At 57.1% G+C, this 438979-nt stretch carries 408 protein-coding genes, 4 tRNA genes, 1 other RNA gene, 6 pseudogenes and 1 riboswitch; of the genes and pseudogenes, 170 read left to right on the forward strand and 249 right to left on the reverse strand.

Going from position 1 to position 438979, the window contains the following annotated elements:
- Window positions 1-112: 112 nt before the first annotated feature.
- The 3 genes and pseudogenes from ABJM03_RS04625 to ABJM03_RS04635 form a co-directional block, all read right to left on the reverse strand.
- Window positions 113-517, reverse strand: a complete 405-nt coding sequence (locus ABJM03_RS04625) for a hypothetical protein (RefSeq protein ID WP_348336889.1) — start codon at window positions 515-517, stop codon at window positions 113-115.
- Window positions 517-1368, reverse strand: a complete 852-nt coding sequence (locus ABJM03_RS04630) for an HAD-IA family hydrolase (RefSeq protein WP_348415989.1) — start codon at window positions 1366-1368, stop codon at window positions 517-519. Before ABJM03_RS04630 ends, ABJM03_RS04625 begins: the two co-directional genes overlap by 1 nt.
- A gap of 402 nt (window positions 1369-1770) precedes the next feature.
- A pseudogene (locus ABJM03_RS04635) lies at window positions 1771-3156 on the reverse strand (IS1182 family transposase).
- Window positions 3157-3587: 431 nt separating this feature from the next.
- On the opposite strand from ABJM03_RS04635, the pseudogene ABJM03_RS04640 reads away from it, so the two are divergent.
- A pseudogene (locus ABJM03_RS04640) lies at window positions 3588-3912 on the forward strand (transposase); the annotation flags it as partial.
- Window positions 3913-3920: 8 nt separating this feature from the next.
- Here ABJM03_RS04640 and ABJM03_RS04645 read toward each other — a convergent pair.
- Window positions 3921-4088: pseudogene (locus ABJM03_RS04645) on the reverse strand (transposase); the annotation flags it as partial.
- A 56-nt stretch (window positions 4089-4144) separates the two neighbouring features.
- Here ABJM03_RS04645 and ABJM03_RS04650 point away from each other — a divergent pair.
- Window positions 4145-4506: pseudogene (locus ABJM03_RS04650) on the forward strand (hypothetical protein); the annotation flags it as partial.
- 128 nt (window positions 4507-4634) lie between these two features.
- On the opposite strand, the gene ABJM03_RS04655 reads toward ABJM03_RS04650, so the two are convergent.
- From ABJM03_RS04655 to ABJM03_RS04675, 5 genes are all read right to left on the reverse strand, one after another.
- Window positions 4635-6251 carry an ABC transporter ATP-binding protein gene (locus ABJM03_RS04655; RefSeq protein ID WP_348336891.1) on the reverse strand — a complete coding sequence of 539 codons (1617 nt, stop codon included), beginning with the start codon at window positions 6249-6251 and terminating at the stop codon, window positions 4635-4637.
- A gap of 21 nt (window positions 6252-6272) precedes the next feature.
- Window positions 6273-7133, reverse strand: a complete 861-nt coding sequence (locus ABJM03_RS04660) for an ABC transporter permease (RefSeq protein ID WP_348336892.1) — start codon at window positions 7131-7133, stop codon at window positions 6273-6275.
- A gap of 10 nt (window positions 7134-7143) precedes the next feature.
- Window positions 7144-8100: an ABC transporter permease gene (locus ABJM03_RS04665; protein ID WP_348336893.1), complete on the reverse strand. Its 957-nt coding sequence runs from the start codon at window positions 8098-8100 to the stop codon at window positions 7144-7146.
- 16 nt (window positions 8101-8116) lie between these two features.
- Window positions 8117-9553 (reverse strand): amidase, encoded by a 1437-nt coding sequence (locus tag ABJM03_RS04670; protein WP_348336894.1) that lies wholly within the window; start codon window positions 9551-9553, stop codon window positions 8117-8119.
- Between the two features lie 304 nt (window positions 9554-9857).
- On the reverse strand, window positions 9858-10415 hold the full coding sequence (locus ABJM03_RS04675; RefSeq protein ID WP_348415992.1) for an IclR family transcriptional regulator: 558 nt from the start codon (window positions 10413-10415) through the stop codon (window positions 9858-9860).
- 669 nt (window positions 10416-11084) lie between these two features.
- Here ABJM03_RS04675 and ABJM03_RS04680 point away from each other — a divergent pair.
- The 3 genes and pseudogenes from ABJM03_RS04680 (at window position 11085) to ABJM03_RS04690 (ending at window position 15181) form a co-directional block, all read left to right on the forward strand.
- A complete protein-coding gene (locus ABJM03_RS04680; RefSeq protein WP_348336896.1) occupies window positions 11085-12674 on the forward strand; it encodes an ABC transporter substrate-binding protein in 1590 nt (529 codons plus the stop codon).
- The gene (locus ABJM03_RS04685; protein ID WP_348415994.1) at window positions 12652-13896 is read left to right on the forward strand and encodes a Xaa-Pro peptidase family protein; all 1245 of its coding nucleotides are present in this window, start codon (window positions 12652-12654) and stop codon (window positions 13894-13896) included. The genes ABJM03_RS04680 and ABJM03_RS04685 overlap by 23 nt, the downstream gene beginning before the upstream one ends.
- 117 nt (window positions 13897-14013) lie before the next feature.
- Window positions 14014-15181, forward strand: a pseudogene (locus ABJM03_RS04690) (IS3 family transposase).
- A 1667-nt stretch (window positions 15182-16848) separates the two neighbouring features.
- Here the strand turns inward: ABJM03_RS04690 and ABJM03_RS04695 are convergent.
- From ABJM03_RS04695 to ABJM03_RS04745, 11 genes are all read right to left on the reverse strand, one after another.
- Window positions 16849-17805, reverse strand: a complete 957-nt coding sequence (locus ABJM03_RS04695) for an Abi-alpha family protein (RefSeq protein ID WP_348336898.1) — start codon at window positions 17803-17805, stop codon at window positions 16849-16851.
- 427 nt (window positions 17806-18232) lie between these two features.
- Window positions 18233-18970, reverse strand: a complete 738-nt coding sequence (locus tag ABJM03_RS04700) for a hypothetical protein (protein WP_348415996.1) — start codon at window positions 18968-18970, stop codon at window positions 18233-18235.
- Between the two features lie 60 nt (window positions 18971-19030).
- Window positions 19031-19489, reverse strand: a complete 459-nt coding sequence (locus ABJM03_RS04705; RefSeq protein ID WP_348336900.1) for a hypothetical protein — start codon at window positions 19487-19489, stop codon at window positions 19031-19033.
- 501 nt (window positions 19490-19990) lie between these two features.
- Window positions 19991-20341, reverse strand: coding sequence for a phage tail protein (locus tag ABJM03_RS04710; RefSeq protein ID WP_348336901.1), 351 nt, complete (start codon window positions 20339-20341; stop codon window positions 19991-19993).
- 1 nt (window position 20342) lies between these two features.
- Complete coding sequence (locus tag ABJM03_RS04715; protein WP_348415998.1) at window positions 20343-22724, reverse strand: phage tail tape measure protein; 2382 nt, start codon at window positions 22722-22724, stop codon at window positions 20343-20345.
- 11 nt (window positions 22725-22735) lie between these two features.
- Window positions 22736-24346 carry a terminase TerL endonuclease subunit gene (locus tag ABJM03_RS04720; RefSeq protein ID WP_348415999.1) on the reverse strand — a complete coding sequence of 537 codons (1611 nt, stop codon included), beginning with the start codon at window positions 24344-24346 and terminating at the stop codon, window positions 22736-22738.
- Window positions 24346-24735 carry a P27 family phage terminase small subunit gene (locus ABJM03_RS04725; RefSeq protein ID WP_348416001.1) on the reverse strand — a complete coding sequence of 130 codons (390 nt, stop codon included), beginning with the start codon at window positions 24733-24735 and terminating at the stop codon, window positions 24346-24348. Before ABJM03_RS04725 ends, ABJM03_RS04720 begins: the two co-directional genes overlap by 1 nt.
- The gene (locus ABJM03_RS04730; protein WP_348416003.1) at window positions 24732-25052 is read right to left on the reverse strand and encodes a phage head closure protein; all 321 of its coding nucleotides are present in this window, start codon (window positions 25050-25052) and stop codon (window positions 24732-24734) included. Before ABJM03_RS04730 ends, ABJM03_RS04725 begins: the two co-directional genes overlap by 4 nt.
- On the reverse strand, window positions 25049-25462 hold the full coding sequence (locus ABJM03_RS04735; protein ID WP_348416005.1) for a DUF3168 domain-containing protein: 414 nt from the start codon (window positions 25460-25462) through the stop codon (window positions 25049-25051). Before ABJM03_RS04735 ends, ABJM03_RS04730 begins: the two co-directional genes overlap by 4 nt.
- Window positions 25462-25896 (reverse strand): HK97-gp10 family putative phage morphogenesis protein, encoded by a 435-nt coding sequence (locus ABJM03_RS04740; protein WP_348416007.1) that lies wholly within the window; start codon window positions 25894-25896, stop codon window positions 25462-25464. Before ABJM03_RS04740 ends, ABJM03_RS04735 begins: the two co-directional genes overlap by 1 nt.
- Complete coding sequence (locus tag ABJM03_RS04745; protein WP_335751317.1) at window positions 25889-26191, reverse strand: head-tail connector protein; 303 nt, start codon at window positions 26189-26191, stop codon at window positions 25889-25891. Before ABJM03_RS04745 ends, ABJM03_RS04740 begins: the two co-directional genes overlap by 8 nt.
- A gap of 173 nt (window positions 26192-26364) precedes the next feature.
- Here ABJM03_RS04745 and ABJM03_RS04750 point away from each other — a divergent pair, with 173 nt between their 5' ends.
- On the forward strand, window positions 26365-26823 hold the full coding sequence (locus ABJM03_RS04750) for a hypothetical protein (protein ID WP_348416009.1): 459 nt from the start codon (window positions 26365-26367) through the stop codon (window positions 26821-26823).
- A 26-nt stretch (window positions 26824-26849) separates the two neighbouring features.
- Here the strand turns inward: ABJM03_RS04750 and ABJM03_RS04755 are convergent, their stop codons facing one another.
- Genes ABJM03_RS04755 through ABJM03_RS04775 form a run of 5 tightly spaced genes read right to left on the reverse strand, consistent with a single transcriptional unit; the run spans window position 26850 to window position 31002 of the window.
- Window positions 26850-27197 carry an HNH endonuclease gene (locus ABJM03_RS04755; protein ID WP_348416011.1) on the reverse strand — a complete coding sequence of 116 codons (348 nt, stop codon included), beginning with the start codon at window positions 27195-27197 and terminating at the stop codon, window positions 26850-26852.
- Window positions 27197-27847, reverse strand: coding sequence for a hypothetical protein (locus ABJM03_RS04760; RefSeq protein WP_348416013.1), 651 nt, complete (start codon window positions 27845-27847; stop codon window positions 27197-27199). The genes ABJM03_RS04755 and ABJM03_RS04760 overlap by 1 nt, the downstream gene beginning before the upstream one ends.
- Window position 27848: 1 nt before the next feature.
- Window positions 27849-29432, reverse strand: coding sequence for a phage major capsid protein (locus tag ABJM03_RS04765; RefSeq protein ID WP_348416015.1), 1584 nt, complete (start codon window positions 29430-29432; stop codon window positions 27849-27851).
- The gene (locus tag ABJM03_RS04770; RefSeq protein WP_348416017.1) at window positions 29432-29761 is read right to left on the reverse strand and encodes a gene transfer agent family protein; all 330 of its coding nucleotides are present in this window, start codon (window positions 29759-29761) and stop codon (window positions 29432-29434) included. The genes ABJM03_RS04765 and ABJM03_RS04770 overlap by 1 nt, the downstream gene beginning before the upstream one ends.
- Window positions 29761-31002: a phage portal protein gene (locus tag ABJM03_RS04775; protein ID WP_348416018.1), complete on the reverse strand. Its 1242-nt coding sequence runs from the start codon at window positions 31000-31002 to the stop codon at window positions 29761-29763. Before ABJM03_RS04775 ends, ABJM03_RS04770 begins: the two co-directional genes overlap by 1 nt.
- Window positions 31003-31151: 149 nt before the next feature.
- Between ABJM03_RS04775 and ABJM03_RS04780 the strand changes: the two genes are divergently transcribed.
- Window positions 31152-31856, forward strand: a complete 705-nt coding sequence (locus ABJM03_RS04780; protein ID WP_348416020.1) for a hypothetical protein — start codon at window positions 31152-31154, stop codon at window positions 31854-31856.
- Window positions 31857-31904: 48 nt separating this feature from the next.
- Here the strand turns inward: ABJM03_RS04780 and ABJM03_RS04785 are convergent, their stop codons facing one another.
- On the reverse strand, window positions 31905-33461 hold the full coding sequence (locus ABJM03_RS04785) for a DUF6538 domain-containing protein (protein WP_348416022.1): 1557 nt from the start codon (window positions 33459-33461) through the stop codon (window positions 31905-31907).
- Window positions 33462-33551: 90 nt separating this feature from the next.
- A tRNA-Leu gene (locus ABJM03_RS04790) sits at window positions 33552-33637 on the reverse strand.
- A 199-nt stretch (window positions 33638-33836) separates the two neighbouring features.
- Here ABJM03_RS04790 and ABJM03_RS04795 point away from each other — a divergent pair.
- Window positions 33837-34517 (forward strand): DsbA family oxidoreductase, encoded by a 681-nt coding sequence (locus ABJM03_RS04795; RefSeq protein WP_348416023.1) that lies wholly within the window; start codon window positions 33837-33839, stop codon window positions 34515-34517.
- A gap of 41 nt (window positions 34518-34558) precedes the next feature.
- Window positions 34559-35224, forward strand: coding sequence for a lipoyl(octanoyl) transferase LipB (lipB, locus tag ABJM03_RS04800; protein ID WP_348416025.1), 666 nt, complete (start codon window positions 34559-34561; stop codon window positions 35222-35224).
- Here the strand turns inward: lipB and ABJM03_RS04805 are convergent.
- Window positions 35221-35652, reverse strand: coding sequence for a response regulator (locus ABJM03_RS04805; RefSeq protein WP_348416026.1), 432 nt, complete (start codon window positions 35650-35652; stop codon window positions 35221-35223). The two genes, lipB and ABJM03_RS04805, sit on opposite strands and share 4 nt — an antisense overlap.
- On the reverse strand, window positions 35639-36913 hold the full coding sequence (locus ABJM03_RS04810) for a PAS domain-containing sensor histidine kinase (protein ID WP_348416028.1): 1275 nt from the start codon (window positions 36911-36913) through the stop codon (window positions 35639-35641). Before ABJM03_RS04810 ends, ABJM03_RS04805 begins: the two co-directional genes overlap by 14 nt.
- Before the next feature lie 298 nt (window positions 36914-37211).
- Here ABJM03_RS04810 and ctaD point away from each other — a divergent pair, with 298 nt between their 5' ends.
- From ctaD to ABJM03_RS04825, 3 genes are all read left to right on the forward strand, one after another.
- Window positions 37212-38885, forward strand: a complete 1674-nt coding sequence (gene ctaD, locus ABJM03_RS04815) for a cytochrome c oxidase subunit I (RefSeq protein ID WP_348416030.1) — start codon at window positions 37212-37214, stop codon at window positions 38883-38885.
- 120 nt (window positions 38886-39005) lie between these two features.
- Window positions 39006-39464 carry a hypothetical protein gene (locus ABJM03_RS04820; protein ID WP_348416032.1) on the forward strand — a complete coding sequence of 153 codons (459 nt, stop codon included), beginning with the start codon at window positions 39006-39008 and terminating at the stop codon, window positions 39462-39464.
- A 56-nt stretch (window positions 39465-39520) separates the two neighbouring features.
- A complete protein-coding gene (locus tag ABJM03_RS04825; protein WP_348416034.1) occupies window positions 39521-40006 on the forward strand; it encodes a DUF2244 domain-containing protein in 486 nt (161 codons plus the stop codon).
- On the opposite strand, the gene ABJM03_RS04830 is transcribed toward ABJM03_RS04825, so the two are convergent.
- On the reverse strand, window positions 40003-40464 hold the full coding sequence (locus tag ABJM03_RS04830) for a GatB/YqeY domain-containing protein (protein ID WP_348416035.1): 462 nt from the start codon (window positions 40462-40464) through the stop codon (window positions 40003-40005). The genes ABJM03_RS04825 and ABJM03_RS04830 overlap by 4 nt on opposite strands.
- 237 nt (window positions 40465-40701) lie before the next feature.
- On the opposite strand from ABJM03_RS04830, the gene carA reads away from it, so the two are divergent.
- Both carA and ABJM03_RS04840 read left to right on the forward strand, forming a co-directional pair.
- Window positions 40702-41859, forward strand: a complete 1158-nt coding sequence (gene carA / locus ABJM03_RS04835) for a glutamine-hydrolyzing carbamoyl-phosphate synthase small subunit (RefSeq protein WP_348416037.1) — start codon at window positions 40702-40704, stop codon at window positions 41857-41859.
- A gap of 112 nt (window positions 41860-41971) precedes the next feature.
- Window positions 41972-43849, forward strand: coding sequence for a glycosyltransferase family 2 protein (locus ABJM03_RS04840; protein ID WP_348416039.1), 1878 nt, complete (start codon window positions 41972-41974; stop codon window positions 43847-43849).
- Here ABJM03_RS04840 and ABJM03_RS04845 read toward each other — a convergent pair.
- Window positions 43846-44511, reverse strand: a complete 666-nt coding sequence (locus tag ABJM03_RS04845) for a GntR family transcriptional regulator (RefSeq protein WP_348416041.1) — start codon at window positions 44509-44511, stop codon at window positions 43846-43848. The genes ABJM03_RS04840 and ABJM03_RS04845 overlap by 4 nt on opposite strands.
- Before the next feature lie 102 nt (window positions 44512-44613).
- On the opposite strand from ABJM03_RS04845, the gene ABJM03_RS04850 reads away from it, so the two are divergent.
- Both ABJM03_RS04850 and ABJM03_RS04855 read left to right on the forward strand, forming a co-directional pair.
- Window positions 44614-45261 carry a pyrimidine 5'-nucleotidase gene (locus tag ABJM03_RS04850; RefSeq protein ID WP_348416043.1) on the forward strand — a complete coding sequence of 216 codons (648 nt, stop codon included), beginning with the start codon at window positions 44614-44616 and terminating at the stop codon, window positions 45259-45261.
- Window positions 45262-45270: 9 nt separating this feature from the next.
- Window positions 45271-46467 carry a UbiH/UbiF family hydroxylase gene (locus ABJM03_RS04855; RefSeq protein ID WP_348416045.1) on the forward strand — a complete coding sequence of 399 codons (1197 nt, stop codon included), beginning with the start codon at window positions 45271-45273 and terminating at the stop codon, window positions 46465-46467.
- On the opposite strand, the gene ispG is transcribed toward ABJM03_RS04855, so the two are convergent.
- The 3 genes from ispG to hemA all read right to left on the reverse strand — a co-directional run bounded on the left by ispG (window position 46464) and on the right by hemA (window position 50283).
- Window positions 46464-47585 (reverse strand): flavodoxin-dependent (E)-4-hydroxy-3-methylbut-2-enyl-diphosphate synthase, encoded by a 1122-nt coding sequence (gene ispG, locus ABJM03_RS04860; RefSeq protein ID WP_348416604.1) that lies wholly within the window; start codon window positions 47583-47585, stop codon window positions 46464-46466. The two genes, ABJM03_RS04855 and ispG, sit on opposite strands and share 4 nt — an antisense overlap.
- Window positions 47586-47681: 96 nt before the next feature.
- Window positions 47682-48935: a RodZ domain-containing protein gene (locus tag ABJM03_RS04865; RefSeq protein WP_348416047.1), complete on the reverse strand. Its 1254-nt coding sequence runs from the start codon at window positions 48933-48935 to the stop codon at window positions 47682-47684.
- A gap of 124 nt (window positions 48936-49059) precedes the next feature.
- Window positions 49060-50283, reverse strand: a complete 1224-nt coding sequence (hemA, locus tag ABJM03_RS04870) for a 5-aminolevulinate synthase (protein ID WP_348416049.1) — start codon at window positions 50281-50283, stop codon at window positions 49060-49062.
- A 338-nt stretch (window positions 50284-50621) separates the two neighbouring features.
- On the opposite strand from hemA, the gene ABJM03_RS04875 reads away from it, so the two are divergent.
- Both ABJM03_RS04875 and ABJM03_RS04880 read left to right on the forward strand, forming a co-directional pair.
- Window positions 50622-51998 (forward strand): M20/M25/M40 family metallo-hydrolase, encoded by a 1377-nt coding sequence (locus ABJM03_RS04875; RefSeq protein WP_348416051.1) that lies wholly within the window; start codon window positions 50622-50624, stop codon window positions 51996-51998.
- 227 nt (window positions 51999-52225) lie between these two features.
- Entirely contained in the window at window positions 52226-53395 is a 1170-nt protein-coding gene (locus tag ABJM03_RS04880; protein WP_348416053.1) for an aminotransferase class I/II-fold pyridoxal phosphate-dependent enzyme, read from the forward strand.
- 60 nt (window positions 53396-53455) lie between these two features.
- Here ABJM03_RS04880 and ABJM03_RS04885 read toward each other — a convergent pair whose 3' ends face one another.
- The 3 genes from ABJM03_RS04885 to ABJM03_RS04895 all read right to left on the reverse strand — a co-directional run bounded on the left by ABJM03_RS04885 (window position 53456) and on the right by ABJM03_RS04895 (window position 55568).
- Window positions 53456-54580: an aminotransferase class V-fold PLP-dependent enzyme gene (locus ABJM03_RS04885; protein WP_348416054.1), complete on the reverse strand. Its 1125-nt coding sequence runs from the start codon at window positions 54578-54580 to the stop codon at window positions 53456-53458.
- A gap of 80 nt (window positions 54581-54660) precedes the next feature.
- On the reverse strand, window positions 54661-55116 hold the full coding sequence (locus ABJM03_RS04890) for an Lrp/AsnC family transcriptional regulator (RefSeq protein ID WP_348416056.1): 456 nt from the start codon (window positions 55114-55116) through the stop codon (window positions 54661-54663).
- Window positions 55113-55568, reverse strand: coding sequence for an Lrp/AsnC family transcriptional regulator (locus ABJM03_RS04895; protein WP_348416058.1), 456 nt, complete (start codon window positions 55566-55568; stop codon window positions 55113-55115). Before ABJM03_RS04895 ends, ABJM03_RS04890 begins: the two co-directional genes overlap by 4 nt.
- A gap of 130 nt (window positions 55569-55698) precedes the next feature.
- Between ABJM03_RS04895 and ilvC the strand changes: the two genes are divergently transcribed.
- Both ilvC and ABJM03_RS04905 read left to right on the forward strand, forming a co-directional pair.
- Complete coding sequence (gene ilvC, locus ABJM03_RS04900) at window positions 55699-56721, forward strand: ketol-acid reductoisomerase (RefSeq protein WP_348416060.1); 1023 nt, start codon at window positions 55699-55701, stop codon at window positions 56719-56721.
- Between the two features lie 320 nt (window positions 56722-57041).
- Window positions 57042-57962 carry a DMT family transporter gene (locus tag ABJM03_RS04905; protein ID WP_348416606.1) on the forward strand — a complete coding sequence of 307 codons (921 nt, stop codon included), beginning with the start codon at window positions 57042-57044 and terminating at the stop codon, window positions 57960-57962.
- Here ABJM03_RS04905 and glmM read toward each other — a convergent pair.
- The 8 genes from glmM to ABJM03_RS04945 all read right to left on the reverse strand — a co-directional run bounded on the left by glmM (window position 57952) and on the right by ABJM03_RS04945 (window position 68336).
- On the reverse strand, window positions 57952-59301 hold the full coding sequence (gene glmM / locus ABJM03_RS04910) for a phosphoglucosamine mutase (RefSeq protein WP_348297481.1): 1350 nt from the start codon (window positions 59299-59301) through the stop codon (window positions 57952-57954). The genes ABJM03_RS04905 and glmM overlap by 11 nt on opposite strands.
- Before the next feature lie 4 nt (window positions 59302-59305).
- Window positions 59306-60298: a dihydropteroate synthase gene (gene folP, locus ABJM03_RS04915; protein WP_348297482.1), complete on the reverse strand. Its 993-nt coding sequence runs from the start codon at window positions 60296-60298 to the stop codon at window positions 59306-59308.
- A complete protein-coding gene (locus ABJM03_RS04920; RefSeq protein ID WP_348297483.1) occupies window positions 60291-61226 on the reverse strand; it encodes a dihydroneopterin aldolase in 936 nt (311 codons plus the stop codon). The genes folP and ABJM03_RS04920 overlap by 8 nt, the downstream gene beginning before the upstream one ends.
- Before the next feature lie 92 nt (window positions 61227-61318).
- Window positions 61319-61996 carry a cell wall hydrolase gene (locus ABJM03_RS04925; RefSeq protein ID WP_348297484.1) on the reverse strand — a complete coding sequence of 226 codons (678 nt, stop codon included), beginning with the start codon at window positions 61994-61996 and terminating at the stop codon, window positions 61319-61321.
- A 129-nt stretch (window positions 61997-62125) separates the two neighbouring features.
- Window positions 62126-64684 (reverse strand): putative PEP-binding protein, encoded by a 2559-nt coding sequence (locus ABJM03_RS04930; protein ID WP_348416608.1) that lies wholly within the window; start codon window positions 64682-64684, stop codon window positions 62126-62128.
- Window positions 64685-64748: 64 nt separating this feature from the next.
- Window positions 64749-66812 (reverse strand): glycine--tRNA ligase subunit beta, encoded by a 2064-nt coding sequence (gene glyS / locus ABJM03_RS04935; protein WP_348297486.1) that lies wholly within the window; start codon window positions 66810-66812, stop codon window positions 64749-64751.
- 30 nt (window positions 66813-66842) lie between these two features.
- Window positions 66843-67379, reverse strand: a complete 537-nt coding sequence (locus ABJM03_RS04940; protein ID WP_348297487.1) for a DUF6446 family protein — start codon at window positions 67377-67379, stop codon at window positions 66843-66845.
- A gap of 27 nt (window positions 67380-67406) precedes the next feature.
- Window positions 67407-68336, reverse strand: a complete 930-nt coding sequence (locus ABJM03_RS04945) for a glycine--tRNA ligase subunit alpha (RefSeq protein ID WP_348297549.1) — start codon at window positions 68334-68336, stop codon at window positions 67407-67409.
- A gap of 190 nt (window positions 68337-68526) precedes the next feature.
- Between ABJM03_RS04945 and ABJM03_RS04950 the strand changes: the two genes are divergently transcribed.
- Window positions 68527-70323, forward strand: a complete 1797-nt coding sequence (locus ABJM03_RS04950; protein ID WP_348297488.1) for a trypsin-like peptidase domain-containing protein — start codon at window positions 68527-68529, stop codon at window positions 70321-70323.
- A 73-nt stretch (window positions 70324-70396) separates the two neighbouring features.
- Here ABJM03_RS04950 and ABJM03_RS04955 read toward each other — a convergent pair whose 3' ends face one another.
- The 5 genes from ABJM03_RS04955 to metZ all read right to left on the reverse strand — a co-directional run bounded on the left by ABJM03_RS04955 (window position 70397) and on the right by metZ (window position 76396).
- Window positions 70397-71992, reverse strand: a complete 1596-nt coding sequence (locus ABJM03_RS04955) for a 5-guanidino-2-oxopentanoate decarboxylase (protein ID WP_348297489.1) — start codon at window positions 71990-71992, stop codon at window positions 70397-70399.
- Window positions 71992-73437 (reverse strand): TrkH family potassium uptake protein, encoded by a 1446-nt coding sequence (locus tag ABJM03_RS04960; RefSeq protein WP_348416610.1) that lies wholly within the window; start codon window positions 73435-73437, stop codon window positions 71992-71994. Before ABJM03_RS04960 ends, ABJM03_RS04955 begins: the two co-directional genes overlap by 1 nt.
- A 93-nt stretch (window positions 73438-73530) precedes the next feature.
- Window positions 73531-73800, reverse strand: coding sequence for a hypothetical protein (locus ABJM03_RS04965; protein WP_348297490.1), 270 nt, complete (start codon window positions 73798-73800; stop codon window positions 73531-73533).
- 206 nt (window positions 73801-74006) lie between these two features.
- Window positions 74007-75101 carry a GTP cyclohydrolase FolE2 gene (folE2, locus tag ABJM03_RS04970; protein ID WP_348297491.1) on the reverse strand — a complete coding sequence of 365 codons (1095 nt, stop codon included), beginning with the start codon at window positions 75099-75101 and terminating at the stop codon, window positions 74007-74009.
- A gap of 110 nt (window positions 75102-75211) precedes the next feature.
- Window positions 75212-76396 carry an O-succinylhomoserine sulfhydrylase gene (metZ, locus tag ABJM03_RS04975; RefSeq protein WP_348297492.1) on the reverse strand — a complete coding sequence of 395 codons (1185 nt, stop codon included), beginning with the start codon at window positions 76394-76396 and terminating at the stop codon, window positions 75212-75214.
- 102 nt (window positions 76397-76498) lie between these two features.
- A riboswitch (SAM riboswitch) is annotated at window positions 76499-76575 on the reverse strand.
- 137 nt (window positions 76576-76712) lie between these two features.
- On the opposite strand from metZ, the gene ABJM03_RS04980 reads away from it, so the two are divergent.
- Complete coding sequence (locus ABJM03_RS04980) at window positions 76713-77603, forward strand: hypothetical protein (RefSeq protein WP_348297493.1); 891 nt, start codon at window positions 76713-76715, stop codon at window positions 77601-77603.
- 39 nt (window positions 77604-77642) lie between these two features.
- On the opposite strand, the gene ABJM03_RS04985 is transcribed toward ABJM03_RS04980, so the two are convergent.
- The 3 genes from ABJM03_RS04985 to ftsY are packed head-to-tail and all read right to left on the reverse strand — an operon-like array spanning window position 77643 to window position 80652.
- The gene (locus ABJM03_RS04985; RefSeq protein WP_348297551.1) at window positions 77643-78254 is read right to left on the reverse strand and encodes an inner membrane-spanning protein YciB; all 612 of its coding nucleotides are present in this window, start codon (window positions 78252-78254) and stop codon (window positions 77643-77645) included.
- Window positions 78255-78256: 2 nt separating this feature from the next.
- Window positions 78257-79159, reverse strand: a complete 903-nt coding sequence (locus ABJM03_RS04990) for a DMT family transporter (protein ID WP_348297494.1) — start codon at window positions 79157-79159, stop codon at window positions 78257-78259.
- An 11-nt stretch (window positions 79160-79170) separates the two neighbouring features.
- On the reverse strand, window positions 79171-80652 hold the full coding sequence (ftsY, locus tag ABJM03_RS04995; RefSeq protein ID WP_348297495.1) for a signal recognition particle-docking protein FtsY: 1482 nt from the start codon (window positions 80650-80652) through the stop codon (window positions 79171-79173).
- A 105-nt stretch (window positions 80653-80757) separates the two neighbouring features.
- Here ftsY and ABJM03_RS05000 point away from each other — a divergent pair, with 105 nt between their 5' ends.
- Window positions 80758-81639 carry a lytic transglycosylase domain-containing protein gene (locus ABJM03_RS05000; RefSeq protein ID WP_348416066.1) on the forward strand — a complete coding sequence of 294 codons (882 nt, stop codon included), beginning with the start codon at window positions 80758-80760 and terminating at the stop codon, window positions 81637-81639.
- A 56-nt stretch (window positions 81640-81695) separates the two neighbouring features.
- Here the strand turns inward: ABJM03_RS05000 and ABJM03_RS05005 are convergent, their stop codons facing one another.
- Window positions 81696-83396: an NAD(P)H-dependent oxidoreductase subunit E gene (locus tag ABJM03_RS05005; RefSeq protein ID WP_348297497.1), complete on the reverse strand. Its 1701-nt coding sequence runs from the start codon at window positions 83394-83396 to the stop codon at window positions 81696-81698.
- A 169-nt stretch (window positions 83397-83565) separates the two neighbouring features.
- On the opposite strand from ABJM03_RS05005, the gene ABJM03_RS05010 reads away from it, so the two are divergent.
- The gene (locus ABJM03_RS05010; protein WP_348297498.1) at window positions 83566-83961 is read left to right on the forward strand and encodes a hypothetical protein; all 396 of its coding nucleotides are present in this window, start codon (window positions 83566-83568) and stop codon (window positions 83959-83961) included.
- Window positions 83962-84047: 86 nt separating this feature from the next.
- Here the strand turns inward: ABJM03_RS05010 and xseA are convergent, their stop codons facing one another.
- Window positions 84048-85541: an exodeoxyribonuclease VII large subunit gene (gene xseA / locus ABJM03_RS05015; RefSeq protein ID WP_348416067.1), complete on the reverse strand. Its 1494-nt coding sequence runs from the start codon at window positions 85539-85541 to the stop codon at window positions 84048-84050.
- A gap of 71 nt (window positions 85542-85612) precedes the next feature.
- Here xseA and purD point away from each other — a divergent pair, with 71 nt between their 5' ends.
- Complete coding sequence (purD, locus tag ABJM03_RS05020; RefSeq protein WP_348297500.1) at window positions 85613-86875, forward strand: phosphoribosylamine--glycine ligase; 1263 nt, start codon at window positions 85613-85615, stop codon at window positions 86873-86875.
- Window positions 86876-86917: 42 nt separating this feature from the next.
- On the opposite strand, the gene ABJM03_RS05025 is transcribed toward purD, so the two are convergent.
- The 3 genes from ABJM03_RS05025 to ABJM03_RS05035 form a co-directional block, all read right to left on the reverse strand.
- Window positions 86918-87316, reverse strand: a complete 399-nt coding sequence (locus ABJM03_RS05025; RefSeq protein WP_348297501.1) for a hypothetical protein — start codon at window positions 87314-87316, stop codon at window positions 86918-86920.
- Window positions 87313-87969 (reverse strand): VCBS repeat-containing protein, encoded by a 657-nt coding sequence (locus ABJM03_RS05030; protein WP_348416612.1) that lies wholly within the window; start codon window positions 87967-87969, stop codon window positions 87313-87315. Before ABJM03_RS05030 ends, ABJM03_RS05025 begins: the two co-directional genes overlap by 4 nt.
- A gap of 110 nt (window positions 87970-88079) precedes the next feature.
- The gene (locus ABJM03_RS05035; RefSeq protein WP_348297503.1) at window positions 88080-88403 is read right to left on the reverse strand and encodes a 2Fe-2S iron-sulfur cluster-binding protein; all 324 of its coding nucleotides are present in this window, start codon (window positions 88401-88403) and stop codon (window positions 88080-88082) included.
- A 165-nt stretch (window positions 88404-88568) separates the two neighbouring features.
- Between ABJM03_RS05035 and ABJM03_RS05040 the strand changes: the two genes are divergently transcribed.
- Window positions 88569-89108 (forward strand): peptidoglycan-binding domain-containing protein, encoded by a 540-nt coding sequence (locus ABJM03_RS05040; RefSeq protein WP_348297504.1) that lies wholly within the window; start codon window positions 88569-88571, stop codon window positions 89106-89108.
- Window positions 89109-89183: 75 nt separating this feature from the next.
- Here the strand turns inward: ABJM03_RS05040 and ABJM03_RS05045 are convergent, their stop codons facing one another.
- From ABJM03_RS05045 to rpiA, 5 genes are all read right to left on the reverse strand, one after another.
- Window positions 89184-90674, reverse strand: coding sequence for a DegQ family serine endoprotease (locus tag ABJM03_RS05045; protein ID WP_348297505.1), 1491 nt, complete (start codon window positions 90672-90674; stop codon window positions 89184-89186).
- Window positions 90675-90938: 264 nt separating this feature from the next.
- A complete protein-coding gene (hflC, locus tag ABJM03_RS05050) occupies window positions 90939-91838 on the reverse strand; it encodes a protease modulator HflC (RefSeq protein ID WP_348297506.1) in 900 nt (299 codons plus the stop codon).
- Window positions 91838-93058 (reverse strand): FtsH protease activity modulator HflK, encoded by a 1221-nt coding sequence (gene hflK / locus ABJM03_RS05055; protein ID WP_348297507.1) that lies wholly within the window; start codon window positions 93056-93058, stop codon window positions 91838-91840. Before hflK ends, hflC begins: the two co-directional genes overlap by 1 nt.
- 162 nt (window positions 93059-93220) lie before the next feature.
- Window positions 93221-94588 carry a glutathione-disulfide reductase gene (gene gor, locus ABJM03_RS05060; RefSeq protein ID WP_348297508.1) on the reverse strand — a complete coding sequence of 456 codons (1368 nt, stop codon included), beginning with the start codon at window positions 94586-94588 and terminating at the stop codon, window positions 93221-93223.
- 128 nt (window positions 94589-94716) lie between these two features.
- On the reverse strand, window positions 94717-95505 hold the full coding sequence (rpiA, locus tag ABJM03_RS05065) for a ribose-5-phosphate isomerase RpiA (RefSeq protein WP_348297509.1): 789 nt from the start codon (window positions 95503-95505) through the stop codon (window positions 94717-94719).
- Between the two features lie 154 nt (window positions 95506-95659).
- Here rpiA and ABJM03_RS05070 point away from each other — a divergent pair, with 154 nt between their 5' ends.
- The 5 genes from ABJM03_RS05070 to ABJM03_RS05090 all read left to right on the forward strand — a co-directional run bounded on the left by ABJM03_RS05070 (window position 95660) and on the right by ABJM03_RS05090 (window position 100966).
- Entirely contained in the window at window positions 95660-96361 is a 702-nt protein-coding gene (locus ABJM03_RS05070; RefSeq protein ID WP_348297510.1) for a glutathione S-transferase family protein, read from the forward strand.
- Window positions 96361-97734 (forward strand): L-serine ammonia-lyase, encoded by a 1374-nt coding sequence (locus ABJM03_RS05075; protein WP_348297511.1) that lies wholly within the window; start codon window positions 96361-96363, stop codon window positions 97732-97734. The genes ABJM03_RS05070 and ABJM03_RS05075 overlap by 1 nt, the downstream gene beginning before the upstream one ends.
- 101 nt (window positions 97735-97835) lie before the next feature.
- A complete protein-coding gene (locus tag ABJM03_RS05080) occupies window positions 97836-98864 on the forward strand; it encodes a hypothetical protein (RefSeq protein ID WP_348416072.1) in 1029 nt (342 codons plus the stop codon).
- Between the two features lie 206 nt (window positions 98865-99070).
- Window positions 99071-100003, forward strand: coding sequence for a hypothetical protein (locus tag ABJM03_RS05085; RefSeq protein WP_348416074.1), 933 nt, complete (start codon window positions 99071-99073; stop codon window positions 100001-100003).
- 42 nt (window positions 100004-100045) lie between these two features.
- Entirely contained in the window at window positions 100046-100966 is a 921-nt protein-coding gene (locus ABJM03_RS05090; RefSeq protein WP_348297514.1) for a DMT family transporter, read from the forward strand.
- On the opposite strand, the gene ABJM03_RS05095 is transcribed toward ABJM03_RS05090, so the two are convergent.
- The gene (locus ABJM03_RS05095) at window positions 100875-101594 is read right to left on the reverse strand and encodes a thiamine diphosphokinase (RefSeq protein WP_348297515.1); all 720 of its coding nucleotides are present in this window, start codon (window positions 101592-101594) and stop codon (window positions 100875-100877) included. The two genes, ABJM03_RS05090 and ABJM03_RS05095, sit on opposite strands and share 92 nt — an antisense overlap.
- A 138-nt stretch (window positions 101595-101732) precedes the next feature.
- Between ABJM03_RS05095 and ABJM03_RS05100 the strand changes: the two genes are divergently transcribed.
- Complete coding sequence (locus tag ABJM03_RS05100; protein WP_348297516.1) at window positions 101733-103901, forward strand: hypothetical protein; 2169 nt, start codon at window positions 101733-101735, stop codon at window positions 103899-103901.
- A gap of 508 nt (window positions 103902-104409) precedes the next feature.
- On the opposite strand, the gene ABJM03_RS05105 is transcribed toward ABJM03_RS05100, so the two are convergent.
- The 6 genes from ABJM03_RS05105 to ABJM03_RS05130 form a co-directional block, all read right to left on the reverse strand.
- A complete protein-coding gene (locus ABJM03_RS05105; RefSeq protein ID WP_348297518.1) occupies window positions 104410-105162 on the reverse strand; it encodes a hypothetical protein in 753 nt (250 codons plus the stop codon).
- Between the two features lie 419 nt (window positions 105163-105581).
- The gene (locus ABJM03_RS05110; RefSeq protein ID WP_348297519.1) at window positions 105582-106001 is read right to left on the reverse strand and encodes a class I SAM-dependent methyltransferase; all 420 of its coding nucleotides are present in this window, start codon (window positions 105999-106001) and stop codon (window positions 105582-105584) included.
- Between the two features lie 138 nt (window positions 106002-106139).
- Complete coding sequence (locus ABJM03_RS05115; RefSeq protein ID WP_348297520.1) at window positions 106140-106307, reverse strand: hypothetical protein; 168 nt, start codon at window positions 106305-106307, stop codon at window positions 106140-106142.
- A 182-nt stretch (window positions 106308-106489) separates the two neighbouring features.
- On the reverse strand, window positions 106490-106849 hold the full coding sequence (locus tag ABJM03_RS05120; protein WP_348297521.1) for a glyoxalase superfamily protein: 360 nt from the start codon (window positions 106847-106849) through the stop codon (window positions 106490-106492).
- Window positions 106846-107079: a DUF2842 domain-containing protein gene (locus tag ABJM03_RS05125; RefSeq protein WP_348297522.1), complete on the reverse strand. Its 234-nt coding sequence runs from the start codon at window positions 107077-107079 to the stop codon at window positions 106846-106848. Before ABJM03_RS05125 ends, ABJM03_RS05120 begins: the two co-directional genes overlap by 4 nt.
- 70 nt (window positions 107080-107149) lie before the next feature.
- Window positions 107150-108442: an adenylosuccinate synthase gene (locus ABJM03_RS05130; protein ID WP_348297523.1), complete on the reverse strand. Its 1293-nt coding sequence runs from the start codon at window positions 108440-108442 to the stop codon at window positions 107150-107152.
- Between the two features lie 167 nt (window positions 108443-108609).
- On the opposite strand from ABJM03_RS05130, the gene ABJM03_RS05135 reads away from it, so the two are divergent.
- Window positions 108610-109005, forward strand: coding sequence for a DUF6524 family protein (locus ABJM03_RS05135; protein ID WP_348297524.1), 396 nt, complete (start codon window positions 108610-108612; stop codon window positions 109003-109005).
- Between the two features lie 33 nt (window positions 109006-109038).
- On the opposite strand, the gene ABJM03_RS05140 is transcribed toward ABJM03_RS05135, so the two are convergent.
- Genes ABJM03_RS05140 through nthA form a run of 3 tightly spaced genes read right to left on the reverse strand, consistent with a single transcriptional unit; the run spans window position 109039 to window position 110653 of the window.
- Window positions 109039-109365, reverse strand: coding sequence for a nitrile hydratase accessory protein (locus ABJM03_RS05140; protein ID WP_348297525.1), 327 nt, complete (start codon window positions 109363-109365; stop codon window positions 109039-109041).
- On the reverse strand, window positions 109362-110036 hold the full coding sequence (nthB, locus tag ABJM03_RS05145) for a nitrile hydratase subunit beta (protein ID WP_348297526.1): 675 nt from the start codon (window positions 110034-110036) through the stop codon (window positions 109362-109364). The genes ABJM03_RS05140 and nthB overlap by 4 nt, the downstream gene beginning before the upstream one ends.
- Window positions 110033-110653 carry a nitrile hydratase subunit alpha gene (gene nthA, locus ABJM03_RS05150; RefSeq protein ID WP_348297527.1) on the reverse strand — a complete coding sequence of 207 codons (621 nt, stop codon included), beginning with the start codon at window positions 110651-110653 and terminating at the stop codon, window positions 110033-110035. The genes nthB and nthA overlap by 4 nt, the downstream gene beginning before the upstream one ends.
- Window positions 110654-110787: 134 nt before the next feature.
- On the opposite strand from nthA, the gene secG reads away from it, so the two are divergent.
- The 17 genes from secG (at window position 110788) to ABJM03_RS05235 (ending at window position 125917) form a co-directional block, all read left to right on the forward strand.
- Complete coding sequence (secG, locus tag ABJM03_RS05155) at window positions 110788-111153, forward strand: preprotein translocase subunit SecG (protein WP_348297528.1); 366 nt, start codon at window positions 110788-110790, stop codon at window positions 111151-111153.
- Window positions 111154-111348: 195 nt separating this feature from the next.
- Window positions 111349-112998 carry a CTP synthase gene (locus ABJM03_RS05160; protein WP_348297529.1) on the forward strand — a complete coding sequence of 550 codons (1650 nt, stop codon included), beginning with the start codon at window positions 111349-111351 and terminating at the stop codon, window positions 112996-112998.
- 161 nt (window positions 112999-113159) lie between these two features.
- Complete coding sequence (locus ABJM03_RS05165) at window positions 113160-114386, forward strand: cyclopropane-fatty-acyl-phospholipid synthase family protein (RefSeq protein WP_348297530.1); 1227 nt, start codon at window positions 113160-113162, stop codon at window positions 114384-114386.
- Window positions 114387-114511: 125 nt separating this feature from the next.
- Window positions 114512-114925 (forward strand): DM13 domain-containing protein, encoded by a 414-nt coding sequence (locus ABJM03_RS05170; protein WP_348297531.1) that lies wholly within the window; start codon window positions 114512-114514, stop codon window positions 114923-114925.
- Between the two features lie 85 nt (window positions 114926-115010).
- Window positions 115011-115400: a hypothetical protein gene (locus ABJM03_RS05175; RefSeq protein WP_348297532.1), complete on the forward strand. Its 390-nt coding sequence runs from the start codon at window positions 115011-115013 to the stop codon at window positions 115398-115400.
- 156 nt (window positions 115401-115556) lie between these two features.
- Entirely contained in the window at window positions 115557-116336 is a 780-nt protein-coding gene (gene rlmJ, locus ABJM03_RS05180) for a 23S rRNA (adenine(2030)-N(6))-methyltransferase RlmJ (protein WP_348297533.1), read from the forward strand.
- A 32-nt stretch (window positions 116337-116368) separates the two neighbouring features.
- Complete coding sequence (locus ABJM03_RS05185) at window positions 116369-116665, forward strand: DUF1330 domain-containing protein (protein ID WP_348297534.1); 297 nt, start codon at window positions 116369-116371, stop codon at window positions 116663-116665.
- Window positions 116666-116806: 141 nt separating this feature from the next.
- Entirely contained in the window at window positions 116807-117244 is a 438-nt protein-coding gene (locus tag ABJM03_RS05190) for a TerB family tellurite resistance protein (protein ID WP_348297536.1), read from the forward strand.
- Between the two features lie 28 nt (window positions 117245-117272).
- Window positions 117273-117707: a TerB family tellurite resistance protein gene (locus tag ABJM03_RS05195; protein WP_348297537.1), complete on the forward strand. Its 435-nt coding sequence runs from the start codon at window positions 117273-117275 to the stop codon at window positions 117705-117707.
- 114 nt (window positions 117708-117821) lie between these two features.
- Window positions 117822-118595: an amino acid ABC transporter ATP-binding protein gene (locus ABJM03_RS05200; RefSeq protein WP_348297538.1), complete on the forward strand. Its 774-nt coding sequence runs from the start codon at window positions 117822-117824 to the stop codon at window positions 118593-118595.
- Between the two features lie 33 nt (window positions 118596-118628).
- The gene (locus ABJM03_RS05205; protein WP_348297539.1) at window positions 118629-119357 is read left to right on the forward strand and encodes a transporter substrate-binding domain-containing protein; all 729 of its coding nucleotides are present in this window, start codon (window positions 118629-118631) and stop codon (window positions 119355-119357) included.
- An 80-nt stretch (window positions 119358-119437) separates the two neighbouring features.
- Window positions 119438-120319 (forward strand): ABC transporter permease subunit, encoded by an 882-nt coding sequence (locus ABJM03_RS05210; RefSeq protein WP_348416613.1) that lies wholly within the window; start codon window positions 119438-119440, stop codon window positions 120317-120319.
- Entirely contained in the window at window positions 120319-121125 is an 807-nt protein-coding gene (locus tag ABJM03_RS05215; protein ID WP_348297541.1) for an amino acid ABC transporter permease, read from the forward strand. Before ABJM03_RS05210 ends, ABJM03_RS05215 begins: the two co-directional genes overlap by 1 nt.
- 98 nt (window positions 121126-121223) lie before the next feature.
- Entirely contained in the window at window positions 121224-122558 is a 1335-nt protein-coding gene (locus ABJM03_RS05220) for a glutamine synthetase family protein (RefSeq protein WP_348297542.1), read from the forward strand.
- A gap of 3 nt (window positions 122559-122561) precedes the next feature.
- Window positions 122562-123245 (forward strand): type 1 glutamine amidotransferase, encoded by a 684-nt coding sequence (locus ABJM03_RS05225; protein ID WP_348297543.1) that lies wholly within the window; start codon window positions 122562-122564, stop codon window positions 123243-123245.
- The gene (locus ABJM03_RS05230) at window positions 123245-124603 is read left to right on the forward strand and encodes a glutamine synthetase family protein (RefSeq protein WP_348297544.1); all 1359 of its coding nucleotides are present in this window, start codon (window positions 123245-123247) and stop codon (window positions 124601-124603) included. The genes ABJM03_RS05225 and ABJM03_RS05230 overlap by 1 nt, the downstream gene beginning before the upstream one ends.
- 9 nt (window positions 124604-124612) lie before the next feature.
- Window positions 124613-125917, forward strand: coding sequence for an FAD-binding oxidoreductase (locus ABJM03_RS05235; RefSeq protein WP_348297545.1), 1305 nt, complete (start codon window positions 124613-124615; stop codon window positions 125915-125917).
- Window positions 125918-126064: 147 nt separating this feature from the next.
- Here ABJM03_RS05235 and phaR read toward each other — a convergent pair whose 3' ends face one another.
- The 3 genes from phaR to phaC all read right to left on the reverse strand — a co-directional run bounded on the left by phaR (window position 126065) and on the right by phaC (window position 129193).
- Window positions 126065-126628: a polyhydroxyalkanoate synthesis repressor PhaR gene (gene phaR / locus ABJM03_RS05240; RefSeq protein ID WP_348297546.1), complete on the reverse strand. Its 564-nt coding sequence runs from the start codon at window positions 126626-126628 to the stop codon at window positions 126065-126067.
- Between the two features lie 133 nt (window positions 126629-126761).
- Complete coding sequence (locus ABJM03_RS05245; protein ID WP_348297547.1) at window positions 126762-127211, reverse strand: phasin family protein; 450 nt, start codon at window positions 127209-127211, stop codon at window positions 126762-126764.
- Window positions 127212-127387: 176 nt separating this feature from the next.
- Window positions 127388-129193, reverse strand: a complete 1806-nt coding sequence (phaC, locus tag ABJM03_RS05250; RefSeq protein WP_348416085.1) for a class I poly(R)-hydroxyalkanoic acid synthase — start codon at window positions 129191-129193, stop codon at window positions 127388-127390.
- Between the two features lie 115 nt (window positions 129194-129308).
- On the opposite strand from phaC, the gene phaZ reads away from it, so the two are divergent.
- Both phaZ and ABJM03_RS05260 read left to right on the forward strand, forming a co-directional pair.
- Window positions 129309-130607, forward strand: a complete 1299-nt coding sequence (phaZ, locus tag ABJM03_RS05255; RefSeq protein ID WP_348416087.1) for a polyhydroxyalkanoate depolymerase — start codon at window positions 129309-129311, stop codon at window positions 130605-130607.
- 6 nt (window positions 130608-130613) lie between these two features.
- Entirely contained in the window at window positions 130614-131183 is a 570-nt protein-coding gene (locus ABJM03_RS05260) for a DUF6151 family protein (RefSeq protein ID WP_348416089.1), read from the forward strand.
- A gap of 1 nt (window position 131184) precedes the next feature.
- Here ABJM03_RS05260 and ABJM03_RS05265 read toward each other — a convergent pair whose 3' ends face one another.
- The 4 genes from ABJM03_RS05265 to ABJM03_RS05280 all read right to left on the reverse strand — a co-directional run bounded on the left by ABJM03_RS05265 (window position 131185) and on the right by ABJM03_RS05280 (window position 133782).
- On the reverse strand, window positions 131185-131895 hold the full coding sequence (locus ABJM03_RS05265; protein ID WP_348416091.1) for an alpha/beta fold hydrolase: 711 nt from the start codon (window positions 131893-131895) through the stop codon (window positions 131185-131187).
- Between the two features lie 65 nt (window positions 131896-131960).
- A complete protein-coding gene (locus ABJM03_RS05270; RefSeq protein ID WP_348416615.1) occupies window positions 131961-132569 on the reverse strand; it encodes a hypothetical protein in 609 nt (202 codons plus the stop codon).
- A gap of 17 nt (window positions 132570-132586) precedes the next feature.
- Window positions 132587-133012, reverse strand: a complete 426-nt coding sequence (locus ABJM03_RS05275; RefSeq protein ID WP_348416093.1) for a VOC family protein — start codon at window positions 133010-133012, stop codon at window positions 132587-132589.
- Window positions 133013-133023: 11 nt separating this feature from the next.
- A complete protein-coding gene (locus ABJM03_RS05280) occupies window positions 133024-133782 on the reverse strand; it encodes an alpha/beta hydrolase (protein WP_348416094.1) in 759 nt (252 codons plus the stop codon).
- Between the two features lie 224 nt (window positions 133783-134006).
- Here ABJM03_RS05280 and ABJM03_RS05285 point away from each other — a divergent pair, with 224 nt between their 5' ends.
- The 6 genes from ABJM03_RS05285 to ABJM03_RS05310 all read left to right on the forward strand — a co-directional run bounded on the left by ABJM03_RS05285 (window position 134007) and on the right by ABJM03_RS05310 (window position 139320).
- Complete coding sequence (locus ABJM03_RS05285; RefSeq protein ID WP_348416096.1) at window positions 134007-134465, forward strand: SRPBCC domain-containing protein; 459 nt, start codon at window positions 134007-134009, stop codon at window positions 134463-134465.
- A 155-nt stretch (window positions 134466-134620) separates the two neighbouring features.
- Window positions 134621-136567, forward strand: a complete 1947-nt coding sequence (gene thrS / locus ABJM03_RS05290) for a threonine--tRNA ligase (RefSeq protein WP_348416098.1) — start codon at window positions 134621-134623, stop codon at window positions 136565-136567.
- Between the two features lie 206 nt (window positions 136568-136773).
- Window positions 136774-137079 carry a DUF2282 domain-containing protein gene (locus ABJM03_RS05295; protein WP_348416100.1) on the forward strand — a complete coding sequence of 102 codons (306 nt, stop codon included), beginning with the start codon at window positions 136774-136776 and terminating at the stop codon, window positions 137077-137079.
- Window positions 137080-137152: 73 nt separating this feature from the next.
- Window positions 137153-138013 carry a DUF692 domain-containing protein gene (locus tag ABJM03_RS05300; RefSeq protein ID WP_348416102.1) on the forward strand — a complete coding sequence of 287 codons (861 nt, stop codon included), beginning with the start codon at window positions 137153-137155 and terminating at the stop codon, window positions 138011-138013.
- Window positions 138013-138762 (forward strand): DNA-binding domain-containing protein, encoded by a 750-nt coding sequence (locus ABJM03_RS05305; RefSeq protein WP_348416104.1) that lies wholly within the window; start codon window positions 138013-138015, stop codon window positions 138760-138762. The genes ABJM03_RS05300 and ABJM03_RS05305 overlap by 1 nt, the downstream gene beginning before the upstream one ends.
- A complete protein-coding gene (locus tag ABJM03_RS05310; protein WP_348416106.1) occupies window positions 138763-139320 on the forward strand; it encodes a DoxX family protein in 558 nt (185 codons plus the stop codon).
- Here the strand turns inward: ABJM03_RS05310 and ABJM03_RS05315 are convergent.
- The gene (locus tag ABJM03_RS05315; protein WP_348416617.1) at window positions 139307-139624 is read right to left on the reverse strand and encodes an ArsC/Spx/MgsR family protein; all 318 of its coding nucleotides are present in this window, start codon (window positions 139622-139624) and stop codon (window positions 139307-139309) included. The two genes, ABJM03_RS05310 and ABJM03_RS05315, sit on opposite strands and share 14 nt — an antisense overlap.
- Window positions 139625-139800: 176 nt before the next feature.
- Here ABJM03_RS05315 and ABJM03_RS05320 point away from each other — a divergent pair, with 176 nt between their 5' ends.
- The gene (locus ABJM03_RS05320; RefSeq protein ID WP_348416108.1) at window positions 139801-140007 is read left to right on the forward strand and encodes a cold-shock protein; all 207 of its coding nucleotides are present in this window, start codon (window positions 139801-139803) and stop codon (window positions 140005-140007) included.
- 21 nt (window positions 140008-140028) lie between these two features.
- Here the strand turns inward: ABJM03_RS05320 and ABJM03_RS05325 are convergent, their stop codons facing one another.
- On the reverse strand, window positions 140029-140334 hold the full coding sequence (locus ABJM03_RS05325; protein WP_348416110.1) for a hypothetical protein: 306 nt from the start codon (window positions 140332-140334) through the stop codon (window positions 140029-140031).
- Between the two features lie 228 nt (window positions 140335-140562).
- Window positions 140563-141483, reverse strand: coding sequence for an FAD-dependent thymidylate synthase (thyX, locus tag ABJM03_RS05330; protein ID WP_348416112.1), 921 nt, complete (start codon window positions 141481-141483; stop codon window positions 140563-140565).
- A 201-nt stretch (window positions 141484-141684) separates the two neighbouring features.
- On the opposite strand from thyX, the gene ABJM03_RS05335 reads away from it, so the two are divergent.
- The 6 genes from ABJM03_RS05335 (at window position 141685) to ABJM03_RS05360 (ending at window position 146763) form a co-directional block, all read left to right on the forward strand.
- Window positions 141685-142797 carry a hypothetical protein gene (locus ABJM03_RS05335; protein WP_348416113.1) on the forward strand — a complete coding sequence of 371 codons (1113 nt, stop codon included), beginning with the start codon at window positions 141685-141687 and terminating at the stop codon, window positions 142795-142797.
- A 53-nt stretch (window positions 142798-142850) separates the two neighbouring features.
- Complete coding sequence (locus tag ABJM03_RS05340) at window positions 142851-144254, forward strand: surface lipoprotein assembly modifier (RefSeq protein ID WP_348416115.1); 1404 nt, start codon at window positions 142851-142853, stop codon at window positions 144252-144254.
- A 73-nt stretch (window positions 144255-144327) separates the two neighbouring features.
- On the forward strand, window positions 144328-144762 hold the full coding sequence (locus ABJM03_RS05345) for a VOC family protein (RefSeq protein ID WP_348416117.1): 435 nt from the start codon (window positions 144328-144330) through the stop codon (window positions 144760-144762).
- On the forward strand, window positions 144759-145469 hold the full coding sequence (locus ABJM03_RS05350) for a DUF1194 domain-containing protein (protein ID WP_348416119.1): 711 nt from the start codon (window positions 144759-144761) through the stop codon (window positions 145467-145469). The genes ABJM03_RS05345 and ABJM03_RS05350 overlap by 4 nt, the downstream gene beginning before the upstream one ends.
- Window positions 145466-146173 carry a DUF1194 domain-containing protein gene (locus tag ABJM03_RS05355; RefSeq protein WP_348416121.1) on the forward strand — a complete coding sequence of 236 codons (708 nt, stop codon included), beginning with the start codon at window positions 145466-145468 and terminating at the stop codon, window positions 146171-146173. Before ABJM03_RS05350 ends, ABJM03_RS05355 begins: the two co-directional genes overlap by 4 nt.
- Before the next feature lie 131 nt (window positions 146174-146304).
- Entirely contained in the window at window positions 146305-146763 is a 459-nt protein-coding gene (locus tag ABJM03_RS05360) for a YHS domain-containing (seleno)protein (RefSeq protein ID WP_348416123.1), read from the forward strand.
- Between the two features lie 9 nt (window positions 146764-146772).
- Here ABJM03_RS05360 and ABJM03_RS05365 read toward each other — a convergent pair whose 3' ends face one another.
- The 4 genes from ABJM03_RS05365 to ABJM03_RS05380 form a co-directional block, all read right to left on the reverse strand.
- Window positions 146773-147744: an ABC transporter ATP-binding protein gene (locus ABJM03_RS05365; protein ID WP_348416125.1), complete on the reverse strand. Its 972-nt coding sequence runs from the start codon at window positions 147742-147744 to the stop codon at window positions 146773-146775.
- A 146-nt stretch (window positions 147745-147890) separates the two neighbouring features.
- Window positions 147891-148409: a winged helix DNA-binding protein gene (locus tag ABJM03_RS05370; protein WP_348416127.1), complete on the reverse strand. Its 519-nt coding sequence runs from the start codon at window positions 148407-148409 to the stop codon at window positions 147891-147893.
- A gap of 80 nt (window positions 148410-148489) precedes the next feature.
- A complete protein-coding gene (locus ABJM03_RS05375) occupies window positions 148490-148780 on the reverse strand; it encodes a succinate dehydrogenase assembly factor 2 (protein WP_348416129.1) in 291 nt (96 codons plus the stop codon).
- On the reverse strand, window positions 148773-149171 hold the full coding sequence (locus ABJM03_RS05380; RefSeq protein ID WP_348416619.1) for a helix-turn-helix transcriptional regulator: 399 nt from the start codon (window positions 149169-149171) through the stop codon (window positions 148773-148775). The genes ABJM03_RS05375 and ABJM03_RS05380 overlap by 8 nt, the downstream gene beginning before the upstream one ends.
- Before the next feature lie 147 nt (window positions 149172-149318).
- Between ABJM03_RS05380 and ABJM03_RS05385 the strand changes: the two genes are divergently transcribed.
- Window positions 149319-150521, forward strand: a complete 1203-nt coding sequence (locus ABJM03_RS05385; RefSeq protein ID WP_348416130.1) for a pyridoxal phosphate-dependent aminotransferase — start codon at window positions 149319-149321, stop codon at window positions 150519-150521.
- Window positions 150522-150726: 205 nt separating this feature from the next.
- A complete protein-coding gene (locus tag ABJM03_RS05390; RefSeq protein WP_348416131.1) occupies window positions 150727-151128 on the forward strand; it encodes a hypothetical protein in 402 nt (133 codons plus the stop codon).
- A gap of 7 nt (window positions 151129-151135) precedes the next feature.
- On the opposite strand, the gene ABJM03_RS05395 is transcribed toward ABJM03_RS05390, so the two are convergent.
- Window positions 151136-152503 (reverse strand): MATE family efflux transporter, encoded by a 1368-nt coding sequence (locus ABJM03_RS05395; protein ID WP_348416133.1) that lies wholly within the window; start codon window positions 152501-152503, stop codon window positions 151136-151138.
- A 236-nt stretch (window positions 152504-152739) separates the two neighbouring features.
- Between ABJM03_RS05395 and ABJM03_RS05400 the strand changes: the two genes are divergently transcribed.
- From ABJM03_RS05400 to ABJM03_RS05410, 3 genes are all read left to right on the forward strand, one after another.
- On the forward strand, window positions 152740-154701 hold the full coding sequence (locus ABJM03_RS05400; protein WP_348416134.1) for a DNA topoisomerase IV subunit B: 1962 nt from the start codon (window positions 152740-152742) through the stop codon (window positions 154699-154701).
- 101 nt (window positions 154702-154802) lie between these two features.
- Window positions 154803-155141, forward strand: coding sequence for a DUF6693 family protein (locus ABJM03_RS05405; protein ID WP_348416136.1), 339 nt, complete (start codon window positions 154803-154805; stop codon window positions 155139-155141).
- Window positions 155142-155520: 379 nt separating this feature from the next.
- On the forward strand, window positions 155521-156201 hold the full coding sequence (locus tag ABJM03_RS05410; protein ID WP_348416620.1) for a hypothetical protein: 681 nt from the start codon (window positions 155521-155523) through the stop codon (window positions 156199-156201).
- 54 nt (window positions 156202-156255) lie between these two features.
- Here ABJM03_RS05410 and ABJM03_RS05415 read toward each other — a convergent pair whose 3' ends face one another.
- The 8 genes from ABJM03_RS05415 to ABJM03_RS05450 all read right to left on the reverse strand — a co-directional run bounded on the left by ABJM03_RS05415 (window position 156256) and on the right by ABJM03_RS05450 (window position 165340).
- On the reverse strand, window positions 156256-156939 hold the full coding sequence (locus ABJM03_RS05415) for an ABC transporter ATP-binding protein (protein WP_348416138.1): 684 nt from the start codon (window positions 156937-156939) through the stop codon (window positions 156256-156258).
- Entirely contained in the window at window positions 156932-158218 is a 1287-nt protein-coding gene (locus tag ABJM03_RS05420) for a lipoprotein-releasing ABC transporter permease subunit (protein WP_348416140.1), read from the reverse strand. The genes ABJM03_RS05415 and ABJM03_RS05420 overlap by 8 nt, the downstream gene beginning before the upstream one ends.
- Before the next feature lie 114 nt (window positions 158219-158332).
- Entirely contained in the window at window positions 158333-158827 is a 495-nt protein-coding gene (locus tag ABJM03_RS05425) for a DUF2937 family protein (RefSeq protein WP_348416142.1), read from the reverse strand.
- A gap of 120 nt (window positions 158828-158947) precedes the next feature.
- Complete coding sequence (locus ABJM03_RS05430) at window positions 158948-160111, reverse strand: PQQ-dependent sugar dehydrogenase (RefSeq protein WP_348416144.1); 1164 nt, start codon at window positions 160109-160111, stop codon at window positions 158948-158950.
- 69 nt (window positions 160112-160180) lie between these two features.
- Window positions 160181-161533 (reverse strand): proline--tRNA ligase, encoded by a 1353-nt coding sequence (proS, locus tag ABJM03_RS05435; RefSeq protein WP_348416146.1) that lies wholly within the window; start codon window positions 161531-161533, stop codon window positions 160181-160183.
- A gap of 117 nt (window positions 161534-161650) precedes the next feature.
- Entirely contained in the window at window positions 161651-162892 is a 1242-nt protein-coding gene (gene pepT, locus ABJM03_RS05440) for a peptidase T (RefSeq protein ID WP_348416148.1), read from the reverse strand.
- A gap of 75 nt (window positions 162893-162967) precedes the next feature.
- Window positions 162968-164215 (reverse strand): saccharopine dehydrogenase family protein, encoded by a 1248-nt coding sequence (locus ABJM03_RS05445; RefSeq protein WP_348416150.1) that lies wholly within the window; start codon window positions 164213-164215, stop codon window positions 162968-162970.
- A 30-nt stretch (window positions 164216-164245) separates the two neighbouring features.
- Complete coding sequence (locus ABJM03_RS05450) at window positions 164246-165340, reverse strand: carboxynorspermidine decarboxylase (RefSeq protein ID WP_348416152.1); 1095 nt, start codon at window positions 165338-165340, stop codon at window positions 164246-164248.
- 451 nt (window positions 165341-165791) lie between these two features.
- Here ABJM03_RS05450 and ABJM03_RS05455 point away from each other — a divergent pair, with 451 nt between their 5' ends.
- From ABJM03_RS05455 to ABJM03_RS05480, 6 genes are all read left to right on the forward strand, one after another.
- Window positions 165792-166271 (forward strand): twin-arginine translocation pathway signal, encoded by a 480-nt coding sequence (locus ABJM03_RS05455; RefSeq protein ID WP_348416621.1) that lies wholly within the window; start codon window positions 165792-165794, stop codon window positions 166269-166271.
- A complete protein-coding gene (locus ABJM03_RS05460) occupies window positions 166258-166878 on the forward strand; it encodes a ferric reductase-like transmembrane domain-containing protein (RefSeq protein WP_348416154.1) in 621 nt (206 codons plus the stop codon). Before ABJM03_RS05455 ends, ABJM03_RS05460 begins: the two co-directional genes overlap by 14 nt.
- Window positions 166879-166946: 68 nt before the next feature.
- Window positions 166947-168029 carry an AI-2E family transporter gene (locus tag ABJM03_RS05465; protein ID WP_348416156.1) on the forward strand — a complete coding sequence of 361 codons (1083 nt, stop codon included), beginning with the start codon at window positions 166947-166949 and terminating at the stop codon, window positions 168027-168029.
- A 1-nt stretch (window position 168030) separates the two neighbouring features.
- The gene (locus ABJM03_RS05470) at window positions 168031-168696 is read left to right on the forward strand and encodes a chromosomal replication initiator DnaA (RefSeq protein WP_348416622.1); all 666 of its coding nucleotides are present in this window, start codon (window positions 168031-168033) and stop codon (window positions 168694-168696) included.
- Between the two features lie 75 nt (window positions 168697-168771).
- The gene (locus tag ABJM03_RS05475; protein ID WP_348416158.1) at window positions 168772-170946 is read left to right on the forward strand and encodes an RNA degradosome polyphosphate kinase; all 2175 of its coding nucleotides are present in this window, start codon (window positions 168772-168774) and stop codon (window positions 170944-170946) included.
- Window positions 170947-171061: 115 nt separating this feature from the next.
- A complete protein-coding gene (locus ABJM03_RS05480; RefSeq protein ID WP_348416160.1) occupies window positions 171062-172627 on the forward strand; it encodes a Ppx/GppA family phosphatase in 1566 nt (521 codons plus the stop codon).
- Here the strand turns inward: ABJM03_RS05480 and ABJM03_RS05485 are convergent.
- The 7 genes from ABJM03_RS05485 to ABJM03_RS05515 are packed head-to-tail and all read right to left on the reverse strand — an operon-like array spanning window position 172624 to window position 178972.
- Entirely contained in the window at window positions 172624-172980 is a 357-nt protein-coding gene (locus tag ABJM03_RS05485; RefSeq protein ID WP_348416162.1) for a hypothetical protein, read from the reverse strand. The two genes, ABJM03_RS05480 and ABJM03_RS05485, sit on opposite strands and share 4 nt — an antisense overlap.
- A gap of 38 nt (window positions 172981-173018) precedes the next feature.
- The gene (locus ABJM03_RS05490; protein ID WP_348416163.1) at window positions 173019-174044 is read right to left on the reverse strand and encodes an endonuclease/exonuclease/phosphatase family protein; all 1026 of its coding nucleotides are present in this window, start codon (window positions 174042-174044) and stop codon (window positions 173019-173021) included.
- Window positions 174044-174724, reverse strand: a complete 681-nt coding sequence (locus tag ABJM03_RS05495; protein ID WP_348416165.1) for a molecular chaperone DjiA — start codon at window positions 174722-174724, stop codon at window positions 174044-174046. Before ABJM03_RS05495 ends, ABJM03_RS05490 begins: the two co-directional genes overlap by 1 nt.
- A gap of 31 nt (window positions 174725-174755) precedes the next feature.
- Window positions 174756-175238 (reverse strand): N-acetyltransferase family protein, encoded by a 483-nt coding sequence (locus ABJM03_RS05500; protein ID WP_348416166.1) that lies wholly within the window; start codon window positions 175236-175238, stop codon window positions 174756-174758.
- On the reverse strand, window positions 175232-175846 hold the full coding sequence (locus ABJM03_RS05505) for a VOC family protein (protein WP_348416168.1): 615 nt from the start codon (window positions 175844-175846) through the stop codon (window positions 175232-175234). Before ABJM03_RS05505 ends, ABJM03_RS05500 begins: the two co-directional genes overlap by 7 nt.
- Window positions 175843-177987: a methylmalonyl-CoA mutase gene (gene scpA / locus ABJM03_RS05510; RefSeq protein ID WP_348416170.1), complete on the reverse strand. Its 2145-nt coding sequence runs from the start codon at window positions 177985-177987 to the stop codon at window positions 175843-175845. The genes ABJM03_RS05505 and scpA overlap by 4 nt, the downstream gene beginning before the upstream one ends.
- Entirely contained in the window at window positions 177935-178972 is a 1038-nt protein-coding gene (locus ABJM03_RS05515; protein WP_348416172.1) for a hypothetical protein, read from the reverse strand. Before ABJM03_RS05515 ends, scpA begins: the two co-directional genes overlap by 53 nt.
- 99 nt (window positions 178973-179071) lie before the next feature.
- Here ABJM03_RS05515 and ABJM03_RS05520 point away from each other — a divergent pair, with 99 nt between their 5' ends.
- Complete coding sequence (locus ABJM03_RS05520) at window positions 179072-179509, forward strand: DUF4174 domain-containing protein (RefSeq protein WP_348416174.1); 438 nt, start codon at window positions 179072-179074, stop codon at window positions 179507-179509.
- 37 nt (window positions 179510-179546) lie between these two features.
- Here ABJM03_RS05520 and ABJM03_RS05525 read toward each other — a convergent pair whose 3' ends face one another.
- The 8 genes from ABJM03_RS05525 to ABJM03_RS05560 all read right to left on the reverse strand — a co-directional run bounded on the left by ABJM03_RS05525 (window position 179547) and on the right by ABJM03_RS05560 (window position 186252).
- Window positions 179547-180446, reverse strand: coding sequence for a restriction endonuclease (locus tag ABJM03_RS05525; RefSeq protein ID WP_348416176.1), 900 nt, complete (start codon window positions 180444-180446; stop codon window positions 179547-179549).
- 3 nt (window positions 180447-180449) lie between these two features.
- Window positions 180450-182495 carry an acetyl/propionyl/methylcrotonyl-CoA carboxylase subunit alpha gene (locus ABJM03_RS05530; RefSeq protein ID WP_348416178.1) on the reverse strand — a complete coding sequence of 682 codons (2046 nt, stop codon included), beginning with the start codon at window positions 182493-182495 and terminating at the stop codon, window positions 180450-180452.
- 104 nt (window positions 182496-182599) lie between these two features.
- Window positions 182600-182806, reverse strand: coding sequence for a hypothetical protein (locus tag ABJM03_RS05535; protein WP_348416180.1), 207 nt, complete (start codon window positions 182804-182806; stop codon window positions 182600-182602).
- Window positions 182807-183098: 292 nt separating this feature from the next.
- Window positions 183099-183449 (reverse strand): hypothetical protein, encoded by a 351-nt coding sequence (locus ABJM03_RS05540; protein ID WP_348416623.1) that lies wholly within the window; start codon window positions 183447-183449, stop codon window positions 183099-183101.
- A gap of 90 nt (window positions 183450-183539) precedes the next feature.
- Window positions 183540-183686 (reverse strand): hypothetical protein, encoded by a 147-nt coding sequence (locus tag ABJM03_RS05545; protein WP_348416182.1) that lies wholly within the window; start codon window positions 183684-183686, stop codon window positions 183540-183542.
- Window positions 183687-183900: 214 nt separating this feature from the next.
- On the reverse strand, window positions 183901-184293 hold the full coding sequence (locus tag ABJM03_RS05550; RefSeq protein WP_348416184.1) for a DUF6497 family protein: 393 nt from the start codon (window positions 184291-184293) through the stop codon (window positions 183901-183903).
- Window positions 184290-184718: a RidA family protein gene (locus tag ABJM03_RS05555; protein WP_348416186.1), complete on the reverse strand. Its 429-nt coding sequence runs from the start codon at window positions 184716-184718 to the stop codon at window positions 184290-184292. The genes ABJM03_RS05550 and ABJM03_RS05555 overlap by 4 nt, the downstream gene beginning before the upstream one ends.
- A 1-nt stretch (window position 184719) precedes the next feature.
- Window positions 184720-186252, reverse strand: a complete 1533-nt coding sequence (locus ABJM03_RS05560; protein ID WP_348416188.1) for an acyl-CoA carboxylase subunit beta — start codon at window positions 186250-186252, stop codon at window positions 184720-184722.
- A 323-nt stretch (window positions 186253-186575) separates the two neighbouring features.
- Here ABJM03_RS05560 and ABJM03_RS05565 point away from each other — a divergent pair, with 323 nt between their 5' ends.
- The 3 genes from ABJM03_RS05565 to ABJM03_RS05575 all read left to right on the forward strand — a co-directional run bounded on the left by ABJM03_RS05565 (window position 186576) and on the right by ABJM03_RS05575 (window position 189684).
- On the forward strand, window positions 186576-186863 hold the full coding sequence (locus ABJM03_RS05565) for an SH3 domain-containing protein (protein WP_348416190.1): 288 nt from the start codon (window positions 186576-186578) through the stop codon (window positions 186861-186863).
- Window positions 186864-186983: 120 nt separating this feature from the next.
- Window positions 186984-188213, forward strand: a complete 1230-nt coding sequence (locus ABJM03_RS05570) for a multidrug effflux MFS transporter (RefSeq protein ID WP_348416192.1) — start codon at window positions 186984-186986, stop codon at window positions 188211-188213.
- A gap of 70 nt (window positions 188214-188283) precedes the next feature.
- Complete coding sequence (locus tag ABJM03_RS05575; RefSeq protein ID WP_348416194.1) at window positions 188284-189684, forward strand: short-chain fatty acyl-CoA regulator family protein; 1401 nt, start codon at window positions 188284-188286, stop codon at window positions 189682-189684.
- Here ABJM03_RS05575 and ABJM03_RS05580 read toward each other — a convergent pair.
- From ABJM03_RS05580 to ABJM03_RS05620, 9 genes are all read right to left on the reverse strand, one after another.
- Window positions 189681-190391 (reverse strand): thermonuclease family protein, encoded by a 711-nt coding sequence (locus ABJM03_RS05580; RefSeq protein ID WP_348416196.1) that lies wholly within the window; start codon window positions 190389-190391, stop codon window positions 189681-189683. The genes ABJM03_RS05575 and ABJM03_RS05580 overlap by 4 nt on opposite strands.
- Window positions 190392-190495: 104 nt before the next feature.
- Window positions 190496-192154, reverse strand: a complete 1659-nt coding sequence (betA, locus tag ABJM03_RS05585) for a choline dehydrogenase (RefSeq protein ID WP_348416198.1) — start codon at window positions 192152-192154, stop codon at window positions 190496-190498.
- Window positions 192154-192405 (reverse strand): DUF6552 family protein, encoded by a 252-nt coding sequence (locus tag ABJM03_RS05590; RefSeq protein WP_348416200.1) that lies wholly within the window; start codon window positions 192403-192405, stop codon window positions 192154-192156. The genes betA and ABJM03_RS05590 overlap by 1 nt, the downstream gene beginning before the upstream one ends.
- A complete protein-coding gene (gene betB, locus ABJM03_RS05595) occupies window positions 192405-193856 on the reverse strand; it encodes a betaine-aldehyde dehydrogenase (protein ID WP_348416202.1) in 1452 nt (483 codons plus the stop codon). Before betB ends, ABJM03_RS05590 begins: the two co-directional genes overlap by 1 nt.
- 65 nt (window positions 193857-193921) lie before the next feature.
- Complete coding sequence (locus tag ABJM03_RS05600) at window positions 193922-195103, reverse strand: BCCT family transporter (RefSeq protein ID WP_348416205.1); 1182 nt, start codon at window positions 195101-195103, stop codon at window positions 193922-193924.
- A gap of 77 nt (window positions 195104-195180) precedes the next feature.
- On the reverse strand, window positions 195181-196689 hold the full coding sequence (gene betC / locus ABJM03_RS05605; RefSeq protein ID WP_348416207.1) for a choline-sulfatase: 1509 nt from the start codon (window positions 196687-196689) through the stop codon (window positions 195181-195183).
- On the reverse strand, window positions 196686-197270 hold the full coding sequence (betI, locus tag ABJM03_RS05610; protein ID WP_348416208.1) for a transcriptional regulator BetI: 585 nt from the start codon (window positions 197268-197270) through the stop codon (window positions 196686-196688). The genes betC and betI overlap by 4 nt, the downstream gene beginning before the upstream one ends.
- 91 nt (window positions 197271-197361) lie before the next feature.
- A complete protein-coding gene (locus ABJM03_RS05615) occupies window positions 197362-198264 on the reverse strand; it encodes a DMT family transporter (protein ID WP_348416210.1) in 903 nt (300 codons plus the stop codon).
- A 38-nt stretch (window positions 198265-198302) separates the two neighbouring features.
- Window positions 198303-198902 (reverse strand): LysE/ArgO family amino acid transporter, encoded by a 600-nt coding sequence (locus ABJM03_RS05620; protein ID WP_348416212.1) that lies wholly within the window; start codon window positions 198900-198902, stop codon window positions 198303-198305.
- Between the two features lie 311 nt (window positions 198903-199213).
- On the opposite strand from ABJM03_RS05620, the gene ABJM03_RS05625 reads away from it, so the two are divergent.
- Complete coding sequence (locus tag ABJM03_RS05625; protein WP_348416214.1) at window positions 199214-199462, forward strand: hypothetical protein; 249 nt, start codon at window positions 199214-199216, stop codon at window positions 199460-199462.
- 111 nt (window positions 199463-199573) lie between these two features.
- Here ABJM03_RS05625 and ABJM03_RS05630 read toward each other — a convergent pair whose 3' ends face one another.
- Entirely contained in the window at window positions 199574-200317 is a 744-nt protein-coding gene (locus tag ABJM03_RS05630) for a YebC/PmpR family DNA-binding transcriptional regulator (RefSeq protein WP_348416216.1), read from the reverse strand.
- Window positions 200318-200461: 144 nt separating this feature from the next.
- On the opposite strand from ABJM03_RS05630, the gene ABJM03_RS05635 reads away from it, so the two are divergent.
- A complete protein-coding gene (locus ABJM03_RS05635; RefSeq protein WP_348416218.1) occupies window positions 200462-202234 on the forward strand; it encodes an SLC13 family permease in 1773 nt (590 codons plus the stop codon).
- 75 nt (window positions 202235-202309) lie between these two features.
- On the opposite strand, the gene ABJM03_RS05640 is transcribed toward ABJM03_RS05635, so the two are convergent.
- The 4 genes from ABJM03_RS05640 to mgtE form a co-directional block, all read right to left on the reverse strand.
- Window positions 202310-204082, reverse strand: a complete 1773-nt coding sequence (locus ABJM03_RS05640) for an SLC13 family permease (protein WP_348416220.1) — start codon at window positions 204080-204082, stop codon at window positions 202310-202312.
- Between the two features lie 147 nt (window positions 204083-204229).
- On the reverse strand, window positions 204230-205042 hold the full coding sequence (locus ABJM03_RS05645) for a TIGR00282 family metallophosphoesterase (RefSeq protein WP_348416222.1): 813 nt from the start codon (window positions 205040-205042) through the stop codon (window positions 204230-204232).
- A 77-nt stretch (window positions 205043-205119) separates the two neighbouring features.
- Window positions 205120-205695 carry a 5-formyltetrahydrofolate cyclo-ligase gene (locus ABJM03_RS05650; RefSeq protein WP_348416624.1) on the reverse strand — a complete coding sequence of 192 codons (576 nt, stop codon included), beginning with the start codon at window positions 205693-205695 and terminating at the stop codon, window positions 205120-205122.
- Between the two features lie 2 nt (window positions 205696-205697).
- On the reverse strand, window positions 205698-207098 hold the full coding sequence (gene mgtE / locus ABJM03_RS05655) for a magnesium transporter (RefSeq protein WP_348416224.1): 1401 nt from the start codon (window positions 207096-207098) through the stop codon (window positions 205698-205700).
- A gap of 134 nt (window positions 207099-207232) precedes the next feature.
- Between mgtE and guaD the strand changes: the two genes are divergently transcribed.
- On the forward strand, window positions 207233-208522 hold the full coding sequence (guaD, locus tag ABJM03_RS05660; RefSeq protein ID WP_348416226.1) for a guanine deaminase: 1290 nt from the start codon (window positions 207233-207235) through the stop codon (window positions 208520-208522).
- Between the two features lie 24 nt (window positions 208523-208546).
- On the opposite strand, the gene ABJM03_RS05665 is transcribed toward guaD, so the two are convergent.
- The 5 genes from ABJM03_RS05665 to ABJM03_RS05685 all read right to left on the reverse strand — a co-directional run bounded on the left by ABJM03_RS05665 (window position 208547) and on the right by ABJM03_RS05685 (window position 212691).
- Entirely contained in the window at window positions 208547-209017 is a 471-nt protein-coding gene (locus tag ABJM03_RS05665) for a CAP domain-containing protein (protein WP_348416228.1), read from the reverse strand.
- Between the two features lie 31 nt (window positions 209018-209048).
- Window positions 209049-210395 carry an 8-oxoguanine deaminase gene (locus ABJM03_RS05670; RefSeq protein WP_348416230.1) on the reverse strand — a complete coding sequence of 449 codons (1347 nt, stop codon included), beginning with the start codon at window positions 210393-210395 and terminating at the stop codon, window positions 209049-209051.
- The gene (gene hisN, locus ABJM03_RS05675; RefSeq protein ID WP_348416232.1) at window positions 210392-211198 is read right to left on the reverse strand and encodes a histidinol-phosphatase; all 807 of its coding nucleotides are present in this window, start codon (window positions 211196-211198) and stop codon (window positions 210392-210394) included. The genes ABJM03_RS05670 and hisN overlap by 4 nt, the downstream gene beginning before the upstream one ends.
- Window positions 211199-211274: 76 nt before the next feature.
- Window positions 211275-211661 carry a helix-turn-helix transcriptional regulator gene (locus tag ABJM03_RS05680; RefSeq protein ID WP_348416234.1) on the reverse strand — a complete coding sequence of 129 codons (387 nt, stop codon included), beginning with the start codon at window positions 211659-211661 and terminating at the stop codon, window positions 211275-211277.
- 178 nt (window positions 211662-211839) lie between these two features.
- Window positions 211840-212691: a LysR family transcriptional regulator gene (locus ABJM03_RS05685; RefSeq protein WP_348416236.1), complete on the reverse strand. Its 852-nt coding sequence runs from the start codon at window positions 212689-212691 to the stop codon at window positions 211840-211842.
- Between the two features lie 433 nt (window positions 212692-213124).
- Between ABJM03_RS05685 and ABJM03_RS05690 the strand changes: the two genes are divergently transcribed.
- Together ABJM03_RS05690 and ABJM03_RS05695 are read left to right on the forward strand one after the other, a co-directional pair.
- Window positions 213125-213901, forward strand: a complete 777-nt coding sequence (locus tag ABJM03_RS05690; protein WP_348416238.1) for a Bax inhibitor-1/YccA family protein — start codon at window positions 213125-213127, stop codon at window positions 213899-213901.
- 188 nt (window positions 213902-214089) lie between these two features.
- Window positions 214090-214398 (forward strand): DUF1272 domain-containing protein, encoded by a 309-nt coding sequence (locus tag ABJM03_RS05695; protein ID WP_348416240.1) that lies wholly within the window; start codon window positions 214090-214092, stop codon window positions 214396-214398.
- A 104-nt stretch (window positions 214399-214502) separates the two neighbouring features.
- Here ABJM03_RS05695 and rpmG read toward each other — a convergent pair whose 3' ends face one another.
- The 7 genes from rpmG to ABJM03_RS05730 form a co-directional block, all read right to left on the reverse strand.
- Window positions 214503-214670, reverse strand: coding sequence for a 50S ribosomal protein L33 (rpmG, locus tag ABJM03_RS05700; protein WP_007119221.1), 168 nt, complete (start codon window positions 214668-214670; stop codon window positions 214503-214505).
- Window positions 214671-214829: 159 nt separating this feature from the next.
- Window positions 214830-215240, reverse strand: an RNA gene (rnpB, locus tag ABJM03_RS05705) — RNase P RNA component class A.
- Between the two features lie 61 nt (window positions 215241-215301).
- Window positions 215302-215937 carry an N-acetylmuramoyl-L-alanine amidase gene (locus tag ABJM03_RS05710; protein ID WP_348416242.1) on the reverse strand — a complete coding sequence of 212 codons (636 nt, stop codon included), beginning with the start codon at window positions 215935-215937 and terminating at the stop codon, window positions 215302-215304.
- An 8-nt stretch (window positions 215938-215945) separates the two neighbouring features.
- Complete coding sequence (locus ABJM03_RS05715) at window positions 215946-216689, reverse strand: hypothetical protein (RefSeq protein WP_348416244.1); 744 nt, start codon at window positions 216687-216689, stop codon at window positions 215946-215948.
- Window positions 216690-216727: 38 nt separating this feature from the next.
- The gene (gatA, locus tag ABJM03_RS05720) at window positions 216728-218218 is read right to left on the reverse strand and encodes an Asp-tRNA(Asn)/Glu-tRNA(Gln) amidotransferase subunit GatA (protein ID WP_348416245.1); all 1491 of its coding nucleotides are present in this window, start codon (window positions 218216-218218) and stop codon (window positions 216728-216730) included.
- The gene (gene gatC, locus ABJM03_RS05725; protein ID WP_348416247.1) at window positions 218218-218505 is read right to left on the reverse strand and encodes an Asp-tRNA(Asn)/Glu-tRNA(Gln) amidotransferase subunit GatC; all 288 of its coding nucleotides are present in this window, start codon (window positions 218503-218505) and stop codon (window positions 218218-218220) included. Before gatC ends, gatA begins: the two co-directional genes overlap by 1 nt.
- Before the next feature lie 169 nt (window positions 218506-218674).
- The gene (locus tag ABJM03_RS05730; protein ID WP_348416249.1) at window positions 218675-219124 is read right to left on the reverse strand and encodes a nucleoside deaminase; all 450 of its coding nucleotides are present in this window, start codon (window positions 219122-219124) and stop codon (window positions 218675-218677) included.
- A 63-nt stretch (window positions 219125-219187) separates the two neighbouring features.
- Here ABJM03_RS05730 and ABJM03_RS05735 point away from each other — a divergent pair, with 63 nt between their 5' ends.
- Window positions 219188-220252: a pseudouridine synthase gene (locus ABJM03_RS05735; protein WP_348416251.1), complete on the forward strand. Its 1065-nt coding sequence runs from the start codon at window positions 219188-219190 to the stop codon at window positions 220250-220252.
- Between the two features lie 7 nt (window positions 220253-220259).
- Here the strand turns inward: ABJM03_RS05735 and ABJM03_RS05740 are convergent, their stop codons facing one another.
- A complete protein-coding gene (locus ABJM03_RS05740; RefSeq protein WP_348416253.1) occupies window positions 220260-220397 on the reverse strand; it encodes a hypothetical protein in 138 nt (45 codons plus the stop codon).
- A 482-nt stretch (window positions 220398-220879) separates the two neighbouring features.
- On the opposite strand from ABJM03_RS05740, the gene ABJM03_RS05745 reads away from it, so the two are divergent.
- From ABJM03_RS05745 to dtd, 7 genes are all read left to right on the forward strand, one after another.
- Complete coding sequence (locus ABJM03_RS05745) at window positions 220880-221761, forward strand: 5-bromo-4-chloroindolyl phosphate hydrolysis family protein (protein ID WP_348416255.1); 882 nt, start codon at window positions 220880-220882, stop codon at window positions 221759-221761.
- A gap of 31 nt (window positions 221762-221792) precedes the next feature.
- Complete coding sequence (locus ABJM03_RS05750; protein ID WP_348416257.1) at window positions 221793-222977, forward strand: toxic anion resistance protein; 1185 nt, start codon at window positions 221793-221795, stop codon at window positions 222975-222977.
- Window positions 222978-223021: 44 nt separating this feature from the next.
- On the forward strand, window positions 223022-223951 hold the full coding sequence (locus ABJM03_RS05755) for a DUF2927 domain-containing protein (protein ID WP_348416258.1): 930 nt from the start codon (window positions 223022-223024) through the stop codon (window positions 223949-223951).
- 77 nt (window positions 223952-224028) lie between these two features.
- Entirely contained in the window at window positions 224029-225138 is a 1110-nt protein-coding gene (locus ABJM03_RS05760; protein ID WP_348416260.1) for an SPFH domain-containing protein, read from the forward strand.
- 155 nt (window positions 225139-225293) lie between these two features.
- Window positions 225294-226409: a TFIIB-type zinc finger domain-containing protein gene (locus ABJM03_RS05765; RefSeq protein WP_348416262.1), complete on the forward strand. Its 1116-nt coding sequence runs from the start codon at window positions 225294-225296 to the stop codon at window positions 226407-226409.
- Window positions 226406-227083, forward strand: a complete 678-nt coding sequence (locus tag ABJM03_RS05770) for a nitroreductase (RefSeq protein ID WP_348416264.1) — start codon at window positions 226406-226408, stop codon at window positions 227081-227083. The genes ABJM03_RS05765 and ABJM03_RS05770 overlap by 4 nt, the downstream gene beginning before the upstream one ends.
- Complete coding sequence (gene dtd, locus ABJM03_RS05775; protein ID WP_348416266.1) at window positions 227080-227523, forward strand: D-aminoacyl-tRNA deacylase; 444 nt, start codon at window positions 227080-227082, stop codon at window positions 227521-227523. The genes ABJM03_RS05770 and dtd overlap by 4 nt, the downstream gene beginning before the upstream one ends.
- 96 nt (window positions 227524-227619) lie before the next feature.
- On the opposite strand, the gene ABJM03_RS05780 is transcribed toward dtd, so the two are convergent.
- From ABJM03_RS05780 to ABJM03_RS05795, 4 genes are all read right to left on the reverse strand, one after another.
- A complete protein-coding gene (locus ABJM03_RS05780) occupies window positions 227620-228798 on the reverse strand; it encodes an HlyD family efflux transporter periplasmic adaptor subunit (protein WP_348416268.1) in 1179 nt (392 codons plus the stop codon).
- A complete protein-coding gene (locus ABJM03_RS05785) occupies window positions 228795-231014 on the reverse strand; it encodes an ATP-binding cassette domain-containing protein (RefSeq protein ID WP_348416270.1) in 2220 nt (739 codons plus the stop codon). The genes ABJM03_RS05780 and ABJM03_RS05785 overlap by 4 nt, the downstream gene beginning before the upstream one ends.
- The gene (locus tag ABJM03_RS05790) at window positions 231011-232285 is read right to left on the reverse strand and encodes a TolC family protein (RefSeq protein WP_348416272.1); all 1275 of its coding nucleotides are present in this window, start codon (window positions 232283-232285) and stop codon (window positions 231011-231013) included. The genes ABJM03_RS05785 and ABJM03_RS05790 overlap by 4 nt, the downstream gene beginning before the upstream one ends.
- A 160-nt stretch (window positions 232286-232445) precedes the next feature.
- Window positions 232446-235631, reverse strand: coding sequence for an Ig-like domain-containing protein (locus tag ABJM03_RS05795; protein ID WP_348416274.1), 3186 nt, complete (start codon window positions 235629-235631; stop codon window positions 232446-232448).
- Between the two features lie 339 nt (window positions 235632-235970).
- Here ABJM03_RS05795 and ABJM03_RS05800 point away from each other — a divergent pair, with 339 nt between their 5' ends.
- The 5 genes from ABJM03_RS05800 (at window position 235971) to ABJM03_RS05820 (ending at window position 243104) form a co-directional block, all read left to right on the forward strand.
- Window positions 235971-237968 carry a CocE/NonD family hydrolase gene (locus ABJM03_RS05800; RefSeq protein ID WP_348416276.1) on the forward strand — a complete coding sequence of 666 codons (1998 nt, stop codon included), beginning with the start codon at window positions 235971-235973 and terminating at the stop codon, window positions 237966-237968.
- Window positions 237969-238089: 121 nt separating this feature from the next.
- Window positions 238090-239694 (forward strand): ABC transporter substrate-binding protein, encoded by a 1605-nt coding sequence (locus ABJM03_RS05805; protein ID WP_348416278.1) that lies wholly within the window; start codon window positions 238090-238092, stop codon window positions 239692-239694.
- 7 nt (window positions 239695-239701) lie between these two features.
- Complete coding sequence (locus ABJM03_RS05810; protein WP_348416280.1) at window positions 239702-240658, forward strand: ABC transporter permease; 957 nt, start codon at window positions 239702-239704, stop codon at window positions 240656-240658.
- The gene (locus ABJM03_RS05815; protein WP_348416281.1) at window positions 240655-241470 is read left to right on the forward strand and encodes an ABC transporter permease; all 816 of its coding nucleotides are present in this window, start codon (window positions 240655-240657) and stop codon (window positions 241468-241470) included. The genes ABJM03_RS05810 and ABJM03_RS05815 overlap by 4 nt, the downstream gene beginning before the upstream one ends.
- The gene (locus ABJM03_RS05820; protein ID WP_348416283.1) at window positions 241467-243104 is read left to right on the forward strand and encodes an ABC transporter ATP-binding protein; all 1638 of its coding nucleotides are present in this window, start codon (window positions 241467-241469) and stop codon (window positions 243102-243104) included. Before ABJM03_RS05815 ends, ABJM03_RS05820 begins: the two co-directional genes overlap by 4 nt.
- Before the next feature lie 71 nt (window positions 243105-243175).
- Here the strand turns inward: ABJM03_RS05820 and ABJM03_RS05825 are convergent, their stop codons facing one another.
- The gene (locus tag ABJM03_RS05825) at window positions 243176-243664 is read right to left on the reverse strand and encodes a hypothetical protein (RefSeq protein ID WP_348416285.1); all 489 of its coding nucleotides are present in this window, start codon (window positions 243662-243664) and stop codon (window positions 243176-243178) included.
- Window positions 243665-243804: 140 nt separating this feature from the next.
- Here ABJM03_RS05825 and ABJM03_RS05830 point away from each other — a divergent pair, with 140 nt between their 5' ends.
- On the forward strand, window positions 243805-244641 hold the full coding sequence (locus tag ABJM03_RS05830) for an alkaline phosphatase family protein (protein ID WP_348416287.1): 837 nt from the start codon (window positions 243805-243807) through the stop codon (window positions 244639-244641).
- On the opposite strand, the gene ABJM03_RS05835 is transcribed toward ABJM03_RS05830, so the two are convergent.
- From ABJM03_RS05835 to hemN, 27 genes are all read right to left on the reverse strand, one after another.
- Window positions 244638-245570, reverse strand: coding sequence for an alpha/beta hydrolase (locus tag ABJM03_RS05835; protein WP_348416289.1), 933 nt, complete (start codon window positions 245568-245570; stop codon window positions 244638-244640). The two genes, ABJM03_RS05830 and ABJM03_RS05835, sit on opposite strands and share 4 nt — an antisense overlap.
- The gene (locus ABJM03_RS05840; RefSeq protein ID WP_348416291.1) at window positions 245567-247447 is read right to left on the reverse strand and encodes an acyl-CoA synthetase; all 1881 of its coding nucleotides are present in this window, start codon (window positions 247445-247447) and stop codon (window positions 245567-245569) included. The genes ABJM03_RS05835 and ABJM03_RS05840 overlap by 4 nt, the downstream gene beginning before the upstream one ends.
- A gap of 218 nt (window positions 247448-247665) precedes the next feature.
- Window positions 247666-248097, reverse strand: coding sequence for a peptidoglycan-binding protein LysM (lysM, locus tag ABJM03_RS05845; RefSeq protein ID WP_348416293.1), 432 nt, complete (start codon window positions 248095-248097; stop codon window positions 247666-247668).
- Window positions 248098-248160: 63 nt separating this feature from the next.
- Entirely contained in the window at window positions 248161-249963 is a 1803-nt protein-coding gene (locus ABJM03_RS05850; RefSeq protein WP_348416294.1) for an ABC transporter transmembrane domain-containing protein, read from the reverse strand.
- A 96-nt stretch (window positions 249964-250059) separates the two neighbouring features.
- Window positions 250060-250133: transfer RNA gene (locus ABJM03_RS05855), tRNA-Gly, on the reverse strand.
- 162 nt (window positions 250134-250295) lie between these two features.
- On the reverse strand, window positions 250296-250862 hold the full coding sequence (locus ABJM03_RS05860) for a hypothetical protein (protein WP_348416296.1): 567 nt from the start codon (window positions 250860-250862) through the stop codon (window positions 250296-250298).
- Complete coding sequence (locus ABJM03_RS05865; protein ID WP_348416298.1) at window positions 250859-253099, reverse strand: molybdopterin cofactor-binding domain-containing protein; 2241 nt, start codon at window positions 253097-253099, stop codon at window positions 250859-250861. The genes ABJM03_RS05860 and ABJM03_RS05865 overlap by 4 nt, the downstream gene beginning before the upstream one ends.
- A gap of 3 nt (window positions 253100-253102) precedes the next feature.
- On the reverse strand, window positions 253103-253561 hold the full coding sequence (locus tag ABJM03_RS05870; protein WP_348416300.1) for a (2Fe-2S)-binding protein: 459 nt from the start codon (window positions 253559-253561) through the stop codon (window positions 253103-253105).
- A gap of 18 nt (window positions 253562-253579) precedes the next feature.
- The gene (locus ABJM03_RS05875) at window positions 253580-254359 is read right to left on the reverse strand and encodes an SDR family oxidoreductase (RefSeq protein ID WP_348416302.1); all 780 of its coding nucleotides are present in this window, start codon (window positions 254357-254359) and stop codon (window positions 253580-253582) included.
- A 198-nt stretch (window positions 254360-254557) separates the two neighbouring features.
- A complete protein-coding gene (locus tag ABJM03_RS05880) occupies window positions 254558-255670 on the reverse strand; it encodes an S-(hydroxymethyl)glutathione dehydrogenase/class III alcohol dehydrogenase (RefSeq protein WP_348416625.1) in 1113 nt (370 codons plus the stop codon).
- Between the two features lie 114 nt (window positions 255671-255784).
- Window positions 255785-256180, reverse strand: coding sequence for a monovalent cation/H(+) antiporter subunit G (locus ABJM03_RS05885; RefSeq protein ID WP_348416304.1), 396 nt, complete (start codon window positions 256178-256180; stop codon window positions 255785-255787).
- Window positions 256177-256464, reverse strand: coding sequence for a K+/H+ antiporter subunit F (locus tag ABJM03_RS05890; RefSeq protein ID WP_348416306.1), 288 nt, complete (start codon window positions 256462-256464; stop codon window positions 256177-256179). The genes ABJM03_RS05885 and ABJM03_RS05890 overlap by 4 nt, the downstream gene beginning before the upstream one ends.
- Window positions 256461-256961, reverse strand: a complete 501-nt coding sequence (locus tag ABJM03_RS05895) for a Na+/H+ antiporter subunit E (RefSeq protein WP_348416308.1) — start codon at window positions 256959-256961, stop codon at window positions 256461-256463. Before ABJM03_RS05895 ends, ABJM03_RS05890 begins: the two co-directional genes overlap by 4 nt.
- Before the next feature lies 1 nt (window position 256962).
- Entirely contained in the window at window positions 256963-258519 is a 1557-nt protein-coding gene (locus ABJM03_RS05900) for a monovalent cation/H+ antiporter subunit D (protein ID WP_348416310.1), read from the reverse strand.
- Complete coding sequence (locus ABJM03_RS05905; RefSeq protein ID WP_348416312.1) at window positions 258516-258857, reverse strand: Na+/H+ antiporter subunit C; 342 nt, start codon at window positions 258855-258857, stop codon at window positions 258516-258518. The genes ABJM03_RS05900 and ABJM03_RS05905 overlap by 4 nt, the downstream gene beginning before the upstream one ends.
- Before the next feature lies 1 nt (window position 258858).
- Window positions 258859-261726: a monovalent cation/H+ antiporter subunit A gene (locus ABJM03_RS05910; RefSeq protein WP_348416314.1), complete on the reverse strand. Its 2868-nt coding sequence runs from the start codon at window positions 261724-261726 to the stop codon at window positions 258859-258861.
- A 205-nt stretch (window positions 261727-261931) separates the two neighbouring features.
- Window positions 261932-262621, reverse strand: coding sequence for an ABC transporter ATP-binding protein (locus ABJM03_RS05915; RefSeq protein ID WP_348416316.1), 690 nt, complete (start codon window positions 262619-262621; stop codon window positions 261932-261934).
- Complete coding sequence (locus tag ABJM03_RS05920; protein WP_348416318.1) at window positions 262618-263367, reverse strand: ATP-binding cassette domain-containing protein; 750 nt, start codon at window positions 263365-263367, stop codon at window positions 262618-262620. The genes ABJM03_RS05915 and ABJM03_RS05920 overlap by 4 nt, the downstream gene beginning before the upstream one ends.
- Window positions 263360-264343 (reverse strand): branched-chain amino acid ABC transporter permease, encoded by a 984-nt coding sequence (locus ABJM03_RS05925; protein WP_348416320.1) that lies wholly within the window; start codon window positions 264341-264343, stop codon window positions 263360-263362. The genes ABJM03_RS05920 and ABJM03_RS05925 overlap by 8 nt, the downstream gene beginning before the upstream one ends.
- Entirely contained in the window at window positions 264340-265260 is a 921-nt protein-coding gene (locus ABJM03_RS05930) for a branched-chain amino acid ABC transporter permease (RefSeq protein WP_348416322.1), read from the reverse strand. The genes ABJM03_RS05925 and ABJM03_RS05930 overlap by 4 nt, the downstream gene beginning before the upstream one ends.
- Window positions 265261-265316: 56 nt before the next feature.
- A complete protein-coding gene (locus ABJM03_RS05935) occupies window positions 265317-266465 on the reverse strand; it encodes an ABC transporter substrate-binding protein (RefSeq protein ID WP_348416324.1) in 1149 nt (382 codons plus the stop codon).
- Window positions 266466-266587: 122 nt separating this feature from the next.
- Complete coding sequence (gene urtE, locus ABJM03_RS05940) at window positions 266588-267283, reverse strand: urea ABC transporter ATP-binding subunit UrtE (RefSeq protein ID WP_348416326.1); 696 nt, start codon at window positions 267281-267283, stop codon at window positions 266588-266590.
- A complete protein-coding gene (gene urtD, locus ABJM03_RS05945; protein ID WP_348416327.1) occupies window positions 267276-268025 on the reverse strand; it encodes an urea ABC transporter ATP-binding protein UrtD in 750 nt (249 codons plus the stop codon). Before urtD ends, urtE begins: the two co-directional genes overlap by 8 nt.
- Window positions 268022-269188 (reverse strand): urea ABC transporter permease subunit UrtC, encoded by a 1167-nt coding sequence (urtC, locus tag ABJM03_RS05950; RefSeq protein WP_348416329.1) that lies wholly within the window; start codon window positions 269186-269188, stop codon window positions 268022-268024. The genes urtD and urtC overlap by 4 nt, the downstream gene beginning before the upstream one ends.
- Window positions 269189-269192: 4 nt before the next feature.
- Window positions 269193-271142 (reverse strand): urea ABC transporter permease subunit UrtB, encoded by a 1950-nt coding sequence (urtB, locus tag ABJM03_RS05955; protein WP_348416331.1) that lies wholly within the window; start codon window positions 271140-271142, stop codon window positions 269193-269195.
- 80 nt (window positions 271143-271222) lie between these two features.
- A complete protein-coding gene (gene urtA / locus ABJM03_RS05960; protein ID WP_348416332.1) occupies window positions 271223-272512 on the reverse strand; it encodes an urea ABC transporter substrate-binding protein in 1290 nt (429 codons plus the stop codon).
- A 294-nt stretch (window positions 272513-272806) separates the two neighbouring features.
- Complete coding sequence (gene hemN / locus ABJM03_RS05965; RefSeq protein WP_348416334.1) at window positions 272807-274162, reverse strand: oxygen-independent coproporphyrinogen III oxidase; 1356 nt, start codon at window positions 274160-274162, stop codon at window positions 272807-272809.
- A gap of 52 nt (window positions 274163-274214) precedes the next feature.
- On the opposite strand from hemN, the gene ABJM03_RS05970 reads away from it, so the two are divergent.
- The 9 genes from ABJM03_RS05970 (at window position 274215) to ccoS (ending at window position 282793) form a co-directional block, all read left to right on the forward strand.
- Window positions 274215-274946 carry a Crp/Fnr family transcriptional regulator gene (locus ABJM03_RS05970; RefSeq protein WP_348416335.1) on the forward strand — a complete coding sequence of 244 codons (732 nt, stop codon included), beginning with the start codon at window positions 274215-274217 and terminating at the stop codon, window positions 274944-274946.
- A gap of 122 nt (window positions 274947-275068) precedes the next feature.
- Window positions 275069-276685 carry a cytochrome-c oxidase, cbb3-type subunit I gene (ccoN, locus tag ABJM03_RS05975; protein ID WP_348416337.1) on the forward strand — a complete coding sequence of 539 codons (1617 nt, stop codon included), beginning with the start codon at window positions 275069-275071 and terminating at the stop codon, window positions 276683-276685.
- A 10-nt stretch (window positions 276686-276695) separates the two neighbouring features.
- A complete protein-coding gene (gene ccoO / locus ABJM03_RS05980; RefSeq protein ID WP_348416339.1) occupies window positions 276696-277421 on the forward strand; it encodes a cytochrome-c oxidase, cbb3-type subunit II in 726 nt (241 codons plus the stop codon).
- Between the two features lie 11 nt (window positions 277422-277432).
- Window positions 277433-277681: a cbb3-type cytochrome c oxidase subunit 3 gene (locus ABJM03_RS05985; protein ID WP_348416341.1), complete on the forward strand. Its 249-nt coding sequence runs from the start codon at window positions 277433-277435 to the stop codon at window positions 277679-277681.
- Window positions 277674-278537: a cytochrome-c oxidase, cbb3-type subunit III gene (ccoP, locus tag ABJM03_RS05990; RefSeq protein ID WP_348416343.1), complete on the forward strand. Its 864-nt coding sequence runs from the start codon at window positions 277674-277676 to the stop codon at window positions 278535-278537. The genes ABJM03_RS05985 and ccoP overlap by 8 nt, the downstream gene beginning before the upstream one ends.
- Before the next feature lie 146 nt (window positions 278538-278683).
- Window positions 278684-280096 (forward strand): cytochrome c oxidase accessory protein CcoG, encoded by a 1413-nt coding sequence (gene ccoG, locus ABJM03_RS05995; protein WP_348416345.1) that lies wholly within the window; start codon window positions 278684-278686, stop codon window positions 280094-280096.
- Entirely contained in the window at window positions 280093-280542 is a 450-nt protein-coding gene (locus tag ABJM03_RS06000) for a FixH family protein (RefSeq protein WP_348416347.1), read from the forward strand. The genes ccoG and ABJM03_RS06000 overlap by 4 nt, the downstream gene beginning before the upstream one ends.
- The gene (locus ABJM03_RS06005) at window positions 280539-282656 is read left to right on the forward strand and encodes a heavy metal translocating P-type ATPase (protein WP_348416349.1); all 2118 of its coding nucleotides are present in this window, start codon (window positions 280539-280541) and stop codon (window positions 282654-282656) included. Before ABJM03_RS06000 ends, ABJM03_RS06005 begins: the two co-directional genes overlap by 4 nt.
- On the forward strand, window positions 282653-282793 hold the full coding sequence (gene ccoS, locus ABJM03_RS06010; RefSeq protein WP_348416351.1) for a cbb3-type cytochrome oxidase assembly protein CcoS: 141 nt from the start codon (window positions 282653-282655) through the stop codon (window positions 282791-282793). The genes ABJM03_RS06005 and ccoS overlap by 4 nt, the downstream gene beginning before the upstream one ends.
- A gap of 70 nt (window positions 282794-282863) precedes the next feature.
- Here ccoS and ugpC read toward each other — a convergent pair whose 3' ends face one another.
- The 7 genes from ugpC to ABJM03_RS06045 all read right to left on the reverse strand — a co-directional run bounded on the left by ugpC (window position 282864) and on the right by ABJM03_RS06045 (window position 290473).
- Window positions 282864-283898 carry a sn-glycerol-3-phosphate ABC transporter ATP-binding protein UgpC gene (gene ugpC, locus ABJM03_RS06015; protein WP_348416352.1) on the reverse strand — a complete coding sequence of 345 codons (1035 nt, stop codon included), beginning with the start codon at window positions 283896-283898 and terminating at the stop codon, window positions 282864-282866.
- Window positions 283886-285307: a mannitol dehydrogenase family protein gene (locus tag ABJM03_RS06020; protein WP_348416354.1), complete on the reverse strand. Its 1422-nt coding sequence runs from the start codon at window positions 285305-285307 to the stop codon at window positions 283886-283888. Before ABJM03_RS06020 ends, ugpC begins: the two co-directional genes overlap by 13 nt.
- The gene (locus tag ABJM03_RS06025) at window positions 285304-286200 is read right to left on the reverse strand and encodes an AraC family transcriptional regulator (RefSeq protein WP_348416356.1); all 897 of its coding nucleotides are present in this window, start codon (window positions 286198-286200) and stop codon (window positions 285304-285306) included. The genes ABJM03_RS06020 and ABJM03_RS06025 overlap by 4 nt, the downstream gene beginning before the upstream one ends.
- 118 nt (window positions 286201-286318) lie before the next feature.
- Window positions 286319-287155 (reverse strand): carbohydrate ABC transporter permease, encoded by an 837-nt coding sequence (locus tag ABJM03_RS06030; RefSeq protein ID WP_348416358.1) that lies wholly within the window; start codon window positions 287153-287155, stop codon window positions 286319-286321.
- An 11-nt stretch (window positions 287156-287166) separates the two neighbouring features.
- Entirely contained in the window at window positions 287167-288105 is a 939-nt protein-coding gene (locus ABJM03_RS06035) for a sugar ABC transporter permease (RefSeq protein WP_348416360.1), read from the reverse strand.
- Window positions 288106-288271: 166 nt separating this feature from the next.
- Window positions 288272-289564, reverse strand: coding sequence for a sugar ABC transporter substrate-binding protein (locus ABJM03_RS06040; RefSeq protein WP_348416362.1), 1293 nt, complete (start codon window positions 289562-289564; stop codon window positions 288272-288274).
- 267 nt (window positions 289565-289831) lie between these two features.
- Complete coding sequence (locus tag ABJM03_RS06045; protein ID WP_348416363.1) at window positions 289832-290473, reverse strand: DUF3047 domain-containing protein; 642 nt, start codon at window positions 290471-290473, stop codon at window positions 289832-289834.
- Window positions 290474-290825: 352 nt separating this feature from the next.
- Here ABJM03_RS06045 and ABJM03_RS06050 point away from each other — a divergent pair.
- The 3 genes from ABJM03_RS06050 (at window position 290826) to ABJM03_RS06060 (ending at window position 292263) form a co-directional block, all read left to right on the forward strand.
- Window positions 290826-290900, forward strand: a tRNA-Phe gene (locus ABJM03_RS06050).
- 266 nt (window positions 290901-291166) lie between these two features.
- Entirely contained in the window at window positions 291167-291631 is a 465-nt protein-coding gene (locus tag ABJM03_RS06055) for a restriction endonuclease (RefSeq protein ID WP_348416365.1), read from the forward strand.
- Window positions 291632-291834: 203 nt separating this feature from the next.
- Window positions 291835-292263, forward strand: coding sequence for an ATP-binding protein (locus ABJM03_RS06060; protein WP_348416367.1), 429 nt, complete (start codon window positions 291835-291837; stop codon window positions 292261-292263).
- 199 nt (window positions 292264-292462) lie between these two features.
- On the opposite strand, the gene ABJM03_RS06065 is transcribed toward ABJM03_RS06060, so the two are convergent.
- The 11 genes from ABJM03_RS06065 to ABJM03_RS06115 all read right to left on the reverse strand — a co-directional run bounded on the left by ABJM03_RS06065 (window position 292463) and on the right by ABJM03_RS06115 (window position 305475).
- Entirely contained in the window at window positions 292463-294010 is a 1548-nt protein-coding gene (locus tag ABJM03_RS06065; protein WP_348416369.1) for a malonyl-CoA synthase, read from the reverse strand.
- An 11-nt stretch (window positions 294011-294021) separates the two neighbouring features.
- Window positions 294022-295338: a malonyl-CoA decarboxylase gene (locus tag ABJM03_RS06070; RefSeq protein ID WP_348416371.1), complete on the reverse strand. Its 1317-nt coding sequence runs from the start codon at window positions 295336-295338 to the stop codon at window positions 294022-294024.
- A gap of 81 nt (window positions 295339-295419) precedes the next feature.
- Window positions 295420-296451: a carbon-nitrogen hydrolase family protein gene (locus ABJM03_RS06075; protein WP_348416373.1), complete on the reverse strand. Its 1032-nt coding sequence runs from the start codon at window positions 296449-296451 to the stop codon at window positions 295420-295422.
- 97 nt (window positions 296452-296548) lie between these two features.
- A complete protein-coding gene (locus ABJM03_RS06080; RefSeq protein WP_348416375.1) occupies window positions 296549-297472 on the reverse strand; it encodes a LysR family transcriptional regulator in 924 nt (307 codons plus the stop codon).
- A 184-nt stretch (window positions 297473-297656) separates the two neighbouring features.
- Window positions 297657-299162, reverse strand: a complete 1506-nt coding sequence (locus ABJM03_RS06085; RefSeq protein WP_348416376.1) for an amidase — start codon at window positions 299160-299162, stop codon at window positions 297657-297659.
- Between the two features lie 153 nt (window positions 299163-299315).
- Window positions 299316-300839, reverse strand: a complete 1524-nt coding sequence (locus ABJM03_RS06090) for an amidase (protein ID WP_348416378.1) — start codon at window positions 300837-300839, stop codon at window positions 299316-299318.
- A gap of 69 nt (window positions 300840-300908) precedes the next feature.
- Window positions 300909-301616 carry an ABC transporter ATP-binding protein gene (locus ABJM03_RS06095; RefSeq protein WP_348416380.1) on the reverse strand — a complete coding sequence of 236 codons (708 nt, stop codon included), beginning with the start codon at window positions 301614-301616 and terminating at the stop codon, window positions 300909-300911.
- Window positions 301613-302338: an ATP-binding cassette domain-containing protein gene (locus ABJM03_RS06100; protein ID WP_348416382.1), complete on the reverse strand. Its 726-nt coding sequence runs from the start codon at window positions 302336-302338 to the stop codon at window positions 301613-301615. The genes ABJM03_RS06095 and ABJM03_RS06100 overlap by 4 nt, the downstream gene beginning before the upstream one ends.
- Window positions 302335-303360, reverse strand: coding sequence for a branched-chain amino acid ABC transporter permease (locus tag ABJM03_RS06105; RefSeq protein ID WP_348416384.1), 1026 nt, complete (start codon window positions 303358-303360; stop codon window positions 302335-302337). The genes ABJM03_RS06100 and ABJM03_RS06105 overlap by 4 nt, the downstream gene beginning before the upstream one ends.
- The gene (locus tag ABJM03_RS06110; RefSeq protein WP_348416386.1) at window positions 303360-304226 is read right to left on the reverse strand and encodes a branched-chain amino acid ABC transporter permease; all 867 of its coding nucleotides are present in this window, start codon (window positions 304224-304226) and stop codon (window positions 303360-303362) included. Before ABJM03_RS06110 ends, ABJM03_RS06105 begins: the two co-directional genes overlap by 1 nt.
- Before the next feature lie 10 nt (window positions 304227-304236).
- A complete protein-coding gene (locus ABJM03_RS06115) occupies window positions 304237-305475 on the reverse strand; it encodes an ABC transporter substrate-binding protein (RefSeq protein WP_348416388.1) in 1239 nt (412 codons plus the stop codon).
- 518 nt (window positions 305476-305993) lie between these two features.
- Between ABJM03_RS06115 and ABJM03_RS06120 the strand changes: the two genes are divergently transcribed.
- Window positions 305994-306935, forward strand: a complete 942-nt coding sequence (locus ABJM03_RS06120) for a helix-turn-helix domain-containing protein (RefSeq protein WP_348416390.1) — start codon at window positions 305994-305996, stop codon at window positions 306933-306935.
- Between the two features lie 142 nt (window positions 306936-307077).
- Here the strand turns inward: ABJM03_RS06120 and ABJM03_RS06125 are convergent, their stop codons facing one another.
- Window positions 307078-308577 (reverse strand): sodium:solute symporter family protein, encoded by a 1500-nt coding sequence (locus tag ABJM03_RS06125; RefSeq protein WP_348416392.1) that lies wholly within the window; start codon window positions 308575-308577, stop codon window positions 307078-307080.
- Window positions 308574-308894, reverse strand: a complete 321-nt coding sequence (locus ABJM03_RS06130) for a hypothetical protein (RefSeq protein ID WP_348416394.1) — start codon at window positions 308892-308894, stop codon at window positions 308574-308576. The genes ABJM03_RS06125 and ABJM03_RS06130 overlap by 4 nt, the downstream gene beginning before the upstream one ends.
- A gap of 679 nt (window positions 308895-309573) precedes the next feature.
- Between ABJM03_RS06130 and ABJM03_RS06135 the strand changes: the two are divergent.
- Window positions 309574-310021, forward strand: a pseudogene (locus ABJM03_RS06135) (integrase core domain-containing protein); the annotation flags it as partial.
- 613 nt (window positions 310022-310634) lie between these two features.
- Here ABJM03_RS06135 and ABJM03_RS06140 read toward each other — a convergent pair.
- From ABJM03_RS06140 to ABJM03_RS06150, 3 genes are all read right to left on the reverse strand, one after another.
- A complete protein-coding gene (locus tag ABJM03_RS06140; RefSeq protein WP_348416396.1) occupies window positions 310635-312122 on the reverse strand; it encodes a tripartite tricarboxylate transporter permease in 1488 nt (495 codons plus the stop codon).
- A 3-nt stretch (window positions 312123-312125) separates the two neighbouring features.
- Window positions 312126-312611, reverse strand: a complete 486-nt coding sequence (locus tag ABJM03_RS06145) for a tripartite tricarboxylate transporter TctB family protein (protein ID WP_348416398.1) — start codon at window positions 312609-312611, stop codon at window positions 312126-312128.
- 74 nt (window positions 312612-312685) lie between these two features.
- Window positions 312686-313672 carry a tripartite tricarboxylate transporter substrate-binding protein gene (locus ABJM03_RS06150; RefSeq protein ID WP_348416400.1) on the reverse strand — a complete coding sequence of 329 codons (987 nt, stop codon included), beginning with the start codon at window positions 313670-313672 and terminating at the stop codon, window positions 312686-312688.
- A gap of 105 nt (window positions 313673-313777) precedes the next feature.
- Here ABJM03_RS06150 and ABJM03_RS06155 point away from each other — a divergent pair, with 105 nt between their 5' ends.
- The 3 genes from ABJM03_RS06155 to ABJM03_RS06165 are packed head-to-tail and all read left to right on the forward strand — an operon-like array spanning window position 313778 to window position 316792.
- On the forward strand, window positions 313778-314446 hold the full coding sequence (locus ABJM03_RS06155; protein ID WP_348416402.1) for a response regulator transcription factor: 669 nt from the start codon (window positions 313778-313780) through the stop codon (window positions 314444-314446).
- Window positions 314391-315803, forward strand: a complete 1413-nt coding sequence (locus ABJM03_RS06160; RefSeq protein WP_348416404.1) for a sensor histidine kinase — start codon at window positions 314391-314393, stop codon at window positions 315801-315803. Before ABJM03_RS06155 ends, ABJM03_RS06160 begins: the two co-directional genes overlap by 56 nt.
- On the forward strand, window positions 315782-316792 hold the full coding sequence (locus ABJM03_RS06165) for an ABC transporter substrate-binding protein (protein ID WP_348416406.1): 1011 nt from the start codon (window positions 315782-315784) through the stop codon (window positions 316790-316792). The genes ABJM03_RS06160 and ABJM03_RS06165 overlap by 22 nt, the downstream gene beginning before the upstream one ends.
- A 96-nt stretch (window positions 316793-316888) precedes the next feature.
- Here the strand turns inward: ABJM03_RS06165 and ABJM03_RS06170 are convergent, their stop codons facing one another.
- From ABJM03_RS06170 to ABJM03_RS06215, 10 genes are all read right to left on the reverse strand, one after another.
- Entirely contained in the window at window positions 316889-320350 is a 3462-nt protein-coding gene (locus ABJM03_RS06170; protein ID WP_348416408.1) for a hypothetical protein, read from the reverse strand.
- 23 nt (window positions 320351-320373) lie between these two features.
- On the reverse strand, window positions 320374-331881 hold the full coding sequence (locus ABJM03_RS06175; protein WP_348416410.1) for an SdrD B-like domain-containing protein: 11508 nt from the start codon (window positions 331879-331881) through the stop codon (window positions 320374-320376).
- 522 nt (window positions 331882-332403) lie between these two features.
- Window positions 332404-334119 carry a phosphate ABC transporter substrate-binding/OmpA family protein gene (locus ABJM03_RS06180; RefSeq protein WP_348416412.1) on the reverse strand — a complete coding sequence of 572 codons (1716 nt, stop codon included), beginning with the start codon at window positions 334117-334119 and terminating at the stop codon, window positions 332404-332406.
- A gap of 87 nt (window positions 334120-334206) precedes the next feature.
- Window positions 334207-335118 carry a type IV pili methyl-accepting chemotaxis transducer N-terminal domain-containing protein gene (locus tag ABJM03_RS06185; protein ID WP_348416414.1) on the reverse strand — a complete coding sequence of 304 codons (912 nt, stop codon included), beginning with the start codon at window positions 335116-335118 and terminating at the stop codon, window positions 334207-334209.
- Between the two features lie 55 nt (window positions 335119-335173).
- Window positions 335174-336082: a type IV pili methyl-accepting chemotaxis transducer N-terminal domain-containing protein gene (locus ABJM03_RS06190; RefSeq protein WP_348416415.1), complete on the reverse strand. Its 909-nt coding sequence runs from the start codon at window positions 336080-336082 to the stop codon at window positions 335174-335176.
- Between the two features lie 452 nt (window positions 336083-336534).
- Complete coding sequence (yacG, locus tag ABJM03_RS06195; protein WP_348416417.1) at window positions 336535-336720, reverse strand: DNA gyrase inhibitor YacG; 186 nt, start codon at window positions 336718-336720, stop codon at window positions 336535-336537.
- On the reverse strand, window positions 336717-337742 hold the full coding sequence (locus tag ABJM03_RS06200) for a ribonuclease E/G (protein ID WP_348416419.1): 1026 nt from the start codon (window positions 337740-337742) through the stop codon (window positions 336717-336719). The genes yacG and ABJM03_RS06200 overlap by 4 nt, the downstream gene beginning before the upstream one ends.
- Window positions 337739-338317, reverse strand: coding sequence for a Maf family protein (locus tag ABJM03_RS06205; RefSeq protein WP_348416421.1), 579 nt, complete (start codon window positions 338315-338317; stop codon window positions 337739-337741). The genes ABJM03_RS06200 and ABJM03_RS06205 overlap by 4 nt, the downstream gene beginning before the upstream one ends.
- Window positions 338318-338359: 42 nt before the next feature.
- Window positions 338360-338578: a translation initiation factor IF-1 gene (infA, locus tag ABJM03_RS06210; protein WP_005978431.1), complete on the reverse strand. Its 219-nt coding sequence runs from the start codon at window positions 338576-338578 to the stop codon at window positions 338360-338362.
- Window positions 338579-338645: 67 nt separating this feature from the next.
- Window positions 338646-339533 carry a carbon-nitrogen hydrolase family protein gene (locus ABJM03_RS06215; protein ID WP_348416423.1) on the reverse strand — a complete coding sequence of 296 codons (888 nt, stop codon included), beginning with the start codon at window positions 339531-339533 and terminating at the stop codon, window positions 338646-338648.
- 145 nt (window positions 339534-339678) lie between these two features.
- Between ABJM03_RS06215 and ABJM03_RS06220 the strand changes: the two genes are divergently transcribed.
- On the forward strand, window positions 339679-340374 hold the full coding sequence (locus tag ABJM03_RS06220) for an NAD-dependent deacylase (RefSeq protein ID WP_348416425.1): 696 nt from the start codon (window positions 339679-339681) through the stop codon (window positions 340372-340374).
- Here the strand turns inward: ABJM03_RS06220 and ABJM03_RS06225 are convergent.
- The 3 genes from ABJM03_RS06225 to meaB form a co-directional block, all read right to left on the reverse strand.
- Complete coding sequence (locus tag ABJM03_RS06225; RefSeq protein ID WP_348416427.1) at window positions 340371-340847, reverse strand: copper chaperone PCu(A)C; 477 nt, start codon at window positions 340845-340847, stop codon at window positions 340371-340373. The two genes, ABJM03_RS06220 and ABJM03_RS06225, sit on opposite strands and share 4 nt — an antisense overlap.
- A 99-nt stretch (window positions 340848-340946) precedes the next feature.
- Entirely contained in the window at window positions 340947-341246 is a 300-nt protein-coding gene (gene rpmB, locus ABJM03_RS06230) for a 50S ribosomal protein L28 (RefSeq protein ID WP_348416429.1), read from the reverse strand.
- 135 nt (window positions 341247-341381) lie between these two features.
- On the reverse strand, window positions 341382-342365 hold the full coding sequence (gene meaB, locus ABJM03_RS06235) for a methylmalonyl Co-A mutase-associated GTPase MeaB (RefSeq protein WP_348416626.1): 984 nt from the start codon (window positions 342363-342365) through the stop codon (window positions 341382-341384).
- A 94-nt stretch (window positions 342366-342459) separates the two neighbouring features.
- On the opposite strand from meaB, the gene hrpB reads away from it, so the two are divergent.
- Window positions 342460-344883, forward strand: a complete 2424-nt coding sequence (hrpB, locus tag ABJM03_RS06240; protein ID WP_348416431.1) for an ATP-dependent helicase HrpB — start codon at window positions 342460-342462, stop codon at window positions 344881-344883.
- On the opposite strand, the gene gndA is transcribed toward hrpB, so the two are convergent.
- The 4 genes from gndA to ABJM03_RS06260 all read right to left on the reverse strand — a co-directional run bounded on the left by gndA (window position 344880) and on the right by ABJM03_RS06260 (window position 349536).
- Complete coding sequence (gndA, locus tag ABJM03_RS06245; RefSeq protein ID WP_348416433.1) at window positions 344880-346298, reverse strand: NADP-dependent phosphogluconate dehydrogenase; 1419 nt, start codon at window positions 346296-346298, stop codon at window positions 344880-344882. The two genes, hrpB and gndA, sit on opposite strands and share 4 nt — an antisense overlap.
- Before the next feature lie 93 nt (window positions 346299-346391).
- On the reverse strand, window positions 346392-347420 hold the full coding sequence (locus ABJM03_RS06250; RefSeq protein ID WP_348416435.1) for a 2-dehydropantoate 2-reductase: 1029 nt from the start codon (window positions 347418-347420) through the stop codon (window positions 346392-346394).
- Window positions 347380-348285: an ornithine carbamoyltransferase gene (gene argF / locus ABJM03_RS06255; RefSeq protein WP_348416437.1), complete on the reverse strand. Its 906-nt coding sequence runs from the start codon at window positions 348283-348285 to the stop codon at window positions 347380-347382. Before argF ends, ABJM03_RS06250 begins: the two co-directional genes overlap by 41 nt.
- A gap of 75 nt (window positions 348286-348360) precedes the next feature.
- Entirely contained in the window at window positions 348361-349536 is a 1176-nt protein-coding gene (locus ABJM03_RS06260; RefSeq protein WP_348416439.1) for an aspartate aminotransferase family protein, read from the reverse strand.
- A gap of 285 nt (window positions 349537-349821) precedes the next feature.
- Here ABJM03_RS06260 and ABJM03_RS06265 point away from each other — a divergent pair, with 285 nt between their 5' ends.
- The 7 genes from ABJM03_RS06265 (at window position 349822) to ABJM03_RS06295 (ending at window position 358721) form a co-directional block, all read left to right on the forward strand.
- Window positions 349822-350730: a DMT family transporter gene (locus tag ABJM03_RS06265; protein ID WP_348416441.1), complete on the forward strand. Its 909-nt coding sequence runs from the start codon at window positions 349822-349824 to the stop codon at window positions 350728-350730.
- A 94-nt stretch (window positions 350731-350824) separates the two neighbouring features.
- Entirely contained in the window at window positions 350825-351415 is a 591-nt protein-coding gene (locus tag ABJM03_RS06270; protein ID WP_348416443.1) for a GcrA family cell cycle regulator, read from the forward strand.
- A 149-nt stretch (window positions 351416-351564) separates the two neighbouring features.
- The gene (locus ABJM03_RS06275; RefSeq protein ID WP_348416445.1) at window positions 351565-353187 is read left to right on the forward strand and encodes a thiamine pyrophosphate-binding protein; all 1623 of its coding nucleotides are present in this window, start codon (window positions 351565-351567) and stop codon (window positions 353185-353187) included.
- Window positions 353171-354379: a CoA transferase gene (locus tag ABJM03_RS06280; RefSeq protein WP_348416446.1), complete on the forward strand. Its 1209-nt coding sequence runs from the start codon at window positions 353171-353173 to the stop codon at window positions 354377-354379. Before ABJM03_RS06275 ends, ABJM03_RS06280 begins: the two co-directional genes overlap by 17 nt.
- A 212-nt stretch (window positions 354380-354591) precedes the next feature.
- Window positions 354592-355944, forward strand: a complete 1353-nt coding sequence (locus ABJM03_RS06285; protein ID WP_348416448.1) for a tetratricopeptide repeat protein — start codon at window positions 354592-354594, stop codon at window positions 355942-355944.
- 15 nt (window positions 355945-355959) lie between these two features.
- Window positions 355960-357201 carry an OpgC domain-containing protein gene (locus ABJM03_RS06290; RefSeq protein WP_348416450.1) on the forward strand — a complete coding sequence of 414 codons (1242 nt, stop codon included), beginning with the start codon at window positions 355960-355962 and terminating at the stop codon, window positions 357199-357201.
- A complete protein-coding gene (locus ABJM03_RS06295) occupies window positions 357201-358721 on the forward strand; it encodes a glucan biosynthesis protein G (protein WP_348416452.1) in 1521 nt (506 codons plus the stop codon). The genes ABJM03_RS06290 and ABJM03_RS06295 overlap by 1 nt, the downstream gene beginning before the upstream one ends.
- 115 nt (window positions 358722-358836) lie before the next feature.
- Here ABJM03_RS06295 and ABJM03_RS06300 read toward each other — a convergent pair whose 3' ends face one another.
- Window positions 358837-360510, reverse strand: a complete 1674-nt coding sequence (locus tag ABJM03_RS06300; protein WP_348416454.1) for a capsule biosynthesis protein — start codon at window positions 360508-360510, stop codon at window positions 358837-358839.
- Entirely contained in the window at window positions 360488-361147 is a 660-nt protein-coding gene (locus ABJM03_RS06305; RefSeq protein ID WP_348416456.1) for an ATP-binding cassette domain-containing protein, read from the reverse strand. The genes ABJM03_RS06300 and ABJM03_RS06305 overlap by 23 nt, the downstream gene beginning before the upstream one ends.
- A gap of 254 nt (window positions 361148-361401) precedes the next feature.
- Between ABJM03_RS06305 and ABJM03_RS06310 the strand changes: the two genes are divergently transcribed.
- The 6 genes from ABJM03_RS06310 (at window position 361402) to ABJM03_RS06335 (ending at window position 365845) form a co-directional block, all read left to right on the forward strand.
- Entirely contained in the window at window positions 361402-361983 is a 582-nt protein-coding gene (locus tag ABJM03_RS06310; RefSeq protein ID WP_348416627.1) for a uracil-DNA glycosylase family protein, read from the forward strand.
- Complete coding sequence (locus tag ABJM03_RS06315; RefSeq protein WP_348416458.1) at window positions 361980-362771, forward strand: SseB family protein; 792 nt, start codon at window positions 361980-361982, stop codon at window positions 362769-362771. Before ABJM03_RS06310 ends, ABJM03_RS06315 begins: the two co-directional genes overlap by 4 nt.
- A 136-nt stretch (window positions 362772-362907) precedes the next feature.
- Entirely contained in the window at window positions 362908-363432 is a 525-nt protein-coding gene (locus ABJM03_RS06320) for a YHS domain-containing (seleno)protein (RefSeq protein ID WP_348416460.1), read from the forward strand.
- Window positions 363433-363495: 63 nt separating this feature from the next.
- On the forward strand, window positions 363496-363909 hold the full coding sequence (locus tag ABJM03_RS06325; protein WP_348416462.1) for a rhodanese-like domain-containing protein: 414 nt from the start codon (window positions 363496-363498) through the stop codon (window positions 363907-363909).
- Between the two features lie 40 nt (window positions 363910-363949).
- Window positions 363950-365320, forward strand: a complete 1371-nt coding sequence (rimO, locus tag ABJM03_RS06330; RefSeq protein ID WP_348416464.1) for a 30S ribosomal protein S12 methylthiotransferase RimO — start codon at window positions 363950-363952, stop codon at window positions 365318-365320.
- 168 nt (window positions 365321-365488) lie between these two features.
- A complete protein-coding gene (locus ABJM03_RS06335; RefSeq protein ID WP_348416466.1) occupies window positions 365489-365845 on the forward strand; it encodes a hypothetical protein in 357 nt (118 codons plus the stop codon).
- A gap of 30 nt (window positions 365846-365875) precedes the next feature.
- Here the strand turns inward: ABJM03_RS06335 and ABJM03_RS06340 are convergent, their stop codons facing one another.
- Window positions 365876-366235, reverse strand: a complete 360-nt coding sequence (locus ABJM03_RS06340) for a YigZ family protein (RefSeq protein WP_348416468.1) — start codon at window positions 366233-366235, stop codon at window positions 365876-365878.
- 56 nt (window positions 366236-366291) lie between these two features.
- Entirely contained in the window at window positions 366292-366999 is a 708-nt protein-coding gene (locus ABJM03_RS06345) for a M48 family metallopeptidase (RefSeq protein ID WP_348416469.1), read from the reverse strand.
- Between the two features lie 190 nt (window positions 367000-367189).
- On the opposite strand from ABJM03_RS06345, the gene ABJM03_RS06350 reads away from it, so the two are divergent.
- From ABJM03_RS06350 to ABJM03_RS06400, 11 genes are all read left to right on the forward strand, one after another.
- Complete coding sequence (locus ABJM03_RS06350) at window positions 367190-367420, forward strand: hypothetical protein (protein ID WP_348416471.1); 231 nt, start codon at window positions 367190-367192, stop codon at window positions 367418-367420.
- A gap of 87 nt (window positions 367421-367507) precedes the next feature.
- A complete protein-coding gene (locus ABJM03_RS06355; protein WP_348416473.1) occupies window positions 367508-367963 on the forward strand; it encodes a universal stress protein in 456 nt (151 codons plus the stop codon).
- Between the two features lie 89 nt (window positions 367964-368052).
- The gene (locus ABJM03_RS06360; RefSeq protein ID WP_348416474.1) at window positions 368053-368613 is read left to right on the forward strand and encodes a NifU family protein; all 561 of its coding nucleotides are present in this window, start codon (window positions 368053-368055) and stop codon (window positions 368611-368613) included.
- A gap of 1 nt (window position 368614) precedes the next feature.
- Window positions 368615-369301 carry a tRNA (adenosine(37)-N6)-threonylcarbamoyltransferase complex dimerization subunit type 1 TsaB gene (gene tsaB / locus ABJM03_RS06365; protein ID WP_348416476.1) on the forward strand — a complete coding sequence of 229 codons (687 nt, stop codon included), beginning with the start codon at window positions 368615-368617 and terminating at the stop codon, window positions 369299-369301.
- Complete coding sequence (locus ABJM03_RS06370) at window positions 369298-369714, forward strand: GNAT family N-acetyltransferase (RefSeq protein WP_348416478.1); 417 nt, start codon at window positions 369298-369300, stop codon at window positions 369712-369714. Before tsaB ends, ABJM03_RS06370 begins: the two co-directional genes overlap by 4 nt.
- 145 nt (window positions 369715-369859) lie before the next feature.
- Complete coding sequence (locus ABJM03_RS06375) at window positions 369860-370855, forward strand: BMP family ABC transporter substrate-binding protein (protein ID WP_348416480.1); 996 nt, start codon at window positions 369860-369862, stop codon at window positions 370853-370855.
- A gap of 92 nt (window positions 370856-370947) precedes the next feature.
- The gene (locus tag ABJM03_RS06380; protein ID WP_348416482.1) at window positions 370948-372540 is read left to right on the forward strand and encodes an ABC transporter ATP-binding protein; all 1593 of its coding nucleotides are present in this window, start codon (window positions 370948-370950) and stop codon (window positions 372538-372540) included.
- Window positions 372541-373635 (forward strand): ABC transporter permease, encoded by a 1095-nt coding sequence (locus ABJM03_RS06385; protein ID WP_348416483.1) that lies wholly within the window; start codon window positions 372541-372543, stop codon window positions 373633-373635.
- 3 nt (window positions 373636-373638) lie between these two features.
- Window positions 373639-374610, forward strand: coding sequence for an ABC transporter permease (locus ABJM03_RS06390; protein WP_348416485.1), 972 nt, complete (start codon window positions 373639-373641; stop codon window positions 374608-374610).
- A 75-nt stretch (window positions 374611-374685) separates the two neighbouring features.
- Window positions 374686-375600 carry a sulfite exporter TauE/SafE family protein gene (locus tag ABJM03_RS06395; RefSeq protein WP_348416487.1) on the forward strand — a complete coding sequence of 305 codons (915 nt, stop codon included), beginning with the start codon at window positions 374686-374688 and terminating at the stop codon, window positions 375598-375600.
- Window positions 375597-376358 (forward strand): TIGR02186 family protein, encoded by a 762-nt coding sequence (locus tag ABJM03_RS06400; RefSeq protein ID WP_348416489.1) that lies wholly within the window; start codon window positions 375597-375599, stop codon window positions 376356-376358. The genes ABJM03_RS06395 and ABJM03_RS06400 overlap by 4 nt, the downstream gene beginning before the upstream one ends.
- On the opposite strand, the gene ABJM03_RS06405 is transcribed toward ABJM03_RS06400, so the two are convergent.
- The 5 genes from ABJM03_RS06405 to ABJM03_RS06425 all read right to left on the reverse strand — a co-directional run bounded on the left by ABJM03_RS06405 (window position 376359) and on the right by ABJM03_RS06425 (window position 382553).
- On the reverse strand, window positions 376359-377897 hold the full coding sequence (locus tag ABJM03_RS06405) for an AAA family ATPase (protein ID WP_348416490.1): 1539 nt from the start codon (window positions 377895-377897) through the stop codon (window positions 376359-376361).
- A 42-nt stretch (window positions 377898-377939) separates the two neighbouring features.
- Entirely contained in the window at window positions 377940-378575 is a 636-nt protein-coding gene (locus ABJM03_RS06410) for an acyl-homoserine-lactone synthase (RefSeq protein WP_348416492.1), read from the reverse strand.
- A 93-nt stretch (window positions 378576-378668) separates the two neighbouring features.
- Complete coding sequence (locus ABJM03_RS06415) at window positions 378669-379391, reverse strand: autoinducer binding domain-containing protein (protein ID WP_348416494.1); 723 nt, start codon at window positions 379389-379391, stop codon at window positions 378669-378671.
- 370 nt (window positions 379392-379761) lie between these two features.
- A complete protein-coding gene (gene ccrA / locus ABJM03_RS06420; RefSeq protein WP_348416496.1) occupies window positions 379762-381042 on the reverse strand; it encodes a crotonyl-CoA carboxylase/reductase in 1281 nt (426 codons plus the stop codon).
- 110 nt (window positions 381043-381152) lie between these two features.
- Window positions 381153-382553 carry a 1-acyl-sn-glycerol-3-phosphate acyltransferase gene (locus tag ABJM03_RS06425; protein ID WP_348416498.1) on the reverse strand — a complete coding sequence of 467 codons (1401 nt, stop codon included), beginning with the start codon at window positions 382551-382553 and terminating at the stop codon, window positions 381153-381155.
- 199 nt (window positions 382554-382752) lie between these two features.
- On the opposite strand from ABJM03_RS06425, the gene ABJM03_RS06430 reads away from it, so the two are divergent.
- From ABJM03_RS06430 to deoD, 3 genes are all read left to right on the forward strand, one after another.
- Entirely contained in the window at window positions 382753-384723 is a 1971-nt protein-coding gene (locus tag ABJM03_RS06430) for a protein meaA (RefSeq protein WP_348416500.1), read from the forward strand.
- Between the two features lie 102 nt (window positions 384724-384825).
- On the forward strand, window positions 384826-385146 hold the full coding sequence (locus tag ABJM03_RS06435; protein WP_348416502.1) for an H-NS histone family protein: 321 nt from the start codon (window positions 384826-384828) through the stop codon (window positions 385144-385146).
- A gap of 258 nt (window positions 385147-385404) precedes the next feature.
- Window positions 385405-386109, forward strand: coding sequence for a purine-nucleoside phosphorylase (gene deoD, locus ABJM03_RS06440; RefSeq protein ID WP_348416504.1), 705 nt, complete (start codon window positions 385405-385407; stop codon window positions 386107-386109).
- Between the two features lie 2 nt (window positions 386110-386111).
- Here deoD and ABJM03_RS06445 read toward each other — a convergent pair whose 3' ends face one another.
- The 11 genes from ABJM03_RS06445 to mdh form a co-directional block, all read right to left on the reverse strand.
- Window positions 386112-386954, reverse strand: coding sequence for a DUF1989 domain-containing protein (locus ABJM03_RS06445; RefSeq protein WP_348416506.1), 843 nt, complete (start codon window positions 386952-386954; stop codon window positions 386112-386114).
- A complete protein-coding gene (locus ABJM03_RS06450; protein ID WP_348416508.1) occupies window positions 386951-388594 on the reverse strand; it encodes an FAD-binding dehydrogenase in 1644 nt (547 codons plus the stop codon). The genes ABJM03_RS06445 and ABJM03_RS06450 overlap by 4 nt, the downstream gene beginning before the upstream one ends.
- 65 nt (window positions 388595-388659) lie before the next feature.
- Entirely contained in the window at window positions 388660-388875 is a 216-nt protein-coding gene (locus tag ABJM03_RS06455) for a hypothetical protein (RefSeq protein WP_348416510.1), read from the reverse strand.
- Window positions 388875-389651: a hypothetical protein gene (locus ABJM03_RS06460; RefSeq protein ID WP_348416512.1), complete on the reverse strand. Its 777-nt coding sequence runs from the start codon at window positions 389649-389651 to the stop codon at window positions 388875-388877. Before ABJM03_RS06460 ends, ABJM03_RS06455 begins: the two co-directional genes overlap by 1 nt.
- A gap of 6 nt (window positions 389652-389657) precedes the next feature.
- Window positions 389658-390437 (reverse strand): succinate dehydrogenase iron-sulfur subunit, encoded by a 780-nt coding sequence (locus tag ABJM03_RS06465; protein ID WP_348416514.1) that lies wholly within the window; start codon window positions 390435-390437, stop codon window positions 389658-389660.
- Between the two features lie 46 nt (window positions 390438-390483).
- Entirely contained in the window at window positions 390484-390813 is a 330-nt protein-coding gene (locus tag ABJM03_RS06470) for a hypothetical protein (protein WP_348416516.1), read from the reverse strand.
- Complete coding sequence (locus ABJM03_RS06475) at window positions 390813-391688, reverse strand: hypothetical protein (RefSeq protein ID WP_348416518.1); 876 nt, start codon at window positions 391686-391688, stop codon at window positions 390813-390815. The genes ABJM03_RS06470 and ABJM03_RS06475 overlap by 1 nt, the downstream gene beginning before the upstream one ends.
- A gap of 20 nt (window positions 391689-391708) precedes the next feature.
- A complete protein-coding gene (gene sdhA / locus ABJM03_RS06480; protein ID WP_348416520.1) occupies window positions 391709-393514 on the reverse strand; it encodes a succinate dehydrogenase flavoprotein subunit in 1806 nt (601 codons plus the stop codon).
- Window positions 393515-393716: 202 nt separating this feature from the next.
- On the reverse strand, window positions 393717-394088 hold the full coding sequence (gene sdhD, locus ABJM03_RS06485; RefSeq protein WP_348416522.1) for a succinate dehydrogenase, hydrophobic membrane anchor protein: 372 nt from the start codon (window positions 394086-394088) through the stop codon (window positions 393717-393719).
- Window positions 394089-394098: 10 nt separating this feature from the next.
- Window positions 394099-394482 (reverse strand): succinate dehydrogenase, cytochrome b556 subunit, encoded by a 384-nt coding sequence (gene sdhC, locus ABJM03_RS06490; RefSeq protein WP_348416524.1) that lies wholly within the window; start codon window positions 394480-394482, stop codon window positions 394099-394101.
- Window positions 394483-394820: 338 nt separating this feature from the next.
- A complete protein-coding gene (mdh, locus tag ABJM03_RS06495; protein ID WP_348416526.1) occupies window positions 394821-395783 on the reverse strand; it encodes a malate dehydrogenase in 963 nt (320 codons plus the stop codon).
- A gap of 490 nt (window positions 395784-396273) precedes the next feature.
- On the opposite strand from mdh, the gene ABJM03_RS06500 reads away from it, so the two are divergent.
- Window positions 396274-397029, forward strand: a complete 756-nt coding sequence (locus ABJM03_RS06500; RefSeq protein ID WP_348416527.1) for a sulfite exporter TauE/SafE family protein — start codon at window positions 396274-396276, stop codon at window positions 397027-397029.
- Here the strand turns inward: ABJM03_RS06500 and ABJM03_RS06505 are convergent.
- On the reverse strand, window positions 397026-397355 hold the full coding sequence (locus ABJM03_RS06505) for a hypothetical protein (protein WP_348416529.1): 330 nt from the start codon (window positions 397353-397355) through the stop codon (window positions 397026-397028). The two genes, ABJM03_RS06500 and ABJM03_RS06505, sit on opposite strands and share 4 nt — an antisense overlap.
- A 295-nt stretch (window positions 397356-397650) precedes the next feature.
- Between ABJM03_RS06505 and ABJM03_RS06510 the strand changes: the two genes are divergently transcribed.
- The 13 genes from ABJM03_RS06510 (at window position 397651) to lpdA (ending at window position 410681) form a co-directional block, all read left to right on the forward strand.
- The gene (locus ABJM03_RS06510; protein ID WP_348416531.1) at window positions 397651-398508 is read left to right on the forward strand and encodes a CoA ester lyase; all 858 of its coding nucleotides are present in this window, start codon (window positions 397651-397653) and stop codon (window positions 398506-398508) included.
- Between the two features lie 3 nt (window positions 398509-398511).
- Complete coding sequence (locus ABJM03_RS06515) at window positions 398512-399066, forward strand: NnrU family protein (protein WP_348416532.1); 555 nt, start codon at window positions 398512-398514, stop codon at window positions 399064-399066.
- A gap of 13 nt (window positions 399067-399079) precedes the next feature.
- Window positions 399080-399283, forward strand: a complete 204-nt coding sequence (locus ABJM03_RS06520) for a DUF1737 domain-containing protein (protein ID WP_348416534.1) — start codon at window positions 399080-399082, stop codon at window positions 399281-399283.
- A gap of 1 nt (window position 399284) precedes the next feature.
- Complete coding sequence (locus tag ABJM03_RS06525) at window positions 399285-400319, forward strand: MaoC family dehydratase (RefSeq protein ID WP_348416536.1); 1035 nt, start codon at window positions 399285-399287, stop codon at window positions 400317-400319.
- A gap of 256 nt (window positions 400320-400575) precedes the next feature.
- The gene (sucC, locus tag ABJM03_RS06530; RefSeq protein WP_348416538.1) at window positions 400576-401769 is read left to right on the forward strand and encodes an ADP-forming succinate--CoA ligase subunit beta; all 1194 of its coding nucleotides are present in this window, start codon (window positions 400576-400578) and stop codon (window positions 401767-401769) included.
- 5 nt (window positions 401770-401774) lie between these two features.
- Complete coding sequence (locus ABJM03_RS06535) at window positions 401775-402299, forward strand: succinyl-CoA synthetase subunit beta (protein WP_348416539.1); 525 nt, start codon at window positions 401775-401777, stop codon at window positions 402297-402299.
- Window positions 402296-402976 (forward strand): hypothetical protein, encoded by a 681-nt coding sequence (locus tag ABJM03_RS06540; protein WP_348416541.1) that lies wholly within the window; start codon window positions 402296-402298, stop codon window positions 402974-402976. Before ABJM03_RS06535 ends, ABJM03_RS06540 begins: the two co-directional genes overlap by 4 nt.
- Window positions 402977-403046: 70 nt before the next feature.
- Window positions 403047-403934: a succinate--CoA ligase subunit alpha gene (sucD, locus tag ABJM03_RS06545; protein WP_348416543.1), complete on the forward strand. Its 888-nt coding sequence runs from the start codon at window positions 403047-403049 to the stop codon at window positions 403932-403934.
- Window positions 403935-404024: 90 nt separating this feature from the next.
- Entirely contained in the window at window positions 404025-406982 is a 2958-nt protein-coding gene (locus ABJM03_RS06550) for a 2-oxoglutarate dehydrogenase E1 component (protein WP_348416545.1), read from the forward strand.
- A gap of 3 nt (window positions 406983-406985) precedes the next feature.
- Window positions 406986-408491 carry a 2-oxoglutarate dehydrogenase complex dihydrolipoyllysine-residue succinyltransferase gene (odhB, locus tag ABJM03_RS06555; protein WP_348416547.1) on the forward strand — a complete coding sequence of 502 codons (1506 nt, stop codon included), beginning with the start codon at window positions 406986-406988 and terminating at the stop codon, window positions 408489-408491.
- A 66-nt stretch (window positions 408492-408557) separates the two neighbouring features.
- The gene (locus tag ABJM03_RS06560) at window positions 408558-408821 is read left to right on the forward strand and encodes a hypothetical protein (protein WP_348416549.1); all 264 of its coding nucleotides are present in this window, start codon (window positions 408558-408560) and stop codon (window positions 408819-408821) included.
- Window positions 408822-409217, forward strand: a complete 396-nt coding sequence (locus ABJM03_RS06565) for an MAPEG family protein (protein ID WP_348416551.1) — start codon at window positions 408822-408824, stop codon at window positions 409215-409217.
- Window positions 409218-409292: 75 nt separating this feature from the next.
- Window positions 409293-410681 (forward strand): dihydrolipoyl dehydrogenase, encoded by a 1389-nt coding sequence (lpdA, locus tag ABJM03_RS06570; RefSeq protein WP_348416553.1) that lies wholly within the window; start codon window positions 409293-409295, stop codon window positions 410679-410681.
- A gap of 62 nt (window positions 410682-410743) precedes the next feature.
- Here lpdA and ABJM03_RS06575 read toward each other — a convergent pair whose 3' ends face one another.
- The 4 genes from ABJM03_RS06575 to ABJM03_RS06590 are packed head-to-tail and all read right to left on the reverse strand — an operon-like array spanning window position 410744 to window position 413655.
- Window positions 410744-411349: a pyridoxamine 5'-phosphate oxidase family protein gene (locus ABJM03_RS06575; protein WP_348416555.1), complete on the reverse strand. Its 606-nt coding sequence runs from the start codon at window positions 411347-411349 to the stop codon at window positions 410744-410746.
- The gene (locus tag ABJM03_RS06580; protein WP_348416557.1) at window positions 411336-412076 is read right to left on the reverse strand and encodes a lysophospholipid acyltransferase family protein; all 741 of its coding nucleotides are present in this window, start codon (window positions 412074-412076) and stop codon (window positions 411336-411338) included. The genes ABJM03_RS06575 and ABJM03_RS06580 overlap by 14 nt, the downstream gene beginning before the upstream one ends.
- Window positions 412073-412978, reverse strand: a complete 906-nt coding sequence (locus ABJM03_RS06585; protein ID WP_348416559.1) for a cell division protein FtsX — start codon at window positions 412976-412978, stop codon at window positions 412073-412075. Before ABJM03_RS06585 ends, ABJM03_RS06580 begins: the two co-directional genes overlap by 4 nt.
- Window positions 412978-413655 (reverse strand): ATP-binding cassette domain-containing protein, encoded by a 678-nt coding sequence (locus tag ABJM03_RS06590; RefSeq protein WP_348416560.1) that lies wholly within the window; start codon window positions 413653-413655, stop codon window positions 412978-412980. Before ABJM03_RS06590 ends, ABJM03_RS06585 begins: the two co-directional genes overlap by 1 nt.
- Before the next feature lie 166 nt (window positions 413656-413821).
- On the opposite strand from ABJM03_RS06590, the gene ABJM03_RS06595 reads away from it, so the two are divergent.
- Window positions 413822-414661, forward strand: coding sequence for a zinc-ribbon domain-containing protein (locus ABJM03_RS06595; RefSeq protein WP_348416562.1), 840 nt, complete (start codon window positions 413822-413824; stop codon window positions 414659-414661).
- A gap of 40 nt (window positions 414662-414701) precedes the next feature.
- Here the strand turns inward: ABJM03_RS06595 and ABJM03_RS06600 are convergent, their stop codons facing one another.
- Genes ABJM03_RS06600 through argH form a run of 6 tightly spaced genes read right to left on the reverse strand, consistent with a single transcriptional unit; the run spans window position 414702 to window position 420675 of the window.
- Window positions 414702-417308, reverse strand: coding sequence for a TIGR02302 family protein (locus tag ABJM03_RS06600; RefSeq protein ID WP_348416563.1), 2607 nt, complete (start codon window positions 417306-417308; stop codon window positions 414702-414704).
- Window positions 417309-417330: 22 nt separating this feature from the next.
- Window positions 417331-418614: a diaminopimelate decarboxylase gene (lysA, locus tag ABJM03_RS06605; RefSeq protein WP_348416565.1), complete on the reverse strand. Its 1284-nt coding sequence runs from the start codon at window positions 418612-418614 to the stop codon at window positions 417331-417333.
- A gap of 33 nt (window positions 418615-418647) precedes the next feature.
- Window positions 418648-418965 (reverse strand): DUF2834 domain-containing protein, encoded by a 318-nt coding sequence (locus ABJM03_RS06610; RefSeq protein ID WP_348416566.1) that lies wholly within the window; start codon window positions 418963-418965, stop codon window positions 418648-418650.
- Window positions 418965-419117 carry a hypothetical protein gene (locus ABJM03_RS06615; protein WP_348416567.1) on the reverse strand — a complete coding sequence of 51 codons (153 nt, stop codon included), beginning with the start codon at window positions 419115-419117 and terminating at the stop codon, window positions 418965-418967. The genes ABJM03_RS06610 and ABJM03_RS06615 overlap by 1 nt, the downstream gene beginning before the upstream one ends.
- Window positions 419114-419287, reverse strand: coding sequence for a hypothetical protein (locus tag ABJM03_RS06620; protein WP_348416568.1), 174 nt, complete (start codon window positions 419285-419287; stop codon window positions 419114-419116). The genes ABJM03_RS06615 and ABJM03_RS06620 overlap by 4 nt, the downstream gene beginning before the upstream one ends.
- Complete coding sequence (gene argH, locus ABJM03_RS06625) at window positions 419284-420675, reverse strand: argininosuccinate lyase (RefSeq protein ID WP_348416570.1); 1392 nt, start codon at window positions 420673-420675, stop codon at window positions 419284-419286. Before argH ends, ABJM03_RS06620 begins: the two co-directional genes overlap by 4 nt.
- A 23-nt stretch (window positions 420676-420698) precedes the next feature.
- Here argH and ABJM03_RS06630 point away from each other — a divergent pair, with 23 nt between their 5' ends.
- Complete coding sequence (locus tag ABJM03_RS06630) at window positions 420699-421271, forward strand: TlpA disulfide reductase family protein (protein WP_348416572.1); 573 nt, start codon at window positions 420699-420701, stop codon at window positions 421269-421271.
- A 7-nt stretch (window positions 421272-421278) separates the two neighbouring features.
- Here ABJM03_RS06630 and ABJM03_RS06635 read toward each other — a convergent pair whose 3' ends face one another.
- The 5 genes from ABJM03_RS06635 to edd all read right to left on the reverse strand — a co-directional run bounded on the left by ABJM03_RS06635 (window position 421279) and on the right by edd (window position 426819).
- Window positions 421279-422349: a Hint domain-containing protein gene (locus ABJM03_RS06635; protein WP_348416574.1), complete on the reverse strand. Its 1071-nt coding sequence runs from the start codon at window positions 422347-422349 to the stop codon at window positions 421279-421281.
- 179 nt (window positions 422350-422528) lie between these two features.
- Window positions 422529-423458: a lipid A-modifier LpxR family protein gene (locus tag ABJM03_RS06640; protein ID WP_348416576.1), complete on the reverse strand. Its 930-nt coding sequence runs from the start codon at window positions 423456-423458 to the stop codon at window positions 422529-422531.
- A gap of 236 nt (window positions 423459-423694) precedes the next feature.
- A complete protein-coding gene (gene hpaR / locus ABJM03_RS06645) occupies window positions 423695-424153 on the reverse strand; it encodes a homoprotocatechuate degradation operon regulator HpaR (RefSeq protein ID WP_348416578.1) in 459 nt (152 codons plus the stop codon).
- 218 nt (window positions 424154-424371) lie between these two features.
- A complete protein-coding gene (gene eda, locus ABJM03_RS06650) occupies window positions 424372-425007 on the reverse strand; it encodes a bifunctional 4-hydroxy-2-oxoglutarate aldolase/2-dehydro-3-deoxy-phosphogluconate aldolase (RefSeq protein ID WP_348416580.1) in 636 nt (211 codons plus the stop codon).
- 3 nt (window positions 425008-425010) lie between these two features.
- Window positions 425011-426819, reverse strand: coding sequence for a phosphogluconate dehydratase (gene edd / locus ABJM03_RS06655; RefSeq protein ID WP_348416582.1), 1809 nt, complete (start codon window positions 426817-426819; stop codon window positions 425011-425013).
- Between the two features lie 220 nt (window positions 426820-427039).
- Between edd and ABJM03_RS06660 the strand changes: the two genes are divergently transcribed.
- Both ABJM03_RS06660 and ABJM03_RS06665 read left to right on the forward strand, forming a co-directional pair.
- Window positions 427040-428413 (forward strand): HAMP domain-containing sensor histidine kinase, encoded by a 1374-nt coding sequence (locus ABJM03_RS06660; protein ID WP_348416583.1) that lies wholly within the window; start codon window positions 427040-427042, stop codon window positions 428411-428413.
- A 289-nt stretch (window positions 428414-428702) separates the two neighbouring features.
- A complete protein-coding gene (locus tag ABJM03_RS06665; protein WP_348416585.1) occupies window positions 428703-429569 on the forward strand; it encodes a glycosyltransferase family 2 protein in 867 nt (288 codons plus the stop codon).
- A 4-nt stretch (window positions 429570-429573) separates the two neighbouring features.
- Here the strand turns inward: ABJM03_RS06665 and ABJM03_RS06670 are convergent, their stop codons facing one another.
- A complete protein-coding gene (locus ABJM03_RS06670; RefSeq protein ID WP_348416587.1) occupies window positions 429574-430284 on the reverse strand; it encodes a GIY-YIG nuclease family protein in 711 nt (236 codons plus the stop codon).
- 9 nt (window positions 430285-430293) lie between these two features.
- Window positions 430294-431439: a DNA cytosine methyltransferase gene (locus ABJM03_RS06675; RefSeq protein ID WP_348416589.1), complete on the reverse strand. Its 1146-nt coding sequence runs from the start codon at window positions 431437-431439 to the stop codon at window positions 430294-430296.
- A gap of 350 nt (window positions 431440-431789) precedes the next feature.
- Between ABJM03_RS06675 and ABJM03_RS06680 the strand changes: the two genes are divergently transcribed.
- A tRNA-Arg gene (locus ABJM03_RS06680) sits at window positions 431790-431866 on the forward strand.
- 51 nt (window positions 431867-431917) lie between these two features.
- Here ABJM03_RS06680 and ABJM03_RS06685 read toward each other — a convergent pair.
- Window positions 431918-432682: a DeoR/GlpR family DNA-binding transcription regulator gene (locus ABJM03_RS06685; RefSeq protein WP_348416591.1), complete on the reverse strand. Its 765-nt coding sequence runs from the start codon at window positions 432680-432682 to the stop codon at window positions 431918-431920.
- 169 nt (window positions 432683-432851) lie between these two features.
- Between ABJM03_RS06685 and ABJM03_RS06690 the strand changes: the two genes are divergently transcribed.
- From ABJM03_RS06690 to ABJM03_RS06715, 6 genes are read left to right on the forward strand one after another with little or no spacing between them, the layout of a single operon-like run.
- Window positions 432852-433820, forward strand: a complete 969-nt coding sequence (locus ABJM03_RS06690; protein ID WP_348416593.1) for an ABC transporter substrate-binding protein — start codon at window positions 432852-432854, stop codon at window positions 433818-433820.
- Entirely contained in the window at window positions 433820-435523 is a 1704-nt protein-coding gene (locus tag ABJM03_RS06695) for an iron ABC transporter permease (protein WP_348416595.1), read from the forward strand. Before ABJM03_RS06690 ends, ABJM03_RS06695 begins: the two co-directional genes overlap by 1 nt.
- On the forward strand, window positions 435511-436560 hold the full coding sequence (locus tag ABJM03_RS06700; protein ID WP_348416597.1) for an ABC transporter ATP-binding protein: 1050 nt from the start codon (window positions 435511-435513) through the stop codon (window positions 436558-436560). Before ABJM03_RS06695 ends, ABJM03_RS06700 begins: the two co-directional genes overlap by 13 nt.
- Complete coding sequence (locus tag ABJM03_RS06705; RefSeq protein WP_348416599.1) at window positions 436561-437628, forward strand: MBL fold metallo-hydrolase; 1068 nt, start codon at window positions 436561-436563, stop codon at window positions 437626-437628.
- Window positions 437625-438170, forward strand: a complete 546-nt coding sequence (locus tag ABJM03_RS06710) for a histidine phosphatase family protein (protein ID WP_348416601.1) — start codon at window positions 437625-437627, stop codon at window positions 438168-438170. The genes ABJM03_RS06705 and ABJM03_RS06710 overlap by 4 nt, the downstream gene beginning before the upstream one ends.
- Window positions 438167-438631, forward strand: a complete 465-nt coding sequence (locus ABJM03_RS06715; RefSeq protein WP_348416602.1) for an HAD family acid phosphatase — start codon at window positions 438167-438169, stop codon at window positions 438629-438631. The genes ABJM03_RS06710 and ABJM03_RS06715 overlap by 4 nt, the downstream gene beginning before the upstream one ends.
- The last annotated feature ends 348 nt before the right edge of the window (window positions 438632-438979 follow it).

The following is a 438979-nucleotide window of genomic DNA, read 5'->3' on the forward strand; positions in this document are numbered from 1 at the left end:
TCAGCGCTTCCAACGCCACCTTGGCCTTGAATTCTGGATGATGTTGCTTCCGTTTCGACATTCCTGATCTCCTTCGTGTTGAAGATCAGCAGACTACAAATCGCAGCTTACGTCAGTGTCCGAATTTCGGGGGGTAGCTCATTTCAGATATCTTGGTTCCTAAATCCACCTTGTATCCGAGGTCTTTCAACGCTTGTTCGGCCTCAATACCTGCCAGCACCGAACCCTCAAGCAATCGGTGATACCAGAGCCTGTCCATGAGGTAGAAAGCGATTAAGGGGATGACTGCGGATACAATAACCAATCCGGCAACGGCAATCTCCATGCCAAGGACTTCAATCGCACTACCTTCTCTAACGGCATAGCCGCCTAGGCCTAGAAATGCGCCAGCAACTACCAGCGCAAAGTTACGTATCCGGAGCTCCAAATCGTTAAAGTGCTGCTGAACATCTACGATTTTCTTCCAGATTTCGATCTGGCCATTATCAAGTGGTGCCGGTGTCACGGGCTTAGTCATCAATCTACTCCAAATAGCGGCAATACTTCAGAGAAACTGTCTTTAAGGATGTGTGTTGGCTTTAACCCATCTGGCTTGAGAGCAGAACGTTCGCGCTCCACCATTTCGGGTGTCCAGTGGGTTACCTTCCTTAGCAGCTCATACTCGGGCTTGTGCTGACTAACGCCGTAGAGAGCTTGTGCATCAGTGACGCCTGCTTGTTGGGCCATATAGACATCCTTTAGGATGTTGTCGCCAACGTATACAACCTCATCCTTAGATGCACCCAAATCATTAATAATATCTATCAACAGATCCGGATTGGGTTTCAGTTCGCCTTCAGGTGTAAACTGGTGAACAGTATGCTGAAACTTGTAAGTTTCAGGGGCGTAAAATCGAGCACTTTCAATGCCATCTGGCATCGCATGATCTGGAGGTGAGTAAAGGTAGTCAACTAGACCGTCGAGACCAAGTTTGCGGAAACGGTAGTTTGTATAAAATGCTTGAGACTCCGTGTAAGCGGCAATGAGTATCCCAGCGGCCCTAAGTCTTTTCAGGGTATTTTCTACAGTCGGATATAGGCATAACACTTGGCGGCGAACCTTACGAAATTCGTCGATTGCTGGTTGCATAACCGTGACGGCATCATCGCCGTAGAGATGGTTAAGGCAAGGTAACTCCGCAAGCAGTCGCGAGCATTCACTTGTGCCATACTTTTGATGAATTTGACTGCATTCAGCGTAGAGCACTTCGGAATCTACACCGGAGATTTCAATAACTTTGTCTGTCATGGCTGAGAAAGTTTGATACCAGAGTTCCTGCCAATCGAGTAAGGTATTGTCGACGTCTGTAATCAACACTCGTTTCTTCACAATTTCTCCAGTGCCCTAAGTATTACGCGCGAATTTCTGTCTCTGCTCAATTGCTTACAAGTTATACAAGCTTAGGTGAATCAAAAAAACAGGCAAGTCACATGCCATTTCGTCTAAGACTTCCTTGTGCCGTACCTTAACATGGGATCGGCTGAGACCTAACTGCCATCTTACGAACAGCAACAAGCACTGTTTCGTCTGACCTCTTGCTCGAGCCGCGTCTCGACGATGTGTTAAAGCGCAGCGCGAATTTAGGCATAGCCTTGAATGTCTGCTTTAGGTCTTCATGTTCAGATGTTCCGCACTGGCAGCGAACGACTGCTACCCGCCGATTCCGTGGAAAAACACCCGTTCGCGGGCGCAGAATTTCGTTGCTTGAGTTGGGCGCGAGCGCCTTTCCTATCAGGCTGTGCGCGTCTGCTGCGGTGCAGGAAAGATCTTGGCCAATTTGCGGATGTTTTGGGCGGTTGCGGCGAGGAGGAATTCGTCATTTGCACCGCATGGGCCACGTAATCGGAGCCTTCCGAGGCCGAGGATGCGCTTGAGGTGCGCGAAGAGCATCTCGACCTTCTTCCGGAGCTTCATGGAGATATCGTATTGCTTGGTCTTAGCGATGTCTCAGGCTATTTGGCGGGCGTCTTCGTGTTCTTCGCGGGTGATCGATCTGGCGGCTGCATTCGGGCAGCATTTCGCCTTGGACGGGCAAGTCTGGCAGGTCAGTTTTAGGGCACGGTATTTGGTTCTGCCCTGTCCGGTCGGCCCTCGGTTCGGATCGGAATAGTTTCGCCGGAACTGCTTCAGCTCTTGGCCCTCGGGGCAGATGTATTGGTCGTTCTCTGCGTCCCACGCGAAGTCAGCCCGGCTCCAGGTGCCGTCGCTGCGGCCAGATTTGTCGAAGACGGGGATGTGCGGGTTAATCTTGCGTTCAACCAGCCAACCCAGCATCGGTCCGGTGCCATAGGCCGTGTCAGCGATCAGGCGTTCGGGATGCAGGTCGAACTTCTCCTTGACCCGCTTCAGCATGGTCTTTGTCGACCCGACCTCGGCTTGCCGGATGGAGCGGGTGGGTTCCACATCCAAGATGACACCATGATCCGTGTCGATGAGATAATTGTCGGAATAGCTGAAGAATGCAGGGCCTTTACGGGCCGCTGTCCATTGGCTTGCGGGATCAGAACGCGAGGTGAACTTGGGTTGCACCTCGCTGGCGGCGCCAAAAGCGGCCTCGTCCAGGGTGTCGAGATACTCGCGCACGGCGCGGGGCGCATCGGCGGGATCGATTTGTCCCGCGTCCCAGTTCTCCTTCGGCGTGGAGTTCTGCTTGTTCGCATCGGCTTCGATCAGGCTGGCATCAATCGCCATGCGCTGGCCGCTGACCAGACCTTCTTGGATACACCGGGCGACAGTCGTCTCGAACAGGTGCCGCAGCAGTTCGCTTTCTCGAAACCGACCGTGGCGGTTCTTGGAAAAGGTTGAGTGATCCGGAACCCGGTCGCTTAGATCAAGCCGACAAAACCACCGATAGGCGAGGTTCAGATGCACCTCTTCGCAAAGCCGCCGTTCCGACCGGATGCCGAAGCAATAGCCGACCAGGAGCATGCGGATCAGCAACTCGGGATCGACGGATGGACGGCCCGTGTGGCTGTAGAAATCCGCCAGATAGGCGCGGACGTCAGTCAAATCGACGAAGCGGTCGATGGACCGAAGAAGGTGATCCTGAGGGACATGATCTTCCAGCGAGAACTCGTAGAACAGCGACGGCTGCGCTGCCTGCCTTGGTCCCATCATCACAAATCCTCCCGCCCAATGCGGAAATTGAAGCAGTAGTTCAGGCCGCAATCAAGGAGGAGTTTTTCAACAAAATACGCCCAGAGTGACCGGATCAAATCTCGGCCCCTTCCGGACTTTGACCGGCCATCGCATGCCGCGCTGCAGCTTCTTGGCAGTAGACATTAACTGGTCTTCTATTTTCTACATCTACAAGCAGCTCTCTATGTGCAGTTGCACGACCCGCACACTGCATGTTAGCCGGGCCATAGCCATTCCTGGGTATGCTGCTCAGGTGTCGGTTAGGGTTGGCTCGGTGATTGCACACCTTGCCAGCCTGAACATGGACGGCCCAAAGCTTACGATCCATCGGTCCTTATCGACCGGACTGGACCTGTCACGGTTTGATGCCGCTCCTTTGATAGCATTTACTGCAACAAAGGAGATTGACTATGGGACTGAAACGAACGGGCGAATTCCGACAAGATGCGGTGCGGATTGCGTTAACCAGCAGGCTAACGCGTAAGCAGGTGGCGGATGATCTTGGCGTCGGTATGTCGACGCTGAACAAATGGATCACCGCGCACAGAGGCACAGACGTGGTGTCGAAAGAAGATTTGAGCCTTGCTCAGAAGAATGACCGGCTTCGGCGTGGGAACCGCATTCTCAAGGAGGAGCGGGACATCCTAAAAAAGCAACGCAGTTCTTCGCGAGCCAAAAGCCGTGAGGTTTAGGTTCGTGGAAGAACACCGGGATGCGTTTCCGGCAGCGCGCCTAGCCCGACGTGTAAAGGCTGTCGCCATGTTTTCTATCGCTGCCCGCTTCCATGTTCCGATCTGTGTCGGATGGACGCCGTACTTCTTGGAAAGCTCCGCCAGCGTCATATCCTCGCGGATCGCTTCAAGCGCAACCTTGGCCTTAAACTCTGGCGAATGGCTCTTGCGTTTCTTCATTTCGGATCAACACTTTCGTCATGCGATCCACCTTAACGACTGGTCTGAATTTCCGCGACCACCTCTCTGCCCGAGAAGCCCATGCCGTCATACCACCGCACAAGAATGCCAAATTATGGAAGCCCGACACCCCCGGGGCCAGAGCGCGCAACGAAGCGGTGAGAGCCTCAAAGTATCTAGGCCGCGCATTGTGACGACAGGTGACCGGATACCACCGCAGAAGCCGCGTCGAAACGAAAACTCTCGGGATCATGCTGCGCATCACCCTGTCGGCCAAGGGATGCATTGTGTGAAATTACTCGGTCAGCGCCTCTCAGCGCGCGACTTTGATCGCCAGATTGCGGAGATCCAAATCCGCGCCGCGATCCTAAACGGATTCACAGCGCTTGGCATACCAAGTACCGTGGCTGTAGGATAACCCTTCTGGGGTAAGGGGGAGATCGGCCTCAGACCGATTTGTGCAACAAAGCCGAACCACCCCATCAAACGGCATCAAACTGTGGTAGGTCTACACTGGCGAACTAACTAAGAAAGAGCCCCCTTTATCTAGCCGCCCACCTTCCTCTCCCGCAATACATTCGTTAACCAATCGGGATCCATTTCAGGGGCCGAAGAAAGCAGCCTTTCCGTGTACTCATGGTACGGAGGGCTGAGAACCTCTGAGCGCGGTCCTTGTTCCACGACCCTCCCCTTAAGCATGACAACAATGTCATCTGCTATCGCTTTGACGGTGGCCAAATCATGGGTGATGAAAAGATACGATACGTTTAGGTTATCTTGCAGCTCTTGCAACAACCTCAGGATGCCCTCGGCGACAAGCGGGTCGAGGGCTGATGTGATTTCATCACAAACGATAATATCAGGTTCTGCCGCCAAGGCGCGTGCAATACAAATCCGCTGTTTTTCCCCTCCGGACAACTCCGATGGGTAACGGTCGAGATAGCTGTCATTCAATCCTATTCTCGATAAAAGCTCGGACACGCGCTGATCTCTCTGATGATGGCGCAAGCCAAAATAGAACTCTAGCGGTCGTCCGACAACTTCGCGGATTTTCATGCGTGGATTCAATGCGACATCCGGCATTTGGTAGATGAGCTGAATTCGGCGAAGGGAATCCTCTTGACGGTCCTTATACGATGGAAGCAGAGGTTGCCCGTCAAATAGAACCTCGCCATCGCTTGGCACCAGCAACCCTGCGATTACCCGCGCGACTGTCGACTTACCCGATCCAGACTCACCAACCAAAGCAACAGTTTCACCTCGCCGGATCGTAATGCTGATACCGTCCAGCACCTTCATCCCTGCCCCGTAGCTAGCCGTTAGATTCCGCAAGTCCAGAATAGGCGTCTTCGATGTTGCCGCTTCGAGTTTCGCCTGATCTGCGTGATGCACCGATACCAACGCCCGCGTATAGTCTTCTTTGGGGTCTTGAATAATCTGTCGGGTATCACCCGTTTCAACTTCGCAACCATGGCGCAGCACCATGATGCGATCGGCAATCTGGGACACAACAGCAAGGTCATGCGTGATGTATAGCGCTGCGGAATTGTAAGTCTCAATAGCAGCGCGGATCGCCACAAGCACTTCAATCTGTGTCGTTACATCCAATGCAGTCGTGGGTTCGTCAAAAATAATCAGGTCGGGTCCACAGACCATTGCCATGGCCACCATCGCGCGCTGTAATTGGCCGCCAGACACTTGATGAGGGTAGCTGTCGCCAAATATTTCAGGCTTGGGCAGTTGCAAGACGTCGAAGAGGGCTCGGGCCTTAGCCTCGGCGCTCTTGAGGTCCATCACGCCTTGTACGATAGCGGTTTCCACAACTTGCTGCATTATGGTGAGCGCGGGATTGAATGAAGCTGCCGCGCTTTGAGCCACATAGGCAATGCGTACGCCTCTCAATTCGCGCAGTTGCTTTTCCGATGCCTTAGTCAGGTCAATGCCGTCAAAGAGGATCGAGCCTCCCGCCATTCGGCACCCCGAACGCATATGGCCCATCGACGCGATGCCCAATGTGGATTTCCCAGCACCGGATTCACCGATCAGCCCCAAGACTTCACCTTTGTGCAGGGTCAGCGATACCCCATTAACGATCCGCTTCCATTGGCCGTCTTGGTAGCCATCAGCGTTGAAACTTTTCATGCAAAGCAATGGGTCAGACATAAATTTTCCTTTGCACAAAGATCATCTGCTGGACCGGATGCTGGAAGTCATTTTCAAAAACCAGTCTACCACCAAATTCACGCCGACCGTCAGAATAGCGATAGCCGCTGCGGGTATGAGCGGGATCACGATCCCCCACGATATACCTTGTGCGTTCTCGCGCACCATACTGCCCCAATCTGCTGAAGGCGGTTGGATGCCTAATCCCAAAAAGCTCAGCGCTGCGATAAACAGAAAAACAAAGCAAAACCGCAACCCGAACTCGGCAATCAGGGGCGGTAACGTATTCGGCAGAATTTCATTGCGGATAATCCACCACAGTCGTTCGCCCCGTAGCTTCGAGACTTCGACGTACTCCATAATCTCCACGTCTATCGCGACAGCACGAGAGATGCGGAACACCCGTGTAGAATCTAGCAAGGCTATCACGATGATTAGGATATGTATCTCGGTTCCCAAAATAGACAGAACCATCAGCGCAAAGATAAGCGTAGGTATCGCCATCACCACGTCGAAGGTTCGGCTCAAAGCTTGATCAACCCATCCGCGCATTGTTGCAGCGAGAAATCCCAGCGACATCCCTAACGCAAACGCCAGCACTGTCGTCAGTAGCGCAATCCCAATGGTGTTGCGCGCGCCATAAAGCAGCCGTGTGAACAGATCGCGGCCAATGTGATCGGTCCCCAAAAGGGTCGCAGGACTATGATGCGGTGCCAATGCATCCCAAAAACCGTTTTCCCACGGCGCCCCGACAACCTGTGTTTCACCATATGGCGCGATGAGCGGCGCGAACAAAGCCGCGATGCAATTGATGACAATGATCGCAATGCCGACTTTGGCCGACACTGGTGCTTTTTTTAATGCGGTCCAGAAAGTGTTCATTTCGCCGCCCTCATTTCGCATGTCTAAGTTTGGGATTGGTTATAATCGACAGAACGTCAGCCAGCAGATTGAGTAGCACATACACAGAGGCAAAAATCAGGACACTTGCCTGTACCAAGGGGACATCGCGGTTTGATACCGCATCCACAAGCAGCTGTCCCAACCCAGGATAAACAAAGACAACTTCGATCACCACCGAGCCTACGATCATGAAAGCGAGGTTCATGACCACAACATTGATCACGGGCGAGAGCGCGTTTGGCAATGCATGTCGCACGACAATGCGCCACGGAGAAAGCCCTTTTAAAAGTGCCATCTCGATGTAGGGAGCAGAAATTACATTCAAAAGAGCCGCGCGGGTCAGGCGCATCATATGTGCGACTGAAATCATCGTAAGGGTAAGTGCGGGAAGCGCTACGGCATTCAGCTTGCTCCATAGCGTCATATCCGTTGTGATCCGCGAGAAGCTCGGGAAGATTTGATGCTCAACCGAAAACCACAGGATCAAGATATAGGCGATAAAGAACTCGGGGAGTGAAATTGCCGAAAGCGTCGTTATGGAGATGAACTTATCCACCCATCGGTCGCGGTACAGCACCGACACGACGCCTAGAAACAGCGCCAAAGGGACCGCCAATACCGCCGAGGCTCCTGCCAGAAAAAAGGTATTGCCCAAACGCGCGCTCAGTAGATCTGAAATGGCGCGACCGCTGGCAAGGGACTCTCCTAAATTTCCTGACAGTACATTCCCCAACCAGTCCAGATAGCGCAGATAAGCAGGTTGATCCAATCCAAGCTTTACCCGCAGAGCGGCCGTGTTCTCCTCTGTCGCCGCCTGACCAAGAATGGTTTGAGCCAAGTCTCCCGGCAAGGCCTCTACCCCCCAAAAGACAATCAACGAAATGATGATCAACGTAGCAACGCCAAACGCCAGTCGTTTGATAATCATTTTGGGTAAACGGTCCATTATGCTTCCTTTATGGTTACGGCGCAGTCGAGACATGTACCGGCGGGATACGATTTGCCCAAGGCAATGCTTGCTCAAGCACCCCGCCCACTGAAAACAACCGCGCCTCATCCCCGAACCGCGCCGCGAGCTGCACACCTATCGGCAATCCACCGGCACTTTGATGAAGTGGCAGTGAAATCGCCGGTTGGCCTGTCACGTTGAAAAGTGGCATGAACACGCCCAATTTTGAGACCTGCTCGTTCCAAGTATAGGGATCGACGAGCCCAGCGGGATCACACTCAAGCGCTCCAATCTTTGGCGCTGGTCCAAGGCATGAGGGCACGACCAAAAGATCATACTGCTCAAAGAACGCACCGGCCTGACGGCTCACGGTGTTGAATACATCAAATGCATCCAGCAAGTCTGCCGCGGAGAGCTGTTTGCCTGCCTCATAGAAAGCCCATGTCGCCGATTGCAGGTTGTCTGGCGATGGGCGGCGCTCCAAACTGCGACCCAGCGCATCGCAACCTTGAGCAACAGTCGCACATGACACGGTCAGCGCGGCACGGATCAGCGCGTCGTAGTCAATATTCGGGCGGGCCTCTTGTATAGAATGGCCGCAGTCTTCCAAAACGCTTAGCGTTTTTTGGACACCTGCTTCGACCTCGGGATCACAGGCCCGCACCCAAGGGGTTGTCGAATAAGCGATCCGCATGGGCCGTGGTGTCTGATCCAGCGCGGCACTGTGGCGGGTTTGTGGCGGCGCGATAGCATAGGGGTCACCTATCCCTGGCCCCTGCACCGCGTCCAAAACAGCCGCACAATCGCGCAGGGTGCGTGTCACTGCAAAAGTCGTAGCGAGCCCACAAAGGCTTTCGCCCTGCCCTGGCCCTGCAGGAAGCCGCCCCCGCGTGGGCTTCAATCCGACCAAACCACTGTGGGAGGCGGGACTTCGGATAGATCCTCCTCCATCGCCAGCGGTCGCAATTGGCACTACGCCCGCCGCCACCATTGCGCAAGATCCACCACTGGACCCGCCAGGGGTATGATCCAAATTCCACGGGTTCCGTGAAATGCCTGTGATTCCGTTTTCCGTCACCCCCGCCAGCCCGAACTCGGGCGTCGTCGTCCGGCCGAGGTTATTAAACCCTGCCACTCGAAATCGAGAGAAAGCGAGACTGTCCTCGGCACTTATATTCCCCAGCGCCAGCTTGCTGCCCATCTCGCACAAAACACCGCGCTCTTCACAACCCAGATCTTTGTTCAGGATCGGTACCCCAGAAAAAGCCCCCCCCTCTACACGCGCCTCTGCGCGTTCGGGAAAGACTTGGGCCATTGCATTGAGTTTGCCGTTCACACGTTCAATTGCATCCAGCGCCAGAACCGCCAGTTCTTTGGCAGATACATCTTTGTTCGCCACAAGTTGCGCCAAACCAACTGCATCAAAACGCGCATATTCACTCAAACGCATGCGAAAGTACCTTCCGTACCTAATCTTTTCCCGAAAGGCCTAATCTGCCTGTTGGCAATTTGAGCACCTATCAAATGGCGGCGTTATACCCAGAACAGAAAGAATTAATGTTCCTTTAAGTGGAACTCTAATTCCGTATAACGGACTATTCCCATTTGTGTAAGATGCTCACACACGCGCTGTCAATCGTGAAAATGCTCAAGCTGCAAAGGCTTTGCAGTCTGCCCGTATCTAATCGGCAGCACAAATCAAGCGTCTCGCGCTCTCCGCCCATCGGGCAAATCTAAACTTTTAGGATCTGAAATTAAGCGCTATGGCCCATCTTTTGAGAGATACGCGCTGCGGCATGCATCAAAGGATCGGCCCAGCCCAGCAAGGTGTCAGCCTCTACGCGAAACACAGGTGCCCAAACATTCAGCGCCGCAATGACACGCCCTTCAAAATCGTAGATCGGCGCAGCAATCCCACGTATCAGATCGTGCTGCTCGCGGTCACTATAGGCAAAACCTGTTTGTTTGATCTTCGAAAGCTGTGCAGAGAACAATTCAGGGGCCGTGATGGTGTGCTCTGTAAATCGGTGCAGCTCGATCGTGCCTAGAAACTCTTGAAGGACCGCGTCCGGCAAGAACGCCAGCATGACCTTGCCAACAGCTGTGCAATGGGCAGCTTCTCGGTCGCCAATCTGGCTGGCGGTAATATTCAGTTTCTGATTGCTGTCCGTTGCGCGCACATAGACCACATTCATACCGTCGCGCACAGCAAGCGAGACCTGCTCGCCCACTTGCGCATGCAGCAACTCCATTTCCTCAACAGCGACATTCGCCACGTCGATGTTGTTCCAAGTGCGTGATGCCCAGGTCATCAGCTTCAAACCCAGACTGTATTTCTGAGTTCGCTCGTCAAACGAGACAAGCCCCTCGCGGACAAGGGAAGCCAACAGTCTGTGACTGGTGCTTTTAGGAAGTCCCGCAGACTTTACGAGATCTACGAAACGCACGGCTCCCTCGGCCCTGCTCAGCGCATCCATTAAGGCCACCGACTTGTTGAGGACATCTCTTTGCGGGGTATCAGTCATGGTAATTCATAGCCTTCGTTCATTTCAACAGTCGATGCCTGCGCCATTCGTAGCGGCGCTTACACCTTCGATTCAATAGGTCTCCACAACAAAGCCATATCGCGGTAGCGCCTCAGACAGGTTATTGGCCCACGGATGTGCACAATTTACAGGCACATATTCGTACGACACACGGCAAGCATCATCGAATTAGAAATTCGTTGACACAAAACAGCCACCTTCGTATGTTTTTTAAATTCCACTAAGCGGGATATATGTTCCGCTTAGTGGAATTTCAAGAGTCAGTGTTCCTGCTTTGGGACACATGATGAAATACTTGCACTGTGCTGCTGATATGTACTGACGCCTACCTCCCCTGTGTGAACACGCGCAGAGCCCAAACCCACCCTCGTGTCCGCAAGGCATGGCCAATACCATCTACTTCGATGGCTGCAACGTTACCCAAGGAGAATGTGAATGATTGACCTCAAGAAACGAACAGAGCCTAGCAATGCGGCCCAACCGACGCGGCGCGAATTTATATCCAAGGCGCTTGCAATGGGCATCACCCTACCTGCAGCCATCTCGCTAGCGGATAAATCAGCCTTTGCCGCGACGCCTAAAACAGGCGGCCGCATGCGTCTTGGGCTTGGGCTCGGATCAACCACAAATACCTTGGACCCCGCCACATTCGAAGACACTTATATGCAAGTCGTGGGATTTGGTCTGCGCAATTGTCTGACTGAAATCAGCAACGAAGACGAACTCATTCCGGAACTTGCCGAAAGCTGGGAAGGCTCGGATGATGCCACAGAATGGACATTCAAACTGAGAAAAGGCGTCACGTTCCACAGCGGCAAAACAATGGACGCGCAGGATGTGATAGCCTCCCTACGACACCATTTGGGCGAAGGATCCACATCACTGGTGTTCAGTATTCTGGAACCAATTACCGAAATCACCGCAGAAGACAATCACACTGTCACCATCAAACTGTCCAGTGGCAACGCCGACTTCCCCTATCTTCTAAGCGACTATCACATCGCTATCCTGCCTGTGCGGGATGGCGTTGTGGATTGGAAATCAGGCGATGGCACCGGGGCGTATAAACTTACAAGTTTTGAGCCGGGCATCAGCACGACGATGGTCCGCAATGAAAACTACTGGAAAGAAGGTCACGGCCATTTCGACGAAGTCGAAGTGCTGTCGATCATTGACACAAACGCCCGCACCAGCGCGCTCATTTCAGGTGAAATCGACGCAATGGACCGTGTTGATCTGAAGACCGCTCACCTTATGGATCGCCGCCCGGGCATTAGCCTCAAAGAGACCCAAGGCACGTTGCACTACGTTTATTCCATGTTCGCAGACAACGCTCCGTTCAACGATCCCAACGTGCGTCTCGCGCTGAAATACGGTATTGATCGCGAGGAACTTCTCGACAAACTTCTGTTCGGCCATGGCTATGTCGGAAATGACCACCCAATCGGGAAGTCGAACAAATATTACGCCGCTGATCTTCCCCAACGGGCCTATGACCCCGACAAAGCGATGTTCCACCTTAAAAAGGCCGGCCTCACTGAGCTAACTGTCCCGCTGAGTGCGGCTGATGCGGCATTTTCGGGCGCTGTAGATGGCGCACTCCTGTATAAGGAAAAAGCCGCTAAGGCGGGAATAAACATCGACGTCACTCGTGAGCCCAATGATGGTTACTGGGCGAATGTGTGGGGCAAGAAACCTTTTGTCGCCTCCTACTGGAGCGGTCGCGTTACGGAAGATTGGGTATTCTCGTCCATCTATGCCAAAGGCGTCTCGTTGAATGAGACACATTGGGCGAATGCGCGCTTTAACACTTTGCTCACACAGGCGCGCTCCGAGCAGGATACCACCAAACGCCGCGAGATGTATTACGAGATGCAGCAGCTGTGCAGCGATGATGGTGGCGTTATTGCCCCCGTCTTCTCCAACTACGTCTTTGCCACCAGTGACAAAGTTGCCCACAACCGCATGTCAGCCGCATGGGACATGGATGGGATTAAATGTCTTGAGCGCTGGTGGTTCAACTAAGATATCCCCTCTTCGGGCGCAGGAGTTTTGCGCCCGAAGACCTGCGCCCCAAAAAGGAAAATACCCAATGCCCATGCACTTCACGCAAGAGGAGTTCGCCGCCCGTCAAGATAAAGTTAAAGCCGCCCTTGCAGATCGCGGGCTGGACGGCCTGCTTATCTTCAAGCAAGAAACAATGTATTACCTGACGGGATATGACACGACAGGGTATTCCCAGTTTCAGGCGTTATATTTTGGCGTTGATGGCAGTTTGGCCCTACTGACACGATCTGCCGATCAACGGCAAGCCATGCACACATCCCTTATAGAAGACATCCGCATTTGGGTTGATCGCGACGGGGCCACCCCCGCAGAGGACCTCAAGGACCTACTTCAATCTTACAATTGCTCGGGCAAACAATTGGGTATTGAGTTGGACGCGCCCTGCCTCACCGGAGCACGATGGGATATGGTTCGATGCGCGTTGGATGGGTTCTGCATCCTGCATGATGCATCCGGCCTCGTCCAAGCCTTCCGTATCGTCAAAAGCGCCGCAGAACTCGCATATGTCACCAAGGCGGCAGAGCTTGCTGACAAGGCCATGACCGACGTACATGCACAGCTGCGTGCCGGTGTCGATGAGGGCCATCTTTTTGCCACAGCACACAACGCTATTTTTGAAGGCGGTGGCGATTATCCCGCAGGCCGGTTCATCATCGGATCCGGAAAAGGGGCGTTGTTGGTACGTAATTTTACGGGACGCGAAACCGTCGGTACTCAAGATCAGGTTCAACTGGAATTTGGTGCCTCTTACCGACACTATCATGCCTGCATCATGCGGACCGCATTGATTGGAACCGTCTCACCCGAACACCAAAGAATGCAAGATGCGGCCTTAGAAGCTCTGATAGCCTGTCAGGAAATCTGCAAACCGGGGAATTTGGTGGGCGATGTATTCGACATGCACGCTAAAATTTTGGATAGTGCCGGTTACCGCTCTCATAGGCTCAATGCCTGCGGATATTCCCTAAGCGCAAATTACCCACCGTCGTGGATGGAACAGCCCATGATTTGCACAGGCGAACCCACGACAATCCAACCAAACATGGTGTTTTTCATGCATATGATCCTCACCGACACGGAGCGCGGCCTTGCCTTGTCTCTAGGCGAAACGGGACGGGTCATGCCAGACGGCTTTAGACGCTTGTCACGCCTAAATTGCGCTGAATTACTTACGGCCTAACGAGCTCTGCACGACATTAGTAGGTCAGCTCTCGAGTGACGTGGTCCGGCAAAATGGACCTGTCGCGGTTTGATGCCGCTCCTTTGATAGCATTTACTGCAACAAAGGAGATTGACTATGGGACTGAAACGGACGGACGAATTCCGCCAAAATGCGGTACGTATCGCGCTGACCAGCGGGCTTACACGCAAACAAGTGGCTGATGATCTTGGCGTTGGCATGTCGACACTGAACAAATGGATCACAACGCATGGAGACACCGATGTGATGTCAAAAGAGGATATGAGCCTCGTTCAAGAGAATGACCGGCTTCGACGTGAGAACCGCATTCTGAAGGAGGAAAGGGAAATCTTAAAAAAGGCCACGGTGTTCTTTGCGAGCCAAAAGCCGAGAGGTTTAAGTTCATTGAAGAACACCGAAATCAATTTCCAACAGAACGCCTGTGTAAGGTTATGGACGTGAGTGCGCGTGGCTTACGTGCATTCCGCAGCAGCCCTGCCAGTCGCAGACAGCGATCTGATCTGGTGACATTGGCCCACATCAAGGAACAGTCGCGTCTCAGTTTGGGGAGCTATGGCAGACCAAGAATGACCGAAGAGTTGAAGGAGATTGGTCTAAATGTCGGGCACCGGCGTGTGGGAAGATTGATGCGGCAGAACGGTATATCCGTTGTCAGGACCAGCAAACACAAGGCCACGACCATTGCCCGGCAGGCGATTGCAAAGCAATCTGCCGAGAGGGGGACAGTAATCACAAATTCAACATCTCCCCGAACCTACTGGATCGTAACTTCTCAGCAGATCAGCTAAACTAGAAATGGGCTGGCGATATCACGTATATCTGGACGCGTGAGGGTTGGCTTTATCTGGCCGTGATCTTGGATTTACATTCTCGGCGAGTGATCGGCTGGGCAGTCAGTCATCGGATGAAGCGTGATCTTGCGATCCGGGCGCTAACGATGGCCATAGCCTTCAGGACACCACCCAAGGGCTGCATCCATCATACTGATCGTGGCAGCCAGTATTGTTCACACGATTATCAGAAGATCCTGCGACAGCACGGCTTCAAGGTATCGATGAGCGGCAAAGGCAACTGCTACAACGCCGCCGTTGAAACGTTCTTCAAAACCATCAAGGCAGAGCTGATCTGGCGAGACAACTGGAACACCCGCAGACAGGCTGAGATGGCGGTCTTTGAATATATCAACGGGTTCTATAATCCCCGTCGACGCCACTCAGCATTGAGCTGGAAAAGCCCTGTCGCCTTCGAACGCAAGGTGGCCTAAACGAGCACTTGGGGCGGCACTAAAACGCGACAGGTCCAAAGCGCAATGCAAAGATACAGGGATTGGTGCGTAGTTTGAATGAGCGGTGGACCCTCGAAAAACGTGACCGTCAACCCACTGATCCAAGATGAAGCTCCGCGCGGTGCTCAACCACCGCATTCCGCGCTGGCCAGCATCGCTCCAACATTTGAGGTCTACGCGGTCCTGGCCAACGCTATGTTGCACGAGAGGCTCTAACAACTGATGCCGAGCGCAATTTGAAATAAGTGCTGAACGTTTTTGCAATAAGCAGGCCGCGATCTTAACGCGGCTTGTGGCAAAGATTGCCCTACAAACTGTACATTTTTTCGCGCTTAGTATGGTTTACCTTTGCGCGAATTCCTTTGACCTTCAACTCAGAAAAACATCCAAAATGTCAAGTTTTTTTGCAGTAATGGATACACTTGACACCGTAATCCCCTTTCTGAATATTCATTCAATTCACTATAAGCTATTGTTAAATAAGAATAAAAATTGAAAATCCTATTTTAAGAGACCGCGAGATGTCGAAATGGCCTATAATCTCGGGAATTAGCGGGGTCTCCGCATTAAAATGTACGCTTAACCGAGCACCATCTGGAACTCATTTTGGCTTGGTTGAGCCTAATTCGAGACAGATTGCATGGCAATCGCCCAGCGCAATCAAATCACCAAAGGAACGTGCTAAGATGTATCCAACCTTGAAGACAGGATACAGAAATGACTGAGAGAAGAGGTTTTACAGATAAGTTTAAGGCCACGGTAGCGCTTAAGGCGCTTCGTGGAGGCAAGACGGCGCAAGAGGTTGCAGCCAAGCACAAGATCCACCCATCGCAAGTGACCACACGACACAGTAGGCAATTGATCACTGCCCGACAGGGTTATACGCAGCATGATCCCGAGAGGGGCCTGATCTCTGGTGCAATGCCTGTTCGTCAAGCTGTTGAGCGATTTGGAACGCCGCATAACTTGGCTGGTAGCCATGCTAGAGCGCAAAAGCACGTATGCTTGTTGCTGCAGCGCTGGCGAATAAGAGGGCCCGTGGTCTGTAGGCCATGGTGACGAAACAAGTGGGCTACCGAACCCCGACAACGATGGCATGAGCGTAATGCGACAGAAATCAAAAACCGGGACTTGAGCGTGTGAGGAAATCGATAAAAAATGAGGGAAATGCTCGGAAAGATCCGGACCAAGCAAAGCATTCTTTGTGCAGGAGCCTATAAGCTCGATTTGTTGATCTGCCTTCGGTTCGCGCATCGCCATACCGGCTCGCGGCTGTATAATGCGCCGCAACAAAAGACCTAAGACATGACCGCATCCGATCACAGACAAAAGAAAATAGAGAAGATACCTGTTTCCTTCAAGATCCACCTATTAGCACCATCAATGTCTTCTTTGGATATCAACTCCAAAGCTATCAGGTTTTACATACAAGAGGTGGCCCTACGGGTGGACCGAAATCAATGCCACCGCGCACTCTATTGTTTTGATTGCAATTTCTTGAAATATTGGTGCGGTCGTAGAGACTCGAACCCTAGCCAACCCCTTATAAATCAATGACTTACGCGGCGAATTGTAACCATGTAACCGCCCCTAAAGTGGGCCAAGTGACGTTGGGTCAAATATGCATCCCTATCTGCAAATTCACTTTAAACCTGACGGTCGAGCAGATCGCATTTGGCAACAAAATTACGTCCAAATTCACTCAATTCGACAGTGAAATGTAATTGGCTATTATACTCCCTACAGATTATTTTATCTGAAATGTTAGTTGCCTCAATCCAGTGACCTATCCCTTTTAATCGATCATCTATCTGAGCCATCGCTACAGAGAGCATATCTGTGCGCTCCAAGCCATGTGCTAATTCAACATTTGCATAGTCTCTGACATCTGGCGCTGCGACTAACCCAAGACGTGCAATATTTTCCAACGCATGAGGGCGCGCTTGAATCGTATCAATTCCAAGCGCCCCAAAAAGCTTAATTAATTCAGCCTCAGAACCAGCAATCAAAGCTCTGACGTTAGCCCACTCTTCTTCATAAGCCGCCTCGCTTACGTCACTATTCTTTTTGTTGCGGATGCCCCAACTATGATCACGCCGCAGTTTGTCAGCCCGTTGACGGTGCGTTTCGTTGGCGGCAAGGAAATTCAATATTATTGCATCATCAGGGCTTAATGCTTGTAGAACAGAAACTAGCCCCCTGTCAGCCTCTGTATCTCGGTTCGGGTCCATAGCGTTTGCCATCAATCCTGCCCACATATCTGCAAGCTCCGAAGTATGGGCGCTGCCCATCCCTTCGATCATGTCATAGACTTGGCCTTCTAGCATTGGCTTAGACTGACCCAGCGAAACGCCCCTTGCAGCAAGTCTTTCCCTAGCATCACTCAAGATCGCCACACGGCGTTCGGCCCGATAAACCTTAACTCTGTCACCAACGACGCCAATAATGTCAGCTAGCAAACCAGATGTTTCCGTAGCTGGCATTTGTAGCGTAGCCTTCAATATATCAGCCGCAGCTTTATCAAAGTTCTCTCCCATTACGTTGACGCTATTTTTAACCTCAACAATCGGATTGTTACCAGATTTGTTTTCTTCATCAGTCAAAGATAATACCTCAGAACACTAAGCAGATGCGCTTTCTCTCTGATTATCATCATGGCTGTTTCTATGAAAGCGCACATACACCGGAAACCGCTCGCAACGGTGCCGATGTGACCCGAATACGTAATAGGCTTAACTGTCAGGCTTAGAGATTTGGATAATCGCGGCGAGCATTTAAACAACTACCTTCGCATGCTCGCCGCGCTTTGGTGGACATGGGCGAGAAAGAACCCATGCCTACCGAATGATCCTAGAAGTGGAGAACGAACTTGGATCAAGTTTGGGAAATGATAACCCATAAAGCAAAATATAGGGCATCTATTATCTACTTATTGTTATGATATAACACTTATTCAATTTGAAATTCAAGGACTATTTGAGGTTGTAGGTTTGGCAGGCGGTAATTGCTGCGAGCATCAACAAGATTAGCTCAGCCATTGGTTTTCTCCTTTTGCTGGCGCTTTTCTACGCGCTTATTCATACCTTCTTCGATCTGTTCCGGCGTCCAGCCTTGTTGGGCTTTACGCAGCTTCCAGCGTTGATCAGCACCCACCGTCTTTTTGTGCGCGGCTTGCTGTTCCGGCGTCATATCTGAGAGGTTTGCGTTTGCTACCGTGCGGACCTTGCGGCGTGTTGCATTGTAGCTGTCGGGGTTTTCAGCGCGCCAGCGGCTGATCAATTGGATTTTGCGTTGCCGATCATCAAGGGCGCGCTCTTTTTCGATATCCCACTTTGCATTGGCATCCCGCAAAGCGACCTTGATCCCGTGAACCTGATTTGGGTCAGCGCTTTCAAGCTGTGCCTCAAGTGAGCGAACAAGAGTGAATGCCTTGTCGTATGGGCTGACATAGGCGGGTTCGTCGTATGTCAGCTCAAACTGTTCTGCATGGTTGATATCGTCGCTATGATGATAGTAGCCCGTATACAGCGCAGCTGTAATAGGTTCCGGCGGTGTGGCACTTATCACTTCGGCCATTGCTACGTCAAATTCATGGATAAGGCTGTCCTCAGTAGCTTTGTGCCTATTGCCAGTGCCGCCAGCATCATAATCGACGGGCGCTTTCTCCGGCATAGGTGCGCCACTGAAAAAGCTTTCAAGGCGACTGCTAAAATTTGCTTCGTCTACTGGCATCCCAGTGTGAAATTCGCTATACATAGTCATGTTCAAAATGACCTCCTTAATTGGTTGTCCGAGGGGCCAGCGTTCGCAGCGCTGGTCCCTTTTCTATTAGTGCTGTGCTTTTTTCACCGCGTGGTCGAGCAGGTCTGCAAAGTCTTCGAGCAGGTCCGGTGTGAAATTCTTTTCAGGTGCGGCGGCTGGAATTGCCATCTTGAAGCCATTGCCAGCGCGCCAAATTGTAAGTGTCCCGCCTTCTTCGCCGCACATTGCAACATTCTTTTTGCCAGCGTGTTCGCCAGCCAAATATTCGCGGATCATTTTTGTGATCTTGGCGACCGCCACGAAATTGAAGCCCGTGACTGAATTCCGCTCGAAACGGATTGCCAGTCCATCTGAAAGCGCATTGATTTCTACGCTCGGAATATCGCAGGGAACATCCGTATCTTGATTGAGCGCACGAAAGAGTTTTCCGATTGCTGTGCTATTTGAAATTCCATGCTGCTCCGCCATGTCCTTGATTTGGGCTGCGCGATCTGCTGGAAGTTTAATCCGTTGGTGCTGGGTCATTGTCTTATCCTTTTTCTTACTGTTGCATAAATACAACAGTGGGACCATTAAGGCAAGGGCTAAACGGGGAAATATTCAAATTAGCTCCGGCTGAGCCTCTATGTAGCGCTTTCCTTGTCTGGGGTGCTGAATAACTTCCCACCGCACCACACGGTGCTAAAAAGCAGGTATACGTCGAAATGAAGGTTCGCTCCGAGGTGTGGGAAACTCCCTGCGCATTCCGGAGCGTATTTGGTATCTGCAAGCATTTATGTCAGCATTGCTGCTATAAATGTCTGGCTTTTGCACGTCTTATAAACTTTCTTAAGAGTTTGGTTATTTCTTTAAGAATTATAGTAAGACGTGCAAAAACCAGACATTTTAAATACCCTCCGGAGTGGGTTTTCAGGCTAGTTTTATAAATAGAATACTACTCCGGAGAGGCACATTCTAAATCTGCTACTCTTCGGCTGCACATTTCTGCATTATTCCACCTTTCGGAATAGGCGTTTTCTAAATCTGCTACTCTTCCGTGGTGAAGCTCTGTTCAAATTTAGCATCAAAAGTCCAAGGTGTTCCGTCTGATCCACTCCATTCTTTGCAAACAAACTTCAACGGCGCATCTTTCCCACGCGGCAAATAGTAAAATGGGCGAAAGCCACCCTTACTTTCGAAGAATTCTGCAAGCTCTGTATACTGTTCTTGCGTCAAACCATCCCATCTGAGCGAGATATTCTGATTAATATGGTTCAAACCACGCGGCGATCTCTGGGAATATCCATCCCCAAAATCAGCCTCATTGAGACTGACCTTGGGCTGAAATTTCGTTCCCTGCGATGGCCGGATAGACGGATCAAAGGTTTCGAGCGGCATCTTATTTCCTCCGGTTGAGCATGTTACCCACGCGCTGTTGGTTCTGAATTTCCTTCACGATCACGCCACGCATCTGGCTTTCCATCGTCTTGGCAAGCTTTCCAGCAAGGTCGTCGTTCTGCTCTGGCGTTCCGGCTGATCCATTGACCGTGACAGGTGCGTTGATATTGACCGCCCCGTTAGCGGCTGGTGAAGCGCTGTTAGGTGCTGCGATTGCCCCGCCGCTGGCCTTCACACCAGACACAAGGCCACCCTCTGCATAGCCCCGTTTAGCGGCCTTGTGCAGCGCTTCGAGATTGCCCACGCCGATAGCAGACGTTGCCGCTTTGGACATGACGTATTCACCCTTGTGGACCACGCCAGCGGGTTCGTGTTTGCCACCTTGGCCCGTAAATCCACCCTCTGCAAAACCACCGCCCAGCAATTTCAGAAAGCCACCAAACACCGATCCACCAGCACCTTCGGCCATTTCCAACATACGTTTTTGCAATGACATTTTGATCATTTCGATGATCAGTTGCCCCATTGCTTCCTTGGCTGTTAGCGCTCCGGTTGCCATGCCTGTGAAAACATCTGTGATGGATTGCGCACCCGCTTTGCTGGCGTCTTGCACCTCTTGGATTTTATCAGCCGCCAATTCAGCCGCCGTGCCAGCTTTGGTGTATTCGTCTGCCAGTGTATCGATCTGCGCTTTGAGTTCCGGCGTTATCGCCACGCCTGAGCGCTGCGCCGCTGCCAAAAGTTCGGCCTTTGTGCGCGCCAATTCGATAGCATCTGCGTTTTGCAGTTGCGCGCCTGTCACCTTCGCCAATGCAGCGGCTTCCAATTTGAGGGCGGCTGTTTCCCCTGCGATGCTTTCGATTTCGCGCTCAAGGTCACTCTGTCGGCGTGATCCACCGCCACCACCAGCAGAACCACCACCACCGCCGGATACAGGCGCAGGGGAACCAAAGTTCGCATCTACACTCGGCAGGTTTGGCCGTGTGGTTCCACTTGGCGCAAGTTTAGATTGCGGAATAAAGCTGCGAGGATCACCACGCGCGCCAACTTCCCCATAAACAAGCTGAGTTGTAGTGCCATCTGGATTTGCACTTGGCAGTGCAGCGCGCAATTCACGCGCCCTTGCAATCGCAGCGCCCATCAAATTTATGAAGCCTGCCAAGGCAGATGATACGCCAGTGAATTGAACGCCATCGATTGCAGCGACCTCTGCAAGTGCAGTCTGTGCCGCCCCTGTCAGGTCTTGAACACGGCTTTCGAATTCTTCTGCGCTGATAGAGCCATCGTTTAGATCACCAACAAGAGCCACCATCTCAGTAGCCACGCGGTTCAATTCAATGGATGCATCGGCTTCGCCCAACATCGCCAAATTAGAAGCAGCTTGAAACAGCGGCCCCGTCAATTGGTCTGCACTTTCGCCAAGGCGGTGATATTCTGCGATGATCTGCCCAACGGCCTGTTTATGCTGATCTAGCGCGCCTTGATCTGTGGAAAGTTCGACGGATACGCCATCGCCAAGCAAGCTTTCTGCGCGTTGCATTGTGTCTGTCAGGTCTGTGAGGTCTGTGCGCAGGGTTGCAAGTTTTACACTGGCATCTGCCAGCCCTACCGCGAATGCCTTACCAAAATTGGATACGCGGCTTGTGAGGGCTTGGAAACGGCGGTCCAGCTCTTCGGCTTTCCGGATCACATCTGCGTCGAGAACAGCGCCAGCGTCACGCGCTTCTTGTCTCAGGTTCCGGAGTGCATCACCGCCACCAGACAAAAGGCGCGTGAGCTTTTCTGCACCCGTGCCGCCCAGCAGTTCGTCAAAAATGCGAATACGGCTGGCGCTATCGAGGTCTTTTGCGCGGTCTGCGATCTCTTCCAGCAGCTTTGGCGGGTCTTTGAGTTTGTCCTTCAGTTCGTTCGCTTTGAAGCCAAGGCGATTAAACGCCTCTGCGGCTGGTCCCTTTCCGGTGATGATGAATTCATCAGCGCGCAGGCTCAATTCTTTGAGGCTGTCTGTCATGGCATCAACATCGATCCGCGATTGCTCGGAAACGTATTTCAGTTCTTGAAACTGCTCTATATTCACGCCAGCCGTTGCAGCGACGTCACCGATACGGGCCACTTCACCAACGACTTGCCGAATGCGACTTGTAGCAGTGCCAATGGCTGCAACAGACACACCAGCAAGCAAAGCTGGTCCCAACTTTTTGAAGCTGGCTGAAATACCAGCGGTTGATTTCGCATAACTAGCGTTAATCCGGTTCGCAGATTGCGCGGCCCTACGTTCCATTTGTGTAGCGCTGCGATTTTGAACAGTGTTTGCTTTCTTCAAACCCTTTTCGAGTTTGTCGATACGCGCTTCAACGTCTACTATCAGTCCTTCGAGTGCCATTATTTCATTCCTTAAAACATGAAGATTTCGGCATTTTCGCCGGAGTATTTGGATTTCGCTGTCTCACCAGCGCTTGCGCGTGACACGGCCATTGCAGCGGCAATTGCGCCATCTATGCGATCTGTCTTTTTGCCTTTGTGCATCCGGATCAGACCGGACGTGTCATTGCGGCTGGCAACCACACTGTCGAAGTGCTGGCGCAATGCTGCGTGGCCGCTGTGCCGGATCAATTCACCATTCACAGTGCGTTCCAAGTCGCCAGCGGCAACGCCCATATTCAGCGGTGTTTGGCGCAGTTCTACTGTGGGCAGTCCATCGTCATAGAGCCTCTGCATGGTGGCACGGGCCAGATGTGGGTCGAATGCGATTTCTTCCACATCAAAGGTGGCGCAAAGTTCTCTGATTTGATCCTCAATAACCGCCGGATCGATAATCGGCCCATCAATCACATGGATCAGGCCATCATCGCGCCATGCCTCATAGGGCAGTGCGTCACGTTCCGAGCGGCCTTGGATATCGTCTGCGGGGATATACAGCCACGGGTGGATTGTGATCTGTCCATCATCGTGCCGCCATGCCGCAACAATGGCCGTAAGGTCGCCACTGATAGACATATCCACGCCCAGATAGCACGGCACGCCCTCAAGTTCGCTCAGATCAAAGTCAAGGGCGCGGCTATCATAAGTGTCCATATCAAAAAGCGGGTCGCGGCTGTTGGCTTGCCAAAGATTGAGGTTAAACTGTTTGAATGCTGCCCTGTCGGATGGTCTGTGTTCGGCCTCTTTTGCCAGTGCGCGCAATCCTTCCAACGATGGAAAGCCATGCGAAAGGCCAGGGTTCGCTTTATGCCAGGTGTTTTCATCAAGCCAATCATCATCCGGATCAGCTTGGAACAGAATTGGCAGGTATGCAGGGTTCGTGATCTCGCCTTTTGCAACCGCTGTGGCATATGCGAATTGCTCAGCGGCCAATGTTTCTGCACCGCGCCCCGCTGTGGTGGCGATCACTGTCAGGCTGTCGTCAACTTTAGCTGCACCACTGCGCAGTGCTTCCCAAAGGTCGCGGCCCTTCCAAATGTGAACTTCATCGATCAAGGTGAATGTAGGTGTCAGGCCATGCGCAGCACCGCCGTCACTACTAATGGCGCGCAGGGATACATTATCCGCCTTGAATACGATCTTTTTGGCACTGTTGAAGGCGTCATAGATTTTAGTGGCCGCGATCAGGCGGCCATCCTCGCGGATCATATTTACAGCTTCGGTGAAGCCGATCCCTGCTTGTTCTCGATCAGCAGCGGCAAAGATAACCTGCCCAGCCGGAACACGCTCTGGCCCGATAGTGTGCAGCAATGCCAATGCAGCGGCCAAGCTGGTCTTGCGGTTGCCACGCGGCACAAGAAAAAAGACGTTCTGCACAATGCGGCGCCCGTCCGGATGGCGCGGCCCATAGATACGGCGCACGATACGTTCTTGCCACGGCGCAAGCTGCAAGCCACGTTTCGCTTCAAGGCTGTTTGGATGGCGCAAACGGCGCAGGAATTGCACAGCGCGCTCCCCATATCCCAACGGATCAGGGATATTCGAGCCGTCATAAATCCATTCTGGGAACGCACCGGAAGTCATTACGTCACCGCCAACGGGTTGTCGCTGTCGTCGTCTTCTTTTGCGCCGCCAATGCGAGCCCGTGACGTAGGTGTCAGACCGTATTCAGCGGCAAGTTGGCGCGCTGTCTGCATGTAGCGGATTTGCAAACCGCCCAACTTAAGGTCCGGCAATTCGCCTGTGGTCATGGTGTCTGCGATCTGGCGCGCTGCACCTACGGCAACACAGTAGCTTTCCACGCCAGCAAGGTCTGCACGGGTGATGATCCGGCGCGTGATCAGTTGTGGCATAATGCGCCGCCACTCAGCTTGCGCCAACTTGCTAAGATACTTTGGCACGGCTGGCGCTTTTGTCAGGGCTTCGCTGTCTGCTTTGGCTGGTGGCTTTACGCCGCGACTATGCACGCTCATTTCGCACCACCTTTCAAACGCAATTCAAGGCCACGCTTGCGGCCCAGTTCTGCGATCTGATCGATATCGTATGCGGTGCCATCATAGGTCACGCGATCAGCCGTTGTGAGGTCTGGCAGATAGCGAATGCGGAACAGCAGATTGCCTTCCTGTGCCTCGCCATATCCAGCCAGATATTCATCTGCACTTTGCTGCACCAGCTCAGCACGCACCGTTGCGATAACGGCCCATGCTTTCGAAACTGCACCGGACGCACTAACCGTCTCAGTCATGCGCTCAATAGCGATCGATTGATCAAGTTTGCCGGAACGTATCATGGCAACCACCGAACAACTGCTTCAACCGTTCCAACGCCGTGCGCGTATGCTTTCTCCGGATCAGGGTCGCGGATGTATTTGAAGCTAGGGCGCTCGTATTCATTGATATCTTGCACTGGCAATGGGCTGTCCCAAAGCGCACCAGTTACCGCCCCGCCGATCTGGCGCGCCATGTCTGCACCGTCTTCCAATGCCCAGATATGCACGTCGATATAAACACGGGTCAGATATGCGCCGCCTGAGCTACGGCCCAGATTGATTGTCTGCGGATCTGCAAGGATGATGCAGGGCATCTTGTCCGGTCTGGTGCTACCTGCTCGGATGCTATCTGCACCAACAAGCGCGATCACCGCCGGATCGTCCAGCAGTGCAGCACGAATTGCCGTTTGAAGTTGAAGCGATGGTTCCATTAGGTTGCTCCCTGCTTGATAGATTTGATTGCCTTGTTCACCGCGGCTGTAATCCGGCGCTGCACCTTGGCTTTTTTCAAACGGAATGCAGGGCGCATGAACGGTTGCGCTTCATGGTTCACAGTGCCGAATTCCTGCAAATGGCCGTGGCGCACGTCTGTATTGCCTACCGTGACCGCCGCTTGGGTCGCGGCAAGGGTCACGGAACCACCACCAGCGGCATAGGGTGGCGTGGTTTCATTTGGTCCTGTGACCGCAATACTGCCCAGCAAGTCGCCATCGTCTTCCGGAACAAGCGCTTCCATTGTGTCCGCAATATCCTGCGCGCCTTTGACCAACGCAGGGCGCAACATCGCCAGCACTTCGTTGGGAATGCTCTCCAACTGTTTGCCCAGTTTCTTCGACTGCGCTGTGAGGCTTAGGCGTTTAGTCATTGCCTTGATCCTTTGCCGTGATGCTCAACCGGATAGATGCCAGCAAGTCGCGCACCCCAAACGGGATTGCCTTCACAGATACATCGGAACCACCTTCGCGGAATTCATACCAATAGGCCGCAAGCTGCAAAGCGGCTTCGGTTGCAGCTGCGTTGTCTGCGTCAAAGGCTACTCCGGTGTGTGCAGCAATCCACGTTTCAGCAGCGGCCAGCTTGTGCGCCAGCAGTGCATCGTCAAAGCTATGATCGAGATTGAGTTGTGCCTTTAGCAATGCGGTTGGCGTTTGGGCTGGCATGGTCTGTCTTCTTTCTATTTCAAAACTTTAAATTCGTTATCTCTTGTTGGCTTGACCCCCCGCCGGTCCCCAAAACTGGCTAAAAGTTCCAGACTACCCCCGCCTGTTGTTCGATTGCATTCGGACAAGTTTCAAATAGTGTGAAACTCAAATTTGGATTGAACGGAATGACTATGGATATTGCAGCGATCACTCAGGCTATTGGCCTTGCGACTACAGCTGTCGGAGCAACAGGTAAGGCAGCGGACACAATCAACTCGATTAAGGGTCTTTTTGATGGTGACAAAGAGCCGGACACGGGCGAAGCAACACGATTGCTCAACACTCTGGCCGTTGAGCTCACAACCGCCAATATGCTGAATGTTCAAATTAGCGCCGCACTCAAAACACTTAGCCAAGAAATGATACAACAAGATCAATTTGAGACTGAGAAGGCACGGTATGAAATGTTTGAAACAAGAGGTGGCGCTCTCGTCTTTCGCATTCGTGAAGAAATGAGAAATGGCCAACCTTCTCATTACGTATGCCCAGTATGTCTGAATCGAGACAAGCTGTTTAGCTATGTAACGCGCGGCTATTCTAGCTACGTGTGTCAGACGAACCGTGATCATTTCTTCGATTTTGAAGAGTAGCCAAAAGTCATTGGTTGTCGGGTATGTCATCTTACCCTCTCAACACGTTGCTTCTTGGAGTTGTGGCATCGGGTGCAGAGCGGTTGCCAATTGGACTTGTCCCAGAACAACTTGTCGTTGCCTCTGTGTGGAATGACGTGATCGACAACGGTTGAGGGCTTGCTACATCCGGACCATGCACAGCGATCATTGATCTTTAGGAACGCTTTGGACGCTGTGCGCCAAGCGCTGTTATAGCCACGCTGTGCGGCTGTTGGGCGTTTCCGGTCATGGCGTCTGTTGCGCTCACGCTTTGCTGCCTGTTGGCAAGCACAGAGCGCACCATGCGGCACGGTTGCATTGCATCGGGTGCAGATATGGGGTGGCCGTGGCATTAGGCTGTTTCCCCTGTCTTTTGCTTGGACATTTCTTTGAGTGCGCGCAGACCTTCCCTGTCGAATTCCGGATCGAAACCAGCTTCTACAATCGCTTTGTGTTGTTCTGCTGTTTGCGTGTTGGATTGTTCGGCATCGTCGCCGCCACCGTGAATTGCTTTCAGCATGTCCACATGGCCTTGGAAGGCGTTGGTGATCTCAGGGATGGTGGCGTTCCATGCTGCGTCCGGTGTCCATCCAAGCCACCCTGTCGCAATCTGGTAAAGCTCTGAATAGAAGTCTGCCCATGCAACGGGTTTCGCTTTCGCAGTTGTCGTTGCTGTGGGTGTTGGTTTCTCTGTCGAGAGGTCCGGCGTCATTAGCGCGGTGAGAATTGCGAACGCAGGGGCAATCAAGGTTTGCTGAATAACACTCAGATTTTCGTCTTGCATGGTATCTAGCAAGGCCAGCGCTGTTGTGCGATCCGTAGCAGAATTAAGGACTATATCGCGTAGCGTTCTGGTGTGGCCTTGTTGAAGCTTTTGAAGGACGCCAGCAAAACCGCCGTCCATCTTTTCGATAAGGGTAGCCGCACGCAATGAGGCGCGCAGGAATACGATGTTGCCACCGTATTCCATTGCGATCTCGTCATATGCGTGCGGCTGTGCCATCTTACGCGGCAACCTTGAGCTTAATGAAGCGATCAGGGTGCGTAACATCTACACCAACACGCTTGCGCGCATGGAAACGCACCTGACCATTTGTTGCCAAGCTGTAAGGGTCGCGCAGTGTAGTCAGGCCAACCCGATCAATGATCCGGAAACCTTGCATGTCACCAAACACGATAGGCGTGGCACCCGCTGCGATATCCGGCATGTCGAACATTTCAACAATGGGACGGCCCAGCAGTGTTGTAGGTGCGCCTTCGGAAATTGGATCAAGCACAAGGTAGCGACCGTTTCCATCTTTCCATGTCCGGACAGTTGCTAGTGTGTTGCGGTTCATCATCCAAACACCAGCCTGTGCGAAGACAGACGGGATTTTGTGGAACATGGCGATCAGAACATCAGCAGGGTTTGACGCGGGGAAGTTTGCGGCAACGCCTGTCTTCATTTCTGCGATACCGTTACCAGCGGCAAGAATGCCTTTGGGCTTGCCAACACCGTCACCAGACACAAATGCTTGGCCCTCGGTTTTGGCAAAACTTTCTGCGAAGTCAGAAAGCAGCTCGCCTTCCAAACCGTAGGCGTTATCCTCAAGCAAGGCGTTGGAAACGTCTGTGAATGTCGCCAGTTCGTGCGGCGTCATTGTCACTTGCTCAAACGTCATGCCGGACGCGGTGCGGTTGGCGATCTCTGTTACCCATGACGCCTGTGTGCCAGTGACACGGCGCGGATATACAATCGACTGACCGGAGATATTGATCACTTTTGCATATTGGCGCAGCGGCGAAAATTCATTCAGCAGCTTGATCAGCTCGTTGCCTGTTTCTTCGGGGGCCAAATAGCCGCCGTTGGCGTCTGTCGAGACTGTCAGGGCTTTGATATCGTCAGCGTCCAACCGTTCAACGCCACGGCGCAGAAAGTTGCCGAATGCTTTTTGATCAGCGTTGGTTTCTGTGTCAGCACCCGCGATATGAACACCTTGGGGGCGCTGTGCTTTCGCTTCGAGCGTGTCCAAGCGTTTCTGCACTGCGTCAAACGCTTTTGTGTCTGCCTCTGGTGCATCATTGGCAGGTGCAGCAGCGGCGATTGAAGCATCAATCATCTTTTGAATTTCTTCGTTTTCCATATCGGAATTTTCCTTTTGTGATTTGTTTGATTTGAGAGAGGTAATCTGCGCATCCGGATGGCATGGGACGGCAACGATTGAGATTTCGAGCAAATTGGCCGCTGTGATCGTGCGGCCTTTGGTGTTGTTTCGCTTGCTGTCTTTGGTTTCAAAACCGATAGACAGACCGTTCACAGCCTTGGACTTGATCAGGGCGTGAACCTCTTTGGCTTTCGGGATATCGTCGATCAGCAAGCGGCCTTTGACCTCTACGCCTTGCGGTGTGTTTTTGATTTCAGACCAAACGCCAATGACCGTGGATTGATCATGGCTCCAAAGCATTGGCAGTTGTTGCGGGGTGCTAAGTGCGCCTTTGGTCATTACATCGCCAACGCGATCTGGAATGCCCCACGGCCACGCCATTCCTGAAATTTCGCCTGTGTCTGTGACCTGCAAGTCAGCTTTGATTTCTACAAATTGAGCCATTACGCGGCCTCACTTTCTTCTGTGTTTCCGTTCCAGCGCGCATCAAGAATGTCCAAAACCAGCGGGTAAGTTTCAGCCATCGGGCGGTTGGTGGCGTATGTGTCTGTAAGCTGCATGGCGGCTTGTGGGTTCGTGCCGCCACCGATCAGGCCAAGCCGGATGATCTCTGTCAGGTCAGCGGCTCTGAATTGCATGGCGATGGCGCGTTGATAGAGCGCGCCAATGCCTACATCTGCTGTGCGCTCAAGCTCTGCAATCATCGGGTCAGTGAGCGTGAAAATCTGCTCTGCTATTCCGAAAAATGCGGTGTGGGTGATGCTGTCGGTCATTATGCAGCGTCCTCTTGTTCAGGGGCGCTTGGCGCGTCTGTGTTATCCGGCGTTGGCGTTTTGTCCGATGTGGTGAACGGGTTTTGCAGCACATCGCCGCCCTCAATACGTGGCAAATTGAGTTCCTTGCGGACCTCGTTTGCCGTTACAGCCCCCATGCTTCGGTATTGACTGAATGACGTGGCTTTGACCGCGTGGTCAGCGCTGAGCAGACTTTCAACATCAAAGGCGATATCGAGTTCGTCGCGCTCTACGTCTGTGAGCAAGCACCGCGCATAGCCCCACTGCCAAGTTTCGATCCAAGGCCGCAAGGTGAGCGTCAAAAACTGGCGCATCATCTGTTCTGTGTTGGACCAAGTGCCGCGTGAAAGCTCAAAGAGCATTGTAGGTGGAACGCGGAATGCACGTGCGATCTCGCGGATTTGCTCAAGACGGTTTTCTGCGAATTGAGCGTCTACAAGGGTCATAGCGATCTGGTGATAGGCCATGCCTTCGTCGAGCAAAGCCGTAGAGCCTGCATTGCTACCGCCTGTGCCTTTGAAGAATGAAGCAGCCAGCTTTTTCTTGGCTTCTACATCAAGGCTCTTTTCAGCAGTAATAACGCCGGATGGTCTGCCGCCGTTGTTAAAGATACCTGAAATGTGGCCTTCGAATTGCAGGGCCAGCCCGATAGCTTCACGCGCCAAGCTGATAGGGGAAACCGCACCAAACGCTTCAACGCGCAGCACATCGGAGTAAGAGCGGCGCACCTGTCCGGCCCCTTCTGGCGTCACAAGGAAGTAGGGTTCGCCATCGGGTTCAAGCACCATCTGGCAACGGCCATGCTCAAGGCGGTGCAGTTCAATGGGTGATCCTGTGGCGTTGCGGATCACAAGTGCATGTCCAGCACCGTGCATCAAAGCATCAAGTGTAAGCTGTTCACGTAGCTGTGCTGCGCTTGTCCAAGGGTTCGCCTCACGATGGATAAGCTTAAACGCCGGATGATCCTTTTCGATATCCTTGCTTTCGCTGTCGTGCAGCTTTGCTGGAAGGGAACCCATCGTTTCGCTGATCAGCCCAACGGCACAAGCAACAGCAGGGACGCGCAGGGCAGATGTAGGGGAAACAGAAACGCCGGATGATGTGGGGATAGCACCAAAAAGGGTAAGCGCTTCGCTGTCTGTGAGCGAAACAGATTTGGTGTCGAGCGGTGCAGCCTTCGGGGTAATTCCTAAGGAGCGTCTGAGATTTTCAAAAGTCATAGCAACAGTAGATTAGGTCATAATTGCTGACATAATACCACACACCAGCACCACTGTCGATACAAATGTTATACTATAACACCAAGCAATTCTTAGTTGTTTTCCAAACCGAATGCACTGTTAATGTCCCATAAGGGAGAAAGCCGCCGATGCAACCATTAGTAATTACAGTGATATTATTAGCCGTAGCCGTTCTCCTGTTCAAAAGAGGCGCTCCTAGCCGTGCTTTTGCTAGAGAGCATATTGAGCCGCTAGAAGCAAAGATACCGCCTATCAAACGGGAGTTAACAAGGCTCAGAAACAAGAAAAGCGCTTTGGATTTTGAGCTAAGTTTATTTGACCGTGATTTTAGAGCTGAGACCGCAGCGCAACATGAGCGCAAACGTCTAGGACATCTTAAGATCAAAGCCCTCCAAGCGAAAATTAACAGCGCTTACGCTGATCTGAATACAGCGAAAACTGAATTAGATAATTGGTATAGTTGGGCGAACGGTTCAATAATTGGCAATGGTGGAAAAAAGCTGAAAAAGTCAGCTTTTTTCAGTCAGTCAACTGACGAGCGCGATTCCCTAAAATCTGAACGTGATAATGCAAGTGCAAGAATCGACACCCTGAAGGCCGAAAAAAACGATGTATACAAAATCGAGATTGAAGGCTCGAAACAGCGGTTGAAGACCATCGCTGCTAACCGATCCAAACTCAAATCGTTTAGATCATCCGGTCGAACAGTAAGCATGATTCAGAACGAAATTCTTTTAATTCAGGAAAGTATCGATAGTGCTCAGAATGACTTAGAAAAGCTAGAAATGAGTATTAGGCGTAAGTGGAGAGATTTTAAGACCACTAGCGACTAAAATGATCCTGAGGCTTTACAAATCATATTCACTTCTATGCATTCCACTTCAAGACAATAAGTAGGCTGGCAACTTATAAATCGCATTCTGCTTTGTTTTGAGCGTCACATCGCCGTAGTTCGCGCTCGCAGTCTTTCCTGAGTGCCCCTGTATCGCGTCATAGGTTCCATCTGGTATGCCCTGCTCGCGACACAGCGTCTTGAACCTGTGCCGCCATCCGTGGCTAGGTTGAACGTCCTCCGGCACGAGATTTGCGGTGCGCAGCCATTTCGATAATTTCTCCGCTGTCGTTCTGGCGAACTGCTCATATTTCGCAGGATCAGTTGCCGTATGAAACAACGGGCCAGCTTTTGAACTTTCGAGGAATGTCACGAACCCCTCTTCGATCACTTGCGGATGCAAAGGCACATCACGATAGCCACCCGACTTTACTGTGCCAGCGTCCGGCGTGATCCTTGCAATCCACTGCCCGTCTTCTTTTCGAATGTCCTCTTTGCGTAGCTGCGTAATTTCAGCGACACGCGCACCAGTGAAAGCGCACAGCAACGGCACCCAACGCTTCGTCTGCACCATGCGGTCTGACTCGCGAATGTTGCCAAATTCGTCCGGCTTCGGCTTGTAGGCACGACAGGCGCTCAACAGCTTCGTTGCCTCTGCATCTGTGTAGCCACGTTCACGCCCATAGACCTTGCGGGGTTTTGGTTGCCTTACATTGGTTGCAGGATTTTCCGGCAATCGATCATTCTCAACCGCCCAACTAAACAAGCTACGGACCGTCGATAGATAGACGTCACTGACTGTTTTTGCCGCAAGCGTCTTGATCAGATTATCACGCCACGCCAACAAGTCTTTCTTTGTGACCTTTCTTGCATCGTCATGCTTTAAGAATTTGCGCAAGCTATCAATCGCAACTGATTGACGTTTGCCACCATCGCGCATGAAACCAGCTTGCTTTCGGATCAAAACGTAGTCTTTCCAAAGCCCGTTCAAGCTGACTCGCTCTTGAGGCTTTTCCGGCGGTTGTGCGTTTACGATTATAGGCGCGGTAGGTGTGCCGGAGAAGTCGCCTTCGTCACGCTCATAGACCCGCTCTAGCGCTTCATACTCAGCACTACACAAAGCTCTGGCAATTGCACGCCATTCATCACTGCCCTGTTTGGCGTCAAGATTGCCAACCTTGCGGAAACGCTCAATCTGAGAACCTACAAGTTCTTCTAATTCCTTATCATCAGCGCGTCCTGCAATCGCATATCGCAACTGTTCTACGTAGCCATCATCAATGCCAACGGAGGGCCAGCGGCGATCATTCCGGAGCTCATCGTCAAACGCTAGGCGCTGCATGTAGTGCGCGTGTGCAATCTGATCAGGGGCCAGCGGGTAGCGCGCTGGCTTCGCCCCCTGCCCTGATTTTCGCTCTGCCTCTGCTATCTGATTTTGAAGCTGAGCGACTGCGTTTGGCAACATTTTGAGCGCTTGGCGATAATCAGCGCCTAGAGGCGTCCTCAACTCAGTCTTGCCGATTACGTGCCGCAAGTCTTTCGGCACGACCAAACGTGCGTGATAGCGCCCTGAGCGATTGACCAAATGTCTGATTTTTCCGGCCATATCAAAACCCGTTTGTAACCAAAGTTGTAACCTTGAAACGGACTTAGGCCCATGTTTGCAAGGGTTTTCTTTGATATCAAAGGGATAGATTGGTGCGGTCGGAGAGACTCGAACTCTCACGGGTGTTACCCCACAGCGACCTCAACGCTGCGCGTCTACCATTCCGCCACGACCGCACGCCATGGATGGTGCGCCCTAGTAGCGCGGGCAGACAGATAGCTCAAGAGGCAAATTGCAGCATTCTCAAAACACTTTTAAATCCCTCGCCAAAGGCTGCCGGCTTGGCGTCCTATCCCCATATAAACGACCGCCCCCCTTGCATCACGGGCCTATCGCGCCAACCTTTAAGCCCTGTCCGTTTTAAAAGGAAATCCAGTGCCCCAAGATTCCAAAGCCCCCACCCCTATTCAGATCGACATTGTGTCTGACGTCATGTGCCCTTGGTGCATCATCGGTTTTCGCCAACTTGAACAAGCCCTTGGCGCAAGCGGTACAGGCGCATTCATTCGCTGGCATCCTTTCGAGCTTAACCCAGCAATGCCGCCCGAAGGACAAAATCTGGCCGAGCATGTGGCAGAAAAATATGGTGCCACCCCAGAGCAATCCGCACAGAATCGTGCGCAGATGAAAAAGCTGGGTGAAGATTTGGGGATCGATTTCCAATTCGATGAGGACAGCCGCATCCTTAACACCTTTGCGGCCCATCAATTGCTGGGCTGGGCGCAGGAACAAGGGCAACAACACCCCCTAAAACTGGCCCTGTTCCAGGCCCATTTCACCCAAAGGCGCGATGTATCGGATATTGACGTGCTGGTTGATATCGCAGGAGAGGTCGGGCTGGATGTGGTGCAAGCCCGCGAGGTTCTTGTCACACAAAGCCGCGCCGAGCAAACCCGCGAACATCAGAAATTCTGGACCGACCGCGGGATCAGTGGCGTGCCTTCTATGGTGTTCGAGGGGAAATACCTGCTGACCGGTGCGCAGGGCGCGCAAAACTATGCGCAGATGTTACAAAAGGTTCTGGCGGAATGCGACGACGCCGCGGCAGAGGGCTGAGCCCTCTTCCCCCTCCGGCCTGTGGCGCGTAAAGGTGGGTCATGGTGGAATGGATCATATCGCCCGGCCTGACCGGATTTCGCGCAGCAGAACAATGGATGGAAGCCCGCGTGGCCGATATTATTGCGGGCAAGGCGTCCGAATGTATCTGGCTGGTCGAGCATCCACCGCTTTATACGGCCGGCACCTCGGCAAAGCCCGAAGATCTGCGAGAGCCCGACCGCTTTGACGTCTTCACCACCAAACGGGGCGGGCAGTACACCTATCACGGCCCGGGCCAGCGGGTGGCTTATGTCCTGCTGGATGTTGCTGCGCGCGGGCGCGATATCCGCCTGTTTGTTCAACAGTTGGAAGCATGGGTAATTGCCACGCTGGACCAGTTCAACGTCACCGGCGAAATCCGTGAGGGCCGCGTGGGCGTATGGGTCGCGCGCCCCGACAAACCCACAACCCAATCAGGCGAAATGCCGGAGGACAAGATCGCTGCAATCGGTATCCGGTTGCGCAAATGGATCAGCTTCCACGGCATATCCATCAACGTGGAACCCGAGCTCACGCATTTCGATGGCATCGTGCCTTGCGGCATTTCGGATCATGGTGTCACAAGCCTTGTCGATCTTGGCCTGCCCGTCACAATCGAAGATGTCGACATCGCGCTACTGCAGAGTTTTGCAAAGGTCTTTGGCGATATTCCCACCCCGCGTTAAGCCGCCGGTTTGTCCGCCTCAACTTTTTGATAATATGCCTCGATCGTCTCGATCAGGTTTTCAAGCCGCAAAGGTTTATCGCAAAAGCTGTGCACATTCGGATCTGCCTCTGCCCGCCGGTGATCCGCAGGTAGCAAGGTCGTGGATAGCATCACAATAACCAGCTGCTCTTCTGCGCTGATATCCAGCTTGGCATATTCCTCTAGAAACTCGAACCCGCTCATGACAGGCATATTGATGTCCAGAAAAATGAGTTCAGGCAGCGGACCGCCCGCGGCGATATCCCTATTCAGGATATCCAGCGCCTCCTGCCCGTCCGTTGCGACTTCGATCCGGTCAACCAGACCGGATCTCTCGATGACCCGAGAATGTAGCATGTTGGTCACCGTGTCGTCATCGATCAGTAGCACCCGTTCAATCCGCGTCATTATTTTCTCCCACCACTGGAAATACGATTTTAAATTCGGCCCCTGCTCCCCGTGCGCCGCTGACCGAAAGATCACCACCCCGACGCTGCAGCATGCGCTGATCACAGTACAAAGAAATGCCGCTACCGGCGGGCGTCTTATGCGCGCGCTGGAATAGCCCGAAAACCTTTGCGCTTTCGCGCTCCCCATCAACGCCGACACCGTTATCTGCAACCGTGAGCACCACACGCCCCTCTTCAACCCGCCCGCGAATGGTGATCCGCAGCGGGCGCAAGGCGGCATATTTAACGGCATTGTCGAGCAATGACGTCAGAATACATCCCAGCTCGAATTTGGAGAATTCAACCTCCAGATGATCCGGAATGTCACAGACCACAGGCAACCGCTTTCCCGGCATCGCCTTTTCCAGATCTTCAATTGCGACCTGTACTTGCCTGGCCAGATTAAGCCGCAGGCAAGGTAACTCATTGCTCAGCCGAAGCTGGGCGACCAGAACAAGCCCCTGTATTTTTTGCTGTAGCTGCTCGGCCGAGGTGTTGATCCAGCTCACAAGCTCGGCCTGTTGATCGGGCAACACCCCAATTTTCTCGCCCAGCATCCGCGACAAGCGGCTCAGGTTATTTGCAGGTACCTTCAGATCATGCGTCGCAACGAATGTCAGCTGCTCCAACTCGTCAACCGTGTCTTCAAGCTCCCGCGTGCGCAGGTTGATCCGCTGTTCCAACCCCTCGTTCAACTCCGCCAGATCACGGGTACGCATCGCCACCTTGTCCTCAAGCCCAGCATTCAGCTTCGAAAGGGCAATTTCGGCCTCTTTTTCTGCGGTGAAATCACTCGCACAGCCAATATGACGTAGTACCTTGCCGTCAGGAGCCCGATCAAAAACACGGTCAACAGAGCGCAACCAGCGCACGGCCCCCCATTTTGTCTTGACGCGGTATTCCAGCACCGCAGTCTGATTGTCCTCAAGCCCCGCTATTTTCTGCATATGAGCACCCAACAGCGGCTGATCATCCTCATGAACCAGATGTGCCAACATCGCATCGCCGAAATGTTTGATTTCCGCGCTTGAATACCCGAGGTGCTGGGCCACCGACCGGTTGGTATAATCGTTCGAGAAGGTCAGATGGTTAAAAACATAAACAAATCCGGGCATCAGGCTGACCACGCGATCAATACTCGGGACGGTCGTTGCCGATGTCGGGACCAGAGGCGCGGTATCGCTTTCGAAAATTATTTGTTGGGATTCGCTTTGGCTCACGCTCGGCTTCCGGTGCTGGCTTGTACAACCTTCACCATTGCTCGTGACTGATTACACATCGGTTAACCCGACGGGGTTTTCCCCAACTGAATGCCTCCAATCTTTCGCAGTTTCCGGAATCCGGCAAAAATTGGCTGTTATTGAGGAAAAATCCGCCACGTCTCTTGAAAATACTTTCATCTGCGACCAACGCGCCCATTGCTCTGATCGGCACATATACTTACAACCGTTCCAAGATTGAGATGCGCCCGTCCAACAGGCGTGTCCATAAAATAGTTCCAAGCCAAGGAGGCACCGCATGGCCGACGCAGCCATTAACGGGCATGATCATGAAGACGAGCGTGGTTTTTTCACACGCTGGTTTATGTCCACGAACCACAAAGACATCGGTATTCTTTACCTGATCGTCTCCGCTCTTGTCGGGTTTATCTCTGTCGCATTCACGATCTACATGCGTCTCGAGCTAATGAACCCCGGTGTCCAGTACATGTGTATGGAAGGCGCGCGCTTCATCGCTGATTCCGCCGAAGTATGTACGCCTAACGGCCACCTTTGGAACGTCCTGATCACCGGCCACGGTATCTTGATGATGTTCTTTGTTGTTATTCCGGCCCTGTTCGGCGGTTTCGGCAACTACCTTATGCCCCTGCAAATCGGCGCGCCCGATATGGCGTTCCCGCGGATGAACAACCTGTCTTTCTGGCTTTATGTTGCAGGTACATCGCTGGCGGTATGTTCGGTTCTGTTGCCGGGCGGTAACGGTCAGGCCGGCTCCGGTGTGGGTTGGGTGCTTTATCCGCCGCTGTCGGTAAAAGAAGGCGGCATGTCGATGGACTTCGCGATTTTCGCGGTTCACGTCTCCGGTGCGTCTTCGATCCTTGGCGCGATCAACATGATCACTACTTTCCTGAACATGCGTGCCCCCGGCATGACATTGTTCAAAGTGCCGCTGTTTTCATGGGCGATCTTTGTAACGTCATGGTTGATCCTGTTGTCCCTGCCCGTTCTGGCCGGTGCGATCACCATGCTGCTGATGGACCGCAACTTTGGCTTTGCCTTCTTTGACCCTGCTGGCGGTGGTGATCCGGTTCTGTATCAACACATCCTGTGGTTCTTTGGTCACCCCGAAGTGTACATCATCATTCTGCCGGGCTTTGGCATCATCTCCCACGTGATTGCGACCTTCGCGCGCAAGCCGATCTTTGGCTATCTGCCAATGGTCTGGGCGATCATCGCCATTGGCGCGCTGGGTTTTGTTGTCTGGGCACACCACATGTACACCGTGGGCATGACCCTGAACCAGCAGGCCTACTTTATGTTGGCCACGATGGTCATCGCGGTACCCACAGGTGTGAAAGTATTTAGCTGGATCGCAACAATGTGGGGCGGCTCGGTTGAGTTCAAAACACCAATGCTCTGGGCCTTTGGTTTCTTGTTCCTCTTCACCGTTGGTGGTGTGACCGGCGTTGTTCTGTCGCAGGCCGCCGTGGACCGTTACTATCACGACACCTACTATGTGGTTGCACACTTCCACTACGTGATGAGCCTTGGTGCCGTGTTCACGATCTTTGCGGGTATCTACTTCTACCTGCCAAAGTTCACTGGTCGCATGTACCCTGAATGGGCAGGCAAGCTGCACTTCTGGGCGATGTTCATCGGCGCGAACCTGACGTTCTTCCCGCAACACTTCCTTGGCCGTCAGGGTATGCCACGTCGTTACATCGACTACCCTGATGCATTCGCCTATTGGAACTGGTGGTCAAGCATGGGCGCGTTCCTGTCCTTTGCCTCGTTCATCTTCTTCTTCGGGGTGATCGCATGGACATTGACACGCGGCGCACGCGTCACGGCCAACAACCCGTGGAACGAATTTGCCGACACGCTGGAATGGACCCTGCCCTCCCCGCCGCCCGAGCACACGTTCGAGCAGCTGCCGGTGCAGTCCGACTGGGATAAATCCCACAGCCACTAAGCAGTTTGCTTAAACAGAAACCAAAAAGGGCTCCAACGGCGGTTGGAGCCCTTTTTATGTGGCGCATGGGTAAGGAACGATGATGCAGCTTTCCAAAACAACACAGACTGGTCACCTACAATGATCGAAGCGATAACCCTATGTGCGCTGATCCTCGCCCCTCAAGCCATCGCGGGCTGGCGGGGCTTTGATCCTGCGGCGCATCTGACCTTACTCCTGCTCAGCTTGACCCTTGTATCAAGCGTGCTGGTTTCGCTGGCTGGTCAAGCAGTACCGCCCGCAGCCACAGATAGCGCCACCTCGATCCACCCTGTTGAGTTTACCGGGATCAGCTATGCAGCCGTCGGTCTGGCCATCCTTGCACCCTTGTTCTGGGCAATAGAGCCGCGCTGCACGACGCGTGACAAGGCAATCGCAAATGTGTTGATCCAGACACTCGCGCTGTGCTTTGCCTGTGCCACAACAATCATCAGCCTTCCGATCGCGCAACGTTTGATCGAATGGATCAGCTTTGGCGTGGTGGCCGCGCTATTCGGGCTGGTCTTACACAGCCTGCGCTGCCCCCCTATGCGCAAATAATCAAGGCTTCCCTTTTGTCGCATTGATCCGCGCGCAGGGTACAGTACAATAATTCCATGCCTTATGAATGGACCTCGCCTCCCCATAGCACGCCGCAAACCATGCGGCTTTGGCCACATAACTCCCTGCCCGCTCGGGGCATGGCGATATTTGTGCTGTCTACATTTATCCTGATTTCAATTCCCGCACTGCCCTTGCTCGGCTCTCCGATCCTATGGGGTATGCTGCCCTTCACGCTCGCCGCGGTTTGGGGGATATTCTGGGCATTGCAACGCAATCACAAGGTTCGCCAAATTCATGAGGACCTTGTGCTAGACGACACCATGGCGCGGCTGACACGGACCAATCTCAAAGGAGATGTACAGCTGTGGGATTGCGACCGCTATTGGACCAAAGTCACGAAATACGAAACCGAAGGCCCCGTCCCCCATTACGTCACCCTGCGCGGCAAGGGGCGCGAGGTGGAAATCGGGGCATTCTTAAGCGAGGAAGAGCGGATCGCCCTTTACGACGATCTGCTCAGAGCGCTCAAACGCGCCTAGTTGGAAAGCAGGTCCTTGAGCATCGGCCCCACGGTGCCGAAATCCATCTGACCGGTATATTTGCCTTTAAGCACGCCCATGACCTTGCCCATATCACGGATCGACGAGGCCGCAGTTTCGGCCACAGCCGCATCAACGGCCGCTTTGGTCTCGTCTTTGCTGAGTTGGCGAGGCAGGAATTCTTCGATCACCGCGATCTCTGACCGCTCCCGCTCGGCCAGATCAAGGCGACCGCCTTCTTCATATGCGCGCGCAGATTCGAGCCGCTGCTTTGCCATCTTGCCCAAAATGGCCAGTACTTCCTCTCCCGGCACGCCTTCCTCATTACCGGTCGCGCGTGCGGCGATGTCCTTATCCTTGATCGCAGCATTCACCAGCCGCAGGGTCGACAGGCGCTCTGCATCCTTGTCTTTCATCGCTTGCTTCAGCTCGGTAGAGATACGGGTACGAAGGTCCATGGGTAGCCTTTACAGAAATCAAATTCACGAGCGGCGACACTACCTAATCCCACCAATACATGCAATGGGATTGAAATTACGCCAAACCACTGATTTCAAACGGTTAATCATTTAAATCCGAATCTTGACCCTCTAGGGCACCCGCTATAGGTTGCAGGCGTTTGTTCACGAGGCGCTGCTGCCTCTTTCCCGATTGGGGCCACCCGTTGTGCCCCGTCCCCGCACAAGGATTAAACCATGGCCATCGCTGCTCCCGCACATCCTACAGCCTGCCTCGCCCTCGCCGATGGATCGGTGTTTTATGGTATGGGTTTCGGAGCCACGGGCCAGACCGTGGCCGAGATGTGCTTTAACACCGCCATGACCGGTTATCAGGAGATCATGACCGATCCGTCCTACGCGGGCCAGATCGTGACATTTACCTTCCCCCATGTCGGCAACACTGGCACCAACTCCGAAGATGACGAAACCGGCGATCCGGTCGCTGCGGGGATGGTTGTCAAATGGATGCCCACCGATCCCAGCAGCTGGCGCGCCACACAACACCTGTCTGAATGGCTGGCCGCGCGCGGGCGTATCGCCATCGGCGGGATCGACACCCGCCGCCTGACCCGTGCCATCCGGCAACAGGGCGCGCCCCACGCAGCACTTGCCCACAACCCTGATGGGGAGTTCGACATTGCAGCCCTTGTTGCTGCTGCGCGCGAATTTGCAGGGCTTGAAGGCATGGATCTGGCCAAAGACGTGACCTGTGCGCAATCTTACCGCTGGAACGAGATGCGATGGGCGTGGCCGCAAGGCTATGCACCACAGACAGAGGCCAAGCACAAGGTTGTCGCCATTGATTACGGTGCCAAGCGTAACATCCTGCGCTGCCTTGCCTCGGCCGGATGCGAAGTTACTGTTCTGCCCGCCAGCGCAACCTTCGAAGATGTCATGGCCTTTGAACCCGATGGCGTGTTTCTGTCGAACGGCCCCGGCGATCCGGCCGCGACAGGCAGCTATGCTGTCCCCATGATCCGCGACGTGCTGGAAAAGACAGAACTGCCCATGTTCGGCATCTGCCTTGGTCACCAAATGCTGGCCCTTGCCCTTGGCGGTAAGACGGTCAAAATGAGCCACGGCCACCACGGTGCCAACCACCCCGTAAAAGACATTGAAACCGGCAAGGTTGAAATCACCTCGATGAACCACGGCTTTGCAGTAGATGCGCAAACCCTGCCTGACGGGGTGATCGAAACACACCGCTCGCTGTTTGACGGTTCCAACTGTGGTATCCGCATGGAAGGGCGTCCGGTCTATTCTGTCCAACACCACCCAGAAGCCTCTCCGGGTCCGCAAGATAGCTATTACCTGTTTGAACGGTTCGCACAGGCAATGGCTGACCGGATCTGATCACATCTGTAAATGATCCGGGCACCGGTTAGGACCAGTGCCCGATTAACAGATTTTTAAGACCTACCTGAGACAGTTTAGTCCTTGATAAACGAACTCAGGTAGGGCCGGGATGAGCGATCTTTACCTGCGCTTGCCTGATCCGCAGGCTGCCACCCCTCCAAAGGAATGGCTTCCTTTAGGGCGGGTCATGGTGAATGCGGGCATCATTTCACAGCCGGATTTGGTGCACGCCATTAATCTGCAACGACATATCGACGCCCCTTTGGGCGAGATACTGGTTGCGGAAGGATTGGCACACCCCGACGAGGTGTTGCAGATGCTGTCACGGCAACACAATGTACCCGTTGCCGATCTGCGCTTCAACACGCCTGATCATGCGCTTGCCCCTTCCCTTCCCTCCCAACTGTGCCTTGAACATCGCTGTGTGCCATGGATGAAGATGGGGAACGCGTTACTGGTCGCCACGTCCCATCCTGAAAACTTCAACCATCTGAAAACCTCACTGGGTGATCGCGGCCTCCACCTGTTACCTGTCTTGATCCACGACCGATATGTGCGCCAACACATCTGTGCACTTTACGGGGCCGAGCTGGTTACACGCGCAGCCAACCGTGTCCCGATCTCGGAAAGTTGCCGCACCTACGCGCTTAGCGGGACCCTTGGCAAAATCTTCGGCCTCAGCTTTCTCGCGCTTGTGTTCATGTCCCTTGTTATCGTGCCGATGTGGGCGCTTACAACGGGCATGGTTATCGCCTTTGTCACACTTATGATGACGACCACCCTCAAAGTGTCGGCCTGCATTGCCCAACTCAAGGCGCATTTCCGCAAACAACCCATCGAAGAAACCGCGGGCCGCAGCCCGTTCCCCTTGCCAAAGGTTTGCATCATGGTCCCTTTGTTGCAAGAAAACGAAATCGCGGGAAAGTTGATCCAAAGACTGACCAAACTGACCTACCCGAAATCTTTGCTTGAGGTCGTGCTGGTACTAGAGGCCGACGATACAATCACCCGTGAAACGATCGCGCGGACAGATATGCCCAGCTGGATGTCCGTTATCGAAGTGCCCAGCGGTGATGACCTGAAAACCAAACCCCGCGCATTGAACTATGCACTGGATTTTTGCCGCGGTTCGATCATCGGCGTTTGGGATGCCGAAGACGCGCCAGAGCCCGAACAAATCGAAAAAATTGTCACCCGTTTTCAGGATGCCCCGCCGAACGTTGCTTGCCTGCAAGGGATACTGGACTTTTACAATACGCGAACAAACTGGATATCCCGTTGTTTTACGATAGAATATGCTACGTGGTGGCGGGTTGTTCTACCTGGCGTGGCCAAGCTGGGTCTGGTGGTCCCTTTGGGCGGGACCACTTTATTTTTCCGCCGGAATATCCTTGAAAAGCTATGCGGCTGGGATGCGTATAATGTGACCGAAGATGCCGATCTGGGCATTCGCCTTGCCCGCCACGGTTATGTCACCGAACTTATTCCCACCGTCACCTTTGAAGAAGCAAACTGCCGCGTTTGGCCATGGATCAAGCAACGCTCGCGGTGGCTCAAAGGATATCTGATCACATGGATGGTCCATATGCGCGCCCCCCGTGCTTTGTTGCGTGATCTGGGGCTGATGCGCTTTTTGGGGGTGCAAACACTGTTGCTGGCGACATTTGCGCAATTTGCCATGGTTCCGTTTATGTGGTCATTCTGGATCATGCTCGCAGGGTTTGATCATGCGACCGCACAGACCCTTGGACCCACTGTCACCAAAACGATGGCTTGGATGTGCCTTGGCGCGTTCATCATTGACCTGGGCATCTCCATGGTCGCTGTATCACGGCCGCAACACAGGCATCTGATGAAATACGTGCTCACCCTTCCGTTCTATTTTCCGATGGCCGCCATATCGGCCTATAAGGCGCTCAGGGAAATGGTGTTTGCCCCGTTTTATTGGGACAAGACCGAGCATGGCGTGGTTAAGGAGCTTGATTAGCTTTCAGCTTCGCGCGCGGCTGCTTCCTGTTTGAGGCGCGTGGTGAAAGCGACCGAGATATGCGCCCGTAACGCCGCATCGGCCGCATCCCCGTCGCGGGCCTCGATGGCGGCGACGATCCTGTCATGCTCGGCCTGCGCAATCTCGCCGCGCCCGACCACCGCGAGTGACGTTGTCGCCATCAGCGCCATAGAACGATGCACCAGATCAAGCTGTTGCACCAGAAACCGGTTATGCGATGCCAGATGGATCTGTTTATGGAACCGCCGGTTCGCACGGGCCAGCGCTGCAGGGTGGGCAACCAGCGCATCATCATCACGCACCATTTCGCGTAGCAGGCGCACTTCCTCTTCGGTGGCATTGCGTGCAGCAAGCCGTGCGGCCAATCCCTCTAGCTCACCGCGCACCACGTATAGCTCTGCCATCTGGTTGTGGTCCAATGACGCAACGATCAAACTACGCCCGTCGCGCGCCAGCAGTGATTGGGTCTCGAGCCGTTGAAGCGCTTCGCGGATCGGTGTCCGTGATACGCCAAACCGTTCAGCCAGCTCGCTTTCGACCAGACGGTCACCCGGGCGGTAGCTGCCCGTGTCGATCGCATCAAGGATCATCGAATAGGCATCCGTGTTGCCAGAACGACCAGCGGAGGTGGCAGAGAGCATGTGTTCGGCCCTTTCTGTAAGGTTCACCGCACCTTACCCAATGATGCCCTAAAGGCCTAGCCCCCCTTGCACCCCCGCGCGCACGGCCCTACCACTCACTTTATGCCTCAAGATGCTTTTTCCAACGTCACCCATTGGGTGTTTGACCTTGACCATACGCTCTACCCGCCACAAGCGCGGCTGTTTGATCTGATCGAGGTCCGCATGACTGCATGGGTGATGCAAGCCATCGGCGTTGACCGCGCCGAAGCCGACTATTTGCGCCAACACTACTGGGAAACCTATGGCACCACCCTTGCCGGCCTGATGCGTGAACATGACGTAGACCCTGCGCCTTATCTGGCCGACGTTCATGATATCTCGATGGACAGTCTCGCGCCCGATCCATTGCTTGCCGCCCGTATCAAAGCCCTTCCGGGGCGGCGCATCGTCTACACCAACGGCTCTGCCCCCTATGCAGAAAGAGTATTGGAGGCGCGCGGCCTGACGGGCCTGTTTGACGCCATCTATGGGATCGAGCACGCAGGCTTTCTGCCCAAACCCGAACGCGCGGCCTTTGACACCATCTTTGCCCAGGACAAGGTGAACCCGCTTCAGGCGGCCATGTTCGAGGATGATCCGCGCAATCTGGCCGTACCGCATGATTTGGGAATGCGAACCGTGCATGTAGCCCCGCAGCGTGCGCAGGGGTCGCATGTGCAATTCCATACAGATGACCTATCTTTATTCCTGAGCAAGCTGACCGCCTAGGAGGCCCTTATGCAGCTGACATGTGACATTGTGATTTCAGGTGGCGGCATCGCGGGTCTGACCGCCGCTGCTGCCTTTGGCAGCGCGGGCTTTCACGTGATTTGCGTAGACCCGACGCCTCCTGTGACAGATGGAACAGCACAGGGGGCTGATTTGCGGTCGACTGCAATGTTGCAACCGGCCCGCACCGTACTTGAACACGCAGGCCTTTGGGACACGCTTGCCCCCCATGCCGCTGCCTTGCAGGTGATGCGGATCATTGACGCGGGCGGCGAGATGCCCGAACCCCGCGTCACCCGCGAATTCAACGCCGGCGAGATTTCCGATCTGCCTTTTGGCTGGAACTTTCCCAATTGGCTTTTGCGTCGCGAAATGGTGGCACGATTGGAAGCCTTGGAAAACGTCGATTTTCGCGCTGGTGTCGGCACAAAAAGCCTGTTCACCCGCGAAGGCAGTGCCAAAGTCACGCTAAGCGACGGGACGCGCGTCATCGCCAAACTGGTGATTGCGGCTGATGGTCGTTCCTCCCCCATGCGCGACGCCGCGGGCATTGGCGTGAAAACGCGACGCTACGGGCAAAAGGCGATCGTCTTTGCCGTTACCCATCCCGTCCCACATGAAAATGTCTCGACCGAGGTGCACCGCACCGGTGGGCCCTTCACACTGGTCCCCCTGCCCGACCGCGACGGGCAGCCCTGTTCGGCGGTGGTCTGGATGGATGACGGCCCCGCCGCCACAGCGCGGATGCAAATGGACGTGGATAGTTTCGAGGCCGCAGCATCGGAACGATCTGCCGAGCATTTCGGTCCCCTGACATTAGTTACCAAGCGACAGATCTGGCCCATCATCACACAACATGCCGAACGTCTGAACGCTGAACGGGTCGCATTAATCGCCGAAGCCGCCCATGTCATGCCGCCCATCGGCGCGCAGGGGTTGAACATGTCCCTCAATGACATCGCCACCCTGCTGGATCTGGCGCAGGCAAGGCCCGAAGACCTTGGCGATGCGCAGATGTTAGAGGCCTATCACAAGGCCCGATACAAGGATATCTTGATGCGGGTGCGCGGGATTGACTTACTGAACCGCGCCAGTCAGGCAAGCGCCCCTCTGGCCCGCGATGCGCGCGCCGCAGGGCTGAATGCGCTATATGGTGCCGCCCCTGTTCGCAAAATGCTCATGCAGATGGGGCTTGGCGTCCGCTAAGCCTCTGCTGCTTTTTCGGCTTCGATCATGGCCGCGCGTTCCTCGACCTGCTCGACGATATGCTCGACCATCTCGTCGTTATTGAGCTTATGGCTTTGCTTGCCTGCAAGATAGACCATACCAGAGCCGGCCCCACCACCGGTAAAGCCGACGTCCGTCATCAGCGCCTCACCCGGGCCATTCACCACACAGCCGATAATGCTCAGGCTCATAGGGGTTTTGATGTGCTCGAGCCGCTTTTCCAGCTTTTCAACGGTTTTGATGACGTCAAACCCCTGCCGCGCACAAGACGGGCAGGAAATGATATTCACCCCGCGGTGGCGCAGGCCAAGGGATTTAAGGATCTCGAAGCCCATCTTGACCTCTTCCACAGGATCAGCAGAAAGCGAGACGCGGATTGTGTCACCAATGCCCATCCACAACAGGTTACCCATGCCGATCGCAGACTTTACCGTGCCTGAAATTAGCCCCCCTGCCTCAGTAATCCCAAGGTGGATCGGCGCGTCTGTGGCTTCGGAGAGCTGTTGGTAAGCCGCAGCTGCCATAAAGACATCCGAGGCTTTGCAGCTGATCTTGAATTCATGGAAATCATTGTCTTGCAGGATCTTGATATGATCCATCCCGCTTTCGACCATCGCGTCGGGGCATGGCTCCCCGTATTTATCAAGCAAATGCCGCTCTAGCGAACCGGCGTTCACCCCGATACGGATCGAACAATTGTTGTCGCGCGCAGCCTTGATAACCTCTTTGACCCGCTTCTCGTCCCCGATGTTACCGGGATTGATACGCAGGCAGGCCGCACCAGCCTCGGCGGCTTCGATACCGCGTTTATAGTGGAAATGGATATCCGCTACGATCGGAACCGGGCTTTTGCGCACAATCTGTTTCAGTGCGGCCGAACTTTCCACATCGGGCACGGACACACGCACAATGTCAGCGCCCGCATCAGCTGCGGCCTGAATCTGTACGATAGTCGCTTTTGCGTCTGTTGTCAGTGTGTTGGTCATGGTCTGCACCGCAATCGGTGCATCGCCGCCCACAGGCACATTACCCACCATGATCTGACGGGATTTACGGCGATAGATGTTGCGCCACGGACGGATGTGATTGATGGACATGTCACCCTCGCTGGACAATTCAGACCCCCCTTACGTAGCTACGCACAGGCGTGTCTGCAATCGAAAGCTCGGAGAATACGCGGGTTTCCCTGCGGCTTATTGGTCTGTGGCGGGTGCCTGCGATACGGCGCGCATTTCTGCGACCAGAACTTCAAGCGCGCTATCATCGCCAAGCTGCGCCGGCTCATAAAGTTCGGCAAGGGCTTGCTGCTGAAGCGGCACATTGGAGGTCACGCTGCCGCGACGACCTGCAGGGCCAAAGAACTCGCCGTTCATGACAAAATACACTGCGCCGCTTTGACCGGTGCGCAGCACAGGTGCTTCTTCAAGGGCAGGCACGTCAAACGTATCGCCCTTTTGCATAATTTTCTCGAAAATATTCGTGCCATCGGCAGCTGTGACGCGCACCCATGTTTCAGCGGTTGCGATCACCTGCACAGCAGGCGCAGGCCCCTCAACAACCTGTGGCACGCTAAGCCCTGCAGTCGCGGTTTGCGGGCCAAAGGTATCGCCCAGAGGCTGTTCAACGGCTTCGGCGATCTTCCGCGATGGTGTTTCGAACAAACCACCTGCATGGGGATCAAGTGTCGCGATGGGGGCATCACGCGCAACCAGCACAGGCACTTCGAGCGGCGCAGGACGGTAAAGACGGTCCAGCGCTTCGACACGTGGCGCATCGGCAAGTACCGCAGGTGGGGTCACACCATCCACGCTATCGGTCTGCGGCGCAGTTGTTTCGGCGGCTTGCAACGGATCAAGGTCAGACAGCACCACAGGCGTTTGATCCACAGGGGCAACCTGTACGCGCTGCACTTCCTTCATTACGGTCCAGCCGCCAAATCCGATCGCACCAATCAACGCGATCAACACCAGCGATGAACCAATCGCCGCCGGTTCGATCCGCGACAGGAACCCATCACCGCCCGGAGCAAATGGCATCACAGGGCGGGCAAAAATATCATGGTCGTTTTTGGTACGGCTCAGGCGGTCTTCGCGGGTGGATTTATTCACCACCGACGCCTCGGCCGACATGCCGTGCGCAACGCTAAATCCGCTTTCGGTACAGAAGGCCGCGAATGCCTTATCAGGGTCCATACCCAGATAGCGCGCATAAGAGCGCACATAACCCGCGATAAAGCCCGGCGTATCAAAGGCATCGGGATCGGCATTTTCGATTGCGGCAATATAAGAGGCTTTGATCCGCAGCTCACGCTGCACATCCAGAAGCGATTTTCCGAGCGTCGCACGCTCGCCACGCATCAGATCACCAAGACGCAATTCGAATGCATCAAAGCCGGTTGGCTCTGACATATCTTCCTTATCATCTCTGGAGGCCCAACGCCCTATCATACTTCTGCCCTAGTCTTGCCTGCTGCCCGTTTGCCCCAAAGGGCCAGAATCTATTCGATTCGCCTTAGTTCTTTGTTGAACTAAACGTAACACACTGCAATCTCATTGGCGAGAATTTGAGCGATTATCCAGCCATTTCGGCGCGATTCAGCGCACAATGTGACCAAAGACCGTCCATCGCCCCCACCAACGCGTCCATTTCCCGCGGACCGTGTACTGGCGACGGGGTAAAACGCAACCGCTCGGTGCCGCGCGGGACGGTCGGGAAGTTGATGGGCTGAACATAGATGCCATGGTCTTCCAACAACATGTCTGACAACATCTTTGTGTGAACCGGATTGCCGACCATAACAGGCACGATATGGCTGCCGTGGTCGATGATGGGCATGCCCAACCCTTTCAAGCGGAGCTTTAGAATCTTTGCCTGCTGTTGGTGCTGTTCGCGCAGCTCTGGTGCGGCTTTAAGATAGGCGACCGATGCTGCGGCACCGGCGGCAACCGCAGGCGGCAGCGAGGTGGTAAAGATAAACCCGGGTGCATAAGAGCGGATCGCATCGCACATCTTGTCCGAAGCCGCGATATAGCCCCCCATGACGCCATAGGCCTTTGCCAATGTGCCATTGATGATATCAAGACGGTGCATCAGACGGTCCCGCTCGGCGACACCTCCGCCGCGCGGACCATACATGCCTACGGCGTGGACTTCGTCGATATAGGTCAACGCGCCGAATTCGTCGGCCAGATCACAAATCGCTTCGATCGGGGCGAAATCACCATCCATGGAATAGATCGATTCGAATGCAATCAGCTTGGGCGCGTCGCTGTCATCGGCCTCAAGCAGTTCGCGCAAATGCGCAAGATCGTTGTGCCGGAAGATACGTTTGGCCCCACCATTACGGCGCACACCTTCGATCATGCTCGCGTGGTTGAGCGCGTCGGAATAGATGATCAGACCCGGGAACAGCTTGGGCAGTGTACTAAGCGTGGCATCATTGGCAATATAGGCCGAGGTAAACAGCAATGCTGACTCTTTGCCGTGCAAATCGGCCAGTTCGGCTTCGAGCCGCTTGTGATAAACTGTAGTGCCAGAGATGTTGCGCGTGCCACCGGAACCGGCACCCGTTGCCTCGATTGCCTCATGCATTGCTTCGCGCACCACAGGGTTTTGCCCCATGCCGAGGTAATCATTGCCGCACCATACGGTGATGTCTTGCTTGGTTCCGTCAGGCTTGGTCCACACAGCGTGAGGGAAATTGCCATTCTCGCGCTCGATGTCGATAAATGTGCGGTAACGACCCTCATCGTGCAGGCGCTCTAACGCACGGTCGAGCTGTTCTGAATAGGTCATGCGCATCTCCGTAATTCTTGCTGCATCGTGCGCGTGCGCCCGTGTTGCTGTCCGCAGAGATATAGAACGATTCCAAATCGTTCAATACGCAATGCCGTACACAGTGTCGCACTCTACCGCCTCGACACGCGCATAGAGGCAATTCAGTTTCCCATAATGGACTTAACCGCCCCCTGTTCTACGGCCGCCACAACAAGCCATGCGACCAAATACCATGCCCGAACCGGCAAACGCCGGCGGAAGATAGCGGGCGATCCTTCCCCTGCCAGGAACCGCTCTGGACATCGGCTTGGCCGCTGATAGGGTCGCGACAAATCCACAATCCCCGGAGCCCTCCCATGTCCCTTGATGCCGTCCTATCCCAGATCGACGAAGACCTGCCCGCCGCGACCGAGCGGTTGCTGGACTTGCTGCGCATTCAGTCGATCTCGACCGACCCTGCCTATAAAGAGGCCTGCGATACCGCGGCCGACTGGTTGGTGGCAGATCTGCAAAGCCTTGGTGTAGATGCAAAAAAACGCCCCACCCCCGGTCACCCAATGGTAGTAGGACATGCCGGACCCGAGAATGGCAAACCCCATTTGCTGTTCTACGGCCACTATGATGTGCAGCCTGTTGATCCGCTCAACCTGTGGGACCGCGACCCGTTTGACCCCGCCATTGAAGAGACCGACGCAGGCACAGTGATCCGCGGCCGCGGCGCTGCTGATGACAAAGGGCAGCTCATGACCTTTATGGAGGCACTGCGCGCATGGAAGACCGTCGAGGGAGATTGGCCCTGCCGCATCACCTTTTTCTTTGAGGGTGAAGAAGAATCCGGCTCGCCTTCGCTGGTGCCTTTTATGAAGGAAAATGCCGAAGAATTGCGTGCAGATTTCGCGATGATCTGTGACACCGGCATGTTCCAAAGCCGGACCCCCGCGATCACAACTATGTTACGCGGCCTGCTGGGCGAAGAATTAACCATCACCGCCCCCAGCAAAGACCTGCATTCCGGCATGTTCGGGGGAATCGCCATGAACCCCATCCGCGTGCTGTCCCGCATCATCGCATCACTGCATGATGATCAGGGGCGCATCACCATTCCGGGCTTTTATGACGGCGTGCCCGAACTCTCGGACGAGCTCGAGGCGCAGTGGCAGGGCCTTGCCTTTGACCACGCCGGTTTTCTAGGTGACGTGGGCCTGAGCCATCCCGCAGGCGAGCAAGACCGCACCCCGCTCGAAATGATCTGGGCGCGCCCCACCTGCGAGGTCAACGGCATCGGCGGTGGTTATCAGGGCGACGGGTTCAAAACCGTGCTGCCCTCACAGGCCAGTGCAAAAATCTCATTCCGGCTTGTGGGCGATCAGGACCCGCTCGCCATCCGTAAAAGCTTTCGCGCCATGGTCGAGGGGATGCTACCGCCCGATTGCACCATCGAATGGACAGACCACGGCGCAGGCTCGGCGTCGGGCACTGCTACCGATGATCCGGTGTTCGGACAGGCGCTCAAGGCACTTAGCGACGAATGGCAGGTCCCGGCCGCCTATATCGGCTGCGGCGGCTCGATCCCGATTGCGGGGCATTTCCAACGGATTCTGGGCACGCCACCCGTCTTGATCGGCTTCGGAAAAGACGACGACCAGATACACTCCCCCAACGAAAAATACGACATGGAAAGCTTTCACAAAGGCATCCGTTCTTGGGCGCGGATATTGGATGCGATCACCTAGGGTGACCACCGCAAAACGGGATGGGCGGTGCCGCAAACGCCCATCCCGCATTGACGGGGCATAGCGAGCCTCATCGCGCCTGTTGCAACTGCAAAACGAACGCCGGATTTGGCCGAATTGCGGTTTTCCTCGGGCTCCCTTGCCTGTACCAGTTCCCTGTCGAGTACCAACCGGGCCTACTGTTGATCGTCTTCGACCTTGCGGCCCATTTTTGAGGAAATGGCGATATGCCTAATCTACCAAATTTGACTGCTGCAGAGGCCATTCCGGACGCCGCCATGGGCGAGGTCGAGCGGATTCTCAAAACAGGCGATCTGTTTCGCTACGGCTCGGATCAATCGCCCGTTGCCTTGCTAGAGGCCGAGTTCGCCAAGGCATTGGGCAGCAAATACGCGCTGGCGGTTTCATCCTGTTCGGCCGCGTTGTTTTTGTCGCTCAAAGCATTGGGCCTACCCCGCGATGCCAAAGTCCTGATACCCGCCTTCACCTTCGCCGCGGTTCCCTCATCGGTCATACATGCCGAATGTGTCCCCGTGCTGTGCGAGTGTAATGAAAACTACCGGATCGACCTTGAAGACTTTGCCCACAAGCTGCCAGAGGTGAGCGCGGTCATTGTCAGCCATATGCGCGGCCATACCTCGGACATGGATGCCATCATGGCGTTGTGCGATGCGGCAGCTGTTCCCGTGATCGAGGATGCAGCACATAGCCTTGGCACGGCGTGGGACGGGAAAAACATCGGAACAATCGGCAAAGTCGGCTGCTTCAGTTTCCAGTCGTATAAATTGCTCAATGCCGGTGAAGGCGGCATCATGATCACCGATGATGAAAACCTCATTGCGCAGGCCGTCATCATGTCAGGCGCTTACGAGCACAACTGGAAAAAACACCCCGTCCTTCATGACGCTTTTGCTCAATGGCAAAACAGGCTGCCACTCTACAATCTACGCCTGAACACGCTTTCTGCGGCGTTGATCCGGCCGCAGCTGGATGCATTACCTAACCGGGTGGCAAAAGGACGGCGCAACCATGATCACGTCGCCGCGCATCTTGATAGCTGTAGCTGGATATCGGTCCCCGCCGCTCTCCCGCCTGAACAGCGCGCTCCGGATTCAATTCAATTCAATCTGGTAGGGATGACCGACTCACAAGTTGACGCCTTCACGGCGCAGGCTGCCGCCTCGGGGCTGAAGGCCGAGGTCTTTGGCCGCTCTCAAGACAATGCGCGCGCGTTCTGGAACTGGGATTTTATCGAACATAACCCCGACCAACCCAAGACCCGCAAAATGCTATCGCGGGCATGTGACGTGCGCCTCCCCGCGCGTCTGAGCCTTGAGGAATGTGACGCGGTGGCACAGACAATTCTGACCGCGATCGACGCGACAATGGCCGCGTAATCGCAAGTAAAGCTGCGGATGCGCCAAAGACATGGCGCATCCGAATGGCCCACGCTGTACTTACAGCACTTTATCAACCACGGCGCGCAAACGACCCAATGTACCGTCGACATCGTAAAGCTTGTCCAGACCGAACAGCCCCAGACGGAAAGTGCTAAAGCTCTCCGGCTCTCCGACTTGCAGCGGCACACCGGCGGCGATTTGCATACCGTGGGCGGCAAACGCCTTGCCGGATTTCACATCGGGATCATCGGTATAGCAAACCACCACACCGGGTGCGCCATAACCGTCGGCGGCGACAGAGATCACGCCTTTCGCGGCCATCATGGCGCGCACGCCGTCGCCCAGCTTCCACTGCGCTTCCTTGAGACGCTCAAACCCGTATTCCTTGGTCTCGATCATGGTATCACGAAACACGCGCAGCGCATCTGTGGGCATGGTTGCGTGATAGGCGTGACCGCCGCCCAGATAGGCCTGCATGATCGCGTGCCATATGCCCAGATCAAGCGCGAAACTGTCTGATTGCGTTTCCGCCAGACGGGCAAGCCCGCGTTTTGACAGCATGACAAGGCCCGCACAGGGTTGCGCGCTCCACCCTTTTTGCGGGGCCGAGATCAACACATCAACGCCCAGCGCCTCCATATCCACCCACGCACAGCCCGAGGCGATGCAATCCAGCACCATCAACGCGCCGGCGTCATGCGCCGCAGCGGCCATTGCCTTGATATAGTCATCCGGCAGGATCACCCCTGCCGAGGTTTCCACATGCGGGGCAAAGACGACCTGCCGCTTTTGGGTTTTGATCGCCTCCACCACATCCTCGATCGGTGCAGGGGCATAAGGTGCTGGCGTCCCATTGCCCTGCGCACGCGCTTTCATCACCGTGGTATTTGCCGTCAAACCGCCTGTCTCGATGATCTGGCTCCAGCGGTAGGAAAACCAGCCATTGCGAACGACCAACACCTCGTTTCCGCGCGCAAATTGACGGGCCACGGCCTCCATCCCGTAAGAACCACCGCCAGGGATCACCACCGCAGACTCGGCACCGTAGACCTCGCAGAGCATCGCGTGAATATCACGCATCACCGTTTGGAACGCCTCACTCATCGAATTGAGCGAGCGATCCGTAAAGACGACCGAAAATTCGTCAAACCCTTGCGGGTCTACTGTATCAAGCAATGCCATGGTCCGCTCCTTTGTAAATCAACTGCTTCCGTGATAGGAATTTTCAGACCGCTTGGCAAAATCTATATGCCCTTTGCGCCCTATAGCGGGCCCGCCAACCGTTCCTCGCTCAATAGGACGTTGGCCTCCACATCCCCTGCCCCGGGTAATGTCATGATACGGCGCCGTAAAACCCGTTCGAAATCGGACAGATCACGCGCAACCACACGCAGGCGGTAATCATACAGGCCCAGAACATGCTCTACTGTTTGCACCTCGGGGATGGCGCTGACGGCGCGCTCGAAATCCTCAAGACTCACGCGGCCCCGCAAAGCGAGCTTGACCCCCAGAAACACCGTCACACCAAAACCCAGCTTTTCCGCATCCAGCCGCAACATGCGGTCGTGAATAATGCCCGCCTCCTCCAAGCGCCGGATGCGCCGCCATGTGGCAGGCTGGCTCAGCCCCAGAATCCTCCCCAGCGCACCCGCGCTTTGCCCCGCATCCATCGACAACGCCCGCAACAGGCGGGTGTCTATGTCATCCAGCGGGGTCATAATGGCAGGCCTTCGCTGGTTTTGATCCGCGCCACATGCATCAGTGCTTCAATCTCGGAGATATGCGGCAAAATCAGAATGCGGCTGCGATAGATCTGTTGATAATGCGCCATGTCGCGGGCGATGATCGACAGGCGCACGTCCACACGGCCCAGAAATGTCTGGATTTCGATTACCTCGGGCACCTTGCGGGCCTGCGCCATGAAGCTGTCAAAGGCATTGCCTTGGGTTTTATCAAGTGTAATGCGCAGCGACACCTCAACCGCATAGCCCAGCGCAGCCCAGTCGATGACCACGCCCACCCCTTGCACCACGCCCAAATCCTGCATCCGCGCAATGCGCCGCGTGGTGCGCCCCGTGGTCAGTCCTGCGCGCTGCGCCAGTTCGGCATGGGTCAATGTTGGTTCTTCCTGCCAATAGCGCAGAATGCGCCGATCTTCATCATCAAGCATGATATTTCCAAAACGGTAAAGTTCGGCGAATAGTTTTGGCAGAGATTAGTGCATTTTACGCTATCGCGCAATGGCGTCTGCCCCTGACCCGCGATAGAAGCTACCCAAACCAACCCGAAAGGACTTAGACATGCGCGTTTATTATGACCGTGACTGCGACGTTAACCTGATCAAGGACGCCAAAGTGGCGATCCTCGGCTATGGCTCGCAAGGCCACGCCCACGCCCTCAACCTGCGCGACTCCGGCGCGAAGAACCTCGTTGTGGCTCTGCGTGAGGGTTCCCCCTCCATCGCGAAAGCCGAAGGCGAAGGCCTGAAAGTTATGGGCATTGCAGAAGCGGCAGCGTGGGCTGACGTAATCATGTTCACAATGCCCGACGAACTGCAGGCAGAGACATACAAGAAATACGTCCACGACAACATCCGTGAAGGCGCAGCCATCGCATTCGCCCACGGCCTGAACGTACACTTTGGCCTGATCGAGCCTAAGCCCGGCGTTGACGTGATCATGATGGCGCCAAAAGGCCCAGGTCACACCGTGCGCGGCGAATACACCAAAGGCGGCGGCGTGCCTTGCCTTGTTGCCGTTGACCAGAACGCCTCCGGCAAAGCGCTGGAAATCGGCCTGTCCTATTGCTCCGCCATCGGTGGCGGCCGCTCGGGCATCATTGAAACCAACTTCCGCGAAGAATGTGAAACCGACCTGTTCGGCGAGCAGGCTGTTCTGTGTGGTGGCTTGGTTGAGCTGATCCGCTGTGGCTTTGAAACACTGGTCGAAGCCGGCTACGCACCAGAAATGGCCTATTTCGAGTGCTTGCACGAAGTGAAGCTGATCGTTGACCTGATCTATGAAGGTGGTATCGCCAACATGGATTACTCGATCTCCAACACAGCTGAATACGGCCAGTATGTCACCGGCCCACGCATCCTGAACTACGACGAAACAAAAGCCCGCATGAAAGACGTTCTGTCCGACATCCAGCAGGGTAAATTCGTGCGTGACTTCATGCTTGAAAACGCCGTTGGCCAGCCAACAATTAAAGCGGCACGTCGTGCAAACGACGAGCACATGATCGAAGAAACAGGCGCAAAACTGCGCGGCATGATGCCTTGGATTTCTGCCGGCAAGATGGTCGACAAATCCAAAAACTAAGCTGTTTCACCAGTAATCAGAAAGGCCCGCAGCACAGCGCTGCGGGCCTTTTTTTTATTTTCGCCGTATCATCCGGCATGTTTTAATCCGCCTGTCGCTTGGACCGATTGCAGGCCATAGCGGTGCGGGCGTTGGGGCGGCCCCGTAAAGCGCAGCCAGCCAAGGCGGCACATGCCAGCGCGGATGTCACGAAAATCCAGTTCATCGTCAGCTTCCTTTCGGGCAAATTATATCTCCCTGTCTACACAACGCGCACGGCCTGCTTCGGGTTCCTGCGCGCAGCCCTTGTGTTACCCCCCGTTTTGCCCCAATCAGGCGCAATGGACAGCACACCGAAAATCACCCCTTGGAGCTGGCTTATGATCGCCATGCTCGGCCTCACTTGGGGCGGTACATTCCTGGTGATCGAGCTGGCCCTGTCAGGCGGCATGCCCCCTTTCTGGCTGGCCGCATCGCGGATCACATTTGCAGCGCTGTTGATGTGCATCGTCTGGGGCGTGCTGGGATTTCCGCTATTTGCCGAACCCGTTTCAGGTAAAAACTGGTGCAACCTTCTGATCATCAGCGCCCTCAGCTCGGCCGTGCCTTTCACCTTGCTTGCATGGGGGCAGCAATATGTCTCATCGGGCTTTGCCGGAGTGTCGATGGCTGCTGTGGCGTTGATTGTGTTGCCTTTGGCCCATTTTGCCCTGCCAGGTGAGCGGATGACGCCGCGCAAGGTAGCAGGTTTTCTTGTCGGCTTTGTCGGTGTGGTGATCCTGATCGGCGCACAGGCCTTCCAAAGCAGCGGTGCCGCGCTCGAGACACCGGGCCGTCTGGCCTGTGTGGGGGCGGCGGCCTGCTATGCAGTTGGCTCGATCATGTTGCGGCGGTTGCCAAAAGCCCACCCTATCGGATTAACCACCCTGCCCCTATTGATAGGTGCGGGCATCATTCTGCCCACCGCATGGCTGGTCGAAGGGCCACCCACCCTGCCAAGCAGTCAGACACTTGCGGTCGTTGCCTTTCTGGGCCTTGTACCCACAGCAGCCGCGAATTGTTTGCGTGTGGTGGTCGTGCGCAGCGCGGGGCCGGTGTTCATGACATTGGTCAATTATCAGGTTCCGGTTTGGTCCGTCCTGCTTGGCAGCCTGTTTCTCGGCGAAGCGCTGCCAAGCGCCCTTTTATTGGCCATGTCGTTGATCCTGAGCGGTGTCGCGCTGAGCCAATATGGCGCGCTAAAACGGCTGTTCAGTCGCTGACTGCCGCCTCCACCGCTGCCACAACCGAGTTTACCGCGCGGTCCATCAACCCTGCATCTTCATGCTCGGCCATCACACGCACCAAAGGTTCGGTTCCCGACTTGCGGATCAGCAACCTGCCCCCTTGGGCCAAATCGCTTTGCGCTTGGGAAATGGCCGCTTTTACATGGCTGTCTTCGAGTGGCAGCTGCCCTGCGGCGAAACGCACATTCTTCAATACCTGCGGCACCGGTTCGAACTGATGCATTAATTCGGACGCGGGGCGGTCAGCGCTGATCATTTCCGCCAGAAACTGCATCCCCGCCATTAACCCGTCACCTGTTGTGGCATAGTCGGTCATAACGATGTGACCTGATTGCTCACCACCGAGGTTGAAACCACCTTCACGCATCCGTTCGACCACATAGCGGTCTCCAACGCCCGTACGCTCAAGCCGGACGCCGCGATCTTCTAGAAAATGCTCCAACCCGAGGTTGCTCATCACGGTCGCGACCAAAGCATCGCCCTTCAGACGGTTTTCGGCCTTCCAGCGCGCGGCCATCAGCGCCATGAATTGGTCGCCATCCCCCACACGCCCCTGTTCATCCAGCAAAATCACGCGGTCGGCATCACCGTCCAGACAGATACCCACATCCGCCCCATGCGCCACCACGGTTTCAGCCGCTGTCGCGGGATGGGTCGAGCCGCAATTGTCGTTAATGTTATGGCCATTGGGCGAAACGCCCACGGGAATAACCGTGGCACCCAGCTCCCACAGGGCCATAGGGGCCACATGGTGAGCCGCGCCATTGGCGCAGTCGATCACGACCTTCAAACCATCAAGCCGCATCCGCCGCGGAAAGCTCGATTTGACCCGCTCGATATACCGGAAACGGCTGTCATCAATCCGTTTGGCACGGCCGATCTCTGGCGCGGTGGCCGGCTCGACGCCCGCCGCCACCAAGGCCTCGATCTCGGCTTCGACGGCATCGGATAATTTGAACCCGTCAGGGCCGAAAAACTTGATGCCGTTGTCTTGCGCAGGATTGTGGCTGGCTGAAATCATCACGCCCAGATCAGCGCGCATAGACCGCGTCAACAGCCCGACCGCAGGTGTCGGCACCGGTCCCAACAACAGCACATTCATGCCGGTCGACGTCAGCCCCGCCGTGAGCGCGTTCTCGAACATATAGCCCGACAGGCGGGTGTCCTTGCCGATGACCACGCGGTGCGCTGCAGAGGGGTCATCACGGCGGAAATACTGGCCGACTGCCGCGCCGATGCGCAGCGCCATTTCTGCTGTCATGGGGTGAATATTGGCTGTGCCGCGCACGCCATCTGTACCGAATAGTTTTGTCATTCCATTATCCTGTCATACCCGCGCGCCAAAGTGCAATGGCCTGTGCGGTTTGTGCAACATCATGTACGCGCACAATCTGTATTCCCTGCCCCAACGCCCCCAGCGCCACAGCAATAGAGCCCGGCGCGCGGTCGCGGGCATCGGGCGCATTGCCGATGGTGCCGATAAAGCGTTTGCGCGACGCACCCAGAAGCACCGGCACACCGAGGCTGTGAAACAGACTTAACCGGGCCAGCAAGGCAAGGTTATGGGCCTGCGTTTTTCCAAACCCGATACCGGGGTCTGCAATGATGCGGTCACGAAGGATGCCCCGCGCCTCCAATGATAGGATTTGCCGCTCGAGAAAGTCATACACATCCAGCAATACATCATCATAGGCCGGATTGTCCTGCATGGTTGCGGGGTCCATTGGCCCGTGCATAACGCACACAGGCAATCCCGCCGCCACTGCCACACCCGCAAGCGCGGGATCATAGGTAAAGCCTGATACGTCATTGATCAGGCTCGCCCCCGCCCCAAGCGCGGCCTGCGCAACAGACGCTTTACGGGTGTCGACCGAAATAACACCGGAAAACCCCTGTGCGCGCAGCCCTTCGATAACCGGCTTCACGCGGCCAATCTCATCTTCGGGGGCGACGGTCTGTGCGCCCGGGCGGGTAGATTCTCCGCCAATATCAAGGATGTCGGCACCGGCACGGGCCATGGCCAGCCCCCCGGCGATGGCATCATCTGCCGCCGCATGTAGCCCACCGTCAGAAAAACTGTCGGGTGTGGTGTTCACGATGCCCATGATCTGCGGTGTCACAATCGGGCGGGGACTCGCCAGCGTCGCCAGAACCTTCTGTGGCACGGCGTCCAGCCCAACCACCCGCGCCGCCTGACCACGCTGCAAAACCTCGACCTGAGTGAACCAGCACCAGCCGCCTGCAAGGCGCAGCGCCCCATCAGGGCGGGCAGCATCCACGCTTGGGATTGCGCGATAATAGATCTTAGCCATCGGGCAAAATCTCGGTATCTAATGGGATCACACGCAGCGGGACCGGAGCGCCCTCGGGTTGATCCGCCCCGATGACAAGCATCTCATGCGCCTCAAAGGTTGCGGCAAACCATGCGGCCAACGCCACCGCATCGCGGGGCTGTGCAGAGGGCGTATCAACACTATCGAGTGTGATCTTGGACGGAGCCCAGACGCAAGTTTGACCATTTTTCATCGCCCAATCCAGTTCGGTCCGTGTCTCTACCACGACACAGCGCGGATCACGGGCGGCCAGCACCCATGCGTTCTGCTCGATGGCCAGTAGATCAATACGCCGCTGCGCCATCTTATCCGGCACCTGCGGTGCGGCCACATCAGACGCGCCGACGCAGATGACCAACGGACGCCCACGCGCGACCAATTGATCCAGCCAGCCCTCCAAATACGGCGAGGCGATTGCCTCATTACCCAGAAACACCAATTCGGGCTGCAACGCGGCATCTGCCACAACTTCGACCACAGGGACCGTCACATCACGTGCGCGCACGATCTCAACCCCCAATGCGCCAGGGCCACGATCGAGCTTTTCTATGCGGACAAATACCCGCATCGCCTGCGGCTCAAGGAGAATAAGTTCGGCGACCCGCTCGGCCAATGTTTCAAGAAGAGCCAGACGTTCGACCGCCAGTGCGGCGGTTATCGCTTCGGTGACGCGATCATAAGACAGGATGCGGTCCACATCATCATCAATCGGCCCGCTGAGCGGTTGGACCTCGACGACGATGTTAAAACAAATACGCTGGGTGACGCCCCGTTCGGCCTGAAAGGCACCGATTTCAACCTCGACCGTGTGATCGCGCACCGAAATCCGGTCCAATACATCGCTGGTGGCCGTTGCGGCGGCGCGCTCGGACGGATGTGCGAAGGCTAGGCGCGTTTCAGTGGTCATAGGTGCTCCGGGGCAAGCTGGTATAGGCCGCGTTTATACCGCCCTGCTCTGCCCGTCGAGGGCCACCAGCGCCGCCATGGTGCCTGTTTGCGTCAGTAGCTGGCCGTACGCACGCCGCGCCGGTAAAATACATGCACACCAAAACGCGCGGTATTGGTGAACTTACGCGCCCAGCTGGGGCGTACTGCCGTGGTGTGATAGAAGGTCGCCCCATGGGTCACGTCCGGCGATTTGCCGTCAATCGTGGCCCGCGCAACCTTTGCCACCCGTTCATAGGCGGCTTTTTCGTTGATAACCTCGGGATTACCGTCGCAGGTATAGGTAAACTGGCACTGGTATTTCTTGCCGGTACCCTGATGGATCACACCGCAATATGTATTCGGGAAGCGCGAAGATTTCACGCGGTTCCGGATCACTTCGGCAACGGCAAACTGGCCTTTGACCGTTTCACCGCGCGCCTCAAAGTAAAGCGCTTCGGCCAGGCAGCTGAACTCGGCAGAGCCGCTCGCCTTTGGCTGGCTCGCAATCCATGACGCGGTAAAAATTTCATTGCCCAATTGGGCCCCGCCCGCGCTCGCCTTGTATAGGGCTGGCGGAGATGCGAGTTCTTTGATCCGGTCAGCTGAAGCGGAGGCAAGGCCGCGTGTCTCGATTTTGGCAAGTGCTTTTGCAGCAGGATTAGCAAAAGCGCCCAGTGGCAATGCGGCAACCAGCGCTGCTGCCAGCCCCAGTTTTGCCGCCTTTGCGGTGTTGTCCAAAATCATCTGCATTCCCGTCTCCGGCGTCGTTTCAATGCAGAAGCGCCTAGACTGCTGGTCAAAAGCCAACAACCCTTACAGGGATTTTTGGGCAGGCTACCGCCTAAACCGACGCGATTCTCGTTATAGCCTTATGAAATATCAAGATATTTTATCTGCAATCGCAAGTTGAGCAGATGCCAATATTGCAACCGGAACACGAAATGGAGAGCAGGAAACATAGTCAAAACCCGCCGCACGGCAGAATCCAATCGATTCGGGGTTGCCGCCATGCTCGCCGCAAACCGACAAAGTGATGCCCGGTTGGCTCAGGCGTCCGCGCTCGGCACCCAGCTTCAACAGCTCGCCCACCCCATCGTGATCAAGGGTATGAAACGGGTCTTCGTCAAAGACGCCTTGGCGCACATAGTCAGACATAAACCGGCCCGCGTCATCGCGCGACAAGCCGTATGCCATCTGCGTCAGGTCGTTTGTACCAAAGCTCAAGAAAGAGCAATAGGGTGCGATTTCACCTGCGCGCAAGGCTGCGCGCGGAGTTTCGACCATGACGCCAAGCCGGTATTCAACCGGCGCACCACGCTCAAGCCTGACCGCAGCGGCCACGGCTTCAATCGCGGCTTGAACCAGCTCAACCTCGCGGCGCGCAGACACCAGCGGGATCATGATTTCGGGCACAACGGTGATGCCTTCCGCCGCCGCATCCACGGTTGCTTCGAAAATTGCACGGGCCTGCATTTCGTAAATTTCAGGGACCGTGATGCCAAGGCGCACACCGCGCAGGCCCAGCATCGGGTTATATTCGCGCATCGCTTCAATCCGCCGTGTCACATCAGAGCGCGGCAGGTCCAGCGCCTCTGCTAATTCCCGCTGGCCGCTGGCGTCCATGGGCAGAAATTCGTGCAAGGGCGGATCAAACAGGCGGATACAGACCGGTTGATCCTTCATAATGCGGAAAAGCTGTGTGAAATCCTCGCGCTGCATGGGCAGCAACCGCTCCAGCACCGCGCGCCGGCCGTCCGATGTGTCGGCAAAGATCATTTCGCGCATGACCGTCAGGCGGCCCTGATCAAAGAACATATGTTCCGTTCGGCACAAGCCGATGCCTTCGGCGTTAAAATTGCGCGCGGTCCGTGCATCGGCGGGCGTATCCGCATTGGCGCGCACTTTGATATCGGCGCAATCAGTCGCCCATTGCATCAATGTGCGGAAATAATCATCCAGCGCGGCCTCTTGCATCTTGGCCGCCCCCGCAAGGATCTGCCCCGTTGAGCCATCCACCGTCAGCTCGTCCCCCTCACGGAACACGCGGCCATCCGCAGCGGTGATCGTTTTGTCCCGCTGACTAAAGATAATGTTCGAGGCCCCCACAACACAAGGCAGGCCGATCCCGCGGCCGATCACCGCCGCATGGCTGGTGATACCGCCGCGCTCGGTCAGCACAGCATTAGCGGCATGCATGCCGCGCACGTCTTCCGAAGATGTTTCACGGCGCACCAGAATACAGGCTTCGCCACGCGCGGCACTTGCCTGGGCTTCGGCGGAATCGAATACCAGGCGCCCCGTGGCAGCCCCCGGACTGGCGGCAATGCCGAACCCGATCACATCCCGCCGCGCCGTCGCATCAATTTGGCGGTGCAGCAACTCGGTCAGCAGACCGGGCTGCACCCGCATCAGCGCCTCCTCGCGGCTGATCACCCCGTCTTGGGCCAACGTCACCGCAATACGCACCGCCGCCCGAGAGGACCGCGACACACGCATCCCGTCGAGGATATGCACCGCACCATCCTCAATCGCGAATTCCATCACCATCTCGGCCCGCAGCCGCCTGCGCATCAGGGTCGCATGGTCCTTTAACGTCTCAAACGCCTCTGGCAGCACATCCTCGAGCGCGGGTCCGCGCGGGTCGGATGTAAGGAACATCGACCCCGAACCGCCTTCGAGCGCATCGCGCCCCTGACTTTGGCTTAGGTAGCGGCCCGTGACCTGCGGCGCGCCAGTGTCGCTGTTGACCAGCTGCAACACACCTGATCCGCAGTGACCGGCCCCAAGGCCGAACACCATCTGCTGCACCACAAGGCCCAGGCCCGCATCCGCTGGCGCGCCTTTGGCCTGCCGCAACAACCGCGCCGAGGTGCCGTTCCACGCCCGCGCCATGGACAGCAAAACCGCGCGCAGCTGGGTGCGGCGCGATTGCGGGAATTTCTCTTCGGTCTCTTGTTCATAGGCGGCGATTGTTTCGTCCAGCGCGACCTTTCCTTCACCCTCAACCTCGTCGAACATATCGGGGTCCAACCGGACCACGTTGATCGCATAGGATTGGATAAAGCGGGTGTAGATCGCCGCGGCGGCCTCTTCACCCATGGTATTGCTGAACATCTCGAACCGTGCGTCATTCATCCCGATGTTCAGGACGGCCCCCGGCCCGCCCCAATCGGGGTCCTGGCTGGACGGGCGCACACACAGCAGCGCATCGGTCGGGAATTGATCAACAATATGATCCACGTCGGGCAGATCGCCGCTGGCGATGGCCTCAACCGTCGAGAAAGACAGCGCCACAGTGCGCGGCACGGGCAGCTCAAGCCGGACCAGGCGCTGCAAACATTTCGCCCGCCCGCCATGTGTCGCCGTGGCGATGGGGGCGGTTTGCGTGACAAGCGTGGTATCGGGATTGTTCTGCACTGCGGCGTCCTTTGGGTTCATCCGCAGCATAAAGTTAACGCCGCCCAGAGCAAGCCAAAGCTTACACTGAGCAGCGTTACGTCAATTAGCCGTCGATGCGGGTCAAATCCGCCACCGAAGCGCATAGGCTGCGGATACGGCTGAGAAGGTTCAGGCGGTTGCGGCGCACGGTCGCATTTTCGGTGTTGATCTGCACGGCCTCGAAAAAGGCATCAAGCGCGGGGCGCAGGCCAGCCATTGCCGACATAGCGGTGGTGAAATCCTGCGTTTCCATGGCGGGCGTGATTGTGGCTTCGGCGGCATCCAAAGCAGCAAACAGCGCTTTTTCCTCTTCCGTCTCGGCGTATTTCACATCCGCACCGTAGGAGTATTCCACCCCGTCCGCTTCCTCAGCTTGGCTGAGAATGTTGTTGGCGCGTTTGAAGGCTTGAAGAAGGTTTTCGCCATCGTCGGTCTTCAGCGTATCGCTAAGCGCGCGGGCGCGCTTGACGAGTAACGTGAGATCGTCATTGCCCTCCATGGCGATGCAGGCGTCGATGATGTCATGGCGGATGCCTTGATCCTTGAGATAGACTTTGAGGCGGTCGTGGAGGAAGGAGAGGAGGTTCTCTGCTTCAGCCGAATGTGGCGATGCGGCAATCGTCGCGTTCAACGGTATCGTCAAACCGTTATCGAGAACTGTCCGAATAACACCCAACGCAGCCCTGCGCAGCGCGAACGGGTCTTTGCTGCCGGTAGGCTTTTCATCAATCGCCCAGAAGCCTGTGAGTTTGTCGATCTTTTCTGCCAGTGCCACGGCGATGGACACCGGCGCGGTTGGCACGTCGTCGGAGGGGCCGAGCGGCGCGTAATGCTCCTCGGAGGCTGCCGCGACCTCCTCGCTCATGCCAGCAGCGGCGGCATAGTAGCGGCCCATCAGGCCTTGCAATTCGGGGAATTCATAGACCATTTCAGAGCTGAGATCGGCCTTGGCGATTTTAGCTGCAGCTTCGGCAGCGTCTGCATCGGCACCAACCATCGGGGCCAGTTCACGGGCCAACACGGCCATACGCTCGATCAGCTCGGCCTGTGTGCCCAGCTTGTTGTGGAAGGTCACGTTCTTGAGGTTCTCGACCCAAGTGGCCATGCCTGCGTCAGACTTCGCCACGCGCAGATCATTGTCCCAGAAGAATTTCGCATCCGCCAGCCGCGCGCTGAGCACTTTTTCATTGCCGGCCAAAATCGTAGCGCCATTATCGGCAGTGGTGCGGTTGGCAACGGTGACAAAGCGCTCGATCCGCCCTGTCTTGGGGTTGCGCACGGAAAAGAACTTTTGGTGTTCTTTCATCGAGGTTTGCAGCACCTCTGGGGGCAGATCGAGGAAGTCATCGCCGATGCGGCCCATCAGAACCACGGGCCATTCAACAAGGCCTGCAACCTCGGCCAACAGGCCCGCGTCCTCAACCACTTCCAACCCATTGGCAAAGGCCATGTTGGTCGCATCATTCCAGATCGTATCCTGCCGCTCGGCCGCGTCTAGCACGACGAAGGCGCGTTTCAGCTTGGAGGTGTAATCGTCAAATCCGGTGACGGTGAAAGCATCTGGCGCAAGGAAGCGGTGACCGCGCGTGCTGTTGCCAGAGACAATCCCGTCCACTTCAAAGGGCACTACTTCAGCGCCGTCTTCACGGCTAAGGATGCACAGGATCGAATGCAACGGGCGCACCCATTTCAACGTGCCGCTGCCCCAGCGCATGGATTTGGGCCATGGGAAGGTGCGGATCGTCTGCTCAAGCACTTCGGCGATGATGTCGGCGGCGGGACGACCTTCTTTGGTGATCTTGGCAAACAGGATTTTGCCCTTGGGCGTGTCGCGCTCTTCCAGATCATCGCGGGTCAGACCGGCACCACGCAAGAAACCCTCAATGGCTTTTTCGGGCGCGTCCGCTTTGGGGCCTTTGCGCTCTTCCACTGTACGGGGGCTGGCGTCCAGCACCCCCTCAACCGTCAGACACAAGCGGCGCGGCGTCGCAAAAGCCGCGGCAGAAGCATAGGTCAGCCCCGCCTCAACCATGCCATTGGTCACAAGTTTCTTGAGGTCTTCGCCTGCGCGCTTTTGCATACGGGCGGGGATTTCTTCGGAGAACAGTTCAATCAGCAGATCAGCCACTGGGATACCTCGTCTTTGCCGCTTGCGGCGTTATTCTGTTGGTGCTTGCGCGGTTGGTACAGGGGGGCATTCCTCACCGACAACCGTACCGTCATATGCTTTCTCGCCACAATCGTTCAGCTCGTGCCAGACATAGCCGTGCCCGTCATTGGTGATGGCCACAATCCGGTCCACGCCGTAGTGCACGTTTTTCTCGCTCAGAAAGGTCAGCGCCGTGCCGGCCTCAAGCTCGCCTGCGATTGCTTCGGCGTCAAAACAATCGAACCAGCCCGGCGCATTGCGCGGGGTCATGTTTTCGACCATCTCGAAAGTCTCGGTCAACAACCCCAGACTATAGGGCGTAGTGAAACACGCCCGGTAGCGGATGGGCGAGCTGTCGGCGTCGATCGCTTTGAAGTTCTCGATCGGGATCATTTCGCGCTGCGCATCGCCCAGTTTCACCAGCTCGACACCGCCCGCAGGTGCATCGACCTCTTGATAGAAGCCATAGATTTGCAGGTAATAGAGTGCGGCACCCGCCACCAATGCTGAGATCACGATGAATCCCCCTAAAATTTTACCGGTCATCTACTGCTCTTTCCACAAAGCGCGCGTTCACACGGCATCATCACGCCAGCCACCCGCGCGCGTCTGCACAAAAGCGTCCGCGCACATTTTGGTCAGCGCCCGCACGCGACCGATATAGGCCTGACGTTCGGTCACGGAAATCACGCCACGCGCATCCAGCAAGTTGAACATGTGGCTGGCTTTGATCGCCTGATCATAAGCGGGATGGGCCATCACAATGCGTTTGCCGGTTTTCGGGTCCACGTGCTCTTGTTCGATAATGGCTTTGCACTCGGCCTCGGCCTCTTCAAAGTGACGCAGCAACACCTCGGTGTTGGCCACGTCAAAGTTCCAGCGCGCGTATTCTTCTTCCGTCTGTTTGAAAACATCACCGTAGGTCAGCGGGATCGGCGCGTCAGGGTCGTTGAACGGCATGTCCATCACATGATCCGCCCCAAGGATATACATCGCCAGACGCTCAAGCCCGTAGGTCAGCTCCCCCGAGACAGGGTGGCAGTCATGGCCGCCCACCTGTTGGAAATAGGTGAACTGGCTGACTTCCATGCCGTCGCACCAGACTTCCCAGCCAAGGCCCCATGCGCCCAATGTCGGGCTTTCCCAGTCATCCTCGACAAAGCGGATGTCATGCAGCGCCATATCCACGCCAATCGCCTCGAGCGAGCCGAGATACAGCTCTTGCAGGTTGGGCGGGCTGGGTTTGATCAGGGTCTGGTATTGGTAATAGTGCTGCAACCGGTTGGGGTTCTCGCCGTAGCGCCCGTCGGTCGGGCGGCGCGAGGGTTGCACATAGGCAGCCGCCCAAGGCTGATCGCCAAGGCTGCGCAGGGTGGTTGCGGGGTGGAATGTACCTGCGCCAACCTCCATATCGTAGGGCTGTAGAATTGCGCAGCCCTGCCGTGCCCAATAGGCCTGCAGGCGCAGTATGATTTCCTGAAACGAGCGGGGTGTACCGGCCATGATCGCGTCCTTTGCCATTTGACGCTCTTACTAGGGTGCGGCGCGGCTCGGGTCAATCACAGGGCAGCGGTGCTACAACTTGGCCGCCCCCGTCGTAAATTCTATGTCAGCCAATGGAATGCGATATGGAAATCACCCTCAAATACTGTTTATGTGCGGCAAATTAATCATTTTGAAAGCCATTCCGATAATGTTGCGATTTATCCTGATCTGCCTGAGCGTCCTGAGCTTTAGCTTCACGGGTCCCGTTCATGCCCAGTCGAATAACGATGACGATGTGGTTTGGGTGCAGGTGCAGGCCGTGCAATCCCTGTCGCAGGCCACCGACCGTGCGCGGGCCTATACAACGTTACTTCAGGATGTGAACGGATTCGCTGTGGGTGGCGGCTGGTATGCGATTGTCGTCGGCCCCTACCGCCGCGCCGATGCAGAGCTGGTGCTGCGTCAGTACCGCCGCGACGGGCTGATTCCCAGCGACAGCTTTATCCAGCTTTCCAGCCGCCTGCGTCAGCAATTCTGGCCTGTGGGCGCGAATGTGCTGGGCACGGGTGCCCTAGATGCCCCTACGGGCAGCCAGCCAGAACAACCCGCCCCTACCCCGCAGGCGGAGACCGAACCACAAATCACCGAGATCACCCCTGCCCCTCAGGTCGAACCGGAACCTGCAGATGAAACACCCGCACAGGCACAACGCACCGAACGCGCCCTGAGCCGTGACGAGAAAAAGCAGCTTCAGGTTATGCTGCAATGGGCTGGCTTTTATAACGCAGCCATCGACGGCTCATTCGGGCGTGGCACACGCAACTCTATGGCCGCATGGCAAGAAGCCAATAATTTTGAGAAAACCGGCATCCTGACCACCTTGCAACGCGCCGCGCTGAAACGCCAGTATAACGCCGTGCTCGAAGATCTGGGCTTGCAAACGGTCCGCGATGCACAAGCAGGGATCGAAGTCACGATGCCCACAGCTGTTGTTGCCTTTGACCGCTACGAGCCACCCTTTGCGCAATACTCTCCCACGGGAGACGTCGACGCACGCGTGCTTTTGATCAGCCAAGCCGGCGATCAGGACACTTTGTTTGGTCTCTACGAGATCATGCAAACGCTCGAAATTGTCCCAACGGACGGCCCGCGTGAACGTGGCGACTCAAGCTTTACCCTCGTCGGCGAAGATGGCCGGATGATCAGCCATACCGAAGTCGCATTGGAAAATGGCGAAATCAAAGGTTTCACCCTGATCTGGCCCGCCGGCGACGAAGAACGCCGCCGTCGGTTGCTGGCCGAGATGCGCAGCAGCTTTACCCGCACACCTGGTGTTCTCAGCGCCTCGGCAGGGGCGGCATCGCAGCAATCCATCGACATGATCTCGGGGTTGCAGATCCGTAAACCCAAGGTTACCGCATCGGGCTTTTTCGTAGACAGCAATGGCACAGTCGCGACAACCTCTGCTGCCTTGCAAAGCTGTTCACGGATCACATTGGACGGAGACACCGACGCGCAGATCATAGCTGACGACAGCACCCGCGGCGTTGCGTTCCTCAAACCGGATGCCGCGCTTGCCCCCTTGGCCGTAGCAGGATTTGCCAGCGCCCCCACCCGTTTGCAAAGCGAGGTCGCCTTGGCAGGCTATTCTTTTGGCGGTGTCTTGAACGCCCCTTCCATGAGCTTCGGCACGCTGGCCGATGTTCAAGGGCTTCAGGGCGAGGAAAACATCAGCCGCCTTGCACTGCGCGCCCGCCCCGGTGATGCGGGTGGTCCCGTACTTGACCGGACCGGAGCAGTCATCGGGATGCTAACCGGCGCACCAGAAGGCGGACCTGTGCTGCCTGATGACGTCAGCTTTGCTGTGGATGCGGCCACGGTGGTATCTGCGGCGCAGGACGCAGGGCTCACCGTGCCGAGCGCCAGCGCGACCTCTGGCCTGACGCCCTATCAATTGTCGGAAAAAGCCAGCGGCATGACCGTGCTGGTCAGCTGCTGGGAATAACGCCAGATTATTCGGAACACTCAAAGAGCGCAGCCTTGAACGGCTGCGCTCTTTTCTTTGTCAGGACAAAGGTTCAGGCCGTAAGGGCCGGTGTCGCGTAGACTAGCGTCGGACCATCCGCTTCAAACGCCGCGCGCAGGGCGTCTTGCAGGGCTTCAAGGCTTTGAGGCGCTACAGCCCGCGCGCCAAAGGCCTCGGCCAGTCTGCAAAAATCGGGATTATGAGCGACCACCGCATTGGGCGCAATCTGGGCGCGTACCATGCTATCCTCAATCTCGCCTAGTTTGCCATTGTCCCACAGAATGATCGGCAGACTGAGCCCCAACTCAACAGCGACGCCCAATTCCTGCATGGTATAGTGAAAGCCGTAGTCACCGATAATCGCCATCGTCGGCGCGCCTTTGCGGGCAATCGCACCGCCGATCGCGGCGGGCGTCGCATACCCCAGCGTGCCAAATCCCGACGGGTGGTGCCATTGCGCAGGCCCATCCATGTCCCAGACCTCATTTGCGACATAGGCGAATTGGGTCATATCCGAGTAAATCATCGTACCCTCGGGCAGTGCGTCGCGCAGGGCATCGCAGATGGGCACGATACCGGGGCGTTCGGCATCCACTTCGGCACGCCAGCGCGCGCGGGTGCGGGCCACCTCTGCGGGCTCCCATTTGGTCGTGCGCCCCTGCTCTGCCACGTCTTGTGCCAAAGTCTCAAGGAACAGTGTTGCATCCATCTGCACCCGTATTTCCGCCGCATGATGATCACTGAGCACTTCGGCGTCGATATCCACACGGATGACCGGAGCCTTGGCACCAAGGTCCATCCGCCAGATGTCGACCTCTGCCAGCTCCGAGCCGACAACAATGACCAGATCGGCAGCAGCAATCACATCCGCACTGTCAGGGCGCGCCAATGCAGCGCCATAAAACAACGGATCATCCGCAGCGATCACGCCGCGCCCCGCACAGGTGACCATGCTGGCCGCCTTGAGCCCAGCCACCACAGCACGCGCCTGCGTTGCTGCACCCGTCGCCCCGCCGCCAAAAATGAACAACGGTTTTTCCGCTGCTTTGATACGGGCACCAATCGCCTCGAGATCGGCGTACAGATGCGCAGATGGTTCTGCCACAGGCACAGGTGCCGCTGCCGGCTTGGCGTCAGCCTCCAGCTGCGCGATGGGCACCTGAATATATTTCGACCGCGCCCGCGATGTGGCGAACTCCTGAAAGGCACGGTCGACCAATCCGTAAGCCGCCTGCGCACTATGCGCCGTATGAGACCAGTCGCAGACCGTTGCCGCCGCCGCTTGCTGGTCTTTCATCTGGTGAAGCTGCCCGCGCCGCGCGGCTGTTTCGTCCAGACAGCTGGCGATCACCAGAACCGGCACAGAATCGCTATAGGCTTGGCCCATCGGCGTCATGATATTGCACATACCGGGGCCGGTGATCACATAAGCCACCCCCGGTTTGCCGCTTGCCCGTGCATAGCCGTCAGCCATGAAACCCGCGCCCTGCTCGTGACGCGCCAGCACATGGGTGATGCCGGCCTCTTCAATCCCGCGGTACATTTCCTGATTATGCACCCCCGGAATGCCGAAAATCACATCTACCCCGCGCGCCTTCAACATATGGGATATCTGAGCGCCCAAAGGGCGGGTCGGCATTTGGGACATCAAGCTCTCCAAAATTTAAGGGTAAATATGACGTAGACCACCATCAGCTCTAACCGCCCTACGAGCATGGCAAGCGTCAGGATCCATTTTGCCGTGTCGTTCAACGACGCGAAGTTGCCGGAGGGACCGATGATATCCCCCAATCCCGGTCCGATGTTCCCCAGCGCAGTCGCCGCACCAGACACCGCTGTCACAAAATCCAGCCCCGTCATCGACAAGGCGACCGCGACAACCCCCAGCGTGAGCACAAAGAACATGAAAAAGGTCATCACGGAGGCAAGCACTTCTTCGGTAACCGGCTTGCCTGCATAGCGCGGAGTAAAGATGCCATGCGGCGACCGGATGCGCCGCAACTGCGCTCGGATCGACGCGAACAGAAGCTGGTAGCGGAAGACCTTGACCGAACAAGCCGTCGACCCCGCGCAGCCGCCAATCAGACCGATGAAAAAGAACAACGCCACAGCGAAGCTGCCCCATTTCATATAATCGACCGAGGCATAGCCAGTGCCAGAGATGATCGACGTGACGTTGAATAACGCCTCGCGCACGGCCTGTTCATAGCCCAGGTGCACCCCTTCTTCGAGCATGATAATCAGCACGATCACCAATACGGCAATGGTTTTCACAAAGCCCCGAACTTGCGGATCGCGCCACAGGGCGACTGGGTTGCCATTGATCAGCTGCACATAGCGCACAAACGGCAATGCCGCGAGAATCATAAACAACGCGGCAATATACTCCAACGGACCAGCAAAGACCCCGAAAGATGCATCATAATTGGCAAAACCGCCTGTCGAAATTGTGGTCATGGCATGGGCAGAGGCATCAAATGCATTCATGCCAAAGCCCAGATAGGTCATCGCGCAAATCAGTGTAAAGGCCACATAAAGACCGGAAATTTGGGTTGCGATCTGGCCCGCACGGGGCAAAATTTTTCCCAATGTATCAAAGCTTTCAGATTTGAAAATCTGCATACCGCCCACGCGCAGCTCGGGCAGGAACACCATCGCGACAACAATGATACCGATGCCACCCAGCCATTGCAGAATAGCCCGCCAGATCAGCAGTCCCTTGGGCAGGTCATCAAGCCCTTCAAAAACTGTGGCTCCTGTGGTGGTCAGGCCCGACATTGCCTCGAATACCGCGTCAACCGTGCGTGCATCCGTCTCACCCAGCACGAACGGCAGCGCACCGAACAACGGAAGCGCCACCCAGACAGAGGTGGTCAAAAGGAATGTTTGCTGAATAGTCAGCCCTTCACGCACGCCACTTTGGCAAGAAAGCGCAATAGCGCCACCTGCCAGAACCGTGATAAAACAGCTTTGAAGAAAAACAGGCCAGTGGCCGCGCCCCTCGGCCAGATCGACCATGAGGGGCACTAGCATCGCCGCGCCAAGCACGGCTACCAAAAGGCCAATTACATATCCAACAGGGCGCAGATCCATCTGGGCAGGGTTGGCGTGGGCGGGCACCAGTGTCAAGCGAGGCTGCTCGACTCCCCCCGAATACGCCACAAAAAATGCGGCGTATGTGTCGTTTTAGATGTGGCGCATATCGCGAAAGGCGTATTGCACGATTTCGTCGCGTTTGATGTCCAGCTGCGCAAGCTCTGCGTCGGATTTTTCGTTCAGCTTCTGAACCATTTGCATGCGCGAGGACGCGATCGCCGCTTTGCAATATGCCGAACCGATGCGTTTGAAGACACCGCCGACAGCGCGCAATGTGCGGGCCAGGATTGCAACAGGTGCAGAGGCCGCGTTTTCGCCACGGGCGGCGTCAAATTCATGTGCGGGTGCTTGATAGGTCATTTCGGATACCTTCGGTTTTTTTTCAGCGCGGGAGTATTCCCGTGCCTCATAACTAGGCCTTGCTGCACCGCAGCACCACCGTCAAATCTGCATAGCCGACACCCGCTGGCTGCAAGCGAGACAGCCCAAATTTTAGGCAAAAATGAAAATAGCCGCCCCATAAAGGAGCGGCTATGTTTGCGGTCACATTGCTTTTCAGGGGCGATTTAGCCCACGTGAAACAGCGTATTGAACAGTTTCGGATCGAAACTGGCCTGCGCAAATGTCGGACCTTCGGTCAGCACACTTACGGCATCATGGCTATGCAAACTCTCTTGATGGCTGGCCACAATCCGGAAATCCGACACCCTTTGGTCAGCCAGCAACTGCTCACAAAATAGGCGTGCAGCATCTTCGACAAAGATCGGATTGGCGGCATTCAGCTCTGCAAAGGCCTGCTCATCCTCACGCTTGACCATGACCTGCGTCTCGGTTGGCACGGCACGGCGACAGGCCTCGACCAGATCCTCGAACCACAGACACTCGCCCGCATCCTCCAGCAACACAGAAACCCGCGCGACCGAGCGTTGCGAATGCGGCGTTGCCAATTGGTTGCGCGTGGCACGGGCATGTTCGCTCAGCTCAAGCGAACAGGGGCAGGTGCTGGAGTAGACATAGTCCAGATGGATAATCCGCTGACGCACGCCCGCCTGTTCGACCAACTCAAGCGCAACATCGTAATATTGATAGCCCTCCAGCCCCGAGCGCAGGCTGCCGATCTTCATCGGGAAAGAAAAACGCATCTGGATACGGGCATCAAAGCTCTCGAGGTCGGTGATATAGTCATCCAGCGCCGCTTCGATCACATCAAAGCTAAAAGTGCTTTCGGCATGTTTGTAAAAACTGCGCATGATGCGCGACATGTTGATACCTTTTTTATCGGCATCAAGGCTAACCGTACCCGTCACAGAGGTCTCGAGCGTCAAGGGTTGGCCGTCGCGGGTGGCGAACTGCACAGGCAGCCGGAAGTTCGAAATGCCTACGTGCTGAATTTGCTGATTGGCCCCTTTAATCAGGCTCGATGGTCCGTTTTGCAGATCGGGCAGGCTGTCCTTGTAATCGGGCTCGATCTCGAAATCGGCCGGATATTCACGCTTGAACAGCGGATAGGCTTCGCCCCCGCTCAGCAGATTCGCAACCGCAGGATCCAGCGTGGCCAGCTCTGCCTCATCGGCAGTCGCAGCCCATGCGCGCAAAGTCTCGAGCGCAGCTTGCGCAGCGGTCCGGTCCGGTGTCGGTGCAATTGGTGTCGCAATATTCATGGGAGAGCCCCCTTGTCTGTCAGGAGCCATATGTAGGCGTCCCGCGCCATATTGCCAAAACATTATCACAGATAACGGGGAAATATTGCGCGGGCCCTTTTGGTTCAGGCTTATTTTGCGGCTGCAAGCGCTTGAAGAAAGTCTTGAACCAGATCGTCGGAGTCTTCCAGACCGATGCTCATCCGCACCAAACCAGGGGTAATGCCAAGGCTCGCCCGCTGCTCTTCGGGCAGGCGTTGGTGCGTTGTGGTGGCCGGATGGGTCAGGATTGTTTTGGCATCGCCAAGGTTGTTCGAGATCACCCCGATTTGCAGCGCGTTCATAAAGGCAAATGCCGCGTCCTTGCCGCCTTTGAGATCAACCGCAAGAACAGTGCCGCCCGCGCCCATCTGCTTTTGCACCAATGCATTCTGGCTGTGACTGGCCAGACCCGGATAGATCACACGCGCCAATGCGTCATGACCTTCCAGCGCCTCTGCCACAGCTTGCGCACTTGCCGCTTGCGCACGGACCCGCAGGCCCATGGTTTCAAGACCTTTGAGCATGACCCAAGCGGTAAATGGCGACATCGAACCGCCGGTGTGCTTCATGTAGGGTTCAACCGTGCCACGGATGATGTCGCGCGACCCAAGGATCACACCGCCAAGCGTGCGACCTTGGCCGTCGATATGTTTGGTCGCCGAATAGATCACCACATCGGCCCCCTGTTCGAAGGCGCGTGAATAGACCGGCGTGGCAAAGACGTTGTCGATGACTACCAACGCCCCTTGGGCATGGGCCAACTTTGCCACAGCTTCGATATCAATGACTTCCAATGTAGGGTTCGAGATCGACTCAAAGAATACTGCCTTGGTGTCGGGACGGATCGCCGCCTCCCATTGCGCCAGATCGGTTCCGTCTACAAAGCTGACCTCGACGCCGTAGCGGGTCAGGATTTCTTCCAATACATAAAGGCACGAACCGAACAGCGCACGCGAAGACACGACATGATCCCCTGCCTTCAGCATGGAAGTCAGCGCACCAGAAACCGCAGCCATACCAGACGCGGTGGCAAATGCATCCTCGGCACCCTCCAGCGCGGCAATCCGTTCTTCGAACATGGCCACAGTCGGGTTGCCGTAGCGCGCATAGATGAATTCATCCTCGCCGCTGGAGATAAACCGCTGTTCGGCGTGTTCGGCACTGTCATAGACAAAGCCCTGCGTCAGGAAAATCGCTTCGGAGACTTCGCCATACTGGCTGCGTCGCGTTCCTGCATGCACCGCTTTGGTGCCCGGTTTCCAGTCATTGCTCATATATTCGTCCTCTGTATCTCCGCACGGCGGCGGCGGCAAAACCACTTGTCTTTCCGCATATGCGGCGGGCACAAAAAAACCCTTACGCGGCCAAGCGAAAGGGGGGCTTTCATCCTGACCTTTTAGCAGAATATTTAACGTGGCCCGCAATCCGGTAACAAATCGCCACCCTTGCGTGTTATGTGATCCGCCTCTTTTGGTCAAGCCGGACGAACGCCCCTGTAACGCGATATTCATCTGGCCGTTACATGCTGAAACTATACCTCAAATTGTCATCATCCCGCCATGCGTGCGGCATCCAGTACAAGGACCGGCGATGTCGTTGCTCCGGATCAACAGCTCTGAACACGGCCTCACATTGCATGGATCGGCCCAGCCTGTGAAGCCAATCCTGACCAACAGTTGTACAGCCACACGGGGCACAGTGATCATGGTGCACGGGTACAAATATGCACCCTACATGGGGACCCATTGCCCACACACCAGCCTGTTCGGCCCCGCAGGCTGGCCGCAAACACTGGCCACGCGATCCGACACCCTGTGCGTTGCCTTCGGCTGGCACGCCCGCACAGGGTTGGCGCGGGCCTACGGGCGGGCGTTCGAACACGCTCGGGAGCTGGCAGGGCTGATCCGCGCGCTGCGCCCCCACGGTCCTGTGCATGTGATTGCCCATTCGCTGGGAGCAACATTGGCGCTGGCCGCCCTTCCTTATCTGCGGCGCGGCGATGTCGGGCGGATCGTGCTTTTGAACGGAGCCGCGCATCAAGGGCTGGCCTATCATGCACTGAAATCTCCTGCCGGTCACGATTGCACCCTGTTTCACGTCACCAGCCGAGAAAACTACCTGTTTGATCTGGCCTTTGAACGCCTTATCGGCGGCACAGGTGCCATCGCCCGTGGGCTTGGAGCACCGCAGGCCCATCAGATACAGATCAGCTGCCCTGCCACACTCGAAACACTCGCCCGCTTGGGTTATCCTTTGGCACAGCCTGCGCGGCGGGTTTGCCATTGGTCCAGCTACACGCGCCCCGGCGTGATGGCCCTGAACGCGGCGCTGCTGGAGGGGAGGCTCACGGCTGAGCAGTTGGCTTGCGCCCTGCCCCACGCGCCTGATACCGGCACCTCATGGTCCCTTGCCCTGCGCCGCAAAGCTGCGGCCATCACAGCCCGCTATGACCGCAAGAACGCATCCGATCAACACGCCTAGTGGACGGGGGGATTGCCCCTCACTTGGCGCAAATCCCGCTCACTTGGCGTCGGCCTCGTCTTCGATCACATAGGGTTGCAGCTGTGCGAACTGCCAGAACAAGAACACCATCAAAATCACCGGAAATCCGAATGTCTCGATCTTGACCCACGCATCCGTGGACATGGTCCGCCAGATAATCTCGTTCCCCACGGCGAGCGCGGCAAAAACCATGACCAACCGCTTTGTCAGGATCATCCAGCCTTCATGGCGCATGGGCATCATTTCAGCCATCACATACTCAAGCCACGACCGCCCCCGCGCCAGACCGATCCCGAGGATGATGGCCAGAAAACCATAAACGATCGAAGTCTTCATCTTGAAGAACCGCTCGTCGTTGAACCATGCCGTCAACCCGCCGAAAAAGATCACCATAAAGGCCGTGAAAACCTGCATGCGGCTCAACTTGCCGGTGAGCAGCCAAAGCGCGCCAATCGCGGCCAGCAAGATCGGTATGAACACCACAGCAGATACAATAAAGCCGCTGTATTCCGTGCCCCCGAAGGTAAACACATCATCCTTGATGCGAACATAAAGAACAAAGAACGCCAGCGTAGGCCCCAGTTCCAGCACTTGTTTCAGGATCGGGTTAATCTCACGTGCTTGCGTCATCACTAGCCTCCAAATTCAACAATTACCGCCCCAAGTGCGATCAACACCATCAACGCCACCCGCCGCGGTCCGACGGTCTCTTTGAGCACCAACCAGCCGATTACGGCGGCAAAAACGGTTGAAGTCTCTCTCAATATTGCGGCCTCGCCCACCTTATCAAGACGCGTGGCCATCATGATCGAACCAAAGCTGAGAAAAGCAACCAACCCGCCAAAGACCCCGCGCTGCATCAGGGGCCCGACGGCCGGCGCATCCGGCATGGCCCGCCAACGGCGATAGGCAATAATCGGGAACAAGAAACCGTCGATCATGAAAAACCACGCCAGAAACGTGAACGGATTACCGGTTGCACGGATGCCGTAAGCGTCAAAGGTGGTATATAGCGCCACAAACAACCCTGTCACAAAGGCCAAGCCCAAGGCCACATGCAATGTCTCCCGCTCGGCCACGAGATAGAGCATATTATAGATCGCCAGCCCAAAAATCCCCGACATCAGAACCGCAACGCCGAACCACTGCAAACCGCTAAAGACTTCGCCGAAAATAAGGTAAGCGCCGATTACCGTGAACAAAGGCCCCGTTCCGCGCACCACCGGATAGACAACCGTATAGGCACCTTTGGTATACGCGGCTGCTTGCAACAGCTTGTACAGGCAGTGGATCACCCAAGCGCCCGCAAAAATGACCCACATATGCGGCTCGGGCCAAGGCACCACAAATAGTGCAAAAGGTGCCGCCATCAGACAATAGGAGCCGTCAATCGCACCGCGCGTCAGCCATGGATCATGCCGCCCTTTTTGCAAAGCGCCAAACACCGCATGTAGAATCGCCGCCAGCAAGGCAAGGAAAAGCGCAAGGTTATGCCCTGTCGCTGTCCCTTCGATCGAAATGAGCCAATCGGTCATACGGCCCGCACCTAGCGGTCCAGCCCGGTAAGCGCATCTGCAAACTCTTGCGGATCAAATGCCTGCAGATCATCAATCTGCTCGCCCACGCCGATCGCATGGATGGGCAGGCCGAATTTATCCGCCAGCGCCACCAGCACACCGCCCTTGGCAGTGCCATCCAGCTTGGTCATCACCAAGCCGGACACATCCGAGATTTCCTGAAAAACCTTCACCTGATTGAGCGCGTTCTGCCCCGTGGTGGCATCCAGCACCAATAGCGTATTATGCGGCGCGTCGGGGTCTTTCTTGCGAATGACCCGCACGATCTTGGCCAATTCCTCCATCAGGTCGCCCCGGTTTTGCAAACGCCCTGCCGTGTCGATCAACAGCAAATCCGCACCGTCTTCTTGCGCCTTGCCCATCGCGTCAAAGGCAAGGCTGGCAGGGTCCGATCCCTGCGGCGCAGTCAGTACCGGTACGCCTGCACGCTCTCCCCAGACCTGCAACTGTTCCACCGCAGCGGCGCGGAACGTGTCGCCCGCCGCAATCACAACCTTCTTACCCGCCGCGCGGAACTGGCTGGCCAGCTTGCCGATTGTCGTCGTCTTGCCCGAGCCGTTGACCCCGACAACAAGCACAACCTGAGGCGTCTTCGCATACAGCGGCAAAGGCCGTGCCACCGGTTCCATGATGCGGGCAACCTCATCACTCATCAGGGTTTTGATCTCTTCGACCGACAGCTTACGCCCCAATCGCCCTTCAGCCATATTGGCCGTAACACGCAGAGCTGTATCCACCCCCATATCCGAGCTGATCAACAGCTCCTCGAGCTGCTCCAGCATGGCATCATCCAGAACACGGCGCACCACAGGCCCTGCAGATTTGCGGCCCATAAGACGCCCCAGCAACCCCGGCTTGGCGGCAGGTTCCGACGTTTGCGGCGCATCCAGATCCCCCACCGGCGTCAAGGTGGTGCGAAGCGGCGCGGCCGGAGCCTGCTCTTCCTCTTGCGCGGCTTTGGCGGCTTCCTGCTCTGCCTTGGCTTCAGCTTCAGCTTGCTTTTGCAGGCGTTCCGCCTCGGCCTCAGCTTCAGCTTGTTTTTGCAGGCGCGCCGCCTCGGCCTCAGCCTGCGCTGCGGCTTGGGCCTGTGCCTCGGCTGCGGCGCGGGCCGCTTCGGTCTGGGCTTGGGCCTGTGCGGCCTCGGCTTCAACACGCTGGCGCTCAGCCTCGGCCTGTGCACGCTCACGGGCGGCTTGGGCTTCAGCGGCTTGGCGCGCTTCCTCTTCGGCCTTTGCATGCGCCTCGGCCTGTGCTGCCGCCTCCGCGCGCTGCGCGGCTTCCGCTTCGGCTTGCGCCTCGGCCTGCTGACGCTCAGCTTCTAGCGCCTGATCCTGTGTGTTACCGGCTGCTGGTTCTGCCTGCCCGCCATCACTGACAATCGCCTCCAACCCCTCGTCGATCTTGGACGAGGATTTGAACATGCGGTCTTTGAGCTTTTTGAAAAACGCCACGGGTGCAGTCTCCGGCTTGAATTGCCTAACCGATCTAACCCCTTGCGCCTTCAGATGGAAGGGCATCCGATTGACAAGGACGCGCACAGCGGCCACCAACAGGCTATGCGGCTGTTTTTTGTCTTTTTATCTGTACTTTGGGCAGGTGCCTTACGGGCCGATCCAACGGAACCTTATTGCAGCACCGCCAAATGGGGCCATGTGCAATGCATCCGACCGGCGCATTTTGTCTATGACACCTGCAACGCGATCGAAGTTTTCTCGGCGCGACACGGGCTCGATAGCGGGTTCTTTGCGCGGCTGATCTGGCAGGAAAGCCGCTTTGACCCGAACGCGCTTAGCCACGCCAATGCGCGCGGGATCGCACAATTCATACCCTCCACCGCAAAGCTGCGGGGCCTCAAAGACCCGTACAATCCCGCCGACGCGTTAGATCATTCGGCGCAATACCTCGCGGAAATGATACGCCGCTTTGGCAACGAAGGGCTGGCCGCAATCGGGTATAACGGAGGAGAGCGGCGCGCGGCGGGATTTCTGGAAGGCAAAGGCCTAGCCCGCGAGACAGTCAATTACGTCCCCATTATTACCGGCCTCACCGCCGAGCAATGGCGCGACGCCCCGCCCCAGAACCATGACTTTCGCCTCGATAAGACAAAGACCTTTCACCAAGCCTGCAGCGACATGGCGCGCAACCGCAAGCTGACGCCGTTAAAACGGGTGGCACCACCACTCAAACCCTGGGGCGTACAGCTGGGCTTTGGCACCTCAAAGCAAGCCGCACAGGCCAAGATCGACCGCCAAACCGCCAGCTGTCGCGCCCAATTGCGCAACGAAAAGCTGGACCTTGTTTTTGTGAAGAACCGCGTATCAGGCAAACGCGGCTTTTACTTTGGCCGCATCGGGCGCAATTCTCTGCAAGGGGCTCAGACCCTTTGCAACAGTATCAAATCCCGCGGATGCGGCTGCCTTGTTGTTCAGAATAAGTAATCAAATCAACAGGAAGAAAGTCAAACCTTATGCTATACCTGAGGTTTAACCTTTCATTAAATCTCACCTGCGAAATGCTTGATCGTGAGGCGGATTGGATTAGGTGCCGCCTGACCCAGCCCACAGATGGACGCATCGACCATTGTCTGGGACAGCTCTTCGAGCAGCTGTTGATCCCAATGCTCGGCCTGCATCAGCTTGACCGCTTTTTCACAGCCAACACGGCAGGGCGTACACTGGCCACAGCTTTCATCTTCAAAGAACCGCAGCATGTTGAGCGCCGCGTCGCGGGCGCGATCAGCCTCTGACAAAATCACAACCGCCGCCGAACCGATAAAGGTGCCATGCGGTTGCAATGTGTCGAAATCAAGCGGAACGTCATGCATGCTGGCCGGTAGCAACCCCGAAGACGGGCCGCCAGGCTGATAGGCCTTAAAGACATGGCCCGGGGCCATTCCCCCGGCAGCCTCAATAAGATCTGTGATGGTTGAACCTGCAGGCAGCAGGAAGACACCCGGCTTTGCCACACGTCCCGAAACAGAATAACTGCGCAGACCGGTGCGCCCGTTCTTTTCAACGCTCGAGATAACCTGCGGCCCCTCGCGGCATATCCGTGCAATCCAATGCAGTGTTTCAATGTTATGCACCAATGTCGGGCGGCCAAACAGGCCTACTTGCGCCACATAGGGCGGGCGGTGGCGCGGTATGCCGCGCTTGCCCTCGATGCTTTCGATCATCGCGGATTCTTCGCCACAGATATAGGCTCCGGCCCCGCGCCGCAGCTCGATATAACCCGGAGCCACGACGCCGGCATCTTCAAGCTCTGCAATCTCGCGGGCGAGAATTTCCAGCACGGCAGGATATTCGTCGCGCATGTAGATATAGGCACGCTGCGCTTCGACCGCCCATGCGGCGATGAGCATCCCTTCTAGGAAAAGATGCGGTGTGCGCTCGAGGTAATAGCGGTCTTTGAACGTCCCCGGCTCCCCTTCGTCGCCATTCACAGCCAGATAGCGCGGCCCGGCATTGGCCCGCACAAACCCCCATTTCTTACCGGACGGAAAGCCCGCCCCACCCAAACCACGCAGGCCAGAGGACGCGATAGTGTCCTGAACAGCCTCCCAATCGCCATTTTCGCGCAAATCCTTGAGCGTAGCATACCCGCCCGCCGCCGCGTAGCTGGCATAGGTTTCATAATCGGGGATATGCGCATGTGTATTGCCCGCAGCAATCGCCGCCTGCACTTTTTCAACCGTCGCGTTATCAATATGCGCATGGTCCAGCTCCAGCACAGGGCTGGTATCGCAACGCCCCATACATGGCGCGCGCAGCACGCGGACCTCGGCAGAGTCAAGCCCGTCCTCCAAGGCCGATTTCAGCGCCTGCGCACCTGCGAGCTCGCAACTGAGCGAATCGCACACGCGGATGGTCAGCGCAGGCGGAGGAGTCTCCCCCTCCTTGACCACGTCGAAATGCGCATAGAAGGTCGCAACCTCATACACTTCCGCCATGCTGATACGCATTTCCTCGGCCAAAGCCCGAAGGTGGGCCGCGGACAGATGGCCGTATTTATCCTGTATCAGGTGCAAGTGTTCGATCAGCAAATCACGGTCACGCGGCTCGGCTCCTAATAGATCGCGAACCTCGCTCCAAGCGGTATCCTCCAGCTGGCGTCCTTTGGTGTGGCGCCTGCCCTTACCCTTGCCGGATTTCCAAACGCCCTTATCCGACCCGGTCTTTTTGTCATCGAGCGCCATGCCATTGTCCCCTTGTGCTTTTGGTCTGTGTAGCAAATACCGGTTGCTCCGGTGAGCTAAAAAACGACAATTCACCCGCGCTTTACGCGCAAGCGGAGCTGCGCTTATAGCACATCGGAAACCTTTGGGCACGCTGGTCCTAAAGTCCAAGTTCTGGCATAACAGCGTTATGAGAACCCTGAGCCTGATCCTTTGGGGCCTTTGCGCCCTGCCCGCCGCTGCACAATCCCTGATGACAGCAGAGGAATTTGACAGCTACACGCGCGGCAAAACGCTTTATTATGGCAATGGGGGCACGCCCTATGGTGCCGAGATCTATCTGCCCAACCGCCGCGTCCGCTGGTCATTTCTGGATGGCGAATGCCGTGATGGCGAGTGGTATGAGGACGATGGCCTGATCTGTTTCGTTTATGAGGATCGCACCGATCCCCAATGTTGGAGTTTCGAACAGGGGACAGGCGGATTAATTGCGCGGTTCGAAAACGATCCTGCCGTCACGCCGCTTTATGAGGCGAACGAAAGCACCGAGGAAATGCTGTGCCTTGGACCCAAAATCGGCGTTTGAACCGGCCTTTCCTGCGGGAGGGGCGCTGCCCCACCTTTGCCAAAGGCAAAGGCCCCCGGAGTATTTTCAGCTAGAGAAAATAGGGCTTAGCGGCGCATTCTGACTTTGCCGTCGGCGAATTGGATATCATATTCGGTGTGATTGTCTGCTTGGGCTGCAGTGGTAATCAGGACCTCGCCGCTGCGGACCACGGCAAAGCCGCGTTCCAGTGTTGCCTCATAGCCGAGCGTGCGCCGCAAGCGTTCGGCGCTGTCGATCTGGGCACGCCATTGTGCCAGCTGGCGTTGAGCCGTATCCGAGAGCTGGCGCGTGGTGCGCTCGAGGCGGGCACCCTGCAGCTGGCATTCTCGGGTTACGGCCGGGGTCAATCGGGTGGAAAGCGCCGTGATACGACGTTGGTTTTCGGCCAGACGGGCGCGTAATGCGGCAGGGCGCAGGCCTCCGCCCAGCTCGGTGAGGTGCATTCTGCGCCTTTGCACACCCGTCATAAGTGCCGGATCAAGCCGTGCGGCGGCACGTTCCAACCGCAGACGCGGCGCTTCGGTGAGGGAGCGGGCACGGGCCAGCCGGTCGCTAGCACGGTCGAGGCGCTGGCGCGGGCCGTCCAGCAGGCTATCGGCACGGGGCAATGCACGGGCCATATCGCGCAGACGTTGGCCGCGCAGGGTGATGCCTTGGGTAAGTGCACGGGACAGGCGCGCGTGTTGTTGGTCAAGCCATGCCATCAGCTCAATGCGCACCGGCACGGCAAGCTCGGCAGCGGCTGTCGGTGTTGGCGCGCGTTTGTCCGACACATAATCAATGAGCGTCGTATCCGTTTCATGCCCCACGGCGGAAATCAACGGGATATCCGAGGCAGCTGCGGCCCGCACGACCGCCTCTTCGTTGAACCCCCACAGATCCTCGACCGAGCCGCCACCGCGGGCGACGATGATCAGATCGGGGCGCGGCAGGGCCCCACCTGGTGTCAGCTTATTGAAACCCTTGATGGCATGAGCGACTTCGGGTGCGCATCTGGCACCTTGCACGGCAACAGGCCAGACCAACACTTTGCGCGGGAAGCGGTCACGCAACCGGTGCAGGATATCGCGAATAACAGCGCCCGAGGGCGAAGTTACAACACCAATGATTTCGGGCAGGTACGGCAAGGGTTGTTTGCGCGCAGGATCAAACAGCCCTTCGGCGGACAGCGCTGCCTTGCGTTTTTCCAGCACCGCCATCAGAGCGCCCATGCCGGCAGGCTGAATATCTTCGATAATGATCTGGTATTTCGACTGGCCGGGGAAGGTCGTGATACGGCCTGTGGCAATGACCTCCATCCCCTCTTCGGGTTGCGTAGCCAGCTTGGAGGCAACCCCTTTCCAGATGATCCCCGCCATCACTGCCTTGTCATCCTTGAGGTCGAGGTAGACATGGCCCGAGCGTGGCAAGCTTACGCGCCCCACTTCGGCACGCAGCCGCACGTGGCCGAATTCGTTCTCGATGACGCGTTTGATCGCGCCGGACAGCTCACCCACAGTATATTCGGGGGTATTGCCCTGCGTTGGGGCATCATTAGGGCCATCGTCGAACAGATCCATCGCTGCGTCCTTGTGCATGAGCTGCGGCCAGCATAAAACGCAGGCAACCAAAGGCCAAGGGAGTGCGAGCCATGAATATTATGATCCTCGGTGGTGGCGGGCGCGAGCATGCATTGGCATGGGCCGTGTTGCAGAACCCCAAATGCGACAAGCTGATTGTAGCCCCCGGCAATGCGGGCATTTCGCAGATTGCCGATTGCGCCAGCATTGACGTTAACGATGGTGCAACAGTTGTGGAATTTGCCACGCGCAATAACATCGATTTCGTCATTGTCGGCCCCGAGGCCCCTTTGGCAGCGGGTGTTGCCGACCGTCTGCGCGAGGCAGGCGTGTTGGTGTTTGGCCCCTCCAGGGCTGCCGCAGCGCTTGAGGCGTCCAAGGCCTTCACCAAAGAGATTTGCGACGCCTGCAACGCGCCCACCGCCGCCTACGGGCATTTCACCGATGCCGCCGCGGCCAAAGCCTATGTTGAGGCGCAAGGCGCGCCAATTGTGGTCAAGGCCGATGGATTGGCCGCGGGCAAAGGCGTCATCATCGCCGAGACGGTGGACCAGGCCATAGCCGCGATTGACGATATGTTTGGCGGTGAATTCGGCGAAGCCGGCGCTGAGGTCGTCATCGAGGAATTTATGGAGGGCGAAGAAGCCTCCTATTTCATTCTATGCGACGGTGAGACCGTACTGCCCATTGGCACGGCGCAGGATCACAAACGTGTAGGCGACGGCGATACCGGCCCCAATACTGGCGGTATGGGTGCCTATTCCCCCGCGCCGGTGCTGAGCGATGCAATTGCCACGCGGGCGTTGGACGAGATTATCAAACCTTGCATGGCCGAGATGGCAAAACGCGGGATGCCCTATCAAGGCGTGCTATATGCCGGCCTGATGATCAAAGACGGGGCACCACGGCTGGTTGAATATAACGTACGCTTTGGCGATCCCGAGTGTCAGGTGCTGATGATGCGCCTTGGCGCGCAGGTGCTGGACCTGTTGCACGCCGCCGCCGAGGCGCGGTTGGACGAGATGCGTGTGAACTGGGCCGATGATCACGCGCTGACCGTTGTACTGGCCGCCGCGGGCTATCCGGGCAGCTATGACAAAGGAAGCGTGATTGCAGGGTTGGACACCCTGCCCTCTGATAGCAGCAACATGGTGTTTCACGCAGGTACCGCCGAACGGGAGGGCAAAATCGTTGCCTCCGGTGGTCGCGTTCTGAACGTCACAGCCCGTGGTGATAGCCTCAAGCAGGCGCAGGAACGTGCCTATGCGATGGTTGATGCAGTTGATTGGCCCGAAGGGTTCTGCCGCCGTGATATCGGCTGGCGCGCCCTTTAATCCCGAAGACAAAGAATAGAAGCAGGGCGTAACGCGCCCGCTTCAGGACAATGGTGCCCCTTCGCAGATCACCGGTTCCTCGCTGATATCGCTGATGCGCTGCACCTCGCCGCTGCGTGTCGCCATGACCAGCAGCGTGCCGCCATCGTTAAAAGGTAGCCAGCAGTTCTCAGGGTCCGGCGCATCCTCATAGATAAAGCATAAATATGGGCCGCGCACTTCGATCCGGCCATAGGTACAGCGGCCCGTCTCATCCGCCCAGACCGACAGATCGCGACGCAGGAATTCCTCAACCCCGACCAATCCACCGTCACGAATTCTTGAAAAACTCAGCGTGCGGCCCTGTGCAAGGTCCAGAAAACCATCTGGTGTGATTTGCTCTTGCGCTGCCACAGGGTTGGCCGCGATCACGGTGGCAAGAAGTGCTGCGTATAATTTCATCTGCAGGCCAATGCGCGGGCAAAGCTGCCGCGCCCCTCATGTGATCCGATATCGCGGGCGCCTAACTGGCCCCCGTCAAACCGCACTGCCATCAGGCGCTGCCAATCTGCACGGGCCACGACCATTTCGGGCCCTTGCCCGCAATTACGCAAGCCGCCTGCAATATCCCGTTCGCCGATCCGGTGGTTGGTCAGCCCGGCAAGCTCTCCCACAGGCCGCAGATCGCCGCCCTTGAAGCGCCAGACGCGCAGTGTTTTGGCCAAATGCGGCCGGTCGATATAGGCAAGCTCGATCATCCCGTCACCGTCCAGATCCGCAACAGCAACCGGAGCAAGCCAGCGGTTACGCCGCCCGATATAGGGCGTGGCCGCGACCAGTCCGCCAGCGTTATAGATAGCGAGCCGCGCACCGCGATCGCGGTGGCTTTCGACCACAACAGCCTCAGGAAGCCCGTCTGCATCCACATCAACAATGCGCGGACGGGTGTCTTCAAACACCCGCTCTTCAGGCAGACGGATTAGATAGGCCTGCCCCGCGCCATCATAGCGTAGCTCTAGCGTGCCATGCTCAATTGTGTCCCCCAGCACGCCATGGGGGTAGCGCGTTGTAGGTTCGGTATAGCGGGCCGACGTCATCGCCTTTGTGCGCCACATCTGCGCCGGTTGGGCAGAGGCCGCAACCGGCACCAGTAGCGCCGCGCACAATAGCTGGGTTGCGCGGTGCATAAGCCGCCCCAACAACGCAGGTCGCGGCCCCGCCATGCTTAGATTTGCTTTTCAGGCATTTTCACGCGCAAACCGTCCAGATCATCAGTGACCTTGATCTGGCAGGTCAGACGGGATGTTGCAGGATCAGGCGCACAGGCAAAATCCAGCATGTCTTCTTCCATCTCGTCCTTTGCAGGGACCTTTTCGACCCAAGCAGGATCCACATAAACGTGACAGGTCGAACAGGCGCAGGCCCCGCCACAATCCGCCTCAATGCCCGGGATATTGTTGTCGCGTGCGCCTTCCATCACGGTGAGCCCGCTGGCCACTTCGACCACATGCTCAGTTCCGTTATGTTCAACGTAGGTAATCTTGGCCATGAAAGCTGCCCTTTTCCAAAAAATTCACCCTTTTCTACGCAAGCCCTGTACGGCATACCAGCCCCTTTTACGCGGCATCGCGTCACTGTGTATGGCGGTTCTAGTCAAGGTGATGCAAACAGGTTAAGCAATAGGCACACAGCATAGACCCAAAGGTATCGGGCCATGATACACCCCCCCGCTTCCCCCAAGGCACCGCGCCTTTTTGTAGCTCTTTTAGGCGCTGCTTTGTTGGGCGCTTGCAGCCAGGGGCAAACCGTCACCGAAAGCGGCGTGATTGTCGGCAACGGGCTGGCCCCTCCGGGCGCACCAGCGGGCACCTGCTGGGGGAAAATTCCAACGCCTGCCGTGATCGAGACAATCACCGAACAAATCCTTGTCACCCCGGCCGAGACCAACCCTGACGGCTCGATTGCGACGCTGCCTGAATACCGCTCTGAAACACGGCAAGAGATCGTAACACCGCGGACCGACCGCTGGTTCGAGATCCCCTGCCCGCCTGCCTTTACCGTCGAATTCGTCTCGACCCTGCAGCGGGCGTTACAGGTGCGCGGCCTTTATGACGGCCCGATCACCGGAAATCTGGATAGGGACACCCGCGCGGCAGTGCTGGCTGTGCAATCGGCAGAAGGGCTGCACAGTGATGTACTGTCCATCGACACAGCACGCGCGCTGGGGATCGTAGCCATTCCGCGCACGCCATAACCGACCGGTTCGGTCCGGCATAAAAAAAGGGCGCCCCGTCTGGAGCGCCCTTTTTATTGGAACATTGGTCCCGCGTTACTCTTCGTCGAGCGTCAGCGCCACAAATCGTGGATCACCTGCACGGCGCACCAGCAGCAAAAGCGACTTGCGACCAGCGTCACGGGCGGCTTCCACACGCTCGTTCAGCTCGGCAATCGTCGAAATCTTCTGCTGGCCCGCTTCGGTCAGGATATCGCCGGTGCGCAAACCCTTCTCGAAGGCTTCCGAGCCGTCCTCGACGTTAGTCACAGCCAGGCCCTGCATGGATGCATCCGCGCCAAGTTCCTGGCGGATATCATCGGTCAGTGGCGTCACGGTCAGACCCAACAACGAAGACACTTCTGCTTCGGGCTGCTCTTCCGGCTCTTCCTCGGCGGCGGGTGCATCGGCGTTTGATGCGTCTTCGCGGCGACCCAATACCACCGGAATGGTCTGGCTTTTGCCTTCACGCAGCACGGTCACGCGCACAGTCGCCCCGACAGGACTGTTGCCGACTTGCCGCACAAGGCCGCGTGTATCCGAGACATCCACACCGTCAAAGGACAGGATCACATCGCCCGTTTCCAGACCTGCTTCGGCGGCCGGACCTTCCGGCACATCGGTGATCAGCGCGCCCGATGCACTTGCGAGGCCCATGGCATCAGCCACATCCTGCGTCACATCCTGAATGCGCACACCAAGCCATCCGCGGCGTGTTTCGCCAAATTCCTTGAGCTGGTCCACAACGCGGTTCACAACATTGGAGGCCATGGAAAAACCGATCCCGATCGAGCCACCATTGGGCGACAGGATGGCCGTGTTCACACCGATCACCTGACCGTCCATGTTGAATAGCGGCCCCCCCGAGTTGCCGCGGTTGATCGCTGCATCTGTCTGGATGTAGTCATCATAGGTCCCCGACAGCGCACGGTTGCGCGCGCTCACGATACCGGCTGAGACAGAAAACCCCTGACCAAGCGGGTTGCCCATGGCAATCACCCAATCGCCCACACGCGCTGCGTCACTATCGCCAAAGCTGACAAAGGGCAGCGGGCTGTCGGCTTCGACTTTGAGCAGCGCAATATCTGTGTTGGGGTCTGTGCCGATCACCTCGGCGATCAGCTCCTCACCCGAGAAGAATTCAATTGTGATCTCATCGGCACCTTCAATGACGTGGTTGTTCGTCACGACATAGCCATCTTCGGAAATCACAAACCCCGACCCAAGCGCAGAAGAACGACGCGGTGCGGGCGTATCGCCCTCGTCGTCCTGATTACGGTCCTGAAACTCACGGAAGAAATCCTCAAAGGGCGATCCTTCGGGTACAATGCCGCGTGGGCCTGTCCGGTTTTCCACCAATGTGGAGGTGGTGATGTTCACCACAGACGGGCTGATATTCTCGGCCAGCGGTGCAAGGCTTTCGGGTTTGGCCAGCGCCATAACCGTTTGGGCAACAATCATGGTCAATGCCATAAGCCCGATCAGGGCCGCGCGCATCTGGGTTGAAAGAGTTCGGGACTGTGTCCGGGCGACCGCCTTGGGCTGCATATAGTGTCTCCTGATCGACATCATGCCCCAAAGGGGCGGATTTGACGTTACTCACACAGCAGCTTTGCGGCACGTGGCCCCCGCTGTGAAGGCTTATGGGCTCTCAGAGTGCATCCTGCACGCACCCTTCGCAACATGAAAGATGTACCTTGTCACAGCGAATTCAACACTTGATGACGGGCCCGTTACTGGCAAATGCATTTAAATATAAAAAAAGGGCCGACACATATCGTGCGGCCCTCTTTGAAATCACTGCTTTCGCGCCTAGCGCTGTTCGCCCTCTTCCGAGCGACGCCCCTGGTCAGAGCGCAAGTAGTTGAAGAACTCACTGTCAGGCGACAAAACCATGGTTGAGTTATCCCCTTTCAGCGACTCTTCATAGGCGGCCAATGAGCGGTAAAACTCAAAGAATTCAGGGTCTTTGGAGTATGCTTCGGCAAAGACGCGGTTGCGCTCGGCGTCGGCTTCACCCTCGATAATCCGTGCATCGCGGCGCGCTTCCGAGATGATCTCTTCGAACGTCCGGTCAGCAAGGGCAGTCACACGTTGCGCCGCTTCACGGCCACGCGCACGCTCGTCCGTGGCTTCACGGTCGCGCTCGGCGATCATCCGCTGCAAGGTCGCGTCAAAGTTCTGCTCTGGCAGGTTGGTCTGGCGCAGGCGCACATCCACAACCGCAAGGCCCAAGGCATTTGCACGCGCATCCGACTGGGTGCGGATCTGGTCCATCAGCGCGGAACGCTCTGGCGACAGGATCGTGTTCGAGGTCACACCCTGACTACCCAGCACAGCGCGGATTTGCGATTCGAGAATACCGCTAAGGTCGCTGGCTGCGCGGGTTTCACCGCCCGAGCCGACAGCGCGGCGGTATTGTTCAACATCGTCGATGCGGTACAGCACAAAGGCGTCGATCTCGAGACGGCGATCATCGGCCGGCGTGACTTCGATCACAGGTGTCTCAAGCGACATGATCCGGTCCTCGAACCGCACAACTTCGTCGATCATCGGCACTTTGAACCCGATACCGGGATCGGTCACGACCTGTTTGATCTGGCCAAACCGCAGGACCAGCGCCTTTTCGCGCTCATCCACAACAAAGATCGAAGACAACACGCCCGCAGCAACAATGACCGCGATCGGGATCAGGAAATTACCCTTGTTCATCAGTTATCTCCTCCGCTGCGGCGCAATTCGTTCAGCGGCAGATAAGGGACCACGCCCTGCCCGCCGTCCCCGCCGGTGTTATTTTCCAGAATGATCTTGTCCACGTCACCGAATACTTTTTCCATCGTCTCCAGATACAGACGCTTGCGCGTCACATCAGGGGCATTGCGGTATTCGTTCAGCACCGCCTCAAAGCGGCTGGCTTCACCGATGGCACCGTTGACTTCGCGTGCGCGGTAGCCCTCGGCAGCTTCAAGCAGCTTGGCGCTTTCACCGCGCGCTTCGGCTGTTTTCTGGTTCGCATAGGCATCCGCCTGACGCTCCAGACGGTCACGCTCCTGCTCGGCGGCCTGAACGTCGCGGAAGGCATCCACAACCGACACCTGACTGCTGGTGCCATTTGCGTCCGTCACGACAACCGTGCGGCTGGGTGGATCGACCTTGTTCACGTTTACGCGCAGAATGTTGATGCCCGTCTCGCGGTTATCCAATGTTGTCTGGATCAACGTCTTTACCTGCTCTTCCACCAGACCACGGTCGCGGTTGAGGATGGGCGCAAGTTCGGATTGAGCAATCACTTCGCGCATCGCAGATTCGGAAATCGCACGCACAGAAGCATCAGGATCGCGCAGCGAGAATTTGAAATCTTCGGCGTCCTTGATGTTCCAGACCACCTGGAAATCAATATCAACGATGTTTTCATCGGTGGTCAGCATCAAACCATCATTGCCGCTACCGCCACGGGTCACACCCAGGGTTTCGGTGCGGTTGGTGGTGACGTCAAAAACTTCGGCGGTCACAAACGGCCATGGCGCAAAGTTCAGACCCTGCGTGCCGATGCCCGAAAACTTGCCCAAAAACAGCTCAATGGATTGTTGCTCGGGCCGTACCGTGTAGGTCGAGGCAAACAACCACGCGGCCGCCGCAACCAACACACCGACACCAACAGTGCCACGGGTCAGCATCGGACCATTGGCCCCGCCGCCACCCGAACCTCCACCGGTAGGCTTGCGGCCACCGCCACCCATCAGAACGCGCAGCTGTTCTTGACCTTTTTTGACCAGCTCGTCGATCTCGGGGATAGGAGGCTTTTCTCCGCCGCCGCCATTATTGCCGCCGCCGTTGTTGCCACGGTTGTCACCGCCTTTGTTGCCGCCGCCCTGATTGCCGCCGCCTGAATTGCCACCGCCGCCCCAAGGACCGCCTGTGTTGCCAGCCATATATATTTCCCTCTGTAAGTCGCCCCGCATGGGGGCAGGCTTGTCGTATGTCACCCCGACGGGGTGCGAATTTTCGTATACTGTCTAATTTGTACGTTCACACGTTTATTTCAAGGTATGTCGCCCGCTGTTACGAACGACCCTATCGCCTTTTGCCGCCCCTTACGAGGTCCGCGTTGGCGTGCGCATCGTAACCAATTCCTCCGACATCGTGGGATGCACTGCGCAGGTCTGGTCAAACTGCTCTTTTGTGGCCCCCATTTTAATCGCGATGCCCGCCATCTGGATCATCTCGCCCGATTGTGGTGCGACGATGTGACAGCCCAGAACCACGCGGGTTTTCTGGCTCACGACGAGCTTCATCATCACGCGGTCATCGCGCCCCGCAAAAGATGTCTGCATCGGTTTGAAGGTGGTCGCATAAACCTCGATCGGCTCTTGCGCGCGCGCCTCTTCCTCGGACAGGCCCACGGTGCCCATTTCAGGCTGGGTGAACACGGCAGAAGCGATCAGTTCATGATCCACCGGCGTAGGCTCACCACCAAAGACAGTTTTGACAAAGGCCATGCCCTCGCGGATCGCAACCGGCGTGAGATTCACGCGGTCCGTCACATCGCCAATTGCATAGACCGATGGCACAGAGGTCTGGCTGTATTCATCCACCTCGATGGCACCGCCCTTGCCCATACCAATGCCCAGCGCTTCCAGCCCCATATCAGCCGAATTCGGCTTGCGACCGGTGGCAAAGAATACTTTTTCATAAACTTTTTCGAGGCCGGTATCGGTCTTGACCCATGTGCCGCCATCGCGGTCTTCCATATGGGCGATATTGGTGCCGTCCTGCATGATGATGCCGCGCGCGCCCATCTGTTCGGCCACCAATGTGCGTGCCTCGTTGTCAAAACCGTTGAGGATCTGCTCACCGCGGTACATCAGCGTCACTTCAACGCCCAGACCGTGCAAAATACAGGCAAATTCACAAGCGATATAGCCGCCGCCCACGATCAGCATGGATTTAGGCAGCGTATCAAGATGGAAAATATCGTCTGAAATAATACCCAACTCCGCATTCTCGACCGGCAGGCGCACAGGGCGGCCGCCCGTGGCGATCAGGATATGTTTCGCGGTCTTTTCCTCACCGGTAGACAATTTTACCGTATGCGCATCCTCGAGCGTGGCGCGCGCGTCGAACTTGTCCACGCCAGAGTTATCCAACAGCTTGCGGTAAATACCTTCAAGGCGGTCCAGCTCACCGCGCATTTTGCCTGCAAAATTATCCCAGTTGAAATCGCCGTCTTTGACATCCCAACCATAGTCGCGGGCATCCTGAAACATGTCACGGTAGGTCGATGCGAACACCATCAGCTTTTTCGGCACACAGCCCCGGATGACGCAGGTCCCGCCATAGCGGTCTTCTTCGGCCAGTCCTACGCGGGCGCCATATTCACCTGCCGCAACCCGCGCCGCGCGCACGCCGCCCGAACCGCCACCGATAACAAACAGGTCATAGTCAAACTGGTCTTCGGACATCTAAAGCTCTCCGCTGTGCGATTGATTTTTGCATGTCTAGCGCGGCACAGTGCCAATGACCATATCGGCCCCGATCAAATACCTGTGCCGCAAAGCCGCAGCAAGCTAATGGCCCGCCGCGCCAGAGCCTATTCGCTCAGGTCTGAAAACAGATTGTCACTCTCGACGAAATCCAGACGTTCGGTATCGACGGTGCCTTCGTTGATGTCCCGCACCTCTACACGACCATCGCCATAGCCGATCACAACCGTGTCGCAGATATCAATGAACAGACCGTTTTCCACCACACCGGGCATCTGGTTGACCACCAGCGCCAATTGGCGCGGGTTGCCGATGCGGCCCAGATGCAGGTCAAGGATATGGTTGCCCTCATCCGTGACAAAAGGACGGTCGCCATTCATGCGCAGCGTGCTTTTACGGCCCAGCACATCCATAGAGATCAGCGTCTCTTCGACCAACGCCTGCGTGGTCTGCCAGCCAAAAGGGATTACTTCGATGGGCAACGGGAAGGCGCCCAGATGCTCGACCTCTTTGCCGATGTCGGCAATCACAACCATCTGGTCGCTGGCTGTGGCCACGATCTTTTCTTGCAGCAATGCGCCGCCGCCGCCTTTGATCAGGTTCTGGTCACCGTCAAATTCATCCGCGCCGTCAATCGTCAGATCCAGCCACTTTGCCTCATCCAGCGAGATAACCTCGATCCCGACTTCGCGCGCCAGTTGCGCCGTGCGCGTGGATGTCGGCACACCGCGGATTTTCAACCCGTCATCGCGCACCATCTCACCCAGACAACGCACCAGCCATGCGGCGGTCGATCCGGTGCCAAGGCCGACACGCATGCCGTCCTCTACAAATTGCGCCGCACGTTTGGCGGCTACGAATTTCGCTTTATCGATGGGCGACAGTTCCGAGGACATAGGGCAGCTCCGATTGGGGACTCGCCCTGCTTATAGGAAAGATGCGCGCGCGGTGCGAGAGGCAATTGCCCCCACGCTCCCCCACGCCCGAAACATGCGCCGTTCCGTCGCATTCAGACAGGCGGCAGGCCCGGCTTTGCCGCACAAAAAGGGAATGAGCTATACCCTGCACTTTGCCCCTGACAATGCCTCCCTGATCATTCGCCTCGCGCTTGAACAGCTGGGCCAGCCCTATCACACGACCTTGGTCGACCGCGCAATCAATGCCCAGCGCAAGCCTGCCTATCTGGCGCTTAACCCCAACGGGTTGATCCCCGTGCTGGAAACCCCGCAAGGTCCCATTTTCGAAACAGGTGCAATCCTGCTTTGGCTGGGCGACCGCCACGGCGAGATTGGCGTGGCCCCCGACCATCCTGCGCGCGCCGACTACCTCAAATGGCTGTTCTATATCGCCAACACCCTGCACCCTGCCCTGCGCATGATGTTCTATCCCGATAAATACATCCCCGATGATACAGCTGCCCAAACGGCTCTGCGGCAGGGGCTGCACGGCACAATCAAATCCGCCCTGCACCAGCTTGACGCATTGGCAGCAAACCCGCCAGGCGGTTTCAACGGCACCCTGCCCGATGCCCTGCAATTCTATCTCGCCGGGTGCCTGCGCTGGTGCGCGCTTTATCCCACCGACACCGACCGCCGCTGGTTCGATCTCAATGCCACCCCCGCCTTGGCGCAGATATGTACCGCATTAGAGGCGCGCCCCTGTACCCACGCCCTGCAAACCGCCGAAGGATTGGGAGCCAACCCTTTCACTGCGCCGAACTATGCCAACCCGCCCCAAGGGAGTGCGACCTGATGTTTCTATCTGTCTTCGATATGTTCAAAGTGGGCATTGGCCCCTCTTCTTCGCACACCATGGGGCCGATGGTCGCCGCCGCGCGTTTTCTTGACCTGATGCGGGCATCGCCCTTCCATTTTGCAGGCGTGCGCGCCTCCCTACACGGCAGCCTTGCCTTTACCGGCGTCGGCCATGCCACCGACCGCGCCACCATCCTTGGCCTCGCGGGCTTTACCCCTGAAACCTATGAGGCCGAACAGGCCGAAGCTGTCCTGAGCGCCATCACGCGCACCCACACCATCGAGGTAGACGGGCTGCCGCCCCTGCGCTTTGCCCCGAAAAAGGATATTATCTTTGACTATGAAACCCCTCTGACCGGCCACGCCAACGGCATGACCCTGATGGCCACAGACGCCCAAGGTGACGTAACACTGCGGCAGGTCTATTACTCTATCGGCGGCGGTTTTGTCATGACCGAAGAGGAACTGGCCGCAGGCAAAGACACCGACGAGGGCGCGCCGGTGCCCTACCCGTTCAAATCAGCAGCCGAGATGCTCAAGATGGCCCATGCCTCGGGCAAATCCATCGCCGCGATGAAACGCGCCAATGAGGAATCGCGCGGAGGTGCGGATAATTTGCGCAGCGGCACCAAACGCTTGTGGCAGGTGATGAACGACTGCATCAATCGCGGGCTAGAGACCGACGGCACCCTACCCGGCGGCCTTAACGTCAAACGTCGCGCCAAAGGCATCCATGAGGCCCTGCTGGCCGAACGCGGCCTGAACCAGCCCGCGCCGCATACCATCAACGACTGGATGAGCACCTATGCCATGGCCGTGAATGAGGAAAACGCCGCAGGCGGCCAAGTCGTCACCGCGCCCACCAATGGTGCAGCAGGTGTGCTACCCGCCACGCTGCGCTACTACCTCGATCATGTCCCCGGTGCCTCAGAGAGCCACATCGAAGATTTCCTTCTCACCGCCGCCGCCATCGGCGGGTTGGTCAAATTCAACGCCTCCATCTCGGGCGCCGAAGCGGGCTGTCAGGCAGAGGTCGGCTCTGCGGCAGCCATGTCCGCCGCTGGGCTTTGCGCGGTGATGGGTGGCACGCCCGAACAGGTCGAAAACGCCGCCGAAATCGCGCTCGAGCACCATCTCGGCATGACCTGCGACCCCGTGCGTGGTTTGGTTCAGGTGCCTTGTATCGAACGCAACGGCCTTGGCGCGATCAAAGCGGTATCCGCTGCAAGCCTCGCCCTGCGCGGTGACGGCACCCATCTGGTGCCATTGGACGCCTGCATTGAGACCATGCGCCAGACCGGTGCCGACATGAGTGAGAAATACAAAGAAACGTCACTGGGCGGCTTGGCGGTCAACATACCGAACTGTTGATAGCAGCAGCAATCCGGCGCCCTTACGCTTTGCAAAATTCGTGCTACCGTGTAGTAAGTCGAGGCTACCGGCCTTCTTTGCTGCCTTTCATGGCTGTCGATATGGACAAGATGATCATGAAGACAACCAAAGTTTCCCAGCCTCTCGATACAACATCAAACAACGCTGAGTTACCGGCGTGGTTAAGCAAGGCAATCGCGCAAGAACAAGCCACGCAAGATATCGAAGCCTTTTTACGCGCCCAGCCCGAGATCCACGACCTAAGCGATCTCACGCCGCTTAAAGTCTCCCGATTTGCTTGTGTATTTTCTGTTCGGGTGAACGGCGAAAATGTCGTCGTAAAGCAGTTTTTCAAAGCCACAGCAGACCAGACTGTGCGTAAGTTGAAAAGCGAGCTCGATTATATCGAAGCCCTGTTCGGTGACGGCGATTGTCAGGCCAACACATGCCGGATGGCCTGGCCGAGCGAGGGAATTGTCATGCTCAGCTTTGCCCCCGGTCCGCGCCTTGGCGACGTCCTATCGGGGCTGGAAGGCAATGAACGGCGCGACCTGCTCAATCACAGCGGTAGATGGCTTGCCCGTTATACAGCACCACGCCGTCATGAGGGCAGCTTCAGCCCAAACTTCTGGATCAAAAGGCTCCGGAAGAAAAACTTGGACGCTATCACTGATCCTGCTGATCTGACGCTCCTGAAACAGCTTATCCATGCAATGGAGGCTCAAGCACAGACGATAAAGGGATGTCCCATCCTCCATGCAGCAACGCACAATGATTTTGTCGGGATCAACGCGCATTATAAGGACGGCATTATTTATGGTGTGGATATACAGGGTGAAACATGGCACCCAACGGCCAAAGACGCTGCGCGTTTTCTGGTTTGGCTACAAATCCACAACCGCACCCAACCGCAAAACCGCCGTTCGGGCATTTGCCAGAATGATTGGGACGCCTTCCTGAGCAGCAACGTCATCTCGGCAAGCGAACAAGAAACAACCATGCCCTTTCTGATCGGCGATCAATTATATCGCAGATACATTTCGGAATACGCCCGCCCGCGCAAAAGAAAGAACACAACAGCAGCGATTACGGCCTACCTAGATGAACGTCTGCCCCAACGGTCCTCATAATTCGACAGACCGCTAGCAGCTCGGCCATCCCTTTAATTTTTCTTATAAAAATCTAAAATCTGTCACTTTTCGATGTGACTAGCGTCAATTAGCGCAGTGCGCATTCATCCACAGCCAAAGCACACTGCGTTTTGAAGGCCTATTTCGACCTTCGATGTTCTTTGGCTCCTAGCTAGATACAACCTATAATAGAGGTCGCCATTTAGATGAAAGATATTATGCCGCGTCACCGCGAGCCGGCCCGGGTTGCGATGGAATCTGGATTTGCACATAGCATGAGCCGCCACACCGCCCTCTTTTACCGGCGCTCGCGCAAAACCCTCGTTGTGACATTCGACAATATGAAATGCCGTGATCGACCCGGCCCTGCTTTTCCTTGGGGCTATGGTTTTCTGGCGAAACAAAATCACTCCCACCTGGGAATTGTCATGCGCCGCCGTAATGATTGGTTCCGGCACGGCGACCTGACCCGTTTCTTTGACAAGCTAAAGGCAGATGGTTTCTTTGATGGCTTTGAAAATGTCGTCTTTTACGGAAGCTCTATGGGAGGCTATGGCGCGCTCGCCTATGTCTCCGCAGCACCCAATGCGCGGGTCGTGGTGTTTTCACCTCAAACCAGTCTGGATCCGGAGCAGGCTCCATTTGAAACCCGCTACCGTACCAGCTTTGCGCGGGGTGATTGGTCTGGTTCTTACGTCGATGGTGCGCATGAGGCCCGAACAGCGCGGGAAGTTACCCTATTTTATGATCCTTATGAACCCGCCGACCGTGAGCACGTTGCGAGATTACAAAATGCGGGTGTTAACCTGAACCTGATGAAAATCCCCTTCGGAGGGCATGACACCATGCGCAGGCTGATCATTCGGGGCCTTCAATCCGACATTTGCGGTGCAGCCCTGGAGGGGCGCCTAAGCCCGGATGACTTTGCCCTCCGGCTTCGAAGAGCCCGTGGTGTTCAAGCCGTCTCACGCACAACACTGACCCGCGCCATTGAAAAGGGACACCCCCAATTGGTTTTAGCAACGTTGCTTAAGCTGGAAAAAAGCAGACCCGGCTGGAAATTCCCGAAAATCAAACGGGATGCACAAGATGCAATTAATCGGACCAACCCATCGCAGTTTCTCCAGGGAGCCCCCTAACTCTCCTTGCAAGCAACCGCGGCTAAGCCTACCCCTTCGGCTATGAATACTGACCGCCCCCTTCTCGGCATCTTGCTGATGCTAGGCTTTTGCATCCTCGCACCATTGGGCGATGCGATTGCCAAAATTCTCGGCCCCTCCATCCCGCTGGGACAACTTGTACTGACCCGCTTTACGGTGCAGGCGGTGGTCCTGATCCCGCTGGTGATGCTGAGCCGGATGAACTGGCGGCTGTCTGCGCGGGCATGGCGGCTGACGTTGATCCGCACCATGCTGCATATTCTTGGCATTGGCTTTATGTTCGTCTCCCTGCGCTATCTGCCGCTGGCCGATGCAATTGCTATTGTCTTTGTGATGCCCTTTATCATGCTGTTGCTGGGCCACTTTATACTGGGCGAAGAAGTCGGCCTGCACCGCATGGCGGCCTGTGCGGTGGGCTTTATCGGTACATTGCTGGTGATCCAGCCAAATTTCCTTGCCGTTGGTTGGGTCGCACTTTTGCCGCTCGCTGTTGCTGTCCTTTTTGCGCTTTTCATGCTCACCACCCGCCAGATCGCCAAAGAGGCCGACCCCGTCGCCCTGCAAGCAATCAGCGGCGTGATAGCAATCGCTTTGCTGCTGCCCCTGACCCTATGGGGCACACTCGCAGGGTTCGCCCCTGCCAGCCTTGTGATCCCCGCCGCAATGGATTGGGCTTTGCTCGTCGCGATCGGGCTGTTGGGCACATTTGCACATCTGCTGATGACATGGTCGTTGCGTTTTGCCCCCAGTGCCACATTGGCACCGATGCAATATCTCGAAATCCCCGTGGCCACGATTGTCGGGTTCTGGCTGTTCCGCGAACTGCCTGATACTGTGGCAGCCCTCGGGATTATGCTGACGGTGGCGTCGGGGATATATGTGATCCTGCGTGAACAGGCCACCGCGCGCCGCCTTGCAAAAACTGCGCCACCAGCGGCCTAAGATAGCGGCGCGGCGCAATCAGCAGCATCCCCGGCCCCTCCATCTCCAGGCGCATCGGCCCCATCGCACGGTTTGACGTGCCCACAAAGCGCGCCGGATCAAAGGCCAGCCCGTCAATCGGCCACTCCAACCCCGTGCTGCACCCTGCGACCGGCACCAAAGGAAAGAGCGACACAACATCCCCCGCCTGCGTATCCAGCGCCAGAACAGGCGGCGCGATCAAGACGACCTCCTCTTCGGCCAGCAGGATGCAGGGCCGGTCTGCGCGCACCAACAGCGTGTGAAAGGCCGCCAGCTGGTGATCAATACGCCCGCCGCAAAACCCCGCGCCAATCACCACAGGCGCCTGCACATGACGAAGAGCCTTGTCGAAATCGGTAGATTGTTGTTCACTTATCCGGTGCTGGCGCGCCTTCGGGATATGTTGCAGCGCGTCTGGGGGCGCACTGTCCATGTCACCGATCACCGCCCATGGGGTCACCCCTGCGGACAAAGCCGTGACCAGCCCGCCATCCACCGCCACCAGTTTGGGGGCGATACTTAAGACCTCCGCAATATCTGATGCGGTAGCCTGCCCCCCACCAAGAAGCGCAACCGGATCGGGACTTTGACAAATGGCTTCAGACATATGCAATTCATTTCAAAATGACTGTATGGCCACAATTAGGTCACACAATGATACCGACCCCGGCACAGTTTCGGGCCGCTTTTGTCTTGGATATCATGGTAATCCTGTCGCAACAAACGCGCAGAGGACGAGCATCCGATGATTAACAGCAACAAGATTCTTACAGTATCCTATGGTACTTTTTCATGCACCCTTGAAGGATTCGATGATTCCTTCGGGACGATGAAGGCCATTGCCGAGTATTTCCGCGATCTGTCCGCCGATGACCGCTACTTTGGGGCAGAACCCGTACAGCCGGACGCACAAATGCTGGCACGTATCGCCCAACGGGAAATTTCGCGGCAGGTGGACGCCCGCGAAGATGAGGGCCGCATCGTCCTCTCCGCACGCGAACTTTCGCAACAATCCCCTCCCGCAGTGGACACCACCGCGCCCGAGGCCCCTGTTGCCCCCGAGGCCTCCGTTGAACAGGCCGCAGCGCCGGTTCAGGATATCCCCGACACCGCCGCTCAGGATGACACTCCGTCCGCAAAAACGGCTCCCGAAGGCGAATCTATCGCCGATGCCGCCCCTACCGAAGCCGCGGACGAGATCGTAGAAGATATGACCGGGCAAACCGCAGCAGAGGCCGAAGCCCCCGCCGCAGCCCTGTCTGATGATCCCGAACATGACATCGTGCCCAGCCTTCCTGACGCAGAGGTCGAAGCCTTCTTTGCGGACAGTTCAGCCTCCGATGCACCCGAAGAAGACATCGTCGAGGAGATCGAGACAGACCAGGAGCCTGCGCAAACCCGCGCCAAAGCCGATAGCATTGCCGAAAAGCTCAAGCGCATCCGCGCCGTGGTCTCCCACCAACCCGAGGCCGTAGCCACACTCGACTATTCCGAAGACCAACATGCCGATGCCGACAACACCGATACCATGGCAGACATCGCTGATGTGCAGTCCGAGGATAACTCGGACATGTTGTCCACCACTCTTCGCGACATCGAGGATGCGCTGGAGGAAGATGACGCTTTTGAACCAGTGACAGCCGAGGATGCCCCGGACGCTGCGGAAGAAGAAGAAGACGACGACATCGCTGCCATTTTGAGCCGCCTCGAAGATGAAGCCGATGATGAGGTCGATGCCAATCTCGACAACCTCATGGTTGATGAAGACGACGCGCCCGAGGCCGACGATGATCTCTCTGGCAACATCCTGTCGGCAATGGATGAAGACGGCGACCGGGAGGATGACGACAATATGTTCGACGCCGCCCCCGAAACGCCCGCTCAGGCCGAGACCGAGGCAGAAGCCCCCGCGCCTGCCAAACCCGCAGCCCCCCGCGCCCGCGTGCTCAAGGTAAAGCGCGCCACCCTCGAGGCGGCGATCAAATCCGGTCAGCTGGAAGAATACGACGACGAGGACGAAGCCGAGGCCGCTGCACCGGCAGACGCCCCGAAATCCAGCCTCAGCGATGAAGCAGAGGCCGAATTGGCCCGCGAGCTGGCCGAACTCGAAGCGGATATGGCCGCCTCCAAAGCCGCTGCCGCCGAAGAAGCCGCAGAGCTCGAAATCGCGGAGACAGCCGACGCCGACCTGCCCGACGAGCAGGACACCCCGGCCGAGCCTTCCCGCGCCAAACTTGACGCCGGTGCCGATGAAAGCTTCTCCCGCTTGATGGAAGAAACCGAAAACCAGATGGTCGAGCCCGAAGGCAGCACACGCCGCGATGCATTCGCCCACCTGCGCGCAGCGGTTGCCGCGAAAAAAGCTGACGAAGCCGTTGGCGGAACGCTGGACGAACGGGACAACGACGAAGCCTACCGTGAAGATCTGGCCAGCGTTGTGCGCCCGCGCCGTCCCACCGGCAGCGACCGCCCCCGCACCGAGCGTCCAAGCGAGCCGCGTCCTGCGCCGCTCAAGCTGGTGGCCGAGCAACGCATCGACACAGCCGAGCCGCGCCACGTGACCCCGGTGCGCCCGCGCCGCGTTGTCGCCGCCGTGCCAACCGCTGCCGAGCAGGATTCGCCCGACGCCTCCAGCTTTGCCGATTTTGCCGCTGAAATGGGCGCGCTGCAATTGCCAGACCTGCTCGAAGCTGCTGCGGCCTACCTGTCCTTTGTCGAGGGTCACGAGGAATTCTCGCGCCCGCAGCTGATGACCAAAGTGCGTCAGGTAGAAAAAGAGAACTTTACCCGCGAAGACGGCCTGCGCTGCTTTGGCAAATTGCTGCGCGAAGGCAAAATCGAAAAACTGGCAGGGGGCCGTTTTCAGGCTTCCGACCAGATCAGCTTCAAGCCGGACGCCCGCGCGGCAGGCTGATTTTGAAGACCGTAGAATGACAAAAGGCGGGCCTCAGGGTCCGCCTTTTTGCATTGGCTGAATAGGCTGCGCAGAAAACTGCACAGCGAGCCGAAATTGCTGACCACCAAGCATCGAAAACCTGCAAGGTTTGGCAGCCACAACCGACATCGTTTTATCACCCAGTCGACAAAACTAGCGTTCGCACAAGGCGCAGCAAATTGCAGATCCGAGGCCAGATTACCGATATTCTGCAACGTCACGCATGTTTGCTATCGTCACACAGCCAAAACCGGTCAGGTTTTGAATGGTTTTTAGCGGCGTAAATTCGGGCGGTTTTAGACTATGCCAAAAGGAACGGCTTTTGGGAGAGATGTCGAGGTCCGCTATGCGGGACTTTTCAGACCTTCGCTTCACACGCACCAGTGTCCGCTTCAGCGGACCGTTCAACAAACGGTCGTTTTAGGGAGACGGTATGTCGGGAGTTGGGAATAGTTCAGGTTTCGCAAATTACGCCTGTCAAATTGCTCTAAAGACGTCCCCCGATCCAGTTGGTGAACCGTTGCCACATACCGCCAAACTCAGGCGTTTCCATCGTTCGTACACTGTCAGTTACGCTATCAAGCGTTGCTATACTCGTGTCCCAAGCAGTTTGAGGAGATTGCTTTATACTGGTCCATACTTCTTGTTTTGTCGGAATCTGTATGGCGCAAACCGCATTTCTGTCATCCGAGCGAGCAGTTTTAGGATCAAGAGCGACTTGAAGATCGTAAAGATCAGTCATGTTATCACAAGCTGTCTTGAGCTCGTATGCTGTTGCTGCAAGGACAATCGCAACCCCGTAGACTGGAATGCTTTCACCCGGGATACTGGACACGTTTGCGAGGGTTGATCGCGCTGTCCGATTCATGGTGCGATCAAGAACTTCTTGTGTGGCTTGCTTAACCGTAGTCGACCGCCCTCTGAATGTAACAGCATCAGCTTGTCGAATGCGCGCATTCTCTGCAATAAGGCTGGAAGCACGGCGTTTCTCAATATCGAGATCTGCCCTTAGCCGCGTATTTTGTGTGGTCAGGTCAAAAGTTTTGGCTTTTGATCGCCCGACAACGGTGGACGTTGTTCCCGCCACAGCTGAAATTGCAGTGCTTGTGATGGCAGCCAGCGCAGTGATTGTATGGCTGGCTACGAAAAAGCTAAGAAAAAGCAAAAAAGCCAATATGCGGCCGGTTGTGAAGATAATTCGGATTGACCCGATTGTAAGCGCTAGAGTTTTCTTAACCATTTTTACCAATCAGATCCTGTATGTCTCAATTCTTAATTTGAAGCCAAAGTGCAGAATTAGAGAAGACTTATCAATGCGAGAAAACAGAAGGCTTGTTTCTGATTGTCCGTTACGTCGAATTATACAGCTCGGGATCGACCAGCTTCGTGTTGGAAACGCCAGCACTATCGCCGTGCAAGACCCTTCCACAACCCCTCCTTTTTGGCACACGCCCAAACTACCATAATTTATGCAGCCACAAACCCCGTTCAAAACCCAAGCGGTTGTTGAAGGTTTGTGGCTCTCTCGTGATAGCGGATATCCGTGAACCGCACAGCATCGGTCAAATTGGGCTCGAACCGCACCTCCTCTGCATCCGCACACCTGTCCCAGAACCATGGTTGTGGGACGCGTCAATTACAGATCATGTGTTCATACCGCTATAACAGCTCGACAATGCCTACACGGTTTCCAATATGCCATGCCGATGAAATGTCCGGTGAATCGCAGACTTCTTGCCAACACTCCCACATGTCATCCGAGAATCCTAAATCGTCAAAAATAACCAATGCACCTGATTGGCTTACCTGTTTCACAAGCTCAAACTGCGCCAGCACGACAGATTTCGTATGGATAGCATCAATTAGAGTGATCGTTGCTTTGGGGGTCACCAACGACAAATTGTCTTCGAATGTCCCTGCTGTCAGTATGAACTGATCGCTGATTGCTTCAAAGTTTGCGCGCGCGATAGAGCACCATAGTTCATTCGGCTCGAAGCTGACCAAATGACCTTTACCAACAATGTCGAGACCTGCCAGCCAATACATCCCACTCGCGCCGAAAGCTGCACCAAATTCCAATATGGTTTCCGGTCTTTTCTGCGCTGCCAGCAAAGCGTAAAACTGGCAGATGCCGCGCCCTGTTCTGACTTGGGATATATTACGCTTTGCCGCCGGGCCAGTGCTGTGGACGTAATCCGGTATCTGATCGTAGCCATGTCAGAGAGGCATCTTGCCTTTCTCACCCGTTTTTGAAATCGCATCTTCTATCTTTAGAAACGTGGCTTGTGCGCTCTCTGCAAATGCCGCCTGATGCTTATTGTAGCTCAACATCAGGTCATTATTGGCACCATAATCACCGCGCACATTCTTTAATTTCAATCTCAAAATATCACTCCATCTAGCGACCGGCATATTAATTGAACCATTAGAGCGACGCCTTTTCCAAATAACAACCGTATGTTGAACGGCTCGTGGAAAGTCGACATTGACCTATATTGTCCAAAACATCCCCCTTGGGGGCCGTTCGCGTGCAACCCATGACAAAAATCAGGGAAAACGGGTAATGATTAGGTAGATTTCGCGCAGAAAATCAGCCGATTGCCGCTAGGATCTTTGATCGACATCTCATCCCAGCCCCATTCCTGCCGCTGCCATTCGGGTTTTGCGTATTTATATGATTTCGCCTTCAGCGCCACCGACATTGCCGCAGCATCCGCCACTTCGATCCGCACCGCCCCGCCAGGTGAGGCATCGCCGAAATGCTCTGACAGATGAATTTCGCAATCGCCCGATTTCACCGCCATATAAAGCGGCGCATCCGGATCAAAGCGATGTTCAAACACCAGCTCAAAGCCCAGAAAGTCGAGATAGAACTCTTTCGACAGCTCGGCGTTGAAACTACGCAGGATGGGAACGGGCGCTTTCATTGCAGTGGATCGGCAGGCCCGTCGGGATCCGCCTGTCCCACGCCCTTGAACACGGCTTTCATCGGAAAGGCCCAGAGCACACCCGAACCGATATAGATCAGCAGTTCCAGCCAGAAAGGCGGGCGGTCAAATTGCGCAATGATCCAGATCATCGCCACGATATACACCGGAAGCCCGATCAGCAGCACAAACAGCGACCAGCGGCGGCGGGCTTTGTAACTTAGGGCCATGGCGATCATCCTTTGTCTACGGGGCTGCATTCAACATGACGCAGCCCGCGTAGGTTTCAATTGCGGCAGATCAGTCCTCGAACGGGTCCGTGACCAGAATCGTATCTTCCCGCTCGGGCGATGTCGACAACAGCGCCACAGGGCACTCGATCAGCTCTTCGACACGGCGCACATATTTGATGGCTTCCGCAGGCAGATCCGCCCACGACCGCGCCCCCTCGGTGGATTGTGACCAGCCGGGCATTTCCTCATAGATCGGCGTGCAGCGCGCCTGTTGGTCGGCGGCGGTGGGAAGGTAATCCAACCGTTTGCCGTCCAGCTCATAAGCCACACAAATCTTGAGCGTCTCGAACCCGTCCAGCACGTCGAGTTTGGTAAACGAGATGCCGTTGACGCCCGAAGTCGCACAGGTCTGGCGCACCAGAACCGCATCGAACCAACCACAGCGGCGTTTGCGCCCTGTCACAGTGCCAAACTCATGGCCCCGCTCACCCAGACGCTGACCATCCGCATCATCCAGCTCGGCCGGGAACGGGCCTTCGCCCACGCGGGTGGTATAGGCCTTCACGATGCCCAGAACAAAATCGATCGAGCCAGGGCCAATGCCCGTGCCCGTTGCCGCCTGCCCTGCAATCACGTTGGAGGAAGTCACAAACGGGTATGTGCCAAAGTCGATATCCAGCAACGCGCCCTGCGCGCCTTCAAACAGGATTCGCTTGCCCGCTTTGCGCTTCTCGTTGAGAATCTTCCAAACCGGTGCGGCGTATTCCAGAACGGTCGGCGCAATGGCGCGCAGATCGGCCAACAGGCGCGCGCGGTCCACAGGCTCAAGCCCCAAACCACGGCGCAGCGCATCATGGTGAACCAACGCACGGTCCACACGCAGCTCAAGCGTGGCGTCATCGGCCAAATCGGCCACACGGACCGAACGGCGGCCCACTTTGTCTTCATAGGCGGGGCCAATGCCGCGCCCTGTTGTGCCGATCTTGGCAACTGATGTTTGCGCCTCACGGGCGCGGTCCAGCTCACCGTGGATCGGCAGGATCAGCGGCGTGTTTTCCGCGATCATCAGCGACTCGGGCGTGATCGACACACCCTGACTGCGCAGACCCTCGATTTCGTTTTTCAGATGCCAAGGGTCCAGCACCACACCATTGCCGATCACCGACAATTTGCCACCGCGCACAATGCCCGACGGCAGCAAGCTCAGTTTGAACACTTCGCCGTCAATAACCAGCGTGTGACCGGCGTTATGCCCGCCCTGAAAACGTGCGATCACATCGGCACGCTCGGACAGCCAGTCGACGATCTTGCCTTTACCTTCGTCGCCCCATTGGGCGCCTACGACAACAACATTGGCCATGATATTCCTCTCAAAGCTGCGGGGAGCACGTGCGGCATGCATGGTGCAAACCCGCGCCCGTATAGCGCCCTGTGCGGCGGCATGGAACCGCAAACTGCCCGCCGAGCATAGACTTTTGCCCCACTTGACCGGATAAAGCGCGCAAACAGGACCAAGGACGACTGAAAATGGGCTTTTTCATACGCTGGATCTGCGCCTTTGCGCTGCTTGCCGCGACCTTTAACCCCACCGAATATAACTATGTGCAATGGGTGCGCAGCTATGGCGGGATGAATGTCTCGATCGCCGTGCTGGCCGGACTGGTGCTGCTGATCGGCTATATCATTTATCTACGTGCCACCCTGCGCAGCATCGGCGCATTTGGCATGATCCTTGTATTGGCCGTGGTCGGGGCCGGCATCTGGGTGCTTTATGATCTGGGCGTGCTACGCCTTCAGGACCCCAGCCTCAATGTCTGGCTTGGCCTCGGCGCGCTCAGCTTTGTGCTTGCCATTGGTCTGAGCTGGAGCATCGTGCGCCGCGCGCTATCAGGTCAGGCCGATGTGGATGACGTTGATGCCTGATCACAGGACATTGGGCGGCGCGGGTTGAGGCATTCAGACCTCGACAGCGCCGTCTAGCGTCACAGGCTGACCGTGGGCCGTGCTCAAATAGGCGCGTTCCCATGCTGCACGCGTCTGCTCGACGACGGCAGGATCGGCCAGATCAATTTCTGCCAAAAACCCTTCCAGCGTCTCCAGCCAAGCCGCGAAATAATCATCGCCGCCGTTCAACTCTTTGGACAGCCCGTGCTGCTTGAGCATCGCGCCAAAGCGTTCCGCCCAATCCGACCAGACAAAATGCCCCGCTTCATTTAAATGCACGGTCAGCGCAAAAAGCTGCGCATGCCACGGCGCGTCAAATACAGGTTCAGGCGCGTTCATGCCGGCGCCAGATAGCTTTGCCACAGGTCCAGAACCACCTCGTCACGCGAGTGCTCGGGATGGGCCCAAAGCTCGGAGGCAGGAAAAGCCACCGCATAAAGCGGCTCTGGCGCTTCGCCTAATCCATGCGCATTGCTGTCAGGAAAAACATGCGTCCCGTGATACCGCACAATCCGCCCCCGCGCGCCCGCCGCATAGGTGGGCAGCCGTGTATGGCCGCCGTCCACCAACAGGTTCTCGGCAATCTTGCGGGTCACCACCGCATCACCCACGGCAAAAATAGCCGCTACATTACTGTCACGATCCACAGGGCCGCCACGCGCGAGCACCCCCGCCACCTGATCAGCCGTCAATTTCTTTGCCGCCAATGCGCTGATTTCATCCGCGCCCTTGCCCGCCAGATCATCACGGCTCAGCACACCTGTCTGCACCAAAAGCGCGGCCAACCCGCCCATCCATAGCTCGTAATAGCTGAAAGCAGTGTAATCCTGAGGCGAAAGACATTCACGCGCATGGCGCGACACATCAATGTTCCACTTGCCCAACATCCCCGCAGCAAGAGTGAGCGCCAATGCACGCGCGTGCCAATCCTCGTGAAACACCTCATCTTCGGATGAAGGCACCACCGGCCCGTCACCAAAGCGCCCGCCCATGTCATGAACGCGGCTCACGCAGGCACCCGGGCAAGCGCTGTGCCAATCATACTGTCGCGTGACACTAATTCCATAAGCGCCTCTTCGGACCAGCCCGCGGTGCCGTCAGGCCGCATCGGCAACACCAGATACCGCACCTCAGCCGTCGAATCCCACACCCGAACGGCGGTTCCCTCTGGCAATGTCACGCCGAATTCCGCCAACACCTTGCGTGGCTCACGGACCGACCGCGCGCGGTAGGCGTCAGATTTGTACCAGCCCGGCGGAATACCCAACAACGGCCAAGGATAGCAGCTGCACAGCGTGCACACGACCATATTATGCGTCTCGGGCGTGTTCTCGACCACGACCATATGTTCGCCCTGCCGCCCGTAATACCCCAACGCACTTAATGTGGCCGTCGCATCATCGCGCAACGCCTGCAAAAACTCGGGATCGCTCCAAGCTTTGGCAACCACGCGCGCGCCATTGCGTGGCCCGATCTTGTTTTCATATGTATCTATGATCTCATCCAGCGCGGCGGCATCCACCAGCCCCTTGTTTGTGAGAATGGTTTCAAGGGCTTTCACGCGCAGGGCGGGCGCAGGCGGAAGTAAACTATGCGGGTGATCGTGGTCATGGCTATCATGGGGCATAGGCCGCAGACTGCCTTGCAAAAAGCACCTTGTCCATGCCTCACAGTGCAAACAAGCGCATCCTCCCTTGCCCATAGCCGCAAATGTGCCTAGATACCCCCAAACCGGTCCAGTTAAAGAGCAGCCAGCACCCTATGGAAAACGTCGTCCTGATCATCCACCTTATCCTTGCCCTCGGTCTGATCGGCGTTGTGTTGTTGCAGCGCTCCGAAGGGGGCGGTTTGGGAATTGGCGGTGGCGGCGGTGGAAACTCCGGCCGTCCGGCAGCCTCCCCCATGAGCAAGGTAACATGGATTCTGGGCGCGGCCTTTGTTGTGACCTCGATCACACTGACCATTGTTTCTGCCCAGAAATCCGCTGGCGTCTCGGTCCTCGACAGGCTCACCGCTTCGCCGCCCGCATTGAACCAGAATGACGACAGCCCCGCCTCACCGGGTCTGGGCAGTCTGCTGCCCCCGGCGCAAGGCGACAACGCCCCGCTGGTTCCGACAGTCGACTAAAAACCACGAACTCAACAAGTTGAGGCAATAGCGGCAATCGCAACATGATGTTGCGACCACTGCCTTGCCTTGCTGTTCCGAATCCTGTTAGACTGAGGTCCCGTGGTGGTGCGATATTTGCACCCGCTTGGACCTCATTTATTCAGGCCCAAAAGACGTAGAGCAGACGCAAAAACGCGCACGGGAGAACGATCCATGGCACGCTATATTTTCATCACCGGCGGTGTTGTATCCTCACTTGGCAAGGGTCTCGCCTCTGCCGCATTGGGCGCCTTGCTTCAGGCACGCGGCTTTTCGGTCCGCCTGCGCAAGCTTGATCCCTATCTCAACGTCGATCCCGGCACGATGAGCCCGTTCGAGCATGGCGAAGTTTTTGTCACCGATGATGGTGCCGAAACCGACCTTGATCTGGGCCACTATGAACGCTTCACCGGCGTTGCAGCGCGCAAGACTGATTCCGTCTCATCCGGCCGCGTCTATTCCACCGTGCTGGAAAAAGAACGCCGCGGCGATTATCTGGGCAAAACCATTCAGGTCATCCCCCATGTCACAAACGAGATCAAAGATTTCCTCGCTGTGGGCGAAGACGAAGTCGATTTTATGCTCTGCGAAATCGGCGGCACCGTGGGCGACATCGAAGGCCTGCCGTTTTTCGAGGCCATCCGCCAGTTCAGCCATGATAAACCGCGCGGCCAATGTATCTTTATGCACCTCACGCTGCTGCCCTACCTTGCGGCCAGCGGTGAGCTAAAAACAAAACCCACACAACACTCGGTCAAGGAACTGCAAAGCATCGGCATCGCCCCCGACATCCTTGTCTGCCGCTCCGAACAGCCGATCCCCGAGAAAGAGCGCGAGAAAATCGCCCTCTTCTGCAACGTGCGCAAAGAAGCCGTTGTCGCCGCCTATGACCTCAAATCCATCTATGAGGCCCCGCTGGCCTATCACGCCCAAGGGCTTGATCAGGCCGTGCTGGACGCCTTCGACATCTCCCCCGCCCCCAAGCCCGATCTGGCCGTGTGGCACGATGTCTATGACCGCATCAACAACCCCGAAGGCGAAGTAAAAGTCGCGATTGTGGGCAAATACACCCAGCTTGAAGATGCCTATAAATCGATCAAAGAGGCGCTGACCCACGGCGGCATGGCCAACCGTGTGCGCGTAAATGTCGAATGGGTCGATTCGGAAGTCTTTGACAAAGCCGATGATGTCGCCCCCTACCTTGAGGGCTATCACGCCATTCTGGTGCCCGGCGGCTTTGGCGAACGTGGCACCGAAGGTAAAATCAAAGCCGCGCAATACGCACGTGAACACAAGGTCCCCTATCTGGGCATCTGCCTTGGCATGCAAATGGCCGTGATCGAGGCCGCGCGCAATGTGGCCGGCCTCTCGGCGGCGGGCTCGGAAGAGTTCGACCACGAATCGGCGGGCAAGAAGCGGTTTGAACCAGTCGTCTATCACCTCAAGGAATGGGTACAGGGCAACCACAAGGTCGAGCGTAAAGTCGGCGATGACAAAGGTGGCACCATGCGCTTGGGTGCTTATGACGCGACCCTGACCGAGGGATCGAAAGTCGCCGAAGTCTATGGCACCACCGCCATCGACGAACGCCACCGCCACCGCTATGAGGTCGACATCGCCTACCGCGAACAGCTCGAGGCGGCCGGGCTGACCTTTTCCGGCATGTCACCGGACGGCAAACTGCCCGAGATTGTGGAATGGTCCGATCACCCGTGGTTCATCGGCGTACAATTCCACCCTGAACTGAAATCAAAACCCTTCAAGCCGCATCCGCTGTTTGAAGGATTTGTGAGCGCAGCCAAGAAAAACTCGCGGCTCGTCTAGAAAAAATGCGCCACCTCTCGCAGGTGGCGCGGCCTACGTTTTCGTGAGCTAAACTGACTTGATCATGGCAAAAGACGCTGTCACGCTGCGTTAACTGCACACTTCCCAAGATGTCCCAGTCGACGGAATGTTGCACGGTCCAAGATTGAGGAAGCCCAAACATGCTGCAGCAAAAACTCTCGAACCGGTTCGAAAAAAGCATCAAAACCGGCTCGCTTCAGGTCACCTATCCCTCCGGCACGACCGAAACATACGGCGATGGCACCCTCAATCCGCTGCACCTGCGCTTTGCCGATGAAGAGACCATGAAAATGGTCTACTCCGATCCCGAGCTGCAATTCCTTGAACGGTATATGCACGGCAAACTGCTGATCGAGGAAGGAAACATCCACGATCTGATCCTGCTCGCCCGTTTCAACAAGATGAAGAAAACCTTCATCACACCGCCTGCCGCCGCACGCACGGCCATGCGCATTCTTGAACGCAAGATGCAGCGCTCGATCCTGCCAGATGCCGCACAGCGCAACGTGGCCCATCACTATGATGTGGATGCCGAGCTGTTTAAGCTCTTTCTTGATGATAACATGCAGTATTCCTGCGGTTATTTCGAAAACGGCGACGAGACCCTTGAGCAAGCGCAGGTCAAGAAAATGCGCCACATCGCCGCCAAAATGCGCCTCACCGAGGGCCAGCGCATCCTTGATATCGGCTGTGGCTGGGGCGGCATGTCGCTGTATCTGGCGCGCACCACCGGCGCCCATGTCACCGGCGTCAGCCTGTCCGAGGAACAAGTCCGCGTGGCCAACGCACGTGCCGCCGCCGAAGGGCTGTCGGACCGCGCCCAGTTCAAACTGCTCGACTACCGCAAAGTCACCGGCCAATTTGACCGGATCGTATCCGTGGGCATGTTCGAACATGTCGGCCTGCGCCACTACAAGGAATACTTCAGCACCGTGAAAAAGCTGCTGGCCCCTGACGGCGTGTTCCTGCTGCATTCCATCGTGCGCCCCAAGCCGAACCGCTATAGCGCGCCCTTTGTGGAAAAATACATCTTCCCGCAGGGGCAAATCCCCTCTCTGGCCGAGGCAATCGCCCCTGCCGAGCAGACCCAGCTTCAGGTCAAGGATGTGGAAATCCTGACCTACCACTATGCTGATACCATCCTTGAATGGCGCGAACGCTTCCGCGCGAATAAGGACAAGGTGATCGAGATGTACGACGAAACCTTCTTTCGGATGTGGGACACCTACCTCACCGGCTCCGAAGTACAGTTCCGCCATGGCCGCCTGTGCAATTTCCAAATCCAGTTCGTCAAACGTAATTCCGAGGGCCCGCGCAACCGCAATTATATCGCCGAAAACGAGGCCGCACTCGCGCAGAAAGAGTGATGCCCGCGCAAGTTGTTTAATGTTTCAAGGACCTACAATCACTTGATCTACCGTGATGGCCGCAGGTCTAGCTTAATTTCGCAACCTGCTCATACTCTGGATCACGTTATTCAAAGGAGTAGACCATGACACTGACACGCCGCCAATTTACAGGGCTCTCGATTGCCGCCACTGCCGCTGCCACCTTGGGCGCAACCCCGTCATTCGCCGCCGCTGCAAAGCGCACAGGCCAATTGTCAGGTCGCCAAGGCTACAAAGTCAAAGGCACCGTTGCCGTTGAGAAAAAAGGCGGCCAGACCACCGTCATCCTCGAAAGCGATTACCTGTTCGACCCGAACAAAAACCCGCCAGACATCAAAATCGGTTTTGGTAACAACGGCAAATACGCCAAAGGTTCGAAAATCCACAACAAACTGACCGTGAAAAAAGGTGCCGCGTCTTTCAAAGTGCCAAAAGGCATCGACACAGACAAATACAGCGAACTCTACATCTATTGTGAGCAGTTCACCGTCATTCTGGCTGTTGCAAAACTCGCCTGATCCATACTCAGAGCCCCACAAACGAAAGCCGCCGGAAACGGCGGCTTTCTTTCGTTATCGCAACCCGGTCAGGGGGGGAAGACACGTGTACCAGCAGGATTCCTTTTTTGATCTCAGCGCATGGGGCCAATTCGGCCTTGTCGTGATTAGCACCATACTATTTGCCATCACGCTTGCGGTTGCATGGCACGGTCTGCATCGCCTCGGGCCAATAATGCGCATCGCGGGGGCGTTTGCCCTGCTGTGGCTGTTTGTCTGGCTCTCGCCGCAGGTCTATTACATGTATTACTACATGATCTTTCCCGATCTGCCGCTGCAATGGGTGATCTGGCCGCCATCCGGCCCCGCGAAACCAATGCAATTGCTGTTCTTCCAATATCGTGCGAATCTATCAGCCCATAGTCAGGGCCTTCTGGGTTGGTGCCTGATCGCCGCCCCCTTTATCAGATCGAGGTGCCACCGCGCGCGCGGTTAATCTCCCCCATTCCCTGCGATTGTCTGCACGGGCGGTGTACACATGGTGCACATTGTGTGACATCGGCAAATCCCTTTGCCCTATGGCCTTAACCCCTGCATCGGGCCAAACGCGGAATACCGTTGCGCCCAGCCCCCTATTCGCTACACCCGTTGCATGCTTAGTTACCAACATATCTATCACGCCGGAAATCTGGCTGACGTTCACAAACACGCGCTGCTGTCGTGGATGCTGTCCTATCTCACCCGCAAAGATAAGCCTCTGAGCTATATCGAAACCCACGCAGGCCGCGCGCTTTATGATCTCGAGGCCGAAGAGGCGCTCAAGACAGGCGAAGCCGCCGCTGGCATCCGTTCGGTGCGGGACTGGTTTCCGGACACCCAACCATACGGTGACGTATTGAACAAGGTAGCAGCAGAGGATGGCCCAAACGCCTACCCCGGCTCCCCCATGATCGCCGCGCATCTGCTGCGTCCCGCCGATCAAATCCATCTGGCCGAGCTGCACCCTCAAGAGAACGCCGCACTTGCACTGGCCATGTCCCCGACATCCGCCAAAATCCACCTGCGCGACGGGTTTGAAACCGCCTTTGCGTTATGTCCGCCAACCCCGCGCCGCGGTTTGTTGCTTATTGATCCCAGCTATGAAATCAAAAGCGATTACAACGATATATCTCGCCATATCCCCAAACTAAACCGTGCGTGGAACGTAGGCGTTATTGCGCTTTGGTATCCGATTTTGACCAACCGCGCCCATGAACCGATGCTGGATGCTCTCATGTCGCAGCACCCGCAAGCCCTGCGCCACGAGGTCCGCTTTGCCCCTGCCCGTCCGGGTCACGGGATGGTCGGCTCCGGCATGTTTGTCCTGAACCCACCCTACGGGCTGGAGGATGAGGCAAAGCGCCTGACTGCTCAATACGCAAAGCTGCGCTAGGGTGCCGCAGCATACAGAAGGGAAACGATCGCATGGCGAAAAAGGGATATTGGATCGGCAACATAGATGTGCGCGACGCTGCCGTTTATGAAAAATACCGCGCTGCAAATGCCAAACCCTTTGCCGATTTCGGCGCAAGGTTTCTGGTGCGCGGCGGCACGCAACAGGTCCGCGAAGGCAACGCATTTGCCCGAACGGTCGTGATCGAATTTCCCAGCTATGCCGAGGCAGTCGCCTGCTATCAAAGCGCCGGTTACCAAAACGCCAAAGACATCCGCATGTCAGTGGCCGATGGGAACCTGATCATCGTCGAAGGCTATGACGGATAACCCCGATCATCCCCACCCGCGCCCCCATTTGCCGCCACCCATACAAGATATAGCAGCCTTGTCATCAATCGTGACAAATACGCCGCCATTTTGCACCCGATAGGGTTTGGCAAACACCACGATCTGGGGTAACAATTTTCTATGTTAGAACGCCTTTTCCCGCGCCGTGCGCCCACGCCTAAACCGCTTCCGCAACCCAACGCCCAGCTTGCGCTTGGCGCGCTTTTGGTGCGCGTGGCCTTGGCCAACCGCCAGTATGTTGCGACCGAAGTCGCCCAGATTGACAAAATTCTGGCCGCCACTTTCACCCTTGGCCCGATCGACGCGGCCAAACTGCGCGCCGAATGCGAAGCACTTGAACGGCATGCCCCCGGCACCCCCGAATTCGCCAAAATCCTGCATCAGGAGGTCGGTTATGCCGATCGCAAGGCGCTCGCCGATGCCATGTGGGCCGTGGCCATCGCAGACGGCCGGCGCGACGATGATGAAGAGCTGCAATTGCTGGCAATTGAAACCGCCCTCGGGCTCAGCGATGCCGATATTGCCGCCGCGCGTGAAAATGCGCTTGGCCAATTGTAAATACGCGCCCCCTAGCTAGGTTATATACATGTTTGCAGATTTCCTCAAAAGGCTGACTGATCCAGCCCCCGCCCCATTGGCGCGCACCGATGCGCGTCTGGCGCTGACCGCTCTTCTGGTCCGCGTTGCCCGTTCGGATAATGATTACTCTGCTGCTGAACGCCGCAATATCCAAAGCATCATCACCAACCGTTACGGGCTGGACGATGAAGGCCGTGATGCCCTGCTCGGCGATGCCGAAACCCTCGAGGCCGAGGCCCCGGACACAGTCCGCTTTACCCGCGCCATCAAAGACGCCGTGCCCTACGAAGACCGCCTTGAGGTCATCGAGGCGCTTTGGCAGGTTGTCTTGGCCGACGGTGCCCGCGCCAAGGAAGAGGACGCATTGCTGCGGCTGGTTGCCAACCTTCTGGGCATCTCTGACATGGACAGCGCCCAAGCCCGCAAGCGCGTAGAAGGCTAAATACTAAGCGATCGCAAAAAAATCAGGAAAAACGCCTCTGCTTCTGCGTTGCATAAGTTCAGATTCTCGCGTCATATCTTCTCCACCATTACACAAACAGGGCCGCACATAGCGATGTCAAACACACCCGTTATCGAAATTCGCAACCTCCACAAAGCCTATGGCGCATTGGAAGTTATCAAAGGTGTGAGCATCGAAGCGCCCCGAGGGCATGTAATCTCGCTGATCGGGTCGTCCGGCTCGGGCAAGTCGACGTTGCTGCGCTGCTGTAACCTGCTTGAGGATTGCCAACAGGGCGATGTCCTTTTCAAGGGTGAACCGGTAAAATGGCGCGGCAATGTCCATGCCCGCCGCCCCTCGGATGCCGCCCAAGTGCTCCGCATCCGCACGAACCTCAGCATGGTGTTTCAGCAGTTCAACCTGTGGTCCCATATGACAATCCTGGAGAATGTGATGGAGGCTCCGGTGACCGTTCTGGGCCGCCCCCACGCAGAGGTCGAAGCGGCCGCGCGCAAATATCTCGACAAGGTGGGGATCGGCAACAAATGCGATGTCTATCCCGCACAGCTGTCTGGCGGCCAACAACAACGCGCCGCCATTGCCCGCGCGCTGTGCATGGAGCCCGAGGCCCTTTTGTTTGACGAACCGACCAGCGCGCTTGACCCCGAGCTGGAGCAGGAAGTGGTGCGCGTGATCAAGGATCTTGCCGCCGAAGGGCGCACGATGATTATCGTCACCCACGATATGAAACTGGCCGCAGATGTATCGGACACGGTCGTGTTCCTGCATCAGGGGCTGATCGAAGAACAAGGGCCACCCGAGACATTATTTGGCGCGCCCAAATCAGAGCGACTGCGCGGGTTCCTTTCTGCCACCCACGCCGCATAAAAAGTAAAATTGTTCACCAACAGGAGACATAAAATGAAAAACTTGATCCTTGCGTCGACGGCGCTGGCTCTTACTGCAGGCATGGCATTTGCCGAAGGCCAGACTGTCCGCATGGGCACCGAAGGTGCCTACCCTCCCTATAACTTCATCAATGACGCCGGCGAAGTAGACGGCTATGAGCGCGAAATCGGCGACGAAATGTGCAAGCGCGCAGAAGTGACATGCGAGTGGGTTACAAACGAATGGGATAGCATCATCCCCAACCTCACATCCGGCAACTATGACACCATCATGGCCGGCATGAGCATCACCGAAGAGCGCAAGGAAGTTATCTCCTTCACGCAAAACTACATCCCACCGGCCTATTCAGCCTATATGGCGCTTTCCGCGGATGCGGATCTGACAGGCGGTGTGATTGCCGCACAGGCCAGCACCATTCAAGCAGGTTATGTCGCTGAAACCGGCGCGACACTGCTGGAATTTGCAACCTACGACGAAACGGTTGCTGCTGTGCGCAACGGTGAGGCAGATGCCGTGTTCGCCGACAAAGACGCATTGGTTCCTGCCGTTGAAGAATCCGGCGGCGAGCTTTTGTTCGCAGGTGCGGACGTCCAGCTTGGCGAAGGTGTAGGTCTGGGTCTGCGCCAGTCCGATACCGAACTGAAAGACAAGTTCGATGCAGCCATCACGTCCATGAAAGAAGACGGCACCATCAACGCCGCGATCAAAAAATGGTTCGGCGAAGAAGCCGCAGCTTACTAATAAGCAACTACACAAAAAGGGGCGCGTCTGTCGCGCCCCTTTCCTATTGAATATATCCCGATCTCCGAAAGACTTGCGCCATCTTTAGTTTTTGCTCAGACCCTTCACAGCTCGACGGCCTTAAATGGCTCGGTTGCTACCTGACAACGGGCAAGCACATGAACCTCTATTGGTCCGTGCTAACCGTGTTGTTGCTGTTGGCTATTACCGCCCCTGTCGCACTTGCATTCGGCTTTGCCGGTGCCTCTGCTGCGCGCTCTGCGTTCGCGCCGCTGCGCTGGCTCGGCAAACTTTATATGGCTGTAGTGCGCGGTATTCCGGACATCGCATTTTTCCTGTTCTTCGTGATCGCGCTGGATCAGGGTATCGAATATCTGCGCCAAAAGGCATTATGCCCCGATTGGGATGAACCACTTCGACAGGGCAGCGATTTCATCGTATGTCCGGCAGCCAAGATGCCCCTCAACACCGCGTCGCAATGGGTCCATGAGGCTTACGGCTTCACCTTGGCTGTTGTGACCTTTGCGATCGTTTTTGGCGCCTTTGCGGCCAATGTCCTTTACGGTGCCATGCGCGCTGTGCCCAAGGCACAGCTTGAGACAGCCGCCGCTTACGGCCTGTCGCCCCGACAGACATTCCGCCGCATCCTTATTCCGCAAATGTGGGTCTATGCCCTGCCCGGTTTGGGCAACCTGTGGATGGTTCTGATCAAGGCGACACCGCTGCTGTTTTTGTTGGGGGTCGAGGATATCGTCTATTGGGCACGCGAGCTTGGTGGCTCGAAAACAGCGCGGTTTTCTGACTATCCGCACCCCGACTGGCGGATGTGGTACTTTTTAGCGCTGCTCGTATTCTATCTATTCGTCACCCATCTTTCCGAAAAACTGCTCGCGCGGGTAATGGCCCGCCTCACACTCGGGCAAGCCACGACAGGTGGCGAAGCACAAAGGAAAGCCGCGTAATGAGCTGTATCCAAACGATTCAGGACTACGGTCTACGCTCCATCGGTTTTGGTGAGCGGTTGCTTCCACGCGAAGACTTTACCCTGTGCGAACAATTTACACTGATCGGCTCCGGCATGATCTGGAACGTGTATTTCGGGCTGATTGCGCTGGTGTGCGGCTTTTTCTTTGCCACAGCTTTGGCACTTGGCAAGGCAAGCCCGCGCGCTGCACTGCGCAAACCGGCGGAATGGTTTATCTTTATCTTTCGCGGCTCGCCCCTGTTTATCCAGTTCTTCTTTGCCTATTTTCTGTTCCTCAGCCTCAAATCCGTCTCGCCGGTGTTTGACGCCTTCACCTCAGCATGGCTGGGCGCGTTGATTGTATTGTTCCTCAATACTTCGGCCTATTCCGCCGAAATTTTCTATGGCGCACTGCAATCCATCCCCAAAGGCGATGTAGAGGCCGCAGACGCATACGGGCTTACGGGATGGCCGCGGTTCAAGCGGATCGTCTGGCCCACCATGCTGCGCCTTGCATGGCCTGCCTATACGAATGAAGCGATCTTTTTGTTTCATGCGACGACATTGGTCTATATCTCGGGGTTTCCTGCATGGCAGCAACGCGGCGACGCGCTGTATTACGCCAGCTATTTTGCGGATAAGACCTTTAACCCCTTTATCCCTTACCCGATCCTTGCCGGATATTTCATTTTGCTAACCTTGGCGATAATCGCGGCGTACGGGCTGATGAACCGCAGGCTCAACCGACATCTGCCAAGCGAACAGAAACAAAAAATTCGCTTGCGCCCCAATCTGGTCCGGTAGTATCAATAATTTGATCAAATCTAGTGGCGCTGGCCACAGGCTGTTGATGAGCCATACCTCCGGCCCCAACATGTGCCAGCCCACCTTAAGGGTGACCTATGCACAATTGGCTTCGAAAAAACCCCACCGTACGCACCATCCGCGTGGCTGCTGCCGACCTTAACGGGGTGCCTCGCGGCAAACGCATCCCCACGCGCTTTGCTGATAAGGTCACACAGGAAGGCACACGTTTTCCTTTCTCGGTTCTCAACCTCGATATCTGGGGCGAAGATATCGAAGACAGCCCTCTGGTGTTTGAAAGCGGCGACCGGGACGGTTTGCTGATGCCTACCGAACGGGGCTTTTTGCCGATGCCGTGGCTCGATGCGCCCTCGGCGTTGCTGCCGATCTGGATGTTCCACGAAGACGGCCGCCCCTATGCCGGCGACCCACGCCATGCCTTGCGCGCGGTACTTGACCGTTTCAAGGCCCGTGGCCTGACCCCTGTCTGCGCTGTCGAGCTTGAGTTCTTCTTGATCGACGACAGTGGCCGCAAGCTCCAGATTCCTGAATCGCCACGATCCGGCAAACGCCGCAAAGGCGCAGATACATTAAGTATTCGCGCGCTGGACCAGTTTGACCAGTTCTTTACCGATCTCTATGACGCCTGCGAAGAAATGGACATTCCCGCCGATACCGCCATTTCCGAGGCCGGTCTGGGCCAGTTTGAAATCAACATGATGCATTGCGATGACGCCCTGCGCGCCGCAGATGACGCATGGCTGTTCAAGATGCTGGTACGCGGATTGGCCCGCCGTCACGGCTTTGCCGCGAGTTTTATGGCCAAACCCTATAAGGATTACCCGGGCTCAGGTCTGCATACGCATTTCTCGGTGCTCGACAGCGAAGGCAACAACGTCTTTGACAATGGCGGACCCGAGGGCACAGCCCTGATGCGCCATGCCGTGGCCGGCTGTCTGGAGGCCATGGCCGGATCTGCGTTGATCTTTGCGCCCCATGCCAACAGCTTTGACAGGATGGTACCGGGCAATCACGCCCCAACCGGTGTCAGCTGGGCCTATGAAAACCGGACATCATCAATTCGTATCCCCTCGGGCAGCCACAAGGCGCGCCGGATCGAGCATCGCGTGTCGGGCGGTGATGTGAACCCCTATCTGATGCTGGCCGCCGTGTTGGGTGCCGCGATCAACGGGATTGAGGACGGCAAGGAACCGGTCGCCCCGATCACCGGCAATGCCTATGCTGCTGACTTGCCGCAAATCCCGCACACATGGACCACAGCAATCGACGCCTTCGAAAGTGACCCTGCAATGGCCCGTATCTTTGCCCCTGAATTGGTAAGCAACCTGATACTGACAAAACGCCAGGAGCTGCATTATATGGCAGAGCTTAGCCCTGCCGAGCAGGTCGAAATCTATTTGGATACGGTATAAAAGATGAAAATAGGCATCCTTCGCACGGGTCACTCTCCGGACGGGCTGAAAGAAAGCCTCGGCAATTACGACCAAATGTTCGAGAAACTTCTGGCCGGACATGATTTCACCTATCAGACATTTTCAGTGGTGGACGGGGATTTCCCTGCTGGCCCGCAAGATGCTGACGGCTGGTTGATCACCGGATCCAAACACGGGGCCTATGAAGATCACGACTGGATTGAGCCACTTGAGGTGTTGATCCGCGACATTCAAACCAGCGGCAAGCCCATGGTCGGCGTCTGCTTTGGCCATCAGATCATCGCGCAGGCGCTTGGCGGTACGGTTGAAAAATTCGACGGCGGTTGGTCCGTGGGACGCACGGAATATACCATGGACGGTCGTATTGTAGCGCTAAACGCATGGCATCAGGATCAGGTGACCACCCTCCCCGAGCGCGCGCGTGTCGTCGGGTCTTCGGATTTCTGCGCCAATGCGATGTTGGCCTATGGCGATACGATCTGGACGCTACAACCCCACCCCGAATTCGGAGCCGATTTTATCGACGGGCTGATCAAAACGCGCGGCAAGGGGGTTGTCCCTGACGCCCAGCTCGAAGCCGCATCAGCCACCCTGACAACCCCGACCGACAACGCCACAATCGCCGATCAGATGGCGCAATTTTTCAAGAGGAAAGCGAGGGCCTGATGGCCGACTGGAAAGACACCCTGCCCGAGGCCGCAACGGCCTATCTCCATAACCGCAGACTGGATGAGGTGGAATGCATCATTCCGGACTTGCCCGGCATTGCGCGCGGCAAGGCGGTGCCAGCCTCCAAATTTTCGCGGCAAGACAGCTTTCATTTGCCTGACAGCATCTTTTACCAAACCATCACCGGTGAATGGGGCGAAGCTGCTGGCGCCGAAGGATTTATTGAACGCGACATGATCTTGCGCCCTGACATGTCCACCGCCACGGCCGCCCCCTGGACCGCTGACTGGACGTTGCAGGTAATCCATGACGCCTATGACCGCGACGGGAAAGTGGTCGAATTCAGCCCCCGCAATGTGCTCAAAAGGGTGGTCGCACTGTATCATGCGGAAGGCTGGGAACCCGTCGTCGCCCCCGAAATGGAATTCTACCTGACAGCGCGCAATCTGGACCCCGCCCAGGCGATCAAACCGATGATGGGGCGCTCGGGCCGACCGGCAGCCGCCCGACAAGCCTACTCAATGACGGCTGTGGATGAATTCGGCCCCGTAATCGACGACATCTATGATTTCGCCGAAGCGCAGGGGTTCGAGATCGACGGCATCACTCAGGAAGGCGGCGCAGGCCAGCTTGAGATCAACCTGCTGCATGGCGATCCGGTAAAACTCGCCGATGAGGTGTTCTATTTCAAACGGCTGATCCGCGAGGCCGCCATGCGCCACGACTGCTACGCCACTTTCATGGCCAAACCGATCGAGGACGAACCGGGATCGGCCATGCATATCCACCACTCGGTGCTGGATATGAAGACAGGCAAAAACATCTTCTCGAATGCAGAAGGCAAAGAGACCGCGGCGTTTATGAATTTCATCGCAGGGCTGCAAAACCACATGCCCAGCGCGCTGGCAGTAATCGCGCCTTATGTGAACAGCTACCGCCGCTACGTCAAAGATCACGCAGCACCGATCAACCTCGAATGGGGTCGTGACAACCGGACAACCGGCATCCGCGTTCCCCTCTCCAGCCCCTCTGCGCGGCGGGTCGAAAACCGTCTGGCCGGCATGGATTGCAACCCCTATCTTGGCATTGCCGCCTCTCTGGCCTGTGGCTATCTGGGCCTCAAAAACGCCGAAACTCCCCTGCCCGAATTTACCGGCGACGCCTATGAAGGCGAAGGCGATATCCCCCGCACAATGGGCGAGGCCCTGCGCGTGTTTGACGAAGCCCCGGAACTGCACGACATTCTCGGCCCTGAATTTGCGCGGGTCTACCGGATTGTGAAAGAGGCCGAATACGAGGAATTCCTACAGGTCATCTCGCCGTGGGAACGCGAGCATTTGCTGCTGAATGTCTGAGTGCGCCCCATGAATCTGCTTTATGCCAATGACCGCCGCGCTCAATACCCTGACAGCTATTATGCTGCCACCGCTACGCCGCTGCGTGGCTTTGAACCGCTCAAAGGGGCGCAAAAGGCAGATGTCTGCATTATCGGCGCGGGATACACGGGCCTAAGTGCAGCCCTGCATCTGGCGCAGGCTGGTCGTGATGTTGTGCTGCTGGACGCTCAGCGCGTGGGCTTTGGTGCCTCGGGGCGCAATGGCGGGCAGCTCGGCTCGGGTCAGCGAATGGAGCAGGACGCGCTTGAGGCGCTCGTAGGCGACCCCGAAGCGGCCAAGCTCTGGGCAATGGCCGAAGATGCCAAGGCTTTGGTCAAATCTCTCATCGCCAAACACGGGATCGACTGCCAGATCAAACCCGGCGTGGCATGGACCGCCTCTAATGCCGGTGACACAAAGCACCTGCACGTCTACGCCGATCATCTGGCCCGGAAATACGGCTACGACCAGATAGAAACTCTCGATAAGGCTGCACTGCAATCCGTCTGCCCCTCCCCCGACTATTCCGGCGGCATTCTGGACATGGGGGCGGCCCACCTGCATCCATTGCGCTTCGCCCTTGGTCTGGGACAGGCTTGCCTAGAGGCGGGGGTTCGCATTCACGAACGCAGTGCCGTGCACCACGTCGAGCAAGCAACACCGGCCCGCGTGCATACCGATGCCGGCCATGTGACCGCCGACCATGTGATTTTTGCCTGCAATGGCTATCTGGGCGGCCTCAGCCGTCCTGTGGCGGCCCGCGTCATGCCCATCAACAACTTTATCATCGCCACCGAACCTTTGGGCGCACGCATTGCTGATGTCCTGCCACGTGATGTTGCTGTGGCCGACAGCCGCTTTGTGGTGAACTACTTCCGTCTCAGTGCGGAAGGCCGCCTGCTGTTTGGCGGTGGCGAAAGCTACGGCTACCGCTTCCCTCGCGACATCGCCGCAAAAGTGCGCAAACCGATGTCGGTCATCTTCCCGTCCCTCAAGGATATCCGCATCGACTACGCTTGGGGCGGCACCCTCGGGATCACGATGAAACGCCTGCCCTATCTCGCCCGTCTTGCACCCAATATCCTCTCCGCCTCCGGTTACTCCGGCCATGGCGTCGGAACAGCAACCCATGCAGGACAATTGATGGCCCAAGCAGTCAAAGGCGACGGTGACGGCTTTGACACATTAGCCGCGCTGCCCAGCACACCATTCCCCGGCGGCTCCGCCCTGCGCAACCCCCTTCTGGCCCTTGCCATGAGCTGGTATGCTCTACGAGACCGCCTCGGCGTCTAGCGAACCAGCCCCCTATTTCTTCTAGCCAGAAATACTCCGGGGGAGCCGGCCTTGGCCGGCGGGGGCTGGCCCCTACTCTACATCACCATAGCACGGCGCATAAAAAAGGCGGGCAAACACCCGCCTCGTACTTTTATAAATGCCGCTTCATTTTAGTTTGGACAGTTTGTCCTGCAGTTCCGCCAATTGACGCTTGATTGCATCAAGGTCCTCGCTGCTCTGGCTGGGTGAGGACTCTGTCTGCTCCTTGTTTGCACCCATTGGCCAGCCCGCTCCGGCACCGCCTGTCATGGCCTTCATAAAGGCTTCCTGCTGGGCTTGCATGGCCTCAAAGCCAGGCATTTTTGACAGCGGGTTCATAGTGGTCATGTTTTCCATCACCTTTGCCTGCCCGTCGCGCAGCATGGTGAAAGACTGCGAAAGAAACTCTGGCACTACGCTGACCTTGCCGGTCATATAGCTGCGCACCAGATCGTTCAGCACATCCACAGGAAGCACCGCTTCCCCCCGGCTTTCATGCTCGGCGATGATCTGGAGCAGATATTGCCGCGTGAGGTCGTCACCCGATTTCAGATCTACAATCTGCACTTCCCGCCCGTCGCGGATAAAGCCCGCGATATCATCCAAAGTGACATAATCACTGGTCTCGGTGTTATAGAGCCGCCGGCTGGCGTATCGTTTGATCAGAAGCGGTTTAGCCGTATCGCTCACGTCGGTTCCTCCATGAAACTGTGCTGCACTGCAGCCTAGCCCCCACATTCGCAAAAAGAAAGGGCGAGCTGTATACAGCCCACCCTTCCCACGGTGTCATCTGTGAAGATAACCGGTCAGACCAAAGTCCTACTTATTTTGCAGTAGCTTTTTTCGCCGCTGCTTTAACTTCTTCGCCGGCTTTGGACATCACGGCTGTGGCTTCGTCAGAGATGTCTTTGCCCGCGGCCATCATCAGCTCGACTGTTTCCATTTGCACTTTTTTCGCAACTTCCGCGAAAGATGCCATATGCTCGGCTGCTGCTTCGGAATAAGCAGAGGCGAAATCGGTCATCGCTTTGGAGTAGTCGGCAGGCTCGGATTTTGCTTTTGCCATCTCGGAGAGCTTTGCAACGGTGTCTTTTGTCCATGCCGAAGAAATCTCGGTGGATTTTTCAACAGCGGAGAGAGCCACACCAGAAAGCTTTTCGCTCAACGCGGCAGATGTCTTGAAAGAGGCTTCCATGGAGGTTGTATCCACAGGGAAGGCACCCATCATGTCTTTGAGCATTGCCGTCATGTCGGGTGTTTTTGCAGTTGCCATCTTAGTCGTTCCTTACATTGGGTGGCGCAGCACCATGCCCCGCCTGACTGTCGCATCTGCCTTGAGATCCCCCAAGCGTCTGCGGCTGACTACCATATACATGCTGCAGCGCGGCATTTCAAGCCTTATTCTGCATTGCAGCATTTCTGTGGCAGCGGAGCAAACTGTCAATGACTTCAGCTTCTTGACTTAACGGCAACATAGGTGCCCGGCGCATCGCATAAAATTTCTTTTCCTTGCGCACCCGGAATCCGCGCCTCGATCATCTCGCCCGACCGCTTATCCAGCCACGCCTCCCAACGCGGCCACCATGATCCGGCTGTGAATTCCGCCCCCTCCTGCCATGCAGCATGATCAAGGCCCAGATCCTCATTGGTGTAGTGACCGTATTTGCCCTTGCTTGGGGGGTTCACAATACCCGCGATATGGCCGGATTGCGTCATAATGAACGTCTTGTCATTGCTGCCCATCTTTTGCACACCGCGATAGCTGTCCTTCCACGGCGCGATATGATCGGTCTCACAGGCAATCGCGCACAGCGGGATGTCCACATCCTCCAGCACCAGATGCCGACCACACAGATCAAACCCGCCCTCGGCCAGCTCGTTGCGCTGGCACAGGCCACGCAGATATTGCATCGCCATCCTGGCCGGCAAATTGGCACCATCGCCATTCCAATACAGCAGATCAAACGCCGGCGGGGTCTCTCCCATCATATAGCTTTTGACTGCGGGGCCGTAGACCAGATCATTGGACCGGAGAAAGGAAAAGGTTCGCGCCATAACGATAGAGGGCAAGATGCCCTTGTCTTCGGTTTCCGCCTCGATCCCGTCGATAAAATCATCCGTCAGGAAGGGCTGGAACTCTCCCTGATCGGAAAAGTCGGTCAGGGCAGTAAAAAAGGTCGCCGATTTGACCGATGTATCGCCACGCTGTTTGAGCAGGCTCAAGGTCAGGCTGAGCGTGGTGCCCGCAATGCAGTACCCTACCGCGTTGACCTGTTTTTGCTCTGTGATCGCTTTGACCTGTTCAATCGCGGCAATATAGCCGTCCTCGACATAATCCTCCATGCCAACGTCGCTATAAGCGCTGTCGGGATTGACCCAAGACACCATAAACAGCGTATACCCCTGATCGACCACCCACTTCACAAACGAGTTCTTGGCCTTGAGATCCAGAATATAATATTTGTTTATCCACGGCGGAAACACGACCAGTGGCGTGCTGTGCACCTGTTCGGTGCTGGGAGTGTACTGGATCAACTCGAACATCCGGTTGCGAAACAAGACCTTCCCTGCTGTGGTCGCGATATTTCCACCCAGCTCAAAGGCGTTTTCATCAGCCAAACGCACGACCATCTCGCCGTTGTTGGCCTCAAGATCACCAATAAGGTTCTCAAGCCCTTTCAGCAGGCTCTCTCCGTCGGTATCCACCGCACGTTGTAGCGCATCGGGATTTGTAGCCAGAAAATTTGTGGGGCTCATCATGTCGATGATCTGCCGCGAGAAGTAGCGCAGGCGCTGCTTTTCGCGCGGTTCCATGTCCTCGACACCCTCGACCGCTTGGCTGATGGCCTCTGCGTTCATCACATACTGCTGTTTGACGAAGTTGAAATAGGGATGTTGCTGCCACATCGGGTTGGCAAAACGCCGGTCACTGCCGGTGCGGTCGTCGGGGGCGGATAAAGTGCCCTTGGCCAGCGCCTGTTGCGCCTCCATGAAATGGATGACTGATTTTGACCAGAAGGCCAGCTGGTGCTCCATCAGTTTCGCCGGATTGGTCATCGCCTCTTGCATGTAGGCTTTTGCCGCTTTCGCAAACAGCTCCTGATTGGGGCCATCCAGCGCCGGTTGATGGGTTGATCGGGTGGCAAGGACATGTGTCAGCCGCTCCCGCAACCCGTCAACTTTTTTCAAATTCTCTTTCAATCGAGCCAAAGAAGCGTCCGTCGGCCCGGTGTCATCTGTAGATTTTGTTGTCATCGTAACCAATCCCCCCTATGTTGCACCTGCAGCATTTTGTGCAAACCGCCCCAATTGTGAGGCGGGCGGCGCAAAATCAACCCGGTTTTCCGGGCCTTGGTACAGGAGTTCCGCAATGCGATTTATGGCATCCTACGACATGATGGAGTCAATCCGAAACACAAATCAGTGGCTCGGTGCTTCTACTCTTGCGATGGCGTCTTATCCCGCCTTTGCCATGTTCCCCAACCCAGCCCTGCAATGGTTGGGCGCATGGGGCGAAGTGACTGAACGGACGTTCAGCCGCATGGTGGTCAAACCCGATTGGAACCTCCCCTCGTTCCTTGGCGAAAACGGCACCGACTGTACCGTCGTCGAAGAAATCGAAATCAAAGGCGCATTCGGCGACCTGCTGCATTTCCGCGTGCAGGGCCGCACAGAACCCAAGCGCAAGGTTTTACTGGTTGCTCCGATGTCGGGCCATTATGCCACTTTGCTACGCTCGACTGTGATCAGCCTGCTGCCCGATTGTGACCTCTATATCACAGACTGGCACAATGCCCGCGACATTCCGGTAAGCGCCGGTAAGTTCGACGTGGAAGATTACACCATGCATCTGGTGGACTACATGCGCCATCTGGGTCCCGATACCCATGTGATCGCGGTGTGCCAACCCGCACCTCTTGCGCTGGTGGCTACGGCCTATCTGGCCGAAGAAGATCCCGCTGCCCAGCCAAGCACGCTCACCCTGATCGGCGGCCCCATCGACCCCAGCGCGGCACCCACCGAGGTCACCGATTTTGGTCACTCGGTCACCATGGGCCAGCTTGAGCAATCCATGATCCAACAAGTCGGCTTCAAACATGCCGGCGTCGGTCGCAAGGTCTACCCTGGCCTGTTGCAGCTCAGCTCCTTTATTTCGATGAACATCGAAGCACATAAAACCGCCTTTACCAACCAGATCCAGCGCGTCGCCAAAGGCGAAGCCCATGATCACGACAAGCACAACAAATTCTACGACGAATACCTGGCGGTCATGGACATGCCGGCAGAATTCTATCTGTCCACTGTGGACCGCATTTTTAAGAACGGTGAAGTCGCCAACAACAGCTTTACGATCAAGGGCAAGAAAGTCGACATCGGCAAGATCACAACCGTGGCCGTAAAAACAGTCGAAGGCACCAAAGACGATATCTCTGCCCCCGGGCAATGTATCGCCGCCCTTGACCTATGCACCGGCCTGCCCGACAGCAAAAAGGCAAGCCACCTTGAAAAAGGTGCAGGCCACTACGGTATTTTCGCAGGCAACAGCTGGCGCACGAACATCCGGCCGCTGGTCCTCGACTTTATTGACGACAACGAAAAACAGACCCCTCCGGGCTACCGTACGAAAAAGCCTGCGGCGAAACCTGCAAATAAAAATACCGCAGCGTAGATCACTATGGCGGATATTCCTTTCTCATGCAGCTGTGGTGATATCCGCGGGACATTACACAGTGCGACACCACAGGGCGGCAACCATGTGCGATGCTATTGCTCCGCATGCCGCGCGGCCGCGCTTTATACAACGGGGATTGATCCCGAAAACCGTGGCGTGGAGTTATTCCAGACCACGCCAGACAAGATCAGTTTCCAACAAGGCCACAGCAAGCTGTCTGTGTTCTCGTTCACACCGCGCAAATTGCTACGCTTTCGCGCCTCTTGTTGTGGCGTACAGATGTTTACGATGCTGCCCACGCCAAAATTCGCGCTTGCGGGTATCATGACCGATTGTCTGGAGGATTGCTCTGCGATCGGACCCGTCGCGTCAGAGGCGTTTATCCCCCAAGACGATGGCAGCACCAAACACAGCTCGGCCCTTAAAATTTATGGTGGGACAATCTGGCGCGCGTTGGTTGCGCGCGTGACAGGGCGTTGGAAACAGACCCCTTTCTTTGACATCGCGACCGGTAAACCTATTGCACCGGTCTATGTCCCCTCTGCCGAAGAGCGCGCAACGCTCCCCTTTTGAGTTACTGCAAAACGTAGGGCTGCTTTAGCCACCTGCGCAGGGCAGCCGTCGCCTCATCTGGCTGTTCCAGCGTGGGCAAGTGGCCGGAATGCTCTAACACGCACAACTGGGCATAGGGGATCAGCTCGGCCATGAATTCATGTCGCTTGACCGGATTGACCGTATCATATGCACCGCACATCACCAGCGTGGGCACACGGCAGCGGCGCAGGGTCGCCTGCTGATCCTTCCGGCGCTGCATCGCGCGGGCCTGACGGATAAAGACATCCGGCCCCAATGTTTGGGCCATCTCCTCGACCAGCGCCAAAACCTCGTTGCGGTACGGTCCGGGGGCCAAAGCCGTTGCAGGGATTTCAGTGCGCATAATCTCCGCCAGCCGACCTGAACGCACTTTGACGATCTGCGGTTCGCGGTTGGCCGCTTCCACAGGGGTCCCGGCCAGCGGATGCGTATCCATCAGCGCAATCCGGCCAACCCTGTCAGGGGCGCGGCGCAAAATCTCCATCGCGACAACACCGCCCATTGCCGCCCCTGCCAGCGCAAAACGTTTGGGCAGAATATCCAAAAGGCCCGAAGCGATCTCCTCGATCCGTTCGCCCATGGTAATGGGGGCGACGGTCACAGCGGTGTCGCAAGACAGCTCTGCGATCTGGGGGCCGAACAGGCGGGCATCACACATCATGCCAGGTAACAGAACCAGCGGCTCGTTCATCGGGTACTCTCACTAGGGTTGCCTTAACCTAGTGCATGACGCGCACAGCGGACAGGTGCAAGCCCTCAGGGGTACACAATCCCGCGCAACGGGGGGAAATCCGCGTATCGGGCCGCGCGGGTAGCACCGTCTTCGGCCGGTTCTTGTCCTGCGCGCAGCAACATGCCACGCGGCGCGATATAGCTGCTGATGGTGCGCAACGGCTCGGGTCGCCAGACCAGATTGAAGGCGGCGAGTTTGGGGAAAAACCACATTTCCGAATAGGGCAGATGATCATGCACCCACCACGCCAGATCGCGCCAATCGCGCCCCTGATCGTATTGGTCGGCAAACCACGGGATCACCAGAGATGTACCAGCCACAGGCGCGCCACTCCAATCCCAGATGTGACACTCGATCAGGTTATCGCTGCGCGCGCAGTTAAGCCGGTTGTCGTTCCCGTAGGTATTGAGCGCATCCGAGCGGTAACCGGAGCGGATGGCGATACGGCCAAAGGTTTCCTCCAACGGGTCGAGCAATTGCGTACACAGCGCCCGCCCCCGCTCAATCGCCAGCTCAGGATTGTCAGGAATGTTGGGGATGCCGTGAAAGGCGCTGATCTCGCTCATCAGGAAATCGCGCATGTAGAAATATTTTGACAGGCGCACGCGGCCAAATGTCTCAAGGCTCCACATGCTGGCAGGTCTGCGCATCAGTAGCCGTTCCAGCGAAAACTGCCATCTGCGGCCAATGGCGCATGAGGGTTATGCGAAACCTCCCAGATATTGCCCTCGGGGTCGGCAAAATAGCCGATATGCCCGCCCCAGAACACATCAGAGGCAGCGCGCAATATCCGCCCACCCGCAGTTTGCGCACGCGCCAGCACGGCGCCAACCTCCTCTTTGTCGCGCACATTATACGAGAACGTCACGCCGCCCCGCCCCATTTCCTCAACAGGGATACCAATATCCTCGGCCAGCTTTTCAAGCGGGTACAGGCCCAGCGTTTGCCCCATCAGATCAAAGGCAATCACCCCGTCTTGCGCCTGCACGCGGGTCCAGCCAAGCGCCTCATAAAACGCCGCTGTGCCTGCCATGTCGCGTGTGCCGAGCGTGATGAGGCTAATCCGCTGCTCCATCCCGCCGCTCGTCATTCTATAAACGCAGCGGCAGAGACCTCGTTCACCGCATGCTCAATCAGATCCAGGCACGGCCCGTCGGAAAACCGGTGATCGGCATCTTTGACCAGCAGCAGTTGCGCGTCAGGGCAGCTGAGGTGGTCCAGCAGGCGTGTGGCGGTTGCCGTACTCACAGCGGTATCAGCTGTGCCTTGCAGCAAGCGCACGCTAAAGGGCAGCTCGAGCGGATCACGCAAGACGAGATGCATCCGCCCATCCTCGACCATACGTTTGGTGACGATATATGGCTCCATGTAATCAGAGGGCAGCGCCACTTTGCCTATCTGCTCAAGCTGGGCCTTTTGCGCCGCATCAAAATTCGCCCACCAGCCGTCTTCGGTGAAATCGGGGGCAGCCGCGATAGCGACCAACCCCGCCAAACGCTCGGGCCGTGCACGGGCCAGCAACAGCGATTGCCAGCCGCCCATTGATGACCCTACCGGCACAATCGGCCCTTCGGTGAGCGTATCAATCACCGCCAACGTGTCTTCATGCCAATCACCGATACAGCCTTCCTCGAACGTGCCTGAGGATTGGCCATGACCGGAATAGTCGAAACGCACAAAAGCGCGGCCTGTGGCACGGGCCCAATCCTCTAGATGGATCGCTTTGGTGCCTTCCATGTCGGATTTCAGCCCCCCGAGGAACACAACACATGGCCCCTCGCCTGCGGTGCGATGATAAGCAATGCGCCGTCCCTGTGCAGTCTCGAGATATGATGGCTGTGTCATGGCGCGTCCTTTCGTGATATTTTCGCGCGATCATGCACGCTGCGCACCAGCAGGTGCAACGGCGCGGCGGCAAAATGTTTCATTGCGCCCCCTCCTGAGGCGCAAAAACGGCCAGTTACCCCACCCAATATCAAGAAGCTGTCATCTCGGACCTAAATCCTTGAATAACCCGTCATGCGTGTTCAGTATTACGGTCTGAAGCGGAAACTTTTAAGGAACAGACCATGTCAGACAGGGCCGAAAAAGCCGGTTTCACCACCCACACCTTCATCCGCTGCACGCAGGATTCGCTATGGGCTGCGATGACCGACCCGACGCATATGGCAGCGTCGCATTTCGTCGCCGAACGTGTGACATCTGCCGAGGGCGATAGCGGCGCGATGACCTTTCTGCTGCCCGGTGGCACCCCACGGTTCACATTGCGCCCCATCACCGTCACTCCCAAGACTGAATTCGAAGCAGGTTTCGAGCCGCATTTCTTTGGCCCCGATGCGCCTTCATCGCGTGTGGTCTATGAGATCGAGCAAATGGAAAAAGTGTGCCGGCTGACCGTTGAGCATTACGAAATCCCCGAAGGACAGGAAGGCGTCGCCGCCGGCTGGATGCGTCTGGTCAGCTCGGTAAAATCCTACCTTGAGACAGGCACACCGATCCGGATGCCTGTGGAGTGCCTCCCTGTCTAGGCCAGCGTCACAGCACGTAAGATTACGCAAGCCCCTCCTCAAGGCGCGCATCGCCGATACAGCCTCTTGACGGCTGCCGCGCAGCGCGCCACATACGGCGATACATAAACCCGCAACCGGGCGTCTCGTAGGCGCCAAACCGACGAGGAGGCCCCATGGCCCAGATCGCACTCACCCTTCCCGATGGCAATTCACGACACTACGACGCAGGTATCACTGCGGGCGAGGTCGCAGCCGATATTTCCAAATCCCTTGGCAAGAAAGCCATCAGCGCCACCGTAAACGGCGCGCATTTCGATCTGGCATGGCCGATTGATGCAGATGCAAACATCGCCATCCACACCATGGCCGACGAAGAGCAGGCCAATGAGCTAGTGCGCCACGATCTGGCGCATATCATGGCCCGCGCTGTCCAAGACCTGTGGCCCGATACAAAAGTCACCATCGGTCCTGTCATCAAAGACGGCTGGTATTACGATTTCGACCGCAAGGAATCTTTCACCCCCGAAGACCTTGGCCTGATCGAAAAGAAGATGCGTGAGATCATCAACAAACGTGATCCCGTCCGCACCGAAGTGTGGGACCGCGCGCGCGCCATCAAGCACTACGAAGATCTGGGTGAGCCCTATAAGGTCGAGCTGATCGAGGCGATCCCCGGTGATGAGCCGTTGCGCATGTATTGGCATGGGGATTGGCAGGACCTGTGCCGCGGTCCCCACCTGCAACACACCGGCCAAGTGCCCGGTGACAGCTTCAAACTGATGTCCATCGCGGGCGCATACTGGCGCGGCGACAGCGACCGCGCGATGTTGCAACGCATTTACGGCGTGGCCTTTACCGGCAAGGAAAAGCTGCGCGCGCATCTGAATATGCTGGAAGAAGCCGCCAAGCGCGACCACCGCAAGCTGGGCCGCGAGATGGACCTGTTCCACATGCAAGAAGAGGCCCCCGGCCAGATTTTCTGGCACCCCAATGGCTGGACCATCTACACCCAGCTACAAGATTACATGCGCCGCAAACAACACGCCGACGGCTATGTCGAGGTGAACACGCCGCAAGTTGTGAACCGCAAATTGTGGGAAGATTCCGGACACTGGCAGAACTATCAAGATCACATGTTCATCGTTGAGGTCGACGAAGACCATGCGCGAGAGAAAACAGTCAACGCGCTTAAACCGATGAACTGCCCCTGCCACGTGCAGATTTTTAACACCGGCATGAAATCCTACCGCGACCTGCCCCTGCGCATGGCGGAATTCGGATCATGTAACCGCTATGAGCCGTCAGGTGCGCTGCACGGGATCATGCGGGTACGCGGATTTACCCAAGATGACGGGCATATTTTCTGTACCGAAGACCAGATTGTCGATGAAACGGCCAAATTCATCAACTTCCTTGCCTCCGTTTATGCCGATCTTGGGTTCAACGACTGGACAATCAAACTATCGACACGGCCCGAAAAACGGATCGGTTCCGAGGAAAGCTGGGACCGCGTTGAAAAAGCTTTGGGGGATGCGTGTAATGCTGCGGGCTATGAGTATGAGCTTCTGCCCGGCGAAGGAGCGTTTTACGGCCCTAAACTCGAGTTCACGCTGACAGACGCGATTGGCCGTGAATGGCAGTGCGGCACCTTGCAGGTGGACCCCAACCTGCCCGACCGTCTGGATGCAAGCTATGTCGGGGCAGACGGCGGCAAACACCGCCCTTATATGCTGCACCGTGCCACATTGGGCAGTTTCGAGCGGTTTATCGGTATTCTGATCGAAGAACACGCAGGCAAGCTGCCATTCTGGCTTGCGCCGCGTCAGGTTGTTGTCGCCTCGATTACGTCCGAAGCCGATGATTACGTCCTCGAAGTCGTCGAACAGCTGCGCGCCGTGGGCGTGCGTGCGGAAGCGGACCTGCGCAACGAAAAGATCAACTATAAGGTGCGCGAGCACTCAGTTGGCAAGGTGCCGGTGATCCTGGCCGTCGGCCACCGCGAAGTCGAAGAGCGCACCGTTTCTGTCCGCCGCTTGGGGGAAAAGCAAACATCCGTGCAGGCGCTGGACGATGTGACAGCGGCCCTTAAAATCGAAGCAACAGCACCAGATTTGCTGTAACATTTTCAACAATCGGGGGGCGAACCCTCCCCCCGATTGTTACAAATCAAGCGAAAACCCCTTATAAAGGGTGTTTCCCCACACATTTTCCCATACTTTTCTTAACGCTGTCGTGACACACTGTCTCGTGAGTAGATTTACGGCTGGCAAGCTGTTTAACTGCCATCACCACCATTCAATGCGACTTCAATCTAGGGAGAGACCCGATGTCCACAACCATGAAAACACTCGCCATTGCAGGCCTTGTTGCCGCCTCCGTTACAGGCACAACAGCCACCACAGCTGAAGCAGCGGCCAAAGAAAAATGCTATGGCGTTTCTCTGGCGGGCGCAAATGACTGCGCCGCGGGCCCTGGCACAACATGCGCCGGTACTTCTGTAACAGATTACCAAGGCAACGCATGGACACTGGTCGACTCCGGCACATGCGCCAGCATCGAGCTGCCAGCCCAAGCAGACGGCTCACCACGCACAGGCTCGCTCGAAGCACTTGATCGCGACCTGCCAGCATAATCCCCCTTACAGAGCCCTGTGAACAACAGGGCTCTGTACCCTCGACCTACACTACCCATTGGAGGGCTCTGTAATGTTTGACCAATCCTTCCCGGTCTCCCACCTGCCAAATGGCGTCGGTGTCGGCTACAAACCCCAACATTTCACTGATCTTCTCCAAGCGCCCGGTCCTGTAAACTGGATCGAGGTACACGCCGAGAACTACATGGGTGACGGCGGCCGCCCCCACGCGCAACTTAGCGCACTTTCCGAAAAATTTGCGCTCTCCGTGCATGGTGTCGGACTGTCTATTGGCGGCGAAGGTCCATTGGACCCTGACCATCTGAAACGCTTGCGCCAACTGGTCGATCGCAGCAATCCGGCCAGCTTCTCCGAACATCTGGCCTGGTCTACCCATGGGGCAGAATTTTTGAATGATCTGCTCCCCCTGCCTTACACTGCGGCAACGCTTGACCGCGTGGGCGACCACATCGCCCAAGTGCAGAACACGCTGGGCCGTCAAATGCTGTTGGAAAACCCTTCCAGCTATCTCGCCTTTGCCGAAAGCACGTATTCCGAGACCGATTTTCTGGCCGAACTGGTGCATAGAACCGGTTGCGGCCTGCTACTGGATGTTAACAACGTCTTTATCTCTGCCACGAACCTTGGGCTAAGCCCGCAGGATTATATTGACGCCTACCCATTGGATGCGGTGGGTGAAATCCATGTGGGTGGCCATGACGAGGACGAAGATGACAATGGCGCGCCCCTGCTGATCGACAGCCATGGCGCACCGGTCGTTGATCCGGTCTGGGCTTTGCTGGATTATACGCTTGCACAAAGCGGCCCCAAACCCGTGCTGGTTGAATGGGACACCGATGTGCCCGATTGGCCAATCTTGCGCGCCGAAGCAGAACGCGCAGCTGCGGCATTGGCCCCAGTGCTGACGGCCTGATGAAAGTCACCCAGGAAGAATTTCGCGCCGCCCTGCTGGACGCATCCACACCTGCGCCAGCGGGGTTGCTGGACGGTGCAGGTGGCCCTGCGGGACGGCGTTATGACGTTTACCGCAACAATGTCACTGTCTCGCTGGTTGAAGCGATGAAAGTTGCCTTTCCCAACGTGCGCGGCCTGTTGGGAGAACAGAACTTCGATACATTGGTCCCGCTATTTGTACGGGCCCATCCTCCCAAATCTCCGCTAATGATGCACTACGGGGCTGACTTCCCGGAGTTTCTTGAAGGTTTCGCGCCGTTGTCGCATCTGGGCTATCTGGCTGATGTGGCCCGTCTTGATCTGGCTTTGCGCGCCTCGTACCACGCGGCGGACGCAGTGCCATTCGACCCGACAGTTTTGCAACAATCCCCCGAGGAGGTCGCAGAACTGCGGCTTACACTTGCCCCGGCCACACGATTGTTGCGATCGCGATGGCCCCTGTATGACCTGTGGTGCCGTGCCAAAGATCCTGCCGCCCCCGCGCCTCGCGCCATAGGACAGGCCGTACTCATTACCCGACCCGAGTTTGATTCAACCGTGAATTTGTTGCCCACAGGGGCTGCCACATGGTTAATGTCCCTGTCAGATCACCCGCTGGGTGCAGCCGTAGAGGCCGCAACCGCCGCGGCACCAGATTTCAATTTTGCCGCCAGCCTCACACTGGTCTTGGAATCCCAAGCCCTGTGTACCACTAAAAAGGAAATATAAATGACTGCCCTGCTCAACCTCTACACCGCGATCACCGGCCGACTTGAACGCGCCGATTGGCTATTGCCCACTCTTTCGCGGTTCCTGTTTGCGGCGATCATGTTGATGTATTTCTGGGTGTCCGGCCTGACCAAATTGGGCGAGGGTTTTCTTGGCCTGTTTAGCCCGTCAACCGGTGCTTACGTCCAGATCTTCCCCCGCGTGATGGAGGCAGCTGGCTATGACACCGACCAGTTCGCGCTTTGGCAAAAGCTGATGGTGCTGTTTGGCACATGGGCCGAATTCATCCTGCCGGCGCTTATCATTCTGGGCCTGTTCACCCGCCTCGCCGCCCTTGGCATGATCGGGTTCATCATCCTGCAATCGCTGACCGATCTCTACGGCCACGGCGGCTGGGAAGATACAAAAGTTCTGGGTGCCTGGTTTGACCGTTTTTCAGACGCTATCATCATGGACCAACGCGCACTCTGGGTCTTTTTGCTGCTGGTATTGGTGGTCAAAGGCGCAGGGCCACTGTCCTTCGACCGTGCCCTGCGCGGACGTGCTACGCAGATGTAAGCTGCGCTTGCGTCTCGGGCGACCAACCCAAAAACAATTTATCGCCCGCTGTAATCAGCGGGCGTTTCATTAGGGCAGGATGCGCAGCCAACAGCGCCAGCGGCTCCCCTGCCCGCTCTGCCTCATCCAAACCGCGCCATGTGGTCGAGCGGGTATTGAGCAAGGCCTGACCGAACTGCGCATAGGCCTGCCCCATCACATCCGCTGGCACACCTTCCGCACGCACATCTATCAATGTGGCCGCGGGTAAGGCCTTGATTGCCTTGCGGCAAGTGTCACAGTTCTTGAGACCATAAATCTTGATCACTGCCTAAATCCTCCTCAGATCGGGTGTCTATTTCTCACATTAACGAGAAACTGCATCTACAACCTTGAAATTTTCCGAGATCGCGCAAATTCTTACAATGTAAGTCCCGAATAACGGGCCATCGGCGTGACCGCTACACTCGGGTGCGCCTGAAATAGCAAGGAGTTAAGACGATGCCAACGGGTACCGTAAAGTGGTTTAATACAACAAAAGGTTACGGGTTTATCGCGCCGGACAGCGGCGGGTCGGATGTGTTTGTACACATCTCGGCGGTAGAGCGTTCGGGGCTGACCGGTCTGGCCGACGATCAAAAGGTCAGCTTTGAGATGTCCGAGGGTCGCGATGGCCGCCAGATGGCGGCAGACATCACTCTTTTATAATCGCTCAAGCATGGGCTGCGCCTAGTCGAAGGTGCAGCCTTTGGTGCCGATAGGGCAATGGCTTTGCTTGGCAAGGTAGGTTTTACGCACAACCTTGTGGTGCTTTTTCTGCGCCACAGGATGCGCTTTTACGGACTGATACGTGTGACCCGTGTTGGGCGTCCCACAACAGATCACGCCGCTGATGGTCACCGGCTGCAGCCCTGCAGGGCAGTAATTTTCGCTCGACGCGTAGGGGTAGATTTTCACATCAGCCAGCGCAGTCGTCGGCAAAGCGGCCATCAGGCCCAATGCGGCAGCAGCCGCCAATCCATAAAATTTTTGCATTTGTCACCTATGTTCTTGTTTTATGGGGGCCAGTTTTGCGGAGCCGGGGAATCAAGTCCAGCATTTTTGCGCATTAAGGCACGGAGCTGGCTCAGGTGACGCGATGCGGCCACATGAAAATGCTGTAAGGTGGGTGCAACCCATCCCATACGCGTGGGTTGCACCCACCCTACGGTCATTACCTGATTGGCTTTCCACACGAAGCCGCCTGAGCGGCCCCGAAGGTGCCTACTTAAGCGCCCCCTCGAACTCCCGCCATTCGCCTTTGCTCATCCCGCTGTTCTCTTGCGTGACCTCTTCGCCTTTCAGCATCCGGCGGACACAATCCAGCGCTTTGGCAGAAAGCGTTGCCCCGCCCAGACGGTAGTCTTCGAATGCGCTATAGGCGGCAGGGACCCAGTCGGCGACGACTTTGCAGATGGCATCAGCGTAGACGCGGATTTCGTATTGGGCGTGGCTGTCGGCGCGCAGGCGCAGGAAATGGAACAGGTTGTGCAGGTCCACTTTCCAATACCACTGCGTATAGATGTTGGCGGGCAGATTCATGCGGGCGAGTTCGCGGGCAAGGCCGTCCTGCGGCTCTCCGTCGGGGCCGGTCTCAGAGATCATCGCCTCATAATTGTCATAAGCGCGGTTGGAATCAGATTTCAGGATTTCCAGCACACGCGCCGCCTCGGCCCCTTCCAGAACGCCACCGCGGCCCTGGTTGTTCACCACGGACTGCGCGTTGATATGGGAGGCTTCGGGGATATAAAACTCACGGTCTAGGATCGAATAGCGGGCGGAATATTCGTTCACATTGGCGGTCCGGTGTCTGATCCACTGACGCGCGACAAACACAGGTAGTTTCACGTGAAGCTTGATCTCGCACATCTCAAAAGGGGTCGAGTGCCAGTGGCGCATCAGGTAGCGAATCAACCCTTCATCGTTCTGAACGGACTTTGTGCCCTTGCCATAGCTCACGCGCGCGGCCTGACAGATGGCAGCATCGTCACCCATATAGTCGATCACGCGGATGAAACCGTGGTCCAGCACCTCATGCGCGGTGTATAGATGCGCTTCCATGCCTTCGGAAACCGCACGCAGGGTGGGTTTGCTCAGTGCGCGCTGCGCGTCGATTTCGGCTTGTTGCTCGGGGCTGATCGGCATGGGGCGGTCCTTGTAACGGAAACAGTGGATTCGGCGCTGACTATATCTGGCGGATGACGCTACAGGAACCGCCATATCGGGTATTGTATTTTCGTCATGGTAGCGTGGTTTATGTGCCAGATGTCGACCGCAACGTTGACAAAAGGCCGTGCACGCAGCGATTGTTTTGAAAAACTGACAATTGATTTTAGGGCAGATCGAATGAAAACGCATCTATTCACGCTCGCTATGATTGCGAGCCTCACAGCCTGCGGAAGCAGTGGCGGCAGCGGCGACAATCCATTTGTTGTCGACGATGAGGACACAACAACAGACACCGGTGATGATGTCACTGATGACGACACCGATGGCGAAGGCACCGGCATTACCCGCGATGGCATCCCCCCCGGGACCGACTCCCCCTCGCCTAACGCCTCCCTGTTCCGTTCCGAGCCCACAGTTGAAGGCGACGGAGTAGATGCAGGTAACGGTTTTGCCAACGGGATCTCCTATACGGAAGAGGGTGATTTGTTCACCGTCGACAACCTCGCGTTTGACGGGGACCGCCCCTATTCGCGCGTTGATGATGAAGGCAATCCCAACGTCGTCACCAGCCTGAACAACGGGCTGTTCAACGTTTATGAAGGCCCGACAACCGCAGTTGACCCCGTCAGCGGCGATGTGATCAACCAATTCACGTACCGCGCTATCTATGGCGTGAGCCAGAATCGGGTCGATGGAACAGATACCCCAACCACGCAATTCGCGATTGTGCGCACCGGCAGCTACATTGACTACGGCTTTGGCGGTTTTATTTACCAGCGCGACGATAGTGTTACCCTACCCAGCTCGCTTCAGGCGACCTTTTCAGGGCAATCGGCAGGCTTGCGCGATTTCGGCACACAAAGCGGCCTGCAATACACCACGGCCGACGTTAATCTGTCGATTGACTTCAATGACTTCAACGACGGCGATACCTTCCGTGGGGATGGTGTAGTTGGCCGCATCTTTAACCGCCGCGTGTTTGATCTGGACGGTAATGATATCACCAATGACGTTGTGGCAACGCTTGGAGATGCAGACAATCCCGAAACATCCATTCCAGATGTAAACTTTGAAGTTGGCCCTGACGTTCTGGATGACAACGGCGACCTGATCGCCAACATCCAGAGCACTCTGTCAAATGGTGAAGAATATGAGTCGGGCACTTTCTACGCCATTGTCTCGGGTGATAACACCGACGAAGTAGTGGGTGTATTTGTGCTGGAAGCCAATGACGAAGCACAAAGCCGCGATACAGGTGGCTTTATCGTATACCGTGGTGATCCGGAGTAATCATGCGATCCCAGCGCCAGCAGTTTTTTGCACTGCTGATAGGGGCGGCAACAATGTTTGCGGCCCCTATCAGCCATGCACAGGACACATCACATCAGACGGTCACGCTTTCTCCCGATCAACTGCGGCTCGCGGCCGAACTGAATTTGCGGAATGGACAACCCGAGCGTGCGCTGGCCTTTGCCGACGCGCTGCTTTTACGTGACCCGAATGATGTGACCGCACTGCTGGTGCGCGCAGGGGCCCTGCGCGCGACGCAGGACTACAAGGGCGCGCAAACTGCTGCTCGTGCAGGTTGGAAACTGGCTGATAATGACGGGCAGAAATACACTGCTGCCGTTTTGATGGCACAGGCGTTGTCGTCTGATGAAAAACGCACGCGCGCGCAATTCTGGCTGCGCCGTGCCGCACATGTTGCCCCGACCCCCGCACATGAAGCCCGCGCCAAACGGGATTTCAGATATGTCCGCCAGCGCAATCCATGGCAAACGCATCTCTCTTTCACGCTGGCCCCTAATTCCAATATCAACAACGGCTCGTCGCGCGACACTTCGGCACTGTTGTATCAGATTCTTGACCCCTTTACCGGCGGCGAGGCGAACGAGGTCGAGCTTGGTGCGGCAAGCAAGGCGATATCGGGTTTGGAAGCAGGATTTGACTTACAGACCCGCTACCGCTTCAAACAGACCGAGCGTAGCGCCCATGATTTGCGGCTGCGCCTGTCTTACCGGACGTATGAGCTGTCGAATTCGTCCAAGGATGATCTGGCCGCCGAAGATGCCCTGCGCGAGGCGCAGGGACAAGATCCGCTAGACATCACCGGATCTGATTTTGAATACGGCATTGTGCAGCTGGGCTATGGCTACAGAAGGCTGCGCGCCGACCGGCGTGGAGAGTTCAGCCTGACCGCAGATATCGGCCAAAGCTTTTACGGACGTGAGCGTCTGAACAGCTATCTGCGCACCAGCCTCGGTCAAAGCTACTTTTTGAGCAAAACAACCAAGCTCAACTTTGGTATCAGTAGTGATCTGCGCCAAGCCCAGCGCGGTTCAGACCAACATCTGATGAGCCTGTCGGCGGGTATCAGTCGCCAACTGTCCGGTGGAAACGGTATTTATTTCGGCGCAAGCGTCAGCACCGTAAATTCAGAAAGCGAAACACTCGAATACGATGAAATCCGCCTGCGCTCGGGTTATGTGCTGGGTCGCAGGATCATGGGCACCGCATTGCAATTCGGCGTGAGCACCAGCTACCGTGATTATGACGTATCCCTGCATGATCCATCGGGGCGGCGCGATTTTGAAATCGGTGGTGAAATCACAGCAACTTTTGAGCAGATCGACTATCTGGGCTTCAACCCCACGGTGAGCTTTACTGCCGAGACCACCGATAGCAACATTGGCCTGAATGATGTGAACCGCTTTGGGCTTAGCATCGGGATTGCCTCTTCCTTTTAAGCGGCTCAAGGCTCGACAGTGCGGTATCCTGCGCTAGTATCGGGCTGGCAATTGCCCGAAAGGAACCCCTCCCATGCCCATTAAATTTCTGCACACTATGGTCCGCGTCAAAGACCTTGATGCCTCTATCGCGTTTTACAAACTCCTCGGGCTGGTTGAACGCCGCCGCATGGAAAACGAAGCCGGGCGTTTCACGCTGGTGTTCTTGTGCCCCCCCGGCATGGATGATGGCCACGCCGATGTTGAGCTGACCTATAACTGGGATGGCGACGACGCCCTACCCAGCGACAGCCGCCACTTTGGCCACCTCGCCTATTCCGTCGAAAACATCTATGAGACCTGCCAGTATTTGCAGGACAACGGCGTTACGATCAATCGCCCCCCACGTGATGGCTATATGGCGTTTGTACGCTCGCCCGACAACATTTCCGTTGAACTGCTACAGGAAGGTGAACCGCTCGCCCCTGCCGAACCTTGGAAATCAGCCGAAAACATCGGCAGCTGGTGATCCGTACGGCCATATTGTCGGCAGGGCTGCTGTTTGCTGCCCTGCCTGCAGTGGCCATTGAGTGCCGCCTTGCGCTGGCCTTGGCAATTGATGTGTCCAGCTCGGTAGATGCCGCTGAGGACAGTTTGCAACGCAATGGCACAGCGGCGGCCCTCCTTTCCCCCGAAGTGGAGGCTGCATTTTTTGCGGCTGACCTGCCTGTGGCACTGGTTATTTACGAATGGTCGGGGCGCTATAATCAAAGGCTGATCCTTGATTGGGTCATGATTGACAACCGCGCCGCCCTGCTGCGCGCCGCCGAAACCCTAAGAACATCCAGGCGTAGCCACAATGATTTCCCGACGGCGATGGGCTATGCGCTGGGGTTCGGGGCGAAACTGTTCGAACGCGCCCCTCCCTGCCTGCGCAAAACCCTTGATATGGCCGGGGACGGACAAAACAATGAAGGGTTCTCGCCCACAACGGCCTACGGTGCCTTCGCGTTTCAGGATGTGACGGTAAACGGCCTTGTTGTGAATGCAGCAGATTTCGAGGGCGAAGTCGGGCTGGTTGCCTATTACCAAGGCGAGGTGCTGCATGGGCCCGGTGCCTTTTTGGTGATTGCCAACGGGTTTGAGGACTATGGGCGCGCCATGCGCCGCAAGCTTGAGCGCGAATTGGCCCCGCCCGCCATCGGTGCCCTGCCAAAGGAGGAAGATGCGGGATGAAGCGCGCCGCCCTCGCCCTATTGCTGGCCTGCACTGCGTCTTCGGCCATAGCGCAGGAAACCTGTCGGCAAGCGCTGGCTTTGGGGCTGGATGTATCGGGCTCTGTGGATGCCCGCGAATACCGCCAACAATTGGAAGGGCTGGCAACGGCGCTAGGCAGTCCTGCAGTACGCGCAGCCCTGTTTGAAAGCCCCGAGGCCCCCGTAGAGTTTTTGGTTTATGAGTGGAGCGGGCCACGCGATCAGCTTACGCTTGTGCCATGGACCCGCATCGCAAAACCCACTGATCTTGACCGTGTGATCGAGCAGCTCACGACAACCGAGCGGCGCACAGAGGCCACTCCCGGTACTGCCCTTGGTGTGGCCGTGCTGCATGGGGCCAGTCTTTTGGCCCAGCGCGCTCATTGCTGGAAGGCTACTTTGGACATTTCGGGCGATGGCAAAAGCAACCTTGGCCCGCGCCCGCGCACGCTCAAACCCAGGCTTTCCGCACAGGGTGTGACCGTCAATGCCCTTGTCATCGCCCCCGCGGATCAGGGCAACCCCAAGGAAAGCACAGTGGATTTAAGCAGCTATTTCAGCGCCGAGGTGATTGTCGGACCTGACGCCTTTGTCGAAGTCTCGGCCGGTTTTGCCGATTACGCTGCAACGATGGAACGTAAATTGCTGCGCGAACTCGAGGGGCTTGTCTTGTCCTCGCGCTGATCCCGCCTTTTCCGGTGGTGCGCCTGCCTGCACACAGCCATCACAGCGCCGTAGAGATCACGCATATGTTAAACCGTGATCCTAAATTTAATGTAAAATACTCGTGAACCGAAGCTTTAGAAAGGCCTGTCATGCACGTATTCAACCGCCGTACAGCATTGCTTTTGGGCACTGCCGCCCTTGCGCATAGCGCCTTTCCAGCTTTTGCTGCCGCTGCCAAAATCGCCACAGACAAATCCGGCATCGCTATTGATGGCTATGATACCACGGCCTATTGGCACGTGGGGGCCGCAAACAGCGGCTCTTCGGCCCATACTGTCCAATGGCTTGGCACCCCGTGGCATTTTGCCGACGCTGAGACCGCAGCGGAATTCGAGGCCGCGCCGGAGAAATACGCGCCGCAATTTGGCGGCTTTTGCACACGCGCCATGTCGTTCGGCAAAGTCGTGAATGGCGATCCTGAAGTCTGGCGGATTTACCAAGGCAAGCTTTACCTGTTTGCCCAGCCCGTAGGCGGCAAAAAATTCGACGAAGGCCAAGACCCGATGATCGAAAAAGCGCAGGCAAACTGGGACAAGCTGCACGCCTGATTGATCCCCCTAGCGGCTACGCATCCATTTCAACACAAGCCGGTGCTGCACATTGGCTTGGGCTGCGACACGGTAAAATCCGATCAGTTCGCGCACCGGAGAGGATAGACGGTCAAAGCCTGACAGGAATGCGACGATCACGCCTACCTGCGTTTCGCCTGTCATCACCAGATATCCGCCAAACAGCAAAACACAGATCGGGCCAAGCGCGTTCAACAGGTTAAGCAGCGATTTCATCGCATGTTTCAAAATAATGAACTTCATCCGGTTTATGTAAATCTCGGTCACAACCGACAGCTGCTTTTCATGCGCCTCATTGTCCATTTCGGATATCTCGTCGCCCATATCCCGCAGCAAGCCAATCCGTTTCTCCACCAGATCGTTCAATCGCCGCTGCACCACCGGTGTCAGGATGACCTGCGGTAATAGAACTGCCAGCGCGAAAACCGCGATCTCCGGCTGGATAACGAACATATAGATCGCAACACCAAGTAGCATCGCCACATTGGCAAACGCTTGCGACAAAGCCTCGCCAACAAACCCGCCCAGCTTTTCAACCTCGGCCCCGACGATCGAAACCGCACGCCCGCTATCGCTTTCGCCGTCCGCCTCATCAAGGCTTTTGTCATAGACCTTTAACAGGTGGCTGCGCGTTCTGAATGTGGTGCTTTCGGTCAACCACCCCTGATAAAGCCGGAAAATAAATTTGGAAATCTGGTGCAGCAGGATGACAACCACATACATCGTCCCGAACTTTATCAGCAGGGACACATCCTGCCGCTCAACCACTTCGTTCACGATCCTGCGTTGTAGCTCAAGCGGGATCAGGTTTAGCAACGTCACGAAAACCGCACCGCAGCAGGCAAACACCTGATGCCAGCCGCTCATGCGCCAAACATACTTCAGTAGGGAGGTGGCCCGCCTTTTGTCGTCGGTTTTACCAACGCCCAGCGGCCCTTTAACAAAGGATGCAAGCTTCATTCAGAGGGGCCGTCAGTTTTCCACATCACCTACAATACCATGCAGGTCACATGGTTACAAACCATACCGCGATAACGCCCCTCAAACATCTTTTATGCGGGAGGGCAGGCAGTAACAAACCCACCTGCCCCGCCTGCTCGCACGTCTTAATAGATATAGCGGATCTGATCAGTCCAATACCGCTCAACCCGTTTGAGCGATGCAGTGATGTCCACGATCCCCTCAGGCCCCAAAACACCGCGATCTTCCAATCCGCCGGCATGCCGCGAGAACAGCTCAGCCACGACATCGCGGATGTAACGCCCCTGCTCTGTCAGGCGTACCCGAACCGAACGGCGATCTACCTCACAGCGCTGATGGTGCATATATCCCATCTCGACCAGTTTCTTGAGGTTGTAGCTGACGTTGCTGCCCTGATAATATCCACGGCTTTTCAACTCACCGGCGGTGACCTCGTTATCCCCGATATTAAAAAGAAGCAGCGCCTGCACGGCGTTGATCTCCAACACGCCCACACGCTCGAATTCATCCTTGATCACATCCAGTAGCAAACGATGCAATCGCTCCACCAGAGAGAGCGCCTCCAGATATCCGCTCATAAAGCCCTGTTCTGGTAGGGGCATTTTCTCATTGGCTGGCAGACCAATGGGGTCCTGAATACTCATACGTCTCTCCGACTCTTGTGGCTCTGATAGGCAGATTGCCCAATAAGTCAGAAGATTTCGTTAAAAGATATCAGACTATATTATTGTTGCGCTACATGAGTTTGGATATCTTTGATCAAATCACTATAGGCCGGATCGGGCTGCTTTTGCTCTGTCACCCACTGGTAAAGATCATGATCGTTCTCATCGAGCAGATCATCATAAAGCGTCAGACCGGCATCGCTCATCTTATCAAGATGCTTTGTGGCATAGGCCGACAGGATCAGATCCATCTCTTTGATCCCCCGCCGCATTGATCGCATAGCAAGCCGTTTGATGCGCACCTCGCGGGGCTCATCTACGGGGCGGTCGGGTTTTGGCATCTCAAACATCGGTAGGCTCCGTCAAAATAGCGCGCAGGCGTTTTTCCAATGCGGCCACCTGCTTGGCCCGTTGGCCCAGCTCTACCCGAAGCGCGCGCATTTCACCCAACAGATCCGCCGCATTTCCCGAAAGCGGGACCGCCTCATCAGGACCATCCAGCCCTTCGCCCTCGCCGTTGATCAGCCACATCATGGACACGTTAAGCAACCCTGCCAGCATCGACAAACGGTTCGCACGCGGCTCGGCTGCGTCGTTCTCCCATGCGCGCAACGTGGCAACACGCACGCCCAGCCGCCGCGCCAGCACCGCCTGTGTCATGCCAGCCGCGTCACGGGCTGACGCGACGCGATCGCCAAAGGTGGCCACATCGGGCGCGTACCAATCGGTTGTGTCGGCGATATCATCAAGTTCGGGCATATTGATCTCCTTTTACACAGGTGCGCCTGCCTGCACGCCTTGCGGGTACTGCACGCGCCAAAGCGCTTGCAACTGCGGGGCACGACCCCCTATGAGTGCTGAGACCATATATAGCGTAAAGAGGCCGAAATGGAACTGCTCTCCCGTACACTTGCCCGCGTCAAACCATCACCCACCATCGCGGTGACGACAAAGGCGCAGGAACTCAAGGCCGCAGGCCGTGACGTGATCGGCCTTGGTGCCGGTGAGCCCGATTTTGACACGCCGCAGAACATTAAAGATGCCGCTGTCGCCGCTATCGCTGCGGGCAAGACCAAATACACGGCTCCGGACGGCATCATCGAACTCAAGCAGGCAATCTGTGCCAAGTTCAAGCGGGACAATGCGCTTGACTATGCCCCGTCCCAGGTGAGCGTTTCATCCGGCGGCAAGCAGGTGCTGTATAATGCGCTGATGGCGACCATGAACCCCGGCGAAGAGGTCATCATCCCTGCCCCCTATTGGGTAAGCTATCCTGACATGGTCCTGCTGGCCGGCGGCACACCGGTCGTTGTGGAATGCCAGCTCGAGCAAAACTTCAAGATGACCCCAGAGCAGTTGGAGGCCGCAATCACCCCCAACACCAAATGGCTGATCTTTAACTCGCCCTCCAACCCGACAGGTGCCGGTTACACCTGGGACGAGCTCAAGGCGCTCACGGATGTGTTGCTGCGCCATCCCCATGTCTGGGTCATGTCGGATGATATGTATGAACATCTGGCTTATGATGATTTCAAATTCTGCACCCCTGCACAGGTAGAGCCCGCCTTGTATGACCGCACGCTTACCGTGAACGGCGTGTCCAAAGCATACGCCATGACCGGCTGGCGCATCGGTTATGCCGCAGGGCCCGAAAAGCTGATCGGTGCGATGCGCAAGATCCAGTCACAATCCACCTCCAACCCCTGCTCGGTCAGCCAATGGGCCGCGGTCGAGGCGTTGAACGGGACCCAGGATTACATCGCCCCCAACAACGAGATATTCGTACGCAGGCGCAATCTGGTGGTGGATGCGCTCAACGCCATTGACGGCATCACCTGCCCCGTGCCCGAAGGCGCTTTCTACGTCTATCCCTCGATTTCGGGTCTGATCGGCAAAACCAGCGCCGCGGGGACTTTGATCGAGAACGACGAGATCTTTGCCACTGCCTTGCTTGAGGAAACAGGCGTTGCTGTTGTTTTTGGTGCGGCCTTCGGACTGAGCCCGAACTTCCGCGTCAGCTATGCCACCTCGGATGAAAACCTCACGGAAGCATGCAAGCGGATTACTGATTTCTGTGCAAAATTAAGCTGATATCCCGCGCAGGCCCCCGGTGCCCTGGTACAGTGGGGCCTGCACGACACATTTATTGACCGACCAGTACATAACACCAGCAAATACTTGATTTCCCCACACTTCCGGATAGGAAAGGGGGCGGTATAGCAGACAGGTCGTGCCTGACACTGTAAGCTGTGCCATTTTACACAGGAACGACCAGATCAATCCGGGGGGACACGTGATGGCTGATACGCTGCCAGAATATTACTTTCGCGTCCGTGAAAACGGCGCATTTGTCTTCCGGCTGGATACCGAAAACCGCCAGCGGCGGATCGAAATGGACCAGATCGCAGTCATCAACATGCGCAACGGCGAGATCAAGTCACAGGGCGACCGCAAGTTATCACAGGCCGACATCGACGCGATCAAGGACTGGATGGAAGACCGTGCAAAGACGTTGGCACACCGCGAAATCGACGACATATTCCGGGCCATCGACTATCTGAACACAACCGCCCATTGGGTGCAGTCGCGCGCCACCGACGACCAGCTCGAAGCGGTTACCGATCAGCTATTGCTCGCGATGCATGATTTGCGCAGCACATTGGTGCGCAAAAAAGCAGACCGGCTGTCACGATCCTGATACGGCCTTAGCTGGCTTGCGCCCTAACGATGCGCGGCAGCACATTGCACCAAAAGCGGCCATTGAGCAGGATTGCCGCCACGCCCAGCCCGATCCCCAGACCGGCCCAAACGCCAACCCCTTCAAAGCCGAATACAAACCCCAACAGATATGAACAGGGCACGCCAATGCCCCAATAGCTGATGGCAGCACAGATCATCGGCACCCGTGTATCTTGGACTCCGCGCAGCACACCCAACCCGACCGCTTGCATACCGTCCACCAATTGGAACAACCCTGCCATAAACAAAATGCCGGTGCCGATTTGCAGAATCTCGGCGCGGACCGGATTATCGTTCAGAATAAAGATCCCGATCAGGAATTCGGGGAATAGAAAGAAAACCAGCACTGTCGCGGCTGCAAAAGAAAATGAAACCGCCGTGACCACCAAAGCGCCCCGTGCCAGATGGGCCGCATCCGCGCGCCCCAATGCATTGCCTGCGCGCACCGTGGCCGCATTGCTCAGCCCCAGATGCACCATGAATGTCAAAGCCGAAAGCTGTAACGCCACACCATGCGCGGCCAAGGGCACCGTCCCTAACCACCCCATCATAACGGCCGAGGCCGCGAACAGGCCAACCTCGCTGAGCAAGGTGATTGATATAGGCCAGCCCAATTGGAACACCCGCTTTAGCATATCCCAATCTGCCCCCCAAAGACGGCGAAACAGATCATGCTCAGGCAACGCCAGACGCGCGTAAATCACGATACCAACAAGCGACACCAACTGTGTGGCGACCGACGCTATCGCGGCACCTGTGACCCCAAGCTCTGGTGCGCCCCAATTACCGAAAATCAACGCGTAATTCACCAACGCATTGGTTATTGCCGCAAGGACCGTAATCCACAGCACGACTTTTGTTCGCTCCAGCGCCGCCAAGTAGGATTTGAGAACCATCACAAAAAGTGCAGGTATGATGCCCCATCCAGCCACCGAGAGGTATCGTGCTCCCAACACCACCACCGGCTCTTGTTGTCCCATCAGCCGCAGGATCGGCGCGGAATAGATAAGCACTGGCAACGTCAGCAGGCTAAACCCGAAACTCAGCCATAGCCCCATGCGTGCCGTGCGCCGGATCGAGGTCTCGTCCCCTTCGGCGTGAAAAGTCGCCACCATAGGCATCACAGCCGCAGCATAGCCTGATCCGAAAATGAACAGCACAAAGAAGTAGGTCGACGCCAGCGTCACCGCTGCCAAAGGTTCGACCCCGTACCACCCCATCATGACAGTGTCAGTCACGCCAATTGCCATCTGCGCCAGATGCCCCCCCACCAGAGGCAGGCCAAGAACGACAAGGGCGCGGACGTGGCCGCGGTGGGTCATGGTGTTTTGCATAACCCTCTCCTAGACCTTCTGTGCCCCTGCGAACAGAGAAGAATTGTAACCACTATATTGCGCCACCCACATCCGCAGCCGCCCCCCTTTTTCGGTCCCCCAAAGGAGAAATTTCGCCCAAATCCGCCCTCACGGCCTAATTTGCCTGTGGATTATCTCATCACGGCGATTGCCCCGACCCGCACAGCCTGTCAAAATGACCCTCAATCAAAAGCAACAGCAGCAGGCGAAATCCTATGTCCGATCTCCTCTCCGGCAACGGTTCTGAACCAAAAGCCTATGACGCCTCCTCGATCCAGGTGCTCGAGGATATGGAACACGTCCGCCTGCGCCCCGGCATGTATATCGGCGGTAAGGACGACCGCGCCCTGCACCACATGGTGGCCGAGATCATCGACAACTCGATGGATGAAGCCGTCGCCGGTCACGCCACATGGATCGAGCTGGAGCTGCATGAAAACGGCCATGTCACCGTGCGCGACAACGGGCGCGGCATCCCGATTGACCCGCACCCCAAAGACCCCAGCAAATCCGCGCTTGAGATCATCTTTTGTACGTTGAACGCAGGTGGCAAATTCTCGGGCGACAACTATGAAACCTCCGGCGGTCTGAACGGTGTTGGCTCTTCGGTTGTGAACGCGCTGAGCGATCATTTGCGGGTTGAGGTGGCCAAGAATCGTGAACTCTTTGCGATGGAATTCTCCCGCGGTGTGCCTCAGGGCAGCCTAGAGAAAATCGGCGCTGCCCCGAACCGTCGCGGCACCTCGGTCACCTTCCACCCTGATCCTGAAATTTTCGGCAACCAACAACTGCGCCCCTCGCGCCTGTTCTCCATGGCGCGCTCCAAGGCGTTCCTGTTCTCGGGCGTCGAGATTCGCTGGAAATCCGCACAGCCCGATGGCGACATGCCCCAAGAGGCAACATTCCACTTTCCCAATGGTCTGTCCGATTACCTCAATGAGGTGCTGACCAGCTCCTCCACCTATGCCGAAGCGCCCTTTGGCGGCACTGTGGATTTCAAAGAGAAATTCGGCCAGCCCGGCAAGGTAAACTGGGCCATTAACTGGACCCCTTCGCGCGACGGGTTCATTCAGTCGTTTTGTAACACCGTCCCCACGCCCGAAGGCGGCACCCATGAGGCCGGTTTCTGGGCCGCGATCCTCAAGGGGATCAAAGCCTACGGTGAATTGGTCGGCAACAAAAAGGCCGCGACAATCGTGCGCGAAGATCTGGTCACCGGCGGCTGTGCACTGGTATCAATCTTTATCCGCGAGCCCGAATTTGTGGGCCAGACCAAAGACCGGCTTGCCACGGTTGACGCACAGCGCATGGTGGAAAACGCCGTGCGCGACCACTTTGACAACTGGCTGGCGGCCGACACAAAATCCGCGGGCGCGATCCTTGATTTCCTGGTGCTGCGCGCCGAAGAACGCCTGCGCCGCCGTCAGGAAAAAGAAACCGCGCGCAAATCTGCCACTAAAAAGCTGCGCCTGCCCGGCAAGCTCACGGATTGCACCTCGAAGAACCGCGAAGGCACGGAGCTGTTTATCGTGGAGGGCGACTCGGCTGGTGGGTCCGGCAAAGGCGCGCGCAACCGCGTGAACCAGGCCTTGCTGCCGCTTAAGGGTAAAATCCTCAACGTGCTGGGTGCGGCCTCGGGCAAGCTCAACACCAACGCCGAAATCAACGACCTGTGCGAAGCTTTGGGTGTGGGCATGGGCACGAAATTCAAGCTCGAAGACCTGCGGTACGACAAGATCATCATCATGACTGATGCGGATGTCGACGGCGCGCATATCGCGGCGCTGTTGATGACGTTCTTTTACACCCAAATGCGCCCGATGATCGACAACGGCCATCTCTATCTGGCCTGCCCGCCGCTCTACCGTCTGACCCAAGGGGCCAAACGCGTCTATGTGGCCGATGACGCGGAAAAAGACGCGCTATTGGAGACAGGCCTTGGCGGGAAGGGCAAAATTGATTTGCAACGGTTTAAGGGTCTGGGCGAGATGGACGCGAAGGACCTGAAAGAAACCACTATGGACCCGGCCACACGCAAACTGATCAAAGTCTCGGTGCAAGAAGACGTGCCCGGCCAGACCTCCGATCTGGTGGAGCGTTTGATGGGGAAAAAGCCCGAGCTGCGGTTCCAGTACATTCAGGAAAACGCGCGTTTTGTTGAAGAGTTGGATGTTTGACGGGCGATCTGTCTCAAATAGGTTCGATACGAGCACTATCTTTACAAATCGCCTAAGCCCCCTCATAGGTTGAATTTATTTTCAAATGCGGGGGGATATACATGCAACTCAACGGCTATAAACTTAAATGCGACTTTTCCGTCACTGAAGCGATTATCCAGCTCATTCTCTGGATATTGCTGTCGGTAATGACTTTTGGATTAGCGCTTTTTATTCTGCCCTACTACTTTGTGAAGGCACCCCTTAACAGTTGTACTCTCGTTGATCCGGCAGGAAATGCCGTCGGAAAAGTAAATGTCGAGGTGACTTTTGATGCCATTCTTGGACATGCGCTTATTTGGCTTCTCCTGACCATCGTGACTTTCGGCCTTGCTTATCTAATCTATTGGCCTGCTGTTATTAAGCGACTGCTGAATGCGGCAACTATCCGGGAACTCTAATTCCCAAATCGCTTATTGAATAACCGTAGAACAAAAGTTAGGCGCCCCTGGGACGCCTAACTACATACTTCGGGGGAGGTAAGGCAAAGCCTCTAAACAACCCCGCTGTAGGTCAGGGCAGTGATCCCCCAGACGCCCATCAAAGCGACAAATCCGACAACGGTTGGTGCAAGTACTCTCAACATATCAATTTCCTTTCCAAGCAGCCTTGGGCTGCGGTGCGTGCCGCGGGACCTGTATGGCCCTGCGATCTGATAATGAGATGGGGACAGATATCTGAAACAAACAGGGGGGCATCCATCACCGTTGCACACCCTTGTGAGAGGAATTGGAAACAATTGCGCTTGCGCTCAACCGCCTTGCCCCTTCAGATACGGGTATGCGTATTCTCCTGATCTCTTTGTTATTCCTCGCCTCTTGTGGTCGCCCGCTCACCGAGGCCGAGCGTGCCTTTGCCGCCGACATCCACGGTCCCACGCTTAACTATGACCGCGTGCGCCTGCATGACGGCGCGCCGACGCGGGCGGTGACGTTTCGGCGCAAACCGCGCCCGCGCACGACCTGTCGGGAGCTGATTTTTCCACCTAATCCGCCAGAGGAGCAGATCGTCACCACCAAACCCGCAGCAGTCGCGATCTATAACACTGTTCTGTTCGACAAGGACTGGTTTCTGGACGACTACTTGCCCGACTACCCTGACCGCGTCGGGCTGGTCGCGGCGATGTTGCTGAGCCATGAATTGACCCATGTATGGCAATGGCAAAACCGTAAAACCACCGGCTACACCCCGCTCAAAGCCGCGTTTGAGCATTCCCCCGGCGGCGACCCCTATCTGTTTGAGCTGACGGATCAAAAATTCCTCGACTTCGGATATGAGCAGCAAGGATCAATTGTGGAGGAGATGGTTTGCTGTCGTGCGCTCAACCCTGCGGGCGCGCGGACCCAGCGGCTGCACGCGCTGGTGAGCCAAGTCATGCCTGTCGCCCCGCTGCCGCAGAGCCCTGCCTATGATGTGGGCCTGCCGTGGGACGGCATTGATCTCGAAAATATCTGCACCTGAATGCAGACGGGCAAACGAGCCTATTGCCCCTCCCCCTTGGCAATCACACGACGCCTATTTGCTGCTAAGCGCGCCCTGATCCAGACGAATTTGTCGATCCATACGGCCGGCAAGCTCAAGATTGTGGGTGGCAATCAGAGCCGACAGCCCCGTGCTGCGCACAAGCGCCATCAGCGCCGCGAACACGGTCTCGGAGGTGTCGGGGTCAAGGTTACCCGTCGGCTCATCCGCCAACAGGAGTTTTGGCGCATTGGCAAGCGCACGGCAAAAGGCGACGCGCTGTTGTTCGCCACCTGACAGCGCTGCGGGGCGGTGAGCCGCACGCGAAGCCACCCCCACCTGCTCCAACAACTCCATCGCGCGGGTCTGCGCTGAACTGCGCGAAACCCCGTTGGCAAGTTGCGGCAGCACGATATTCTCCAGCGCCGAAAACTCGGGCAGCAGGTGGTGGAACTGGTAGATAAAGCCCACATCGCTGCGGCGCACCGCTGTGCGCGCACCGTCTCGTTTGCCTGTCATATCCGTGCCCGCGATCTCGACCTGCCCCGCATCCGGTGTATCGAGCAGACCGGCGATGTGCAGCAGGGTGGATTTACCCGCTCCAGAGGGGGCCACAAGCGCCACAACCTCACCGCGCGCGACCTCAAGGTCGATACCGCGCAGCACCGTGACCTCATTGGGCTTACCGTGGTTATAAGCTTTGGTAATGCCGGACAGACGTAGGGTGGGATCACTCATAACGCAGCGCCTCTACAGGGTTCATGCGGGCCGCACGGCGCGCGGGAAAAATGGTCACGATAAACGACAGCCCCAGTGAAAGGCAGACCGCGCTCATCACATCGCCGAACTCCAGCTTAGCGGGCAGGAAATAGATACCGCGGATGGAGGGGTCCCACGCATTGCCGCCTGCCAGCCAATTCACCACGCCAAATATCTGATCCACATAAAGCGCAAAAAGGCAGCCGAAAATCACCCCCATCACCGTGCCGATGATCCCCGTAAACGCACCGCAAATGAAAAACACCCGCAGGACAGACCCCTCGGACAGGCCCATCGTGCGCAAAATGCCAATATCGCGCCCCTTGTTTTTCACAAGCATGATTAGCCCCGACACAATGTTCATCGCGGCAATCAGCACTAGGATCGACAGGATCACGAACATCACATTGTCTTCGATATCCAGCGCATTCAAAAAGCCGGATGACGCTTCGCGCCACGTCCAGATCAGTGCCGTATCCCCCGCTGCTGCCAAAATCTGAGGGCTTAGATCATCCACCCTATCAGGATCGGCAACCATGACTTCGATCTCGTTCACCGCGCCTTCAGAGTTAAAATAGCTTTGCGCCTCCTCCAGCGGAAGATAGGCACGGGTTCGGTCGATGTCATAGCGCCCTGCCGTGAAGATATACGTCACCTCATAGCCGTTCACACGAGGCGATGTGCCAAATGCCGTCTTGACCCCATCAGGTGAAATCAGACGGATAATATCCCCCACCTGCACACCCAATGTACGCGCTATGCCCGACCCAATGGCGATGCCTTCGCCAAACCGTGCAATATCGCCCTGTGCGGTTTGCGGATTGGCAATGCGCGGAATCGTGGCAAGGTCATCCGCGCTGATGCCGAATACCTCCATGCCCGCATTGTTGCCCTGAAAGGTCGACATTACCTGCCCGCGCACGATAGGGGCCGCGCGGGTCACCCCATCCACAGCCGCGATATTAGCAGCGAGCGTTTCATAATCGGGGATCGTCCGGTCGATCGTGCCGCCCGGTTGCATCCTGCCCATCTCGTAGACCGTAACATGGGCATTTGCGCCCAGAATAGTATCGACAAATTCTGCCCGAAAACCCGACCGCACGGCCAATGTGGCAATCAGCGCAAATACCGCCAAGGTAATGCCAATCAGACTGATCCACGTCATCACACTGACGCCACCTTCAGCGCGGCGCGCACGCAAATAGCGCCATGCGATCATCCATTCAAACGGGGCGAAGGGGGGGGTGCTACTGGCCATTTTGGTCCTTGCTCGGGCAGTTTGCGGCAAACTGCGGGTTTGCACCTCTAGGGTCAAGGCTTAGGCGATGGGAAACACGCGGGTTTGTGCCCTCGATTGCCCGATAGGTAGGGTTCAGGCCAGTCGCTTGCGCCGAAATGGCCAGCACAGCAGCCCGCCCAGCAAAGAAAACGCCATCAACCCCAAAAAGAACCCAACGCCGGCAAAACTAAGGCCTGCGAAATTCACAGGGATCGCCGGTTGAAAAGCCTGCCACGCGGCCTTTGCAATCTCGGGATCTGTAAAGCGGCTGGCGTTGTAGGCGCGGGTAAAAGGCCCCTGCCCCTTGAGCACCTCCAGGTCACGGTTCAGCTGTGTATGGCGGGTCACGGTGCGCGTCATATCCGCGCGTCGCCGCTCCAGAAAATCCGTACCTTGAAGCTGTGCCAAAGCCTCTTCGCGCGACAGACCCGACGCCGTGGCCGAGGCATCAAAATCGGCCACAACTTTACCCAATGCATCAACCGCACCGCCAAGGCGCTGGATATATTGTTGGGAGTATTCGGGAAATTGGGCGGTCGTGGCCGCGCCAGCAAGCCCGCCGGCCAATGTCAGTGCGCGCAAGATCATAGGCTATACATCACTCTCACCAAGGCGGCCTTTAATACTTATCAGATGCCAATCATCCAACAGGTCTTTGGGGTAATCCCGCCCGCAGCCCAGATCAAGCCCGCGCCATATCATGAGCCGCTATTTGGGGCTCAACCGCAACAGCCGGCCATCGGTGTTATCAAGGATCAAAATCGCACCATCGCGGTCGATCTCGACATCGCGCACGCGGATTTCACCGTTCAGGAACCGTTCTTCGCCAACAACGCGGTCCCCCTCAAGTTGTAGACGCACTAAACTACCAGGATTCAAAGAAGCCGCCAGAAGATCCCCCTGCCAGCCATCAAACATCGCCCCCTCATAAAAGGCAAATCCTCCCGGCGCGATCACCGGATCCCAGAAATACTGCGGTTCGACAAACCCCTGTGCACGCGCCTCGCCACTGCCCACGGCGGATCCGTTATAATTGACCCCATAGCTCACCACCGGCCAGCCGTAATTGGCACCGGCGGCGATTTTATTCAGCTCGTCGCCGCCCGCAGGCCCATGCTCCAGCGTCCACAGCGTGCCGTCCGAAGGGCGAATATCAGCGCCCTGCACATTGCGGTGGCCCAGTGTCCAGACTTCGTTATCGAAGGGATTGCCTGCGGCTGCGCCCCCATTCGGACGCACCCGCACCACCTTGCCGTAGGTCTTGTTTCGGTCCTGCGCAAATTGACGCTCGCGGTTTGAGAAATGCTCCCCCGTGGTGATGTAGACAACACCGCCATGCGGCACCACACGGGAACCAAAGTGAATCACGTTAGATGACGGCGGGTCCTGCACAAAAATATCCCGTACGTCGCTCAAGGTCCGACCATCCGAACTCAGCACCCCGCGCGCGGCCGCCGTGGCAGACTGCCCCTCGGCCATGGGCTTGGCATAGCTTAGATAGATAACGCGGCTCGTCTCGAAATCCTCGGCCAGTGCAACATCAAGCAACCCGCCCTGCCGCTGCGCAAGCACCTCTGGCACCCCGCTGACAGGCGCGCCTGCCACACCGTCCCGCACCAGTCGCAGCGCGCCTGAGCGTTCGGTCACCAGATATCCGCCCTCGGGCAACACTTCGATCCCCCAAGGGGTGTCCAGCCCTTCAGCTAAAATATCGATTTGCAACTGGACGCCACTTTGAACCGCAGGCGCACGCGTTTGGGTTGGCCATGCAGGGGTGAAATGCGGGGCGTTTCTGTCGCTTTGCACCACGCCTTGCGCGCTGGCTCCGTTGGCCAAAGCCAATGCCGCCAACAAACCAAACAGCTGTTTCATGTGCCACCCTCCGCTTTATTTGAAGGATGGCACAATTACCGCACAGGTCCAGCCCGCGCGTCGTTTTTCTTAGATGCCGTGCACCTGAAGGCCGGTGTAGATTTCGGCAATCCGCGCGATGGCCTGCTCGGGCGGCATCTCTTCGCTCTCTCCTGTACGGCGCGAAGTCAGCTCAACCACACCGTTTTTCAGGCCCCTAGGGCCAACAGTAATACGCCATGGCAACCCGATAAGGTCCATCGTGGCGAACTTCCCGCCTGCCCGCTCATTACGGTCGTCATACAAAGGCTCAAGCCCCAGCGCCGTGATGCTGTCATAAAGCGCCTGACAAGCGGTATCAGCTTCTTCATCACCCTGCTTGAGGTTCACAATCCCGCAATGGAATGGCGTGACCCCTTCAGGCCAGATGATCCCTTTATCATCATGGCTGGCCTCGATGATCGCGCCCAAAAGACGGCTCACGCCGATACCGTGACTGCCCATATGCACAGGCACGACCTTACCGTCAGGCCCCTGCACAGTAGCACCCATCGATTCCGAATATTTAGTACCGAAATAGAAAATCTGACCCACTTCGATGCCCCGCGCCACGCGGCGGCGCTCCTCGGGCACTTCATTGAACAACGCCTCGTCATGCGTTTCGTCCGTGCGGGCGTATTTGGTGGTGAATTCCTCCATCACCGCCGCACATTGCCCGTGATCATCATAATCGATCTCACGGTCACCGAACTTCAGATCAGTTACGGCACTGTCGTAGAAAACCTCTGACTCGCCCGTTTCGGCAAGCACCAGAAACTCATGCGTATCATCACCACCAATAGGCCCGCTATCCGCGCGCATCGGGATCGCTTGCAAACCCATCCGCTCATAAGTCCGAAGGTAGCTCACCAGATGGCGGTTATACGCATGCAAAGCATCCTCTTTGGTCAGGTCAAAGTTGTACCCGTCCTTCATAAAGAACTCGCGCCCCCGCATCACGCCAAAACGCGGACGCATCTCGTCGCGGAACTTCCACTGAATGTGATAAAGCGTCATCGGCAGATCTTTATAGCTGCCAACATGACTGCGGAAAATATCCGTGATCATTTCTTCATTGGTTGGGCCATAAAGCATATCACGATCCTGACGATCCTTGATGCGCAGCATCTCGGGACCGTAGGCATCATAGCGCCCGGATTCTTTCCAAAGGTCCGCAGACTGCAAGGTTGGCATCAACATCGGAATGTGCCCCGCCCGCATCTGCTCTTCATGCACAATGTTCTCCAACTTGCGCAAAACCTTGAAACCCAGTGGCAACCACGAATAAATACCCGCTGCATTCTGCTTAATCATGCCCGCCCGCAGCATGTAACGGTGGCTAACGATCTGTGCCTCGGAAGGGGTTTCTTTCAACACAGGCAGGAAATAACGGCTCAAACGCATGGCTCACGCTCCTTGGAAAACTTCCACAGTTGCCTAAGCCAAACCCCAGCCAGACACAATCTCCCTATTTCTTCTAGCTCCAAGTACTCTGGGGAGTTTGAGGGGCTAGCCCCTCAATTACACCGATGCCACCGCGCGCTGAACCAGATGTAGCGCCACCAGCGTTGCCTTGCCCATGTCCTGCACCGATATCCACTCAAGCGGGCCATGGATTTCCTGCATACCGGTAAAGATATTCGGGCATGGCACCCCCATTTCTGTCAACCGAGAGCCATCTGTACCACCGCGGATGGCCACGGCATCCGGCTCCAATCCGGCATCGCGGATCGCCGCATGCGCCAGATGTACCGGCGTCATATTTTTCTCCAGCCAATAGCGCATATTGCGGTATTGCGGCGTGATCTCACAGGTGATCGTGGCGCGTGGCTCTGACAATCCCACCAGCTCACAAACCGCTCTCAAGATTTCACGCTTCTTGACCAATCCCTCTTTTTCGAAATCGCGCAGAATAAATCCCAAACGGACCTCATCCGCACCGCCGGAAATGTCGGTGGCGTGAATGAACCCTTCCAACCCCTCCGTCGTCTCTGGCGTCATGTTCTTTTGTGGCAAAGTCTCGATGATGCGCGCGGCCAAATGCATGGCATTGACCATTTTATCCTTGGCCCAGCCCGGGTGAACGGACACCCCTTTAACGGTGACTATGCCGCGATCCGCGCTAAAGGTTTCATGTTGCACCTCACCTGGTAACGCACCGTCAAATGTATAGGCAAAATTACAGGCCAGATCGGCAGGCAGGCGCGCGTCCACACCACGGCCGATCTCTTCGTCGGGGGTGAAGGCAAGGCGCAGCTTACCATGCGGGATTTGCGGGTTCTTCAACAAATGACGCGCCGCTGTCATGATGATCGCGACCCCCGCCTTGTCATCCCCACCCAACAAAGTTGTGCCTGACGCTGTGATCAGATCATGCCCTATACATGCAGCCAGATGCGGTGAGATATCCGGCGCCAGCCGCCGCTCTGGCGCATCGGGAAAAGTGATTTCGCCGCCGTTATAGCCTGCAATCACACGTGGCTTCACGCCGGTGGCGTTGAATTGCGGCGTGGTATCTACATGCGCGCACAAACCAATCACGGGCCCGTTTACTGTGGCAGGGATCGTGGCCAAGACCACGCCGTAGTCAGTCAGTTCCACATCGCTCGCGCCCATCTCCTCCAGCTCGGCCACCAAAAGGCGGCTCATATCAAGCTGACAAGGGGTCGAGGGCTGGGTTGCGCTGCTCTCATCGGATTGGCTGTCGATGGCGGCATAGCGCACCAACCGCTCTTGAAGTTCGCTGTCGAATTCTGTGCGCATGGGCTCGCTCCGTGGCTGACAATCAGGCAGGCAGGGCCCAACGCGGCCCCACCCAATAGGTCAAATGCTCATCCCCTAGGACAAGGGCGCATTCCAGGCCCGATCACCATCCGCGTCTTTCACCCGCGTCGGCAGGCCAATGGTATCAAGCAACGTGAACAGCGGCTTCGGATCAAGCTCTTCGACATTCAACATCGTACCTTGATCATATGTGCCATCTGCAATCAACATGGCCACAGCCACCGGAGGCACACCTGCGGTATATGAAATCCCCTGACTGCCTACCTCGTTATACGCATCCTTGTGATCCGCTACGTTATAGACAAACACTTCGACCTCTTCGCCGTCCTTGGTACCTTTTACCAGATCACCAATACAGGTCTTTCCGGTGTAATTCGGCGCAAGGCTGGAAGGATCAGGCAGCACGGCCTTGACCACCTTCAGCGGCACAACCTCTAGGCCTTCGGCCGTAGTCACAGGTTGCTCTGACAACAAACCAAGGCTTTGCAGGACGGTGAACACATTGATGTAGTGATCCCCAAATCCCATCCAGAAGCGAATGTCGGCCTCGGGGTAGTTGGCGGCAAGCGAATGCACCTCATCGTGGCCAGACATATAGGCCTTTTGTTTACCAACTACCGGCAGGTCCCATTCGCGGCCCACCTCGAACATCTTGTTTTCCTGCCACGCGCCCTGCTGCCAGCTATAGACTGTGCCGGTGAACTCGCGGAAGTTGATCTCCGGGTCAAAATTCGTCGAGAAATATTTGCCGTGGTCGCCTGCGTTGATGTCGACGATGTCAATCGAGGTGACAGTATCCATGAATTCATCCACCGCAAAGCGGGCGAAGGCGTTGACCATGCCGGGATCAAAACCCGCGCCCAAAATCGCCGTCACGCCTGCGGCAGCGCAATCCTCGCGGCGCTTCCATTCGTAATTCCCGTACCATGGCGGTGTTTCGCAAATCTTCGTCGGGTCCTCATGGATCGCCGTATCGATATAAGCGGCCCCCGTCTGTATACAGGCCTCAAGCACAGTCATATTCACAAAGGGCGAACCGACATTGATCACGATCTGCACGCCGGTTGATTTGATCAACGCCGCCACAGCTGCAGTGTCCATACCGTCAACGGCATGGGATTTAAAAACACCTGCCTGTTTCATCGCGCTTTTGTCATGCACGCTGGCAATAATCGCATCGCATTTTGCGATGGTCCGGCTCGCAATATGAAGATCACCCAGAACATCGTTATTTTGCGCGCATTTATGCGCGACGACTTGTGCGACACCACCGGCGCCAATGATCAGAACATTGCGTTTCATAGTTCCAAAAGACCTCTTTTGAGTGTGAGTTTAAGACAGCGCTGCAGAAAAGTCGCTGTAGTCGAAATCACGCACCATGCGTGTGGTGCCATCGAGTTCACGGATCGCGATGCTTGGCATCTTCACCCCGTTAAACCAATTCTTCTTGACCATTGTGTATCCCGCCGCGTCCTGAAACGAAAGCCGGTCACCCGCTTTCAGGGGCACATCAAAACGGAATTCGCCGAAAATATCGCCGGCCAGACAGGATTTGCCGCAAATCATCCACGCCTGATCCCCTGTATCCGGCGCGATCTTGGCCGGCTCACGGTAGATTAACAGATCCAGCATATGCGCCTCGATCGAGCTATCGACAATAGCGAGGTTCTTGCCGTTATGCATCGTATCCAGCACCGTCACCTCAAGCGTCGCAGCCCCCGTAATCGCGGCCTCGCCGGGTTCCAGATAGACCTGAACACCAAATTTCTGCGCAAACTCTTTCAGGCGCGCCGCAAGACGGTCCAGCGGATAATCCGCACCCGTAAAATGGATACCACCGCCCAGGCTCACCCATTCCATCTTGTGCAGCACCGCTCCAAAACGATCCTCGATCAGCGTTAGCATCTCGTCGAACCGCGCAAAGCTGTCGTTTTCGCAGTTGTTATGGAACATCAGCCCGCTGATTTGCTCGGCCACAGCCTCAATCGCTGCGGGATCATGCTCACCCAAGCGGCTGAAAGGCCGCGCCGGATCGGCCAGATCGAACTCGGATGTAGACACCCCCGGATTAACCCGCAGCCCGCGAATATGACCCTCGGATTCATCCGAAAACTTGCTCAGTTGACCGATGGAATTAAAGATAATCTTGTCTGAACACGCCAGCACCTGATCTATCTCATGGTCTGCATAGGCCACGGAATATGCGTGGGTTTCGCCGAGAAATTTCTCATGTCCCAAGCGGACCTCATACAGGGAGGAAGAGGTCGATCCGTCCATATATTCCGACATGAAGTCAAAGACAGACCACGTGGCAAAACATTTAAGCGCCAGCAAGCATTTAGCGCCGGATGCCTCGCGCAGCCAAGCGATCTTTTCCAAATTGGGCAGAAGGCGAGATTTGTCGATCAGGTAATAAGGTGTTTGCATGCCGTGGGCTTTCTTCAAAGCAGGATTTTCAACAGTAACCACAAGCCCCCAAAGAGATCGGGCCAACATTCCGCCTAGCAGATAAGGCGTGCGCAGGCAAAGACCAGCGGACTGCGCCATTGCAGGGGCTTCTACAGCGGGCACAATAATGAATTCAAGCCCACGGCGACCACGGCACGCTGGATCACTACTGCGCCATGGGCAGGCCCGAAATGGAAATGCGAAAGCCGGCCAGCCCTGCCGCTGCGGCACCGCTAAATCCGGTCTGCCCCCTGCTCACAAAAAATTGCAGAGGCTTCAACCGCCCTGTGAGCAAGGCAAAAAGAGATTGATCCGCGTGCCGCACCGCAACACCGCCTTCGGAATGCTTGAATGCTGGCCCGTGCTTGCTATCTTAGCGGGTAACAGCCGCACCACCCCTTTGAGCCAAATTGGAGTGAACGACATGCCGATGACCCCTTACTACAACCGCCGCAAATTTTTGATCAGTACCGGTTTGATAACCGCAGCTGCAGGGGCCGGCCTGCCCGCCTTTGCAGCGACCGATTTACGCCCTACGCAAACCATGCGCGGCGGGTCGAACAACTACAGCCCCAAGGCGCCATTGGTTGAAAAGCTGGGCGAGGGTTTCGAGATGTCCGGCCTTGTGCGCCGCGCCGGTGACGGGGTCCCGCTGGAAGGGGTCCGCATCCAGATTTGGGCCGCAACGACGTTGGGCGGGGAGCGCGAACCGCGCAACCACGGTTCTGTTCTCACGCAAGCGGACGGCACATACCGTCTGGAAATGCCGCAGATCGTGCCGAACTTTGGCCAGCCCCACGCGCATCTCGCCTATGATGATTCACAGTTCAAAACGGTCTTCCTGCGCCCTGTTATGTCCAGCCCGAAAGACACATCCTTGCAGGCCGACTTCGTTCTTGCCCCTGCCTAGACCCGTCATCAAGGTAATCGCAATCTGGGTCACGGTCGCAGTCTTTGTCACCGTGCCCTTTGTCTTTGCAGTATTCAGCCCGCTACTGGCCTACCGTGACGGACCTTATATCGCAGCAGGCCTGGCGGGGGCTGCGATCCTTGGTGCGCTGTTGCTTCAGCCATTGCTGGGCTTAGGACTGCTCCCACGGCTCAGCACCAGCCGCGCGCGCCACTGCCACCGCATCATCGGCCCCCTGATCGCGGTCGCGGTGCTGGTGCATGTGGGCGGGCTCTACCTCACGAGCCCGCCTGATACGATCGACGCATTGTTGCTGGTTTCACCAACACCTTTTTCGGTTTGGGGAGTATTGGCGATGGTCGGCGTATTTTTAGCGGTTGTATTTACGAGCCTGCGCAAACGGATGGGCCTGCGGCGTTGGCGAATGGTCCATTTCGCCATCACCACACTGATTGTTCTGGGCAGCGTAATCCACGCCCTGTTGATCAGCGGGACCATGGAATACTGGAGCAAGCTTGCCCTTTGCATCGCCCTGCTGACAACGACCGTCATCGGCATGATCTATGGCCGCGTGATACGGCCCGCAAGGCGGCGCAATAAAGGGTGACCCACCCCTTCCCCCTTGAAACAGCGCCCCGCATCGGCGATGAGATTGCAAACACTCAGGAGAAAGCCATGGCGCTGCCGATCAGAGAACAAATGAAATACTGGGGCGTTGTCGCGCTGGTATTTGCCGTTTTGCTGCTGTTTCTTGGCGATGTGCTTTTGCCTTTCGTTCTGGGCAGTGCGATTGCATATTTTCTGGATCCGGTCGCGGACAAGCTCGAAACAATGGGGCTAAGCCGCGTGATGGCGACAATGCTGATCACCGTGGTTGCTCTGCTGACTTTTGTGATTATGGCACTTCTGGTTGTGCCAACGCTGGTTGCACAGGCCATCAACCTGTTTGAAATCGCCCCCGATCTGACCCGTCGAATGGGCACATTCTTTACTGAACGGTTCCCCTCTTTGCTGGAACCTGACTCAACCTTGCAAAACTCGATCAATTCGCTCGGAACGGTGATCAAGGAACGTGGCGGGGAGCTGCTCAATACCGCGCTCAGCTCGGCTGCTGGGATCATCAATGTGCTGATGCTATTTGTGATCGTGCCTGTGGTGGCCGTTTATATGCTGCTCGATTGGGACCGGATGGTGAGCAAGGTAGACAGCCTGCTGCCGCGCGACCATGCGCCGGTAATCCGCCGTCTGGCAGGCGACATCGACCGCACGCTGGCCTCGTTCATTCGCGGCATGGGAACGGTCTGTCTGGTGCTCGGGACCTATTACGCGATTGCGCTGATGCTGGTGGGGCTGCAATTCGGCCTTGTTGTCGGGTTCATCGCGGGATTGGTCACCTTTATCCCTTATCTGGGTGCGCTGATTGGCGGCACATTGGCCATGGGGCTGGCTTTGTTCCAGTTCTGGGGCGATTGGCTGTCTGTGGGCATTGTGGCCGGCATTTTTGTGCTGGGCCAGATGATCGAAGGGAATTTCCTAACGCCCAAGCTGGTCGGCAACTCGGTCGGGCTTCACCCTGTCTGGCTGATCCTTGCGCTGTCCGTGTTCGGGACTGCGTTTGGTTTTGTGGGAATGTTGGTCGCGGTGCCCGTGGCTGCGGCGCTGGGAGTGATCGCGCGGTTCGCTGTTGAGCAATACCAACACAGCATGCTCTACCGTGGCACCGAAGACGGTGCCACCCTTGATAAAGACATTCTCTGATATGCCGACACAGCTTGGACTTGACCTGCCCGTGCGCACCGCACATGGGCGTGACGACTTTCTCGTCGCGCCTTCCAATGCCATGGCCGTGGCTATGATCGAAAACTGGCGGAATTGGTCAGGTGCCAAGATGGTGCTCACCGGACCGCCCGGAGCCGGTAAAACCCACCTCACCCATGTCTGGGCCGATGCAGCGACCGCGCGGATTATCTCGGCGCGCGAGCTGCGCAGCGATGACGTACCCGCACTGGCCGCGCAAAGCATCGCAGTCGAGGACGTGCCCCTGATCGCCCAGGACCCCGCCGCACAGACCGCCCTTTTTCACCTGCACAATATGGTCTTGGCCGAAGGTCATTCGCTGTTGTTGACGGGCACCGGTGCCGTCCCGTATTGGGGGCTTACCCTTCCTGATCTGGTCAGCCGCCTGCGCGGCGCACTGGAGGCCTCGATTGATGCGCCCGATGACGCGTTGTTATCGGCGGTACTGGTAAAATTGCTGGCTGATCGCCAATTGATGCCTCCAGCCGATGTAATCCCCTACCTGCTCAAACGGATGGACCGTTCGTTTGCTGCTGCGCGCGATGTGGTCGAAGCGCTGGACCGCGAAAGCCTTGCCGCAAAGCGCCCCATTACCCGGGCCCTCGCCGCGGTCGTGCTGGACAAATAGGCTGCTCCTGCGCGATAGTGTAACCTACCGCTTCCCTTCGCAATTTTGTTACACTTATGCAGGATAAGCACGCCTATGTCTGATGCTGATTTTCTCACCGCGCCTTATGACCCTCCTGTTGATCTGGCCGATCTGGACCTGTCCGGCCCCGGCCGTTTCCAGAACCGTGAACTAAGCTGGCTTGGCTTCAACTGGCGTGTGGTCGAAGAATCCCAGAACCCCCGCGTGCCGCTGCTTGAGCGGCTGAGGTTCCTGTCGATTTCCGCCGACAACCTTGATGAATTCTACTCCGTCCGCGTCGCCGGCCTGCGCGAGCTGGCTCAGGTGGGCAACACAACCCCCGCCGCCGATGGGCTGACCCCTGCCGAACAATTGGTTCTGATCAATCGCGATGCGCGCGAACTGATGCTCCACCAGCAATCGGTTCTGGTGGATCTGCTTGCCGAGATGGACGAGGCCAACATCATGCTTGAACGGCTTGATGACCTAAGCGAAGCCGATATTGCCGCCCTTGACGAGATATTTCTCAATCAGGTCTTCGCCGTCCTGTCGCCCCTGGCCATTGATCCTGCGCATCCCTTCCCCTTCCTGCCCAACAACGGCTTTGCACTGGCGCTCCAGCTTGAGCGGACCCGTGATAAAAAGGCGCTTCAGGCACTGCTACCGATCCCCGCCCAGATTGACCGATTTGTCTCCCTGCCGGCACCTGAAGGTTCGCACCGTTTCTTGCCGCTTGAAGAGCTGTTGGTCCTGAAAATTCCTGATCTGTTTCCGGGTTACAAGCTCAAGGCCCATTTTGAATTCCGCGTCCTGCGCGACAGCGATCTCGAGGTCGAGGACGAAGCCGAAGATCTAGTGCGCGAGTTTGAGGTGGCACTCAAGCGGCGCAAGCGTGGCGAAGTGGTCCGTATGACCCATTCAGCAGGGGCGCCTGCCGAATTGCTCGACACCATCATGGCCGAACTGGGGGCCAAGTTGCAGGACGTAATTGAAATTGACGGGTTGATCGGGGTTGATGACCTGTCCCAACTGGTGGTGGATGACCGGCCTGACCTGCTGTGGCCACAGTTCACACCGCGCATTCCCGAACGGGTCACCGACCATGATGGCGACATGTTCAAGGCGATCCGGTCCAAGGACATGCTGTTGCACCATCCTTACGAGACGTTCGATATGGTCGTGCGTTTCCTGCAGCAAGCTGCCCATGACCCGCAAGTCGTGGCAATCAAACAGACACTCTACCGCACATCGCGCGACAGCCCGATCGTCGAAGCCCTGTGCGAGGCCGCCGAGGAAGGCAAATCCGTCACCGCACTGGTCGAGCTGAAAGCCCGTTTTGATGAAGCTGCGAACATCCGTCAAAGCCGCCGGCTTGAGCGTGCAGGCGCGCATGTGGTTTACGGCTTTATTGATTTAAAAACTCACGCAAAAATCTCGACCGTGGTGCGCCGCGAAGGCGACCAACTGGTGACCTATACCCACTATGGCACGGGCAATTATCACCCCATTACGGCGCGGGTTTACACCGATTTATCCCTGTTCACCTGTGACCAGAAACTGGGGCGCGATGCCACCAAGGTGTTCAATTTCCTATCGGGCTATGCCCAGCCTGCGCATCTGGACAATCTGGCAATCTCTCCAATCACGCTCAAACCGAGCCTTCTGAAAATGATTGCCGCCGAGGCCAGCCATGCAAAGGCGGGCAAGCCTGCAGAAATCTGGGCCAAGATGAACAGCCTTGTGGACGCCGAAGTCATCGACGCGCTTTATGCCGCCTCGAACGCGGGTGTGAAAATCAGCCTTGTGATCCGCGGCATCTGTGGTCTACGGCCCGGGATCAAAGGTCTGTCCGAAAATATCCGCGTTAAATCCATTGTTGGCCGCTTCCTTGAGCACAGCCGCATCGTATGCTTCGGCAACGGACACGGCCTGCCCCACAAGAAAGCGCGTGTGTTTATCTCATCTGCGGATTGGATGGGGCGTAATCTAAACCGGCGTGTCGAAACATTGGTCGAGATCGAAAACCCCACCGTAAAAGCCCAGATCACCAGTCAGATCATGGCAGCGAACCTTGCGGATATCGCGCAAAGTTGGGTCATGGCCCCTGACGGTAAATTCACACGCCCGCCCCTGCCCGAAGGGCAATTTGCCTTCAGTTGCCATCGCTTCTTTATGGAGAACCCATCGCTGTCTGGCCGCGGCTCGGCCGGTGCCTCGGATGTGCCCAAGCTGACCCACACCGAAGACTGACCCAAGCCACCTGCCCTTACGACAAGCAGCCCCGCCCCGCTTGCGATATCAATTGACGCGGGCGGTGGGATGGGCCAATTTACCGGCACTTCCCGCTGACACCACTGGAGCGCGCATGGCTGATCCCATCACGACCCCTCCCGTTCCAGAGACCGGCGTTGCCGATCTGGGTCTGTTCGGAAAACCGCTATTTCAGGACCCCGGTGCACGTGCCTTGCGCCGTGTGGGCGTGGTGGACGTCGGGTCCAACTCGGTCCGTATGGTGGTTTTTGACGGTGCTGCGCGCAGCCCTGCCTATTTCTACAACGAAAAAATCATGTGTGCGCTGGGGGCTGGCATGGCCGATACCGGCCATCTGTCCCCCGAAGGACGCCTGCGCGCCCTTTCCGCCATGCGCCGCTTCGCCAAACTTGCCGAAGGCATGGGCCTGTCGGAATTGACTGCGGTTGCAACCGCCGCTGTGCGGGACGCCACGGACGGGCGCGATTTTTGCACCGAGGTCGAAGCCGAAACAGGTATCAAGATCTGGGTAATCGACGGCGAAGAAGAGGCGCGGCTTTCTGCCCAAGGTGTGCTGCTTGGCTGGCCGGGTGCATTTGGTCTGGTCTGTGACATTGGTGGCTCCTCGATGGAGCTGGCCGAGATTTCCGGCGGGCGGGTTGGCAATCGCGTTACCTCCAATCTCGGGCCCTTGAAGCTGCGCGATATCAAAGGCGGTGCAAAGGCCCGTAATGCCCATATCAAAGAGATCATCGCCGCGCTTGCCGAAAAAATGGGAAGCCAACGTGACCGGATGTTTCTGGTCGGCGGCTCATGGCGGGCTATCGCGCGCATTGATATGATCCGTCGCGGATACCCGCTGCATGTGCTGCATGAATACCGCATGACCCGCGCCTCGGTGCGTGACACAATCAAATTTATTTCAAATTCGGATATGGAGGAATTGCGCGTACGTGCGGGTGTATCCTCGACCCGCGCTGCCCTTGTTCCGTTCGCCTGTGAAGTCCTGAGCCGCCTGATCAAAACCTTCCGGCCCAAAGACATTGCCATCTCGTCTTATGGCATCCGCGAAGGCATGCTGTATGAACAAATGCCCCAGCGCCTGCGCGACCGTGATCCGCTGATCGAAGCCTGCCGCTTTGCCGAAGCAAAAGATGCCCGCAGCCCCGGTTTTGGCAAGATGTTGTATAACTTCATCCTGCCCCTCTATAAATCCGCCCCTGCTCCACGCCTACGCCTGATCAAGGCGGCGTGCCTGCTGCATGACGTCAGCTGGCGTGCCCACCCCGACTACCGTGCCGAAGTCTGTTTTGACAACGCAACCCGCGCCAATCTGGGCGGTCTAAAACACGCGGAACGGATATTCGTGGGGCTTGCCTTGATGAACCGTTATTCCAGCAAGGGTGAAAATGCGCGTTTTGACGACCTGATCAATATGGTCGATGCCAAAACCCGCAGCGAGGCCGAAATTCTGGGTAAGGCGATGCGGTTCGGTGCAATGCTATGGATGGATAAAGTGTCCGAATTGGGCGAGCTTCGGTGGTTCCCCAAGAAGAAAGAGCTTCATCTGCATCTGGGTCGCGAAATGATACCGCTGTTTGGCGAGGTCGCCGAGGCGCGGTTCAATTCCTTGGCCAAGGCGCTGGACGCGCAAGCAAACGTAAAAATCGCAAAACGCTAAAGCTCGATCTGCGGCGCAGGTTCAAACGGCGGCAGCTCTGGTGCGTCCGGTTTGCGCCGGATGATGATATCGCCGTTTTCCATTACTTCTGGTGCCTCATAAACGCTCCAGTCTTCAACGCGGTCGAATACATCGCGCAGCTTTGGTCCCATCTCGGTCATAAAACTTTGCAAGGCGGGGCCCGCATCCTCAAGAAGCTCGGCCAGATCATCCAGCGCGGGGGCCATTTGTTCCATCAACCCCTCAAGAAACATCTGCGCCCCCTGCTCCATCAGCGTGGGCGGCTCTTCCTCTGCAAGGGCAGGCGCGCCAAGCAGGGCAATAATCAGCGGGGCAATAAAACGTTTCCTCATGCCCTCAACATAAGGGCAAAGCGCCGGCTTTCCAAATCCTATAGGTCAATATCCACCGAAACAGGAAAATGGTCTGATGCGGTGACCAGCGCATCGCGCAGCTTGTGATCGCTCCAGCAAGCCGGATCATCCAGCGGATGCCAGATACGCCACCGCGGGTTGCGGCTACGTAATGCGGGACACACCATGATGTAATCCAGCAAGGCCTGCAAAAAGCGCTGTTCGTCCCTGATCCAGAACCGCGATGTCGTCGGCATCGCCCCCAGTCGCTGGGACAGTGCCCGTGCGGCATGGGGATCATATAGCGGATGCGGCCCCTGCGCCCCCAACACGACCTCGACCGACGAGCGTCCAAAGAGGTCTTCGAAAACATCAAGGCCCGGACCATCATTGAGATCGCCCATCACCATGACTGGCGTGCCGGCCTCAAGATGCGCGTCCACCCGGGCCCGTAGCCAGATCGCCTGCGCAAGTTGTTTGCGGCGGTTCGCAATCGAAATTTGCATGGCATGGGCATCGTCACGGGCACCATGCGGGGCTTTGGATTTCAGATGCGCGCCGATCATGCGGAATTCAAAGCCGGATGCCGCGCGTACCGCCAATTCGAGTGGCGGTTTGGAAAACACGACCTTGTCGCGTGTTGCATCGACATCCAGATCAATCTGCAACACCCCATCAAAACGCGGCGCGCCGGTGGCTCCGTCTGGACCTGTCGCCGCTCCTTGCGGGTCATGCGCAGCACTCAGCACATCCGGATCATACAAAAGCGCGATTTCCTGCTGCGTATTATTAGCAAACCCCGTAACGGCGCGCCTTGCACGCAGATCAAACCGCGCGGCAAAATGCTCCAATGCCTTGACCGTATCGTGTTTCGCGCCGGTATCAGGTGCCTCAATCACCATGATCGCATCCGCATCAAGAGCCTGAAACACAGCGCCTAAAGCTGCCGTTTGCTGGGCGCGGGTCACATCGCGGCGCCCCGACCACCCATCATCATCATGCAGCCGGTCATCGCGATCAAACAGGTTTGCAAACCATTCGACGTTATAGGTGACAATACGCATCAGGCGGTCTTGCCCGATATCGTCTCCCACGCGCGGTTAATGTCGATCATGCGTTTTTCAGCCATCTTGACTGCCTCTATCGGCAGACCACGCGCCATGAGCGCATCAGGGTGGTTGGCCCGCACCAGCTTGCGCCACGCGGCGCGCGCCTGCTCTTGGGTGGCATTGGCCGGTATCCCCAGCACAGTATGCGGCAAGGGCGAGGTATTGGGCACGAACCGCGCACGCAGAGCTTCGAATTCACCTTCATGAAGAGCGAAAATACCCGCCACTTCCTCAAGAAAGGCGTTTTCATTGGGGTGATAGACACCATCCGCCATGGCAATGTGAAACAACCCCTCCATCAGATCAAGCAGGATCGGATCGCCTTCGCCAAACATGCCTCTGATCCGGCGCGCGTAATCATCAAATCCGGCGACATCCGTACGCGCCAGGTTGAACACTCTGGCCGCTCCCTTGGCTTCATCATCTCCTATGCGGAACACCTGGCGGAAGGCCATGACCTCATCCCGGGTCACCTGCCCGTCCGCCTTGGCCATCTTGGCCCCCAATGCAATCACCGCAATGGTAAACGCAACCGAGCTTTCGGGTGCGCTGCGCAGGCGGTCAAAAACCGCAGTGAGCCCCTCACCCGCCCTAAGAGCGGAAAGCGCCTCGGAAATTCGTGTCCAGATTGACATGGAGGTATCCTAACGCGCCTTGCCTGCCTTGTCAGGGTCTGCCGATAATCTTGCTCATCAAGATTAGGTCATGCCATCGCCCTGCTTTGTATCCTACCTGTGGCAACTGGCCTGATTTTGCAAACCCCAAACGGGTGTGAAACGCGACAGCAGATGCATTTTCGCTGCCGATGCCCGCGACCATCACATGGATGCCCTGCGCGCGTGCGCGGTCCAACGCCGCCTGTAGCAATGCACGCCCGATGCCGCGCCCCTGCTGTGCGGTGATGATGCTATGCTCGGCCGTATGGGCATAGCCCGGCCCGCTGCGAAAAGCGCCCCAAGTGATGAAACCCGCGCAGGTGCCTTCGATTTCTGCCACCAGAAACGCCTCCGGACGCCCTTCCAACAAGGCCACCATCTCGGGCGGGGTCTTGAGCAAGGTTGTGAAGGTCGCGGTGGTGTCGCGGATCATCGCATTCCACATATCCTGCACAGCAGGCAGATCACTGGATCGCGCAGGCCGGATCAGCATAGGGTTTTGGGCCCAGCAGCTGTGGCAAATTTTGCCTGTAGCCGCTTAGGGCCGGTGGAAAAGGTGATGCGCGCATCGAGCAACACAGCTGCCAGCATCGCCCCTAATGCAGGACCCTGAGGATGGCGCACATCCAGCGATGTCAGCTTGCATCCTTGCTGTGCCAACCTCGGAGCGGGATGCGCATCTCCGACCCATTGGATCAATGCAGGTGCGCAATTATCGTAGGGCAATAAGCCGCTGTCCGGCACCGCCATCCGCCAACGCAGATCACCGCGTTGAATGTCAAACGGCGTGCCAAACCCTGTCGGCAACTTGGCCAGCGTGGCATCCAGATCATCACAACGACACACCCAATTCGTCAGCCGCGGCGCCCCCGTAAAGTTGTCCAAATCAAACCAGCGCGGGCGCGTAGGTATTGGCGCGGCGGGGTTAATCGCAATCGCCTCAAGATACAGGCCATCCTCCAGCCCCAGCAGCGTATTGTGGGTGTGGAAGATATCATGTTCCCCACCCTGTTGCAGCGGCACGCCAAGCGCGCCCTCAACATGCGCGGTAGCATCCGCCAATGTCTCCCCCGCGACCGCGATGTGATCAAAGGTAATCATGCGCGGGCAGCCCGGATCAGTTTAAGGATATCCTGCGCCGCCTCGGGGATGTTTGTACCCGGGCCAAAGATCGCCTTGACGCCGGCATCATAGAGGAACTCGTAATCCTGCTGTGGGATCACCCCGCCACAGATGACCAGAATATCCTCGGCCCCTGCCTCTTTGAGCGCCTGAACCAATTGCGGGGCCAGCGTTTTATGACCCGCCGCCTGAGAGCTGATGCCGATGACATGCACATCATTGTCTACCGCATCTTGTGCCGCCTCTGCAGGGGTCTGGAACAGGGGGCCGACATCCACATCAAAGCCGATATCGGCAAATGCCGTGGCGATCACCTTGGCACCGCGATCATGGCCGTCTTGCCCCATCTTGACCACCAACATGCGCGGGCGGCGGCCTTCGACCTCGGCAAAATCCTCTACCGATTTCTGGATTTCGGCAAAGCCCTCATCGCCCTCATAGGCCGCACCATACACCCCTGCCAACGTCTTCACTTCGGCGCGATGGCGGCCGAATTTCTCTTCCATGGCCATGCTTATTTCTCCCACAGTAGCACGTGCGCGGGCCGCCTCGACAGCAGCCTCCAGCAGGTTGCCGCCCTCCTCTGCACGGCGCGACAGCTCGTCAAGTGCGGCCTTGCAAGCAGCCTCGTCGCGGCTGCTGCGGATGGCTTGCAAACGCTTGATCTGACTGTCGCGCACAGCCAGATTGTCTACATCCAAGATGTCGATGGCGTCCTCTGTCTCGCGGCGATATTTGTTCACGCCGACAATCACATCAGTGCCACGATCCTGCCCCGCCTGCCGCTGAGCCGCAGCTTCCTCGATCCGCAGTTTCGGCATGCCAGAGGCCACAGCCTTGGTCATACCGCCCATTTCTTCGACTTCCTCGATCAACTTCCACGCCGCTTCGGCCATATCATGGGTCAGTTTCTCGACGTAGTAAGAGCCCGCCAGCGGATCGACCACATTGGTCACGCCGGTCTCTTCTTGGAGGATCAACTGTGTATTACGCGCGATCCGGCTGGAGTTCTCGGTCGGCAAGGCAATCGCTTCATCCAGCGCGTTGGTGTGCAAGCTTTGCGTCCCGCCCAAAACCGCCGACATCGCCTCATAGGCCGTGCGGATGACGTTATTGTACGGGTCTTGCTCTTGCAGGCTCACACCAGAGGTCTGGCAATGGGTGCGCAGCATGCTTGATTTGGGATTCTTGGGCTCGAACTCGGCCATGATGCGCGACCACAGCAGCCGCGCGGCGCGCAATTTGGCCGCTTCCATGAAAAAATTCATGCCGATGCAAAAGAAGAAAGACAGGCGCGGCGCAAATTTATCCACATCCATACCCGCAGCAATCGCCGTGCGCACATATTCGCGCCCATCCGCAAGCGTGAAGGCCAGCTCCTGCACAAGGTTCGCACCCGCTTCTTGCATGTGGTAGCCCGAGATCGAGATCGAGTTGAATTTCGGCATCTCATTGGCTGTGTATTCAATGATATCCGCAATGATCCGCATCGAGGGCTCAGGCGGATAGATATAGGTGTTGCGCACCATAAATTCTTTGAGAATATCGTTCTGGATCGTCCCCGAGAGCACCGCGCGGCTGTGCCCTTGCTCTTCGCCGGCGACGATGAAACTGGCAAGGATCGGGATCACCGCGCCATTCATGGTCATTGAGACAGAAACTTTATCTAAAGGGATACCGTCAAAGAGGATTTTCATATCCTCCACGCTATCAATCGCCACGCCGGCCTTGCCAACGTCGCCCTCTACACGAGGGTGGTCACTGTCATAGCCCCGGTGCGTGGCCAGATCAAAGGCGACCGAGACACCCTGCTGACCCGCGGCCAAGGCCCGACGGTAGAAGGCATTTGATTCCTCGGCTGTAGAGAAACCCGCATATTGTCGGATGGTCCAAGGACGGCCTGCATACATGGTGGCCTTCACGCCACGGGTATAGGGGGCTTGGCCCGGGATGCCCCCCAGATGATCAACATCTGCCAGATCTTCGGCAGTATAAAGCGGGGCAACATCCAGCCCCTCAAGTGTCTTCCATGTCAGATCGTCAAGCGGACGACCGCGCAGCTCTGCTTCAGCCAGTTTGCGCCAATCGTCCTTGGATGCGGGGGTTGAGTTTTTGGTCATCGGGCTGTCCTTGTATCAGTGATCCCGCCGGCAAGCTTGTGCCTGCTCTTGTGCGGGAAGGGTCCTGTGTCAGTGTCGCAAGGCCATCCGCGCCAGCGGTCAGCCACATCAAGTCATCGGCGTAAGCCTCGCGCAGACGGGCCGCCTGCTCTGGCGTGAACGGGTTCCACCGCCCCTCGCCCTCGGCAAGATGGGGCGGCAGCTCGGCCAAAGGCACGCCATTCTCGGCCATGCGGTCACGCAGCATCACCACATCCGGCGAGCGGTTGAGCCAGCTTTGCGCGTGGTCATGGGGGGCCGGACGCATGGTGGCCTGTGCCAGCATTTTGTCGGCCTGCCCTGCGAATTGCTCAAACGGGAGGACAATGATCTCGGTCTTCGGCAATGCGCAGGACAGATCAGTGATCACATCACGCCAGCTACGCGGCGCACCCGCAATGGCATCAAGACGCCCGACCTCGGGCACCGCATGCCCACGGCCGACCCCATAGGCCGCCACAGAAGACCACCACAGGTCAAGCGCCCGTATGCTCATCACCACCCGCGTAATGCCCCCCTCAAAGGCAGCATCCAGCCGCGCCATCCGCTCCCCGATGGCGGGGTAAAGCGTGGCCGCACGCAAACACGCGCGCGGCGCGCCAATCATATTCTCTTCGCTCACCAGTAAGCGTTCCGCACCCGCACGTTTGGCCTGTGCCGCATGCATCCGCACCCGCCCCATTGCGCGGCGTTGCAGGTTGCGCCCGTTGAGCATGCGGGGCTTGGCGAACAATCCGTCCATCATCCCTTTACGCAGCATATGCGGCTCCCAAAGGGCCGTGCCATCAGCGCAAAGCTGCCCTCGATTGCGGCGCAAATAATGCTGAAAGCTGGTCGAACCGGTGCGATGCGCACCCACGTGAAGAATGATATCCATAAACCGATCAATGCCTTTGTGCCAAAGGGCCGCCAGAGGCAGCCGCGTCAGGGAAACTGCAGCAGTCATGCGGCAAAACCCCTTGCGGTGGGCTTAACGGTAAAAATGGCGGTATATAGCGTCGCAATTGCTGAGACAGGCTCTATATTACCTACAGAGGGAGTGATTATGAAATCTATCTTGAGTGCTGTTTTCGTTGGACTATTTTCCACTATTGCGCAGGCGCAGGCGGTCGCCCCACCCGCGCTGCAAGGCTTCATCCGCCAAGCAGTTGATACAGATTTGAGCGAATTTAAGTGGACAAAAAGACCCGTCATCGTTCTGGCAGAAAGCGCGGATGACCCTGCCTTTATCGAACAGATGGAGCTGATTGAGCGCCATGCAGATGATCTGGTCGCGCGTGATGTCGTCGTCATCGTTGACACGGATCCCGCCGCACGCAGTGACATCCGCCAAAAACTGCGGCCGCGTGGCTTTATGCTGACACTTGTCGGGAAAGATGGCGGTGTAAAACTGCGCAAACCCTTCCCATGGGACGTGCGCGAAATCACCCGAAGCATAGACAAAATGCCCATGCGGCAACGTGAAATCCGCGAGGCCAAGTGAGCCGCTGAAAGAAAATGACAATGGGACCCAACCCGTCTCATTCGAAAAAGCTCTCATCGAGCTCTGCAATCGTGTAGGTGCGTTTTACGCGGCAGCCTACTTCATGGTTAATCATCAGCCGGGCAAGCTGTGCTCCATCAACCAAAACAATTCGTGCACCTAGCTTTTCAGCTGTCTGACGTGCACTGGACGAAAACGTGGACGTGGTCACAAAGATACCTTTAGTCACGTCTTTCATACCCAGCGCACCATAAAAGTCGCGCAAGGCACCTGACCCGATGACATTTTGCTGCGCGTAGCGCTTGGCCTGAACATACACTTGGTCAACCCCGAGCTGGTCTAGGTTAATGACTCCGTCAACACCATCATCCCCAGATTGACCGATAACCCGCCCTGCTGTCGCGTCATAGCCGTAGCCCATTTTAATGAGCAACCGAACGATGATGTCTTCAAAGAATGCCGGATCGCTTTCGCGCAATTTCGACAAAAGCTCTTCAGCCAAGGCAGATTTAATTTCATTATAAGCTGCGTTAAGCACCTCATCAGGTGTGCCCTCTTGGGAAGTAAGCAAGGGCGCTGCGCTCTTTGTCTCTGCCCCGCGGGCCTGGAAGTCTTGAAATGACGCGAATTTGGTTAAGTAAGCCGCGTTGAGCGGGTCAGGATCTTCGGTTAAAACCTCGGCACCTTTCGCTGTAATTTCGAAATAGCCCCTCCGCGTATTCCGAAGCAGGCCCGCCTGCTTCAAGTAACTACGCGCCCAGTGCACCCGATTGGCAAATCTTGTCTGCTTACCGCTTGGTAAAAGCTCTGCCCGCTCACTCTCTGTCAGAGAGAAGAGCTGATCCAACTCTTCGACCACATCCGAAATCTTGCGCTCCCCCGCTATGGCGGATCGCAAAACAGGTTTCATTAGGGTCTGATAGTCAGGGATTGCCACGTTTCACTCGAACTCCATGATCACTTCGTCCACCGCAAGGCTATCCCCTGCGCTTGCGTTGATCTTGCTCACTGTGCCTTTCTTTTCGGCGCGCAGGATGTTTTCCATTTTCATCGCCTCGATGGTGCACAATGCCTGACCTTCCTGCACCTCGTCGCCAACCTCTACGTCCAGTTTCACAACCAGACCCGGCATCGGACAAAGCAAAAGTTTGGAGGTATCGGGGGCAACCTTTACGGGCATTTTGCGGGCCATTTCGGCCTGAAGCGGGGTGCGCACATGCACTTTCATCTCGGCACCCCGGGTGCGGATACGAAAGCCGCCAGAGATTTTGCCGACCTTAAGCACCAGCGGCGCGCCTTCCACAGACATCGTGGCAAGCTGATCCCCCGGCGTCCAATCCCCCACAACGCGCAGTGTCTCTCCGCCCTCAAAGGTGACAGAGGCACCGTCGGTATCGGCGGCAATCGTCACGTCAAAGCTGTGGTCTTGCAGCGCCACGTTCCATTCGCTGCCTACCTTGCGCTCGTGGTTGTCCATCCGGCCGGATACCCGCGCGCGGCGGATTTCGGCGACGCGGTGCATGGCGGCAGTGGCAGCGGCGATGCGCTTGAGCTCGCCTTCGGGCAAAGTGACGCCCGCAAACCCGTTGGGATATTCTTCTTCGATGAAGGCTGTTGTCATATCACCCGACACGAACTTGGGGTGATCCATTACAGCGCTCAGGAAGGGGAGGTTGTGGCCAATCCCCTCGACTTCGAAACTGTCCAATGCGACGCGCATCCGCTCGATCGCCTCGGCGCGCGTGGGAGCCCATGTGCAAAGCTTGGCAATCATCGGGTCGTAATACATCGAGATTTCGCCACCTTCATAAACGCCTGTGTCATTGCGCACAGCGGTCTCACCTGTGGGAGCATCCCCTTGCCATTTGCCGTTCTCAAGCAGCAGCCCTGCGGCAATCTCGGCCGGTGGACGGTAACGGGTCAAACGACCAATTGAGGGCAGGAAGCCGCGATATGGATCTTCGGCATACAAACGGTTTTCAATGGCCCAACCGTTGATCTGCACGTCTTCTTGCTTGATCGTCAGCGCCTCTCCATTGGCCACACGGATCATCTGCTCAACCAGATCAACACCGGTAATCAGCTCGGTCACAGGGTGTTCCACCTGAAGCCGCGTGTTCATCTCGAGGAAATAGAAATTCTTGTCGCCGTCCACGATGAATTCGACCGTGCCCGCGCTGGTATAGCCAACGGCTTGGGCCAATGCGACAGATTGTTCCCCCATTGCCTTGCGGGTCGCTTCATCAAGGAAGGGGCTTGGCGCTTCCTCGACTACTTTCTGGTTGCGGCGCTGGATCGAGCATTCCCGCTCGTTGAGGTAGATGCCATTGCCGTGGGCATCGCAAAGCACCTGAATTTCGATATGCCGCGGCTGGGTCACGAATTTTTCAATGAAAATGCGGTCATCTCCAAAGGAATTGGCCGCCTCGTTCTTGGAGGATTGGAAGCCCTCGCGCGCTTCCTCGTCGTTCCACGCGATGCGCATGCCCTTGCCGCCGCCGCCCGCAGACGCCTTGAGCATCACCGGATAGCCGACTTCATTGGAGATTTTCACCGCCTCATCCGCGTCTTCGATCAGGCCCATATAGCCCGGAACAGTGTTCACCCCGGCTTCCTTGGCAATTTTCTTTGAGGTGATCTTGTCCCCCATCTTTTCAATTGCGCCAACAGGCGGGCCGACAAACGCCACGCCTTGCGCGCTAAGAGCTTCGGCAAATTTGGAGTTTTCGGACAAAAATCCATACCCCGGATGCACCGCCTCCGCGCCGGACGCTTTCACCGCATCCATGACCTTATCAATGACGATATAGGACTGGTTGGCCGGTGGCGGGCCGATATGCACGGCCTCATCCGCCATCTGAACATGCAACGCCTGCTTGTCCGCATCCGAGTAAATGGCAACGGTCTGAATGCCCATTTTGCGCGCTGTCTTGATGACGCGGCAGGCAATCTCGCCCCGGTTGGCGATCAGGATCTTATTGAACATATACAGGGCCCTTATGTGGAAGAGAAAAGTAGGGTGAGACACAAAAAACTCCGCGGGCCAAAGGCCTGCGGAGCGATGTCGTCACGTTTGGAGGGATGGTCGCGTTATTTACAGTCGACAATCTCGGCTTGGCAGGCAGCCACGTTGGCACCTGCACCGATTGCAGCCCCTGTGAGCAGGCTCCCACCGGTAATGGCCGCAGCACCAGCGCCGACTGCGCCGCCGCCCAATGCCTGTTCGCCAACGTTGTCACCGCAAGCCGAAAGTCCAGCTGCGAAAGTAAGTGCGAGACCGATTTTATAGATAGCCATGAGAGTTTGCCCTTAATTGTAACATTCACTGCCACAACACATGACAGCGCAAATTGTTCCACAACCTGCCCAATAATTGTCCGAGGAACCGAAAAAATGACGGACAACAGATCAAAGGGACATGCCCGTTGCCCGTCAGCAGAAAGGGTGTGGTGTAAAGGCGGCAATAACAAAGAACGCGCCGCTGTGGTCACGCTGGACCACATTTCGGCACAAGAAAAGCCAACAGCCTCACGGGGCGTTTTGTCGGCCAAGCCTTGCTTGTTCTTAAAGGTATTGCGCAATTTCACGCCTACTCCTCCCCCACGATCTTGGGAAAGGTCTTTCGGGCGGCGTGCAAATCAATGACCAGCATCGCCTCGTAATCGGCAGGATCAAACGGATCGGTCGCCGGAATGATCTCACGTTCGAAAAACCATGCAAGGCGACCCGCATCCAGATTACCCCGCTCAAACGGTTCAGTGCCGAAATGCTCCCATAACGCGGTAAAGAACGCCTCATCCGCACGGCGATCAGGTGCACGGCGGTCCGAACGGCGCTCACGGGCGGTCAAAGGGGTGGCCCCCTTGGGATTGGCGCGGCGCAGGGTAAATTGGAAATCGGTTCCAGGCAGGCGCCCTGGAAATCCGCGGTGTTTGAGCATGTAATCTAGTGCCATGCTGCGCCCTCCGCGATTGAGGGCTTTGTCGTGCTTGGGGTCAGGATGGGCGCGCACGCCCACCCTGTCTGTCGTTTACTTGTATTTGCCGGTGTAAACTGGCTCTTGGCTGATGGGCTCTTGATCAACCACGACGAATTCTTCGACCTGCTGCTCACGCGCACAAGCGGCGACCACGACCATAAGGCCGAGTGTTGCCATAAGTTTGATGTTCTTCGACATCTGTATCTCCTAACACTTGTTGTACGGGACGGTTTTGTAAAACCTGCCATGTTTCCCGCAATGAATGCAGACGACACACCTGTGTCGTCCGTCGCCATATTATCCAACGAAGCCGGTTCTGGATATGTGGATAAATCCACGGAAAAATTCTGTGACGCATTAGCCGCAGATAGGCGGTCACATGAGTAGTGATCCGCAAGATATTGTGTGTGCATTAGAATTCATCCCACATGCAGGTCCCGTTTTGGGGACGGAAGGACTCAAAATATTGGATCACATCGGGATCCGGTTGCCCGAACTCGGTGATGCGCTCCATAAATGAGATAACGATTTTGTCGCCTGAGAGGCCGTGTTCGGCCATATAGGGCAAGGCTACAGCCTCGCATAGATGCATCATATCCACGCCCGCAAGCTCGAAATCAAATTGCTGCGCCCCTGTCCCGATCTGGGGTGTCAGGAATCGGAACCGCAGGTAGGTTCCCCCCGCTTGCGCGTCGATCAAAACCTCATGCAGTTCGGCCTGCTGGCCTGATGGCACTTCAACCGCCCCAGCAGAGGTCGCACCAGCCAAAAGGGCAAACAGCAGTGGCATCTGGCGGAGCATCATGTGGGTCGCCTCGCGATACAATCGATCTCGACCAAGGCCCCCACGGCAAGAGCCGTCACGCCGACAGTTGTGCGCGCAGGACGGCGATCTGCCGGGAAAAAGCTTTGGTAGGTTTCATTGAACGCAGCATAGTCACGCTCGAACGCGGTCAGGTAGGCCCGGCATTGCACCACATGGGACAGATCAAGCCCGACGCCCGCCAACACCAATGCAAGGTTCTCCATCACCCGCCGCGTCTGCGCCTCTACCCCTTCAGGCAAGCGCGCGTCAGGGGCGGCCGGATCTGTTGGCATCTGACCGGTGAGGATCACCCAGCCATCGGTTTCAACCGCATGGGAGAAAGGAGCCACAGGCCGTGGCCCCCCTGCGATCATGTGAAACAGCGGCCCGCCCGATGCAGAGCTATGTACGGGATCATCCTGCATCTTACAGAGGGATATTGTCGTGTTTTTTCCACGGGCGCGTGGTCTTTTTATTGCGCAGGCTGGCAAAAGCGCGGGCAATACGTTTGCGCGTGGTGCGCGGCTGGATCACCTCGTCAATAAAACCGCGCTCGGCGGCGACAAAGGGGTTGGCAAAGCGGTCTTCGTAATCCGCTGCGTGCTGAGCGATCTTTTCAGGATCGTTCAAATCAGCGCGGTGGATGATCTCGGTCGCGCCTTTTGCACCCATCACGGCAATCTCGGCAGTAGGCCAGGCATAGTTGAAATCCGAACGCAGATGCTTGGACGCCATCACGTCATAAGCCCCGCCATAGGCTTTGCGCGTGATCACGGTGACCATCGGCACGGTTGCCTCACCATAGGCAAACAACAGCTTGGCCCCGTGTTTAATCACACCGCCGTATTCCTGCGCCGTGCCGGGCAGGAAGCCGGGCACATCCACCAACGTCAGGATCGGAATCTCAAACGCATCGCAGAACCGCACAAACCGCGCACCCTTGCGCGACGAGTCGATATCCAGACACCCCGCCAGCACCATCGGCTGGTTTGCGACAACGCCAACGGTACGGCCTTCGATCCGCACAAAACCGGTGATGATGTTTTTCGCGAAATCTTCCTGAATTTCGTAGAAATCCCCCTCATCCCCCAGTTTGAGGATCAATTCCTTCATGTCATAGGGCGTATTGGCGCTTTCAGGCACCAATGTATCCAGCGAGGCCTCGATGCGCTCCGGCTCATCAAAGAAGGGGCGCACGGGCGGCTTTTCACGGTTATTGGCAGGCAGGAAATCCACCAGACGGCGAACCTCTGCCAAAGCCTCTACGTCATTCTCAAAAGCCCCATCCACAACTGAGGATTTCTTGGTGTGGGTCGCAGCCCCGCCCAGCTCCTCGGCGGTGACCTGCTCATTGGTTACGGTCTTGACCACGTCAGGACCTGTCACAAACATGTAAGAGGTATCTTTGACCATAAAGATAAAGTCGGTCATCGCAGGCGAATAAACCGCCCCACCGGCGCACGGCCCCATGATCACGCTGATCTGCGGGATCACGCCAGAGGCTTCGATATTGCGCTGAAAAATTTCGCCGTACCCTGCAAGGCTGTCCACGCCCTCCTGAATACGCGCACCGCCAGAGTCGTTAATGCCGATCACAGGTGCGCCGTTCTGCACGGCCATATCCATAATTTTGCAAATCTTCTTTGCGTGTGTTTCGGATACAGAACCGCCAAGCACGGTAAAATCCTGTGAAAACACATAAACCAGACGGCCGTTGATAGTGCCCCACCCCGTGACCACGCCGTCACCTGCCGGCTTTTGCTGCTCCATCCCGAAGTCGGTGCAGCGGTGGGTCACAAACATGTCGAATTCCTCGAACGACCCCTCATCCAGCAACAGATGCACCCGCTCGCGTGCTGTCAGTTTGCCGCGGCCATGCTGGGCATCAATGCGCTTTTGCCCACCACCAAGCTGCGCATCCGCGCGGCGGTCATCAAGCTGTTGCAGGATATCTTTCATGGATGGCTCCTCGGGCTAGGTTATCCACCACTTGTAGCCCAGCCCCTGAAAGAGACAAAGAGTCATTTGGCAAATTTGCAAATAATATCCAAGGCACCATCAGCAAAATGCAAACCAGCAAATAACCCCGATCTCACCCTGCCTGAAGGATCCGCCCCCATCCCCGCACGGGCATTGGCAAAGATACGCCGGAAACGAGCGAACATTCAGCATCGAAAGGGGCGGCACCACATTCCGGATTGCGCCACACCGCCGCGAAGCCGATAAAGCCGCAGGCGTCCGTGTGATGCCTGCTCCTGATCCGAAATTGAACAAGGTCCGCCATGCGCCGCAGCACATTTCCAGCCCTCCTCGCCCTCCTGCTTGCCTCCGGCTGCAATACTCTTGTCTCCGATCATACGACAGTGACGGGTGCAGGCGCGGACGAATTGCTTAAACTGCGCGCAGGTCCAAGCCTCAACTTCAACGTTATCCTCGGCCTGCCCGACGGGACCTCCCTTAATCGCCACGAATGCGTGACCGAGATCGGCCAACGGTGGTGCCGCGTGTCTCTTTCAGCTGCACCGCAAATCAGCGGCTATGTCTCTGCCGACTATCTCACGCAATATTAACAAGGGCTTGCTCGGGGCGCAGGGCGCGGCTGCACGATCATCAGGCAAGCGTGCAGTCTTATTGATTTCGTCACGGCCCTCCTCTCGACATTCTTTCGGTGCCCACCTACGGTCCCGCAAATGCAGCAAATCCGAGAAGATCTCCGCCCAGTCAAACTTGGCGACCGCAGATCACCGCCCCACATTGCAACATTGATCCTTCTGGCCGGTATGTCGGCCAGTGTGATGAATATGTTCTTGCCGTCTCTACCGGCAATGGCCACGCATTTTAACACCGAATACGCCGTGATGCAGTTGTCGGTTGCGATCTACCTCGCCTTTTCGGCTACGCTGCAGATCTTTGTCGGGCCGCTATCAGACAAACTTGGCCGGCGGCCCGTGATCTTGTGGGGCTTGGTGATTTTCCTTGTTGCGACATTGGGCTGTATCTATGCGCCAAGCATCGAAATCTTCCTGATTTGCCGCATGGCACAAGCCTCCATCGCAAGCGCGATGGTGCTAAGCCGTGCGGCGGTGCGCGATATGTATGCGCAGGATCAGGCCGCTTCGATGATTGGATATGTCACAATGGGCATGGCTGTGGTGCCTATGCTCAGCCCTGCTTTGGGTGGTTTGTTGGGATCATGGTTCAACTGGCAGGCCATTTTCTGGGGATTGTTCGCATTGGGCGCTGGTGTGCTGGCCCTTACCTGGGCCGATCTCGGCGAGACAGCGCGCACATCCGGCAAATCGCTCACCGCGCAATTCGCAGAATACCCCGAATTGCTGCGCAGCCCGCGTTTTTGGGGCTATGCCTTGGCATGTGGCTTTAGCTCGGGGGCGTTTTTTGCCTATTTGGGCGGCGCGCCATTTATCGGACAGGTCGTGTTTGGCATGACCCCGGCCACACTTGGTATTTTCTTTGGTGCGCCTGCGGTCGGGTATTTCGCCGGAAACTTTATCACAGGGCGCTATTCCACCCGCTTTGGCGTCAACCAGATGGTGCTTTGGGGATGTATCGTCAATGCTGCGGGCGGGCTGATCTCACTGTTGATCTTTGAAGCCGGGCTCGGCACGCCGCTCACGTTCTTTGGCATGATGACCTTTGTCGGGCTGGGCAACGGGTTGTGCATCCCCAATGCCACGGCTGGCATGTTATCGGTCCGCCCCCATCTTGCCGGCACCGCCTCTGGTCTGGGTGGGGCAATCATGATTGGCGGCGGTGCCGCGCTAAGCGCATGGGTTGGCGTACTGCTGACCCCCGACACAGGTGCCTTCCCTCTGCTGTGGATGATGCTGATCAGCGCGCTGCTGGGGCTTGCGTCTATCCTGCTGGTCATGTGGCGCGAACGACAGCTGGCTGACAGCTAACGCCGAACTTGCGCCACAGGGTTTGCAAAGTTATTCCTGAACCAGAACAGGATTTGCAAAAGGGCATTCAATGGCCATTCAAAAACTCTATGCCGGTGCCAAGCTGCGCGAACAGCGGCTCAAGCTTGGCCTGAAGCAAAAAGAGTTTGCCGCCCGCCTTGGCGTGTCCCTGCCCTATCTCAACCAGATGGAAAACAACAACCGCCCTGTCTCGACCACGGTGGTTCTTGCGCTTGCGTCCGAATTCGGAATGGACGTGACCGAGCTGAGCGCGGGCGACAGCGAACGCCTGGTGGGCGACATTCAAGAAATCCTGTCAGACCCGTTATTCGGTGGAGAGCTACCGCCCTTGGCTGATGTCCGGCTCACCGCGTCAAATGCCCCCGGCCTTGCGCGGGCATTCATCGCCCTGCATCAAAGTTATCGACAGGCGCATGAGCGCCTCGCCTCTCTGGATGAAGCATTAGGCCGCGAGGATGCGCGCTCTACGCCGAGCCCTTGGGAAGAAGTGCGCGATTTCTTCCATTATTGCGACAATTACATTGATGCCATCGACCGCGCCGCCGAACATTTTGCCGACCGCGCAGAGACCCCCGCCAATATCCGTGCGCTTGCCATAAACACGCTGGCCGCCGGTGGCCTGACCGTCGCCTTTAGCGAAATGGACGCCCTGCGGTTGCTGGATCCTGCAAAGGGTGTGCTGCATATCTCGGCCCGCGCGCCGTTGGAAACCCAAACCTTTCAACTGCTACTGCAAGTCGCGTTAAGCCAGCACAACACCCTGCTCGAAGCCACGCTGGATCTGGCGCGTTTTCATTCGACAGCCGCCCGCGACATCGCCAAAATCGGGCTGGCCAACTATTTCGCCGGAGCTGCCCTGCTGCCCTATCGCGCCTTTCAGGCGCAGGCAGAGGCCTGCCGCCATGATCTTGAAGTACTGGCCCAACATTTCGGGGCCTCCATCGAACAAATCGCCCACCGGCTCTCGACCCTGCAACGCCCTGGCGCAAAGGGGGTGCCGTTCTTTTTTGTCCGCGTGGATCAGGCAGGCACAATCACCAAACGCCACTCTGCCACGCGGCTTCAATTTGCGCGCTTTGGTGGTGCCTGCCCGCTGTGGAACGTGCACCGCGCCTTTGAGACACCGGGCCAGTTCCTGCGCCAATTGGCCGAGACACCTGATGGTATGCGCTACATCTCTATCGCTTGCGACATCTCGAAATCCGCAGGGCGTTTTGGCGCACCCGTGCGGCGTTTCGCTATCGCATTGGGGTGCGAGGTGCAACACGCAGGCCAGCTGGTCTATGCGGACGGGCTGGACCTGAACCACCACAAGGCGTTTGAGCCTATCGGCATTTCCTGCCGGATCTGTACGCGCAAAGACTGTCACCAGCGTTCAGTTCCCCCGCTTGAGCGGAACCTGACCGTCGACCCCGACCGCCGTGGTATATTGCCCTACCGCGTGGATTAGACGCGCGATTTACGCCATCCGGCGGCTCGCGCGGCGGCCTCGGAACAAAACCACCGCTCGCCTGCTTTTTCCTTGATTCCGGTCAGATCGTAATACCGCTGTCCGGGGACATGATAGATACGGACCCCTTTGGCGTTGATATTGCCCTTGATCACGCAGCCATCTGCCCGAGGCTTGGACACCACACGCCGCTTGTCGGCGCGGTGTTGTGCAGGCGTCTTCATGCGCACCGCATGCAGACCACGATCGGCAAGCGCCGCCTCGCGCTCGATCTCGGCGTAATCCTTGCCATATTTCACATAGGCAAATGCCATGCCTTCGCGCACCAGCCACGCGCCTACATCCTCACCCAGCGCCGTACAACGGGCTACCGTGCGACCATAACGGTCAACGTCGAGCGCCTCACAGCTGGCCATCTGTCCTGAATAGCGGTCTTGCACCACTTTGGTGATCCAGCCCCCACAGGCCCATGCCTCTCCGCGAGGGGTCTCACATGTCTGCTCTGTCTCGGGTGCGTCGATAACATGCAAGCGCACTTTGGTTCCTGCGACCTCGAAGGTGTCACCATCAATAACATGAATAGGCCCGCGCAAATCCGGCGTGGTCTGGTTTGCGTGCAACAATCCCCCCGACAGCCCGAAAGCGCCAAGCGTGACAAGGATAGCAATCCGCGTGCGGTGCTTTGGTTTTAAATGAAAAACAGCCATCAGCCTTGGATGTAGGAAAGTAACATCCCTGATAGATAGCCTGCTTTTCCCAGCGGGTTAACAAAAAGTTAACGCGCCGCCTTATATTAGCGGCGCGTTAATGATCATCGCTGTTTCGTCTCCCAGTCGGGATGTATCCACGGCTGATCATTGGACGCAGCCAACGGATTGAGGCCCAACACGTGATCGGCCATCTTTTCACCGACCATTATGGACGGCCCATTCAAGTTGCCGTTGGTGATCCGCGGGAAGATCGAGCTGTCCGCAACCCGCAGCCCCTCAACCCCGATCACCCGTCCCTGCCCGTCTACAACCGCGTCAGGATCATCTTTACTGCCCATTTTGCAGGTCCCGCAAGGGTGATAAGCGCTTTCTGCGTGCTCACGCACAAAGGCGTCGATCTCCGCATCCGATTGCACATCGGCTCCGGGCTGTATCTCGTGCTTGACGTAGGGTTTGAACGCGTCTTGTGCGAAAATTTCGCGCGTCAGACGGATGCAGCGGCGCCATTCCTCCCAATCGTCGGGATGGGACATGTAGTTAAAATTAATCTTTGGGTTGTCCGCAGGATCTGCAGAGCCCAGCGAAACACGTCCCCGCGATTTGGACCGCATCGGCCCCACATGCGCCTGAAATCCATGCCCCTCGGCCGCCGCTTGGCCGTCATAGCGCACGGCAATCGGTAGGAAATGGTACTGGATATCGGGATAGGCGACACCTGCGCGCGAGCGGATGAAGGCCGCGCTTTCAAATTGGTTCGAGGCGCCCATGCCCTTTTTGGTAAGCAGCCATTGCGCGCCGATGAGCGCCTTGGACAACAGATTCCAGTGTTTATAAAGCGTGATCGGCTGGCTGGCTGCCATCTGCATATAGACCTCAAGGTGGTCTTGCAGATTGCCCCCCACCCCCGGACGGTCGGCAATCACGTCAATGCCATGCTCGGCCAGATGCGCGGCAGGCCCAATACCAGATAGCATCAACAGTTTCGGCGAATTGATCGAGGAAGCCGCAAGGATCACTTCGCACCGCGCGGTGATGACCTCGATCTTGCCGCCCCGTTCAACCTCGACGCCCACGGCACGGCCGTCCTGCATCACCACACGGCGGGCGAAGGCGCGGGTCAGGCTTACATTTTCGCGCTTAAGCGCGGGACGCAGATAGGCATTGGCCGCCGACCAGCGCCGACCGTTATGCACAGTCTGCTCCATCGGGCCAAAGCCCTCTTGTTTCTCGCCGTTGTAATCGTCTGTGGCTTCATAGCCCGCCTGTTTGCCTGCCTCGACAAAAGCAGCGAACAGCGGGTTTTCGCGGGGGCCACGGCTGACATGCAGCGGGCCGTCCTTGCCGCGCCAATAGCTGTCACCGCCGTGCCCGCCGTCATGCCATGTTTCCATACGCCGGAAGTAGGGCAGCACATCGGCATAGCTCCACCCCTCTGCGCCTTGATCGCGCCAATGGTCATAGTCCATCGCATGACCGCGCACATAAACCATCCCGTTGATCGAGGATGATCCGCCCACAACCTTGCCGCGCGGTACAACCAATTCACGGTTTTCCAGCCCGGGCTCAGGTTCGGATTTATACCCCCAATCGTAGCGCTCCATATTCATGGGATAGCTCAACGCGGCGGGCATCTGGATGAAGGGCCCCGCATCCGTGCCGCCATGTTCAATCACCAGAACGGATTTGCCTGCCTCACCCAAGCGGTAAGCCATGGCACAACCAGCGCTACCTGCGCCTACAATTACATAATCAGCTTCCATCAATTCGCACTCAGATATCCAGCAAGAAGGGAAATAAAGGCACCGACGTGGACGACCATGATTGCACGGTCCTTCCACATCACGCCCACAGCAAACCACAAGGCAATACCCGCAAAAAACGCAAAGACATTCCATGGCTGCCAGCCAAGGCCGGTCAGCCCGTAACCCACCAGTTGCACCGCCGTGGCGATCCATTTCACGACATCAACCCGCGACATCGGCGGTTGCGGTTCTTGCGGCATATCGGTCATTAGAACGGTGCCTCAACGTCGCCCATGCGCACATAGACGGATTTCACCTGGCTGTAGTGGTCAATGGCCGCTTTGGAGTTTTCACGCCCCACGCCAGAGGCTTTGACACCGCCAAAGGGTGCCTCAACCGGCGCGTCATTATAGGAGTTGATAAAGCATGTACCTGCCTCGAACCCTGCGGCCACACGGTGGGCGCGGGTCAGATCGCGGGTAAATACACCAGCCGCAAGGCCGAATTCGGTGTCATTGGCGCGGGCCATGACATCGGCTTCATCTGTGAAATCAAGTACCGCCATGACGGGGCCGAAAATCTCTTCGCGCGCGATGATCATGTCGTCGGTGACATCGGCAAAGACGGTGGGTTGCATGTAGAACCCGTCCCGATCTATCGCCTTACCGCCATAGACCAGACGCGCGCCTTCGGCTTCGCCTTTGGCGATGTAGTCCAGCGCGATATCCATCTGGTTTTTTGAGACCATCGGACCAAAGCTGGTGTCGGGGTCCATCGGATCGCCAATCTTGGCTGTATCCAGACGTTCGGCCAGACGGGTCAGGAAGGCTTCTTTGATGTCTTTATGCACAAACACCCGCGTCCCGTTGGAGCAGATTTGGCCAGAGCTGTAGAAGTTGCCAAGGATCGCGCCCGATACGGCGTTCTCGATATCGGCATCCTCGAATACGATCATGGGGGATTTACCGCCCAGCTCCATTGTGACGTGCTTCATGCCTTCGGCGGCGGCGGCGTATACCTTACGGCCTGTAGGCACTGAGCCTGTCAGCGATACTTTGTCGACGCGCGGGTCTGTGACCAACGCAGCGCCCACATCGCCCAAACCTTGGACGACGTTATACAGGCCGGCGGGCAGACCTGCCTCGACCAGAATTTCAGCCACCTTCAACGCGCAAAGCGGGGTGGTCTCGGAGGGTTTGAAGATCACGGAATTGCCGCAGGCCAACGCAGGCGCGCCCTTCCAGCAGGCGATTTGCGTGGGGTAGTTCCATGCGCCAATGCCCACACAGACGCCCAGCGCCTCACGGCGGGTATAGACCCAATCTTCGCCCAATTGGATATGCTCGCCCGTCAGGGTTGCGGCCATGCCGCCGAAATATTCCAGCGCATCGGCACCAGAAGTGGCGTCTGCCACAGATGTTTCCTGATAGGGTTTGCCGGTGTCGTAGGTTTCCAGCACGCTCAGGTCGTGGTTGCGTTCGCGCATGATATCGGCGGCGCGGCGCAGGATGCGACCCCGCTCGGTGCCGCTCATGGCGGCCCATGCTGCCTGGGCGGATTTGGCGGCCGCTAGTGCTTGTTCGATAATGGCTGGAGTTGCCGCATGCACCGTCGCAATCACGGCACCTGTGGCGGGATAGATCACTTCGATCGGGGTGCCTGCGGTGTCTTCGACATATTGGCCGTTGATGAAATGGCTTGCGGTGGGTTGGGTTTGCATGAGGCTCTCTTTTGAATGATGTTGGCCCCGCGCGCGATGCTGCGCGGGGCCGGTGATTTTAGGAGTTAGTTCAACGGTGCTGCCTGACCATCGAGGTCTTTCATCGCATGGCGTTTAACAAAGAACATATAGGCGAGTGCTGCCAGATAGATGCCGATCACCACGGTGCCGACCCACTGGATTTGCAACCACTGGCTTTGGAACAGCAGCGTCAGCACGAACAGCCCGACAGCATTGGCCAACACATAGGAAACCGTGCCGAAACGCTCGGTCGTGAGGTTCAGGTTATCGGTGTAGAGGCGGATCAGGCTGTCAAACGAGTTGATGACAAACACGATGCCCACAACGGTCATGGCCCAGTTGGGCAGACCCGCCGTACCAATGCCGTTGAGGTGATAGAAATACAGAACCGAGAACCACAGCGCGAGCGGGATCGATGGGAACACCAGCAAAGCGGCCAGCAGTTGGTAGGTTTTCAATCCACCGACAAAGCGGCTGACGAATTGGCCGATCATGATGGACCACGCGAACCACCAGAACAGGTAGAATTCATGGTAATCGGTCAGCGGGATGATGAACTTGTGCAGGTTCGCGAAATAGCCACCGATTTCACCACTGGTCGCCGCCAGATCGCCGACACCCATGCCTGCATTGAAGAACATGAACGCAATCAGCGCAAAGAACAGCACGGTCGAGCTGACCGACAGGACCTTGACGAATTTGATGTCGGTCGAGCTGAAGGCCGCAACAAGGATCACCAGGAAGCAAATCACATAGAACACCGGCAGGATCGTCTCACCGTCACCGATTTCGGCAATGTAGTAAGGCATATAGATCAGGAACAGCGCGCCGGTGAAGGCACAGGTGGTGATGATGACCAAGTTGTTCAGCAGCTTTACCGCAGGGATTTCAAAGAATTTGATCCGCGGCTCGATCGCGCAGAAATAGAAGGTCGTCAGGAAATAGAAGGCCCAGATCAAAAAGCCCCAAAACCCGAATTCCAGCGCCAGCGGGTTGGTAAACCCGTAGGCAGGCTCGGTCGCGACATCCGCATAAAGCGGAAAGTCAAAGGCCAGCGGAAACATGATCAGCCCCACATCGAGGCCAGAGGTGAACAGGATGGCGATGAAGACAAACAGCGACACAGGCTGTGTACCCGTCAGCGTCAGGTTCCACCATTTAATCGTACAGAAGATCACCAGCGCGAAGGCAAGGATCACTCCGAAGGAGATGATTGAGGTTAACATTTTAAGTCCCTATCGTTTTTTGTCGGGTGTTTTATACGCGCTGGCGGCCCTGCACCCATCGGCACCGCCAGTATTTGTCATTCGCCGCGCGGAAAGCGCTTGTTTTCTTCAAGCACATTCAAATCCATATGGTTGCGCATATAGGCCTGTGAGGCGTCGCGCAGCGGTTGGTAATCCCATGGGTAATACCCGCCCGAGCGCAGCGCCTCATAGACGATCCAACGGCGCGCTTGGGATTTGCGCACCTCCGCGTCATAGGCATCCAAGTCCCAACGGGCCTCGGATTTGGCGCGCAATTGCGTAAGTGTACCTGCATGGGCAGGCACCTCGGCCAGATTGGTCAGCTCATGCGGGTCAGCCTCAAGATCGAACAGTTGATCAGGGTCCAGCGCACAGCGGTTGTATTTCCATTTGCCATACCGCAGGGACACCATCGGCGCATAAGATGCCTCGGCGGCGTATTCCATGGCCACAGGTTCCGTGCGCTCGACGCCCTGCCCCATGGGGACAAGGCTTTGCCCCGTGGTCCATGGCATGATCTCGGACATATCCACACCTGCCAGATCACATAGCGTCGGGCAGACGTCGATATTGCTGACGGGTGTTGTTTGCAGCCCTGCTTCCATCTGTGGTGCCGCAATCATCATCGGCACGCGCGCCGATCCCTCAAGAAAGCTCATCTTGAACCACAATCCACGCTCGCCCAGCATATCGCCGTGATCAGACACAAAGACGATGATCGCCTCTTGGCGCGTGTCCTCGAGCGTTTGCAGAATTTCACCGATCTTATCATCGAGATAGCTGATGTTGGCAAAATAGGCACGGCGCGAGCGTTTGATGTTGTCTTCGGTAATCTCGAAATTACCGCGGTCGTTTGCGTCAAGGATGCGTTTGGAATGAGGATCGTGATCCTCATAGGCCATCATCGGCACCTCGGGCAGCAGATGGTCGCACTCCTCGTAAAGGTCCCAGTATTTCTTGCGCGCCACATAGGGATCATGCGGATGGGTAAAGCTGGCCGTGACGCACCAAGGCCGCGCATCCAGACCGCGCGATAGCTCGTAAATCTTGCGCGTGGCCTCATAGGCGACGGCATCGTCATATTCCATCTGGTTGGAAATCTCGGCCACGCCTGCGCCTGTGACACTGCCCATGTTGTGATACCACCAATCAATCCGTTCACCGGGTTTGCGGTAATCGGGGGTCCAGCCGAAATCGGCGGGATAGATATCAGTGGTCAGGCGGTCCTCGAACCCGTGCAACTGATCGGGGCCCACAAAATGCATTTTGCCCGACAGGCAGGTGTAATATCCCGCACGTCGCAGGTGATGCGCGTAGGTGGGGATAGAGGATGCGAACTCTGCCGCGTTGTCATAAACACCCGTGGCACTGGGCAATTGCCCCGACATGAACGCCGCCCGCCCCGGCGCGCATAACGGCGAGGCCGTATAGGCGTTTTGAAACCTTGTAGACCGCGCCGCCAGCTTTTTCAGGTTAGGCGCGTGTAGCCAATCGGCCGGGCCATCAGGGAACAGCGTACCATTCAGTTGGTCCACCATAAGGATCAGGATATTCGGCTGGCTCATCCCTGCCCCTCCAGCAACCGGTCCAAGGTCAACAGCGCTGCCTGCTCTGCCCCGGCCGCACAACCGGCATCGCTGAGCGCGGCCCGCAGATATAGACCGTCGATCAGCGCCGCGATCACTTCGGCGTTGTCGACTGCATTCTGTGCATGATCGTCAATCTGACGCAGGGCGTGGATCAGGTTGGAGCGCAAACGGGCATGATAGATCTCAAGCAGGCGCTTTGTGCCCGGATGGGCCGGTGCCGCAGCATAAAGCGTCATCCACGCAGCCACCGTCGCAGGCGCGAAACAGATGGGATCAAAGCTGGCGTAGATAATCGCCTCTACCCGTCCGCGCGGCGTGCTGGCTGCCTCAAGGTGGCTGCGGGCCACAGTTCCATACTCCGTCAGAATATGACGCATGGCAGCCAGGAAAATCCTGTGCTTTCCCCCGAAATAATGATGTGCCAACGCTGCGGACATGCCGGCCTTTTGGGCGATCTGCCCCACAGTCACATCCAGCGACTGGGTGCGGCCAATCTCGTCGATTGTGGCCTGTACCAATGACGCACGGCGCAGCGGTTCCATACCAATTTTAGGCATCAGATTCGGATCATTTCATACATCCGCTTAGGGTGAGGGCTTTTAATTGACGCGTCAATCAATAAAAAAACGGCGCAAAACCACCCCGAAATCAGCCCTTGGTGGCGAGGGCGTCCGGCGTCACGCGGCGGTTGAGCATGGCTTCGCGCCAAGTGATAAAAACGACAGACCCAAGCACAACGAAACCGCCTACAATCACCCAGATATCAATGGCTTCGTGAAACCAGACCACGCCCAGCAATGTGGCCCACACCAACTGAAGAAAGGTCACCGGCTGGGTCACCGTCACAGGAGCCACAGAAAAAGCCATAGTCATTGTGTAATGACCCGCAGTAGCAAAACAAGCGACCCCGGCAAGCATCGCAAGCTCGTGCAGCGTCGGCGTGATCCAATTGGCCAAAGCAAGCGGCGCAAGCCCGATGGTCACGAAAATGGACAGCATCGCCACCACGATACCGGGCTTGACCTCATCCGCCATCACCTTGGCCACCAGATAACTTCCCGCAAAGACAAGTGCGACCAACAGCATGGCCAAATGCCCGCTACCGATTTCGCGAAAACCGGGCCGCAGAATAATCAACGCCCCGATCAACCCCGCAAAAACAGCCACAATGCGCCGAAAGGCCAACCGCTCTCCTAAAAACAGGGCCGCACCAACGGTCACGTAGATCGGTGCCATATAATTTAGCGCGGTTACATCCGCGATCGGAATACGCACCATGGCGTAGAACCACAAAGCTACCCCGCCCGCATGGCTGATCCCGCGCACCCCGAACAAACCCCATTGCCGTTTCGTCAAGCCTGCGGCCCGGATCGCTCCCAATGAAGGGAGCACAAACACCAGGCCAATTGCATAGCGCAGAAACGCCGCCTCGCCTGCGGGCAGGCGCGGCCCCATGGTTTTCACCAATGCCGTGACCATAATAAAACAAAGGCCTGTCACAAACATCCAGAAGATGCCCATCACGGGCCGTGCAGGGGAACGTGTTGTCATGGCTGCAGATGACTTTAATCGTTACACCGGCACAAGCCTTAAACGTACAAAAGACTGACCGCGATGGCCCACATGGTCAGCGCAATCAACGCATCCAATATGCGCCAGCTAAACGGTTTGGCAAACAAGGGCTGCAAAAGACGCGCGCCATAGCCCAACATAAAGAAAAACGTCAGGCTTGCCAGAACTGCGCCGCTACCAAATGCCAGCCGGTTGTCATATTGCGCCGATATCGAACCGAGCAGAACAAGCGTATCAAGATAGACATGCGGATTAAGAAAAGTCAGCGCCAAAACCACCATTAATGTACGACCCAGCGATGCCGGTGCCTGCTCCGCTGCCTCAAGCGTTCCTCCCCCTCGCCATGCACCCAGAGCGCTGCGGGCGCCGTACGCTATAAGAAACGCCGCGCCACCATAACGCATGACTGTCTCGAACCACGGCACAGCCTGCGCCAATGCGCCAAACCCCGCCACGCCTGCCGCAATCAACAGCGCATCACACATCCCGCAAGTCAGACAGACCCAGAACACATGCTCGCGCCGCAGCCCTTGCCGCAAGACAAAAGCATTCTGCGCGCCAATCGCAACGATCAACGTCAGGCCAAGCAGAAATCCGGGAATAAAAGAAGTTAACAAAGCAGCACCCTTAACACTTGCGCCGCCTGCGCAGCTGGCGTAGGGATCGCATCCGCTCACCCAAGGCGCAAGCCTTGCCTTCACGTATCAGTCACACAGATGCGTTTTGCACGTGAGCAGAAACTCAGGCACATTATGGCTTAACAAGAGGCGAAAACCGCTGAAAATTTTGACGTTCTTCTTCAAAGACTTACCCGATTATTCCATAACACGGAAATGTTACAGATTAATCACAGGGAACTGATCCAACAGCTCTAGCGTATGTCCGTGCCAACACCTATCTGCAGCACAACAAAACAAAGGAACAGCAGATGACCAATACCATCAAGAAACTGGAAGTAACTGCCGAGGAACTGGATCTGTTTATTTCCGCCCTCGAAACACAGTCAAAGATCCTGCAGATGCAGGCCAGCGCAGGTGGTCCCGGTGCAAACGAGCGGTTAAATGAAGTGAAGAGCCTGCTGGTAAACGTGTCGAGCCACCGCGAGGTATCGCGCGATCCACGCCCTGCACAAAGCGGCCTATGGAACATGCTTCGTTCCCTGCGCGAGGCGATCTAGAGCCCGCGCAGGCGAATGCCGGCTGAAAAGTTTCCGACGTTCCAAATAAAAACACCGCTGCCTGTTCCTGCAGCGGTGTTTTTATTTTTTCAAACGGTGGTTTGACGCTTCTTATTCAAGCGCTTCCATGACCTCGTCCGAGGCTTCAAAATTGGCCGTGACGCGCTGCACATCATCATCATCCTCCAGCGCATCAATCAGCTTCATCAGCTTCTGCATGCCCTCAAGGTCCAATTCGGTGGTGGTGGTCGGCCGCCAGATCAGCTTGGTCGAGGTCGACTCGCCCAGCTCTGCCTCCAGCGCCGTAGATACCTCATTCAGGTCCGTGTCAGCGCAAAAGATCACATGCCCTTCTTCGGTGCTCTCGACGTCTTCGGCACCGGCTTCGATTGCGGCCATCATAACCGTATCCGCATCGCCGACTTCGGCCGGATAGATGACTTCGCCCTTGCGGTCGAACATAAAGCCCACGCTGCCGGTCTCGCCCAGATTGCCGCCGTATTTAGTAAAGGTCGAACGCACAGTCGAAGCAGTCCGGTTGCGGTTATCCGTCATCGTCTCGACAATCACGGCGACGCCATTGGTGCCGTACCCTTCATAGCGGATTTCTTCGTAATCCTCCGCATCGCCCCCTGTCGCCTTCTTGATGGCGCGGTCGATGTTATCTTTGGGCATCGACGCCTGCTTGGCCTCTTTGACAGCCAAACGCAGACGCGGGTTTTTATCGGGATCGGGGTCACCCATCTTGGCCGCTACTGTAATCTCTTTCGAGAACTTCGAAAACATCTTGGAGCGCAGCTTGTCCTGACGCCCTTTGCGGTGCTGGATGTTTGCCCATTTGGAATGGCCTGCCATTGCGGTCTCCGTAGATTGAATGTTTTATTTAGCCGCGCTTATAGGGCAGCTGACCGCAGATGGGCAAGCACCTCCTCAAGCATCGCCAAAACTGTTGGCCCATTCCCCCTTGCCCTTATTTGCCCCCTGCAACATGTTACCCCTATGACAACTGATCAAATTATCCTCTTCGCCCTCTTCGGAGCCGTCTTCGGCCTGCTGCTTTGGGGCCGCTTCCGCTATGATATCGTTGCTTTTTCAGCCTTGATGGCAGGTGTCGTACTGGGCGTTGTGGACAGCGCGGATGCATTCAGCGGTTTTGGCCACCCTGCCACGCTAGTTGTGGCGCTTGTACTTGTGGTGTCGGCTGGGTTGGTGCGCTCTGGCGCTGTGTTGCTGATCACCCGCACACTGGTAGATGCCTCGCGCAGTCTGGGCGCACATATCACACTGATGGGAGCCGTTGGCGGCATCCTCTCTGCCTTTATGAATAATGTCGCAGCTCTCGCCCTCCTGATGCCCGTCGACATCCAAACCGCACGCAAGGCAGGTCGGGCACCGGGCCTGTCGCTGATGCCACTCAGCTTTGCAACGATCCTCGGCGGTATGGTCACGCTGATCGGCACCCCGCCCAATATCATCATCGCCTCGATCCGCGAAGAATCCCTCGGCGCGCCCTTCAAGATGTTCGACTTTGCCCCCGTAGGCGGCGTCGCGGCGATTGCCGGACTGGCCTTTGTCGCCCTTGTCGGTTGGCGCCTGATCCCCGCCCGTGATGACAACGCCCTAAACGCCGAAGACCTCGCGGCCTATATCGCAGAACTCGTCGTACCCGAAGACAGCAAACACATCGGCAAACGCCTATCCGAGCTGGAAGAAACCGCCGATAAAGCCGATGTCACCATCCTTGGCCTGATGCGTGACGGCAAACGCCGCTATGGCCGCGCCCGCAACGCCGAATTGCGCGCAGGCGATGCATTGGTGCTCGAGGCAACACCAGACGCGCTGGATGAATTCCGCTCCACCCTGGATCTGGCTGTCGCAGACAGCGCCCGCGAAGAACGCCTGCGCGCCGACGGTGAAGGTGTCGAGATTATCGAGGTTGTCGTGACAGCCGAAAGCCGCCTTTCAGGACGTACCACACAATCCGTGGGCCTCGCGTGGCGCCAGCGCACAGTGCTGCTGGGTATCTCGCGGCGTGGCCGCAAGATCACTGAACAGCTGCGCAAAACCCGGCTTGAGACAGGCGATATCCTGCTGCTGCTTGTGCCGCGTGATACAGGCAATGATGTGGTCGAATGGCTTGGCGTGCTACCGCTGGCCGACCGCGGCCTTGCAGTCACGGAAAACAGCAAGGTCTGGCTCGCGATCGGCCTCTTCGCCGGCGCTGTGGTCGCGGCTTCGCTGGGCATTATCTACCTGCCCATCGCCCTCGGAATAGTCGTCATAGCCTATGTGCTGGCCAAAATTGTGCCCCTATCCGAACTCTACACCCATATCGAATGGCCGGTCGTCGTCTTGCTTGGCTCGATGATCCCACTGGGGGCCGCGCTCGAAAAATCTGGTGGTACAGAACTGATCGCAGGATCATTGGTCAACCTGACCCAAGGCATGCCCGCTTGGGCGGTCCTGACTGTACTCATGGTTGTCACAATGACGCTGTCGGATGTTCTCAACAATACGGCCACCACCATCGTGGCAGCCCCTGTCGGCATCCAGATGGCACGGTCTCTCGAAGTGAACCCCGACCCCTTCCTCATGGCCGTCGCAATCGCCGCCTCCTCTGCCTTCCTCACTCCGATCGGTCACAAGAACAACACACTGATCCTCGGCCCCGGTGGCTACAGCTTTGGCGATTACTGGCGGATCGGCCTCCCACTGGAAATCATCGTGGTTGCTGTCTCCATCCCCGCGATCCTCGTATTCTGGCCTCTCTGAAACCCTATTTCTTCTAGCCGGAAATACTCCGGAGGTCTGGAGGCAGAGCCTCCAGCGGGCCCATAGGGCCCGCCCTCACCAAAACAGCGGAATAACCGCACTTGCGATTAAAGACATAGACAGGTTCAGCGGTACGCCCACCTTCATAAAATCAGTGAACTTATATCCACCCGGCCCGTAAACCAGCGTGTTGGTCTGATAGCCGATCGGCGTGGCAAACGCACATGACGCCGCAATCATCACCGCCACGACCAACGCCCGCGGGTCAGTCCCCAGCGCCGTAGCCAACGAGATGGCAATCGGGGTCATGATCACTGCAACAGCATTATTCGAGACAATTTCCGTGAAAATAGTTGTCATCAGGAAGACACAGAAAATAACCAGAAATGGCGGCATCCCGACCAGCGCTGGGGCCACGGCATCCACAATCAACTGAACCGCGCCCGTATGCTGCAACGCGGCCCCGACACAAAGCATGGAAAAGATAAGCGCAAGCAACCGCCCATCAATGAATGAAAATGCCTCATCCGCATCGATACAACCCGTCACCAGCACCACCGCCACGGCCATCACAGCCAGCATCAGGATCGGTGCCACATTCAGTGCCGCAAGGATCACAATCGCCGCCAGAGCGCCTACGGCGATCGGCGCATGACCTCGACGATATGCACGCTCGGACGGGGTGCTGACGTCGACCATATCCATGTCCACCGACAGGCGCTGGATATCTTCCGGTGCCCCCTCCAACAAAAGCGTATCCCCGACCCGGACCACCAGATCATCCAGTTGGCGGCCAATATTCTGGTTCCGGCGATGCACCGCCAGCGGATACACACCGTAACGGCGGCGCAAACGCAGCGCCCCAAGGCTACGGCCCACCATGCGGCAGCCCGGCGTGATCAACACCTCCACGGTATGGGTCTCAACCGCCGATACCTGATCCACGCGCTTAAGCTCTGGCGTGGCCTGAAGGCTCAGCAGTTCGGCCATCTGCGTACGCAACACCACACGGTCCCCCATTTGAAGAACCACGTCCTTCAGGTTCCGCCGCAAGGATGCATCCCCGCGCACCACGTCAATCAACCGTACACCGTCGCGCTTGAACAGCTTCACATCCAGCACTTCACGACCAATGAGGTTACTCTCTGCCGGGACGACCGCCTCCGAGAAAAACTTCATCTTCGAACGGTTGCCAAGCATGCCTGCCATGCTGTCACGCTCGGGCAAAAGGCGCCGGCCGATCGTCCCCATGTAAACAAGCCCCCAGGTACAAACGACAAGGCCGATGGGCAGGATTTCAAAGATGCCGAACGGCTCCATCCCCTGCGAACGCGCAACCCCGTCTACCAACAGGTTTGTCGAGGTCCCGATCAACGTAAGAGAGCCCCCCATGATCGCGGCGTAACTCAGCGGGATCAACAGCTTTGAGGCTTTGGTGCCCAGCGTTTTACTCAGCTGGACAACCACGGGGATCATTACCACCACCACCGGCGTGTTATTCATAATCGCACTGGCCGCCATGACAGACAGGATCACGCCCACTACAGCCATTTTGGGATTGGTACGGGCATAGCGTTCTGCCAGTTGGGTCAGCACCTCCAACGCGCCGGTCCGTACCAGCGCGCCCATGACAATAAACATCGCCGCAATCGTCCAGGGGGCCGAGTTGGACAGCACCTCTTGCGCATCATCATAGGGCAGCAGCCCCAGCGCCAACAAAATTGCCGCGCCTGCAAGTGCGACAACTTCCGTTGGAAACGTCTCCCGCAAAAAGAGGATAAACATCACCCCCACAACTGTGAGCGCCAGCACCGCTTGGGAGAATTGCGAAAGTTCAATAATATTCATGCGTCGAACCTGTTATAAACGCTCTTGTTGTCGCCTATGGTGTGCGCTGCGGCAAGCATTCGTTTGAACCGGGCCAGCCGCGGTGTAATCGTCACACCAGCCCATTCGGTTCCGGACGTCTGCCCGCCTATCCCGCTACCGATGCCTTCAGGGGGCCGCCTGTTGCAGGTTGCCCCCTTGGCGCACGGGTACCACCCGCGTGGCGCGGCCTGTCTTGTCGTCAGTCTCGACATAGACGCCGGACAGGGTCGCCTCGCCATTGGCGGGAGAAAACCGGTCTTTGGGCATGCCTGTGATAAAGCGGCGCAAGGGCTCGGCCTTATCCATCCCGATGACCGAATGATAATCGCCGCACATCCCCGCATCTGTCAGGTAGGCCGTGCCCGCAGGCAGGATCATCGCATCCGAGGTTGGCACGTGGGTATGGGTCCCCACCACAAGGCTTGCCCGCCCATCGCACCAATGGCCCATGGCCATCTTCTCAGAGGTGGCTTCGCAATGCATGTCCACAATAATCGCATTGGCCATGCCGCCCAGAGGATGGGTTTTAAGCACGGTATCAAGGGCTGAAAACGGATCATCAAAGGGGCGTTTCATAAACACCTGCCCCAAGGCCTGAGTGACCAGTACCTGCTTGCCCGTGCGGGTCTTGAACAGGCGCGCTCCCTTGCCCGGGGCGTTTTTCGAAAAATTGAGCGGGCGAATGATGCGCGGCTCTTGTTCGATAAACGCCAGCATGTCCTTTTGATCAAAGGCATGATCGCCCAGCGTCAAGCAATCGGCACCCGCAGCCAACAGATCTTTAGCATGAGAGCCTGACAGGCCCATACCCGAAGTGGCGTTCTCGCCATTGACGACGATGAAATCGAGCTTCCACTCACTGCGCAATCGGGGGAGGTTTTCGGTAATGGCACGGCGCCCGGCGCGGCCCATTACGTCTCCGAGAAAGAGTATCTTCATGTGCCCTCGCTAAGCTGGCAAAGCCGTTTATGCAAGTACCAAGGGCGCTGAGGTGCATATGACACAGGCAATTTTCATCAGGTATTGCCCCGCCCATGGGTGGCGGCGATCTCGATCACGCCCGCCTCGGTCACGATCAGATCAAGCGGCTGGTCTGTCGGCTCTAACGGGCATTGGTCGACCTCTTGGCCCGCAAATGCAAAACCGATGGCCAAAGTAGACCGGCGCGCACGCAGCATTTCCAGCGTTCGGTCATAAAACCCTCCGCCATATCCCAAACGTCCGCCCGCGCGGTCGAAAGCCAATAGCGGTACAATCACAATTTCCGGCTCAAAGATCGACAGCTCCGCCGGGACCTGCGCCCCGAAAGGACCTGCGACCATGGCCGCCTCGGGGGTCCATTGCGCAAATTTCAACGGCTTAGCCTCGGCTTCGATCACAGGCACGCCCACCAGCCCGTGCGCACAGGCCTCGGCCATTGCCGGTCTGGGATCAATTTCCGTGCGAATAGGCATAAAGCCGGCTAGCGGGACACCGCGGTACCCTGCCAGAACCTCACTCAGATACCCTGCTTGCGCTGCATTTGCCGCCTCGAACAGCGGCTTGCGCCGCGCAAATGCCGCCTTGCGTACCTGTGCTTTCAGGTCATCCATGCTCATAACAGAACGGCCGCCGCGAGCCCGAGGAAGGCGAAAAATCCAACCACGTCCGTTACCGTCGTTACAAATGCCCCCGACGCCAGTGCAGGGTCTATACCCAAACGGTCCAGCACGATCGGAATCCCCGTTCCTGCAAGCCCCGCAATGACCATGTTGATCACCATCGCTACGGCAATCACCCCGCCCAGCGCGGGAGAGCCGAACCAAATGATGCCGACAATCCCCATCACAGCGGCGAATATGCTGCCGTTGATCAGCCCCACCAGACATTCACGCCGGATCACGCGCCATACGTTGGAACCGGTAAGGTCTTTTGTCGCCAATGCCCGCACCGCAACAGTCAGGCTTTGGGTACCGGCATTGCCGCCCATCGAGGCGACGATCGGCATTAAAACAGCCAAGGCCACGATCTGCGCCAGTGCCACTTCGAATTGCGCGATCACAAGGCTTGCCGCGATGGCGGTCATAAGGTTCACGGCCAACCACGGCAGACGTTGTTTGGTCGTCTCGCGCACACGGTCGCTCAACGATCCTTCGCCAACCCCCGCAAGACGCATGATGTCTTCTTCGTGTTCCTCATCCAGCACGGCCATGGCGTCATCAATGGTAATCACCCCGATCAGTCGCCCGTCCTCATCCACAACAGGTGCCGAAATCAGGTGGTACTGGTTAAACGCATATGCCACATCCCCCTCATCGCGGGTGGCGGGGATGATCTGGAATGAATCCTCATACAGCGTGCTCAGCAGCACCTCACGTTTTGAGCGCATAAGCTTGCCCAATGTGACATTGCCGACCGGATGCAGGCGCGGATCAACAACGATGATGTGATAAAACTGATCCGGTAGATCCTCTTCGGGGGTGGCACGCAGATAATCGATAGCGGCTCCGACGGTCCAATGCTCGGGTGCCATAACGACCTCGCGCTGCATCAGACGACCAGCCGAGAATTCGGGATAGGTCAGTGCCTGCTCAACCGCAGCGCGGTCTCCATCATCCAAAGCGTCCAGAATGGTAGCCTGCTGCGCGTCTTCGAGATCTTCGATGATGTCAACGACGTCATCACTGTCCAGCTCGCGCATCGCTTCCTGAAGCACCTGCGGTGTAAGGATCGCGATCACTTCATCACGGATGGAATCGTCAAGCTCGGAGAGAATTTCCCCGTCGAACTCACGGTCGTACAACCGGATCAGACGCGCACGGTCAAAGGCGTTGATCTGCTCCAGAAGGTCAGCGATGTCCGCAGGGTGCAGCGGCTCCATCAGCTCGATCAGCTTGTCGCGGTCTTCAATATCGACAGTATATAAAATTGCTGCCACATCGCGTTTGACCAGCGCATAGGCCTCGGTGTCAGACTCGTCCGCCACAAGGAGCTGCTCAGTGTTTTCAGTCGACATACGCGCGGCCCCCTTTTGCTGTTTCGCATAGCATAAGGGTGGCTCAAGGTGACCACAATGGCCCACGCAGCCCACTGTAAAATCTTTAGGAAAGCGCCATTGCTCCCCCGTTGTAATCCACTCATACTCGGCGGATGAATACGCAAACCCTCCTCACCGGCCAGACCCTTACCTTTCGAGGGAACCCCTTTATCCAAGCATGGGAAGACTGCGTGCATATCGACAGCGCCGGAGCTGTTTTATTGGAGGGCAGCCGCATTGGGGCAGTGGGGCCAGCGACCACCCTAAAGGCGGCACATCCGCAGGCAAGCGTGGTCAATTACGGGAATGATCTGATCTGCCCGGGTTTTGTGGATGCCCACGCGCATTACCCTCAAACCGCAATGATCGCGAGCTGGGGCAAGCGGCTGATTGACTGGCTCGAAACCTACACATTCCCCGAAGAGGCGCGGTTTGCCGATCCGTCCTATGCCAGCGATATCGCGGGCCGCTATCTTGACCTGACGGCGGCAGCAGGCACGACGACAATTGCCTCTTTTGCCACCATCCACCCCCATAGCGCCGATGCGCTTTTTGCTGCGACTCAAGAACGCGGGCAATGTATGGTGACGGGCAAGACCTGTATGGATCGAAACGCGCCGGATAATCTACGCGACACTGCGCAAACCGCCTATGACGACAGCAAAGCGTTGATCGACCGCTGGCATGGCAAAGGCCGCGCGCATTATGCCATCACGCCGCGCTTCTCTCCTACGTCTACGTCGGACCAGCTCAGCGCGCTTGGCGCACTTTGGGCAGAGCACCCCGACTGCCTGATGCAAACCCACCTGAGCGAGCAACCCGATGAGGTCGCATGGGTGGCCGAGCTGTTCCCCAAGGCGCGCGATTATCTCGACACATATGAGGCCCACGGGCTGTTGGGCGCGCGCGGTCTGTATGGGCACGCGATCCACCTGACGCCGCGTGAAATCGACCGGCTGGCCGACGTGCAGGGCCGCGTAATCCACTGCCCCACCTCCAATTCCTTTATCGGCTCAGGCGCGTTGAACCTGCCGCAACTCGCCACTCGCGGCGTGCCCTTGGGGCTGGCCACCGATACCGGCGGTGGTTCGTCTTTCTCGATGTTGCGCACGATGGCTGCCGCCTATGAAGCAGCCCAACATCACGGTCACGCGCTACACGCGGCACAGTTGATGTGGTTGGGCACCGCAGGGTCGGCAAATGCGCTGCATCTAGGCGATGAAATCGGCACGCTCGCTGCGGGTTATTACGGCGATATTGCCGTGCTGGACCTGCAATCAACTGCTGCGATTGCCCAACGTGCCAACCGTTCGGGCAGTGTATGGGAAGACGTGTTTGCCACGCTGATGATGGGCGACGAGCGCGCAGTGCGCGCCACATGGATTAATGGAAACCTGATCTAACCCCCGCTTAGCGCGCAGCAAAGCCTAGCAATTGCTGGCACCCAGCACCATCACGCGAAATCCGTTCACATTAGCCATGCCGAATTCCCGCGCTTTACCCTTGATCATGTTGCGGTAGTGCCCCGGAGATGTGCGCCATTGTTCGATTGCCGCCTGATCGCTCCGGTAGCCACGGCTGACGTTCTCTCCCAATGAGCACCAGTCATAGCCTGCCCGCTCTACCCGCCGGCGCAAGTCCGATCCATCCGAGCTGGTATGGCTCAGGAAGTTATTTGCCGCCATATCCTGCGCATGGGCCAGCGCCGCACGATCCAGTTTGGCGTTTCGTTTAACCTGACCGACACCTGCACTGGCGCGGATCGCATTGATCTGCGCCCTGACCGGTGTCGTTGTTCCCGCGAATGCGGCAGATTGTGGATCGTTGACCGGGCCTTGCCCCGTGCTACACCCGACCAAGAACAGCGCCATGGCTGAACACATCAAAACTCGTCTCATACTCGTACTCTCACTAAAACCGGCGGGCTTTTTACGCCCGCATCAATGCCGTCGCAAGCCCCGCTTGCTGCCGCAAAACCTGCGGCAAATCTATTGTGGAAAGGTTACTTTCTCGCACGATACGCCGCCCCTCAACGAAAAGATCGCGCACAGTGGTCGGGCCGGCAAGAAGCAGCGCAGCACGATCCCACGACCCTGACGCCTCTACGCCGGTCATGTCCCAAACCGCGATATCAGCGCGCTTGCCCACCGCGATGCGCCCACAATCGGGGCGGCCCAATATGTCGGCCCCTCCACGTGTCGCAATCTCGAGCGCCTCACGCGCGCTCATCGCATCTGCGCCAAGCGCCACACGCTGCAACAACATCGCCTGCCGCGCCTCGGCCACCAGATTTCCCGCATCATTGCTGGCCGAGCCATCGACCCCCAGCCCCACCGGCACGCCCGCGTCGCGCATGGCGCGCAGCGGAGCAATGCCGCTGCCAAGGCGGCAGTTGGAGCACGGGCAATGGGCCACGCCGGTTTGCGTGCGCGCAAACAGCGCGATCTCGGCAGGGTCCAGCTTTACGCAATGGGCGTGCCAGACATCCGGCCCGACCCAACCCAGACTTTCCGCGTATTCCCCCGGACGGCATCCGAAGGTTTCAAGGGAATAGGCCACATCTTCGTCATTTTCGGCCAGATGGGTGTGCAACATCACGCCTTTGTCGCGTGCCAACAAAGCAGCGTTGCGCATCAGATCCCTGCTCACTGAAAAGGGCGAACAGGGCGCAATCCCCACGCGGCACATAGAGCCCTCTGCAGGATCGTGAAACGCATCAATCACGCGGATACAATCCTCAAGGATCGCGCCCTCCTCTTCGACCAGCGCATCGGGCGGCAGGCCGCCATCGCTTTCGCCAATACTCATGGCGCCGCGTGTAGGATGAAACCTCAGGCCAACTTCGGCCGCCGCGTGGATAGTATCTTCCAACCGTGATCCGTTGGGATACAGATACAGGTGATCCGAGCTTAGCGTGCAACCCGACAAGGCAAGTTCCGCCAGACCAACCTGCGCCGAGACAAACATGTGCTCGGGCGTAAATTTCTGCCAGATCGGATAAAGGGTGCGTAACCAACCGAACAATAGGGCATCCTGCCCGCCCGGTACCGCGCGGGTGAGGCTTTGATACAGGTGGTGGTGCGTGTTGACCAAACCTGGCGTAATTAGACAGCCCGAAACATCGACAACCTGCGCACCTTCCGGCACGGAGAGGCTCTCTCCGATCTGCGCGATGGAACCGTTTTCCAGCAAGATGTCATGACCTGACAGCTCGCGCCGCGCATCGTCCATCGTCAGAACCGTATCGGCCCCGCGCAGCAGCACCGCCTGCGTCATGACATTTGCGCGCGCAAGATCGCCAGCGCCTCCGCATGGATTTGTGCATTGGCCGCGGCAATCACCTGACCGCCATTATGGGCAGGCCCGCCGTTCCAGTCAGTCACGACCCCTCCCGCGGCCTGTATCAATGCCAGTGGCCCCTGAATGTCATAAGCCTGCAATCCCGCCTCGATCACCAGATCGACCTGACCGCTGGCAACCAGCGCGTAGGCATAGCAATCCATACCATAGCGCGTGAGTTTAGCCTGCTGTGCCACAGCCGCAAAAGCCTCACCTTCAGCGGCTGAGCCTACTTCGGGGAAAGTCGTGAAAACAATTGCCTCATTCAAACCGCGAGCCGCACGGGTGCGCAGCGGGGTCCGGTTGCCCGCGCGGATCAACCATGCGCCATCAGGCCTCCCCAAAAAGCGCTCACCAATATATGGTTGGTCTATCACCCCAAGAAACGGCCCATCCGCCGGACCCACAGCGATCAAGACGCCCCATGTCGGCGTGCCCGACACAAAGCCGCGCGTCCCGTCGATTGGGTCCAGCACCCATGTCAGGCCGCTGGTGCCTTCGGTCGTGCCCAATTCCTCACCCAGAATACCGTCATGAGGACGGTGTTCAGCCAGTACCGCGCGCATGGCAGCTTCGGCTTCGCGGTCCGCTTGGGTAACGGGATCATAGCCTCCTGCAAGCTTATTATCATCCTTCAGCGCCGCACTGCGGAAATAGGGCAAAATGACCGCGCCTGCAGCGTCAGCCATCAACCCTGCAACATGGGCCAGCTCGTCAAAAAGTGAGGTATCTGTTTTCATGTGAATGTCGTCTCATTGTGCACCGCCCCTTGCAAGGCTTGGATGCCAAAAAGGCGCTATTTTCACACAAGTACCGTTAGCCTGCATCGCTCAGCACGCGGGCCAACTCGTAAAGGCGGCGGCGCTGGTTCTCGGGAATGGCATAGTAAGAACGCACAAGCTCCATCGCTTCGCGGTCGCCAAGCAGATCACCGGGCATATTGTTACCGGCGCGCGACCCACAATCGGAACCAACCTCGCATTGCTCTTCGATTCCTTCAAAGAACGACGCCACAGGCATGCCCAGCGCCTTGGCGATATCCCACAGGCGCGATGCACTCACACGGTTTGCACCTGTTTCGTACTTCTGGATTTGTTGGAATTTAATGCCCACAGTTTCCCCCAGCGTTTGCTGGGTCATCCCGATCAACCATCGACGTTGCCGAATTTTTTTACCGACATGGATATCGACGATGTGGGGCATACTTGGGCCTACTCTAATTCCTTGGCACCCTAACGGGGCGGTCATGGGCCTTGTTGCCAGCATACATCCCAGTATGACCGCATTGCCCGTTTCATACGTCATCCTACATTGCCGAGGTTAATCAATTCTGTGGAGGGGAATTATCCCAATAATCACCCCATGCGGTTGCCCCCATCCCCTAGCGTTCGGCGATCTTGGACGACAACAAAGCGATCAGATGCTGCAACGGAGCGCTTTGCGCCGCATCCGAGGCATAGAGATTGATCTGCTGGACAGGCAGTTCAGGCAGCGCGCCACCATGGTCGATACGCTCAAGCTGTTGTGGCTCAGTGCCTTCAATCGCAGTAAATACAGCAAGATCTGCGCTAACTGTGGCATGGATCGTACTGTCATTGTCCGTCTCGACCAGCATCTGCCAATCAATTTCCGCCGCATCAAGCGCGGCAACAGCCAGCCCGCGAAAGCTGCAAACCCGTCCATAGGCGATGCTAAGCGGACGCTGGCGCCATGCAGCCCCTCCCGGGGCACCGATCCAGTTCAACCGCCGCTGGGCCAAGGTTATGCCGCCCGATCCAAGCGAAGTCTCGGTGGTGAGAATCACATCACACTCCCCCTTCGCGAACATTTCCTTGAGCGGTTGCGTATGACGCGATTCGAGCAGGATACGGATACCCGGATAGGCCGCATTGAACTGTTTGAGCACCTGCGGAACAGCGGGATAGACAATATCATGCGGCACACCAAGGCGTAGCGTCCCGCTATATTCCTGCACGGTCATCCGCGTAACAACCTCGTCATTCATTGCCACCATGCGGCGTGCATATGTAAGCAGCTGATCCCCCTGCGCGGTGAAGGCAACCGATCGCCCTCTACGATCAAGCAATTTCACATCCAGCAAATCTTCCAGCCGTTTGATCTGCATCGAGACGGCGGACTGCGTCAGATGCAAAAACCCCGCCGCCCGCGTGACCCCGCCCGCATCAGCAATTGCAACCAACGAACGAAGCGTCGCCATATCAAGATTTCTCATACATCACCAAATACAATGGAATTCATCAAAAACATTCGTTTTTAAAATACATTACCAAGGCGCATACATCAAGAACGCGAATGAATTGCGAAAACACATCACCAAAACTGGAGATTACACATGCGCCTTACCCTATCCTCACACTGCCAGCCTCAGCCCCCTGCCCGTCTTTCACTACGCGCGGCCCTAGCCCTTTGGCGCAGTCGGCGGGCGTTGGCCGCTTTGTCCGCAGATCACCTTTGTGATGTCGGGATAACCGCCCAGGAAGCACGACAAGAGGCCGCCAGACCGTTTTGGGACGCGCCTGCATCGTGGAAGGATTAACCAAAACGACTTTCCTATGTAAAAAGCCTTGAAAATATGGGGTCTGCCCCCGATATTACCCCTGTACCCGCACAATCCTTATCGCGGGCCAGTTTTTAGGGAGTTTTAAATGGCAGACGTGAATACAATCCGGACCCGTGCCGGCAGCCGCACAGCCGCGATTGATGCAGGCCTGCGCGCCCACATGAACAAAGTTTACGGCACAATGTCCGTAGGCATGTTGATTACCTTCGCCGCCGCATGGGCCATCTCCGGCCTTGCGGTCACATCCGATCCTGCCGGTGCCACCGTGGCGCTGCGCGAGGGCACATACCTGACCGGTCTGGGCCAGGCACTGTACATGTCGCCGCTGAAGTGGGTTGTCATGTTCGCACCACTCGCCTTTGTCTTTGGCTTGGGCGCTGCGATCAACAAGATGTCCGCCGCAGCAGCACAACTGCTGTTCTACGTCTTTGCAGGCGTTATGGGTGTTTCCATCAGCTCGATCTTCCTGGTGTTCACCGGTGAATCAATCGTTCAGATTTTCCTGATCACCTCGATCGCTTTTGCGGGTTTGTCGCTGTACGGCTACACCACAAAGAAAGATATCTCTGGTTGGGGTAGCTTCCTGATCATGGGTGTAATTGGCCTGATCGCCGCGTCGATCATCAACATCTTCTTGGCAAGCTCGGCACTGACATTCGCGATCTCCGCGATCGGCGTTCTGATCTTTGCCGGTCTGACTGCATATGACACGCAGCGTATCAAAACCGAATATATCGCACATGCACAGCACGGCGATACAGAGTGGCTTGGTAAATCCGCCATCATGGGTGCCCTGAACCTGTATCTGAACTTTATCAACATGTTCATGATGCTGCTGCAACTGTTCGGCAACCGCGAATAACGCGCCTCAAAGCGCTGAAATGAAAAAGCCCCTCGAGCAGATTGTTCGGGGGGCTTTTGTTTGCGCTGAAGCGAACCTTCAAAACCCGGCTTCCCGGCCCTGAGAAGCCGCTACAGCGTTCTCAGCTGCCTTTACGGCCAATCCCCCCACAACTACCATCATGCCCCTACCCCAATGAGGAGTGACCCATGCTAGAGCTACGTCCCAATTGTGAGAGTTGCGACCGCGACCTGCCTGTGAGCAGCACTGAGGCGCGCATCTGCACCTATGAATGTACCTTCTGCGCCGATTGTGTGAGGGACGTTCTGCATAACGTCTGTCCCAATTGTGGCGGTGGCTTTGCTCCGCGCCCCATCAGGCCTGCCAAGGCGCACCGCGATGGCACGGGCCTACGACACCACCCTGCCAGCACCAAACGCGCCAAGCTAAAATGGACAAGCGCCGACATCACTGCTTTTGTCGCCAAACTGCGCAACACCCCTCCGGCCGAACGCTAAGCTATTACCGAATCCACACAAACGGCGCACGCCCGCAGCCTGCCTCCAGAAATGCAAAAAGCCGCGCAAATGCGCGGCTTTAAATGCATCAAAGCAAAGCGATCTTACTTGATCTTGCCTTCTTTGTACTCAACGTGCTTGCGCGCAACGGGGTCGTATTTCTTGATGACCATTTTCTCGGTCATGGTGCGTGCGTTCTTTTTTGTAACGTAGAAGTGGCCTGTGCCCGCGGACGAGTTCAGACGGATCTTGATCGTGGTTGGCTTAGCCATTTTATCTTCTCCTGTGCAGCGGCACGCCACCTGCGGCGCGCGCGCGTAATCTCTGAGCTTCGGCTTCTAACCGCGCCACGGGCCGAGTCAACCCCGTATTGCATCTCGATAGGTTTCGGGAGCGGAAAATTCCATTTTTTCACTCAGCCAAACAGATATTTGCGCGGAAGGCCTATAAGCCGGATTCTGTCCCGATGGCGTGCAAGCACGACATCATGGATGACCATTCCTCTGACCCTGCCGTTACCGACATGGGCTACAGCCGCCAACCCGGACCTGCTGGAGCATAAGAGGCTCCGCCGATCTGCCCGAAGACAGATACGGCACGCGATCCCTATTTGGCGTTGCTCCTGGTGGGGCTTGCCATGCCGCCGCTGTTGCCAGCCGCGCGGTGGGCTCTTACCCCACCGTTTCACCCTTACTTCATTCGAAAACAAAGCGGTTTATTTTCTGTGGCGCTTTCCGTCGGGTTACCCCGCCCGGGCGTTACCCGGCACCGTCTCTTATCGGAGTCCGGACTTTCCTCCCGAATGCCCTTACAGACATCCAAGCGGCCATCCAGCCTTCCGCGCAAGCGCCGCTTATCCTTATGGCGGGGCGGCGGTCAATGGAAGAATGCAACCGTCCGGCCCTAAAGCGTGAAATCATCCGTGCAAAGCGGGCCGGTACGCCACGGCGCACGGCGCAGACGCGTGGCAGACAGCAAGGTGTCAAAATCAACATCCGCGCTAAATCCCGCCTCTTTTGCAGCCCTTACAAAAGCCTCGGCATCCCCTGCCCCATAGGCACGCGGGGATGGAGCCGCAGCAAGCCCTTGGCGCTCCAATCTGCGCCAGTCGAATCGTGGGCCGGGGTCGAATTTGCGGTCCGGTGCAATATCCGAATGGCCGATCACCCCTTCGGGCGCGATTTGCCAGCGTGACATAATCCCGCGCAGCAATTGCTCGAGTGCTACCATTTGTGGTTCAGAGAAGGGATGCGTGCCGCGGTTGTCCAATTCGATGCCAATCGAGCGCGAATTGATGTCGTCATGGCCCTGCCACGCGCTGACCCCTGCGTGCCACGCGCGTGCGGCCTCATCGACCAGCTGCATCACCTCGCCCCGACCCGAGATCAGGTAATGGGCCGAAACCTCGGCACCGGCATCGCACAACCGCTCAAGCGCCGCTTGGGCGCTGTTCATTGCAGTATAATGGAGAACCACCAGCGTGGGGGTCAGCCCATCGCGACGCGGGCCGCAGTTAGGCGATGGGCAGGCCGTTGGCATGCCGCTTCCTAGCCGGCTACGTTGCGGAACGCCGAAGGATCCCAATCACAGGCATAGCCGTCGCCATCAGGGTCCAATCCCTGACGGTCGCGCTCTGGTCCGCCAGCCTTGAGAAAGGCAATCTGGGCCAGATCCTCACCACCGAACGCGGCACAGTTGCGCAGGAATTTGTTCTGGGTGTTAAAGACACTGCGTCTGTAGATGCTGTTGCCTACCGGGTTTGTCGTCGAAAGCGCATAAGCCACGATATTCGGCTCGGATGTGCTGCGCTGTGGCAGCGCCTGTGGCTGTATCACCTGATACCGCGCACGATTGGCCGCAATACGCGCCGCATCGCTTTCGATGGTGCGCTGCCCTGATACCGCGTCAAAGTTGTTTTCGCGGCTGATGCCTGTCGTGTTGTCGACAACAGCAGGTGGAGGATTGGACGGGCTCGCCTCAAGCGGTGGGATGCCCGAGTTATTGGCCGCTGCCGCCAGGCGCTCTGCGTCCTGCACCTGTCCGGTACTTGCGAGAATAGCAGCTGTCTGCGCCGCTGTGTCCTCAGCAGAACCAGCCACTGGCAAAGGCTGCGCGCTCACGCTTGGTGACGCCGGAACCGGCGTCGTCAGTGCGCTGTCGCGGTTGACCCTTTGCTGGTCAAATGTCTGATCAAAACCAACGCCAAAACGGCTATCCTCGGGCACAGCCGGCTGGCATGCCGCCAGCGCTGCCAAGGCGCATGTACCCAGCACGAATCGAACATTCATCATCTCAAAAGCCTGCTTTCCTCATTACGCATTGGGACATATTACCACCATTTGGACGGTTTGGCCACAAATCCCGCCGCTTGTTCGAGCGCATAGGCGGATGACAGCAATTCGCCCTCTTCCCATGGACGACCAATCAGCTGCAAACCCAATGGCAGACCTTGGGCATCGGTGCCTGTCGGCACGGCAATACCCGGCAATCCGGCAAGGTTCACCGTCACGGTAAACACGTCATTGAGGTACATCTGGATCGGGTCTGCATCAATCATCTCGCCCAGACCAAAAGCCGATGAAGGCGTGGCCGGTGTCAGGATGCAATCAACGCCCGCCGCAAAGACGTCATCAAAATCTTTCTTGATCAACGTGCGCACACGGCGCGCGCGATTGTAGTAGGCGTCATAGAAACCGGCCGACAGAACATAAGTCCCAACCATCACACGGCGCTGCACCTCCGCGCCAAAGCCCTCGGCGCGAGTCTTTTCGTACATTTCGGTAATGCCGTCACCTGCGTCGAGCTTGGCGCGGTGGCCGTAACGCACACCGTCATAACGTGCCAGGTTCGAGGATGCCTCGGCTGGGGCGATCACGTAATAGGCAGGCAGCGCGTATTTTGTATGCGGCAACGAGATATCCACGATCTCGGCACCTGCATCTTTCAGCATCGCTGTGCCGTCTTCCCAAAGCTTGCTGATCTCGGCGGGCATACCTTCCATGCGGTATTCTTTCGGGATACCGATCTTTTTGCCGCGCATGTCGCCGGTCAGGGCTGCCTCGAAATTCGGCACAGCCAGATTCGCAGAAGTGCTGTCTTTGGGATCGTAGCTCGACATGGCTTCGAGCATGATCGCCGCATCGCGCACGGATTTGGTCATCGGGCCTGCCTGATCCAATGAGGACGCAAACGCCACCACACCCCAGCGCGAACAGCGGCCATAGGTAGGTTTGATCCCAACCGTACCGGTAAAGGCCGCAGGCTGGCGGATCGAGCCACCGGTGTCCGTGCCTGTCGCCGCAAGGCAAAGGTCCGCAGCAACAGCTGCCGCAGAGCCACCAGAGGAGCCGCCCGGCGTGAGCGCTGTGTCCTCGCCGTCGCGCCGCCACGGGTTGACTGCATTGCCGTAAACAGATGTCTCGTTGGACGAACCCATGGCGAATTCATCCATGTTGAGCTTGCCCAACATCACAGCCCCCGCATCTGCAAGGTTCTGGCTGACGGTTGATTCGTATTCGGGCTTGAACCCTTCGAGGATGCGCGAGGCCGCCTGAGACGGCACACCTTTGGTGCAAAACAGGTCTTTGATCCCGATTGGCAGACCGCACATGGCCGGCGCATCATCCTTGCCCTGCAGGCGTGCATCAGCCGCAGCCGCACGTTCCATCGCAATTTCGGGCGTGTGGTGCACAAACGCGTTCAGCGACCCTGCCCCTTCAATCGCCGTCAGGCAGGCCTGTGTCAGCTCTTTGGAAGTGGTATCGCCCTTGCGCAGCGCATCGCGGGCTTCTGCAAGGCCCAGTTTATTCAGATCAGTCATTATTCAACCACCTTCGGCACAGCAAAGAACCCCTCACGCGCGTCGGGCGCGTTCTTCAATACCGCCGCCTGCTGATCGCCATCGGCGACCACATCGGCACGGGTTGCCAGATTTTGCGGCGTGACAGAGGTCATCGGTTCAACGCCCTCGATGTCAACTTCCGAGAGCTGCTCGATAAAACCCAGAATATCATTGAACTCCTGCGCCAGCGCCGGCAGCGCGTCAGGCCCTACTTTGATGCGGGCCAGTTTCGCCACCCGCGCGGCGGTGCTCTCGTCTATGGACATGGAATTTCCTCTTTCGCTTGCTTGTCCTCTAACGCGCAGACGCGACTGTCGCAAGTCATGGGGATCGCCAACAGCGCACAGCCGACCGCAAAATATGGATATGGCCCGCCTACCACCCCGCATAGGCGCAAAAATCGCACGATTTCACGGCACCGGGCCACTTCATGCTTTAACGCCGTGCGGCAAAAAACGCCGTCAGCATCGCGGCAGAATCTTCCTCGGCGATGCCATCAAAGACCTCGGGCGCGTGGTGACACTGGGGATGCGCGAACACCCGCGCACCTTGGGCCACACCGCCTGATTTAGGATCAGAGGCTCCATAATAGAGCCGCCCGATGCGCGCCGCCGCAATCGCCCCGGCGCACATCGCACAGGGCTCTAGCGTCACATAAAGCGCGCAACCGCCCAGCCGCTCGGACCCGATCCGCGCACAGGCTTCGCGGATGGCCAGCATTTCGGCATGGGCTGTCGGGTCATTATCCTCACGGGTGCGGTTGCCGGCACGGGCAATCACCTCGCCCTCCGGCGAGATGACGACCGCACCAACAGGCACTTCGCCGCGCGCGGCCGCATCCTGCGCCTCTTGCAGGGCTATATCCATGTAGGATTTAAAGCTCATCCCCCTTGATGCGGGCAAAACGCGTCCTTTCGCAAGGGGCATGGTTGCGCTATGGCTCAACACATGAATGATAACTCCTCCTCCGCCGCGGATGCGCCCAAGGGCGACCGCATTGCAAAAACCCTTTCGCGCGCTGGTGTGGCCAGCCGCCGCGAGGCCGAGCGCATGATCGAGGCCGGCCGCGTTTCGGTGAATGGCAAGATCATCGATTCTCCTGCGCTCAATGTGACGGAAACCGACCGTATCACCGTCGACGGCAAACTCGTGGGCCAGCCGGAACCTGCGCGCCTGTGGTTGTACCACAAGCCCACAGGGCTGGTGACATCGGACAGTGACGAAAAGGGCCGCAAGACCATCTATGATGCCTTGCCCGCTGACATGCCACGCGTGATGAGCGTTGGGCGGCTTGACCTTAACTCCGAAGGGTTGCTGCTGCTTACCAATGACGGTGGCATCAAACGCATGCTAGAGCTGCCGTCGACCGGCTGGCTGCGCCGCTACCGCGTACGCGTCAACGGTCGCCCTACCGACGAAGCGCTTGAGCCGCTGCGCAAGGGCATCATCGCAGATGGCGAACCGTTCCAGCCGATGGAAGTCGTATTGGACCGCCAGCAAGGGGCCAACGCGTGGCTTACTGTGGGGCTGCGCGAAGGCAAGAACCGCGAAATCAGGCGCGCGATGGACGAGATCGGGCTAAGCGTGAACCGCTTGATCCGCGTCAGCTATGGCCCGTTCCAGTTGGGCGATGTGAAACCCGGTGAGGTCGAGGAAGTGCGCCGCAAAGTATTGCGCGACCAATTGGGACCCGAAGCCGAAACTCTGTTGGGCACAGCACCTGCCGCCCCGACACAGGTCAAACGCAGCTTTAAACGGCGCACACCCCACAAGGGTGATTTTGGCGGCCCCGGACAGCCCGGCCTGCCCCGACCCAAAGAAGACAGCCCGACCGGCAAACCCAAGGGCAAGCCTGCGCGCGGTAAACCCGCAAAGTCCTATCGCCCCCCCAAAGCAGAGCGGGACGCGGCGCGCAAAGCAGCAGGTGTCGCGCCAAAACCGCGCAAATTCTCCAGCAGCGGCGCGAAATCGCGCCCACCGGCGGGTGGCAAGCCACCCCGTAAAGGATCCTAGGCCGCGATCAGCCGCGCAACACAAATGTGGCAGAAACTGCTGCCACAAGGGCGACCGACATCATGCGCAGCTTGCGCTTGCGCTGGGATGCGGCACTACGGGTAAGTACCGGCTTGCGGGTATCGATCAATCGTCTTTGCTGCATTTCCACATCCCCTCATTCAATCGTTCAACTGGTCATTTCGAATATATTAACCAATTCACGAGCTGCCTTTCAGGGATAAATCCCCGGGCATTTCCCCCCGTTCACAGAATTCACATTCTGCACTGTTCGGGTTAAAAGGGTATTAGAGCCGGAGAACGCATCAAAGCTGGCTGGCTTTGCCCATATCAAACCGCAGTTGCGGCCTTGATATACAAAGCCACAAGGTCGTTTTTACGGCTTGGCACTTGCAGCATTGACCGTTTTCCTAGCAGGATCTCCCTGCATGCGTATTACGCTACCACATAGGTGCCAGCGGCACTGGAATACCCGGCGAGGGGTGCTTAAGATAGAAAAGGCTGGGCAAAGTTGCCCTGCATGCTTGGGGGAACGATGGGACCAGCACCATTTCGAAAAGCCGCTTACGTGGCCCTGATCGTGGTTTTATTCGGTGTCAGCTCTGGCTGGCTCGGAGGGCTTTAGGCATGGCTAAACGGTTTGGTGGCAAATTCAGCCCTGAAAGCAATACAGAAACCGGCAGCAGCCGTAGACGGCAGGTATCGGTTGATCCTGTTGGCGGACGCGCGAATGTGCTCTTTCTTCCCGCTTTGGTGTTGGTGGCAACCAATATCGCCGATCCTGCGCTTGAGCTGTTGATCGCACTGGTGGGCGCTGCGGCGCTGACCCTCGCGGCATGGCTGATGCGGGGCGGCCTGCGGGCCGAAGCGGCCTATAACGCGCGCAAAGTCGCCCGCCGCCCTGCTTTCCCGCGCAAGATTGTAGCCTCTGTGGTTGGTGGCATCGGCGCGATGATGGCTGTGATGTCAGACATTGCAACCGTTCCGACCCTTTCGCCGCTTCTGTATGGCATTATTGCCGGCGGCCTGTATCTGGTAGCTTTCGGGCCGGACCCGCTCCAGTCAAAAGGCATGGACGGGGTCGATACCTTCCAGCAGGACCGCGTCGCCCGCGTGGTAGATGAGGCCGAGCGGCATCTGACAACCATGCGCGAAACAATCCTGCGCGCAGGCGACCGCCAGTCTGCCGCGCGGCTGGAAGATTTCGTCGACACCGCGCGCGAACTGATCCGCACAGTCGAAGAAGACCCCCGAGACCTGACCGCCACGCGCAAGTATCTGGGTGTTTATTTGCAAGGCGCACGAGACGCGACTGCAAAATTCTCCGACATTTACGCCCGCAATCAGGATGTCCAAGCACGGGCCGATTATCTGGCACTTCTTGATGATCTCGAAAAGAACTTTGCCGCCCGCAACCGTAAATCGCTGCTTGATGACCGCAGCGATCTGAATGTCGAAATTGACGTGCTGCGCGAGCGGCTGTCGCGTGAGGGTCTACGTCTGGATTGACGCCACAACGCCCCAAAACAAGGAAAACACTATGTCTGAAACAGTTCGCCAAAAAGCCTCGCAATCTCTTGCAATGGTCGAAGAAGTCACTGCCGTCGTCCTGCCTGAACCCATGGATGCCAAGGCTGTCACCACGCTAGAGCAAGCCGACGCGCCGCTGTCCGCCGAAATCCGCGCCCGCATGGACGAGCTGGACATGGACGACACGCAGTCGATCATCAGCTTTGGCTCTGCTGCGCAGGCAGAACTGCAGGAAATCTCGCAAGCGATGTTGCAAGATGTGCGCAACAAGGATGTCGGCCCTGCGGGCGATAGCCTGCGCGGGATTGTGACCACCATCCGCGGCTTTTCGGTATCCGAGCTCGACGTGCGCCGCGAACGCAGCTGGTGGGAGAAACTGATCGGGCGCGCCGCTCCTTTTGCGAAATTCACCGCCAAGTTTGAAAAGGTCCAAGTACAGATCGACAAGATCACCGACAACCTGCTGAGCCATGAGCACACGCTGCTCAAGGACATCAAATCGCTTGATATGCTCTATGAAAAGACGCTCCAGTTCTATGACGAGCTGGCGCTTTACATCGCCGCCGGTGAGGCCAAAATAGCCGAATTGGACGCGACCGTGATCCCCGCCAAAGAGGCCGAGGTGAACGCCGCCGCCGAAGAAGATCAGGTGATGGTTGCCCAACAGCTGCGTGATCTGCGCGCCGCGCGCGACGATCTGGAGCGCCGTGTGCATGACCTTAAACTGACACGTCAGGTCACCATGCAGTCCCTGCCCTCCATCCGTCTGGTTCAGGAAAACGACAAAAGCCTTGTGACCAAGATCAACTCGACCCTCGTGAACACTGTGCCTTTGTGGGAAACACAATTGGCCCAAGCCGTCACCATCCAGCGCTCTGCCGAAGCCGCCGCCGCGGTGCGCGAAGCCAACGATCTGACGAATGAACTGCTCACCTCCAACGCCAAGAACCTGCGCGACAGCAACAAGGTCATCCGCGAGGAAATGGAGCGCGGCGTATTCGACATCGAAGCGGTCAAAGCGGCCAATGCCGACCTGATCGGCACCATCGAAGAAAGCTTGCAAATCGCGGATGCGGGCAAAGCCAAACGCGCCGCAGCCGAGGTCGAGCTGAGGGAAATGGAGGCCAAGCTGCGCGATACGCTGGCCGCGGCCAAAGCCACCAAGACCGGCTTGGGCGATACGGTTAACACCTAGGCATGACGGCAGTGCAGGGCATAAAATGGACCTCCAGGGCGCTGATGGCTTTGAGCATCAGCGCCTGTACGCAGACGTCCCTTGCACCGGTTGATCCGGTTCTTAAACCGCTTGCGCGGCCCGATCGCCCTGCGCCTGTCGCCCCCGCACCCACAGTGGCCCGCCCCACCTCGGAAGCAAGCGCCGCCTTGCGCAGCTATCTCAATCAGGTGCAAACTGCCCAGCTTGGTCAGGGATTGCTGCGCCGTGACGGTGGCGGCGAAGACACGCCCTTTACCAGCACCATGCTTGCGCGGAATTTTGAGCAGGTCGCCTTTTTCAACGAATACGACAGTAATTTCAGCGGCCGTGGCGGTGCGAGCCCCTTGCGGCGCTGGCAGGCCCCTGTCCGCATGGAAGTGATATTCGGCGCGGGCGTACCACCCTCACAACAACGCAGCGACGCGGCCAACATCCAAAGCTATGCAAGCAGGCTGGCCCGGGTTACCCGCCACCCGATCTCGGTCGGGGGGGATCCCAATTTCATTGTCATCGTCGCCGGTGAAGACGACCGCGCCGACGCATTGGCAACCGCTGCCGCGCGTGTGCCGGGCATCTCGCTCAGCAGCCTTGGGCCGCTTGTAGATCTGCGCCGCGATGCCTATTGCGTGGTTGCCGCTTATTCCGGTGGTTCCGGTCCCAATGTCTATACAGCGGCTGTGGCTGTAATCCGCGCCGAAAACCCCTCATTGCTGCGTCTGTCGTGCATCCACGAAGAGCTAGCCCAAGGGCTTGGCCTTGCCAACGACAGCCCCGGCGCGCGGCCTTCTATTTTCAATGATGACGATGAATTCGCGCTTTTGACCCGCCATGACGAGCTGCTGCTCAAGATGCTTTATGATCCACGGCTCAAGCCCGGGCAGACCGCCGATGAGGCCCGCACAACCGTACAGCAAATCGCAAACGAACTGGTCGGCGACAGCGGACCGGTTTAGCGCAGCAGGGCTGCTGCCTTGATAAGCACTCCGGCGCGCCATAAGTTGACTGCAATTACATGCAAGGACCACATCCCATGGGCATTTTCGATTTTCTCTCCGGCCAATTCATTGATGTCATTCACTGGACCGACGACACACGCGACACGATGGTCTGGCGGTTCGAGCGTGAAGATCACGAGATTAAATACGGTGCAAAGCTGACTGTGCGTGAAGGGCAAGCAGCCGTATTCGTGCACGAAGGCCAACTGGCTGATGTGTTCACCCCCGGTCTTTACATGCTCGAAACCAACAACATGCCGATCATGACGACCCTGCAACATTGGGATCACGGCTTTAAATCCCCGTTCAAATCCGAAGTCTATTTCGTCAACACCACGCGGTTCAACAACCTCAAATGGGGCACGAAGAACCCTGTGATCGTGCGCGATCCTGAATTCGGCCCCGTGCGCTTGCGCGCCTTTGGCACCTATAGCGTGCGCGTGACGGACCCTGCGGTATTCCTGCGCGAGATCGTCGGCACGGATGGCGAATTCACCATGGATGAAATCAGCTTCCAGATCCGCAATATCATCGTACAGGAATTCTCGCGCACCATCGCGCGCAGCCAGATCCCCGTGCTCGACATGGCCGCCAATAGCCGCGAATTGGGTAAACTGATCAGCGGTGAGATTGCAGCACAGCTGGCCGAATACGGCCTCGCCCTGCCCGAGCTTTACGTCGAGAATATCTCGCTCCCCCCCAAGGTCGAAGAGATCATGGACAAGCGTTCGTCCATGGGGGTGATCGGTGATTTGAACCAGTACATGCAATTTCAAGCTGCCGAAGGATTGGGCCAAGAGGGCGCAGGTGCCGCCGCAATTCAGGCCGGGCTTGGTGCGGGGCTCGGGATGCAACTGGGCGCGCAAGCCGCTGCTGGTGGCCCATGGGGTGCCGCCCCAACAAAGGCGGCAGCCGCGGTGCCGCCCCCTCCACCGGTCGAACATGTCTGGCACATCGCCGTGAATGGTCAAACAACAGGCCCGTTTTCCAAGGCCAAGATGGGGCGCATGGCAACCGAAGGCACATTGACCCGCGAAAGCTTTGTCTGGACGGCGGGTCAGGACGGCTGGCTGCGTGCCGAAGATGTACGTGAGTTGGCGCAGTTGTTTACCGTGATGCCACCACCGCCGCCACCGGCGGCCTAGCCCCTTCATCAGGGCGCCATGCCTGCGCCTCCCCTGACGGGGCGGCGCATTCGCTACCTGCTGATATAAGGCCCGGCAAGGTGCCGGCCTTGACCAGCCCCTACACAAGCTAGATGCTGGTGTACCTCTTCAGACCACAGCCAAAGGCCCGCACTGTGCAAGACACCACCCCTGATACCGTCCTGCAAGAACATAGGTTCCCTTGTGACACCTGCGGTTCTGACTTGCGCTATGATCCCGCTGGCGGGGTGATGCAATGTGACCACTGCGGCAACACCCAAAGCATCGGCACCGTATGGACCAACGCTCGCGCCATCGCCGAGCTCGACCTGCGGCGCGGCCTGTCCCAAACGCTGGGCAGTGCCGAGATGGAAGAAACTCGCGTCAGCCAATGTCCCAATTGCGCGGCACAGGTAGAATTCGACGCCGATACCCAAGCAGCGGAATGCCCTTTCTGCGCCACCCCTGTGGTGGTTGATACCGGCGTGCACCGTCATATCAAACCACGCGCCGTGCTGCCCTTTGCCCTGCCCGAGCAAACCGCCCGCGATGCGATGGTCGATTGGCTGGGCAGCTTATGGTTTGCGCCAAACGGGCTACAGGCCTATGCCCGCAAGGGTCGCCAGATGGACGGCATCTATGTGCCCTATTGGACCTATGATGCGCAAAGCGACACCCGCTATACCGGTGAACGCGGGACTGTCTATTACGTAACCCAAACCGTTATCCGCGATGGCAAACGCCAACAGATCCGCGTGCCCAAAATACGCTGGCGCAGCACCTCGGGCCGTGTGGCGCGGTTCTTTGATGATGTGCTGGTGCTTGGGTCGCGGTCGCTGCCCAAACGGTTCACCGACGCGCTAGAGCCATGGGATCTGGCAGCGCTTGAGCCCTATGCCCCCGAATACCTCGCAGGCTTTCGCGCTGAAGGCTATACTGTGGCCCTCGATGAAGGGTTTGACGAGGCGCAGGCACGGATGCACGCCATGATCGAGCGGGATATCAAATTCGACATCGGCGGCGACCGTCAGCGCATCCACTCGATGGATGTCGACCTCAGCAATATGACCTTCAAACACATCCTGTTGCCTGTCTGGCTTGCCGCCTATAAATACCGCGGCAAGACCTACCGCTTTGTCGTAAACGGGCGCACAGGCCGCGTGCAGGGGGAACGCCCCTACTCCGCGATCAAGATTACATTCGCCGTTCTCGCAGGGCTCATCGCCGCAGCGATCCTCGGTTATTTCTACGCGCAGAACGGACGACTATGACCGCCATCGACACTTTGACCCAGATTCTGCACGACCGCCGTTCCTGCCGCGCCTTCCTGCCTGATCCTGTACCCGATGCCGACCTCACACGCATCGTACAGGAAGCCCGCCACGTGCCGTCATGGTGCAATGCGCAGCCTTGGCAAGTCGATATCACCAAAGGTGCGGGCACCGAACGTCTGCGCGCCGCATTGATAGACACAGCGGCCAAAGGCACCCCCATGACGCCTGATCTGGACTGGCCCACGCGTTATAGCGGTGCGTACGGCCAGCGGCGGCGCAACTGCGGCTTCCAACTGTACAGAGCCGTCGGTGTTGAAAAAGCCGACCGCGCCGGTCGTAAGGCACAAATGCTGCGCAATTATGCGCTATTTGACGCGCCTCATGTCGCCATCGTGCACAGCCCCGCCGAGCTGGGCCCTTATGGTGCCATGGATACTGGTGGCTTTGTTACGGCCTTCACACTGGCGGCGACCGCGCTCGGGATCGCCACGATACCGCAAGCCGCCATCGCGGCCTATGCCCCTCTTCTCAAGGAGCACCTTGGAATTGCGCAAGACAGGTTGATCCTTTGCGCTATCTCGCTGGGATATGAAGATAAAGACGATCCCGCCAACAGTTTCCGCACCCCTCGCGCAGAGACGGATGAAATCATCCGCTGGCACGACGAATGAGGGCGCTGCTGCAACGGGTCACCGACGCCTCTGTGACGGTCGAAGGCGAGGTTATCGGAGAAATCGGCGCAGGGTTTCTGATCCTTGTTTGTGCCATGCCCGAGGATACCACCGCCACAGCCGAAGCGCTTGCGCTTAAGGTCTCAAAGCTGCGGCTGTTCAAGGACGATGCGGGAAAGATGAACCTGAGCCTTGCTCAAACCGGCGGGGCAGCATTGGTCGTAAGCCAATTCACTCTGGCCGCAGATACATCACGCGGCACACGGCCCGGGTTTTCCTATGCGGCAAAACCCGATGTGGCGAAAACGCTCTATCTGCACTTCGCCGAGGCCTTGCGCGGCCTGAACATCCCCGTGCAAACGGGAGAGTTCGGCGCGAATATGTCTGTTGCTTTGACAAATGACGGGCCAGTGACGATCTGGCTCGATACTGAGGACTAGCGCCCCTACCCCCACCTCGCACAAACAAAATGCGGACCACATTGGCCCGCATCTTGAGTCTTATGAACATGGTTTGCGGGCCAGCACTCCGCGGGGTTACGGCTCGCGGAAGGCTTCCTTGGACTTATACAGCGGCTTGAGCAGGTATTGCAGCACCGTCTTGGAGCCCGTGTGCAGCTCGACGCTGGCTTGCATGCCAGGGCGGATTTCCAGCTCGGATTGGCGCGGGGTCAGGTGCTCTGTGTCCACGGCAAGGATCACCTTGTAATGCGGGTCACCATCAGGATCACGGGCGCGCTCGTCCTTGAAGGTATCTGCCGAGATGATTTTCACCTCGCCCTGAAGCGTGCCGTAGATTGTGTAATCGTAAGCCGACAGTTTGACCGTTGCGGCCTGCCCACGGCGTACGCCTGCGATATCTTCGGGCTTGACCCGTGCCTCAACGAACATTTCCTCATCCAACGGAATAATCTGCAGAATTTCCTCACCGGGGCGGACGACGCCACCGATGGTGGTCACCGCCAGATTGTTCACAATGCCGCGCAGCGGGCTGTGCAGCACTGTGCGCTCAAGCTGGTCCTCGCTTGCCTTGAGGTTCTGCCGCAGGGTCGACAGCTCTCTCAATACGTCTGAATATTCCTGAGCACGCTCCAGCTCGGTGCGTGTGACGATTTCATCGAACTTGATACGCGCGTCAGCAAAGGCCTTGCGCGCGCGCGTGGCCTCGATCAGCGATACGATCTTGTTCTTGAGCAGACCGTCCATCAGGTCGCGTTCCGCCTGTGCTTCGGCAAGAACCCGTTTCGCGCCATCCATGTTAGAGATATAATCAGACTGGCGCGCGTGCAGCAGGGCGGCCTCGGATGTCATCATCTCGGGGGTGCGTTGCGCCCATTGTTGAGGCACGTCAAATTCATAGGCCCCTTCCATCTCGGCCTCGAGCCGCAACCGCCGGATTTCGAACGCGCTGATCTGGTCGGTCAGATCATCCACAGCGGATTGAAAGCCCGTGTTGTGCAAACGCGCCAATACATCACCGGTCTCGACAATGTCGCCTTCGCCCACGGCCAGCTCGGCCAAAATACCGCCTTCGAGGTTCTGGATAATCTGCGGTCGCGAGCTGCTGATCATAGAACCTTCGGCACGAACGATTTCATCCACCCAAGCGAAAAACGCCCAGATTAGAAAGACAATCACAGTCGCCGCAGATAGCCAGACCACCATGGAGGGGCCCCGCATTTGTCTGGTGATATGGGTATCCATTCCAGTGCTCATGCTGCACCTCCTTTAACGCCGGTAAGATGCGCAAGAACTTCGTCTTTGGGGCCGTCAATGCTCATCCGGCCATTGTTCAGAACAATCGTGCGCGTGGTCAGTTGCAAGATCGGGGCTCGGTGCGTGGCAATCACGGCTGTCCGGCCCGACATCCAGCTTTCAAGCCGTTTCACCAGCCCTTGCTCGAGCTTCTGATCCAATGCAGCCGTTGGTTCATCCAGCAGACAAATCTTGGGGTCTTGCAGCCACAGCCGCGCCCAGCCGATGGATTGGCGCTGCCCGATGGACAGGCCGGCACCTGCGTCGAGAATTTCCAGATCAAGACCCTTGGGGTGATTGCGCACAAACGCTCCCAGACCCGCGAATTCCAGCGCGGCCATCAACCGCTCGTCGTCGCGCTCCAGCATCGTCAGGTTCAGGTTGTCGCGTAATGTGCCCGAGAACAGGCGCACATCCTGCCCCAGATAACCGATCAACCTGCGCAAATCGCGCGGTTCAATCTGGGTCATCTCGGTACCGTCGATCAACACGCGGCCCGTGGTGGGCGCATAAAGGCCGCTCAGCACTTTGAGCAATGAGGATTTACCCGAACCATTCGCCCCGAGGATCGCAATGCGTTGCCCCGGCAAGATGTTGATCCCCGGCAGGTCGAGTGTCGGTGCGCCCTCTTCGATGTAGCGGAAAGTGACATCGCGCAGCTCAAAATTGCCAGCCAGATGATCGCGGCGCATATAGGTACGGCCTGTGGCAGCGTCCTGTTCGGAACCTGCGATATGCTCCAACCCGTCGAGGGCTGATTTCACATTACCCCAGCGCGCCATTGTCCCTGCCAATTGTGTCAGCGGTGCCAATGTGCGCGATGTCAGGATGCCGGTGGCGATGATCGAACCGACCGTAAACTGCCCTGCAAACACCAGATATGTGCCCATGATCACCGCGGCTACATAAGTACCCTGCTGAACCCCTTGGGACCAGAACGTGAGCGCCGATGCCAGCTTGCGTTGCTCTGAGGATTTGACAGCAGAAAGCGTTGTCAGCTCCGACCACAGACGCTGCACACGGTCTTCGCCGCGCTGGGTCTTGACGGTATCAAGCTCGAAAATCGCCTCATGTAGCAACCGCGATGATTTTGCGTGCGCCCCTTGGGTTTCCTTTGTCAGGCTGATCATGCGCTTTTGCATGAAAAACCCCGGCACGACCATCAGGATGCCGCCCAACACCAGCACCCAGACCACATTGCCCGCAATGGAGGCCACAAGCGCAAGGAAGACAAAGATGAACGGAATATCGGCAATCGTTCCGATTGTAGAGGCGGTAAAGAACTCCCGCACCGAGCTGAATTCGCGCATGGAGGAGAAAGTATCAGAGGGTGCCTGAGGCCGCTTGTCGCTGCGCATCCCCAGAACACGGCTCATCAACAGTTGCAAAACCGAGATTTCAATCTGCCGCCCTGCCCCGTCCATCAGCTGTGCGCGGGCAATTTTGATAAAGGCTTCCATCAGCAGCGCCAGTACGGCACCAGCGGCCAGCACCCACAGCGTGGCTTCAGATTGGTGCGGGATCACACGGTCATAGACCTGCAAGGAAAACAGCGCGACGGCCACGGCCAAAAGGTTGGCCACAAACGAGCCAAGTGCCACTTCGCACAACTGCCGTTTGAAAGTACCGAATTGCCCCCAGAACCAATGCGCAGGCTTTTCAGCGGTTTTGTGAACCTCGGCCACTTTTTCAATCGGCATCTGCGCCCGCAGGGTCACACCCGAAAAGAAGGGTACAAAATCTTCTGCTGGCACTGTCGCGCGGTTGTCAGGACAGGTTGTGTCATAAACAACCAGGTCGCCGTTCTCGCGGCCCATCACCAAAAGCAACTGGCCCGATGTCATATAGACCAAAGCTGGATATGCCTGATCATCCAGTGAGGCCGCATTCTGCAACTCGGCACTCAGCCCGTTGCGGCGCAGCAATGTCGCGATAACCTGTGCTTCCTCACGGCTGTTTGTCTCGGGGGTCAGGCGACGGATCAGCGCCTCGGAGAGATCTGCCTGAGATACCTCGGCCCCCAAAACGCTTGCATAGGTCGAGATTAGGGCACCACGGGCACGCAGGCGGTCCTCGAAGGTGGATGAATTGCTTGGCTTGGGCGTGTCTGCCCCATCAACAGCACGAAGGCGCGCCGCGTTGCCATTCACGATCGTAAGGGTAAACGGTTTGCTCATATCTGTGATCCATCCGCCAGAACGCCCAGCAGTTCGGCCATGGCCAGACGCAAGCGAATTGCTTCGTATTTCAGGGAAACTTCTGCTTCTTGCTGATTGGCAAAGGTCTCGTAGACACCTACCACATCAAGGACCTGCCTCTGGCCGCCGTCATATTGCGCCTGAAACAGATCGAGGTTTTTCTTGGCTTGCGCCGTCAGTTCGGCGGCCTCGGCAGCCTGCCGTTCGGTCGAAGCAATATCACCCTCGAGGCGGCGCAGCTGGCGGTTGGCGTCTTCCATCGCTTGCGCGACCTGACGGCCTGCGGCCTCTTTTGTGGCCTCAATGGCTTTCAACTGGTCACCGGTGCCGAGGTTCAGCAAGCTATCTGAGCTGACAATCAGCCCCAGACTGCTGCCCACGTTGCCGCCAGCGCTAAGCCCCGGCAGTTGTTCGGCACGGTCTACTTTGGCCGCGGCAATCGCACGGATCTTTTCCGCCTCGGCTTGGGTCACGGTCAAAGGCTGGGCCAGCGACGCGTCTACCGGCAAAGCGGATACCCCGCGCACGTCACTCAGATCGCCGATTGCCATGGCGTTGAGTTCGGCAATAGCAGTGGTTGCTGTTTCTGCTGCTGCCGATTGGCTCGCGCGGATTTCTGACATGGTCTGGCGTACGATATTGAGGTCCGAGCTGTCAGATACGCCGCCCTCGACGCGCTGCTCCATCACCCATTCAAAATGCCCGACATCTTTTGCCGCTTTGCTTTGCAGTTCGTAAATCTCGCGTGCTTCAACCGCAGAGACATAAAGCTCAAGCCCCGTGCGCACACGCTCGTTCGTATCCGCAGCCAAAGCCACTGCCGCAACTTCCACATCGGCCACAGCGAACTCCCGTTCGCCTTTTTTGCGGCCATTATCAAAGATAACCTGTTCGACCACGATATTTGTCACCAACGACCCCAGAGAGGTCAGGCTGACGGTCGGGCCCAGCGAGGGAAGCCAGTTTTTGGATGCCGCGCGCGAACGCAACTGCGCCGCGCGCAGTTCGCTTTCGGCGGTCCGTGAATTGGCTGCCAATACGGCCGTCGCCACACGACTATACGGGCCACCCTCAGGCAGCACCGAACGCCGGGCAATCAGGCCCTGAATGATATCGCTTTGCGCGTTGATCTTTTGTTCATGTGTCGGTTTTTCAGAGGATGTCACATCCCCCGTGTCCAGCATTGCAACCGCTTCCGTTTCCGGTGCGCGCGCATCGCTGCCTAAATCCGACATACATCCTGTCAGCATCAGCGCGCCTGCACACACTGCTACTGTCTTTCGCCTACACTGCCCCATATCCTGCCCTTAACGTGCCGATATTTATAATTATTTTAGTTTTTGTTTTTATGTGTCGGGTGCGGCGGTGGTTTGGCCCCGCCGCATCCCGTTATCGTGGTAAGCGTCTTGCTTAGATGGTGACAGGAACTTCCTGCTCGACCAACAGCGTGCCTTCGGCACCTACTGAGAAGACGTTGAATGTCTGACCGTCGACTGTCTGCGTCCCTTGGGCCACGCCATCCTCGACGATCACCGAATCCTCGGAAGAGCCGCGGATGGTGAGGGTGTTGGTGTCCGTGGACAGCGCCAGAAGGCTGGCTTCGTCGATGACAACGCTTGCTGCTTCGGCAAAATCAAGATCGAGGCTTTCGATCTGGAACTCACCCAGCGCGCTGTTTGACAGATCCACCGAGCTGGTCGTGCTTTCATCATCGAGGACCAGATATGTGCCGGATGTGTTGCCAGCCGCATCTGTCGAGTTCACGATCAACTGCGACCCGTTTGGCACGTCGCTTTCGAAGGTGAACGTTGTCTCACCCAGATCATTCGTGCCCTGAACACCAGCCACCTCAGAGATGGAACCGTCGGTTTCCACTTGTGACACAGTCTGTACGTCTGCCTCGGCTCCGGTCGCGTCCATGTCCGCTTCGATCGAGATCCCGCGGAAACCGTCGCGGCCATCAGTGACCGAGTTGATGATCGGGCCATCAGGTGCTTCGGTGTCGATGGACAGCGTATCTTCGATCAACGCAGTGTTGCCGACGTGGTCGGTCGCGCTGACGATGATGTCGGTCTCATATGTACCGCTGCGGATTGCCGATGCCGGGATATCCAGCGACCAGTTTCCTGCCGCGTCGACGATTGCATCAAAGCTGGTACTGTCAAACAGAACACTTACAGTGGAGCCTGCTTCGACCTGACCGCCCAATTCGATGCCCGAAGCAACGTCAGCTGCGTTCAGGGTCTCATCGAAATCGGAAGAAAGATCAAATCCAAGCGTATCAACTTCGGTATCCACCTCGACTGTGCTCGACACGGTACGCTCGTTGCCCGCCGCATCAGTTGCAGTCACAGAAGCCGTTGTTGTGAAAGTACCGGTTTCCAGCGCGGAGGCGTCGAAATTCGCAGTCCAGTTGCCAGCCGCATCAACAACACCTGCAACAGTCTGACCGCCCAGCGTAACAAGAACAGAGCTCGAACCTGCTTCGGTGGTGCCGCTCAGCTGGATGCCATTGGCGCGCTCGGTTGCGTTGATGATGTTATCTGCCGTTACGGGCGTATCAATCGCAAGGTTATCTACCCGTGTATCAACCTCGACGCTGTCAGATGCAGAGCGGCTGTTGCCGAATTCATCTGTGGTCGTCGCGGTGATTTCAGCAGTGTAGACGCCCGCTGCGACATCATTGGCCGAGAAGAATGCTTCCCAGTTGCCAGATGCATCTGCGATCACATTGGTGCTTGCACCTTCCAGGGTAACAGTCACAACCGCGCCCGGATCAGCAGTACCTGTCAGAACGACACCGTCGCTTGCTTCGGCTTCGTTGATAACATCGTCACCTTCAACCGGATCAGGGTCGATCGTCAGGACACCGGCATCAGTGTCAACAACCACAGATGTCGTGGCCGTGTCGATGTTGCCTGCGGCATCTGTCGCAGTGGCGGTGATTGCTGTTGTGTAGGTACCAGCGGCAATTGTGCCCGCCGCAAATGTCGCTGTCCAGCTGCCGTTGGCTGCAACAACCGCATCCACGGTGGTCCCATCCAATTCAACCGTTACGGTCGAACCCGGCTCGGTCTGGCCCGAAACATTCAATGGCTGACCTGCTTCTTCGGCGTTGATCACCCCATCGGCACCGCCGGTGGAAGATGTGATCGAGAAGTCGCGCACGAATGTATCAACTTCGAAAGTACCCGAAGTCGTTGCGGTGTTGCCGAAAGTATCGGTTGCAACAACAGATACGGTACCTGTGTATTCCCCTTCAACCAGCTGTGTCGATGTGAAGGTAGAAGACCATGTGCCCTCTTGCGTTGCGATAACAGTTTGCGTGATGCCGCCCACTGTCACTTCGACGGATGCGCCGGGCTGTGCTGTGCCGGTAAAGGCCACGCCTTCGCTGAACTCGGCGCCGTTGATAACGCCGTCGCCCGCAACCGAAGCGGCATCGACAGTCACGGTTGTCACCGTATCAACCACAAGAACATCTGTGAAAGTCGCGCTATTGCCAAAGCTGTCGGTGGTTACCGCAGTGATCGTGGAGGTGTATTCACCACCCTCAAGCGTGCCTGCGTCCCATGTGGCGGTCCACAGACCATCAGCACCAATGACCGACGTCTGGGTGATGCCTTCGATGGTGACTGCGATTGTGGCACCAGCCTCGCCTGTGCCGCTCAGGGTGACACCATCTGCAAAGCTCACGCTGTTAAAGAAATCACCAGTGGATTCTGTACCTTCGGTAAAGGTCAGTTCCGGAGCAGTTGTATCAATTTCAAAGGATGGGCCGTCCAGAGTGACAGTGTCGCCATCGCTGTTGGTTACATCAACGACTGAATCGTACACACCGTCTTCGGGGAAATCCTCACCCTCGAAAACAGCCTCGAAATTGCCCTCTTCGTCAATCACGGCTTCGACTGACTCATCGCCAACGGTGACAACAACTGTGTCGCCCGGCTCACCGCCGCCGGTGATGGTCAGCGTATCTTGTGTCTCGTCATCGCCGCCGATCACAACATTGGCGTCTGCATCGTTCACGAAAGGGGCCGCAGGGCCATCATCGGAGTCGCCATCGCCGCCGCCGGCGAGAATTGCCGCGCCGCCAAGACCCGCTGCAACAGCTGCGCCGCCGCCCAGACCAAGCAAGCTACCCCCACCCAGAAGGGCGGCACCCAACATGGACACATCACCGTCACCATCGGCCAATGGCACACCGGCCACTTCGGAATTGCCGAGGAAGATCAGATCATCCGACGGGCTCCATTTGCCCCATTCGGACGTTGGCCCGTATTGCGCATACAGATTGCCCTGCCCCTGATCCACAAAGCTCACTTCGTTCAGGTAGCCATCGGCAGAAACAAACAGGCGGTTCGCGTCACCGGTTTCGTTAAAGAAGTTGTCGATCGTGATCGTGCGCCCATCGCTAAGCGTCATCACAAGGCTATCGCCCGAGCGGACCTGGCTCGCGAAATCCGATTGACGTGCGTTAATGGAAATTTCCTGGCCTGCACCGGCCACGATCACTTGGTTCTGTGCATCCGCGGACACTGTCCCCCGCTGCAAATCGCCCGCACTTCCACGGACAACGAAATCAATCGCCTTCATAGTTCTACCACTCTACCTCAAAAGTACCCGCACGCATGCTGGATACTTGGTTCTGATTTTTTATTTTTACTGCTACCCGGCCCGTTCGAGCGTGCCGTGATTTCACCTTTATTCGGCCACAATATTCAGACGATTCGGCAAAATCCAGCATTTAATTCGATTTTATTCCCTATTTACCTAGATATGGCGCCTTCTGTGGCACAAACGCCCACAATATGTGTCCTTCACCTACGCCCACATTACGTAAACATGTGGCTGATTCCGACCCCGCAACTAATGATTGCAAAACGTAAGGCATCACGCGTTGACACTGCTTCGTTTCAGGCCGACCTTGAGAGCATGACACAACCAAATGATCCGCTGCGCCCTGTCACCGAAGACCCCGATCATCCCATTATCATGTCAGACGGCACACGGCTGTCCGCGCGGCTTTGGACCCCTCAAGATGCCAATAGCGATCCTGTCCCGCTGATCCTTGAATTCCTGCCCTACCGTAAACGCGATGGCACCTGCGCACGCGACGCGCTGACACATCCCTATTTCGCTGCCCGCGGCTATGCCTGCGCCCGTGTGGATATGCGCGGCAACGGTGACAGCGAAGGGATCATGGAGGATGAATATAGCCCACAGGAGCTGGCAGATGCGGTCGAGGTCATTCAATGGGCTGCCGCACAGCCATGGTGCAATGGAAATGTCGGCATGATGGGGATCAGCTGGGGCGGGTTTAACGCGCTTCAGGTGGCAAGCCTCGCACCCGATGCCCTCAAGGCGATCATCACGCTATGCTCTACCGTGGACCGTTTTGCCGATGACATACATTATAAAGGCGGCTGCCTGCTCAACGAGAATCTCGGCTGGGGTGCCACCATGTGGAGTTATTCCAGCCGCGCACCCGACCCCGCCCTGCGGGAGAATTGGCGCGAGATGTGGCTGGAGCGACTTGAACACGAACCCTTTCTGCCCTCTGTCTGGCTGCGCCATCAAAGCCGCGACGCCTATTGGCAGCACGGGTCGGTCTGCGAGGACTACAATGCGATAAAGGCAAAAGTGCTGGCTATCGGGGGCTGGGGCGATGCCTATAAGAATACAGTGCCACGGCTTGTCGAAGCATTGGAGGGCGCAAAAGGCATTGTCGGCCCTTGGGTTCATAAATACCCGCATTTCGCCGTACCGGAACCGCGCATCGGCTTTTTGCAAGAAGCGTTGCGTTGGTGGGATCATTGGCTAAAGGGGATTGATACCGGCGTAGAGAATGACCCTGACTACCGCGCATACCTTATGGACGGGGTACGACCGGCAGGCTGGTATACATCCCGTGAAGGCCGCTGGATCGCCGAGCAGCGGGGCGCGACAAGTCATCTTCCTGTGCAGACCCTGCATTTGGGCACCGGTGGTGTGCTTGATAATACGCCACAGCCCCTGAGCGACCGCGTCGCCTCTCCTGCACATTGCGGTGCAGCGGCGGGTGAATACTGTGCAATATGGCTGGGCCCGGAGATGCCGGGCGACCAGCGCGCGGATGATGCGCTGTCGTCTACATACACTTCCGCGCCCCTGACCGGCGACATGAATATCGTCGGTGCCCCTCGGGTGACCCTGACGCTGGCCTGTGACAAACCCCAAGCACAAATCGCCGTGCGATTGAACCATATTCATGCCGACGGGGCCGCAACCCGCATTACATATGGTGTGCTTAACCTGTCGCACCGCAACAGTGCCGCACATCCCCAGCCCATGACCCCGGGCAAGACCGAGGAAATCACTCTGGACCTTGACCAGACTGCCTACCGCATCCCTGCGGGCGATCGCCTGCGGGTTTCGATCTCGACCGCGTATTGGCCGCTTTTGTGGCCGGCTCCGCAGGCTGCCTCGATTACACTGTCCCACGGCACTGTCATAGTGCCGCAACGCCCCACCACAGGCGAAGACGAGGTGCAATTTTTGCCGCCCGAGTCCGCCGCCCCCTGGCGCACCACCGAAATTCGTCCCGAAAGCCACATCCGGCGAAGCGAGGTTGATATGGTCACCGGCATTCACAGCCTCGTCATAGAGGATGACTTTGGCAAACTGCGCGATGACGATCACGGATTAATCAGTGGGTCGCGGGCGTCCGAGCGTTGGGATATCCACCCCGATGATCCGCTAAGCGCGCGCGGGAATTGTGATTGGGAGGATGAAATGGAGCGGGACGGCATCCAGCTTCGCACGCGCGCGCAATGTAGTATGTGGTCGGATTTGGAAAAATTCCACCTCACCGCGAAAATTGAAGCTTGGGAAAATGGCACACTTATATACAGCCGCGACGTCAAAGATAGCGTTTCACGGGGTGCCCTATAGTGCTGCGCCCCCTAACCCGGCATTCCCCCTTGCAGCACGTGACCAAATGCGTAACCCTTAAGCATCAATCAAAAACGAGCGTGCGCAAAAGACGTACGATTCCAACTGGGAGACGACCACTATGAACGATCAACTCAAAGAGCTCAGCGCAGCTGTGACAAAAGGCGTGATGACACGCCGTGAATTTGTTGCGCGCGCAGCAGCCCTTGGCGTGACCGCCGCTGCGGCCAATTCGATGCTTGCCAGCTCGGCACAGGCCGATGGCCATGCGACACCTGTTGCAGGCGGTACTTTCCGTTTGGGTGTTCAGGGCGGCGAAAGCACAAACACACAAGATCCTGCAAGCTGGGCCTCCGATGTGCCGCTTCAGATCGGCTTTTTCTGGGGTGAGCCCCTTGTTGAGCTGGCCGAAGACGGCGGCCTGCGCGGTCTGGTCGCCGAAAGCTGGGAAGGCTCCAACGAGGCAAAGACCTGGACCTTTAACATCCGCCAAGGCTGTACCTTCTCGACCGGCGCACAGGTAACCGCCGATGACGTGATGAAAACGATGGAGCGCCACTCCAACGAAGATTCCAAATCCGGTGCTTTGGGCATCATGCAGGGCATCAAAAGCATGTCCGTGGACGGCAATAAATTCATCCTCGAGCTTGAAATCGGCAATGCCGATCTGCCCTATCAGATGGCAGACTACCACCTGATCATTCAGCCCGGTGGCGGCTTTGACGCTCCGGACGCCGCGATCGGCACTGGCCCTTACACAATGGAAAGCTATGAGCCCGGCGTGAGCGCAAAAGCTGTGCGTCGCGATGATTATTGGGGCGGCAGCCAAGAAGAAGTCGCGCATTACGATGCGGTTGAGCTGATTGTTCTCAACGATGCGACAGCACGTACCGCAGCGCTGCAATCAGGTCAGGTCGATGCCATCAACCGCGTCGAGCCAAAGATCGCAAAGCTGCTGGACCGCGCGCCGAACCTCGAAGTGACCAGCATTGGTGGCCGTGGCCACTATGTCTTTATCGCCCATGTCGATACTGCGCCGCTTGACAACAACGACCTGCGCCTTGCGTTGAAATATGCGATCAACCGCGAGGAGCTCGTCGACAAAATTCTGCAGGGTTACGGCACGGTTGGCAACGACATGCCCATCAACGCGGCCTACCCGCTGTTTGATGACTCGATCCCGCAGCGCAGCTTTGATCTGGATAAAGCCAAAGAGCACTATGAGAAATCCGGCCACGACGGCAGCCCTATCGTTCTGCGCGTCGCTGACGGTGCCTTCCCGGGTGCGGTAGATGCAGCAGCGCTGTTCCAACAATCCGCCCAAGCAGCAGGTATCCCGCTGGAAATCAAGCGCGAGCCAAACGATGGCTACTGGTCCGAAGTCTGGAACGTACAGCCCTTCTGTGCCTCCTATTGGGGCGGCCGCCCTGTCCAGGACCAGATGTATTCCACAGCCTATCTGTCGACCGCAGATTGGAACGACACACGCTGGAAAGTCGAAGAGTTCGACGCATTGCTTCTCGAAGCGCGCGCCGAATTGGACGAGACAAAGCGCAAAGAGCTCTATTCCAAAATGGGCCACATGCTCAACGAAGAGGGCGGTGTGATCCTGCCCATGTTCAACGACTTTGTTGATGCGATCTCTTCCGAGGTGAAGGGCTATGTGGGCAACCCGAACGGACCACAAGGCTATTGGAAGTCCTTCAAATACACTTGGAAAGCATAATCGGATCATGCATCCCATTGTAACTCTGGTCGCCCAGCGCTTAGCGCTGGGCCTCCTGCTCCTCTTCGCCGCGTCCATCCTCATTTTTGCCGGCACAACCATGCTGCCTGGCGATGTGGCGCAACAAATTCTTGGGCAGGGTGCCACGCCCGAAAACCTTGCCAACCTGCGCGCGGAACTAGGTCTGAATGATCCCGCACTCAGCCGTTATTTCAATTGGTTGGGCGGTGTTTTGCAGGGCGATCTGGGCACTGCGCTGACAAATGGCCGCGACATCGCCGAAAGCATCGGCGGACGTCTTAAAAACACCATGTTCCTTGCCTTTTGGGCTGCCCTGATTTCGGTCCCGCTTGCCATTTTTCTTGGCCTTCTTGCGGTTCGCTATAAAGACCGCTGGCCCGACAAACTGATCTCGGCGGTCACCCTGACCACGATCTCGATTCCCGAATTCATGATTGGTTACATTCTCGTTTACTGGCTTGCGATCAAATTGCGCTGGTTCCCGTCCGTTGCGATTATGAACGACTCGATGAGCCTTGGCGAAAAGCTCAACGCGATTGCGATCCCTGTGATGGTGCTGACGCTGGTCGTACTGGCGCATATGATGCGCATGACCCGCGCCGCGATCCTCAACGTGATGCAATCAGCCTATATTGAAACCGCAGAACTCAAGGGCCTGCGCCTGCTTACCGTGATCCGCAAACATGCCTTCCCGAACGCAGTCGCCCCCATCGTGAATGTGGTGATGATCAACATGGCCTATCTTGTCGTTGGTGTTGTCGTCGTCGAGGTTGTCTTTGCCTACCCCGGCATGGGCCAATATCTGGTCGATCACGTATCCAAACGCGATGTGCCTGTGGTTCAGGCGTGCGGACTAATCTTTGCGGCTGTCTACATCGGTCTCAACCTTATTGCTGATATTGTGTCCATTGTGACGAACCCGAGATTGAGGCATCCAAAATGACCCGCATTCCTCCTGCCGCCCTTCTTGGCCTGTTCTTTACGACAGTGTTTTTCCTTTGCGCCGTCTTCGCGCCCTTCATTGCCCCCTACGGTATGGCAGAGGTCGTGGGAGACGTCTGGGAACCGTCCTCATCCGAATTCCTGCTTGGCACCGACAGCATTGGCCGCGACCTGCTGAGCCGGATGATCTGGGGCGGGCGCACCACCATATTTATCGCCACAGCCGCCACAATCCTGAGCTTTGCCACAGGATCCATCCTTGGCTTTTTCGCAGCTGTCTCTGGCGGTTGGGTCGACCAAGTGCTGAGCCGCTTTATCGACCTGATCATGTCGATCCCCGCGCTGATCTTTGCGCTGGTCGTGCTGTCGGTATTGCCGACAACAATTGTAACGCTGATCGTGCTGATGGGGCTGCTCGACAGCACGCGGGTGTTCCGCCTTGCCCGTGCTGTGGCTGTAGACATCACCGTTATGGACTATGTCGAAGCCGCCCGCCTGCGCGGCGAGAAAATCGGCTGGATCATCTTCCGCGAGACATTGCCGAACGCGCTATCGCCGCTGGTGGCCGAGATGGGTCTGCGATTTATCTTTATGGTGCTCTTTGTCTCGACCCTGTCCTTCCTTGGGCTCGGGGTGCAGCCCCCACAAGCGGACTGGGGTGGTATCGTGAAAGAGAATAAAGAAGGCATCAACTATGGCATTCAGGCTGCTCTCTACCCTGCCTATGCTATCGCTATTCTGTGTATCTCGATCAATCTTGTGGCCGACTGGGTTCTGTCGCGCACCACATCACTGAAAGGGGGCCGCGGATGAGCGAGCCACTATTGAAAGTACGCGGCCTTAAAATTGGCGCGACAATCTATCCACCCGGAGAGAAATCCCGCGACATCGAAATCGTCCATGGCGTCGATTTCGATCTGGAAGCGGGCAAGGTGCTGGGCCTGATCGGCGAGTCTGGTGCAGGTAAATCCACCATCGGTCTGGCCGCGATGGCCTACGGTCGCGGCGGGGTCGAGCTCACCGGTGGTGAGGTCTGGGTAAACGGACGCGACGTGCTCCAATCGAGCATGGCAGACAAGCGTCGCCTGCGCGGCGCCGAAGTCACCTATGTATCGCAATCTGCCGCCGCCTCGTTCAATCCGGCCAAACGGATCATGGAACAGGTCACCGAGGCCGCAATCCGTCAGAACAAATTTTCAAAAGCCGATGCCGAAGCCCGTGCAGTTGTGCTGTTTGAAAAACTCGGCCTGCCTGATCCTGAAAACATCGGGTCACGCTATCCGCACCAGGTGTCAGGTGGGCAGCTCCAGCGCTGTATGACCGCACTGGCGCTATGCCCCCAGCCTGATCTGGTGGTCTTTGACGAACCGACAACCGCGCTGGATGTGACCACCCAGATTGACGTGCTCAAAGCGATCAAGGATGCGATCCGCGACACCGGCGTTGCCGCCCTTTATATCACCCACGATCTGGCCGTTGTGGCACAGGTCTCTGATCACATCATGGTGCTGCAACAGGGTTCGATGGTTGAATATGGCACCACGGACCAGATCATCAACAACCCGGTTGAAGAGTACACACAGGCGCTGGTCTCTGTCCGCTCGATCAAACATATTGAGAAGACGCCGACCGACACACCAATCCTCAGCGTCAGTGGCGTCACTGCACGCTATCCCGGAACGGATTTTGATGTGCTCAAAGACATCAATGTCGATATTCATCCGGGGCAAACCCTTGCCGTTGTGGGCGAAAGCGGTTCGGGAAAATCCACACTTGCGCGGGTGATCACCGGCCTGCTGCCCCCCTCTGCGGGCGAGATCACCTTTGATGGCCGGACGCTTACTCCCGATCTGGCCACGCGGCCGCTGGAGGATCTGCGCGAGTTGCAAATGATCTACCAGATGGCTGACACGGCCATGAACCCGCGCCAGACCGTCGGCACGATCATCGGCCGTCCGCTCGAATTCTATTTCGGCCTCAAAGGCAAGGAAAAGCAACAGCGCATCCAAGAGCTGCTGGACGAGATCGAGCTGGGCGAAGGTTTTCAGGACCGCTATCCCGCCGAGTTGTCGGGCGGGCAAAAGCAGCGTGTCTGTATCGCCCGTGCACTGGCAGCCAAACCCAAGCTGATCATCTGTGACGAAGTGACAAGTGCGCTTGACCCGTTGGTTGCGGACGGGATTCTCAAACTTCTGTTGAACCTGCAAAAGGTTGAAGATGTCGCTTACCTGTTCATCACCCACGACCTCGCCACGGTAAAGGCGATCGCTGACAGTATCGCGGTGATGTATCAGGGCAGCGTTGTGCGCTATGGGCCAAAGTCACAGGTGCTTGCCCCGCCTTTTGACGATTACACCGACCTGTTGCTCAGCTCCGTGCCCGAGATGAAACTGGGTTGGCTCGAAGAAGTCATCGCGCACCGCAAAATGGAGAGCGCGGGCAATTAGCGCGCCGACCCGCCTTGCGCAACCGGCATAGCCAATGCCCCGACAGCGTTCGGGGCATTGGCGTTTTACTGTTAGCCGTTGGCCTTCATCAACTGCTCGAATGCGGGCAAAAGCTGATCACGCGTGCGGCTGCCGTTCAGCGTCTCGACGCGGTTTCCAGCAGCGTCAAACAACAACAGCGTGACATGGGGCACCCCTTGTACCTGTGCAAACACCGCGCCCGGTGTCTGGGTGATATCGGCAATCAGATACAATGGCTGATCCCCTTCCATATCTGACAGCGCCTTGCGCGTTTCGCGTTGCAAAGCATTGCAGATCGGGCATTGCGGGTCGTGAACCTGCACCACCGAAGGCACCCCCTGCCCGATGCGCGACAGATCACGTTCCGTGACCGAGCGGTTGAACGACGACACAGCCCATGCACCGCCGCCCGCAACCACACCCAGCCCCAAAGCACCCAGCCCCGTCCAAGCCAGCATATCGCGCCGTGTTCTTTTCGGTGCGACTGCGGTCGGGGCTTTTTGTTTTTGTTGCTGTTTACGTTTATTTGTGCGGGCCATGCCGAGCCTCCAAAATTGGAATATTCACCGCAGGCCTAACTGCAAATCTAGGGGGCGTCTGCACAAATTTATGTGTACATCCGCTTGCACCATTTCAAAGCCTGCCATCTTATGCGGGCCATATAGCAAGGGAGCGCACAGTGGAGAATAAACTTCTATTGATCATTCTGGACGGCGTGCCCTACCGCAACTGGCGCCGCCTGTTCGGCAATCTTGAGGGCTGGGTCAAAAACGGCGATGCCCGCGTGTGGAAAATTCGCTCGGTGCTGCCGTCGATCTCGGCCTCCTGCTATGCCTCGATCCATACAGGCGTGGCCCCTGCCGCACATGGCTGCACCGGCAACAGCAATGTCTTCCGACTGGCGCTTCCGGATGTTTTTGCTCAGGTGCGCAAAGGCGGCGGTATAACCGGCGCTGTGGCCCATAGTTTTTGGTCCGAGCTGTTTAACCGCCACCCGTTCGATTACATCCGCGATATTGAATATGACGAGCCCGACAGCGGCAGCATCAATCATGGCCGGTTCCACACGATGACCGGCTATGGTGCTGCAAACCAGATGACCCCATCGGATGTGGATCTATTTGCCACGCTCACCAATCTTACCATGCGTTTCGATTTGAACTACGCGATGCTACACAGCTGCACCCTCGACAGTATGGGCCATCGGTTCTTCCACGACAGCCAGGAAATGGACCATGCGTGTTTCGTCATGGATGAAATGCTGGCCCCTTTCATCCCCCAGTGGCGTGCGGCCGGATATGAGGTGATCGTCACAGCTGATCACGGGCAGGACGCGCGCGGCCACCACGGCGGGAGCGACCCGCTGCAACAGGACGCAGCACTGTATTATTTCGGAGACGCAGAAGGGCCTGACGAAGATACAATCATCGACCAGCTTCAGCTCGCCCCCACTATCTTGAGGCGCCTCGGCGCGCCTATCGCCGAGACCATGCAGGCCGGTATCTTTTTGCGTTAGGCTTTATCGTAGGGCCAATTATTCTCCGACAGGGCGGACACGCCCGCAACAACGCGGTCAAAGAAAACCGCGGCCCGTTTGCTCATGTGGCGCGCACGCAGGCAACCGTGCACAAGCCCCGCCTCATTGAACCATACCGCCCTGCCACCTGCCGCAGTGACCGCGTCGCGGTAGGCTTGGCCATCACTGGCAAGCGGGTCGCATTCTGCGGTTACAATGACCGTAGGCGGTAGGCCCGTGAAATCGGTATCTTGTAATGGCGCGGAGCGGGGATCGCCCACTGGCTCTGGCCCATGGCCATGGCGCATAGCGGTATAAAACGCCATATCTTCACTGGTCAGCTGCGGCGCATGGGCATGGTCAATATAACTGCCTTTGGTCACATCGCCGCCAAGTGCGGGATAGATCAGGATTTGCCCTGCCACACGTTCCCGCGCGCTATGTGTGACTGCCGCGGCCAGATTGCCGCCGGCACTATCGCCCCCCAATAAGATCCGGCCTGAATACTGCGCGCAGATCGCCTCAAAGGCCGCTCGGGCATCGTTATAACAGCCGGGGAACACCACTTCGGGGGCAAGCGCGTAATCAACCGAGATCACCCGCACAGCCGCATGTGCACAAAGCTCGGCACAGACATCATCATGGCTGTCCAACCCACCCACAACAAAGCCACCGCCGTGATAGTAGATCAGCGTTGTGTCATGCGCGCCGCTTTCGTAGCGCCGGCATGGCACACCACCCAGATGTTCATCCCATGTTGTGACACTATCGGGCCGACCGGCGTGGAAAGCGGCACACAGCTTGTTATAGGCCGCGCGCTGCTCTTTGATATTCAGCTCAGCTGCGTTTGCAGGCGAAAACTGATTGGCGCGCGCAATATAAGCCTGCACCTCATCATCAAGGTGCAGGCCATAGTCGGTATGGCTCAAGCTGCTGCATCCCAAGGGTTCGCGAATGCGCCCAATGCCTCGCCTACTGCGGCCTTTTCGGCACCGTTCATCGCTATGACGGCAACCAGCCCGCGTTTCTTGTCGTCGACCACGTGATCCACTCGGGCTGTGACACCCGCAGCCTCCAATGTCTGGTCAAAGACACGGGTGATGGCCGCACGGCGCAGGTCAGGCTTGAAAATCTTGCCAACAGCAGTCTTGGGCAGCTCATCCATGATGGTCATATGCTTGGGCTGCGCTGCGCGCTCGGCCACATGCTCTTTTGAGAAAGCCATCAGTTCCTCAACGGTGACCGAGGCCCCCTCGACCAGTTCGACAAAGGCACACGGCACCTCACCGGAATGGGCATCGGGCTGGCCAATGGCACCGGCAAAGGCCACAGCCTCATGCCCCAATAGCGCTTCTTCGATTTCGGCAGGGTCGATGTTGTGACCACCCCGAATGATCAAATCCTTGGCGCGGCCTGTAATCCAGATATACCCGTCCTCATCCTTGCGGCCCAAATCGCCCGTGCGCAGATATTGGTCGTCATAATACAGACCCTCGTTCTTTTCGACCTCTGTATAGGTATGGCCGGCAAAGACACCCGGGTTCGAGACGCAAATTTCTCCGATTTCGTCTACCTCAGCATCAATAGGGCCATCGGGCGTGCCCTTGATGATACGCACCTTGGTATAGGGGAACTCAACGCCGATAGAGCCGACCTTACGCAGCCCGTCAGTGGGGTTGCACGATACCAGAACGGTCGCCTCTGTCAGGCCGTACCCTTCGACAATGGTGATGCCCGTGGCTTTTTCAAACCGCTTGAACAGCTCAAGCGGCAGCGGGGCCGAGCCCGAGAATGCCGTTTTGACCGTAGATAGGTCGGCGTTGATCGGACGCTGCATTTTGGCGGAGATTGCAGTTGGCACGGTGATGATGAATGTCACCTTCCAACGCTCGCACAGCTTCCAGAAGTTATCAATCACACCCTCGCCGCGATACCCTTGAGGTGTTGGAAACACAATATGCGCGCCGCCTTGGACCACGCCCATAAACACCGCATGAACGGCCATCACGTGAAACAACGGGAGTGGACACATGGCCACATCCTTATCGCTAAACAGCAAACGCGCACCGGTCCAAGCGTTGTAGATCGCGCCGGAATAGGTGTGCTGGGCCACTTTGGGCATGCCCGTTGTGCCGCCAGTATGGAAATAGAATGCCACGCGGTCTTCTTGCGGGTCGTCAAATTGCAGCGTCGTGGGCTGTTTGGCCATTTCCTCATTAAGGTTCTTGTAGGTCGCCTGATTTTTCACACTGCGCTTGGGACGGATCAACGGCACGATCAGCTTTTTCACCCCTGTCAGATAGCGGTGCAAATCCACTTCCAGCACGGTGTGAACATCGGGGGCCAACGCCACAGCAGCGGCGGTTCTATCGGCCACATCCGTTTTGGGGAACGGTCGCAGGGTCACCACAACCGTGGCACCTGTTTCGCGCAGGATCGCGCCAATCTGTTCGGCATCCAACAGCGGGTTGATCGGGTTTACGATACCGGCAATCGCACCGCCCATAAGGGTAAGCGCGGTCTCGTTTGCGTTGGGCAATACATAGGCCACAACGTCTTTCGGCCCGATACCGAGACTGCGAAACAGGTTTGCCGCTTGCACGGACTTATCATGGAACTGCTGCCAGTTCAGCGTTTCGGCGAAATCTGTCGGGCCCGAAAACAGCTGGTAACTGATGGCGTTGTTATCTGGAAATTTGGCGGCAGTTGCCGACAACATACCATACAGCGTCTTGTGCAGGTCGCGATCTTCCCACGCGCTCTCTGCTTCGATTGCGTCGCGGTCAGCAATTCCTGAATAACCCATGTGTCTTCCTCCCGTGGTGCCACCGCTTTTGCGGCATGCGTCATTTGATATGATACGATGCAGTCCCCGCCCCGTAAGATCAAGCAATCCGTGGGCTGAAACGCAGCGTCATAGGGACAAATCCCCGAACGTCAGATCTGTATTAGAGATATGGGGGTGATGCCACGCATCCAAAAGGGCGCACGCCGCACAATCAAGGGTGCGGCGCGCAAAAACGTTTAAACAGTCGGGATGCGCAGCACCTGACCGGGGTAGATTTTGTCAGGATGGCTCAACATCGGTTTGTTGGCCTCAAAGATCTTTTCGTAATGCGCGCCGTTGCCCAGCGCCTTTTCCGAAATCGCCCAAAGCGTGTCACCTCTTTCAACAGTATGGAACGTAGGCTCGCCTTCGCCGCCTGTGACGTCATCTTCGACCGCCGCGACGCCTTCGACGTTGCCCACAGCCAGAATAACCTTTTCGCGCATCTCCTGTGAGGCGGCTTTGCCGGTCACTTTGACTTTGTCGCCCTCTACCGAGATGTCCAGACCTTCTGCATCAAGACCAAGCTCTTTCAGCTCGTCCTGCAATGCTGCGCCGGAAACCTCTGCGTCGTCATCGCCGCCAAAAACCTTTTTGCCGGCCCCTTTTACAAAGCTCCACAAACCCATTTGAATACTCCTTGAATGGTGTAACCAACAGATAGTGGATCACGAATTCGTGACAAGGGTGAATTATTCCGCAGCGATGCCATCGGTGAATTGTAGCCGTGCAAGACGCGCATACAGCCCGCCCTTGGCCACCAATGCGTCATGGGTGCCCGTGTCCACAATGCGTCCACCATCCAGCACAACAATCCGGTCGGCCTTTTTCACGGTGGCAAGCCGGTGCGCCACAATCAGCGTGGTGCGATCCGCGCTCAGCTCTTCCACAGCGGCCTGTACTGCACGCTCGCTTTCGGCATCAAGCGCGCTTGTCGCCTCGTCAAGCAACAGCACAGGGGCAGCGCGCAGAATGGCACGCGCAATGGCAATGCGCTGCTTTTGCCCCCCTGACAGCATCACGCCGCGCTCACCCAGATAGCTGTCATAGCCATCGGGCAGCGCATTGATGAAGGTATCCGCAGCGGCCGCACGAGCGGCGCTTTCAATCTCGGCGTCTGTGGCCTCGGGGCGGCCAAAGCGAATGTTTTCGCGTGCCGTAGCCGCAAAAATCATAGGGTCTTGGGGGACGATGGCAATCTGGCGGCGGAAAGTGTCACGCGCCATATCGCGCAGGTCAATCCCGTCAAAGGTGACGCGCCCGCTTTGCGGGTCATAGAACCGCAAGATCATCTGGATGATCGTCGTCTTGCCCGCCCCTGACGGGCCGACAAAGGCCACGGTCTCACCTGGTTTGATCTCAAGCGTCACGGCATCAAGTGCTGCCACCTCGGGACGCGAGGGATAGCGGAAAGTGACATCCTCAAAGCGGATGTGACCCTGAACCGGTTCGGGCAGGCTTTGCCCCTCGGCTGGGTCATTTACGGGGTCTTCACTTTCGAGCAGATCCACCAACCGCTCGGTCGCGCCTGCGGCGCGCTGCAGCTCCGACCAGATTTCCGATAGCGCAGCAACAGCCCCCGCCACCATCACCGCATAGATTACGAATTGCACCAATGCCCCCACGGTCATCAGCTCGGCGCGGACATCCCGCGCGCCAATCCACAGCACCCCTACCACGCCAGCAAAGGCAAGGAAGATCACGATACTGGTCAATAAGGCACGGGTGCGAATACGGCGGCGCGCGGATTCGAACGAACTTTCGGTCATGGCAGCAAATTGTGCACGGCTGCCGTCTTCATGGGTAAAAGCCTGCACCGTCTGTACCGCACTCAGGCTTTCCGAGGCATTCCCCGAAGAGGCCGCGATCCAATCCTGATTCTCGCGGCTCATCACCCTCAGACGGCGCCCGAGGATCAAAATAGGCACAACAATCGCAGGCACAATCAGCAACACCAGCCCCGCCAACTTGGCCGAAGTCAGCAGCATCAGCACCAGCCCGCCAATGAAGGTAAGGAAATTGCGCAAAGCGATCGAGATCGACGATCCGATCACACTCAGGATCAATGTCGTATCAGTCGTGATTCGGCTCAATACCTCTCCCGTCATGATGCGCTCGTAAAAGACAGGGCTCATGGCGATAACACGGTCAAAAGTGGCTTTGCGGATGTCGGCCACCACACGTTCACCCAACCGTGTCACCAGCGCATAGCGCAGCGCCGAGCCAACAGCCAGCAATCCGGCAATCGCCATAGCTGCAATAAAATACTGGTCCAGCAGGGCCGCTTCGCCATCATTAAAGGTATCCACCACACGGCGCACAGCCAGCGGCAACGTAAGCGAGATCATCGCCGTGCTTACCAGCGCAAACAGCGCGGCAACCATCAGCCCGCGGTAGGGGCGCAAGAATGGCAAAAGCGCACGCAATGCGCCGATCCGGCGTGAACGGGCCCGTTCTTCGGTTGCGGAAGGGGGGGCCGTTGGGTGATCCGCCATGCGCTGTCCTTTGGTCTATATCCTGCGCTTATTGGCGCGCCAACGGGGTGGGGTCAAGCGCTGCGCTGTCGCAGGTAGGGATTGGACATTCATGGATGGAGCGGGCGGCGGGAATCGAACCCGCATCATCAGCTTGGAAGGCTGAGGTCTTACCATTACACAACGCCCGCGTTGCGCTTTGGGTATGACATCGCGCCAGAGCCGTCAAGATGCACCAGCACGGAATTCATGCCAGTTGGTTGATCGCGCCCAATTGACCCGGCACCCGCGCAAGAATTTCCGCATATTGGGCCTAGTCAAGAAATATAAGGCATATGCCACAGGACGTCTGGTTACTCTGACGCGCAAGGCATTCCACCCGCCGCCCAGATTTCAAGATCGCGGGCCAGTGTTTCAACGCTTCCCGGTGCCGGATTGCGCCCGCCCCCCGGCGCAAAGCCATAAGCGACAAAGGCGCTCGAGCGCACATGCTCGACCAGCTCGGCTGGGCTAAAGCCATCGTTGCGTTCAGGATCGCGCAGCAGTGCGCAGATTTGCGCACTGCTCTTGCCGTACCACTCAAGCTCGACGGGCGGCAGACGCCATGCATCATCCAGTTGCGGCGCGGCATGGGGAACATCATTGGGACCCGCAGCACCGATGTGGCAGGTACGGCAGGGGACTGTCTCGGCACCGATGCGGCTGTCGCCGGCAACGACATTCATTCCGTGCAGCCGCGTCGCGCCATAGCCCAGATCATCCCAAGCAGGCCGCCCGCTTGCGCCCACATGGCAATTGGCGCAACGCGGATGAGAGGTCACCGCATAAATACGCTCCCATGCGGCTTCCGCAGTCTCCTGTGCGTGAGCCTGTCCGTTCATCGGCAAGGCAAGGGCAATAAATGCCGCAAACCGCTTCATAGAAAATCGACCTCATGGAAAAACGGCATCTGGCGCAGGCGTTTGCCGGTCGCCGCAAAAATGGCATTGGCCAAAGCAGGAGCCGCAGGTGGCACCGGCGGTTCTCCAACACCGCGCACAATATCGCTATTCTCCAGACCGCGCACTTGGATCACGGGGCATTGATGCAGGCGCATACCCTCGGCCATATGGTAATTATCCTGCTCAGCCCGCCCGTCCGAATAGGTAATTTCAGAATTCATGGCATGGCCCAGTCCCCAAATCACGCCACCCGCAACGACGTTTTCAAAATTCACCGGATCGACAACTTGGCCAACCTCGGCCGCGATCCAGACCCGATCAATGCGAATGCCATCAGGCGTATCCGTGACCTCGACCACCTCGGCGGTGGGCACGCCGAACGCCGTCACCAGCGCCACACCACGCCCCTGGTTGGGTGCAAGAGGGCTGCCCCAATCGGACATCTCGGCCACGGCCTCAAGCACCGCGCGGGCATCATCGTCATTCACCAGCCGCAAGCGTTCGTGCATCGGGTCGGCACCGGCGGCATGGATCAATTCGTCCAGAAACCCTTCTGCAAAGAATCCCGCCGTGGAAGCCCCGACCGAGCGCCACGAAGAAGTCGGCGCAAGTTCGGGCACCGCATAGGCGCGCACGCGCAGGTCCGGCAGCGCATAGCGCATGTTCCACGCCCCCGCCGCAATCTGGGTATCCGGCCCCGGCACCGGCGCGCCAAGGCGGTTGGATTGTGACCGCGCGGCCGAGACGGTGGCGATGTCCAGATCCAGCGCTGTGACCTTGCCCTCAGCAACCGCGCCCCGCCCACGCGCCATGCCGATCTGGCGATTGTAGTCTTGCGCAAAATCCTCTTCGCGCCGGAAGGTCAGTTTGACCGGCGTGCCCGGGACTTCGCGGGCGATGTCTATGGCCACGTCGATGTTATCGAACTCAAGCCGGTGACCAAAGCTGCCGCCGGCGTATTGATTGTGCAAAAACACCTGTTCGGCATCCATATCCAACCGTTTTGCAACACGTTGCTGCACAAAACGCGGCAATTGATGCGCCGCCCAGATATCGACTCGCTCTGCAGTGACCAAGGCAATCGCACCGATCGGCTCAAGCGGTTGATGCGCAACATAGGGCGCGCGGTATTCGGCCTCGATGACCTCTGCCCCTTGCAGTGCGGCGTCAACATCGCCGTCATGGCGCCATTCACGGTCCAGTCGTTCCGCTGTGAAAGAGGCGGCAACAGCGGCCCAGTGATCGTCTTGCTCCGCTGGATAGGGGGCCTGACCCCAGTCGATCTCAATCTCTTCGAGCGCGCGAAAGGCGCGCCATGTGTTATCCGCAATCACCGCCACACCGTAGGGCAGCGCGATCACCTTGCTGACGCCGCGCATCCCTTCTGCGGCACTGGCATCATAGCCCAGCATCGCGCCGCCCTTGCGCGGGTTCATCCGAACCGAAGCCTGCACCATGCCTTCAACCTTGAGGTCGATGCCGTAAATCTGGGTGCCGGTAGATTTTGCGACGATGTCCATGCGCTGCACCGGTTTCCCGATCATACGCCATTGGGACGGATCACGTAAATCTACATCGGTGGCCGGTTCAATCGCTGCCGCATTTTCCGCCAGAGTGGTGTAGGCGATCTGCGTGCCATCAGGCAGGATCACCGCGCCGGCTTTTGTGCCTAGCTGATCCATCGGCACACCCGTTCGCGCGGCAGCAGCCGCTTTGAGTGTTTCACGTGCAACCGCGCCCGCCATGCGCAGTTTGTCAAAGCTGTCAGGCACCGAAGTGGAGCCGCCAGTCACCTGCGCGCCCAGCACTTTCATCACAGCGCCCATAGTATCGCGCATGGCCTGCGCGGCAAACCCGTCATCATTCGAGCGGAACGGCACCGCCTCGGCGGCCAGAGCTGTATTGTAATATGCAGCAGCAGGGGCACCTGCGGTGGTGATGACCTGATCCATCTCCACATCCAGCTCCTCGGCGATCAGCATCGCCTGCATCGAAACCGCCCCCTGCCCCAGATCAGTGTGCGGCGTGACAAGCGTAATGCCGTCCGCGTTGATCTTGACCCAGGGGTTAAACACCGCATCCCCCGCTTTGGCATCAGCCGTCAGCGGGTTTTCAGGGTCGCGGCGGACCAGATAGGTGCCAAAGGCCACCCCACCTGTCACTGCGACAGAGCCAATGAGAAAACTACGGCGGGCAATGGTTTTGATACGGCCCATGGCTTATGCCTCCTGCAGCTTTGCGGCGGCGGTTTTCACCGCTGCACGGATGCGCGGATAGGTTCCGCATCGACACAGGTTGCCGCTCATTGCTTCGTCGATCTGCGTATCGGTCGGAGCCGGGTTCAGGTCGAGAAAGCTGGCCGCTTGCATGATCTGACCCGATTGGCAGTAACCACATTGCGCTACCTGATGCGCGATCCACGCCTCTTGCACGATGTGCAAACTATCGGGCGCGCCCAGCCCTTCGATGGTTGTGATATCACCATCGACATCTGCCGCCGCCAATTGGCACGACCGCACGGCAACACCGTCAACATGCACGGTACAGGCCCCGCATTGCGCGATACCGCAGCCGTATTTCACACCCGTCACACCCAATTCGTCACGTAGCACCCACAACAGCGGCATGTCCTCTTCGACATCAACGTTGTGCTCTGTTCCGTTCACCGTCAGTTTCATAGGTCCTGCCCCTGTTTATTAGGATTTGCGCTGCATCCGTTCGATCATTCCCATTACCATACGGCGCGGCAGCAGCGGGATCACCCAATTGACCGCAATACCCAGCAGCCCCTCGTTCACAGTCACCAGCGTGCCGCGCATCATCGCGTCATAGCCGTGTTGCGCAGCGGATGCCGCCGATCTGCCGCCGCTCGACACCAGCTTGGTGCCCTCTAGCCCCGCCCGTTCGGCAAAACCGGTCACAACATACCCCGGAGCCAGCAAGGTCACCGTCACCCCTTGTGGGCGAAGCTCATGATCCAGCGCTTGGGAAAAGCTTTTGACAAACGCTTTGGTTGCAAAATAGGTGGCTTGCAACGGGCCGGGCATAAACCCCGCAGTAGATCCCACATTGAGGATACGGCCATTCCCACGTTCGGCCATCCCAGCGCCAAAGTAATGGCAAAGCACCACCAACGCCTTGACGTTAAGGTCGATCATTTCCAGCTCATCCTCGAGAGGCCGCTCAACAAACGCGCCGCGCCCGCCAAAGCCTGCGTTGTTTATCAAGATATCAATGGACAGACCTGCATCCGCAATCTGCTGGATCAGCTGTGCCGCCCCTTCCGCCCGCCCCAGATCGGCGGCGAAAACATGCGCCTTGATGCCATGTGCTGCCTCAAGCTCGGCAGCAAGATTGGCCAGCTTATCGGCCGAACGCGCGGTCAAAACCACGTCGCCCCCTTTGGCCGCATGATAGCGGGCAAATTCCATACCGATACCAGAGGATGCACCGGTGATAAGGGCTATGTTGGTCATGGGAGGCCTTTCGTTGTGACATGTTCCACCGCAGGGATGTAGGTATGCAGCATGGCGCGGATTGCAACGATGACAACCCTACCCTTACGTCAGAGCGTCAGATGCCCCCAACGCCCTGTGAACTATGTCTCTTTAGGCCCATCACACAGATGGCCATGCTTTCTCGCAGCTTACACCACGAGAAAGCAACCATACGACTTAGAATTCGACGACCGCGCGGATGGATTTCCCTTGGTGCATCAGATCGAAACCCTCGTTGATCTGACCCAATGTCAGCTTATGGGTGATCATTGGGTCAATCTCGATCTTGCCGTTCATGTACCAATCTACGATCTTGGGTACATCGGTGCGGCCCTTGGCGCCGCCAAAGGCTGTTCCGCGCCAGACACGACCTGTCACCAGCTGGAAGGGCCGCGTGCTGATTTCCGCACCGGCAGGTGCCACGCCGATGATGATGCTTTCGCCCCACCCTTTATGCGCAGCTTCAAGCGCGTCGCGCATGACCTTGGTGTTGCCGGTGGCGTCAAAAGTATAGTCGGCCCCGCCGCCTGTCAGCTCTACCAGATGTTCGACCAGATTGCCCTCGATTTTGGAAGGGTTCACAAAATCCGTCATGCCGAAATAGCGGCCGGTTTCATCCTTGTCGTCATTCAGGTCAACGCCAACGATCTGATCTGCTCCTGCCATGCGCAGGCCCTGAATTACGTTCAAACCAATGCCGCCCAGACCAAACACAACACAGCGCGCGCCGATCTCGACCTTGGCGGTGTTGATCACGGCACCGATGCCCGTGGTCACACCACAACCGATATAGCAAATCTTGTCGAACGGCGCATCCTTGCGCACCTTGGCCAAGGCGATTTCAGGCACAACCGTGTGGTTGGCAAAGGTCGAGCAGCCCATATAGTGGTGGATCGGCGTGCCATCCAGCATAGAGAACCGCGTGGTGCCATCAGGCAATTGCCCGCGCCCTTGGGTCACGCGGATCGCCTGACACAGGTTTGTCTTACCGCTCAGGCAATATTCGCACTCACGGCATTCAGGTGTATAGAGCGGGATCACGTGATCGCCCGGCTCCAGCGTGGTGACACCCTCGCCCACTTCCAGCACAATGCCCGCACCTTCATGGCCAAGGATCGCGGGAAAGATACCTTCGGGGTCATCGCCCGAGCGGGTGAATTCATCGGTGTGGCACAGGCCCGTGGCCTTGATCTCGACCAATACCTCTCCGCGCTTGGGGCCTTCGAGGTTGACCTCCATGATTTCAAGCGGTTTTCCTGCTTCGACAGCGACGGCGGCACGGGTCTTCATCATGGTACAATCCTTTCGATTCATCCACGCAGAAGGACCCGAGGCCACTGGTTTTGTCAAGCTAAACGCGCCACCCTTTCGCGGCAGAGGCAAAGGGTTGCTGGCCGTCGTCGATCAGGATTTATCGGTTGATGTCTCAAGGATATCAGCGTCGCTTGCGGGCACCGAAAAGGTTGCCCATTGCTCATCCTCGGGCAGCTCGGGCGGCGTCACACAGCTGCGGACATGCATGTTCACCTTGGCTATAAAATTGCCCGAAATCGGCGCTGTGACGAACAGGAACCCCATGATCAAGAGCTCCTGCTCCGCACCGCCCGAAAATACGCTATTGTAGATGATCGAAGCCAGCAGCAATGCGCCCACGCCAACAGTGCCCACTTTGGTTGGCGCATGCAGGCGGGTCATGCTATCGTTGAACTTTAACAGGCCAATGGCCCCGACCAGCGTGAACACAGCACCGACAATCAGACAGAATGCCACCGCATAAAGCGCAATAATCTCAATATTCATTCGATGATATCCCCGCGCAAAATGAACCGCGCATAGGCCACGGTCGAGACAAAGCCGAGCATCGCGATGATCAAGGATGCCTCGAAATAAATACGGGTCCCTTGCGACAGGCCCATCAATACGATCAGGCCAATCGCGTTCACCACCATAGTATCCAGCGCAAGAATACGGTCCCCCGGCCCCGGCCCGATCAACAGGCGCGCCATAGCCATACATTGGCACAGACCCACCACGACAAACGCAATGATCAGCGCGTAATCCATCAATTGTTGAGCGAGGATCATATGAAAATCTCCTTCAGACGGGCCTCATAGCGGGTTTTGATCGCTGTGACCTCTGCCTCGGGGTTATCGGTGTGCAGGACATGTACCAATAGGTAATGCCCGCTTTGCGACAGGTCGGCCGTGACTGTGCCGGGGGTCAGTGTGATCGTGCCGGCCAACAGCGTGATTGCTTCGGGCTGGCGCAGGTCCAGCGGGATGGTGATCCATGCGGGTTTGAGCTTGCTGTTGGGAACGGTCAGGACAATCCATGCGACCTGAACATTGGCCACCATGATATCCCACAGAACCATAATGCCATACGACAGCATTTTACCAACGCGAAAACCGCGCGGCCGCTCGGGCCAGAAGGCAGCCGTCACACGCGGAATGATAATCCCGAGGATCAGGCCGAAAACAACCATCCCTGCAGAAATACTATTTTGCAGTAAGGTCCAGACGACGACCAACAGCAGAGTGAGCAGCGGATGCGGGAAGAGCCAGTGAAAAAGGCGTGCCATCTCAGTGATCTCCCTTCGTTTCATCGGTTTTGTCACCGCTCAGCTTGCCGGGGGTGCCAAGAACGGTCGCCATATAGGTATCCGGTGTCACCAACTGTGCAGCGGTTTGCGTCGTGTATCGGTACATAGGACCGGCAAAAACCGTATGCGCGACCAAAAGCGCCAGCAAACCGCCAACCGCCACAAATGACAGCGCGGATGGCGCTGCACGGCCCACCTCGGGCACGGGTGCGTTATCGGCTTGTGCCTTCCAGAACAGGATCGAGCCTGCGCGCGCAAACCCCACCACCATGAACAGGCTGCTGATCAGAATAACCCCGAACACCCAAGCCATTGGCCCGCCGTCAAAAGCGGCATTCAGCACCATCAGCTTGCCCACAAATCCCGACAAGGGCGGCAGGCCGGCCATCGCAATGGCGGCGACCATAAACAGCGGCGCAATCAATGCGCCCCCCGCCACAGGTGCATCAAGGCGCAGCTCAAGATGTCCGCGGCTTTGACGGACCAGATCAACAATCAGGAACAACGCGCCCGCAGCCAAGGTTGAATGCACGATGTAATACAACGCCGAAGCAATGCTTTCTTGGGTGAACATGCCGATGGCGACCATCACCATCCCCATCGAGCTGATGACCGCAAAAGCCACAAGCCGGTCAAACTTTTTCGCGGCCAACACGCCCACAGCCCCTACAGCAAGCGACAGCAGCGCCAGGGGCAGCAACCACGTGCCGTGCAACCCAGCAGTTACTTCAAGGTCCACGGGGAAGATCAGCGTATAGACGCGAATAATCGCATAAGCGCCCACTTTGGTCATGATCGCAAACAGGGCCGCAACAGGTGCCGGCGCTTCGGCGTATGAGCTGGGGAGCCAGAAATGCAGCGGTACAATCGCCGCCTTGATCGCAAAGACAAGGATCAAAAGCACAGTCGCCACGCGGATACCAACAGAGGCGTCCGTGCTGATCATGGCCACACGCTGTGCCAGATCGGCCATGTTCAGCGTGCCGGTTTCCGCATAAAGCGCGCCCAGTGCGAACAGAAACAATGTCGATCCAAGCAGGTTGAACAGCACATATTGCACGCCCGCCCGCAGACGCGCATTGCCGCCCGCATGGATCATCAGACCATAAGAGGCGATCAACAGCACTTCGAAGAAAACAAACAGGTTGAACAGGTCACCGGTCAGAAAGGCACCCGAAATCCCCATCAACTGGAACTGGAACAACACATGGAAATGCCGCCCGCGTTCATCCCATTTGGAACCGATGGCATAGAGCAGCACAAACAGCGCCAGCACAGCCATGAGCAGCAACATCATCGTGCTTAGCCGGTCTCCGACCAATACGATCCCGAAGGGTGCGGCCCAATCGCCCAGCTGGTACAGCATCACAGTGCCATCCGAGGTCTGCACCGCAAGCCCCAATGCCAGCGCAATCATTGCCACGACACCGGCGACAGAAAACACCCGCTGGATGCCCATGTGATAGCGGGCACACAAAATGATGAACGGTGCCAGCAACGCCGGCAGGACAATCGGTATAATCAACCAATGGGTCATGTCGCATCCCCCCCTTTGGCGGGCGCATCATCTACGTGATCATCATCCGTCCCAAGATAGGCACCAAGTGCGATCATCACCACAACGGCGGTCATCCCGAACGAGATCACAATCGCCGTCAGAACCAACGCCTGCGGAAGCGGGTCGGTATAGGTTGTCGCGTCCGTCAGGATAGGCGGCGCACCTGTGACCAACCGCCCCGAGGCGAACAGGAAAACATTCACCGCGTAAGTCAGCAATGAAACACCCAGAATCACAGGAAATGTGCGCAAACGCATCACCAGATAAAGGCCACCGGCGGTCAGAATACCGATGGCAGAAGCTACAAGAATTTCCATGTTATACCCTCTCCCCGCTCAAAGCGTCGTTCTCTGACCGTGACGGGTTAATGTCCATCGCATAATCGCTGTCTTTCACATGGGCACGGCGCGCAAGACGGCTGAAACCGTCCAACGACAACATGACCGCACCAACCACCGCAAGGAATACGCCCAGATCGAACAGGGCCGCTGTGGCCAGTTCGAATTTCTCAAACGGCGGGATACGCACATAGGTGAAATCAGACGTCAGGAAGGGCTTGCCCACAAACCACGAGCCCATGCCCGTCAGCCCGGCAATCAAAACCCCTGCGCCAATCACCCCGTGATGCGGATAGCGCTGCCTGTCGCTGGCCCAACTATAGCCGCTGGCCATATACTGCATGACCAAACCGATGGACGCGACCAGGCCCGCGATAAACCCGCCGCCCGGCTCATTATGGCCGCGCAGGAAGATGTAGAAACCGACCATCATGACGACCGGCATCAGCACCCGCGTCAGCACCACCATCATCATCGGATGCATATCCCCTGCCAGCGGCTTGTCCGGTTTACGGTTCAGCAGACGCGCCCGAACAGGCCCGCGCAACAGCGCCTCGGTCAGGGCATAGATCAGCACCGCTGCGATCCCCAAAACAATGATCTCACCAAAGGTGTCAAAGCCGCGGAAATCCACAAGGATCACGTTCACCACATTGGTCCCGCCGCCGCCTTTATAGCTGTTGGCAAGGTGGAATTCGGAAATTGGCGTCGTCACTGCATCGCGCAGCAAGTAATGATAGCTCAGCACCGATGCCGCAACACCCGCCACCACTGCAACACCCACATCGCGCAGGCGCCGCAAGGTACTGCTTTCGATCGGGGTCTCGTTGGGCAGGAAATTAAGCGCAAGCAGCAGCAGAATGGTTGTCACCACCTCAACCGTGATCTGCGTCATTGCCAGATCCGGCGCAGAGAAGAACACAAACCCGACCGATACCATAAGCCCGACAATCCCGATCAGCACAAGCGACAGCAGACGGTTGCGGTGCAACAGCATCATCGCCACCACAGCCGCGACCATCATCAGCCAGCCTGCGATCTCGATCGGTCCTGCGGGTTGCACGGCACGCGTCGCCGGACCAACAGACCCGCTGGCCCAAGCGTACCAACCCGCTACAACAACCGTCACCGCCATCACCGCGCTATAACGGGTAAATGCCCCGTTATGCAGCGGCAGCGTAAGCGTCTGGGAAAGCGCCACAATGCGCGCGATCAACCAGTCAAAGATGGCTTTTGCCTCGGGCCGGGGGGCCGCATCCCAAACCCGCAACAGCGGCTTGAACAGGGCCAGTACGATCAAGCCGCCAACCACAGCCACAATCGACATATAAAGGGCAGGCACCAGACCGTGCCAGATTTTGATATGCGCCTCTGGGAGCTCTGCCGCGCCACCCAGAACAACAGATGTAATAGCCTTAACCGCAGGCTCCGCGATAAACGGCGCAACGCCGATGGCCACAACCAGAACGACCAACAAAGCAGGCGGCAACCACAGGCCCGCAGGTGGGTCATGCGGCGCGGCAGGATAATCGGTCCGTTTGGGGCCAAGGAAGGTGTGCCCGATCAGGCGGAAGCAATAGGCAGCCGAAAACAGCGATCCCACGACTGCGAGCGTCGGCACAATCCAGTGATTGCCGCCCAATACCGTGTGATACACTTCCTCCAGCATCATCTCTTTGCTGAGAAAACCGTTCAGCAGCGGAATCCCTGCCATCGACAGTGCCGCAAGCGTGGCGATCACAAAGGTGATCGGCATCAGGTGCCGTAACCCGCCCAGACGGCGAATATCGCGTGTGTGCGTCTCATGGTCAATGATGCCCGCAGACATAAACAGCGCGGCCTTGAACGTCGCGTGATTGAGGATGTGGAAGACCGCCGCCATCGCGCCGAATGCCGTGCCTGTGCCCAGCAGCATCGTGATCAGGCCAAGGTGGCTCACGGTGGAAAACGCCAGCAGCGCCTTCAGGTCATGTTTGAACACCGCAATCACAGCGCCCAGCACCATCGTGATCAATCCGGCACCCGTCACCAACCAGAACCATTCCGGCGTTCCGGACAGCACCGGCCACATGCGTGCCATCAGGAAGATACCCGCCTTCACCATCGTGGCAGAGTGCAGATAGGCGGACACGGGCGTAGGGGCCGCCATCGCATGCGGCAACCAGAAGTGGAACGGGAATTGAGCGGATTTGGTGAAGCACCCGATCAGGATCAGGATCAGCGCGGGCAAATACAGGCTGCTTTCCTGAATGAGCTCGCGGTTCTGCAGGATAACGCTCAAATCATAGCTGCCCGCGATCTGGCCAAGGATCAACATGCCCCCGATCATCGCAAGCCCGCCCATGCCGGTGACCGTCAGCGCCATACGCGCGCCTTGGCGCCCTTCGGGCAGGTGTTTCCAATAGCCGATAAGCAGGAAGGACGACAGCGAAGTCAGCTCCCAGAACACCAGCAAAAGCAGGATATTATCCGACAGGACAATCCCGACCATCGCACCTTGGAACAGCAGCAGATAGGTGAAAAACTCACCCATGTTGTCCTCACGCGCGAGATAGAAGCGCGCATAGGTAATGATGAGCAGGCCAATCCCGAGGATCAACGTCGCAAAAAAGAACCCCAGCGCATCAAGCATCAACGTAAAGTTCAGGCCCAGCGCGGGTATCCAATCCACACGGTACATCACAACATCGCCCGCCATCATCGCAGGCAGATTGGTCATCAGCCCGACAAACGCAGCCAGCGTGACAGTAAACGTGACGCCGGCACAGGCGGCGCGCCCTGCTTGGTTCATCAAACCGGGCAGCAACGCACCCAGAAACGGCAAGGCAACGATCAAAAGAAGGGACACATGTGCTCCGTACTGTTGGGGCCCGAGGATGTTCCCCCTCTGGGCTGGTCGTCTCCCCCTGACAGGAATCAAGGCGATAATTCGGGTAATAGTACGCTGTATTTAATCGAGGTGCGAACCGATACCAGTAGGAATTGGCAAATTACTTGAGGTTTTTCATAAGATACGCCCCCTCAGCCATGCCATGCCCGCGGGAATGGGCCGCTCAAATGCCCAAGTGCTGTGCTGTGATCTGCTCGGACAACGCTGCCATTTCCCCCTGCCAGACGTCCACCCCGCGCTCCAAAATCGTGGCACGGTCCGCCACCTCGCGCAATTCGCTCAGAGATTTATCCACCAACAGGATAGACAGGCCGGTTTGCGCCTTGAGCGCTGCAATCGCATCCCAGATTTCGGCACGTACCAGCGGGGCAAGACCTTCGGTCGCCTCGTCAAGGATCAACAATCGCGGGTTGGTCATCAGCGCACGGCCAATGGCAAGCATCTGCTGTTCGCCCCCAGACAAAGAGGCCGCGATCTGATCGCGCCGCTCAATCAGCCGCGGGAAAAGAGAGCCTACGCGAGAGTAATCCCAATATCCTTTGCGGGCTGCCGCGTGCAGGTTTTCCCACACGGTCAGCGAGGTGAAACAGCGCCGCCCCTCGGGGATCAATCCAAGCCCCATACGCGCGGCCTTATGCGCGGGCACACGGGCCAGATCGCTACCATCAAACATAACCCGCCCGCTTCCCAGTGGCAAAAGCCTGCAGATCGCCTTGATCGTCGTCGTCTTCCCCATCCCGTTGCGCCCCAGCAGGGCCAGCACCTCGCCCTGATCGATCCGCGCAGATACACCAAAAAGCGCTTGGGACGCCCCATAAGACACAGTGATGTTTTCCACCTCAAGCAGGCTCATGCGTCCTCTCCCAGATAGGCGGCGCGCACGGCAGGATCGGCACGGGTTTCCGCCACCGTGCCTGTAGCAATGATCTGGCCATAAACCAATACGCTGATCCGGTCCGCGAGGGCAAAAACAGCGTCCATATCATGCTCAACCAACAAGATGGGGGCCTGAGATCGCAAACCGTCAAGGAAACCGGTCATGGCTTTTGATCCTTGGGTGCCCAAACCGGCCATCGGCTCATCCATGACAAAGGCCTTGGGGTTCAGAGTTAGCGCCACTGCCACCTCCAGCTGGCGGCGCTCCCCATGTGATAGCTCGGCTGCGAGATGCGCGGCTTTACCTGCCAGCCCCACACGCTCCAACGCGGTTTCAGCCACCGCGCGCAGGTCTTGCATACCCAGTGCCCGCCGCCACATCGCAAAGGGTGATCCCCCTGCCCCCAAAGCCCCCAACAGCGCGTTTTGCAGGACAGTGTCTTCCATCGCCAAGGCCGATATCTGAAATGTACGGGCCAATCCACGGCGTGCACGGGCGGCCCTATCACAAGCCGTGATATCTTCGCCCGCCAAAAGGACCTGCCCCGCGTCGGGCTGCAAACCACCGGCGATCTGCGCGATCAATGTGGATTTGCCCGCACCATTAGGCCCGATAAGAGCATGGATTTCGCCCGCCCGCAGCTCAAGCGATATATCGCGGCTCGCGGCCAGCGCACCAAAGGTTTTACAAATCCCTCGCGTCTCTAACACCACCTCAGTCATGGGCCCGCGCCTTTCCTGTCAAAAGCCCGATCAACCCGCCCCGCGCAAACAGCACAATGGCCAACAACAGCAGGCCGAGAAAGATGTGCCAATATTCAGATAGCCCGCCCAACACATGCTCCAGCGTGACAAAGACAATCGCGCCGACCACAGGCCCGAACAGCCGCGCCGTGCCCCCGATGAGTATAAACACGATGATTTCACCGCTCAGCTGCCAGCTGAACATCGTCGGGCTCACAAAACGGTTCAGATCCGCAAACAGCGCCCCCGCCAACCCTGTGATCATGCCCGAAATCACAAAGGCCATCAGACGCAGCATATAAGGGGACAGACCAACCGTTTCCGCCCGCGCGGAGCTTTGGCGTGCCGCATTCAACGCCAGCCCGAAAGGGGCACGCGCCATGCGCGCCATGGCATATAGCACCGCAAACAGGATCACAGCACAGATCAGATAGAACTGGATCGGATCGAGCGTATTCAGCCCGACAAAACTGTTGCGCACATAGATCGACAATCCGTCTTCGCCCCCATATGCGGGCCAGCTGATCGCGAAATAATAAAGCATTTGCCCAAAGGCGAGCGTGATCATGATAAAGTAAACACCCGAGGTACGCAGGCTCAGCGCGCCAATGGCAAATGCCGCAAGGCCAGAGGCTACAACCGCAGTGAGCCAGATGACAGGCATGCTTTTGCTGCCCTCAATCACGAACGGCACCGTCAGGATCGGATCATAGATTTGCGCATGGCTGGCGAGGATCCCCATAGCGTAGCCGCCCAAGCCGAAAAAGGCAGCGTGGCCAAGGCTTACCAGACCGCCAAGGCCCAAGGCGATGTTCAGCCCGACACCAGCCAGCGCAAAGATCACCGCCTTGGTTGCAAGTGTGATCAGAAACGGTTCATCCAGCTGCCACGCCGCCAGCGGGAAAAGGATCAGGCCGGCCACGACAACGGCATTAAGGATGTTTTCACGGGTCATGGGCGCGCACCGAACAGGCCAGCGGGCCGCCAGATCAGCACCCCCGCCATAAGAATATAAATCAGCATCGACGCCAGCGCCGATCCTGCGGCCGATGCGGCAGCATTTTCCATGAACAGTTTGAACAGCTGCGGCAGCAACACGCCCCCCAGCGTATCGGTCAGGCCGACCATCAGCGCGCCGATCAACGCCCCCTTGATAGAGCCAATGCCCCCGATCACAATCACCACAAAGGCAAGGATCAGCACCGGCTCCCCCATGCCGACCTGCACCGACTGGATCGCCCCGACCAGCGCACCCGCCAGTCCGGCAAGCGCCGCGCCCAGCGCAAAGACGATTGTGTACAGCCGCGAGATATCCACTCCAAGCGCCGCAATCATCTCGCGGTCATTCTCGCCCGCGCGGATCTGGATCCCCAAGCGGGTTTTCGAAATCAACGCAAACAGCCCCGCCGCGATGATCAGACCAATGGCAATCAGCGCAAGCCGATACAGCGGATACTGAATGCCGAACGGCAGGGAAACAGGTCCTGCCAGATAGGATGGGATATTGAGGTACAGCGGGAAAGAGCCGAAAAGCCACCGCGTGCCTTCGGAAAATATCAGGATCAGCGCGAAAGTGGCCAGCACTTGATCAAGATGGTCACGGTCATAAAGGCGGCGCAAGACCAGCACCTCAATCAGCGCCCCTGCGGCAGCGGCGGCTGCAAGCGCTGCGATCAACGCCAGCACAAAGCTCCCTGTCGCGCCCGCGACCGCGGCAGCAGCAAAAGCCCCCACCATAAAAAGCGATCCATGTGCGAGGTTGATCAGGCCCATCACGCCGAACACCAGCGTGAGCCCTGCGGCCATAACAAACAGCATCACGCCCAATTGCAGCCCATTAAGGACTTGCTCGGCCAGTAAAAGGAAAGACATGCTATGTTCCGCACATTAAAGCAGATCGCGGCAGCCATAGGCCACCCCGAGCATGCTTACATTTTGCATTCAGCCGCGTAGGCGTCGCCGTGGTTTTCAAGCGCTGTGCCGATAATCTTGTTGGTAAACACATCGCCTTCTTGCACCACTTCGCGCACATAGATGTTCTGGATCGGGTGATTGTTGGTGTTGAACGCGAACGCCCCGCGTGTGCTGTCAAAATCCGCCTGCTTGAGCGCAGCGCGAAAGGCCTCTGCATCGCTGACGTCGGCCTTGTCCATCGCGCTTATCAACAAGTTGGCGGTGTCAAAGCCCTGGCTGGCATACAACGAAGGCAGACGTCCGTATTCGGCCTGAAAGCTGTCGACAAATGCGGCGTTCGTCGGGTTATCAAGGTCCTTGCTCCACTGCGAGGTATTCACCACGCCAAGCGCGGCCGCGCCGACCGCTTGCAAGATGCCCTGATCAAAGCTGAACGCGGGACCGACAACGGGAATATCCAGACCGCTATCGGCATATTGTTTCAAAAAAGAAATCCCCATCCCACCGGGCAGAAAGAAGAACACGCTGTCTGCACCCGATGCCCGGATCTGTGCGATCTCGGAGGCATAGTCGGTCTGGCCCAGCTTGGTCAGCAGCTCACCAGCCAATTCGCCTTCATATTGGCGTTTGTAACCGGTCAACGCGTCCTGACCGGCCGGATAATTCGGAGCCAGAATAAACGAGTTCTTGTAACCTGCGCTTTTTGCATAGGCACCTGCGGCCTCATGCAGGTTATCATTCTGCCATGCCACATTGAAATAATTCGGGTTACACCCGCGACCGGCCAACGCCGACGGGCCCGCATTGGGCGACAGATAGAATTTGCCCTGCGCCACAGCCGCAGGCACGACCGCCATCGCAAGGTTGGACCAGATGATACCGGTCAGCACATCGACCTTTTCGGATTGGATCATCTTGTCGGCCAATTGCACCGCAATGTCCGGCTTGCGCTGGTCGTCTTCGATGACGACCTCGATATTGCCCTTACCTGATTGCTTAACCGCCAGCAAAAAGCCGTCGCGCACATCAAGCCCAAGCCCCGCACCGCCACCCGACAGGGTTGTGATCATTCCCACCTTGAGCTTGCCCGCGTCATCCTGTGCAAGACCGCTTGTGGCAAAAGCGGCAAGGGTTGCGGCCAATGCGAGTGATTTTAAGGTCATATCTTTTCTCCCTGATGGCCCTCTGTCGCGGAGCCTGTGCAGCTGTTGTTACGACGGTATTGGCAAAGCCCTCCGGAACGCAATGCCCTGCTCTGCTTTTTGGGTGGACACGCAGGGCGGTCCTAGAGCGCCAGATCGTCTGTCAGCATCTGTTTGGAGTATTCCGCCTTGAGCGCATGGCGCTTGATCCGGCCACCCTCCATCACCACAAAGCGGTCGCCCATGCGGTGCGCGAAATCGGCGTTCTGCTCAACCAGCACAATCGCCATCTCACCCTCATCGCGCAATTGCTGCAATGCATCGCCGATCTGCTGAATCACATTGGGCTGAATGCCCTCGGTCGGTTCATCCAACAGCAATACCCGCGGGCGGGTGATCAGCGCGCGACCAATGGCGAGCTGTTGTTGCTGCCCGCCAGACAAATCGCCCCCCCGTCGCGCCTGCATTTCGCGCAGCACGGGGAAAAGCTCGAAAATCCGTGCGGGGATCGCGTGGTCCGATTTTGGCAGGCAAGCAAACCCCGTTTCGAGGTTCTCTAGCACGCTCATCATCGGAAAAACTTCGCGCCCTTGCGGCACATAGGCAATGCCTGCCTTTGCAGCGGCAAAAGCGGTGGTCGCTGTGAGGGGCGCGCCCTCGATACCGACCTGCCCGCCCGAACGCGGATGCCGGCCCGCAATCGCCTTGAGCAGGCTGGTCTTGCCCACACCATTGTTGCCGATCACTGTGGTGATCTGCCCCTTGGCCGCGCTCAGCGATATATCATAAAGGATCTGGCTCTGCCCGTAGTGCAGATCGAGGTTGGAAATCTCAAGCATGTGCACGCCCCAAATATACTTCGATCACACGCGGATCAGAGGTGACATGATCAAGGCTGCCTTCGGCCAAAACCGATCCCTCGTGCAGCACAGTCACCTTGCAATTAAGCCTGCGCACAAATTCCATGTCATGCTCGACCACCACAACAGCACGCGTTTCGGCCGCGCGCTTGAGGATATCTGTGGTCTTTTCACGCTCTTCAATCGTCATCCCTGCTGCGGGTTCATCGACCAATAGCAGGCGCGGCTCTTGGGCCAGCAGCATCCCGATTTCCAGCCATTGCTTTTGCCCATGGCTCAGCTCTCCTGCGCGGCGCATCAGGCTGTCGCTCAGGCCGATCTCTTCGGCGACTGCCTCGATCCGCGCGCCGTTGCTGGCGGTCTTCTTATGCATCAAAACCGCAAATGGCCCACGCGGGTTCTTCAACGCCATGGCAAGGTTCTGCCGCACGGTTTGTTCTTCAAACACAGTGGGTTTCTGGAATTTGCGCCCGATGCCTTCGCGCGCGATCTCGCTCTCGGACATATCCAACAGCGAGATATTCCGCTCTCCCCAGATGACATGGCCCTGATCCGGTTTGGTCTTGCCGGTTACGATATCCATAAAGGTCGTCTTGCCTGCGCCATTGGGGCCAATGATGGCGCGCAGCTCTGGCTCGGCAAAGTTGATGGACAGGTTGTTGATGGCGCGAAACCCGTCAAAGGAAACGCTCACGCCCGAGACTTCCAAGAGCATGCTCATTGCGGTTTCCTCACCAGATAATCAAACAGGCCGCCAATCCCTTTTGGAAAGAACAGCGTGACGGCGACAAAGCTGAAGCCCAGAAGCACAAGCCACCAATCGGTCCATTGCACGGTATAGAAGCCCAGATTGATATTCCGTGCCCCCCCGCCTGTGAACCAGCTCGACAGCAGCGAGACAAAGGCAGCGCCGATTGCCGCGCCATAGAGCCGACCGCGCCCGCCAATCGCCACCCATACTGCCAGATAGATCGAGGCGATGGGGGCAATTTCACCGGGGTTGATGATACCCGCCTGCGGATAATAAAGCGCCCCCGCAATGCCCGAGACGATGGCAGTGATGGTAAAGATAAACAGTTTGTAGCTCTCGACATGGTAGCCGAGGAAGCGCACGCGGGCCTCATTATCGCGGATACCTTTGACCACGCTGCCCATCTTGCCCGACACAACCCAAGCAAAAAACACATAGCCCACCGCCAGTGCGAGGGCCGAGGCGACAAAGAAGGACACCGATAGCGCCGCTTGGGAGGTGTCTTCGAAACCGGGGATGTTTTGCAGGCCGGACAAGCCGTTGTTTCCACGCAAACCGCTGTCGTTCTGGAAGAGGTAGAGCGATAGGGCCAGCGTCATCGCTTGGGTCAGGATCGACAGGTACACGCCGGTCACACGGCTGCGGAAGGCCAGCCAGCCAAATACCAATGCCAGCAAACCTGGCACCAGCACCACCATCGCAAGCTGTAGGAACAAACTATCCGCAAAGCTCCAGATCATCGGAAAGTCGGACGAGCCTACGACACCGAAAATCTGATTCCCAATAGCGTCGGAGATTTCTTGCGGTGTGGGCGGGATCACCTGGCTGGACAGGCTATCGAGAACGATGCCTTCGGTGCGCGCATACATCAGCCACATGCCAATGGCGTAGCCGCCAATGCCGAAAAAGGCGAAATGCCCAAGGCTCAAAATACCGCAATAGCCCCAAACGACATCCATCGCGATGGCCACCAGACACAGGCAAAGCGTTTTACCCAGAACTTTGACAAAGGATGTCGAGATAAGGCCCGCGCCGGTTACTTCGGATAAAAGGGTGATCCCCAGTGTGAAGGCGCCAAGCGCTGCAAGGAACCACAAAACGGACGGGTTTTGACCGATAAATGTATTTTTCATGACGTTACTCCGCCGCCGCACGGCCTTTGAGGGCGACGATGCCTTTGGGCCGGAACTGGATAAACAGGATGATGAACAAGATCATATAGGTTTGCGCCGCCAGCGTGTTGGACGGGTTGAGCCATTCGATCCCCTTTTGCAGAATGCCAATCATCGAGGCCCCCGCAAGCGTGCCCCAGACATTGCCAACACCACCAACAACCACGGTCATAAAGCTTTGTACGATGTAATCGCTGCCCATCTCGGAGGTCACCTTGGCATAAAGGCCAATCGCGACGCCTGCGATACCCGCAATGCCAGATCCCAGCCCGAAGGTCAGCATGTTGATGCGGTCGGGATTGATGCCCATGCTTGCGGCCATGCCGGGGTTTTGTGTGACCGCGCGTACTTCCAACCCCAGCCGCGTGCGTTTGAGCACGAATAGGATCAGCCCGAGGAACATCAACGCCATCACAAAGATCGCGATGCGGATATAGCTGATGGCAATCACATCCGAGATCACCCAAGCCCCGTCCAGCCATGCAGGCGAGGTCAGCGGGCGCGCCTGTGTGCCAAAGATATTCTTGGCCAGCTGTTGCAGGGCAATCGAGATGCCAAAAGTGGCCAGCAATGTCTCAAGCGGGCGGTGGTAGAGGTGGCGGATCACGAGCCTTTCCATGGTCACCCCCGCAGCAAAGGTGATGGCAAAGGCCAGCGGCAGTGCCACAAGAATCGAGATGGTGTAATCAGGAATAAACAGCTGCACAACGTAGCCGGTATAGGCCCCCATCATGATGAATTCACCGTGGGCCATATTGATCACGCCCATCACACCAAAGGTGATCGCGAGGCCAATGGCAGCAAGGAAATAGATCGAAGCCAGCGAAAGACCGTCGAGCGCCAGATCAGCTGTCTGCTCCCATGCCACCCGCGCCTCAGCCGACGCAAGCGCCGCCTCGGCGGCTGCTGTGATCTGCGCATCGTCTTCGTCGTAGAGTTCGTAAAAAGTATAAAACGGGAGGGTGTATTCAATTGTTTGGGCTGTGACCAAAGGCGGGACTAATTCTGCCTCGGCGAGCGCGGCATAGGCTTTTGCCCGCGTCGCATCATTGTCCAACTGTGCCAACGCCACCCCGCCAACGCGGCCCTCAACGATGTTCGCCTCGAGTGCTGCGCGGATCATCTGCGGGGTCGTCATCTGCGGTGCCAGCCCTGCCTCAACCGCTTGGGCGTAATACGTCAACGGCGCGGACGAAGGATCAATGATGCGTGCGATGTTGCCCTCGGGCACGCCGGGATCAGAACTATTTGGCTGAATGCGCGCGACGCCCGCCTTTGTGCTGAGTATCTGGTTCAACACCGCGCGCGCTTGGACACTTGTGTCAGCTGACAGGCTGTTGATCGCGGTAATCCGCTGTTGAGGTGTTTCGCCAAAACTGGCTGACATGAAATTTGCCAGCTGGATTTTTCTGGCTTTGAGTTGGCTATCGCTCTCTCCCTCGATCGAAGCCAGAAGCGGGCCAAGCTGCGCGGCCTCGGGCCTGCGGGCAATCGATTCAACCGCCGTCACACGCCGCGACAGATCGGGATCGCTTAACTGGAATTGCACCAAGGCAGTACCGATCACGCGGCGCACACCGCCGTTCGGTTTCAGCTGGGTAAATCCCTCTTTGGCTGCTACGCTTTGCGCCTGACTGTCCACGTCTTGAAGCGCGAGCTCGTCGCCTTGCTCTGTTGCAATGAAAAAGGTCCCGTCCGCAGCGCGCCAGACGTTTTTATCAGACCATTGCTCAAGAAACGATGTGACCTGCGGCAAACCCGAGCCGACCAGATCATCAAGCGCAATATGAACGGATTTGCGCGAAGGTTTGGAAATTTCGTCCGCATGGGTCTGCAAAATGCTTTGCAAGTCCTGCGCTTGCGCGCCCCCAACGAACATCAGACAAAATGTGATGGCCCAAAAAAGATAGCGCATATCAGGGGTATTCTTTCGGTAGTTAAGGTTGCGCGAGGCAAAGCCAATGCCTGCCTCGCGCCGATATTTTTACAAATATCTTAGTAGTTCGAAGTCAGCTGAACGCAGGTCTTGGTTTCGGTGTTGTACATACCGCAACCCAGCTCTTTCCAATCCGACGTCAGCACAGCAGAGGCTGGCAGGAAGTCGGTCCATGCATCGCCTGGCACTTCTTTGGTCTGGGAGATGATATCGAACTGACCTTCTCCGGTGATTTCACCGATCAGAACAGGTTTGGCGAGGTGGTGGTTTGGCAACATCACCGCAGTACCGCCTGTCAGGTTCGGGAATTCCTGCCCGTACATCGCGTCGCGTACCGCATCCACATCGGTGGTGCCTGCTGCTTCAACCGCGTTCACCCACATGTTGAAACCGATATAATGTGCTTCCATCGGGTCGTTTGTCACACGATCCTCACCGGCGAATGCTTTCCACTCGGCGATGAATTCGGCGTTCTGTGGTGTATCTGCGGACTGGAAGTAGTTCCAAGCAGCCAAGTGGCCAACGAGGTTGGAGGTATCCAAACCAGACAGCTCTTCTTCACCCACAGAGAAAGCTACCACAGGGATGTCATCGGCAGAGATATCAGCCGCGGCCAGTTCTTTGTAGAAACCGATGTTGGCGTCGCCATTGATGGTCGAGATCACGCCGACCTGTTTGCCGTCTTCGCCCAATGCAACAACATCGCCCACGATCGTCGCCCAGTCAGAGTGACCAAAGGGCGTGTAGTTCACAAAGATATCTTCTTCGGCGATGCCTTTGTCCTGCAGGTATTGCGCGAGAATGTTGTTGGTCGTGCGCGGGTAGACGTAATCCGTGCCCAGCAGCGCGAATTTTTCAACGCCCAGCTCTTCGAGGAAATAATCCACCGCAGGGATCGCCTGTTGGTTGGGGGCGGCACCGGTGTAGAATACGTTCTTGGAGCTCTCTTCGCCCTCGTATTGTACAGGGTAGAACATCAGACCATTCAGCTCTTCGAGGACGGGCAGCGCGGATTTGCGCGAAACGGATGTCCATGAACCAAAGATCGCATCGACTTCGTTCACCGTCAGCAGCTCGCGGGCTTTTTCCGCAAACAGGGGCCAGTCAGAGGCCGGATCAACGACAACCGCTTCGATCTGGCAGCCCAGAACGCCGCCTGCCTTGTTCTGCTTGTCGATCAGCATCAGCATGGTGTCTTTGAGCGTTGTCTCGGAAATCGCCATCGTCCCTGAAAGCGAGTGCAGCACGCCTACCTTGACCGGCTCCGCACATTCTGCGGCAGCCATGGCAGTGGAACCCAGCAGCGCTGCTGTAACCATCGTGGAAAGTTTCATTGTCATCATTTTCATCCCTGTTAGTCGTCGCGCACAGGCTTGGCGGTACGGCACACTTCCCATTCGGAAGCCCGATCCCCCCACCAGATATCCGCAACAATTATGTTATAGCCGCACAGACGGAGCAGGCCCCAGCGCGACGTATCCACCCTTTTCGGGCAGGGACATGTGGAGACATAGGCTCCCCTCAATCCAGCATTTTAGTAAAGAGTTTGCGAAACTTTACACGAGCGCCGAACTTCGCCGCTCAATTAACAGGCTCTCGCACAAAAATTAGGCCTCGAGAAAACCGCAGACGAACGCGGTGCCTCAAATGGCACTGGCATGGGCGGTCTGTTTGCTCACAAAGGTATCCACGCAACTGGCGATGATCCGTACCAGAGGCTTGGCATCATCGCGCAATTGCAGCCCGCCGTGCGCAATGAAAAAGACATCCGGAAATTGACGCATCAAAGAAACACCAATGGCATGGATCGTGTCGCGCTGGTTCGGGAATTCGGCGTTCAATCTGTCTTCGCTGAACATAAAGCAGCACATCAGCTCCTCGATCACCCGCGCAACCAATCCATCGGCATGTTGCATGGCATAGCCGTTGTGTCCGGCCATGCCGCCTTGTGCGATGCGGTCAAGATAGGCCGAGGTCGCAGGCGCGTTTTGCACGTATCCTTGGGAGAAACGCGAGATGGCCGATGCACCAAATCCGATCAGCGTTGGTGCGGTATCGTCCGTATACCCCTGAAAGTTCCGGCGCAGCCTACCTTCCTTGGCCGCCTGAGCAAGCCCATCCGAAGGCAGGGCAAAATGATCAATCCCGATGGGCAGATAGCCCGCCTGTGTAAACACCTGCGCTGCCATCTCGGCGAGATCGAAACGGGCATGGGTGTCAGGCAGGCTGTCTTCTTTGATCATGACCTGTCGTTTGGACATCCATGGCACATGGGCGTAGCCATAAATGGCCAATCGGTCCGGTGCCAATGACAAAACCCGATCCAGCGTATTGGCAAAGCTATCGCTTGTCTGATGTGGCAAACCATACAGCAGATCAAGGTTGATGTTGGGCACACCCAGCGCGCGCAGTTTTTCCACCACGGCTTGGGTCTGGGCAAATGATTGCTGGCGCCCGATCGCCTCTTGTACCTGCGGGGCAAAATCCTGCACCCCAATGCTGGCACGGTTCAGACCAAATTCCGCAAGGATTTCTAGCAGCGCGGGTGCCGCTTCGGTCGGGTCGATCTCGACCGAGAATTCGATGTCATCAGCGGCGTCGAAGCTGGCAAACACCTCCGTTAGCACATTGTGCATCGCGGCGGAGCTCAGGATCGTGGGGGTGCCGCCACCCAGATGCAACCGCGCCATTTTCAGCCCCGCAGGCAACAAGGCCCGCACAGCGTGGAGTTCCTGAACAAGCACTGCCAGATAGGCTTCGACCGGCCGCATTGTCCGCGTACCCTGCGTCCGGCATGCACAGAAATAGCAAAGCCGCTTACAGAACGGGATATGGATATAGACCGAAACAGCCGAACCTTCAGGAACGGTGCGCAGCCAATCCGCCTGATGCCGCTGCCCTGCGCCGCGCACAAAGTGGTTGGCAGGTGGATAGCTTGTATAACGCGGCACCCGCGCGTCAAAAAGCCCATGTTTTTCAAGTTGCTCGAATCTGGTCATGCACGTAGTAGTAGATCAGACAGATAGAACTCACATTGATGCAGATCAACAAATGCAAGTACCCAACATCACCGAAGTGCGCTGTCAGGAATGCCCGATCCGGCACCGTGCGGTGTGTGCGCGCTGCGACTCGGATGAGCTTGAAATACTCAACAGTATGAAAACCTACCGGCATTTTGCTGCGGGGGATGTTATATTGTGGCGCGGTGAGCCGCTGGAGTATGTCGCCTCGCTGGTGACGGGTGCTGCGTCGCTCTCCAAAACGCTTGAAGACGGGCGCACCCAGATGGTGGGGCTTTTGTTGCCGTCCGATTTCATTGGCCGCCCCGGCCGCACCGAGATCGAATTCGATGTCACCGCCACAACCGATGTCACCCTGTGCTGCTTCAACCGCTCGCCTTTTGAAAAGCTGGTGGAGGACACGCCTCATGTCGCCCAGCGCCTGATGGAGCTTGCCCTGGACGAGCTGGACGCCGCGCGCGAATGGATGCTGCTGTTGGGCCGCAAAACTGCACGCGAGAAAATCGCAACTTTCGTTGAGATGCTCGCCCGACGTAGCCACGTCGAACAGAAAGATGCCCCAAGGCTCATCACGCTTTATCTGACCCGTGACCAGATCGCCAATTACCTCGGGCTAACTCTGGAAACGGTAAGCCGTCACTTTAGCAGCTTGAAAAAAGAGGGCGTGATCGCCTTTTCTGACCGGCACCATCTGCAGGTTCTGGATTTGCCTGCCCTGCAAGAAGCCACCGGCGACGATGCCGATGGCGGGTTTGTCAGCTAAACAGCGCCCCCCACCTCACGAAACCTTGATCCAGATCAAGGCGGCGATTCCCCGAGCATATAAAAACACCCTGCGAACAGGAGCGGCGCGATGGCGCTCTGTCAAAGATCGAGGGTGTCTATATGGCCTACTTAAAATTAATTCTTTTGGGCTTTGTCTCGCTCTTTGCCGCCATTGGCGTCAATTGGGCACATGACGCCGCCTACCAATTCCACGCATTGCTTGTGATGTTTATCGCCGCGGGCATGTTCATCTGGGTATTGCGCGGCATTGACGAGCCGGTGATCCCCGTGGTCGAGGACGGCAGTTATTTTGACGGGGTGATCCGCGCAGGCGTTATTGCCACTGCGTTTTGGGGTATCGCGGGTTTTCTGGTGGGCACCTTCATCGCTTTCCAGCTCGCCTTTCCCGCGCTCAACTTTGACTGGGGTCAACCCTTTACCAACTTTGGCCGACTGCGCCCGCTGCATACCTCTGCGGTGATTTTTGCGTTTGGCGGTAACGCGCTGATCGCCACCTCGTTTTATGTGGTGCAACGCACCAGCGGCGTGCGCCTTTGGGGCGGCAAGGCGGCATGGTTTGTGTTCTGGGGCTATCAGTTTTTCATCGTTCTGGCCGCGACCGGCTATCTGCTCGGCTCTACCCAATCCAAAGAATATGCAGAGCCTGAATGGTACATTGATATCTGGCTCACTGTTGTGTGGCTGACCTATTTGGCGGTCTACCTCGGCACGATCTTCAAACGCCGCGAGAAACACATCTATGTGGCCAACTGGTTCTTCCTCAGCTTCATCATCACCGTGGCCATGCTGCATGTGGTCAATAACCTCAGCATCCCCGTGAGCATCTGGGGCAGCAAATCTGTGCAGGTCTTCTCGGGTGTGCAGGATGCTATGACCCAGTGGTGGTACGGCCATAACGCTGTGGGGTTCTTCCTGACTGCGGGTTTCCTTGGCATGATGTATTACTTTGTCCCCAAGCAGGCAGGCCGTCCGGTTTATTCCTACAAACTGTCGATCATCCACTTCTGGGCGCTGATTTTCTTGTACATCTGGGCGGGTCCGCACCATTTGCACTATACCGCCCTGCCCGACTGGGCCGCGACCCTTGGGATGGTGTTCTCGATCGTGCTGTGGATGCCCTCATGGGGTGGCATGATCAACGGCCTGATGACGCTGCAAGGTGCCTGGGACAAGCTGCGTACCGATCCGATCCTGCGGATGTTTGTGCTCAGCCTTGGCTTCTACGGCATGTCGACCTTTGAAGGGCCGATGATGTCGATCCGCGCGGTCAACTCCCTGTCGCATTACACCGACTGGACCATCGGGCACGTTCATTCCGGCGCGCTGGGATGGAACGGGATGATCACCTTCGGGGCGCTTTACTTCCTGACGCCGCGCCTGTGGGGCCGCAAGCAAATGCACTCTATGGCCGCGATCAACTGGCACTTCTGGCTGGCAACCCTTGGCATCGTTCTCTACGCCGCCTCCATGTGGGTCAGCGGGATCATGGAAGGTCTGATGTGGCGCGAAGTGGATGATCAAGGCTTCCTTGTGAACTCCTTTGCCGACACCGTGAGCGCCAAGTTCCCGATGTATGTGGTGCGTGGTCTGGGCGGGATCCTCTTCCTGAGCGGCGCGGTCGTCATGTGCTGGAACATGTGGATGACCATCCGCGCAGGTGCGCCAGCCAAGGCCCCCATGCCACAGCCCACCCTCAACGCAACACCGGCAGAGTAAGGAACCAATCATGGCATTTCTTGATAAACACGCCATCCTTGAAAAAAGCCCGACACTGCTTTTGACGTTCTCACTGCTGGTGGTCACCATCGGCGGGATCGTGGAAATTGCACCGCTTTTCTGGCTGGAAAACACAATTGAGGAAGTAGAGGGCGTGCGCCCCTACTCTCCGCTGGAGCTGACGGGTCGTGACATCTACGTGCGCGAAGGTTGTTATACCTGTCACAGCCAGATGATCCGCCCCATGCGCGACGAAGTCGAGCGCTACGGCCATTACTCATTGGCGGCAGAAAGCATGTATGACCACCCGTTCCAATGGGGGTCCAAACGCACGGGGCCGGATCTGGCCCGTGTTGGCGGTCGGTACTCGGACGCGTGGCATGTGGATCACCTGATGGACCCGCAATCCGTAGTCCCCGAAAGCGTGATGCCGCAATACGCCTTCCTTGCGGATAAACGTATTGACGCAAAGCACATCGAAGACCTGCTGAGCACCCACCGCTTTGTCGGCGTGCCCTACACCGACGAACAGATCGAACAGGCCTCGGCTGACTTTTACGTACAGGCCAATCCGGATGGCGATTACGACGACATGCTTGAGCGTTATCCCGGTGCGGCCATTGCCAACTTTGACGGGCAAAACGACCTGACCGAGATGGACGCATTGATCGCTTATCTTCAGGTGCTTGGCACCATGGTCGATTTCTCGACCTTCACACCAGATGCTAGCCGCTAGGAGGCAGATTTATGGATACCTATTCCCTTATGCGCCAGATTGCCGACAGCTGGGTGCTATTGGCCATGTTCGGCTTCTTTGCCGGTGCCGCGATCTGGGCCTTTTTGCCCAGTCAAAGCAGCGCACGTCGGGAGGCACAGATGATCCCTTTCCGCAATGAGGGACCTGTCTCCTCGTTGGAAACAGACTGCACCAAAAACTGTGCCTCATGCAGCAGCGCCCAAGCTGGCCTCGACCCGAAAGGACGCTCTAATGGCTGAGAAGAAAACCGACATCGAAACCGGCGTCGAAACCACAGGCCACAGCTGGGACGGTATCGAGGAGCTGAACAATCCGCTACCGCGCTGGTGGTTGTGGACACTGTATGCCTGTATCGTCTGGGCCATCGGCTATACCATCGCCTATCCTGCCTGGCCCATGATATCGGGGGCCACATCCGGTTTGCTGGGCTATTCTACCCGCGCCGAAGTGGCCAAGGATATCGCAGCCCATAATGCGCTGAATTCAGGGCTGGAGAGCGATCTGCTGGCCGTCGATCTTAACGCGCTGCCGCCCACAGATGATTTGCACCGCTACGCCGCGGCGCGCGGGGCCTCCGTCTTTCGTGCCCAGTGCAGCCAATGCCACGGTGCTGGCGCAGCCGGGGCCAAAGGCTATCCCAACCTGCTGGATGATGACTGGCTTTGGGGTGGTGACATCGACAACATCGTTGCGACCGTCACCCATGGTGTCCGTAACGAGACCGACCTTGACGCCCGTTATTCTGAAATGCCCGCCTTTGACGACATCCTTGAGGATGACCAGATCGCAGGTGTGGTGGAATATGTGATCAGCCTGTCCTCCCCCAACCACGATGCCGCGCTTGCGGCGCAGGGTGCCGAGATTTTTGCTGATAACTGCTCCTCGTGTCATGGCGACACAGCTTTGGGCGACCGTGATCTGGGGGCCCCGAACCTTGCGGATGCGATTTGGCTTTATGGCGGGGATCGCGCAACGCTGGAGCATACCGTGCGCAATGCCCGTTACGGCGTGATGCCTGCATGGGGCCAACGCCTGTCTGACGCCGATGTGCGCGCTGTTTCTGTCTATGTGCATTCTCTAGGAGGAGGCGAATAGACAGACAGGCGGCCAGTACATGGCCGCCCCTGCCCTGAAACGGACCTGTTCGCAAAACAAAACCCGTTTCAGGGCTTTGCTTGATCCAGATCAAGGCAAAGCCATCCCGCAGATACTACTTTTAAGTATGCGAACAGGAATCTGAAATGAAACAGCCAGCCCCCGTACTTTATGCCCCGCGCGAGCCTATCTTTCCCAAGCGGGTCACAGGCACGTTCCGCCGCCTGAAATGGTGGATCATGGGCCTCACATTGGCGATATATTACCTCACGCCATGGATCAGATGGGACCGCGGCCCCAACCTGCCCGATCAGGCGGTCCTGGTGGATATGGCGAGCCGCCGTTTCTATTTCTTCTGGATCGAAATCTGGCCGCATGAATTCTATTTTGTGGCAGGCCTGTTGATCATGGCGGGGCTGGGGCTTTTCCTGTTCACCTCTGCGCTTGGCCGCGTCTGGTGCGGCTATACCTGCCCGCAAACCGTCTGGACCGATCTGTTTATCTTGGTAGAGCGCTGGATTGAGGGTGACCGGAACGCCCGCGTGCGTCTGCACCGTGCCGATTGGTCGTTCAGGAAGTTGCGTCTACGCCTGACCAAATGGGCCGTCTGGCTGGCCATTGCCATCGCCACTGGCGGCGCTTGGGTGTTCTACTTTACCGATGCGCCCACGTTGTTGCACGATCTGTTCGCCTTCACCGCCCACCCTGCCGCTTATATCACCATTGCCGTGCTGACGATGACCACCTTTGTATTTGGTGGCTTCATGCGTGAACAAATCTGCATCTACATGTGCCCTTGGCCCCGCATTCAGGCCGCCATGATGGATCCTGACACCATCACCGTGGCCTACCGCGAATGGCGCGGGGAGCCGCGCGGCAAGAAGCATGAGGACACCAAGGGCGACTGCATAGACTGTATGGCCTGCGTCAATGTCTGCCCCATGGGCATCGACATCCGCGAAGGGCAGCAGATGGAGTGTATTACATGTGCGCTGTGCATTGATGCCTGCGACGACGTGATGAACAAAATCGGCAAGCCGCGCGGTTTGATCGACTACCTCGCCCTGTCTGACGAACCGGCAGAGCGCGCAGGCGAAGCGCCAAAATCCAACTGGCGGCACATTCTGCGGCCCCGCACGCTGCTTTATACCGCCATGTGGTCACTGATCGGGGTCGGGTTGGTCTATGCCCTGTTCATCCGCAGCGATATCGAGCTTACCGTCAGCCCGGTACGCAATCCCGTCTACGTGGTGCAATCTGACGGGGATATCCGCAATATCTATGACATCCGCCTGCGCAATAAATCCGGCGACGAGCGGCAGTTCCACCTGAGCCTCATCAGCGAGGATATTCTGCGCATCTCGCTTCAGGGGCGCAGTGATCTGATCGTCCGCGTGCCCGCCGACAGCACTGTCCTACAACGCGTCTATGTCACCGCGCGCCCCCAAGATCCGCCCGCCAGCCGCGACCGAACTGATCTGCGGCTCTGGGTTGAAGACATCACAAGCGCGGCACGCGCAAGCCAAGACACCGTATTCAATGGAAAGGCTCCCCAATGAAAAAGATCACAGGATGGCACGTCTTTGGCGTCTTCGTACTCGCTTTCGGGATTATCATCTCGGTCAATGTCACACTTGCCGTGCAGGCCGTGCGCACATTCCCCGGGCTTGAGGTGAAAAACTCCTACGTGGCAAGCCAGACCTTTGACGCCGAACGGACAGCGCAAGAGGCGCTGGAATGGGATGTGGCCGCCACGCTGAGGGGCAACGAGCTGCAGCTGACGATTACCCGTGACGGCGCGCCCGTCGAGCCGGTTATCCAAAGCGCAACCTTTGGTCGGGCCACTCATGTGGGACAGGATCAAGAGCCCGAATTTTTCTTTAACGGTGACGCCTTTGTGGCCATCGTCGAGGGAGGCAAAGGCAACTGGAACCTTCGCCTGCGGGCTCAGGCTGCCGATGGCACCCCATTCCAACAACGTGTAATCGTAAAGGTGGCCTCGTGACCTCCGCCTGCCCTGCCTGCGATGCGGCCCCCATCGCGGGTGCAATAGCCACACAGGAGGGCATGCAATTTTCCCTGCCCACCGTGCATTGCGCCGCCTGCATCGGTAAGATCGAGCGCGGGTTGGCCAGCGTGATAGGAGTAACAGCCGTACGCGTGAATCTGTCGATGAAGCGCCTGTCTGTTAACGGCCCTGCCGACCCCGACATCATCCTCAAGACATTGTCCGGTTTGGGCTACGAGGCCTATCCTCTGGATCTGGAGGCGCTGACCAAAGCGCGGGACGACAAGGGCAAGGCCCTTCTTACGCGGCTTGCTGTGGCAGGTTTTGCCATGATGAACGTCATGTTATTGTCGGTTGCTGTCTGGTCCGGAGCCACAAATGCCACTCGCGACCTGTTTCATCTGATCTCGGCCATGATTGCGCTGCCAGTGGTCGCCTATGCAGGTCAGCCGTTCTTTCATAACGCCCTTAGCGCGTTGCGGGTCGGACGGCTGAACATGGATGTGCCTATTTCATTGGCAATCCTGCTGGCAGCTGGCATGTCGTTGTTCGAGACACTCAATGGCGGTGCACATGCCTATTTTGACGCGGCTTTATCGCTGACGTTCTTCCTGCTGATCGGGCGTTATATGGACCACCGCACCCGCAGCGCTGCGCGGTCCGCCGCCAAAGAACTCACCGCTTTGGAAGTCCACACCGCGGACGTTGAGCGTGCGGGCAGCGTGCAGACGGTCAAGGTGGCCGACCTGCGCATCGGCGATACCATCAGGGTGCCCACAGGTGCCCGCGTCCCCGTTGACGGACGGCTATTGGATACAGAGGCACTGACCGACCGCGCCATCCTCACCGGAGAAAGCGCTGCTGTGACCCTGCATGCAGGCGACGCGGTGCAGGCGGGCGAAGTGAACCTGTCTTCTCCCTTTAGGGTTACCGCTCTCGCCGTGGGAGAAGACAGCTCCCTGCGCCAGATGGCAGCGCTGGTCGAGACAGCGGAAAACGCGCGCAACAGCTACACCGCGCTGGCCGACCGCGCCGCCCAGATTTATGCGCCTGCGGTGCATTTGTTGGCGCTTATTGCCTTTACCGGATGGTTCGTCACAACCGGCGATATCCGCCATAGCCTCAACATCGCCATTGCGGTGCTGATTATCACCTGCCCCTGTGCGCTGGGGCTGGCTGTTCCTGCGGTGTCCACTGCCGCTGTTGGCCGGCTTTTTTTCTTTGGTTTTCTGGTCAAACACGCCACTGCGTTGGAGCGGCTGGCCGACGTTGATCACGTGGTCTTTGATAAGACAGGCACGTTGACCATGCCAGCGATCACCCTTCCCCACAGTTTGAGCAATACAGAATTAAGTGTGTTGAAATCCCTCGCTGTCGCCTCGCACCACCCGATGTCCAAGGCGCTGGTGGCGGCATTGGAAGATGTGGAGATGGCACATGTCGATGACATCCAGGAAATCGCAGGCCACGGGCTCAGAGGCCGGGTTGGTGATACGCCGGTACGGCTTGGCCATGGCGCGTGGTTGGGCGCGGATTTCGTGGGCCTTGGGGTTCGTTTCGCAGATAATCCTCCCCAGCAGATTGAAACGCTGGACGCCTTGCGCCCCGGCGTGCGCGAGGCGCTTAACGGGCTCGGGTTGCCCTGCGAAGTGGTCACTGGCGACGCTGATGCCCCTGCCCGCGCGCTTGAGCAGATGCTCGGCATTCCTGTGAAAGCCAATGCACGCCCCGAAGACAAACTGCGGATATTGCAGCACCTCAAAGAGAATGGCGCGCATGTGCTAATGATCGGTGACGGGCTCAACGATACGGCGGCACTTGCTGCGGCTCATGCCTCTGTTGCACCAGCCAAGGCCCTGGAAGCATCGCGGTCCGCTTCCGATGTTGTCGTGCTAAAAGACAGTTTTGCCGATCTGCCCGTCGTTCTGAAGATCGCGCGCGCCACGCGCAGGCTGTCGCAACAGAACTTTGCCATCGCAGCCCTTTATAACTTTATTGCCGTGCCAATCGCATTGGCGGGGTTTGCAACACCATTGGCAGCGGCGCTTGCCATGTCTGTATCGTCGCTTACTGTGCTGATTAACGCGCAACGTATGAGGTATGTGAAATGAATGTTCTCGTGGTTCTGATCCCCGTCTCGCTGATCCTTGGCGCAGCCGGGTTGATTGCCTTTTTATGGACTGTCCGCTCGGACCAATATGATGACGACAAAGGCAACGCTGCACGCATCTTGTTGGATGACGACTAGGCCGGACAAAATAAAGCCGCCGCGACACTTTCGTGTTGCGGCGGCTGGAACTCGATAAGAAGAGAACTCGTTATTTGCGCAGGCCGCTGGCGCGGTCAAATACATGAACCAATTCGGGCTTAATGGTGAATGCGACCGTATCGCCCTTGGTTGCTGCTGGCGGCTTTTCTGTTTTGGCAATGAATTCAACGCCAGATTGGGACACAAGGTGTACCAACGCGTATTCGCCAAGGTTTTCAACCAACTCAAGGCGGCCTTCAATCACCGCAGTCCCATCCGTGACAGGGACCAGATGCTCGGGGCGCAGGCCCACTTCCTCTTCGGCGTTGATCGTACGACCCAGATAGGCGGCGGCACCTTCGGTCAGATCAGAATCCGAGAAGAAGTTCATCTTCGGGCTACCGATAAACTGGGCCACGAAAGCATTGGCCGGACGCTCGTACAGCTCGATCGGGGAGCCGACCTGTTCGATGCGGCCATCGCGCAGCACAACGATCTTGTCGGCCAGCGTCATCGCTTCGACCTGATCGTGCGTCACGTAGATCATCGTGGTTTTCAAACGCTGGTGCAGACGCGCGATTTCAAGGCGGGTCTGAACACGCAGGGCCGCATCAAGGTTCGACAAAGGTTCGTCAAACAGGAACACTTCGGGGTCGCGAACAATCGCACGGCCAATTGCCACACGCTGACGCTGACCACCCGACAGGTTGCGCGGGCTACGCTCGAGATAGTCGTTGATTTGCAAAATTTCAGCCGCTGCTTTTACGCGGCGGTCAATTTCCGCAGGGTCGGTTTTGGCCTGCTTAAGACCAAATGCCATGTTTTTATAAACCGTCATGTGCGGGTAAAGCGCGTAGGTCTGGAACACCATTGCAACGCCACGTTTCGCGGCGGCAACAGCGTTGACCACACGGTCACCGATCGCAACGGTCCCGTCCGAAATTTCCTCAAGACCTGCGATCATCCGCAGAAGCGTGGATTTACCACAACCCGATGGACCAACGAAAACGACAAACTCGCCATCTTCGATATCCAGATCAACACCATGCATTACTTGCGTGCTGCCATAGCTTTTGCGTACGTCGCGCAGAGTTAGACCGGCCATTTCGCCTCCAATTCTTTAATTTCCTGCCGAAGAGTCTCGGCAAAGTCAGGGTAAGTTTCGGGCAAATCGCCCCAGAGTTGCACGCTGGTGACAAAGGCGTCAGTACCCAGCATTTGTTTCAAATCTTCCCAGTTCGGCTCGACATAATCGAAGGGAATTTTTCCCGCTTCGACATGACGCGCAAACGTGTGCCAACTGGCGATGCTACGGATAGCATGCACAGGCATGATGCCCTGTTCCAGGCAACCTGCCAATGTAGGGCGGATGAAAATCGGGAACTTAACCATGCCATCGGCGCAGATGCGCGCGACCGTATCCCCGATTGCCCGATTGCCGAAGCGACGGGTAATATCCTTGAGATATTCCTGTTTGGAGAAAGGCAGGTCCAGCGTTAGCGCTGCGAGCACTTCTTTTTCCTCGAAATTCTCGAAATGCTCCAAAAGCTGAGGCACCCGCATGGCGGCATCGAAGGTTTCGACCCCTTCGAGAGCCGCGAGATAGGCAAGCGCTGTGTGGCCCCCGTTCAGGACGCGGATTTTGGTTTCCTCATAGGGGTCCACATCGCTGGTGACGGTGACGCCTGCTTTTGCCAGATCGGGCATCTCGGCGGCGGCTTTATCCTGAAGCACCCATTGGCTGAATTCTTCAGCCATGATGGGCGATGTGACTTCTTCGCCGATCAACGACGTCAGTTCGACATTCAATGCGTCCGGGCTGCGCGGGGTGATGCGGTCGACCATCGAGCATGGGAACGCCACGTTCTGCTCTGCCCAGGCCGCAAGGTCGTCATCACCGCAAGCCTTGAAATACGCGATCAGGTTGCGGTGCAACATCTTGCCGTTCTGGCGAATGTTATCGCAGCAGGCGATCGTGATCTTGGCACCGGTGCTGTCGCGGCGTTGCGCCAATGCTGCACGCAAATAGCCATAGACGCTTTGCGCCGCATCGCCGGAAACCTCGGCCTTGATCGTCGGATCGGCCAGATTGAGGTCCCCGTTCGGGTCGGTGTAATATCCGCTTTCCGTGACAGTGATCGTCACCAGATGCACGCTGGGCAGTGACAAAATCCCCTCGGCTTCGTTGCGCCCGTTGGCCCAATCCGAGAAATGCACATGGCTGCGCACACGGCGCAATTCCACCTGACCATCATATGAGATCGTCTTGAGGAAATAGCCGTCATGCTTTGTGACATCATTGCTGGCACGTTCCACATGCGAGGTCTCTGACCCGCGCAGGTTCACTGCGGCAATGCCCCAGGCAAGATCGCCGGTGGCTTCCATATAGTCGTCAAAATAGACGGCCTGATGGGCGCGGTGAAACGCGCCAAATCCCAAATGTACGACACCAATCGCGCATTTGGTCCTATCATAGCCGGTAGCAAAGACCTGGCTTTGCGCTGCGCTGTTCATGTTTGTAACTCCGGCTGTTGTAACAAATCTCTTCTTGCGGTCTCACGGTAGACAGACGGTGTCATGCCTTTGATCTTCAAGAAGTGGCGGTTGAAGTTTGCGAGATTCTTGAACCCCGCGTCTTGCGCGATCGAGATGATCTGGTTGTCGGTGGCATAGAGCATTGCACAGGCTTGGCCGATGCGAATGCGGTTCAAGAATTCGACAAACCCATGCCCTGTGACTGCCTGAAAATTCCGGCTAAAGGTCACTTCGGTCATGCCGGCCATCTGAGCGGCATTTGTGACCGTAATCGCATCGTCGAAATGTTTGGTCACATGATCCACCACCGAAGCGATACGGGCATGTTTGCTGCCGCCTTCGGGTTGGATCAGTTTGGAGACCGAAAGAGTCTTTTTCTCGGCATGCTCATTAAGCCGCACAAGGAAACGGACAAAAGCGAGGATACGCTCGGCCCCTTTGTTATCGCGAATAGCCTCCATATGGCCGCGCGCGAAGGTAGGGTTGAACCCCTCAAAAAGGATGCCTGATTGTGCAAGCTGCAACAACTCGAGAACCTGGGCAAATTCAGGAAAGCCCTCTGCAAGCTTCACAACGCTTTCATGGCTGAACTGTACCAGCATATCACGCAAGGCGACCGGCTCGGACCAGACCTGATCCGTGATCCAGTTATGCGGCAGGTTCGGACCTGTCATAAACAGATCACCCGCTGCAAAATCACCGATATGATCGCCGACGAAGGCCTTGCCGCGTGTCTCTACGATGAGGTGCAGCTCGTATTCGTGGTGCGCATGCCAGCGGCACAAATCGGTTGGCCAACCATGCTGCAGGTAACGGATGGACCGCGTGCTGCGGTCCACCATTTCGATTTCTGGCTCAATGATAGACATCATAGCACCTCCACACATTCCGGTGCGGTTTGCGCGGTTGTGTTAGTCGCAATGCCACCCCGTGCACCGGTGACAAGGCGGACCTTGTTCAACAGGTCCAGAGGGGTGGCATGCAGCATCATTATTTCACGGCCCCGAAGGTAAGGCCCTGAACCAGCTGCTTTTGCGAGAACCAGCCAAGGATGATGATCGGCAGAACAGCAGCGGTAGACACAGCCGACAAGCGACCAAAGAACAGACCCTCGGGGGCGCGGTTACCCTCGATAAGCTTGGACAAGGTCGAAGCGTCGATGGTGGTGAGGCGCACGGTCCAATAGGCTTCGTTCCAGCAGAAAATAAAGGTCAGCAGCGCCGTGGAGGCAATACCGCCCCATGCCAGTGGCAGCAGGATGTCCTTGATTTCGCCCAATGTGGTCACACCGTCCATCTTGCTGGCCTCGATGATCTCTTTGGGGATCTCTTTGAAGTAGGTGAAGAGCATCCAGATCACGATCGGCAGGTTGATCAGGCACAAAACCAGGATCAACAAGAAGTGGGTGTCGAACCAGCCAAGGATGTTCTTGGTCAGGAAGGTCATTGGATAAAGAACCGCAGCCGCTGGCAACATCTTGGTCGACAACATCCACATCAGGATATCCTTGGTGTGGCGGCTAGGGTTAAATGCCATCGCATAAGCCGCCGGCACGCCAACCACCAACGCGAACAATGTCGCGAAAGTCGAGGTAATGACCGAGTTGCGGGCAAAGCGCCAATAATCATAATCCCGCGCCATGTTAACGTAGTTTTCAAGCGTCGGTGTAAAGGTAAACAGGAATTCCGGTTTAACCGCGTCAGCGTCCGTTTTGAAGCTGGTGAAAACCAACCAGAAAATCGGGAAGAAAAAGATCAGCGCGACGATCCAGGCCAATGTGGGCCATACGATGTTACCGAGCTTTGAAGATTGAGTGATTGTTGCCATGATATTGGTCCTTAATCCATCAAGCTTTTGCCAACAAAGCGAAGCAGGAAGATCGCGATGATGTTGGCAAGGATTACGGCGAAGATGCCCGTGGCGCTTGCGGCACCGATGTTGTTGTTTGCGAATTCACCAATCAGGTAAGGCAGGTTTTTGTTACCGTTACCGCGGCTGACGATTTCGATCTCTGCATACAGAGACAAGTGAAAGATCGACTGGATCATGATCACGATCGCAATCGGACGGGCCAGATGGGGCACCGTCAGGTTGATGAATTTCGACCAGTTGCTGGCCCCGTCCAATGTCGCCGCTTCCTTCTGGCTTTCATCTTCGGATTGCAGCGACGTCATAAAGATCAGCAGCGCGAACGGGGTCCACTGCCATGTGACCATCATGATCACCGCATAGGCCGACGTTTGCGTCGCACGGAAGGAAATCGGTGTGAGTTCCGGCCACAAGCTAAAGAAATGGCCAAGCACGGGGAAGTCACGCAAGCCATCCACAAGGTTGTTGATACCGCCAACGGCAAGACCCTGCAGACCCAGTACGGGGTCAAGGATCATGTTGATCCACAAAACGCCGTTGACCGCAGGCATAACAAAGAAGGGCGAAATAAGAAGAACGCGTACAATGCCACGTCCCGGGAAAGTGCGGTTGATCAAAACCGCCAGAGCGAGTCCCAAAACAACCGTCAGGACCAGAATGCTGCCCACGATCAGGACAGAGTTCTGGATCGCGAACCAGAAATCTTTGGCATTAAGGACGTAGTTGTAGTTACCGAGGCCACGCCAGTTACTGAGTGCTGGTGTGGTCCATTCAGGGCGTACTGTGGAGTTCAACACATAGCGGATGAACGAAAAGTACAACGTCATGCTAAGTGGTACGATCATCCAGATCAGCAGCATGATCACCGCCGGTGTCTGGAGGAGTCGGGGGAGCGTTCTATCGGCCATGGCTCGGGGTCCCTTGCAAGCTGAATTGAAGATCAAAAAAAATGTAGCGGGAATTCGACTGGTCAGCGCCGCGATACGGCCATATCTGGTCCAGACAAATTGTCGTTTGGGGAAAAGAAGGGCCCGTTGGAAATCCAACAGGCCCCTCGATAATTACCTAGCGGGCTTAGTAGTAGCCGGCCTCGGACATGATTGAGTCAGCCGCATCTTGTGCTGCTTCGAGCGCATCATCTACCGATTTCGCGCCGGACAGGGCCGCTGCGATTTCCTGAGCTACAGCAGTACCGACTTCTGGGAATTCGGGAATCGCTGCGAACTGAACACCAACATATGGCTTGATGTCTGTGGCTTCTGGTGCCGCAGATTCAATCGCCGCCAGCTCGGCATCTGCGAAAGGCGCAGCCGCTTTGAACTCAGGGATGTCATATGTGGATGCACGTGTACCTGTTGGAACAGAACCCCAACCGAAGTCTGGGTGGTTGCCTACAGCTTTGATGTACTCTTTGGACGTTGCCCACTCGATGAAATCATGTGCCGCTTCGGAGTTTGGCGAACCTGTTGGTACAGCCATTGCCCATGCCCACAACCAGTTCGCGCCAACAGGGTTACCTGCGTTTGGCGACTGGGCGTATGCAACACCGTCAACCTCAAGGAAGGAAGCCGCGATTGTGGCGTCGATCCACATGCCGCATTTGCCTTCGTTGTACAAAGCCAGGATTTCGTTGAAGGAGTTACCCTCAGAACCGGGAGGGCCGTAGTTGCCCAGCAGATCTACGTAAAAGTTGATCGCGTCTTTCCACTCAGCAGAGTCGAGAACCGGACGGTAGTCTTTGTCGAACCATGCGCCACCAAAGGAGTTCACAACAGTTGTTACGAACGCCATGTTGTCGCCCCAGCCCGGCTTACCGCGCAAGCAAGCGCCATAGACGCCATTTTCGGGATCGTGCATCGCTTTGGCCGCCGCTTTCACGTTGGTCCAGCTGTCGTTGTCGGCAATTGTTACGCCGGCTGCGTCTGCAAGATCCTTACGGTACATAACCATCGAAGATTCGCCGTAGAAAGGTGCCGCATAAAGCGTACCGTCTGCGGACAGGCCGTTGCGCATCGCAGGCAGCATGTCGTCTGTGTCATAGTCGGCACCGAACTCAAGCGGCTCGATCCAGCCTGCAGCACCCCAGATTGGTGCTTCTTGCATGCCGATGTTGATAATGTCGTATTGACCACCGCCAGTTGCAGTGTCTGATGTAACCTGCTCGCGCAGAACGCCTTCTTCCAGCGACACCCAGTTCAGCTTAACGCCTTTTTCTTCGGTATATGCTTCAGCAACCTTTTGCATGTTGATCATGTGACCGTTGTTCACGATCGCGATGGTCAGCTCAGTGCCGTCCTGTGCATGCGCAGCGGAAGTGCTCGCGATGCCAAGAGCCAGCCCGAGGGCTGTGTTACGTAGATTTTTCATGGTTTCCTCCCAGAAATCACAGATTCTTTTTTCTGTCCGATCATTTTGACCAAACTCGGACCGACACGCAAATAGGTTTTCAACAAATCCACATACATTTTTATCATTAACCGAACTCAAAACGCCATTTCAGTGAAGTTACTGGGGATTTCGGCCAATCAGACCACGCATTTTTCGACACTTACCAACATCACGCCGCATAGATTCGTCCGGCGGCACAACTACTGCTGCGGACAGCGGGCCATATACCCGCTGCCCCCTGCTCGATTATCGCAATGCCAGATTGCCGATGGACGCACGGATCACGCTTTTGGTGTCGTCGCTATCGCCAGAAACGGCCAACCCGACGAGCGCGCCCTTCTCACCGCCAAAAGCACGCGCATAATCAGCGGCCAGATCAACACGTTCATTATGAGAACCGGTACCAGCGCTGCGCAGGGCGATCGTGACCCCCTGCCCTGCTGGCCCGTAGGGCGATGCAATCACCGACCCGCGCGCAACGTTGCCACCCCAGGCATACTGGATGATACGGACGTTCTTGTTGCCCAGAAGGCTCCGAATACCCTTACCCTTCAGGCCCGCCGCTTCGCTTTGCGGCACAAAGACGAAATACAATGAGATATTGCGATCATCTCCGCCCTTGCGTGCCAAATCAGTCGCTGGCACAGATTCATCCACGGTCCAGCTCCAAGACGCACCCGAACTGTTCCAGTCCGCATCACCGACACGCGTCCAGGCGATCGAAACAGACCCCTCCGACACGAGCCCAAGACGGCTGCCAAAGCTATAGTCATTCGAGCTGAACAAAGACAAACGCTGTTCTGCCCAACCATTCGAAAAACTGACAGGCCCTGCGGCCGCAGCGGATGTCATTATTGCCAGCAAAGCAGCTGATATCGGTAAACGCATGTGAAAGCTCCATATATCTGATGCGCAGTCTCCTACGTCAGAGATGTGTGCGATGCCAGCATAGGCCCGTCACACTATTGTCAGCATGGCGTTACCAACCGTGCAAGGCCCAACATCCTTCCCGTATCAGTCCAAATCCATCCTATCAGCCCCGCCTGTTTCTGCATGAAGCAAAGTTTTCGCCTAAAAACACAATCAACATGTTGACACCGTGCCCGCGATGTAAGATCACCCGCCACAGAAGCAGGCAACGCTTTGCGGCAACACCCCGCCCGCAACACGAAACCGGATACCACACAATGGTCTTCATGTTCCGTTAAGCCTGCATCTAACCCAATGTTTACATTGGCGTGCCCGGGTAGCTCAGGGGTAGAGCAGTGGATTGAAAATCCTCGTGTCGGTGGTTCGATTCCGCCCCTGGGCACCATTTAATTAAACTTTACCAAACAAAAGCAAGCTGTTACTGTCGCTTGGCACATCACACCAACTTCAAGGCTTGTGTGCTGTTTGGGGGCAGTCGTTGCCCCCTACCTAAACGGCCAAAACTCTGGAGCGACGTCGAGCGATCCAGCCGCCGATTACAAGCTGTTCTTTTTTTACTGGCAGGCATAGAGTCTTGGAGAAAGCGCAGCGCTCGTTGCTTCCCAGATATTGCGATTACGTATGCCGCTTAGAGAAACAAAGTACCGGATATTGATACCGCTCAATAAGGCGAATGAGCGTTATCGGAACGACAAAGGTTGTTTATTTGAAGGGATTGTCGGTCAGTTCCTGAAAAATCAGAGCTTCACGGTCAAGGAACGCGTACGGGATGTGGGCAGTGAAATCGATTTGTTATGCAGTAACGACCTTTCCGGTGACATAGCTGTTGTTGAATGCAAGACCCAAACCGAGGCCTTGCTGTCGTCGGTCGTGAACAAACTTCATACTGATGTGTCTCTGCACGATGCACACGTTGGTTGGATTTTTTCGATCTCAGACTTGGGTAGGGAAGCTGAAGGGCGTTTGAAGAAGCTCAACGAGAAAGGTGGAAAGGAAACGTTTCGCCATTTTTCACCGAGTACGCTTGTTGGCCATTTGTTGAACATCAGCGCTTTGATCGAACCCGCTGTAGTTCATCAAAACGCACCAAATGAAAAATACCTTTGCATTTTCTAAAATCGATATCTTTGGGTATACCCCGTCCACGAAAGTTCTTCAGGCCAACCGATTGCGCTACGGGCATGGAACGCCGAAACGGGGAAAGCAATCAGCCCGAATGAGGCTCCTGATTTGACTGACACAGATTTTCCGTTTCCTGAATTGAGATGGTTGGATCACGAGGCGGGAGAAAGCTCGGCAACAAACAAACTCAACCTGTAGTGGAAGTAATCCCGGGTGAAGAATGGAGCGATTATCGACCATCACGACCAGATGACTTCGTTGGACGAAAGCCCGTCATAGAAGATATAGGTGAGTTCTTTGACAGAGTGCGAAACGAAGAAACCAGTTCGAGGCTGTTCGGAGTAAAAGGTCAATCAGGGTGGGGAAAGAGCAGCTTAGCTCTAAAACTGGCAGCGGAGTTCGGCAAAAGTAAAACTATCGTGGTTCCTGTTGATTGTAGAGCTGCGAAAACCTCAATCTACCCAAATCTTGTCTTGGACCAGGCTTTCAAACTCGCAGCCAAACGGCTGTACCCAGGCCCACTTCTCCAACTCAACACAAAGTTTGAAGCCAACCCTTTCGAGGAAGATAGCATCATTGAGCTTCTGGACATCGCCAAGCAGCAGGGGTTCGTTATCTGTGTGTGAAGTGGTCCGGCAAAACTGGACAGCGTGCTAAGATGTATCCAACATTGACGACAGGATACACAAATGACGAAGAGACGCAGTTTTTCAGACAAGTTCAAAGCTACGGTGGCGCTTGAAGCGCTTCGTGGAGACAAGACGGCGCAAGAGATCGCTGCAACACAATCAGTTTGACCCCAACAGGTGTCCTGTTCCGTTTTGTTCAACCATTACCCTGCCTATTTCCGCCCTGAAATGTCGTCTTAAAATGCTCTCTTAGAACATTCTTTTGAACTTTCCCCATAGTATTTCGTGGCAACTCATTAAGAAAAAATACTTTTTTTGGCTGCTTGTATCGGGCAATCTGTGGCGCGATGGTACTAAGGATTTCTTTTTCAGAGAGCGCCCGTGCGTCTTTGGTGACGATGACCGCAGCAACCCCTTCCCCAAAGTCGGGATGCGGGATGCCGATCACAGCAGATTCCTCAACGCCGTCAATTTCGTCTAGTAAAGTCTCGATCTCTTTCGGGTACACATTATAACCGCCTGTGATCACAAGGTCTTTCGACCTTCCGACGATTGAAATATATCCCTGCGCATCGACCACCCCTACGTCGCCAGTGATGAAAAAGCCATTTGGCCGCAGCTCCTCACGGGTTTTTTCGGGCATTCGCCAATAACCTTGGAATACGTTCGGCCCACGCACTTCGATGCTACCCACCTCTCCTTGCGCCAACGGCTTTCCGGTGGTTGGATCGGTTACCACAACCTCCACACCGGGCAGAGGCAAGCCGACAGTTCCAGCCTTGCGCACCCCTTGATAGGGATTTGAGGTGTTCATGTTGGTTTCAGACATTCCGTAACGCTCAAGGATAGTGTGACCTGTTTTCTCTAACCAAAGCTGGTGCGTTTCTGCGAGCAATGGTGCCGAACCCGACACAAATAGGCGCATGTGCGTGATGGTCTCAGGCGACAGATCAGGCTCCTTTAAAAGGCGGGTATAAAAGGTCGGAACGCCCATCAATACGGTTGCACGTTGCATAAGTTCGGTGATTTGTTTGGCATTAAAGCTGGTCAGGAAAATGACGGATGACCCCGCCAACAACGTCACATTGGTGCACACAAACAGGCCGTGCGTGTGAAAGATTGGCAATGCGTGTATTAGAACGTCATCACTGGTAAATCGCCAAAGCACACTCAAGGTTGCAGCGTTAGACGCCAGATTGCCATGCGATAACATCGCACCTTTTGAACGGCCTGTTGTTCCGGAGGTATACAGGATTGCCGCCAAATCATCAGCATTGCGCGCAACGCCTCCAAACCCAGCGTTCTGAGCCCGGGCTTTTTCAACCAGTGTTCCGCTACCGTCAGTCCCAAGGGTGAGAACCGTCCGCACGCCATTCTTCGTGACGACCGGTTGCAACGTGTCGAAACTGTCAGGCGCACAGACAAATATCGTAGGCGCGCTATCGGTTACAAAGTATTCGATCTCGGCCGGAGTATAATCCGAATTGAGAGGAAGAAAGACGCCACCCGCCAAGATTGTGCCAAGATAGAGAGCGATCATCTCGACTGATTTACCAAGTTGGGCAGCGACGCGATCTCCGGGCTTCACTTCAGCTGCAATCAATACCCCTGCGTATTTCTCGGCCAGTTCCCAGAGCGCATCATGCGTAATATCGGCCCCATCGGGCAGCTTGGCAAAGATCGCGTTGGGCGCGGTAAGCGAGGCAGCACGCAACCGGCCTGCAAGGTGGTTTGTTGTATACATCTGTATATTCCTTAGTCTTTGTTGGCGGCGCATCTCACTGCAGAGGAACAAATCACGTCCCCTCCATTTGCGAAAATTTCATGGTTTCGCTCAATATTTTTGAGGTCATAAAGATAATTAACCATCGTTCCCCATGAGCCGGCGATGCTCCGTTCGCTCTGGTCTGCGGCGACGTTGATTTGTTCCAAACACGCTCCGTTACCCAAATGAAACCGGGCGACAGGGTCGGCTGGCCCCCCGCGGCTTGACCTACCTTGGACGAGGTATTTTGCGGTGAGGCTCTCCAGAGCACTCTGCTTGTGCGTCTCTAAAGGATAGGTTTTTGACGCATTGAGCTCTGCAATCAGCGATCTCTCACCCTCTGAGAGCAGGCCGGATCCGCTCGCGTTCGCCGCTTTTGTTGCCCAGCCTCGCAAACCTGGTACAGGCGACAGCGTTACGAAGGTCTCGAGTGTGGCAAACTCCCGCCTCAGCTCTTCCACCACCTGTTTGATCAGGAAATTGCCGAAGGAAATGCCACGCAACCCTTTTTGACAATTCGAGATGGAATAAAAGACGGCAGTCGTAGCCAGTCTAGGGTCCACTGCAGAGTTTAATGCAGAAATAATCGGCCCGATTGCTTTGGGGATGCCGTCTGACAGAGCCACCTCAACAAAAATTAGTGGTTCATTCAGCAATGCGGGATGGAAGAACGCATACAGTCTACGATCAGGTGCTGCGACCCTCCGGCGAAGATCATCCCAGCCCATAATTTCGTGCACAGCTTCATATGCAATGATCTTTTCCAAAACCTCAGCCGAAGTACCCCAATCGATACGCCGCAATTCGAGAAAACCGCGGTTGAACCAAGACCCTAATAGGTGGCGGAAGTCTTCGTCCAAACCTGTTAGATCGGGAGAGGATTTTATTGCGTGCAAAAGATGGTTACGCATCTCGATCAAACGCATTGTGCCATTTGGCACGCGGTTGAGCCTGCGAAGCAACTCTTGGCTTTTGGGTTCGCTATGAAAATGGCAGGCACGCGCGTCATTGGGTTTTTTATGCGCATGCCAATGAACAAATGCTTTCTCCATCGCATCTATATCGACACCAAACCGGCTATGCAGTTCACTGAAAAATGCGTGCTTTCCACCCCCATCCAACGCGTCAAACCGATCAAAGATTGCCTGACCAATTGCAGCGCCCGTGGCTTCACCTCGATGAGAAAGTAGCTCATTGCACAGGTCCTCCAGTGGGAGGGTCTCATGTACGTTGGCCGTGCTAAGAATGCGCCCCCCAATTTCGCCCACGCGGGCCATAAGATCACTTAATATATTGCTTGCAGACACAAATTTATCCTCGATGTTTCAAACAACAGAGCAGAAGCCGCGACGTATTGCCAAGGTTGCTAGCCCGACGTGCGGCGTCTCTTAATGCGCGCTGCCACCTTCGCTGTCGTCAGCAACGGGCGTTTCAGTTACGGGCAAATCGGCGTCGAATGTGATTGGCACGGCACGGCGGCGATTTACCTTTAGATCAAAAATGTCGAACCGGTTGTAGCCTGCAGCGACATCATGGAACCGCTTGGGTTCGATGCATTTGGCCAAATCAATATCGGCATATCCGATCCCCTCGTCGATCAGGCTGTCGCCAATTTGTGCGCCTGTAGGGTCAACGAAAAAGCTGGGCGCACGAGAGCATTCATCCAACATCTTCATGAGGGCGGGATCCCCTCCGGCAGCTATTTCTGTTGCGCGCGCATCAAAGCATCCTGCGACGACAACGCCAAAACACTTGGCCTCGAAAGAATGCCCTGCGGCCCGAATAAGGTTTGCGGCTTTGTTGTCATAATTCGCACCCTCCTCTGGCGGCCGCGTTGGCCATACCGGCGGATAGCTTGAGATGTGGACCTGTTCAGCTTGGGCCATTAAACTATACCGCGACAGCGGATTTGTGTTCTCCCCGCAGATCAGATTGCCAATTCGACCGATGGACGTATCCGATACCTTCAGCCCCGCACCGTCCCCCGGATTCCACGTCAGCTTTTCGTAAAAAGTGGGCACCAGCTTGCGATGGTGGTTCAAGACCCGACCGCTCTCATCAATCAACAGGTTGCTGTTCCAGAGCGCCCCGACAGAGTTTGGATTTCGCTCCGATATTCCCAGCGAGACAATCACACTATGGCGTGCTGCCGCCTTGCAGATCATCGCAACCTCAGGTCCGTTCGCGAAAACGGAAGCTTCAATATATCGTTGGAAAAACTCATGCGATTTCACGGGGGTATGAATTGCCGCCCACACGGGAAAACCAGGAAGATATGCCTCAGAAAACGCGACCAGCTTTGCGCCGTTTGCTGCCGCTTCAGCGATGATCGAAACGGCTTTTTCCGCGCTGGCCACCGGATCAAAGTAAACGGGCGCGATATGTGCTGCAGCCGCCCGAAAAATACTGTTTTTAAACATAAATTAGCTCCCTAAGGTTGGCACCACTGTCAGGGAATACTGCGTCTATTTATACGTCAAATTATGCACGACACTGTGCGGATATGAGACATCAAATTCAGCCGAAGGAATGAGCTGAGGCCCCGTTCAGATAGGCTTGATTAGTGTCGAAAAGCTGATCCAAATAAGATTGAACAGCCTTGATGCGCGGAACGTTCCTGAGGTCTTGATGCACTGAAATCCAAAGCGGGCGGCGTGCAGCCAGATCTGGCATGACGCGCACCAGCGTTTCATTTTCTGACAAGGCAAAATGCGGTAGTGCAACGATACCCAATGCGCCTCTTGCAGCGCTGCGTTGGACAATCATGCTATTAGAACGGAACACGATGCGAGGATGTTCAATGAGCTCCTCTAACCAGCGTACTGTTTCTAATTCTACAAACTGATCCAGATATCCAACATAGCTGTGGTCGGCCATTTGGTTGGCTTTCGTAGGCGTACCATGTGTAGTCAGATATTCCGGGGACGCGTATAGCCCGATTCCAAATGTACCAACCCGCTTGGACACCATGTCGGTCCCCTGGGGCTTGTGAAAGCTCAGCAGAATATCGGCTTCACGGTTGCTAATCTGCACCTCGCGCGCGGTGGTCAGCAATTCAAGCTGGATATGCGGATACGAGGCCTGAAACCCTGCGAGACGAGACGCAAGATAAAGCGATGCGATCCCTTCCATCGTAGCGAAACGGACTACCCCGCTGGTGTCTCCGGACCCTTCGATATCACTGCGCAGGTTATTCACCCCAAGCGAGATTTCCTCAGCCCGTTTTAGAACGGACCTGCCAAACGTAGTAAGGATCAAACCATCGCGGTTCCGTTCGAATAATGCAGCACCTAAAACCTGTTCAAGGCGGGATAGTCTACGTGAAACAGTAGAGTGGCTGAGGCGTAGTTCCTTGGCCGCACCGCTCACGCGTTGGTAACGCACCGCAATTAAGAAAACCCTTATGTCTCCCCAATCCAAACTTGCGAGGGGGTCTTTCATCTTCGTACCACTCATTGCTTTTATTCAGGGTACTGGCAGGCACCTACCCTGTCAAACCGCACCTCTAGAAATACGGCGAAACAGGTTCTGGTCGAAAGAGTTGGGAGTGGTTGTACGGCGCAGCAAAGGCCGGCCTCCCCTCCGCCCGCCAAGAGGCGGGCGAAAGGGCGATCGCATTTAGAAATCAAGAGTACGCGTTTTCAAGCTCTTGTGCCGCACTGAACAGTGTCATTTCATCACTATGCCGCGCAATCAACATGGCACCGATCGGGCGCGCGTCCGAGGTCGTGCCAACGGGAACAGTAATCGCGGGATGACCGGTTGCACACGTCGGTGCGGTGTTCCCGACCATTTCAAAGGCCCGTGCAATCACCTCAGCGGGGCCAGCATCCTTTGGCGGCAAGCGTGTCGTGGCCATCGGTGTTGTCGGCATGATCAGAATGTCGACCTCGGATAGGGCGCGCTCATAATCGGCAGTCAAGAGCCGGTTCAGGTTCTGCGCCTTTCCATAATAACGGCCCTTGTTGCGCGACGCCGTAAAGTGGCCGGTTAACATCCCTAACTTTACAGTTTCTGAAAACTCGTCGGCATGGTCTTTCCAACGGCTCTGTGCCTCCATCAGACCTTCGTTGAACACGCCTTTCATGTTTGTGCCATAGGCGTTGTTGCGCAACATCAGATCATAGGTACCCTCAAGGAAGATAGGGGTCCAGATCGCAGCGCCTGCGGGATGCAACGGTATCGAGACCGTGCTGACGGTCGCACCGGCGGCGCCGAGTTTTTCAGCAGCTTCCATAACGCGCGCATCCACTTCGGCCTCTGCGCCTTGGGTGCCAAAACCCTCGGACACGATACCAATCCGAAGCTCCTTCACGCCCTTGTCCAACGCCTGCGTATAGGGTTGTGCAGGCGTACCGCTTTGACGTGGGTCAAGACCGTCAGGACCGGCCATGACTTCAAGCATCAATGCATTGTCAGCGACCGTACGCGTAATCGGCCCTGCGTGATCCAAGGTCAGCTCAACAGCAAAGATACCCGTGTATGGCACCAAACCATGCGTTGGTTTCAACCCCACCACGCCGCAATAAGACGCAGGGATACGCACGGACCCACCTTGGTCCCCGCCTGTGGCCATATCAACCAGTCCCGCAGCCACCAAAGCCGTGGACCCCGACGAAGACCCCCCCGCATTGAAACCCGGCGCAACAGGATTTTCAACGACGCCGTTAATGGAGGTGTGGCTCCCTCCCGAGGCGCAATAATACTCACAGTTCGCCTTGCCGAGGATGTCACCGCCTGCATCTAGAATACGGGTGACGATTGTTGCGTCGGTATCGGGCACATAGCCTGTCAATATTGACGTGCCATTCGACATTGGAACGCCCGCAACGCTGACGTTGTCCTTTATGGCAACGGTCTTGTTCACAAGCTTGCCTTTGCCCGATCCCTTGATCGTCGATTTGACAGCCCATGCGTTATAGGGATTGTCTTTGGGTTCTGGTTTTTCTCCCGCAGATCGCGGATAGATCGTTTCAGGCATTTCCGGCTTCAAGCTATCAACCAGATCATAGGCATCAAGCTGGCCCTGCATCAATTCGTGATACACGGCAGCTTCGGCAGCATCAAAATGGATGCCAATTTCCAACGCGGCGGCTTGAACTTCTTCGACGGTCGGGCGGTTGATTGTCATGGTCATCTCCTGATTTTGCAATGTCTTGGCGCGGCTATCGCGGGTCGCATATATGGGTACCTGTCTCCCTTCGGGGTGAACGGGAACAAGTATGGCAATGAAGGGAAAATCGGGCCAGTGGCGGATGCCTCCGGCCCGATGATGAGCATCTTCTTAGGACTTGGACCCGCCAGTCCAATCGACAGTTGCTTCAAAAGCGGCGGCCGCGGCGTAGATTGTGCTTTCCGTGTAATCCGCGCCCGTCAACATCAAGCCAACAGGCAGACCGTCAACTTGGCCGCATGGGATCGACATCGAAGGATGGCCGGTCACGTCGAACTGCGCGGTGTTTGCAATCATCTCAAACGCGCGGGTGACGACTTCGGTAATTGAGGCACCCGGCTCTGGCAGTTTGGAGGCCGTGATCGGCAGGGTTGGCATCAGCAGGATGTCATAGCTTTCAAATGCAGCATCATAGCTTGCTTTCACCTTCCGCGCGATATTTTGCGCCTTGGCATAATAGCGACCGTTGAAGTGGTCGATGCCGTACTGCCCCAGCAGCATGCTAATCTTCAGGCTTTCCGAAAGATCATCAGCCTTCTGACGCCAGCCAGCGTGATGATCCATCAATCCGACATCATACGCACCTTTCCAGTTCATGCCCATGCCGTTGCCCTGCATCATCTGCCACTGAAGCCCCTCCAGCGCGATTGGTGCCCAGATTGCCGCCGCCAACAGGTGATCGGGAATAGATACCTCTTCGACAATCGCGCCAAGGCTACGGAATGTTTCAGCCGCTTCTTTGACGGAATCGGCAACGCCCGGCATCAGGTTTGCAGCAGTAAAGCCCTCTTTCAGAACGCCAATTTTCATGCCTTTGACGCCACGATCCAGCGCTTTTGTATAATCGTCAACCTTGGGCGCGTATTGACGCGGGTCCAGTCCGTCAGCACCCGCCAGCACTTCGAGTAACAATGCGTTATCGGCAACTGTGTTGGTTATCGGGCCTGTGTGGTCGATAGTCGCTTCAATTGGCATGACACCAGTATAGGGTACCAGACCATGTGTTGGCTTCATCCCCGCGATCCCGCAGAATGACGCTGGCATGCGGATAGATCCGCCCTGATCGCCGCCGATTGCCATATCGACCAAACCACCACCGACAAGTGCTGCCGACCCCGAGGACGAACCGCCAGCGGAATATCCGGCCCGGCGTGGGTTATGCACCATTCCCGGCTTTGAAGTGTGGCTACCACCCGACAAACAGAAATATTCAGAAACGGATTTGCCCTCGATTGTCGCCCCTGCATCCAACATCCGTGTGACGATGGTGGCATCTGCGACGGGTATGAACCCCTCCAGCGTCGATGCCCCGTTCGTCATGGGAACGCCAGCAAGCGCAACGTTGTCTTTCAACACAACGGATTTTCCCTTGAGCTTACCCTCAGCAGCCCCTTCGACCGTTACTTTGCGTGCCCAAGCGCCAAAGGGATTATCTGCGGGCGCAGGCGTATAGCCGGTTGTGCGGGGATACGTGACCGGTGGGGTGAAATCCGGTTCTGCATCTACGACATCATAAGCCGCAAGATTGCCTGCCATCAGGCCAAGGTATTCTTCGGCCTCTGCATACGTCAGGGTCATCCCCAACTCTGTGCCGATGCTCATGAGCTGCTCAACGCTTGGTCTTTTAATCGTCATGGTATTCTCCACTGTTGTATTTAGTTTCAATTATTTAGATCCTGATGGGCCTTGCGGCACAGCCATTGATCAATCCACTGTCATGCCAACAAATTGTGCGACAACTTCAGGGTTTTTCAGGTCTTTCGGGGTCATCTCGCCGGCGATGGCACCCTTTTGAATCGTCAGAACACGGCTCGACAAAGCCGCAATGAACTCAAGATTCTGCTCGACAAGGATGAGCGATAGCCCACGCGATTGCAGCACGAGCAGGGTCTCGACAATCTCTTCAAGGATCGATGGTTGAATACCCTCCGTCGGCTCATCCAGCAGCATCAGCTTGGGCCTCGAGCACAAACAGCGCGCAAGGGCTAAAAGTTGCTGCTCACCACCAGACAAAGCACCACCACGGCGATCCATCAGCCGCTGCAAACGTGGAAATAGCGAAACAACATCATCCATGAAGTCAGCGTCTTCACCGGATTGTCCCGCCATACCCATCCGCAAATTTTCATGTACGGTGAGATCCGCAAAGATTTGTCGACCCTGCGGCACCAGCCCCAAACCGGCCTGCGATCTTTGGTGGGGCTTTAGATTTGTGACATCTTTGCCGGCAAATTTCACCGATCCGCCGGTTGTGGGCAGATGGCCCATCAGCGTCTTCATCAGCGTGGTTTTACCCATGCCGTTGTGACCCAGAATACCCAGAAACTCACCTTCCGCGACGGCCAACGTGGTCCCCATCAGGATCGGGATGCGGCCATAGCCCGATCGCAGCTCGTTAACTTCCAAAATCATACTGACAATCCCTTTCCAAGATAGACGTCTTGCACACGGGTGTCTTGCAGGGCCGTGCGCACATCGTCCTCGATTAGCACCGCACCCTGGTGTAGGACCGTTACTGTTTTGGCGATCTTTTTGATGAACTGCATGTCATGCTCGACGACGACCAAAGCACGTTTTTTGTTGATCTCGAGGATCAGCTCTGCCGTCCGGTCCACTTCGTCATGGGTCATGCCAGCAGCTGGTTCATCCAGCAAAATAAGGTCCGGCTCGCCCGCTAACACTGTGCCGATCTCGACCCATTGTCGCTGTCCATGAGACAGCTGCCCGACTTCCCGTTTGGCAATCCCCGTCAGCCGCAGCTGCGTCATGATCGCCTCTACCAGATCGTTGCAAAACTTTGGCGTGTGTTTCTGACGCGCGGCAATCCAAAGGTTTTCCTGCACCGTCATCGCGTTAAACACATTTGGCACTTGTGTCTTGATACCGATACCCAACCGCGAAATTTGGTGGGGAAATGCCCCCGAAATGTCCTTGCCGCGAAGATGCACATGGCCTTCGGAGGGCTGGAGCTGGCCGGTCAGGAGCTTGAAAAATGTCGACTTTCCCGCTCCGTTAGGCCCGATCAGACAGCGTAACTCCTGCTCCTTTAGGGTGAAATTTACATTGTTGACCGCCGTCACCCCGCCAAAGCGGACGGTCAGGTTCTTGGTTTCGAGAAGCGGTGTCTGGTTCATGGTTTGACATCCTCGATTACAGTGTCGCTTTTGGTGCGCGCCAGACGTGCGGCCACGAAATCCCGCACCGTGGGCGCGATCCCCTTTGGCACCAGCAGAACGAAACCGATCAGAACTGCACCCAGAATGAAATTTGCATCCAATGTCTGCTGCGCGCCGATTTCCGTGACCATCCATTGCACCAATAGACAGCCGATAATCGGACCGATCAACGTTCCACGACCTCCGATGATGACCCAAATGATGATCTGAGCCGACAGGCCAAGGGCAAAGATCGTCGGGCTAACGAACGCGCCCCAGTTCACATAAAGTGCCCCTGCAAAGCCAGCCACCGCACCGCCGATCATAAAGGTTAACAGCTTGTAAATCCGTGGGTCGTATCCAAGCAGTGCCGCGCGTGTTTCATTCTCGCGGATGGCAATGATGACCCGTCCGAACGTGCTCGCGATCAGCAGGCGCAGGCCAAGGTAGACCGCGATCAATGCCAAACCTGTGAGTATCCAGGCCTGTTCGGGACTTAGAATATAACTAGTGTCTCCGGGCATGTTGATCGTCGGCACACCTGGAATGCCGTTAAACCCGCCCAGTCGTGCCGAGCCGATCTTGTACACATCACCAGCCGTGGAGTTCACAAGATTCAGCAAAATAAGCGACACAGTCAGGGTAATGACCCCAAGATAGACATCGCTGACCCCGCCGTAGATTATGAAATACCCCAAGAGCGCGGCAAAGATGACCGGGACAATAATCGCCAGCATGATTGCCGGGGTGCTGTCTCCGAAATTAATCGCAGCAACAGCGTATGCATATGCGCCCAAACCGAAAAACGAGGTCTGTCCAAAGCACAGGATGCCGCCATATCCCCAGATGAACCCCAAGCTGAGCGCGAGAATAGCCATTGCGGCAAAGACCGTCAGCTGCATGATTTGAAACAGGTCGACAAACAGGGGCGCGATGATCACGCCGACTGCAGCAATTGCTGAGCCAATCAGCGCGATTGTCATTCCATTGATTTTGGGCATTAGAGGCGTCCTTTGAAAAATTTACCCGAGATGCCCAGGGGCAGCAGCCGGATCAGAACCACAGCGGAGATAAACAAGATCACTTCGCCAAAGACCGGGGTCGTCAAAAACGCGGCGATCTGATTGATGAAGCCGAACAGACCTGACGCACTGATCAACCCCCAAAGAATTGAAGTGCCGCCGCCGACGACCGTGATGAATGCTTTTGCGATATAGGCCGCACCCATCGTAGGAACGATGCCCGCAACCGGTGCCAACAGGCCACCGGCCAGACCCGATATCGCTGCACCGGCGCCGAACGTCGCCATGTACACCTTGGCGGGATTAACGCCGAGAGTCGCAGCCATTTCAGGGTTCTGCATAACCGCACGAGCGATCAAGCCGGCACGCGTGAACCGCATGATGGCCCATATGAGCACCATCAACAGAATAGCCATGACAGCAAGAAACGGCGTGTAGAGGCTCGTTTGATATTGGCCAACACTGAAGCCACCCAAAGGCGACGCCACACCAACAATCGTGTTCCCGAAAATCATCGTCGTCGCACCGACAATGACCAGGCTGAGCCCCCATGTCGCCAGCATGGTGTCAACCAGCCGACCATATAGGAATTGAATGAGGCACCGTTCAACGATGACCCCAAACAATCCGACAACGACAGGGGATATGACCAGCATTGCAAGCCATATGTTAACCCCCGCCGAAACCGAAAGAACGGTTGTGTAAGCCCCGAGCATGAGGAATTCCCCATGCGCGAGGTTGATGATTTTCATCATTCCGAAAATCACCGCCAGCCCGGCACTGATAAGCAAGAGCGAAGCAATACCACTAATGATGTCCAGACCAACGATGATCGCGATATCCATTTTCAGATCCTTAAATATCGATTTCGTAATGAGTTGTATCGTTCGGGTTGGCCTTCAGATCGCAAACAGCGGCGGTGTCTAGCGGCTGTTGAGAGGGGAAGGTCTCCAGAACATTCCAGGCCTTATCTTTTACTTCGGCGAGGAACGCATTGCGGGTCACATGGTGAGTGATCGGATCAATCAAGACATTCCCACTTGGGCCCTCAAACGATAGACCAGTCTCAAGCGCCTCAATGACCGGCATGCGGTCAGCGGTGCCAGCAAGAGCCACGCCTTTGGCCCACATGTGAACCGCTTCATACGTCGCGGCTGCAGGCTCGTTGATGTAGGGTGTTTTGTCACCATGTTCAGCTTTGATGGCATCAACAAACGCTTTACTTGCAGGGGTTTGCAGCTCTTCAAAGTAACCGTAGCTGCCCAGTACACCCTTGCTTTCAGCCGCTTCCAGCGTCGCAGGTTCATTGACCAAACCAAAGGTGGTTGAAGCGATTGGAATCTCGTCTTTCAAACCAGCAGCAGCCCATTGACGGTAAAATGCGGTGTGATTTCCGCCTACCATCGCAGACAATAACATGTCAGGTTTTGCCGCTTGAATACGGGAAATCGAAGGCCCGAAATTTGTCACATCCAGCGGGAAGAAGTCAGTCGAGAGAACCTCACCACCGTTGTCTTCGACATATTTCCGCATCCATTTCGCGGTGATCTGACCGTAGTTGTAGTCAGCCGCGATGATATAGACTTTCTTGCCCCACAGGTTCATCGCATAGGGAACCAGCTTTTCAACGGTTTGCGCGGGTGTAGTGCCAAAGTTGAACGTGTTGCGGTCGCAAACGCCGCCTTCATAAAGCGTGTTATAGAAATACATCGTCCGGAACCGATTAAAGATCGGGCGGATTGCCTCACGCGATGCAGAAGTGATGCCACCGTGGACAACATCGACCTTATCGCGAACAGCGAGCTGTTGTGCAAATTGCGAATAGAGCTGGATGTTGGATTGTGTATCGTAGTTGATCATCTCAACTTCGCGGCCCAGCAAACCGCCGCTTTCGTTGATCTCTTTGACGGCAAGCTGGGTCGCATAAACCATCGGCTCGCCGGTCGCAGCAAGCGGGCCGGACAGGTCGTGTAGACTGCCCAGTTTGATCGGACCATCAGCGGCCCGGGCAACATTCGCAATCAGTGAAGGTGCCGCAAGTGCTACCCCCCCTGCGGCTGAATTTCTTAGAAAGATTCGACGTGAAATCGTCATTTTGTTTCCCTTTCGTTGGTAAGTTTTTTTGTTGAGAGAGTTTGGACTCTTCTTGGAATTTTTCATCCACGACGGCTGTGCCGCCGAGGTGGGAGAACCGAAATTTATGCCTGCAGCACGACGCAAAATTTCTCGATGCCAACGGTTGCCCGATGCGGGGGCACCCGAAGTTTACGCCGTCAAAAGTAGGCTCTAATGAGTGTCACCGCGCGAAAATAATATAGCGGTGAAAAACTAGGCGGCCGGTAATTTTGACGCTGAAAAAGTAACATAATGATCCGTCCGAAAGACGGCGGCGGCAGGGTATTTGCAACGTTCCTTTGCTTGTTTCAGGGCTGGCTTCATTGAAGTTAAAAAGATTTTTTGGCCCCGCGCTTGTCCCTGAATGCCAATAGATGTGCTCAAACGGCCAAACACCGTCGAACGCGAAAACATCATAAAAATAAAGCGAATCTTGCACGAAACCCGATTGAGTTGTCTTCTTGTTTAAGAGCTGAGAAATCGATTTGGAGAATGCTATGCTGAATGCACGGAACGCTTCTATTTACAAAACGGGTCCTGGATTTGACAGCTGGCACCAATCGACCTGCCGAGACTTTTCAACGACGGAATGTAAGAGCATAAACAACCCCGAATTCAGAGGCTCCGTGCACTCGTGGAAGTCCGGGTCCATCGGGCTTGGAGACATTACCGCAAATTCGCGCGACTCTGATATGCCACTCATTCGGCGGGCCTCAGACATCAGAAAAGACCCCCGAAACCACATTATGATCTGCACCGTCAAACACGGGAGCATCGAACTTACCCAATCTGAAAGACGTGTCCGAATTAAGCCGGGCGATGTGGTTCTTTATGATCAGAGCAAACCCTTCGGAATGAATTTTGTCGGAAATGTACGTGGCCTTGTGGCCGCTTTTCCACGGTCGCACGTTACCAGCCGTTTGAGCCGGGTCGAAAAACTGACGGCGCGGAAAGTGCCGGTAAACTCTCAAGCCGGCAAATTTACCCGATTGATATTGGACCAGCTTCAACCCGATGACGGGAGCCTCGATAATACGCTTTCCAAAAACGTCGAAGCCTCGGCTTTGGATCTGATTTTCGGAAGCATTGATCACGTCTTCTCTTCCGAGGACTTTTCAGAGAAAGCACACAAAGAAAAACAGCTCTACGATATTCAGAGATTCATGAAGAAAAATTTGGCCGATGCAGATCTGAACATTGACCTGATTTGTGCAAATCATGGTATATCAGCCCGTTCGCTCAACCGGTTGTTCAGTGCCGAGGGCACCACCCCGATGCGTTGGCTTTGGCGAACCCGCCTGGAATGTGCCCATAGAGAGATATTGAAAAATCAGCACGCCTCGATCACCAATATCGCCTTTGACTTCGGCTTTTCCGATCCGTCTCATTTCAGCAAGGCCTTCAAGCGTTCATTTGGCGTCGCCCCCAGCTCGCTCTAGAAATCACTTGGGTATTGCGGCACCGCCGCTTCCCTTGAAAACTCCTTCCGCTTGCCCCTGTCAATTCAGACAACCTGTTCACATGCAAAACGACCGGTGCTGTCAGGCACCGGTCGCTTCAATTTTACAGGTCGTTTTGCGTTTAGTTGCTGGTCACAGCACTGCGTGTTTCGGGGAACCGTTCAGCAAAATCGCCCTGAAACCGCTGGCGTCGCAGCGCTTCAACCGGATTTCTCACAGCGAGGGAGAGACCAAAGAACACGATCGCTCCTGTGATAAGACCCCAAAGTGGTGGCCCGATTTTCCCGGGTGTCGGGATCAGTCCGAATTGCATCGCGAGCATCACACCCCAGCACAGAAGCATTGACCAGAACGCGGCAGGCTCGGATGCGCGGCTCCAGAAAAGCGCGCCAAGCAGAGGCAGCAGAAAGGACAACGCCATACCAACACCAATCGATGCGAGCGGCGCGATCAACGAACGCCCTTGCGGTGAAAAGGCAAACGCAACAACTGCAAGGATAAACACCACCTCAAAATACCGTGCCAGACGCATCCGTTTATTAACATCTGCCTCCATCACTGATGGCACCAAATCTTGCGTAAAGCTGGATGTCGCCGAGATCAGCTGACTATCAAGCGTCGACATGCCCGCAGCAAACACAGCAATCACAAGAACCACACCCATTGCCGGCAGGTACTTTGCAAAAATCAGCGGTACTAGCGCATCCGAATTTGCACCCTCGGGAATGGTCAGGTCCATGCCGATGGCCAGCATCCCGATTACGGCTCCGGTGAAAGTCACAACAAACAAGGCAAGGAAGGAAGTGATCGCAGCACCCTTAACCAACGTCTTCGCGCTGTCAGCCATATAAAGTCGCTGCCACAGGTGGGGGGTAAGGACCCAACCAAATGACCACAGAACCATCAGCGTGATATAGCGCCCGCCGCCGCCCTCAAAGAAGAACAATTCCGGTTTTGCGTTGATCGAATTGGTCCAACCCGCATCCCAACCGCCTGCCCAACGAACCACTAGGAACATCGTTGCAATCAACAGCAGTGCAAAGAGAAACCCCTGAATAACATCTGTCCAGACGACAGCACGGCTCCCCCCGACAAACGAGTATACGCCAACACAAACAGCGATCAGTAAGACACCGATGTTGAAGTTGATCAGACCATCGGAAATTGAGCTAAGCGCGATTGCAATCCCTGTGATCTGGATAGCGGAATATGGAAACAGAACAGCAATACAGATGAGGCCTGTCAAGATCCGCAACCGGCGGCTGCTGTTGTAAAACGCCGCCAGCAGGTCTGCGGGAGTGATGAATTTGAACTTTTTTCCCAGCGCCCAAATCCGTGGGCCAATGATCATGATCAAAACCGGACCCATCGAATTGAAAAACCCGAACAACAACCAGTTAACGCCCGTTTTGTAAAACAGGCTTGGCCCGCCAAGGAAGGCAAACGTAGAGAACCACGTGGCAAACATCGTCCCGACCAGCATAAAGATATTGGCGCTGCGCCCCATCACAAACCAGTCTTCGGGATCACCCACCTTGTTGGTCAAATAAGCGCGATAGCCGACATAGAACATCACAACCAAATAGAGAGCCATCCCCCCAAGCATGAATATAGTTGTCATTCTACGCCTCCCCTTTCAGCGGTTTCATTAAGCTCCACCCAGGCCAGGCCGCGCGTCAGGAAATATGCCGTCCCCAAAATACAATTCAGTGTAAAGACTGCGTAGGAGTAGAACACTGTCGTGGGCATACCACTTATGCCCAACTCGTTACTGTTGCCGTAAATATTGAACACCGGAAGAAGCGCCAGAATGATATTGATGGCAGCCCACACTAGAAAAAACCTCCCCAGGCCTGACTTGGGCACGATGCCAAGCAGTGGATAGCGCTGTTCGTGCCCCCCCGCGCTCTCCAGCTTCGGCTGCTTATCTCTCGTCATATCTTTATCTCCAACTTTGTTCTGTCCGCCGGTGGAAGCGGGCCTTGCCATCAAACAGAGGCAGAGCGCACAGAAATCTCCATGCAAGAAAATGCACGGCCTTGTGCAGGTATCTGCAAAGTAACAGTTTCAGAGAGGTGGCGTCGCAATCAAACAGTCAGCGCATACATATTCCACTCTACCTTTAAGGGTGCTCATTCAGAATTTTTCCAGCCTCATTTCGACACGAGACTGAAATTCATTTAAATATATACTTATCAGCCCCTTATCTCCTGATGAGTGGTTAGATCGGGTGTAAAATATGCCGTTTTGGCACGATAAAATCTGCCCCGACCTACTGGTTTCATGAAACAACCCTACAACAGAAAGAGGGTATTTAAGCGGATAAAACCAAGAGCAGAACACGCCCATCCGGCTTGTACGGCGCACGGATCGAGCTAAATCAGAGCTTAAATATTAGTCACCTGTTAATGCAATTCAACGTTCCAAGCGCGCCTTGCACCCCCCGCCCCGCACAAACCAGCCCCAGTAGCATTCCAAACATAAGGTAAATTTGAACGAAACAGCACAATTACAGGATAATACTTATTAGTAGACACTAATCCTGCTTGAAGACAGGATACTGAAGCGGTCCGGCAAAACTGGACAGCGTGCTAAGATGTATCCAACATTGACGACAGGGTTCCTCTTTTTGGTGGCTATTATGGACTGGGCCACGCGCAAAGTGCTGGCGTGGCGGCTCTCGAACACGCTGGACGCCAGCTTCTGCGTTGACGCACTGGACGAGGCCATCGCCAAATACGGCAAGCCCGAGATAATGAATACCGATCAAAGATCGCAGTTCACGGGTTCAGCCTGGATCACCACTTTGACCGAGGCGGAAGTCAAAATCTCAATGCCTCTCGGTGTTTGCTTGCAAACACCTGCCGGTAATAGATGGGCGGGGGCGATATCTGGACAACATCTTCATCGAACGGCTGTGGCGGTCATTGAAGCAAGAGGCCGTCTACCTGCACGAACTACAAGATGGTTTCCAAGCCAAACGGGTGATCAAAGACTGGATCAGCTTTTACAACTCTGAGCGACCGCACACGGCTCTCGACAAGCGAACCCCAGACAACGCATTCTTTGACACAGAACGAAACCAAAAGGCGGCATAAACTCAACCAGATTACATCTTAGCGGAGCCGCAAACCTGTCCGAAATAGTGGGACCACTTCATTTCGTGGGCCTCACGTCACTTGTTATTCGGATCAACCAAAACCTTGAGCGGATTGCTAATCGCCTAGATGACTGGCCAGATTCTGACGACTTCGAATATGATGACGACCCAGATTATGAGCACTAGAGTTTACAGCCTAATCCGCCACGCATTATGATCTAAGTTGATCTTAACACCGAGTAACATTTGCGTTGCAACAACGTAAATGACAGAAATCATATAATACTTCGAGATGGATTGAAAATCCTCGTGTCGGTGGTTCGATTCCGCCCCTGGGCACCATTTGATTCTACAGAACAATATCATCAGCTGTAAGCCACAGACCTTTCAATTGGTCCCCCTTTAGATCCCCCGTGCTGTGTCTGCACCTATGCCGCCCTGATATGACCTCGTAAAAAGGGCGCGCTGATTACAGCACGCCCTTTTTACGATTCTCATTTTTCCTTAAACCCACCGGTTCGGCAATTTATCTACTCGTGTTAATTGGCGTTAGGTCGCGTCTAAGGTCCTCGGTGGCTTCATACCTTATCCAACGTTTTCCTCCGTAGGATCGGCAAAAGTATCAAACCAACCGCGATGATCAGTAAGCCTAAAGTCATCGGTCGCTCGAAGACGAATGAAACCCCGCCATACAGCTGCATGGAGCGCGAGAAATTGTCTTCCATCATGCCGCCAAGGATAAACCCGATCAGCAATGGAGGCAGAGGGTAGTTCGCGAATTTCAGCGCAATACCGCAGATGCCGAACCCGACCAGGATCAACAGTTCAGTCGCGTTATTTTGCCCGATGTAGGCCCCCATCAAAGTAAAGAACAGGATGAACGGGATCAAGTAATTGCGGGGAATGGCCAGCAGCTTCGCGATGTAGGGGATCAACGGTAGGTTCAAAATTAACAGGACTAAGTTACCGATGAACATCGACATGATGACAGCCCAGAAAATTTGCGGCTCGTCCACCATCAGGCGCGGGCCTGGCGTCACGTTCAACGCGATCAATGCACCAAGCAAAATCGCCGTCGTTCCTGACCCGGGAATACCGAGCGTAAGCAATGGCACAAAAGATCCGGTACATGCAGCGTTGTTTGCGGTTTCGGGTGCGGCCAATCCTTTGATAGAGCCTTTTCCGAATTCGTCTTGCTCTTCCTTTGGTGCGATGTTGCGTTCAACGGCATAGCCCAAGAATGATGCAATCGTCGCGCCAGCCCCAGGTAGAACACCGATAAAGAAGCCCTGTACGGATTGGCGACCGATAACCGGTGCAATCGCACGGGCTTCTTTCCGGCTGATGCGCAGATCTTTGATTTCGCCACCATCATCGCCAAGGTTTTTAGGCTTCAGAACAAGGAACATCGCTTCGGGCAGGGCGAACATTGCCATAGCCAATGTTATGAACCCGAACCCTGATTGTAGGTCCATGATACCCGCCGTGAAACGTGGCAAGTTGAACAAGGCCCCTTCCCCGACTGTCGCCATGATTAAACCCAGAACTGTCATCATCAGCGCCTTGGTGACCTGGCCCGGCCCGGCAAATGCTGCGATGGCAGATAGGCCGACGACCATCAGTGCGAAGTATTCGGCGGAATGGAAAAGAAGCGCCACAGATGACAACATAGGCGCGAAAATCATCAATAGGATCGCGCCAATCGTCCCGCCGGCAAAACTGGCAATCGCAGCAATGGTCAGGGCTTTGCCTGCCTTACCTTGGCGGGCCATAGGATAGCCGTCAAAGGATGACGCGACGGTTCCCGCGACCCCTGGTGCGTTCAGCAAAATAGATGAGGTCGAGCCACCAAAGATCGCGCCGTAATAGACGCCAGCCAGCAAGATCAAAGCCGCGGATGGATCGCCCATGGAAATCGCCACCGGGATCATAATCGCGATGATGGACATGGGTCCAAGGCCCGGCAACATCCCGATGAATGTCCCGATCAGGCAGCCGCCAATGACGACCAACAGGTTCTGCATTGAAAGGGCCGTTTGTAGGCCAATCAGAATTCCTTCCAACATCCTTTATGCTCCCATCAAAAAGAAGGGCAATGGGCGTAGGAAAATGCCCAACACTTCTTGAACCAAATACCAAACAGCACCTGTAGCGATGAGAGAAACGGGCACCATGACGTGCCATTTCCGCTCTCCCAGAACAAAGGAACCCACAATCAAAAAGGCCGATGTCGAAAACACGAAACCAAGGGGACGTAGGCACAATGCGTAAACCACCATCAACCCGAGCAGGAACAACGCTTGTCCCAGGAAATAATCACCCAGACGCCGGTGGTCGATCTCGCCGACCTTTTCTTCGCCCTTCTCGATTCCCAGCAAGATCATCATCGAAGCGATGATGCCGATAACCGAAAGCACCTTCGGAAACGAGCTTGGCCAGACGGGGTTTCTTCGCATAAATGGCGCAAGGTTTGCGTCCATCGTGAACCACGCGGTGTACCCATAAACGACGCAAATGCCCAACAGGACAAGTGCGATCCAACGATCCAAGGCCATATGCCCATCCCCCCAAAACTTTAGAAAATAGATAGGCAGAGCGGATAAACCGCCCTGCCGGTAGGTGCCCCGACTTAGAGGAAACCCAATTTACGCATCAGATCGCCGATGACCTTTTCCTGCTCGACGAGAAACGTCTCAAAGTCATCGCCTGAGTTGTGGATGTTGACCCAACCGTTACGGGCGCGCACGGCCTCCCATTCTGGCGTGTCATACATGGCTGTAATCGCATCTTGGTACGCTGTCAGCTTATCTTCGGGCAGACCTGGTGCCGCGAAGAAACCGCGCCAGTTGACGAATGTCGTGTCGATGCCTTGCTCGACCAATGTCATTGCTTCTGGTGCCGCATCAACGCGGGCGTCAGACGTCACACCGATGATCTGGACTTCGCCTTGGTTGGCCAGATCAACAGCTTCGGAAAAGCCTGTGGACAGCGCCTTGATTTCACCAGACAGCAAAGCCGCCATAGCCGTACCACCCGCATCGTATGGAATGTAGTTTACATCCAACGGATCGCGACCCGCAGCTTCCATAGCCATCGCGACGACAAGGTGATCCATACCACCGGGAACAGAGCCACCGCCGACCGGGGTGCCTGCAGGATCCGCATCGTAAACGGCAAGGAAGTCTTCCATATTGGTGATGTCGCTCCCGGCAGGAACAACAATCGCCGCATAGTCACCGATCGTACCGGCGACCAGCGTCAGATCACGGAAGTTATGTGGGAAAACACCGGTCAGCGAACGGATCACAATTGGTGTCGAATTCACCATCAACGATCCGTGGTTGCTGTCTGCGTTTTCAATCATAAACCCGATGGCAACACCGCCACCGCCGCCAGACATATTTTCATAAGAGGCCGAGCCCACGATACCAGCTTTGGTCAGGGCTTCGCCTGTGCCGCGTGCTGTGCCATCCCAGCCGCCACCGGCGCCACCTGGAATAATAAAGTGGACGTCGTCCAAAACTTTGTGGCCATCTGCGAACGCAGGTGTACCCAAGCCAAAGGTTGCAACCGCAGTTGCGATTAGGGCACGGCGGCCCATCTTCATCATTGTCATGCTATCCTCCCATTTGGTAGCCGTCTCCTCGCGGCACCGTTCGGGGAAGAAAACACAGGAACCTGTCACGGACCTGTCACACCAGAAAAAAGGAACGCAAATGCGATGAAATATCTGCTCGTCGAGGATAATCTAGAGCTCGCCGAGGCCGTTGCCTCTCGCATTCGTCTCGACGGACATATCGTTGATCACGCTACAAAAATTGCCGATGCCTCAGCATTCGCATCGACGGGAGAATACGACCTTATCCTCCTCGATATTATGTTGCCGGATGGCGATGGCCGAAGCTTCCTCAAACAGCATCGGGCGGCCCGAAATGACACGCCTGTCATCGTATTGACGGCCCGCAGTCAGGTCTCTGATCGAATCAGCATGCTGGATCATGGGGCGGATGATTACGTCACAAAACCATTTGATCATGCAGAACTACAGGCGAGGTGCCGTGCTGTTTTGCGGCGCAAGATCGGGTCGGCACAATCCATTTTGACAGTTGGCGACATCGCTTTTGACACGCTCGCAGGGCAACTCACAGTTAAGGGGGAGGAAATCAGCCTGCGCAACCGCGAGCTGAGATTGCTGGAACTCCTCATGAATCCCAGAGGGCAAATCTTCTCAAAGCAGAAAATCATGGACCGCCTTTTTGCCTATGATGATGACGTTTCTGAAAACGCGGTTGAGGTATATATCGGGCGGTTGCGAAAACATCTGGAGGGATCAAATGTCCAGATTACGACCCTCCGAGGGCTTGGCTACCGGCTTGACCATGAACGCTAAGGTCAATGTCTCGGGGTCCCTACGCACCCGTCTGGCGGTGATCCTGACAGGCGGGGCTGCGGTCCTCGCGGCGGTGCTATTCTTTGTTGTCCGCGCCCTTGCATCACAGATCGCACAACAAGGCCAAGACAACATCCTGAACGCATCCATGTCGTCAGTCTTGGATACTGCCATCATCCGCGATGGCCGCGTTACTTTGGATTTTCCCTATTCCTCCTTTTCGATGCTGAACACCGGTGCGGACGATCGGGTATTTTACGCGATCCATGAAGGGTCACGGCTTTTGTCGGGGTATGAGGATTTGCCAGTGCCGGAAAGCCCATCAACGGACAGATCACAATTCACCACTGCAGAATTCAATGGCGAATTGGTCCGGGTGGCGACCCGAGCACGGGTTTTGATAGGCTTGGACGGGCCTCGGTTCGTGTCAGTGTCTGTCGCGCAGACACAAGACGCGCTTTCCGACGCTCTGAACACCATTTCACGCAATGTTGCACTTATTGGTCTTGGCTTCTTTGTCTTGTCTTCGGCCCTTGCCCTTTGGGCGGCGTCAACGACCAGTGGCCAATTGCATCGTCTCACACGTTCAATCACACGCCGTGGGCCACACGACCTTACTCCTGTTGCCAAACCGGTTCCGACTGAGATGGGGCCACTCGTGGGATCGCTCAATTCGCTTATGTCTCGGCTTGATCACACCCTGGCGCAATCCGAAGATTTCCTCGCCGAGGCCGCCCATCGCATTCGAACCCCTTTGGCAATCGTGAGGTCCCATGCAGAAGGCACGTTGCAGCGTGTAAAGCATGATGAAAACCGCGCAGCGTTACAGTCAATGGTCCGAGCGATCGACGAAAGCAGCCGTGCCGCGGGCCAATTATTGGACCATGCAATGGTGACCTTCAGAAGCGAGAACCTTAAAGCGGAAGATGTCGACCTGGTGGAAATTCTGCATGACCTCGTAGAACGAATGACACCTTTGGCCGATCTAAAAGACATTTCGCTGTCTCTAAAAACAGACGCGCCAGTCATTCTTTCAGGGGATATTATTCTGTTGCAAAATGCCTTTCGAAATTTGATTGATAACGCTTTGAAATACTCCCCCATCGAAACGGATGTAGAGATTGTTGTCACCAACAAGCCAAACGTCTGCGTGAGCGTTCTGGATAGCGGGCAAGGATTTGATGTCGACGAAATCCCAACCCTGTCAGGGCGGTTCGTCCGCGGAAAAGATGCTCATGTAAAGGTCGGGTCCGGCCTCGGGCTTACGATCGCCAAAGAGGTGGTAGAGGTGCATGGCGGGCAAATATCATTGCGCAACAGACCGGAGGGCGGAGCATGCGTTTCCTTACATTTCTAATCTGTTTGTTCATACCGGTCTTTGCCTCCGCTCAGGAATGGGAGGATCAAAAGCTGTTTGGTCCGGTGAACAAAGGCACCGCCCTAAGGGTATTATCAAGCACCGACACGTCGTTTTTCGCGCCGATCGTAGAAGATTTTATCAGTGCGAATCCGTCAGTTTCGGTTGAATATCTGGTTACAGGAACGGCTGACATCGACAGACGTTTTCGCGCCGCGCCCGATACCTTTGATGTGGTCATCTCCAGCGCCATGGACCTTCAACTCAAGCTCGCTAACGATGGGTTTGCCGCCCAATTGGCGGATATTGAGCACCCGCAATGGGCCCAATGGCATGACAGCCTGTTCGCCTTCACGTCAGAACCCGCTGCAATCGTTGTAAACCGCCATGCGCTCGCCGGCTTTCCGACCCCTCGGACCAGACAGGATTTGATCCGTCTGATGCGCGAAGCCCCTGAACATTTTTACGGAAGGGTTGGCACATATGATGTACGTCAATCCGGGTTGGGGTATTTGTTTGCAACTCAGGATGCACGTGCATCTGAAACCTATTGGCGCCTGACAGAGGTCATGGGGAGCATTAATGCACGGCTATATTGCTGCTCTGGGCAAATGATTGATGACCTTATCGAAGGAAATCTTGTTGTGGCGTATAATGTGTTGGGCAGCTACGCCATGGCAAGAGCATTGGACGCGGAACATTTGGCCGTAATACTGCCGTCCGAATTCCCGACGACAATGATGCGGACCGTATTTAAATCACAAAGCGCGCCTCAAAGTGACAATGCCGAAGCATTCATTCGTCATCTACTCGACCTGCAGGCACAGGGCGATCCCGTAAACTTCCCGCTTCCGCCGCTCCCCATAGGTGAGCAAAGCGAAGGGCAGACAACAATCGGCCTGAACCCCGCGCTAATGACCTATCTTGATCAGATGAAGCGCGGCTCTTTTATTCGCGAATGGGAAGACGCGATTGTGCAAGATGAATGAAGGTTTAGGGGCCTGTATCCCTTTGCCGCCTGACCGCAAGAGGTCGCCAACGCCCTGAGGAGCCTCTCGCATCCAGCGCGAAAGGCTCCTGCCAGCTTAGTATTTGGCGATCAAATTGATGAAAATACCTTCATTGTCATAAGACAGGTCGGTCAGATCATCCGAGAAATCGGTGAAGTTATAACCCACACCGACTTTGGCGTTATTGTTGATGTGATAATATGCTGCGCCCAAGAAGCCGGTGCTTGAAAGACCCGCATCAGACAGTTCGAGATGGCGTGCTTCGATCAGCAAATCCCAGTTATGCACCAGATGATACCGCGCATTAGCGACTGCAAGCCATGCATCATTATCGGTCAAAACCTCACCAGCGCTAAAGGCGCTCTCGCTCCAGCGGCCGCCCAACTTTCCGCCAATGGTCCAGTGGGGGTTGAGGTCATAGTTGGCCTCAATGCTCATCACATGGGTTTCCTGTACGGCACCAGCATCGGATTGACCGTCGATCTCCTGACCGACATCGTCAAAGAAATAGCGGTAGGTCGCGAGCACATTCAGCCGCTCGTTGAAAATCGGGCGGTGGGCGAACCCCAGAACCGCATCCACATAGCGACCGTCTTCAAAACTGTTCCCGTCTGCCCGTGTTTCGGCATAGTCGAGGTTGAACAGAAGGCGCGATTCCTCGGAAATGCGGTATTCGGCATCTGCTACGAAGAAATAGGCTTCGGTATCTGCAACAGAAGCATCTTCGTAATCGTCAAAGCGCAGTTCGATACGTCCAGCGGCCCGCAGCCTGTCATCGTCATATCGCATGCCCAAGCTTACGGCCTGACGGTCGATGTCGCCATCGTCCCTATCGCGCAGCTGTCCCAGATCATAGCTAAGCGTGTAGCTCAGATAATCGCTTTTCTTGTAGGTAACGCCATATGCGCCGATTGTCTCACGCGAGGTGCCGAAGATATCGTAGGTTTGCTCGCCAAAAACGCTGACTTTTTCATTAATGTGGCGACGGCTCCCCGCGACATAGCGGCCTCCGTTGTCATTTTTAGAAATCCCTGCATCAAGGGCACGACCGGGGTCGAGTTCGTATCCGAAATAGACCGAGCTATTGTCTTCGCGCAATTTCGTGGCCAACAGGGATGCGCCGAAACCGCCGTAGCCGTCTGACACTTCTGCGCCCACAGTCCACCCCTTGCCCAAGGCGGCGCTAAGCCCTGCGCCGTAGCGGTCGTTATTATGAAGCCCGTTGTTGGCGACCGTCACCTGCCCAAAAACATAAGTTTCGATCTCAGGCGTCACGAGATAGGCTAGTTTGAGCGCGACATCCGTCCGGTTGCCGTCGATCTCTTCGACAAGGTCGACCTCATCGAGATGCTCAATGGCGGCAGCAAAACTAAGCCTTTCTGTCAGATGAGATGCCAGCTCGGCGCCGATTTCCAACCGGTCATCGCCCACATCATTCTCATAGCCATCCAGATAGAAGCTAAAGCCAAAACTGTTTTCTTCGGGTTCGATAATGGCGAAAAGCCCGTACAGCGTTTCATCTCCGGTGGATGCACTCACCTGATAATCAAGAGAGGTAAAGCCTTCGGTCCGGTCTTCGAAATAGCCGCCGACGATACCCGTCCGCTTGGATCCGAGATCTTTGAGGTCGAACTGTGCCTCCAGCTTGATCGCCTCGCCATCGCCGTCGACCACTGGCTGTGTATCAAAGATAAAGCCGCCGTCATTGGAGAAGGTCGTGTCAAATCCCGGCCCCTCACTACGGGCATAGTCAAGCTGGACAAAGCTGTTTGCGCCGAAACGATAGCGCAGATCGACGGCACCACTTGTTTGTCGGTCGATACCGTCATCATCACTGATCGCGGAAAACCCGATTCTGAAATCGTCAGTCAGCCAATGCTCCGCCCTGCCCCCGAAGCTGAAACCGTCGATATCCCCTGTCGTCGGCGTGAACTCATATTGCACGATCAAGGTGATCGTCTCGTCTCCGCCCACCGTGCTTGAAATCAGGCGGCGGTCAAGCGTGGCCGACAGCGGTTCATTTAGCGTAACCAGACCCTGAAATTCATTGATCTGGTAATCTCGCCCCTCGACAAGCGAGACTGTCTCGATCACACGGCCCGTCACATCGTCGCGCAACTGGGCTGTGATCACCTCTGTGCCAGGTTCGATGTCCTGATGGCTCAGGAAATAGACCGAGCCCCCGGTTCCACGAAACACATCGCGGCCGACAGATTGATCCGGCTGTGCTGCATAGGCATCAAAGGTCGTCTTTGCATCGCCATGGGCAGTGACTTTCTGCGACTCCAGATGCACTTGCGCGCCGTAAACGTTCCGCTCGTTTCGGATCAGGCCGTTGCCATCCAAAGTAGCAAGAACATCCCCCCAAAGAACAAAGTTGTTATCGCGCTCGATGCGCAGATAGAACTTGCCGCTGGTGGGCGTGTTATCAACGATTGTACTGTCATCACCATAGGTCGCATATCCCGAATTGGGGTCAATCCGTTCAATGATATCGTTGGGGTCTTTGTCATCTAGGCGCTTGAAGATATTCTCAAGCTCTTCCTCGCCCGTATCCAGCGATGAGGTAATCCGGTAGCCATTCACCGTTTCACCCTCGACGTAATACTGGAAACGGCCTTTGGCTTCGGTATATTTGTTGCCCGTAGAGCCGCTGCTATAGCGGCCAAAGGTCAGGTCCGCGACGGCGACATAGAACCATTCCGATCCCGGCACCTCGATCGGGCGGGTCAAATCAACATATTGGCCGCCGCCTGCGATTGTCACATCAACCACATGGTCGCCTACCGGCAAAATCCGTTCGATCACCAGACGGCCATTCGGGTCGGGGCGGACCCGCTCACCCAACGTTTCCAGAACAGCACCCTGCGCCACATTCGTCGCCGAAACCGTGACGGTACTACCCTTCACGCGGATATTGCGGTTGCCCGTGTATTGGCTACCCTCTTCGACATCATCAAGCTGGCCGCGATCATCCGGATCAAAAAGGGCCAATGCACGGGTTTCATCATAGCGACCCTTGTCGTCATACACTCGGTGCACGACCACAACATCGCGCCCTTGCGGCAGAACCAGGCTTGTGTGCCCATTCACCTCCACCGGCACAACAGTCAGCAAACGCGGGCCACCTGCGGCACCACGGTCAATGATGCGCATTTCACCACGGGCCAAATAGGCCGGATAGTTCGACTCCGAGATCAGAGTAACGCTGTCGCCGGGGCGGTAGCGCTGTGGAGGGCCTGCGATCTCGACATCCAAGCGCGTCACAGGATCGACAGGATCAAGCTGGATCTGCACGTCAGCCTCGGCCAACGCGATATCAGCTTTGCGCACCCTGTCTTCGATCTGTGGATCGGCGTCGATCGTTTCACCATCAAGAGACAGCACAAAGCCACTGCTGTTATCGACAGGACCGGTGTCGGGCTCTGCATTTGGCGGAACGGGAAGATTCACCGTGTCCTGTGCATGACTGGCCGACCCTGCAAGGATTGCGGAAACCGCTAGGGCGGAAATTTGGTTCGATGTGCGTTTGTACATGTTCAATGTCCTATTCCCAGCGCTCATTGCAGACGTTTGATGTCGGTTTCGACAATCAGCCTGTAATGTCCGATCCGCTTCCAGCGTTTCGCAATGAGGTCTTCAAGCTTGGCCACCCGTCTCAGGGCCAGCTTTTTGTCTTCCCCGTTGGTGAAATAGCTGATGCGGATGACCGATGGTGTTTTGGCGACTTTGGTCAACAGGCTGACCAGACCATCATCAAGACGTTTCACCGGCTCTTCACCGTTGAATGCCGCAGCCGTCAGATCAACATCCAGAACCCGACCCAATGCCGCGCCAAAGTTCATCTCGGTCGCGATACCAGCCGTCAGGCGCAAGCTGCGCGGGTTTTCCGTTGTCATACGGTAGCCCGTTGGCAGCGACCTTTCATCGACCTTCAGGGTAAAGTTACGACCCGATGCATCAGGCAGCTCCGCACATGGCACATTAAAGCGCCCGTGTTCATCTGTCGTAATGATCGTACCCGTCGGTGTTGAGATCCGGATATTCGACAGGCCCAGCTCGCGCTTGTCTTCGGTCGGCAGGGATTCCCCTTTGCCGGCGTATTTACCCGTAAAGATAGACTGATCCGTGATCGCGGCACTTCGGTTATCCCGCACATCGTCCTGATAGCCGTTAAAGTTCCGGTCATCGAACACCTTGCCGATCACGTCCGAGCATTCAAAGATTGCTTCGGGCACACGGCGAACTGTTGCAGTGGCCGGTGTGGCAAGAGCTTCACCTGTTACAGGATCGGATGCACGTACAATATTGACCAGCTCACCTGTCGGTGCACTTGGCCCGACACGCGCAATCAATTGAAGCGTGATGGTCGTCGCACCCGGGATTTCAATATCTTCCCAAGTGAGGGTCCGACCTTGAACCAATGGCTCAATTGCGACGCCCTCGATTGCGCCAGTATCAGGTGTATACAAGAACCCTGATGGCAATCTATCGACCACATTCGCCTGTACCGGCAAGCCCGACGTATTCTGAACGGTGATCGTGTAAGGCACGCTCGTACCCAGAACAACTGTAGCAAGCGGGGTCGACTTGGTCAGAACCAATTGACCCACTTGCGGATCGCCGATCACCGCCTGATCCTGATCACTCAGAACAGTATTCCGTTCAAAGACAAGCCCCTCGATCGTGCCGATGATCTCACCGCTTTCGGGATCAACGAATTCGATATCAAGCGTTCCGACCGCAAACCCTTCCAATGAATAGAAACCATTCGCATCACTGGTGGTGATCGCAACAATATCGCCGTTTTCATCGCGCAGCTGCACTCTAAATCCAGAAAGCAATGTATCGTTATTGTTGAATACACCGTCCTGATCGGAGTCAAAGAAGACCAGACCGCTGACCGCTGTGTCAGGCACCGAAAGCGGGATCGCCAGAACAGTTGGATCGTTTGTCGGGTCGCTATCCGTCTGGCCGACAAAGTCAGGCGTTTCGGTACCTGATGCCCCCTCGACAACCTCGCCGCTTTGATCGGTGCCGGTATCGCTCACGTCAGTGGCAAGCAATGGCGCACCGGTCTCGGGGTCAAGCAAAGGCGTGCCGTCCCCGTTTACCGCCGTACCGCTCGCGGTTGCTGTATTTTCAACAAAGCCCGCAGTCTGATCCTCTTCGGTGATAATGTAGCTGGCCGTCAACGTGACAGAGGCAAGCGGCTCCAACCGCGCAATGGTACCCACAACACCGCCAAGCAAAGGATCGGTGACCACCACATCAAGCAGGGTAACGTCCCCTGTATTGGTCACGTCGAATGAATACAGAACCTCATCGTCCTTGCCACCCAGAACCGCGTCATTATCCGTGTCAAAGACGCTGCTCACAGACTTCACAAGCTCGATCTCGGGCTCGGCCGTGGCAGGTACGTTGAACACTGTCGGGTCATTCGTCGCATCGCCGTCAGTAGCGCCAGCGCCGTTTGCCGTTTCGGTCCCGAGCGGGTTGTCGATTGTCTCGCCGCTCCTGTCCGTGCCGGTATCGGAAATATCGCTCACGATGATGGATGCGCCCGGATTGGCCGGATCACCCAACGGAGCCCCGTCAGTGCCCAAAGCGGTACCTGAGACCGTTGCGGTATTTTCAACAAACCCGATCACGTTCACATCATTCGCAGTGACAATATAGGTTGCCGTAAAGCTGGTCGTGTCGCTGTCACCTATGCCCAGATTGATGGGCCCGCCCGCAACATCTGCAGTTGGGTCTGTGAGTGTAACATCGGCCAGCGCGACATTGCCGGTATTGGTCACCACAAAGGAATAGAACAACGTATCACCGATACCCCCGAACACGCCGTCACCATTGCTATCGGGTGCGCTTGCAACCGACTTTTGCACATCAATAGACGGGCTCGGGATCAGCAAGACAGTCGGATCATTTGTCGGATCGCTATCTGTCTGGCCCAATAGGTCAGGTGTTTCCGTCCCACCGGGATCGGTAATCACAGTGATCGCGCCATCTTCGCCCACTTCACCTGCAGTGCCAGAATCGCTGACATCGCTCGCGAGCAACTGATCGCCACCACCGGGTGCCGTGATCGGATTCCCCTGAGCATTCACAGCACCGCCCGTTGCCGTTGCGGTGTTCTGCACCCCTCCGGCATCAATATCGGCTTGGGTCAGGACATAGCTTGCGGTGAAGCTATCCGTATCGGTCTCACCCAGCGCCAGAGATACAGGGCCACCGTTTACCGCAACCAGATCATCGGCAATTGTCACATCAGCCAAGGCCACGTTGCCTGTATTCGTCACAGCAAAGCTGTAGAGTACAGTATCGCCTACGCCGATCATCGCGTCTCCGTCGTCGGTTACAGATACGATAGATTTGATCACTTCCAATTGAGGCAGCGCGTTGGACGGCACAGATGTCACTGTCGGGTCATTGCCCGGATCAGTGTCCGTGTTTCCCTCGCCATCCGGCGTTTCAGTCGCGGCCGGATCATCAACCGTGCTGACATCCGGGTTCGTCCCCGTATCCGAACGATCGGACACCACAATAGGCGCGCCGTTCAGGTCAACAAGTGGCGCGCCATCTGCGCTGACGCCATTGCCGGTAGCCACTGCCGTGTTTTCGACAAAACCGCGGGCAATATCTTCTGCAGTCACCACATAGCTGGCCGTGAACGTGACGCTATCCCCCTGCCCGACAGCCAGATCGACAGGCCCGCCTGACACTTCAGCCGTATCATCGCTCAGCGTGACACCGCTCAGGGCGATGTTGCCTGTATTGGTGACTGTGAACTGATAGGTCACCTCGTCGCCTTCACCGCCAAACAGACCGTCTTCGTTTGTGTCAAAGACATTGGAGGTAGACTTTACCAAGGTAAGCTCTGGCGTGGGCAACACGATGACAGTCGGATCATTCGTAGGATCCTGATCTGTGCCACCACTCAAATCAGCCGATTCCGTATTTGCAGGATCAGCAAGGAGGTCTGGCACACCATTCGCACCCAATTCGGACTCGGAACCGGTATCGGATATATCCGTCGCCAGCTGTGGTGCGCCCGTGTTGGGATCAGCGACCGGATTACCGGCAGTATCCACAGCAGTGCCTTGTGCCGTTGCGGTATTCTCGACCCCGCCCTGTGTGACATCGGATTGCGTAATCGCATAGGTCAGCGTGAATTCAGTGCTGTTGGAGGCACCAATCGCAAGCGAGATCGGGCCACCGGCCACAGTACCAAGCGGATCGAATACTTCGACGCTCCCAAGGGCAACGTTGCCGGTATTGCGCACAACAAAGCTATAGATCACTTCATCGTTCAATCCAGGAAGCCCGTCACCATCAAGATCGTTGAAACTGGAAGCCGATTTGATCAACTCGATGCTGGGCGCGGCAGGAACGATAAATACCGTTGGATCATTGCCCGCGACCGCATCGGTCTGGTTGCCAAGGTCTGGCGTCTCGGAGCCTTCTGGATCCGCAACAACAGTTCCGTCAGGTGCTGTACCTGCATCAGATACATCCGTCACACCAAGCGGCTGGTTGGGATTTAGCGGGTCCCCCAGTGGGGCACCATCGCTGCCAACTGCCGTACCAGAGGCGGAAGCCGTGTTTTCAACACCGCCGGCAACAATGTCTGCCTGGAGCAACGTATAGGTCGCCGTGATCTGGCCCGAGCTCACCTCGCCCTGTGCCAAACTGGCAATCGGGTTACCGGATACGGTGACACCCGCAAGACTGTCGGTAACAGTGATATCAATCAAATCTGCATTGCCGGTATTGGTCACTGTGAAGGCATAGGTGAGGGTATCCCCCGCATCTGTAACGCCACTTCCGTTGGTATCCGTGACCGAAGCCACCGATTTGACCAACTGCATTTCCGGCATCGGCAAGAACAGCACCGTCGGGTCATTTGCAGGATCACCGTCAGTTGCCCCGTTCGCGTCAGCTGTCTCATTTCCTTCGGGATCATTGATCGCTGTCGGGACACCGCTTTGTGGTACCTCCGGCTGCGTACCCGCATCCGACGTATCGGCAGCGACCAAAGGCGTACCGTTCTGGTCGCGGATCGGATCACCGGCTGAATTAACACCGTTGCCTGTCGCCTGCGCTGTGTTCTCGATCGCGCCAGCAGCTGCCTGTGCGGCCGTGATAACGGCCGTGGCGGTAAAGCTGGTGCTATCTGTGGCACCAATCGCAAGCGTGATCGGGCCGCCTGACACAGTCGCGATGTCATCGGTGATAGTCACATCCGCGAGCGCCACATTACCGGTGTTCGCAACGGTAAAGCGATAGGTAACAGTATCGCCTTCGCCAACCAGACCATCGCCCGAACTATCAGCAACAGATGCAACCGATTTGATCACACTGATCTGCGGCAACGCATTGCTGGGCACGAAAGAAACAGTCGGGTCATTGGTAGGATCATTATCAGCTACCGTGGCCCCTTCGGGTCCTTCGCTTTCGACGGCTTCAGGATCGGTCACTGTAGAGGCGTCAGGGTTCGTTCCCGTGTCAGAAACATCCGAAACGCTCAACGCACCACCATCCGGACCAAAGATCGGAGTCCCCGCGTCATTCACCGCGGCCCCCGTAACAGTAGCCGAGTTCTCCACGAAACCTGTGTCGATGTCCGCGCTGGTCACGATATATGTCGCTGTAAAGGAAACGCTGTCACCGGCCCCAACGGCCAAATCAATCGGGCCACCCGATACAGTCGCTGTCGGATCCGTCACGGTCACTCCGGACAAGCTCGTGTTGCCGGTATTGGTCACGGTAAAGCGGTAGACAAGCGTGTCGCCTTCGCCGCCGAACAAACCATCGCCCCCCGGGATATTGTCATCCATCGCATTGGCCAAGGATTTGACTATGCTCACACTCGGGGTGGCAATGAACAAAACCGTCGGGTCATTGGCAGGATCTGCATCCGTACTGCCGTCAAGCGCAGGTGTTTCTGTCGTGGCTGCGTTGTTTTGAGTGACGGGATTGCCATTGGCGTCCAGATCCGGCGTCGAGCCGCTGTCGCTGTCATCCTCGGCGGTCAATGCTACGCCTGTGATCGGATCCGTGATCGGCGCACCCGATGCATCCGTTGCCGTGCCCGATGCGGTGGCCGTGTTTTCAACACCACCCGCCTCAACATCCTGAGCTGTAATGATGTATTGCGCCGTAAAGCTAGAGGTATCCGTCGCTCCGATTTCAAGCACGATAGGCCCGCCTGAAACTGCAACCAGATCATCAGCGATGCTTACCCCGCTAAGATCGACGTTACCCGTGTTGGTCACAACAAAGCTGTAGTCAACGCGATCGCCCGCATCGACAAGGCCATTGCCATTGGTATCAACAACATCCGCCAGCGACTTTACAACTTCGATCGACGGCTGTGGCGTGATCAGGAAAACGGTCGGGTCATTGGTTGCATCCGCATCGGTAGACCCGTCAAGCGCCGCAGTTTCAGCGTCTTGCGGTGCAACAACGGTATCGCCATCAGCCGCAGTCCCTGCATCCGAGACATCCGCAACAGTAACAGCTTGGCCGCCGCCGAACGGATCCGCAATCGGCACACCCGCTGCGTCAACTGCAGTTGCCTGAACCGTCGCACTGTTTTCGATACCCCCTTGGGCCACATCATCCTGCGTCAGCAGATAGCTACCGCGCACGGTCGTATTGGGCGCGCTGCCCACCGCAAGCGATGCGATCGGGCTGCCTGTGATGGTCAGACCCGGCAGAGGATCATCAACGACAATATCCGTCAGGGCGGTATTGCCCGTATTCTCGACCGAGAAGGTGAACTGAACCTCATCCCCTGCATCTGTAAAGCCGTTGCCATTGGTATCAATCACCGCCGATACCGACTTCACAACCGCAACAGACGGTGCCGGAACCAGCAATGCCGTGGGATCATTGGTGGGATCACCGTCCGTACCATTTGCCAGATCAGGCGTTTCAACTGTTTCGGCTGCGTCAACCAGAACCGGCAGCCCAGTGGCTGGATCAATCTCGGGCTGGGTCCCTGCATCCGAGACATCATCGACCGGATCAAGCAAGGCACCCGTGCTGTCGCGCAATGGTGTCAACGGATCAGGTGTTCCATCCGGGTTGGTCGCAACAGGTGTCGCATCGACAGTTGCCGAATTCTCGATCCCGCCTGCATTGATATCCGCGTCTGTCAGAACATAGGTCGCAGTCGCAATAACAACCGGCCCTTCCATAACAGCCAGATCACCGTCGAACCCGACCGATTGCACAAGCGTAATAGGCGCAAGACCCGCATCTGTGACGGCGACATCAGCCAAAGCCGTGTTGCCTGTGTTCTGCGCAGCAAAGGTAAATGTCACCGTGTCGCCGGCATCCAGCAAACCCGAACCATTGCTGTCACTCAGACCGGTAATGGATTTAACCAATGAGATCGACGGCTCGGCCTCCAAAGGCACAAAGGTCGGATCATCATTTTCAATCGCAGGATCGCTTTCATCAGAGCTATCGGTCACAAGAGCGCCCGAAGGATTCTCGGCTGACACCACTGCCGAGTTTTCAACGCCACCAGCATCAATATCGGACTGGGTAATCGTATAGCTCGCGGTGAATGTCACGCTTTCGCCCGGCGCGATATCCGTCGGCGTCCCCTCACCCGCATCAAGGTCGGCACCAGTGCCTGCTTCATGTACCGGAGTTGGCACCGTGCCAGAGCCCGAAAACGCATTGTCCTGCGTGTTAGGCTCGTCCACAGTGACATTGTACAGGTTGACCGTGGTCGAATTATTCGTCGCCACATAGGTGTAATCGATGGTGTCACCGGCCGAGATACCGGCAATCCCGTCATCATCATTCAACACTGCCGTTTTCACCAGGCCGATTTCGCCAACTTCCGCTGGTGGGGTGATCACTGTCGGATCACCGTTACCACCGGCCACGTTTGTGGTGGCATCTGCTGTGCCGTCCGGCGCTGTATCCGTGTCAGACAGGTCTGTCGCAACCGTGCCGTCCGGCGCGGTACCGGTCGCCGTTGCCGTGTTTTCCAAGGATGCAGGTGCATTCGCCGCATTCGGGTCCACATTGACTGTGAAGGTCACACTCACGCTGTCGCCGGGGGCCAAGCTGCCATCCGTGCCGGACAGCAAGCCGTCTGTGCCGTCATAGGCTGCGTTCTGGCTCGGGGCGGTGGAGTCGCCGGAGGTGTTGGTCAGTGTCGGAGCCGCAGGAGCCGTGACAATCCCGTTGAACGCCGTGCCCAATTGGTCCGCCGCTGTCAGGTCGTCCACCAGGGTCAGCGGGCTTAGCGTCACATTCCCTGTGTTCGCAATCTCGACCGTATAGGTCACATCAACCGTGCCATCCGCCTGCAGCGTGCCTACGCTGGCAGATTTGGCAACGTCGAGTTCAGGCGCGCGCGTCAATGTAACGCTGGTCGGGTCGTCATTGTCGGTGCCTGCGCCGTTGGTTGCCTCATCCGAAATATCGCTCAACGCATTGTTGAAAGGATCAGTCGCGGCGGCGGTCGCCGTGTTATCCACCTGCCCCGCGTCCACGTCATCCTGGGTGAGTGTATAGCTTGCCGTCCATGTCAGGCTCGCGCCCGGGGCCAGATCATTCAGCGTACCCGTCGCGTCAATCGTCGTACCATCACCCGCAGCCGCAGGCACAGGCGCTGTGCCCGTCCCCGTAAAGCCCGCCGCTTCCGCCACGCTTACGTTCAGCGCGTTCAGCGTCGTGCTCGTGTTGGTCACCGTATAGGTATAGTCAATCGTATCGCCAGCGCTAACACCCGCAACACCGTCGTCATCATTCAGAACAGCCGACTTCACAAGACCGATTTCGCCTGTCGCAACGGGGGGGATAACCACGGTTGGAACCTCCGTATCGTCATCCCCTGGGGTCGGATCGGTCCCATTGCTCACTTCTGCTGTTGTCGGGTCAGTATCGTCAGCAGTTTCCGCACCATTTTCAGAGTTATCTGTGAAAGGCGTCGCCACGCTGGGCGACAATCCACTTACTTCAGCGGTATTTGCAAACGGTGCAACCGCATCAGCAGCGGCCGGATCAAGGTTGACCGTAAATGTTACGGTGAAACTGTCGTTGGGAGCCAAGACACCGCCGGTGCCAATCAAACTGTTTGAACCATTGTAGGCCGGTGACGCATCATTCGGCTGGACAGAGCCAGCTGCCGTTGCACCAGACACGGAGTAGTTCGAAATAGCCCCCACTGCTCCCGCACCGAATTGTGCTGTCAAATCATCTTCAAGCGTAAGATCGGACATGGTGATGCCACCGACGTTTTCGGTCACCAGCATATATGTGACGTCAAATGTCCCATCGGCTTGCAACGCTCCGACTGTTGCCGTTTTCGTTAGTTCAAGTTCTGGTGCCGGACAGTCGTATCCCGTGAATGTAAAAGGTCCATGGCGCAATGTCGCATCAAGCATCACAACATTCACATAGACAATCCCGTCCGCTGGAAAGTCGAGCGGGATTGTCAGGTCCGCGCCGATCCCGCTTCCAGCAACAAAGGTCGGAAGAAAACCGTCCGATTGCCCTGCTACTGATCCCGAATTCGCAATGACATTACCAGAGGTATCCGTAACCCAATAGGCTGTATGTTCCTGCGCATTTGCTGTCTGAAGTGTAACGGTATCGGATGTCCCCGGTTCGCCATCAAAACGCACTGCAAAACGGTATACTTCCGATCCGTTTCCAACAGGCACGCCGTTCTCAGGGCCATTCCCTCCACTATTATTGCTATCATCCGTAACGACGTCGGGCACCGGGCTTGTGGTGAAAGCATCCCCCGTCAAGCTGGAAGCAAGAGCGGTGTAGAAGACTTCAATCTCACCGGTCGATTGGCGGGCAAAGTTCATATAGGTGTACGGATCGTCATTCAATCCGCTGCCAAAATCGAGTTGCACTTCATCAAAGCCGGAAATGATATCGATATACCCCTCGGAGGCAAACTGCCCACACTGCCCGGGGATCAAATCCGGTCGTGCCACACGAGGGATCACCGTGCCAGTTTCGATCTGCGAAGGTGTAACAGCGGGTAATACGCCGCGCACGGGGCTGCCTGATGCTGTTGCACTGTTGTCTACGGCAGACGTTGGGCTGTTTGCGTTGCGCATATATGCCAGATCAATCTCACTTACCGGATATGTTGCGGTAAATTTTGCGATTTCGCCGGGTGCCAGAACGCTGACCGTCTGACCACCATCTGTGCTCGTGCTGACAAAGCCTGCTTCGGTTACAATCGCGAAGTTGGACAAAGAATTGCTGCCAGCACGGGTCGCTCCAACAACGGCATTAAAGGACGGGCCATTGTCCGCTGGCACGACGTTTTCGATCGATACGTTACCCGTGTTCTCAACTTCGAACGTATAGGTGATCACATCGCCAGTTTGGATGCTTGCCGGTATAGTGCTCACTGACTTCTGGATTGCCAAAGAGGGGTCCGCTGTCAATGCAACGCTGGTCGGGTCGTCATTGCCCGTGCCTGCGCCGTTGGTTGCCTCATCCGAAATATCACTCAACGCATTGCTGAAAGGGTCGGTTGCGGCGGCGGTCGCGGTGTTATCCACCTGCCCCGCATCCACGTCATCCTGGGTGAGTGTATAGCTTGCCGTCCACGTCAGGCTCGCGCCCGGGGCCAGATCATTCAGCGTACCCGTCGCGTCAATCGTCGTGCCATCACCCGCAGCCGCAGGCACAGGCGCTGTGCCCGCCCCCGTAAAGCCCGCCGCTTCCGCCACGCTTACGTTCAGCGCGTTCAGCGTCGTGCTCGTGTTGGTCACCGTATAGGTATAGTCAATCGTATCGCCTGCGCTGACACCTGCAATCCCGTCGTCGTCATTCAGAACAGCCGACTTCACAAGACCGATTTCGCCTGTGTCAAAAGGAGTGCTTACCGAAGCACTGGAATCATCGGTAACTGTCGTCCCGCTCAGATTCGATCCACCCGCAGTCGCCGTATTGTTAAACGGCGAGCTGCCCGAGACACCGTCGATCCGCACCTCGAACGAAACGGTAATGGCATCGTCAGGTCCCAAAAACCCACTGGTGCCGCTGAAGATATTCGCGGTGCCACCATCGTAATTAGCATTCAAATCAGGGGCGACCGCATCACCCGATACATTTGATAAGTTCGTAATACTTGGGGCGACAATAACCCCGGCGGACGTGTCGGTGGCATCAGAAGCGGTAAACCCCGCACCGAACTGCGATGCGAGATCATCAAACAACGTCAAGTTTTCGACGGCAAGATCGCCTGTGTTCTGCATGACCAACGTGTAGGTCACATCAAATGTACCATCCGGGTTAAGCGTTGGCGTCCCCGCAGTTTTTTCCAGCTCCACTTCGGTCGCCAAATCAACTGTCACGATCTGGTCAAGACCGTGCAAATCCTGACCGGTGTTGAAGGGTGCCCCTTGGTATTCATAATCATAGCTAATGGTAATTGCATTCAGTGCAGCACCAGTATTGTCAACGACCCCGACAAAGGTCGATGTCGCCTGTCCAACGGTGACCGTTGTTACCAGACTTCCATCTGGAAGCCTGACATCGACCGGTCCCGTCAAGCCAGACGCAACGTTCAAACCAGTCGACAAGGTGAAAAGATCATCGAGCCCCGCGGCGAATGAAATGACATCATTGAACGATCCAACTGCACCGTGATCAAAAACATCGATAATACTAAATCCCAACGCTTCATCAGGGCTAATGTCGGCAATGACACTTGTCCCTGTCGAGCTTGTATTAATGACAGGACTAATAGTCGTCGCCTGCCCTGATACAGCAAAAGCCCCGCCACCCTCACCCAATGTATAGGAGGAGGTAATAGCGATGCCGCCCGCATATGTGGCAGCAGCAGCCGTTGTCAAAGTGGGATCTTCGGCGACAGTTGCTGACCCGCGGGCTTCAAAACCCGCCCTGTCGTTGATGTAGACGTCATAATTCCCGATCGTAAACGTCTGAGCATGACCCGCGCCCGCGCCCAATCCAGCAAGGACAACTACACACAACAAATAACGCAGGGTATTCAGCAGTTCACAAACAGTGGCAAAAACCGAACGTTCATTGAAGTGGGTCATTACTTTTCCTTGCATTTTTCAGCGTAGTCTTTATATTCCGCGCCGCCAAAAATCAGCGCCGAAAATTAAAGGTAGATTTGTGTTCTAGGTAATTGTTTTGAAACGATCTGTCGGCAACTTTGTGCCCAACGGTTTCATATCTGGATCGGTTGTGGCGAGTTTATCACGCAATCGTGCCGAGAATTGATTAACAACTTATTAACAATACTTATGATTGCATTAACTACGGTCATTCATTCAGAGCATTAATGCGAGTGAGCATGCCCTATCTGCCCCCGACTAGCTAAGCACAGAGTGCCCTGGCAAACTACCGCCAACGGTTGAACGGGGCGACGATATCGGGTGCCAAGGCGCTCGAAACCTCACTTGCGCGCAAATTGCGCAGGCTGGAGGCATAAAACACGCGGCTGGGCACCGGGCTTAGATTGGGCATTCCTCCGACGAGGAAAAATTTCCGGACCAGAGGGGCCTCCGATCCGGAAAATAGCTTGATGACGAGCCTTTGCAGCCCGCCCGGGTGGCCTAGCCCTTGGAGCGCAGCCAGACTTCGACGCGCCGATTGTTTTCACGGCCCGTGTCTGTTGTGTTGCAATCCACAGGCATCTGCTCACCATAGCCCAGTTGAACAACATCCAGAGCGGCCTGCGTGGCTTCGTCGAATTCACCGTTCAACACGCTACGGACAGCCTCCGCACGCCGGAGAGAAAGAGCCGTGTTGTTGGCAGCCGGTCCAGTGCTATCAGCAAAGCCTACCAGCAACAGCTCCTGATCCGGAAACGCATTGCTGCGCATACTATCAGCGAGCCTTCTCACTTTTTCGACTGAGGCCTGATCAAGAACCGTAGAGCCGCTGATGAAATTGAATGTCATCGACAGCCGGTCTGCGGCGCGGAGCTCTCGCATCATGGATGCGAACTCGGCACCATCGAAATCAGGCTCCACAGCCGCGGTGTGGATCACGGCAACGCCCATGTCTTCCAGCTTGATCCGCTGTGGCTGTGCGCCAAGATACCCATGCTGCGAAACGCTAGGGGCTGCAGCGGCTGTTTGGGTCCAGTCGAGGAAGGATTTTGTGAATTCCTGCATCCCCACTTCGGGACCATAGGAAGTGACCGCATTCGTAAAGGGATAGTGCTGTGTCCGCAGGCCGAATTCCGAAGGCTTTGAAGTCAGACCGCAGGAACGCCGCATATCTATCATCTTGCTCTTGGTTTTGCGGGCGGTTGCCCAATGCACGATGCCCAAAGCATTGCGGTCGGCCTCGACCGCGGCAACGACCTCTTCTTCGCTGGCGTGTGTGACAACGCCGGGCGTGTCGGAGGCACGCAATCCGGTGAGCCAGCCATCTGTATCATCGCCCTCGGCGACCATATGCAGCGTAATGGGGAATTCCCCGCCGCCAAAGGGGCGCCACGAGGTGACATCGCCGCTCCAAATCTGATTAAGCTCGTTAATGCTCAGATCACGCACAGGGTTGCCGGCGTGGCCCACAACAACCTGCCCGTCAAAGGCCAAAGGATTCACAGACACAGCCGGTGCCGTGCCCGACGCCTCAAGCAGCTCGTCCATGCTGTTTTGACCATACACAAGCAGATTGGCAACGCCGTTAGAGAACGCTTGGGCTGCTTCGGCCGGATTGCGAACCTCGAGGTTGATTTCCGCAACCAACTCACCGTCATTCGAATACACCAGCACCCCTTGCGCGCCTTCGCCAGCCGCGCGGACTTCGATCCGCTGGCCATGAGCCTGTGCATATCCACCCAGCAAATCGGTCAGCACATCGTTATATTCAGATGCCGCTGTCAGGATCGTGATTCCGGGCTTGGGCTGTTCGATCGCGGGGCATGCTTCACCCAGACATTCCACATTCGAAATCGCGATACGAAATTCGCCCAGCGCATTGCGGATGACGTAATGCTCCGCTTCGACGTCGATCAGTTCGCCGGTGATACGGGTTTCATCATCCACCGAAGCCAGCACAACATCACGCGCAGCTGGCACCTCGGGTGCCTCCGCCTCAATCACAGGGCAGCCGGCACCGGTACATAGCACCCCGTTGCGCGGCACAGTAATCAGACCCAACGCACCTCTGATGGTGTAGGTCTCGTCGTTGAATTCGACCAACTCACCCGTGATAGTCACACTTTTATTTTCGGATTCAAGTGTAACAGTCTGCGCCGTCTGCGCATGGGCAACCGGTACTATTGCAAACACCATGGTGCCGGCAACCCACGTCAACAGCCGCGCCTTGAGCCCAAGTGAGGAGAGCGGCGATTTAATGGCCCGCAGGCCACTCTTAAACTCTAGCTTTGACAATTTCACACCCTACCCCTGCGAGCCCAGAACGACATAAAGATGTTCGATATGCTGGGCAGCCTCCAGCAGCGCCTCTTCCTGCGAAGCGATCGAGTAGAGCTCAAGCGGGCCTGGCTCATCGCCACCCGCAACACCGCGAATAATCGGCCCAAGGTCGCTCCAACGGCTCTTCTCTTCGAGCAAGGCAAGCTTGATGTGCTCTGGTGGGGGCGGCAGGGTCAGCGCCTCAACCCCGCCCAGCAGCGCCTCCAGAGAGTTCTCGTAAAGCTCTACAGTACCGGCCAGAATTTTCCGGTTTTCCTCAACTTTGAAGCCAAGCGCGATATTGCCGACTTCCTTGGCCATTTTCTGCGTCAACATCTCCTGACGTGCCGCCAGCTCGACCGATATCAGAATACCCAAACGCTCGGCGCTGTCCCCATAGACAGAAACAAGCCGTTTCTCGACATTCTCGGACATGAACAACAGCGCAGAGCTGGCACGCGCGATGGCGTCGAATTCGGCCTCATCTACGAATTCTTTCTCGATGATGGTATCGACCGCACCGCGCATGCTTGGCCAGACGGCCTCGACAGCGGACAGTGCCTCCAGAACCTCGCCACTGCCTTCGGCATTGATCTCGAGCTCGGCATCCCCTTCCCGCAAGCCGACGAGAACCTTGTCAAAACGTTCCGCAGCGGCCTGAAGGTTCACCATGAACCGCGAGGGCTCGATGTTCAGCTTGATAAAATTCGCGCACATGGGAATGCGCTGTGTGATCACGGCCTGCTCTTCCGCAAGGCCGACGCGATGCACCACATTGGCAAAATCGCTGTCACCCGCAGCGCGCGCAAGTGTACCGCTCAGCGACAGCGCACCGACAGCAGCCCCAAAGCCGATGCCGAACTGTCTGCGGCTGTAGCTTTTGTGAAATTTACTCATATCTATTGTCCCCAATATTCTTTGAAATTAGCGGCGCAGGGGCCGGGTTTATTTCTCAAACCAATTCAGCTTCCTTGATCAGCAGCGCAAGGATTGCATCATAAACCTCAAGCAACTTGTCCGCCTCGGCAGCCAGTTGATGTGCGTCGTCCCCGTCCATTTGATGGGATTGGTCCAGCTTTTCCAAAATCGGCTTCAGCTTTGCCCATTCCGCTTTGGAATTTTCCAGCTGCGCCGCCAGCTCTCCCTCGAGAGCGGGCAACATATGCTCGTTGTGCAGCATCTTACCGGCCAGCTTGTCCTGACCGAACTGAAATAACTGCGTGGACCCTACCAACATCTCATGGTGGGCCTCGACCTCGAATTCGAGCGCGACCAGAATGGCCTCTTTTATCATCTTTTGTGACAGGGTTCGCTGAACCCCGGCGATGTCAATCTGATAGGCCAGATCAAGCGGTAGCTTGTCTTTATACTCGGTCAATATGCGGTGGATCAGGCTGTCGGCCAATGTCATGACCTGCGTGTTCACCTTCTCTATTTTAGTAAAATGCGCATCATCAACAGCGCCCGCATCAATCACATCCTTGAGCTGAGGCCCAAGGATCGACCAACCGAATTCAACCGTATTGATCGCCTCCAGCACCAGTTTATTTTCCTCCGGGGCCATCTGATACAGCGGATCGCCGTTGCGCAGCGCCGCGATGTCCACCTCGAACTCGGAATACTCATCACGCAGAACTGCCAGATAATGGTCTTTTTCGACATCCAGCATGACAAACGCAACCGCGAGGCCCATGCGCTGTGTGAACATCCGTAAATCGCCGGCGATCTTGATCTTGTGGCTGATATCAATCGCAGCGGCAGCCTGCGAAGGGCTGAACGCGAGCGCGCCCGCAGCCATGACCGCAGTGGCAACCGCGAGTTTTTGTGCATTCGGGGCTGTCTTGTCAGAGATATTTTTCATGCTGCCTCGCTTGGATTGAGAAGGGATGTGATAGGCCAATTGGCACAAATCCGGCTGGCGTTCTTTGGTATTCTCATGGACAAATTCCCCCTCAGTGCTTTTGTTGCATGACATCTATTCACGCGTCCGAAGGGCAATTCACAGGTGGATTTCACCTATACACAGCCACTACATTTAGCGCCTTTGGAGCTATCATATGCAAATTGTAGATCGACAATACAGCTACCCGATCAAAAATCAGAGTACTATTTAAATTGAAAAATTCTTTTATTATTACTTAAATTCAACAACTTACAGACCCTATAATCCCTGACATTACACGTCAGCACAGCCCCAAGACACAAAACTCATGCGAATCTTTACCTAAAAGAGGAAATCATGGGGTGAAAATGGACAAGCGATTCTGCCGGAGCCGCGCGGAGCCGGCTGATCAACCAGATGCTCTCAAAACGTTAATGAGGCTTCTGGTCCTGTTGTTGTTCGACCGCATTTAACACGTCTTCAATATCATCAGGGTCTTGCGAAGGGGTCGCATAGCTGCCTGAAAACCATTTCGCCAAATCAATGTCCGCGCAGCGCCGCGAACAGAAGGGGCGATATTTCTTATCTGTCTCGTCAGAACATATCGGACAGCTCATGCCATCAGGTCCCCTAGCGGCGCGCGGGCACGCTTGCGTTGTAATTCATAATGGCCCAGCGGGGTCCACCCGACAAGGGTTGTCTCGACGCCATCGGCCCTGAAGGCTGCGCGCAGGGCTGTCTCGAACGGGCGGCGGTCCTTTTTCGGCATAGGTGCCAGATCCAGCACGATCTGCCCCCCAAGCCCGCGCAACCGCAGCGCACGAGGCAGGGTACGGGCGCAGGCCATGTTCGCCTTGATCCCCGCAGCAAGTGATACATCCCTGCCCGTATTCACATCCACAGCAACCAGCGCGCGCGTCGGCTCAACATACATACTGGCCCCGCCAGACAGTCCGACATAGGCTTCACTCAGCAGGTCCAGCGCATCCAGCACCGCATGAGCTTCAAAGCCGCCTGCCTCGGTCACGACTTCGGCAGGTTCAACCCAATCACGCCAAGCCAGCACATGAGGACCGTCGCCCTCGACCAGCGTTTCCATCTCGTTGCCATCATCCCCCAGAAGCGTGCGCGCAAGCGTCAGCATCGCGGTGATGTCTTCGGCGATCTCGTCATCGTCGGCACCCGCACAGCAGGACCGCAGGATAAGACCGAACGATGCCCCATCCATCGCCTCATGCGCGATTTCCAGCAGGCGGTCCCGCTCTGCCTCATCCCGGATCGAACGCGAGATGTTCAACCCAGGCGCATCCGGTGTCACAATCGCATAGCGGCTCTTGAACAGGATCTTAGAGGTCACAGGGATCGCCTTGCCGTCTTCGGCAAAACCGGTGACCTGCACCAGAATAGGCTGTCCCGGCGCAAGCCCTTTGATCTGTCGTAAAAAGGCAGAGCCATCAGGCGTTTTGAGGAACATCCCCCCCTGCCCTTTGACCGGCCGGTCCGCGATGGCGCGGTAAACCGTGCCCACGCGCGGCGCTTCGGGGGTATCAATCAGCAAATCATCAAGCTGCCCATCCACCATGAGGGCCGCGGCCTCTACATCGCCAAGGTGATCGAGGATAATTGTCCGGCCCTTCATGCGCCTTCTCCATATAAGGGGTAGCCCGCCGCACGCAGCAGATTTGCGGTTTCAGCCAATGGCAGACCAACGATGCCGGTGAACGACCCCGATATCCACGGGATCAACACAGCCGCCGGTCCCTGAATACCATAGCCGCCCGCCTTGCCCTGCCAATCACCGGTATCAAGATAGGCCTGCAATTCTTGATCAGAGAGGGATTTCATCCGCACCGTGCTTTGCACGTCGCGCTCCCACAGCTTGTCACCGCGTTTCACAGCAACTGCTGTAATCACTTTGTGCCGCCGCCCCGACATGGCACGCAAAAACTGTTCGGCCTGTGCGCGATCGTCAGGCTTGCCCAAAATACGGCGACCGAGGGCCACGGTCGTATCTGCACATAAGACAATATCATCGGCATCACATGGCACAGCCGCAGCCTTTTCGCGCGCCATACGGGCACAATAGGGGCGCGGCAACTCTGCCTTATGCGGGGTCTCGTCAATATCCGGTGCGCGGATATCATCAGCAAAAACGCCAATTTGCGCCAACAATTCCTTGCGGCGCGGTGATCCTGATCCGAGGATGAATGTCATAGGCAACTCCTCGCCCGGCCTGCTGGGCGGGCGGGGCACGGTTTATTTGAAACGGTAGTTAATCCGGCCTTTGGTCAGATCATAAGGGGTCATTTCAACCTGTACCTTATCACCTGCCAGAACACGAATGCGGTTCTTGCGCATTTTGCCTGCCGTATGTGCGATGATCTCATGGCCGTTTTCAAGCTCGACCCGGAACGTCGCATTCGGCAGGAGTTCCTTGACGACACCGGGAAATTCGAGCGTATCTTCCTTGGCCATGGTCTCTCCTGTAAATACGTCCCCGAGATGGGGACTCGCGCCTAAATGAGCGTATCCGCGCCGATTTTCAAGAGGAGATAAGCCCTAGAGGCATATTTAACGCAGGAGCGTCGCGCCCAAGCTGCTCATCCCAATGCGTCCGGTTCAACACAACGCCATCTGCGCGGACATGCGAAATGGCCTGTAAATCAATATCCGCATAGGTCCAACCGGGCACAGACAGCGCGCCTGCGGCCAGAACGCCGGTCGGTGGGAACCCTGTATCGGGCGGGCAAAACACACCGCCTGCACCAAAACTGGTGCCCAAGGCATCGGTCCAATCAGCCTGCCCCACCACCGAGGCCATGGCCGTTACGCATTGATTCTCAAGCGCGCGCGCCATCGACCCCGTCCGCACCCGCCAATATCCTGCAAGGCTTTCGGTCACGCTCGGCACGGCAATGACATCACAGCTTTGCAAGGCTCGGCCCAGCAGGGGAAATTCGCTGTCATAACAGATCAGAATACCGATGCGCCCGATAGCCGTGTCGAACACCTGTAAAGGGCAGCCCCCAACCATACCCCAGATATCGCGCTCATAGCGGGTCATGATCTGTTTGTCCTGCACGCCGATCTGGCCGTCCGGTGTAATCAAACGCGCCCTATTCACCAATCCCTGTGCCACAAACGCAGGCCCCGATGCGCCGACAATATGCACACCGAACTGCGCGGCAAGGCGGGCATAAAGCGCATCCCCTTCCCCCAGCTTATCAGACACGGACCGCGTCGCCGCAGCCAGATCCCCCGCCACGGCCATACCATCCAGCGTGGCAAGCTCCATCGCGCCATACTCGGGAAACACCAACAGATCCGCCCCATGTCCTGCGGCTTCGGCGACCCATGCGGCGGTCTTTTCCGCGTATTGCGCCCAGGTTTCGAGCACATCAAGCGGGTAGGCAGCGGTAGCGATTTTCATGGTGGTCTCCTGAACGGGGGTGAGGTGATTTGGGCAACTTGCCCCCTGCACGCCGCCGCAGCAAGAGGGCGGGTTATCCCCTCGACGCCCGTGGTCATGTTTTGTAGCCTACATGCACATGCACTTGCACCAACCGGAGCCGCCCATGCGCAACATCGTCATTCTCACCGGCGCGGGTATTTCCGCCGAAAGCGGCATTGAAACCTTTCGCGCGGATACGGGCCTATGGGCGCAGCATCGGGTCGAGGATGTGGCCACCCCCGAAGGATTTGAACACGATCCCGCAAAGGTGGTCGCTTTCTATAACGGCCGGCGTGCCGATGCGGCACAGGCAGAACCGAATGCTGCGCATAAAGCGCTGGCGCGGCTGGAACGCGAATTTGCAGGAGATGTGTTGCTGGTGACGCAAAACGTCGACGACCTGCATGAACGGGGCGGCAGCCGGAACCTGATCCACATGCACGGCGCGCTTAACTCTGCCCTTTGCGGGGCCTGCGACCACCGATGGCCCGCCCCCTTACAAATGCATGTGGCCGAAAGCTGCCCCCGTTGCGCGGCACCAAGGGCCCGCCCCGATATCGTGTGGTTCGGTGAAATGCCCTATGAAATGGACCGCATCTTTGCAGAGTTATCGCAGGCTGATCTGTTTGTCGCGATCGGCACTTCGGGCAATGTCTATCCCGCCGCCGGTTTTGTTGCCGAAGCCGCCCGCGCCGGCGCTGCAACGCTGGAAATCAACCTCGAACCATCTGCCGTCGGCTCCCAGTTTGCCAAAGCCTTGATGGGCCCCGCCACCCAGACCGTGCCGGCATGGGTTGATAGCGTCCTGACCGACGCCTAGCGGGTCTGATCAACCGGCACAGTGATCTCGACCTCGCCGGCCTCTTCAAACACCAAGGTGACCGTCACGGTGTCGCCCTGTTCAAGCGGCGCATCAAGGCCGGTAAACATCAGATGATCCCCGCCTCGGGCAAACGCATGGGCTTGGCCATCTTTCAACGCCACCCCACCCTGGATCACGCCCATTCGCATCACACCATTCGCATCTTCGCTATGGCTGTGGAGCTCGACACGGCCGGGCAGATTCGAGCGCACGGCAACCAACCGGTCATCTCGCCCCGTCTGGTTGCGCAGCACCATAAAGGCCGCCGCCGAAGTGGATGTGGGCAGGCTGCTGCGCAGGTAAGGTTCTTGCACCACAATAGTCGCGTTGCTTTGATCCAGCGGAGATATTTTGACAGTAACAACCGCCATAACAACTGAGGCAAGCGCGAAAAATACGATAAGGCCCATAGGCATTTTCGGGTGTTTCATCCTGATCCCTCTTCACTACTGGAAAACTACGCCTTGAAACGAAAATGACCCCGCCCTGCGGTCAGGTCGGGGTCATTCAATCATTTAACGCAGCGGCGTTCAGGACAGAACGTCAGCTTCCGCGCCGGATTTGGCGATGGCTTTTTTGATCTTCAACGCGTTGTCAGACAGCTCGGTGTCTTTCGCTTTTGCCAGGAACTTGTCCAGACCACCGCGGTGATCAACGCTGCGCAGAGCAGCAGCAGAGATACGCAGTTTGAAGCCACGGCCCAGCGATTCGGACTGAAGCGTGGTGTCATTCAGGTTTGGCAGGAACCGACGACGTGTGCGGTTCTTGGCGTGAGATACGTTGTTGCCCGACATCGGGCCTTTTCCGGTCAATTCGCAACGGCGCGACATGGGTTCATCCTCTTGGTTCGGCGTGGCACCGCGTTTCGTGCACCACAGCTAATCAGGCCACACCACCGGCAGCCCGTAAATTGGTTCGCAGGCTTTAGGTGGAATCGCCACGCGGGTCAACCCGCAGATGCGGCTTTATCCCCCATAGGTCTGTAAATCACGCACAAATGCTGCCGCGGCTGCCGCAGGTTCCTGCGCGCCCTGCGCCACCGCGTCGCCCAAAGCAGCAAGGGCCGCCTTGGCCTGAGGGGTTTCAAGCTGTGCAAGCAACGCGGTTCTCACCGCATCATCGAACCAATAGCGCGCCTGACGGCTGCGTGTGGCATCCCAGAACCCCGCTTGCAGGCGCCAGTCCGACAACTCCTTGAGGCTATCCCACACCTCGGGAAGCCCCCGTTGTTCCAGCGCGGAAACCGTCATCGCACATGGATAACCATCGGGGTCTTGCGGACGTTTGCGCATCAGGCGCAACGCGCCGGCATAATCAGCCTGAGTGCGCGTGGCTGTGGCCTTCAGATCGCCGTCCGCCTTGTTGATCACAATCACATCCGCCATTTCCATGATGCCGCGTTTGACACCTTGCAGCTCATCTCCGCCTGCAGGGGCCAGTAGCAACAAAAACAGATCCGACATCTGCGCGACAACTGTCTCGGATTGGCCCACGCCAACCGTTTCGATCAGCACCACATCAAACCCTGCCGCCTCGCATAGCGCGACCGCCTCGCGGGTGCGCTGTGCGACACCGCCAAGATGCGTCTGGCTGGGCGACGGGCGAATAAAGGCATTGGGATCGCGGCTCAGTAAATCCATACGGGTCTTGTCACCAAGGATAGACCCGCCCGAGCGGGCCGAACTGGGATCAACAGCCAACACCGCCACACGCAACCCTTGCTGCTGTGTCAGCATGAGGCCAAAGCTCTCGATAAAAGTTGATTTCCCGACACCCGGCGTGCCCGATAACCCGATCCGCAAGGCCTCCCGGTCAGTGCCAAGCGCGGCCAACAGCTCGGTTGCTTGCACGCGGTGGTCTGCGCGACCGCTTTCAACAAGCGTGATCGCACGGGCCAATGCGCGGCGCTCTCCGCGTTTGATCCGTTCTGCCATATCCGTGATGTTCATCAACCGTCCCCGCGTCCCGACTATCTGTTTTTCACGCCCTGCGCCGTGAATGTCCAGCCTTGCCCCCTGCGTGCCGAACCCTGATAAGGGCCACATGCACCCCAAGCTCCCCATAGATGCCGTCATCCCCGATGTCCTGAGCGCACTGCGCGCCGAGGGCCGTCTGGTTCTGCAAGCCCCTCCCGGCGCAGGTAAGACCACCCGCGTACCGCTGGCCATGCTAAAGGCAGGTTTGACCAAAGGGCGCATCCTGATGCTGGAGCCCCGTCGCCTCGCCGCCCGCGCCGCCGCCGAGCGGATGGCCCAAACCCTGGGTGAGCAGACTGGCGAAACCGTCGGTTACCGTGTGCGCGGCGCCTCTGCGGTCTCGCAATCCACCCGTATCGAAGTGGTGACCGAAGGCATCCTGACACGCATGATACAGGATGACGCGGAACTGCCGGGCATAGGTGCGGTGATCTTTGACGAATTTCACGAACGCTCGCTCAATGCCGATCTGGGGCTCGCGCTGTGCCTTGAGATCGCGGGGGCCCTGCGCGATGATCTGCTGCTCGTGGCGATGTCCGCCACATTGGACGCCGCCCCCGTAGGAACCTTGATGCAAGCGCCCGTTGTGACCTCACAAGGGCGCAGCTTTCCGGTGACCTCACACTGGTTGGACAAACCATTGCCCAAGACCTTGCGATATGAGCAGGCTGTGACAGATCTGGTGCTTAAGGCGGTGAACGAGCAAGGTGGCTCGGCTTTGGTATTCCTCCCCGGTGAGGGCGAGATCAGGCGCGTGGAAAGCCTGCTATCGCGGCAGGTGCCCCCGGATTGCACTGTCGCACCGCTGTTTGGCGCGATGGACTTCAAAGCCCAACGCAGCGCGATCCAACCGGCGAAAACCGGCCGCAAGATTGTGCTTGCGACCTCCATCGCCGAAACCTCTTTGACCATCGAGGGCATCCGCATCGTTGTGGACGGTGGCCGCGCGCGGCGGGCGGAATTCAACGCGGCCTCCGGCATGTCGCGCCTGATCACCACCCGCGTCACCCAAGCCGAGGCAACCCAGCGTGCGGGCCGCGCGGGCCGGATGAGCGAAGGCGTGGCCTACAAGCTGTGGACCAAAGGCGAGGACGGCGCGCTGGCCGCCTACCCGCCTGCCGAAATCGAGAGCGGCGATTTGAGTGCCTTTGCGCTGGAACTGGCGCTGTGGGGGGCTCAGGCTGGCGATCTGGCCTTTGTCACCCCGCCCCATGCAGGTCGTTTGCAAGAGGCACAGGCGCTACTGCAAATGCTCGATGCACTTGACGCACAGGGCCGTATCACGGCGCACGGGCGCAAGCTGGCCAAGCTGCCCCTGCATCCGCGCCTTGCCCATATGGTCACCCGTGGCGGCCCGCCTGCGGCCACGCTTGCCGCCCTGCTGGCCGAACGTGATCCGTTGCGGGGGGCTCCGCTGGATCTGATCCACCGCATGCGCGCAGTGGCAGGTGAGCGCGGACCGGGTGAGGTCCACCACGCCACGATCGCGCGCATCCGCCAAGAGGCCAAGCGCCTGTCACGCTCAACGGCAAAAGACGGCCCAACCGACATTGGCACATTGGCTGCGCTTGCCTACCCTGACCGGATCGGCCTGCGCCGCACCGGCGATGCGGCGCGGTTTGTCCTTTCAGGGGGCAAAGGCGCGATTGCCCCTGACGGTGACCCGCTGGCCGGAGCGCGGCTGATTGTGGCAACTGATCTGGACGGCGACCCGCGAGAGGCCCGCATTCGTATGGGCACCCCGCTGTCCGAAAGCGCCCTGCGCGCCGCCTTTGCGGATCAGATCGCATGGCATGACCATTGCGCATGGTCGCGCCGCGAAGGGCGGGTCGAGACACGAAAGCAGGAACGCTTTGGTGCGCTGGTGCTGGATGACCGCACCTGGAGCGACGCCCCACAAGAATCCGTCGCCCGCGCCATGCTCGAGGGCGTGGCCCAGCTTGGCCTGCGCCCAGATAAGGCAGCAGCACGTTTCCTGCGCCGTGCGACCCTGCTTGCCGCGCATGATGGGTTCCCCGATTTTTCCGAAGAAACCCTCATGGCCACGCGAGAAGACTGGCTGCTGCCACATCTGGGCACCACCCGCAGCACGGCTGACTGGAAGAAATTCGATCTGCTGCCCGCGTTGCGCGCACGGCTGGATTGGGATCAGCAGCAGCTGATGGACCGAATCGCCCCACCGCATTTCGAGACCCCGCTGGGCCGTCGCATTGCCATTGATTACGACGGAGAAACCCCACAAATTGCGGTGCGTCTGCAAGAAATGTTCGGCGTGAATCGCCATCCTTCAGTTGCGGGCCAGCCTTTGCAGGTCACGCTGCTGTCGCCTGCCCAGCGCCCGGTGCAGGTCACTATGGATTTACCCGGTTTCTGGGATGGCTCTTATGCGGATGTCCGCAAGGACATGCGCGCCAGCTATCCGCGCCACCCGTGGCCCGAAGACCCGCGCAGCGCCGATCCGACCCTGCGCGCCAAACCTCGCGGCACTTAGGCCAAAGGCGGCCAGTCGGCATTAAAGCTACCGTCGCTGTCCAGCCGCTCAAACCCGTGCGCCCCAAAAAAGTCGCGCTGGGCCTGAATGAGATTCGTGGCACCACGGGCACGGCGAATGCTGTCATACCACGCTAAAGCACCCGAAAGCGAAGGCAGGGCGATCCCCTTTGCGACACCGGCCCCCACCGTACGGCGCAGCGCGGGAATGGTTTTCTCCAACACCTCAACCATCGCTGGGGCAAGGATCAGATGGCCATGCGGCAACTCACCGCGAAACGCTTCTGCGAAATCATCCAGCAAAGCCGAGCGGATAATGCAGCCAGCACGCCAAATCTCGGAAATTCGAGCCAGATCCAGCGCCCAGTCGAACTCTTCCGAGGCGGCTGTCAGAATGCGAAAACCCTGTGCGTGGCTCAGAATACGCCCTGCGAGCAAGGCAGACGCCAGATCGTCATTCGAGGGGATCGCACCCTCCTTCAGGGTGACCGAGGGAAGGATGTCTTCAGCCACGCCGCGCATGGCACGCTCCGCCGACCACCCCCTTGCGCCAACAGCCCCCTCGATCGCACTGGCCGACTGACCCATCTTAAGCGCCTCGATCACGGTCCAGCGTCCCGTGCCTTTTTGTCCGGCCTGATCCACAATCGCGTCGACCATCGGTTTGTTTGTGACAGGATCTACGTATTGCAAAGCCGCAGCGCTTACTTCCATCAGGTAAGACGCCAGCGGCCCCTCCTGCCAGTCCTCGAACAACTTGCCGATCCGGGCGGCCTCCCAATCCGCACCATCGCGCAGCAGGCTATAGACCTCGGCGATCATCTCCATATCGGCGTATTCAATCCCGTTATGCACGGTTTTGACAAAGTGCCCTGCCCCGTCAGGGCCCAGATGCGCCACACAGGGTTCGCCATTAAACTTTGCCGCAATGGCTTCGGCCATCGGTTTGAGCTGCTCCCAGCTGTGGGTTGTGCCACCGACCATCATCGACGGGCCATGCCGTGCGCCGTATTCGCCGCCGGACACCCCCATGCCCACAAAATGCGCACCTGTGCCTTCAAGCTGTTCAAAGCGGCGGCGGGTGGCATGGAAATCGGAATTGCCGCCATCAATGATCGTGTCGCCCTCTCCCAACAGCGGCAGCACCGCCTCGATCATCGCATCGACGGGATCGCCGGACGGGATCATAAACAAAATCGTGCGCGGTGCCTTGATCGCGGCAACAAAGGCTTCAAGCGTCTGCGCAGGAATGAACGACCCCGACAGCGCAGCCTCTTCTTTAACAAAATCGTCGATCCAATCGGCTTCGCGATTGGTCACGGCCACACGAAACCCGTTCTCTGCCAGGTTGAGCGCGAGCGCACTGCCCATCGTACCCAGCCCGTAAACACCAATATCGGCTTTCGTTTCTGTCATGAGAGGGTCCTTCCGGCTGAGGCATCACCGGCGGGATGGCCGACGCGCGCAAAATGCAGGAAGCAGCACAAGGGCGCAAGCGGATGCGAAAGGTTATCTGCGAAAACTGTCCGGAGTTTGCGGCACCAGCCCCGATTGCTCGGCCCGCTTCACTGCAGCGTGGATCGCGCTGCACAGCGGCGTGGGAATCGATTTCGCCTGCCCCATCGCAATAACCGCCCCCTGCAGGGCATCTATCTCGGTTGGTCTGCCCCCGATCAGGCCATAGGCCATCGAAGTTCGCGCCTTGGGGTCAATCGTCAGCATCCTTGCCGCGATCCGGCGAAACAGCGGTGTCGGCAGGCGCAAGATATGTGGCACCAGCCCTGCAGGTACGGGTGTCGTAGACCGTATCGCGCAGCCATGTGCCCGCAAAACGCCCAGCGCCTCGGCCATTTGATCGGCCATCAAACGCCGCCAGTCGCGGTCCAGCAACTGCTCCTGAAGCGTTAGCCCCGACAGCGCATTGGGCGCGTTATTGAGATTGATCAGGAATTTACCCCACTGCACCGCCTCGATCGCATCACTTTGCGTCACGCGCAGCCCTTCGACGCTGATCATACCGGCAACTTCGCCCGCACCTGCGGGGATAACGATGTCCCCGCTGGTTGCGCGGTGAAAGCGACCCTCCCCCAAAGGCACCACATTGAAAGGCACCATACCGGCGCGGATATCATGATCCGGCAACTGCGCGCGCAGCGTGTCCGCGTGCCCCATCCCGTTTTGCAGGCTGATCACAATGGCAGCATCGGGCGCATGGGCCGCGATCATTTCCCCCATCTGCGCCGTGGCCGAGGATTTAACGCAAACCAGAATAATATCTGCCGTGGCCAGCACCTCTGCATCCTCTCGCAGGTCAAGCCGACCCGGCGCGCGCCACACTTCGCCACGGCCATAATCGCTCAGACGTAGGCCCGCCTTGCGGACCTCGTCCAGAATACGCGGCCGCCCCAAAAAGCTCACGTGGTGGCCTGCGTGATCAAGCAATCCGCCCACATAGCAGCCGATAGCACCCGCCCCGGCAATCACGATGTGGGGCTGGCTATTTCCCAAGGCACCACCGCATGACGGCCTTTTGCGCATGCAGACGGTTTTCAGCCTCGTCAAAGATCACCGACTGCGGGCCATCCATCACCGCGCTTGTCACCTCGTCGTCGCGGTGCGCAGGCAGGCAATGCATAAACAACGCATCCGGTTTAGCCTTGGCCATCAGCGCCTCGTTAACCTGATAGCCGCGCAACTGGTTATGCCGCCGCTCGCGCGCGGATTGCGGATCATGCATGGAAACCCATGTGTCCGTGACGATCAAATCCGCCCCCAACACAGCCTCATGCGGATCGCGAATTGTGGTATAATACCCTTCAAGCGCTGCTTCGGGCTGCAATGTGTCGGGCCCTGTAAACACCAGATCAAAATCGAATTGTTTCGCCGCATGGGCAAAGCTGGCAAAGACGTTGTTGCCATCGCCGGACCAGACTACGCGCTTGCCTTTGATGGGGCCGTTATGTTCCTCAAAGGTCATGATGTCAGCCATGATCTGGCAGGGATGCGTGCGGTTGGTCAGCCCGTTGATCACCGGCACAGACGCGTATTCGGCCATCTCCAGCAATGTCTGTTCTTCAAACGTGCGGATCATAATCAGGTCGACATAGCGCGACAGCACGCGGGCCGTATCCGCAATGGTCTCGCCGTGGCCAAGCTGCATATCGGCACCCGATAATACCATAGTCTGTCCGCCCATCTGGCGCACACCGACATCGAATGACACCCGCGTACGGGTCGATGGTTTTTCAAAAATCAGTGCAACCATATGGTCTTTGAGCGGCTGCTCTGCGTCCTGCGCGCCGCGCGGCTTGCCTGCACGGGCCGTTTTCATCGCATTAGCGCTGTCGATGATGTCGCGCAAGGCGGACGGGTCTGTTTGATGGATGTCTAAAAAGTGGTTCATAGGTCAAGTCTTTGCTGGATAGGTCCTGATCGCGAGGCATGGCCTCCCGATGGCGGGTTTAAAACAGGCTGGAGGTCAGTCCGCGCCTAATGTGGAAGCAGCACGGTCAAGACGGGTCACCGCCTCGGCAATTTCCTCGTCGGTAATGGTGAGCGGCGGCAGCAGGCGCACGACATTGTCCGCCGCAGGTACAGAGATGACTTCGGCGTCATATCCGGCGTTCACAAAGTCAATCGGTGCAATCTTGCATTTCAGACCCAGCATCAGGCCTGCGCCGCGCACGGCTTCGAATACATCTGGATGGGCGGCCACAAGCCCTTCGAGCTTCTGACGCAGGAGACCCGCCTTGCGGTTCACCTCTGCCAGAAACACGGGGTCAGAGACGATATCCATCACCGCAAGCCCCACGGCACAGCCCAACGGGTTGCCACCATAGGTCGAGCCATGGGTGCCTGCGGTCATGCCACTGGCCGCGTTTTCGGTGGCAAGAACCGCACCCAGAGGAAAGCCGCCGCCGATGCCCTTGGCAACCATCATGATGTCCGGAGCAACACCCGCCCATTCATGCGCAAACAGTTTACCTGTCCGGCCCACGCCGCATTGCACCTCGTCGAGGATCAGCAGAATACCATGTTCATCACACAGGTCCCGCATCCCTTTGAGGCAAGCGTCAGACAGCGGGCGAATACCACCCTCGCCCTGCACAGGCTCGACCATCACAGCGCATGTGTTTTCGGTGATGGCTGCCTCGAGCGCCTCATGATCCCCGAATTCAAGGTGCTTGAAGCCGCCCAACAGCGGGCCGAAGCCTTTGGTCATCTTCTCCGACCCTGCCGCCGCGATTCCCGCAGCAGAGCGGCCATGGAAGGAGCCCGAGAAGGTAATAATCTCGACCCGATCCGGCTGCCCTTTGTCATAGAAATACTTGCGCGCCATTTTCACCGCCAGCTCGCAGGCTTCGGTGCCGGAGTTGGTGAAAAACACCGTGTCGGCAAATGTTTCCGCAACCAGCTTGTCCGCCAGCGCGGTCTGCTGGGGGATGTTATACAGGTTCGAGGTGTGCCAAAGCGCGCCGGCCTGTTCGGTCAGCGCCGCCGTCAGGGCCGGATGTGCATGGCCCAGCGCGTTCACGGCAATACCGGCTCCGAGGTCCAGGAAACGTCGGCCATCCGCCTCGATCAACCAGGAACCTTCGCCTTTGACAAAGCTCATAGGTGCGCGGGAATAGGTAGGCAGGACAGACGTGATCATCTGGGGTATCCTTTCGGGAGTGTAGTGGTTTTCAAATACCGGACCGCAAAAAGCCAAAAGGCCACGGGTGATGCGGCGGGTCAAGCAGGTTATAGCGGGGGTGGGTCACACAGACATCAGGTGTCGCCTACTTGGAAAGCAGGCAGCGGGCGGCAAATCAGTTGCGGCGTCGTCGGATGTTCATCTCATGTGTCATGGCCTAACTTCTAACGCCTGCGACCATATTTGCAAGACCAGAGTTCACCACAGCTTGTGCGGCCCCGCGATCCGCGCCATAGCAACTCCATGTTTACTCCCAAACCCCAAAGCAACGCGGTTGCTGCTGCACTGATTACGCTCGCCGCGAGCTTTATCGCCGCGACTACTTTGATGGCCAAGGGACTGGGCACTAACGGCTACGGCCCGCCGCTTCATCCACTTCAGATCAGCCACGGCCGGTTTCTATTTGCGTTTATCGCGTTGAGTACGGTCGCAGCCTTCCTGCGCCCCAAGCTCACGACACCCCATTGGCGGCTGCATATTGCACGCACCACTTTCGGCTGGGGTGGCGTGACGTTGATGTTTGCGTCGGTTGCGTTCATCCCGCTGGCGGATGCCACGGCGATCTCGTTTCTAAATCCTGTGTTCGGCATGATGTTGGCCATCCCGCTGCTGGGCGAAAAAGTCGGCCCTGTACGCTGGTCTGCGGCAGGGCTGGCGCTGGTTGGTGCGTTGGTGCTGCTACGCCCGACACCGGCCAGTTTCCAACCCACTGCCCTTCTGGCACTGGCTGCTGCCGTGGTGATGGGGCTAGAGCTCATTTTCATCAAGAAACTCGCGGGGCGGGAAAACCCGTTCCAGATTTTGCTGGTCAATAACATGATCGGGCTGATGATCGCATCCTGTGCCGTGCTCTCTGTCTGGCAGATGCCGACAGCCCCGCAATGGGCGCTGTTGGCAGGGATCGGTTTGTGTATGGCTGTGGCCCAAACCTGTTTTGTAAATGCCATGGCGCGGGCGGATGCCAGTTTTGTCGCGCCGTTCAGCTATGCGACGCTTGTCTTTGCCGCATTGTATGACGCGGCCTTCTACGGCGTACGCCCCGATGCGGTCACATATATCGGCGCAAGCATCATTCTGGCGGGCGCGCTTTGGCTGGCAATGCGTGAGGCGCGGCTGAAAAAGCGGGCACCAGTGCCGTCCACATCCCCGTGATGCCTTGCACCTCCCGCCACAGCCATTACAATGGCTTCGATTAATTTGACAAAGCGGTCCTCTGCGGGCCGCTTTTTACACTAGGGAAGCTTCCATGTCCTGGACCGATGACCGCGTTGAGATTTTGAAGAAAATGTGGGGCGAAGGCCAGTCCGCAAGCCAGATCGCCAAAGAGCTGGGCGGCGTGACACGCAACGCCGTGATCGGCAAAGTGCACCGTTTGGGCCTGTCCAACCGCACCACAACCGGTGCCGCCGCCAAGCCTGAGCCCAAGGCAAAAGCCGCACCAAAGCCCGCCCCCAAGGCCAAAGCCGCACCGGTCGAGCCCGAGGAAAAGCCCGTCTCGACCAAGCCCGAGCTCAAGACAGAGCCCGCGATTGCACCCAACACCCCGCGCCCACCGCGCAACCAGATCATTCCCGCAGGCCAACCCCTGCCCCCGCAGCCCTCTGCCAACGAAATCAGCCCAGAGGCCCTCGCCAAGGTCAACGAGATCGAGAAGAAGGCCAAAAAGCTGAGCTTGATGGAGCTGACCGAGCGGACCTGCAAATGGCCTGTTGGTGACCCCGCGACCGAAGATTTCTGGTTCTGCGGCCTGCCCGTCAAACAGGGCAAACCCTATTGTGAGGCGCATGTTGGCGTGGCATTCCAGCCAATGAGCGCGCGACGCGACCGCCGCCGCTGAGGTCGCGAATAAAGCCGGCCGCAGACCACTCGTGATGAATTCCGAGGCAGTTTGCGGCAGGCCGGTGAAATAATTACCACGTGATCTTGAGTTGCGATGCTGCATGGTGCGTGGTTTGTGCTGCATAACATCTCATAAATAGGTCACCTATGTCTTCTGCTTCTCCTATTCGTGCCGCCGACGCCCTCGCGCGGCGTCTTTATGCCGCCGGTTGCCGCCATGCCTTTGGGATGCCGGGAGGCGAGGTGCTTACGATTGTGGATGCGTTGGAGGCTGCCGGCATCACATTTGGGCTGTGCAAACACGAAAACGCCGCCGGCTTTATGGCCGAGGCCGCATGGCATCAGACCGGCGCGCCCGGTATTATGGTGGCCACCATCGGTCCCGGTATCCTGAACGGGATCAATTCGGTCGCCAACGCACAACAAGACCGCGTGCCGCTGATCGTTCTCTCGGGCTGTGTCGACGCGGCAGAGGCCGAAACCTACACCCACCAAGTACTGGACCAACACGCCGTCCTGCGCCCCATCACCAAGGCGAGCTTCCGTCTGGATGCGGCAGCGGCCCATGTAATGGCCGACAAGGCCGTGGGCATCGCGCTGGAAGGGCGGCCCGGCCCTGTGCATATTGACGTGCCGATTTCTGTCGCTGACGCCTCTGTTTCGGCAACCCCACCTGCCCCGCGTGCCGCGGCCTCAGCCACCGCTCCGGCAGGCGCAGCCCTGCAAACCGCACGCGAATGGCTGACGGCATCCAAGCGCCCCGTGATGATTGTGGGCGTGGATGCAATGAACGAAGGCGCGGGCGCAGAAGTGACCGCCTTTGCAGAACGCTTCAATATTCCGGTAATCACGAGCTATAAGGCCAAAGGCCTGCTAGATGAGCGACACGCGCTCGCCTTGGGCGGTGCGGGCCTTTCTCCGCGTGCCGATGGCGTGCTGGTGCCCTTCGTGCAGCAGGCTGACCTGATCCTGTGCGTGGGCTATGACCCGATTGAGATGCGCCCCGGCTGGCGTGACATCTGGGATCCGCGCGAAACCAATGTAATCGACATCACGGCAGAGCCGAACCACCACTATATGCATCAGGCGGGTTTGAACATCATCGCAGAATGCGCGGCCAGCCTTGCCGCTATTAGTGACGGCCTCGCCTCGCAAGACACATGGCCAAAGGGCGAAATCGCGGCAGCCAAATCCGCGCTGGCCACAGCCTTCCCTACCGACAGCGAGTGGGGTCCGGCTGCCATTGTGGACACCTGCGCCCAAGTGCTGCCCGATGATGTCATCGCCACAGCCGACAGCGGCGCGCACCGTATTCTGCTGAGCCAGATGTGGACCTGCACCCAGCCCCGCGGGCTGCTGCAATCCTCGGCTCTGTGCACTATGGGTTGCGCATTGCCGCTGGCAATCGGCACCGCCGTTTGCGCCCCTGATCGCACGGTTGTCTCTTTTTCCGGCGACGCCGGCTTTCTGATGATTGCAGGCGAGCTGTCCACCGCAGCCGAACTCAAAGTCAAACCGATCTTTATCGTCTTTGTTGACGCCTCCCTTGCCCTGATCGAGCTGAAACAGCGCCAGCGTCAATTGCGCAATGCCGCTGTTGATTTCGGTCTGCATGATTTCGCCGCCATGGGTCAGGCCTTTGGCGGGGCCGGTCATACAGTACGTTCCCGCCAAGAGCTCACAGCCGCTTTGCAGGCCGCGCAGACCGCTGACACGTTTACAGTCATTGCCTGTATGATCGAGCGAGGGGCCTATGATGGCATCATCTGAGACCAAAGGCGCGCTTGACGGGTTGGTGATCCTTGACCTGACCCGCATCCTTGCAGGTCCCACCGCCACGCAAATGCTCGGAGATCTGGGTGCCACGGTCATCAAGATCGAAAACCCCAAGACCGGCGGCGATGATACGCGCGGCTGGGGGCCCAATTATGCCCGCAACGAAGACGGCAGCGCCTCGGACCTGTCTGCATATTTTATGGCGGCCAACCGGAACAAACGCTCGGTCGCGGTAGATATCGCCACTCCGGAAGGTCAGGATATCATCCGACGCCTTGCCGCGCGCGCCGATGTGGTTGTCGAAAACTTCAAACCCGGCGGGCTGGTTAAATACGGGTTGGACCATGCAACCCTCTGCGCCGCCCACCCCGGTCTGGTCTATTGTTCTATTTCGGGTTTCGGGCAAACCGGCCCGAACCGCGAAAGACCCGGCTATGATCTGATGGCCCAAGGATTTGGCGGGATCATGTCCCTCACCGGTGAACCTGACGGCGTTCCGACCAAAGTAGGTGTGGGCATCGCCGATGTGATGTGCGGCATGTATGCCACCATCGGGATTCTAACCGCGTTGCGCCACCGCGACCAAACCGGTGAAGGCCAGCATGTCGAGCTTGCCCTTGTCGATACGCAGATGGCATGGCTGATCAACGAAGGCCTGAACTATCTCACCTCGGGCGAATTGCCCGTGCGGCGCGGCAATGCGCACCCCAATATTGTTCCCTATGATGCCTTTGAAGTGTCCGATGGTCACTTCCTGCTGGCGGTGGGTAATGATTCCCAATTTGCGCGGTTCTGCGATGTTATTCGCCTGCCCGAGCTGGCCGAAAACCCAGATTACACCACTAATCTGGCGCGTATCACTAACCGCTTGGCATTGATAGAGCACCTCCGTCCCGCACTACTTGGTTGGGAAAAGGACGCACTGCTGGACGCATTGCGTGCGGTTAAAGTTCCTGCTGGTCCGATCAATACAGTTGCACAAGCGCTGAGGTCTGATCAGGCACAAGCGCGCGGCAGTGTGCAACAGGTTGCTGTTGAAGGAATTGAGGGCGGGTCGGTGTCGCTTTTGGGAAATCCGCTTAAATTTTCGGCAACTCCGGTGAAATATCAGCGCCCGCCACCCCGTTTCGGACAGGATACTGAGGCCGTTTTAGATGAATTTTTAGCCGTTAAACCTCTGAAATAGGCGTGATTTTCGGCGTGTTTTCGCTTAATTCCGAATAATTGCAACTTCCCGCTGCAGGTTTGAAACATTTGCTCACAAAATCCCCTTGGAAACTTCACGTTGACGTGTGAGATGGCCTCATACCCTGACGCAAAACTATAATATGCGCTAAATAGAAAGCGTATTGGTAGGCACCCTGTGGTGCTCCAGCCTGATGTAAAGGTGCTGAAACTGTGATTAAAAACGATATTTGCGGCTGTCCCGTAACCCTGACCTCCTCTGTAGCGCTTGAGGCATGGAACGGCGTAATACACGGCCTTCTATCGCATGGCAGAGAGACGCCTGTACATTTGGGCCGCGCAATGGACGAAGAGCCCGACTTTGCTATGGGTCACGCGGCGCGCGGATTGTTCTGCCTGATGACCGGCCGCGCCGAAGTCATCGCGCCTGCACATGCCGCATTGGCCGCAGCGCGTACTGCTGCACAAAACACACCTGTCACCATGCGCGAGACCGGATGGATCAATGCGCTGGCCCGCTGGCTCGAAGGGAGCCCGACCGGGGCCATCGCCTGCGTCGAAGAAGTTCTCAGCGCACTGCCCCATGATACGCTTTCGGCCAAGTTGAGCCATGGCATCCGGTTTATGTTGGGCGATAGTGCCGGCATGCGCCGCTCGATCGAACGCGTCCTGCCCGCCCATAACAATAGCCACCCTTGCGTCGGCTACTTGATGGGCTGCCATGCCTTCACGCTGGAGGAAACCGGCGACTATGAGCAGGCCGAACGTATCGGCCGTCGTGGGCTGATGTTTGCGCCCGATGATGCGTGGGGCTTGCACGCTGTGGCCCATGTTTGCGACATGACTGCCCGCGCAGCGGATGGCATTGCCCTGATCGAAGGCAACACAGCCGCGTGGGAAGGCTCCAACAACTTCCGCTATCACGTCTGGTGGCATAAGGCGCTGCTGCACATCGAGCGCGGCGAATTCGACGTGGCATTGGGGCTGTATGACGCACAAATCCGCGCCGATAAAACCGACGACTACCGCGACATCTCGAATGCGACATCCTTGCTGATGCGGTTGGAACTGGAAGGTATGGACATCGGCCCGCGCTGGGAAGAACTGGCTGATTTTTCCGAGAACCGTGTTGAAGACGGCTGCCTTGTGTTTGCCGATCTCCACTATCTGCTGGCCCTGACGGGCGCGGACCGTGGTCCGGCACGTGATGCCATGACCGCGCGCTTTGCCCGCGACTGCGCCAAATCAACAGATATGGCAGCGCGTGTAGATGCGCCCGGCACCGCGGCGCTTGCCGGATTGAACGCATTTTCCGAAGGCAAATATGATACGGCCTTCCTTAACCTTGCGGCAGCGCGCCCTTTGATGCCAACAATTGGTGGCAGTTATGCACAGCGTGATGTATTCGAGCGTATGACAATCGATGCGGGCCTGCGCGCAGGCTATTACGACGCCACAAAAGCTATCCTGCACGATCGTCTCAAGCAACGTGGCGGCCATATCGACCGGTTTGCCGCAACACGATTTGAACGATTGAACACGGCACGCGATATTGCGGCCGAATAACTGGACGCTTTGCCAATGACGACGACTGCGACCCAAGCGACTGCCGCGCCTATTCGCGCGGCGGCGCCGACCGCTGCACCCCGCGTACGTGACCTTAGACTGGATTTCTTTCGTGGCATCGCCATGTTCATCATCCTGATCGCCCACACGCCCGGAAATTTTCTGACGTCATGGATCCCTGCGCGCTGGGGTTTTTCAGATGCGACTGAAATGTTTGTGTTCTGCTCGGGGATGGCCTCTGCCATCGCCTTTGGCAGCACCTATCAGCGCGCCGGCTGGTTGCTGGGAACTGCACGGGTCTTTTTCCGCATTTGGCAGGTCTATTGGGCCCATATCGGGCTTTTCATTGCAATCGCTGCGCTTTTGGCAGGCATCGACCGCATTGGGGGGTACGATAACACCTATATCGGCTCGCTCAATTTGTGGAAGTTTTTCGCCGAGCCGGGGCAACAGCTGCTTGGGTTGGTCTCGCTGACCTATGTGCCGAATTATTTCGATATTCTGCCGATGTATATGATCGTTCTGGCGATGATGCCGATCGTCATGTGGCTTCAGCGCATGCACACGGGTCTTGTTTTTATTTTCATGATTGCAGTCTGGCTGGCCGCACAGGAATGGCTAATGGGTGGCCTGCATCTGACCCTCCCTGCCGAGCCGTGGTCAGCGCGGACATGGTTCTTTAACCCCTTCGGCTGGCAGCTTATCTTTTTCACGGGTTTTGCCTTTATGCGCGGCTGGATTCCCAAGCCCCCCGTGCATGCGGCACTGATTGCACTGGCTGTTGCGGTTGTCCTTCTGAACATCCCGCTGAGCAACATCGGCGTGCGGGCCATTGCACGCGATTGGTTCTTTGTGACCGAAACCGGCAATCCTATCATTGATGCGCGTGTCGCCCTGAAACCACTGATCGACAAAAGTGATTTCGGACTGTTCCGCTATATCCACTTCCTCGCGCTGGCCTATCTTGCGTGGCTTATTGCAGGGGACAAGGGAGACAACCTTCTGGCCCGGGGCACCGGTGTGATTGCACGGGCTTGGGGCGGGCTTCTCAAAATTATCCTCAAGGTCGGCCAACAATCTTTGGCTGTGTTTATCGTGTCGATGTTTACTGCACGTGTCATGGGCTTTGTGATGGATCTGGTCGGGCGCGAGGTCGGCACGACATTGCTTGTTAATCTTGGCGGTGCTGCCATCATGGTTGCAGCAGCCTATGGCGCGGGCTGGTTCAAGTCACAGCCCTGGCGGGTCAAACCCTAATGCTTCGCCGCGATGTCCTAAAGGCATTGGCTGCTCTTGCTGCGGTGCCTTCGGCATCGCTTGCATCGGGCAACGGCCTACGCACAGGCGACCCCAAGCCGTTCAATGCACAGACCGTCCTTAATCGGGCCCGCAAGCTTGCCACGTCAGAATTCACGCCACGCCCCACCGTTCCGCAAGCGTGGCAAGAGCTCAGTTACGATGAATATCGCAGCATCTGGTTCGATCCGCGCAATGCCTATTGGGCGGACACGGACCTGAGCCAACACATTGATGTCTTTCCTCCCGGTCTCTACTTTCCGCGCGCGGTCGAAATCAATGTAGTGGCCGATGGCAGCGCGCGTCCGCTGCAATTTGATCTGGATGTGTTTACGCGCACCGACAAATTCCCCGATCTGCCCTTGAATGAGCATATGGGCTACTCTGGCCTGCGCCTGCGGGCCGACCTGCGCGACAATGGCCATTTTACCGAATATGCGGTTTTTCAGGGTGCGAGCTATTTCCGCGGGATTGGGACAGGTGAAACCTATGGTCTGTCCGCACGTGGTCTGGCGCTCAAGACCGCTGACCCGACGGGCGAAGAGTTTCCCGATTTCATCGCCTTCTGGGTTGAAGAGCCCAAGAAAATAGGCGGCTCGGTGACCCTACATGCGCTGATGGACAGCCCCAGTTGCACCGGCGCATTCCGCTTTGAGATCACCGATGGGCCGGTTCTTAATATGGAAGTAGAGGCGACCATATTTGCCCGCACCGAATTGTCCCATGTGGGCATAGCGCCACTGACATCCATGTTCTTGTTTGACTCTACGGACCGCACGCGGTTTTCAGACTGGCGTCCCAATGTACATGACAGCGACGGGCTGATGATCCACAACGGTGCCGGCGAAGAAATCTGGCGACCGCTTGCCAACCCCAAAACCCTGCAAGTCAGTGCCTTTGGTGATCTGAATCCCAAAGGTTTCGGGCTTATGCAGCGCAAGCGTGATTTCGAGGATTACAACGACCTTGAGGCGCTCTATCACAACCGCCCTTCCGTCTGGATCACCCCACGTGGTGACTGGGGTGAAGGTGCTGTGACACTGGTTGAAATTCCTGCCGATCTGGAGATTTACGACAATATTGTTACCTATTGGCGCCCTTCCACTCCGATCGAGGCCGGTACGTCCCATAGCATGCGCTATAGGCTGCAATGGGGGGCGGACCCCTCCCCGAACTCCGAAACGCTGGCGCGTGTTATTAAAACTGCCATAGGCGGGCGGCCCGAGGGCGGTCTGGTCATCGTAATAGATTTCGAAAACAGCGAAAGCATCCCCGAAGACCTAAGCGACCTCGACGTGTTCCTTAAGGCAAGCGCAGGCAGGGCAACGCCCCCGATTGTGCAGCGTAACCCCGTGACAAACGGGCCCCGCTTGGCTTTTACCTTCCATGCTGATGGCGCAAAGCTTGCTGAATTCCGCGTGCAACTCAGGGCTGCCAACGCTCCTGCGAGCGAGGTTTGGCTGTACCGCTGGACTGTGTAGCCAAGGCCGAGCGCAGCAAACGCTAATGCGGTCACCATGACCTTCCCCACATGCAAAACGCCCGCCAAGGATAAAACTTGGCGGGCGTTTCAATTCGCGACGACGCATCTGGCCCTTACGATGTGACCTGTTCGCGCAGGATCGAAGCAGTCAACGACAGCATCAGGTAAATACCGCCAAAGATCAGGAAGGCCAGGATCGTATTCTCGAACTTGCGAGGATAGCTGGGCTCCTGACTGGGAACGGGGCGCACGGCAACGGTAAGATAGCGCACCTGACGACTGGCCTCTGTACGCGCTTGTTCTAGGCCTGTCTGGGCCAGTTGCAGATTGGTATCCGCATTCACCAGATCCGCCTGCGCCAACTGCAACGACACGGCCTGTTTCGCCAACGAGTTACTGCCCTCTGTCGCGTTGTTCATCCGGTTGTTAAGTTGCTCCAATGCCCCCTCAAGACGGCGCACATCACCTTGCGTCCCTTCGACCTTTGCCCGGTTCGGACGCGCGTTATCAAGAAGCGCCGCCAGTTCGAGCTGTTTTTCAATGAGCAGCGTTTCATAGTTGGTGATCTGTGTGCGGATCGAGGCAATCACCGCTTCGGGATCAACGCCATTTTCCACCTGCAATTCGATCAAACGCTGCTGGGCATCGCGCCGCGCGGCCACGGCTTTTTCATAGCCGATCTCGGCATCTCTCATACCACTGTCACGTTTGTCTTGGCTCAGGTTGTTGACCCGCTCTTCGGCGTATTTCAGCAGTCGCTCTGAAAAGGTGGTCGCAACCTGTGGATCAGCGGCGATAACCTCCATGCGGATCACACCCTCGGTCGGATCATAGCCGATTTTGACGTTCTTTTTATACAGCTTATAGGCTTCTTCGTTTGTAGGATCCTCAGCCAAACGCTGGATCGGATCTACAGAATCGTCCGAAAAATGGTCCTTGAAACCGGCGTCTTCGTCCAATCGCAACATCGCGTCCTTGGATTGCAGATAGGCCTGTGTTGCAATGCTGTCGGCCGAGTTGGCAAATTGCGTGGGCAGCAGACCGCCAAGCGGGCTTGCCCCGCCTGTGCCTTCGTTCTGGATAATAAGAAACTGGCTATCGGTGGCATACATCGGTGTCGCCACTTTGTAGAAATAATAACCGGCAAAGAACGTCGGGATCAGCACGAAAAAGGCCAAACGCACGATGAGCAAGCCCATCTTTTTGCGGCGGCGGCGTGTGATGTCTTTTTGAATCTCCGAAATCTCGCGCGTACGCCGTTCCATCGGGCTCAGCTCGGTTGACGGCAGGTTGGCACCGCCCGCAGGCACTGTTTGGGGAAGATGTACGCGACCTGTCCCGGCCCCGCCTTCTTGGCCCGGCAGGGTCGCCAACATATTGCCCGGTCCGCCCTCATGCTGGGCACCGCCTGCTTGCGGCACAACCAGTTCAAGCATGTTTGAACGTTGGAACGGATCAATACCTTTGGCACGCAACAGGCGTACAGCGTCGAAATCCGACGTTGCGGGCAACCCGTGCTTTTGCGCGACGCGCCGCGCCATGCGCAATTGGCGCCCTGTCAGCCCCTCCCTACGGATCGCATCCATATCCTGTTCACCGCTGACCTGCGCCGCAGAATCAACCTGACCGGATGTGGCAGCTGGCGCAGGATCAGGCCGCTCTGCCGCTTTCACCTCGACAGGTTCGGCGTCACGAGGGGTGGCCGCCGCCTTCGAGGCTTCCCCTTCGGTCGCGGTACTTGGACTGCGCTTGATGCGGAATTTTCTAGCTTTGGGTTTGGTAGTCATACATCCGTTTCGCTTCTTCCAAGCTGTCAAAAACGTTGAGCTGCCCGTTCACGAGAACTGCGGCAGAGCGTGCGAATTTTTCTAGCGTTTCCGCCTGGTGCGACACGATCACAATCGTGGTCGTGCGCAGGCGTTCTTGCAGGATTTGCCCTGCTTTTTTGTTAAATTCCACATCCGTAGTGGATGGCATACCTTCGTCGATCAGATAAATATCAAAATCGAGTGCCAACATCAGCGCAAAGGAAAACCGCGAGCGCATCCCCGCCGAGTAGGTCCCGAGCGGCTGATCAAAATACTCGCCCAAGCCGCACAGCCAGCGACAAAAGCTTTCGACGTAATCAGGGTCCAACCCATATAGCCGTGCGATATAGCGTGCATTCTCCATAGCCGAGACTTTGCTCACGACCCCCCCCATAAAACCAAGGGGAAAAGAAATATTACAAGCACGCACGATCTCGCCCTCGTCCGGCTTTTCCAATCCGGCCATCATATTGATCAGAGTCGTTTTGCCGGTCCCGTTAGGCGCAAGAATGCCCATGGATTTACCAAGCTCCACCCGAAAGGACGCACGATCAAGGATAACCTTGTGCTGTGTGCCCGTCCAGAAAGACTTGGAAACGTTACGAAATTCCAGCATTGCGCGCCTGCTCCGGCTCAATTAGCGAGGTTGTTCATGCCCCCTCTGACGGAGGGTATAGCATTTAGTATTGAGCGATTTAGGCCATATTATGTCCGATTAGGAAACAAATGTACAATGCGGCAACTGCGCCCGCCCTGCTTGTGATCGGCATAAGGCAACGTCCCAGCCAGCCCGCTGTTTACATGCAACCAAACAGCCAAGCATCAGCGCCACTCTTGGCAACTACCCGTAAACAGCTAACTATTGAGTATATGAAAGACATCCGCCCCGACTTGCGCGACTGCACCCTATGTGCAGACCGCTTTGCCCTCACCGCCACTGCACACCGCCCCAATCCGGTTGTGTGGTTTGCGCCCAAGGCAAAGCTGCTTATCGCCTCCCAAGCGCCCGGCATGAAAGTGCATAAGGCCAATACTCCCTTTTGGGATGCCTCGGGCGTGCGCCTGCGCAGTTGGCTGGGGCTGGATGAGGCAACATTTTATGATCGCGACCGTGTGGCGATCATTCCTATGGGATTTTGCTTTCCCGGCTATAACGGCAAAGGCAGCGACCTGCCTCCGCCGCCCATCTGCGCGCGCACGTGGCGCAAGGCAGCGTTGGACATGGTGCCCGATATCAAGCTTACCGTGCTGATCGGCGGCCATGCCATGCGCTATCATCTGGAAAATTTCAAAACCGTCACCCAATCTGTGCGCGAATGGGACAGCCACCCGCCAGGCGTCTTTGCCTTGCCACATCCGTCATGGCGCAATACGGGTTGGCTCAGGAAAAATCCGTGGTTCGAGGCCGAGGTTCTACCCCGCCTGCAAACCGCCGTTGCACAGGTAGTATGACAATGGATCTGACACCGCTCGACACCGCTCACGCCGCAATGATGGCCGCGCCTGAAGATGATACAGCGCGTTTGCGCTTTTACGAACGGATGGCAGATATCGAACTCTTTTTGCTACTTGAGGCAGAGCCCGAGGGCGACGACATCTCGCCCAAAGTGATCGAGGCCGAAGGCGCGCAATATCTGCTGGCGTTCGACCGTGCCGCACGGCTTGCGCAATATGCCGGCGACACAGCCGCCTATGTCGCCCTGTCAGGGCGCAATGTGGCTGCAATGCTCGAAGGGCAGCCATTAGGTATCGCGCTCAATATTGATGTCGCCCCATCCGCGATCCTGCTGCCAGACACGGCCGTGGCGTGGCTGCGCCAGACGCTGACCCATGAAGCGGCAGAGGTCGAAGCCAAGATTGAAGCCGTGCTACCGCCCAAAGGCCTACCCGAAAGCCTGATCGAAGCCATCGACGCCAAATTAGCCACCGCCACGGGCATGGCGGCAAACGCATGGCTGGTGGGTGTGGCCTATGAAGGCGGCGGGCGCGGGCATTTGCTGGCCTTTATCGACGCCATCCCGCGCGCCCGCGACGCTTTGGTGCGCGCCGCTTCAGAAGCGTTGACGTTTTCGGGAATCGAGGCCGGTGCCATGGATGTCGGCTTTTTCAACCACTCCGAAGCAACCGTCGAAAAGCTGATGCGGGTAGGGCTCCGGTTTGATCTGCCGCAGATGGAGACGTTACAAAAGACACCCAGAATGCCCGGAACCGACCCCAGCGATCCCCCGATCCTGAAATAAACAGGCGATTCTGCGGTGTTGTGTTCACGCGCCGCTCACAGATCCGCGAGGTAACGCAGTTGCGAGATGCAATTGAAGTGGCCGCAAGCTAGCTTTTTCTCAATAGGCCACAAGCGCCGCCATTCAGGAGAAGACTATGAACCGTTTCGCCCTCACCATCGCCGCTGCGGCCACTGCACTGAGCTTTGCAAGTGCTGCCTTCGCTGGCGACCAATATATTGATGAAACAGGCTATGCTGTCTCGGGTTATGACGTTGTGGCTTATTTCTCGCTGGAGCAAAATCCGGTTGGCCAAACCCAGCCTGCGCCAGTTGAAGGTAACAAATCTATTACTGCCGAATACAACGGTTCAAAATTCGCTTTCTCGACCGAAGCGAACCGCGACGCGTTTTTGGCGAACCCTGCAAAATACGCACCTCAGTACGACGGCCACTGCGCCTATGGCGTTGCCCAAGGCGGCAAAGTTCCCGGCAACCCGACCCTGTGGCGCATCGTTGACGACAAACTGTACCTCAACATCACCAAAAACGTTGTAGGGTTCTGGGAAGAAGACATTCCGGGCAATCTGGTAAAATCTACCGGCAACTGGCCCAGCCTTGATCCGAAACCAGCCTCCGAAAATACGATTCCACAGTGGTCCTCGGCAGCTCCTAAAAGCTGATCCGTGACAGTCGCAGCGCCCCCGTCCCAGCACCTAATGCCCCCACTTGCAAGGCGCACTGTCTTGCTTGGGGGCGCTGCCCTTTTTGCCGGCCTGCCAACATATGGGGCCGCTTTCACCAGCAGCATCCAAAGCGGCAAACTAACCGTGACCGATGCTTATACCCTTGCCATTCGCGGCGGTATCACGCTGGTCGATATCCGCCGCCCCGATGAATGGGCGCATTACGGTGTCGGCGAAGGTGCAATTCCCATTGACCTGCGCGATCCCGAGTTCACGCAGAAACTTCTCACTCATATATCCAGCAAAGATGCCCCTGTGGCGTTAATCTGCGCGCGCGGCGTGCGCTCGCGCGGGTTCTCGCGTGTTTTGCGCAAAGCAGGGTTCACCAACATCATTGACGTGCCCGAAGGGATGCTTGGATCGGGCGATGGCCCGGGCTGGATCAAGACCGGTCTGCCCATTAGGCGTGTCTGAGCAATTGCCCAAAGCCCGCGCGTAGCCTATAGCGCTGGACATGAGCACAAACCCACCAAACCTTCGCCCCGATCTCGCGCCTCGCGCCAAATTCACCGAGCCTGCGCGCTCTGGCCAGCCGACCATCGGCATGGTCAGCCTTGGTTGCCCCAAGGCGCTGGTGGATAGTGAACGCATCCTGACGCGGCTGCGCGCCGAGGGCTATGCAATTTCGCCCGACTATTCAGGTGCGGATGCGGTGGTTGTGAATACCTGTGGTTTTCTGGACAGTGCCAAAGCCGAAAGTCTGGATGCGATTGGCGAGGCCTTGACCGAAAACGGGCGCGTGATCGTCACGGGCTGTTTAGGGGCCGAACCGGATTACATCCGCGAACATCACCCCAAAATTCTGGCCGTGACCGGTCCGCATCAATATGAACAAGTGTTGGACGCCGTGCATCTGGCGGTGCCACCGTCGCCCGATCCGTTTATTGATCTGCTGCCTGCCTCTGGCGTATCGCTTACCCCGCGCCATTTCAGCTATCTCAAGATTTCCGAGGGCTGCAATCACAAGTGTAAATTCTGCATCATTCCCGACATGCGCGGCAAACTGCAAAGCCGCCCTGCCCATGCGGTAGTTCGCGAAGCTGAAAAGCTCGTCGAGAGCGGCGTGAAAGAGCTGTTGGTGATCTCACAGGATACTTCGGCCTACGGGGTCGATATCAAACACGCCGAAGATCGCGGCCACCGCGCCCATATCACCGATCTGGCGCGCGATTTGGGCAGTTTGGGTGCGTGGGTACGGCTGCATTACGTCTACCCCTACCCGCATGTGCGCCAATTGATCCCGCTGATGGCCGAGGGCCTTGTGCTGCCCTATCTCGATATCCCGTTCCAGCACGCACACCCTGATGTGCTCAAACGTATGGCGCGCCCTGCTGCTGCCTCGAAAACCCTGGACGAGATCGCCGCATGGCGTGACGTCTGCCCAGACATCACGCTGCGCTCGACCTTTATCGTCGGCTACCCCGGTGAAACAGAGGCCGAATTCCAGACGCTGCTGGATTGGATGGATGAGGCACAGCTCGATCGTGTCGGCTGCTTCCAGTATGAAAACGTCGAAGGCGCGCGATCAAACGCCCTGCCCGACCATGTGGATGCTGAGGTCAAACAAGACCGCTGGAACCGTTTCATGGAAAAGGCCCAAGCGATCTCTGAAGCAAAGCTACAGGCCAAAGTGGGCCAGCGTATGGATGTGATCATCGACGAAATCGACGAAGACGCCGCGACCTGCCGCACCAAAGCAGATGCGCCGGAAATCGACGGCAACCTGTTTATTGATGAGGACTTCGAAAACCTGACCGTGGGTGATATCGTCACGGTCGAGGTGGAAGAAGCGGGTGAATACGATCTTTGGGGGCGGGTTATTTAAATCCCCCAAGGGCGGTATCTGCGCACCGGTCTTTTACAACGTATTTTTCATCTAAAAACACAGGGATAAGGGCCCTGCCCTGTGATGCCCGTGGCACATTCCATTGCTACACTTGAAATGTTCTCTTTACGTTCTATATCTGGATAGAACAGGAAAAAGGAGCATGCCATGTCGTTTCAGCCAAGTTTGCCCGATCTTTTCGAGGCCGCCTTTACAGAGGTTCAAGCGGAACTGCCGCTGCCTACACCTGTGCCAGCAACCCAGAAGCAAATTGATTATGCCAAATCCTTAGCAGAAAAGACCAAGTCGCAGTTGCCCGCCGGTTTTGCCGAAGACCGCGCGCGTCTGTCCAGATGGATTGACGCCCATAAGCCCGCACCCAGCGCATTCAACGACTACCCTTCCTCAAAGCAGGTCGGCTTTGCCGAGCGGATTGCGCGGCTCAAACGCACGCAGGTTCCGCATGAGTGTTTCCGCGACCGCGCGCTCATGTCGCGGTGGATTGATAGCAACAAGCCGCGTTAGGGCTGGCTTAAGGCGGGCAAGCGCGCAGCTCTATACGTCTGACAGTGCATCCAGATAGAACCGCACGCAGCTCTGAACATGGCGAAAGCGGTCGCCGCCCAGATGCTTACCGCCGTACCAGCGAGTGACCACCACAAGGTGGTCCTGAAGCCCTTCGCGTTCCAACATCCGCAAAATCACCATGCCTGCGCCGCTCTCTCCGTCATCGGCCTTGAGCGGCCCGTCGGCGGATAACAAGGCACCCCATGTGTTGTGGGTCGCCTTTGCATAGGCTTTTTCACGCTTCAGCGTTTTGAGCGCCGCATCAATCCCGGCGCGGTCCGTCACAGCGCATCCAGACACGGCATATTTGCTGCCCCGATCCGAAAGTATTTGCCCGAGCTTTTGCATTTCTTAGACCTGCCCGTCCCTGACCAGATTTCCCTAAAAGGCGGATATGCAGGTTGTTACAGCCCCGCCACAGTCCGGCGCACGACCTCGATACGCGCGGCGTTAGGCGGGTGTGTCCCTAAAAATTTGTCACCCGGATCAGGGATGCGGGTAAAGAACTCGGAACCGCGCAACGGGTCATAGCCGGCTTTCTTGGTGATCACTGTGCCCAGCGCGTCTGCCTCCAGCTCGAACTCTTTTGAATAGCTGCGTGCGCCGACCTGCGCGCCCAATTCCTGCGCCGACTGAACGGCATTGGCATCCCCGCCGCTGAGCGTGGCAAGGCCGGCAAAGATCACCGCACCTGCAACCGCATTTTGTTGTTGGCGCGCAATATGGCCTGCGATGTGGTGGGCAGCCTCATGCCCCATAACAAAGGCCAGCTCATCCGCGTTACGGGCATCAGCAATCAATGCCAGCGTAAAGGCAATGATTGGGCGACCTTGACGGTCCACCGTCTGATAAGCATTGGCAGGTTGGCCCGGGCGATCATCAACCAAAATGTTGAAATCACAGTTCACCCCCTGCGTGCGGGCGCGGCATTCCCGCTCGGCCACCGGCTCAAGGGTTTCAACCACCTGCACAAAACTGCGCGCACGTGCACGCGCAGGCGTGGACACTTCGGGATCGGTCAACGTGCCCGACGGTGTCTGAACGGTTGCATCCACCGGCACCTCACAAGCGGCCAATGCGGCACAAAGACCCAAAGCACTGAAAAAACGCATTATCATAAGCTCTGGATCCTCACCCGCTTTACCTTTGTATCGGTCAGGCGCAAATACTACACCGACCGCGCCAATTTAACACGCAATTCCCGCGAGGCCAGCCCGTTCGCTTCACGATATGCCCATGTGCAGTTGTGCCACAACGATCTGCCTGCTTGCACGGCAGCCGTGATCAGGTAGTCTGTGGTTTATGTTTACCATTGAACACGAATTCGACGCGACCGTAATCACCCTTGTCGACGAGGGTGAAACACCCCTGCGCGAAGACGTTACGCTAAATGCTTTTGCCAGCCAGATCACAATCGAACAATGGGATGCCAAGACTGATAGCGTCCGCATGATTACCCTCTCTCCGAACCAGTTGCGCGATCTGGCCGCGGCCCTAAACCTGCCCGAGGGCGTCTATCACAGCGCCCCTTAACTGTCCCTCCGCGGACGAGCAGGGCAAAAGCCAATTGCCAGCCGCCTTCGCAAGCGTCATGATCCTTGCCGAAGTAGGGAGAAAACAATGCGCAAGTTTCTTGTGATCCTCGACGAAAGCCGCGAATGCCTTGCGGCGATGCGGTTTGCCGCGATGCGGGCCTCAAAGACCGGCGGCGGCGTTGCAGTATTGGCAGTCATTCCACCCGAAGAGTTCAACCACTGGATCGGCGTCGGCGACATCATGCGCGAAGAAGCTCGCGAGCGGATCGAAGTGCATTATGAGGTTTTCGCCAAATGGATGCGCGACCGCCAAGGCGTCACGCCCGAGCTGATTATCCGCGAAGGCCAGACCGTGGATGAAATCATCGCCCAGATCAAAGAAGATCCAGAAATCGGCGTATTGGTTCTGGGTGCGGGTACAAGCGGCAAAGGCCCCGGCCCGTTGGTCACACAACTCAGCCGTAATTCTGGCGATCTACCTGTGCCCGTTACCATCGTTCCCGGCGAGATGAGCAAAGAGCGCCTCGAAGCGATTACCTAGCCCCTCCAGTTTAGAACCATTCCAAACACCTTGACATCGCGGCCTCGTGCTCGCATATCTGGACCATCCCATACCAAAAGGTTGACCCCATGTTTATCCAAACCGAATCCACCCCGAACCCGGCCACACTCAAGTTTCTGCCCGGTCAGACGGTGCTGGAAATGGGCACTGCTGATTTTCCAACCGCAGATACATCGGATGCATCCCCGCTGGCCACGCGGCTGTTTGCCGTGGACGGCGTCACCGGCGTGTTTTTCGGCACCGATTTTGTGACCGTGACCAAGGAAGACAGCGTAGAGTGGGATCATCTCAAGCCAAGCCTGCTGGGCGCCATCATGGAGCATTTCCAATCCGGCCAGCCCGTGATGGGGGCTGATCATACTGCGTCATCCGGCCATGCAGAACATACAGGCGAAGACAGTGCGATTGTCGGCCAGATCAAAGAGCTGCTTGATAGCCGCGTGCGCCCTGCTGTGGCACAGGATGGCGGTGATATCACCTTCCACGGCTTCGACCGCGGCGTGGTCTATTTGCACATGCAAGGGGCCTGCGCGGGCTGCCCTTCTTCTACACTGACGTTGAAGATGGGCATTGAAAACCTCCTGCGCCATTACATCCCCGAAGTGACCGAAGTGCGCCCCGTCGCCTGACATGACGCGCGATAACATCACGCTTCTGGCCTTTGACACCTCGGCCGCGCATTGCGCGGCTGCTGTGTTTGCAGACGGCGCAGTGCAACACGCCGCGACCGAACCCATGGCCAAGGGCCAGGCAGAGCGCATTCTGGTTCTTTGTCAGGAAATGCTCGCCCAATCGGAGCTCACGCTGGAAGGCATCAGCGCCATCGGTATCGGCGTTGGCCCCGGCAATTTTACGGGCATCCGCATATCGGTGTCGGCGGCGCGGGGCCTTGCCCTTGCGCTTGGCGTGCCCGCGATTCCCGTTTCAACTTTCGAGATGCTTTGCGCACCGGATGCGCCCGAAGCTGTGGCGCATGAACTGGTTGTTGTAGGTGCCCCGCGTGATGCCGCCTATGTCCAGCGCTTAACGCAGGGGCGGCCGGTCTCGGAGCCTGAGTTGATTGATCCCACCGCAATACCGACCCATTTCGCACAAACCGGCCTTTGCGTCACCGGCCATATGGCCGAAACCATCGCAGCACAGCTGGGCGCACAGGCCCGTCCCTGTCAGGTTGAAAATCCCGCCGGCACCATCGCCCGCGTGGCCGCATGGAAATACGCCCAGGGCTATGACATGGGAAAGCCGCCTGCCCCGCTTTATGTGCGTGCGCCCGATGCGGCCCCTGCACGTGACACGCCGCCGATCATCCTCCCATGACACCGGCCCAGATGGCAGAAATCCATGCAGCGGCCTTTCTGATGGAACGCCCCTGGCGTGAAGAAGAGTTCGCGCAGCTCCTGACGCAGCCCCTTATCCGCGTCTATCCGGGCAACGGCGGTTTTGCAGTGGCCCGCACAGTTGCCGGCGAATCCGAGCTATTGACCCTCGCGGTGGCCCCCTCCAGTCAACGCAAAGGCATTGCGCGCGCCCTATTGGCCCAATGGATCACTGATGCCCGCGCCAGTGCCGATACCGCATTTCTGGATGTGGCCGCAGACAATATTCCCGCATTGGCGCTTTATGAAACATCTGGGTTCAAGCGCAGCGGTCAACGCAAAGGCTATTATGCACGCGCAAGCGGCCCGCCAGCGGATGCCGTGCTCATGACGCGGGCACTGACGTTGGGTTAATTTATTGCTGTTCACATTTCCTTGATAGAATCAGGTTGACCCGCCCCCCATCCAGTCCGACAATTTAGACCAGCGTCGCGCAAGCGCGCGAATTCGGGCGGGGATGCTGCGGCACCTGCCCCAAAACAAACACTGGGAGAAACCTATGACCCTCATGACCAAATTCCTTGGTGCGGCCGCCACTCTTGCTTTGAGCACGGGTGCCGCATTGGCCGAGCCCGCGTTGATCTTCGATCTGGGCGGCAAGTTTGACAAATCCTTCAACGAAGCCGCCTATAACGGCGCGCAGCGTTGGGCAGAAGAAACCGGCGAAAGCTACCGCGAGATCGAGCTTCAGTCAGAAGCCCAGCGCGAACAGGCTCTGCGCCGCTTTGCCGAAGCGGGTGCCAATCCCATCGTGATGACCGGCTTTGCCTTTGGTGATGCGCTGGGTCAGGTGGCTGGCGATTACCCCGACACCGATTTCGTGATCATCGACATGGTCGTGGACCAGCCGAACGTCCGCTCGGTCGTGTTTAACGAGCACGAAGGCTCCTACCTTGTTGGCATGTTGGCGGCTGAAGCCTCAAAATCCGGCACAGTCAGCTTTATTGGCGGTATGGATATCCCGCTGATCCGTAAATTCGCCTGCGGCTTTGCCGAAGGTGCCAAAGCGGTGAACCCCGATATCAACGTGATTGCCAATATGACCGGCTCCACCCCTGCCGCATGGAACGACCCTGTAAAAGGATCGGAACTGACAAAAGCGCAGATCAGCCAAGGCTCTGACGTGGTGTTTTCTGCCGCGGGCGGCACCGGTGTCGGCGTGTTGCAGACAGCAGCCGATGAAGACATCCTGTCCATCGGTGTAGACAGCAACCAGAACTTCCTGCACCCCGGCAAGGTTCTGACCTCCATGCTCAAGCGCGTCGACAACGCCGTCTACCAGGCGATGACCGACGGCCCCGGCATGGAAAAAGGCTTTAACGTTATGGGTATCGCCAACGGTGGCGTGGGTTATGCCATGGATGAATTCAACGCATCTTTGGTCACCCCTGAAATGCAGGCACAAGTAGATGCAGCGGCGGAGAAAATCGCCAGCGGCGAGCTTTCTGTTCACGATTATATGACCGACGACAGCTGCCCGGCGCTTAGCTTCTAAGTCTATAAGACATACACGTCGGGGCCGCGTTGATATCTCAACGCGGCCCCCATTCATTGTAAGTGACATTTACGCACCGCAGGAATTTGCCCATGACAGCCGCCCCCGCCATCGAGCTTAAAGGCATATCAAAAGCTTTTGGTCCCGTGCAGGCCAACAAGGACATCTCGATCCGCGTGATGCCCGGCACAATCCACGGCATCATCGGCGAAAACGGTGCCGGAAAATCCACCTTAATGTCGATCCTTTACGGCTTTTACAAAGCCGACCGTGGCGAGATTTTTATTAAGGGCAAAAAGACCCAAATCCCCGATAGCCAAGCCGCCATTGCCGCGGGCATCGGCATGGTGTTCCAGCATTTCAAACTGGTCGAAAACTTTACCGTTCTGGAAAATATCATTCTGGGCGCAGAGGATGGCCGCTGGCTCAAACCTTCCATCGCCAAAGCGCGGCGCACGTTGATGGAGTTGGCCGAAGATTACGGCCTGCACGTTGAACCTGACGCGCTTATCCAAGATATCGGCGTGGGCATGCAGCAGCGTGTGGAAATCCTCAAAGCGCTGTACCGGCAGGCCGACATCCTGATCCTTGATGAGCCAACAGGCGTGTTGACCCCTGCTGAGGCAGACCAATTGTTCCGTATCCTTGACCGCCTGCGCGCCGAGGGCAAAACGATCATCCTGATCACCCATAAACTGCGCGAGATCATGGATACCACCGATACCGTTTCTGTCATGCGGCGTGGAGAAATGACCGCCACGGTCAAGACCGCCGAGACCTCTCCGGCTGAACTGGCCGAGCTGATGGTAGGACGCAAGGTTCTGTTGCGGGTCGATAAAACACCTGCACAACCGGGCGATGTGGTGCTGGATGTCAAAGACCTGCGCGTGCATGACGACAAAGGCGTTGAACGCCTTAAAGGCATCAACCTTACCGTGCGCGCAGGCGAAGTGTTGGGCATTGCGGGGGTTGCCGGAAACGGACAATCCGAGCTTCTCGAAGTGTTGGGCGGCTATGCCGACGGCACGGGGCAGATCACCGTCAACGGTCAGCCGCTTGACCTGAGCGGGAAACTTTCGGACGGTCGCACCCGCCGCGCGCGGGGCATCGCCCATGTCCCCGAAGACCGCCAGCGCGAAGGCCTGATCATGGATTTCGCCGCATGGGAGAACGTCGCCTTCGGCTATCACCACGATCCGGCGTACCGCGCCGGCATGTTGATCGATAACGCGGCTATCCGCGCTGATACCGAGGCCAAAATGGAGCGTTTCGACGTGCGCCCCCCCGATCCCAAGCTGGCAGCGAAAAATTTCTCGGGCGGCAACCAGCAAAAAATCGTGCTGGCCCGCGAGATCGAGCGCAACCCGGATCTGCTGCTCATCGGTCAGCCCACGCGCGGCGTGGACATTGGCGCAATTGAATTCATCCACGAACAGATCATCGCCCTGCGCGATAAGGGCAAGGCGATATTGCTTGTCTCCGTCGAACTGGATGAAATCATGGCCCTGAGTGACCGGATCGCCGTGATGTTTGACGGTCAGGTTATGGGCGAGCGCCTGTCCACTGAGACAGACGAAAAAGAGCTGGGCCTGTTGATGGCCGGTATCACCGATACGGACGCGCCACATAGCGTTGAGGAAATTCAAGAAAACCTCGCCCATGCGGGCGACGGGGAGGCGAAATAAATGGATGTGATGCCGAAATGGGCCGAGGTGATCCTTGTGCCGCTCATCTCTTTGCTGCTTGCGGGTATTCTGTCTGCGCTGGTGATCCTCGCCATCGGAGAAGACCCCGTGGCGGCGGCCAAGCTTATGGTCACCGGCGCGCTCGGATCCAGCTATGGCTGGGGCTATACGCTTTATTATGCGACCAATTTCATGTTCACAGGGCTGGCCGTTGCGGTCGCGTTTCATGCGCGGCTATTTAACATCGGTGGCGAAGGTCAGGCGGCGCTTGGCGGGCTTGGCGTGGCGCTTGCCTGTTTATACATCCCCTGGCCGCATTGGTCGCTGGCGTTGATCGGTGCCACTATTGCCGCGGCGCTGTTTGGTGCGGCATGGGCCGCGATCCCTGCGTGGTTGCAGGCCAAACGCGGCAGTCACATCGTCATCACCACCATCATGTTCAACTTTATCGCCGCTGCCCTGCTGAACTATGTGCTGGTCAATATGCTGCGCCCGCAAGGGTCCATGGATCCGGCGACCGAACGGTTTGGCGATACAGTGCATCTGCCGACACTCCACGAAATGCTGGCCCCTCTGGGCATTGAATTCTCCAAATCCGCCCCCGCTAATGTCTCTTTGGTGGTTGCCCTGATGGCCTGTGTCTTTGTCTGGGTCCTGATCTGGCGCACACGGCTAGGCTATGAAATCCGCAGCTTTGGCCAATCGGAATCCGCCGCCCGTTATGCTGGTATGCCGCCCGTGAAAATCATTATGGTCACCATGATGATCTCGGGGGCGCTGGCGGGGATGATGGCGATCAACAACGTCATGGGCGAAGCAGAGCGTTTGGTGCTCAATTCCGTCGAAGGCGCGGGCTTTATCGGTATTGCTGTGGCACTTATGGGGCGATCGCATCCTTTCGGTGTCTTCATCGCGGCGATCCTATTCGGGTTTCTGTATCAGGGCGGTGCCGAACTGGCTCTTTGGACGACGATCCCGCGCGAGCTGATCGTGGTTATTCAGGCACTGGTGATCCTGTTCACCGGCGCGCTGGACAATATGGTGCGGATGCCATTGGAACGTGTGTTCCTTGCACTGCGTAATCGGGGGGCCTGAGCCATGGAAATCTACCTCACGCTGATCCAGCTACTGGATTCGACCGTGCGTCTTGCCACGCCTTTACTGCTGGCCTGCCTTGCGGGGCTGTACTCCGAACGGGCCGGGATTTTCGACATCGGATTGGAAGGCAAGATGCTTGCAGCGGCGTTCTTTTCTGCTGCTGTTGCCGCGATGACCGGCAATGTCTGGGTTGGCCTACTGGCAGGCATCACCGCGTCATTGGCGCTAAGCGCTATTCACGGGGTCGCCTCTATCACCTTCCGCGGCAACCAGCTCATCTCGGGCGTGGCCATCAACTTTCTTGCTGCCGGCCTTACGGTTCTGATTGCACAGGCCTGGTTCAAACAGGGCGGGCGCACGCCATCGCTGATCGGGAATGGCCGGTTTGAGCCGATCACCCTGCCCTTTGCCGAAGCGCTGCGCGATGTTCCCGTCATCGGGCCGCTCTATTACGAACTCATCTCGGGGCACTCGATCCTTGTCTATATCGCCTTTGCCGCAGTGCCCTTCACATGGTGGCTGCTGTTCCGCACCCGCTTTGGGCTGCGCCTACGCGCGGTAGGTGAAAATCCTGCGGCGGTCGATACCGCAGGCGTTTCGGTCGTGGGCCTGCGTTTTGCCGCTGTGGGCATTTGTGGCGTCCTATGTGGCATCGCAGGTGCATACCTCAGCACCGCGTTGCAGGCTGGCTTTGTCAAAGACATGGCAGCTGGTCGCGGGTTTATCGCATTGGCGGCCCTTATCTTTGCCAAGTGGCGCCCATGGCATGCACTTTATGCGACATTGCTGTTCGGCCTGTTCGGCGCGCTGGAAACCCGTCCCGATGTGATCGAATCGCTGATCGGGATCAAGGTACAGGGCCAGCTGCTGGCGGCATTGCCCTATGTAATGACCGTGATCATTCTTGCCGGTTTTGTAGGCAAAGCCATCCCCCCAAGGGCTGGTGGTGAACCCTATGTGAAAGAACGATAAGTCCAGAAATGACCCATAGTTGAGCCGGCGGGCTAAGATCATTGATTTTCTGCCCGCCGCGGCCTAAGGAAAAATATGCAAATCTACCTGCCCATCGCGGAAGTATCGGTCAACGCATTCCTGTTGCTGGGGCTTGGCGGAATCGTGGGTATATTATCCGGCATGTTTGGCGTCGGTGGCGGCTTTCTGATTACCCCTTTACTGTTCTTTATCGGCATCCCCCCCGCGGTGGCTGTGGCCACATCCACCAACCAGATTGTCGCCTCTTCGTTTTCAGCCCTGCTGGCACACCTCAAGCGCAAGACGGTGGACCTCAGGATGGGGGGCGTTTTACTGGTCGGTGGCCTGATCGGTTCAGGTTCGGGTGTTTATATCTTCAACATCCTCAAAGCTTTGGGTCAGGTCGATCTGCTGGTCAAACTTTGCTATGTCCTTTTCCTCAGCGTCATTGGCGGGCTGATGTTCATCGAAAGCCTTAGCGCCATCCGCAATGTCCGCAAAGGCAAAGCCCCCAAACGCCAAAAACATAACTGGGTGCACGGGCTGCCGTTCAAAATGCGCTTTCGCGTATCGGGGCTTTATATATCGGTTATCCCCCCGCTGATCGTCGGCACGCTTGTCGGGATCCTTGCCGCGATTATGGGCGTTGGTGGCGGCTTCATCATGGTGCCCGCAATGATTTATCTGCTTGGTATGCCGACAAAGGTGGTTGTCGGCACCTCGCTGTTCCAGATCATTTTTGTGACCGCCTTCACCACCATGCTGCATGCCACAACAAATTACACCGTCGATATCATACTCGCATTGCTATTGCTTGTCGGGGGGGTAATCGGTGCACAGATCGGCACACAGATCGGGATGAAAATGAAAGCCGAACAGCTGCGCATTCTTCTCGCAGCGCTGGTTCTGATTGTCTGCGGCAAACTGGCACTCGAGCTGCTCCTCCAACCAGCCGAGCTTTACTCCCTTAGCCCTGTAGGCACCCAATGATCCGCGCCTTTGCCTGTATTCTGATCCTTCTGGCCGGTGCGGCCAGCGCCGATGAAGAGGTCGTGCTGGGGCTAAGCCAGAACAAGGTCTCGATCACGACAAACTTCAATGGCTCGGAAATTCTGGTTTTCGGGGCCGTAAAGCGCGAAGAGCCGATCCCGACGGATTCCGACTTGCAGGTTATCGTCACGGTCGCTGGCCCCTCCGCGCCTGTGCTTGTCCGCCGCAAGGAGAAACGGCTTGGCATCTGGGTAAACGTGGATGCTGTCGAAGTGGATAGCGCCCCCAGCTTTTATGCGGTCAACACCTCTGTACCGCTGAACGAGGCGCTTAGCGCTGTCGAGGACCAGCGGCACAAAGTCTCTATTCCTCGGGCCATCCGTTCGATCGGGGCCCCTGCAAACATCACCAATGCCGGCGACTTCGTGCAATCGCTGATCCGTATCCGCAAGGGCGAAGATCTTTACCAGCTAAACGAAGACGAGGTCACCGTCGAAGAACAGACCCTGTTCCGCACCTCTGTCGAGCTGCCCTCTGCCTTGACCGAAGGCAATTACGAAACCCGTATTTTTCTGACGCGCGACCGACAGGTTGTGGCGCAATATGAAACGCTCATCGACGTGCGCAAAGTAGGGATCGAGCAATTCCTGTTTATCCTGAGCCGTGAACAGTCATTCCTTTACGGGCTGTTGTCACTGGCTATCGCGGTTCTGGCCGGCTGGGGCGCGTCAGCCGTGTTTAGCTTGATGCGCCGCTAATCAACCAAGGTCACTTTCCGACGCATCCAATGTCAGCGTCGGGGCGGCAATTGCCTTTAGATCATCCACCGCAAGCTCGTATGACGGTTTGGCCAAACGGTTGCGCACCACCCAGATCAGGCGTTCCTGCGCACGGGTGATCGCAACATAGGCCAGACGTTTCCAAAGCGGCTGCCCCGCCTCCATCCGCCCCATCCGCGCGGCGGCATAAAGGTCAGGTGCAAAGACCTGCACCGTGTCCCATTGCGATCCTTGCGCCTTGTGGATCGTCACAGCAGCCCCATGCAGAAATGTTGCCCCCATGCGAGCGGCAAAAGGGATAAAGGGCTCTTCCTCGTCGGGTTTCTCAATCTTTACGATGCTTGCGGCGCTCACCTGTGGATCTTCGGCCCCCATGACGTGCAAGCGTGAAAAGCCCGGCTTGCGCCCTGCCCCCAGATACACCACCTGCGCCCCTTTGATCAGGCCGCGCGCCTCAAGGTCTAATCGTTTCTTGCGGTGCTTGAGCGGCAATTCGATCCCGTCACAGATCAACGGCTCTCCTTCCACCAGCGCGTCCTCGGGCGCGCCATGCACACGCCGGAATGCGTTGATCAACCGGATACGCGTGGCGTTGCGCCAGACCAGCACGGGGCTGCGCGCCATCAGATCCACCTCGACCCGCTGCCCCCAAACAACACGCTCATCGCGTTTGGAAGCCTCTTCGACCATTCGCTCAAACTGCTCGAACCCGATATCAGGATCCGCCAGCGCATGGGCCAGATCAAGGATCGGGTTATCAGCCTCCTGCCGGAAAATCCGGTTGAGGTTCATCACCCGCTCTTCGGGGAGCTTTTCGAACACCATCGTGCCGGACTGGCCAACAGGGGCAAGCTGTGCTGGATCGCCAAACAACAGCAGCGTCGGGAAAATCTCTTTGAGGTCTTGGAACTGCTTGTCATCCAGCATCGAGGATTCATCGACAAACCCGATATCCAACGGCTCTTCGCGACGCTTCCAGCCGGTGATAAAGTCACTGCCCCGCAATCCCGCCGCCGCCAGCGCGCCGGGGATAGATTTATTGGTGCTATAAAAAGCAAACGCGCGGTCCAGCGCGACCTCGGTCAGCCCTTCAACATCCTCGGGCCGCTCGCCATTGCCCGCCAGCCACTCGGCAATACGCTCATATTCGGGATCATAGACGGGGGTATATAAAATGCGGTGGATGGTGGTGGCGGGCACGCCGCGCAAACGCAGCACGCTGGCCGCCTTATTGGTCGGCGCAAGGATCGCCAATGTGCGTTTATCCTTGCGCTTTTTACTCTCGTAATCACCCGAGATAATTTCGACACCCGCCGCTTCCAGCGCCTTATACAGCTCTGCCAGCAGCAATGTCTTGCCCGAGCCCGCCTTGCCCGTGACCGCCATCACCTGCGCCTTGCCGCCTTTAGGCGGCATCAACAGGTCATCTTCAAGGCTGATACCTGCCGATTTAAGCATGGCACAGACGGCGTCATAGGCATTGGCCTGATCGTCGGAATAGGTAAGCGCATTTGTCATGCGCCGACACTATGCCTATGGCGGGACGGGGACCAGAGCCGTTCAGGCGCTGACGGCAAATTCAGGAGTTGCTGAGGTGCCAAAAGCGCGCTCGAACCACGCGCGGCTCTGCGCGGGGCTTACTCCTGCGCGCTGTGCCACACGGAGCTGCGCCTGTTCGTCGAATTCCCACAAACCGACACTGATGCGCCCACGGCCCTCGCCCATGCTGCCCAATATTTCAGGCGATGAACCAACGCGGCTATAAATCCGCGCCATGCGCGCATCAAACACACCCACGAAATGCTCAACCCCAAAGCCCTTCATCAATTCGCCCCCGCCCAGCATCAAGGCCGCAGCAACATGCGGCCCCTGATTAGGCGCCATGCAAAAACGCGTACATTCCCAGATGAGCGGGCTTTTGATCGGCGCGCTGATCAGATTGCCAAAATGATCGTTGACCATCACTGGCCCTGTCGTCGGTAAAAACCGGGTCGAGCCGCCGTGCCCGCCCTCTGGCGTTTCCCAAATCACATATAGCGGGTTCAGATCATCATATTCGTCACGCTCATGTCCTCGCGCATCGACGCTGACATCCCAGCCCAGCCGATTGTGAAACTGTTCGGCGCGGTGTGTGAACATTTCGTCAGACAGTCGGGGAAAATCAACAAGTTGGTCGGCGTAGAGGTATCGTAGCATTGCGCGGCTCCCTGCAGCATCAAAAGATGCGGCAAGAAGTAGCCAGACATTTGTTAACAACGCCTATACGCAACGCGCGGCGGTCGGGCTGTGTTAGACCACGATCAACCCACGGCTCATCGCGCGCGCCACTGCATGTGTCGTATTCAATGCGCCCAACTTGAAACGCGCACTTTCGATGTAGACACGCAACGTATGTTCGGAAATGGAAAGCTTGTTGGCAACCTGTGCACGGCTATAGCCGATGGCCAATAACGTCATCGCATCGATTTCACGCGGTGAGAGGGCCTGCTGTTGTTCCGGTTGTCGGTCCGGTTCAAAATCCAAGGCTTTCTCATTGAAACAATGCCCGATCAGGATCAGGTCACGACGATTTTTCTGGGTAAAGGCAGCCCATGTTTCATCATCGCAATGATGGTTGATCGTAAACAGGGCAAACTGCCCGTTCGGCCCGCGGATCGGAATCGAATACCCCTGATTACCGACACCGTATTCTCTGGCAACCTTCAAGAATTCGCGCGCGGCCTTGCTCGACCAGTCAAACCGCTTCCAGTCCACAGGATGAAACCGCTGGAAACACCCCTGAATAACCGGATCAATCCGAAGGTAATTTTCGTCGAGGTATTTTTTTTGCCATGCCTTGGAATAAGTCCCGCAACCGTATTGATCCCCGTGTGAATCCACCCAGTGATATACAACATGATCAATTTCGAAATAATCTCTAAGCGCCACACTGACGCTTTGCATGCGCTCAAATGTGTCAGCTTCTTCCAACGAGGACAATATGTCCTCCAGTTTTGTTTGTATCCGCTGCATGTCCGCTCGGCGCAGACCTCTCATCCCTTGAAGCGAACTCTGCCATGGCAATTAGCGCAGTATCATCCAGCTGCTCTGCCAATTTGGGCAGACCATTTACATGAGCGAAACTGCGCAAGTCGGCGAGAACGTCTAATACCCAATCACTACGCATTCTAAGTGTCCCTTCTAAATGGTTAACAGCGCCTTAACAACAAGGTAGCACGGTGCAAAATTACGGCCTATTCGCCTATTTCCACTCCCCATAAATGGGGAGTGCATTATTTTTAACCCTTTGAAAAATTTATAGCGGCTTTCAAACGATTGATACCCTACGATTCTCAGATACGATTCGTAGGGTATCAGCTGTCTGGTAAATGAAGCGTGTAGGTTACCCGCGCGCCTCAAGAGCATCTTCGAGGGTCCGCAACCCCGTCTTTGGTGCCTGCACAAGCACTGCCATATTCCCCGGCTTATGCTCGTTGCGTAGCATCTTCATATGCGCTTCGGGCAGATCACTCCACGCAAAAACCTCTGACATACACGGATCCAGACGGCGCTCCAGCATCAGCTTATTTGCCGCCGAAGCCTGTTTGAGATGGGCGAAATGGCTCCCTTGCAAGCGCTTTTGGTGCATCCACATATAGCGTACGTCAAATGTCAGGTTAAACCCCGTAGTCCCCGCGCAGATCACGACCATACCACCCTTTTTGACCACAAAAGTTGACACAGGAAAGGTGCTTTCGCCGGGGTGTTCAAACACCATATCGACATTCACGCCCTTGCCGGTGATATCCCAAATGGCTTTGCCAAATTTTCGCGTCTCGGCAAACCATGTGGCGTATTCATCGCTGCCCACTTTGGGCAATTGCCCCCAGCAATCGAAATCCTTGCGGTTCAGAACCCCCTTGGCACCCAGCCCCATTACGAAATCACGCTTACTTTCGTCACTGATCACGCCAATCGCGTTTGCTCCGGCGGTATTGATCAACTGGATCGCATAAGAGCCAAGGCCCCCCGACGCCCCCCAAACCAATACATTCTGGCCGGGTTTCAGATCATGCGGTTCATGTCCGAACAGCATCCGGTAGGCCGTGGCCAGCGTCAGCGTATAGCAAGAACTTTCCTCCCATGTCAGATGTCGGGGGCGCGGCATCAACTGTTGGCTTTGAACCCGCGTAAACTGTGAAAACGACCCGTCGGGTGTCTCGTACCCCCAGATACGCTGTGAGGGGGAATACATCGGGTCGCCGCCGTTGCACTCTTCGTCATCACCGTCATCCTGATTGCAATGGATCACAACCTCGTCGCCCACCTTCCAGCGGGTCACACGGTCCCCCACCGCCCACACAATCCCCGAAGCGTCGGAGCCGGCGATATGATAGGGTTGCTTGTGCCCGTCAAAAGGGCTGATCGGCTGACCAAGCGCCGCCCAAACACCGTTATAATTAATCCCCGCCGCCATCACGAGCACCAGAACATCCTGACTGTCGAGCTTGGGCACCTCCACCACTTCCTCCAACATCGCAGTATCCGGCTCACCATGGCGTTCACGACGGATCGCCCATGCGTACATCTGTTTCGGGACATGCCCCATAGGGGGCATTTCGCCCATTTCATACAGGTCTTTTTCCGGTGCGTTGTAATGCGCGATCGTCGTGTCCAGTGCCATGTCGCCCTCCTGCGAATGTATAGATGCTGCCGTGCGGAATCGCGGCGCCTACCGATTGAGTAAAACTCATCGCGCAACATTGCAATCTAAAGAGTGCTATTTTTGTAATTTTATGACCTCGCGACCGCAGAAACCTCCTTCGCACCTGCGGCATCATCCCCGTTATGCAGGTAATGCGCGATTGAATTGGCATAGAATGCGACGGCTACCTCCTGCCCGGGCATGACGCGCCACACCTCTGCCTGTTGCTCGATCAACCCGTGCTGGACCATATGCGTACAAGCCTGCGCAATCTCGGCACCGACATTGCCTGTATCTATCTCGAGCGACCGCGCCGGAAGCCGCTCCATCAGCGCCAGCACTGCCTCGTTCAACTGTGTCGTCGTCATCGGTTCACGGGTCTTTAGCACCGTCGCCACCAACGGGACGCCCAGCACAGGCATCACCGCTTCGATCCGCGCCATCAGCTCGTGCGACAATCCATCCACGTCATCGACCTTGCCATATTCCCGCAAGCTCACCGGCGTGCCAAAGGCCACCGCTGCGGTGCCAAAACGTGTGTCCTGCCCGCGCAAGCGTCGCCAGAATTTGCGCAACACAAACCCCACCACCACAGAAATTCGCGCACCGAAACGGCGATCGCCGCGCGCATGGGCTGCCATCAGCACACGGTCCTCGATCACCCGATCATAGTTGATTGCCACTGGCACAAATACCAGATCACGCTCGCCCTCGGGGTCGAACCCGTCCACTAGATAGCTCAACAATCCGACCTTGGGCCGCTGTAACCGCCCCGTCAGGCTTAACCCGCCCTCAGGATAGAACGCCTGCGTGTCGCCCCCATTTGTCGCCATTTGCACGTAGCGCGACAAAACTTTGCGATAGAGCCCCCCGCGCGATCGCCGCCGGATAAAATATGCCCCCCACAACCGGATCAGCGCGCTCAACGGCCAGACCCGCGCCCACTCTCCCACCGCATAGCTGAGCGTCGAATTCTTGGAAGCCAGATAGGTGACCAGAACGTAATCCATATTGCTGCGGTGGTTCATCACAAAGATCGCCGTCGCATCCTCGGGGATGGCGGCAAACACCCCATCGTTCTGCGGCGCGGTGCGGATACGGTAAACCGCCTTTGCCAACAGCTTGGCCAACCGCATAGCAAAGCTGAAATAGGCAAAAGCAGAAAAACTGGGCACGATTTCGCGGGCGTATTCGCGTGCCTTTTGAAAGGCTACGTTTTCCGGCACGTTGTTGGCCTTGGCGTATTGTACAATCTCGCGCGATACTTCGGGATCATAAATCAGCCGCTGGATCATGTCATAGCGACGGGCCAGCTTGAACGGCTGGATCGGGCGCTTCAGCCTTTTGTTAAGCCGCGCAACCGCACGTTCCATCCGGCGGCGAAAGAACCAGCGCACGGAGGGTAACAAAAAATGGCTCAGCGCCGTGACAGCCGCGAACAGCACGATCAGAATGAAAAGCCAAAGAGGAAGCTGCACTGTCTGGGTCATACCCCGCACCCTTGCAGGCCATCGCATCAGGGCGCAACACCGAATTAACCTATGGTAAGGCAAGCTCAGCCCATAGGGGCCAGGCAACTACGCAACGTCGCATCCAATGCCGCAACGCGGCGAATTGACAGGGGTGTAAAATTTCATATAACAATCACTAAAGGAAATATTATTACTCACTCAAATCCAAAGGCCCGCCATGACCGATGCCCCCCGAAAAGACCGCCCGTGGCTCATCCGCACCTATGCCGGCCACTCAACCGCCAAAGCCTCCAATGCGCTGTACCGCGACAACCTCGCCAAAGGACAAACAGGCCTGTCCGTTGCCTTCGATCTGCCCACGCAGACAGGCTATGACAGCGACCACACCCTGTCGCGCGGTGAGGTCGGCAAAGTCGGCGTGCCGGTCAGCCATCTGGGTGACATGCGTGCGCTGTTCAAGGATATCCCGCTTGAACAGATGAACACCTCAATGACGATCAACGCGACCGCGCCGTGGCTTTTGTCGCTCTATATCGCTGTGGCCGAGGAACAAGGCGCGGATATCTCTAACCTGCAAGGCACGGTGCAGAATGATCTGATCAAGGAATACCTGTCGCGTGGCACCTATATCTGCCCGCCTGCGCCCTCGCTCAAGATGATCGCGGATGTGGCCGAGTATTGCTATACATCCGTGCCGAAATGGAACCCGATGAACATCTGTTCCTACCACCTGCAAGAAGCCGGTGCCACGCCCGAACAAGAGCTGTCATTCGCTCTGGCGACTGCCACTGCGGTGCTTGATCAACTGCGCCCACGCGTGGCCGAAAAAGATTTCCCCGCGCTCGTGGGCCGCATTTCGTTCTTTGTAAACGCCGGCATCCGCTTTGTGACCGAGATGTGTAAAATGCGTGCCTTTGTCGACCTATGGGATGAAATTTGCGAGGTCCGCTATGGCGTGACTGACCCGAAATACCGCCGCTTTCGTTATGGCGTGCAGGTGAATTCCCTTGGCCTTACCGAACAACAACCCGAAAACAACGTCTACCGCATCCTGATCGAAATGTTGGCCGTGACGTTAAGCAAAAAGGCCCGCGCCCGCGCCGTGCAATTGCCCGCATGGAACGAAGCCTTGGGCCTGCCCCGCCCGTGGGACCAACAATGGTCCATGCGGATGCAACAGATCCTCGCCTATGAAACAGATCTTTTGGAGTTTGACGATCTATTCGACGGCAACCCTGCCGTGGACGCAAAGGTCGAGGAATTGAAATCAGGTGCCCGCGCCGAATTGGCAAATATCGACAGTATGGGCGGCGCTATTGATAGCATCGATTATATGAAATCCCGCCTGGTAGAGAGCAATTCAGAACGGCTTGGCCGAATTGAGGCCGGTGAAACAATCGTCGTTGGCGTCAACAAATGGCAAAAAGGAGAGCCGTCCCCCCTGATGACAGGGGATGGCGGCATTATGACTGTTGATCCCAAAGTTGAAGCCGAACAAATCGCAACCCTCAACGCATGGCGCACTCAGCGCAATGAAGGCGAAGTAGCCGCCGCGCTCAAAGAGCTGCGCACCGCAGCAGCGGAAGGGCGCAATATCATGCCAGCCTCAATTGTCGCGGCAAAAGCAGGCGTAACAACTGGCGAATGGGCCGCGCAAATGCGCGCCGTGCACGGTGAATACCGCGGCCCCACCGGCGTGGGCAGTGGCCGCTCGAATAAGACAGAGGGCCTCGATGATTTACGCATGGCCGTGGATGCCGTCAGCGACCGGCTGGGCCGCCGCCTGAAGTTCCTTGTCGGCAAACCCGGTCTGGATGGCCACTCCAACGGCGCGGAACAAATCGCGGTGCGCGCCCGCGATTGCGGCATGGATATTGTCTACGAAGGTATCCGCTTGACCCCGTCCGAAATCGTAGCTGCGGCCACCCGCGATGGGGCCGATGTTGTCGGCCTTTCCATATTGTCAGGTTCTCATATTCCACTCATCCAGGATCTAATTTCCCAAATGCAATCTGCCGGTCTGAGCCATATTCCGGTTATTGTCGGCGGCATTATTCCCGATGACGATGCCACACGGCTTATCGAAATGGGGATAGCCCGCGTTTACACGCCCAAAGATTTCGAACTGAATACAATTATGGCCGATATCATTACACTCGCAGATCCTGAGCAAACTGCCGCTGAGTAACGCTTCTACACCGAAAATTTAACTGTCACTTAAATCCGTTTTTGGTAATTACTATCCGTGTAAATGTGGAGTGGTTAAATGACGACAATGGAATTGAAAACAATGGGCCGTAAAGAGCTTGAAAAGCTTTTGGCCGAAACGCAGAAAGCACTGGAAGCCGCACAAGCGCGCGACCGCCGTGAAGCCCGCAAGGCAGCCGAACGCGCTGCGGCAGAATATGGCTTTTCTCTCAACGAGTTAGATGACGAAAATCAAAACGCCTCAAAGAAATCCCGAGGTCCGAAAAAGCCCAAAAACCCATCCGCTCCGAAATATGCAGATCCGGATGATCCATCGCGCACATGGACCGGAAAAGGCCGACAACCGAATTGGTTTCGCGCAGCGGTAGAAAAGGGAATCAATCCAACAAGTTTGGAAATTTGAATTAAATTCAATTTGTGCGGGAGAATATCGGTCTATTCGATACTCCCGCACGACATTAAGCGTTTTGCGGTCAATCTCATTCACAGATTAATCCCGCACAGCTGCCCCGCAATTCCCACGCGGTGCCCGCCTTAACGCGGCAAAATTCCTCAAAACCCAACATCTACTGCAATGCCCGTAAGGTAATGCTTGATTGGAACTTGCCCCTGCTGCACAGGCTCGGCATCTTGCACCCAACCTCAGACAGGAGACACCCAGATGACCGTCCATATCGGCGCGCGCCCAGACCAGATTGCCGAAACCGTGCTCATGCCCGGAGACCCTTATCGCGCCCGCTGGGCCGCTGAGACGTTTCTGGAAAACGCAGAGTTGGTCAATGAAGTGCGTGGCATGCTGGGCTATACCGGCACATGGCGCGGCAACCGCGTGACGATCCAAGGCTCCGGCATGGGCATGCCCTCTCTTTCCATCTACGCGAACGAACTGATCTCGACCTATAATGCCCAAACCCTGATCCGCATCGGCTCATGCGGTGGCATGCAGCCTCATGTGAACATCCGTGACGTGATCATCGCCATGACCGCCAGCACGATCACCTCGCCCTCCTCGGCGATCCTGCGTGACGTCAACTATGCCCCCTGCGCCGATTGGGGCCTGCTGCGCGCCGCCGTTGCCGCCGCCGAAGCAAAAGGCAGCAAAACCCATGTGGGCGGGATATACAGCTCGGATGTATTTTATGCTGAACGGCCTGATCTGGACGAACAAATGGTCCGCCACGGCATTCTAGCGGTCGAGATGGAAGCGGCAGAACTTTACACGCTGGCCGCGCGCCATAACCGTCGCGCTTTGGCCGTGCTTACCGTATCGGATCACCTGCAAACCGGCGAAGCGCTGCCCTCCGAGGACCGCGAACGCTCCTTCGGAGAAATGGTTGAAATCGCCCTTGAGGCCGCGTTCAGCTGACCTTAGCGACCGTGCGTGCGGTCATAGCCATTCAGCGCCGGAGCTTGCCAGTCTTTCAGGCTCGCAGGGTCCGGTGCAAATGTCTCGACCAATAGCGGATAGCAGGCCGCCTTATCGGATGAATGCACCGTGCTGCAATCGCCGCCCGGACAGGCGCTCAACACGCCCAACAGATCAATCTCGGCAAAGAACTCCAACCGGTCACCGGGGCGCACAGGGCTGGCTTTCATGAAATATTGCCCTGTATCACGGGTGAACCCAGTGCACATAAAGACGTTGAGCACGTCATGCACATGCGGTTCAGCTTCGGCAAGCGAGACCCCAAGATGGTCCGCCAGCGCGCGGGTGAGGTTCGAATGGCAACAATGATGGTACTGGCCGCCGGACAACAGGTTATGCGTATAAGGATCACACCGCGTCCCGATCACATCATGAACCGAGCCGCCAAAAGCATCCTTACCGTACCATTCAAGGCTGTCGTGCGTAATCGTAGCCATGGGCCGCAGCGCCGGAAAGCTGGACCACATGCGCTGCCCGCGCGTGATATGCGTGCCATGCAGCGCGCGGGTTTTACCGGAATAAAACCGCTCCCCCAGATCATTGGCGTTCCACAGGTTCAAGTCCCCCACCTGCGCACCCTCGACCGAAGTGATGGAAAAGAAATGCCCCGCCGGCACCGTAAACGCCGCCGCATCGCGGGGCGGCACAATCACCTCACCGGTTTTGGTAAGCGTGGCCCGTGCCGCGTCCAACACGCCCATATCGGGGGCGGGCAATGTCTCGACCGGATAGCAAATAACCGGCGCGATATCGCGGCGGGCTTGCGCGTCTTTGGGTGCTGTCATGCGTTTTGTCCTGCTGTTCTGCCCGAGAAAAGACATCCTCCAAGGAATGTCCCCTCAAGCGCGTTATATCCATGGTAACCGCCGCCGCCAAATCCGCTGGCCTCGCCCGCGGCATACAAACCAGGCAGCACCGCCCCCTCAGGCGTCAACACGCGGCCCTCGATATCCGTGTGCAAACCGCCAAGTGATTTGCGCGTAATTACATTTAGCCGCACCGCAATCAATGGGCCGTTTTCAGGATCAAGGATTGCATGCGGTTTGGCCGTGCGGATCAGTTTGTCACCCTTATAGCTGCGCGCCCCGCGGATGGCGGTAATCTGTGCATCCTTGCAAAAGCTGTTGCCCAATTGCAGATCCCGCGCCCGAATTTGGCTGCGGATATGGTCCAGCGCCACAGGGGCCTGCGGCGTCAACGCATTCATCCGCGCCACCAGCGTTTCCAGATCATCGGCCACGATAAAATCCGCGCCCTTTTCCTTGAACGCCTCCACCGCAGGGGTCGCCCCTTTGCCCAGTCGCGCGCTCAGCACCTCGCGCCAACCGCCCTCAGTCAGGTCGGGGTTCTGCTCGGAACCGGACAGCGCGAATTCCTTCTCAATGATCTTTTGCGTCAGGATAAACCAACTATGCTCCCCCGCCCGCAAAATCCGCGCAAGCGTGCCCAACGTGTCAAAACCGGGCATGAACGGCGGCTCCATCCGGTCGCCTTTGGCATCAAACCACATAGAGGACGGACCCGGCAAAATACGGATGCCGTGATTTGGCCAGATCGGGTCAAAGTTTTGCAGCCCCTCGCAATAGTGCCACATGCGGTCCTCATTAATGAGCCCCGCCCCCGCTTTGGCCGCGATGCCGTGCATCCGCCCGTCCACATAATCCGGCACACCCGCAACCATCACCGATGGGGCCTTGCCCAAGCGCGCCGGCCAGTGCTTACGCACCATCTCGTGATTGCCACCAATCCCGCCAGACGTGATGATCACCGCCTCCGCACGGTGCTCAAACGCGCCCACCACCTTCCGCGAGCTAGAGCGCCCGCGCGGCTCTGTACTATCCTCCAGCACATCACCGCTGACGCCCTTCACCGCGCCGTTCTCGACGATCAGATCCCCCACACGGTGGCGAAACCCCAGGCGCAGCATCCCGTCCGCCGCATGACGCACCATCAGATCGGCAAAAGGCTTTACCACCCCCGTGCCAGTGCCCCATGTAATGTGAAACCGCGGCACCGTGTTGCCATGCCCGCCCGCTTGCGCGCCGCCACGCTCGGCCCAGCCGACAACGGGGAACCAGCGCATGCCAAGCCCATGCAGCCAGTCGCGCATATCGCCTGCCGCAAACTCGACAAAGCGTTCGGCCCAAAGCCGTGGATTTGCATCCTCGGCGCGGTCAAATTGCGCCGATCCCTGCCAGTCACTCCACGCAAGCTCGGCACTGTCTTTGATCCCCAGCCGCCGCTGTTCGGGGCTGTCGACCATGAACAAGCCGCCCAATGACCAAAACGCCTGCCCACCAAGGCTTTGCGGCCCTTCCTGATCAAGCAACAGCACGCGCCGCCCGCGCAAAACCGCCTCATGCGCCGCCGTCATTCCAGCCAGCCCCGCGCCTACGATAATAATATCAGCTGTAAAATCGCTCATGCTGTGCTCCCTGTTTTGATCACGCTACACGGGGCGCAGCATAGCTGTCGATAGATGACGTGCAGTTACAAAGGGGCACCGCCCAAACCCTTTTTACAGGTCTGTGGCGGGCCTTTACTGGCGGTGAATGCCTCGGCCCCGCAAGCCGCACAGCGGTACATGCGCAGCGTGCCCTTGTCGCGCGTGCTATCAGCGCGCCAGCGACAGCCGCGCACCTCACGGTTTCGCCAAGCCAGATAGGCAACGATGCCAAAGATAATCGGAGCAAACAATAAAACCATCAGCTAACTTGCACGTCTATGGCCCAGATGTGCGGCCGCTCGCGCGAACGCGCAATAAAGGCAATCCCGCCACCCCAACCCTGCCAGCCTGCGTTCGGTTCATTCCCGATCTGCAAAACAAAATCCCATGTATCGCCTGTCGGTTCGCGGTCCCACCAAGGCACAGCCCCTGACGTGGCAGGCCACCCGCCCAATTTGGTCTGTGCAAGCGTCTCGCAACGCTCATAATCGGGTAGATCATTGGCCGCAGTGTCGATCACCTGCTCCGCCACATCGTCATTGGCGCAATCAATCACCGCAGGTGCCCATTCGCCCAGCTGGGGCCGCAAATTACTGCCATGTTTGGGTGCTTTTGGAATGGTCAGAGCCTGCAACGTCGAATAGCTGCGTATCGCCCATGTCGCCATAGGATCAGGCTGGCCTGTGTCGATCATACGGGTCGGCGGAATCGTGTGATCTGGCGCGACGAACAACGTCAATAACGACAGATCCCGCAACGCCTCTGGTATCACCGGTGCTTCCCTCAAGTTGACCTGTAGCACAGGCCAAAGCGGCGCGCCCTCGCAGCTGGGCCAGACCTCGCCCTTACGCTCAAGCCGCACAGCACCAAACATCGTTGCAAAAGGATCAATCGTCGCCGGCTTGCAAAACAACAGCGGCGCGCAATGGCGCTTTAGTGCGCGGATCAAATCGGCCTGCGTCAGCGGCTCTTGTGGAATGGGCGGCGGCGCAGGTTCGCGCGCGCCGCCCATCATGTTCTTCAACCAGCCAAACATTGCCGCTTAAACGGTGCGCTCGACCATCAGTTTCTTGATCTGGCTAATCGCCAATGCAGGGTTCAGACCCTTCGGGCATGTCTTGGCACAGTTCATGATCGTGTGGCAGCGGTACAGTTTAAACGGATCTTCCAATTCGTCCAAACGCTCACCGGTGCCTTCATCGCGGCTGTCGATGATCCAGCGGTAAGCATGCAGCAAGGCTGCGGGCCCGAGGTAGCGATCGCCGTTCCACCAATAGCTGGGGCAAGAAGTCGAGCAGCAGGCGCACATGATACACTCATACAGGCCATCCAGCTTGGAGCGGTCATCAATCGACTGCTTCCACTCTTTCGCAGGCGCTGGCGTATCTGTTTCCAACCACGGCTTGATCGACGCGTGCTGCGCATAGAAGTGCGTCAGGTCAGGGATCAAATCCTTGACCACAGGCATGTGCGGCAGTGGATAAATCTTCACCACACCTTTGACCTCGGCCATGCCGTAGGTACAGGCCAGCGTGTTGATCCCGTCGATGTTCATCGCACAAGAGCCACAGATCCCCTCACGGCAGGACCGGCGGAAGGTCAATGTGGGGTCGATCTCGTTCTTGATCTTGATAATCGCGTCCAAAATCATCGGGCCGCAGGTGTCGAGATCGACAAAATACGTATCCACGGACGGGTTTTTACCGTCATCCGGGTTCCAGCGGTAGATGTGGAACTCTTTCAGATTGGTCGCGCCTTCCGGCTTGGGCCATGTTTTCCCGCTGGTCATGCGAGAATTTTTGGGGAGCTTCAATTGTACCATGATGCTGTTCCTTTGGGTCAATCAGCGCGGCGTGCCGCGTATTTTATCAGAGATTGGTCAGCGCGCGTTCGCGCAGACAGCTTTGTGTGGCGGGGCGGGCGAGACCGTTCCGCACGACGGCAATTGTGTCGTCATCAACGCCGACGACAGAGGCCTTGGCAAGTTCGCGCACCTCGACGGCGGATGCGTTTTCAACAACACAGCCGGTGAATGTCTGGATCAGCGGCTTGGGCACCTGCGGAAAATTCAGCGCGATAATTTCTGTGACCGCCTTGGTCGCGGCTTTGCGTCCGGTCTGGTCTACGGCCTGCTCGACACCTGTACAGGCGACAAGCGTCAATGCGGCGGCAGTAAGCGAGGAAACGAGTTTAATCATTATTGGGCCTCTCTGGGCGGTAGTGTCATGCCGAGCTTTGCTTTTTCGGCCAATTCGGCCATGCGCTCTGCATCCTGTTCAAAATGTGGGAGTATACGCTCCATGAACCGCAAATCATGTGCGGCAGTCCAAAGAAGCAGCTGATATTCGGGGTCCGATGCCATCGCCGCATCGCGCGCAACACTGTCGAGTTCTTCTGCCCGTTCGACTTTTTTCTGGAAGGAAGATCCGCCACCAAAGCGCTGCACCTTGCCACGATCAAGATCGCGCTGCGGCAGGCCAAGACGCGTCAGAATATCCGCACGATAGCTTTCGCGCGTCATCCAGTCGTCATAACAAATCCCGATCACCCCTTGCGCTGCACCCACACGGTCCAACCCTTGCGCATAGGTCGCAAAGGCAAGCGCCATAATCCGCATCCGGTCCGTTGCACCAAAGCCCGGGTTCTTTTTGATCTTTGCCAATAGCGACGCGGACCAATTCAGAAAACTACGGTAGATGATCACCTGATGGTTAAAATTCGCATCCGTCAAACCGCCGCTTGCCTTCTGAGGCGCGCCTGCGGGCTGCGGCATGCGATCCTCATACGAGATCACAACCATCGGCTGCGCCCCCGCCTGTCCGGTCCGCTTGGCCTCTGGCGTATTGTCGTACGGCGGCTTTTTGCGGTTAGCGTCAAAGACATCCAACGAGGCATAGGTCCGCATCGGGTCTTTGCCGAATTTGCAATTGTTGTAGAAAATCCCGCCCGAGGCATCCTCGGGCGCGTTGCGCATCAGCCAATCGATGATCGCGTGGTTGCCAGAGCGGCGCATGCCAAACACCTGCAACGCGCAGACAGGGGATACCCCCGCCTGCGGCCAGCTGTTCAACATCTGCGCCGCCTCGCCCATGCTTAGTAAACCCGCGCTTTCGGTGCGATTTTCTTCAGGTCGATCCCGCCTTCATCCAGCTTGGTCAGCGGATCAAGATGCACAGGACGGAACGTCAGATCAGCGGCCTCATCCTCAAAGCGGATCAGGCTGTGCTTGCGCCAGTTTTCATCATCACGGTCCGGATAATCCTCATGGGCATGCGCACCACGGCTTTCTTTGCGCGCTGCCGCAGCGGTGATTGTGGCCACCGCGTTTGGCATCAGGTTGGTCAACTCCAGCGTTTCCATCAGATCCGAGTTCCAGACAAGCGAGGTATCGGTGACTTGCAAATCAGCAACTTTCGCTGAGACGCCTTTCATCTTCTCTTCGCCTTCGGCCAGTGTTTTGTCGGTACGGAATACCGCCGCATCGGCCTGCATGGTCTGTTGCATCTCAAGACGCAGCTCGGCCGTGGGGATCGCACCCTTGGCATAGCGCAGCCCGTCAAAGCGCTCAAACGCGGCATCAACCGATTTCTGGTTTGGCGTTGGTACAGGGGTCTTTGGATCAACGATCTGTGCAGCACGGATCGCCGCCGCGCGGCCAAACACCACAAGGTCGATCAATGAGTTCGAGCCAAGACGGTTCGCACCGTGTACCGAGGCACAGCCTGCTTCACCAACAGCCATCAAACCTGGCGAAACCGCATCAGGGCTATCCGCCGTCGGGTTCAGAACCTCCCCCCAATAGTTCGTCGGAATACCGCCCATGTTATAGTGAACAGTCGGCAGAACAGGGATCGGCTCTTTGGTCAGGTCAACACCGGCAAAGATGCGCGCGCTCTCGGAAATACCGGGCAGGCGCAGATCCAATGTCTCTTTTGGCAGGTGGTTGAGGTGCAAGTGGATGTGATCCCCTTTGTCACCCACGCCGCGGCCTTCGCGAATTTCCATCGTCATACAGCGCGACACAACATCACGGGACGCGAGGTCTTTATAGGTCGGCGCATAGCGCTCCATAAACCGCTCGCCCTCGGAGTTGGTCAGATAACCGCCTTCACCGCGCGCGCCCTCGGTGATCAAACAGCCTGCGCCATAGATGCCGGTCGGGTGGAACTGAACAAATTCCATATCCTGCAACGGCAGACCCTGACGGGCCACCATGCCACCGCCATCACCTGTACAGGTGTGGGCCGATGTGGCGCTAAAGTACGCGCGGCCATAACCACCCGTGGCCAGCACAACCATCTTGGCGCTGAACAGGTGCATCGTGCCGTCATCCAGCTTCCAGCACAGCACACCTTGGCAGACACCATCATCGGACATCACCAGATCAATGGCGAAATATTCGATGTAGAACTCTGCCTTATGCTTGAGGCTCTGGCCGTAAAGCGTGTGCAGGATCGCGTGACCCGTCCGGTCCGCCGCAGCACAGGTACGCTGCACGGGGGGGCCTTCGCCAAATTCAGTGGTGTGACCGCCGAAAGGACGCTGGTAAATCTTGCCACCCTCGGTGCGCGAGAACGGCACGCCGTAATGCTCCAGCTCATACACCGCTTTGGGCGCTTCGCGGGCCAGATACTCCATCGCATCGGTGTCACCCAACCAGTCAGAGCCTTTAACCGTGTCATACATATGCCACTGCCAGTTATCCGGCCCCATATTGCTAAGGCTGGCCGCAATGCCACCCTGTGCCGCAACCGTGTGCGAACGGGTTGGGAAAACCTTGGAAACACAGGCTGTCTTCAGGCCCTGTTCGGCCATACCCAATGTTGCGCGCAAACCCGCGCCGCCAGCCCCGACAACGACAACGTCGTATTCGTGGGTTTCATATTCATAAGCAGCCATATCGTGCCCTCTCGATGGTTTGGAGCCTGCCCGATTGCGGCACGGACCCCGTCAATTTGGTCGGCCCATTGGCCGATATGAGAAATTCCTAAGGGCGGAGCATCCCCGCCGTCACCTATCTATCTAACGCGTCAGAGTGCGGCGCACAGCCCACCCCGCCATATGCCGCACCCGCCCCGCAGGGCAGGTAATCGCCCCGCGATTACAGCGCGAGCCGTGCGATGGCGAAAATACCAACGGCAGCTGCGCCATAGCTGACGCAGGTCATCACAACGATAGAGACCTTCTGTGCAAGACCATGCACGTAATCCTCAAGCAGTGTCTGAACACCGTCGTTAAAGTGCTTGAAAGTCACCAGAATGGTCAGGGCCGCAACAATCGCAGGGAACGGGCGTGAATAATAGGCGATGATTTCTTCATAAGTCCCACCAAGAGCCGAGCCAAAGGTGAACACAAAAAACGGCAGCAGGATCAACAGCGCGACCGAGCTGATGGTCATGGACCAATGATGTGCCGAACCGGATTTCGCAGAACCCAGGCCCATTGCACGTTTACGATCTGTCAAAAATGCCATGATACGCTCCTCAAACTATGATGACTGTGATCAGCGTCAGCAACACCGAACCGCCAAGACAGGCCCAGCCCAGCTTTTCCGCTGTCTCGATGTCCATCATCACTGCATTGTCCCAGATCAGATGCCGCACACCGGCAAGCGTGTGATACCACAACCCCAGCACAGAGAAGAACATGACCAGATCGCCGAACCAGCTGGTCAGAAAACCGTTTGCAGTCGCAAAGGACTCAGCGCCGCTTGCAGCAGCAATAAACCACCAGACCACCAAAAGCGCCGTGATCAACATGGCATTGCCTGTGATCCGCGTCAGGATGGACGTCATTGAGGTCAGTTGCGGGCGGTAAATCGAAAGATGCGGCGATAGCGGGCGATTGCCCCTGTTCACATCGGCCATATCAGGCTCCTTTTTAGCTAGCTGATATATATCTACCGTAATTTTTGCGTCTGTCACCTGTGCATACGTGAAAACTGGCGGTTGTTTGCGCTAATTAGAAAGATTCTCACTTACAGGGTAATATTTGTGATCACATGAAACTCCCACGTGATCACAACATAGTCATATCGTCGCAGAGCCACACCTGATCAAAGCTGAGACCATATTGACAGGATCCCCGATTTCCCGAATCCACGCCCTGTGATCACAACGAATAAACGGGAAAACAAAAGGGCATACCCAAACGCAAAAGGCGCACCCTTACAGGCGCGCCTTTCACAAATGATGTTCTTAAAGACTTAGCTCAGCGAGCCGTCGATGCCTTTGCAAGCTTCGACCAACCCTTTAACCGCGTTGACGGAGTTGTCGAACATGGCCTGCTCGTCCTTATCCATTCCGATCTCGACAACTTTCTCAACGCCGCCGGCACCGATCACGGTTGGCACACCAACGTAGAAACCGTTCAAACCGTAAGCGCCATCAACATATGCCGCACATGGCAGAACACGCTTTTGGTCTTTGAGGTAGGCTTCGGCCATCTCGATCGCAGAAGTCGCAGGCGCGTAGAAGGCAGAGCCGGTTTTCAGCAGGCCAACAATCTCGGCACCGCCATCACGGGTGCGCTGAACGATTGCGTCCAGTTTCTCTTGAGTTGTCCAACCCATTTTCACCATGTCTGGAAGAGGGATACCGGCAACTGTGGAATAGCGCGTCAGCGGCACCATCGTGTCACCATGGCCGCCCAGCACGAATGCAGTCACGTCACGCATGGAAACGTTGAACTCTTCCGCAAGGAAGTGACGGAAGCGTGCCGAATCAAGAACGCCAGCCATGCCGCAGACTTTTTCATGTGGCAGGCCAGAGAATTCGCGCAGTGCCCAAACCATCGCATCCAGCGGGTTTGTGATACAGATTACGAATGCGTCCGGCGCGTGCTTTGCAATGCCTTCGCCCACAGACTTCATCACCTTGAGGTTGATGCCCAGCAGGTCATCGCGGCTCATGCCGGGTTTGCGTGCAACACCGGCAGTCACGATGCAGACGTCCGCGCCAGCAATATCTGCGTAATCGGAGGTGCCGGACATTGCCGCATCGAACCCTTCGGAAGGGCCGGACTCGGCGATATCAAGAGCCTTACCTTGTGGCAGGCCGTCGGCGATATCGAACATAACGACGTCGCCCAGTTCTTTTACGGCCGCGAGGTGGGCCAATGTGCCACCGATGTTACCAGCGCCGATAAGCGCGATTTTGGCTCTTGCCATCTTGCAGTACTCCATGAGGTTTGCGTTGCTGCGGGGATAAACCCATCGGCCCTGTCACGCAAGACGGCTGTAGTTCACAGTTTAAAAATGGATAAAACACCATCAAATCGACGGCACTTTCCCCCGCCTGCCCCTCTCCCGTCCGCCTCGTCAATCGCCTTGGCTCGTTACACATTCGCAGCCCCCGGCGCAGAAAAATCATCCTCGCCGGTCATGCAAATCCCCGACAGCAGCCGCTTTGAGTTGATCGCACAGTTTCCCCCAAGGAACGGAAATCCGGACACCACAAATCGCCCAAAAATCCGCCCAGCGCCGAGAATCACCGCAACCGACCGCCCTCAATCGGCCATTTCGCCCACCATCCCAACGGCAATAATTGGTTGGCCTTTCATCCGTTAGGCATCAACAAGCACAAAACCGGAATGGACGCTGGTCGCCCCCACGCCATCGTGTAAAGGTGCGCCCATCCAGACAAAATTACGAGGCGCATGTGCTCGAACTCGATCTTTGGTTCTTTGCTGTCGCAGGCCCTGCGGTCCTATTTGCGGGCATATCCAAGGGCGGCTTTGGCTCGGGGGCCGCCTTTGCGGCCTCTTCCTTGCTAGCGCTGGTCGTGGATCCGGGGCTTGCATTGGGCGTGATGCTGCCTCTTTTGATGTTGATTGATGTGGCCTCCTTGCGGCCCTATTGGGGCAAATGGCACCTGCCCGAAGCGATATTGATGATCGCAGGCGCCTTGCCGGGCGTGGCGCTGGGTGCCGGTCTGTACCACCTTGCCTCGCCCGACCTGCTGCGCCTGCTGATAGGCGCTGTCTCTGTCGGTTTCGTCATCTGGCAAATCAGCGTTTCGCGTGGCTGGCTGCATATCGGAGCACGCCCCATGTCCGATAGCGCAGGCCTGATCGCAGGCCTGGTCACAGGTTTCACCAGTTTCATCAGCCATGCAGGCGGCCCGCCCGCCGCCGTCTTTCTGCTTTCGCGCGGATTGGGGAAGACGGGATATCAGGCCACTTCGGTACTTATCTTCTGGGCGGTCAACATCGCCAAATTCATCCCCTACGCCTTTCTGGGCATGTTCACGCTTGAAACAGCACAGGCCAATCTGGCGCTTGCACCCTTTGCATTGGCGGGCACATGGCTTGGCGTGCGCGCCCACCGGATCGTGCCCGAACGCGCCTTCTTTGCGCTGACCTATATCCTGCTCACCATCACCGGTTGCAAACTGATCTGGGATGGCCTGACCTAGGCATCATTACCCGGCACGGGCAGCGCTTCTGCCACTTGCTCATACGCCTGCCCAGAGGCCACAAGGCAGCTCACGCCGGTGGGCTGCGTCACCACAATCGTCCAGCTTCCTGTGTCATCGCTCGCAAATACCTCAACCATCGCGTTGTTTGAGCCAATGCCAACAGATTGCCGCGTCTCGCCATAACCTTCGGCCAGCTTTTTGACGACGACATCACGCGGGCCGCAATTATTGCGAACCTGCGCCTGCGCTTGCGTGGTCATCACAACAATCAAAGCGCCCGCCGCCAATGCGGCAAGATTAATAAGTTTTACAGTACGTGTCATTTCAGTGCCCTTTCCAATGATAAGGCGGCAGCACGCCTGTGCTCCCGACGGGTCCGTCGCGTCGCAGCAACCTCAACTCAAGCCGGCCTCCCGTGGCGCGGTGCAATCTTCCGTCGACATCTGCAACTTGAGCCCAGCATGCACCATTGGGTTGAAAACCGCGTTAACGCAGCGTCCGGCTCCCGTTGCGTGTCTGTTTTTGCCGCAGCGCGGCACAATCAATCTTGAAGTTATAGCTCAAAAATGCACCTCTACGCGTAATATTATTGCGCAGTCAATTCACAGGAGCCATTCCATGCCATCCATCGCCCGCCCATTGCGATCCGTTCTCTACATCCCCGGCTCCAAACCCCGCGCGCTGGACAAGGCCCGCGGCCTGCCCGCCGACGCCATCATCTTTGACCTCGAAGACGCGGTGACCCCGGATGAAAAAACCGCCGCACGCGCCACTTTGGCTGATGCGCTGACACAGGGTGGCTACGGCGCACGCATGAAAATCATCCGCATCAACGGGCTTGATACAGAATGGGGTATAGATGACGCAAAAGCCGCCGCCGCAATGGGGGCCGACGCAATCTTGCTGCCCAAAGTAAACAGCCCCGCCGATCTCGACGCGCTTGCTCAATACACCGGCGACCTGCCGCTATGGGCGATGATGGAAACACCCTTGGGCATGCTGAACGCAGCCGCCATCGCCGCCCACCCAAAACTGCAAGGCATGGTCATGGGCACCAATGATCTGGCCAAAGATCTGCAAACCCGCTTTCGCACCGACCGCCTGCCGCTCATGGCGGGGCTCGGCCTATGCGTTCTGGCGGGCAAAGCGCATGGCGTGGCGCTCATTGACGGCGTTTATAACGCGTTCAAGGATAACGACGGCCTGAAGATAGAGTGCGACCAAGGCCGCGATATGGGCTTTGACGGCAAAACCCTCATCCATCCCGCACAGCTTGATGTGGCAAACGCCGCCTTCTCCCCCTCCCCCGAAGAGGTTGACCTCGCCCAGCGTCAGATCGCCGCGTTCAACGAAGCCGAGGCCGCCGGACAAGGCGTTGCCGTGGTCGATGGCAAGATTGTCGAGAATCTTCATGTTGCAACCGCCCGCGAAACACTGGCTAAACTGGAGGCCATCAAAGCCCTCAGCGCGGAGTAACCTATGCTTGTCCTCATTCTTGGCGTGATCCTCTGGATCGCCGCCCATTATTTCAAACGCTTTATGCCCGATCAACGCGTGGCGCTTGGCAAACCGGGCAAAGGTATCGTCGCCGTCGCGATCGTCGTGGCGCTGCTGCTGATGATCACGGGCTACCGCATGGCGGCGTTTGTCCCCGTCTGGACCCCGCCTGCCCTGTTCACCGGTTTCAACAACGGGCTGATGCTGCTCGCACTTTGGGTCTATGGCTCGTCTGCCGCCAAAGGGGCCAAAGCATGGCCCGCCTATAAGGTCCGCCACCCGCAACTCCTGGCCGTGAAAATCTGGGCGCTGGCCCATCTGCTGGTTAATGGTGATCTGGCCTCGATCATCCTGTTTGGTGGTCTCATGGCGTGGGCCATCGGCTCGGTCATTCTGATTAACAAGGCCGAACCCGAATGGACTGCCCCTGCCCCCGCAGGCCGCAAAACCTACATCCGCCTCGCCGTCATTACTCTGGTAATGTTCGTCATCATCACCGCCATTCACACGATGCTTGGCGTTAATCCCTTCACTTGAAAGACCTGAACCCATGAAACTGTACCGATTTCTCTCCGAAGAAGACACCTCCGCTTTTTGCCACAAAGTCACCGCCGCCCTAAACAAAGGCTGGGAGCTGCACGGCTCTCCGACCCAAACGTGGGACCACGCCGCCGGCATCATGCGCTGCGGTCAGGCCGTCACCAAAGAAGTCGAAGGCACCTACACCCCCGACACCAAACTCGGAGAACAATAAAATGACCCCCAAGACCAACGCTGGCAATTTCTTCGAGGATTACACCGTTGGTCAAATCCTCACCCATGCTGTGCCGCGCACCATAAAAATGGGAGAACGCGCCCTCTATCACGCGCTCTACCCCGCGCGGCACGCCCTCTATTCTTCCGACCAATTCGCCCAGGATTGCGGCCTGCCGTTTTCACCGCTGGACGATATGATCGCCTTTCACGTTGTATTCGGGAAATCCGTGCCCGATGTGTCGCTCAACGCCGTGGCCAATCTGGGCTATGCCCAAGGCCGCTGGCTGCTGCCTGTCTGGCCCGGCGACACCCTACGCAGCCAGTCCGAAGTCATCGGCGTCAAGCAGAATTCCAACGGTAAAACCGGCGTGGTCTATGTGCGCACGACCGGCCTGAACCAACATGACGAAACAGTCATGGAATACGTCCGCTGGGTCATGGTCCGCAAGCGCGACGCAGATGCACCCGCGCCAAAAACCACTATCCCCGACCTGCCCTCGGCCATCGCCGCCAAGGATCTGGTCATCCCCAAAGGCCTCGACTTCACCAATTACAACTTCGATCTCGCAGGAGAGCCGCACCGCTGGGGCGATTATGCCGTCGGCGAGAAAATCGACCACGTCGACGGCATCACGATGGAAGAAGCCGAACACATGATGGCCACCCGACTGTGGCAGAATACGGCCAAAGTACATTTCGACACCTCTGCACGCCCTGATGGCAGCCGCCTGATCTATGGCGGTCACGTCATCTCGATGGCGCGGGCATTGTCGTTCAACGGGCTGGCAAATGCGCAGATGGTTGTCGGGCTGAATGGCGGCACACATGCCAACCCCTGTCTTGCGGGCGATACAGTGCGCGCATGGTCCGAAGTCTTGGATAAGGCCGAAACCCCCGCCCCCGGCGTCGGGGCCATTCGCCTGCGACTCGTTGCGACCAAAGGCGGCAAAGCCTTTGATCTGCGCGGCGAGGATGGCAAATATCTGCCGACCGTGCTGCTCGATCTCGACTATTGGGCGCTTATTCCAATCTGATACCCGTCTGGTACGACGGTTTATCAACTAAATTTAATATGCATTTCCTTCGAAAAGCTGCGATTCTCCCCGTAAAGTCGCAGCTTTTCGACGTGAGCCCCGACGGGCGAGCGAATTTGTGATCACGCGAACTTAACGTGTGATCACAAATGTTACTTTAGGGTAGAAATCTGCTCCAACTTACGAAATGCTGTTGGGGAAAAATTATATTTCTCGCGTATAACACGCGGGATCAAACCAAACGGGACCGCTTTCTATGAACATCCATGAATATCAGGCCAAAGCCCTTCTTCGCAGCTATGGCGCACCTGTCTCCGACGGTCGTGTCGTGCTCAAGGCCGAAGACGCAAAAACTGCCGCAGGCGAAATGGACGGCCCAATGTGGGTTGTCAAAGCACAGATCCACGCAGGTGGCCGCGGCAAAGGCAAATTCAAAGAAGCCGACGCAGGCGAAGCCGGCGGTGTACGTCTGACCAAATCGGTTGAAGAAGCCGCCGAAGAAGCCAAGAAAATGCTTGGCCGCACATTGGTCACGCACCAGACCGGCCCCGCAGGCAAGCAAGTCAACCGCGTCTACATCGAAGACGGCTCCGGCATCGAAACCGAGCTGTACCTCGCCCTGCTGGTTGACCGCGAAACATCGCGCGTTGGTTTTGTCTGCTCCACCGAGGGCGGCATGGACATCGAAGAAGTGGCCGAGAGCACACCAGAGAAAATCATCAACTTCTCCGTTGATCCGGCAACAGGTTTCCAAGCCTTCCACGGCCGCCGCGTCGCATTCGCGCTGGGCCTTGAGGGCAAAGCCGTCAAGCAATGCGTTGGCCTGATGGGTCTGCTCTACAAAGCATTCATCGAACGCGACATGGAAATGCTCGAGATCAACCCGCTGATCGTCACCGACACAGGCGACCTCAAAGTGCTCGACGCAAAAGTATCCTTTGACGGCAACGCCATGTACCGTCAGCCCGAAGTGGCCGAACTGCGCGATGAGACCGAAGAAGACAGCAAAGAGCTTGAGGCTTCCAAATACGACCTCAACTACATCGCACTCGACGGTGAAATCGGCTGCATGGTGAACGGTGCGGGTCTGGCGATGGCCACAATGGACATCATCAAACTCTACGGTGCCGAGCCTGCGAACTTCCTCGACGTTGGTGGCGGTGCCACCAAAGAGAAAGTGACCGAAGCCTTCAAGATCATCACCTCCGACCCACAGGTCAAAGGCATCCTCGTGAACATCTTCGGCGGTATCATGCGCTGTGATGTTATCGCCGAGGGCGTTGTTGCCGCGGTCAAGGAAGTCGGCCTCAAAGTGCCACTGGTTGTCCGCCTCGAAGGCACAAACGTTGAAGAGGGCAAAGCCATCATCAACAACTCCGGCCTTGATGTTATCGCAGCTGATGACCTCAAAGACGGTGCCCAGAAAATCGTGAAAGCCGTCAAAGGCTAAGTGCGATGAAAGCCCTGCGTGCTCTCATAGTGATCTGTCTGACCGCCATTCCGGCGGCAGGCAGTGCTATGGCGCAAGGGCGCTGGGAAGCAGTAGCCAGAGCATTTGCCGAGAACTGCTTTAATCCGCGGCTCACGGCAAAGACCGCACAGGCGACACTTGCTCCTTCGGGCGCGCGGATTGATTTCTATGATCTGCGCCCCGCCTTCGGTGGACCTTCCTCCAAACCGACAGGCCGCGCCGCGACGCCGGGCACCGACCGCCGCTGCGAAGTGGCCTCGGACGGTTATCACTTTGAGATCGCCAAACGCTGGGCTGAAAACGGCCTGCGCCGCGAAAAGCTCGCCAAAAGGGAAACGCGGGTTCCTTTGAACTTTGCCGTCCAGAGTGGCACCACCTCTGTCTCTGCGTATCGCCTGAATGCAAGCCAGCTCGCAATTCTCCAGATTGGCCTGCGCCAAGGGCCCAACGGGAACGAGACATTTATCAACGTTGAACGCCTCGCCCCACGAGAGAGGCCCAACAGATGACCAAAGCCTCTCCTTTTCTATCTGGCCACGGTGCAGTGATCGCCGCATTGCTGCTGACCATTGGTGCCATGATCGCTGTGAACCAGCTGCCACAGCAAAGCCAGCAAACCCTGTTACAAGAAGGCGGCTTGATCGAAACCCTTGCTGTCGTCGGCTACGCTGTGTGCATCGGGCTGATGTTCCTGTGCTGGGGCCTGCGCCAGACGCGCGTGCGCTGGTATTTTCCCGTGATGGCCGCCCTCCTTGCGGGGCGCGAACTTGACCTCGACAAGCTCCCCTTCACCGAAGGTTTGCTAAAGTCGCGCCAGTACATCGGCGATACCGTCCCTGTGGGCGAGCGGACGATTGCCTTGGCAATCCTTGCGACCATAATCGGCACCACCCTGACCCTGCTGCGCCGCGAGGCACCCGCCTTTTTGCGCGGTCTGCGCAGCCGCCGCCCCGCCGCTTATGCGGTGCTGTTCGCGCTTGCGTTGATCATCATTTCCAAAACCATCGACGGTCTGGGCCGCAAGCTTGCCGGCTTCGGGATCGACGCCAGCCAAAGCCTCACCCAAACGGCCTTTCTGATCGAAGAGATCAGCGAGACAGGTATCCCTCTGATGCTTGCCACAGCCATCGTTCTCACCACCGCGACGGCAAAGACCGCTTCACACTCAAACGCTGCCCTGCCCTAGGCGCGGCAGCCCCCCTTCACCGCGCACCCGTTGCGTAGACCGACTTGAAAAACGAAAGAAAGCAAAGACAATGGCCGTACTCATAGACGAAAACACCAAAGTCATCTGTCAGGGCCTCACCGGCTCACAGGGCACCTTCCACACCGAGCAAGCGATTGCTTACGGCACCAAAATGGTCGGCGGCGTGACACCCGGCAAGGGCGGCATGACGCACCTTGACTTGCCCGTGTTCAACTCGGTCCATGAGGCCAAGCACGTGACCGAAGCCAATGCTTCCGTGATCTACGTGCCGCCCCCCTTCGCAGCTGACTCTATCCTCGAAGCCATCGATGCAGAGATGGAACTGATCATCTGCATCACCGAAGGCATCCCGGTTCTGGACATGATGCGTGTTGAGCGCGCCCTGAACGGCTCCAAATCCCGCCTGATCGGCCCCAACTGCCCGGGCGTTATCACGCCTGACGCCTGCAAAATCGGCATCATGCCGGGCCACATCCACAAGCGCGGCACTTGCGGCGTTGTTTCCCGCTCGGGCACACTGACATACGAAGCGGTAAAGCAAACAACAGACCTCGGCCTTGGCCAATCCTCTGCGGTAGGCATCGGCGGCGACCCCATCAAAGGGACCGAGCATATCGACGTCCTTGAAATGTTCCTCGCCGATCCGGAAACCACCTCCATCATCATGATCGGTGAAATCGGTGGCACAGCCGAAGAAGAAGCCGCACAGTTCCTCGCGGACGAGAAGAAAAAAGGCCGTTGGAAACCAACTGCTGGCTTCATCGCAGGCCGCACAGCCCCTCCAGGCCGCCGCATGGGCCACGCTGGCGCGATTGTTGCGGGCGGCAAAGGCGATGCTGAAAGCAAGATCAACGCCATGAAAGAAGCAGGCATTGTCGTCGCTGACAGCCCAGCAACTCTTGGTGAAGCTGTCCTTGAAGCTATTGCAAAGGGTTAATCCCTTGAGGGTATAATCCAACCTACCTGTGGCGGCGGAACCATCCGCCGCCATTCAACACGTCAAGTTGTTCTCCAGTGAGGCCTCGCCATGACCGACAATCCCGCCAACGACCAATTCCACGCCTCCTCTTTTATGCAAGGCCACAATGCCGAGTATCTGGAGCAGATGTACGCCCGCTATGCCGATGACCCTAACGCGGTCGATGAGTCGTGGCAGGAATTCTTCAAAGCCCTTGGCGATGAGGGTCAAACCGCACAGGCCGAGGCCGCAGGCCCCTCATGGGCACGCGCTGACTGGCCCCCCATGCCCGTGGATGACCTGACCGTTGCGCTGACCGGCGAATGGCCCGCCGAAGCAAAAGCCGCAGGCGGCAAGATCGCCGATAAGGCCAAGGCCCAAGGCGTCCAAATCTCCGACGACCAGATCCAGCGCGCCGTGCTCGACAGCATCCGCGCCTTGATGATCATCCGCGCCTACCGCATCCGCGGTCACCTTGCCGCTGATCTTGATCCGCTGGGCATGCGTGAAATCACCAACCACCCCGAGCTCGACCCCGCGTCCTACGGGTTCAAAGGCGCGGATATGGATCGCCCGATCTTCATCGACAATGTGCTGGGGCTGCAAATCGCAACCATGCGCCAGATCACGGATATCCTCAAAGCCACCTATTGCGGCACTTTCGCGCTGCAATACATGCACATCTCCGACCCCGAACAGGCCGCATGGCTCAAGGAGCGGATCGAGGGCTACGGCAAGGAAATCCAGTTCACCAAACAGGGCCGCAAAGCGATCCTCAGCAAGCTTGTCGAGGCCGAAGGCTTCGAGAAATTCCTGCACGTCAAATACATGGGCACCAAACGCTTTGGCCTTGATGGCGGCGAAAGCCTTGTGCCCGCGATGGAGCAGATCATCAAACGCGGCGGCAACCTTGGCGTCAAAGACATCGTGATCGGCATGCCCCACCGGGGCCGCCTGTCGGTGCTGGCCAACGTCATGATGAAACCCTACCGCGCGATCTTTAACGAATTCCAGGGCGGCAGCTTCAAACCCGAAGACGTCGACGGCTCCGGTGACGTGAAATACCACCTCGGTGCCTCCTCGGACCGCGAATTTGACGGCAATACCGTGCACCTGTCACTCACGGCAAACCCCTCCCACCTTGAGGCGGTGAACCCCGTGGTTATCGGCAAGGTCCGCGCCAAACAGGACCAGCTGGGCGATAAAGACCGCACCGCAGTCATGCCCATCCTGCTGCACGGCGATGCGGCCTTTGCGGGCCAGGGTGTTGTGGCCGAATGTTTCGCCCTCTCGGGTCTGCGCGGTCACAAGACCGGCGGCACCATGCATATCGTGGTCAACAACCAGATCGGCTTTACCACCGCGCCGCATTTCTCGCGCTCCTCGCCCTACCCCACCGATAACGCGCTGGTGGTCGAAGCGCCGATTTTCCACGTCAACGGCGACGATCCCGAAGCGGTTGTGCACGCCGCCCGCGTGGCGACCGAATTCCGCCAGAAGTTCCACAAAGACGTCGTGATCGACATGATCTGCTACCGCCGCTTTGGCCACAATGAAGGGGATGAACCCATGTTCACAAACCCCGTCATGTATAAAAAGATCAAGAAGCAGAAGACCACGCTCACCCTCTATACCGACCGCTTGGTCAAAGACGGCCTCATCCCAGAGGGCGAGATCGAGGATATGAAAGCGGCCTTCCAAGCCAAAATGAACGATGAGTTCGAGGCCGGCAAAGAATACCGCCCCAACAAGGCGGATTGGCTGGACGGCAAATGGTCCAATCTGGAAAAGCCCAAAGACAAGAAATACCAGCGCGGCAAAACCGCCATCGGCAAAGACACTCTGGCCGATGTGGGCAAGGCGATCTCGACCGCGCCCGATGGCTATCCGCTGCATAAAACCGTGGCCCGCCTGCTGGAGGCCAAGTCGAAAATGCTCGACACCGGTGAAGGCTTTGACTGGGCCACCGCCGAGGCGCTCGCCTTTGGCTCCCTGCTCACCGAGGGCTACAAGGTCCGCCTTGCAGGTCAAGACAGTGCGCGCGGCACCTTCTCGCAACGCCACTCCGCCTTGATCAACCAGGACACCGAAGAGCGTTACTACCCGCTCAACCACATCCGCGAAGGTCAGGCCGAATATGAAGTCATCGACTCCATGCTGTCCGAATACGCAGTTCTGGGCTTTGAATACGGCTACTCGCTGGCCGAACCAAACGCCCTGACCCTGTGGGAAGCGCAATTCGGCGATTTCGCCAATGGCGCGCAGATCATGTTCGACCAATTCATCAGCTCGGGCGAAAGCAAATGGCTGCGCATGTCCGGCCTCGTCTGCCTGATGCCGCACGGCTATGAGGGCCAAGGCCCCGAGCACTCCTCCGCACGTCTGGAACGTTTCCTGACCATGTGTGGTGGTGACAACTGGATCGTGGCCAACTGTACAACACCGGCCAACTACTTCCACATCCTGCGCCGCCAATTGCACCGCAGCTACCGCAAGCCGCTGATGCTGATGACCCCGAAATCCCTGCTGCGTCACAAGCTGGCCGTCAGCAAGGCCGAGGAATTCACCGAAGGCAGCAGCTTTCACCGCGTGCTGTGGGATGACGCACAGCAAGGCAACTCCGACACCAAACTGGTCGCCGATGACAAGATCAAGCGCGTCGTCATGTGCTCGGGTAAAGTCTACTACGACCTGCTCGAAGAGCGTGACGCCCGCGGTATCAATGATGTCTACATTCTGCGTTTTGAGCAGTTCTACCCCTTCCCCGCCCAATCCGCGGTGAAAGAGCTTGAGCGCTTCAAAGACGCCGAAATGGTCTGGTGTCAGGAAGAGCCCAAAAACCAAGGCGCATGGAGCTTCATCGAACCAAATATCGAATGGGTTCTCAGCCGTATCGACGCCAAACACCAGCGCCCCGACTATGCCGGTCGCGCGACCTCCGCATCGCCTGCCACGGGCCTTGCGTCCGAACATAAAGCACAACAAACTGCGCTCGTGAACGATGCGCTGACCATCAAAGGATCCTGAGCCATGAGCAACGAAGTCCGCGTCCCTACCTTGGGCGAATCTGTAACCGAAGCCACCGTAGCTACATGGTTCAAGAAACCTGGCGATACAGTCGCCGTTGACGAAATGCTGTGCGAGCTGGAAACCGACAAAGTCACCGTCGAAGTGCCCAGCCCGATTGCAGGCACATTGAGCGAGATCGTAGCAGCCGAAGGCGAAACCGTCGGCGTTGATGCGCTGCTCGCCATGGTATCCGAGGGTGGCGAAGCCGCGGCCCCCGCAGTCGAAAAAGCCGCCCCAGCACCCGCAGCCAGCGCAGGTGCCGCCGAAGCCGTCGACGTAATGGTCCCCACTTTGGGCGAATCCGTGACCGAGGCCACCGTCAGCACATGGTTCAAAAAGGTCGGCGATACCGTCGCACAGGATGAAATGCTCTGTGAGCTGGAAACCGACAAGGTCTCCGTCGAAGTACCAAGCCCTGCCGCCGGCACATTGACCGAAATCGTTGCAGCCGAAGGTGCCACCGTTGACGCCTCAGCAAAACTCGCCGTGATCTCCTCCGGCGAAGGCGCCGCAGCAGCCGCTCCCGCTGCGGCCGCCGCACCAGCACCCGCCGCAGCGCCTACAGGCGGCAAAGACATCGAAAACGCCCCCTCTGCCAAAAAAGCCATGGCCGAAGCAGGCCTGTCGAGCGATCAAGTCACCGGCTCGGGCCGTGACGGTCGCATCATGAAAGAAGACGTGGCAAAAGCCATCGCCGCTGGCGCTTCCGCCGCAGCAGCACCCGCCCCTGCCGCAGCACCGCGCGCGCCATCCTCCGCCGATGACGCATCTCGCGAAGAGCGCGTGAAAATGACCCGCCTGCGCCAGACCATCGCGCGCCGCCTGAAGGACAGCCAGAACACCGCTGCCATGCTCACCACCTATAACGAGGTCGACATGACCGAGGTGATGGCCCTGCGCAACGAATACAAAGACCTGTTCCTCAAGAAGCACGGCGTCAAGCTCGGCTTCATGTCCTTCTTCACCAAGGCCTGCGTGCACGCCCTGAAAGAAGTGCCCGAAGTAAACGCCGAAATCGACGGCACCGATGTTGTGTACAAAAACTTCGTACACATGGGCATCGCCGCGGGCACGCCCACCGGCCTTGTTGTGCCTGTGATCCGTGAGGCAGACTCGATGTCCTTTGCCGACATCGAAAAAGCCATCGCCGAAAAAGGTGCCCGCGCCCGTGACGGCAAGCTCAGCATGGCCGAAATGCAAGGCGGCACCTTCACCATCTCCAACGGTGGTGTCTACGGCTCGCTGATGTCCTCACCCATCCTGAACCCACCACAGTCCGGCATCCTCGGCATGCACAAAATCCAGGACCGCCCGATGGCGATCAACGGCCAAGTCGTCATCCGCCCGATGATGTACCTCGCCCTGTCCTATGATCACCGCATCGTGGACGGCAAAGGTGCCGTGACCTTCCTTGTTCGCGTCAAAGAAGCACTCGAAGACCCACGCCGTTTGCTGATGGATCTGTAAACCACGCACCCAGCGGCGTAACCATCTGCGCCGCTGGGACCTCCAAACAGCCAAAGGAGCGACAGCATGCAACTCATCGCCCACTACGAAGTCAGCGATTTCGCTGCATGGCAAACCGCCTTCACCGCCGATGAGGAAGCCCGCCGCGACGCAGGCCTAAGCGTGCTGCAAATCTGGCGTGACGCCGACAATGCCAACCGCGCCATTGTTCTGCTGGATGTGAATGACCGCAAGCGCGCGGATGCGTGGATCACACGCTCAAACGCGCTTGGCTCCGATGACGCAAATACCGTCAACACCGCTAACCACGTATTCCTCGAGACCGCCTAGATGAGCGTCGAGCTTACCGCCCTCACCCTCGCCGCGATCTTGCAATATGTGCAATTCGTGATGTACGCCGTGCCTGCCAATCTCGAACTGGGCAGCGGTTATACCATGTCCGCCCGCGACCGTGCGCCCAGCAAGACACTGAGCGATAAAACCGCCCGTCTTGGCCGCGCTTTTGACAATCACTTCCAAGGGCTGATCCTGTTCGCCATCGCCGTTCTCGTGACCGAGCTGTCTGGCCAGCACTCCGGCCTCACGGCCCTGTGCGCCACCATATACCTCTTTGCCCGCGTCGCTTATATCCCCGCCTACGCGCTGGGATGGCGTCCATGGCGGTCGGTCATCTGGATGATCGGCTTTGGCGCAACTTTTGTCATGCTCGTGGCGGCGTTGTTGTAATCTGACCCTATATGCACGCGCGGTGCACAACCGGTGCACAGTGTGTGACACCCGAATTTTCTAAAGGAGACTCTCATGTCTAACTATGATGTCATCATTATCGGCGCCGGCCCCGGCGGCTATGTTGCCGCGATCCGTTGTGCCCAACTCGGCCTGAAAACGGCCTGTGTCGAGGGCCGCGAAACGCTGGGCGGCACATGCCTCAACGTGGGCTGTATCCCCTCCAAAGCCTTGCTGCACGCATCCCATATGCTGCATGAGGCCGAGCATAACTTTGCCGAGATGGGCCTGAAGGGCAAAAGCCCCTCTGTCGACTGGCCCCAGATGCTCAACTACAAGCAATCCACCGTCGGCACCAACACCAAAGGTATCGAATTCCTGTTTAAAAAGAACAAGGTAGACTGGATCAAAGGCTGGGCCACCGTGCCGGAAGCAGGCAAGGTCAAAGTCGGCGACGAGACCTACACAGCCAAGAATATCATCCTCGCCACCGGCTCTGAGCCTGCGCCGCTCAAAGGTGTTGAGGTCGACGAAAAAACCATCGTCACCTCCACCGGCGCACTGGAACTGGGTAAGGTGCCAAAGAAGCTCGTCGTGATCGGCGCGGGCGTTATCGGGCTTGAGCTTGGCTCGGTCTACGCGCGTCTGGGCGCCGAGGTCACGGTTGTCGAATTCCTCGACAGCATCACCCCAGGCATGGATGCCGAAGTCAGCCGCCAGTTCCAGAAGATGCTGACCAAACAAGGTCTTACCTTCGTCATGGGCGCCGCTGTTCAGAAAGCCGAGGCCAGCAAATCCAAGGCGAAAGTCACCTACAAACTACGCAAAGACGACAGCGAACATGTCATTGACGCGGACACTGTTCTACTCGCCACAGGCCGCCGCCCCTTCGTCGATGGGCTTGGTCTCGACGCGCTTGGCGTCAAAATGACAGAGCGCGGCCAGATCGCTGTGAACGGCTCGTGGGAAACCTCCGTTAAGGGCATCTATGCCATCGGCGATGTGATTGAGGGCCCAATGCTGGCCCACAAAGCCGAAGACGAAGGTATGGCCGCAGCCGAGCAAGTCGCAGGCAAGCACGGCCATGTGAACTATTCCGTCATCCCCGGCGTAATCTACACCCACCCCGAAGTCGCGAACGTAGGCGAGACCGAAGAGACGCTCAAAGCAGCTGGTCGCGCCTATAAGGTTGGTAAATTCAGCTTCATGGGCAACGCCCGCGCCAAGGCGAACTTCTCGGGTGACGGCTTTGTTAAGCTATTGGCAGACAAAGAAACTGACCGCATTCTGGGCTGTCACATCATCGGGCCAGCCGCAGGCGATTTGATCCATGAAGTCTGTGTTGCGATGGAGTTTGGTGCTTCTGCTCAGGACCTCGCGATGACCTGCCACGCGCACCCGACCTATTCGGAAGCCGTACGCGAAGCAGCACTCGCCTGTGGCGATGGCGCGATCCACATGTAAAGCTTAAGCGGGCGTGGGCCAGCGTGATCAACACTCTGGCCCGCGCCCCAAACCACGTAATGCTACCACATGGTATCAGCAGCGCGTGCGCCCCAGGCGGCATCATACTCTGATCCGCCCTCTGCCCCTTCGGACACTTCTGCCAGAATTTGCCCAACTGTAGGCAAGCCCTGACTTTGGTCCTCACCCGACCACGTTTGCGCCCGCATCAACGCGCGCGCACATTGTGTGTAGACCTCTGAAATCTCGATGATAATGACGGTTGCAGGCTGACGGCCCTTCGTCTCAAACCGCGCGCGTAGCGCCGCATCATCGGTCAGCCAGGCCGTGCCATTCACCCGCACCACATTGTTTGATCCCGGAACGATAAACAGGCACGACACGCGTCCGTCTTCGACAATGTTGCGCAAGCTATCCAGCCGTTGATTGCCGCGCCAATCCGGTAAGGCGAGCGTCTTGGGGTCCAGCTCAACCACAACCGGCCCCGCATCACCACGCGGGCTGCCATCGGTGCCCTCCCGGCCAACAGTGCTCAGAATGCACAGCTTCGAGGTCATGATCCACTTGCGATACAGAGGTGTCAGGCGATCAGCGACCTTGCGCAGTGCAGCAGCCCCGGGGCTCCCATAAAGCGCCTCAAGCGCCTCGATGCTTTCAATCTTTCGCATAAAGATGCGCGTATCCGGATTCCTCCAGCAGCGCCTCTGACGTAGTTTCGATCTTTTCCTCAAGCTGGGCAACGAATTCCTCGCGCGGCAGGCCTGCAGGGATAGGCGGCAGGAAATCCACCACCGCCACGCCCGGCTTGCGGTACAGCCCCCTGCGTGGCCAGAAAACACCGGCGTTGGTTGCCACAGGATAGCAGGGCTGTTTCAGCTGCTCGTACAGGATTGCTGCGCCGACCTTATAGGGCAACACAGCGCCCGGCGCAGACCGCGTTCCCTGCGGGTAGATCACCAATTGCCCGGGCTCGCGCTGCCCTGCTTTTACGTCGGCAAGCATTTTGGTAATCGCCGCACCACGCTTACCGCGGTCGACAAATATCATCTCCATTTTCTTTACATATTGCCCCAGAAACGGCGCCCAACGAAGTTGATTTTTCAGAATGAATTTCGGCATCGGAAGCGCGCTGTAGATCAACAGGATATCCAGAAACGATTGATGCTTGGCCGGAACCAGAGCGGCCCCTTCAGGCGGAGTGCCACGCACCTCGCAGCGCAGGTTCAACATCCAGCCCGCGGTCCAGATCGCCCAGCGCGCATAAGCGGTACAGCCCGCATAAGCGCCGCGTTTGGACACCATCGCCCAAGGTGCCCAGATCACGCCAATTACAGGCAACATGATCGTCACTTGAATGATATAAAGGATCGAACGGATCCATTGCAGCAGGTTCATGTAAGTCCTTCCAAAGTCCGCCGCGCGGCCAGTCGGGTCGCAGCAAAGGCAACACCTGCCGCCAGTGGCGGAATAAGCAGCGGCAAAATCCAGTGTAGGCCCTGAAAACCAAGGCCGGTCAAAAAGCTTGCTGTTTCATCGCCGCCACTGGGCATCAGCAACACGGCAATCATCCCCAACACCATGCCAACACAGGCACCAATCAACGCGCGTAGGGTAAAGCGGCGGATAAATGCGTGGGCGATATAGTCATCCATAGCCCCCACAAGGCGCAGCACCCCGATAACCTGCGCATTGGCTGCCAAAGCGGCGTTGGCCGCAAGCGTCACCATAGCAGCCATCACAGCAGCAATGAGCACAATCGAAGACCACCCCAAAAGTTTGAGCCGTGACGCCGCTTTGACCAGCGGCGCACGCCAGCGGCTGTGATCGTCCAGAACCGCGCCGGGGACTTCGGCGGCAAGGCGCAGGCGCAGCCCTGCGGCATCCATACCCTCGTCCGTCTCGATCACCTCGATCAGACGGGGCACTGGCAAAGTATCAAGGTCCAGCTCGGCGCCGAACCAAGGGGCCAACAAGGCAGCTTGTTCTTCATCGGTAAATGCCCGTGCCTGCGCGACACCGCGCGTGGTTTCAAGAATACGCAGCGCTGCGGCAGTTTGCGCCGCCTGCTGGTCCGCAGGGGCCGCAATACGAATTGTGGCCGATTGGGCAAGCTCGTTGCCCCAACGATCCGCCAACCGCCCTGAGGCCAGCGACAAAGCCAATGCAAAAACAGCCAGGAAAGCCATCGCACCAGCAGCAAAAAGGGTGAGCTGCGCCGTGAAACCCGATGGCGGCACAACACGATCCGCCTGCGTGTCACCTTTCAACACGCCCAGAACCTTTGCCCGTATCCTCATTACAAATCCGCTCCGGCAAGCTGTATCCGCCGGTTGGCAATCCGTAGCACGCGGGCCTGCACATGCGCTTTGGTCGCGCGGATCAGGCTCAGGTCATGGGTGGCCACCAGCACGGTTTTGCCCATGCGGTTAAGTTCAATCAGCAGACGCAGCAAACGTTGGGACATTTCCCAATCCACATTGCCCGTTGGTTCATCCGCCAGCACCACATCGGGTGCCATAATCACCGCGCGTGCCAAAGCAGCACGCTGCCGCTCGCCGCCTGATAACTCGGGTGGCAGGGCTTGTGCCCGTTCGGTCAATCCGACCCAATGCATCAGGTCGTTGAGATCTTCGCCCTGTGCTTCATTGCTGCGGCCGGAGACATGCAAAGGCAGGGCGATGTTTTCGGCCACAGGCAAGTGATCCAGAAACGCGCAATCCTGATGCACAACACCGACGCGCCGGCGCAACAGCGCTACATCATCGCGGGTCAAGGCCCGCACATCCGTATCAAAGAACCGCACATAGCCTGCCGTGGGCAACAATGCGCCATAACACAGCTTCATCAAAGTGGTCTTGCCGGAGCCCGACGGGCCGGTCAAAAAGTGAAACGACCCCGGTGCAAGCTTGAGAGAGATGTCAGACAACAACTCCCCCCCGCCATAACTATAGGCAACATTTTCAAGCTCGATCACGGTCAGCCCCTCTGGTGCCTGCCTGTTGTGCCTGAGCATCGCTTGGGTTTCAATCCATCCTCATAAGAGAATGAAGCGCAGAATAGACTTTTCGGACGCATACTTAGCACTTATGGTACATAATTGAGTGATAAACGGGTAAAATAACTTTGTTTCGGGGCGAAAAATGAGACTGATCTGTCCAAACTGCGATGCACAATACGAAGTGCCCGATGATGTTATGCCCGTCGCTGGCCGCGATGTGCAGTGCTCGAACTGTGGACAGACGTGGTTTCAGCACCACCCCGACCATGAGCCGGAAGATGAAACAGAGGCACTGGATGCCCCTGCGCCGGATGAAGAAGTCGCCCCACCGCCGCCTCCGCCCCCACCGCCTGCAGCCGCGCCCGAGCGCAAACAGCTAGATCCCGCTGTGGCTGATATCTTGCGTCAGGAGGCCGAGGCCGAACAGGCCGCGCGCCGCGCGCAGACCGCCGGCGGATTGGAAAGCCAGCCCGATCTGGGCATGGAGCTTGAGACACCCGAAGACGAAGCAGACCGCCGCGCCCGTGAAGCGCGTGAACGCATGGCCCGTCTGCGCGGCGATCAAGCCCCGCAAGTGCAAGCCGCAGGCGGTAATCCCGAACAGCAAACAGCCGCCGCTGCCGCATTGGGATCGCGCCGCGATCTGTTGCCGGACATCGAGGAAATCAATTCCACCCTCCGCTCGAGCAGCGGGCGAACAGGCGCAGGTGCCGCAGATCTGGAGGAGCCGCCGATCGAAGCCCCCACCTATCAGCGCAAACGCCGCGGCTTTCGGACAGGTTTTACAACGGTGATGCTGATTTTCATCGTGCTGGCTATTATTTACATCTTTGCACCACGTCTGAGCGCGGCCGTTCCGGCCTTGGAAGCTCCGCTGAACAACTATGTCCAAGCGGTAAATTCAGGCCGTGAGTGGTTGGATAGCAACCTGCAAACCATGCTTAAATCGCTCGATAGCGCTGCCGAAGAAAGCAACGGATAACCAGCCCGATCTGCGGGGCCCCCGCCCCCCAATGAGCAGGTTAGAAGCGGTCCAGCAAACGGTTAAGATAATCGCGCTCGGCTTCTGGGCGCGCAGCCTCGCCTGAACGGCGGCGGATTTCATCCAACAACTCACGCGCGCGGCCATAGGCATCATTGTCCAGATTGGCCTCATCGTCGTCACCGGTCGCGCCATTGGTGCCCTGATTGCGGCCAAGTGGGTCGCGGTTATTGCCGCGGCGCTCTCCTTGCTGCGTGCCTTGACCTTGCTGCTGCTCACCCTCTTCCTGCGCCATCGCATCACCAAGCGACCTCATCCCTTCGCGAAGCGCCTCCATCGCCTGTGATTGATCGTCGATTGCGCCGGCAAGGTCCCCATTGCGCAGGTTATCTTCGGCGTCATCCATCGCACGGCCCGCGCGGTCCAATGCGTCCCGCGCCGCATCACCCTCTGGCGTACCTTGGCCGGGCATCGCGCCCTCCTGACGGTTCAGCTCATCGCGCAGCTGCTGTTGACGCTGGGCTAGGCTTTGCTCCTGACCTTCGCCGGAGCGCTGCTCTTGGCCCCCTTGCTCGCTCTCTTGATTTTGGGCCTGCCCCTGCTGCCCCTCATCGGTTTGGCCTTCGCCTTGCTGTTCGCGGTTGCGGCCCTGATTGCCATAGTTCGACCCCGGCTCCGCATGGGGATTGAATTGCTCTTGCAGCTCGCGAAACGCCTGATCACTCAGATTTTGTTGGTCGCGCAATGTCTCGGCAAGACCTTCCATGGCCTGTTGACCCGGTGAGGGCTGCCCCCCTTCGCCCGGCTGGCCCTGAGTGACCTGCATGTTTTCCATCATTTCCTGCAACTCGCGAAGCGCCTGTTCCGCCTCGGCCATGCGGCCCTGCTCCATCAGCTCCTGAATACGGTCCATCATGCGCTGCAAGTCGTCTTGCGTCATCTGCATGGTTTCGCCCTGCTGCTGGCCTTGCTGCTGCTCGCCATCCTGACGCTCGGCTTGTTCGCGCTGAAGCTGCTGCATGTAGTCGTCTGTGGCCCTGCGAAGTTCCTGCATCAGCTCGGCGATTTCCTCGTTCGATGCACCATTTTTCATCGCCTCGTTCAAACGCTCTTGCGCGCGGCGCATCCGTTCACGGGCGTCTTCCAGATCGCCCTCTTCCAGCTCGATGGCCAGATCCCACAGTTCTTGTGCCAATTCGGTCTGGTTTTCGTCGGACAATCCCAAACGGACTTGGGTTTCCATCCGCTCAATAATTTCCTTCACACGCGCGCCCGCGGTTTCCGAGCGGAACACATCTTCGGGCAGGTAAGCGATCGCGCGCAGAATTTGCGCCGATCGGCGTGCGTTTGTCTTGCTCCACAAAATATCGCGGCGCATTTCGATCACCGCTGCAGCCACCGGATCAAAAAAGCGGCGTCCCGGCAGTGTCATCTGCATTGGCGCTGTCTGTGCCTGTTGCTCGGCCGCGTCCAGCGCGGTCATCGAGACCGTCACAGGCAGGTTGGCCCAAGGGTGCTGGGAAAAATCGTCGATCAGGTTTTCTTCAAATGCCGCACGGTCGCCTGCAATTGGCATAGGCAGAGGAACAGTGATTTCGGCGCGGGGTTCGGGATCCACAGTCAACCCGTAGCGCCGATCAACCGAAGCCAGATCTAGCATGATCCGCGCCTCACCTGCTTCGACGCCGTACTCATCCTTTGCTGCAAACGGCAGACGCATTTCCCCCAAGGCCGAAACTTCGGGGATTCCGAGGATCACGATTTCCGGGGCATTATCCGCACGTACGGTCACATCCCATACACGCGCATTCGGGCCGTCCACGGACAGGTTGCCGTTTTGCAGGACCTTGAAATCAAACGCCATCTGGGGTGGCTCATCCGCTGGCACAGGCACCGTGCGACCCGAAACCGTTTCCGAGACATTCAGCGCCCCCGGCTCGCCGTACAGGCGCATGGTGATCAGTGTCCCCACCGGCAGCTCCAGCGCCCCTTCGGCCTGATCATTAAGATAAAGCGTCGGCAGGCCGGAATAGCGGGGCGGTTCGGCCCAGCCTTCCCAGACAGGACCGCTGGCCAAGGTGCCGCTGCCCCCGCTTGCCATTTCAGCAACCGTGCCCACCCGCCAGACCGAGCCAAAAACCAGCGCCATGCCAAAAGCCAACACCGCGACAAAGCGCAACGCATAGGGGTCACGAGAAGCAATGCGAAGATCGCCCGGCACCGCTTGGGCGGCTTCAGCGCGCTTGGCCATGCGCGCTTTGTGCGCGCGCCAGACAGCGGCAGAGGCTTCATCGCCATCGCCGATGGCCTGATCATCCATCAATGCAGTAAAAGGCCGGCCTTTAAGGCTGTTATCCAGCCGGACAAGTGCGGCGCCCTTGCTGGGCCATGACCAGTGGCGCGCGGCGTAAAACAGCGACCAGATCGTGCCGGCGACAAACGCACCCATCGCAGCCCAGATCACCTCGATCGAGGCAACCTCATGCAAGCCGTACATCGCAGCAGAAAGCGCGAGCAAGATCACGGTCATCAACGGCCACAGACACCGCACCAGAACTTCGGCGCACATCCCCATGCGGGTCAACATCAATGGCCTGCGCAATTTGGCGAGCGTTTGCGTCACGTCATCGGATGTGAATTGGACCATGTCGACCTCTCAGGGCGGCTGCTCAGGTCGCGGGATGCGCCTCAAGCCATTCAGGGATGGTATCGCGATTTATCATTTCGTCAAAGGTAGGCCGTGGGCGGATAACCGCAAATTGATCCCCATGCACCAATACTTCGGGAATAAGTGCCCGCGAATTATACTCGCTTGCCATCACAGCGCCATATGCGCCTGCACTGCGAAAGGCGACCAGATCACCGCCGGCCATCGGCGTCATCTGGCGTTGCTTGGCAAATGTATCGCCGGATTCGCAAACAGGGCCAACGATGTCATAGGGTTGCTTCGCCGTGCCGGCGGATGCCTCCCTGACGGGAATTATGTCGTGATGGGCCTCATACATCGCAGGGCGGATCAGATCGTTCATCGCGCCGTCAAGGATCAGAAAATCGCGCCCCTCGCCGGATTTGACATAAATCACCTTGCTCACCATCAGGCCGGCATTGCCCGCAATCAGGCGGCCCGGCTCGATCTCGATCTCGCAGCCCAGATGCCCCAAAGTACGCTGTACCATCGCTCCGTAGTCCGAAGGCAGCGGCGGCGCTTCGTTGTTGGTCTCATAAGGAATTCCAAGGCCACCGCCCAGATCGAGGCGTTTGATCGTATGCCCTTGGGCGCGCAGTTGCTCGGTCAGCTCGGCCACTTTCAGATAGGCTTGCTCAAACGGGGCAAGATCGGTCAGCTGGGATCCGATATGTACGTCAATGCCGACCACTTCGATCCCTGGAAAAGCCGCCGCCATGGCATAAACCTCGCGCGCGCGCGAAATCGGAATACCGAATTTATTCTCGGATTTGCCCGTGGCAATTTTGGCGTGGGTTTTGGCGTCGACATCGGGGTTCACACGGATCGTGATCGGCGCGACTTTGCCAAGTTCAAGCGCCACCGCGTTGATGACCTCCATCTCCGGCTCGCTCTCGACGTTGAACTGGCGAATTCCCCCTTCGAGGGCCACGCGAATTTCCTCGGCGGTTTTGCCGACGCCGGAGAATACGATCCGATCACCCGGCACACCAGCGGCTTTGGCCCGCAGGTATTCGCCTTGGCTCACCACATCCATGCCGGCACCAGCCTGCGCCAAGGTGCGCAACACGGCCTGGTTCGAATTGGCCTTCATCGCGTAGCAAACCAGATGGTCCATGCCCGCAAGTGCCTCGTCAAAGGCGCGGAAATGGCGCAGCAAGGTAGCGGTAGAATAGACGTAGAACGGCGTGCCAACGGTCGCGGCGATCTCGGCTACAGGGACGTCTTCGGCGAAAAGCGCCCCGTCGCGATAAAGGAAGTGGTCCATAGTCTTTATTGTGCCCTTAAACTTGAGACTGCCCTAGCGGACAGGTGCAGATCGTAAAAACAGATACAGCGGCAAACCGCAGCTGACCCCGATGCAAAATGTCGCGGGGATGGCGATCAGTGCCCGCCAATTGCGGCGCACTGCGACCTCGGCGATGATCCAAACGGTCAATGCAACCGCCGCGATCGTTAGATCCCACACAAGCCCACTGGACGCCGCATTTACATGCCATGCGTCAACCATCGCCATGATGTCCCAGCCGTTTTCCTGAAACCACTGGACAAAGTAATACATGGGATGCACCGCACCCCAGATGGCAAGCGCCAGAAAGATCAGCCGCAAGAGGGACATCAAAGCCGCCCTGACACGCCGTAGCGCGCATAACCGCTGACTGAAATGCCTGTCTTTGGCGTCTCCACCTGCTGCTGGCGGACGGATTGCGCACGGCTCGGGCCTTCGCATGCGGCCAACGCCAGAACGGCAAGGATCATCGCAAACCTCATTGTTCAGCCTTTGCTGTTGCATCAGGTCTGCGCAGGCCGATGGTCGCGCCGAGGCCTACATCATTCCCGCTACCCAGCGTGACTTTTGCACCGCCGGCGGGCTGTGTCGGCTCACCGTCAACACCGCAGGCGGTTAACAACAAGATACAAAAAAGGCCAAACGGCTTCATCCGACGATATCCTTCCAACGGGCCACCTGTGCGCGGACCTGCGCGGGTGCGGTGCCACCGTATGAAACGCGCGAGTTTACAGAGTTCTCTACAGTCAGCACAGAAAATACATCCTGCGTGATATCCGCATGAACCGATTGCATCTGGTCCAGCGTGATATCAGGCAAATCACAACCCTGCGCCTCGGCCATTGCCACGAGGGATCCGGTGATGTGGTGTGCGTCGCGGAACGGCAGCCCCAGCACCCGTACCAGCCAATCGGCAAGGTCGGTCGCGGTGGAGAACCCGCTGCCCGCAGCTGCGGCAAGCTGTTCCCGGTTGCCGGTCATGTCCCGCACCATTCCCTCCATCGCCGCAAGCGCCAGCATCAGGTTATCGGCAGCATCAAATACCTGCTCTTTATCTTCTTGCATGTCCTTGGAATAGGCCAGCGGCAGCCCCTTCATCACCATCATCAGCGCGACATTCGCCCCGAAAATCCGGCCGATCTTGGCGCGGATCAGCTCGGCTGCGTCGGGGTTTTTCTTTTGCGGCATGATGCTTGAGCCGGTCGAGAAACGGTCAGACAGCGTTACAAAGCGGAACTGCGCCGACGACCAGATCACCAGCTCTTCGGCAAAACGGCTCAGGTGCATGGCGCAAATGCTGGATGCACCGAGAAATTCGAGCGCAAAATCACGGTCGCTCACAGCATCCAGACTGTTCGCCGCTGGCCGGTCAAAGCCCAGCGCCTTTGCTGTCATCTCACGGTCAATCGGGAAGGAAGTCCCTGCAAGAGCCGCAGCACCAAGGGGGGATTCGTTCATCCGCGCACGCGCATCGCGCATCCGGCTCAGGTCACGGCCAAACATTTCGACGTAGGCCATCATGTGATGGCCCCATGTGACGGGCTGTGCGGTTTGCAAATGCGTAAATCCGGGCATGACCCAATCCGCACCTGCTTCGGCCTGCGTAAGAAGCGCGCGGATAAGTGCAAGAAGCGCGCCTTCTGCTGCGTCGAACTGGTCGCGCACCCAAAGTTTGAAATCTGTTGCCACCTGATCGTTGCGCGACCGGCCTGTGTGCAAACGGCCCGCCGGCTCTCCGATAACCTCTTTCAGCCGCGCCTCGACATTCATGTGAATATCTTCAAGAGCGGTGGAATATTCGAATGTGCCACCTTCAATTTCTGACAAGACCGTGAGCAGGCCTTCCCGTATCGTCTCGGCATCGTTAGACTCGATGATACCCTGTGCAGCGAGCATCGCCGCGTGGGCCCGAGAACCTTCAATATCCTGCGCCGCCATCCGCTGGTCAAAACTGATCGAGGCATTAATCGCCTCCATGATCGCGTCTGGACCTGCGGCGAAACGGCCACCCCACATTTTATTCGAACTTGTGTCTGACATATGCCTATTCCCCGGAGGGACCCATGAAGAAACTATTGCTTGCTATCGTCTATACGGCCCTCACCGCGGGTGCAAACCCTGCGCTTGCCGCAGATGCCGATATCATCACGCCACTGGCGACCGGCGATATGAAAAAGCTGGCGATCCACTCTGCTCCGCAGGCCACATCCAACGCCAGCTTCGAGCTTGAAGACGGCAAAGGCAGCACGTCTTTGGAAGATTATCGCGGCAAATATGTACTGGTGAACTTTTGGGCGACATGGTGCGCGCCCTGCCGCAAGGAAATGCCCCATTTGGCCGAGCTACAAGGCGAATTCGGCGGCGACGATTTTGAAGTGCTCACGATTGCCACAGGCCGCAATTCCCCCGTGGGAATCAAAAAGTTCTTTGGCGAGATTGGCGTAGATAACCTGCCCCGCCACCAAGACCCCAAACAGGCGCTGGCCAGCCAGATGGCCATCTTTGGCCTGCCGATTACCGTCCTGCTTGACCCCGAGGGCCGCGAAATTGCGCGCTTGCGCGGTGATGCCGATTGGGCAGGCGACAGCGCCAAATCTATTATCAAGGCGCTGATCGAGAACAAACAGGCAAGCTAACGCAGCATCAGGCGGCGTGTCGCAAGATCGCCGCCTCAGAGGGCGACAGCGTCCGCCGCGCAAATCCGCCATAGGTGTGTGGATCATATTCCAGCTGCGGATATTCGGCCATCAATCTCAGGCGGTCCTGTGTATCCAAAGTCTGCAGGGCCGCCGAGGCAGGATGGAAACTTTCTGTCTCGAGGCCATTAGCCCATAGCACCTGATGCTCGTCCAGCAATACGTGGATATAGGTCACTTCACGCACCTGCATATCAACTGTAATCGTTGAACCGTTGATCAGATCCTTCGCTGCCACCAACACTTCAGAGGTGTTGAACAGGCTTTGCGCGGCCTCTCCTTTTACCAAAATACGGTGTGCAGGCGACACCAAAAGGTCGCGGTCGGGTCGTTCAACCCCAAGGGACGACCCGGCAATGCGGATCGGTCGCAGCTTGGGCATCGCAAACAGACGCGCACCCGACATGCGACGCTTGCCGATCCAGCGCAACGGCTGCAATCCGTTATCTTTGGTTTGTACCTTGTCACCTTCGCGCAGGTCTTCGATCAGGCGCGTGCCATCCTGGGTCTGGATATGGGTGCCGGGGGTAAAGCAAATGACCCCGCTTTGCTGTGGGCCACCATCAGTGTTTTGTACGGTGCCAAGGGTATGATGTACGATCCAGAGATCGCAATGGCGCGGCGGCATCTCGTCAAGGAACATCAACAGCGGCTGGCTACCGCCACCGACCTCGATCAGGGTCACGCTATAGCTTTTCCCGCCGTCCGTGACGACAAAACTATTATCCATTAACGGCGACGACCCACCATCGTCCGCACGCGTCCGCGCACCGCCATCACGCTCCAGCGCTGTGCCCACAAGCCTGTGAACCATACGCGCTGCACGTCTACGCAAATCTTCTGAACCGTCCGCCTCATCAAGCCGCAAAACATCTGACGGCCCGTCAACGCGCACAGCATCTCCACGCCATGCCCATGCAGCACCCACACTCAAAGCTTGCACTGGTGCAGCTTCAAGACCGTCAATTTCTGTTTGCGACCAGCTGATGACGAATGTGCCACGAAAGCCCATTCCCATTTACTAACTCGCCTGCCTCGTAATCTTTTTTTATTACCTAATCGTTAACAAAAAGAGACTTCACTGCAAAGTGAAATTCCGATGTTGCACACAACTGTTGCGTTTACACCATCACACAACCCGTGGTGTTGCAGGCAAACATCTTTACAGGCACCGTGCCCCCTCGCGGGGGGCACGTCTTAGAAACGGAATTTCACCTGAAGCGATCCTGTGACTTGCCCTTCGGTCTGGGCTTCGAATTCCTCGCCCAGATAGGTCAAACCATAAAAGGCCGAGGCACGATGGCCTTGCCATTGCACACCTGCCCGCAGCCGTTCACGGCTATCGGTCAGCTCAAGGTCACGCCCTTCGGGCAGATAGATACTATCTGTAACATGAGCGATATCTGCGCCCATCAAAAAGGAAAATCCGGTCACGCCGGGGTTTTGCACCACACGGTAACGATGGCCGGTGACGCTTTCGCGGACCAACAATTCGTCAGCCCCGACCCTGCCGAATGTAAAATCGAAACCTGCGCGCACCAAAGTCTCGGCGCCTGCACGGCCCTCGACGAAGGGACGAAAACGCAGGTTTTCGGCCAATTGCAGCGTGCGGCCCATTTCTCCGACCACGGTCAGGTGCAAACCGCCACCGATCTGATCATCCAGAACCGAATTTGACGGCTCCCGTGCACCCAGCAGATCATGCACAGCATCCTGAAAATCACCAAGACCGTTGCCTGATCCGGTCAGGGTCACATCACCGCCCACCGCCATCTCGAAGCCTTTGAAATCGAAATGGGTGTGTACCCCGGCAGATAATGCGCCAGCATAGGGGCGATCCCCTGCAGCAGGACGCGAGATGTTCTCGGGTGCAAATATCTCCGCGGACAAGCGCAGCTCGATCAGCTCGCCAAAGCCCTTTGGCGCTCTGCCCGTCCACTCTGGCCCCCAAACCCGTGAGGATGTCCAAGAACCGGTGCGCCAACGGTCATGCCCGTCGCCAAAAAAGTCGTTGCTCAATAACCGGCCATAGCCAAGTTTTTCACGAGATTGGGCCTGCGCGGCTGGTGCGGCGAGTAAAATCGAAAAAGTGACCGCGAAAAGCGCGCCAGCGGCGTGTTTGAACATCTGACATTCCTGTTACCTTCGCCCCCACGGCGGTGTCCTGTCTAAGGCTTAGCCACGATTCGAACCAAGGGTGTAGCTACGCGGACACGCAATCACAGATTGATTGCGTCATAGATGCCACGGTTTCCCGTTTACCCTGAATCTAGGGTGCGCCACTCGACGATCTATCACTGTACCCTGATCGGAAAATGACGTGGTAAATTCCGCTCCAATTCACCCGTCGGCAGCCTTGATTGTCAGGGTTTCATCCCGATTGTTTGAAGGTCCTCAAGCAGATCAAGGAGCTGTTCGTATTTTTCTTCTCCGTAGAGTGTACGCATTTGCGCAACCAACGCCGCGGCATGCGCGCCGTTTGCCTCAAGGATATGACGCCCTGCGTCTTCGATCTGTACAATAGAGCGGCGTCGGTCAGTCGGATCCTCACTCCGTGAGATCAGCGCGTCTTCTTCCATGGCCCGTAAAATGCGTGTCAGGCTTGGCAGTAGAAGGCAGGCTTTGTGCGCGATTGTATTTTGATCCTGCGCACCGCCTTCGTCCAGCACCCGCAGCACGCGCCACTTCTGCTCATTCACGCCCGTATCCGCAAGCATATCGCGAACAGGCCCCATGACCACCTCGCGCGCACGCAATAACGCGATGGGCAGGGATCTGTTTGTGTGGCGTAACGGCAGAGCGGATTTGGGCATTTCTTTCATGCGCGCCAGTATGCTCAAATGAGCGACAATTGACAGTCATTGAAGGCGGAAATTGCCAAGTATACGCAGCGTTTTAACAAAACCTCGGCCTTACAGGCCGATATGCCCCTATAAAGCAGCAAAACAGGCCTCAAAATTAACTATTTTCACCACTGAACAACACAAAAGGCCGGCAACATTGCGGTTGCCGGCCTTCCAATCTGATAGGTCTGTTTGTCTTAGCGCGGCAAGGCTGCTGCAGCGCGGGCACGGTTTTCGATTTCATCCCAGTCGCCAGCCTTGACCAGATCAAGCGGCGCAATCCAGCTACCGCCAGCGCAGACCACATTTGGCAGGGCCAGATAATCGGGCGCATTTTCGAGGCTCACGCCACCAGTGGGGCAGAATGAGATCCCCGGCAGCGGGCCGCCCAAGCCTTTGAGCATTTTAATGCCGCCAGCCGCTTCGGCGGGGAAGAACTTGAGCACCTCAAAGCCGCGCGCCTGCAGGGTCATCGCCTCGGTCGCCGTGGCCGCACCGGGAAGCAAAGGCAAATTCGCCTCAAGCACCGCGTCCACAAGGGCCGCAGGAGAGCCCGGCGTCACGCCAAAGGTCGCGCCCGCTTCGATCACGTCAGTCACGTCTTGCGGGGTCACCAACGTACCGGCACCTACGCGAGCACCTTCTACAGTGGCCATGGCTTTGATCACTTCCAGCGCGCAATCTGTACGCAGGGTGACTTCCAGAACCGGCAGACCGCCACGCACCAGTGCTTTGGCCAGCGGAATGGCATCGGCCACGTCATCGACAACGATAACAGGGATGATGGGCGCGAGGCTTGCCAGCTCGCGGATATAGGCAGTGTCGTTGATCATATTTTAGTCCCCGAATACAGAAGCGCCGGTATCGGCAGTGCCGACGGCGTTGCGGAACGGCGCGAACAGCTCGCGGCCCGTGCCAAAGTGATTGTGGCTCATGTCAGCGGTAACGGCCTCGCGGTCCAGCACCCCTTCGGTGAGAATTTCAAGCGTGCCAGCCGCAGCGTCCAGACGCAAGACGTCACCGTCTTGCAGATAGGCGATTGGCCCACCGTCAAGCGCCTCGGGGCTGACGTGGATGGCGGCGGGCACTTTGCCAGACGCGCCAGACATGCGGCCATCTGTGACCAATGCCACCTTGAACCCGCGCCCCTGCAAGATGCCCAGCATTGGCGTCAGGCTGTGCAATTCCGGCATGCCGTTGGCCTTGGGCCCTTGGAAACGGACAACGACAATGGTGTCACCGGTAAATTCGCCTGCCTTAAAGGCTGCTTTGACCTCATCCTGATCATGGAACACACGAATAGGCGCTTCGACCAATTGATGCTCAGGCGCCACCGCCGAGATTTTGATCACGCTTGTGCCCAGTTTGCCGGACAGACGCTTGAGCCCGCCGGAGGTGGCGAAAGCTTCGGATGCGGGGCGCAGAATGCCGGTGTTGAGGCTGACGTCTGTGCCTTCGCGCCATGCCAATGCGCCATCTTCCAAAAACGGCTCTTGTGTATAGTTATGCAGACCTTCGCCCGCAGCAGTCTTGGTATCAGGGTGCAACAGCCCCGCGCCCAGAAGTTCGCGGATCATATAGCCAAGCCCGCCCGCCGCGTGGAAGTGGTTCACATCAGCAAGCCCGTTCGGATACACCCGCGCCAACAGCGGCACGATGTCGGACACTTCCGAGAAATCCTGCCAATCCAGAATAATCCCCCCTGCCCGCGCCATCGCGATCAGGTGGATCAACAGGTTGGTCGACCCGCCTGTGGCCATCAACCCAACCATCCCGTTCACAAATGCTTTTTCATCCAGCACATCGCAAACCGGCGTGTAATTATTGCCTAGCGCACTCATCGACAAAGCACGCTTGGCGGCCTCAACGGTAAGTGCATCACGGACTTCGGCACCCGGGTTGATAAAGCTCGAGGACGGCAGGTGCAGCCCCATGAATTCCATCAGCATCTGGTTCGTGTTGGCTGTGCCGTAGAAAGTACATGTGCCCGGCCCGTGATAGGCCGCCATCTCTGCGGCCATCAGCTCTTCGCGGCCAACTTCGCCTGCTGCGAATTTCTGACGGACCTTGGCCTTTTCCTCATTCGCGAGGCCGCTGGTCATGGGACCGGCAGGAATGAACACTGATGGCAGATGGCCAAAGACCTGCGCCCCGATCACTAAGCCCGGCACGATCTTGTCGCAAACGCCAAGGAAAACGGCAGCATCAAAGGTGTTATGGCTCAGCGCCACACCGGTGGCCATGGCGATCACATCACGTGAAAAGAGGCTCAGCTCCATACCTGCCTCACCTTGGGTCACACCGTCACACATCGCAGGCACACCGCCCGCAACCTGCGCGGTGCCACCGTTTGCGCGGATCGCGTCACGGATCAGGGTTGGGTAACGTTCAAACGGCTGATGGGCAGACAGCATATCGTTATAGGCAGTCACAATCCCAAGGTTGCCCTGCGTCCCTGTGGCAAGCGCATTCTGATCGGGACCCGCAGCCGCAAAAGCATGCGCCTGTCCACTGCATGACAAGTGTCCGCGTGATGGTCCTTTGCTCTGCGCGGCACGCATCCGCTCCAAATAAGCGGCGCGACGATCCTGGCTCCGTTCGACGATCCGTTTGGTGATTTTATTCAGAATTTGGTTCACAGACACAGCAGTATCCCATCAATTATATAAGTTAGCGCTAACATATGCTTTCCCGCAACAAATGTGAAGCGATTTTGGCAGCTTCGACCGCAGCCACCTACGCGCCAGCGTCTATTTTCACAATGATCTGCACAAAGTTTCCTGCGCGCAAGACCGCAAAATGCACAGCTATTTCTTAACCTCTGCAACCTAGGGTGACCACATCCCAGAAAATCGGAACACAGATTTGCGTACTCTTTTTTCAACCGATAGCGGCCGGATCACAAACTTTTGTGCCATCATCCTTCTTGTGTCGCTTTGCTTGACCACCAGCCCATGGCTTTTCCCCAAACACCTGACAGAGGCGCGCACCCTCACGCAAGCAGACACTTCACAAGATAGCACACAAGCGGCAACACGCGAACGCTTGGAAGAATACGAAGGCATCGCGGTGCCTGGTATCACGGCAATCGAATCGCATGAAGGTTCGCACATAGCGCCGGTGATGACGAACAGCGAAGAGACAGGATTTGATGTTGCACATGAAACATCCGCTCTGCCTGGTCGCGGTGCCGGCAAGGCCCAGATCACTGTTATGCAAGGGATGGCAAAGGCCACGGCTCATGCAGCTTCAATCACAGAGCAACTGATCAAAGAACCGTTGCCCCCCAACATGCGCGACAGGCACTTGACCACCCCCGGCGGGGGCCAACCTATCTATGAGAAATATCAGACTGCTGATGCAAGTACCGCTGTGATTCTGATCGCGGGTTTGATTATCTTCCGATTGGCAATGATTGCACGAACAAGCATGAAATCTGCCCGTTCAACCGAACGTAAGGCTCGGAAACTCCAAAAAGAGGTGAAACAGCTGCAAGAGGAGAACGCTGCACTCGTCTCGAAAAATAAGGAGCTGGAGGAATATGCCTACATTGCCTCCCATGATTTGCGCACACCGATCTGCGGAATTGGCGGGCTAACCGAAATGCTCCAAGAATATCTGGCTGACTATATATCATCGCCTCAGGCCAATCCGGAAGTCGCCGCAAACCTGTGCCGGATTCAGGAACGTGTCACCCGCATGCGAGCACTCACCCAAGGCATCCTTACGCTTTCTAACGCCACAGCAGCGCCAGAGCACGCGGCCCCCGTGATCTTAACAGAATTTCTAGAGTCATTGCGGTGGGATTTTGCACTGGAGGACAGTCAATTGGAATTGCGCAGCAATGTCAGAGCGATCAGCGTAGAACCTTTGTACTTCCAACGCATCATCGAAAACCTCGTCAGCAATGCGATCAAATACTGTGGTGAGCATGAGGCTCCACACATCATCATCACCCTTGAAGCTCAAAGACAAAGCTGCCGCGTCAGCGTAAGCGACAATGGCCCTGGCATCGACCCAAGGTTCCACAACCGTATTTTCACGATCTTCCAAACTCTGGCCCGTCCAGCGGGATCCGACAGCACCGGAATCGGGTTGGCAATTGTCAAAAAACTGGTCGCACGTCACGGCGGTACCGTCAGCCTCCACTCCTCCGTCGGAAATGGTGCGACCTTCAGCTTTGATTGGCCACTTGCCAACCCAGTGTCCAGAACCGCGATTTCGGAAAGGGCCGCGTGAGGACGAACTGACACTCGAACAACGCGGTTTGACTTTGCGCTGTGCTCCAAGTGCCCTCCAGCTTTAAGGACACCCTTGGGGATGACTTTTGGGCGTTAGGCCGCCATCTTGTCCATTGTCCTTCTCTGCAAAAACTTATTCAGCGTCAGGTTACCCAATGCCGAAGGACGTCTGCGCCAATTGGAGCTTTAGGGTCTCAGGTCGACCCGAATGCGGCGCATGGCGTGGCAATTCCTTGATCGACCCCTGATCACTCTATACGCCTTTTAGGACTGGCAATGGAGTTGGCATGAAAATTTGCGCGATCACGATGGTTTACCGCGATTATTGGGCTTTGGCGCAATGGTATCGTTATTTCAGTGCACATTTGGGTGCCGAAAACCTTTATGTCATTTCGCATGGGATTGATCCCGAAATCGCAAAAATCTGTCCAAAGGCAAGTATTATCACCATTCCCCGAGACGGATTGCGCAATTTCGACAGGGTGCGAATGCGGGTGGTAAACGACATGCAATCCGGACTTGGGAATGTTTATGACTGGGTCATACAGACGGATGCGGATGAATTGGTTTGCTTTGATCCCGCTCTCTATGGTTCTTTTGAGGAATTATTTGCCGCGACAAAGGCCCCCGCTCTGTTCGGACTGGGCCTTAACCTTGCCGAGGTCGAAGGCGACGCACCACTTGACCCAAGCGAGTCTGTGTTTGCGCACCGCAAAGTCGCATGTGTAACCGGAAATTACAGCAAGGCATGGGCCGTGCGGAAATCATTGCCGCTGCGTTGGCACGGGGTGTTTTGCGGCTATCGCAGGACCGAGAAATTTCCCTTCGAGATGCCGGATGGTGTCTTTTTTGTTCACCTCAAACACGCCAATTCGGAAGCGCTTGCTCTGACAAACAAGGTGCGGCAATCGGTTGCTGACAGCGTAGGAGAAGATTGGAACGTGCCTGGTTGGGCAAAACCCGACTTTCATGCGAAACGGTTTTTCCGAAAACTGGCCATCGCCAAAGAACTCTCTTGGGAAGACGCCGTTTCCGAGGGCTATAAGCAAATCCGCGACCAGCCTGTGCGTGACCCGAAGCGTGGTATCATAAAGCCGCCGTTCATCAATTACGTCTGTCGCACTGTTCTGCCGGAATGGTTTCGCACGCTCTGAAACCTCAGTCTTCGGCCTCGCCAGCCACCGATGCCGCACCACCAAGGGCATTGTAACGCCGATCCGCCAACCATTGCAGACGCTTGGACTGTGTGAGCAAAACCCGCCGCAGACCACCCTGAACTTTTCGTTCTGAAATCACCTGCGCCAACCGGGATAAGGTCAACGCACGGCGAGCGATGCGAAAATCGGGATGTGATCGTATCCGGTGCACCTGTGGTGAGACCAACCTGCCGCGCAACGATGGTGGCTTGCTGACCTCAACTGTAGGCGTTGGCGGGTCTTTTTCGTTGAGAACAGCCTTAAAAATGCTCCCCTCGATCGCCTCCTGATACACCAGATCCTCCAGTGCATCCAAATGGGCCTTGGCCTGCGCATCCCCTGCCGCCGTTTTCTGAAACTCCGGCAACGGCCAGACCTCGACCTCATAAACCTCAAAAGGGTCCAGCACCGACATCGCAACAGCGTCCGTGCGCTGATTGGTCAAATGCCGCCTGATCCGGGTCGAGACTTTTTCTTTGGTCTGCCCCACATAGACGGGCTCTCCATCGTAGTCGAAAAAAGCGTAAACGCCCCATTTGAATGCCCCGATAGCGCGCGGTTTCCCTATAACCGGATCGTGGAAAGACTGCGCCAGAAAGGCGGCGAGGTTGTTACGAAGGTCCTCGGTCTCGAATGGCGGGAAATTGGTGTCATCGGGGTTACGCTTAACCACATCGGCTCCTCATGCCACCAGCGCCAGCCGGTTACGACGCAACACTGGCTCAAAAATAGCATTTGCCAAATGGCGCACAACCGGCACGGCCACCCCATCACCGGCAAGTTTATAGGCCTCATTGTAACGCTCTGGCAGGATATAGTTTTCAGGTAACCCCATCAGCGATGCGGCCTCGCGGGTGGACAATAGCCGCGAGCGGACCTTGTCACCCTCAACCACCATGATCGTCTGCCGGCTCGACCCGCCGGCGGGCGTGCGCAGACAGCCAGCAATCTGGTCAAAACGCACCTCGGCACGTTGACGCTTGATGCCCTGTGTATCCAGCCGGGTGCGTTTGTATATCGTTCCCACGACACGCTCCCCTGTTTGTTTGGCAGCATCAACTTTCTGGCGGTTATGGCTGGTCATCATATCCAGCAGTTTTTGCGTCTCGGCCTTCGTATGCCACGCAACCCCTGTTGGCCGTTCTTCGATCAACGCGGCAAGATGCGTGTTACGCGTGGATGGCGTCGGCAAATGCCACCATTGCCAGCGCGCGGCCGCTGCGTTCGAAAGCAGGTTGCACCCCTCCACCAAAGCAGGCGGATGCCAAAGCCCACTGGGCCCCTCGCCCAAAAGCTGGTCAGGAATGATCAGGTCTCCACGGACCCCGATCATAAAAAATCTTGGGCGCGATTGCGGCAGGAAATGCACCGCATCCACCACCACAGCACCAAATCGATATCCCAGTCCCGAAAACGCCGCGGCTAAGGTTGCAAAATCGCGGCCACCATTGCTGGTGATCGCGCCACATACATTTTCAAGCGCGATGATTTTGGGTCCGCGACCCTCGCTGTTCAGGCCACGCATCAACTGCCAGAATGGTTTAAACATCCCGCTTCGCTTGCCCGCCAGACCCGCACCATTTCCCGCCAATGACAAATCCTGACAGGGGAAAGAGGCCCAGACCATATCAGCCGCACAAGGCAAGTCATCCAACGCTACCTTTGCGACGTCCTTAAGCAATAGCTCGGCACCGCCACCATGGTTTTTTCGGTAACTTGCAGCCTTTTTCGGGTCGATATCATTTGCAAATAAACACTTCCAATCCGGGCCAAGGCCCAGACCAGCCATACCGCCGCCTGCAAAGAAGTCGTAATACCTGTGCGTCATGATCCCTCCGTCGCATTATGTGTTTAACCCAAGGCCGGATCTGTTGTCCAAGAAGAACAACCAGATAATTGCCTGAAATGTAACGCTCCATCAAGAACGTAAATAGAACAAAAATCACACTTCCTTCTCCAATGCCGCGGATAAGAGACAATTCCGGTCACCCAGCTATCAAAGGGGCCGAACTATTGTGCAGCCAATTCCAAACCAGTATCAGGCCACAACGCGCCCATAGCCGGGCTGAATAGAGCGCCTGACTTTTAATAGGTTGATCAAGTCCAAATTTGGCTTTGAATTTAAGACGATTAGCAAGTAGTAGATTATCGCGGACTGTTTTACAGACCGCTTTCAGCGGCTCCGTAGCTCAACTGGATAGAGCAAGGACCTTCTAAGTCCGAGGTTGAGGGTTCAAGTCCTTCCGGGGCCGCCAAAATCTAAGAATGGTGGGACATCAGCGTTTCATCGCTGAACCAGCCCATTTTCATACTTGAATGACACGGCAACCATGTCGCGCACAACTTTGTAGAATTGGCGTTGAAAAGGTTGCACCTGTGACCACAACATCAAAGTCCCAAACATTCCCGGTCTGACAAGTCAGATCCAAGCCCTTTTTTGTGCTATCCATAACCAGAATGCTATTTTTACCGCAATTGGCGATAGCTTTGCGGGCGGATACTTCGTCTGAATTATAATCCATTACTCTGCCGGTCTCCGACAGGCCGCCGCAGCTGAACACTGCGTAGTCCACATTGAACTTGGAGAAAAATTCCAGTGCAGGTGTCCCAATCATATCCAGATCGCGCATTCGGACAGCGCCGCCCGCCAGTTCAACCGCAACGTCCTGAGCATGTTGCAGGGCGCAGACCGCGTGGATGCTGTTGGAGGCAACAAATAGGCCCTTATGCGATGCTAGAAAACGCGCACAGGTCTCCACTGTTGTTCCGGTGCCCAAGGCCAGACGTGCGCCATTGGGGATCAGGTTTTTGACCGCCAAAGCAATGCGTTGTTTTTCCTGCCGTGCAATCCCTTCGCGCGGGAGGTAGCCGATGTTTTCGCTTTGCTGCCGCAGTCGCACGGTGCCATTGCGCCGCTGTACCAAGCCTGCTTCATCCAGATCGCGTAGATCTGCACGGATCGTTTGAACAGAGACAGAAAGTTCGAACGAAAGATCCATCGCCGAAAGCACATCCTTTTCCGACAATAGTGCGACAATCGCATCTCTTCGCTGGGTAACGTCCCGTTGCACGGCAGCCTCTTCTAAGAAATCATCATTTTTCAGAAGGTTAAGAAACTCATCCGTGCGCCGCAATAGAAATAAAAACTTCAAGTATCTGTTGCAAAACTGTCAAGATTCCCAGCGATAAGACGGCCTGTGAAGTACTTTCGTTCGAAAGATGCAACTCCAGGAGAGCCCTATGAAGTCCGTCCTCACATCCACCGCTTTCGCGCTCTTGGCCAGCACAGCCATGGCCGACACCATCACCCTTTACACCTCGCAACCCAATGCTGACGCGCAGCGCACAGTTGATGCCTTTATGGCAGCCAACCCCGGTACCGAAGTCGATTGGGTGCGCGATGGTACAACCAAGCTGATGGCACGCCTGCGCGCCGAAATCGAAGCCGGTAACCCACAGCCTGACGTGCTTTTGATCGCAGACACTGTTACCCTTGAAGGCATGGCACAGCAGGGCCTGCTGAATGCCTACAGCTCCCCCGAAGCCCAGAACTATGACGCAGCCCTCTTCTCACCCGAGGGGTATTACCATTCCACCAAGCTGATCACGACCGGCCTTGTCTACAACACCGGCGTTGAAACCGCTCCGACATCTTGGGGCGACCTGTCTGACGCCTCCGTCAAGGGTCAGATCGCAATGCCGTCGCCGCTTTACTCCGGTGCCGCGCTGATCCACCTTGCCACGCTCACAAGCGACGGCAGCTTGGGCTGGGACTATTACGAAGGCCTTGCCGCCAACGAGGCGCGCGCGCAGGGCGGCAATGGCGGAACGTTCAAGGCCGTCGCTTCGGGCGAAAAACCCTACGGCATGGTCGTGGACTTTCTCGCGATCCGCAACAAGGCCGATGGGTCACCAGTAGAATTCGTCTTTCCTAAAGAAGGCGTATCTTATGTGACTGAACCGGTTGCGATCATGTCTTCTGCCAAGAACGTCGCGGGCGCAGAGAAGTTTGTCGATTTCTTGCTGAGCGCAGAGGGGCAGGACCTGGTTCTGGATATGGGTTACATCCCGGCGCGCGACGGCATGGGTGTTCCTGAAGGTTTCCCTGCGCGCGATGATATCAAATTGATGGCTTTTGACCCTGCCGAAGCGCTCGCTAACGCAGAAGCAAACAAAGCCAAATTCTCAGAGCTTTTTGGCGCTGAGTGATGTTTGCCGCGCAATACAACGGAGGCAGCCGGTCCGAGGCCCGGCTGCTCTCGGCCATCTTGGTCGTCGCGATCTGCCTGACGCTTGCGCCAGTATTGCGCCTTTTTGTAGAGGGCGTCACGCATCAAGGGAACCCCAGCCTTACCCTGATGCGAGAGGTATTGACGCAGCCCTCTACCCTGAGCGCGCTCAAACATTCCTTGGTCACAGCCGGTTTTGGCACTTTGGTATCTTTGATGCTGGGATCTGCCTTTGCGTTCCTTGTGGCGCTGACTGACCTGAGGGCCAAGGCGGCACTGGTTTTCTGCCTGATGATCCCAATGATGATCCCGCCGCAGATTACTGCGCTGTCTTGGGTCCAGATTATGGGGCCCTCATCGGCTCTGTTAAAAACGCTAGGCATCGCGCCTCCACTTGGGGCAGCGCAGCCGCTTTATTCGCCTGGAGGGATCATTTTTCTTTTGGGAATTCAGCATATGTCGATCATTTTTTTGACGTTGCGCGCTGGCCTGCGATCCGTCCCTCAAGACGTTGTTGAGGCCGCCCGCATCAGCGGGGCAAAAGGATTGCGTATATGGTGGCAAGTTGTGCTGCCGCTGACCCTGCCCAGTCTGGGGGCCGGCACGGCAATCACCTTTGTGACCGCCCTTGGTAATTTCGGCATTCCGGCGATGTTGGGCATTCCCGCAGGCTATGCGACGTTGCCAACGCTAATCTATCAAAAGCTGGCCGGAATGGGGACGACGGTCTTGGCCGAAGTTTCGGTTCTTGCGATGTTAATCGGGGTTGTGGCTGTTGGCGGTATTTTGTTGCAACGCCTTTTCCAGACCCGTCAGAAGCTACACCTTGTCGGTAGCACATCCCGCCCCTTAGCTTTGCCGCTTGGTAAGGCGCGCCTACCGGTTGAAATTTTTCTGTGGGCGGTGATTTCTGCCATCCTTGTACTGCCGATGTTTGGCCTTTTGGCGACCTCCTTGATACCCGCCTACGGTGTGCCGCTGCGTCTGGATACGGTTAGCCTCGCATCTTGGCAGGAGGTGCTTTTCCGCCAGCCTGCCACATCACGCGCATTTACCAACTCATTCGGACTGGCAATGGGCGCTTCTTTGGTACTTGTCGTGATTTGCCTGCCCCTTGCATGGCTGATGGAGCGGCGCAAAACGCGGCTTTCGCGCCTGTTCGATAGCCTGCTTGACTTGCCCTACGCGCTGCCAGGGGTGGTTCTGTCGATTGCCATGATCTTGCTGTTGATCAAACTGCCATTCACAGATGCCACGCTTTACGGCACCATCTGGATCATTTTTCTGGCATATATCGCGCGTTTCTTTGCGGTTATGTTCCGTCCGGTTCAGGCCAGCCTCAAACAGTTTGATCCAGCCATGGACGAAGCCGCGCAATCTGTTGGTGCATCGCTTTACCGGCGTTTGTGTGATGTGATCTTTCCACTTTCGGCACCTGCTGCTGCGGCGGGGGCGATCCTTGTCTTTCTCACTGCGTTTAACGAACTCACAGTGTCTGCGCTTTTGTGGTCCTCAGGCACCGAGACGCTTGGCGTGGTGATCTTCAATCTTGATGACAGCGGCGAAACCGGCATGGCCAGCGCATTGGCAATGACCATCGTGCTTGTCGTCATCGTCCTGATGGCGCTGATCCAGTTGTTATCACGCCGCTTTCCCAAAGGAGTTGTCCCATGGCAGACATAGACCTGTCCTGCGTTGGCAAGACATTCGCAGATACGCCCGCATTACAAGACATTACAACGCGGTTTGAAGACGGCGAATTTATTGCGCTTTTGGGGCCGTCGGGCTGTGGCAAAACCACGCTTTTGCGGATCTTGGCCGGATTTGAAGCGCCCAGCCACGGACGCCTGCGCATCGGGGCGCGCGAAATGGCAAACGCGCAGACGGGCGCAAACCTGCCCCCCGAAGCGCGCAACATCGGGTTTGTCTTCCAGTCCTACGCCCTTTGGCCGCATATGTCTGTGCGGCGTAATGTATCCTACCCGCTTGAAATTCGGAAACTATCCAAGGCTGAGATAGTACAACAGACCGATGCCGCCCTGGCCTCAACAGGGCTAGAGCACTATGCGGACCGCATGCCCTCCGATCTTTCGGGCGGCCAAAGACAGCGCGTCGCTTTGGCCCGTTGCCTTGTATCAGCTCCCTGCGCGGTCCTGCTGGATGAGCCTTTGGCCAACCTTGACGTGGCACTGCGGGCCACGATGCAGGGTGTCTTTACCGACTTTCACAAGCGTACCGGTGCCACGATGGTCTATGTGACCCATGATCAGGCCGAAGCCATGGCAATGGCCGACAGGATTGCGGTCATGGATCAAGGGCGCATTCAGCAGTTCGATACCCCACAAACCCTCTATGAGCGACCAAAGAACCGCTTTGTCGCGGAATTCGTCGGTCGCGGCGCGGTGGTGCCGGTGCAAGAGCTCAAAACCGGCGGGAACGCACAACAGGCGCGCATTCTGGGGGCCGAGGTTACCGTGCAATCCACAAGCCAGGATGCGCAGGTCAGCCATGTTTGCCTGCGCCCCGAAAACCTGACCATTACCGAGACAGGAGATCTGCGCAGCAAAGTCGCGCGGGTCACTTATGTGGGTGGAAAATACCTGCTGGAAGCGGTGACCGACTGCGGTGCACGCCTGTTTGCTGAAACCCGCGCACGTTTCGAGGTCGGCACCCAATTGGGCCTTACAATTACAACCCCTTGGGCCTTTCGGGAGGATTAAATGCAAAGCATCCGACTACTTTCCGGCATCGGGGACAAAGGCCCCGCATGCATCCAATTGACCGTGGGTGACCGAATTTGGCTCCTTGATTGCGGCTTTGGGCCCGAGGCGAACGCGCATTTCGATCCGCTCTGGCTTGAGGGGGCAGAGGCGGTGTTCATCACCCATGATCACATCGATCACATCGGCGGGGCCTCTTATGCTGTTGAGGCAGGGCTGCCCATATATGCCACGGCACAGACGGCCAAGGCGCTCCCCCCCGCCGCGAAAGTGCATCTGTTGCCCGAACAAGGTCAGACGGTGATTAATGGCATAACACTGACCACGGGCCGCAATGGGCACGCGATGGGCGGGGTTTGGTTCCACTTCGATCTGGGAGATGGGTTTTACTATTCTGGCGATTGGTCTGAGGAATCCGATTGGTTTTCCTTCGATGCACCACCGCCGGCAGCGACTGCCATCTTGGATTGCTCTTATCACTTGGACGATGTCCCGCAATCCCAACGCCTTGAGGCAATGCATGCCTTATTGGACAGGGTGCAGGGTCAGGTGCTTTTGCCTGTGCCCCCATCCGGCCGTGCAGGTGAGATGGCATTGAATCTGATCCGCCGTTACGGAGCTGAAAGTGTAATACTTGACCCCGAATGCCAAGATACGCTGCGCGCAGCGTTGAACAGTGGCACTGTCAGCGCCAATGCTCAAGAAATCGCTCCGCTTTTGGACCGTGGCCCGATGGAGCAAGCACGTTTCCTGATCTGCGATACACCCAACGCTGACGGTGGTGCCGCTTGGGGCTATGTGCGGGCATGGCATGAAAGCGGCCGTTTGGGGCGCGATGCCCATGTTTTATTCACTGGCCATATGACCGCCCATGCGCGTGGCATTTGCAGTGTTCCGGGCGGCTATTTCCAACGCTGGAACGTGCATCCCCCCCTGCGTGATCAGGTGAAGATGCTAAAACGCCTAGGCGCGAAACGCTTTGCCCCCGCTTTTTGCACGCATCCTGAGGATTACCTTGTTGAAGGGTTGGACGCCGAGGTGTTCTTTCATGATCGGGTGCGGTTATGAATTCGGCCCCTTTGCCGCCCCAGCGCTTTTGCTTGATCCGTCACGGAGAGACGACCGCCAACGCAGATGCGATCATCGCGGGCGTCACGGATGTTCCGCTGACCCGGCTGGGCCGCGATCAGGCGCGCGCCCTGTCTCAGAGGACATGGCCAAAGCAAATCGCGATCTACGCCAGCCCGATGTCACGGGCGCAACATACCGCGCGGCTTGCCTTTCCGAACCAGCATTTCACGCTGCACGACGGATTAAGAGAACGCCACTGGGGTGTGTTTGAGGGGAGACCACTGACGGAGCAGCCCCTCCGAGAAGATACGCCGGATCAAGGTGAAGGTTGGACCGACATGATAATACGCGTGCAGACCGCGATTACAGAAATCTGCGCGGCCTCGCAGGGAAGGCTACCGGTTCTTGTTTGTCACTCAGGCATCATCCGTGCGGCACGCATCCTTTGGACAACCGGTGACGCCGGGCAACGCCCCCCGAATGCGACACCGCTTCTTTTCGAACAAACAGACCGTAAAATGATGGAGAAACCCCTATGAACCAGACAGCACCTACCCCATGTGTGGTATTCGACGTCGATGGCACACTTGCTGAATTCGACGCAGAGCGCCTTGGCCATCTTGTGCACGGCGTTGAAAAACACTGGGATGACTTTCATCATGCCATGGCGGATGCAGCGTTGATTGCACCAATTGCGAAGCTTATGCGCCGGTTGAAAGAAAGCGGTGAGACCATTGTGATCTGTTCAGGACGGCCAAGAGGCTGGGCCGAACACACGATTGCATGGCTTCGCAAACATGACCTACCCTTCGACGGTATATATTTACGCGCAATGGATCAGGACAGCGCCAGCGACCCAGAAGTAAAGCGCAAAGCGCTGAACGAAATGAGGGCAGATGGTTTTCAGCCTTGGCTGGTAATTGATGACCGCACCTCCGTCGTCGAGGCTTGGCGCAAAGAAGGGCTCGTTTGCCTACAATGTGCGCCAGGGGATTTCTGATCAGTCGTTGTTGATCTTACAAAGCAGGTTGGCACGCTGACGGATGCAACGAGAACATCAATTTGGAAGCAGGTGCTGGATCAATGTGCGTTTTCTTCGCTATTTTGGATATGCAGCGCACGGTCGGACCCCATCCATGGCATCATTCGGCCGTGGACGCTTCGGGCTGGCAGCAACTATCGTAATCGCGCCAGAACAGGAATGTATCTGCTCTAACTCTGCCGGTCGGAATATTTTCCCTGAGACGTTTTAGGGGTTCACTGGAGTTTTCATCACACGGAGGCGAGGTCATGGCGTCATGGCTGCGTTCGGGTAGCGGTCATGCATGAGTGCTTTTTGCTTGGGAGT

Origin of the sequence: Sulfitobacter sp., assembly GCF_039977885.1 — a bacterium.
Classification (GTDB): domain Bacteria; phylum Pseudomonadota; class Alphaproteobacteria; order Rhodobacterales; family Rhodobacteraceae; genus Sulfitobacter.

Bases quoted from the DNA above. Each gene is read 5' to 3' on its own strand.
- ABJM03_RS06700 (WP_348416597.1), top strand. From the start codon at position 435,511: ATGGCAGACATAGACCTGTCCTGCGTTGGCAAGACATTCGCAGATACG.
- ABJM03_RS05880 (WP_348416625.1), bottom strand. From the start codon at position 255,670: ATGAAGACCCGTGCCGCCGTCGCTGTCGAAGCAGGAAAACCGCTTGAA.
- ABJM03_RS06215 (WP_348416423.1), bottom strand. From the start codon at position 339,533: ATGAAAATCGCTACCGCTGCCTACCCGCTTGATGTGCTCGAAACCTGG.
- hrpB (WP_348416431.1), top strand. From the start codon at position 342,460: ATGCACCCCAAGCTCCCCATAGATGCCGTCATCCCCGATGTCCTGAGC.
- ABJM03_RS04945 (WP_348297549.1), bottom strand. From the start codon at position 68,336: ATGGCCGGTACACCCCGCTCGTTTCAGGAAATCATACTGCGCCTGCAG.
- mgtE (WP_348416224.1), bottom strand. From the start codon at position 207,098: ATGTCGACTGAAAACACTGAGCAGCTCCTTGTGGCGGACGAGTCTGAC.
- ABJM03_RS06430 (WP_348416500.1), top strand. From the start codon at position 382,753: ATGACCGATGCCCCCCGAAAAGACCGCCCGTGGCTCATCCGCACCTAT.
- nthA (WP_348297527.1), bottom strand. From the start codon at position 110,653: ATGCCCCATGATAGCCATGACCACGATCACCCGCATAGTTTACTTCCG.
- ABJM03_RS05825 (WP_348416285.1), bottom strand. From the start codon at position 243,664: ATGGCCCGCACAAATAAACGTAAACAGCAACAAAAACAAAAAGCCCCG.
- ABJM03_RS05090 (WP_348297514.1), top strand. From the start codon at position 100,046: ATGAATACTGACCGCCCCCTTCTCGGCATCTTGCTGATGCTAGGCTTT.
- betA (WP_348416198.1), bottom strand. From the start codon at position 192,154: ATGGAAGCTGATTATGTAATTGTAGGCGCAGGTAGCGCTGGTTGTGCC.
- ABJM03_RS06505 (WP_348416529.1), bottom strand. From the start codon at position 397,355: ATGACACGTACTGTAAAACTTATTAATCTTGCCGCATTGGCGGCGGGC.
- ABJM03_RS04775 (WP_348416018.1), bottom strand. From the start codon at position 31,002: ATGACTTTTGAAAATCTCAGACGCTCCTTAGGAATTACCCCGAAGGCT.
- ABJM03_RS04885 (WP_348416054.1), bottom strand. From the start codon at position 54,580: ATGGCATTGCTTGATACAGTAGACCCGCAAGGGTTTGACGAATTTTCG.
- ABJM03_RS06175 (WP_348416410.1), bottom strand. From the start codon at position 331,881: ATGACCCACTTCAATGAACGTTCGGTTTTTGCCACTGTTTGTGAACTG.
- ABJM03_RS06280 (WP_348416446.1), top strand. From the start codon at position 353,171: ATGATGGCATCATCTGAGACCAAAGGCGCGCTTGACGGGTTGGTGATC.
- ABJM03_RS04705 (WP_348336900.1), bottom strand. From the start codon at position 19,489: ATGACCCAGCACCAACGGATTAAACTTCCAGCAGATCGCGCAGCCCAA.
- ABJM03_RS04715 (WP_348415998.1), bottom strand. From the start codon at position 22,724: ATGGCACTCGAAGGACTGATAGTAGACGTTGAAGCGCGTATCGACAAA.
- ctaD (WP_348416030.1), top strand. From the start codon at position 37,212: ATGGCCGACGCAGCCATTAACGGGCATGATCATGAAGACGAGCGTGGT.
- ABJM03_RS05890 (WP_348416306.1), bottom strand. From the start codon at position 256,464: ATGATCCTCGCTCAACAATTGATGGATTACGCGCTGATCATTGCGTTT.
- ABJM03_RS06335 (WP_348416466.1), top strand. From the start codon at position 365,489: ATGTCGTTTCAGCCAAGTTTGCCCGATCTTTTCGAGGCCGCCTTTACA.
- ABJM03_RS05970 (WP_348416335.1), top strand. From the start codon at position 274,215: ATGCAAGTACCCAACATCACCGAAGTGCGCTGTCAGGAATGCCCGATC.
- ABJM03_RS04820 (WP_348416032.1), top strand. From the start codon at position 39,006: ATGATCGAAGCGATAACCCTATGTGCGCTGATCCTCGCCCCTCAAGCC.
- ABJM03_RS05425 (WP_348416142.1), bottom strand. From the start codon at position 158,827: ATGATCTTGCGCGCACTGACATTGGCCGGCGGGCTTGCTGGCGCGGCC.
- ABJM03_RS04665 (WP_348336893.1), bottom strand. From the start codon at position 8,100: ATGGACCGTTTACCCAAAATGATTATCAAACGACTGGCGTTTGGCGTT.
- scpA (WP_348416170.1), bottom strand. From the start codon at position 177,987: ATGACCAAAAACTCAACCCCCGCATCCAAGGACGATTGGCGCAAACTG.
- ABJM03_RS06025 (WP_348416356.1), bottom strand. From the start codon at position 286,200: ATGATGTCTATCATTGAGCCAGAAATCGAAATGGTGGACCGCAGCACG.
- ABJM03_RS05900 (WP_348416310.1), bottom strand. From the start codon at position 258,519: ATGACCCATTGGTTGATTATACCGATTGTCCTGCCGGCGTTGCTGGCA.
- ABJM03_RS06320 (WP_348416460.1), top strand. From the start codon at position 362,908: ATGAACCGTTTCGCCCTCACCATCGCCGCTGCGGCCACTGCACTGAGC.
- ABJM03_RS06415 (WP_348416494.1), bottom strand. From the start codon at position 379,391: ATGCAGCGGATACAAACAAAACTGGAGGACATATTGTCCTCGTTGGAA.
- ABJM03_RS05040 (WP_348297504.1), top strand. From the start codon at position 88,569: ATGATACACCCCCCCGCTTCCCCCAAGGCACCGCGCCTTTTTGTAGCT.
- ABJM03_RS05535 (WP_348416180.1), bottom strand. From the start codon at position 182,806: ATGGCTATCTATAAAATCGGTCTCGCACTTACTTTCGCAGCTGGACTT.
- ABJM03_RS05465 (WP_348416156.1), top strand. From the start codon at position 166,947: ATGGCGCTGCCGATCAGAGAACAAATGAAATACTGGGGCGTTGTCGCG.
- ABJM03_RS04725 (WP_348416001.1), bottom strand. From the start codon at position 24,735: ATGAGCGTGCATAGTCGCGGCGTAAAGCCACCAGCCAAAGCAGACAGC.
- dtd (WP_348416266.1), top strand. From the start codon at position 227,080: ATGAGGGCGCTGCTGCAACGGGTCACCGACGCCTCTGTGACGGTCGAA.
- ABJM03_RS05600 (WP_348416205.1), bottom strand. From the start codon at position 195,103: ATGTTAACCTCAATCATCTCCTTCGGAGTGATCCTTGCCTTCGCGCTG.
- ccoO (WP_348416339.1), top strand. From the start codon at position 276,696: ATGGCATTTCTTGATAAACACGCCATCCTTGAAAAAAGCCCGACACTG.
- ABJM03_RS04980 (WP_348297493.1), top strand. From the start codon at position 76,713: ATGTCGTTGCTCCGGATCAACAGCTCTGAACACGGCCTCACATTGCAT.
- ABJM03_RS06290 (WP_348416450.1), top strand. From the start codon at position 355,960: ATGACGACGACTGCGACCCAAGCGACTGCCGCGCCTATTCGCGCGGCG.
- ABJM03_RS05260 (WP_348416089.1), top strand. From the start codon at position 130,614: ATGGCGGATATTCCTTTCTCATGCAGCTGTGGTGATATCCGCGGGACA.
- ABJM03_RS05205 (WP_348297539.1), top strand. From the start codon at position 118,629: ATGAAAAACTTGATCCTTGCGTCGACGGCGCTGGCTCTTACTGCAGGC.
- ABJM03_RS05735 (WP_348416251.1), top strand. From the start codon at position 219,188: ATGAATGATAACTCCTCCTCCGCCGCGGATGCGCCCAAGGGCGACCGC.
- lysM (WP_348416293.1), bottom strand. From the start codon at position 248,097: ATGGGTTTGTGGAGCTTTGTAAAAGGGGCCGGCAAAAAGGTTTTTGGC.
- ABJM03_RS04940 (WP_348297487.1), bottom strand. From the start codon at position 67,379: ATGACCGGTAAAATTTTAGGGGGATTCATCGTGATCTCAGCATTGGTG.
- ABJM03_RS05665 (WP_348416228.1), bottom strand. From the start codon at position 209,017: ATGAGACGAGTTTTGATGTGTTCAGCCATGGCGCTGTTCTTGGTCGGG.
- rimO (WP_348416464.1), top strand. From the start codon at position 363,950: ATGAGCACAAACCCACCAAACCTTCGCCCCGATCTCGCGCCTCGCGCC.
- sdhD (WP_348416522.1), bottom strand. From the start codon at position 394,088: ATGGCATTTTTGACAGATCGTAAACGTGCAATGGGCCTGGGTTCTGCG.
- ABJM03_RS05325 (WP_348416110.1), bottom strand. From the start codon at position 140,334: ATGCAAAAATTTTATGGATTGGCGGCTGCTGCCGCATTGGGCCTGATG.
- ABJM03_RS06225 (WP_348416427.1), bottom strand. From the start codon at position 340,847: ATGAAACACCCGAAAATGCCTATGGGCCTTATCGTATTTTTCGCGCTT.
- ABJM03_RS06465 (WP_348416514.1), bottom strand. From the start codon at position 390,437: ATGGTACAATTGAAGCTCCCCAAAAATTCTCGCATGACCAGCGGGAAA.
- thrS (WP_348416098.1), top strand. From the start codon at position 134,621: ATGGCCCAGATCGCACTCACCCTTCCCGATGGCAATTCACGACACTAC.
- ABJM03_RS05400 (WP_348416134.1), top strand. From the start codon at position 152,740: ATGTCCGATCTCCTCTCCGGCAACGGTTCTGAACCAAAAGCCTATGAC.
- ABJM03_RS05405 (WP_348416136.1), top strand. From the start codon at position 154,803: ATGCAACTCAACGGCTATAAACTTAAATGCGACTTTTCCGTCACTGAA.
- ABJM03_RS04895 (WP_348416058.1), bottom strand. From the start codon at position 55,568: ATGCTTGATGATGAAGATCGGCGCATTCTGCGCTATTGGCAGGAAGAA.
- ABJM03_RS06600 (WP_348416563.1), bottom strand. From the start codon at position 417,308: ATGGTCCAATTCACATCCGATGACGTGACGCAAACGCTCGCCAAATTG.
- ABJM03_RS05520 (WP_348416174.1), top strand. From the start codon at position 179,072: ATGAAATCTATCTTGAGTGCTGTTTTCGTTGGACTATTTTCCACTATT.
- ABJM03_RS05420 (WP_348416140.1), bottom strand. From the start codon at position 158,218: ATGGCCAGTAGCACCCCCCCCTTCGCCCCGTTTGAATGGATGATCGCA.
- ABJM03_RS05270 (WP_348416615.1), bottom strand. From the start codon at position 132,569: ATGTGGAGCCTTGAGACATTTGGCCGCGTGCGCCTGTCAAAATATTTC.
- ABJM03_RS05935 (WP_348416324.1), bottom strand. From the start codon at position 266,465: ATGACCTTAAAATCACTCGCATTGGCCGCAACCCTTGCCGCTTTTGCC.
- ABJM03_RS06340 (WP_348416468.1), bottom strand. From the start codon at position 366,235: ATGCAAAAGCTCGGGCAAATACTTTCGGATCGGGGCAGCAAATATGCC.
- ABJM03_RS06525 (WP_348416536.1), top strand. From the start codon at position 399,285: ATGACCCCCAAGACCAACGCTGGCAATTTCTTCGAGGATTACACCGTT.
- sucD (WP_348416543.1), top strand. From the start codon at position 403,047: ATGGCCGTACTCATAGACGAAAACACCAAAGTCATCTGTCAGGGCCTC.
- ABJM03_RS05280 (WP_348416094.1), bottom strand. From the start codon at position 133,782: ATGACACAGCCATCATATCTCGAGACTGCACAGGGACGGCGCATTGCT.
- ABJM03_RS05635 (WP_348416218.1), top strand. From the start codon at position 200,462: ATGACAACTGATCAAATTATCCTCTTCGCCCTCTTCGGAGCCGTCTTC.
- ABJM03_RS05010 (WP_348297498.1), top strand. From the start codon at position 83,566: ATGAGAACCCTGAGCCTGATCCTTTGGGGCCTTTGCGCCCTGCCCGCC.
- ABJM03_RS05215 (WP_348297541.1), top strand. From the start codon at position 120,319: ATGAGCTGTATCCAAACGATTCAGGACTACGGTCTACGCTCCATCGGT.
- ABJM03_RS04745 (WP_335751317.1), bottom strand. From the start codon at position 26,191: ATGCCAGCCCAAACGCCAACCGCATTGCTAAAGGCACAACTCAATCTC.
- ABJM03_RS06165 (WP_348416406.1), top strand. From the start codon at position 315,782: ATGCGTTTCCTTACATTTCTAATCTGTTTGTTCATACCGGTCTTTGCC.
- ABJM03_RS05730 (WP_348416249.1), bottom strand. From the start codon at position 219,124: ATGAGCTTTAAATCCTACATGGATATAGCCCTGCAAGAGGCGCAGGAT.
- ABJM03_RS04865 (WP_348416047.1), bottom strand. From the start codon at position 48,935: ATGATAGGGCGTTGGGCCTCCAGAGATGATAAGGAAGATATGTCAGAG.
- ABJM03_RS04985 (WP_348297551.1), bottom strand. From the start codon at position 78,254: ATGACGCAAGCACGTGAGATTAACCCGATCCTGAAACAAGTGCTGGAA.
- ABJM03_RS04920 (WP_348297483.1), bottom strand. From the start codon at position 61,226: ATGACCACTGAAACGCGCCTAGCCTTCGCACATCCGTCCGAGCGCGCC.
- ABJM03_RS06140 (WP_348416396.1), bottom strand. From the start codon at position 312,122: ATGTTGGAAGGAATTCTGATTGGCCTACAAACGGCCCTTTCAATGCAG.
- gatC (WP_348416247.1), bottom strand. From the start codon at position 218,505: ATGTCCATAGACGAGAGCACCGCCGCGCGGGTGGCGAAACTGGCCCGC.
- ABJM03_RS06275 (WP_348416445.1), top strand. From the start codon at position 351,565: ATGTCTTCTGCTTCTCCTATTCGTGCCGCCGACGCCCTCGCGCGGCGT.
- ABJM03_RS05895 (WP_348416308.1), bottom strand. From the start codon at position 256,961: ATGGCACGCCTTTTTCACTGGCTCTTCCCGCATCCGCTGCTCACTCTG.
- ABJM03_RS05570 (WP_348416192.1), top strand. From the start codon at position 186,984: ATGCAGCAAATCCGAGAAGATCTCCGCCCAGTCAAACTTGGCGACCGC.
- ABJM03_RS06360 (WP_348416474.1), top strand. From the start codon at position 368,053: ATGTTTATCCAAACCGAATCCACCCCGAACCCGGCCACACTCAAGTTT.
- ABJM03_RS06585 (WP_348416559.1), bottom strand. From the start codon at position 412,978: ATGAGGATACGGGCAAAGGTTCTGGGCGTGTTGAAAGGTGACACGCAG.
- ABJM03_RS05690 (WP_348416238.1), top strand. From the start codon at position 213,125: ATGGCAGACGTGAATACAATCCGGACCCGTGCCGGCAGCCGCACAGCC.
- ABJM03_RS05805 (WP_348416278.1), top strand. From the start codon at position 238,090: ATGAACGATCAACTCAAAGAGCTCAGCGCAGCTGTGACAAAAGGCGTG.
- ABJM03_RS06110 (WP_348416386.1), bottom strand. From the start codon at position 304,226: ATGGATATCGCGATCATCGTTGGTCTGGACATCATTAGTGGTATTGCT.
- ABJM03_RS06630 (WP_348416572.1), top strand. From the start codon at position 420,699: ATGAAGAAACTATTGCTTGCTATCGTCTATACGGCCCTCACCGCGGGT.
- ABJM03_RS06705 (WP_348416599.1), top strand. From the start codon at position 436,561: ATGCAAAGCATCCGACTACTTTCCGGCATCGGGGACAAAGGCCCCGCA.
- ABJM03_RS04750 (WP_348416009.1), top strand. From the start codon at position 26,365: ATGGATATTGCAGCGATCACTCAGGCTATTGGCCTTGCGACTACAGCT.
- ABJM03_RS06615 (WP_348416567.1), bottom strand. From the start codon at position 419,117: ATGAGGTTTGCGATGATCCTTGCCGTTCTGGCGTTGGCCGCATGCGAA.
- urtC (WP_348416329.1), bottom strand. From the start codon at position 269,188: ATGAAAAATACATTTATCGGTCAAAACCCGTCCGTTTTGTGGTTCCTT.
- ABJM03_RS05930 (WP_348416322.1), bottom strand. From the start codon at position 265,260: ATGTCTTTCCTTTTACTGGCCGAGCAAGTCCTTAATGGGCTGCAATTG.
- hpaR (WP_348416578.1), bottom strand. From the start codon at position 424,153: ATGAAAGAAATGCCCAAATCCGCTCTGCCGTTACGCCACACAAACAGA.
- urtB (WP_348416331.1), bottom strand. From the start codon at position 271,142: ATGCGCTATCTTTTTTGGGCCATCACATTTTGTCTGATGTTCGTTGGG.
- ABJM03_RS05080 (WP_348416072.1), top strand. From the start codon at position 97,836: ATGGACAAGATGATCATGAAGACAACCAAAGTTTCCCAGCCTCTCGAT.
- ccrA (WP_348416496.1), bottom strand. From the start codon at position 381,042: ATGGCACTGGACACGACGATCGCGCATTACAACGCACCGGAAAAAGAC.
- ABJM03_RS04720 (WP_348415999.1), bottom strand. From the start codon at position 24,346: ATGACTTCCGGTGCGTTCCCAGAATGGATTTATGACGGCTCGAATATC.
- ABJM03_RS05785 (WP_348416270.1), bottom strand. From the start codon at position 231,014: ATGAGCAAACCGTTTACCCTTACGATCGTGAATGGCAACGCGGCGCGC.
- ABJM03_RS06690 (WP_348416593.1), top strand. From the start codon at position 432,852: ATGAAGTCCGTCCTCACATCCACCGCTTTCGCGCTCTTGGCCAGCACA.
- ABJM03_RS05905 (WP_348416312.1), bottom strand. From the start codon at position 258,857: ATGGAAATTCTTGTAGCTTCTGCCATCGGTATTCTGACCGCCGGTGGC.
- ABJM03_RS05100 (WP_348297516.1), top strand. From the start codon at position 101,733: ATGATTAACAGCAACAAGATTCTTACAGTATCCTATGGTACTTTTTCA.
- ABJM03_RS05695 (WP_348416240.1), top strand. From the start codon at position 214,090: ATGCTAGAGCTACGTCCCAATTGTGAGAGTTGCGACCGCGACCTGCCT.
- ABJM03_RS04655 (WP_348336891.1), bottom strand. From the start codon at position 6,251: ATGTCTGACCCATTGCTTTGCATGAAAAGTTTCAACGCTGATGGCTAC.
- ABJM03_RS06270 (WP_348416443.1), top strand. From the start codon at position 350,825: ATGTCCTGGACCGATGACCGCGTTGAGATTTTGAAGAAAATGTGGGGC.
- gatA (WP_348416245.1), bottom strand. From the start codon at position 218,218: ATGACTGATCTGAATAAACTGGGCCTTGCAGAAGCCCGCGATGCGCTG.
- ABJM03_RS05850 (WP_348416294.1), bottom strand. From the start codon at position 249,963: ATGGCGGATCACCCAACGGCCCCCCCTTCCGCAACCGAAGAACGGGCC.
- ABJM03_RS05625 (WP_348416214.1), top strand. From the start codon at position 199,214: ATGACCAATACCATCAAGAAACTGGAAGTAACTGCCGAGGAACTGGAT.
- ABJM03_RS04960 (WP_348416610.1), bottom strand. From the start codon at position 73,437: ATGGATCTGCGCCCTGTTGGATATGTAATTGGCCTTTTGGTAGCCGTG.
- ABJM03_RS05385 (WP_348416130.1), top strand. From the start codon at position 149,319: ATGGAACTGCTCTCCCGTACACTTGCCCGCGTCAAACCATCACCCACC.
- ABJM03_RS05395 (WP_348416133.1), bottom strand. From the start codon at position 152,503: ATGCAAAACACCATGACCCACCGCGGCCACGTCCGCGCCCTTGTCGTT.
- ABJM03_RS06095 (WP_348416380.1), bottom strand. From the start codon at position 301,616: ATGATTTTGGAAGTTAACGAGCTGCGATCGGGCTATGGCCGCATCCCG.
- ABJM03_RS06100 (WP_348416382.1), bottom strand. From the start codon at position 302,338: ATGAACCAGACACCGCTTCTCGAAACCAAGAACCTGACCGTCCGCTTT.
- ABJM03_RS06170 (WP_348416408.1), bottom strand. From the start codon at position 320,350: ATGTACAAACGCACATCGAACCAAATTTCCGCCCTAGCGGTTTCCGCA.
- ABJM03_RS05390 (WP_348416131.1), top strand. From the start codon at position 150,727: ATGGCTGATACGCTGCCAGAATATTACTTTCGCGTCCGTGAAAACGGC.
- ABJM03_RS05495 (WP_348416165.1), bottom strand. From the start codon at position 174,724: ATGTCAATCTGGACACGAATTTCCGAGGCGCTTTCCGCTCTTAGGGCG.
- ugpC (WP_348416352.1), bottom strand. From the start codon at position 283,898: ATGGCCGGTCTAACTCTGCGCGACGTACGCAAAAGCTATGGCAGCACG.
- urtA (WP_348416332.1), bottom strand. From the start codon at position 272,512: ATGAAAATGATGACAATGAAACTTTCCACGATGGTTACAGCAGCGCTG.
- betI (WP_348416208.1), bottom strand. From the start codon at position 197,270: ATGCCTAAAATTGGTATGGAACCGCTGCGCCGTGCGTCATTGGTACAG.
- ccoG (WP_348416345.1), top strand. From the start codon at position 278,684: ATGAAACAGCCAGCCCCCGTACTTTATGCCCCGCGCGAGCCTATCTTT.
- ispG (WP_348416604.1), bottom strand. From the start codon at position 47,585: ATGTCCATCAATCACATCCGTCCGTGGCGCAACATCTATCGCCGTAAA.
- betC (WP_348416207.1), bottom strand. From the start codon at position 196,689: ATGAGCCAGCCGAATATCCTGATCCTTATGGTGGACCAACTGAATGGT.
- ABJM03_RS06265 (WP_348416441.1), top strand. From the start codon at position 349,822: ATGTTTACTCCCAAACCCCAAAGCAACGCGGTTGCTGCTGCACTGATT.
- ABJM03_RS05790 (WP_348416272.1), bottom strand. From the start codon at position 232,285: ATGCTGACAGGATGTATGTCGGATTTAGGCAGCGATGCGCGCGCACCG.
- proS (WP_348416146.1), bottom strand. From the start codon at position 161,533: ATGCGTTTGAGCCGTTATTTCCTGCCTGTGTTGAAAGAAACCCCTTCC.
- ABJM03_RS05410 (WP_348416620.1), top strand. From the start codon at position 155,521: ATGCGTATTCTCCTGATCTCTTTGTTATTCCTCGCCTCTTGTGGTCGC.
- ABJM03_RS05045 (WP_348297505.1), bottom strand. From the start codon at position 90,674: ATGCAGCCCAAGGCGGTCGCCCGGACACAGTCCCGAACTCTTTCAACC.
- rpmG (WP_007119221.1), bottom strand. From the start codon at position 214,670: ATGGCTAAGCCAACCACGATCAAGATCCGTCTGAACTCGTCCGCGGGC.
- ABJM03_RS06620 (WP_348416568.1), bottom strand. From the start codon at position 419,287: ATGAAGCCGTTTGGCCTTTTTTGTATCTTGTTGTTAACCGCCTGCGGT.
- lpdA (WP_348416553.1), top strand. From the start codon at position 409,293: ATGTCTAACTATGATGTCATCATTATCGGCGCCGGCCCCGGCGGCTAT.
- ABJM03_RS05480 (WP_348416160.1), top strand. From the start codon at position 171,062: ATGGCTGATCCCATCACGACCCCTCCCGTTCCAGAGACCGGCGTTGCC.
- ABJM03_RS05305 (WP_348416104.1), top strand. From the start codon at position 138,013: ATGAAAGTCACCCAGGAAGAATTTCGCGCCGCCCTGCTGGACGCATCC.
- ccoN (WP_348416337.1), top strand. From the start codon at position 275,069: ATGGCCTACTTAAAATTAATTCTTTTGGGCTTTGTCTCGCTCTTTGCC.
- ABJM03_RS05555 (WP_348416186.1), bottom strand. From the start codon at position 184,718: ATGCAGGATGATCCCGTACATAGCTCTGCATCGGGCGGGCCGCTGTTT.
- ABJM03_RS05320 (WP_348416108.1), top strand. From the start codon at position 139,801: ATGCCAACGGGTACCGTAAAGTGGTTTAATACAACAAAAGGTTACGGG.
- ABJM03_RS06515 (WP_348416532.1), top strand. From the start codon at position 398,512: ATGCTTGTCCTCATTCTTGGCGTGATCCTCTGGATCGCCGCCCATTAT.
- ABJM03_RS06470 (WP_348416516.1), bottom strand. From the start codon at position 390,813: ATGATTAAACTCGTTTCCTCGCTTACTGCCGCCGCATTGACGCTTGTC.
- ABJM03_RS06075 (WP_348416373.1), bottom strand. From the start codon at position 296,451: ATGTTTAAAAACAGTATTTTTCGGGCGGCTGCAGCACATATCGCGCCC.
- ABJM03_RS05415 (WP_348416138.1), bottom strand. From the start codon at position 156,939: ATGAGTGATCCCACCCTACGTCTGTCCGGCATTACCAAAGCTTATAAC.
- ABJM03_RS04990 (WP_348297494.1), bottom strand. From the start codon at position 79,159: ATGACCGATTGGCTCATTTCGATCGAAGGGACAGCGACAGGGCATAAC.
- ccoS (WP_348416351.1), top strand. From the start codon at position 282,653: ATGAATGTTCTCGTGGTTCTGATCCCCGTCTCGCTGATCCTTGGCGCA.
- hemN (WP_348416334.1), bottom strand. From the start codon at position 274,162: ATGACCAGATTCGAGCAACTTGAAAAACATGGGCTTTTTGACGCGCGG.
- ABJM03_RS05025 (WP_348297501.1), bottom strand. From the start codon at position 87,316: ATGAAATTATACGCAGCACTTCTTGCCACCGTGATCGCGGCCAACCCT.
- hisN (WP_348416232.1), bottom strand. From the start codon at position 211,198: ATGAAAACAGATACCTCACTTTTTGACGAGCTGGCCCATGTTGCAGGG.
- ABJM03_RS05755 (WP_348416258.1), top strand. From the start codon at position 223,022: ATGGCTTTGAGCATCAGCGCCTGTACGCAGACGTCCCTTGCACCGGTT.
- ABJM03_RS06045 (WP_348416363.1), bottom strand. From the start codon at position 290,473: ATGCGTTTACCGATATCAGCTGCTTTGCTGGCAATAATGACATCCGCT.
- ABJM03_RS04875 (WP_348416051.1), top strand. From the start codon at position 50,622: ATGTCCCTTGATGCCGTCCTATCCCAGATCGACGAAGACCTGCCCGCC.
- ABJM03_RS04840 (WP_348416039.1), top strand. From the start codon at position 41,972: ATGAGCGATCTTTACCTGCGCTTGCCTGATCCGCAGGCTGCCACCCCT.
- eda (WP_348416580.1), bottom strand. From the start codon at position 425,007: ATGATCAACGACACTGCCTATATCCGCGAGCTGGCAAGCCTCGCGCCC.
- ABJM03_RS05575 (WP_348416194.1), top strand. From the start codon at position 188,284: ATGGCCATTCAAAAACTCTATGCCGGTGCCAAGCTGCGCGAACAGCGG.
- ABJM03_RS05085 (WP_348416074.1), top strand. From the start codon at position 99,071: ATGAAAGATATTATGCCGCGTCACCGCGAGCCGGCCCGGGTTGCGATG.
- ABJM03_RS05680 (WP_348416234.1), bottom strand. From the start codon at position 211,661: ATGCCCCACATCGTCGATATCCATGTCGGTAAAAAAATTCGGCAACGT.
- ABJM03_RS06145 (WP_348416398.1), bottom strand. From the start codon at position 312,611: ATGGCCTTGGATCGTTGGATCGCACTTGTCCTGTTGGGCATTTGCGTC.
- ABJM03_RS05865 (WP_348416298.1), bottom strand. From the start codon at position 253,099: ATGGGCCGTATCAAAACCATTGCCCGCCGTAGTTTTCTCATTGGCTCT.
- ABJM03_RS05230 (WP_348297544.1), top strand. From the start codon at position 123,245: ATGGCCGACTGGAAAGACACCCTGCCCGAGGCCGCAACGGCCTATCTC.
- ABJM03_RS05265 (WP_348416091.1), bottom strand. From the start codon at position 131,895: ATGAACGAGCCGCTGGTTCTGTTACCTGGCATGATGTGTGATGCCCGC.
- ABJM03_RS06510 (WP_348416531.1), top strand. From the start codon at position 397,651: ATGCCATCCATCGCCCGCCCATTGCGATCCGTTCTCTACATCCCCGGC.
- ABJM03_RS06425 (WP_348416498.1), bottom strand. From the start codon at position 382,553: ATGACCCAGACAGTGCAGCTTCCTCTTTGGCTTTTCATTCTGATCGTG.
- ABJM03_RS05645 (WP_348416222.1), bottom strand. From the start codon at position 205,042: ATGAAGATACTCTTTCTCGGAGACGTAATGGGCCGCGCCGGGCGCCGT.
- ABJM03_RS06160 (WP_348416404.1), top strand. From the start codon at position 314,391: ATGTCCAGATTACGACCCTCCGAGGGCTTGGCTACCGGCTTGACCATG.
- ABJM03_RS05125 (WP_348297522.1), bottom strand. From the start codon at position 107,079: ATGGCCCTAAGTTACAAAGCCCGCCGCCGCTGGTCGCTGTTTGTGCTG.
- ABJM03_RS04955 (WP_348297489.1), bottom strand. From the start codon at position 71,992: ATGTCCCAAATGCCGACCCGCCCTTTGGGCGCTCAGATATCCCATATG.
- ABJM03_RS06345 (WP_348416469.1), bottom strand. From the start codon at position 366,999: ATGCGTTTTTTCAGTGCTTTGGGTCTTTGTGCCGCATTGGCCGCTTGT.
- ABJM03_RS04890 (WP_348416056.1), bottom strand. From the start codon at position 55,116: ATGACCCCGCTGGATGACATAGACACCCGCCTGTTGCGGGCGTTGTCG.
- urtD (WP_348416327.1), bottom strand. From the start codon at position 268,025: ATGAGCATGCTCTTGGAAGTCTCGGGCGTGAGCGTTTCCTTTGACGGG.
- ABJM03_RS06395 (WP_348416487.1), top strand. From the start codon at position 374,686: ATGCAAATCTACCTGCCCATCGCGGAAGTATCGGTCAACGCATTCCTG.
- purD (WP_348297500.1), top strand. From the start codon at position 85,613: ATGAATATTATGATCCTCGGTGGTGGCGGGCGCGAGCATGCATTGGCA.
- ABJM03_RS04670 (WP_348336894.1), bottom strand. From the start codon at position 9,553: ATGCGTTTGAGTGAATATGCGCGTTTTGATGCAGTTGGTTTGGCGCAA.
- ABJM03_RS06595 (WP_348416562.1), top strand. From the start codon at position 413,822: ATGAGACTGATCTGTCCAAACTGCGATGCACAATACGAAGTGCCCGAT.
- ABJM03_RS06640 (WP_348416576.1), bottom strand. From the start codon at position 423,458: ATGTTCAAACACGCCGCTGGCGCGCTTTTCGCGGTCACTTTTTCGATT.
- ABJM03_RS06400 (WP_348416489.1), top strand. From the start codon at position 375,597: ATGATCCGCGCCTTTGCCTGTATTCTGATCCTTCTGGCCGGTGCGGCC.
- ABJM03_RS06065 (WP_348416369.1), bottom strand. From the start codon at position 294,010: ATGTATACAACAAACCACCTTGCAGGCCGGTTGCGTGCTGCCTCGCTT.
- ABJM03_RS04770 (WP_348416017.1), bottom strand. From the start codon at position 29,761: ATGACCGACAGCATCACCCACACCGCATTTTTCGGAATAGCAGAGCAG.
- ABJM03_RS05120 (WP_348297521.1), bottom strand. From the start codon at position 106,849: ATGAAAGCGCCCGTTCCCATCCTGCGTAGTTTCAACGCCGAGCTGTCG.
- ABJM03_RS04845 (WP_348416041.1), bottom strand. From the start codon at position 44,511: ATGCTCTCTGCCACCTCCGCTGGTCGTTCTGGCAACACGGATGCCTAT.
- ABJM03_RS06035 (WP_348416360.1), bottom strand. From the start codon at position 288,105: ATGGCCGATAGAACGCTCCCCCGACTCCTCCAGACACCGGCGGTGATC.
- ABJM03_RS04965 (WP_348297490.1), bottom strand. From the start codon at position 73,800: ATGACCTATCAAGCACCCGCACATGAATTTGACGCCGCCCGTGGCGAA.
- ABJM03_RS06715 (WP_348416602.1), top strand. From the start codon at position 438,167: ATGAACCAGACAGCACCTACCCCATGTGTGGTATTCGACGTCGATGGC.
- sdhA (WP_348416520.1), bottom strand. From the start codon at position 393,514: ATGGCTGCTTATGAATATGAAACCCACGAATACGACGTTGTCGTTGTC.
- ABJM03_RS05450 (WP_348416152.1), bottom strand. From the start codon at position 165,340: ATGCAAACACCTTATTACCTGATCGACAAATCTCGCCTTCTGCCCAAT.
- ABJM03_RS06540 (WP_348416541.1), top strand. From the start codon at position 402,296: ATGACCAAAGCCTCTCCTTTTCTATCTGGCCACGGTGCAGTGATCGCC.
- carA (WP_348416037.1), top strand. From the start codon at position 40,702: ATGGCCATCGCTGCTCCCGCACATCCTACAGCCTGCCTCGCCCTCGCC.
- ABJM03_RS05430 (WP_348416144.1), bottom strand. From the start codon at position 160,111: ATGAAACAGCTGTTTGGTTTGTTGGCGGCATTGGCTTTGGCCAACGGA.
- ABJM03_RS05710 (WP_348416242.1), bottom strand. From the start codon at position 215,937: ATGCCAACGGCCTGCCCATCGCCTAACTGCGGCCCGCGTCGCGATGGG.
- ABJM03_RS06560 (WP_348416549.1), top strand. From the start codon at position 408,558: ATGCAACTCATCGCCCACTACGAAGTCAGCGATTTCGCTGCATGGCAA.
- pepT (WP_348416148.1), bottom strand. From the start codon at position 162,892: ATGCGCACAGAATTCGACAGCGAACTTCAAGAGCGGTTGGTGCGCTAT.
- ABJM03_RS06315 (WP_348416458.1), top strand. From the start codon at position 361,980: ATGACAATGGATCTGACACCGCTCGACACCGCTCACGCCGCAATGATG.
- thyX (WP_348416112.1), bottom strand. From the start codon at position 141,483: ATGCCGATCAGCCCCGAGCAACAAGCCGAAATCGACGCGCAGCGCGCA.
- ABJM03_RS06635 (WP_348416574.1), bottom strand. From the start codon at position 422,349: ATGGGAATGGGCTTTCGTGGCACATTCGTCATCAGCTGGTCGCAAACA.
- ABJM03_RS05140 (WP_348297525.1), bottom strand. From the start codon at position 109,365: ATGAACGCGCCTGAACCTGTATTTGACGCGCCGTGGCATGCGCAGCTT.
- ABJM03_RS06080 (WP_348416375.1), bottom strand. From the start codon at position 297,472: ATGAAAGACCCCCTCGCAAGTTTGGATTGGGGAGACATAAGGGTTTTC.
- deoD (WP_348416504.1), top strand. From the start codon at position 385,405: ATGACCGTCCATATCGGCGCGCGCCCAGACCAGATTGCCGAAACCGTG.
- ABJM03_RS05745 (WP_348416255.1), top strand. From the start codon at position 220,880: ATGGCTAAACGGTTTGGTGGCAAATTCAGCCCTGAAAGCAATACAGAA.
- ABJM03_RS05310 (WP_348416106.1), top strand. From the start codon at position 138,763: ATGACTGCCCTGCTCAACCTCTACACCGCGATCACCGGCCGACTTGAA.
- ABJM03_RS06000 (WP_348416347.1), top strand. From the start codon at position 280,093: ATGAAAAAGATCACAGGATGGCACGTCTTTGGCGTCTTCGTACTCGCT.
- ABJM03_RS04950 (WP_348297488.1), top strand. From the start codon at position 68,527: ATGTTGCGATTTATCCTGATCTGCCTGAGCGTCCTGAGCTTTAGCTTC.
- phaC (WP_348416085.1), bottom strand. From the start codon at position 129,193: ATGACAACAAAATCTACAGATGACACCGGGCCGACGGACGCTTCTTTG.
- ABJM03_RS06355 (WP_348416473.1), top strand. From the start codon at position 367,508: ATGCGCAAGTTTCTTGTGATCCTCGACGAAAGCCGCGAATGCCTTGCG.
- ABJM03_RS05770 (WP_348416264.1), top strand. From the start codon at position 226,406: ATGACCGCCATCGACACTTTGACCCAGATTCTGCACGACCGCCGTTCC.
- ABJM03_RS05715 (WP_348416244.1), bottom strand. From the start codon at position 216,689: ATGATGAATGTTCGATTCGTGCTGGGTACATGCGCCTTGGCAGCGCTG.
- gor (WP_348297508.1), bottom strand. From the start codon at position 94,588: ATGTCCGAAGACCAGTTTGACTATGACCTGTTTGTTATCGGTGGCGGT.
- ABJM03_RS05095 (WP_348297515.1), bottom strand. From the start codon at position 101,594: ATGTCTGAAGCCATTTGTCAAAGTCCCGATCCGGTTGCGCTTCTTGGT.
- ABJM03_RS05275 (WP_348416093.1), bottom strand. From the start codon at position 133,012: ATGGAGCAGCGGATTAGCCTCATCACGCTCGGCACACGCGACATGGCA.
- ABJM03_RS05560 (WP_348416188.1), bottom strand. From the start codon at position 186,252: ATGAAAGATATCCTGCAACAGCTTGATGACCGCCGCGCGGATGCGCAG.
- tsaB (WP_348416476.1), top strand. From the start codon at position 368,615: ATGACGCGCGATAACATCACGCTTCTGGCCTTTGACACCTCGGCCGCG.
- rlmJ (WP_348297533.1), top strand. From the start codon at position 115,557: ATGCTTAGTTACCAACATATCTATCACGCCGGAAATCTGGCTGACGTT.
- metZ (WP_348297492.1), bottom strand. From the start codon at position 76,396: ATGAGCAATGACTGGAAACCGGGCACCAAAGCGGTGCATGCAGGAACG.
- ABJM03_RS05530 (WP_348416178.1), bottom strand. From the start codon at position 182,495: ATGTTCAATAAGATCCTGATCGCCAACCGGGGCGAGATTGCCTGCCGC.
- ABJM03_RS06565 (WP_348416551.1), top strand. From the start codon at position 408,822: ATGAGCGTCGAGCTTACCGCCCTCACCCTCGCCGCGATCTTGCAATAT.
- ABJM03_RS06305 (WP_348416456.1), bottom strand. From the start codon at position 361,147: ATGCTGGAATTTCGTAACGTTTCCAAGTCTTTCTGGACGGGCACACAG.
- lysA (WP_348416565.1), bottom strand. From the start codon at position 418,614: ATGGACCACTTCCTTTATCGCGACGGGGCGCTTTTCGCCGAAGACGTC.
- ABJM03_RS05220 (WP_348297542.1), top strand. From the start codon at position 121,224: ATGCACAATTGGCTTCGAAAAAACCCCACCGTACGCACCATCCGCGTG.
- gndA (WP_348416433.1), bottom strand. From the start codon at position 346,298: ATGACAGAAACGAAAGCCGATATTGGTGTTTACGGGCTGGGTACGATG.
- ABJM03_RS04735 (WP_348416005.1), bottom strand. From the start codon at position 25,462: ATGGAACCATCGCTTCAACTTCAAACGGCAATTCGTGCTGCACTGCTG.
- ABJM03_RS05815 (WP_348416281.1), top strand. From the start codon at position 240,655: ATGACCCGCATTCCTCCTGCCGCCCTTCTTGGCCTGTTCTTTACGACA.
- ABJM03_RS04850 (WP_348416043.1), top strand. From the start codon at position 44,614: ATGCCTCAAGATGCTTTTTCCAACGTCACCCATTGGGTGTTTGACCTT.
- ABJM03_RS06250 (WP_348416435.1), bottom strand. From the start codon at position 347,420: ATGCGCAAAAGGCCGTCATGCGGTGGTGCCTTGGGAAATAGCCAGCCC.
- ABJM03_RS05185 (WP_348297534.1), top strand. From the start codon at position 116,369: ATGGCGAAAAAGGGATATTGGATCGGCAACATAGATGTGCGCGACGCT.
- ABJM03_RS04830 (WP_348416035.1), bottom strand. From the start codon at position 40,464: ATGGACCTTCGTACCCGTATCTCTACCGAGCTGAAGCAAGCGATGAAA.
- ABJM03_RS05640 (WP_348416220.1), bottom strand. From the start codon at position 204,082: ATGAATATTATTGAACTTTCGCAATTCTCCCAAGCGGTGCTGGCGCTC.
- ABJM03_RS05820 (WP_348416283.1), top strand. From the start codon at position 241,467: ATGAGCGAGCCACTATTGAAAGTACGCGGCCTTAAAATTGGCGCGACA.
- ABJM03_RS06445 (WP_348416506.1), bottom strand. From the start codon at position 386,954: ATGACAGCACCCAAAGACGCGCAAGCCCGCCGCGATATCGCGCCGGTT.
- ABJM03_RS04780 (WP_348416020.1), top strand. From the start codon at position 31,152: ATGCAACCATTAGTAATTACAGTGATATTATTAGCCGTAGCCGTTCTC.
- ABJM03_RS05920 (WP_348416318.1), bottom strand. From the start codon at position 263,367: ATGACTGAGGTGGTGTTAGAGACGCGAGGGATTTGTAAAACCTTTGGT.
- ABJM03_RS05840 (WP_348416291.1), bottom strand. From the start codon at position 247,447: ATGGGTTATTCAGGAATTGCTGACCGCGACGCAATCGAAGCAGAGAGC.
- ABJM03_RS05035 (WP_348297503.1), bottom strand. From the start codon at position 88,403: ATGGCCAAGATTACCTACGTTGAACATAACGGAACTGAGCATGTGGTC.
- ABJM03_RS06610 (WP_348416566.1), bottom strand. From the start codon at position 418,965: ATGTCCCTCTTGCGGCTGATCTTTCTGGCGCTTGCCATCTGGGGTGCG.
- ABJM03_RS05165 (WP_348297530.1), top strand. From the start codon at position 113,160: ATGCTGCAGCAAAAACTCTCGAACCGGTTCGAAAAAAGCATCAAAACC.
- hflK (WP_348297507.1), bottom strand. From the start codon at position 93,058: ATGGCTGGCAACACAGGCGGTCCTTGGGGCGGCGGTGGCAATTCAGGC.
- ABJM03_RS06405 (WP_348416490.1), bottom strand. From the start codon at position 377,897: ATGACAAATGCGCTTACCTATTCCGACGATCAGGCCAATGCCTATGAC.
- ABJM03_RS05030 (WP_348416612.1), bottom strand. From the start codon at position 87,969: ATGTGGCGCACAAAGGCGATGACGTCGGCCCGCTATACCGAACCTACA.
- betB (WP_348416202.1), bottom strand. From the start codon at position 193,856: ATGCAAACCCAACCCACCGCAAGCCATTTCATCAACGGCCAATATGTC.
- rpiA (WP_348297509.1), bottom strand. From the start codon at position 95,505: ATGTCCTCGGAACTGTCGCCCATCGATAAAGCGAAATTCGTAGCCGCC.
- ABJM03_RS05345 (WP_348416117.1), top strand. From the start codon at position 144,328: ATGCCCATTAAATTTCTGCACACTATGGTCCGCGTCAAAGACCTTGAT.
- yacG (WP_348416417.1), bottom strand. From the start codon at position 336,720: ATGAGCTGTCCGATATGTTCTGACGAGACAGATAAGAAATATCGCCCC.
- ABJM03_RS06350 (WP_348416471.1), top strand. From the start codon at position 367,190: ATGTTTACCATTGAACACGAATTCGACGCGACCGTAATCACCCTTGTC.
- ABJM03_RS05130 (WP_348297523.1), bottom strand. From the start codon at position 108,442: ATGGCCAATGTTGTTGTCGTAGGCGCCCAATGGGGCGACGAAGGTAAA.
- lipB (WP_348416025.1), top strand. From the start codon at position 34,559: ATGGTGGAATGGATCATATCGCCCGGCCTGACCGGATTTCGCGCAGCA.
- ABJM03_RS06300 (WP_348416454.1), bottom strand. From the start codon at position 360,510: ATGACTACCAAACCCAAAGCTAGAAAATTCCGCATCAAGCGCAGTCCA.
- ABJM03_RS05875 (WP_348416302.1), bottom strand. From the start codon at position 254,359: ATGACCAACATAGCCCTTATCACCGGTGCATCCTCTGGTATCGGTATG.
- ABJM03_RS06220 (WP_348416425.1), top strand. From the start codon at position 339,679: ATGCGCAACATCGTCATTCTCACCGGCGCGGGTATTTCCGCCGAAAGC.
- ABJM03_RS06105 (WP_348416384.1), bottom strand. From the start codon at position 303,360: ATGCCCAAAATCAATGGAATGACAATCGCGCTGATTGGCTCAGCAATT.
- odhB (WP_348416547.1), top strand. From the start codon at position 406,986: ATGAGCAACGAAGTCCGCGTCCCTACCTTGGGCGAATCTGTAACCGAA.
- ABJM03_RS05335 (WP_348416113.1), top strand. From the start codon at position 141,685: ATGAAAACGCATCTATTCACGCTCGCTATGATTGCGAGCCTCACAGCC.
- ABJM03_RS05295 (WP_348416100.1), top strand. From the start codon at position 136,774: ATGTCCACAACCATGAAAACACTCGCCATTGCAGGCCTTGTTGCCGCC.
- ABJM03_RS05760 (WP_348416260.1), top strand. From the start codon at position 224,029: ATGGGCATTTTCGATTTTCTCTCCGGCCAATTCATTGATGTCATTCAC.
- ABJM03_RS04730 (WP_348416003.1), bottom strand. From the start codon at position 25,052: ATGATACGTTCCGGCAAACTTGATCAATCGATCGCTATTGAGCGCATG.
- ABJM03_RS05245 (WP_348297547.1), bottom strand. From the start codon at position 127,211: ATGGCAACTGCAAAAACACCCGACATGACGGCAATGCTCAAAGACATG.
- ABJM03_RS06390 (WP_348416485.1), top strand. From the start codon at position 373,639: ATGGAAATCTACCTCACGCTGATCCAGCTACTGGATTCGACCGTGCGT.
- ABJM03_RS05540 (WP_348416623.1), bottom strand. From the start codon at position 183,449: ATGCTCAAACACCGCGGATTTCCAGGGCGCCTGCCTGGAACCGATTTC.
- ABJM03_RS05985 (WP_348416341.1), top strand. From the start codon at position 277,433: ATGGATACCTATTCCCTTATGCGCCAGATTGCCGACAGCTGGGTGCTA.
- ABJM03_RS05445 (WP_348416150.1), bottom strand. From the start codon at position 164,215: ATGAAACGCAATGTTCTGATCATTGGCGCCGGTGGTGTCGCACAAGTC.
- sucC (WP_348416538.1), top strand. From the start codon at position 400,576: ATGAACATCCATGAATATCAGGCCAAAGCCCTTCTTCGCAGCTATGGC.
- argH (WP_348416570.1), bottom strand. From the start codon at position 420,675: ATGTCAGACACAAGTTCGAATAAAATGTGGGGTGGCCGTTTCGCCGCA.
- ABJM03_RS05355 (WP_348416121.1), top strand. From the start codon at position 145,466: ATGAAGCGCGCCGCCCTCGCCCTATTGCTGGCCTGCACTGCGTCTTCG.
- sdhC (WP_348416524.1), bottom strand. From the start codon at position 394,482: ATGGCCGATGTGAACAGGGGCAATCGCCCGCTATCGCCGCATCTTTCG.
- ABJM03_RS05000 (WP_348416066.1), top strand. From the start codon at position 80,758: ATGCGGCTGTTTTTTGTCTTTTTATCTGTACTTTGGGCAGGTGCCTTA.
- ABJM03_RS04765 (WP_348416015.1), bottom strand. From the start codon at position 29,432: ATGGCTCAATTTGTAGAAATCAAAGCTGACTTGCAGGTCACAGACACA.
- ABJM03_RS05360 (WP_348416123.1), top strand. From the start codon at position 146,305: ATGCACGTATTCAACCGCCGTACAGCATTGCTTTTGGGCACTGCCGCC.
- ABJM03_RS06185 (WP_348416414.1), bottom strand. From the start codon at position 335,118: ATGAGTAAATTTCACAAAAGCTACAGCCGCAGACAGTTCGGCATCGGC.
- ABJM03_RS05070 (WP_348297510.1), top strand. From the start codon at position 95,660: ATGAGCTATACCCTGCACTTTGCCCCTGACAATGCCTCCCTGATCATT.
- ABJM03_RS06455 (WP_348416510.1), bottom strand. From the start codon at position 388,875: ATGGTTTTATTGTTTGCTCCGATTATCTTTGGCATCGTTGCCTATCTG.
- ABJM03_RS05740 (WP_348416253.1), bottom strand. From the start codon at position 220,397: ATGCAGCAAAGACGATTGATCGATACCCGCAAGCCGGTACTTACCCGT.
- ABJM03_RS05005 (WP_348297497.1), bottom strand. From the start codon at position 83,396: ATGGCGCTCGATGACAAAAAGACCGGGTCGGATAAGGGCGTTTGGAAA.
- ABJM03_RS04855 (WP_348416045.1), top strand. From the start codon at position 45,271: ATGCAGCTGACATGTGACATTGTGATTTCAGGTGGCGGCATCGCGGGT.
- urtE (WP_348416326.1), bottom strand. From the start codon at position 267,283: ATGCTTGAGATTTCCAACCTCGATCTGCACTACGGGCAGAGCCAGATC.
- ABJM03_RS05475 (WP_348416158.1), top strand. From the start codon at position 168,772: ATGTCTGATGCTGATTTTCTCACCGCGCCTTATGACCCTCCTGTTGAT.
- ABJM03_RS05870 (WP_348416300.1), bottom strand. From the start codon at position 253,561: ATGAAACTGACGGTGAACGGAACAGAGCACAACGTTGATGTCGAAGAG.
- hemA (WP_348416049.1), bottom strand. From the start codon at position 50,283: ATGACCTATTCAGAACAGCTCGACCGTGCGTTAGAGCGCCTGCACGAT.
- mdh (WP_348416526.1), bottom strand. From the start codon at position 395,783: ATGGCAAGAGCCAAAATCGCGCTTATCGGCGCTGGTAACATCGGTGGC.
- ABJM03_RS05370 (WP_348416127.1), bottom strand. From the start codon at position 148,409: ATGAGTATTCAGGACCCCATTGGTCTGCCAGCCAATGAGAAAATGCCC.
- ABJM03_RS05565 (WP_348416190.1), top strand. From the start codon at position 186,576: ATGCGCCGCAGCACATTTCCAGCCCTCCTCGCCCTCCTGCTTGCCTCC.
- ABJM03_RS04825 (WP_348416034.1), top strand. From the start codon at position 39,521: ATGCCTTATGAATGGACCTCGCCTCCCCATAGCACGCCGCAAACCATG.
- ABJM03_RS06310 (WP_348416627.1), top strand. From the start codon at position 361,402: ATGAAAGACATCCGCCCCGACTTGCGCGACTGCACCCTATGTGCAGAC.
- ABJM03_RS06115 (WP_348416388.1), bottom strand. From the start codon at position 305,475: ATGACGATTTCACGTCGAATCTTTCTAAGAAATTCAGCCGCAGGGGGG.
- ABJM03_RS05485 (WP_348416162.1), bottom strand. From the start codon at position 172,980: ATGAGGAAACGTTTTATTGCCCCGCTGATTATTGCCCTGCTTGGCGCG.
- infA (WP_005978431.1), bottom strand. From the start codon at position 338,578: ATGGCCAAGGAAGATACGCTCGAATTTCCCGGTGTCGTCAAGGAACTC.
- ABJM03_RS05615 (WP_348416210.1), bottom strand. From the start codon at position 198,264: ATGACAACACGTTCCCCTGCACGGCCCGTGATGGGCATCTTCTGGATG.
- ABJM03_RS06260 (WP_348416439.1), bottom strand. From the start codon at position 349,536: ATGATCACGTCTGTCCTGCCTACCTATTCCCGCGCACCTATGAGCTTT.
- ABJM03_RS05590 (WP_348416200.1), bottom strand. From the start codon at position 192,405: ATGACCGATATGCCGCAAGAACCGCAACCGCCGATGTCGCGGGTTGAT.
- xseA (WP_348416067.1), bottom strand. From the start codon at position 85,541: ATGGATCTGTTCGACGATGGCCCTAATGATGCCCCAACGCAGGGCAAT.
- ABJM03_RS05515 (WP_348416172.1), bottom strand. From the start codon at position 178,972: ATGACTGCTGCAGTTTCCCTGACGCGGCTGCCTCTGGCGGCCCTTTGG.
- ABJM03_RS06190 (WP_348416415.1), bottom strand. From the start codon at position 336,082: ATGAAAAATATCTCTGACAAGACAGCCCCGAATGCACAAAAACTCGCG.
- ABJM03_RS06370 (WP_348416478.1), top strand. From the start codon at position 369,298: ATGACACCGGCCCAGATGGCAGAAATCCATGCAGCGGCCTTTCTGATG.
- ABJM03_RS06200 (WP_348416419.1), bottom strand. From the start codon at position 337,742: ATGAAGGGCCGGACAATTATCCTCGATCACCTTGGCGATGTAGAGGCC.
- ABJM03_RS04905 (WP_348416606.1), top strand. From the start codon at position 57,042: ATGGACAGCACACCGAAAATCACCCCTTGGAGCTGGCTTATGATCGCC.
- ABJM03_RS05375 (WP_348416129.1), bottom strand. From the start codon at position 148,780: ATGTTTGAGATGCCAAAACCCGACCGCCCCGTAGATGAGCCCCGCGAG.
- ABJM03_RS06410 (WP_348416492.1), bottom strand. From the start codon at position 378,575: ATGCTACGATACCTCTACGCCGACCAACTTGTTGATTTTCCCCGACTG.
- ABJM03_RS04930 (WP_348416608.1), bottom strand. From the start codon at position 64,684: ATGAACCCAAAGGACGCCGCAGTGCAGAACAATCCCGATACCACGCTT.
- ABJM03_RS06450 (WP_348416508.1), bottom strand. From the start codon at position 388,594: ATGAGCGATTTTACAGCTGATATTATTATCGTAGGCGCGGGGCTGGCT.
- ABJM03_RS05135 (WP_348297524.1), top strand. From the start codon at position 108,610: ATGGGCTTTTTCATACGCTGGATCTGCGCCTTTGCGCTGCTTGCCGCG.
- ABJM03_RS06150 (WP_348416400.1), bottom strand. From the start codon at position 313,672: ATGACAATGATGAAGATGGGCCGCCGTGCCCTAATCGCAACTGCGGTT.
- secG (WP_348297528.1), top strand. From the start codon at position 110,788: ATGGAAAACGTCGTCCTGATCATCCACCTTATCCTTGCCCTCGGTCTG.
- ABJM03_RS06665 (WP_348416585.1), top strand. From the start codon at position 428,703: ATGAAAATTTGCGCGATCACGATGGTTTACCGCGATTATTGGGCTTTG.
- ABJM03_RS06475 (WP_348416518.1), bottom strand. From the start codon at position 391,688: ATGTTGAACAGCTGGCCGCAGGCGGGGGTATCCCCTGTCTGCGCGTTG.
- ABJM03_RS05750 (WP_348416257.1), top strand. From the start codon at position 221,793: ATGTCTGAAACAGTTCGCCAAAAAGCCTCGCAATCTCTTGCAATGGTC.
- ABJM03_RS05470 (WP_348416622.1), top strand. From the start codon at position 168,031: ATGCCGACACAGCTTGGACTTGACCTGCCCGTGCGCACCGCACATGGG.
- ABJM03_RS05300 (WP_348416102.1), top strand. From the start codon at position 137,153: ATGTTTGACCAATCCTTCCCGGTCTCCCACCTGCCAAATGGCGTCGGT.
- ABJM03_RS06535 (WP_348416539.1), top strand. From the start codon at position 401,775: ATGAAAGCCCTGCGTGCTCTCATAGTGATCTGTCTGACCGCCATTCCG.
- ABJM03_RS05860 (WP_348416296.1), bottom strand. From the start codon at position 250,862: ATGAAGCGGTTTGCGGCATTTATTGCCCTTGCCTTGCCGATGAACGGA.
- ABJM03_RS04710 (WP_348336901.1), bottom strand. From the start codon at position 20,341: ATGCCGCTCGAAACCTTTGATCCGTCTATCCGGCCATCGCAGGGAACG.
- ABJM03_RS06575 (WP_348416555.1), bottom strand. From the start codon at position 411,349: ATGCGAAAGATTGAAAGCATCGAGGCGCTTGAGGCGCTTTATGGGAGC.
- ABJM03_RS06130 (WP_348416394.1), bottom strand. From the start codon at position 308,894: ATGACGAGAGATAAGCAGCCGAAGCTGGAGAGCGCGGGGGGGCACGAA.
- ABJM03_RS04625 (WP_348336889.1), bottom strand. From the start codon at position 517: ATGACTAAGCCCGTGACACCGGCACCACTTGATAATGGCCAGATCGAA.
- ABJM03_RS05685 (WP_348416236.1), bottom strand. From the start codon at position 212,691: ATGAGAAATCTTGATATGGCGACGCTTCGTTCGTTGGTTGCAATTGCT.
- ABJM03_RS04785 (WP_348416022.1), bottom strand. From the start codon at position 33,461: ATGGCCGGAAAAATCAGACATTTGGTCAATCGCTCAGGGCGCTATCAC.
- ABJM03_RS05235 (WP_348297545.1), top strand. From the start codon at position 124,613: ATGAATCTGCTTTATGCCAATGACCGCCGCGCTCAATACCCTGACAGC.
- ABJM03_RS06020 (WP_348416354.1), bottom strand. From the start codon at position 285,307: ATGAACAGCGCAGCGCAAAGCCAGGTCTTTGCTACCGGCTATGATAGG.
- ABJM03_RS04740 (WP_348416007.1), bottom strand. From the start codon at position 25,896: ATGACTAAACGCCTAAGCCTCACAGCGCAGTCGAAGAAACTGGGCAAA.
- ABJM03_RS06090 (WP_348416378.1), bottom strand. From the start codon at position 300,839: ATGACGATTAAAAGACCAAGCGTTGAGCAGCTCATGAGCATCGGCACA.
- phaZ (WP_348416087.1), top strand. From the start codon at position 129,309: ATGCGATTTATGGCATCCTACGACATGATGGAGTCAATCCGAAACACA.
- argF (WP_348416437.1), bottom strand. From the start codon at position 348,285: ATGAACCACTTTTTAGACATCCATCAAACAGACCCGTCCGCCTTGCGC.
- ABJM03_RS05190 (WP_348297536.1), top strand. From the start codon at position 116,807: ATGTTAGAACGCCTTTTCCCGCGCCGTGCGCCCACGCCTAAACCGCTT.
- guaD (WP_348416226.1), top strand. From the start codon at position 207,233: ATGAATACGCAAACCCTCCTCACCGGCCAGACCCTTACCTTTCGAGGG.
- ABJM03_RS06710 (WP_348416601.1), top strand. From the start codon at position 437,625: ATGAATTCGGCCCCTTTGCCGCCCCAGCGCTTTTGCTTGATCCGTCAC.
- ABJM03_RS05800 (WP_348416276.1), top strand. From the start codon at position 235,971: ATGACACAACCAAATGATCCGCTGCGCCCTGTCACCGAAGACCCCGAT.
- ABJM03_RS04760 (WP_348416013.1), bottom strand. From the start codon at position 27,847: ATGGCACAGCCGCACGCATATGACGAGATCGCAATGGAATACGGTGGC.
- ABJM03_RS04680 (WP_348336896.1), top strand. From the start codon at position 11,085: ATGATTGACCTCAAGAAACGAACAGAGCCTAGCAATGCGGCCCAACCG.
- ABJM03_RS06120 (WP_348416390.1), top strand. From the start codon at position 305,994: ATGCTGAATGCACGGAACGCTTCTATTTACAAAACGGGTCCTGGATTT.
- ABJM03_RS05075 (WP_348297511.1), top strand. From the start codon at position 96,361: ATGTTTCTATCTGTCTTCGATATGTTCAAAGTGGGCATTGGCCCCTCT.
- ccoP (WP_348416343.1), top strand. From the start codon at position 277,674: ATGGCTGAGAAGAAAACCGACATCGAAACCGGCGTCGAAACCACAGGC.
- ilvC (WP_348416060.1), top strand. From the start codon at position 55,699: ATGCGCGTTTATTATGACCGTGACTGCGACGTTAACCTGATCAAGGAC.
- ABJM03_RS05925 (WP_348416320.1), bottom strand. From the start codon at position 264,343: ATGACCCGTGAAAACATCCTTAATGCCGTTGTCGTGGCCGGCCTGATC.
- ABJM03_RS05580 (WP_348416196.1), bottom strand. From the start codon at position 190,391: ATGGCTGTTTTTCATTTAAAACCAAAGCACCGCACGCGGATTGCTATC.
- ABJM03_RS05505 (WP_348416168.1), bottom strand. From the start codon at position 175,846: ATGATTACCTTTGATCACATCGCGGTCGCGGGGGAGACATTGGCGGAT.
- meaB (WP_348416626.1), bottom strand. From the start codon at position 342,365: ATGAACATCACGGATATGGCAGAACGGATCAAACGCGGAGAGCGCCGC.
- ABJM03_RS05365 (WP_348416125.1), bottom strand. From the start codon at position 147,744: ATGAAGCTTGCATCCTTTGTTAAAGGGCCGCTGGGCGTTGGTAAAACC.
- ABJM03_RS05670 (WP_348416230.1), bottom strand. From the start codon at position 210,395: ATGACGCAGGCGGTGCTGCTGCGCGGGGCCGATACGGTTCTGACGATG.
- ABJM03_RS05545 (WP_348416182.1), bottom strand. From the start codon at position 183,686: ATGTCGAAGAACATCAAACTTATGGCAACACTCGGCCTTATGGTCGTG.
- ABJM03_RS05810 (WP_348416280.1), top strand. From the start codon at position 239,702: ATGCATCCCATTGTAACTCTGGTCGCCCAGCGCTTAGCGCTGGGCCTC.
- ABJM03_RS04675 (WP_348415992.1), bottom strand. From the start codon at position 10,415: ATGACCTGGGCATCACGCACTTGGAACAACATCGACGTGGCGAATGTC.
- ABJM03_RS05795 (WP_348416274.1), bottom strand. From the start codon at position 235,631: ATGAAGGCGATTGATTTCGTTGTCCGTGGAAGTGCGGGCGATTTGCAG.
- hflC (WP_348297506.1), bottom strand. From the start codon at position 91,838: ATGAACAAGGGTAATTTCCTGATCCCGATCGCGGTCATTGTTGCTGCG.
- ABJM03_RS05285 (WP_348416096.1), top strand. From the start codon at position 134,007: ATGTCAGACAGGGCCGAAAAAGCCGGTTTCACCACCCACACCTTCATC.
- ABJM03_RS06580 (WP_348416557.1), bottom strand. From the start codon at position 412,076: ATGAACCTGCTGCAATGGATCCGTTCGATCCTTTATATCATTCAAGTG.
- folE2 (WP_348297491.1), bottom strand. From the start codon at position 75,101: ATGAATATTGCGACACCAATTGCACCGACACCGGACCGGACCGCTGCG.
- ABJM03_RS06155 (WP_348416402.1), top strand. From the start codon at position 313,778: ATGAAATATCTGCTCGTCGAGGATAATCTAGAGCTCGCCGAGGCCGTT.
- ABJM03_RS06295 (WP_348416452.1), top strand. From the start codon at position 357,201: ATGCTTCGCCGCGATGTCCTAAAGGCATTGGCTGCTCTTGCTGCGGTG.
- ABJM03_RS05490 (WP_348416163.1), bottom strand. From the start codon at position 174,044: ATGCGTATTGTCACCTATAACGTCGAATGGTTTGCAAACCTGTTTGAT.
- ABJM03_RS05500 (WP_348416166.1), bottom strand. From the start codon at position 175,238: ATGCTGATCCGGCCTGCGCGATCCAGTGATCTGCCTGCTGTGCAGGAT.
- ABJM03_RS04660 (WP_348336892.1), bottom strand. From the start codon at position 7,133: ATGAACACTTTCTGGACCGCATTAAAAAAAGCACCAGTGTCGGCCAAA.
- ABJM03_RS05780 (WP_348416268.1), bottom strand. From the start codon at position 228,798: ATGAGCACTGGAATGGATACCCATATCACCAGACAAATGCGGGGCCCC.
- ABJM03_RS04925 (WP_348297484.1), bottom strand. From the start codon at position 61,996: ATGCAGATGATTTTGGACAACACCGCAAAGGCGGCAAAACTGGGGCTG.
- ABJM03_RS06125 (WP_348416392.1), bottom strand. From the start codon at position 308,577: ATGACAACTATATTCATGCTTGGGGGGATGGCTCTCTATTTGGTTGTG.
- ABJM03_RS05170 (WP_348297531.1), top strand. From the start codon at position 114,512: ATGACACTGACACGCCGCCAATTTACAGGGCTCTCGATTGCCGCCACT.
- ABJM03_RS06030 (WP_348416358.1), bottom strand. From the start codon at position 287,155: ATGGCAACAATCACTCAATCTTCAAAGCTCGGTAACATCGTATGGCCC.
- ABJM03_RS06085 (WP_348416376.1), bottom strand. From the start codon at position 299,162: ATGACAATCAACCGCCCGACCGTCGAAGAAGTTCAAGCCGCCGCGTTG.
- ABJM03_RS05200 (WP_348297538.1), top strand. From the start codon at position 117,822: ATGTCAAACACACCCGTTATCGAAATTCGCAACCTCCACAAAGCCTAT.
- ABJM03_RS05885 (WP_348416304.1), bottom strand. From the start codon at position 256,180: ATGAATATTGAGATTATTGCGCTTTATGCGGTGGCATTCTGTCTGATT.
- ABJM03_RS06460 (WP_348416512.1), bottom strand. From the start codon at position 389,651: ATGTTTGGCTGGTTGAAGAACATGATGGGCGGCGCGCGCGAACCTGCG.
- ABJM03_RS04805 (WP_348416026.1), bottom strand. From the start codon at position 35,652: ATGACGCGGATTGAACGGGTGCTACTGATCGATGACGACACGGTGACC.
- ABJM03_RS05455 (WP_348416621.1), top strand. From the start codon at position 165,792: ATGACCCCTTACTACAACCGCCGCAAATTTTTGATCAGTACCGGTTTG.
- ABJM03_RS06375 (WP_348416480.1), top strand. From the start codon at position 369,860: ATGACCCTCATGACCAAATTCCTTGGTGCGGCCGCCACTCTTGCTTTG.
- folP (WP_348297482.1), bottom strand. From the start codon at position 60,298: ATGGCTAAGATCTATTATCGCGCAATCCCAAGCGTGGATGCTGCCCGC.
- ABJM03_RS06675 (WP_348416589.1), bottom strand. From the start codon at position 431,439: ATGACGCACAGGTATTACGACTTCTTTGCAGGCGGCGGTATGGCTGGT.
- ABJM03_RS05105 (WP_348297518.1), bottom strand. From the start codon at position 105,162: ATGGTTAAGAAAACTCTAGCGCTTACAATCGGGTCAATCCGAATTATC.
- ABJM03_RS05915 (WP_348416316.1), bottom strand. From the start codon at position 262,621: ATGAGCCTGCTTGAGGTGGAAAACATCACTGTGTCTTATGGGGCGTCC.
- ABJM03_RS06695 (WP_348416595.1), top strand. From the start codon at position 433,820: ATGTTTGCCGCGCAATACAACGGAGGCAGCCGGTCCGAGGCCCGGCTG.
- ABJM03_RS04880 (WP_348416053.1), top strand. From the start codon at position 52,226: ATGCCTAATCTACCAAATTTGACTGCTGCAGAGGCCATTCCGGACGCC.
- ABJM03_RS06040 (WP_348416362.1), bottom strand. From the start codon at position 289,564: ATGAAAAATCTACGTAACACAGCCCTCGGGCTGGCTCTTGGCATCGCG.
- ABJM03_RS06385 (WP_348416483.1), top strand. From the start codon at position 372,541: ATGGATGTGATGCCGAAATGGGCCGAGGTGATCCTTGTGCCGCTCATC.
- ABJM03_RS06380 (WP_348416482.1), top strand. From the start codon at position 370,948: ATGACAGCCGCCCCCGCCATCGAGCTTAAAGGCATATCAAAAGCTTTT.
- ABJM03_RS05225 (WP_348297543.1), top strand. From the start codon at position 122,562: ATGAAAATAGGCATCCTTCGCACGGGTCACTCTCCGGACGGGCTGAAA.
- ABJM03_RS04755 (WP_348416011.1), bottom strand. From the start codon at position 27,197: ATGCCACGGCCACCCCATATCTGCACCCGATGCAATGCAACCGTGCCG.
- ABJM03_RS06520 (WP_348416534.1), top strand. From the start codon at position 399,080: ATGAAACTGTACCGATTTCTCTCCGAAGAAGACACCTCCGCTTTTTGC.
- ABJM03_RS05650 (WP_348416624.1), bottom strand. From the start codon at position 205,695: ATGGATGACCTGAAAGCACAGGTACGCAAGGCGGCATTTGCGCGGCGC.
- ABJM03_RS06435 (WP_348416502.1), top strand. From the start codon at position 384,826: ATGGGCCGTAAAGAGCTTGAAAAGCTTTTGGCCGAAACGCAGAAAGCA.
- ABJM03_RS06205 (WP_348416421.1), bottom strand. From the start codon at position 338,317: ATGACATTCATCCTCGGATCAGGATCACCGCGCCGCAAGGAATTGTTG.
- glmM (WP_348297481.1), bottom strand. From the start codon at position 59,301: ATGACAAAACTATTCGGTACAGATGGCGTGCGCGGCACAGCCAATATT.
- ABJM03_RS05550 (WP_348416184.1), bottom strand. From the start codon at position 184,293: ATGATGCTCCGCCAGATGCCACTGCTGTTTGCCCTTTTGGCTGGTGCG.
- ABJM03_RS05195 (WP_348297537.1), top strand. From the start codon at position 117,273: ATGTTTGCAGATTTCCTCAAAAGGCTGACTGATCCAGCCCCCGCCCCA.
- rpmB (WP_348416429.1), bottom strand. From the start codon at position 341,246: ATGTCGCGCCGTTGCGAATTGACCGGAAAAGGCCCGATGTCGGGCAAC.
- ABJM03_RS05160 (WP_348297529.1), top strand. From the start codon at position 111,349: ATGGCACGCTATATTTTCATCACCGGCGGTGTTGTATCCTCACTTGGC.
- ABJM03_RS05340 (WP_348416115.1), top strand. From the start codon at position 142,851: ATGTTTGCGGCCCCTATCAGCCATGCACAGGACACATCACATCAGACG.
- ABJM03_RS05630 (WP_348416216.1), bottom strand. From the start codon at position 200,317: ATGGCAGGCCATTCCAAATGGGCAAACATCCAGCACCGCAAAGGGCGT.
- ABJM03_RS06550 (WP_348416545.1), top strand. From the start codon at position 404,025: ATGACCGACAATCCCGCCAACGACCAATTCCACGCCTCCTCTTTTATG.